This window comes from Streptomyces sp. V3I7 (assembly GCF_030817495.1).
Taxonomy (GTDB): domain Bacteria; phylum Actinomycetota; class Actinomycetes; order Streptomycetales; family Streptomycetaceae; genus Streptomyces.
Map to the genome: position 1 here is coordinate 3742148 of NZ_JAUSZK010000001.1, position 456551 is coordinate 4198698.

400 protein-coding genes, 4 tRNA genes, 3 rRNA genes, 20 pseudogenes and 3 riboswitches (2 of these 430 running past the window's edge) are annotated in these 456551 nt (G+C 70.5%); of the genes and pseudogenes, 298 read left to right on the forward strand and 129 right to left on the reverse strand.

The window, feature by feature from the left end; translation table 11 throughout:
• Nucleotides 1-40, reverse strand: partial view of a phosphatidylglycerol lysyltransferase domain-containing protein gene (locus QFZ74_RS17540; RefSeq protein ID WP_307621763.1) — the 5' end (the start) only. It extends 1793 nt beyond the left edge of the window; only the first 40 of its 1833 coding nucleotides appear in the window; its start codon is at nt 38-40; its stop codon lies off the left edge, out of view.
• Between the two features lie 227 nt (nt 41-267).
• Here QFZ74_RS17540 and QFZ74_RS17545 point away from each other — a divergent pair, with 227 nt between their 5' ends.
• The 3 genes from QFZ74_RS17545 (at nt 268) to QFZ74_RS17555 (ending at nt 3949) form a co-directional block, all read left to right on the forward strand.
• Nucleotides 268-1416: an esterase family protein gene (locus QFZ74_RS17545; protein WP_307621764.1), complete on the forward strand. Its 1149-nt coding sequence runs from the start codon at nt 268-270 to the stop codon at nt 1414-1416.
• Between the two features lie 132 nt (nt 1417-1548).
• Nucleotides 1549-2739 carry a hypothetical protein gene (locus QFZ74_RS17550; protein ID WP_307621765.1) on the forward strand — a complete coding sequence of 397 codons (1191 nt, stop codon included), beginning with the start codon at nt 1549-1551 and terminating at the stop codon, nt 2737-2739.
• Nucleotides 2740-2797: 58 nt separating this feature from the next.
• Nucleotides 2798-3949, forward strand: a complete 1152-nt coding sequence (locus QFZ74_RS17555) for an NADH-quinone oxidoreductase subunit D (protein ID WP_307621766.1) — start codon at nt 2798-2800, stop codon at nt 3947-3949.
• Between the two features lie 71 nt (nt 3950-4020).
• On the opposite strand, the gene QFZ74_RS17560 is transcribed toward QFZ74_RS17555, so the two are convergent.
• The gene (locus tag QFZ74_RS17560) at nt 4021-5055 is read right to left on the reverse strand and encodes an SAM-dependent methyltransferase (protein WP_307624183.1); all 1035 of its coding nucleotides are present in this window, start codon (nt 5053-5055) and stop codon (nt 4021-4023) included.
• A gap of 126 nt (nt 5056-5181) precedes the next feature.
• Between QFZ74_RS17560 and QFZ74_RS17565 the strand changes: the two genes are divergently transcribed.
• Genes QFZ74_RS17565 through QFZ74_RS17575 form a run of 3 tightly spaced genes read left to right on the forward strand, consistent with a single transcriptional unit; the run spans nt 5182 to nt 7770 of the window.
• Entirely contained in the window at nt 5182-6384 is a 1203-nt protein-coding gene (locus QFZ74_RS17565) for a sensor histidine kinase (RefSeq protein ID WP_307621767.1), read from the forward strand.
• Between the two features lie 41 nt (nt 6385-6425).
• Entirely contained in the window at nt 6426-7097 is a 672-nt protein-coding gene (locus QFZ74_RS17570; RefSeq protein ID WP_307621768.1) for a response regulator transcription factor, read from the forward strand.
• A 40-nt stretch (nt 7098-7137) separates the two neighbouring features.
• Nucleotides 7138-7770, forward strand: a complete 633-nt coding sequence (locus tag QFZ74_RS17575; RefSeq protein ID WP_307621769.1) for an AAA family ATPase — start codon at nt 7138-7140, stop codon at nt 7768-7770.
• 28 nt (nt 7771-7798) lie between these two features.
• Here QFZ74_RS17575 and QFZ74_RS17580 read toward each other — a convergent pair whose 3' ends face one another.
• Nucleotides 7799-8902: a DUF5937 family protein gene (locus tag QFZ74_RS17580; protein ID WP_307621770.1), complete on the reverse strand. Its 1104-nt coding sequence runs from the start codon at nt 8900-8902 to the stop codon at nt 7799-7801.
• Between the two features lie 198 nt (nt 8903-9100).
• On the opposite strand from QFZ74_RS17580, the gene QFZ74_RS17585 reads away from it, so the two are divergent.
• Nucleotides 9101-9316 (forward strand): hypothetical protein, encoded by a 216-nt coding sequence (locus tag QFZ74_RS17585; RefSeq protein WP_307621771.1) that lies wholly within the window; start codon nt 9101-9103, stop codon nt 9314-9316.
• 45 nt (nt 9317-9361) lie between these two features.
• Here QFZ74_RS17585 and QFZ74_RS17590 read toward each other — a convergent pair whose 3' ends face one another.
• The gene (locus QFZ74_RS17590; RefSeq protein WP_307621772.1) at nt 9362-10591 is read right to left on the reverse strand and encodes a low specificity L-threonine aldolase; all 1230 of its coding nucleotides are present in this window, start codon (nt 10589-10591) and stop codon (nt 9362-9364) included.
• Between the two features lie 194 nt (nt 10592-10785).
• Here QFZ74_RS17590 and QFZ74_RS17595 point away from each other — a divergent pair, with 194 nt between their 5' ends.
• From QFZ74_RS17595 to QFZ74_RS17640, 10 genes are all read left to right on the forward strand, one after another.
• Nucleotides 10786-11718, forward strand: a complete 933-nt coding sequence (locus QFZ74_RS17595; RefSeq protein WP_307621773.1) for a Rossmann-like and DUF2520 domain-containing protein — start codon at nt 10786-10788, stop codon at nt 11716-11718.
• Nucleotides 11715-12737: a pantoate--beta-alanine ligase gene (panC, locus tag QFZ74_RS17600; protein WP_307621774.1), complete on the forward strand. Its 1023-nt coding sequence runs from the start codon at nt 11715-11717 to the stop codon at nt 12735-12737. Before QFZ74_RS17595 ends, panC begins: the two co-directional genes overlap by 4 nt.
• Entirely contained in the window at nt 12734-14452 is a 1719-nt protein-coding gene (locus QFZ74_RS17605; protein ID WP_307621775.1) for an L-aspartate oxidase, read from the forward strand. The genes panC and QFZ74_RS17605 overlap by 4 nt, the downstream gene beginning before the upstream one ends.
• A 5-nt stretch (nt 14453-14457) precedes the next feature.
• Complete coding sequence (nadC, locus tag QFZ74_RS17610) at nt 14458-15435, forward strand: carboxylating nicotinate-nucleotide diphosphorylase (RefSeq protein WP_307621776.1); 978 nt, start codon at nt 14458-14460, stop codon at nt 15433-15435.
• Between the two features lie 5 nt (nt 15436-15440).
• Entirely contained in the window at nt 15441-16238 is a 798-nt protein-coding gene (locus QFZ74_RS17615; RefSeq protein ID WP_307621777.1) for a type III pantothenate kinase, read from the forward strand.
• A 118-nt stretch (nt 16239-16356) separates the two neighbouring features.
• Nucleotides 16357-16971: a hypothetical protein gene (locus QFZ74_RS17620; RefSeq protein ID WP_373462401.1), complete on the forward strand. Its 615-nt coding sequence runs from the start codon at nt 16357-16359 to the stop codon at nt 16969-16971.
• A 79-nt stretch (nt 16972-17050) separates the two neighbouring features.
• Nucleotides 17051-17230: a hypothetical protein gene (locus QFZ74_RS17625; protein WP_307621778.1), complete on the forward strand. Its 180-nt coding sequence runs from the start codon at nt 17051-17053 to the stop codon at nt 17228-17230.
• A gap of 217 nt (nt 17231-17447) precedes the next feature.
• Nucleotides 17448-17801, forward strand: a complete 354-nt coding sequence (locus tag QFZ74_RS17630; protein WP_373462402.1) for a BlaI/MecI/CopY family transcriptional regulator — start codon at nt 17448-17450, stop codon at nt 17799-17801.
• Between the two features lie 9 nt (nt 17802-17810).
• Entirely contained in the window at nt 17811-18344 is a 534-nt protein-coding gene (locus tag QFZ74_RS17635) for an amino-acid N-acetyltransferase (RefSeq protein ID WP_307621780.1), read from the forward strand.
• Between the two features lie 231 nt (nt 18345-18575).
• Nucleotides 18576-18911, forward strand: a complete 336-nt coding sequence (locus QFZ74_RS17640) for an Lsr2 family protein (protein WP_307621781.1) — start codon at nt 18576-18578, stop codon at nt 18909-18911.
• On the opposite strand, the gene QFZ74_RS17645 is transcribed toward QFZ74_RS17640, so the two are convergent.
• Nucleotides 18890-19525: an SCO3374 family protein gene (locus tag QFZ74_RS17645; RefSeq protein ID WP_307621782.1), complete on the reverse strand. Its 636-nt coding sequence runs from the start codon at nt 19523-19525 to the stop codon at nt 18890-18892. The genes QFZ74_RS17640 and QFZ74_RS17645 overlap by 22 nt on opposite strands.
• Nucleotides 19526-19987: 462 nt before the next feature.
• On the opposite strand from QFZ74_RS17645, the gene QFZ74_RS17650 reads away from it, so the two are divergent.
• Nucleotides 19988-22513 carry an ATP-dependent Clp protease ATP-binding subunit gene (locus tag QFZ74_RS17650; RefSeq protein ID WP_307621783.1) on the forward strand — a complete coding sequence of 842 codons (2526 nt, stop codon included), beginning with the start codon at nt 19988-19990 and terminating at the stop codon, nt 22511-22513.
• Nucleotides 22514-22954: 441 nt separating this feature from the next.
• Here the strand turns inward: QFZ74_RS17650 and QFZ74_RS17655 are convergent, their stop codons facing one another.
• Together QFZ74_RS17655 and QFZ74_RS30445 are read right to left on the reverse strand one after the other, a co-directional pair.
• Nucleotides 22955-23605, reverse strand: a complete 651-nt coding sequence (locus QFZ74_RS17655) for an HAD family acid phosphatase (protein ID WP_307621784.1) — start codon at nt 23603-23605, stop codon at nt 22955-22957.
• A gap of 461 nt (nt 23606-24066) precedes the next feature.
• Nucleotides 24067-24408, reverse strand: a pseudogene (locus QFZ74_RS30445) (DUF1016 N-terminal domain-containing protein); the annotation flags it as partial.
• A gap of 702 nt (nt 24409-25110) precedes the next feature.
• Here QFZ74_RS30445 and QFZ74_RS17660 point away from each other — a divergent pair.
• Together QFZ74_RS17660 and QFZ74_RS17665 are read left to right on the forward strand one after the other, a co-directional pair.
• Complete coding sequence (locus tag QFZ74_RS17660) at nt 25111-25773, forward strand: deoxynucleoside kinase (RefSeq protein ID WP_307621785.1); 663 nt, start codon at nt 25111-25113, stop codon at nt 25771-25773.
• 422 nt (nt 25774-26195) lie between these two features.
• Nucleotides 26196-26786 (forward strand): M23 family metallopeptidase, encoded by a 591-nt coding sequence (locus tag QFZ74_RS17665; protein ID WP_307621786.1) that lies wholly within the window; start codon nt 26196-26198, stop codon nt 26784-26786.
• 219 nt (nt 26787-27005) lie between these two features.
• On the opposite strand, the gene QFZ74_RS17670 is transcribed toward QFZ74_RS17665, so the two are convergent.
• Nucleotides 27006-27626, reverse strand: a complete 621-nt coding sequence (locus QFZ74_RS17670) for a TetR/AcrR family transcriptional regulator (protein WP_307621787.1) — start codon at nt 27624-27626, stop codon at nt 27006-27008.
• Nucleotides 27627-27749: 123 nt separating this feature from the next.
• On the opposite strand from QFZ74_RS17670, the gene QFZ74_RS17675 reads away from it, so the two are divergent.
• From QFZ74_RS17675 to QFZ74_RS17685, 3 genes are all read left to right on the forward strand, one after another.
• The gene (locus tag QFZ74_RS17675; protein ID WP_307621788.1) at nt 27750-29363 is read left to right on the forward strand and encodes an MDR family MFS transporter; all 1614 of its coding nucleotides are present in this window, start codon (nt 27750-27752) and stop codon (nt 29361-29363) included.
• Between the two features lie 121 nt (nt 29364-29484).
• Nucleotides 29485-29907 (forward strand): helix-turn-helix transcriptional regulator, encoded by a 423-nt coding sequence (locus tag QFZ74_RS17680; RefSeq protein WP_373462403.1) that lies wholly within the window; start codon nt 29485-29487, stop codon nt 29905-29907.
• Nucleotides 29908-29993: 86 nt separating this feature from the next.
• Nucleotides 29994-30440: a VOC family protein gene (locus QFZ74_RS17685; protein WP_307621789.1), complete on the forward strand. Its 447-nt coding sequence runs from the start codon at nt 29994-29996 to the stop codon at nt 30438-30440.
• Between the two features lie 7 nt (nt 30441-30447).
• Here QFZ74_RS17685 and cseC read toward each other — a convergent pair whose 3' ends face one another.
• The 5 genes from cseC to QFZ74_RS17710 all read right to left on the reverse strand — a co-directional run bounded on the left by cseC (nt 30448) and on the right by QFZ74_RS17710 (nt 34809).
• Entirely contained in the window at nt 30448-31779 is a 1332-nt protein-coding gene (gene cseC, locus QFZ74_RS17690) for a two-component system sensor histidine kinase CseC (protein WP_307621790.1), read from the reverse strand.
• A 7-nt stretch (nt 31780-31786) separates the two neighbouring features.
• Nucleotides 31787-32491: a two-component system response regulator CseB gene (gene cseB, locus QFZ74_RS17695; RefSeq protein ID WP_307621791.1), complete on the reverse strand. Its 705-nt coding sequence runs from the start codon at nt 32489-32491 to the stop codon at nt 31787-31789.
• A 61-nt stretch (nt 32492-32552) separates the two neighbouring features.
• The gene (locus QFZ74_RS17700; protein WP_307621792.1) at nt 32553-33206 is read right to left on the reverse strand and encodes a hypothetical protein; all 654 of its coding nucleotides are present in this window, start codon (nt 33204-33206) and stop codon (nt 32553-32555) included.
• Nucleotides 33194-33733: a SigE family RNA polymerase sigma factor gene (locus QFZ74_RS17705; RefSeq protein WP_307621793.1), complete on the reverse strand. Its 540-nt coding sequence runs from the start codon at nt 33731-33733 to the stop codon at nt 33194-33196. The genes QFZ74_RS17700 and QFZ74_RS17705 overlap by 13 nt, the downstream gene beginning before the upstream one ends.
• Nucleotides 33734-33933: 200 nt before the next feature.
• The gene (locus tag QFZ74_RS17710; RefSeq protein WP_307621794.1) at nt 33934-34809 is read right to left on the reverse strand and encodes an A/G-specific adenine glycosylase; all 876 of its coding nucleotides are present in this window, start codon (nt 34807-34809) and stop codon (nt 33934-33936) included.
• A 206-nt stretch (nt 34810-35015) separates the two neighbouring features.
• On the opposite strand from QFZ74_RS17710, the gene QFZ74_RS17715 reads away from it, so the two are divergent.
• Complete coding sequence (locus QFZ74_RS17715) at nt 35016-35831, forward strand: hypothetical protein (protein ID WP_307621795.1); 816 nt, start codon at nt 35016-35018, stop codon at nt 35829-35831.
• Between the two features lie 265 nt (nt 35832-36096).
• On the opposite strand, the gene disA is transcribed toward QFZ74_RS17715, so the two are convergent.
• Both disA and radA read right to left on the reverse strand, forming a co-directional pair.
• Nucleotides 36097-37221: a DNA integrity scanning diadenylate cyclase DisA gene (gene disA / locus QFZ74_RS17720; RefSeq protein WP_307621796.1), complete on the reverse strand. Its 1125-nt coding sequence runs from the start codon at nt 37219-37221 to the stop codon at nt 36097-36099.
• 137 nt (nt 37222-37358) lie between these two features.
• Entirely contained in the window at nt 37359-38768 is a 1410-nt protein-coding gene (radA, locus tag QFZ74_RS17725) for a DNA repair protein RadA (RefSeq protein ID WP_307621797.1), read from the reverse strand.
• 274 nt (nt 38769-39042) lie between these two features.
• Here radA and QFZ74_RS17730 point away from each other — a divergent pair, with 274 nt between their 5' ends.
• Nucleotides 39043-40758, forward strand: a complete 1716-nt coding sequence (locus QFZ74_RS17730) for a hypothetical protein (RefSeq protein WP_307621798.1) — start codon at nt 39043-39045, stop codon at nt 40756-40758.
• 17 nt (nt 40759-40775) lie between these two features.
• Here QFZ74_RS17730 and QFZ74_RS17735 read toward each other — a convergent pair whose 3' ends face one another.
• Entirely contained in the window at nt 40776-41633 is an 858-nt protein-coding gene (locus QFZ74_RS17735) for a hypothetical protein (protein WP_307621799.1), read from the reverse strand.
• 71 nt (nt 41634-41704) lie between these two features.
• Between QFZ74_RS17735 and QFZ74_RS17740 the strand changes: the two genes are divergently transcribed.
• The 4 genes from QFZ74_RS17740 to ilvD all read left to right on the forward strand — a co-directional run bounded on the left by QFZ74_RS17740 (nt 41705) and on the right by ilvD (nt 46709).
• Nucleotides 41705-42637, forward strand: a complete 933-nt coding sequence (locus tag QFZ74_RS17740) for a Ppx/GppA phosphatase family protein (protein WP_307621800.1) — start codon at nt 41705-41707, stop codon at nt 42635-42637.
• Nucleotides 42638-43203: 566 nt separating this feature from the next.
• Nucleotides 43204-44034, forward strand: coding sequence for a sugar phosphate isomerase/epimerase (locus tag QFZ74_RS17745; RefSeq protein WP_307621801.1), 831 nt, complete (start codon nt 43204-43206; stop codon nt 44032-44034).
• Entirely contained in the window at nt 44031-44642 is a 612-nt protein-coding gene (locus QFZ74_RS17750) for a TetR/AcrR family transcriptional regulator (RefSeq protein WP_307621802.1), read from the forward strand. The genes QFZ74_RS17745 and QFZ74_RS17750 overlap by 4 nt, the downstream gene beginning before the upstream one ends.
• Before the next feature lie 213 nt (nt 44643-44855).
• Nucleotides 44856-46709 carry a dihydroxy-acid dehydratase gene (gene ilvD, locus QFZ74_RS17755; protein ID WP_307621803.1) on the forward strand — a complete coding sequence of 618 codons (1854 nt, stop codon included), beginning with the start codon at nt 44856-44858 and terminating at the stop codon, nt 46707-46709.
• Nucleotides 46710-46758: 49 nt separating this feature from the next.
• On the opposite strand, the gene QFZ74_RS17760 is transcribed toward ilvD, so the two are convergent.
• Nucleotides 46759-48849, reverse strand: a complete 2091-nt coding sequence (locus QFZ74_RS17760; RefSeq protein ID WP_307621804.1) for a serine/threonine-protein kinase — start codon at nt 48847-48849, stop codon at nt 46759-46761.
• A 183-nt stretch (nt 48850-49032) separates the two neighbouring features.
• Between QFZ74_RS17760 and QFZ74_RS17765 the strand changes: the two genes are divergently transcribed.
• The 7 genes and pseudogenes from QFZ74_RS17765 to QFZ74_RS17795 form a co-directional block, all read left to right on the forward strand.
• Nucleotides 49033-49350, forward strand: a complete 318-nt coding sequence (locus QFZ74_RS17765) for an SH3 domain-containing protein (RefSeq protein WP_307621805.1) — start codon at nt 49033-49035, stop codon at nt 49348-49350.
• A 41-nt stretch (nt 49351-49391) separates the two neighbouring features.
• A complete protein-coding gene (locus QFZ74_RS17770) occupies nt 49392-49910 on the forward strand; it encodes an EamA/RhaT family transporter (RefSeq protein ID WP_307621806.1) in 519 nt (172 codons plus the stop codon).
• Between the two features lie 156 nt (nt 49911-50066).
• A complete protein-coding gene (locus QFZ74_RS17775) occupies nt 50067-50846 on the forward strand; it encodes a class I SAM-dependent methyltransferase (protein ID WP_307621807.1) in 780 nt (259 codons plus the stop codon).
• A 161-nt stretch (nt 50847-51007) separates the two neighbouring features.
• Complete coding sequence (locus tag QFZ74_RS17780) at nt 51008-51799, forward strand: ABC transporter ATP-binding protein (RefSeq protein WP_307621808.1); 792 nt, start codon at nt 51008-51010, stop codon at nt 51797-51799.
• Nucleotides 51800-51831: 32 nt separating this feature from the next.
• Nucleotides 51832-52635 carry an ABC transporter permease gene (locus QFZ74_RS17785; RefSeq protein WP_307624186.1) on the forward strand — a complete coding sequence of 268 codons (804 nt, stop codon included), beginning with the start codon at nt 51832-51834 and terminating at the stop codon, nt 52633-52635.
• 101 nt (nt 52636-52736) lie between these two features.
• The gene (gene proC / locus QFZ74_RS17790) at nt 52737-53549 is read left to right on the forward strand and encodes a pyrroline-5-carboxylate reductase (protein ID WP_307621810.1); all 813 of its coding nucleotides are present in this window, start codon (nt 52737-52739) and stop codon (nt 53547-53549) included.
• 11 nt (nt 53550-53560) lie between these two features.
• A pseudogene (locus QFZ74_RS17795) lies at nt 53561-53866 on the forward strand (helix-turn-helix domain-containing protein); the annotation flags it as partial.
• Here the strand turns inward: QFZ74_RS17795 and trpS (QFZ74_RS17800) are convergent.
• Nucleotides 53803-54831, reverse strand: a complete 1029-nt coding sequence (trpS, locus tag QFZ74_RS17800) for a tryptophan--tRNA ligase (RefSeq protein WP_307621811.1) — start codon at nt 54829-54831, stop codon at nt 53803-53805. The pseudogene QFZ74_RS17795 and the gene trpS (QFZ74_RS17800) overlap by 64 nt on opposite strands.
• A gap of 844 nt (nt 54832-55675) precedes the next feature.
• On the opposite strand from trpS (QFZ74_RS17800), the gene QFZ74_RS17805 reads away from it, so the two are divergent.
• The 10 genes from QFZ74_RS17805 to QFZ74_RS17850 all read left to right on the forward strand — a co-directional run bounded on the left by QFZ74_RS17805 (nt 55676) and on the right by QFZ74_RS17850 (nt 67207).
• Nucleotides 55676-57200, forward strand: a 16S ribosomal RNA gene (locus QFZ74_RS17805).
• A gap of 308 nt (nt 57201-57508) precedes the next feature.
• Nucleotides 57509-60627 (forward strand): 23S ribosomal RNA (locus QFZ74_RS17810).
• An 87-nt stretch (nt 60628-60714) separates the two neighbouring features.
• Nucleotides 60715-60831, forward strand: a 5S ribosomal RNA gene (gene rrf / locus QFZ74_RS17815).
• Together the 16S, 23S and 5S rRNA genes form the textbook arrangement of a ribosomal RNA operon.
• 109 nt (nt 60832-60940) lie before the next feature.
• Nucleotides 60941-62164: an MFS transporter gene (locus QFZ74_RS17820; protein ID WP_307621812.1), complete on the forward strand. Its 1224-nt coding sequence runs from the start codon at nt 60941-60943 to the stop codon at nt 62162-62164.
• Nucleotides 62115-63287, forward strand: coding sequence for an acetoin utilization protein AcuC (locus tag QFZ74_RS17825; protein ID WP_307621813.1), 1173 nt, complete (start codon nt 62115-62117; stop codon nt 63285-63287). Before QFZ74_RS17820 ends, QFZ74_RS17825 begins: the two co-directional genes overlap by 50 nt.
• 142 nt (nt 63288-63429) lie before the next feature.
• Nucleotides 63430-64245, forward strand: coding sequence for a phosphatase (locus tag QFZ74_RS17830; RefSeq protein ID WP_307621814.1), 816 nt, complete (start codon nt 63430-63432; stop codon nt 64243-64245).
• A gap of 129 nt (nt 64246-64374) precedes the next feature.
• Nucleotides 64375-64587 carry a helix-turn-helix domain-containing protein gene (locus tag QFZ74_RS17835; RefSeq protein WP_004984898.1) on the forward strand — a complete coding sequence of 71 codons (213 nt, stop codon included), beginning with the start codon at nt 64375-64377 and terminating at the stop codon, nt 64585-64587.
• A gap of 153 nt (nt 64588-64740) precedes the next feature.
• Nucleotides 64741-64839, forward strand: a complete 99-nt coding sequence (locus QFZ74_RS17840; protein ID WP_003948845.1) for a 30S ribosomal protein bS22 — start codon at nt 64741-64743, stop codon at nt 64837-64839.
• Nucleotides 64840-65016: 177 nt separating this feature from the next.
• Nucleotides 65017-66075: an NAD-dependent epimerase/dehydratase family protein gene (locus QFZ74_RS17845; protein ID WP_307621815.1), complete on the forward strand. Its 1059-nt coding sequence runs from the start codon at nt 65017-65019 to the stop codon at nt 66073-66075.
• 91 nt (nt 66076-66166) lie between these two features.
• Nucleotides 66167-67207 (forward strand): lysophospholipid acyltransferase family protein, encoded by a 1041-nt coding sequence (locus tag QFZ74_RS17850; RefSeq protein WP_307621816.1) that lies wholly within the window; start codon nt 66167-66169, stop codon nt 67205-67207.
• Nucleotides 67208-67293: 86 nt separating this feature from the next.
• Here the strand turns inward: QFZ74_RS17850 and QFZ74_RS17855 are convergent, their stop codons facing one another.
• The 3 genes from QFZ74_RS17855 to QFZ74_RS17865 all read right to left on the reverse strand — a co-directional run bounded on the left by QFZ74_RS17855 (nt 67294) and on the right by QFZ74_RS17865 (nt 70782).
• Nucleotides 67294-68517, reverse strand: coding sequence for a DUF5667 domain-containing protein (locus tag QFZ74_RS17855; protein WP_307621817.1), 1224 nt, complete (start codon nt 68515-68517; stop codon nt 67294-67296).
• A 258-nt stretch (nt 68518-68775) separates the two neighbouring features.
• Nucleotides 68776-69546 carry an ECF subfamily RNA polymerase sigma factor, BldN family gene (locus tag QFZ74_RS17860; RefSeq protein ID WP_307621818.1) on the reverse strand — a complete coding sequence of 257 codons (771 nt, stop codon included), beginning with the start codon at nt 69544-69546 and terminating at the stop codon, nt 68776-68778.
• 312 nt (nt 69547-69858) lie between these two features.
• Nucleotides 69859-70782: an HAD family phosphatase gene (locus tag QFZ74_RS17865; RefSeq protein WP_307621819.1), complete on the reverse strand. Its 924-nt coding sequence runs from the start codon at nt 70780-70782 to the stop codon at nt 69859-69861.
• 93 nt (nt 70783-70875) lie between these two features.
• Between QFZ74_RS17865 and QFZ74_RS17870 the strand changes: the two genes are divergently transcribed.
• The 8 genes and pseudogenes from QFZ74_RS17870 (at nt 70876) to QFZ74_RS17905 (ending at nt 80221) form a co-directional block, all read left to right on the forward strand.
• Nucleotides 70876-71166, forward strand: coding sequence for a glutaredoxin family protein (locus QFZ74_RS17870; RefSeq protein WP_307621820.1), 291 nt, complete (start codon nt 70876-70878; stop codon nt 71164-71166).
• 289 nt (nt 71167-71455) lie between these two features.
• Nucleotides 71456-72214 carry a redox-sensing transcriptional repressor Rex gene (locus QFZ74_RS17875; RefSeq protein ID WP_307621821.1) on the forward strand — a complete coding sequence of 253 codons (759 nt, stop codon included), beginning with the start codon at nt 71456-71458 and terminating at the stop codon, nt 72212-72214.
• Complete coding sequence (locus tag QFZ74_RS17880; RefSeq protein WP_307621822.1) at nt 72211-73908, forward strand: glutamyl-tRNA reductase; 1698 nt, start codon at nt 72211-72213, stop codon at nt 73906-73908. Before QFZ74_RS17875 ends, QFZ74_RS17880 begins: the two co-directional genes overlap by 4 nt.
• Complete coding sequence (gene hemC, locus QFZ74_RS17885) at nt 73905-74873, forward strand: hydroxymethylbilane synthase (RefSeq protein ID WP_307621823.1); 969 nt, start codon at nt 73905-73907, stop codon at nt 74871-74873. The genes QFZ74_RS17880 and hemC overlap by 4 nt, the downstream gene beginning before the upstream one ends.
• Nucleotides 74870-76582, forward strand: a complete 1713-nt coding sequence (locus QFZ74_RS17890) for a uroporphyrinogen-III synthase (RefSeq protein ID WP_307621824.1) — start codon at nt 74870-74872, stop codon at nt 76580-76582. The genes hemC and QFZ74_RS17890 overlap by 4 nt, the downstream gene beginning before the upstream one ends.
• Before the next feature lie 113 nt (nt 76583-76695).
• Nucleotides 76696-77688 (forward strand): porphobilinogen synthase, encoded by a 993-nt coding sequence (gene hemB / locus QFZ74_RS17895; protein ID WP_307621825.1) that lies wholly within the window; start codon nt 76696-76698, stop codon nt 77686-77688.
• A 211-nt stretch (nt 77689-77899) separates the two neighbouring features.
• Nucleotides 77900-78286 (forward strand): DUF805 domain-containing protein, encoded by a 387-nt coding sequence (locus QFZ74_RS17900; RefSeq protein ID WP_307621826.1) that lies wholly within the window; start codon nt 77900-77902, stop codon nt 78284-78286.
• Between the two features lie 719 nt (nt 78287-79005).
• Nucleotides 79006-80221 (forward strand): annotated as a pseudogene (locus QFZ74_RS17905) (cytochrome P450).
• On the opposite strand, the gene QFZ74_RS17910 reads toward QFZ74_RS17905, so the two are convergent.
• Nucleotides 80198-80386: a DUF397 domain-containing protein gene (locus tag QFZ74_RS17910; RefSeq protein ID WP_307621827.1), complete on the reverse strand. Its 189-nt coding sequence runs from the start codon at nt 80384-80386 to the stop codon at nt 80198-80200. The pseudogene QFZ74_RS17905 and the gene QFZ74_RS17910 sit on opposite strands and share 24 nt — an antisense overlap.
• Nucleotides 80383-81209 (reverse strand): annotated as a pseudogene (locus QFZ74_RS17915) (helix-turn-helix domain-containing protein). Before QFZ74_RS17915 ends, QFZ74_RS17910 begins: the two are co-directional and overlap by 4 nt.
• A 113-nt stretch (nt 81210-81322) precedes the next feature.
• Here QFZ74_RS17915 and QFZ74_RS17920 point away from each other — a divergent pair.
• Nucleotides 81323-81817: an ATP-binding protein gene (locus tag QFZ74_RS17920; protein ID WP_307621828.1), complete on the forward strand. Its 495-nt coding sequence runs from the start codon at nt 81323-81325 to the stop codon at nt 81815-81817.
• On the forward strand, nt 81814-82281 hold the full coding sequence (locus tag QFZ74_RS17925; protein ID WP_373462404.1) for a hypothetical protein: 468 nt from the start codon (nt 81814-81816) through the stop codon (nt 82279-82281). Before QFZ74_RS17920 ends, QFZ74_RS17925 begins: the two co-directional genes overlap by 4 nt.
• Before the next feature lie 128 nt (nt 82282-82409).
• Here QFZ74_RS17925 and argS read toward each other — a convergent pair whose 3' ends face one another.
• Nucleotides 82410-84179, reverse strand: coding sequence for an arginine--tRNA ligase (argS, locus tag QFZ74_RS17930; protein ID WP_307624188.1), 1770 nt, complete (start codon nt 84177-84179; stop codon nt 82410-82412).
• Between the two features lie 135 nt (nt 84180-84314).
• Between argS and lysS the strand changes: the two genes are divergently transcribed.
• Nucleotides 84315-86057 (forward strand): lysine--tRNA ligase, encoded by a 1743-nt coding sequence (lysS, locus tag QFZ74_RS17935; RefSeq protein ID WP_307621829.1) that lies wholly within the window; start codon nt 84315-84317, stop codon nt 86055-86057.
• A gap of 69 nt (nt 86058-86126) precedes the next feature.
• On the opposite strand, the gene QFZ74_RS17940 is transcribed toward lysS, so the two are convergent.
• The 3 genes from QFZ74_RS17940 to QFZ74_RS17950 all read right to left on the reverse strand — a co-directional run bounded on the left by QFZ74_RS17940 (nt 86127) and on the right by QFZ74_RS17950 (nt 89525).
• A complete protein-coding gene (locus QFZ74_RS17940; RefSeq protein WP_307621830.1) occupies nt 86127-87437 on the reverse strand; it encodes a DUF2637 domain-containing protein in 1311 nt (436 codons plus the stop codon).
• 200 nt (nt 87438-87637) lie between these two features.
• A complete protein-coding gene (locus QFZ74_RS17945) occupies nt 87638-88552 on the reverse strand; it encodes a DUF3558 domain-containing protein (RefSeq protein WP_307621831.1) in 915 nt (304 codons plus the stop codon).
• Between the two features lie 118 nt (nt 88553-88670).
• Nucleotides 88671-89525 carry a DUF3558 domain-containing protein gene (locus QFZ74_RS17950; RefSeq protein WP_307621832.1) on the reverse strand — a complete coding sequence of 285 codons (855 nt, stop codon included), beginning with the start codon at nt 89523-89525 and terminating at the stop codon, nt 88671-88673.
• Between the two features lie 273 nt (nt 89526-89798).
• On the opposite strand from QFZ74_RS17950, the pseudogene QFZ74_RS17955 reads away from it, so the two are divergent.
• Nucleotides 89799-89954, forward strand: a pseudogene (locus tag QFZ74_RS17955) (RtcB family protein); the annotation flags it as partial.
• Nucleotides 89955-89996: 42 nt separating this feature from the next.
• On the opposite strand, the gene QFZ74_RS17960 reads toward QFZ74_RS17955, so the two are convergent.
• From QFZ74_RS17960 to QFZ74_RS17970, 3 genes are all read right to left on the reverse strand, one after another.
• On the reverse strand, nt 89997-90797 hold the full coding sequence (locus QFZ74_RS17960; protein WP_307621833.1) for a hypothetical protein: 801 nt from the start codon (nt 90795-90797) through the stop codon (nt 89997-89999).
• A 208-nt stretch (nt 90798-91005) separates the two neighbouring features.
• A complete protein-coding gene (locus QFZ74_RS17965) occupies nt 91006-91782 on the reverse strand; it encodes an SDR family NAD(P)-dependent oxidoreductase (protein ID WP_307621834.1) in 777 nt (258 codons plus the stop codon).
• Nucleotides 91783-91834: 52 nt separating this feature from the next.
• Nucleotides 91835-92173 carry a YnfA family protein gene (locus tag QFZ74_RS17970; RefSeq protein ID WP_307621835.1) on the reverse strand — a complete coding sequence of 113 codons (339 nt, stop codon included), beginning with the start codon at nt 92171-92173 and terminating at the stop codon, nt 91835-91837.
• A gap of 146 nt (nt 92174-92319) precedes the next feature.
• On the opposite strand from QFZ74_RS17970, the gene QFZ74_RS17975 reads away from it, so the two are divergent.
• The 3 genes from QFZ74_RS17975 (at nt 92320) to QFZ74_RS17985 (ending at nt 95041) form a co-directional block, all read left to right on the forward strand.
• The gene (locus tag QFZ74_RS17975; RefSeq protein WP_373462405.1) at nt 92320-92790 is read left to right on the forward strand and encodes a hypothetical protein; all 471 of its coding nucleotides are present in this window, start codon (nt 92320-92322) and stop codon (nt 92788-92790) included.
• A 106-nt stretch (nt 92791-92896) separates the two neighbouring features.
• Nucleotides 92897-93616: a response regulator transcription factor gene (locus QFZ74_RS17980; RefSeq protein ID WP_307624189.1), complete on the forward strand. Its 720-nt coding sequence runs from the start codon at nt 92897-92899 to the stop codon at nt 93614-93616.
• Nucleotides 93617-95041 (forward strand): HAMP domain-containing sensor histidine kinase, encoded by a 1425-nt coding sequence (locus tag QFZ74_RS17985; protein ID WP_307621837.1) that lies wholly within the window; start codon nt 93617-93619, stop codon nt 95039-95041. It abuts the gene before it with no gap.
• A gap of 131 nt (nt 95042-95172) precedes the next feature.
• On the opposite strand, the gene QFZ74_RS17990 is transcribed toward QFZ74_RS17985, so the two are convergent.
• Entirely contained in the window at nt 95173-95463 is a 291-nt protein-coding gene (locus tag QFZ74_RS17990; RefSeq protein ID WP_307621838.1) for a hypothetical protein, read from the reverse strand.
• A gap of 432 nt (nt 95464-95895) precedes the next feature.
• Between QFZ74_RS17990 and QFZ74_RS17995 the strand changes: the two genes are divergently transcribed.
• A complete protein-coding gene (locus QFZ74_RS17995; RefSeq protein ID WP_307621839.1) occupies nt 95896-97806 on the forward strand; it encodes an HEXXH motif domain-containing protein in 1911 nt (636 codons plus the stop codon).
• Here QFZ74_RS17995 and fxsT read toward each other — a convergent pair.
• The 5 genes from fxsT to QFZ74_RS18020 form a co-directional block, all read right to left on the reverse strand.
• Nucleotides 97803-102338, reverse strand: a complete 4536-nt coding sequence (gene fxsT / locus QFZ74_RS18000) for an FxSxx-COOH system tetratricopeptide repeat protein (RefSeq protein ID WP_307621840.1) — start codon at nt 102336-102338, stop codon at nt 97803-97805. The two genes, QFZ74_RS17995 and fxsT, sit on opposite strands and share 4 nt — an antisense overlap.
• Nucleotides 102335-103552 (reverse strand): MoxR family ATPase, encoded by a 1218-nt coding sequence (locus tag QFZ74_RS18005; RefSeq protein ID WP_307621841.1) that lies wholly within the window; start codon nt 103550-103552, stop codon nt 102335-102337. Before QFZ74_RS18005 ends, fxsT begins: the two co-directional genes overlap by 4 nt.
• A gap of 6 nt (nt 103553-103558) precedes the next feature.
• Complete coding sequence (locus tag QFZ74_RS18010; RefSeq protein ID WP_307621842.1) at nt 103559-105124, reverse strand: hypothetical protein; 1566 nt, start codon at nt 105122-105124, stop codon at nt 103559-103561.
• Nucleotides 105121-106140 carry a trypsin-like peptidase domain-containing protein gene (locus QFZ74_RS18015; RefSeq protein ID WP_307621843.1) on the reverse strand — a complete coding sequence of 340 codons (1020 nt, stop codon included), beginning with the start codon at nt 106138-106140 and terminating at the stop codon, nt 105121-105123. Before QFZ74_RS18015 ends, QFZ74_RS18010 begins: the two co-directional genes overlap by 4 nt.
• Before the next feature lie 105 nt (nt 106141-106245).
• The gene (locus QFZ74_RS18020) at nt 106246-106923 is read right to left on the reverse strand and encodes a hypothetical protein (RefSeq protein ID WP_307621844.1); all 678 of its coding nucleotides are present in this window, start codon (nt 106921-106923) and stop codon (nt 106246-106248) included.
• A 327-nt stretch (nt 106924-107250) separates the two neighbouring features.
• Here QFZ74_RS18020 and hemL point away from each other — a divergent pair, with 327 nt between their 5' ends.
• The 8 genes and pseudogenes from hemL (at nt 107251) to QFZ74_RS18060 (ending at nt 115563) form a co-directional block, all read left to right on the forward strand.
• Nucleotides 107251-108594, forward strand: a complete 1344-nt coding sequence (gene hemL / locus QFZ74_RS18025) for a glutamate-1-semialdehyde 2,1-aminomutase (protein WP_307621845.1) — start codon at nt 107251-107253, stop codon at nt 108592-108594.
• Between the two features lie 32 nt (nt 108595-108626).
• Nucleotides 108627-109274, forward strand: coding sequence for a histidine phosphatase family protein (locus QFZ74_RS18030; RefSeq protein WP_307624190.1), 648 nt, complete (start codon nt 108627-108629; stop codon nt 109272-109274).
• Between the two features lie 111 nt (nt 109275-109385).
• Nucleotides 109386-110690: a hypothetical protein gene (locus QFZ74_RS18035; RefSeq protein WP_307621846.1), complete on the forward strand. Its 1305-nt coding sequence runs from the start codon at nt 109386-109388 to the stop codon at nt 110688-110690.
• A gap of 66 nt (nt 110691-110756) precedes the next feature.
• Entirely contained in the window at nt 110757-111347 is a 591-nt protein-coding gene (locus QFZ74_RS18040) for a TlpA disulfide reductase family protein (RefSeq protein ID WP_307621847.1), read from the forward strand.
• Nucleotide 111348: 1 nt separating this feature from the next.
• Nucleotides 111349-112122, forward strand: a complete 774-nt coding sequence (locus QFZ74_RS18045; protein ID WP_307621848.1) for a cytochrome c biogenesis CcdA family protein — start codon at nt 111349-111351, stop codon at nt 112120-112122.
• Nucleotides 112123-112126: 4 nt separating this feature from the next.
• Nucleotides 112127-113863, forward strand: coding sequence for a cytochrome c biogenesis protein ResB (locus tag QFZ74_RS18050; protein WP_307621849.1), 1737 nt, complete (start codon nt 112127-112129; stop codon nt 113861-113863).
• Nucleotides 113864-114049: 186 nt separating this feature from the next.
• Nucleotides 114050-115133 (forward strand): annotated as a pseudogene (ccsB, locus tag QFZ74_RS18055) (c-type cytochrome biogenesis protein CcsB).
• Nucleotides 115134-115158: 25 nt separating this feature from the next.
• Nucleotides 115159-115563: an SRPBCC domain-containing protein gene (locus QFZ74_RS18060; protein WP_307621850.1), complete on the forward strand. Its 405-nt coding sequence runs from the start codon at nt 115159-115161 to the stop codon at nt 115561-115563.
• Nucleotides 115564-115591: 28 nt separating this feature from the next.
• Here QFZ74_RS18060 and QFZ74_RS18065 read toward each other — a convergent pair.
• Both QFZ74_RS18065 and QFZ74_RS18070 read right to left on the reverse strand, forming a co-directional pair.
• A pseudogene (locus QFZ74_RS18065) lies at nt 115592-116975 on the reverse strand (condensation domain-containing protein).
• A 194-nt stretch (nt 116976-117169) separates the two neighbouring features.
• Complete coding sequence (locus QFZ74_RS18070; RefSeq protein ID WP_307621851.1) at nt 117170-117619, reverse strand: nucleoside deaminase; 450 nt, start codon at nt 117617-117619, stop codon at nt 117170-117172.
• Nucleotides 117620-117731: 112 nt separating this feature from the next.
• Here QFZ74_RS18070 and QFZ74_RS18075 point away from each other — a divergent pair, with 112 nt between their 5' ends.
• The gene (locus QFZ74_RS18075; protein WP_307621852.1) at nt 117732-118499 is read left to right on the forward strand and encodes a CDP-alcohol phosphatidyltransferase family protein; all 768 of its coding nucleotides are present in this window, start codon (nt 117732-117734) and stop codon (nt 118497-118499) included.
• Nucleotides 118500-118752: 253 nt separating this feature from the next.
• On the opposite strand, the gene QFZ74_RS18080 is transcribed toward QFZ74_RS18075, so the two are convergent.
• Nucleotides 118753-119148 carry a PLD nuclease N-terminal domain-containing protein gene (locus QFZ74_RS18080; RefSeq protein WP_307621853.1) on the reverse strand — a complete coding sequence of 132 codons (396 nt, stop codon included), beginning with the start codon at nt 119146-119148 and terminating at the stop codon, nt 118753-118755.
• Between the two features lie 85 nt (nt 119149-119233).
• On the opposite strand from QFZ74_RS18080, the gene QFZ74_RS18085 reads away from it, so the two are divergent.
• The 7 genes from QFZ74_RS18085 to QFZ74_RS18115 all read left to right on the forward strand — a co-directional run bounded on the left by QFZ74_RS18085 (nt 119234) and on the right by QFZ74_RS18115 (nt 125393).
• The gene (locus QFZ74_RS18085; RefSeq protein WP_307621854.1) at nt 119234-120691 is read left to right on the forward strand and encodes a menaquinone biosynthesis decarboxylase; all 1458 of its coding nucleotides are present in this window, start codon (nt 119234-119236) and stop codon (nt 120689-120691) included.
• A 79-nt stretch (nt 120692-120770) separates the two neighbouring features.
• Entirely contained in the window at nt 120771-121673 is a 903-nt protein-coding gene (mqnP, locus tag QFZ74_RS18090; protein ID WP_307621855.1) for a menaquinone biosynthesis prenyltransferase MqnP, read from the forward strand.
• A gap of 68 nt (nt 121674-121741) precedes the next feature.
• The gene (locus tag QFZ74_RS18095) at nt 121742-122425 is read left to right on the forward strand and encodes a UbiX family flavin prenyltransferase (RefSeq protein WP_307621856.1); all 684 of its coding nucleotides are present in this window, start codon (nt 121742-121744) and stop codon (nt 122423-122425) included.
• A 141-nt stretch (nt 122426-122566) separates the two neighbouring features.
• On the forward strand, nt 122567-123022 hold the full coding sequence (locus QFZ74_RS18100; RefSeq protein ID WP_307621857.1) for an Lrp/AsnC family transcriptional regulator: 456 nt from the start codon (nt 122567-122569) through the stop codon (nt 123020-123022).
• 64 nt (nt 123023-123086) lie between these two features.
• A complete protein-coding gene (gene mqnE, locus QFZ74_RS18105; protein WP_307621858.1) occupies nt 123087-124250 on the forward strand; it encodes an aminofutalosine synthase MqnE in 1164 nt (387 codons plus the stop codon).
• Nucleotides 124251-124439: 189 nt separating this feature from the next.
• Complete coding sequence (locus QFZ74_RS18110) at nt 124440-124709, forward strand: DUF4229 domain-containing protein (RefSeq protein ID WP_307621859.1); 270 nt, start codon at nt 124440-124442, stop codon at nt 124707-124709.
• Between the two features lie 48 nt (nt 124710-124757).
• Nucleotides 124758-125393 carry a TetR/AcrR family transcriptional regulator gene (locus QFZ74_RS18115; RefSeq protein WP_307621860.1) on the forward strand — a complete coding sequence of 212 codons (636 nt, stop codon included), beginning with the start codon at nt 124758-124760 and terminating at the stop codon, nt 125391-125393.
• A 476-nt stretch (nt 125394-125869) separates the two neighbouring features.
• Here QFZ74_RS18115 and QFZ74_RS18120 read toward each other — a convergent pair whose 3' ends face one another.
• Entirely contained in the window at nt 125870-126775 is a 906-nt protein-coding gene (locus tag QFZ74_RS18120) for a MaoC/PaaZ C-terminal domain-containing protein (protein ID WP_307621861.1), read from the reverse strand.
• A 330-nt stretch (nt 126776-127105) separates the two neighbouring features.
• Between QFZ74_RS18120 and QFZ74_RS18125 the strand changes: the two genes are divergently transcribed.
• Nucleotides 127106-129064 carry a long-chain fatty acid--CoA ligase gene (locus tag QFZ74_RS18125; protein ID WP_307621862.1) on the forward strand — a complete coding sequence of 653 codons (1959 nt, stop codon included), beginning with the start codon at nt 127106-127108 and terminating at the stop codon, nt 129062-129064.
• Here QFZ74_RS18125 and QFZ74_RS18130 read toward each other — a convergent pair.
• A complete protein-coding gene (locus QFZ74_RS18130; protein ID WP_307621863.1) occupies nt 129052-129720 on the reverse strand; it encodes a class I SAM-dependent methyltransferase in 669 nt (222 codons plus the stop codon). The genes QFZ74_RS18125 and QFZ74_RS18130 overlap by 13 nt on opposite strands.
• A gap of 283 nt (nt 129721-130003) precedes the next feature.
• The gene (locus tag QFZ74_RS18135; RefSeq protein WP_003992177.1) at nt 130004-130207 is read right to left on the reverse strand and encodes a cold-shock protein; all 204 of its coding nucleotides are present in this window, start codon (nt 130205-130207) and stop codon (nt 130004-130006) included.
• A gap of 285 nt (nt 130208-130492) precedes the next feature.
• On the opposite strand from QFZ74_RS18135, the gene QFZ74_RS18140 reads away from it, so the two are divergent.
• The 5 genes from QFZ74_RS18140 (at nt 130493) to QFZ74_RS18160 (ending at nt 134805) form a co-directional block, all read left to right on the forward strand.
• The gene (locus QFZ74_RS18140) at nt 130493-131341 is read left to right on the forward strand and encodes a menaquinone biosynthetic enzyme MqnA/MqnD family protein (RefSeq protein WP_307621864.1); all 849 of its coding nucleotides are present in this window, start codon (nt 130493-130495) and stop codon (nt 131339-131341) included.
• Between the two features lie 114 nt (nt 131342-131455).
• Complete coding sequence (locus QFZ74_RS18145) at nt 131456-132190, forward strand: A24 family peptidase (protein ID WP_307621866.1); 735 nt, start codon at nt 131456-131458, stop codon at nt 132188-132190.
• 70 nt (nt 132191-132260) lie between these two features.
• Nucleotides 132261-133460 (forward strand): cyclic dehypoxanthinyl futalosine synthase, encoded by a 1200-nt coding sequence (gene mqnC, locus QFZ74_RS18150; RefSeq protein WP_307621867.1) that lies wholly within the window; start codon nt 132261-132263, stop codon nt 133458-133460.
• Between the two features lie 7 nt (nt 133461-133467).
• Complete coding sequence (locus QFZ74_RS18155) at nt 133468-134067, forward strand: hypothetical protein (protein ID WP_307621868.1); 600 nt, start codon at nt 133468-133470, stop codon at nt 134065-134067.
• A 42-nt stretch (nt 134068-134109) separates the two neighbouring features.
• A complete protein-coding gene (locus tag QFZ74_RS18160; RefSeq protein WP_307621869.1) occupies nt 134110-134805 on the forward strand; it encodes a demethylmenaquinone methyltransferase in 696 nt (231 codons plus the stop codon).
• A gap of 75 nt (nt 134806-134880) precedes the next feature.
• On the opposite strand, the gene QFZ74_RS18165 is transcribed toward QFZ74_RS18160, so the two are convergent.
• Together QFZ74_RS18165 and QFZ74_RS18170 are read right to left on the reverse strand one after the other, a co-directional pair.
• Entirely contained in the window at nt 134881-135189 is a 309-nt protein-coding gene (locus QFZ74_RS18165) for a PASTA domain-containing protein (protein ID WP_307621870.1), read from the reverse strand.
• Nucleotides 135190-135337: 148 nt separating this feature from the next.
• Nucleotides 135338-135844 (reverse strand): GNAT family N-acetyltransferase, encoded by a 507-nt coding sequence (locus QFZ74_RS18170; RefSeq protein ID WP_307621871.1) that lies wholly within the window; start codon nt 135842-135844, stop codon nt 135338-135340.
• A 97-nt stretch (nt 135845-135941) separates the two neighbouring features.
• Between QFZ74_RS18170 and QFZ74_RS18175 the strand changes: the two genes are divergently transcribed.
• Entirely contained in the window at nt 135942-137225 is a 1284-nt protein-coding gene (locus QFZ74_RS18175) for a geranylgeranyl reductase family protein (RefSeq protein WP_307621872.1), read from the forward strand.
• Nucleotides 137226-137397: 172 nt separating this feature from the next.
• Here the strand turns inward: QFZ74_RS18175 and QFZ74_RS18180 are convergent, their stop codons facing one another.
• Nucleotides 137398-138219, reverse strand: coding sequence for a C40 family peptidase (locus QFZ74_RS18180; protein ID WP_307621873.1), 822 nt, complete (start codon nt 138217-138219; stop codon nt 137398-137400).
• A 768-nt stretch (nt 138220-138987) separates the two neighbouring features.
• On the opposite strand from QFZ74_RS18180, the gene QFZ74_RS18185 reads away from it, so the two are divergent.
• The 15 genes from QFZ74_RS18185 (at nt 138988) to recQ (ending at nt 157148) form a co-directional block, all read left to right on the forward strand.
• Nucleotides 138988-139347, forward strand: coding sequence for an NADH-quinone oxidoreductase subunit A (locus QFZ74_RS18185; protein WP_307621874.1), 360 nt, complete (start codon nt 138988-138990; stop codon nt 139345-139347).
• Between the two features lie 13 nt (nt 139348-139360).
• Complete coding sequence (locus QFZ74_RS18190; protein WP_307621875.1) at nt 139361-139915, forward strand: NADH-quinone oxidoreductase subunit B family protein; 555 nt, start codon at nt 139361-139363, stop codon at nt 139913-139915.
• Nucleotides 139912-140682, forward strand: coding sequence for an NADH-quinone oxidoreductase subunit C (locus QFZ74_RS18195; protein ID WP_307621876.1), 771 nt, complete (start codon nt 139912-139914; stop codon nt 140680-140682). The genes QFZ74_RS18190 and QFZ74_RS18195 overlap by 4 nt, the downstream gene beginning before the upstream one ends.
• Nucleotides 140679-142004, forward strand: a complete 1326-nt coding sequence (locus QFZ74_RS18200) for an NADH-quinone oxidoreductase subunit D (RefSeq protein WP_307621877.1) — start codon at nt 140679-140681, stop codon at nt 142002-142004. Before QFZ74_RS18195 ends, QFZ74_RS18200 begins: the two co-directional genes overlap by 4 nt.
• On the forward strand, nt 142001-142864 hold the full coding sequence (gene nuoE / locus QFZ74_RS18205) for an NADH-quinone oxidoreductase subunit NuoE (protein WP_307621878.1): 864 nt from the start codon (nt 142001-142003) through the stop codon (nt 142862-142864). Before QFZ74_RS18200 ends, nuoE begins: the two co-directional genes overlap by 4 nt.
• Nucleotides 142861-144210: an NADH-quinone oxidoreductase subunit NuoF gene (nuoF, locus tag QFZ74_RS18210; RefSeq protein ID WP_307621879.1), complete on the forward strand. Its 1350-nt coding sequence runs from the start codon at nt 142861-142863 to the stop codon at nt 144208-144210. The genes nuoE and nuoF overlap by 4 nt, the downstream gene beginning before the upstream one ends.
• Nucleotides 144207-146708 carry an NADH-quinone oxidoreductase subunit G gene (locus tag QFZ74_RS18215; protein ID WP_307621880.1) on the forward strand — a complete coding sequence of 834 codons (2502 nt, stop codon included), beginning with the start codon at nt 144207-144209 and terminating at the stop codon, nt 146706-146708. The genes nuoF and QFZ74_RS18215 overlap by 4 nt, the downstream gene beginning before the upstream one ends.
• Nucleotides 146705-148081 (forward strand): NADH-quinone oxidoreductase subunit NuoH, encoded by a 1377-nt coding sequence (nuoH, locus tag QFZ74_RS18220; protein WP_307621881.1) that lies wholly within the window; start codon nt 146705-146707, stop codon nt 148079-148081. Before QFZ74_RS18215 ends, nuoH begins: the two co-directional genes overlap by 4 nt.
• Nucleotides 148074-148676 carry an NADH-quinone oxidoreductase subunit NuoI gene (nuoI, locus tag QFZ74_RS18225; protein ID WP_307621882.1) on the forward strand — a complete coding sequence of 201 codons (603 nt, stop codon included), beginning with the start codon at nt 148074-148076 and terminating at the stop codon, nt 148674-148676. Before nuoH ends, nuoI begins: the two co-directional genes overlap by 8 nt.
• Nucleotides 148673-149515 carry an NADH-quinone oxidoreductase subunit J gene (locus QFZ74_RS18230; RefSeq protein ID WP_307621883.1) on the forward strand — a complete coding sequence of 281 codons (843 nt, stop codon included), beginning with the start codon at nt 148673-148675 and terminating at the stop codon, nt 149513-149515. The genes nuoI and QFZ74_RS18230 overlap by 4 nt, the downstream gene beginning before the upstream one ends.
• Nucleotides 149512-149811, forward strand: coding sequence for an NADH-quinone oxidoreductase subunit NuoK (gene nuoK / locus QFZ74_RS18235; RefSeq protein WP_023547474.1), 300 nt, complete (start codon nt 149512-149514; stop codon nt 149809-149811). The genes QFZ74_RS18230 and nuoK (QFZ74_RS18235) overlap by 4 nt, the downstream gene beginning before the upstream one ends.
• Nucleotides 149812-149825: 14 nt before the next feature.
• The gene (gene nuoL / locus QFZ74_RS18240; RefSeq protein WP_307621884.1) at nt 149826-151772 is read left to right on the forward strand and encodes an NADH-quinone oxidoreductase subunit L; all 1947 of its coding nucleotides are present in this window, start codon (nt 149826-149828) and stop codon (nt 151770-151772) included.
• 5 nt (nt 151773-151777) lie between these two features.
• Nucleotides 151778-153349, forward strand: a complete 1572-nt coding sequence (locus QFZ74_RS18245; protein WP_307621885.1) for an NADH-quinone oxidoreductase subunit M — start codon at nt 151778-151780, stop codon at nt 153347-153349.
• On the forward strand, nt 153346-154995 hold the full coding sequence (gene nuoN / locus QFZ74_RS18250; protein ID WP_307621886.1) for an NADH-quinone oxidoreductase subunit NuoN: 1650 nt from the start codon (nt 153346-153348) through the stop codon (nt 154993-154995). Before QFZ74_RS18245 ends, nuoN begins: the two co-directional genes overlap by 4 nt.
• Nucleotides 154996-155156: 161 nt before the next feature.
• Complete coding sequence (gene recQ / locus QFZ74_RS18255; RefSeq protein WP_307621887.1) at nt 155157-157148, forward strand: DNA helicase RecQ; 1992 nt, start codon at nt 155157-155159, stop codon at nt 157146-157148.
• A gap of 24 nt (nt 157149-157172) precedes the next feature.
• Here the strand turns inward: recQ and fahA are convergent, their stop codons facing one another.
• Nucleotides 157173-158384, reverse strand: coding sequence for a fumarylacetoacetase (gene fahA / locus QFZ74_RS18260; protein WP_307624191.1), 1212 nt, complete (start codon nt 158382-158384; stop codon nt 157173-157175).
• A gap of 247 nt (nt 158385-158631) precedes the next feature.
• Between fahA and QFZ74_RS18265 the strand changes: the two are divergent.
• From QFZ74_RS18265 to QFZ74_RS18275, 3 genes and pseudogenes are all read left to right on the forward strand, one after another.
• Nucleotides 158632-158940 (forward strand): annotated as a pseudogene (locus QFZ74_RS18265) (ATP-grasp domain-containing protein); the annotation flags it as partial.
• Nucleotides 158938-159090, forward strand: a pseudogene (locus QFZ74_RS18270) (NAD(P)/FAD-dependent oxidoreductase); the annotation flags it as partial. The pseudogenes QFZ74_RS18265 and QFZ74_RS18270, both read left to right, overlap by 3 nt.
• A gap of 154 nt (nt 159091-159244) precedes the next feature.
• Nucleotides 159245-160069 (forward strand): HAD family hydrolase, encoded by an 825-nt coding sequence (locus QFZ74_RS18275; protein ID WP_307621888.1) that lies wholly within the window; start codon nt 159245-159247, stop codon nt 160067-160069.
• Between the two features lie 57 nt (nt 160070-160126).
• Here the strand turns inward: QFZ74_RS18275 and QFZ74_RS18280 are convergent, their stop codons facing one another.
• The gene (locus QFZ74_RS18280; RefSeq protein WP_307621889.1) at nt 160127-160615 is read right to left on the reverse strand and encodes a transglycosylase SLT domain-containing protein; all 489 of its coding nucleotides are present in this window, start codon (nt 160613-160615) and stop codon (nt 160127-160129) included.
• Between the two features lie 5 nt (nt 160616-160620).
• Nucleotides 160621-160800: riboswitch (cyclic di-AMP (ydaO/yuaA leader) on the reverse strand.
• A 751-nt stretch (nt 160801-161551) separates the two neighbouring features.
• On the opposite strand from QFZ74_RS18280, the gene QFZ74_RS18285 reads away from it, so the two are divergent.
• Both QFZ74_RS18285 and QFZ74_RS18290 read left to right on the forward strand, forming a co-directional pair.
• Nucleotides 161552-162562 carry a polyprenyl synthetase family protein gene (locus tag QFZ74_RS18285; protein WP_307621890.1) on the forward strand — a complete coding sequence of 337 codons (1011 nt, stop codon included), beginning with the start codon at nt 161552-161554 and terminating at the stop codon, nt 162560-162562.
• Between the two features lie 838 nt (nt 162563-163400).
• Nucleotides 163401-164603 carry an IS110 family transposase gene (locus QFZ74_RS18290; protein ID WP_373462344.1) on the forward strand — a complete coding sequence of 401 codons (1203 nt, stop codon included), beginning with the start codon at nt 163401-163403 and terminating at the stop codon, nt 164601-164603.
• On the opposite strand, the gene QFZ74_RS18295 is transcribed toward QFZ74_RS18290, so the two are convergent.
• Nucleotides 164595-164918: a hypothetical protein gene (locus QFZ74_RS18295; RefSeq protein ID WP_307619457.1), complete on the reverse strand. Its 324-nt coding sequence runs from the start codon at nt 164916-164918 to the stop codon at nt 164595-164597. The genes QFZ74_RS18290 and QFZ74_RS18295 overlap by 9 nt on opposite strands.
• Nucleotides 164919-165247: 329 nt before the next feature.
• Here QFZ74_RS18295 and QFZ74_RS18300 point away from each other — a divergent pair, with 329 nt between their 5' ends.
• Genes QFZ74_RS18300 through QFZ74_RS18310 form a run of 3 tightly spaced genes read left to right on the forward strand, consistent with a single transcriptional unit; the run spans nt 165248 to nt 168402 of the window.
• Nucleotides 165248-166546 (forward strand): outer membrane lipoprotein carrier protein LolA, encoded by a 1299-nt coding sequence (locus tag QFZ74_RS18300; RefSeq protein ID WP_373462406.1) that lies wholly within the window; start codon nt 165248-165250, stop codon nt 166544-166546.
• 19 nt (nt 166547-166565) lie between these two features.
• Nucleotides 166566-167513, forward strand: coding sequence for an ABC transporter ATP-binding protein (locus QFZ74_RS18305; protein ID WP_307621891.1), 948 nt, complete (start codon nt 166566-166568; stop codon nt 167511-167513).
• Nucleotides 167500-168402: an ABC transporter permease gene (locus tag QFZ74_RS18310; protein ID WP_307621892.1), complete on the forward strand. Its 903-nt coding sequence runs from the start codon at nt 167500-167502 to the stop codon at nt 168400-168402. The genes QFZ74_RS18305 and QFZ74_RS18310 overlap by 14 nt, the downstream gene beginning before the upstream one ends.
• A 63-nt stretch (nt 168403-168465) precedes the next feature.
• On the opposite strand, the pseudogene QFZ74_RS18315 reads toward QFZ74_RS18310, so the two are convergent.
• Nucleotides 168466-169061, reverse strand: a pseudogene (locus QFZ74_RS18315) (flavodoxin family protein).
• A gap of 195 nt (nt 169062-169256) precedes the next feature.
• On the opposite strand from QFZ74_RS18315, the gene QFZ74_RS18320 reads away from it, so the two are divergent.
• Nucleotides 169257-170423 carry a tetratricopeptide repeat protein gene (locus QFZ74_RS18320; protein ID WP_307621893.1) on the forward strand — a complete coding sequence of 389 codons (1167 nt, stop codon included), beginning with the start codon at nt 169257-169259 and terminating at the stop codon, nt 170421-170423.
• A gap of 135 nt (nt 170424-170558) precedes the next feature.
• Here the strand turns inward: QFZ74_RS18320 and QFZ74_RS18325 are convergent, their stop codons facing one another.
• From QFZ74_RS18325 to QFZ74_RS18350, 6 genes and pseudogenes are all read right to left on the reverse strand, one after another.
• Nucleotides 170559-171047 carry a VOC family protein gene (locus tag QFZ74_RS18325; protein WP_307621894.1) on the reverse strand — a complete coding sequence of 163 codons (489 nt, stop codon included), beginning with the start codon at nt 171045-171047 and terminating at the stop codon, nt 170559-170561.
• Nucleotides 171048-171279: 232 nt separating this feature from the next.
• Nucleotides 171280-172281: an EamA family transporter RarD gene (gene rarD, locus QFZ74_RS18330; protein ID WP_307621895.1), complete on the reverse strand. Its 1002-nt coding sequence runs from the start codon at nt 172279-172281 to the stop codon at nt 171280-171282.
• 215 nt (nt 172282-172496) lie between these two features.
• A complete protein-coding gene (locus QFZ74_RS18335; RefSeq protein WP_307621896.1) occupies nt 172497-173576 on the reverse strand; it encodes a 2-oxoacid:ferredoxin oxidoreductase subunit beta in 1080 nt (359 codons plus the stop codon).
• Nucleotides 173569-175498: pseudogene (locus QFZ74_RS18340) on the reverse strand (2-oxoacid:acceptor oxidoreductase subunit alpha). Before QFZ74_RS18340 ends, QFZ74_RS18335 begins: the two are co-directional and overlap by 8 nt.
• 201 nt (nt 175499-175699) lie before the next feature.
• Nucleotides 175700-176357, reverse strand: a pseudogene (locus tag QFZ74_RS18345) (response regulator).
• 142 nt (nt 176358-176499) lie between these two features.
• Nucleotides 176500-176895 (reverse strand): annotated as a pseudogene (locus QFZ74_RS18350) (sensor histidine kinase); the annotation flags it as partial.
• Nucleotides 176896-177281: 386 nt separating this feature from the next.
• Here QFZ74_RS18350 and QFZ74_RS18355 point away from each other — a divergent pair.
• From QFZ74_RS18355 to QFZ74_RS18410, 12 genes are all read left to right on the forward strand, one after another.
• Nucleotides 177282-177689, forward strand: coding sequence for an NADH-quinone oxidoreductase subunit A (locus QFZ74_RS18355; RefSeq protein ID WP_307621897.1), 408 nt, complete (start codon nt 177282-177284; stop codon nt 177687-177689).
• Complete coding sequence (locus tag QFZ74_RS18360; RefSeq protein WP_307621898.1) at nt 177680-178291, forward strand: NADH-quinone oxidoreductase subunit B; 612 nt, start codon at nt 177680-177682, stop codon at nt 178289-178291. The genes QFZ74_RS18355 and QFZ74_RS18360 overlap by 10 nt, the downstream gene beginning before the upstream one ends.
• Entirely contained in the window at nt 178291-179487 is a 1197-nt protein-coding gene (locus tag QFZ74_RS18365; protein ID WP_307621899.1) for an NADH-quinone oxidoreductase subunit C, read from the forward strand. Before QFZ74_RS18360 ends, QFZ74_RS18365 begins: the two co-directional genes overlap by 1 nt.
• Nucleotides 179484-180452 (forward strand): complex I subunit 1 family protein, encoded by a 969-nt coding sequence (locus tag QFZ74_RS18370; protein ID WP_307621900.1) that lies wholly within the window; start codon nt 179484-179486, stop codon nt 180450-180452. The genes QFZ74_RS18365 and QFZ74_RS18370 overlap by 4 nt, the downstream gene beginning before the upstream one ends.
• Nucleotides 180452-181072, forward strand: a complete 621-nt coding sequence (locus QFZ74_RS18375) for an NADH-quinone oxidoreductase subunit I (RefSeq protein WP_307621901.1) — start codon at nt 180452-180454, stop codon at nt 181070-181072. The genes QFZ74_RS18370 and QFZ74_RS18375 overlap by 1 nt, the downstream gene beginning before the upstream one ends.
• The gene (locus tag QFZ74_RS18380) at nt 181069-181704 is read left to right on the forward strand and encodes an NADH-quinone oxidoreductase subunit J (RefSeq protein WP_307621902.1); all 636 of its coding nucleotides are present in this window, start codon (nt 181069-181071) and stop codon (nt 181702-181704) included. Before QFZ74_RS18375 ends, QFZ74_RS18380 begins: the two co-directional genes overlap by 4 nt.
• Nucleotides 181704-182090, forward strand: coding sequence for an NADH-quinone oxidoreductase subunit NuoK (nuoK, locus tag QFZ74_RS18385; protein WP_307621903.1), 387 nt, complete (start codon nt 181704-181706; stop codon nt 182088-182090). Before QFZ74_RS18380 ends, nuoK (QFZ74_RS18385) begins: the two co-directional genes overlap by 1 nt.
• On the forward strand, nt 182087-184081 hold the full coding sequence (locus QFZ74_RS18390) for an NADH-quinone oxidoreductase subunit L (RefSeq protein ID WP_307621904.1): 1995 nt from the start codon (nt 182087-182089) through the stop codon (nt 184079-184081). Before nuoK (QFZ74_RS18385) ends, QFZ74_RS18390 begins: the two co-directional genes overlap by 4 nt.
• A 6-nt stretch (nt 184082-184087) precedes the next feature.
• A complete protein-coding gene (locus tag QFZ74_RS18395) occupies nt 184088-185662 on the forward strand; it encodes a NuoM family protein (protein ID WP_307621905.1) in 1575 nt (524 codons plus the stop codon).
• Nucleotides 185659-187182 carry an NADH-quinone oxidoreductase subunit N gene (locus QFZ74_RS18400; RefSeq protein WP_307621906.1) on the forward strand — a complete coding sequence of 508 codons (1524 nt, stop codon included), beginning with the start codon at nt 185659-185661 and terminating at the stop codon, nt 187180-187182. The genes QFZ74_RS18395 and QFZ74_RS18400 overlap by 4 nt, the downstream gene beginning before the upstream one ends.
• A gap of 207 nt (nt 187183-187389) precedes the next feature.
• Nucleotides 187390-188256, forward strand: coding sequence for a zinc metalloprotease HtpX (htpX, locus tag QFZ74_RS18405; RefSeq protein WP_307621907.1), 867 nt, complete (start codon nt 187390-187392; stop codon nt 188254-188256).
• The gene (locus QFZ74_RS18410; RefSeq protein ID WP_307621908.1) at nt 188253-188645 is read left to right on the forward strand and encodes a YccF domain-containing protein; all 393 of its coding nucleotides are present in this window, start codon (nt 188253-188255) and stop codon (nt 188643-188645) included. The genes htpX and QFZ74_RS18410 overlap by 4 nt, the downstream gene beginning before the upstream one ends.
• 61 nt (nt 188646-188706) lie before the next feature.
• On the opposite strand, the gene QFZ74_RS18415 is transcribed toward QFZ74_RS18410, so the two are convergent.
• Nucleotides 188707-188841: a hypothetical protein gene (locus QFZ74_RS18415; protein ID WP_307621909.1), complete on the reverse strand. Its 135-nt coding sequence runs from the start codon at nt 188839-188841 to the stop codon at nt 188707-188709.
• 16 nt (nt 188842-188857) lie between these two features.
• On the reverse strand, nt 188858-190099 hold the full coding sequence (locus tag QFZ74_RS18420; protein WP_307621910.1) for an APC family permease: 1242 nt from the start codon (nt 190097-190099) through the stop codon (nt 188858-188860).
• A 122-nt stretch (nt 190100-190221) separates the two neighbouring features.
• Here QFZ74_RS18420 and QFZ74_RS18425 point away from each other — a divergent pair, with 122 nt between their 5' ends.
• Nucleotides 190222-190488 (forward strand): GlsB/YeaQ/YmgE family stress response membrane protein, encoded by a 267-nt coding sequence (locus QFZ74_RS18425; RefSeq protein ID WP_307621911.1) that lies wholly within the window; start codon nt 190222-190224, stop codon nt 190486-190488.
• Between the two features lie 100 nt (nt 190489-190588).
• Here QFZ74_RS18425 and QFZ74_RS18430 read toward each other — a convergent pair whose 3' ends face one another.
• Nucleotides 190589-191077 (reverse strand): YajQ family cyclic di-GMP-binding protein, encoded by a 489-nt coding sequence (locus tag QFZ74_RS18430; RefSeq protein ID WP_307621912.1) that lies wholly within the window; start codon nt 191075-191077, stop codon nt 190589-190591.
• 225 nt (nt 191078-191302) lie between these two features.
• Between QFZ74_RS18430 and QFZ74_RS18435 the strand changes: the two genes are divergently transcribed.
• Nucleotides 191303-191384: transfer RNA gene (locus QFZ74_RS18435), tRNA-Tyr, on the forward strand.
• Nucleotides 191385-191513: 129 nt separating this feature from the next.
• On the forward strand, nt 191514-191726 hold the full coding sequence (locus QFZ74_RS18440) for a hypothetical protein (RefSeq protein ID WP_307621913.1): 213 nt from the start codon (nt 191514-191516) through the stop codon (nt 191724-191726).
• A gap of 16 nt (nt 191727-191742) precedes the next feature.
• Here the strand turns inward: QFZ74_RS18440 and QFZ74_RS18445 are convergent, their stop codons facing one another.
• Together QFZ74_RS18445 and QFZ74_RS18450 are read right to left on the reverse strand one after the other, a co-directional pair.
• Nucleotides 191743-192399, reverse strand: a complete 657-nt coding sequence (locus QFZ74_RS18445) for an NAD(P)H-binding protein (protein WP_307621914.1) — start codon at nt 192397-192399, stop codon at nt 191743-191745.
• Between the two features lie 73 nt (nt 192400-192472).
• Nucleotides 192473-193741: an amidohydrolase family protein gene (locus QFZ74_RS18450; protein WP_307621915.1), complete on the reverse strand. Its 1269-nt coding sequence runs from the start codon at nt 193739-193741 to the stop codon at nt 192473-192475.
• 255 nt (nt 193742-193996) lie between these two features.
• Here QFZ74_RS18450 and QFZ74_RS18455 point away from each other — a divergent pair.
• From QFZ74_RS18455 to QFZ74_RS18480, 6 genes are all read left to right on the forward strand, one after another.
• A tRNA-Thr gene (locus QFZ74_RS18455) sits at nt 193997-194069 on the forward strand.
• A 46-nt stretch (nt 194070-194115) separates the two neighbouring features.
• Nucleotides 194116-194188 (forward strand) — tRNA-Met (locus QFZ74_RS18460).
• A gap of 89 nt (nt 194189-194277) precedes the next feature.
• The gene (gene rpmG / locus QFZ74_RS18465; RefSeq protein ID WP_003948671.1) at nt 194278-194442 is read left to right on the forward strand and encodes a 50S ribosomal protein L33; all 165 of its coding nucleotides are present in this window, start codon (nt 194278-194280) and stop codon (nt 194440-194442) included.
• Between the two features lie 154 nt (nt 194443-194596).
• Nucleotides 194597-195049: a MaoC family dehydratase N-terminal domain-containing protein gene (locus QFZ74_RS18470; RefSeq protein WP_307621916.1), complete on the forward strand. Its 453-nt coding sequence runs from the start codon at nt 194597-194599 to the stop codon at nt 195047-195049.
• 6 nt (nt 195050-195055) lie between these two features.
• Nucleotides 195056-195484, forward strand: a complete 429-nt coding sequence (locus QFZ74_RS18475) for a MaoC family dehydratase (RefSeq protein WP_307621917.1) — start codon at nt 195056-195058, stop codon at nt 195482-195484.
• A 66-nt stretch (nt 195485-195550) separates the two neighbouring features.
• A complete protein-coding gene (locus tag QFZ74_RS18480; RefSeq protein ID WP_307621918.1) occupies nt 195551-196606 on the forward strand; it encodes a UDP-N-acetylmuramate dehydrogenase in 1056 nt (351 codons plus the stop codon).
• 18 nt (nt 196607-196624) lie between these two features.
• Here the strand turns inward: QFZ74_RS18480 and QFZ74_RS18485 are convergent, their stop codons facing one another.
• Complete coding sequence (locus QFZ74_RS18485) at nt 196625-197257, reverse strand: NAD(P)-dependent oxidoreductase (protein ID WP_307621919.1); 633 nt, start codon at nt 197255-197257, stop codon at nt 196625-196627.
• 106 nt (nt 197258-197363) lie between these two features.
• Between QFZ74_RS18485 and QFZ74_RS18490 the strand changes: the two genes are divergently transcribed.
• Together QFZ74_RS18490 and QFZ74_RS18495 are read left to right on the forward strand one after the other, a co-directional pair.
• The gene (locus tag QFZ74_RS18490) at nt 197364-197960 is read left to right on the forward strand and encodes a TetR/AcrR family transcriptional regulator (RefSeq protein WP_307624192.1); all 597 of its coding nucleotides are present in this window, start codon (nt 197364-197366) and stop codon (nt 197958-197960) included.
• Between the two features lie 320 nt (nt 197961-198280).
• Nucleotides 198281-198433, forward strand: a complete 153-nt coding sequence (locus tag QFZ74_RS18495) for a hypothetical protein (protein WP_307621920.1) — start codon at nt 198281-198283, stop codon at nt 198431-198433.
• 164 nt (nt 198434-198597) lie between these two features.
• Here the strand turns inward: QFZ74_RS18495 and QFZ74_RS18500 are convergent, their stop codons facing one another.
• Both QFZ74_RS18500 and QFZ74_RS18505 read right to left on the reverse strand, forming a co-directional pair.
• Nucleotides 198598-199635: an adenosine deaminase gene (locus tag QFZ74_RS18500; protein WP_307621921.1), complete on the reverse strand. Its 1038-nt coding sequence runs from the start codon at nt 199633-199635 to the stop codon at nt 198598-198600.
• Nucleotides 199636-199769: 134 nt separating this feature from the next.
• Complete coding sequence (locus QFZ74_RS18505; RefSeq protein ID WP_307621922.1) at nt 199770-200996, reverse strand: pyridoxal phosphate-dependent aminotransferase; 1227 nt, start codon at nt 200994-200996, stop codon at nt 199770-199772.
• A gap of 257 nt (nt 200997-201253) precedes the next feature.
• On the opposite strand from QFZ74_RS18505, the gene QFZ74_RS18510 reads away from it, so the two are divergent.
• The 11 genes and pseudogenes from QFZ74_RS18510 to QFZ74_RS18560 all read left to right on the forward strand — a co-directional run bounded on the left by QFZ74_RS18510 (nt 201254) and on the right by QFZ74_RS18560 (nt 214822).
• Nucleotides 201254-201326 (forward strand) — tRNA-Trp (locus QFZ74_RS18510).
• A 108-nt stretch (nt 201327-201434) separates the two neighbouring features.
• Complete coding sequence (secE, locus tag QFZ74_RS18515) at nt 201435-201722, forward strand: preprotein translocase subunit SecE (protein ID WP_307621923.1); 288 nt, start codon at nt 201435-201437, stop codon at nt 201720-201722.
• Nucleotides 201723-201802: 80 nt separating this feature from the next.
• Nucleotides 201803-202630 (forward strand): transcription termination/antitermination protein NusG, encoded by an 828-nt coding sequence (nusG, locus tag QFZ74_RS18520; protein ID WP_307621924.1) that lies wholly within the window; start codon nt 201803-201805, stop codon nt 202628-202630.
• A gap of 246 nt (nt 202631-202876) precedes the next feature.
• On the forward strand, nt 202877-203404 hold the full coding sequence (locus tag QFZ74_RS18525; protein WP_307621925.1) for a hypothetical protein: 528 nt from the start codon (nt 202877-202879) through the stop codon (nt 203402-203404).
• 199 nt (nt 203405-203603) lie between these two features.
• Nucleotides 203604-204038: a 50S ribosomal protein L11 gene (gene rplK, locus QFZ74_RS18530; protein WP_018543896.1), complete on the forward strand. Its 435-nt coding sequence runs from the start codon at nt 203604-203606 to the stop codon at nt 204036-204038.
• 97 nt (nt 204039-204135) lie between these two features.
• A complete protein-coding gene (rplA, locus tag QFZ74_RS18535; RefSeq protein ID WP_307621926.1) occupies nt 204136-204861 on the forward strand; it encodes a 50S ribosomal protein L1 in 726 nt (241 codons plus the stop codon).
• A 100-nt stretch (nt 204862-204961) separates the two neighbouring features.
• A pseudogene (locus tag QFZ74_RS18540) lies at nt 204962-205405 on the forward strand (DUF1396 domain-containing protein); the annotation flags it as partial.
• Between the two features lie 284 nt (nt 205406-205689).
• Complete coding sequence (gene rplJ / locus QFZ74_RS18545; RefSeq protein WP_307621927.1) at nt 205690-206220, forward strand: 50S ribosomal protein L10; 531 nt, start codon at nt 205690-205692, stop codon at nt 206218-206220.
• 111 nt (nt 206221-206331) lie between these two features.
• A complete protein-coding gene (gene rplL / locus QFZ74_RS18550; RefSeq protein WP_307621928.1) occupies nt 206332-206715 on the forward strand; it encodes a 50S ribosomal protein L7/L12 in 384 nt (127 codons plus the stop codon).
• A 610-nt stretch (nt 206716-207325) separates the two neighbouring features.
• Nucleotides 207326-210811, forward strand: coding sequence for a DNA-directed RNA polymerase subunit beta (gene rpoB / locus QFZ74_RS18555; RefSeq protein WP_307621929.1), 3486 nt, complete (start codon nt 207326-207328; stop codon nt 210809-210811).
• Nucleotides 210812-210922: 111 nt separating this feature from the next.
• Nucleotides 210923-214822, forward strand: a complete 3900-nt coding sequence (locus tag QFZ74_RS18560) for a DNA-directed RNA polymerase subunit beta' (RefSeq protein ID WP_307621930.1) — start codon at nt 210923-210925, stop codon at nt 214820-214822.
• A gap of 74 nt (nt 214823-214896) precedes the next feature.
• On the opposite strand, the gene QFZ74_RS18565 is transcribed toward QFZ74_RS18560, so the two are convergent.
• Nucleotides 214897-216198, reverse strand: a complete 1302-nt coding sequence (locus QFZ74_RS18565; RefSeq protein WP_307621931.1) for a hypothetical protein — start codon at nt 216196-216198, stop codon at nt 214897-214899.
• A 140-nt stretch (nt 216199-216338) separates the two neighbouring features.
• Between QFZ74_RS18565 and QFZ74_RS18570 the strand changes: the two genes are divergently transcribed.
• The 5 genes from QFZ74_RS18570 to tuf all read left to right on the forward strand — a co-directional run bounded on the left by QFZ74_RS18570 (nt 216339) and on the right by tuf (nt 222011).
• Nucleotides 216339-217346 carry a glycosyltransferase family 2 protein gene (locus QFZ74_RS18570; protein ID WP_307621932.1) on the forward strand — a complete coding sequence of 336 codons (1008 nt, stop codon included), beginning with the start codon at nt 216339-216341 and terminating at the stop codon, nt 217344-217346.
• 292 nt (nt 217347-217638) lie between these two features.
• Entirely contained in the window at nt 217639-218010 is a 372-nt protein-coding gene (gene rpsL, locus QFZ74_RS18575; RefSeq protein WP_003948652.1) for a 30S ribosomal protein S12, read from the forward strand.
• 2 nt (nt 218011-218012) lie between these two features.
• Nucleotides 218013-218483, forward strand: coding sequence for a 30S ribosomal protein S7 (gene rpsG / locus QFZ74_RS18580; RefSeq protein WP_003992340.1), 471 nt, complete (start codon nt 218013-218015; stop codon nt 218481-218483).
• A gap of 39 nt (nt 218484-218522) precedes the next feature.
• On the forward strand, nt 218523-220649 hold the full coding sequence (fusA, locus tag QFZ74_RS18585) for an elongation factor G (RefSeq protein ID WP_307621933.1): 2127 nt from the start codon (nt 218523-218525) through the stop codon (nt 220647-220649).
• A 168-nt stretch (nt 220650-220817) separates the two neighbouring features.
• The gene (gene tuf / locus QFZ74_RS18590) at nt 220818-222011 is read left to right on the forward strand and encodes an elongation factor Tu (protein WP_307621934.1); all 1194 of its coding nucleotides are present in this window, start codon (nt 220818-220820) and stop codon (nt 222009-222011) included.
• Between the two features lie 101 nt (nt 222012-222112).
• On the opposite strand, the gene QFZ74_RS18595 is transcribed toward tuf, so the two are convergent.
• Nucleotides 222113-222601 (reverse strand): hypothetical protein, encoded by a 489-nt coding sequence (locus tag QFZ74_RS18595; RefSeq protein ID WP_307621935.1) that lies wholly within the window; start codon nt 222599-222601, stop codon nt 222113-222115.
• A 377-nt stretch (nt 222602-222978) separates the two neighbouring features.
• Between QFZ74_RS18595 and QFZ74_RS18600 the strand changes: the two genes are divergently transcribed.
• Nucleotides 222979-223821 (forward strand): bifunctional 2-polyprenyl-6-hydroxyphenol methylase/3-demethylubiquinol 3-O-methyltransferase UbiG, encoded by an 843-nt coding sequence (locus QFZ74_RS18600; RefSeq protein WP_307621936.1) that lies wholly within the window; start codon nt 222979-222981, stop codon nt 223819-223821.
• A 71-nt stretch (nt 223822-223892) separates the two neighbouring features.
• Here the strand turns inward: QFZ74_RS18600 and QFZ74_RS18605 are convergent, their stop codons facing one another.
• Nucleotides 223893-224387, reverse strand: a complete 495-nt coding sequence (locus tag QFZ74_RS18605) for a hypothetical protein (protein WP_307621938.1) — start codon at nt 224385-224387, stop codon at nt 223893-223895.
• A gap of 433 nt (nt 224388-224820) precedes the next feature.
• On the opposite strand from QFZ74_RS18605, the gene QFZ74_RS18610 reads away from it, so the two are divergent.
• Complete coding sequence (locus tag QFZ74_RS18610) at nt 224821-226287, forward strand: sugar transferase (RefSeq protein ID WP_373462407.1); 1467 nt, start codon at nt 224821-224823, stop codon at nt 226285-226287.
• On the opposite strand, the gene QFZ74_RS18615 is transcribed toward QFZ74_RS18610, so the two are convergent.
• A complete protein-coding gene (locus QFZ74_RS18615) occupies nt 226281-227267 on the reverse strand; it encodes a GDP-L-fucose synthase (protein ID WP_307621940.1) in 987 nt (328 codons plus the stop codon). The two genes, QFZ74_RS18610 and QFZ74_RS18615, sit on opposite strands and share 7 nt — an antisense overlap.
• A gap of 139 nt (nt 227268-227406) precedes the next feature.
• Here QFZ74_RS18615 and QFZ74_RS18620 point away from each other — a divergent pair, with 139 nt between their 5' ends.
• From QFZ74_RS18620 to QFZ74_RS18640, 5 genes are all read left to right on the forward strand, one after another.
• Nucleotides 227407-227913: a putative colanic acid biosynthesis acetyltransferase gene (locus QFZ74_RS18620; RefSeq protein WP_307624193.1), complete on the forward strand. Its 507-nt coding sequence runs from the start codon at nt 227407-227409 to the stop codon at nt 227911-227913.
• A complete protein-coding gene (locus tag QFZ74_RS18625; protein WP_307621941.1) occupies nt 227910-229043 on the forward strand; it encodes a glycosyltransferase in 1134 nt (377 codons plus the stop codon). The genes QFZ74_RS18620 and QFZ74_RS18625 overlap by 4 nt, the downstream gene beginning before the upstream one ends.
• 109 nt (nt 229044-229152) lie before the next feature.
• Nucleotides 229153-230379 carry a nucleotide sugar dehydrogenase gene (locus tag QFZ74_RS18630; RefSeq protein ID WP_307621942.1) on the forward strand — a complete coding sequence of 409 codons (1227 nt, stop codon included), beginning with the start codon at nt 229153-229155 and terminating at the stop codon, nt 230377-230379.
• 63 nt (nt 230380-230442) lie between these two features.
• Entirely contained in the window at nt 230443-231465 is a 1023-nt protein-coding gene (locus tag QFZ74_RS18635) for an NAD(P)-dependent oxidoreductase (protein ID WP_307621943.1), read from the forward strand.
• A gap of 2 nt (nt 231466-231467) precedes the next feature.
• Nucleotides 231468-232172 (forward strand): CDP-alcohol phosphatidyltransferase family protein, encoded by a 705-nt coding sequence (locus QFZ74_RS18640; protein ID WP_307621944.1) that lies wholly within the window; start codon nt 231468-231470, stop codon nt 232170-232172.
• Between the two features lie 74 nt (nt 232173-232246).
• Here the strand turns inward: QFZ74_RS18640 and QFZ74_RS18645 are convergent, their stop codons facing one another.
• Nucleotides 232247-233485: a glycosyltransferase gene (locus QFZ74_RS18645; RefSeq protein ID WP_307621945.1), complete on the reverse strand. Its 1239-nt coding sequence runs from the start codon at nt 233483-233485 to the stop codon at nt 232247-232249.
• 160 nt (nt 233486-233645) lie between these two features.
• Here QFZ74_RS18645 and QFZ74_RS18650 point away from each other — a divergent pair, with 160 nt between their 5' ends.
• The 36 genes from QFZ74_RS18650 (at nt 233646) to truA (ending at nt 258454) form a co-directional block, all read left to right on the forward strand.
• Nucleotides 233646-235076, forward strand: a complete 1431-nt coding sequence (locus QFZ74_RS18650) for a hypothetical protein (protein WP_307621946.1) — start codon at nt 233646-233648, stop codon at nt 235074-235076.
• A gap of 12 nt (nt 235077-235088) precedes the next feature.
• On the forward strand, nt 235089-236852 hold the full coding sequence (locus QFZ74_RS18655) for a hypothetical protein (RefSeq protein WP_307621947.1): 1764 nt from the start codon (nt 235089-235091) through the stop codon (nt 236850-236852).
• Complete coding sequence (locus QFZ74_RS18660) at nt 236849-238393, forward strand: oligosaccharide flippase family protein (protein ID WP_307621948.1); 1545 nt, start codon at nt 236849-236851, stop codon at nt 238391-238393. Before QFZ74_RS18655 ends, QFZ74_RS18660 begins: the two co-directional genes overlap by 4 nt.
• A 123-nt stretch (nt 238394-238516) precedes the next feature.
• Nucleotides 238517-240118 carry a fibronectin type III domain-containing protein gene (locus QFZ74_RS18665; protein WP_307621949.1) on the forward strand — a complete coding sequence of 534 codons (1602 nt, stop codon included), beginning with the start codon at nt 238517-238519 and terminating at the stop codon, nt 240116-240118.
• Entirely contained in the window at nt 240115-240573 is a 459-nt protein-coding gene (locus QFZ74_RS18670; RefSeq protein WP_307621950.1) for an adenylyltransferase/cytidyltransferase family protein, read from the forward strand. The genes QFZ74_RS18665 and QFZ74_RS18670 overlap by 4 nt, the downstream gene beginning before the upstream one ends.
• Nucleotides 240574-241170: 597 nt before the next feature.
• Entirely contained in the window at nt 241171-241479 is a 309-nt protein-coding gene (gene rpsJ / locus QFZ74_RS18675; RefSeq protein ID WP_003948644.1) for a 30S ribosomal protein S10, read from the forward strand.
• A gap of 17 nt (nt 241480-241496) precedes the next feature.
• Entirely contained in the window at nt 241497-242141 is a 645-nt protein-coding gene (gene rplC / locus QFZ74_RS18680) for a 50S ribosomal protein L3 (protein WP_020135811.1), read from the forward strand.
• Between the two features lie 8 nt (nt 242142-242149).
• A complete protein-coding gene (rplD, locus tag QFZ74_RS18685; RefSeq protein ID WP_307621951.1) occupies nt 242150-242803 on the forward strand; it encodes a 50S ribosomal protein L4 in 654 nt (217 codons plus the stop codon).
• On the forward strand, nt 242803-243222 hold the full coding sequence (gene rplW / locus QFZ74_RS18690; protein WP_307621952.1) for a 50S ribosomal protein L23: 420 nt from the start codon (nt 242803-242805) through the stop codon (nt 243220-243222). Before rplD ends, rplW begins: the two co-directional genes overlap by 1 nt.
• A 40-nt stretch (nt 243223-243262) precedes the next feature.
• Nucleotides 243263-244099: a 50S ribosomal protein L2 gene (rplB, locus tag QFZ74_RS18695; RefSeq protein ID WP_031167077.1), complete on the forward strand. Its 837-nt coding sequence runs from the start codon at nt 243263-243265 to the stop codon at nt 244097-244099.
• Nucleotides 244100-244111: 12 nt separating this feature from the next.
• Nucleotides 244112-244393, forward strand: a complete 282-nt coding sequence (rpsS, locus tag QFZ74_RS18700; RefSeq protein ID WP_003948639.1) for a 30S ribosomal protein S19 — start codon at nt 244112-244114, stop codon at nt 244391-244393.
• A 42-nt stretch (nt 244394-244435) separates the two neighbouring features.
• Nucleotides 244436-244783: a 50S ribosomal protein L22 gene (gene rplV, locus QFZ74_RS18705; protein ID WP_019329637.1), complete on the forward strand. Its 348-nt coding sequence runs from the start codon at nt 244436-244438 to the stop codon at nt 244781-244783.
• Nucleotides 244783-245610, forward strand: a complete 828-nt coding sequence (gene rpsC, locus QFZ74_RS18710; RefSeq protein ID WP_307621953.1) for a 30S ribosomal protein S3 — start codon at nt 244783-244785, stop codon at nt 245608-245610. Before rplV ends, rpsC begins: the two co-directional genes overlap by 1 nt.
• A gap of 5 nt (nt 245611-245615) precedes the next feature.
• Nucleotides 245616-246035: a 50S ribosomal protein L16 gene (gene rplP / locus QFZ74_RS18715; protein WP_030811678.1), complete on the forward strand. Its 420-nt coding sequence runs from the start codon at nt 245616-245618 to the stop codon at nt 246033-246035.
• Nucleotides 246035-246259 (forward strand): 50S ribosomal protein L29, encoded by a 225-nt coding sequence (rpmC, locus tag QFZ74_RS18720; protein WP_007494763.1) that lies wholly within the window; start codon nt 246035-246037, stop codon nt 246257-246259. Before rplP ends, rpmC begins: the two co-directional genes overlap by 1 nt.
• Nucleotides 246259-246540, forward strand: coding sequence for a 30S ribosomal protein S17 (gene rpsQ / locus QFZ74_RS18725; RefSeq protein ID WP_307621954.1), 282 nt, complete (start codon nt 246259-246261; stop codon nt 246538-246540). The genes rpmC and rpsQ overlap by 1 nt, the downstream gene beginning before the upstream one ends.
• A 106-nt stretch (nt 246541-246646) precedes the next feature.
• Nucleotides 246647-247015: a 50S ribosomal protein L14 gene (gene rplN, locus QFZ74_RS18730; RefSeq protein WP_003956455.1), complete on the forward strand. Its 369-nt coding sequence runs from the start codon at nt 246647-246649 to the stop codon at nt 247013-247015.
• Between the two features lie 2 nt (nt 247016-247017).
• Complete coding sequence (rplX, locus tag QFZ74_RS18735) at nt 247018-247341, forward strand: 50S ribosomal protein L24 (RefSeq protein ID WP_058923760.1); 324 nt, start codon at nt 247018-247020, stop codon at nt 247339-247341.
• On the forward strand, nt 247341-247898 hold the full coding sequence (gene rplE / locus QFZ74_RS18740) for a 50S ribosomal protein L5 (RefSeq protein WP_016434630.1): 558 nt from the start codon (nt 247341-247343) through the stop codon (nt 247896-247898). Before rplX ends, rplE begins: the two co-directional genes overlap by 1 nt.
• A 5-nt stretch (nt 247899-247903) precedes the next feature.
• Entirely contained in the window at nt 247904-248089 is a 186-nt protein-coding gene (locus tag QFZ74_RS18745; RefSeq protein ID WP_003948630.1) for a type Z 30S ribosomal protein S14, read from the forward strand.
• A 211-nt stretch (nt 248090-248300) separates the two neighbouring features.
• Nucleotides 248301-248699, forward strand: a complete 399-nt coding sequence (gene rpsH, locus QFZ74_RS18750) for a 30S ribosomal protein S8 (protein ID WP_026248232.1) — start codon at nt 248301-248303, stop codon at nt 248697-248699.
• A 24-nt stretch (nt 248700-248723) separates the two neighbouring features.
• Nucleotides 248724-249263 carry a 50S ribosomal protein L6 gene (gene rplF / locus QFZ74_RS18755; RefSeq protein ID WP_307621955.1) on the forward strand — a complete coding sequence of 180 codons (540 nt, stop codon included), beginning with the start codon at nt 248724-248726 and terminating at the stop codon, nt 249261-249263.
• Nucleotides 249264-249266: 3 nt separating this feature from the next.
• Nucleotides 249267-249650, forward strand: a complete 384-nt coding sequence (rplR, locus tag QFZ74_RS18760) for a 50S ribosomal protein L18 (RefSeq protein ID WP_053661883.1) — start codon at nt 249267-249269, stop codon at nt 249648-249650.
• Between the two features lie 41 nt (nt 249651-249691).
• Entirely contained in the window at nt 249692-250297 is a 606-nt protein-coding gene (rpsE, locus tag QFZ74_RS18765) for a 30S ribosomal protein S5 (protein ID WP_009190144.1), read from the forward strand.
• Complete coding sequence (gene rpmD / locus QFZ74_RS18770) at nt 250297-250479, forward strand: 50S ribosomal protein L30 (protein WP_003974250.1); 183 nt, start codon at nt 250297-250299, stop codon at nt 250477-250479. Before rpsE ends, rpmD begins: the two co-directional genes overlap by 1 nt.
• Before the next feature lie 2 nt (nt 250480-250481).
• Nucleotides 250482-250937 (forward strand): 50S ribosomal protein L15, encoded by a 456-nt coding sequence (gene rplO, locus QFZ74_RS18775; RefSeq protein ID WP_307621956.1) that lies wholly within the window; start codon nt 250482-250484, stop codon nt 250935-250937.
• A gap of 234 nt (nt 250938-251171) precedes the next feature.
• Nucleotides 251172-252485 carry a preprotein translocase subunit SecY gene (secY, locus tag QFZ74_RS18780; RefSeq protein WP_307621957.1) on the forward strand — a complete coding sequence of 438 codons (1314 nt, stop codon included), beginning with the start codon at nt 251172-251174 and terminating at the stop codon, nt 252483-252485.
• On the forward strand, nt 252485-253150 hold the full coding sequence (locus QFZ74_RS18785) for an adenylate kinase (protein WP_307621958.1): 666 nt from the start codon (nt 252485-252487) through the stop codon (nt 253148-253150). Before secY ends, QFZ74_RS18785 begins: the two co-directional genes overlap by 1 nt.
• Before the next feature lie 98 nt (nt 253151-253248).
• Nucleotides 253249-254085 (forward strand): type I methionyl aminopeptidase, encoded by an 837-nt coding sequence (gene map / locus QFZ74_RS18790; protein WP_307624194.1) that lies wholly within the window; start codon nt 253249-253251, stop codon nt 254083-254085.
• A gap of 151 nt (nt 254086-254236) precedes the next feature.
• A complete protein-coding gene (gene infA / locus QFZ74_RS18795) occupies nt 254237-254458 on the forward strand; it encodes a translation initiation factor IF-1 (protein ID WP_004927214.1) in 222 nt (73 codons plus the stop codon).
• Nucleotides 254459-254516: 58 nt separating this feature from the next.
• Entirely contained in the window at nt 254517-254630 is a 114-nt protein-coding gene (gene rpmJ, locus QFZ74_RS18800; protein ID WP_003998809.1) for a 50S ribosomal protein L36, read from the forward strand.
• 186 nt (nt 254631-254816) lie between these two features.
• A complete protein-coding gene (rpsM, locus tag QFZ74_RS18805) occupies nt 254817-255197 on the forward strand; it encodes a 30S ribosomal protein S13 (RefSeq protein WP_030811707.1) in 381 nt (126 codons plus the stop codon).
• 66 nt (nt 255198-255263) lie between these two features.
• Nucleotides 255264-255668, forward strand: a complete 405-nt coding sequence (gene rpsK, locus QFZ74_RS18810) for a 30S ribosomal protein S11 (RefSeq protein WP_003956432.1) — start codon at nt 255264-255266, stop codon at nt 255666-255668.
• Between the two features lie 182 nt (nt 255669-255850).
• On the forward strand, nt 255851-256873 hold the full coding sequence (locus QFZ74_RS18815; RefSeq protein WP_069171149.1) for a DNA-directed RNA polymerase subunit alpha: 1023 nt from the start codon (nt 255851-255853) through the stop codon (nt 256871-256873).
• A 159-nt stretch (nt 256874-257032) separates the two neighbouring features.
• Nucleotides 257033-257494, forward strand: coding sequence for a 50S ribosomal protein L17 (gene rplQ / locus QFZ74_RS18820; protein WP_307621959.1), 462 nt, complete (start codon nt 257033-257035; stop codon nt 257492-257494).
• A 90-nt stretch (nt 257495-257584) separates the two neighbouring features.
• Nucleotides 257585-258454: a tRNA pseudouridine(38-40) synthase TruA gene (gene truA / locus QFZ74_RS18825; RefSeq protein WP_307621960.1), complete on the forward strand. Its 870-nt coding sequence runs from the start codon at nt 257585-257587 to the stop codon at nt 258452-258454.
• A 60-nt stretch (nt 258455-258514) separates the two neighbouring features.
• Here the strand turns inward: truA and QFZ74_RS18830 are convergent, their stop codons facing one another.
• The gene (locus QFZ74_RS18830; RefSeq protein WP_307621961.1) at nt 258515-259393 is read right to left on the reverse strand and encodes a hypothetical protein; all 879 of its coding nucleotides are present in this window, start codon (nt 259391-259393) and stop codon (nt 258515-258517) included.
• A 324-nt stretch (nt 259394-259717) separates the two neighbouring features.
• Here QFZ74_RS18830 and rplM point away from each other — a divergent pair, with 324 nt between their 5' ends.
• From rplM to glmM, 3 genes are all read left to right on the forward strand, one after another.
• Nucleotides 259718-260161, forward strand: coding sequence for a 50S ribosomal protein L13 (gene rplM, locus QFZ74_RS18835; protein ID WP_276110719.1), 444 nt, complete (start codon nt 259718-259720; stop codon nt 260159-260161).
• A gap of 42 nt (nt 260162-260203) precedes the next feature.
• Nucleotides 260204-260725 (forward strand): 30S ribosomal protein S9, encoded by a 522-nt coding sequence (rpsI, locus tag QFZ74_RS18840; protein ID WP_307621962.1) that lies wholly within the window; start codon nt 260204-260206, stop codon nt 260723-260725.
• A gap of 165 nt (nt 260726-260890) precedes the next feature.
• Nucleotides 260891-262249, forward strand: a complete 1359-nt coding sequence (gene glmM / locus QFZ74_RS18845; RefSeq protein ID WP_307621963.1) for a phosphoglucosamine mutase — start codon at nt 260891-260893, stop codon at nt 262247-262249.
• On the opposite strand, the gene QFZ74_RS18850 is transcribed toward glmM, so the two are convergent.
• A complete protein-coding gene (locus QFZ74_RS18850) occupies nt 262246-263187 on the reverse strand; it encodes a DUF389 domain-containing protein (RefSeq protein ID WP_307621964.1) in 942 nt (313 codons plus the stop codon). The two genes, glmM and QFZ74_RS18850, sit on opposite strands and share 4 nt — an antisense overlap.
• Nucleotides 263188-263234: 47 nt before the next feature.
• Nucleotides 263235-264203 (reverse strand): type I pantothenate kinase, encoded by a 969-nt coding sequence (gene coaA / locus QFZ74_RS18855; protein ID WP_307624195.1) that lies wholly within the window; start codon nt 264201-264203, stop codon nt 263235-263237.
• Nucleotides 264204-264424: 221 nt separating this feature from the next.
• Between coaA and QFZ74_RS18860 the strand changes: the two genes are divergently transcribed.
• The 9 genes from QFZ74_RS18860 to QFZ74_RS18900 all read left to right on the forward strand — a co-directional run bounded on the left by QFZ74_RS18860 (nt 264425) and on the right by QFZ74_RS18900 (nt 275072).
• Nucleotides 264425-265636 carry an acyltransferase gene (locus QFZ74_RS18860; protein ID WP_307621965.1) on the forward strand — a complete coding sequence of 404 codons (1212 nt, stop codon included), beginning with the start codon at nt 264425-264427 and terminating at the stop codon, nt 265634-265636.
• A gap of 140 nt (nt 265637-265776) precedes the next feature.
• The gene (glmS, locus tag QFZ74_RS18865; protein ID WP_307621966.1) at nt 265777-267624 is read left to right on the forward strand and encodes a glutamine--fructose-6-phosphate transaminase (isomerizing); all 1848 of its coding nucleotides are present in this window, start codon (nt 265777-265779) and stop codon (nt 267622-267624) included.
• 566 nt (nt 267625-268190) lie between these two features.
• Nucleotides 268191-269246: an aldo/keto reductase gene (locus QFZ74_RS18870; RefSeq protein WP_307621967.1), complete on the forward strand. Its 1056-nt coding sequence runs from the start codon at nt 268191-268193 to the stop codon at nt 269244-269246.
• A 77-nt stretch (nt 269247-269323) separates the two neighbouring features.
• Complete coding sequence (locus tag QFZ74_RS18875) at nt 269324-269695, forward strand: holo-ACP synthase (RefSeq protein ID WP_307621968.1); 372 nt, start codon at nt 269324-269326, stop codon at nt 269693-269695.
• 16 nt (nt 269696-269711) lie between these two features.
• Nucleotides 269712-271148 (forward strand): NAD(P)H-hydrate dehydratase, encoded by a 1437-nt coding sequence (locus tag QFZ74_RS18880; RefSeq protein WP_307621969.1) that lies wholly within the window; start codon nt 269712-269714, stop codon nt 271146-271148.
• Between the two features lie 589 nt (nt 271149-271737).
• On the forward strand, nt 271738-272901 hold the full coding sequence (gene alr / locus QFZ74_RS18885; protein ID WP_307621970.1) for an alanine racemase: 1164 nt from the start codon (nt 271738-271740) through the stop codon (nt 272899-272901).
• Nucleotides 272902-273029: 128 nt separating this feature from the next.
• Nucleotides 273030-274259, forward strand: a complete 1230-nt coding sequence (locus QFZ74_RS18890; RefSeq protein ID WP_307621971.1) for an alpha/beta fold hydrolase — start codon at nt 273030-273032, stop codon at nt 274257-274259.
• Nucleotides 274225-274746 carry a tRNA (adenosine(37)-N6)-threonylcarbamoyltransferase complex ATPase subunit type 1 TsaE gene (gene tsaE / locus QFZ74_RS18895; protein ID WP_307621972.1) on the forward strand — a complete coding sequence of 174 codons (522 nt, stop codon included), beginning with the start codon at nt 274225-274227 and terminating at the stop codon, nt 274744-274746. Before QFZ74_RS18890 ends, tsaE begins: the two co-directional genes overlap by 35 nt.
• Nucleotides 274747-274865: 119 nt before the next feature.
• Complete coding sequence (locus QFZ74_RS18900) at nt 274866-275072, forward strand: hypothetical protein (RefSeq protein WP_307621973.1); 207 nt, start codon at nt 274866-274868, stop codon at nt 275070-275072.
• A 291-nt stretch (nt 275073-275363) separates the two neighbouring features.
• On the opposite strand, the gene QFZ74_RS18905 is transcribed toward QFZ74_RS18900, so the two are convergent.
• Nucleotides 275364-275918 carry a hypothetical protein gene (locus tag QFZ74_RS18905; protein WP_307621974.1) on the reverse strand — a complete coding sequence of 185 codons (555 nt, stop codon included), beginning with the start codon at nt 275916-275918 and terminating at the stop codon, nt 275364-275366.
• A 112-nt stretch (nt 275919-276030) separates the two neighbouring features.
• On the opposite strand from QFZ74_RS18905, the gene tsaB reads away from it, so the two are divergent.
• From tsaB to QFZ74_RS18925, 4 genes are read left to right on the forward strand one after another with little or no spacing between them, the layout of a single operon-like run.
• Nucleotides 276031-276687, forward strand: coding sequence for a tRNA (adenosine(37)-N6)-threonylcarbamoyltransferase complex dimerization subunit type 1 TsaB (gene tsaB / locus QFZ74_RS18910; protein WP_307621975.1), 657 nt, complete (start codon nt 276031-276033; stop codon nt 276685-276687).
• A gap of 38 nt (nt 276688-276725) precedes the next feature.
• A complete protein-coding gene (rimI, locus tag QFZ74_RS18915; protein ID WP_307624196.1) occupies nt 276726-277202 on the forward strand; it encodes a ribosomal protein S18-alanine N-acetyltransferase in 477 nt (158 codons plus the stop codon).
• Complete coding sequence (gene tsaD, locus QFZ74_RS18920) at nt 277195-278301, forward strand: tRNA (adenosine(37)-N6)-threonylcarbamoyltransferase complex transferase subunit TsaD (RefSeq protein WP_307621976.1); 1107 nt, start codon at nt 277195-277197, stop codon at nt 278299-278301. The genes rimI and tsaD overlap by 8 nt, the downstream gene beginning before the upstream one ends.
• A complete protein-coding gene (locus QFZ74_RS18925; RefSeq protein WP_307621977.1) occupies nt 278298-278564 on the forward strand; it encodes a hypothetical protein in 267 nt (88 codons plus the stop codon). Before tsaD ends, QFZ74_RS18925 begins: the two co-directional genes overlap by 4 nt.
• Nucleotides 278565-278764: 200 nt before the next feature.
• Here QFZ74_RS18925 and QFZ74_RS18930 read toward each other — a convergent pair whose 3' ends face one another.
• Nucleotides 278765-279943, reverse strand: coding sequence for a methyltransferase domain-containing protein (locus QFZ74_RS18930; RefSeq protein ID WP_373462408.1), 1179 nt, complete (start codon nt 279941-279943; stop codon nt 278765-278767).
• Between the two features lie 90 nt (nt 279944-280033).
• Here QFZ74_RS18930 and QFZ74_RS18935 point away from each other — a divergent pair, with 90 nt between their 5' ends.
• The 4 genes from QFZ74_RS18935 to groL all read left to right on the forward strand — a co-directional run bounded on the left by QFZ74_RS18935 (nt 280034) and on the right by groL (nt 284163).
• The gene (locus tag QFZ74_RS18935; RefSeq protein WP_307621979.1) at nt 280034-280969 is read left to right on the forward strand and encodes a polysaccharide deacetylase family protein; all 936 of its coding nucleotides are present in this window, start codon (nt 280034-280036) and stop codon (nt 280967-280969) included.
• Nucleotides 280966-281784, forward strand: coding sequence for a polysaccharide deacetylase family protein (locus QFZ74_RS18940; RefSeq protein ID WP_307621980.1), 819 nt, complete (start codon nt 280966-280968; stop codon nt 281782-281784). Before QFZ74_RS18935 ends, QFZ74_RS18940 begins: the two co-directional genes overlap by 4 nt.
• Nucleotides 281785-282105: 321 nt before the next feature.
• Nucleotides 282106-282414: a co-chaperone GroES gene (gene groES / locus QFZ74_RS18945; RefSeq protein ID WP_307624198.1), complete on the forward strand. Its 309-nt coding sequence runs from the start codon at nt 282106-282108 to the stop codon at nt 282412-282414.
• Between the two features lie 123 nt (nt 282415-282537).
• Entirely contained in the window at nt 282538-284163 is a 1626-nt protein-coding gene (groL, locus tag QFZ74_RS18950; protein WP_307621981.1) for a chaperonin GroEL, read from the forward strand.
• A 66-nt stretch (nt 284164-284229) separates the two neighbouring features.
• Here the strand turns inward: groL and QFZ74_RS18955 are convergent, their stop codons facing one another.
• The 3 genes from QFZ74_RS18955 to QFZ74_RS18965 form a co-directional block, all read right to left on the reverse strand.
• Nucleotides 284230-284937, reverse strand: coding sequence for an ester cyclase (locus QFZ74_RS18955; RefSeq protein WP_307621982.1), 708 nt, complete (start codon nt 284935-284937; stop codon nt 284230-284232).
• Between the two features lie 90 nt (nt 284938-285027).
• Nucleotides 285028-285801, reverse strand: coding sequence for an SDR family oxidoreductase (locus QFZ74_RS18960; RefSeq protein ID WP_307621983.1), 774 nt, complete (start codon nt 285799-285801; stop codon nt 285028-285030).
• A 109-nt stretch (nt 285802-285910) separates the two neighbouring features.
• Nucleotides 285911-286579 carry an MOSC domain-containing protein gene (locus QFZ74_RS18965; RefSeq protein ID WP_307621984.1) on the reverse strand — a complete coding sequence of 223 codons (669 nt, stop codon included), beginning with the start codon at nt 286577-286579 and terminating at the stop codon, nt 285911-285913.
• 80 nt (nt 286580-286659) lie between these two features.
• On the opposite strand from QFZ74_RS18965, the gene QFZ74_RS18970 reads away from it, so the two are divergent.
• Nucleotides 286660-287568: a LysR family transcriptional regulator gene (locus QFZ74_RS18970; RefSeq protein ID WP_307621985.1), complete on the forward strand. Its 909-nt coding sequence runs from the start codon at nt 286660-286662 to the stop codon at nt 287566-287568.
• Nucleotides 287569-287705: 137 nt separating this feature from the next.
• Here the strand turns inward: QFZ74_RS18970 and QFZ74_RS18975 are convergent, their stop codons facing one another.
• The gene (locus tag QFZ74_RS18975; RefSeq protein ID WP_307621986.1) at nt 287706-288035 is read right to left on the reverse strand and encodes a WhiB family transcriptional regulator; all 330 of its coding nucleotides are present in this window, start codon (nt 288033-288035) and stop codon (nt 287706-287708) included.
• Nucleotides 288036-288414: 379 nt separating this feature from the next.
• On the opposite strand from QFZ74_RS18975, the gene QFZ74_RS18980 reads away from it, so the two are divergent.
• The 4 genes from QFZ74_RS18980 (at nt 288415) to QFZ74_RS18995 (ending at nt 292834) form a co-directional block, all read left to right on the forward strand.
• A complete protein-coding gene (locus tag QFZ74_RS18980) occupies nt 288415-289026 on the forward strand; it encodes a response regulator transcription factor (protein WP_003948568.1) in 612 nt (203 codons plus the stop codon).
• Between the two features lie 275 nt (nt 289027-289301).
• Nucleotides 289302-289889, forward strand: a complete 588-nt coding sequence (locus QFZ74_RS18985) for a sigma-70 family RNA polymerase sigma factor (protein WP_307621987.1) — start codon at nt 289302-289304, stop codon at nt 289887-289889.
• Nucleotides 289890-290077: 188 nt separating this feature from the next.
• Entirely contained in the window at nt 290078-291583 is a 1506-nt protein-coding gene (gene guaB, locus QFZ74_RS18990; RefSeq protein ID WP_307621988.1) for an IMP dehydrogenase, read from the forward strand.
• Between the two features lie 126 nt (nt 291584-291709).
• Nucleotides 291710-292834 (forward strand): GuaB3 family IMP dehydrogenase-related protein, encoded by a 1125-nt coding sequence (locus tag QFZ74_RS18995; RefSeq protein ID WP_307621989.1) that lies wholly within the window; start codon nt 291710-291712, stop codon nt 292832-292834.
• An 84-nt stretch (nt 292835-292918) separates the two neighbouring features.
• Here QFZ74_RS18995 and QFZ74_RS19000 read toward each other — a convergent pair whose 3' ends face one another.
• Entirely contained in the window at nt 292919-294127 is a 1209-nt protein-coding gene (locus QFZ74_RS19000) for a nucleotide sugar dehydrogenase (RefSeq protein WP_307621990.1), read from the reverse strand.
• Nucleotides 294128-294401: 274 nt separating this feature from the next.
• Here QFZ74_RS19000 and QFZ74_RS19005 point away from each other — a divergent pair, with 274 nt between their 5' ends.
• From QFZ74_RS19005 to QFZ74_RS19025, 5 genes are all read left to right on the forward strand, one after another.
• Nucleotides 294402-296108, forward strand: a complete 1707-nt coding sequence (locus tag QFZ74_RS19005) for a glycerol-3-phosphate dehydrogenase/oxidase (protein WP_307621991.1) — start codon at nt 294402-294404, stop codon at nt 296106-296108.
• A gap of 135 nt (nt 296109-296243) precedes the next feature.
• Nucleotides 296244-298184, forward strand: a complete 1941-nt coding sequence (locus tag QFZ74_RS19010; RefSeq protein WP_307621992.1) for a serine/threonine-protein kinase — start codon at nt 296244-296246, stop codon at nt 298182-298184.
• Nucleotides 298185-298368: 184 nt separating this feature from the next.
• The gene (locus QFZ74_RS19015) at nt 298369-301056 is read left to right on the forward strand and encodes a protein kinase (protein WP_307621993.1); all 2688 of its coding nucleotides are present in this window, start codon (nt 298369-298371) and stop codon (nt 301054-301056) included.
• Between the two features lie 156 nt (nt 301057-301212).
• Nucleotides 301213-302898 carry a serine/threonine-protein kinase gene (locus QFZ74_RS19020; RefSeq protein WP_307624199.1) on the forward strand — a complete coding sequence of 562 codons (1686 nt, stop codon included), beginning with the start codon at nt 301213-301215 and terminating at the stop codon, nt 302896-302898.
• Nucleotides 302899-303033: 135 nt separating this feature from the next.
• Nucleotides 303034-304164, forward strand: coding sequence for a serine/threonine-protein kinase (locus QFZ74_RS19025; RefSeq protein ID WP_307621994.1), 1131 nt, complete (start codon nt 303034-303036; stop codon nt 304162-304164).
• On the opposite strand, the gene QFZ74_RS19030 is transcribed toward QFZ74_RS19025, so the two are convergent.
• Together QFZ74_RS19030 and QFZ74_RS19035 are read right to left on the reverse strand one after the other, a co-directional pair.
• Nucleotides 304136-305905: a stealth family protein gene (locus QFZ74_RS19030; RefSeq protein ID WP_307621995.1), complete on the reverse strand. Its 1770-nt coding sequence runs from the start codon at nt 305903-305905 to the stop codon at nt 304136-304138. The two genes, QFZ74_RS19025 and QFZ74_RS19030, sit on opposite strands and share 29 nt — an antisense overlap.
• 120 nt (nt 305906-306025) lie before the next feature.
• On the reverse strand, nt 306026-306877 hold the full coding sequence (locus QFZ74_RS19035) for an alpha/beta hydrolase (RefSeq protein WP_307621996.1): 852 nt from the start codon (nt 306875-306877) through the stop codon (nt 306026-306028).
• 887 nt (nt 306878-307764) lie between these two features.
• Between QFZ74_RS19035 and QFZ74_RS19040 the strand changes: the two genes are divergently transcribed.
• The 5 genes from QFZ74_RS19040 to QFZ74_RS19060 all read left to right on the forward strand — a co-directional run bounded on the left by QFZ74_RS19040 (nt 307765) and on the right by QFZ74_RS19060 (nt 320163).
• On the forward strand, nt 307765-309174 hold the full coding sequence (locus QFZ74_RS19040; protein ID WP_307621997.1) for a hypothetical protein: 1410 nt from the start codon (nt 307765-307767) through the stop codon (nt 309172-309174).
• Between the two features lie 173 nt (nt 309175-309347).
• Nucleotides 309348-312821, forward strand: a complete 3474-nt coding sequence (locus QFZ74_RS19045) for a LamG-like jellyroll fold domain-containing protein (protein ID WP_307621998.1) — start codon at nt 309348-309350, stop codon at nt 312819-312821.
• A 97-nt stretch (nt 312822-312918) separates the two neighbouring features.
• Nucleotides 312919-315183, forward strand: a complete 2265-nt coding sequence (locus QFZ74_RS19050) for a hypothetical protein (RefSeq protein WP_307621999.1) — start codon at nt 312919-312921, stop codon at nt 315181-315183.
• A gap of 1201 nt (nt 315184-316384) precedes the next feature.
• Complete coding sequence (locus QFZ74_RS19055; RefSeq protein ID WP_307624200.1) at nt 316385-319759, forward strand: polymorphic toxin-type HINT domain-containing protein; 3375 nt, start codon at nt 316385-316387, stop codon at nt 319757-319759.
• Nucleotides 319760-319803: 44 nt separating this feature from the next.
• On the forward strand, nt 319804-320163 hold the full coding sequence (locus QFZ74_RS19060) for a hypothetical protein (protein WP_307622000.1): 360 nt from the start codon (nt 319804-319806) through the stop codon (nt 320161-320163).
• Between the two features lie 100 nt (nt 320164-320263).
• On the opposite strand, the pseudogene QFZ74_RS19065 reads toward QFZ74_RS19060, so the two are convergent.
• Nucleotides 320264-320849, reverse strand: a pseudogene (locus QFZ74_RS19065) (IS30 family transposase); the annotation flags it as partial.
• Nucleotides 320850-321081: 232 nt separating this feature from the next.
• Here QFZ74_RS19065 and QFZ74_RS19070 point away from each other — a divergent pair.
• From QFZ74_RS19070 to QFZ74_RS19080, 3 genes are read left to right on the forward strand one after another with little or no spacing between them, the layout of a single operon-like run.
• On the forward strand, nt 321082-322002 hold the full coding sequence (locus QFZ74_RS19070; RefSeq protein WP_307622001.1) for a serine/threonine-protein kinase: 921 nt from the start codon (nt 321082-321084) through the stop codon (nt 322000-322002).
• Between the two features lie 55 nt (nt 322003-322057).
• Nucleotides 322058-323704 carry a succinic semialdehyde dehydrogenase gene (locus QFZ74_RS19075; protein WP_307622002.1) on the forward strand — a complete coding sequence of 549 codons (1647 nt, stop codon included), beginning with the start codon at nt 322058-322060 and terminating at the stop codon, nt 323702-323704.
• A gap of 38 nt (nt 323705-323742) precedes the next feature.
• Complete coding sequence (locus QFZ74_RS19080; protein WP_373462409.1) at nt 323743-325581, forward strand: GMC family oxidoreductase N-terminal domain-containing protein; 1839 nt, start codon at nt 323743-323745, stop codon at nt 325579-325581.
• Nucleotides 325582-325680: 99 nt separating this feature from the next.
• On the opposite strand, the gene QFZ74_RS19085 is transcribed toward QFZ74_RS19080, so the two are convergent.
• Nucleotides 325681-326430 carry an LAETG motif-containing sortase-dependent surface protein gene (locus QFZ74_RS19085; RefSeq protein ID WP_307622003.1) on the reverse strand — a complete coding sequence of 250 codons (750 nt, stop codon included), beginning with the start codon at nt 326428-326430 and terminating at the stop codon, nt 325681-325683.
• Between the two features lie 19 nt (nt 326431-326449).
• Here QFZ74_RS19085 and QFZ74_RS19090 point away from each other — a divergent pair, with 19 nt between their 5' ends.
• The gene (locus QFZ74_RS19090; protein WP_307622004.1) at nt 326450-326794 is read left to right on the forward strand and encodes a hypothetical protein; all 345 of its coding nucleotides are present in this window, start codon (nt 326450-326452) and stop codon (nt 326792-326794) included.
• A gap of 418 nt (nt 326795-327212) precedes the next feature.
• Here the strand turns inward: QFZ74_RS19090 and QFZ74_RS19095 are convergent, their stop codons facing one another.
• Nucleotides 327213-327530 carry a chorismate mutase gene (locus tag QFZ74_RS19095; RefSeq protein ID WP_307622005.1) on the reverse strand — a complete coding sequence of 106 codons (318 nt, stop codon included), beginning with the start codon at nt 327528-327530 and terminating at the stop codon, nt 327213-327215.
• A gap of 303 nt (nt 327531-327833) precedes the next feature.
• Between QFZ74_RS19095 and guaA the strand changes: the two genes are divergently transcribed.
• From guaA to QFZ74_RS19115, 4 genes are all read left to right on the forward strand, one after another.
• Nucleotides 327834-329414, forward strand: coding sequence for a glutamine-hydrolyzing GMP synthase (gene guaA, locus QFZ74_RS19100; RefSeq protein ID WP_307622007.1), 1581 nt, complete (start codon nt 327834-327836; stop codon nt 329412-329414).
• Between the two features lie 180 nt (nt 329415-329594).
• Nucleotides 329595-330398, forward strand: a complete 804-nt coding sequence (locus tag QFZ74_RS19105) for a class II aldolase/adducin family protein (RefSeq protein WP_307622008.1) — start codon at nt 329595-329597, stop codon at nt 330396-330398.
• A 168-nt stretch (nt 330399-330566) separates the two neighbouring features.
• Nucleotides 330567-331844 (forward strand): hypothetical protein, encoded by a 1278-nt coding sequence (locus tag QFZ74_RS19110; RefSeq protein WP_307622009.1) that lies wholly within the window; start codon nt 330567-330569, stop codon nt 331842-331844.
• A 136-nt stretch (nt 331845-331980) separates the two neighbouring features.
• The gene (locus QFZ74_RS19115) at nt 331981-332514 is read left to right on the forward strand and encodes a DoxX family protein (RefSeq protein WP_307622010.1); all 534 of its coding nucleotides are present in this window, start codon (nt 331981-331983) and stop codon (nt 332512-332514) included.
• A gap of 31 nt (nt 332515-332545) precedes the next feature.
• Here QFZ74_RS19115 and QFZ74_RS19120 read toward each other — a convergent pair whose 3' ends face one another.
• Nucleotides 332546-332809, reverse strand: a complete 264-nt coding sequence (locus QFZ74_RS19120; protein ID WP_307622011.1) for a hypothetical protein — start codon at nt 332807-332809, stop codon at nt 332546-332548.
• A complete protein-coding gene (locus tag QFZ74_RS19125) occupies nt 332796-334280 on the reverse strand; it encodes a PspC domain-containing protein (RefSeq protein WP_307622012.1) in 1485 nt (494 codons plus the stop codon). The genes QFZ74_RS19120 and QFZ74_RS19125 overlap by 14 nt, the downstream gene beginning before the upstream one ends.
• Nucleotides 334281-334459: 179 nt before the next feature.
• Between QFZ74_RS19125 and QFZ74_RS19130 the strand changes: the two genes are divergently transcribed.
• Together QFZ74_RS19130 and QFZ74_RS19135 are read left to right on the forward strand one after the other, a co-directional pair.
• On the forward strand, nt 334460-335749 hold the full coding sequence (locus tag QFZ74_RS19130; protein ID WP_307622014.1) for an ATP-binding protein: 1290 nt from the start codon (nt 334460-334462) through the stop codon (nt 335747-335749).
• A complete protein-coding gene (locus QFZ74_RS19135; protein ID WP_307622015.1) occupies nt 335746-336477 on the forward strand; it encodes a response regulator transcription factor in 732 nt (243 codons plus the stop codon). Before QFZ74_RS19130 ends, QFZ74_RS19135 begins: the two co-directional genes overlap by 4 nt.
• Before the next feature lie 292 nt (nt 336478-336769).
• On the opposite strand, the gene QFZ74_RS19140 is transcribed toward QFZ74_RS19135, so the two are convergent.
• Nucleotides 336770-337843, reverse strand: coding sequence for an NlpC/P60 family protein (locus QFZ74_RS19140; protein ID WP_307622016.1), 1074 nt, complete (start codon nt 337841-337843; stop codon nt 336770-336772).
• 465 nt (nt 337844-338308) lie between these two features.
• Between QFZ74_RS19140 and QFZ74_RS19145 the strand changes: the two genes are divergently transcribed.
• Complete coding sequence (locus QFZ74_RS19145) at nt 338309-338662, forward strand: hypothetical protein (protein ID WP_307622017.1); 354 nt, start codon at nt 338309-338311, stop codon at nt 338660-338662.
• On the opposite strand, the gene QFZ74_RS19150 is transcribed toward QFZ74_RS19145, so the two are convergent.
• On the reverse strand, nt 338640-339647 hold the full coding sequence (locus tag QFZ74_RS19150) for a hypothetical protein (RefSeq protein WP_307622019.1): 1008 nt from the start codon (nt 339645-339647) through the stop codon (nt 338640-338642). The genes QFZ74_RS19145 and QFZ74_RS19150 overlap by 23 nt on opposite strands.
• Nucleotides 339648-339674: 27 nt before the next feature.
• A complete protein-coding gene (locus tag QFZ74_RS19155; protein ID WP_307622020.1) occupies nt 339675-340850 on the reverse strand; it encodes an NlpC/P60 family protein in 1176 nt (391 codons plus the stop codon).
• A gap of 5 nt (nt 340851-340855) precedes the next feature.
• A riboswitch (cyclic di-AMP (ydaO/yuaA leader) is annotated at nt 340856-341020 on the reverse strand.
• A gap of 334 nt (nt 341021-341354) precedes the next feature.
• On the opposite strand from QFZ74_RS19155, the gene pcrA reads away from it, so the two are divergent.
• Complete coding sequence (gene pcrA / locus QFZ74_RS19160) at nt 341355-343853, forward strand: DNA helicase PcrA (RefSeq protein ID WP_307622021.1); 2499 nt, start codon at nt 341355-341357, stop codon at nt 343851-343853.
• Between the two features lie 274 nt (nt 343854-344127).
• Here pcrA and QFZ74_RS19165 read toward each other — a convergent pair whose 3' ends face one another.
• Together QFZ74_RS19165 and QFZ74_RS19170 are read right to left on the reverse strand one after the other, a co-directional pair.
• Nucleotides 344128-345819: a peptidoglycan DD-metalloendopeptidase family protein gene (locus QFZ74_RS19165; protein ID WP_307622022.1), complete on the reverse strand. Its 1692-nt coding sequence runs from the start codon at nt 345817-345819 to the stop codon at nt 344128-344130.
• A 135-nt stretch (nt 345820-345954) separates the two neighbouring features.
• Nucleotides 345955-346821: a triacylglycerol lipase gene (locus QFZ74_RS19170; RefSeq protein WP_307622023.1), complete on the reverse strand. Its 867-nt coding sequence runs from the start codon at nt 346819-346821 to the stop codon at nt 345955-345957.
• 300 nt (nt 346822-347121) lie between these two features.
• Between QFZ74_RS19170 and QFZ74_RS19175 the strand changes: the two genes are divergently transcribed.
• Nucleotides 347122-347544: a cobalamin B12-binding domain-containing protein gene (locus QFZ74_RS19175; RefSeq protein ID WP_307624202.1), complete on the forward strand. Its 423-nt coding sequence runs from the start codon at nt 347122-347124 to the stop codon at nt 347542-347544.
• A 645-nt stretch (nt 347545-348189) separates the two neighbouring features.
• Here QFZ74_RS19175 and QFZ74_RS19180 read toward each other — a convergent pair.
• Together QFZ74_RS19180 and QFZ74_RS19185 are read right to left on the reverse strand one after the other, a co-directional pair.
• Nucleotides 348190-349857, reverse strand: coding sequence for a DUF5691 domain-containing protein (locus QFZ74_RS19180; protein ID WP_307622024.1), 1668 nt, complete (start codon nt 349855-349857; stop codon nt 348190-348192).
• A gap of 52 nt (nt 349858-349909) precedes the next feature.
• On the reverse strand, nt 349910-351268 hold the full coding sequence (locus tag QFZ74_RS19185) for an SWIM zinc finger domain-containing protein (protein WP_307622025.1): 1359 nt from the start codon (nt 351266-351268) through the stop codon (nt 349910-349912).
• 132 nt (nt 351269-351400) lie between these two features.
• Here QFZ74_RS19185 and QFZ74_RS19190 point away from each other — a divergent pair, with 132 nt between their 5' ends.
• The 5 genes from QFZ74_RS19190 (at nt 351401) to sucD (ending at nt 358508) form a co-directional block, all read left to right on the forward strand.
• Nucleotides 351401-352600 (forward strand): AAA family ATPase, encoded by a 1200-nt coding sequence (locus QFZ74_RS19190; RefSeq protein ID WP_307622026.1) that lies wholly within the window; start codon nt 351401-351403, stop codon nt 352598-352600.
• Nucleotides 352597-354996 carry a DUF5682 family protein gene (locus tag QFZ74_RS19195; RefSeq protein WP_307622027.1) on the forward strand — a complete coding sequence of 800 codons (2400 nt, stop codon included), beginning with the start codon at nt 352597-352599 and terminating at the stop codon, nt 354994-354996. The genes QFZ74_RS19190 and QFZ74_RS19195 overlap by 4 nt, the downstream gene beginning before the upstream one ends.
• Nucleotides 354993-356171, forward strand: coding sequence for a VWA domain-containing protein (locus QFZ74_RS19200; RefSeq protein ID WP_307622028.1), 1179 nt, complete (start codon nt 354993-354995; stop codon nt 356169-356171). Before QFZ74_RS19195 ends, QFZ74_RS19200 begins: the two co-directional genes overlap by 4 nt.
• Nucleotides 356172-356414: 243 nt before the next feature.
• Entirely contained in the window at nt 356415-357596 is a 1182-nt protein-coding gene (gene sucC / locus QFZ74_RS19205) for an ADP-forming succinate--CoA ligase subunit beta (RefSeq protein WP_307622029.1), read from the forward strand.
• Between the two features lie 27 nt (nt 357597-357623).
• Nucleotides 357624-358508, forward strand: a complete 885-nt coding sequence (gene sucD / locus QFZ74_RS19210) for a succinate--CoA ligase subunit alpha (RefSeq protein WP_307622030.1) — start codon at nt 357624-357626, stop codon at nt 358506-358508.
• A gap of 78 nt (nt 358509-358586) precedes the next feature.
• Here the strand turns inward: sucD and QFZ74_RS19215 are convergent, their stop codons facing one another.
• Complete coding sequence (locus QFZ74_RS19215; protein ID WP_307624203.1) at nt 358587-359441, reverse strand: sigma factor-like helix-turn-helix DNA-binding protein; 855 nt, start codon at nt 359439-359441, stop codon at nt 358587-358589.
• A 192-nt stretch (nt 359442-359633) separates the two neighbouring features.
• On the opposite strand from QFZ74_RS19215, the gene QFZ74_RS19220 reads away from it, so the two are divergent.
• Nucleotides 359634-361259 carry a DUF6350 family protein gene (locus tag QFZ74_RS19220; protein WP_307622031.1) on the forward strand — a complete coding sequence of 542 codons (1626 nt, stop codon included), beginning with the start codon at nt 359634-359636 and terminating at the stop codon, nt 361257-361259.
• Nucleotides 361260-361284: 25 nt separating this feature from the next.
• On the opposite strand, the gene QFZ74_RS19225 is transcribed toward QFZ74_RS19220, so the two are convergent.
• Nucleotides 361285-362094 (reverse strand): hypothetical protein, encoded by an 810-nt coding sequence (locus QFZ74_RS19225; RefSeq protein ID WP_307622032.1) that lies wholly within the window; start codon nt 362092-362094, stop codon nt 361285-361287.
• A gap of 283 nt (nt 362095-362377) precedes the next feature.
• Between QFZ74_RS19225 and purN the strand changes: the two genes are divergently transcribed.
• A complete protein-coding gene (gene purN, locus QFZ74_RS19230; protein ID WP_307622033.1) occupies nt 362378-363007 on the forward strand; it encodes a phosphoribosylglycinamide formyltransferase in 630 nt (209 codons plus the stop codon).
• Nucleotides 363004-364578, forward strand: coding sequence for a bifunctional phosphoribosylaminoimidazolecarboxamide formyltransferase/IMP cyclohydrolase (gene purH / locus QFZ74_RS19235; protein WP_307622034.1), 1575 nt, complete (start codon nt 363004-363006; stop codon nt 364576-364578). Before purN ends, purH begins: the two co-directional genes overlap by 4 nt.
• Before the next feature lie 119 nt (nt 364579-364697).
• Here purH and QFZ74_RS19240 read toward each other — a convergent pair whose 3' ends face one another.
• Nucleotides 364698-365507, reverse strand: a complete 810-nt coding sequence (locus QFZ74_RS19240) for an RDD family protein (protein WP_307622035.1) — start codon at nt 365505-365507, stop codon at nt 364698-364700.
• A gap of 262 nt (nt 365508-365769) precedes the next feature.
• Between QFZ74_RS19240 and QFZ74_RS19245 the strand changes: the two genes are divergently transcribed.
• From QFZ74_RS19245 to QFZ74_RS19295, 11 genes and pseudogenes are all read left to right on the forward strand, one after another.
• Complete coding sequence (locus QFZ74_RS19245; protein ID WP_307622036.1) at nt 365770-366624, forward strand: bifunctional methylenetetrahydrofolate dehydrogenase/methenyltetrahydrofolate cyclohydrolase; 855 nt, start codon at nt 365770-365772, stop codon at nt 366622-366624.
• A gap of 61 nt (nt 366625-366685) precedes the next feature.
• Nucleotides 366686-367183, forward strand: coding sequence for a DUF3017 domain-containing protein (locus QFZ74_RS19250; RefSeq protein WP_307622037.1), 498 nt, complete (start codon nt 366686-366688; stop codon nt 367181-367183).
• A 471-nt stretch (nt 367184-367654) separates the two neighbouring features.
• Entirely contained in the window at nt 367655-368644 is a 990-nt protein-coding gene (locus QFZ74_RS19255; protein ID WP_307622038.1) for a malate dehydrogenase, read from the forward strand.
• A 196-nt stretch (nt 368645-368840) separates the two neighbouring features.
• The gene (locus tag QFZ74_RS19260; RefSeq protein WP_307622039.1) at nt 368841-370610 is read left to right on the forward strand and encodes a hypothetical protein; all 1770 of its coding nucleotides are present in this window, start codon (nt 368841-368843) and stop codon (nt 370608-370610) included.
• Nucleotides 370600-370965 (forward strand): hypothetical protein, encoded by a 366-nt coding sequence (locus QFZ74_RS19265; RefSeq protein WP_307622040.1) that lies wholly within the window; start codon nt 370600-370602, stop codon nt 370963-370965. The genes QFZ74_RS19260 and QFZ74_RS19265 overlap by 11 nt, the downstream gene beginning before the upstream one ends.
• 23 nt (nt 370966-370988) lie before the next feature.
• Nucleotides 370989-371936: a hypothetical protein gene (locus tag QFZ74_RS19270; RefSeq protein WP_307622041.1), complete on the forward strand. Its 948-nt coding sequence runs from the start codon at nt 370989-370991 to the stop codon at nt 371934-371936.
• A gap of 286 nt (nt 371937-372222) precedes the next feature.
• Nucleotides 372223-373743, forward strand: coding sequence for an aldehyde dehydrogenase family protein (locus QFZ74_RS19275; protein ID WP_307622042.1), 1521 nt, complete (start codon nt 372223-372225; stop codon nt 373741-373743).
• Nucleotides 373744-373794: 51 nt separating this feature from the next.
• Nucleotides 373795-375350, forward strand: a pseudogene (locus tag QFZ74_RS19280) (GMC family oxidoreductase).
• Complete coding sequence (locus QFZ74_RS19285) at nt 375347-376498, forward strand: glycine betaine/L-proline ABC transporter ATP-binding protein (RefSeq protein ID WP_307622043.1); 1152 nt, start codon at nt 375347-375349, stop codon at nt 376496-376498. Before QFZ74_RS19280 ends, QFZ74_RS19285 begins: the two are co-directional and overlap by 4 nt.
• Before the next feature lie 67 nt (nt 376499-376565).
• A complete protein-coding gene (locus QFZ74_RS19290; RefSeq protein WP_307622044.1) occupies nt 376566-378590 on the forward strand; it encodes a proline/glycine betaine ABC transporter permease in 2025 nt (674 codons plus the stop codon).
• Nucleotides 378591-378663: 73 nt separating this feature from the next.
• On the forward strand, nt 378664-379617 hold the full coding sequence (locus tag QFZ74_RS19295; RefSeq protein ID WP_307622045.1) for an ABC transporter substrate-binding protein: 954 nt from the start codon (nt 378664-378666) through the stop codon (nt 379615-379617).
• 66 nt (nt 379618-379683) lie between these two features.
• Here QFZ74_RS19295 and QFZ74_RS19300 read toward each other — a convergent pair whose 3' ends face one another.
• A complete protein-coding gene (locus QFZ74_RS19300; protein WP_307622046.1) occupies nt 379684-380181 on the reverse strand; it encodes a carboxymuconolactone decarboxylase family protein in 498 nt (165 codons plus the stop codon).
• A 47-nt stretch (nt 380182-380228) separates the two neighbouring features.
• Here QFZ74_RS19300 and QFZ74_RS19305 point away from each other — a divergent pair, with 47 nt between their 5' ends.
• The 3 genes from QFZ74_RS19305 (at nt 380229) to QFZ74_RS19315 (ending at nt 383350) form a co-directional block, all read left to right on the forward strand.
• Nucleotides 380229-381641: a PLP-dependent aminotransferase family protein gene (locus QFZ74_RS19305; RefSeq protein WP_307622047.1), complete on the forward strand. Its 1413-nt coding sequence runs from the start codon at nt 380229-380231 to the stop codon at nt 381639-381641.
• Nucleotides 381642-381764: 123 nt separating this feature from the next.
• Nucleotides 381765-382133 carry a hypothetical protein gene (locus QFZ74_RS19310; protein ID WP_307622048.1) on the forward strand — a complete coding sequence of 123 codons (369 nt, stop codon included), beginning with the start codon at nt 381765-381767 and terminating at the stop codon, nt 382131-382133.
• A gap of 32 nt (nt 382134-382165) precedes the next feature.
• Entirely contained in the window at nt 382166-383350 is a 1185-nt protein-coding gene (locus tag QFZ74_RS19315; RefSeq protein WP_307622049.1) for a glutathionylspermidine synthase family protein, read from the forward strand.
• A 27-nt stretch (nt 383351-383377) separates the two neighbouring features.
• Here QFZ74_RS19315 and rocD read toward each other — a convergent pair whose 3' ends face one another.
• Entirely contained in the window at nt 383378-384583 is a 1206-nt protein-coding gene (rocD, locus tag QFZ74_RS19320) for an ornithine--oxo-acid transaminase (protein WP_307622050.1), read from the reverse strand.
• 101 nt (nt 384584-384684) lie between these two features.
• A riboswitch (ZMP/ZTP riboswitch) is annotated at nt 384685-384775 on the forward strand.
• Between the two features lie 33 nt (nt 384776-384808).
• On the opposite strand from rocD, the pseudogene QFZ74_RS19325 reads away from it, so the two are divergent.
• The 3 genes and pseudogenes from QFZ74_RS19325 to QFZ74_RS19335 all read left to right on the forward strand — a co-directional run bounded on the left by QFZ74_RS19325 (nt 384809) and on the right by QFZ74_RS19335 (nt 388563).
• Nucleotides 384809-386264, forward strand: a pseudogene (locus tag QFZ74_RS19325) (glycine hydroxymethyltransferase).
• A gap of 553 nt (nt 386265-386817) precedes the next feature.
• Nucleotides 386818-387831 (forward strand): tryptophan--tRNA ligase, encoded by a 1014-nt coding sequence (trpS, locus tag QFZ74_RS19330; RefSeq protein ID WP_307622051.1) that lies wholly within the window; start codon nt 386818-386820, stop codon nt 387829-387831.
• A 150-nt stretch (nt 387832-387981) separates the two neighbouring features.
• Nucleotides 387982-388563: a 2'-5' RNA ligase family protein gene (locus tag QFZ74_RS19335; protein ID WP_307622052.1), complete on the forward strand. Its 582-nt coding sequence runs from the start codon at nt 387982-387984 to the stop codon at nt 388561-388563.
• A gap of 144 nt (nt 388564-388707) precedes the next feature.
• Here the strand turns inward: QFZ74_RS19335 and QFZ74_RS19340 are convergent, their stop codons facing one another.
• Entirely contained in the window at nt 388708-389463 is a 756-nt protein-coding gene (locus QFZ74_RS19340; RefSeq protein ID WP_307622053.1) for a decaprenylphospho-beta-D-erythro-pentofuranosid-2-ulose 2-reductase, read from the reverse strand.
• Between the two features lie 23 nt (nt 389464-389486).
• Entirely contained in the window at nt 389487-390842 is a 1356-nt protein-coding gene (locus QFZ74_RS19345) for an FAD-binding oxidoreductase (protein ID WP_307622054.1), read from the reverse strand.
• Between the two features lie 133 nt (nt 390843-390975).
• On the opposite strand from QFZ74_RS19345, the gene QFZ74_RS19350 reads away from it, so the two are divergent.
• The 4 genes from QFZ74_RS19350 (at nt 390976) to QFZ74_RS19365 (ending at nt 394263) form a co-directional block, all read left to right on the forward strand.
• Nucleotides 390976-391473 carry a phosphatase PAP2 family protein gene (locus QFZ74_RS19350; protein ID WP_307622055.1) on the forward strand — a complete coding sequence of 166 codons (498 nt, stop codon included), beginning with the start codon at nt 390976-390978 and terminating at the stop codon, nt 391471-391473.
• Nucleotides 391470-392435, forward strand: a complete 966-nt coding sequence (locus tag QFZ74_RS19355) for a decaprenyl-phosphate phosphoribosyltransferase (RefSeq protein ID WP_373462410.1) — start codon at nt 391470-391472, stop codon at nt 392433-392435. The genes QFZ74_RS19350 and QFZ74_RS19355 overlap by 4 nt, the downstream gene beginning before the upstream one ends.
• Before the next feature lie 437 nt (nt 392436-392872).
• Nucleotides 392873-393364: a GtrA family protein gene (locus QFZ74_RS19360; protein WP_307624205.1), complete on the forward strand. Its 492-nt coding sequence runs from the start codon at nt 392873-392875 to the stop codon at nt 393362-393364.
• The gene (locus tag QFZ74_RS19365) at nt 393352-394263 is read left to right on the forward strand and encodes a YihY/virulence factor BrkB family protein (RefSeq protein ID WP_307622056.1); all 912 of its coding nucleotides are present in this window, start codon (nt 393352-393354) and stop codon (nt 394261-394263) included. Before QFZ74_RS19360 ends, QFZ74_RS19365 begins: the two co-directional genes overlap by 13 nt.
• Here QFZ74_RS19365 and QFZ74_RS19370 read toward each other — a convergent pair.
• Complete coding sequence (locus tag QFZ74_RS19370; RefSeq protein WP_373462411.1) at nt 394208-395488, reverse strand: D-alanyl-D-alanine carboxypeptidase family protein; 1281 nt, start codon at nt 395486-395488, stop codon at nt 394208-394210. The two genes, QFZ74_RS19365 and QFZ74_RS19370, sit on opposite strands and share 56 nt — an antisense overlap.
• Before the next feature lie 91 nt (nt 395489-395579).
• On the opposite strand from QFZ74_RS19370, the gene QFZ74_RS19375 reads away from it, so the two are divergent.
• Entirely contained in the window at nt 395580-395819 is a 240-nt protein-coding gene (locus QFZ74_RS19375) for an SCO4848 family membrane protein (RefSeq protein ID WP_307622058.1), read from the forward strand.
• 39 nt (nt 395820-395858) lie between these two features.
• Entirely contained in the window at nt 395859-397352 is a 1494-nt protein-coding gene (locus QFZ74_RS19380) for a metallophosphoesterase (RefSeq protein ID WP_307622059.1), read from the forward strand.
• Nucleotides 397353-397399: 47 nt separating this feature from the next.
• Here the strand turns inward: QFZ74_RS19380 and QFZ74_RS19385 are convergent, their stop codons facing one another.
• Nucleotides 397400-397996: a hypothetical protein gene (locus QFZ74_RS19385; protein ID WP_307622060.1), complete on the reverse strand. Its 597-nt coding sequence runs from the start codon at nt 397994-397996 to the stop codon at nt 397400-397402.
• The gene (locus tag QFZ74_RS19390; RefSeq protein WP_307622061.1) at nt 397993-398367 is read right to left on the reverse strand and encodes a PadR family transcriptional regulator; all 375 of its coding nucleotides are present in this window, start codon (nt 398365-398367) and stop codon (nt 397993-397995) included. Before QFZ74_RS19390 ends, QFZ74_RS19385 begins: the two co-directional genes overlap by 4 nt.
• 192 nt (nt 398368-398559) lie before the next feature.
• Between QFZ74_RS19390 and QFZ74_RS19395 the strand changes: the two genes are divergently transcribed.
• Nucleotides 398560-400101 (forward strand): ABC transporter substrate-binding protein, encoded by a 1542-nt coding sequence (locus tag QFZ74_RS19395; RefSeq protein WP_307622062.1) that lies wholly within the window; start codon nt 398560-398562, stop codon nt 400099-400101.
• 9 nt (nt 400102-400110) lie between these two features.
• Here QFZ74_RS19395 and QFZ74_RS19400 read toward each other — a convergent pair whose 3' ends face one another.
• From QFZ74_RS19400 to QFZ74_RS19415, 4 genes are all read right to left on the reverse strand, one after another.
• Nucleotides 400111-400854, reverse strand: coding sequence for a TetR/AcrR family transcriptional regulator (locus QFZ74_RS19400; protein WP_307624206.1), 744 nt, complete (start codon nt 400852-400854; stop codon nt 400111-400113).
• A gap of 106 nt (nt 400855-400960) precedes the next feature.
• Complete coding sequence (locus QFZ74_RS19405; RefSeq protein ID WP_373462486.1) at nt 400961-401464, reverse strand: thiol-disulfide oxidoreductase DCC family protein; 504 nt, start codon at nt 401462-401464, stop codon at nt 400961-400963.
• 5 nt (nt 401465-401469) lie between these two features.
• Complete coding sequence (locus QFZ74_RS19410) at nt 401470-401877, reverse strand: hypothetical protein (protein WP_307622064.1); 408 nt, start codon at nt 401875-401877, stop codon at nt 401470-401472.
• Nucleotides 401878-401970: 93 nt separating this feature from the next.
• On the reverse strand, nt 401971-402381 hold the full coding sequence (locus QFZ74_RS19415; protein ID WP_307622065.1) for a VOC family protein: 411 nt from the start codon (nt 402379-402381) through the stop codon (nt 401971-401973).
• A 131-nt stretch (nt 402382-402512) separates the two neighbouring features.
• On the opposite strand from QFZ74_RS19415, the gene QFZ74_RS19420 reads away from it, so the two are divergent.
• Nucleotides 402513-403115, forward strand: a complete 603-nt coding sequence (locus tag QFZ74_RS19420; protein WP_307622066.1) for a Uma2 family endonuclease — start codon at nt 402513-402515, stop codon at nt 403113-403115.
• Here QFZ74_RS19420 and QFZ74_RS19425 read toward each other — a convergent pair.
• The gene (locus QFZ74_RS19425; protein WP_307622067.1) at nt 403094-403288 is read right to left on the reverse strand and encodes a DUF397 domain-containing protein; all 195 of its coding nucleotides are present in this window, start codon (nt 403286-403288) and stop codon (nt 403094-403096) included. The genes QFZ74_RS19420 and QFZ74_RS19425 overlap by 22 nt on opposite strands.
• A gap of 10 nt (nt 403289-403298) precedes the next feature.
• Entirely contained in the window at nt 403299-404150 is an 852-nt protein-coding gene (locus tag QFZ74_RS19430) for a helix-turn-helix transcriptional regulator (RefSeq protein ID WP_307622068.1), read from the reverse strand.
• 71 nt (nt 404151-404221) lie between these two features.
• Between QFZ74_RS19430 and QFZ74_RS19435 the strand changes: the two genes are divergently transcribed.
• Complete coding sequence (locus QFZ74_RS19435) at nt 404222-404698, forward strand: ATP-binding protein (RefSeq protein WP_307622069.1); 477 nt, start codon at nt 404222-404224, stop codon at nt 404696-404698.
• Nucleotides 404699-404855: 157 nt separating this feature from the next.
• On the opposite strand, the gene QFZ74_RS19440 is transcribed toward QFZ74_RS19435, so the two are convergent.
• The 3 genes and pseudogenes from QFZ74_RS19440 to tnpA all read right to left on the reverse strand — a co-directional run bounded on the left by QFZ74_RS19440 (nt 404856) and on the right by tnpA (nt 406401).
• On the reverse strand, nt 404856-405383 hold the full coding sequence (locus tag QFZ74_RS19440) for a hypothetical protein (protein WP_307622070.1): 528 nt from the start codon (nt 405381-405383) through the stop codon (nt 404856-404858).
• A gap of 133 nt (nt 405384-405516) precedes the next feature.
• A pseudogene (locus QFZ74_RS19445) lies at nt 405517-405691 on the reverse strand (succinate dehydrogenase iron-sulfur subunit); the annotation flags it as partial.
• A 293-nt stretch (nt 405692-405984) separates the two neighbouring features.
• Nucleotides 405985-406401, reverse strand: coding sequence for an IS200/IS605 family transposase (gene tnpA / locus QFZ74_RS19450; protein WP_307622071.1), 417 nt, complete (start codon nt 406399-406401; stop codon nt 405985-405987).
• Between the two features lie 25 nt (nt 406402-406426).
• Here tnpA and QFZ74_RS19455 point away from each other — a divergent pair, with 25 nt between their 5' ends.
• Nucleotides 406427-407650, forward strand: coding sequence for an RNA-guided endonuclease TnpB family protein (locus tag QFZ74_RS19455; RefSeq protein ID WP_307622072.1), 1224 nt, complete (start codon nt 406427-406429; stop codon nt 407648-407650).
• A 39-nt stretch (nt 407651-407689) separates the two neighbouring features.
• On the opposite strand, the gene QFZ74_RS19460 is transcribed toward QFZ74_RS19455, so the two are convergent.
• From QFZ74_RS19460 to QFZ74_RS19490, 7 genes and pseudogenes are all read right to left on the reverse strand, one after another.
• Nucleotides 407690-407989, reverse strand: a complete 300-nt coding sequence (locus QFZ74_RS19460; RefSeq protein ID WP_307622073.1) for a helix-turn-helix transcriptional regulator — start codon at nt 407987-407989, stop codon at nt 407690-407692.
• Nucleotides 407986-408189, reverse strand: a pseudogene (locus tag QFZ74_RS19465) (type II toxin-antitoxin system RelE/ParE family toxin); the annotation flags it as partial. The gene QFZ74_RS19460 and the pseudogene QFZ74_RS19465, both read right to left, overlap by 4 nt.
• Nucleotides 408190-408369: 180 nt before the next feature.
• Nucleotides 408370-409137 (reverse strand): succinate dehydrogenase iron-sulfur subunit, encoded by a 768-nt coding sequence (locus QFZ74_RS19470; RefSeq protein ID WP_307622074.1) that lies wholly within the window; start codon nt 409135-409137, stop codon nt 408370-408372.
• On the reverse strand, nt 409137-410891 hold the full coding sequence (gene sdhA, locus QFZ74_RS19475; RefSeq protein ID WP_307622075.1) for a succinate dehydrogenase flavoprotein subunit: 1755 nt from the start codon (nt 410889-410891) through the stop codon (nt 409137-409139). Before sdhA ends, QFZ74_RS19470 begins: the two co-directional genes overlap by 1 nt.
• Before the next feature lie 24 nt (nt 410892-410915).
• Complete coding sequence (locus QFZ74_RS19480) at nt 410916-411395, reverse strand: succinate dehydrogenase hydrophobic membrane anchor subunit (protein WP_307622076.1); 480 nt, start codon at nt 411393-411395, stop codon at nt 410916-410918.
• Between the two features lie 5 nt (nt 411396-411400).
• The gene (gene sdhC, locus QFZ74_RS19485) at nt 411401-411781 is read right to left on the reverse strand and encodes a succinate dehydrogenase, cytochrome b556 subunit (RefSeq protein WP_307622077.1); all 381 of its coding nucleotides are present in this window, start codon (nt 411779-411781) and stop codon (nt 411401-411403) included.
• A 222-nt stretch (nt 411782-412003) separates the two neighbouring features.
• A complete protein-coding gene (locus tag QFZ74_RS19490; RefSeq protein WP_307622078.1) occupies nt 412004-412567 on the reverse strand; it encodes a 2-oxo-4-hydroxy-4-carboxy-5-ureidoimidazoline decarboxylase in 564 nt (187 codons plus the stop codon).
• 148 nt (nt 412568-412715) lie between these two features.
• Between QFZ74_RS19490 and QFZ74_RS19495 the strand changes: the two genes are divergently transcribed.
• The 3 genes from QFZ74_RS19495 to QFZ74_RS19505 all read left to right on the forward strand — a co-directional run bounded on the left by QFZ74_RS19495 (nt 412716) and on the right by QFZ74_RS19505 (nt 415651).
• Nucleotides 412716-414344 carry a family 20 glycosylhydrolase gene (locus QFZ74_RS19495; protein WP_373462412.1) on the forward strand — a complete coding sequence of 543 codons (1629 nt, stop codon included), beginning with the start codon at nt 412716-412718 and terminating at the stop codon, nt 414342-414344.
• Between the two features lie 163 nt (nt 414345-414507).
• A complete protein-coding gene (locus tag QFZ74_RS19500; RefSeq protein ID WP_307622079.1) occupies nt 414508-415077 on the forward strand; it encodes a hypothetical protein in 570 nt (189 codons plus the stop codon).
• Between the two features lie 178 nt (nt 415078-415255).
• The gene (locus tag QFZ74_RS19505; RefSeq protein ID WP_307622080.1) at nt 415256-415651 is read left to right on the forward strand and encodes a hypothetical protein; all 396 of its coding nucleotides are present in this window, start codon (nt 415256-415258) and stop codon (nt 415649-415651) included.
• Between the two features lie 66 nt (nt 415652-415717).
• Here QFZ74_RS19505 and QFZ74_RS19510 read toward each other — a convergent pair whose 3' ends face one another.
• The 3 genes from QFZ74_RS19510 to QFZ74_RS19520 form a co-directional block, all read right to left on the reverse strand.
• Nucleotides 415718-418339: an FG-GAP-like repeat-containing protein gene (locus QFZ74_RS19510; RefSeq protein ID WP_307622081.1), complete on the reverse strand. Its 2622-nt coding sequence runs from the start codon at nt 418337-418339 to the stop codon at nt 415718-415720.
• A gap of 190 nt (nt 418340-418529) precedes the next feature.
• The gene (locus QFZ74_RS19515) at nt 418530-421007 is read right to left on the reverse strand and encodes an FG-GAP-like repeat-containing protein (protein WP_307622082.1); all 2478 of its coding nucleotides are present in this window, start codon (nt 421005-421007) and stop codon (nt 418530-418532) included.
• Nucleotides 421004-421540: a hypothetical protein gene (locus QFZ74_RS19520; protein ID WP_307622083.1), complete on the reverse strand. Its 537-nt coding sequence runs from the start codon at nt 421538-421540 to the stop codon at nt 421004-421006. The genes QFZ74_RS19515 and QFZ74_RS19520 overlap by 4 nt, the downstream gene beginning before the upstream one ends.
• 331 nt (nt 421541-421871) lie before the next feature.
• Between QFZ74_RS19520 and QFZ74_RS19525 the strand changes: the two genes are divergently transcribed.
• The 5 genes from QFZ74_RS19525 to QFZ74_RS19545 all read left to right on the forward strand — a co-directional run bounded on the left by QFZ74_RS19525 (nt 421872) and on the right by QFZ74_RS19545 (nt 433148).
• Nucleotides 421872-424928, forward strand: coding sequence for a DNRLRE domain-containing protein (locus QFZ74_RS19525; RefSeq protein WP_307622084.1), 3057 nt, complete (start codon nt 421872-421874; stop codon nt 424926-424928).
• A 6-nt stretch (nt 424929-424934) separates the two neighbouring features.
• Complete coding sequence (locus tag QFZ74_RS19530) at nt 424935-431024, forward strand: polymorphic toxin-type HINT domain-containing protein (protein ID WP_307622085.1); 6090 nt, start codon at nt 424935-424937, stop codon at nt 431022-431024.
• A 168-nt stretch (nt 431025-431192) separates the two neighbouring features.
• Complete coding sequence (locus tag QFZ74_RS19535; RefSeq protein WP_307622086.1) at nt 431193-431660, forward strand: hypothetical protein; 468 nt, start codon at nt 431193-431195, stop codon at nt 431658-431660.
• A 120-nt stretch (nt 431661-431780) separates the two neighbouring features.
• Complete coding sequence (locus tag QFZ74_RS19540; protein ID WP_307622088.1) at nt 431781-432326, forward strand: winged helix-turn-helix domain-containing protein; 546 nt, start codon at nt 431781-431783, stop codon at nt 432324-432326.
• A 261-nt stretch (nt 432327-432587) separates the two neighbouring features.
• A complete protein-coding gene (locus QFZ74_RS19545; protein ID WP_307622089.1) occupies nt 432588-433148 on the forward strand; it encodes a L,D-transpeptidase family protein in 561 nt (186 codons plus the stop codon).
• A 159-nt stretch (nt 433149-433307) separates the two neighbouring features.
• Here QFZ74_RS19545 and QFZ74_RS19550 read toward each other — a convergent pair whose 3' ends face one another.
• Nucleotides 433308-434915 (reverse strand): M48 family metallopeptidase, encoded by a 1608-nt coding sequence (locus tag QFZ74_RS19550; protein WP_307622090.1) that lies wholly within the window; start codon nt 434913-434915, stop codon nt 433308-433310.
• A gap of 337 nt (nt 434916-435252) precedes the next feature.
• On the opposite strand from QFZ74_RS19550, the gene QFZ74_RS19555 reads away from it, so the two are divergent.
• Nucleotides 435253-436236: a tetratricopeptide repeat protein gene (locus QFZ74_RS19555; protein WP_307622091.1), complete on the forward strand. Its 984-nt coding sequence runs from the start codon at nt 435253-435255 to the stop codon at nt 436234-436236.
• 118 nt (nt 436237-436354) lie between these two features.
• Here the strand turns inward: QFZ74_RS19555 and QFZ74_RS19560 are convergent.
• Nucleotides 436355-436501: pseudogene (locus tag QFZ74_RS19560) on the reverse strand (helix-turn-helix domain-containing protein); the annotation flags it as partial.
• 63 nt (nt 436502-436564) lie between these two features.
• On the opposite strand from QFZ74_RS19560, the gene QFZ74_RS19565 reads away from it, so the two are divergent.
• From QFZ74_RS19565 to QFZ74_RS19615, 11 genes are all read left to right on the forward strand, one after another.
• Nucleotides 436565-436723 (forward strand): hypothetical protein, encoded by a 159-nt coding sequence (locus tag QFZ74_RS19565; RefSeq protein ID WP_307624331.1) that lies wholly within the window; start codon nt 436565-436567, stop codon nt 436721-436723.
• A 168-nt stretch (nt 436724-436891) separates the two neighbouring features.
• Nucleotides 436892-437851 (forward strand): hypothetical protein, encoded by a 960-nt coding sequence (locus QFZ74_RS19570; RefSeq protein ID WP_307622092.1) that lies wholly within the window; start codon nt 436892-436894, stop codon nt 437849-437851.
• Nucleotides 437852-437895: 44 nt separating this feature from the next.
• On the forward strand, nt 437896-438210 hold the full coding sequence (locus tag QFZ74_RS19575; protein WP_307622093.1) for a hypothetical protein: 315 nt from the start codon (nt 437896-437898) through the stop codon (nt 438208-438210).
• Nucleotides 438207-438656: a PIN domain-containing protein gene (locus QFZ74_RS19580; RefSeq protein ID WP_307622094.1), complete on the forward strand. Its 450-nt coding sequence runs from the start codon at nt 438207-438209 to the stop codon at nt 438654-438656. Before QFZ74_RS19575 ends, QFZ74_RS19580 begins: the two co-directional genes overlap by 4 nt.
• Nucleotides 438657-438833: 177 nt before the next feature.
• On the forward strand, nt 438834-439676 hold the full coding sequence (locus tag QFZ74_RS19585; protein ID WP_307624209.1) for an oxygenase MpaB family protein: 843 nt from the start codon (nt 438834-438836) through the stop codon (nt 439674-439676).
• Nucleotides 439677-440007: 331 nt separating this feature from the next.
• Complete coding sequence (locus QFZ74_RS19590) at nt 440008-440664, forward strand: hypothetical protein (protein ID WP_307622095.1); 657 nt, start codon at nt 440008-440010, stop codon at nt 440662-440664.
• Between the two features lie 205 nt (nt 440665-440869).
• A complete protein-coding gene (locus QFZ74_RS19595) occupies nt 440870-441352 on the forward strand; it encodes a hypothetical protein (protein ID WP_307622096.1) in 483 nt (160 codons plus the stop codon).
• A 155-nt stretch (nt 441353-441507) separates the two neighbouring features.
• Nucleotides 441508-442140 carry an RNA polymerase sigma factor gene (locus tag QFZ74_RS19600; RefSeq protein WP_307622097.1) on the forward strand — a complete coding sequence of 211 codons (633 nt, stop codon included), beginning with the start codon at nt 441508-441510 and terminating at the stop codon, nt 442138-442140.
• Nucleotides 442141-442290: 150 nt separating this feature from the next.
• On the forward strand, nt 442291-443124 hold the full coding sequence (locus tag QFZ74_RS19605) for a hypothetical protein (protein ID WP_307622098.1): 834 nt from the start codon (nt 442291-442293) through the stop codon (nt 443122-443124).
• Nucleotides 443125-443410: 286 nt separating this feature from the next.
• Nucleotides 443411-444076: an RNA polymerase sigma factor gene (locus QFZ74_RS19610; RefSeq protein WP_307622099.1), complete on the forward strand. Its 666-nt coding sequence runs from the start codon at nt 443411-443413 to the stop codon at nt 444074-444076.
• Nucleotides 444076-445317: a hypothetical protein gene (locus QFZ74_RS19615; protein WP_307622100.1), complete on the forward strand. Its 1242-nt coding sequence runs from the start codon at nt 444076-444078 to the stop codon at nt 445315-445317. The genes QFZ74_RS19610 and QFZ74_RS19615 overlap by 1 nt, the downstream gene beginning before the upstream one ends.
• Nucleotides 445318-445524: 207 nt before the next feature.
• Here QFZ74_RS19615 and QFZ74_RS19620 read toward each other — a convergent pair whose 3' ends face one another.
• Entirely contained in the window at nt 445525-446385 is an 861-nt protein-coding gene (locus QFZ74_RS19620; RefSeq protein WP_307622101.1) for a L,D-transpeptidase family protein, read from the reverse strand.
• Between the two features lie 82 nt (nt 446386-446467).
• Between QFZ74_RS19620 and QFZ74_RS19625 the strand changes: the two genes are divergently transcribed.
• The gene (locus QFZ74_RS19625) at nt 446468-448048 is read left to right on the forward strand and encodes a methylmalonyl-CoA mutase (protein ID WP_307622102.1); all 1581 of its coding nucleotides are present in this window, start codon (nt 446468-446470) and stop codon (nt 448046-448048) included.
• A 60-nt stretch (nt 448049-448108) separates the two neighbouring features.
• Nucleotides 448109-448768 carry a leucine efflux protein LeuE gene (leuE, locus tag QFZ74_RS19630; protein ID WP_307622103.1) on the forward strand — a complete coding sequence of 220 codons (660 nt, stop codon included), beginning with the start codon at nt 448109-448111 and terminating at the stop codon, nt 448766-448768.
• Nucleotides 448769-448897: 129 nt separating this feature from the next.
• Here leuE and QFZ74_RS19635 read toward each other — a convergent pair whose 3' ends face one another.
• From QFZ74_RS19635 to QFZ74_RS19655, 5 genes are all read right to left on the reverse strand, one after another.
• Complete coding sequence (locus QFZ74_RS19635; protein ID WP_307622104.1) at nt 448898-449788, reverse strand: class I SAM-dependent methyltransferase; 891 nt, start codon at nt 449786-449788, stop codon at nt 448898-448900.
• Nucleotides 449789-449946: 158 nt separating this feature from the next.
• Nucleotides 449947-451101, reverse strand: coding sequence for an acyltransferase (locus QFZ74_RS19640; protein ID WP_307622105.1), 1155 nt, complete (start codon nt 451099-451101; stop codon nt 449947-449949).
• 150 nt (nt 451102-451251) lie between these two features.
• A complete protein-coding gene (locus QFZ74_RS19645; RefSeq protein ID WP_307622106.1) occupies nt 451252-452454 on the reverse strand; it encodes an acyltransferase in 1203 nt (400 codons plus the stop codon).
• Entirely contained in the window at nt 452451-453785 is a 1335-nt protein-coding gene (locus tag QFZ74_RS19650; protein WP_307622107.1) for an alpha-2,8-polysialyltransferase family protein, read from the reverse strand. Before QFZ74_RS19650 ends, QFZ74_RS19645 begins: the two co-directional genes overlap by 4 nt.
• Complete coding sequence (locus QFZ74_RS19655; RefSeq protein WP_307622108.1) at nt 453782-454759, reverse strand: glycosyltransferase family 2 protein; 978 nt, start codon at nt 454757-454759, stop codon at nt 453782-453784. The genes QFZ74_RS19650 and QFZ74_RS19655 overlap by 4 nt, the downstream gene beginning before the upstream one ends.
• A gap of 198 nt (nt 454760-454957) precedes the next feature.
• On the opposite strand from QFZ74_RS19655, the gene QFZ74_RS19660 reads away from it, so the two are divergent.
• Both QFZ74_RS19660 and QFZ74_RS19665 read left to right on the forward strand, forming a co-directional pair.
• Nucleotides 454958-456292: a DUF6716 putative glycosyltransferase gene (locus QFZ74_RS19660; RefSeq protein WP_307622109.1), complete on the forward strand. Its 1335-nt coding sequence runs from the start codon at nt 454958-454960 to the stop codon at nt 456290-456292.
• Between the two features lie 17 nt (nt 456293-456309).
• Nucleotides 456310-456551 carry the 5' end (the start) of an N-acylneuraminate cytidylyltransferase gene (locus tag QFZ74_RS19665; RefSeq protein WP_307622110.1) on the forward strand. 1057 nt of this gene lie beyond the right edge of the window, so 242 of the gene's 1299 nt are visible here — the first part of the coding sequence; it begins with the start codon at nt 456310-456312; its stop codon lies off the right edge, out of view.

Below are 456551 nucleotides of genomic sequence, written 5' to 3' on the forward strand. Positions count from 1 at the left end.
GCCGCGCCGCACTCGATCGGCCCGGAACCTCGCCCGACAATTCCCCATCTATCCTGACAGACATCGCATCCCGTAGTTCCGCGAGAGACCTTGAACCCGGTGCCGATTCGGGCAACCGGCGACATTGCGCCCTCTAGGACGGTGTCTTGGGGGGAGAGGTTCACTCCCCATCGGAAAGCCGGTTCAAAGGGCAGGGAAAGTCCCGGGCAAGTCCTCGCTACGAAGCGTCGGAGGCCACGGGCGGAAAGTGCAGGCAGGAAGCAGTCCATGGGTCTCACGAGCAACAAAGTGCTGGTGCTGGCGGTCGTCTCCGCCTGTCTGCTGTTCGTCGGCACGGTATGGCTGTGGCCGCGCCTGGCTCGCAGGAGCTGGCGCGCCGTCAGCGGACGCGTCGGCCTGCTCCTCGCCACCCAGCTGGCGCTCTTCGCCTCCCTGGGGTTCGCCGCCAACCAGGCGTTCGGCTTCTACGCGAGCTGGGCCGACCTCCTGGGCAAGGAGACCGACCAGGGCGTCGTCGTGGACCACTCCGTCCAGCGCGACGCAGGCAGCGGCGCCGGCAGCGGCGGCGGCCCGCTCCAGGTGCTCTCCGTCGCGCGCGTGCGCGGCGCGAGCGGTCCGCCGCCGCAGACGGCCGGGCAGGTCCAGAAGGTGGACATCGTGGGCCTCGCGACGCGCATCGCCGCGCCCGCGTACGTCTATCTGCCGCCGGAGTACTTCCAGCCCCAGTACCGCACGCGCACGTTCCCGGCGGCCGTCGTCCTCACCGGATATCCGGGCACCGCGCAGGCCCTGGTGAACAAACTGCACTACCCGCGCACGGCTCACCGGCTCGCCAAGGACGGGCGGATGCAGCCGATGATCCTGGTGATGCTGCGGCCGACCGTGGCGCCGCCGCGTGACACGGAATGCGTGGACGTCCCCGGCGGCCCGCAGGCCGAGACGTTCTTCGCGAAGGATCTGCCCGACGCCGTACTCGCCCACTACCGGGTGGGCAGAAAACCGGGGAGCTGGGGCATCATCGGCGATTCCACGGGAGGTTACTGCGCGCTGAAGCTCGCCATGCGCCATCCCGGTGTGTACGCGGCGGCCGCCGGGCTCTCGGCTTACTACAAGGCGCCGATCGACCCCACCACCGGTGATCTCTTCCACGGCGACAGCAATCTGCGGAACCGTTCCGACCTGCGGTGGCTGCTCGACAACGCACCCGCGCCGAACACCTCACTGCTCGTCAGTACCAGCAGGATCGGCGAATCCAACTACCGGGACACACTGGAATTCATCAAGCGGGTACGGGCCACGAACCGGACCCGGATCGCGTCGATCATCCTGGCGAGCGGCGGGCACAACTTCAACACCTGGCGGCGGGAGATCCCGGCGGCGCTGCAGTGGATGAGCGGTCGTCTCGGCGGCCAGTGAAAATGATCTTGCACAATTCGATGGCGCCTGACCGGTCATGTCGTTCCTGATGCCCAGTGAAGTCCTTGGTATGGCTGTCTTTTTCCGGGGCAGCGCACCCATGAATCCCCTACGCGCGGTAAGTTTCTGGCCATGCCACGTGGACGTCACCGCCATTCCCCCCCATTGCACAGGATGTTGCCCCCGTCGGCGATAGCAGGCGTTTCCCTCGTCTGTGCGCTGAGTCCCTGGGTTTTCTCGCAGACCATGGTGCTGCGGTCCCTCGCCGCGGCCGCCGCGATGACGGCGGTCGTCGGCGCGGTCGTCATGCGCCGCTGGGACATCCAGGCGGGCAAGCAGGTCGCCGACCTCACGCGCGCGCGTGCCAGCGACGAGTGGCAGCACGAGGAACGCGTCGCCGAACTGGAGGCCGACCTCGAGGAGTCGCGCGAGGTACGCGCCAAGCTCGAACAGCGGCTGCGGGCGAAGCGCACCGAGCTGTCGGGGCTGCGCAACGAGCACGCCTCCCTGCTGCGCCGGTACGCCCAGGCGGAGACCGACCGCGCCAGCGCCCTGGAGGGCCGCCGGCTGCTGGAGATCGAGACGGCCGCCCCCACGCGCGCGCTGCCGCCCGGGCCGTCCGTGACGGCGACGACGACCACGGCGACGGCGAACGAGGAGGCCTCCGACGCGGAGGAGTCCGCGACGCCCGCCGCGTCCCCGGAGCAGGAGCAGGAGCAGGAGCAGCACGAGCACGAGCCGGCGTCTCCCGCGGTGTTCTCCCCGGAGGGTTCCCGGCTCTTCCTGCGGGCCAAGGCGGCGCTGTCCAGGCTCGACGCGGGCGACGACGCCGCGGCGGAGACGAAGGGCGCCGCCTTCGAGGCGGCCGTGGCGCCGGCGACGCCCGCCCGGTCCGTCCAGGAGGACGAGGAACAGGGGCAGCCCGAGGCGGTCGACGAGCACGAGCGCGCGACCGCCGCCACCACGACGGCGCAGGATCGTTCCGGTCAGCCGGTGCAGCCGCCCGAGGGCCACTTCACGGTGCCGACCGCGGTGGCCGTCGTACCGGCGTCCGCTCCCGTGCGGCGCCCGGTGGACGGCAGCAGCTTCGACTTCTTCGGTACGAAGGCGGAGGGCGCCTCGGACGACGCGGACTCCGTGCGCAACGAGGACCCCGCCGACGTCGTCGGCGACGAGACGCGCGCCGTGCACAAGGCCGAGTCCGAGGCCGCGTACAAGCCCGCCGGCGCGTCGCCCCGCGGCGTCGGTCAGGTCATCGACCTGACGGTCCACGACGAGACCGAGGCGATCGACGTGCAGGGACTGCACAGCGCGGCCTCCTGAGGCCCGGCGGACGACGCCCGTTTCCCAGGGGGCGCCGCGCGTAGGGGAGACTGGGGGCATGACGCCCACGACGGAGACCACGGTCGGGATCGGCGGTGCCGCGGAGAGCACCGACATGGTGCTCAACATCGGCCCCCAGCACCCGTCCACGCACGGTGTGCTGCGGCTGCGGCTCGTGCTGGACGGCGAGCGCATCGTGCACGCCGAGCCGGTGATCGGCTACATGCACCGCGGCGCGGAGAAGCTCTTCGAGGCGCGGGACTACCGCCAGATCATCATGCTCGCCAACCGCCACGACTGGCTGTCGGCCTTCGCCAACGAGCTGGGCGTCGTCCTCGCCGTCGAGCGGATGCTCGGCATGGAGGTCCCCGCGCGCGCGGTGTGGACGCGCACCCTGCTCGCGGAGCTGAACCGGGTGCTGAACCACCTGATGTTCCTGGGCTCGTATCCGCTGGAGCTGGGCGGCATCACCCCGGTCTTCTACGCGTTCCGCGAGCGCGAGGTCCTCCAGAACGTCATGGAGGAGGTCTCCGGCGGGCGCATGCACTACATGTTCAACCGTGTCGGCGGCCTCAAGGAGGACCTCCCGGCCGGATGGGCCTCCCGCGCGCGGGCGGCCGTCGCCGCCGTGCGCTCGCGCATGGACGTCTTCGACGACCTGGTCCTCGGCAACGAGATCTTCCGCGGCCGCACGCGGGGCGTGGGGAAGCTCTCGCCCGAGACCGTGCACGCGTACGGCGTGAGCGGACCCATCGCGCGCGCCTCCGGCGTCGACTTCGACCTGCGGCGCGACGAGCCGTATCTGGCGTACGGCGAACTCCAGGACACCCTGAAGGTGGTGACCCGGCAGGAGGGCGACTGCCTCGCCCGCTTCGAGTGCCTCCTGGAGCAGACGCACAACGCGCTGGACCTGGCCGACGCCTGCCTCGACCGGCTCGCCGAGCTGCCGCCGGGGCCGATCAACCAGCGGCTGCCGAAGGTCCTGAAGGCGCCCGAGGGCCATACCTACGCCTGGACCGAGAACCCGCTCGGCATCAACGGCTACTACCTGGTCAGCAAGGGCGAGAAGACGCCGTACCGGATGAAGCTGCGCTCCGCGTCGTACAACAACATCCAGGCGCTGACCGAACTGCTGCCGGGGACGCTGGTGGCGGACATGGTGGCGATCCTGGGCTCGATGTTCTTCGTGGTCGGGGACATCGACAAGTAGGGCCCATCGACAAGTAGGGCCCATCGACATGTTGGGCCCACCGACCTGTTGGGCCCATCGCCGCCCGGTCGCTACAGGAGCGCGAGCGCGTCCGGGACGCCGACGGGCTGGAGCAGCCAGCCGAAGTCCCCGAGGCCGCCCGGTGCCGTGAGCTCGGCGGCCTCGCCCGCGCTCGCGAGGGCGCGGACGTACGCCGCCGGGTTGGCCGAGGCGAGCGTGAGCGGGGGGCGGCCGGAGACGACGTCCAGGGCGCGCAGCGCCTCGCGCTGGGTCAGCAGGCGCGCGCCGGGCAGGCCGGGCGCCGCGCACGCGTCGAGCGCGACGTGCGCCGTGATGTCGCACGACCCGTCCGGCACGGGCAGCGTCTCGCGCCCCTCCCGGAAGCCGCTCAGCGTCCCGAACGGCGGGCGCGTGTCCGCCGTGTGCGCGTAGTCCACGGCCACCGCCAGCCCCCGCTCGATCCGGGAGACCGCGGACGCCCACGCGGCGTCCCTCGGCAGCCCGATCTCGGCGCGCAGCCCCTCCTCGGGCGGCAGCGGCCACCACCGCGCGAGCCAGTCCGCCTCTGCTCCCGCGACGGGCTCCCCGAGGCGTTCGCCCCCGTCCTCGTCGACGAGGACCAGACGTGCCACGCCCTCGGCGTCGACCTCGGCGACCTCCACCGGTACGTTGTCCAGCCACTCGTTGGCGAACAACAGCCCGGTGATCCCCTGGGGCAGCTCGCTCAGCCACGTCACGCGGGGGTCGAGGCCCGCGGGGCGTTCGGCGACCTCGACGGCGTACCCGCGCGCGCGGGCGGCCACGTCGGCGGGCAGCGCGGCGAGCACACCGGCGACCAGTTCGCCGCGCCCGGCGCCCATGTCGACGAAGTCCAGCGTCGCGGGCCGCCCGAGGGCCTCGTCGACCCGGCACAGCAGCAGGGCCACGGCCCGGGCGAACAGCGGCGACGCGTGGACGGACGTACGGAAGTGGGCCGCAGGTCCCTCGGCGCGCCGGTAGAAGCCGCCCGGACCGTACAGGGCGGTCTCGGTGGCCGCCCGCCAGCCGCGCCACACGCGCGCGGGACCGTCGGTCCGGTTTCCGTCCGCCGACCCGCCTGCCGTCATCTCCGTCACCGGGCCAGCGTAGGCGCACGCGCGATCCCGTCCTCCACCTTGCGGAGTACGTGCGCCGGTCCGGATCGGTCCTCCGGTTGACCCCTCGAACACACGCGGCTGCCTACTCTGGGTCACGTGCAGCGCCTCTATGACTTCCTCCGCAGGCACCCGACGTGGGTGGACGGCTTCTGGGCCGTCGTCCTGTTCGGGCTCTCCTGCCCGAGTGTCGTGAACCTGTACGGGGCGCGGGGCCACGGGGCGCTCGCCGTGGTCCTGGTCGTGACCGCCGCGCTGGGCGTCGTCATCGCCCTGCGCCGCCGGCTGCCGGAGCCGATGCTGCTGCTCGCCACCGCGGCCGGGCTGGCCCAGGTGACCCTCGACATCAAGCCGACCCCCGCCGACTTCGCGCTGCTGGTGATCCTCTGCACGGTCGCCGCGATCGGCTCCCGCTGGGCCTCCCGGTTCGGCCTGGCCGCCGGGATGTGCGCGGCCGCCCTGGCGCAGCTGCGCTGGCCGGTCGAGGAGGCGAGCCCCCTCGGCCATGTGGCGATGGGCGTGTTCCAGGCGGTGCCGTTCGCCCTGGCCTGGGTGCTCGGCGACTCGATGCGCACCCGCCGCGCCTACCTCGCGCAGCTGGAGGAGCGCGCCGCGCGTCTGGAGAAGGAGCGTGAGGCGCAGTCCAAGGTCGCGGTCGCGGCCGAGCGCGCCCGGATCGCGCGCGAGCTGCACGACGTCGTCGCGCACAACGTGTCCGTGATGGTGGTGCAGGCCGACGGCGCCGCCTACGTCCTCGACACCGCGCCCGACCAGGCCAGGGCGGCCCTGGAGACGATCTCCACCACCGGCCGCCAGGCCCTCGCCGAGATGCGCCGCCTGCTGGGCGTGCTGCGCACCGGCGAGCACCAGGAGACCGGGGAGTACGTCCCCCAGCCCGGCGTAGGGCAGATCGACGAGCTCATCGAGCAGTGCCGCACCGCCGGGCTGCCCGTCGACTTCAAGGTCGAGGGCACCCCGCGCCCGCTGCCGAGCGGCGTCGAGCTCACCGCGTACCGCATCGTGCAGGAGGCGCTGACCAACACCCGCAAGCACGGCGGCCCTCACGCCGGGGCGAGCGTGCGGCTGGTCTACTTCGACGACGGGCTCGGGCTGCTCGTCGAGGACGACGGCAAGGGCGCCCCGCACGAGCTGTACGAGGACGGCGGCGCCGACGGCCGGGGCCACGGCCTGATCGGCATGCGCGAGCGGGTCGGCATGGTCGGCGGCACCCTCGACGCGGGCCCTCGCCCGGGCGGAGGATTCCGCATCAGCGCCCTGCTCCCGCTCAAACCGGCGCACTGACGCCACCGCGACCGCAGAGAGAACGGAAGAAGAGGACCCCGATGACGATCCGTGTGATGCTCGTCGACGACCAGGTGCTGCTGCGCACCGGATTCCGGATGGTGCTCGCCGCCCAGCCGGACATGGAGGTCGTCGCGGAGGCGGGCGACGGCGTCGAGGCCCTCGACGTGCTGCGCTCCACCGCCGTCGACGTGGTCCTGATGGACGTCCGCATGCCGAAACTGGACGGGGTGGAGACCACCCGGCGCGTGTGCGCGCAGCCCGAGCCGCCGAAGGTGCTGATCCTGACCACCTTCGACCTCGACGAGTACGCGTTCTCCGCGCTGAAGGCGGGCGCCTGCGGGTTCATGCTCAAGGACGTGCCGCCGGGCGATCTGCTCGCCGCCATCCGCGCCGTGCACAGCGGGGACGCCGTCGTCGCACCGTCCACCACCCGCCGCCTCCTCGACCGGTTCGCGCCGATGCTGCCCACCGGCGCCAGGGAACCCCGGCACCGGGAGCTGGAGCGGCTCACCGACCGGGAGCGCGAGGTGATGGTGCTGGTCGCCCAGGGGCTGTCCAACGGCGAGATCGCGGCCACGCTGGTGCTGTCCGAGGCGACCGTGAAGACACATGTGGGGCGGATCCTGACCAAGCTCGGGCTGCGGGACCGGGTGCAGGTCGTGGTCCTGGCGTACGAGACGGGTCTGGTGCGGGCCGGCGGGCACGGCTGAACGGGCTGACCCGGGCGGGCCGCGCCGGTAGGGTCTGCGCATGCTCCTGTGGATCAACGGCCCTTTCGGGGGCGGCAAGACACAGACCGCACACGAGATACAGCGACGCCTGCCGGGCAGCGTGATCTGCGATCCCGAGCACCCCGGCTTCGGTCTGCGCCGTATGCTCCCGCCAGAACTGCGCGGCGACTTCCAGGACTTGACCGCCTGGCGGCAGGGCGTCGTCGAGGTCCTCGACCTGGCCCTGACCAAGCACGACGGCGTGGTGATCGCCCCCATGACGGTCACCGACTCCGGGTACTTCGCGGAGACCGTCGGGCGCCTGCGCGAACGCGGCCATGACGTACGGCACTTCACGCTCCTCGCGCAGCGCGAGACGGTCGCCGCGCGGCTGCGCGAGCGCGGCCCGGGGCACCTGTTGCAGTACGTCGTCGGCAAGAACGCCGGTCTGCGCCGGGAGACCTGGGCGCTCCAGCAGCTCGACCACTGTCTGGAGCGGCTGCGGGAACCGGAGTTCGCCGAGCATCTGTGGACGGACCAGGCGACGGTCCCGAAGACGGCGGACCGGATCGCCGTCCTCGCCGGGCTGACGCTGCGGCCCAACCGCGAGGGCGCGCTGCGCACGCGGCTGCGGCAGGCGCGGGTCGCCGCCCGGCACATCCGCTTCGACTGAGACCTGAGCTGGGCTTTCTCTGCCGCCGTCAGCGCAGGACGCCCTCGATGAAGTCGCTGCCCAGGCGGGCCACCGTGGACAGATCCAGCTGGTGCTGGACGTACCGGCCGCGGCGGCTGCTGGTGATCAGGCCCGCCTTTCTCAGCACCGCCAGGTGCCGGGATATCTCCGGCGCCGACATGCCGTGCGCGTCGGCCAGTTCACCGGTGCTGTGCGGGGCGCGGGCCAGATGGCGGCACAGCCGCAGGCGGGCCGGGTGGGCGAGCGCCTCCAGGCGGCGGGTGAGCTGCTCGACCGTCGGCGCCTGCGGGCGCGAGGCCTGGACGGGGTAGGTGATCGCGGGCTGCCAGCCGTACCGGTGCAGGACCATCAGGTGCGGCCAGCCGATGCTGGTCGGCACCAGCACCAGGCCGCCGTCCCCAGTGGCGGCGCGGCCCACCAGGAGCTTGTCGACGGTGACGAGACCGGCCTCCTCGTCCAGCGAGACGGCGCCGGAGAGCGACGCGAGGGCCTCGCCGAGACCCTTGCGGCGCAGCAGCTCGGTCTTGTGGCGGGCGTCCGCGGCCAGTTGGGGCTGCACCCGCGCCCAGGTGTCGGCGAAGAAGGCCTCGTCGCAGTCGAGGACCAGCCGCCGGAACCAGGCGCGCACGGCCGGCAGGTCGTCCAGCAGCCGGTGGGTGAACCGCTCCTGGACGGCGCCCCGCGCGGCCGCCAGCTCCAGGGAGCGGCGGCGCAGGTCCGGATCGTCGAGCGGACCGGCCTCGCGCACGTCGTACCGGAGCTGGCAGGTGAACTCCAGTGCCGCGTGCACGAACTGCTCGTCGGTCAGCTTGTCGAGCAGGTCCAGCTCCTCGGCGAGCGTGGCGCCGGGCAGCGCGCGGCGGCCCGGTATCCCGGCGAACGGGGCGAAGACGTCCGAGAACGTCGTGCGCCACAGGAACTCCGCCTCGCACAGCCGGTCGGCCAGGCACGGGTCCAGCCGGCTGGAGACGGCCGTGGCCCAGCCCTGGACCTCCGGGTGATGGCCGGGCTCGCTGAGCGCGTGCAGCGCCATCCCCAGTTCCGCCAGGGGCGAGGGCACGACCGAAATCCGCTCCGGCGGCAGCCCGTTGATGTCGATGACCACGCTCATGCCCCCATGGTGCACCCGGCCACTGACAGTGCCCGCGTCGATTGACTGCTGCCGTCAATCGACGGGACTTGGCCGGTGGGCGGGCGCAGGCTGACGGGGCCGGGGCCGCCGCGGAGCCTTCCGGATCCCGTTCACCCGTCATCGCGCCGACGCCCGTGCGTCGGCCGGCCGACCGTGTCCCGAAGAGGCGATCCCGTCATGAGCATCACCCAGCAGTACCTCCTCGACAGCCACCGCGCCCACCGGCACGGCGAGACCCCACCGCCCGCGCCCGGCACCCACGACTGGCAGGTCGTACGGGAACTGCGCGACTCCTGGGAGCTGCGCACCGACCTGACCGGCCGGCCGGAACGCGGTCGGCTGCGGCGCGCCGTGCGTCGGTGGCTAGGGCCGATGCGGCGCCCTATCGGCTGAGCTCTTCGCCGTCCGTCCAGGCCGGCCGGTCAGCCGGTCGGTTGGTCAGCCGTTCAGCCGGGCCACGAAGTCGGCGACCGCCGTCCGTACGTCGTCCGCCGTCCACTCCAGGCCGGCGGAGCGCACGGTGACCTCGGTGGCGGCCACGTCTGGACCGCGGGCCACCCACGCGTCGGCGAAGAGCAGCGTCCCCGTCTCCTCGGCCTGGCGCACCGCCGCCTCCGCGAGGACGTCGGGGTCGTACGGCAGCCAGACCTGGAACTCGTGGGTGTGCGGCTCCTCGGGGTGCACGCGGGCCCACGGCAGGCCGGCCGCGGCGAACCCCTCGCGCAGCGCGGCGGCGACCACGCGCGCGTGGCGCACGTACTCCGGGAGGCGGGGCAGTTCCCGTTCCAGTCCGACGAGCGCGGACAGCGCGGCGGGGAACTGCTGGAAGACCATGCCGCCGTACCGGTGCCGCCAGGTCCTCGCCTCCTCCACCAGGGTGCTGGGGCCGGCGAGCGCGGCGCCGGAGAAGCCGTCCAGGGACTTGTAGAACGAGACGTAGACGCTGTCCGCGAGGGCCGCGATCTCGTCCAGGGGGCGGCCGAAGTGCTCGGTGGTCTCCCACAGGCGCGCCCCGTCGAAGTGCACCACCGCGTCGCGCCCCCGCGCGGCCTCGACGGTCTCCGTCAGCTCCTGCCAGGTGGGCAGCACGAAACCGCCGTCCCTGAGGGGCAGTTCCAGCATCAGCGCTCCGAAGGGCTCCTCGAAGTCGCGTACCTCCGCTGCCGTGGGCAGCCGGGGCTCGCTGGTCACGCGGACCGGACGCAGGCCGCTGACCTGGCTGAACGCGTTCCGCTCGTGCAGCTCGGGGTGGGCGAGGGCGTGCAGGGCGACCGTGGGGTCACCGGTGCGGGCCGCCCAGCAGCGCAGGGCGACCTGCTGGGCCATCGTGCCCGTCGGGAAGAACGCCGCGGCCTCCGTGCCGAGCAGTGCGGCGACCCGGTCCTCCAGCGCGGCCACGACCCGGTTGCCGTAGACGTCCCCGGGCTCGTCCAGGTCGTACACCTCGGGCGCCGCCTCCATGAGCCGCGTGAGCCGCTCGCGGAGGGTGCCGTGCCAGCCCGCGCGCGAAAGCGCGCGCGTCGCCGTCCGGTGGGCGGCCCTGCGGCGCGTTCTTATCTGCTCGCGCGTCTGTTCCTGTGCCTGTTCCCGGGGCGGCTGTTCTTGTGCCTGTTCTTGTGCCTGTTCCTGGTTCGGCTGTTCTTGTCCGTGTACTGCCGTATCGCTCATGCGGGGGATGATGCCGTGCCCTTTGCGTGCGGGCAGCCGGTTTATCGTGCCGCGACCCGCAAACCCGTCCGTGGTGGCGGCCCGTGGAAACCCACAGCCTGTGGACAACCGGTCGGCCCCGGACCCGATCGCGTTAACATGACGAGAAATCGTCCGGTACCCAGAGCGGACTGGAACGGGAAGGCCACCGTCGCGTGAGTACAGACCAACAGCCAGACCCCAAGGACCGCCCCGCGCGGCTCACCGTGGGCGTCGTCGGCGCCGGCCGGGTGGGCCCCGCGCTGGCCGCGTCCCTCCAGCTCGCCGGGCACCGCCCGGTGGCCGTCTCCGGGGTCTCCGACGCCTCCAGACGGCGCGCCGAGCAGCTGCTGCCCGGTGTGCCGCTGGTCCCGCCCGCCGAGGTGCTCCAGCGCGCCGAGCTGGTCCTGCTCACCGTCCCGGACGACGCCCTGCCCGGCCTCGTGTCGGGACTCGCCGAGACCGGCGCCGTACGGCCGGGACAGCTGATGGTGCACACCTCCGGGCGGTACGGCACGAAGGTCCTGGACCCCGCCCTGCGCGCGGGCGCGCTGCCGTTGGCCCTGCACCCCGCGATGACCTTCACCGGCACCCCGGTGGACGTCGAGCGGCTCGCCGGCTGCTCGTTCGGCGTCACCGCCCCCGAGGAGCTGCGGCTGGCCGCCGAGGCGCTCGTCATCGAGATGGGCGGCGAGCCCGAGTGGATCGCCGAGGAGAACCGCGCGCTCTACCACGCCGCCCTCGCCCTCGGCTCCAACCACCTGGTGACCCTGGTCGCCCAGTCCATGGAGCTGCTGCGCACGGCCGGTGTCGAGGCCCCCGACCGGATGCTCGGTCCGCTGCTCGGTGCCGCCCTGGACAACGCGCTGCGCTCCGGCGACGCGGCCCTGACCGGGCCCGTCTCGCGCGGGGACGCGGGCACCGTCGCCGCGCACGTCACCGAGCTCGGCAAGCACGCCCCGCAGACCCTCGCGAGTTATCTCGCGATGGCCCGCGCGACCGCCGACCGGGCGCTCGCGCACGGGCGGCTGAAGCCGGAACTCGCCGAGGACCTCCTCGGAGTGCTCGCCACGGGCACGGACCCGACACAGAACGAGGAAGACCGATGAGCCGCCGTCCCTTCGAACTCGCACCGACGGTCGATGACCTGACGTACGTGCACGACCACTTCGCGGTGCCCGGTCGTACCGCCGTCGTCATGACGATGGGCGCCCTGCACGAAGGCCACGCCAGCCTGATCAGGGCCGCGCGCGAGCGGGTCGGCCACAAGGGCTTCGTGATCGTCACGGTCTTCGTCAACCCGCTCCAGTTCGGTGCGGGCGAGGACCTCGACCGCTACCCGCGCACCCTCGAGGCCGACCTGAAGATCGCCGAACAGGCCGGTGCCGACGTCGTGTTCGCGCCCTCCGCCGACGAGGTCTACCCCGGCGGGCAGCCCCAGGTGCGCCTGACCGCGGGTCCCATGGGCGAGCGCCTGGAGGGTGCCTCGCGTCCCGGGCACTTCGACGGCATGCTCACCGTCGTCGCCAAGCTGCTCCACCTCACGCGCCCCGACGTGGCCCTGTTCGGGCAGAAGGACGCCCAGCAGCTCGCCGTGATCCGGCGCATGGTGCGGGACCTGAACTTCGGCGTCGAGATCGTCGGCGTCCCGACCGTGCGCGAGGAGGACGGCCTGGCCCTGTCCAGCCGCAACCGCTACCTCACGCCCGACGAGCGCCACACCGCCCTCGCCCTGTCCCGGGCGCTGTTCGCGGGCCGCGACCGGCACGCCGCCCAGGAGGCGCTGCGCGCGCGGGCCCTCGAAGTGCCCGCCACGCGCGCGCGGGCCGAGGCGCTCAGCGCCATAGGGGAGTCCCGCGCCGCCGCCGACGCGCACGCCGTCGCCAAGGCCGCGCCCGGCGGCCCGGCCGCCGTCCGCGCCGCCGCCCGGCTCGTCCTGGACGACGCGGCCCGCCTCGACCCGCCGCTCGAACTGGACTACCTCGCACTCGTCGACCCGTCCGACTTCACCGAGATCGACGACGACTTCACCGGCGAGGCCGTCCTCGCCGTCGCCGCGCGGGTCGGCACCACCCGGCTGATCGACAACCTCCCGCTGACCTTCGGAACCCTGGGGGACGCCTCGTGACCGGCACCGGCATACGGCTGCACGCGCCCGACCCCGGGTGGGCCATCGACGCGGACGTGGTGGTCGTCGGTTCCGGCGTCGCCGGCCTGACCGCCGCCCTGCGCTGCGAGGCCGCCGGTCTGCGGACGGTCGTCGTCACCAAGGCGCGCCTGGACGACGGCTCCACCCGCTGGGCGCAGGGCGGCATCGCGGCCGCCCTCGGCGAGGGCGACACCCCCGAGCAGCACCTGGACGACACCCTGGTCGCCGGCGTCGGCCTGTGCGACGAGGAGGCCGTACGCATCCTCGTCACCGAGGGCCCCGACGCCGTACGCCGCCTCATCGCCACCGGCGCGCACTTCGACGAGTCCTCCGAAGGGGAACTGGAGCTCACCCGCGAGGGCGGCCACCACCGCCGCCGTATCGCGCACGCGGGCGGTGACGCCACCGGCGCGGAGATCTCCCGGGCGCTCGTCGAGGCCGTCCGCGCGCGGGGGCTGCGCACGATCGAGAACGCGCTCGTGCTCGACCTTCTGACGGACGCCGAGGGCCGCACGGCGGGCGTCACCCTGCACGTCATGGGCGAGGGGCAGCACGACGGCGTGGGCGCCGTGCACGCCCCCGCGGTCGTCCTCGCGACCGGCGGCATGGGTCAGGTCTTCTCCGCGACCACCAACCCCTCGGTGTCGACCGGCGACGGCGTGGCGCTCGCCCTTCGCGCGGGCGCCGAGGTCTCCGACCTGGAGTTCGTGCAGTTCCACCCGACCGTGCTGTTCCTCGGCCCCGACGCCGAGGGCCAGCAGCCGCTGGTCTCCGAGGCGGTGCGCGGCGAGGGGGCCCACCTGGTCGACGCCGACGGAGTGCGCTTCATGGCCGGGCAGCACGAACTGGCCGAACTCGCGCCCCGGGACATCGTCGCCAAGGGCATCACGCGCCGCATGGGGGAGCAGGACGCCGCCCACATGTTCCTCGACGCCCGGCACTTCGGCGCCGAGATGTGGGAGCACCGCTTCCCGACGATCCTGGCCGCCTGCCGCGCGAACGGCATCGACCCGGTCACCGAGCCCATCCCGGTCGCCCCGGCCGCCCACTACGCCTCCGGCGGCGTCCGCACCGACGCCCACGGCCGGACGACCGTCCCCGGGCTGTACGCGTGCGGCGAGGTCGCCTGCACCGGCGTGCACGGCGCCAACCGGCTCGCCTCCAACTCCCTGCTGGAGGGCCTGGTCTACGCCGAGCGCATCGCCGCCGACATCGCCGCGCTCAAGGCGGACGGCCGCCTGCACGCGCGCGTGCCCGCGCCGGTCGCCCGGCCCGAGAAGCCCGCGCACCCCCTGCTCGGCGCCGAGGCCCGGTTCGCCATCCAGCGGATCATGACCCGGGGCGCGGGCGTGCTGCGCTCGGACGAGTCCCTCGCCAAGGCCGCCGACCAGCTGTCGCGGCTGCACACCGAGGCCCGCGAGGTCCTCGACGAGACCGGCCGGACCGCCGAGCCCGGCGTCGACACCTGGGAGGCCACCAACCTCCTGTGCGTGGCCCGCGTCCTGGTCGCCGCCGCCCGGCGGCGCGAGGAGACCCGCGGCTGCCACTGGCGCGAGGACCGGCCCGACCGCGACGACGCCCGCTGGCGGCGCCACATCGTCGTACGGCTGAATCCGGACCGGACACCCACCCTGCACACCACCGGCACCGCAGACTTTCCCCCCATCCGGCAGCACCGTCCCCAGGAGCAGTGACAGCAGTGAGCACCCCCGACCTTCCCCTTGCCGACACCGGTGGCTGCGGCGACGGCTGCGCCTGCGGCGCGGACGCCGAGGACGCGTACATGGAGTGCGGGCTCGACCCCGCGCTCGCCGAGCTCCTGGCCGACGCCGGACTCGACCCCCTGGAGGTCGAGGACATCGCCAACGTCGCCGTCCAGGAGGACCTCGCGGGCGGTGTGGACGTGACGACCGTCGCGACCATCCCCGAGGACGCCGTGGCCACCGCCGACTTCACCGCGCGCGAGGCGGGCGTCGTCGCGGGCCTGCGCGTCGCCGAGGCCGTGCTCTCCGTGGTGTGCACCGACGAGTTCGAGGTCGAGCGGCACGTGGAGGACGGCGACCGGGTGGAGGCCGGCCAGAAGCTCCTGTCGGTCACCACGCGCACCCGCGACCTGCTGACCGCCGAGCGCAGCGCCCTCAACATCCTGGGCCGCCTGTCCGGCATCGCGACGGCCACGCGCGCGTGGGCCGACGTGCTGGAGGGCACCGACGCCGACGTGCGCGACACCCGCAAGACGACGCCGGGCCTCAGGTCTCTGGAGAAGTACGCCGTGCGCTGCGGCGGCGGCGTCAACCACCGCATGTCCCTGTCGGACGCGGCTCTGGTGAAGGACAACCACGTGCTCGCAGCGGGCGGCGTCGAGCAGGCCTTCAAGGCCGTCCGTGAGGCCTTCCCGGACCTGCCCGTCGAGGTCGAGGTCGACACCCTGCACCAGCTGCGCGAGGCCGTCGACGCCGGCGCCGACCTGATCCTGCTGGACAACTTCACGCCCGGCGAGTGCGAGGAGGCCGTGGCCATCGTCCACGGGCGCGCCCAGCTGGAGGCCTCCGGCCGGCTCACGCTCGACAACGCGCGCGCGTACGCGGAGACCGGCGTCGACTTCCTGGCCGTCGGCGCCCTCACCCACTCCGCCCCGGTCCTGGACATCGGCCTGGACCTGCGCGAGGCGGAGTAACGGCCATGCTCCTGACGATCGACGTAGGCAACACGCACACCGTCCTCGGCCTGTTCGACGGCGACACCATCGTCGAGCACTGGCGCATCTCCACGGACGCCCGCCGCACGGCCGACGAACTGGCCGTCCTGCTCCAGGGCCTGATGGGCATGCACCCGCTGCTCGGCGAGGAGCTCGGCGACGGCATCGACGGGATCGCGATCTGCGCGACCGTGCCCTCGGTCCTCCACGAGCTGCGCGAGGTGACGCGGCGGTACTACGGGGACGTCCCCGCGGTGCTGGTGGAGCCCGGCGTGAAGACGGGCGTGCCGATCCTGACGGACAACCCCAAGGAGGTCGGCGCCGACCGCATCATCAACGCGGTGGCGGCCGTCGAGCTGTACGGGGGCCCGGCGATCGTCGTCGACTTCGGTACGGCGACGACCTTCGACGCGGTGTCCGCGCGCGGGGAGTATGTCGGCGGCGTCATCGCGCCGGGCATCGAGATCTCGGTCGACGCCCTCGGCGTCAAGGGCGCGCAGCTGCGGAAGATCGAGATGGCCCGCCCGCGCAGCGTGATCGGCAAGAACACGGTCGAGGCGATGCAGGCGGGCATCGTGTACGGCTTCGCCGGACAGGTCGACGGGGTCGTGAACCGGATGGCCCGCGAGCTGGCCGACGACCCGGACGACGTGACGGTGATCGCCACGGGCGGGCTCGCGCCGATAGTGCTGAGCGAGTCGTCGGTCATCGACGAGCACGAGCCGTGGCTGACCCTGATCGGCCTGCGCCTGGTGTACGAGCGGAACGTCGCCCGCGCGTGAGCGGTGGGCCGGCGCCCCGCGGCGCCGGCCCGGGCCCATCGCCCCAGCTGAGGGAAACCGGGGAGCGACACGGCAGCCCGAGCCGTCTGTTTTGTCCGATTAGCGGTAGCGTCACCGCATGCCCACGCCATACGGATCCCGCGGCGGCATGGCGTTCGGTGCGGAGGAGCTGCCCGTGCTCCGCCGCGCTCTCGCCCTCGCCCTTCACCCCGGCCCCGCCTCGACCGAGGACGTCCAGGACTGTCTCCGCCTCGCCGAGTCGCTCGACGAGGCGATGCACGAGGGGGTCAGGCTGCGCGCCTTCCTCGTGGCCGACCTCGGCCGGTACCGCGCCGCCCTCCCCGGCGCCGCGGCCGGCTATCTGGCACTCCTGGAGGAGGTGCTGGGCGCCGGATACCGCCCCCTCGCCGACGACCTGGCCGCGCTCCGCGCCCTGCGCGGGAACCGCGCCGCGGCGGCCCTGCTCGACCGCCTGGACCGCCCCGGAGCTCACCCGGATGCCACCGCCACCGTGCCCGCCTCCCGTCGTCGCCCCCGGCTGCTGATGGCGCTGCCAGGAGGCGACAAGGGCGAGGAGCAGGGCAAGAAGCCCGCAGAGCGCCCGTCCCCGCAGCCCGCCGCGCCCAAGCCGTCGAGGCCCGTCCCCACCCCGGGCGAGGTCTTCCCCCGGCGCAAGCCCGCCCCGTCCCCCGGCACGCCCAACCCGCCCCACCAGCGGCTCGCCGCGGGCTGAGACGGGCACCGCGACACGGGGCCGGGCGCCGGACCCACCCCGGTCCGTCCGCCGATGTCCCCCTGGCTACCCTGGGGGCATGGACTATGTCTCCGCGCTCGTGCCCCCGGTCGTCATGGCCGCGTTGTTCATCGCTGTGGTCCGGGTGATCGTGAAGACCCAGGGCGGGGCCGCGAAGACCAAGGAGGACGCCGCCGTCGACGCGGCCCTCGCGCACGCGGACGGCGTGCGGCAGGCCTCCGCCGGCCCTGACGCCTGAGAAGCCCCGCCCGGCCTCGCCCCACACCTCTGGGCGTACGACTCGCGCACCTCGCGCTTTCCGAGTCGTACGCCCTTTTTGTTCGCGTTTGTCGCGGAAGGCGCACGTCCGGGCCAGCATGGACCGGGATCTCCCACTATTGTTCTGAACTGTGCCTCGCCCATTGGGAGAACTCGAAGACGCGGTCATGACGCGGGTGTGGAAGTGGAACCGCCCGGTGACCGTTCGGGAAGTCCTGGAAGACCTTCAGCGGGAGCGGTCCATCGCGTACACCACGGTGATGACCGTTTTGGACAATCTCCATCAGAAGGGCTGGGTGCGCCGCGAGGCGGAAGGGCGCGCCTATCGATATGAGGCCGTCTCCACGCGTGCCGCGTACGCCGCGGCCCTCATGAACGAGGCCTGGTCGCAGAGCGACAACGCGGCCGCCGCACTCGTCGCGTTCTTCGGGATGATGAGCGACGAACAGCGCCAGGCGCTGAGAGCCGCCATGCGTATCGTCCAGGTCCCGGAAACCCTGGAAGGCGAAGAGGAGAACCCCGCCGCCCCACAGGACGACGACGGGCGATAGCGTCCGCTCATGTCAGCAGAGCGCCGCGAAGTCACCGCAAAAGCCGTCACCGTCCGGCGGGCCCGGACCAGCGATGTCCCGGCCGTGCGCGACCTCCTTGACTCCTACGCGCGCGAGCACATCCTGCTCGACAAAGCGACCGTGACCCTTTACGAGGACATCCAGGAGTTCTGGGTCGCGGAACGCGACGACAACGCCGAGGTCGTCGGCTGCGGGGCACTGCACGTCATGTGGGAAGACCTCGCGGAAGTGCGCACGCTCGCGGTGAAGCCGGGCCTGAAGGGCTCCGGTGTCGGTCACCGCCTGCTGGAGAAGTTGCTGCACACCGCCCGCTGGCTCGGTGTGCGGCGCGTTTTCTGTCTCACCTTCGAAGTGGACTTCTTCACGAAGCACGGCTTCGTGGAGATCGGCGAGACGCCGGTGGACACCGATGTCTACGCCGAGCTCTTGCGTTCCTATGACGAGGGCGTCGCGGAGTTCCTCGGTCTCGAACGAGTGAAACCGAACACCTTGGGCAACAGCCGGATGCTTCTGCATCTGTGATCGCCGGGTTCGCCCGCTATTCCCGCGGTCCGACGCTGCCCAGGTTCCCTATGTCCGAAACGCGCATCTTTCCGGACGGGGATGCTCCCCGGGTCTCTCCCAGGGGTTTGTGTTTTTCCGGCAAAAGCGGTTTGCTTTCCGGCGTACTGCAGTACTGCATATAACAGGGGGCGGTGAAACGGCGAGAGCCGCAGACCCCGGGCCCTCACGTTATCGATGAAAGGAAAAGCCGTGGCACAGAAGGTTCAGGTCCTTCTTGTCGACGACCTCGACGGCGGCGAGGCCGACGAGACCGTTACGTTCGCGCTGGACGGCAAGACGTACGAGATCGATCTCACGACCACCAATGCGGACAAGCTGCGGGGACTTCTCGAGCCGTATGTGAAGGGTGGCCGTCGTACGGGAGGCCGCGCTTCCGGTGGACGTGGAAAGGCGCGTGCGGCTTCCGGTAGCAGCCAGGACACCGCGCAGATCCGCGCCTGGGCGAAGGAGAACGGTTACGAGGTCAACGACCGCGGCCGTGTCCCCGCCAGCATCCGTGAGGCCTACGAGAAGGCCAACGGCTGATACCTCGGCCCTCCGGCGCACGCGCGCCGCAGCCGGATCCGGTGGCACTGGGTGACCACCGTGTCCACGAGTCGTACGAGATCGGGGGCGCCTCCCACGCCCCCCATGGCCGACAGTGTCGGCAGCGAGGCCTCGACCTCGTACCCCGGCTCGGGGGGCCGCAGCCATACGGCGGCCCCCTGTGCGGGACGCGAGGGCCCGGGCCATGGTGCCTCCACGCACCCGTCCGCACCGTGCGCCGCCAGATCGAGCGCCAGCGGCCCCCACTCGAGCCAGTCCAGCAGCCCGGGCAGCTCCTCCGCGCTTCCCGCGGCCACCAGGAGCAGCATCCGGTCGCCCCGCAGCGCCACCGGTGAGGCCGCCGCGAGGTGCCTGAGCGCCACCGCGCCCGCCTCGGCCGGGACCTCCAGGACGTCGAAGCGCACGCCTGTGACGAGTCGCACCGGCTCACCGGGCACGGTCGCCCACCCCAGTTCGTTCTCGTACCAGTGCCGGATCCGGCCGACCGTACCGACCGGGCCGGCCGCACCGTCCTGACCGCCCGGACCCCCCGGGCCGGCGGGGCCCGACGACGGACGACGGGGAAGGGGAACCATGGGCACCGTACTGACCATGCAAGAGCAACCGTCGAAGAAGCCCGGAAGTTACGATGAGTGTTCCGGTAGTCGCTCAGCGTGTTCGCCGACGGGGCGTGCGGGGGTATGGAGCGGCGCAAGGTTGTTCGCCCGTAGCGGAGGGAACCGGCGCGCGCGGTATGGACTGTCAGTGCGTGCGGGTAAGACATCCCTAGTGGGAGGGGGCGACACGCAGGGTGGCCCGTCTCACGTTCGCCATCGGCGTACTGAAGAGAGGGGTAACTGCCTGGCCTGCGGGAACATCGTCTCGCACCATCGGGTTGGAGCAGATGTCGGCGTTCGGGGTCAATGGAGGCAGGAACTCTGTCTTCGCGAGAGCGGAGGTGATCCGGACGGTGTCGGCAGTTGGAATGAGCGGTCCCCGCTTGCGGGACTAAGCTGCGGAAGGACAGTGAGGGGATCGTCCCCCCACCGCCTGACCGCTCTGAGGAGCGATTAACGATGTTCGAGAGGTTCACCGACCGCGCGCGGCGGGTTGTCGTCCTGGCTCAGGAAGAAGCCCGGATGCTCAACCACAACTACATCGGCACCGAGCACATCCTCCTGGGCCTGATCCATGAGGGTGAGGGTGTCGCCGCCAAGGCCCTTGAGAGCCTCGGGATTTCGCTCGAGGCGGTCCGCCAGCAGGTGGAGGAGATCATCGGCCAGGGCCAGCAGGCCCCGTCCGGGCACATCCCCTTCACCCCCCGTGCCAAGAAGGTCCTGGAGCTGTCGCTCCGCGAGGCCCTTCAGCTGGGCCACAACTACATCGGCACGGAGCACATCCTGCTCGGCCTGATCCGTGAGGGCGAGGGCGTCGCCGCCCAGGTCCTGGTCAAGCTGGGTGCCGATCTCAACCGTGTCCGCCAGCAGGTCATCCAGCTGCTGTCGGGCTACCAGGGCAAGGAGACCGCCGCCGCCGGTGGTCCTGCCGAGGGCACGCCCTCCACGTCCCTGGTCCTCGACCAGTTCGGCCGGAACCTCACCCAGGCCGCTCGTGAGTCCAAGCTCGACCCGGTCATCGGGCGCGAGAAGGAGATCGAGCGGGTCATGCAGGTGCTGTCCCGCCGTACCAAGAACAACCCGGTCCTGATCGGTGAGCCCGGCGTCGGCAAGACCGCCGTCGTCGAGGGCCTCGCCCAGGCCATCGTCAAGGGCGAGGTGCCCGAGACGCTCAAGGACAAGCACCTCTACACGCTGGACCTCGGCGCCCTGGTCGCCGGCTCCCGCTACCGCGGTGACTTCGAGGAGCGCCTGAAGAAGGTGCTCAAGGAGATCCGCACCCGCGGCGACATCATCCTGTTCATCGACGAGCTGCACACGCTGGTCGGTGCGGGTGCCGCCGAGGGCGCCATCGACGCCGCTTCCATCCTGAAGCCGATGCTGGCCCGCGGTGAGCTCCAGACCATCGGTGCGACCACGCTGGACGAGTACCGCAAGCACCTGGAGAAGGACGCGGCCCTCGAGCGCCGCTTCCAGCCCATCCAGGTCGCCGAGCCGTCCCTGCCGCACACGATCGAGATCCTCAAGGGTCTGCGCGACCGGTACGAGGCGCACCACCGCGTCTCGATCACCGACGAGGCGCTGGTCCAGGCCGCCACGCTGGCCGACCGGTACATCTCGGACCGCTTCCTGCCGGACAAGGCGATCGACCTGATCGACGAGGCCGGTTCCCGGATGCGCATCCGCCGGATGACCGCGCCGCCGGACCTGCGCGAGTTCGACGAGAAGATCGCCGGCGTCCGCCGCGACAAGGAGTCCGCGATCGACTCGCAGGACTTCGAGAAGGCCGCCTCCCTCCGCGACAAGGAGAAGCAGCTCCTGGCCGCCAAGGCCAAGCGGGAGAAGGAGTGGAAGGCCGGCGACATGGACGTCGTCGCCGAGGTCGACGGCGAGCTGATCGCCGAGGTCCTCGCGACCGCCACGGGCATCCCGGTCTTCAAGCTGACCGAGGAGGAGTCCAGCCGCCTGCTCCGCATGGAGGAGGAGCTGCACAAGCGGGTCATCGGCCAGGTCGACGCCGTCAAGGCGCTGTCGAAGGCGATCCGCCGTACGCGTGCCGGTCTGAAGGACCCGAAGCGCCCCGGTGGCTCGTTCATCTTCGCCGGTCCGTCCGGTGTCGGTAAGACCGAGCTCTCCAAGGCGCTCGCCGAGTTCCTCTTCGGCGACGAGGACGCGCTGATCTCCCTCGACATGTCGGAGTTCAGCGAGAAGCACACGGTGTCGCGTCTCTTCGGTTCCCCGCCCGGATACGTGGGTTACGAAGAGGGCGGCCAGCTGACCGAGAAGGTCCGCCGCAAGCCGTTCTCCGTCGTCCTCTTCGACGAGGTCGAGAAGGCCCACCCGGACATCTTCAACTCGCTGCTGCAGATCCTGGAGGACGGTCGCCTGACCGACTCCCAGGGCCGGGTCGTGGACTTCAAGAACACGGTCATCATCATGACGACCAACCTCGGCACGCGGGACATCTCGAAGGGCTTCAACCTGGGCTTCGCGGCCTCGGGTGACACGAAGTCCAACTACGAGCGCATGAAGAACAAGGTGTCGGACGAGCTCAAGCAGCACTTCCGCCCCGAGTTCCTCAACCGCGTCGACGACGTGGTCGTCTTCCCGCAGCTGACGCCGGCGGACATCCTGCGGATCGTCGACCTGATGATCAGCAAGGTGGACGAGCGCCTGAAGGACCGGGACATGGGCATCGAGCTCTCCCAGTCCGCCAAGGAGCTGCTGTCCAAGAAGGGCTACGACCCGGTGCTGGGCGCACGTCCGCTGCGTCGCACGATCCAGCGCGAGATCGAGGACACGCTGTCGGAGAAGATCCTCTTCGGCGAGCTGCGCCCCGGTCACATCGTGGTCGTGGACACCGAGGGCGACGGTGCGGACAAGACCTTCACCTTCCGCGGTGAGGAGAAGTCGGCGCTGCCGGATGCTCCGCCGATCGAGCAGGCGGCTGGTGGGGCTGGGCCGAACCTGAGCAAGGAGGCGTGATCCCTCCGGGGGTTACGTGAGGTCGTGAGGAAAGGGGCCGGTGCTTTCGGGCACCGGCTCCTTTTTGGCGTTTTTGGCTTTTCAGCGCTGGTCCTGGCTGACTTCCGCGTTCGGGAAAAGTCCCGCGAAATGAGAGGCCGGGAAGGGGAGCCCGTGCTGGTTGTACAAGGCCACTGAGCGGACTCCGGGCAGCCGGGGGACCAAGGCGGAGAGGTCCTCGGCACCGTGCATCGAGACGACCCGCAGCGCCTTGATGCCAGTGTTTGTCGACCAGCCCGGCGCCGGGGCCGTCCGCGACGAACAGCTTCTTCACCAACGGCCCGATCAAGCTGGACGCCAGTTTGCTGCCCAGTACGGTCGGCTCCATCCGCCACCCCCGTGGTCGTGCCCAGCAACGGCAGAAGTACGGATGGAGCCTAACCGGAGAAACCCAGCCGTGGATTACGACAACTGGCCGTCGTAGTCAGGGAGTTTGACCGTTTTCTCAGCATGGCCTCCGGACAGGTCGGTGGCGCTGTTGCCGATGTTCGCGATGATCGTGTAGCCGTCGCTCTCGATGTCCGCGCGCTGGGCCGTCTTGTAGTCGGCGACGTTCTTGAAGAGGTCGAACAGCCCGCGGACGCGGAGCTCTGTGACGTCGTAACCGTCGTACTCGAGGTTGTACTTGGTGGGCGCGTAGATGATGCCCGGGCGGGCGGTGACGAAGAAGAGCGAGACGCCGTGCTCCTGGGCGTACTTGGCGACGTCCAGAACCGGCTTGTTGGCCGGCTGCGGGTAGCTGAAGCCGAAGTCGGTCTCCAGCGTGGTGTTGTCGATGTCGAAGACGATCGCCTGCTTCTCACCCGGCTCGGTGGCGGCGATGCGGTCCTTCAGGCCTGGCAGTGCCTGGGCCATCACCGTCTGGCAGTCCATCTGCCAAGTGGTGTAGTCGACTTCGGCGGCTGTGCTGCTTGTGGTCGCGGCCGTCGTGGCGCCGGTGGCCGTGGCCGTGGCCGTCGTCGCGGCGTCGGCCGGGGTGGCCAGTGCGGCCAGGGCGGCCACGGAGACGGCGGTGACGGATATGCGGCGCGCCCAGAGGTGTTGTCTGGTCATCGGTGGGGGGTTCCTCTCACGTCCGGGCGCGTTCGTACGCGTCCGGACGGGCCTGTGTCAGGGACATGCTCTTTGGTGAGGGTGGCGCGAGGGGAACCGTAGGGTTACCGGGTGGTAGGCGTACAGAGATGTGCGTCACAAGGTCCTGTGGGACTTGTCAGTGCCCCACGGCGTCGATGGCGTTCTGGACCACGCGGGACAAGTCCTCTTCCGTGGGCAGGAGTTCGCGGTCGGCGGGGGAGAGTGTCGAGTAGTTCGTCACGGCCAGGCGGTACGGGTCCCGGGCCAGCTCCTTGAGGACCGCCGAGCCATCGGGGACGGTCAGCTCGAAGTTGGTCGCGGCGGAGCCCTGGTTGAGATGGAGGCTCTGGTGGATGAAGCGGTCCAGCAGGGCGCGGGACCAGCCCTTGTGAACGGCTTCGGTGGCGTAGAAGTCCAGCTCGGGGCGTGCGGGCCATCTTCTGCATGTACATCAGGTTGCGGCGGGAGAAGCCGCGCTGGTTCGGGAAGGTCGTCTTGAGGTCCGCCGCGAGTCGTGCCACGACCTTCGTGCCCCAGCCCTCCTGCTCCTGCCGGTCCAGGATGAGCTTCCCGATCTGCCAGTACATCGTGACGAGTTCGGTGTTCACGGCCTGCTGAGCGCGCAGGCGCGCGCCTGCGACCGTCCCCTTGATCTCGCCGAGCAGATCGCCGTACCAGGAGGGAAGGGCACCCAGCTGAGCGGGGACGACGGCGTCAGACGTCTCGGTGTTCTTGCGTATGGGGCGAGCGTTGCGCAGGACGATCTTTACGGGCGCCGGAATGCTGTCAGGTCATCCGAACGTGTGAGCTTGGGGCGAGGGTCCGTATGAGGGCGGCCAGGGCGGTGGGGGGTGGTGGTGAGGATCGTGTCGGGGGTGTCGCTCTCGCCGAGGTGGATGGGGCCGGTGGGGGTGGGGTCGACGGGGAAGCCGAGCATGGGCGCGGCCTGCTGCTCATGGTCCCGCTCGTCGACGGGTTCGGGGTGACCCGGGTCGATCGAGGCAAGGGTGTTTGGTTCAGGCTCGATCGCGGGCGCGTGTCACCGTAGTCAGAGCCTGCGGCTGCCGATGACGAGGTCGACGAGGGCATGCGGTGGCGTACGTGCGGCGGTGGGGCGGGTCCGGCAGGGTGCCCGCGCCGCCTCAGGGCGGGCCGCGGTGAGGGTGCCGGGGAGTCGACGGTGGTGGTGCCGGAGAGCAAGGTGAGACGAGTTTCGGCGCTCTGGCCAGCGTCCGGTGAATCGTCATTTAAGCTTCAAGGCGGCCGCAGGGCTACGGCTCGTCGCTGTACGCGGCGACTGAGGAACGGTCAGGCCGGCCCGTCGAGGAGAGCGGCCTGTGTCAGGGGCCTTGGTCCGGACGGGACCACATGACGCCGGTCAGGAAGATCCCGGTGAATCGCGTGACCGCCGACGTGTGTCTCAGCGGTGTGGGGCGCCCATCCCACCCGCCCACGAACAGAAGACCCCCAGGGGGAAGCGAGGTATGTCGGTGATCTGCGTCGGAGGCATGATCGGGATCGGCAAGACGAGTGTGGCCGAACTGCTCGCCAAGGAACTGGGCAGCGAAGTCTTCTACGAGAGCGTGGAAGACAATCCGATCCTCCCGCTCTTCTACACGGCGAGCCCCGAGGAGATCCAGGCGAAGCGCTACCCCTTCCTGCTCCAGCTCTACTTCCTGCAGACGCGGTTCGCCGCGATCAAGGAGGCGTACAAGCAGGGCCACAACGTCCTCGACCGTTCCATCTACGAGGACTGGTACTTCGCCAAGGTCAATCACGACCTGGGCCGGATCAGCTCCCTCGAGATGCAGGTGTACGAGGGGCTGCTCGACGAGATGATGCGCGAGATCGACGGCCTGCCGTACCGCAAGGCGCCCGACCTCATGGTCTATCTCAAGGCGGACTTCGAGACGGTGCTGCACCGCATCGGGCTGCGGGGCCGCGATTTCGAGCAGGACGAGGTCCTCGTCGAGTACTACCGGACGCTGTGGTCCGGCTATGACGACTGGGTGCACAAGCACTACTCGGCCAGCGAGGTCCTCGTCATCGACATGAACCGCACCGACGTGGTGAACAACCCCGAGGACGCGGCCCGCGTGACGCAGGAGGTCAAGGACGCCCTGGAGGCGGTCGGGTGCCGGCCCTGAAGGTGACCGCGCGGGGCGCCGACGGCCATGATTTCGATGGCTCAGGCGGGCGATCTGTCCTGATTGTGGCGCTCTGTCGGCGTAACGGCGGTCACATTCCAAGGCTGTTGGATCTCGATGCGTGGTGACATGCGGCACAGGCGACGCCGCTGTTACTAGCCCCGATAGTGGCACGCAATGGTCGAATTGACATCAAAACGGGCATTTCGGGGGCCGGGTTGACGCGAATTCTGCCTGGTCGGGGCGCTGATCCGCCTTTCGGGGGCTTGTCAAGGGGGTGGAGTCCACCCCGGCGCGTACTAACCCATGTCGTAGATGGGGGGGATTGAGTGCATCTGGGGCCTCGGGTTACCAAGGTAGGGCCCCACCGGCGGACGTCGTGCGCCGCGGGGCCCACTTGTCCCCGAAAGCATGAGGTTTTGATGTTCAAGCGCGCCATGTCCCGTTCTTCTCTGATCCGTAACCGTGCCGCCGTCGTGGCCGCGGGCGTCGGCATCTCGGCCGCGCTCGGTGCCGGGATCGCCTCCGCCGCTCCCGCTCCGGCCGCCGCTCCGGCCGCCGCGACCAAGGCCGTCGCCGCCGCCAAGTCGGCCAACGCCTGGATCGACCCAGTGAAGAAGTACACGCTGACCGCCAGCTTCGACCAGGGCGGCAGCCACTGGATGCACAAGCACAGCGGCCAGGACTTCGCCGTCCCGGTCGGCACCGAGGTCGTCGCCGTGCACGGCGGCACCGTCGTCAAGGCCGGCCCCTGGGGTGGCGGTGACGGTCCGGCGTACGGCAACGCCATCGTCATCAAGCACGCCAACGGCCTGTACACGCAGTACGCCCACCTGTCGCGCATCGACGTGAAGGTCGGCCAGGTCGTCACCACCGGCCAGCACATAGCCCTGTCCGGCAACACCGGCAACACCACGGGTCCGCACCTGCACTTCGAGGTCCGTAAGACCCCGAACTACGGCTCGGCGATCAACCCGGTCAACTTCCTCCGCTCCATGGGCGTGACCGTCTGAGCGTGACGGCCGTGTGACACGGCATTCGGGGAACGCGCAACAGCCCGCGGCCGGGCGTCTGATGAGACGCCCGGCCGCGGGCTGTCGGTCGTTGGGCTCAGTCCTCCGCCCGCACTCACCCGAAGCCGATGATGTGGCCCGGCTGGCCCCGCTCCGGCTCCGGCTCGTCCGACTCCTGGACGCGCGACGGCCCCGCCTGCGGTCACATCTGGCGTCCGGTCAGGATCCGTCCTCCGGGGCGGCCGAGGGCCGGTGCGCGCTCTCGTGCGCCTGGGTCACCAGGTCCACGGCGACCTCCAGTACGGCCGCGCGCTTCTTCTCCGGGTCGCCTTCCAGGTCCTGCATGACGAACATGCCGGCGTGCAGCGTGAACAGGGCGCTGAGGCAGCGGACCTGGTCGATCAGTTCGGCGTCGGGGTCCATGACGATGTCGCGCAGGCGGTGCATGCGGTCCTTGAAGGTGTCGCCGATGCGCAGTTCCCGTACCGTCGCCTGGTTCTCCTGCATGAAGCGGAACAGCGGCGCCGCGGCGGTCAGTGACCGGCTGTAACGCCGGACGATCTCCTGCTTCGTCTCCAGCGTCCTCGGCTGCGCCTTGCCCCACTCGATCAGCTCCTCGACCGGCCTCGTCAGGTCCTCGAAGAGGCTGACGATGATCTCTTCCTTGGTCTTGAAGTGGTAGTAGAGCGCCGCCTTGGTGACTCCGAGGTGCTCGGCGATCTCGCGCAGCGAGGTCTTCTCGTAGCCCTGCTCGGCGAAGAGTTCGAGCGCCACATCCTGGATGCGCTGGCGGGTGTCCCCGCGGCGCTGGTGCTTGGTGCCGTCCATGGTGACGCCCATCCTCGTACTCCTCGCGCTCCCGCGGAAACTTACTTGACGCCCGGCTAGTTGCGAGGCTACTTTCACAGTGTAGTGAACTAGCCGGGCGGCAGGTAAGGGCCGCAGCAGGGGGAGAACGGAACCATGGCGGACACGCAGACGGCCCCACAGGGTCAGCAGAAAACCGATGAGCAGGAAAAACAGCCCAGGAGCGTACGGGTCGTCCTGCTCGCGCTCATGATCGCGATGATGCTCGCGATGCTCGACAACATGATCGTGGGCACGGCGATGCCGACGATCGTCGGCGACCTCGGCGGCCTGGAACACCTGTCCTGGGTGGTCACCGGCTACACGCTCGCCACCGCGGCCTCCACCCCGATCTGGGGCAAGCTCGGCGACATGTACGGGCGCAAGGGCGCCTTCATGACGTCGATCGTGATCTTCCTGATCGGCTCCGCGCTGGGCGGCATGGCCCAGAACATGGGTGAGCTGATCGGCTTCCGCGCGATCCAGGGCCTCGGCGCCGGTGGTCTGATGGTCGGCGTCATGGCGATCATCGGTGACCTGATCCCGCCCCGCGAGCGCGGCAAGTACCAGGGCATGATGGCCGGCGTCATGGCGCTCGCGATGATCGGCGGCCCGCTGGTCGGCGGCACCATCACCGACAACTGGGGCTGGCGCTGGTCCTTCTACATCAACCTGCCGCTGGGCGCGATCGCGCTGGCCGCCATCAGCGTCGTGCTGCACCTGCCGAAGAAGCGGAACAAGGCCCGGATCGACTACCTGGGCTCCGTCCTGCTGACCCTCGGCATCACCGCGATCGTGCTCGTCACGACGTGGGGCGGCACGGAGTACGCCTGGTCGTCCGCGCGGATCATGGAGCTCATCGCCATCGGCGTCGTCGCTCTGATCGGCTTCGTGTTCTGGCAGACCAAGGCCGCCGAGCCGGTTCTGCCGCTGCACATCTTCCGCAGCCGCAACTTCACGCTGACCTCGGTCATCGGCTTCATCACCGGCTTCGTGATGTTCGGTGCCACGCTGTTCCTGCCGCTGTACCAGCAGTCCGTGCAGGGCGCCTCCGCCACCAACTCGGGGCTGCTGCTCCTGCCGATGCTCGGCGCCATGCTGGTCACGTCGATGGTCGCGGGCCGGGTCACCACCAACAGCGGCCGCTACAAGGTCTTCCCGATCCTCGGCGGCGCGCTGATGATCGTCGGCCTGTACCTGATGTCGCTGATGGACACGGACACCACCCGGTTCACCTCCGGTGTGTACATGGCCGTCGTCGGTCTCGGCATGGGCTGCCTGATGCAGGTCACCATGCTGGTCGCGCAGAACAGCGTCGAGATGAAGGACATGGGCGTCGCGTCCTCCTCGGCCACCCTGTTCCGTACGCTCGGCGGCTCCTTCGGTGTCGCGATCATGGGCGCGCTGTTCAACAACCGGGTCCAGGACGTCATGTCCGAGCGGGCCGGCGCGCTGGGCTCCAAGGTGACCGAGCGCTCCGCCTCGCTGGACGCGGCCAGCCTCGCCAAGCTGCCGACGCCGGTGCGTGAGGCGTACCAGCACGCGGTGTCCGCCGGTACGCACTCGGCGTTCCTGCTCGGCGCGGTGAGCGCGGTGGCGGTGCTCCTCGCGGCCCTGTTCGTCAAGGAGGTCCCGCTCCGGGGCGCCGGACCGCAGAAGCCGCAGGGCGACGACGCGGCCGCCGACGACGCGCCCGAAGCGCCCCAGGCGGCGGTGGCAGAGGCCGTCTGACCCGGCCCGAGCACGAGGTCCGGCCCACGAAGGCCCCCGGCGGGTGTCCGCCCCGGGGGCCTTCGTGCTGTCCTCCCCAGGGGCCAGGGGTGTTGTCAGTGCCGGGTGCAAGCATCGGGGCATGGACAAAATGAGCCAGTTGCGGCTGGCCAAGGACGCCATGGACCGCGACTGGGCCGATCCGGAGCTCGACCTGGCCGCGGTCGCCGCGCACGCCGGATACTCGCGCTTCCACTTCGTACGGGCCTTCAAGCAGGCGTACGGAGAGACGCCCGGCCAGTACCTCACCCACCGCCGGATAGAGCGGGCGGAGGACCTGCTGCGGACCGCCGACCTGTCGGTGACCGAGATCTGCCATCTGGTCGGCTTCAGCAGCCTGGGCACCTTCTCGACCCGGTTCAAGGCGTGGACCGGGCTGACCCCGAGCGAGTACCGCACCCGGCACGTGGGCCGCGGGGCCGCCCTGATACCGGGGTGCTACGCCATGCTCTGGGCGGGCGGCTTCCGGAGCGGGCGCGGCGGCGGTGAACAGCGCGATGGGTGAACAGCGCAATTCCGGAGAAGCGCAGCGCTGACGCGGTTGCCTACGGTGACAGGGCAGGAACAGAACGCGGCGGACAGGAGCACGTAATGATCAAGGGTCTCAAGATCGCGACCATCTGGGTGCTGGACCAGGACCGGGCCAAGGAGTTCTACACCGAGAAGCTGGGCCTGGAGGTCCGTACGGACATGACGATGGGTGACGGCGGCATGCGCTGGCTGACCGTGGGCGCCGAGAGCCAGCCCGATGTCGAGTTCACGCTGATGGTGCCGGGCCCGCCCGCCATGGACCCCGAGTCGGCCGAGATGGTCAAGAAGCTGGTGGCCAAGGGGGTGCTCGGCGCCGGGGTGCTGACCACCGACGACATCCACGGCGACTACAAGCGGCTCAAGGACCGCGGTGTGGAGTTCCTCCAGGAGCCGCAGGAGCGTCCGTACGGCACGGAGGCGCTGTTCCGCGACGACTCCGGGAACTGGTTCTCCTTCACCCAGCCCCGCGAGGGCGCCCTCGACATGGACAAGGACTGGGGCTGCTGAGGCCGGCTTACTGGCTGCCCTGCGGCAGCACCGGGAAGCTGCCCGTGTCCGTCGGGGCGTGCTCCGGCAGCCACAGGACGGCCACCGCGCCCTCCGCCGGGACGTCCTCGGGCGCGCCGGCGGGCCGGACGTTGCGGAAGGTCAGCCGCGCGCCCAGGACGCGGGCCTGCCCGGCCGCGATGGTCAGTCCGAGTCCGTGCCCCTGACCGGCGCGGTCGCGGCTGCCGGTGCGGAAGCGGCTCGGTCCCTGGGCGAGCAGGTCCTCGGGGAAGCCGGGGCCGTGGTCGCGGACCCGGATGACCCGGCCCTCGACGGTCACCTCGATGGGCGGCCTGCCGTGCCGGGCGGCGTTGGCGAGCAGGTTGAACAGCACCCGTTCCAGCCGCCGCGGGTCCGTGGTGACCTCGGACTCGTGCACCACGCGCACGACGGCGTCCGGGTCCTTGGCCGTCACGCGCCGGGCGACGAACTCGCCCAGCATGATGTCCTGGAGCTCGGCCCGCTCCGAGGCGCCGTCGAGCCGGGCCACCTCCAGCACATCCTCGACGAGGGTGCGCATGGCCTTGGCCCGGTCCAGGACCAGCTCCGTGGGGCGGCCCGGGGGCAGCAGTTCGGCGGCGGTCAGCAGGCCGGTCACCGGGGTGCGCAGCTCGTGCGCGATGTCCGCGGTGACCCGGCGCTCGGCCTCCAGCCGCTGCTGGAGCGCGTCCGCCATGGCGTCCACGGCGTGCGCGAGGTCGTCGGTCTCGTCCCGTACGACACCGTCGATGGCGTCCCGCACCCGTACGTCCGTCTCGCCCTTGGCGACCCGGTTCGCCGCGGCCGCCGCCTTGCGCAGCCGGCGCGACAGCTGGCCGCCGATGAGCACGCCGAGCGCGCTGCCGCCGACGACGACCGTGATGGAGCCGATGACCAGGGCCTGGTCGAGGTCCTTCATCACGTCGGTGCTGCGGTCGGTGAGATGGGTGTGCAGGGACAGCACATGGCCGTCCTTGACCGGGACCGCCGCCCAGATGTCCGGCACGTTCCCGCCGCTGTCGGTGATGTACGTCGCCCGCCGGCCCGCCCCGACCCGCGCCTGCAGCGCGGGCGGCAGCCGGGGGTCGTCGATCTTGATGCTCGGGAAGTTGGGGCGCCCGGACAGCTCGTAGTTGCGCTGGGCGATCTGCACCCGCTCGTCGGCCAGGTCGCGTGCGTTGTCCAGCATCGAGACGCGGGCCGCGTTGTGCACGACCAGGCTCAGCGCGACGGCCACCAGCGCGCCCACCAGCGCGATGGCCGCGCTGAGCTTCCAGCGGAGTCCGGTCCTGAGTCCCGAACGGAGCACTCGGATCGCCATGCCCCCCTCAGGCCTTCAACTTGTAGCCGAAGCCGCGGACCGTCTCGATGCGGTCCTGGCCGATCTTCGTCCGCAGCCGCTGCACATGGACGTCGACGACGCGGGTGTCCCCGCCCCAGCCGTAGTCCCACACGCGTTCAAGGAGCCGGTCGCGAGAAAGAACCGTGCCCGGGGCGGTGGAGAACTCCAGCAGCAGCCGCATCTCGGTCGGGGTGAGCGCCACCGGCTGCCCGGCCCGGCGCACCTCCATGCCCTCGGTGTCGACCTCCACCTCGCCGAAGGTCAGCACCGCGCCGTTCGCCCGTGGGTCGGACTCCGCCGCCTGGGCGGCCGCCGCGGCGTGCCCGAAGCGGCGCAGCACCGCGCGGATCCGGGCGACCAGCACGGCTCCGTCGAAGGGCTTGGTCACGTAGTCGTCCGCGCCCGCCTCCAGGCCGAGGACCACGTCGATGGAGTCGGCGCGCGCCGACAGCATGATCACCGGAACCGTCGACTCGTCGCGGATGCGCCGGCACAGGCTCACCCCGTCCAGCCCCGGGACCATGACGTCGAGGAGCGCGATGTCGGGGCGGTCCGCCCGGAACGCCGCCAGGCCCGACAGCCCGTCGGGCATCGCGGTGACCGCGAAGCCGTCCCGCTCCAGGGCGAGCTGGGTGGCCTCGCGGATGACGTCGTCGTCCTCGACGAACAGGACGTGGGTCTGGTCTGCCATCCCGGTGCTCTCAGTCCTCATGGTCGGTCTCGTATGGGGTCCGCGTGCCGTCGTCCGCGCGTCAGCCGGCCGGTGAGGGCGCGGCGCTGCCGCCGGCCGCGTTGCCGTAGTCCGTGTGGTGGGAGGACTCCTCGGCGAAGCGGCCCGACGACCAGGAGTACGTGATCACGTTCTCGCCGGACGGACTGGAGACCGGGTCGCCCTTCTCGTAGACCTGCTTGGTCACCGTCAGGTCGCCGCGGTCGATCTCGGCGTAGACGGGGGACTCCTCGGCCTTGAAGACGTTCTCGTACGAGCCGTTCTTCTCGCGGTACACGTACGAGCCGACCCCGACCGCGTCGGAGCAGGTCAGCACGTTGACGACGACGTCGACGGCCGATGCGCCGGTCAGGTGGCCGTAGGTCACGTCGATGGGGTACTCGTGGCCGGCGCAGGGCTTGAGGACCCGCTTGACCGCGGGGGAGACCTTCGGGTCGCGGGTGAGCAGCCTGACGGCGTTCACCCGCCGGAAGCTGTCGTCGGACGGGCTGGGCGCGGGGGAGGCCGCGGTGCCCGCCACGGACTCGGCGTGCGCCGGGCCCTCGTCGCGGGCACCGGTGCCACCGGCGCCGCAGGCGCTGAGGACACAGGCGAGGGCGGCGAACCCGGCCGTCGCCGTGATCGCCGCCCGCTGGCTCGCTCGGGTCCCGGACCCGGCGCCGGTCAGGCCGCGCAACGCTCCCGCTCCTCATGCTCCCGTGCGCGTGCGTCCCGTGCGCGCGCCTCCAGCTCCTCACGGAGCCGGGCGAGCGCCCGGTGCAGCGTGCTCTTGACCGTTCCGGCCGACATGCCGAGGGCGGCGGCCGTCTCCTCCGTGGACATCTGCTCCCAGTGTCGCAGCACCACGACACTGCGCTGCTTGGGAGCCAGCACCTTCATGATGTCCATGAGCAGCGCCCGGTCGGCGTGCTGCTCGGTGGCGTCGTCCACGGGGGCGTCCGGCACCTGCTCGGTGGGGACCTCGTCCAGCTTGCGCGCCCGCCACCACTCGGTCCGCGTGTTGATCATGACCCGGCGCAGATAGGCGTCCGCGAGCCGCTTGTCCGCGATCCCCTCCCAGCGGCCGTACGTCCGCACCAGCGCCGTCTGGAGCAGGTCCTGGGCGTCCACCGGGTTCGGGACCAGCCGGCGGGCGCTGCGCAGCAGTGCGTCCTGCCGGGTGCGGACGTACTCCTCGAACTCCAGCATCTGGCCCTGCGCCATGACGACCGCCTCCGATTGCGTCTTCTCGGCCCGGGGGTTCGTGCCGGGCGCGGGAACGACGCTACGGAGGCGTTGTCACGGGGCTGTGCGGGTAAGCCTGCGGACAGCAATCGGCTGTCCGTCGGTTGTGTAACGGAAGTAGGTTCTGGGTAAAGGGCGGAGCCTGAACGGACTGCTCTGCGGGGGTTTGAGGTGGTACGTCAGCTCAGCGGGAGCCGGTAGAGGCCGCCCGCCATCGGTTCCACCAGGCCGTCCGAGACGAGCCCGTCCAGCGCCCGGGCGCGCTGCACCGGCTCGTGCCACACCCGGTCGAGCGCCGTCTGCGGCACCGGGACGTGCGCCTCGCGCAGGACGGCGAGGAGCTTGCCGCGGACCTGCCGGTCGGTGCCGGCGTACGTCTGGCCGCGACGCGGGGCGCCCTCGTGCTCCGGCTTGCCCGCGAGCCGCCAGGCGCACTGCGCGGCGATCGGGCAGCGCTCGCACGTCTCGTTCTTCGCCGTGCACACCAGCGCGCCCAGTTCCATGGAGGCGGCGGCCCAGCGGGCGGCGGTGCCCTCGTCGGCGGGCAGCAGGGAGCGGGCGAGCTTGCGCTCGGCCGCCGTGGTGGCGTTCGGCGGGTACTGCACCCCCGTGACCGCGCGCGCGAAGACGCGGCGGACGTTGGTGTCGAGCACTGGGTGGCGCTGGCCGTAGGCGAAGGAGGCCACCGCGGCGGCCGTGTACTCGCCGATGCCGGGCAGGGCCAGCAGCTGGGCGTGGTCCGTCGGTACGTCGCCGCCGTGCCGTTCCGTTATGGCGACCGCGGCGCCGTGCAGGCGCAGGGCGCGGCGCGGGTAGCCGAGCCGGCCCCAGGCGCGGACGGCCTCACCAGGGGGCTCCTCGGCGAGGTCCGCGGGGCGCGGCCAGCGGGCCACCCACTGTTCGTAGACGGGCAGGACCCGGTTGACGGGGGTCTGCTGGAGCATGAACTCGCTGACCATCACGCCCCACGGACCTGCCTCCGGGCGGCGCCAGGGGAGGTCGCGGGCGTGGGCGTCGAACCAGGCGATCACGGGGGCGTGGAGGATCTCAGTCATGTCCCTTCCGATCCTGCCACGGGTGGGGCGTGCCATGTTCGCGGCGACGCGGGGGCCGGACCTGCGCCGGGGAGTGCGGCGGGGAGTGCGGCGGGGTGAAGGGCGCGCCCCCTGAGGCGAGTTGCCGGGATGATGATCCGGAAAAGTTGTGGGGAGGGCGGCGGGGGACGCCAGCAAGCGCGCCGATCTCTCGTACAGTTTGGGCCGTGGGATCTTTGCGCAATCCGGTCGGGCCGCTCCCCTCCTCCATCTACTGGCGACGGAGGGCCATCATGCTGTCAGTGGTCGCCGTGCTGGCGCTGCTGACCACGTGGATCGTCACCTCGGGCGGCGGTGGCGGAAAGAACGGCGCCGACGGATCCAACGGCAAGAATCCCGCATCCACGATCACTCCGGGGCCGGGCGACTCCGGGCCCGCGATCAGCCAACACCCCGGCGGCCGTGACGAGTCGAGCGGTGCCGGCTCGGGCGGCGGTGCCGGCTCGGGCGGTGACGGCGGCTCGGACTCGGCGGGCGGAGACGGTTCCTCCGGGTCCGGTGGCGGCTCGGGTGACGGCTCCGGCGAGGGTTCCGGCGGCGGTGTCGGTACGGGCGCCACGGTCCCGGCATCCTCCGGTCTGCCCAACTGCACTTCGGGCACGGTCACGTTGAGCCTGCGCAGCACGCACAACTCCTACTCGCCCGATGAGACGCCCACCTTCGAACTCACCGCGAAGAGCTCGGCCTCCGGCGACTGCAAGATCGACCTCGGGCCCAAGGGTGCGGTGTTGACGATCACGCAGGCCGACGGCAGCGACGACTACTGGTCCTCGGCCGACTGCCCCAAGGGCGCCGGCCACCAGGCGTACCGGCTGCCGGCGGGCAGCAGCGTCACCTACACCGTGAAGTGGGACCGCAAGCCGAGCGCCCCTGAGTGCGCTACGCCTCCGGCGGGGTCGGCGGTGGCGGGGACGTATCTGGTGGAGGCGCAGGCCGCCGGGTTCGCGAAGGCGCAGACGTCGTTCGTGCTCGCGGCGGACTAGCTCCGCTGGAGGGCGGGTGCGTCGTCTGCGGGTTCGTTGTGGCTGGGCGCGCAGTTCCCCGCGCCCCTGGGGGTGGGCTGTCCGGCGGTTCCTTAGACGTACCGCTGGGGGGCGGGTGCGTCGTCTGCGGGTTCGTCGTGGCTGGGGCAGTTCCCCGCGCCCCTGGGTGGGCTGTCCGGCGGTTCCTTAGAGGTACCGCTGGGGGGCGCGTGTGTCGTCTGCGGGTTCGTTGTGGCTGGGCGCGCAGTTCCCCGCGCACGGTCTCCTAGACGTACCGCTCCAGGATTGACGACTCCGCCAGGCGTGACAGGCCCTCGCGGACGCTGCGGGCGCGGGCCTCGCCGACGCCGTCCACCGTCTGGAGGTCGTCCACGCTCGCGGCGAGGAGCTTCTGGAGGCCGCCGAAGTGCTCCACCAGCCGGTCGATGATCGCGCCCGGCAGCCGCGGCACCTTGGCCAGCAGGCGGAAGCCGCGCGGGGAGACCGCGGAGTCGAGCGCCTCGGGCGAACCGGTGTAGCCCAGGGCCCGCGCCACCGTGGCGAGTTCGAGAAGCTCGGCGTGGGTCAGCGCGTCCAGCTCGGAGAGCGCCTCCTCGACCGTGCGGGAACGCTTCGCCGTCGGCTCGGGGACGTAGTCCCGCACGACCAGCTCGCGCTCGGGTTCCACCCCGGCGATCAACTCGTCCAGCTGAAGGGCCAGAAGCCGTCCGTCGGTGCCCAGCTCGACCACGTACTCGGCGATCTCGGTGGCGATACGGCGCACCATCTCCAGGCGCTGCGCCACCGCGGAGACGTCGCGGACCGTCACCAGGTCCTCGATCTCCAGCGCCGACAGCGTGCCCGCGACCTCGTCCAGGCGGAGCTTGTAGCGCTCGAGGGTGGCCAGGGCCTGGTTGGCACGGGACAGGATCGCCGCCGAGTCCTCCAGGACGCGGCGCTGTCCGTCGACGTACAGGGCGATCAGGCGCATCGACTGGGAGACGGAGACCACGGGGAAACCGACCTGCTTGGAGACGCGGTCCGCCGTGCGGTGCCGGGTGCCCGTCTCCTCCGTGGGGATCGTCGGGTCCGGGACCAGCTGGACGCCGGCCCGCAGGATCTTCGACAGGTCGGAGGAGATCACGATGCCGCCGTCCAGCTTGCACAGCTCGCGCAGCCGGGTGGCCGTGAACTCCACGTCCAGGACGAAACCGCCGGTGCACATCGCCTCGACCGTCTTGTCGGAGCCGAGCACGATCAGGCCGCCGGTGTTGCCGCGCAGCACGCGCTCCAGGCCGTCACGCAGGGCCGTACCGGGTGCCACGGCACTCAGGGAGGCGCGCATCAGGCCATCGGAACCGGCACTCCCACCGGACTTTCCGGGAGCTGCCGCCCGGTCGTTGGCTGCCACTGCACTCCTCCGGTTTTGATTGCTCGTTCGCCTCCGGGCGCCCCAGCCGGTGTCCCCCACGGCCCACTCGCCGCAGGTTCTGACGCGCCGCCGTCCCCGCACTCTGTTCGTACGGACGGGCGAGACCTGGGCAAAGTCTACCGGCGGTCCTCCGCGTCCCGAGGGGCCTCTCGGCGACGCGAGCGCGGCAGGACCCGCAGCGCGTCCCCTATGTCGGCGACCTCCAGCACCTTCATGCCGGGAGGGGTCTTTCCGGGGTCGGCGGGGACGAGCGCGTGCGTGAAGCCGAGCCGGTGCGCCTCCGCGAGCCGGCGCTGGACGCCCGTGACCCGTCTGACCTCGCCCGCGAGACCGACCTCACCGATGGCGACCAGGTTCTTGGGCAGCGGGGTGTCGCTGGCGGCCGAGGCGAGGGCGAGGGCGATGGCCAGGTCGGCGGCCGGCTCCGACAGCTTCACGCCGCCCACCGTCGCCGAGTAGATGTCCCGCTTGCCGAGCGCGCTGATCCGGCCGCGCTGCTCCAGCACCGCGAGCATCATCGACACCCGGGACGTCTCCAGGCCCGAGGTCGTCCGGCGCGGGGAGGGGATCTGCGAGTCGACGGTCAGCGCCTGCACCTCGGCGACCAGCGGGCGGCGGCCCTCCAGGGTCACGGTCAGACAGGTACCGGGGACCGGCTCGGCGCGCCGGGTCAGGAACAGGCCGCTGGGGTCGGTGAGACCGGTGATGCCCTCGTCGTGCAGTTCGAAGCAGCCGACCTCGTCGGTGGCGCCGTACCGGTTCTTGACGCCGCGGACCAGGCGGAGCCGGGCGTGCCGATCGCCCTCGAAGTGGAGCACGACGTCCACGAGGTGCTCCAGCAGCCGCGGACCGGCGATCGCGCCGTCCTTGGTGACATGGCCCACGAGGAGGGTGGACATCCCGCGGTCCTTGGAGGCGCGGATGAGCGCGCCCGCCACCTCGCGCACCTGGGCCATGCCGCCGGGGGCGCCGTCGATCTCCGGGGAGGCGACCGTCTGCACGGAGTCGAGGATCAGCAGGGACGGCTTGACCGCGTCCAGGTGACCGAGCACGGCGGACAGATCGGTCTCGGCGGCGAGGTAGAGATCCTCGCTCAGGGCGTCGATGCGGTCCGCGCGCAGCCGGACCTGGCTCGCGGACTCCTCGCCGGTCACGTACAGGGTGCGGTGCTCGTCGCTCGCGGCCTTGGCGGCCACGTCGAGCAGGAGCGTGGACTTGCCGACGCCGGGCTCGCCCGCGAGCAACACGACCGCGCCGGGCACGAGGCCGCCGCCGAGTACCCGGTCCAGCTCGGGCACGCCGGTGGAGCGGGCGGTGGCCTGGCGGCCGTCGACCTGGCCGATGGGCAGCGCGGAGGTGGTGACGCGCCCCGGCGTCGTCGTCCGCACCGCGGGCGCGCCGTACTCCTCGACCGTCCCCCAGGCCTGGCACTCGGGGCAGCGGCCGAGCCACTTGGCCGTCTGCCAGCCGCACTCGGTGCAGCGGTAGGACGGGCGGTCCTTGGTGGTCTTGGTACGGGCAGCCATAGCGGAAACCGTAGCCGCAGGCACTGACAGCCCGGGCGCGGGCGGTGCCGGCGCGGTTCCGGTGCGGTGGCGGCGCGGCGCCCGGCGGTGCGGGCGCACACGGGCGCACCGCGGCCGTGGGGCGCGTACGGGCTGCGGCGATGCCACCGGCCGTCAGGTACGAGCCACTGGACGGCGGGTTCTTGTCCCCTTATGAGGGATCGTTTCACCCGTACGAAGTAAATGTGCTCAAGCCGGAAGAAGGGGCCATCCGTCGCCGCCTACGGTCGCACAGGTGATGAACAGCAGTCCCGAGACCTCGACCCGCACCACCGGCGCACACCGGGCGCATCGGGAGGCGCGAGATCGCGACGCGGCGCGCACGCTGGCGCATCGGCCGCCGGCGCGTTACGAGCCGTACCTCGACGGCCTGTTCACCTACTGCCTGTCGGTGCTCTGCGACCACGACACGGCGACCGCCGCCCTCGGTGACGTCCTCGCCCTGGCCGAGCGGCGCGGGCAGCACGGGCCGCAGGCCCCCGGCGACCGCCGGGCCTGGATGTACGCCCTGGCCCGCTGGGCGTGCCTGCGCAAGCTGACCGAGGCCAAGCAGAAACGTCAGGCAACGCACGCGGCCGGGCGCCCCGGCGCCGAGAAGCAGGCGGCCGCCGAGCCGGACGTACCCGAGGACGTGCAGAAGCAGCGGCGGCGCGAACTCGCCCTGCTCGCCTGGCCGGAGGCCGCCGGGACCAGCCCCGAGCAGCGCGAGGCCCTCGAACTCGCCGTACGCCACCACCTCTCCGCCCACGAGGTCGCCGCCGTCCTCGGCATGGAGCCGGCCGCCGCCCGCGAGCTGCTCGCCTCCGCCGCCTGCGAGGTCGAGCGCACCCGCGCGGCGCTCGCCGTCGTCGAGGCCGGCGGCTGCCCGGGCGTCGCGCGGCTCGCGGGGGAGAGCCAGTTCGTGCTCAGCGCCACCGTGCGGCGCGAGCTCGTCCGGCACGTCGACGACTGCCCCCGCTGCCGCCGCACCGCCGAGCGCGCCGTCCCCGGCCGCTGGCCCGGCGCCACCGTGACGCCCGCCGGGCTGCCCGTCCTGGAGGCGCCCCGCGCGGCCCTGCACGCCGTCCTCGCGAGGCATCCGCGCGCGCGGGGCACCGCCGTGCCGCGCTTCGACCGGCGCGGGTTCCCGATGGACCCCAAGGACCGCGCCGCCCGGCGCGACCGGTTCCGCGCGCGGGCCGTCACGACGACCGTCGTCGCCACCGTGGTCGCCGCCCCGGTGCTCGCCCTGTGGGCCGCCCACCGCAGCGCCCCGGCCGGCGCCGACGCGGACGGCCCCGCCGCCAGCGCGGACGAGCGGCACGGCCCCGGCGGCCTCGGCGACGGCACGGCCGGCTACGAGAACGCCGGGAACGCCGCCGCCCGGCCCGACGGCCGCTTCCTCACCAAGGACGGCCGCCCCGACGTGTCCGTGGAGGTCGTCAGCGTCTCCGGCGCCAAGGGCGCGGGGCAACTCGAGGTGTCCGCCGACCACGTCGGCGAGACCACCTTCGTCACCCTCACCGCCTCCGGCCCCGCGCCGGTCCGCTGGTCGGCGTCCACTCGGGCCCACTGGCTCTATCTCAGCCGCTCCTCGGGAACGCTCCGCCCCGGCGAATCGTTGACGATCAAGGTGTACGTCGACCGGCTCCACGAGCCGCCCGGCCACTGGCACGCCCAGCTGGCCGTCGCCCCCGCGGGCGCCGTCGTCTCGATCGAGGGCTACGGCGCCGCCCACAGCGGCCGGCCGACGCCCGGCGATCCGCCCTCGCCATCCCGGCCGGACCCGACGCCCACGTCCTCCCAGCCCAGCGACCCGCCGTCGAGCAGCACGCCCCCGCCGTCGTCACCCGACCCGACACCGACGCCGACCGACCCGTCCCCGACCGACCCGTCGTCCCCCTCCGACCCGGGGACCTCGACCCCGCCGCCGTCCGGCAGCGGAGGGCCGAGCCCGTCGGGCAGTCAGTGAGCCCCCGGATACGGCCCTCAGGCCACCGGGTCGGCCGGGTGCGGCGCCAGCAGCGGCAGCCCCGCCGCCAGGCGCTCCTCGCACAGTTCGACCAGGCGGTCGTAGCCGGCCTTGCCCATCAGCTCGGTCAGCTCGGCCCGGTAGGAGACGTACACCGGGTCGCCCGCGCCGTGCGCCGAGGTGGCCGACGTACACCACCAGTGCAGGTCGTGGCCGCCCGGACCCCAGCCCCGGCGGTCGTACTCCCCGATGGAGATGCGCAGCACGCGCGTGTCGTCGGGCCGGTCGATCCAGTCGTACGTCCGGCGGACCGGCAGCTGCCAGCAGACGTCCGGCTTGGTCTCCAGCGGCTCGCGGCCCTCCTTCAGCGCCAGGATGTGCAGCGAGCAGCCCGCGCCGCCCGCGAAACCGGGCCGGTTCTGGAAGATGCACGAGCCCTGGAAGGGGCGGGTCTGCCGGTCGCCGTCCTCGTCCTCCGAGATCCAGCCGTTCGCCACGCCCTCGTCGTGGTGCTGCCAGATCTCCGGGGTGAGACGCGCCACGGACTGCGCGACGCGCTTCTCGTCGTCCTCGTCGGAGAAGTGCGCGCCCAGCGTGCAGCACCCGTCGTCCGCGCGGCCGGCCTGGATGCCCTGGCAGCCGCTGCCGAAGATGCAGTTCCAGCGAGAGGTGAGCCATGTCAGATCGCACCGGAAGAGCTGCTCGTCGTCCGCCGGATCAGGGAACTCCACCCATGCGCGCGCGAAGTCGAGCCCCGTCTCGTCGGACACAAGCTCCTCCGGGGTCTTCTTCGCCTTCTTCGGCGCCTTCACCTGCGAAGAACCCTTGGCGGATTTGGCACCCTTGTGGTCCTTCGTCTTTTTCGTCTTTGGCACTCGTCCAGAGTAAGTCGCCCGGGACCACTCCCGGCACGGTCCCCACTGCGGTTGGCAGTAGCGTTCCGTATATGAGACTCGGTGTCCTCGACGTGGGTTCCAACACGGTTCATCTGCTGGTGGTAGACGCGCACCCCGGCGCGCGCCCGCTGCCCGCCTACTCGCACAAGACGGAGCTGCGGCTCGCCCAACTGCTCGACGGGGACGGCGCGATCGGGCCCGAGGGCGTCGACAAGCTGATCGACGTCGTCCGCGAGGCGGCCCAGATCGCCGAGGACAAGGGCGTCGAGGATCTGCTGCCGTTCGCGACCTCCGCCGTGCGCGAGGCCAGCAACGTCGACGAGGTCATCGCGCGTGTCTACAAGGCGACCGGCGTCGAACTGAAGGTCCTCACCGGCGACGAGGAGGCGCGGCTCACGTTCCTCGCCGTCCGCCGCTGGTTCGGCTGGTCCGCCGGGAAACTGCTGGTCCTGGACATCGGCGGCGGCTCGCTGGAGATCGCCAGCGGCATCGACGAGGAGCCGGACGCGGCCGTCTCCCTGCCGCTCGGCGCCGGGCGGCTCACCGCCGGCTGGCTGCCCGGGGACCCGCCCACCGCCGAGGCGGTCCGGGCGCTGCGCCGTCACGTGCGCGCCGAGATCGCCCGCCATGTGGCGGGGATCAGCCGCCTCGGCCACCCCGACCACGTGGTCGCCACCTCCAAGACCTTCAAGCAGCTCGCCCGCCTGTGCGGCGCCGCCCGCTCCGCCGAGGGGCTGTACGTCCAGCGCGACCTCAAGCGGTCGTCCCTGGAGGCCTGGGTCCCACGCCTGGCCGAGATGACCGCCGAGCAGCGCGCCGAGCTCCCCGGCGTCTCCGAGGGCCGCGCGGGCCAGTTGCTCGCGGGCGCGCTGGTCGCGGAGGCGGCGATGGACCTCTTCGGCGTCGACACGGTCGAGATCTGCCCGTGGGCCCTGCGCGAGGGCGTCATCCTGCGGCGGCTGGACCACATGGGACCGGCGTGAGACGGATGCAATAAGGCGTGAGACGGATGTCGCAAGGCGGGTGACTGAGGCGTGAGGTGAGGCTGAGGGAGTGCGGGGCTCGGGGCTGAGGGGGTGCGGGGCTCCCAGGGCCGAGAGGCCGCGGGGCTTAGGGCTGCGGGGTCCAGGGCCGTGAGGCCGTGAGGTCCAGGGGTCCAGGGGTGCGGGGGCGCGGGGCGCGGGGCTCGGTGCCGCGGGGCCGTGAGGCCGTGAGGTCCAGGGCTGAGAGGCCGCGGGGCTGAGAGGCCGCGGGGCTTAGGGCTGCGGGGTCCAGGGCTGAGAGGCCGTGGGGTCCAGGGGCGCGGGGCGCGGGGCTGGGGGGTCCAGGTCTGAGGGACCGCGGGGTCGCGGAGCCCGGGGCTGAGGAGCTGCGGGGCCGTGGGGTCCAGGGCTGCGGGGTCCAGGGCTGCGGGGGCGCGGGGCGCGGGGCGCGGTGCCGCGGGGCCCACGGGTCGAGGGGTGCGGGGCACGTGCCGGGTGAATGTGTCACGCACCACCCTCCGCCGTCTCCGCCCCGTCCGCCGAACGCGCCCCGTTAGTCTTTCCCCGTGGCAGAACCAAAGGGCGTCGTCCGCATCCCGGACGCGAAGGTCGCGTTGTCGACGGCCTCCGTGTATCCGGAGTCGACGTCGACGGCCTTCGAGACCGCCGCGCGCCTCGGGTACGACGGCGTCGAGGTCATGGTGTGGACCGACCCGGTCAGCCAGGACATCGACGCGCTGCGCCGCCTCTCCGACCAGCACGGGATCCCGATCCTCGCCGTTCACGCCCCCTGTCTGCTGATCACCCAGCGCGTGTGGTCCACCGACCCGTGGACCAAGCTCCAGCGGGCGAAGTCGGCCGCCGAGAAGCTCGGCGCGAGCACCGTCGTCGTCCACCCGCCGTTCCGCTGGCAGCGGCAGTACGGCCGCGACTTCGTCGACGGCATCTGGCGGATGGCGGACGAGACGGACGTACGGTTCGCCGTCGAGAACATGTACCCGTGGCGCTACCGCGACCGCGAGATGCTCGCGTACGCCCCCGACTGGGACGTCACCAAGGACGACTACCGCCACTTCACGATCGACCTCAGCCACACGGCGACGGCCCGCACCGACGCCCTGCAGATGGTCGACCGCATGGGCGACCGGCTCGGCCACGTCCACCTCGCCGACGGCCGGGGCTCGGCCAAGGACGAGCACCTGGTCCCCGGCCGCGGCACCCAGCCCTGCGCCGAGCTGCTGGAGCGGCTCGCGCTGACCGGCTTCGACGGCCATGTCGTCATCGAGGTCAACACCCGGCGCGCGATGTCCAGCGCCGAGCGCGAGGCCGACCTGGCGGAGGCCCTGGCCTTCACCCGGCTCCACCTGGCCTCCGCGATGAAGGTGCCCGGGCCGTGACCGCCGCCAGCGCCGGTGCGCGCCGCCGTGGACGTCCCCCTCGTACGGAGTCCGCCGACACCCGGGACCGCATCCTGACCGCGGCCCGCGAGGAGTTCTCCGAGCGCGGCTACGAGAAGACGTCCGTCCGCGGCATCGCCAAGTCCGCCGGTGTCGACTCCGCCCTGGTCCACCACTACTTCGGCACCAAGGAACAGATCTTCGAGGCGGCGATCTCGGTCGCCTTCGCGCCCGCCCTGGACGCGCCGTCCGCGCTCGCCGACGGCCCCGTGGACGGGATCGGCGAGCGCCTGACCCGCTTCGTCTTCGGCATATGGGAGAACCCCACCACCCGCACGCCGCTGCTGGCCATCGTCCGCTCCGCCGTCACCAACGAGACCGCGGCCGCCGTCTTCCGCCGGCTCATCGCCTCCCAGCTGCTGCGCCGCATCGCCGTCCAGCTGGACCTCCCGGACGCGGAGCTGCGCGCCGAACTGGCGGCGGCCCAGCTGGTGGGGTGCGCGATGCTGCGGTACGTGATCAAGGTGGAGCCGCTGGCGTCGGCGGACGTGGAGCAGATCGTGGCCCGGGTGGCACCGGTGGTGCAGGGGCATCTGACGGGCGCCTGAGCCGACAGTCTCCGACTCGGTCTTCGGCTCCGTGAGCCGGCGATCGTCAACCTGTCCGTGAGCCGGCGATCGTCAACCCCACGCGCACGAGACCACCGTCCCGTATCCCGGACACATCGTCCCGGTCCCTGGATCACCGGCGTACCCTCGTCACCCATCAGGAGTCCGTGAACCCGCGATCGCACTCCCCGAACCGCGAAGGAGCGAGCGACGATGCCCGAGCTGAGGTCCCGCACAGTCACCCACGGCCGCAACATGGCGGGCGCCCGCGCCCTGATGCGCGCCTCGGGCGTACCCGGTGCGGACATCGGCCGGAAGCCGGTCATCGCGGTCGCCAACAGCTTCACCGAGTTCGTGCCGGGTCACACCCACCTGGCGCCGGTCGGCCGGATCGTCAGCGAGGCGATCACGGAGGCGGGCGGCATCCCGCGCGAGTTCAACACGATCGCCGTGGACGACGGCATCGCGATGGGCCACGGCGGCATGCTGTACAGCCTCCCCTCCCGCGATCTGATCGCCGACTCGGTCGAGTACATGGTCGAGGCCCACTGTGCCGACGCGCTGGTCTGCATCTCCAACTGCGACAAGATCACCCCGGGCATGCTCATGGCCGCCCTGCGCCTGAACATCCCGACGGTCTTCGTCTCCGGCGGCCCCATGGAGTCCGGCCGCGCCACGCTCGTCGACGGCACGGTCCGTACGCTCGACCTGGTCGACGCGATCTCCGACGCCGTCAACGACAAGATCTCGGACGAGGACATCCTCCGTATCGAGGAGAACGCCTGCCCGACCTGCGGGTCCTGTTCCGGCATGTTCACCGCCAACTCGATGAACTGCCTGACCGAGGCGATCGGCCTGTCCCTCCCCGGCAACGGCTCGGTCCTCGCCACGCACACCGCCCGCAGGCGGCTGTACGAGGACGCGGCCCGCACCGTCATGGACCTCACCCACCGCTACTACGACCAGGACGACGACTCGGTCCTGCCGCGCGGCATCGCCACCTTCGCGGCGTTCGAGAACGCGATGGCCCTGGACATTGCCATGGGCGGCTCCACCAACACGATCCTGCACCTGCTGGCCGCGGCCCAGGAGGCCGGCGTCCCCTTCGGCCTGGAGGAGATCGACGCCGTCTCCCGCCGGGTCCCCTGCCTCGCCAAGGTCGCGCCCAACGTCGCGAAGGACCGTACGTACTACATGGAGGACGTGCACCGCGCCGGCGGCATCCCCGCGCTGCTCGGCGAGCTGCACCGCGGCGGGCTGCTCAACGAGGACGTGCACGCCGTCCACAGCCCGTCCCTGTCCGACTGGCTCAAGACCTGGGACGTGCGCGGCGGTTCCCCCTCCCCGGAGGCGGTGGAACTGTGGCACGCGGCCCCCGGCTGCGTCCGCTCCGCCGAGGCCTTCTCCCAGTCCGAGCGCTGGGAGGCGCTGGACGAGGACGCGGAGGGCGGCTGCATCCGCAGCGTCGAGCACGCCTACTCCCAGGACGGCGGCCTGGCGGTCCTCAAGGGCAACCTCGCGGTCGACGGCTGCGTGGTGAAGACGGCCGGCGTCGACGAGTCGATCTGGACCTTCGAGGGCCCGGCGGTCGTCTGCGAGTCGCAGGAGGAGGCCGTCGAGAAGATCCTGGGCAAGCAGATCACCGACGGCGATGTGGTCGTCATCCGCTACGAGGGCCCCAAGGGCGGCCCCGGCATGCAGGAGATGCTCTACCCGACGTCCTTCCTCAAGGGCCGCGGTCTGGGCAAGACCTGCGCCCTGATCACCGACGGCCGCTTCTCCGGCGGCACTTCGGGCCTCTCCATCGGCCACGCGTCCCCCGAGGCCGCGGCCGGCGGCACCATCGCCCTCGTCGAGGACGGCGACCGCATCCGCATCGACATCCCGGGCCGCACGATCGAACTCCTCGTCGACGACACGGAACTGGCCCGCCGCGAGCAGGCGTTGTCCGGGCGGTACGCCCCGAAGAACCGCGACCGCAAGGTCACGGCGGCCCTGCGCGCCTACGCGGCGATGGCCACCAGCGCGGACAAGGGCGCGGTCCGCGACGTGACCAAACTGGGCTGACCACCCGGCGCCCCTTGCGCCACGACCCCTTGCGCCACGACCCCTCGGCTCACCAGGCCGAGGGGTCCCGCGCGTCCACGGCGAAGACGGTGCCGTCGGGGGTGGTGGCGTAGAGGTGGGTGGCGGTTCGGATGGGGGTGGGGAGGGCGGCCACGACTCCGCCCGGTCGCGCCGCCGGGTGCGGAGGCGTCTGTCCGGCGATCCGTCCCGTACGGGCGTCCACGGCGAGGAGCCGTCCGTCGCCGGCGCCGAAGTACACGTGCCGGTCGTCGGCGATCGGCGCCGAGCCCCGGCTCACCGACGTCTCCAGATGCCAGATCCGCTTCCCGGCGTCGGTGTCGAGGGCGTCCAGCGCCCCTCCGGCGTCCAGGAGGTAGACGACGGAGCCATGGACAGTGGCTTCGGCTCCCTCGCGACGGGCGGGAAGCCTCACCTCACGCGACGTCCTGGACCTCGGCGCGTAGCGCACGACGGCGGTCGTGGCGCCGTAGACCGGATCGGTGCGGAGGAAGAACAGGTCCCCGTCATGGGCGCCGACGGGCTTCAGGGCCCCCCTCAGCCGCGCGTCCCACCGCATGGCGCCGGTCGCGGGGTCCAGCGCGGTGACTCGGGTGCTGTTCCCGTCGGCCGACGTGCTCGTCGCGTACGCCAGCGGGCTGCCGGGGAGGAAGGCGAGCTGCGCCGCAGCATGGTTCGTCCGTACCTGCCACTTCGTGTCGCCCGACGCGCTGTCCACACCGGTGATGGTCCCGTCGGGGCGGACCAGCAGGAGCGTTCCGCCGGCGTACTTCAACCCGCTGTGCGCGGGCAGGTCCTGCTGCCATCGCGTCGCGCCGGAGGCGGGATCGACGGCCTCCACGTGCCGGCCCTCGTCCGTGACGAGCTGGACGAGCCCGCCCGAGAGGACGGGGGGCCTGCTCCAGCGGGCCTTGGTGATGTGGCGCCGCCACCGCACCTCGCCGTCAGCCGGGTCGAGCGCGAAGGCCGTCTCGGAGCGGCTGCACAGCAACTCACCTGCTCCATAGGCGCATCGGGACACCCCCGTGCCCTCGGTGACCGGGGTCGCGCGCCATGCGTCGAACGCGGCCGCCGTGATGCGGGGAGTGGTGCTCTTCGGCGACGGGCCGCCGCCGTTGAGCCAGTGGGCCGATGCGACCACCCCGGCCGCGACGGCGCCGAGTGCCCCCGTCACGAGGAGCACCCGCCTGCCCCGGCCCGGCACGGCCGCGCGTTCCGCCGGCTTCGCGCGGGGCTCCGGTTCGGTGCCGTCGTACGTCCGCTGCGCGGGTATGAACGGCTGGGTGTCCAACGAGGCCGAGGCAGACCGCAGTTCTCGCACCAGCTCGGCGGGGGTCGGACGGTCCTCCGGTTCCTTGGTGAGGCAGCGCCGCACCAGAGGAGCGATGCTCTCCGGTACGCCGGTCAGGTCGGGTTCGTCGTGGACGACCTGGTAGGCGACGACGTACGGACTGTCGGAGTCGAACGGCCCGCATCCCGTCGCCGCGTGGACGATCACCGACCCGAGCGCGAAGACATCGGCGGCCGGCCCGACGTCGCGCGGCCGCCGGAACTGCTCGGGCGCCATGAACGGCGGGGTACCGATCAACTTGCCGGTCTCGGTCCGCAGTTCGCTGTCCTTGGGCCGCGAGATACCGAAGTCGATGACCTTCGGCCCGTCCTCGGCGAGCAGCACGTTGCTCGGCTTCAGGTCCCGGTGCACGACCCCGACCCGGTGGATGTCGCGCAACGCCTCCGCGAGCCCGGCCATGAGCCGGCGTACCTGCTCCGTCGCCAGGGGACCGCTCTGCTTCACGTGGTCGGAGAGCGTCGGCCCGGGGATGAACTGCGTGGCCATCCAGGGGAGTTCGGCATCCGGATCGGCGTCGACGGCAGGCGCCGTGAAGGCACCGCTCACCCGCCGTGCCGCGGCCACCTCCTGCCGGAAGCGGCCTCTGAACTCGGGGTCCCTGGCGAACTGGGCATGGACGATCTTCACCGCGAGCTTCATCCCCGAGGCGCTGCGGGCCAGATGAACGACGCCCATGCCGCCCGACCCCAGCCGGGACTCCAGCTGGTAGTGACCGGCGTACTCGGGGAGTTCCGCTTCCGCGCCCGCCCCGACGTTTCCCTGTGTCGCCATGGGACCACCCCCGTGCTGTTCGTCCGCGTGCGCGACGCAGAGGGAGCCTAGTCGATGACACGTGCGAGGCAGAGGCGGCCTCACGGGGACTGTGTGCGAGAAGAGCACGCATGTTTCGATCTGCGTTTCGGGGGAATCAACGGGTCCCCATGACAGTCATGGGGTCAACGGGGGAGGTTTGTCATGTCTGTTGACCGCGCCGAAGAGGCCGTGAGAACCGAGTCGGATGAAGCCGCCGTGACGGCGACAGCCGATCGCTACTACGCGGTCGCCCCGGGCGTCCGCCTGAACGTCCGCAGCGGTCCCGGCACCAGCTACGGCATCGTCCGCGTCCTGGCCGAGGGCGCCAGGGTGCAGATCCGCTGCCAGACGCCGGGCTCGACGGTGTCCGGCCCGTACGGCACGTCGAGCATCTGGGACAACATCGGCAACGGCGAGTTCGTGTCGGATGCCTACGTCCAGACCGGCAGCGACGGCTACGTGGCCGACCGCTGCTCCTGACCCCCACGCAGCCCGCTCACCCCACACCGCATAATCAACCGGTGAGCGACGCACCCGGCACCCAGGACACCCCTGCGGGCTCCGCCGGCGCGGCCCCCGGCGGGCCCCGTCCCGAGCCCCTCCGATTCTTCGGTACGTCCTGGGTGCACCGCGGCAGCGGCTACGCCGCCCGCCGGGTCGGCGTGGCCGTGGGCTCGCTCGGCGCGGCCGTCGCCGCGTGCCTCGTGCTGCGGTTCGCCTACGAGGGACTGCGGATCGCGGACACCGGCCCCTTCGTGGCCGTCCTGATCGTCACGATGTTCGCGATCTGCAGCGCGCTCGCCTTCCGCAACACCTGGCAGGGCTTCGGCGAACGCCCGGACCCCGCCCGCCAGGCGTCCCTCCGCGGCCTGCTCGCCATCGGCTTCGTCGGCTCGCTGATCGCGTACTTCCTCCGCTCCCTCACCGAGGCCCCCGGCGAGAAGCTCCACCGCGCCGAGTACGACAGCGCGCGCGAGCAGTACACCCGCCGCTCGGCCCGGCGCACGGGGAACCCGGCGAGGAAGAAGAGCCGGCGCTGAGCCGAGCCCCGGCCGCTGAAGCAGGGCCGGTCGAGTCGAGCCCCGGCCGCTGAAGCAGGGCCGGTCGTAGTCGACCCTCGGCCGCGCCGAGCGAGCCAACGTGCTGTTTTCTCTCCAGCCCTGTCGCAGCCGTCCCCTCCGCACCACGATGGCGGCATGACCACCACACCCCGGCCCCCGGCTGCCGACCGAGCCCACTCCTTCAACGCCGTCGCGGCCCAGTACGCCGCGAACCGGCCCTCCTACCCGCCCGCCCTCCTCGACACCGTCGAGGAGCTCGCCGGCCGCCCGCTCGCCGGGGCCCGGGTCGTGGACGTCGGCGCCGGCACCGGTATCGCGACCGCGCTCCTGCACGCCTTGGGCGCCGACGTGGTCGCGGTGGAGCCCGGCGCGGGCATGGCGGCCGAGTTCCGTCGCGCTCTGCCCGGCGTGCCCGTCGTCCGGGGCAGCGGCGATGCCCTCCCGATCGCCGACGCGGGCGCGGACTTCATCACGTACGCCCAGGCCTGGCACTGGACCGACCCGGCCCGCTCGGTGCCGGAGGTGCTGCGCGTCCTGCGTCCGGGCGGTGCGCTGGCGCTGTGGTGGAACACCAACGCCCTGGACGTCCCGTGGATCGCCGCGGGCGCCGAACGCGCCGGCTGCTTCTTCGGCGTCGACGTCGCCGCCGAGCAGCGCAAGGCCGCCGACGGCGCGGAGCGCGCCGACCCCAGCGGACGGCTCCGGTTCACCCGCCGCTCGGTCCGCTGGAGCCGCCGCGTCCCGATCGACACCCACCTCGCCAACATCGGAAGCCACTCGCTCCTGCTCGTCACCCCGGAGCAGGAGACAGCCGCCTTCTTCGAGGAGGAGCGCGCCCATCTGCTGAAGGCGTTCCCGGACGGCGTCGTCGAGGAGGTCTACGACGTCCTCCTGGTCGTCGCCCGCACCACCTGACCGCAACACCTGACCGGAGCGCCGTCCTCCGCCCGCGCCCCCGCCCGCGCCCCCCGTCCCACCCCAAGCCCCGCCCGGCAACACCCCAACTCCCCTGCCGCCGCCCCCTCCTGCCCGCACCCCGCTTGACGGCACTCCCCACCCGGAGCATTATTCACCGCATGATGAATTATTCGGCCGACCCACCTGAGCCCCCGGCCGTCAGCGCCTGTGCCCTCACCGTCGTACGCGGCCCCCGCACCGTCCTGCGCGCCCTCGACTTCACCGTGCCGCGCGGTCGGATCACCGGCCTGCTCGGCCCGTCGGGATGCGGCAAGTCGACCCTGATGCGCTCGATCGTCGGCGCCCAGGCCAAGGTCACCGGCACCCTGGACGTCCTCGGCCGCCCCGCCGGCCACCCCTCGCTGCGCACCCGCATCGGCTACGTCACCCAAGCCCCGTCCGTCTACGACGACCTGACCGTGCGCCAGAACCTCGACTACTTCGCCGCGATACTCGACCCCGGTGGCTCCGCCGCCGAGCGCCGCCGGGCCGACGTCGCCCGGGCCATCGCCGACGTCGACCTCATCGGCCACGCCGACGCCCTCGCGGGCAACCTCTCCGGCGGCCAGCGGGGCCGCGTCTCCCTCGCCGTGGCGCTCCTCGGCTCGCCCGAACTCCTCGTCCTCGACGAGCCCACCGTCGGCCTCGACCCGGTCCTGCGCCGCGACCTGTGGAACCTCTTCCACTCCATCGCCGCCAACCGCGGCGCCACCCTCCTCGTCTCCTCCCACGTCATGGACGAGGCCGAGCGCTGCCACCGGCTGCTGCTCATGCGCGAGGGCGAGATCCTCGCCGACGACACCCCGGACGCGCTGCGCACCCGTACCGGTGCCGAGACCGTCGAGGCGGCCTTCCTGCACCTGGTCGACGAGGCGGCCGCGGCGGGCCGCAGCAAGGAGACGACCCGATGAGCGAGATGAGGCCGGTGAGCCCGATGAGCCCGATGAGCACGACGACGCCTACGACTCCGAGCGCGACGACCGCACCCGCACCCGCCCCCACCCGCGCCCTGTCCCTCGCCCGTACCACGGCCACCGCGGGCCGCGTGCTGCGCCAGCTCCGCCACGACCCGCGGACGATCGCGCTGATGCTCCTCGTCCCGTGCGTGATGCTGATCCTGCTGCGTTACGTCTTCGACGGCAGCACGCAGGTCTTCGACAGCATCGGCGCCTCGCTGCTCGGGATCTTCCCGCTGATCACGATGTTCCTGGTCACGTCCATCGCCACCCTGCGCGAACGCACCTCGGGCACCCTCGAACGCCTCCTCGTGATGCCGCTGGGCAAGGCCGACCTCATCGCCGGCTACGCGCTCGCCTTCGGCACCATCGCGATCGTCCAGTCGGCGCTCGCCACCGGGCTGGCGGTCTGGGCCCTGGGCCTCGACGTCACCGGCTCGCCCTGGCTGCTCCTGCTGGTCGCCCTTCTCGACGCCCTGCTCGGCACGGCCCTGGGGCTGTTCGTCTCGGCCTTCGCGGCATCGGAGTTCCAGGCGGTCCAGTTCATGCCCGCGGTGATCTTCCCCCAGCTGCTCCTCTGCGGCCTCTTCACTCCCCGCTCCGACATGCACCCCGCCCTGGAGGCCGTCTCCGACGTCCTGCCGATGTCGTACGCGGTCGACGGCATGAACGAGGTCCTCCACCACACCGACATGACGGCCACCTTCGTCCGCGACGTCCTGATCGTGGCGTGCTGCGCCCTGCTGGTCCTGGTCCTCGGCGCGGCCACCCTGCGACGCCGGACACCCTGACGCCCGGGGGAGGGGGGGCGGATGCCCCGTAAGCAGGGGGGCGGGTCCGCCCACCGGACAACCCGCCCATAGCCCGCCCCGCCGGTGCGAGACTGAGCCGCATGAGCCAGAAAGTCGCAGTCCTCGGCACCGGCAAGATCGGCGAAGCCCTGCTCAGCGGAATGATCCGGGCCGGATGGGCCCCCGCCGACCTCCTCGTCACCGCCCGCCGCCCGGAACGCGCCGAAGAACTCCGCACCCGTCACGGAGTCACCCCGGTCAGCAACCCCGAGGCCGCCAAGACCGCCGACACCCTGATCCTCACGGTCAAGCCGCAGGACATGGGTGCCCTCCTGGACGAACTCTCCCCGCACATCCCCGCCGACCGCCTCGTCATCAGCGGCGCCGCCGGCATCCCCACCTCCTTCTTCGAGGAGCGCCTGGCCCCGGGCACGCCGGTCGTGCGCGTCATGACGAACACCCCCGCCCTCGTCGACGAGGCCATGTCCGTCATCTCCGCCGGCACCCACGCCACCGCCGAACACCTGGCCCACGCCGAGGAGATCTTCGGCGCGGTCGGCAAGACGCTGCGCGTCCCGGAGTCGCAGCAGGACGCCTGCACGGCCCTCTCCGGCTCCGGTCCGGCGTACTTCTTCTACCTGGTCGAGGCCATGACCGACGCCGGCATCCTCCTCGGCCTGCCCCGCGACAAGGCGCACGAACTCATCGTCCAGTCCGCGATCGGCGCCGCGGTGATGCTCCGCGACAGCGGCGAACACCCCGTCAAGCTCCGCGAGAACGTCACCTCTCCCGCGGGCACCACCATCAACGCCATCCGCGAACTGGAGAACCACGGCGTACGGGCCGCCCTCATCGCCGCCCTCGAAGCCGCCCGCGACCGCAGCCGCGAACTCGCCACCGGCAACAAGGACTGAGGACCTCCCGCACGGGGGCTCACCTCGCCGCGTCGACGATCTCCTTGTCCCCGCGCTCCTTCGCCCGCCACTTCACGGCCGCTACGGGAACCACCCCGCTGCGCTGGCTTCTCGACCAGCGCATCGCCGCCGCGCAGAAGCTCCTCGAACGCACCGACCTGCCCATGCCCGAGGTCGCCCGCCGCACGGGCTTCGGCAGCGAGGTCACGATGCGCCAGCACTTCGCATCGCGCCTCGCCACCAGCCCTCGCGCCTACCGCGTGGCGTTCGGCTCGGCCTCCTCCGCCACCGCGGGCAGCAGCCCGATCGCCCGGTAGGCGGCGTCGACCGTCGGCCGGGCCATCGCCCGCGCCCTCTCGGCGCCGTCCCGCAGGACCGCCTCAACATACGCGGGATCCGTGCACAGCTCCCGGTGCCTGTCCTGCACTGGCCTGAGCACCTCGACCACGGCCTCCGCGGTGTCCTTCTTCAGGGCGCCGTACGTCTCGTACTCACCGCTCAGCGCCTCCGGATCCCCACCCGTGCACGCCGCAAGGATCTCCAGCAGGTTCGCGATCCCCGGCTGCTCGGCCTGGTCGTAGACGACGCCCCGTCCGCTGTCGGTCACCGCCCGCATGATCTTCTTCCGCACGGTCTCCGGCTCGTCGAGCAGATAGACGATCCCCGGCCCCGAGTCGTCCGACTTCCCCATCTTCGACGTCGGCTCCTGAAGGTTCATGACCCGCGCGGCCACCCGGGGACTCGCCGTCCTGGGCACGACGAACGTGTGCCCGTACCGCTGGTTGAACCGCACCGCCAGATCCCGCGCCAGCTCCACGTGCTGCGCCTGGTCGTCCCCCACGGGCACCTCGTCCGTCCCGTACGCCAGGATGTCCGCCGCCATCAGCGCCGGATACGTCAGCAGCGACAGCCGTACGCTCCCGCCCCGCTCCCGCTCGCGCGCGGACTTCTCCTTGTACTGGATCATCCGCCGCATCTCGCCGTCGGTCGCCACGCACTCCAGCACGTACGAGAGCCGCGCGTGCTCGTCCACATGACTCTGTACGAACACGGTGCACAGCTTCGGATCGAGCCCCGTCGCCAGCAGCAGCGTCGCGTCCTGCCGGGTGAGCCGACGCACTCGCGCGGGATCGTGGTCGACGGTCAGCGCGTGCAGATCGACGATGCAGAACAAGGCGTCCGACTGGTACTGGTCCACATCGGCCCACCGCCGTATGGCTCCCAAGTAGTTCCCCAGCGTCAGGTGCCCGGTCGGCTTGATCCCGCTGAAGACCCGTGTCATCTCTTCTCCATCCCTGGTAGAGCTCCTGGCCGGGCCGCCCGCCCCGGCCGGCCGGCTCCCAGGGCTCTGGAGGGAGAAACGAGAAGCGGCCGCCGAGGGGGCGGCCGCTGAAGTGCATACGTGCGTGCGGCCGCCGTCAGGCGGCCCACCACTGCTGGGTGCACGTACGTGTCATCACGGAGCCCACAGTACTCCGGAAGGAGATCTTCCGGATGGGGGTTGACACACCCCGCCGGGGTGCGTAGTGTTCTCCGAGTTGTCCGACGTGAGCGCCGACTCCAGTCGGTCCCCGGACAGCCACTTCCGCAAGTACGAGCCAACAATCGGCGATCCGTCGTCGTGCCTTTGGCGTGCGTATTTGCGAAATGAGGAATCCGCGTTCGAAAGAACGCAGGCACCGATTAGCAGTCGGGGCCGGGAATCCGCTAAAGTCTCACTCGTCGGAACGGCCGCAGGGCCGGGAAGGCGAACCCCGCTGACTGGGGGTCAGACACCGAAAAGGATCTGATAGAGTCGGAACCGCCGGAAAGGGAAACGCGAGAGCGAGAACCTGGAAAGCACCGAGGAAATCGGATCGGAAAACGGTCTGATAGAGTCGGAAACGCAAGACCGAAGGGAAGCGCCCGGAGGAAAGCCCGAGAGGGTGAGTACAAAGGAAGCGACCGTTCCTTGAGAACTCAACAGCGTGCCAAAAGTCAACGCCAGATATGTTGATACCCCGTCCGTCGGAAGATTCCGATGGTCGAGGTTCCTTTGAAATAACACAGCGAGGACGCTGTGTGCGAGGGGACTATTCCTCCTCTCGCACCGCTCTCGTGGTGTTCATCCCGATTACGGGAAAACATTCACGGAGAGTTTGATCCTGGCTCAGGACGAACGCTGGCGGCGTGCTTAACACATGCAAGTCGAACGATGAAGCCCTTCGGGGTGGATTAGTGGCGAACGGGTGAGTAACACGTGGGCAATCTGCCCTTCACTCTGGGACAAGCCCTGGAAACGGGGTCTAATACCGGATAACACTGCGGATCGCATGATCTGCGGTTAAAAGCTCCGGCGGTGAAGGATGAGCCCGCGGCCTATCAGCTTGTTGGTGAGGTAATGGCTCACCAAGGCGACGACGGGTAGCCGGCCTGAGAGGGCGACCGGCCACACTGGGACTGAGACACGGCCCAGACTCCTACGGGAGGCAGCAGTGGGGAATATTGCACAATGGGCGAAAGCCTGATGCAGCGACGCCGCGTGAGGGATGACGGCCTTCGGGTTGTAAACCTCTTTCAGCAGGGAAGAAGCGAAAGTGACGGTACCTGCAGAAGAAGCGCCGGCTAACTACGTGCCAGCAGCCGCGGTAATACGTAGGGCGCAAGCGTTGTCCGGAATTATTGGGCGTAAAGAGCTCGTAGGCGGCTTGTCACGTCGATTGTGAAAGCTCGGGGCTTAACTCCGAGTCTGCAGTCGATACGGGCTAGCTAGAGTGTGGTAGGGGAGATCGGAATTCCTGGTGTAGCGGTGAAATGCGCAGATATCAGGAGGAACACCGGTGGCGAAGGCGGATCTCTGGGCCATTACTGACGCTGAGGAGCGAAAGCGTGGGGAGCGAACAGGATTAGATACCCTGGTAGTCCACGCCGTAAACGGTGGGAACTAGGTGTTGGCGACATTCCACGTCGTCGGTGCCGCAGCTAACGCATTAAGTTCCCCGCCTGGGGAGTACGGCCGCAAGGCTAAAACTCAAAGGAATTGACGGGGGCCCGCACAAGCGGCGGAGCATGTGGCTTAATTCGACGCAACGCGAAGAACCTTACCAAGGCTTGACATACACCGGAAAGCATTAGAGATAGTGCCCCCCTTGTGGTCGGTGTACAGGTGGTGCATGGCTGTCGTCAGCTCGTGTCGTGAGATGTTGGGTTAAGTCCCGCAACGAGCGCAACCCTTGTCCCGTGTTGCCAGCAGGCCCTTGTGGTGCTGGGGACTCACGGGAGACCGCCGGGGTCAACTCGGAGGAAGGTGGGGACGACGTCAAGTCATCATGCCCCTTATGTCTTGGGCTGCACACGTGCTACAATGGCCGGTACAATGAGCTGCGATACCGTGAGGTGGAGCGAATCTCAAAAAGCCGGTCTCAGTTCGGATTGGGGTCTGCAACTCGACCCCATGAAGTCGGAGTCGCTAGTAATCGCAGATCAGCATTGCTGCGGTGAATACGTTCCCGGGCCTTGTACACACCGCCCGTCACGTCACGAAAGTCGGTAACACCCGAAGCCGGTGGCCCAACCCCTTGTGGGAGGGAGCTGTCGAAGGTGGGACTGGCGATTGGGACGAAGTCGTAACAAGGTAGCCGTACCGGAAGGTGCGGCTGGATCACCTCCTTTCTAAGGAGCACTTCTTACCGGGCTTGCCCGGTCAGAGGCCAGATCATCAGCGAACGTCTGATGCTGGTTGCTCATGGGTGGAACGTTGACTATTCGGCCGGGACCCTGGGTCGGAGGCTGCTAGTACTGCTCGCAAGAGTGTGGAACGCATGATCTTCGGACGGGGGCTTGGCCGGGCACGCTGTTGGGTGTCTGAGGGAATGATCTTCTCCTCAGTCGCCGGCCCCAGTGCACTCACCGGTTTGTCTGGTGGGGTGATGGGTGGCTGGTCGTTGTTTGAGAACTGCACAGTGGACGCGAGCATCTGTGGCCAAGTTTTTAAGGGCGCACGGTGGATGCCTTGGTACCAGGAACCGATGAAGGACGTGGGAGGCCACGATAGTCCCCGGGGAGCCGTCAACCAGGCTTTGATCCGGGGGTTTCCGAATGGGGAAACCCGGCAGTCGTCATGGGCTGTCACCCGCTGCTGAACACATAGGCAGTGTGGAGGGAACGCGGGGAAGTGAAACATCTCAGTACCCGCAGGAAGAGAAAACAACCGTGATTCCGGGAGTAGTGGCGAGCGAAACCGGATGAGGCCAAACCTACGACGTGTGAGACCCGGCAGGGGTTGCGTCGTGGGGGTTGTGGGATCTCTCTTTCACAGTCTGCCGGCTGTGAGACGAGTCAGAAACCGTTGATGTAGACGAAGGACATGCGAAAGGTCCGGCGTAGAGGGTAAGACCCCCGTAGTCGAAACGTCAGCGGCTCGTTTGAGAGACACCCAAGTAGCACGGGGCCCGAGAAATCCCGTGTGAATCTGGCGGGACCACCCGCTAAGCCTAAATATTCCCTGGTGACCGATAGCGGATAGTACCGTGAGGGAATGGTGAAAAGTACCGCGGGAGCGGAGTGAAATAGTACCTGAAACCGTGTGCCTACAAGCCGTGGGAGCGTCGGAAGCACTTTGGTGCTTCTCGTGACTGCGTGCCTTTTGAAGAATGAGCCTGCGAGTTTGCGGTGTGTTGCGAGGTTAACCCGTGTGGGGAAGCCGTAGCGAAAGCGAGTCCGAACAGGGCGATTCAGTAGCACGCTCAAGACCCGAAGCGGAGTGATCTAGCCATGGGCAGGTTGAAGCGGAGGTAAGACTTCGTGGAGGACCGAACCCACCAGGGTTGAAAACCTGGGGGATGACCTGTGGTTAGGGGTGAAAGGCCAATCAAACTCCGTGATAGCTGGTTCTCCCCGAAATGCATTTAGGTGCAGCGTCGTGTGTTTCTTGCCGGAGGTAGAGCACTGGATAGGCGATGGGCCCTACCGGGTTACTGACCTTAGCCAAACTCCGAATGCCGGTAAGTGAGAGCACGGCAGTGAGACTGTGGGGGATAAGCTCCATGGTCGAGAGGGAAACAGCCCAGAGCATCGACTAAGGCCCCTAAGCGTACGCTAAGTGGGAAAGGATGTGGAGTCGCACAGACAACCAGGAGGTTGGCTTAGAAGCAGCCACCCTTGAAAGAGTGCGTAATAGCTCACTGGTCTAGTGATTCCGCGCCGACAATGTAGCGGGGCTCAAGCGTACCGCCGAAGTCGTGTCATTCATACAATAAGCCCCAACGGGTGTATGGATGGGTAGGGGAGCGTCGTGTGCCGGGTGAAGCAGCCGCGGAAGCGAGTTGTGGACGGTTCACGAGTGAGAATGCAGGCATGAGTAGCGATACACACGTGAGAAACGTGTGCGCCGATTGACTAAGGGTTCCTGGGTCAAGCTGATCTGCCCAGGGTAAGTCGGGACCTAAGGCGAGGCCGACAGGCGTAGTCGATGGATAACCGGTTGATATTCCGGTACCCGCTGTGAAGCGTCAAACATCGAGCATCGTGATGCTAAGGCCGTGAAGCCGTTCCGGACCCTTCGGGGAAAGGAAAGTGGTGGAGCCGCCGGCCCAAGCGGTTAGTAGGTGAGTGATGGGGTGACGCAGGAAGGTAGTCCAGCCCGGGCGATGGTAGTCCCGGGGTAAGGGTGTAGGACGGTGTGTAGGCAAATCCGCACACCATGAGTCTGAGACCTGATGCCGAGCCGATTGTGGTGAAGTGGATGATCCTATGCTGTCGAGAAAAGCCTCTAGCGAGTTTCATGGCGGCCCGTACCCTAAACCGACTCAGGTGGTCAGGTAGAGAATACCGAGGCGTTCGGGTGAACTATGGTTAAGGAACTCGGCAAAATGCCCCCGTAACTTCGGGAGAAGGGGGGCCATCACTGGTGAGAGCACTTGCTGCTCGAGCTGGGGGTGGCCGCAGAGACCAGCGAGAAGCGACTGTTTACTAAAAACACAGGTCCGTGCGAAGCCGTAAGGCGATGTATACGGACTGACGCCTGCCCGGTGCTGGAACGTTAAGGGGACCGGTTAGTGCGCTTTCGGGCGTGCGAAGCTGAGAACTTAAGCGCCAGTAAACGGCGGTGGTAACTATAACCATCCTAAGGTAGCGAAATTCCTTGTCGGGTAAGTTCCGACCTGCACGAATGGCGTAACGACTTCTCGACTGTCTCAACCATAGGCCCGGTGAAATTGCACTACGAGTAAAGATGCTCGTTTCGCGCAGCAGGACGGAAAGACCCCGGGACCTTTACTACAGTTTGATATTGGTGTTCGGTTCGGCTTGTGTAGGATAGCTGGGAGACTTTGAGCACGGCACGCCAGTGTCGTGGGAGTCGTCGTTGAAATACCAGTCTGGTCGTGCTGGATGTCTAACCTGGGTCCGTGATCCGGATCAGGGACAGTGTCTGATGGGTAGTTTAACTGGGGCGGTTGCCTCCTAAAGAGTAACGGAGGCGCCCAAAGGTTCCCTCAGCCTGGTTGGTAATCAGGTGTTGAGTGTAAGTGCACAAGGGAGCTTGACTGTGAGACCGACGGGTCGAGCAGGGACGAAAGTCGGGACTAGTGATCCGGCGGTGGCTTGTGGAAGCGCCGTCGCTCAACGGATAAAAGGTACCCCGGGGATAACAGGCTGATCTTCCCCAAGAGTCCATATCGACGGGATGGTTTGGCACCTCGATGTCGGCTCGTCGCATCCTGGGGCTGGAGTCGGTCCCAAGGGTTGGGCTGTTCGCCCATTAAAGCGGTACGCGAGCTGGGTTTAGAACGTCGTGAGACAGTTCGGTCCCTATCCGCTGTGCGCGTAGGAATATTGAGAAGGGCTGTCCCTAGTACGAGAGGACCGGGACGGACGAACCTCTGGTGTGCCAGTTGTCCTGCCAAGGGCATGGCTGGTTGGCTACGTTCGGGAGGGATAACCGCTGAAAGCATCTAAGCGGGAAGCCTGCTTCGAGATGAGTATTCCCACCTCCTTGAGAGGGTAAGGCTCCCAGTAGACGACTGGGTTGATAGGCCAGATATGGAAGCCCGGTAACGGGTGGAGTTGACTGGTACTAATAGGCCGAGGGCTTGTCCTCAGTTGCTCGCGTCCACTGTGTTGGTTCTGAAACCACGAACAGCCCCACGTTTCACAGAGCGTGGTCTGGTTGTCAGTTTCATAGTGTTTCGGTGGTCATAGCGTGAGGGAAACGCCCGGTTACATTCCGAACCCGGAAGCTAAGCCTCACAGCGCCGATGGTACTGCAGGGGGGACCCTGTGGGAGAGTAGGACGCCGCCGAACTATTGTTGAGAAAACCCCCGTGCCGGGATATCGGTACGGGGGTTTTCTGCGTTTGCGGGACATTTGGAGGGTCTGTTCAGCGCCGGTCCGGGGCCCTACTCTCGCCGGCATGGCTGATGTGCTGCGGCGCGGCAGGGTTTCGTTGGCGTTCGGCTTCTTCGCGCAGGGGGCCACCTTCGCCCTGCTGGTGACGCGGATCCCGGCCATCCAGGACCGCTACGGCGTCTCCGACGCGCTGCTGCCCGCCTTCCTCGCCGCCGTGCCGGTTCTGGCCGGGCTCGGGAGCGTGTCGGCCGAGCAGCTGGTGAAGCGTGTGAGGGCGAGCCGGCTGCTGCGGTGGTCCCAGCCGGTCGTGCTGCTGGCGCTGCTCGGGGTCGGCGCGGGCGCGGGACTGGCGGGGCTGGCGGTGGCCCTGGGCGTCTTCGGGCTGGCCGTGGGGGTGCTGGATGCCTCGATGAACATGCTCGGGGTGAGCCTTCAACGGGCGTACGGGCGCAGCATCATGCTCGGGTTCCATGGCGCGTACAGCCTGGGCGGGATCGTGGGGGCCTCGCTGGCATGGGCCGGGGCGCACTGGCAGCTCGCGCTGTGGGTGGCGTATCTGCCAGTGGTGCTCGTGCTGCTGCCGGCGGTGTTGGTGGGGAGCCGGTGGTACGTCGACGGGGAGGGCGCGGCGGGGGCCGGGTCGGAGGGCGGTGGGGGTTTCGGGTTCGGCTGGCTGTTGCCGCTGTGTCTGGTGATGACCTTCGCGTACATCGGGGACTCGACGGTCTCCAACTGGAGTGCCAAGTACCTGGACGACGTGCTGGGGAGCTCCGAGCAGCTGGCGACGGTTCCGTACAACGTCTACATGGTGACCATGCTGGTGGGGCGGGGCGTCGGGGATCTGGGGGTACGGCGGTTCGGGGCCGCGGCGGTCGTGCGGGCGGGGGCGTTGGTGGCGGCGCTCGGGTTCGCGGTGGTGGCCGGGGCGTCCGGGGCGTGGGTGGGGATGGCCGGGTTCATGCTGCTGGGGTTCGGGTTGTGCGTGCTGGTGCCGCAGACGTTCGCGGCGGCGGGGCGGCTGGCCGTGGAGCGGCACGGGTCGGCGGCCTCGGACGCGGCGGTCGCTCGGCTGAACGTCTTCAACTACGTCGGTTTCCTGGTCGGTTCGCCGTTGGTGGGAGCGGTGGGGGAGGCGTGGAGCTATCGCGGGGCGATGCTCGTACCGATGGTGTTGGTGCTGGCGACGCTGGTGTGCGCGCGTTCGTTCGGCGCTCAACCGGACCGATACGGTGGCGGGCATGAGCGGCCGCGCACAGCTGATGTGGGACGAGGCAGTAACGGGCTATGACTTCGGCCCGGACCATCCGATGGATCCGGTCCGGCTGACGCTGACCCGGGGGCTGGTCAGCGCCCTCGGACTCGATCGCGAGGTGGACGTCGTCGCCGCGCGGCCGGCCGGGGACTCGACGCTGCGGCTGGTCCACCGGCAGGACTACATCGACGCGGTGAAGGCCGCGTCGGCGGATCCGGGGGCGGCGGACGGGTCGTACGGGCTGGGGACGATGGACGACCCGGCGTTCGCCGGGATGCACGAGGTGTCCGCGCTGATCGCCGGGCTGTCGGTGGGGGCGGCGGAGGCGGTGTGGCGCGGGGACGTGGCGCACGCGGTGAACTTCGCGGGCGGGCTGCATCATGCGATGCCCGGGGGTGCGTCGGGGTTCTGCGTGTACAACGACGCGGCCTTGGCCGTGGCGCGGCTGCTGGAGTTGGGGGCCGAGCGGGTCGCGTACGTGGACGTCGACGTGCATCACGGGGACGGGGTACAGGCGGCGTTCTGGGAGGACCCGCGGGTGCTCACGATCTCGTTGCACGAGCATCCGCGGACGCTGTTCCCGCAGACCGGGTGGCCGGAGGAGACCGGGGCCGGGGCGGGAGAGGGTTCGGCGGTGAACGTGGCGCTGCCGGCGGGGACGGGGGACGCGGGGTGGTTGCGGGCGTTCCACGCGGTGGTGCCGGAGCTGCTGGCGGAGTTCCGGCCGCAGGTGCTGGTGACGCAGCACGGGGCCGATACACACTTCGAGGATCCGCTCGCTCATCTCGCCGTGTCCTTGGACGCGCAGCGGGCGGTGCAGCTGGCGTGCCATGAGCTGGCGCATGCCTGTGCGGAGGGGCGGTGGGTGGCGCTCGGTGGGGGCGGGTACGAGGTGGTGGACGTCGTGCCGCGGTCGTGGGCGCACCTGGTGGGGATCGCGGCGGGAAGGCCGGTGGCGCCGGAGACGCTGGTTCCCGAGGGGTGGCGGCAGGAAGTGTTCGCGCGCACGCGGCAGTTGGGGCCGGGGCGGATGACGGATGGGCGGTGGCCGGTGTCGTGGACGTCCTGGGACGAGGGCTACGATCCCGCTGACCGCTTGGACCAGGCGGTACTGGCTACGCGCCGGGCGGCGTTCCCGCTGCGGGGTCTGTTGCCGTAGGAGACTTCGCCGTCCCCGTATCGGCCTGAACGGCCTCGTCCTCAAGCGCCGGACCGGCTGGGGGTGGCCTCCGTTACGCCAACTGTGCAGACTTTCCCCGTTTCCGAGGTCCGGCCCCTTCCAATCCGCCAGCATCGCTTGGGTGTTGAGCACCGGGGAATTGCGGGCCCATCTGATTGCGGCTCGGTTGGCTGGGCGGGTGGCTACGGCGCGGGAGGTGAGTCTGCGGAGTTATCGGCTCTTCGCGGCTCGGGACCCTCGTGTGCTGATCGGGATCGATCCCGAATGGGTATGGGGACAGCGGGATCTGATCGGGTTGATGGCGGACAAGTGCGGGGTTTCGGCTGACCCCAGGGATACATCCGGTCATGATGTGATCGATCCTGAGCGGACGTTGGCCGCGCTGGACGCCTTCGCCGAGCGGATCGGGGTCGCGGCGCGGCGGGGGACACCCGTGTTGTTCGGGACCGGGCACCCGCACCGTCTGACCGGGTTCTACGCCGCCTTGGCAGACGCGTTGTCGGCGGCGGGATGTGATGTCCTCACCCCCGCGCAGGGCCGCCGTGTCGACATAACGACCCGGTTCGGTCTACGTACGCACAGCCTCGACTACGTACGAGGCGTTGCCCTCGTCCGCGAAGCCGGTCTCGGGCGCCCCGCTGGTGAGCCCGGCGCACACACGCACTCACCGCTCCCGGTTCGTACCGTGCTGGCCGCCGTGGCCGAGGCCGGCGGGCCGTTGCCGGAGCTCGTGGTGGGAGACCACGGGTGGGTCTGCGGAGCAGGTCAGCTGGGGTTCGAGGCCATGGGGCTGGCGGATACGGATGACCCCGCGCTCTTCGTGGGGGAGGCCGAGGGGTCCGTGTCCGTCGTCGTTCCACTTGATGATGGTGTGCGGTCGGCTTACTACCGTCCGATTACCCGCTACGTACTCAATCGAGCGTGTCTGTCACAGTAGGCCGCCGATGGGTGCACCTCTTCCCCACTCGCATCACCCGCCCCTACATTGGGGAGTGAGCACGCAACGACGAAGAGTCACCGGAAGGGGAAGCCGGTGGCCGTCGAGTGCGGAAGGTTCAGGTGTGTCATGGCTGCAGCTGGCGAGAGGCCTCTGAACGAGGTTCAGTTCCTTACCGTGGCGGAGGTCGCCTCGGTGATGCGAGTGTCGAAGATGACCGTGTACCGCCTGGTGCACAGCGGTCATCTGCCCGCGATCCGGGTGGGGCGGTCCTTCCGCGTCCCCGAGCAAGCGGTGCACGAGTACCTCCGTGAGAGCTATGTGGGGGTGGAGACGGCCTGACGGCGGCTCCGGGTGATCGCCGGGAAGGCGCCGATGATCTCCCCGGGAACCTCGATTACGACCTCAGCGCTCGGGCGGGTAGGCTAGCCCCTCGTAGGTCGTATGGGCCCATGGCGCCCAGCACCGAGTGATGAGAAGTGAGCGAGGGTAGTCGTGGGCTCTGTTATCAAGAAGCGGCGCAAGCGGATGGCCAAGAAGAAGCACCGCAAGCTGCTCAAGCGCACGCGCGTTCAGCGCCGTAACAAGAAGTAATACGGCGTTCGAGCCGTCTGTGGCCCCCCACCGCACCGGTGGGGGGCCACACGCTTTTCCGGACCGCCTGATCCCATACGGGCCCTTTCGTCACTTCATGCATCGGGTGGTCATCACAGCGCAACATCGATTCGCTAAGTTGGCCCGCAGACGGGCAACGGAGGGAAGGCGCTGATCTTGGGGAACGTCGTGCTGGTGACCGGAGTGGCCCGTCAGCTGGGGGGCCGGTTCGTCCGGCGGATCCAGCGTGACCCACGGGTGGAGCGGGTCGTCGCCGTGGACGCGCTGCCGCCCGAGCACCCGCTGGGCGACGCCGACTTCGTCCAGGCCGACATCCGGCAGCCCACCATCGCGCGGGTGCTCGCCGAGACGGGCGCCGACACGGTCGTCCACCTGGACGTGACCGGCACCGCGCTGGGCAGCGGCAGCCGGAGCACGGTCAAGGAGACCAACGTCATCGGCACCATGCAGCTGCTCGGGGCGTGCCAGAAGTCCCCGGCGGTCAAGCGGCTGGTGATCAAGTCCAGTACGAACGTGTACGGTTCCGCGTCCCGCGACCCCGCCGTGTTCACCGAGACCACGCCCGCCAAGTCGCTGCCGAGCGGCGGCTTCGCCAAGGACGCGGTCGAGGTCGAGGGGTACGTACGGGGATTCGCGCGGCGCCGGCCGGACGTGGCCGTCTGCGTGCTGAGGTTCGCCAACATCCTCGGGCCGGCCGCGGAGACGCCGCTCGCCGCGTACTTCTCGCTGCCGGTCCTGCCGACGGTCCTCGGCTACGACCCGCGGCTGCAGTTCGTGCACGAGGACGACGTGATCGAGGTGCTGCGGATCGCCGCGAACGAGCCGGAGCGCGGCACGCTCAACAGCGGCACCTTCAACATCGCGGGCGACGGCGCGCTGTTGCTGTCGCAGTGCGCGCGGCGGCTCGGGCGGCCCACCGTGCCGATGCTGCTGCCGGCGCTCACCTGGGCCGGCTCCCTGGTGCGGATGCTCGGGGTGACGGACTTCTCGCCCGAGCAGATCCGGCTGCTCACCCACGGCCGGGTCGTGGCGACGGACCAGATGCGCGAGACGCTGGGCTTCCGGCCGGGATTCACGACCGCGGAGACGTTCGCGGACTTCGCGCGCAGCCGCGGCCCCGGGCTGCTGCCGCCGGAGGCCGTCGCTGGGGCCGTCGACCGGCTCGCCGCGCTCTCCGTGCCGGGCAGCGCCCTTCCGGCGCAGAGCGCCGACTGAGCGTCAATCCAGGACCGACCGAGGACCGACCGAGGACCGACCGAGGATCGATCGAGGACCGACCGAGGGTCAATTGAGGAGCGCATCAACGATGGCGGACGCCAAGGTCATTCCGTTCGACGACGACCGCTCCCGCGGGAGCGCCGTCCCGCGGCCGCAGCGGCGCCGAGGCACGGGGCGCCTGCGTGGGGGCGGGGACGTACAGCCCCTGCCCGGCCGGTTCCCGGCGCAGGACGCGGGGCACGTGAACGGTGTGGAACAGCAGGGACGGGACGAGAGCGGGCCGGACGACGGCGGGCTGGAGCAGCGGGTGGCGAGCGGACTCGCCTTCCTGCGGCGGCGCCTGACCGGCGACTACGACGTCGACGACTTCGGCTACGACGAGGAACTCACCGACCAGGTCCTGATGTCGCTGCTGCGGCCGGTGTACGAGAAGTACTTCCGGGTCGAGGTGAAGGGCATCGAGAACATCCCGTCCGACGGCGGTGCCCTGATCGTCGCCAACCACTCCGGGACGCTCCCGCTGGACGGGCTGATGATGCAGGTCGCCGTGCACGACCACCACCTGGCGGGGCGTCATCTGCGGCTCCTCGCCGCGGACCTGGTCTTCGTGCTGCCGGTGGTCAACGAGCTCGCCCGGAAGCTGGGGCACACCCTGGCGTGCGCGGAGGACGCCGAGCGGCTGCTCGGGGCGGGGGAGTTGGTCGGGGTGATGCCCGAGGGCTTCAAGGGCATCGGCAAGCCCTTCGGCGAGCGCTACAAGCTCCAGCGGTTCGGCCGGGGCGGCTTCGTCTCCACGGCGCTGCGCAAGGGCGCGCCGATCATCCCGTGCTCGATCGTCGGGGCCGAGGAGATCTACCCGATGATCGGCAACGCGAAGACGCTGGCGCGGCTGCTGGGTTTTCCGTACTTCCCGATCACGCCCACCTTCCCCTGGCTCGGCCCGCTCGGCGCGATCCCGCTGCCGACGAAGTGGACGATCCAGTTCGGCGAGCCGATCCCGACGGACGGCTACCCGCCGGAGGCCGCCGAGGACCCGATGCTGATGTTCAACCTGACCGACCAGGTCCGCGAACAGATCCAGCACACGCTCTACAAGCTGCTGGTGCAGCGGCGGTCGGTGTTCTTCTGAGCCGCACCGCCTCGCGCGTACGACGACGGGGGCGTCCCTCACCATGAGGGGCGCCCCCGCTGTCGTGGTCGTACCGGTCGTACGAGCTAGTCGGCGTCGTCGCTGTCGATGCCCAGGCCGGGGAGCAGGCCCGGGAGGAGCGGCGGGACCGTGACGTCCGGGGCGCCGGCCGGGGGCTTGGTGGTGGACGGGGAGGCGCTGCCGGAGTTCTTCGGCGGGTCGAACAGGCCGCCCGTGCTGCCGCCGATCAGACCGTCGTCCGCGCTGTCCGAGGCGGCGCCGCTGGGGCTGCCGCTGGACTGGTGGCCGGGCGAGGTCCTGTCGCCGGTGTGGGGCGGGGCCGACCGGTGGGTGCCGGAGGAGCCGGGGGACGCCGGACCGGAGCCCTGGTGGCTGTCGTCGCCGGTCTCGGGCGACGGCTGTGGCAGCAGGGACTGGAGCGGCGCGACATCTTCGTCTATGGCGTCGAAGACCGACGAGACCTCGTCGCTCACGTCCCCGAGCTGGACCGGCAGCTTGTCGCGCAGCTGCCCCCACACCTCGCGGTGGGACCGGGAGAACGTCGAGAGGGCCTGGATGGGGCCCAGGGAGTCCGGGTCGCGCTCGTAGGCCTCGCGCAGCAGGCGGTGGCCCTCGGAGGCGTCGTGCCGCATCCCGGACAGCGTGCGCCGGACCTCGCCGATCGACTCGTGGTCGAGGTCGCCGCCGCGGCCGCGGTCCATCAGCCGGCGGGCCTCGTTCAGCCGGGTGGAGGCCTGGTCGAGGTAGAGCCGGCCGCGCGCGTCGTCGCTGTCGGTGAGGTGGTTGAGCTTGAAGTCCTCCATGCCGCGCTTCAGCCCGTACAGGGAGTCGCCGGGCAGCGCGCCGGAGCTCGCGGCGGCGACTCCGCCGAAGGCGCCCGCGGCGACTCCGACGCTGAGTCCGCCCGCGGCGAGCCCCTTGCTCAGCCGTGAGCGCGGTCGCAGCTTGCCCAGCGGGCTCGCCCGGTGTGCGCCCTTGGCCGCCCGGTGCGACCGCTGCTCGGGCACCGGAGAGTCCGCCGCCCCGCCCTCCTGGAGCATGGCCTCCATCGCGGCCACGAGCTGCGCGCGCTGGACGGTCTTGACCTCCGGGTCGAGCTGCGGCCGGGGCAGTGCGCCGAGACCTGCCGCCAGGGCCAGCAACGTGCCCCGCTCGGTCGGTTCCGCAGCGCCCGCGGCCGGTCCCGCCGGTCCATCGGACCGCTCGGCCGCCGTGTCCCGGGCGGACTGCTCCTCCAGGTCCTGGGCGAAGGCGTTCGCCCGCCGGTGTGCCGAAACGTTCGCGATCACTGGCGGCACCTCCTCTCGTCATGACGGTCGACTCCCCAGGGGGTCCTGAGGGTTGCACGGCCCCTGAGCCGTCGCCACACGATCGAGTGATCAGGGAAGGCCGGGACGTGACCACAGGGAGCCTGTATCCCGCACAACGACTGGTGCGGCACTTGGGTTACGGACGGCGGATGATCGGATCAGGAACTCAACGCGCCTTCACGGAACGTGAGTTGAATGTCGCCGACCGTGCCCGTCTTCAGTGCGCGTCCTCCGTCGTCAACGTGCGTCGTCCGGCAGCAGTCGCGCGAGGGTGCGGACGGCCCGGTACTGGAGGGTCTTGATGGCGCCCTCGTTCTTGCCCATCACCCGGGCCGTCTCCGCGACCGAGAGCCCCTGGAGGAACCGGAGCGTGACGCATTCCTGCTGCTGGGGGTTGAGACGTCGTACGGCATCGAGGAGGGCGGCGTTGGACAGGGACTCGAGGACCGAATCCTCAGGAGAGCGCTCGACCTCGTTGGCGTCGAGCATCTCGCCGGTGGTGACCTCCAGCCGGAAACGGCTCGACTTGAAGTGGTCGGCGACGAGGTTGCGGGCGATCGTGACGAGCCAGGCGCCGAAGTCGCGCCCCTGCCAGGTGAAGGTGCCGATCCGCCGCAGCGCGCGCAGAAAGGTCTCGCTCGTCAGGTCCTCGGCGGTCGCCTTGCCGCCCACCCGGTAGTAGATGTACCGGTACACGGTGTCGCTGTACTGGTCGTAGAGGCGGCCGAAGGCCTCCGCCTCGCCGGCCTGGGCGCGCTCGACGAGGTCCATCATCCGGGCGCTGTCGCTGTCCGCGGCGGGACGGCGCGCGGTGGCCGCACCGCTGGAGCGCCCTCTTCTGCCGACCGCGGCGCTGGGCTCGGCAAGGGCGTAGGCCGGGCTCACGGGCGCGGCGGTGGCAAAGGCGGGGACGGCGTACGCGGTGGGGACGAAGCCGCGCAACAGGCTGTGGACCGTTGCGCGCAGCGTAGCCAGGCCCGAGGCGTCAACCCCGACGTGTGGGTACACGGGACTCCCAGAGGCAGAGCTTCCATCACGTGCAGTACGGGACCGTTCACCCGTCGTGGCGACGGAGGGGTACCGGATTGCGTCTGAGGAGAATAACGCTTCGTGCAGGCACCGCTACGCCCAGTTGCTCAAATCATCGATTACGTCGCTTCTGTAGCCGATTGACGCCCCAACAGGAGTCGTAGTCCGATCGTTTGTTGATCGAAAAGGGGCCACTTTCGTCGAAGTGCGGGGCCGCTGGGACCGCCGACACAAAAACCGAGGGGCTGGAGGCGGTGCCTCCAGCCCCTCGGCTGTTTCGTGTACGGACGGTTACCGGCGGCGCCGGTGCAGGGCGATCGCCGCCGCCGTGCCGCCGGCCACCGCGCCCACGCCCGCCGCGGCCGGGATGCCGACCTTCGCGGCCTTGCGGGCGGTGCGGTAGTCGCGCAGGCGCCAGTCCTTCTCGCGGGCGTGCCTGCGCAGCTTGGCGTCCGGGTTGATCGCGTAGGGGTGGCCGACCAGCGAGAGCATCGGGATGTCGTTGTGGGAGTCGCTGTACGCCGCGCAGCGGGAGAGGTCGAGGCCCTCCGCCGCCGCCAGTGCGCGCACCGCCTCCGCCTTGGCCGGGCCGTGCAGCGGCTCGCCGACCAGCTTGCCGGTGTAGACGCCGTTCACGGACTCGGCGACCGTGCCGAGCGCTCCGGTGAGTCCGAGCCGGCGGGCGATCACCGTGGCGATCTCCACGGGGGCGGCGGTGACGAGCCACACCTTCTGGCCCGCGTCCAGGTGGGCCTGGGCCAGCGCCCGGGTGCCCGGCCAGATGCGGTCGGCCAGGTACTCGTCGTAGATCTCCTCGCCGATCACCTGGAGTTCGGCGACGCGGTGGCCCTTGACGATGGACAGCGCGGAGTCACGTGCTTCCTGCATGTGCTCGGGGTCCTCGACCCCGGCCAGCCGGAACCACGCCTGCTGCCAGGCGAATCTGGCGAGGTCGCGCGTCTCGAAGAACTTCCGCTTGTACAGGCCGCGGCCGAAGTGGAACAGCGCGGCGCCCTGCATGACGGTGTTGTCCAGGTCGAAGAAGGCGGCGGCCCTGTCGTCGCCGAGAACCGGGAACTCCGGTTCCTCCTCCGGGGAGTCGGGGGTGGTGTCCTGCGAGGACTTGCGGGCTGCCTCCGCCGAGGCCTCGCCTGCCAACACGCTTCGCGCCGTGGCGGAGCGCCTACGGGGAGTGAGCCATCCGAGAGCGGCCATGACGTGAGCATAGCCAGTCGGTCGGGGGCTTCCCGCGCGGAGAGGTTCGCGGGCTGTGAACTCTGCGCGGCGGGGCCGTTAAAGAGCGGGACAATGGCCTGCATGAGCCCCTTCTTCCGCCGTAAGTCCCCGGTTTCGCCCCAGGATCGGCTCGTCACCCTCGTCCGTAAGCCCGGCTGTCATCTGTGTGATGACGCACAGTCGGTCGTCGAGCGGGTCTGCGGTGATCTCGGAGTGCCGTGGGAGGCCCGGGACATCACCGAGGATCAGCGGCTTCACGACCGGTACTGGGAGCAGATTCCGGTCGTTCTGGTCGATGGCGAACAGCACACTTTCTGGCGCGTGAACGAGGAAAGACTGCGGAAGGCGCTCGTCGAAGGCTGATAGATCACACTTATTGACTGAAAAGTCGCTTAGGATCGAGCGGTCTTGGTTTCTGGGGGGCAGGAATCGTTGAGGAGTGTGTGCGGTTTTGGCCCCTTCGTCAGGGGAGCGTCGGCGCCTGCGCGCCCGCTCCATACGGCCGCGCCAGGGGTGCGTGACCCCGGTCACTTTGACCGGTCAAAACGGACACCATCTTTGTGCACGCGTTCACAAAGACATAGCCTGCTGTCGACGGGGCGGTCTGGGCTCATGTGACCGCCTTCAGCCCCGCTCTACCCGCAGGAGCACCGTGGCAACTGGCCGAACTCACCGACCGGCGACCCGCAGCCGAGGGATTCCCGAGGCCACCGTCGCCCGGCTTCCGCTGTACCTCCGGGCCCTGACCGCGCTGTCCGAGCGCTCGGTGCCCACGGTCTCCTCCGAGGAACTGGCCGCCGCGGCGGGCGTCAACTCCGCGAAGCTGCGCAAGGACTTCTCCTACCTCGGCTCCTACGGAACCCGCGGTGTCGGCTACGACGTCGAGTACCTCGTCTACCAGATCTCCCGTGAACTGGGTCTGACCCAGGACTGGCCGGTCGTCATCGTCGGTATCGGCAACCTCGGTGCGGCGCTGGCCAATTACGGCGGATTCGCCTCCCGTGGCTTCCGGGTCGCCGCGCTCATCGACGCCGACCCCCAGCTCGCGGGCAAGCCGGTCGCCGGCATCCCCGTCCAGCACGCCGACGAGCTCGAGGGCATCGTCAAGGACAACGGCGTCTCGATCGGCGTGATCGCCACTCCCGCGGGCGCCGCCCAGCAGGTGTGCGACCGCTTGGTCGCCGCCGGGGTCACCTCCATCCTGAACTTCGCGCCGACCGTGCTGACCGTCCCGGACGGCGTCGACGTGCGCAAGGTGGACCTCTCCATCGAGCTGCAGATCCTCGCCTTCCACGAGCAGCGCAAGGCCGGCGAGGAGGGCGCCGCCGGCGGTGGCACCCCCGCCGCCGCCCGCAGGGAGCCCGCCGAGCAGGGGCCGGACGGGGACGTACCCGCCGTGATGCCGGCATGAGTCTCCTCGTCGTGGGGCTGAGCCACCGCAGCGCCCCGGTCAGCGTCCTGGAGCGGGCCGCGCTCTGCGCGGACGACGCCACCAAGCTGCTCCAGGACACGGTCGCCGCCGAGCCGGCCGCCGAGGCCACGGTGCTCGCCACCTGCAACCGCATCGAGCTGTACGCCGACGTCGACAAGTTCCACGCCGGTGTCGCCGAGCTGTCCACGCTGCTCGCCCAGCACAGCGGCGTCGGCCTGGAGGAGCTCACCCCGTACCTCTACGTGCACTACGAGGACCGGGCCGTCCACCACCTCTTCTCGGTGGCCTGCGGACTGGACTCGATGGTCGTCGGCGAGGGCCAGATCCTCGGCCAGATCAAGGACTCCCTGGCCCGCGCCCAGGAGCTGCACACCGCCGGACGGCTGCTGAACGACCTGTTCCAGCAGGCCCTGCGGGTCGGCAAGCGCGCCCACTCCGAGACCGGCATCGACCGCGCCGGGCAGTCCCTGGTCACCTTCGGTCTGGAGCAGCTGGCCGCGTCCGCGGACGTGCCGGGCTGGGCCGGGGGCCGCAAGGCGCTGGTGATCGGCGCCGGCTCGATGTCGTCGCTGGCCGCGGCCACGCTGGCGCGTGCCGGTGTCGCCGAGGTCGTCGTCGCCAACCGCACCTACGAGCGCGCCGAGCGGCTCGCCGGGATCCTGACCGAGGCCGAGGACAACGCGGTGACCGCCCGCGCGGTACGGATGGACGCCGTGCCGGACGAGCTGACACGTGCCGACGTCGTCGTCTCCTGCACCGGCGCGACCGGCCTGGTCCTGACGGCCGAGGCCGTCGCCCAGGCCGTCGAGGGCCGTACCGGGCAGCCCGTCGCCGAGGCCGCTCCCGTGGCCGCGAAGCCGGAGACCCCGCACGCCGCCCCCGCCGAGGAGAACTGCCCCCTCGACCTGTCCACCGTGCAGGGCTCCACCGGCTTCTCCGTGATGGGGGAGGCCGCCGTGGCCGGCATGGACGCGGCCACCCTGGAGCAGCACGCGGCCTGGGTCGCGGGCGGCACGCTCGACCGGCGTGAGACGGGGCGCCGTACGCCCGAGACCGACGCCGAGGTGATCGGCGCGCTCGCCGCGACCGCGGCCACCGCCGGCCGTGTCCCCGAGCGCCGCAAGCCCGAGCCGGTGGCGGGGATCCCGCGTCCGGCCCCGGCCGTCTTCCTCCTCGACCTCGCCATGCCCCGCGACATCGACGCGGCCGTGCACCGGCTGGCCGGGGTGCGGCTGGTGGACATCGAGTCGCTGGCCGAGGCCTCCGCGGACGCGCCGATGGCGGCCGACGTCGACGAGGTCCGGCGCATCGTCGCCGACGAGGTCGCGGCCTTCGGGGCGGCCCAGCGGGCGGCGCACATCACGCCGACCGTGGTCGCGCTGCGCACCATGGCCGCCGATGTCGTCGCCGGCGAGATCGCGCGCCTCGACGGGCGGCTGCCCGACCTGGACGCGCGCCAGCGCGGCGAGATCCGCCAGGCGGTGCACCGCGTCGTGGACAAGCTGCTGCACGCGCCGACCGTGCGGGTCAAGCAGCTCGCCGCCGAGCCCGGCGGCGCCGGGTACGCGGACGCGCTGCGCACCCTTTTCGACCTCGACCCCGAGACGGTGGCCTCCGTCTCCCGGGCCGGCAACGACCCCCAGAACAACGGCAAGAACCGAGGGCCAGCATGAGTACCACCCGTGAGCCCCTGAGGCTCGGGACCAGGCGGAGCAAGCTCGCCATGGCCCAGTCCGGGCAAGTGGCGGACGCCGTGAGCCGGGTGACCGGCCGGCCCGTCGAGCTGGTCGAGATCACGACGTACGGCGACACGTCCCGCGAGAACCTCGCGCAGATCGGCGGCACGGGCGTGTTCGTCACGGCGCTGCGTGACGCGCTGCTGCGCGGCGAGATCGACTTCGCGGTTCATTCGCTCAAGGACCTGCCGACTACGCAGCCGGAGGACCTGGTGCTGGCCGCCATCCCCGTGCGTGAGGACCCGCGTGACGTCATCGTCGCCCGGGACGCGCTGAAGTTCACCGACCTGCCCCGGGGCGCCCGCATCGGCACGGGTTCGCCGCGCCGCATGGCGCAGCTGAACGCGTACGCGCGCAGCCACGGGCTGGACATCGAGACGGTCCCGATCCGGGGCAACGTCGACACCCGCATCGGGTATGTCCGTGACGGGGTGCTGGACGCGGTCGTGCTGGCCGCGGCCGGCCTGAACCGCATCGGCCGCATCGACGAGGTGACCGACTTCCTGTCGGCCGACACGGTTCTGCCCGCCCCCGGCCAGGGGGCCCTGGCGATCGAGTGCGCCGCGGACAACGCGGACCTGATAGCCGCGCTCGGCGAACTCGACGACCCGCGCACGCGGGTCGCCGTCACCGCGGAGCGTTCCCTGCTCGCGGCCCTGGAGGCCGGTTGCAGCGCACCCGTGGGCGCGCTCGCCGATCTTCTGACCGACGGGCCGACCAATGTCAAGGAAATGCGCCTGCGCGGCGTCGTCGGCACGACCGACGGTTCCCGCCTGGTGCAGCTGTCCACCACCGGTCCCGTGCCCACCACGCACGAGGGGGCGGGGGCACTCGGTCGCGAACTCGCCGCCGAGATGCTCGCCCAGGGCGCGGCCGGTCTGATGGGGGAGCAAGCACAGTGAGCCCCACCACCCTTCCCGCCGGCCTCGAACACGGTCACGTCACCTTCCTCGGTGCCGGACCCGGGGATCCGGGACTGCTGACTCTGCGCGCCGTGGAGGCGCTGGGGCACGCGGACGTCCTCGTCGCCGAGCACGAGGTGCTCGACGTGGTCCGTGTCCACGCCAGGCAGGGCGTCGCCGTCGTACGGACGGACATGGACGCGTCCGCCGCCTCCTCGGACACCCGTCCAGGCGCGGGCACGCCCCAGCCTGCGGTGATCGACGGCGCGTCGACGACCGCTGAGGCCCCGGCTGTGCGGGATCCCTCACATCTTGTCATGGAGGCCGCGCGGGGCGGCAGGCGGGTCGTGCGTGCGGTGTCCGGGGACCCGGGCCTCGACGCCTGCGCCGCCGAGGAGATGCTGGCGTGCGCCGCCGCCGGGGTGCCCTTCGAGGTCGTCCCCGGCATCGCGACCGCCGTCGGCGTGCCCGCGTACGCCGGTATGCCGCTGCGGGACGCGAACGGCGCGGACGTGCGGTTCGTGGACGCCCGGACGGCCACGCCGCGGATCTGGACCGAGGTCGGCGCCTCGGACGGAACGGTCGTCGTCTCGACGTCGCTGGACTCCGTGGCCGCCGCTGCCGGTGAGCTGGTGGCCGCGGGCCGCAAGCCGGACACTCCGCTGGCGGTGACGGTCGCCGGTACGACGACGCGCCAGCGCACCTGGTCGGCGACGCTCGGCACGATCGCGCAGACGCTGAAGCAGGCGAAGGTGCTGCCGTCCCCGGACGGCGGCCGCCCGGTGATAGCCGTGGTCGGCGAGCGCTCCGCCGCTCCCCGGCGCGAGCAGCTGTCGTGGTTCGAGTCCAAGCCGCTCTTCGGCTGGCGGGTGCTGGTGCCGCGCACCAAGGAGCAGGCGGCCTCGCTGTCCGACCAGCTCCGCTCCTACGGCGCCGTGCCGCACGAGGTCCCGACGATCGCCGTCGAGCCGCCGCGCACGCCGCAGCAGATGGAGCGCGCGGTCAAGGGCCTGGTCACCGGCCGCTACGAATGGATCGCCTTCACCTCGGTCAACGCCGTCAAGGCGGTCCGGGAGAAGTTCGAGGAGTACGGCCTCGACGCGCGCGCCTTCGCGGGCATCAAGGTCGCCGCGGTGGGCGAGCAGACGGCGGCCGCGCTGATCGCCTTCGGTGTGAAGCCGGACCTGGTGCCGAGCGGGGAGCAGTCCGCCGCGGGCCTGCTGGACGACTGGCCGCCGTACGACCCGGTCTTCGACCCGATCGACCGCGTCTTCCTGCCGCGCGCCGACATCGCCACGGAGACCCTGGTCGCCGGGCTGATCGAGCTGGGCTGGGAGGTCGACGACGTCACGGCCTACCGGACCGTGCGCGCCTCGCCGCCGCCGGCGGAGACGCGTGAGGCGATCAAGGGCGGTGGCTTCGACGCGGTGCTGTTCACGTCGTCGTCCACGGTCCGGAACCTGGTCGGCATCGCGGGCAAGCCGCACAACGTGTCGGTGATCGCCTGCATCGGCCCGGCCACGGCCAAGACGGCCGAGGAGCACGGCCTGCGCGTCGACGTCATGGCCCCGGAGCCGTCGGTGCACAAGCTGGCGGAGGCGCTGGCCGAGTTCGGCATGAAGCGCCGTGCCACCGCACTGGAGAACGGCGACCCGGTGACCCGCCCGAGCGAGCGGCGGCCGGGGGCGCGGAGGCGGCGTACGACCTGACCGGCCGGGGGCGGGTGCTTGCGGGCACCCGCCCCCGACCCGTTTCACGGCGGTGCGCAGGTCCGACAAACCGTCGGCAAAGGTGCCCCCTGGCCGGGCGTAGCGTAGGGCTCATGACGAAGTACGGATCCTTCCCCGGTTCCCGTCCCCGGCGGCTGCGCACCACGCCCGCCATGCGTCGGATGGTCGCCGAGACGCGCCTGAACCCCGCCGACTTCATCCTCCCCGCGTTCATCCGCGAGGGCGTGAGCGAGCCCGTGCCGATCGGCGCGATGCCCGGCGTCGTGCAGCACACGCGGGACTCCCTGAAGAAGGCGGCCGCCGAGGCCGTCGCGGCGGGCGTCTCCGGGATCATGCTCTTCGGGGTGCCCGAGGAGTCGAAGAAGGACGCGTTGGGGACGCCGGGCACCGACCCGGACGGGATCCTCCAGGTCGCTTTGCGCGACGTACGCGCCGAGGTCGGCGACGAGCTGCTCGTCATGTCCGACCTGTGCCTCGACGAGGTGATCGACCACGGGCACTGCGGCGTCCTGGACGAGCAGGGCCGCGTCGACAACGACGCCACGCTGGAGCGGTACGCCGAGATGGCCCAGGTGCAGGCCGACGCGGGCGCGCACGTCGTCGGGCCCAGCGGCATGATGGACGGCCAGATCGGCGTCATCCGCGACGCGCTCGACCAGATCGGTCGCGAGGACGTCGCGATCCTCGCCTACACGGCCAAGTACTCGTCCGCCTTCTACGGCCCCTTCCGCGAGGCCGTGGCCTCCTCGCTGAAGGGCGACCGCAAGACCTACCAGCAGGACCCCGCCAACCTGCGTGAGTCGATGCGGGAGTTGGCGCTCGACCTGGAGGAGGGCGCCGACATGGTGATGGTCAAGCCGGCCGGTCCCTACCTCGACGTCCTCGCCCGCGTCGCCGACGCGGTGGACGTGCCCGTCGCGGCGTACCAGATCTCCGGCGAGTACTCGATGATCGAGGCCGCCGCCGAGAAGGGCTGGGTCGACCGGGACCGCGCGATCATGGAGACGCTCACCGGCATCAAGCGGGCCGGTGCGCGGAACATCCTCACGTACTGGGCCACCGAGGTCGCGCAGAAGCTGCGCTGAGGCCGCCGCGGGGTGGCGGCCGGGGCGGTCGGGACAGCCGGGACGATCGTGGTGTTGAAACACGGTCCGAAGTCGATCCGATACCGAACCGACTGCCAACCGTCACCCTCCGGCATGACAAGTTCGCGTCAGCTCCCTATATCTTTACGGCTGGCCCGGCCGGAAACCGGCGGGTCGAACGTCGATGGATCTCTGACCCTGGGGGGCACCCATGAGCTGGTTTCTCGAAGCGCTGAAGAAGTACGCGGTGTTCAGCGGGCGTGCGCGCCGCAAGGAATACTGGATGTTCACGCTGTTCGCGATCATCATCTACATCGCGCTGATCGTCATCGCCCGCGTGGCCGAGGCCCCGCTGCTCATGGTGCTCATCCTCGGTCTCTTCCTCCCGAGCCTGGCCGTCTCGGTGCGCCGACTCCACGACACGGGCCGCACCGGCTGGTGGATGCTCATCGGCTTCGTCCCGCTCGGTGGCATCGTGCTGCTGGTCTTCGACTGCCTCGACAGCGAGCCGGGCGACAACAAGTACGGCCCGAACCCGAAGGGCGCGGCGGCCTTCGGCTACGACGCGAACCCGAAGGCGCCCGGCGACCTCGCCTGATCAGTACGTCTTGCACGGCGAGGCCGCCCGAGCACTCCGCTCGGGCGGCCTCGCCGTTGTCGGCGTGCGGGACGGCCACCGTGGTCGACCGGCCCCGCCCAGCCGAGGGCGGCGGGGGCGTAGGGTCTGTCGTTTGGATCAGGCTGGCTGTGAGGTGCGGTGCTTCTCGACCGACCCGAGCGGGGTCTGGTGCGTGCAGCTGCAAGGCGGAGGAGGGCGTCAACGCGATGGGGGTCCCCCCGCGCGAGCGGAGCCGAGCGTGGGGGAGTTGGCAACCGACGACAACGCGGCAGATGTGCGTGCCAGGCCCCGCGACGCCGGGATGATCCAAACGACAGACCCTAGGTCGGGGGACCCGGGTACGAGGTCTCGCCCGGCGCCAACTCCCAGTGAGCGGGCCCTCCTTGCTCCTCGCCCACCTCGATCAGCCACCCGGGCGGGAGTTGGAGGCCAAGGCTTCGGCCACTCGGGTCGCAGGCCGGCCCGGGCAGCGGATTGGGGAGTGTCGCCATGCCCGCGACTGTGGGGGGAGGGGCTGACAATCGGCCGGGAGGCACCCGGCTGACCCTCACGGCAGGCTCTGCGAAATGCATCTGACGGTCTGTTAACCCACCTGGCCGGACGTGCCGGTGCCGGTCACGGGTCGTGGCTCTCCGCCGTGTTTCCATCGCGTCAGGAGGTACGCCGTACTGACGATCGACAGATGGAGCCCTGTTCCGATGACCGCGGACCATGCCCACGAGACCATCAACTGCCCGTTCGACTTCAGTGAAGCCCTGGAGTTCGACCCCGCACTCGCTGACCTGATGCGTCGTGACACCCCCGCACGCATCCGGCTGCCCTACGGCGACGCGGACGCGTGGCTGATCACCGGATTCGAGTCCGTGAAGCAGGTGACCACCGACCAGCGGTTCAGCCGGGCGGGCATCATCGGCCAGGACTACCCGCGTATGACGCCGGAGCCCATCGTCTCCCCTGAGTCGATCAACGTCATGGACCCGCCGCACAGCAGCCGGGTACGCCGGCTGGCCTCGCAGGCCTTCACCCAGCAGCGCGTCGACGACGGCATGCGGCAGCGCATCGCCGCGCCTCGCCGACGACCTGCTGGACCGCATGGAGGAACAGGGCCCGCCCGCCGACCTGGTCCAGCACCTGTCCGACACGCTGCCCCGGCACACGATCATGGACCTCCTCGGCATCGAGCGCGCCGAGTGGCCCCGCATGCAGCAGTCCGTGCAGCAGCTCCTCGTCGTCGACCCGGACAACAAGCAGGCCGCCGCCAGCGCCAAGGCCGACCTCATCGCCTACTTCACCAAGATCGTCGAACAGCGCCGCGACTCACCCGGCTGCGACCTGATCAGCGCGATGGCCGCGGCGCGGGAGGGCCAGGAGCAGCTCGACGACAAGGAACTCGCCGTCATGGCGCTGACGTTGACGCTCAGCGGCCAGGACACGGCGACCTGCCAGATCAGTGACATCGCCTACTTGCTGCTGACCCGCCCCCGGCTCATGCGGCACCTCAAGGACCGCCCCGAGGACCTGAACGACGTCCTGAACGAGATGCTCCGCGCCATCCCCTTCCGCAAGGGGGTCGGCATTCCCCGGGTGGCCCTGGAGGACGTGGAACTGGACGGCGCGCACATCCGCGCCGGCGACTTCGTCCACGTCTCGTACCTGACCGCCAACCGCGACCCCGAGACCTACGACGACCCCGACCTCATCGACCCCGAGCGCCCCAGCGCCCCGCACATGACCTTCGGCTGGGGCGGCCACCGCTGCATCGCGGTCCCGCTCGCCATGGCGGAACTCGAAGTCGCTATCGGTCACCTCGTACGACGGTTCCCCGAACTCCGGCTCGCGGTAAGGCCGGAGGAGATCCGCTGGGACACCGGGACGATCCGGCGCTTCCCGCTAGAACTCCCGGTCACCTGGTAGGAATCGGGCCCATGCCTCCGGCGAGAACTGGAGCGTGGGCCCGCTGTCCGCGGGGTTCTTGGAATCGCGGACGTGGATGGTACGGGGGGTGAGGGCGACCTCGACGCAGGCGCCGCCTTCGTCGCTGCTGTAACTCGACTTGAACCATTCAAGCGCGGGGCTCATTGCTCTCCAACCAGACGGTCGAGCAGGCGTCTGAGTCCTCGACGGTGAGGGCCTGGGTTCGCAGCATCGCATATTTGCGCGCCAGGATGGACACCTCGTCGGGGTCGGAGACCCATTGGCTGCCGCGCTGGGACTCGGTGTAGGCGAGGTGCTGGTGGTCGGGCGTCTCCAGCAGGATGAACGGCCCCGCGTTTCCCGCGTGGGACGGGCGCGCCAGCGGCAGGATCTGCAGGGCGAGCCAGGCGAGTTCGGCGCACTCGCGCAGATGGCGCAGCTGCTCCAGGTGGATCTCGCGCCCTCCGGTCGGCATCAGTAACGCCGGCTCCCAGACGACGAAGCTCAGCGTCGGCGGAGTCTTGCGGCGCAGGATCTCCTGGCGGCCGATGCGGGCGGCGACCCTCGCCTCCAGTCCGTCCGCGTCGTACGGCGGCACGCGACCGCCGAGCAGCGCGCGAGCGTACGCCGGGGTCTGGAGCAGACCCGGGACGACCAGGGCGTCGTACCAGGACAGGGCGATGGCCTCGCGTTCGTGCTGGACGTACAGCTCGGCCCACATCGGGAACTGATCGACCTCCGGCAGATTCTCCACCCCCGCCGCCAACACCCCCTTCGTCCCCAGGAGTTCGTCCAGAAGCTCGGCCAGGTCCGGCTTCAGGGTGCGTCTTCCCTGCTCGATCGACGCGATCGTCTCCTCGTCGACCCTCAGCCGGTCCCCGAGCGCCCGTTGCGTGAAGCCCGCCGCACGGCGAGCCGTGCCGAGCTGAACGCCCAGCATCCTCATGGCCGAGAGGTTCTTCTTCCGCTGCGGCTTCCTGGAGTTCATGCCGGTCCCACTCCCCACGCCCGCCCGTACGCCACCCCGTGCGAACCCGTACAAAAAATCTGTACGGGTTCACTCACTGATCCACGCTAGTGACTCTCCGCGACGCTCGCCTCGTGAACGTGGAAAATCAACCCCCGTACCAGCGCGACCAGTTCTACGGCCGCAGCCGCCGCTCCGTGCCCGCGGCCAGACGCTTCGTCGCGTGGTCGCTGACCTACTGGGGGCTCGCCGGGTGGGAGCGGGCCGACGACGTGTTGCTGTGCGTGAGCGAGCTGGCGACCAACGCGGTCACGCACGGGGTGCCGCCAGGGCGCGGGTTCCTGCTTCGGGTGCGCTACGACGGTGACGTCGTCCGCGTCGAGGTGCACGACAGCGGGTCCGGCGTGCCGCGGGTCGCGGACGAGGCCGATGAGGGCGGCCGCGGGCTGCTGCTGGTGTCGGCGCTCGCGGACAAGTGGGGCGTGGGGGAGCGCAGCCCCGGCAAGGCGGTGTGGTGCGAGTTCGCGGGCCTCGCCGACGGACTTGCCGGCGGACTTGCCGGGCACCCCCGCGAACTCCACGATGAAGGAGGGGGTCGAGAAAACCTCCCGGTGAGGCGCCCGTCGTGACGATGGTGGGACTGTTCTGGATCACTCCGGAGGCGGTGTACGTGGGTTCCCCGCCCGCCGTCGACGGGCACTGTGTCCTGCTGACCACCGAGGGCGTGGAGGCCGAGTACCTCGACGGCTCCCGGACGTGGGCGTGGGGCGACGTGCGCTCCGCGGTCGTCGTGGACGTGCCCGGCCGGCGGCTGGGGTCGGCCCTGGAGGCCCGGGTCAGGCAGGACGAGGACCCGCCCCGGATGACCCTGCGGCTGGAGACCCCGTACGGGACCGAGGAGCTTCCGGTGTTCTCGGCGGCGGGCGGGTACGGCCAGGAGGAGACCGCGCTGTCCGAGGCCCTGCTGGCCCGGTTCGTCGCCGGGACGGCGGATCCGCGGACGCTCGTGGAATGGGGCCGTGAGCACCGTCTGGAGCACCCGCCGAAGGAGCGGGTGCGGGAGGATTTGCTGCGGGGGTGGGTGGAGGCGTGACGTCAGGCATCCGGGGGCGTAGGGCGCGGCGCGCACCTGGAGGTTCGGTTCTGTTCGGTACGACGACGGCCCCGGCGGAACGGTCGTAACCGTCCCGCCGGGGCCGTCGAGGTGCGGCTCCCGAGCGGTCAGAGGCGCTCGGGCGTCCTGATGCCCAGCAGGGCCATGCCCTGGTGCAGCGTGCGGGCCGTGATGTCACACAGGAACAGGCGATTCTCGACCTGCTCCGGCGTCTCGGCCTTCAGCACCGGGCACTTGTCGTAGAAGGAGGTGTAGAGGGAGGCGAGCTGGTAGAGGTACGCGGCCAGCTTGTGCGGGGCGTACTCCGCGGCGGCCTCGGCGACGACCTCCGCGAAGGAGTCGACGTGCAGGCCCAGCGCCCGCTCCGCGTCCGACAGTTCCAGCTCCGGGTGGGCCGCCGGGCGGACCTCGCCGGCCTTGCGGAGGATGGACCGGATACGGGCGTAGGCGTACTGGAGGTAGACGGACGTGTCGCCGTTGAGCGAGACCATCTGGTCCAGGTCGAACTTGTAGTCCCGGTTCGCCGACGTCGACAGGTCCGCGTACTTCACCGCGCCGATGCCCACCTGGGCGCCACGCTCGGCGATCTCCTCTTCGGAGAGGTCCTGCGCCTTCTCGCGCACGACCGCCGACGCCCGCTCGACGGCCTCGTCGAGCAGGTCGACCAGCCGGACCGTCTCGCCCTCACGGGTCTTGAACGGCTTGCCGTCCTTGCCGAGGACCGTGCCGAAGGCCAGCTGGTGCGCGTGCACGTCGTCGTTCAGCCAGCCGGCCCGGCGGGCGGTCTCGAAGACCATCCTGAAGTGCAGGGACTGACGGGCGTCCACGACGTAGACGATGCTGGTCGCCTTCAGGTTGAAGACGCGGTCGCGGATGGCCGACAGGTCGGTGGCCGCGTAGCCGAAGCCGCCGTCGGACTTCTGGACGATCAGCGGGACCGGGTTGCCGTCCGGGCCCTTGATGTCGTCGAAGAAGACGCACAGCGCGCCCTCGGAGCGGACCGCGACGCCCGACTCCTCCAGCAGACGGCAGGTCTCCTGGAGCATGTCGTTGTAGCCGGACTCGCCGACCACGTCGGGGTCCTGGATCTCCATGTCCAGCTTGTCGAAGACCGAGTAGAAGTAGATCTTCGACTCGTCGACGAACTTCTGCCACATGGCCAGCGTCTCGGGGTCGCCCGCCTGGAGGTCGACCACCCGGCGCCGGGCGCGGGTCTTGAACTCCTCGTCGGAGTCGAAGAGCGCGCGCGAGGCCTTGTAGAGCCGGTTCAGGTTCGACATCGCCTCCTCGCCGGAGGCCTGGAGGTCGTCGCCCGCCTTGTGGTCCAGCTCGTGCGGGTGCTCGATCAGGTACTGGATGAGCATGCCGAACTGGGTGCCCCAGTCGCCGATGTGGTGCCGGCGGACCACGTTCTCGCCGGTGAACTCCAGCAGCTGCACGACCGAGTCGCCGATGACCGCCGAGCGCAGGTGGCCGACGTGCATCTCCTTGGCGACGTTCGGCTGGGCGTAGTCGATCACCGACGTGCCGGGCCGCTCGGCGAGCGGGACGCCGAGGCGGACCGGGTCGGCGTAGCGCGCGGCCAGGTTCTCGGTGATGGCCTTGTCGGCGATCGTGATGTTGAGGAAGCCGGGACCGGAGACCTCGACGGCCTTGATCACGTCACCGGTGGTGATCCGGTCGACGACCTGCGCCGCCAGCTCACGGGGATTCGCCTTGGCCTTCTTGGCCAGCGCCAGGATCCCGTTGGCCTGGAAGTCGGCCCGGTCGCTTCGTCGCAGCAGCGGGTCGACGCCGTCGGCCTCCGGGAGGGAGGAAGCGAGGGCGTCGGAGAGGCGCTGGTTGACGAGATCGGTGAGGGACGTGACCGGGGCCATGGAGTGGGAGCCGTTCTCCTCGTGGGGATGGATAGACACGGTCAGTCTCTCACGGGTGGTAAAGGGGTTTTCGTGAATAGGGCCGCGCCTGGGAGAATGGAGCGGTCACTCTCAGAACTCTCAGAAATAGAGGACGTGCCGATCGTGGCTCAGAGCACCGAAACCACCGACTGGGTCTCCCGTTTCGCGGATGAGGTCATCGCCGAGTCGGAGCGTCGGGCCCCGGGCAAACCGGTCGTCGTCGCCTCCGGACTCTCCCCCTCCGGCCCCATCCACCTGGGCAACCTCCGCGAGGTCATGACCCCGCACCTCGTCGCCGACGAGATCCGGCGCCGCGGGTACCAGGTGCGCCACCTGATCTCCTGGGACGACTACGACCGGTACCGCAAGGTCCCGGCCGGCATCGCCGGGGTCGACGAGTCCTGGGCCGAGCACATCGGCAAGCCGCTGACCTCCGTTCCGGCGCCGAAGGGCTCGGCGTACCCGAACTGGGCCGAGCACTTCAAGGCCGCCATGGTCGCCTCGCTCGCCGAGCTGGGCGTCGAGTTCGACGGGATCAGCCAGACCGCGCAGTACACCTCCGGTGTCTACCGCGAGCAGGTCCTGCACGCCATGAAGCACCGCGGTGACATCGACGCGGTCCTCGCCCAGTACCGGACCAAGCAGAAGCCCGCCAAGAAGCAGCAGCAGAAGGCGGTCGACGAGGCCGAGCTGGAGGCCGAGGAGGGCTCGGGCGCGGCCGCCGAGGACGACGGCAGCTCCGGCGTCGCCGGTTACTTCCCGTACAAGCCGTACTGCGGCACCTGCGAGAAGGACCTCACCACGGTGACGTCGTACGACGACGACACCACCGAGCTGGCGTACACCTGCACCGCGTGCGGCTTCGCCGAGACCGTCCGGCTGAGCGAGTTCAACCGCGGCAAGCTGGTCTGGAAGGTCGACTGGCCGATGCGCTGGGCGTACGAGGGCGTCATCTTCGAGCCCAGTGGCGTCGACCACTCCTCGCCGGGCTCGTCGTTCCAGGTCGGCGGCCAGATCGTCGGGATCTTCGGCGGCGAGCAGCCCATCGGCCCGATGTACGCCTTCGTCGGCATCAGCGGCATGGCCAAGATGTCGTCGTCGCGCGGCGGCGTGCCCACCCCGGGCGACGCGCTGAAGATCATGGAGCCGCAGATCCTGCGCTGGCTGTACGCCCGCCGCCGGCCCAACCAGTCCTTCAAGATCGCCTTCGACCAGGAGATCCAGCGGCTGTACGACGAGTGGGACAAGCTCGCCGGCAAGGTCGCCGACGGCTCGGCGCTGCCCGGTGACGTCGCCGCCTACACGCGCGCCGTCGGCACCGCCGCCGGTGAGCTGCCGAAGACCGCGCGCCCGCTGCCGTACCGCACCCTCGCCTCCGTCGCCGACATCACCGCCGGGCACGAGGACCAGGCCCTGCGCATCCTCTCCGAGCTGGACCCGGAGCAGCCGCTGGGCTCCCTGGACGAGGCCCGCCCGCGGTACGACAAGGCCGAGGCGTGGATCAACACCCACGTCCCCGCCGACCAGCGCACCATCGTGCGCGAGGAGCCCGACGCCGAGCTGCTGAAGTCCCTCGACGAGGCCTCCCGGCAGTCGCTGCGCCTGCTGCTCGACGGGCTGGAGGAGCACTGGTCGCTGGACGGGCTGACCCACCTCGTCTACGGCGTGCCCAAGGTCCAGGCCGGGTTCTCCGCCGACGCCACGCCCAAGGAGCTGCCGCCGGAGATCAAGACCGCCCAGCGGACGTTCTTCGCCCTGCTCTACCACCTGCTCGTGGGCCGCGACACCGGCCCGCGGCTGCCCACGCTGCTGCTCGCGGTGGGCCAGGAGCGGGTGCGGAGCCTGCTCGGCGAGTAGGCCCCGGCAGACGAGGAGGGGGCGCCCGGTGCTTTTCGGCACCGGGCGCCCCCTCCTCACGTTCACAGGTCAGGCGGAGTGGTACTCCTCCAGCTCCGCGGAGTGACGTTGCTGGAAGCGCTCCGCGAGGGTCTTGGCGACGCCGCTGTCGAGCGTGACGCCGTAGGTCGCCTGGACGTTGTCGGCGAAGACCATAGCGGTGGGGTAACTGCCGTCTATCGACTGCCGGAAGACCTGGTACAGGTCCTCCTCGTCCGGCTCCGGGACGCCGCCGCCCTCGCCCAGCTCACGGGTGCGGTTGCCGGTGACAGGGATGGGGAAGCTGCCGGTCTCCTCCGGGGAGGGCGGGGGCTGGTCCTCGTACCACTCCCCGTAGGGCTCCTCCGGGAAGTACTGGGGGTCGTAGGAGGGGTCGTAGCCACCCTGGTACTCGACGGGCTGGGGCGGCGTCTGGAACCAGGGGCTGTTGTCCGGGCCCTGCGGGCCGCCCTGGTTCTGGGGATGGTTCTGGGGATGGTTCGGGTTCTGGTTCTGAGGCTGGCGCTGGACCTGGGACTGCGGCTGGGCGTGGGCCTCTTGCCCCGTCGGCCGTTCGTCCGGCTGCCCGGTCTCGGGGGCGCTCTCCAGTTCCGGGCGCTGCCCGGCCGCCGGCCCCGCCTGCTGCGGGGCGGGGGCCGCCTCGACCGCCGGCTGCGGCGCGGGCGGCAGCAGCACGGGCTCGATGCCCGCCGCGGCAAGACCCGCCGGAGCGGTCTGCGCCAGCGGGACCCCGTAGCGCGCCAGCCGCAGCGGCATCAGCGACTCCACCGGAGCCTTGCGGCGCCAGAACCGGCCGTAACGGGAGTTCAGCCGGGCCTGGTAGACCAGCCGCTCCTGCTCCAGCTTGATCACCTGCTCGTAGGAGCGCAGCTCCCACAGCTTCATCCGCCGCCACAGCAGGAACGTCGGGATCGGGGAGAGCAGCCAGCGGGTGATGCGGACGCCCTCCATGTGCTTGTCGGCCGTGATGTCCGCGATACGGCCGACGGCGTGCCGGGCGGCCTCGACCGAGACCACGAACAGGATCGGGATCACCGCGTGCATGCCCACGCCCAGCGGGTCCGGCCAGGCGGCCGCGCCGTTGAAGGCGATCGTGGCCGCCGTCAGCAGCCAGGCCGTCTGGCGCAGCAGCGGGAAGGGGATGCGGATCCAGGTCAGAAGCAGGTCCAGGGCCAGCAGGACACAGATGCCCGCGTCGATGCCGACCGGCAGGACGTAGGAGAAGTTCCCGAAGCCCTTCTGGACGGCCAGCTCGCGGACGGCCGCGTACGAACCGGCGAAGCCGATGCCCGCGATGATCACGGCGCCTGTCACGACCACGCCGATGAGAACGCGATGCATCCGAGTCAGCTGTGGCACGGCCACCCGACATCCCCTCCGTTGCCTGTTGTTGCGCGGAACAGAGTGGCACATCAGTGCGGCGGACGTGTGACCGGCAGGGGTGAAGCCCGGCCCCCGAGGGGACCGGGCTTCCTCAAACGGCCTGGTTGAGCTGCGAGTTGTGTGCCAGTTGTGCGCTAGCTGTGTGTCGAGTGTGAGCTTCAGCCCGTCTTGGACGACGACTTGGAGGAAGCCTCCGAGGAGGCCTTCGAGGAGGCCTTCGGGGACGCCGGCTTCGACGCCGACGTGGACGGGGAGGCGCTCGCGCCGCCCGAGGCGGTGTCGTTCGCGGACTTCACCGAGGCCACGACCTCCTTGGCCGCGCTCCGCGCGTCCTTCAGCAGGTCCTCGCCGCTCGGCGTCTTCTCCCCGGCCAGGCCGGCGCCGTTGTAGTCGAGGGTGACGACGACGTTCTCGGCGCGCACCACGACCGTCTGCTGCTTGAAGCCGCCTTCCTTCTTCTTCAGGTCGTACGACACCGCCGTCGCGCTGTCGCCCGTCCCGGAGAACGGCACCGCCTTGACGCCCTTGGCGCCCTTGACGTGCTCGGCGTCCTTGACCTGCCGCGCGTAGTACGCCTCGGCCTGCTTCTCGCCCGCGCCGCGGTTGACGTCGGAGTCGAAGCGCAGCAGGGAGACGTTGAGCCAGCGGAACTGCGAGCCCTTCACACCGTTGTTGTCCAGGCTGCTCCAGGAGCAGTTCGCCCGGGAAGCGGCGTCGTCCGTGGAGCCAGCCTTGCCCGACTTCGGGCTCTTGGGCACCAGATCGTCCAGCGTGTTCTTCGACAGCACGTCGCACGCCTTCGGCAGCTTGCGGTACTTGGCCGGTGCCACGGTCGGCGAGGCGCTCGGCGACTTCTCGCCGGCACCGGCGCCCGCGCTCTTGTGTGCCGTCTCGGCACCCGCGCTCTTGCCGGAGCCGGAGTCCGAGGAGCACCCGGCCGCGACCAGCACCACCGGCACGGCGGCGGCACAGACAAGGACACGGCGCAGACGTCCGGTCCCCTGCTCCCGCATGGCTCGCTGGTCTCGGCGGTCGTCTCGCTGTGCTGCTCGCTGCATGGTTCCTTCACTCATGACGCTCGGGCTTCCTGCATTCGGATCGGGTCCGAGGGGCCACGGTACGCGGTGAAGGAGCTGTGCGGTTTTGGTTCAGGCGCTTTCATCCCGGCTGCACGGACGCCCGGGAACGGCGTCAGTCGGAGAGCGAATCGGCCAGCCGTGCCGCCAGATTCCGGGCCCTGTCCTGCATTTCCTTGCTGTCCGGGGCGGTGCCGGCGGCCGCCGGCTGCTCCGCGTACTCGATGGTCACGAGGACGTTGGACGTGCGGAACACCACAGTCACGGTGCGCTGTTCGGCCGTCGAGGCGGAGCCGCCCAGCTGGTCGTCGATGAAGCCCTCGTCCCCGAGGTCGGTGAGCACGCGGGGCTGGAGGTCGGCCTGCGCGCTGCCGGACGAGGCGTCACCGGAGGCCGGGTCCGACGCGGAACCGGACGCCGAGCCGGACGCCGAATCGGACGGGGAGGCCGAGGCGGACGCGGACGCCGAATCGGACGGGGAAGCCGAGGCGGAGGAGGTGGCCGAGGCGGAGGCACTCGGCTCGGGGAGGTCGGCCGCCTTCTCCTTGGCCGCGAAGAGCTGCTCGGCCTGGTCGTCGTCGCTGACGCTGTTGTCGTACGACACGACCCGCTCGAAGTCGACGAAGAGATGGTCGGTGGCCTCGGCGGACTCGACCTTCCAGCGGCAGCCCACCTTCCGGTCGGTGTCGTACGTCAGCGTCGCCTCGCCCTCGTACGCCTTGTCCCGCTGCTCCGGGTCGGTGATCTGCCGGGCCCCGGGCAGGAGCCGGTCGAGGGTGGAGTGGCCGACCGAGCGGCAGGCTTCGGGCAGCGTGCGGTACTTGCCGGGCTCGGCGGCCGCGGTGGCGGTGCCCGGGTTGCCGGGATTGGAGTTGTCCGTCGTCGTGTCACCGCCCGTACTGCCGCTGCAGCCCGCGAGCAGCGCCGCGAGGAGTGCGGCGGTGCCGGATACGTATGCCTTCCGCTGCACGGTCAGAATCCTCTCGACGGGTCGGTCAGACGGGGCGTCTGCGCGACGGTCTCTGTGCGCCCGGTGCCGGCCGGTCCCGGCCGGTCCCTCAGTGTCCCCGCTGGTAATTCGCTTGCCGCGGCGGGGCGCCTGCTGGGGACAATGTGTATCGCACGCACTGCTGTGAACGCCGGTCCGTTGCCCTTTTTCGTCGACTTTGGTGCCGTTTTCGCGTTGCGCTCTTGTTGAGGCTTTTGTCGTAACTCCGGGGGAATGAGGAAGATATGTCGTACGGAGGAGCAGACGCGGGGCGTGGAGTGCCGTAAGGACTCCGGCGTCGTCGACGAGATCCCGGGCGCCTACAAGCTGATCGAGCAGGTCATCGAACAGCAGCGGGACCTCGTCCAGGTGGTGGCGAAGCTGAAGCAAGTCATCCGTGTGAAGGGCTGACGGAGAAGCCCCCGGCCGCAACCGGGGGCTTCTCTCTGCCGGCTAGCGTTCAGCCGGCATGGGCGCCTGGCCGGTGCGCAAGCGCCAGAGGCGGAGGCTGCAGCTTTGGAAGGAGCGGTCGAGGGAGCTGGCGGCCGTGGCGGCGTTATTGTGCTCCAGGAGCAGGCGGTCCTCCCACTCCTTCCAACGGCGGCGGTTGGGCACGGCCCTCATTCCTGCGGGGCGAACCCATTCGCTGAGCGAGGTTGCCGCGGCCTGTTTCCGTTCCAGGGAGAGACAGCCCGGGTAGTAGAGGTGGACAGCCAGTTCCTGCGCCTGTTCCTTCCAGTAGCTGACGTTGTAGATGTCGTCGCGATCGTTGCGCTTGACGGCCCGATGGGCTCCCGTGATCTGCCTTGCGTAAAAGCACAAGTAGGTGCAGATCGCGCTGCTGGCCGTGGTGAGGGAGATGAAAGGCAAGCCCTGCTTGGTGTATCCGACGGAGCCGTCTGCATCGATGACTCCGCGCAGGTAGTCGCGCTGGGAGAAACGCCCCCGCGGTGGGGCGATCGTCCTGGACTTGCGTCCGTACGGCAGGCCGAGTTCGTTGAGCTTGGTCCTGGCTTCGAGGGAGCACAGGGTCCAGACGGCCGAGGTGTGGGTCTCGGCGAAGTTCGTGGACCGGGTGCGCTGGGTGATGCTGCTGTTGTAGGGCGTCAGCTTCTGGAATTCACGCAGGATCTCGATGTCCCGGGCGCTGATCTCGACGGACAACCGGCCCTTCTGCCCGGTCCCCTGATACAGATGTCCGTCCGCCTGCAAGAAGCCGAACATGTACGCGTACTCCGGGACCGTGAGGTCCATGAACAGGTGGGCGCTAGGCTCGCAAACAGCCACAGGGAAGCCTCCACTTCCGTAGTGGTCAGGCCCTCGGCTGGGACCGGCATCCCGGCCGAGGGCCGTCGGTTTGATGTTGTGGCGCGAGCCTAGGTCGCCAGTTCAGACGCCGTTCAGGTGATCGGCGATGTTCACTCCTGTGAGTTATTTCGAGTGCCGTACCGCCGCCTGGGCGTCACAGCTCCCGGTGCACCTTCGTGTTCGAGGCCTGGGCTCGGGGGCGGAGGACGAGGAGGTCCACGTTGACGTGGGCGGGGCGGGTGACGGCCCAGGTGATGGTGTCGGCGACGTCGTCGGCGGTGAGGGGTTCGGCGACGCCCTCGTAGACCTTGGCCGCCTTCTCCTCGTCGCCGCCGAAGCGGGTCAGGGAGAACTCGTCGGTCCTCACCATGCCGGGTGCGATCTCGATGACGCGGACCGGGCGGCCGACGATCTCCAGGCGCAGGGTCTCGGCGAGGACGTGGGCGCCGTGCTTGGCGGCGACGTAGCCCGCGCCGCCCTCGTAGGTGGCGTGGCCGGCGGTCGAGGAGACGACGACGATCGTGCCGTCGCCGCTCGCGTCGAGCTTGGGGAGCAGGGCCTGGGTGAGGTTCAGGGTGCCGATGACGTTCGTCTCGTACATCCTGCGCCACTGGGCCGGGTCGCCGGTGGCGACCGGGTCCGCGCCGAGCGCGCCGCCCGCGTTGTTGACCAGCACGCCGACGGTCTGGAAGGCGGAGGCGAACTCGTCGACGGCCGCGCGGTCGGTGACGTCCAGCTGGTACGCCACCGCGTCGTGGCCCGCCGCGGTGATCTCGTCGGCCAGCGCCTCGATGCGGTCCTTGCGGCGGGCGGTGAGGACGACCCGGTAGCCGGCCTCGGCCAGCCGGCGGGCCGTGGCGGCGCCGATGCCGCTGCTCGCACCCGTGACGACGGCGATACGGGAGGCGGCGGACGGGGCGGCGGTGGCCATGGGCTACTCCTCGGGCGGGCGTACGAAAGTCTTCGCTCAGCGTAGGCGAGCGTCAGGCGCCGTTGCGCGGGGCCCACATGATCACGGCCATTCCGGCCAGGCAGATCAGCGCGCCCGCGATGTCCCAGCGGTCGGGCCGGTAGCCGTCGGCCACCACGCCCCACAGGATCGAACCGGCGACGAAGATCCCGCCGTACGCCGCCAGGACCCGGCCGAAGTGGGCGTCGGGCTGGAAGGTGGCGACGAAGCCGTACGCCCCGAGCGCCAGCACGCCCCCGGCCGCCCACAGCCAGCCGCGCTGCTCGCGCACGCCCTGCCAGACCAGCCACGCGCCGCCGATCTCCAGGACCGCGGCGACGCCGAAGAGGGCGGCGGAGCGGAGGATCAACATGCCCGCAGCCTCCCACGCGCGCTGTCACCCTGGCTGTCACCTGATGGAGGGCGCCTGTCCGCGGCCACGCGTGGGATACATGGGTACGCGTCCTACGGCGCGCGGATCTTCCCAGACTGAGTGCACGACGGAGTGGTGCCATGCGGATGACCAGGCAGCTTGTGGTGTGGAGTGCCGTGCTGACGGTGGTCGCGGCCGCCGGTGCCGCGCGGGCGGACGAATCCGGGGCGGCCCCCGAGGCCGACCTGGCGTACCACGGTTCGGCGGTGATGTCCGGGGACTGGGTCGACGTACGGCTCACCCCGCGCAATCACGGGCCGGCCGCGGTCTCCGGGGCCAGCGTGCAGCTGCGCTGGTCGGTGCCGCTCGCGGACCGTCAGCAACTGCCGCCGGGGTGCGCGCGCACCGGCGAGCGGGTGGTGGTGTGCGGCACGGGGCCGCTGTCCGCGGACGGGCTCGGCGAGCAGATCCGGCTGGGGGTGCTGCTCAAGGGCAGCCCCTCGGAGGTGACGCTGGAGCTCGACACGGCGTGGAGCGGCGGCACGGTCGACCGGGACCGCACCAACGACCGCTCGCGGGTGCTGATCCTCGGCACGGGCGACGCGTACTCCTTCTGAGCCGCGGCCCCCGCTCGGTGAGAGACGGGTAAAAAGGGCAGCGCCGACCGGCCTCGCCCGGTCGTACCGCGGGAGGCCTTGGCAGACTGGACGGGTGCCCCAGACTGTGCTGCTCGCCGAAGACGACCGTGCCATCCGCCATGCCCTGGAGCGGGCCCTGACCCTGGAGGGGTACGCGGTGACGGCGGTCGCGGACGGGGTGGAGGCGCTGGCGCAGGCCCACCGCACCCCGCCGGACGTGCTCGTCCTGGATGTGATGATGCCGGGGATCGACGGGCTCCAGGTGTGCCGGGTGCTGCGCGCCGAGGGGGATCGCACGCCGATCCTGATGCTCACCGCGCTGGTGGAGACCGCCGACCGGATCGCCGGTCTGGACGCGGGGGCCGACGACTACGTGCTGAAGCCCTTCGACGTGGAGGAGGTCTTCGCCCGGCTCCGCGCGCTGCTGCGCCGGACCACCCCGGTGACTCCCGAGACCGCCGCCGTCGAGCTGCCGGCGCCGCGGACCCCGCAGGTCACCGACCGGCAGGTGCTGCACGCCGCCGGGCTGCGGATGGACATACGGGCGCGCCGGGCCTGGCGCGGGGTGCGCGAGCTGGAGCTGACCCGGACCGAGTTCGAGCTGCTGGAGCTGCTGGTCCGCAACGCCGGGACCGTGCTCGACCACTCCACCATCTACGACCGGATCTGGGGCTACGACTTCGGTCCTGGCTCCAAGAACCTCGCCGTCTACGTCGGCTATCTGCGCCGCAAGCTGGACGAGCAGGGGGCGCCGCAGCTGATCCACACCGTGCGGGGTGTGGGTTACGTGCTGCGGGAGGACTGAGTGGGCCGCCTCGGGCGGCTGTCGGCCGGGCGCCGTGCGGGGCTCGTGTCGCTGCGCACCACCTTCGCGGTCTCCTTCGCGGCGGTCGCCGCCGCGGTGACGATCCTGGTCGGCATCCTGTCGTACGGCTCGGCCGCCCGGCTGGTCCGGGTCGATCAGCAGTCGGTGTTCACGCAGGTCGTGCAGGACGTACGGGACGAGGTGCGGCAGCACCGGATGGTGCCGGACGACTTCTCCTCCTCGCGGCCGGGGCACGACGTGGTGCGGCCCAGCCGGACGGACGTACAGGTGCTCGGCGCGCAGGGCGAGATCGTGGACCACGGCAGTCCCGCGCTGCCCGTCACCGGCCGGGACCGGGCTGTGGCGTCGGCCGCGCGGGCCGGGACGACGGTCCAGTACAAGGACGTACGGGTCGGTGAGGACCTGTTCCGCATCGCGACCGTCGCGCTCGGCGACGGGCGGGGTGCGGTGCAGGTGGCGCAGGAGTTCAGTGACACCGAGGACCTGCTGCGGGTGCTCCAGCGGCGGACGGTGGCGCTGATGGCGGCGGTCGTGGTCGCCTCCGGGCTGTTCGGCTGGTGGCTGGCCCGGCGCATCACGCGGCGGCTGGTGGTGCTGACCTCGACCGCGGAGGACGTCGCGCGCACCGGGCGGCTGGGCACCGAGGTGCCGGTGGCGGGACTGGACGAGGTGGGGCGCCTGGGCCGTGCCTTCGACCGGATGCTGGGCCGTCTCGCGCAGTCGGAGGAGGACCAGCGCCGTCTGGTGCAGGACGCGGGGCACGAGCTGCGGACGCCGCTGACCTCGCTGCGTACGAACATCTCGCTGCTGCGCCGGATGGACGAGCTGCCGCCCGCGACCCGCGACGAGCTGGTCGCCGATCTGACCCAGGAGGCGCGGGAGCTGACCGACCTGGTCAACGAACTGGTGGACCTGGCCGCCGGGCAGTCGGCGAGCGAGCCGCCGCAGGCGGTGGACCTCGCCGAGATCGCCGAGGACGTGGTGGGGCTCGCGCGGCGGCGCACCGGGCGGGAGATCGTGTTGCGGGTGAGCGGCGACACGACGACGGACGGCCGGCCGGGGCTGCTCCAGCGCGCGATCTCCAACCTGGTGGAGAACGCGGCGAAGTTCGACCGGGAGGGCGCGGCCCCCATCGAGGTCGAGGTGAGCGGTCCGGTGCCGCCCGCCGGGCCCGGCACGGTGCGGGTGGAGGTCCGGGACCGGGGCCCGGGTATCGCGGACGGCGATCTGATCCGTATCTTCGACCGCTTCTACCGCGCGGCCGACGCCCGCTCCCGGCCGGGTTCGGGCCTCGGGCTGTCCATCGTGCGGGAGGTGGCGATGGCGCACGGCGGGGCGCCGTTCGCGCTGCGGCGGGAGGGCGGCGGGTCGGCGATCGGCTTCACGGTGGGCGGGGTGATCTAGGGCCTGTCGTTTGGATCATCCCGGCGTCGAGACACCCCCTAGCGGCTTTTCGGCCGGGTGGCAGGCGGGGCGGCTGGGGGCTGTTCCCCGGTCGGGCGGGCCGATCTCCGGTCGGGCGGGCTGATCCCCGGTCAGGGTGTGTCCGCGTCGCGCCGCTGTGCCGCGAGGTGCCATGCCAGGTTGCCGAGGGCCGCCCCGGCCGCCACCGTCGCCACGATCACGCCGCCCGTGGCCAGCCCGTCGCTGAACAGGTGTGGGCGCCGGTCGAGGCTGTGCAGGCCGAAGCCGCACAGCTCGTACACGCCGGTCGCGGCGACGGTGAGGCTCACGACCAGCAGGGCGAGGGTGGGCCCGAGGCCGGCGGCCGTCGCCGGTCCGCCCGGCTGCGGCCGCTGCGCGTTCTGCGCGCCGGTGCCCTGCATGGTTCCCCCGTTGACTGACTCGGAACAGACGTGTGGTCGTGGTCAGTTGGGAAACCTACAGTACGTAGGGTCGGCTCGGGTGGCGGTGAGGCGGCGTGCCGGGTGGAGGGACATCAGTGCGATCCGGGCGCGGCGCGGATCGCCCGTGCGCTGTATGACCTGCGTCCGTCTTCCACTGGCGGGCCATTGCAGCCACCATGGAAGCGCACCGTGAGCCGCCAACCATCACGTCAGGGGGAACCGCGGTATGGCAGAGTCTGAGAAGGGCTTCTGTTCCGACCTTGTCAATCTCTCCGGGATCTCTTTGGCGGAGCTGGACTCCAGTGACGATCCGGCGCTGCGACGCGCGTTGAGCCGGGCGGGACACCGGGCCGGTCTGGCCGTCGGGACGCTCGACGACTCCAACAGCGAGGAAATGAGATTCCTGAGGGGATGCGGTCAGGGACAGCGGCGCAGGTGACGGCCCGGCCGCTGGACGTCCACAGGATCTCCCGGGATTCCCTCAGGGCCATCGCGGCCGGCCATGCCGACGACGCGGATCTGTCGCTGCTGCGTTCCGTGCAGCGCAGTCAACTGCTGCTGATCCTGCGGGCGTTGCGGGACCAGGCCGAGGACGCGGCGCGCCGCGTCCGGCATCGCGGGGCGGTGCCGTCGGTCGGGGGCGCGTGGCAGCTGCTGTGCAAGGCGGAGCTGCACGCCCCCGAGGCCGTCGAGGCCGTGCTCGGCGACCCCACGGTCATGGCGTGGGCGCTGCGGCTGCTCAGACGGCTCGGCGGCACTCCCTCCGATTCCGGCGACTCCGCCGCCCCGCTGTGGGCCGACATCGGCCAGTTCCACGCGGTGGCCGCGGCGGCCGCCCTGCGCGCCGGGGTGCCCGCCGTGCTGCGGGTCCCGGCCCACCGCGGCACGGTCTGGCTGCCGGGCACCGGGGTGGCCGGACCCGTGGCCCGGCGCCGCTGGAGCGAGGCGCAGGTGCACGTGGAGGCGGACGGCGCTCTCGTACACGGGGAACTGACGCGGGTACGACTGACCGCTCCCCTTTCCGAGCCCGCCCCCGGCTGGCGGCCCCTGCGCGCCCTGGACCTGCCCACGCGGCGGGCGGCGGGGGGCGGCCCCTGGCTGGACACGGTGACCCCCTACCGCGACTTCACCCGCAGCCCCAAGGCGCCTGGGCGTACCGGCGAGCGGCGATTACGGCTGTGGGAGGACCGGCTCGCGGGCGCCTACGCCCTGCTCGACACGGAGTCCCCGGCCGACGCCGCGGCGGTGGCGGCGCTGGTGCGCACGTTCGTCCCGCGGACCTTCCGCACCACCCGCGGTGGCCAGGTCGCCAGCGCCTCCTCGCTGGACGCCTTCGGCGCGGTCACGCTCTCCCTGCCCTACGACGACGTCCAGACGGCCGCCGTCCTCGTCCACGAGATGCGCCACCAGCAGCTGAACGCACTGCTGAGCCTGGTGCCGCTGGTGGGCACCGAGGAGTCCGAGGAGTCCGAGGAGCCCGGGGAGTCCGGGCAGCCGGGCGGGGAGCGGCTGCACTACGCGCCGTGGCGCAGTGACCCCCGGCCCGTCCACGGTCTGCTGCACGGTGTGTTCGCGTTCGCCGGGGTCGCCCAGTTCTGGCGCCGGCACCGCCGCCATGTCGCGGGCACGGAGGCGGACCGGGCGGCCTTCGAGTTCGCGGTCCTCAGGGAGCAGGTGCGGGAAGCGGTCACGGCGCTGGCGGGCGACGACGCCCTCACCGAGGCGGGCCGGCTGTTCGCCGGCGAACTGGCGGCGCTCGTACGGGACTGGCGCGGCGACCCGGTGCTGGGGGTGCCCGGCGCGCTGGCCCGGCACTACTGCGCGCACCGGCGCGCGCTCTGGCGGGCGCGGCACCTGGAGTTCGCGGAGTCCGCGGCCATGCGGCTGGCCGCCGCGTGGCGGGCGGGGGATCCGCCCCCCGAGCCCGGCCCGGTGTCGGTGCGCCCGCGCCTGGAGCTGACCCGCCTCGACACGTTCGGGCCGCTGATCCGCCACCGTCTGACCGCACCGGAGCGGTTCGCCCGGCGCCGCCGGCAGGCGGAGCGGGACGGGAGTGCGGGCCGCCGGGCCGAGTACGCCGCGGCGGCGGGCGACGCCGGACAGGCCGCGGCCGCCTACGCCGAGTGGGCGGCGGCAGACCCGCTGGACGCGGAACCCTGGATCGGCGCCGTACTGGCCGTACCCGAGCAGGACCGCGAACCGGCGGCGGTCCTGCTCCTGGAGCGCCCCGAACTGGTCGCGGCCGTCCGCCGCCAGGTCGCCACCGACGGCGGAGGCCACCCGGACCCCCTGCGGCTGGCCGCCTGGCTCGGGGGTCTCTAGAGCGCGATCAGATCGATGTCGGCGTTGGCCCGCAGGCCCTTCTCGGCGTCCAGGGTGGCGGGATGGCTGGTGCCCAGGACCCTGCGGTAGCGCTTCAGGGCCTCGGCGTACAGGTGGTCGCTCTCCTCGGTGCGGCGCAGTGCCCTGAGGTCGTAGCTCAGATTCAGCTGGACGGCCATGTTCGACGGGTGGTTCTCGCGCAGCCGGGACGACTCCTCGGCGACCGCCGAGTCGATCTCGTAGGCCTCGTCGGGGCGGCCGAGGGCGAAGTAGTCGCTGGCCAGGTTCATCCGGGCGAGCAGCGTGCGCGGGTGCCCGGCGCCGAGCGTGCGGGTCAGGCCCTCCACCACTTCCCGGTCCAGTTTCAGGGCGGCCTCGGGCTGCTGGAGCAGCCGCAGGACCACGGCCAGGTTCATGGCGCAGGCGTAGCTGTGCGGGTGGCCGCGGCCGTACATGGCGCGGTGCTGCTCCAGCGCCTGCTCGTTCAGCATGCGCGATTCCTGGAGCTTGCCGACCTGGCGCAGGTCGTTGGCGTGGCTGACCGCCATCAGCAGATAGTGGCGGCTGCCGGGCTTGAAGGCCTCCCGGGCCAGGTTGAGATAGCGGTGCGACAGCTCGTACGCCCCCGCGTGGTCGCCCTTCTTGCGGCGCGTGACGCTGAGGTTGCGGTGCACTTGCGCGGTGAACGGGTGGGTCTCGCCGAGCCGTTCGCGTACGTCCTCGGACAGCCGCTCGTACCCGTCGAGGGCGTCCTCGTACCGGCCGACCTCCTGGAGGTCGAGCAGGTACGAGTTCCGGGTGGACAGGGTGTAGAGGTGGTCCTCGCCCAGCGCCTCGATCCGGCGCTGCCAGGTGTCCTCGTCGAGCCGGCACGCCTTGTCCGAGTCGCCGGCCAGGCGCAGGCTCACCGCGTAGTTGTGCGCGGCGAGCAGGGTGGCGGGGTCGTCGGGGCCGAACTCGCGGTCGCTGGTCTCGTAGACCGCCTGGTCGAGTTCGCGGGCCTCGTCGAAGTCGCCGCGGTTGCGGTGGTGGATGGCCATGAAGCTCTGGGCCTGGAGCGTGGACTCGTGCGCGTCGCCGAGGACGGTGCGCAGGCGCTCCACGAGGCTGGTCTGCAGGGTGTACGCCCGCTGGAGGTCGGTTCCCTGCTCGCGCAGCGCCTCGGCGATCTGCTGGTCGATGGCGAGGACCTCCTCGTGGTCCTCGCCGAGCCGCTCGTGCCAGATCTTCGCGGCGCGTTCGCCGAGGGCGAGGGCGGCCGCGTAGTCGCCCCGGCCGCGCAGGAACCAGACCTCGTTCAGGACCAGCCGGCGCGTCCACGGCTCCTCGCACTCCACGGCGTTGGAGGCGCGGACGTGGGTGAGCAGCGAGGAGTAGCGCGGCCAGAAGGTGGCGCGCTGGGGGCTGCGCGGGTCGGCGTGGGAGAGCAGCTGGTGCGCGGCGTGCCGCATCGTGGCCCGCTCCTGCGCGTTCATCTGCTCGATGAGCACGCGCTGGACCAGTCGGTGCAGCTGGACCGTGTTCTGCCGGTGGTCGATGCGGGCCAGGGCGTACCGGCCGATCTCGCGGACCGCGCGGCCGAGTCTGACGGGGTCGTCCAGCGCCGACTGCAGCTCCTGCGGGACCGAGACCCCCCGCACCGCCGAGAAGAGGTCCCATTCGATGGGCTCCGGGGCGAAGAAGGCGCAGACCTGGAGGAGTTGAAGGGCGTCCGGGCGGGTCTCGCGCAGCCGTCCCAGCGACACGTTCCAGGCGGCCGCCACCGACAGCGGGTAGTCGCCCGGCGGGTCGGACTTCATCAGTTCGGTGAAGTTGCGCTCGTACACCTCGAGGTACTGCTGGACCGGCATGCCCGTCTCGGCGAGCCAGACCGCGGCCTGCTCGACGGCGAGGGGCAGGTCCCCGAGGGCGGCGGCGAGGTGGTCGACGGCGTCGTCCGGGAGCTGGGGGCTGCGGCGGCGCAGCAGGGCGACGCTCTCCTCGCGGGCGAAGACGTCCACCTCCAGCGAGCTGGCGTCCGTGGACCACTGGAAGTTGCGGGACGTCACGACGATGCGCCCCGGCCCGTCGCTGGGGAAGTACTTCCGTGCCTCCTTGGGGTTCTCCGCGTTGTCGAAGACCAGGAGCCAGTCGCTGTAGGGCTCGCCGCGGCGCAGCGCGTCCAGCACGGCGGGCACGGCGCTCATCTCGGAGCCCACCTGGAGTCCCATCCGGTCGCCCAGCTCGATCAGCGACTGGACGATCTGGTTCTCCTGCTCGGCGGGGATCCACCAGATGAGCCGGAAGTCACGGCTGTGCCGGTACACGTACTCGATGGCGATCTGTGACTTCCCCACGCCGCCCATGCCGTGCAGGGCCTCCGGCAGGACGGCGGTGACACCGCTGCGCAGTCTCTCCTGGAGCCGTTCGAGGAGCACTTCCCGACCCGTGAAGTTCCGGTTCCGCTGCGGGACGTTGCCCCAGATGCGGGGCGGGTCGTGTGGGCTTCGCGTGCCCGGGACAACGGGCAGACCGGCAGACACGGGGATGCCTCCTTGTCGGGGGAGCGCGGGCGCTGGGGAGGGAGCGGACGGGGCGGCGGCGGGGGTCGGGGACGGCGCTGGTGGGGCCGAAGTCCCGGCAGGGTGCGCGGTGTTCGCCGCGTCGGGGCCTCGGGATGTGCGAAGGCCCCCGTAATCTAGCGCGCCATGGGGCGGGATATTCAACTTTGACCACTTTTCCAGCGACAAGTACCCTGATGGCCGCTTGTGTCCGGATGTCGTCGTGCTCGCGGCGGTGGCCCTCCGGGGCGGCCTGGCCCCGAGCTGGAGCAGCCGGCCCAGATGGTTGGCGCGGGCGAGATAGGGCCCGGACACCGCGCACAGGGCCGTGTACAGATGGGCCACGAACGGCCGGGTCTGGTCCGTGAGTGGCGGGTCGGGATGCTGGCCCTCCGGCGCCACGAGCCCGTTCCCGGCCGCGCCCCACAGGGCTTCGAGCCCGGGGCCGAGGTGCTGCTCGATCTGCTTGAGCGCCCTGAGGGTGTCCGCGCGGCTGCCGAGGGCCAGCAGTTCCTCCCGTACGCCCTCCTCGAAGTCGAACGAGACCTGATGGGCGTCCTCGGCGTCCGCCGTCTCGCCGACCCGGTGCACCAGGCCCAGCAGCACGATCTCGGCCAGATTCCAGAACTGCGTACCCGGAAGGGCCTGTTGGAGCAGCCGCATCACGGGGAGGTTCAGCGGCGCGGCCGCGAGCCGCTGGGCGAGGGTGAAGGCGGCGGGGGAGGCGGTGGCGCGGAAACGGCGCACCATGGCGGCGGCCCGCTTGGCCCGGCGGACCCCCGACGGCTCGGCGGCCTCCTCGGCCTGCGGGTCGTCCACGATGTCGCTCAGTGCCCGGGGCACCGGGCCGACCGCCGCCGCGCGCAGATCACCGACCGCGCCGGTCAGCAGGGCCGCCATGCCGTGCCACTCGCTGCCGCCCGCGGCCGCCACCAGACGCGCCCAGCGGCCCAGCGACTTCGGGCGCAGCTCGACCACCGGCACCGGGATCGCGCTCCGCGGCTCGGCGGTCACCGGCGGCGGCTGCGGGCCGAGGGGGTCGGTGTGCAGGTGCTTCCAGTCCGCGTCGTAGGAGCGGTTCGGCGCGGCCGGGGCGGGCGAGCGCAGCAGGGTCCGGGCGACCGTGGGCAGGGTGAGGTCCCACAGGTGCTGCGGGAGCAGGCTGAGGACGGCGACGGGGGAGAAGCGGCCCAGCCGGTGCAGGATCGAGGCGGCCCGGCCGGTGCGCCAGGCGCCGTGGCCGCCGTCGGTGACGGCGAGCAGCAACTGCCGGTCGCCCTGCTGGAGCGCGCCCGCCGGAAGGCCCGACGGCGAGCCGCCGTCCAGGTCCCAGCGGACCAGCCGGACGGTGCGGAACGCCGCCGTCTGCTCCATCACCTCGCCGAGCTGACGCGCCGTCCGCCACCACAGCGCCATCGACGGGCTGTCGTCCACGAGCAGCAGCAGGTCCAGCCGCCGCTCCGGCACGGACCGGCACACGGGCGTCCACACGCCCTCCACCGCGGCCCGCTCGGCGGTCGCCTCCTCGTCCAGTTCCAGCTCGTGCGGCGAGGAACGGGACAGACGCAGCGGTCGCAGCGAGCGGCCGAGCGCCAGGGAGTCGGCGAGCATCGGCGACTCGGGCCAGCCGGTCTCCTCGGGCGCACCGGAGCCGGGACGCAGACCGAGGCGGGGGCGGAGCGGACGGGGGACCGGCGCCGAGGACGCGGTCTCCTCCTCCTCGGTGCCGCCGACCGTGCCGCCCCGCCGCTCCCGCTGCGGGGCGGGCGTCTCCGTCTCGGCGGCACGGGCTTCCCGCCGGGCACGCTCGCTGCGCTCACGGGCCTCCCGGCCGGGCCCGTCGAACAGCGGCACCGCGGCGTCCTGGCAGGCCGCCAGGTACAGCGCGTCCGCCAGGTCGGTCCAGGCCGGCAGGTCCTGCTCCGGGGGAGCGGCGGGCTCCGCCTCGGTCCGGGCGGGCCAGGGCGGGGGCTCGGGGCGCGGCGCCGTCATCCTGCCCTCGATTCCGCCCCCGCTCCGTCGAGCCGGTGCCACAGCGCGTCCACCAGGCCCTCCAAGGCCGCTTCGTCGTCGGGCAGACGACCCGAGGTGGCCAGGAACACGGCATTGAGAAGTTGGTCGATCGCGAGGCCGCCGCGCTCGCGGCTGTTGTGCAGGAACCGGCCGATGATGCCGTCGACGCGGGTCGGGTCCACCGGCCCGTCCGCCGCGTCGTGGAGGTGGGCCATGACCATGTCGACCAGCTGCGGGCGGTCGGGGTCCGGCATGCGCAGGCGCAGACAGCGGCGCAGGAAGGCGGGAGGGAACTCGCGCTCGCCGTTGGAGGTGATCACCACGAGGGGGAAGGCCCGGCACTTCACGACCCCGTCGACGATCTCCGCGGTGCGCAGGGGATCGTCCGTCAGCACCGTCACCCGGGGGTGGCGGCGCCGGGCCCGTAACAGCTCGGCGATGGAGAACTGCCCTTCCTCGAACACGCTGAGCAGGTCGTTCGCCAGGTCCTGGTCGCTCTTGTCGAGCTCGTCGACCAGCAGCACGCGGGGCAGCTCGTACGGCAGCAACGCCGTGCCCAGCGGGCCCAGTTGGAGGTAGTCGCCGATCCCCGGGAGCTGCTCCTGCGATTCCGTGGTGGCGTCGTCCGCGCCGTCGGCCGGCCGGTCCACCGGACGCAGCGAACGTAACGCGGCCGAATCCTGCACCCGGCCGATCGCGTCGTACTCGTACAGGCCCGAACGCAGGGTGGTGCGGCTGGTGATGTGCCAGCGCAGGACGCGGCCCAGCCTCAGTTCCCGGCTGATCCGGTACGCGAGGGAGGACTTGCCGGTGCCCGGCCGGCCGGTCACCAGCAGCGGCCTGCGCAGCAGCAGCGCGGCGTTCACCATGTCGGCCTCGCGCCTGAGTTGACCCGACCGCGCCGAGACCGCGGCGGCCTGACCCAGCCGCCGCTCGATCTCCTCGTCGTCCGCCGGGGGCGGTGGGACGGGCGGTCCGCCGGTGAACCGGCGCCAGGGCGGCGGCTCGGGCAGCAGCTCGCTCAGGCTGGTGTCGTACAACGGCTGCCCCGTGCCGCGGTATATCCACCACCGGTGGTCCGAGGACCCCGCCACCGCACCGTCGCCGTCCGGCGCGGCGCCGACGTCCGGTTCGGCCGTCCCCTCGTCGGCGATCGGACGGATCACACCGGACGCGTCGTCGTCGGGATGCATGTCGTCCTACCCTCCCCCCTGCGCGGATGAATCCGCCGTGTCGCCCCGGCCGCCGGGAAGGCGGTAGGGGTCGTCCCAGAGCAGTGCCGCGTGGCGGCCGAGAGCAAAGGAGCCACCCCCTGAAGCATCCTCGCCCCCTGCCTCGATACGCAACGACCTGACTGCGTCCGGTAACCGATGTATTCCCTTGCGCGACGTAAGTTCTAGCAGTTGATCCCGGAACGCCGGGTCTATTCCGCCGCGTCTGTCCCAGACCACGATCGGCACGCCCGCCCTGAGGGACGCGTCCAGCTCGTCCGCCCCCGACCACGTGGTCCCGCGAGTGCCGGGCGGGCCGCTGAGCACGACCATCACCGGGTGCGGGTCGGTGAGCAGACGGCTGCGGCCGTCCTCCGGGAACCAGTGCACCGGCCCCCCGCAGCCGGTCACCAGGGCGTCCCAGCGCCTGGCCCAGCGTCCATGCGTGTCCGCGCGTTCCATCCTTTCGAGGCTGCGCAGCACGACCGGATGATCCTCCCCGAGCGTGCTGTCCGCGCTGTGGAAACCTTGCTTCGCCCAGGTCTCGACCGGAAGGTCCAGAAGATCCCTCGGCAGCAGGAACTCCAGCGTCAGATCCTCCTTGCAGAAGTACGCCCACCCCGTCTCGGCCTGCTCCACCAGCGACTTGACCTGCTCGGGCAGGTGCGCCACATCGATGCGCATGTCCCCGCCGCGGACCGGATACGGCGTCGGGCCGCCGGACTGCCACCAGTACGTCAGCAGCCGTTCGCTCTCGTAGTCCGGATCGAGCAGCGGACGCAGCCGTACGAGCAGACAGGCGCCGGGCGTCCACACGGTGTCCGCCGCCTCGCCGGGCAGCGGCACCGGCGGCGCGGAGACGGCGTACTCGCACGTGGCGGGCGTGGCAGATGCGGCCGGGGCGGGCGGCATGGGGGCCGGAGCGGACGGGGGCCGGCCCGGTCCCGAGGGGAATGCGGGGGGCGCCTCGGGACACACGCGGTGCTCCGCCGCCCAGTCGAGCAGTTCCTGCTGGCTGCTCTTGGCGTAGCGGGCCAGGTGCTCGACGAGCAGGACGCAGGGGAGCGCCTCGCCGGGGCGGGCGTTGAGCGTGGCCGCGTGCAGGACCGCCGACCACGGCTCCGTGCAGTGGGCGGGCAGCGGGTCGGGCCGGTGGCCCAGCGCCTCCTGGAACACGAGGGCCAGATCGAGGACTTCGAGGCCGCTCAGCAGCGCCATGAGCTGTTCCCAGTCGCGGGCCGGGAACAGGGGCACCTCGGCGAGCGCGATCGCGGTCCGCACCCGCGCCATGTGGCGGGTCTCCCCCTCCCACATCGAGACGACGCTGCCCAGGACCTGGAAGCCGTCCGGGAAGGGCATGACCTCGGTGAGCAGGAACAGCAGGGTGACCCGACGCCGGCCGCTGCCGGGCAGCGTGATCGTGGTGCCCAGCAGCCGGCCCGCCTGGCGGGCGCACTCGTGGAGCAGCGACGGCGTCTCCTCGAAGCAGGGCAGGGAGTCCAGCGCGTCGAGGAGGATCTTGGGCGGCGCCCACGAACCGTGCGAGGGAGTCACCGGGCCTCGCCCCCCGGGTCAGCGGGCCACAGCCGCTCGACGAGATCGGCCGCGGCGCGGGCGGGCTCCGACTCGTCGTCGATCAGCCGCAGGGCGTTCAGCAGCGCCTGCCGTCCGCCGCGGTGGTCCACACACGCCTGCACGATGTGGAAGGCCTGGAGCCTCGGGCGGGGGTTGTCCCGGATGCCGCGCCGGATGGGCGGCGGCAGCAGACGGCGCAGGACCACCGGCCCGTCCTCGTCGATCTGCGGCACGTTCAACAGCGCGTCGGCCAGGGCGAACTGGTCCCGGTCCGACGGCAGTTCAGCGGGCCGTCGCTGCGAGGGCAGCGTGAGGGGAGGCCACGGTTCGGGGCGTCTCACCCAGGACGCCAGCGGCGGCCACAGCTCGGCCATCGCCTCCACGGGGAGCATCCAGGCGACTTTGGCCTGGGGGTCGGTGTAGGCGGCGGTGACCATCCCGACCACCGTGCGCCGCGCCGGATCCCACACCCCGCCGCCGCTGAAGCCCGGGGTGATGCCCGCACCACCGGCAGTCGTCCGCTCCAGCTGGACCCAGTGCCGGTACCGGCCGCCGCGCCCCGCGAGCACGGCCGAGGACCACAGTCCGTCGGGCACCCCGCGGGGATGGCCGAACACGCTCACCTCGCGCCGGTCCGGCTCGCCACAGGGACCGAGCGTCGCCGGAACCACGTCGTTGGGAGGTGACCAGCTCACCCGCAGGACGGCGAGATCCCCGCCCGGACCCCCCAGCAGCGGGCCGGGAAACCAGCCGTCCGCGACGACGCCCGCCTCGCCCGCCGCCACCTCCGGACGCCCGGGGATATCGACGAGGACCCGCTGCCGCGGCGCGCCCGCCACCGGCCCGGCCTGCCCGGTCGACGCCGCCGCGGCCACCACGTGCGCACAGGTCAGCACCACATCGGGCGCCACCAGGATGCCGGCCCCGCGCACGACGCCCTGCGGCGACAGCACCCGCACTCTTCCTAAGGCGGCCGAACCCGCCAAGTCCCCCATGGACACTGCCCCTTCCCCCGTGCCGCGTGTGTATCCCGGAGCTTTACCGGAAGTGGCGCGGGTGAACCATCGGCACGGACGCGACCGGGGCAGGGCGCACCGGGGTCACGGCCACACCAGGCAGTACGGCTGATGCCCCGCCTCGTGCAGCCTATGGCTGAAGTCCTGCCATTCGTGCAGGAGTTGGTAGACATTGAAGGCGTCGCTCGGGCCGCCGCGGTCCGGGACCGTGGACCAGATGAACGCCGCGGCGCCCACCGCCTCCTCGCCGATCTCGCGCAGCGGGTCCACCACCGTCATGGGGAGCTTGACCACCGCGTAGTCCGGGTGCAGGACGACGAGTTCGAGGGGCGGCACCTTGTGCAGCGGGACGCCCTCGATGCCGGTCAGCACCATGGCCGCCATGGTCTCCGGCTTGATCTTGGTGAACATGCCGCCCATGCCGAGCTCGTCGCCGCCGAGTTCCTCCGGGCGCATCGAGATCGGGACGCGAGCCGCGGTCGCGCCGTCGGGCGCACCGAAGTACTTGTACGTCACAGCCACCCGACCAGCCTTCCCGCTCCCCGCGGCCCGGAGCCTCGCCCGGAGGCCGTCGGCCTCGCGGTCGATGGGCTGCCGCCGGTCGATGAGCTCGGACTCGCTCGGTGCCCGCGATATGTCCGGCACACCCTGTGCCTGCCGTGTCTCGGTCGTGTCCTCCGCGTCGCGTCGGTGCCTTCCCCGCCGGGCTCGCCGAGGACCAAGGTCATCGGTCCCCTCGCCCAGTCCGCCACCGCGATGCATATCTCCACCCGACTGCTTTTCTAGGACGCGTAGCCCCCGCCGCGCAACCCGATCATCGTGTCAGTGACCTCCCCCACGGCCGCTCGCCGAAACGTGCGTGGGAGACAGCGGTCCGCAGGATCTTCGCAGGCTCGGACGACCCTGCGCCGCCCGAGCTGTGTATCCGTGTGTATCAGCTAGCAGTCTCGCAGATGGCGACGGATCGCCCCCGCGCCTTCCGGACCCCTCGCGGCGTCGGCCTACCCTGAGGAGGTCACCCGGCGGCCGGAGGCCGGGAGGCTCCGCGGGAGCGGAGAAGGTCGGAGAAGGTCGGAGACATCGCAGGTCATGAGCGAAACGCCCACGTCGGGAGCGCCTTCGGGAGCGCCCTACCCCTATGAAGCGCCTGCGTCGCAGGCCCTGTTCGACCGCGCGTCCGTCGTCACGCCGGGTGGCGTGAACTCCCCGGTGCGCGCCTTCCGCGCGGTGGGGGGCACGCCCCGGTTCATGGTGTCCGGCAGCGGTCCCTACCTCCGGGACGCCGACGGCCGGGAGTACGTCGACCTGGTCTGCTCCTGGGGTCCGATGATCCTCGGGCACGCGCACCCCGAGGTGATCGGCGCCGTCCAGGAGGCCGTGGCACGCGGTACGTCCTTCGGGACGCCCGGCGAGGGCGAGGTCGCCCTCGCCGAGGAGATCGTCGCCCGCGTCGAGCCGGTCGAGCAGGTGCGGCTCGTGTCCAGCGGGACCGAGGCCACCATGTCGGCCATCCGGCTCGCGCGCGGCTTCACCGGCCGGTCCAAGGTGATCAAGTTCGCCGGCTGCTACCACGGGCACGTCGACGCCCTGCTCGCCGCCGCCGGGTCCGGCCTCGCCACCTTCGCGCTGCCCGACACCCCGGGCGTCACCGGGGCCCAGGCCGGCGACACGATCGTGCTGCCGTACAACGATCTGGAGGCCGTGCGCGAGGCGTTCCGCCGTCACCCCGGCGAGATCGCGTGCGTCATCACCGAGGCCTCGCCCGGCAACATGGGCGTCGTCCCGCCGGAGCCCGGCTTCAACCAGGGGCTCGCCGACGTGTGCCAAGAGAACGGCGCGCTGTACATCTCTGACGAGGTCATGACCGGCTTCCGCACCAGCAGGAGCGGCTGGTACGGGGTCGACGGCGTCCGGCCCGACCTCATGACGTTCGGCAAGGTCATGGGCGGCGGCTTCCCGGCCGCCGCGTTCGGCGGACGGGCCGACGTGATGGCCCACCTCGCCCCGGCCGGCCCGGTCTACCAGGCGGGCACCCTCTCCGGGAACCCGGTCGCCACCGCCGCGGGCCTGGCTCAGCTGCGGCTGCTCGACGACGCCGCGTACGACACCGTCGACGCCGTGTCCGAGCAGATCCAGGGCCTGGTCACCGAGGCCCTCACCAAGGAGGGCGTCGCCCACCGGCTGCAGACCGCCTCCAACATGTTCTCCGTGTTCTTCACCGACCAGCCGGTGCGGAACTACGAGGACGCGAAGGCGCAGGAGTCGTTCCGCTTCAACGCCTTCTTCCACTCGCTGCTGGCGAACGGCGTCTACCTGCCGCCGTCGTCCTTCGAGTCCTGGTTCGTGTCCACGGCCCACGACGAGCGGGCCCTCCAGAAGATCGCTGACGCCCTTCCGGCGGCGGCCCGGGCTGCCGCGGAGGCCACCGCGTGAGCGAGAACAAGGACATCACCGTCGTCCACCTCATGCGGCACGGCGAGGTGGAGAACCCCGACGGGATCCTCTACGGCAGGCTGCCCGGCTACCACCTGTCGGGGCTCGGGCGGCAGATGGCCGACCGGGTCGCCGACCACCTGTCCTCGCGCGACGTGACGTACGTCGTGGCCTCCCCGCTGGAGCGCGCGCAGGAGACCGCCACCCCGATCGCCAAGACGCACGGTCTCGACCTCGACACCGACGCGCGGCTCATCGAGGCCGACAACATCTTCCAGGGCAAGACCTTCGGCGTCGGCGACGGCGCCCTGCGCAAGCCGGAGAACTGGAAGCACCTGGTCAACCCGTTCAAGCCGTCCTGGGGCGAGCCGTACGTCGACCAGGTCGTGCGGATGAAGCGCGCGCTGGACGCCGCCCGGGACAAGGCGCGCGGGCACGAGGCCGTGCTGGTCAGCCATCAGCTGCCGATCTGGATCGTGCGCTCGTACATCGAGAAGCGGCGGCTGTGGCACGACCCGCGCAAGCGGCAGTGCACGCTCGCCTCGCTGACGACGTTCACGTACCAGGGGGACCGGATCGTCTCGGTCGGCTACACCGAGCCCGCCCGCGATCTGGTCCCGGCCCATCTCCTCGCCGGCGCCAAGCCGGTGAAGGGGAAGGGCAAGGGGTACGGAGCCTGAGACAGGTTCGCCACGTTCGTTGCGCGATCCGGACGCGCGGGCGGAACCGCCCCGTTCGTCACGCCCTCTGAGTGGGTGACCACCAGCAGGACGTGACGAATCGGGGGCCTCATGCGCACCTTCTCCCGGAGGGGACTACTCGGGCTCGGCGCGGGCGCGGCGACCGCCGCGGCCACCGCCGGCCTCGCCGGCTGCGGCACGACCAGGGCGACGGGCGACGGCGCGCACGGGACGGGTTCCTCACCGGACCCGGGTTCCGTACCGGGGGCGCGGGGCGGAGGCGAGCACGCCACCCGTCCCCGCCACTCCGTCCGGCTCATCGGCGACGGTTCCACGTCCTTCACCGGGCCGCAGCCCCACCAGCCCGCCCGGCCCGAGCCGCTGGAGCCGGGCAAGGCCCCGCCACAGTTCGTGGTCTTCTCCTGGGACGGGGCGGCCGAGGTCGGCAACGGGCTCTTCCCGCGCTTCCTCGACCTCGCCCGCGACCACGGCGCGAGCATGACCTTCTTCCTCTCCGGGCTGTATCTGCTGCCCGAGTCCAAGCGGCGGCTGTACGACCCCCCGAACAACCCGCGCGGCGCCTCCGACATCGGCTACCTCACCGACGAGCACATCGGGGCCACGCTGGCGAACGTCCGCCGCGCCTGGCTGGAGGGGCACGAGATCGGCACCCACTTCAACGGGCACTTCTGCGGCGGCCGCGGCTCGGTCGGCAACTGGACCGCCCAGCAGTGGCACAGCGAGATACGCCAGGCCAAGTCCTTCGTCAAGGAGTGGCGCACGAACACCGGCCGGCGGGACCTGCCCTCGCTGCCGTTCGACTACGACAAGGAACTGGTCGGTGGCCGGACGCCCTGTCTGCTCGGCCAGAGCAACCTGCTGCCCGCCGCCCGCGACCTCGGCTGGCGCTACGACGCCTCCTCGCCCGGCGGCCGTCAGGTCTGGCCCGACCGGAAGCAGGGTATCTGGGACCTGCCGTTGCAGCAGATCCCCTTCCCGGGGCGTTCCTTCGAGGTCCTGTCGATGGACTACAACATGCTGGCCAACCAGTCGGTCAACTCGACCCAGGCCCCGCCCCACAACTACCCGGGCTGGCGGCGGCAGTCGGCCCAGGCGTACATATCCGGCTTCGAGCGGGCATATAAGACAAACCGCGCACCCTTCTTCATCGGCAACCACTTCGAGCAGTGGAACGGCGGCATCTACATGGACGCCGTGGAGGAGGCCTTCCGGCACATCGCGCGGGAGAAGGAGAAGGGCGCGGACGTACGGCTGGTCTCCTTCCGGCAGTTCGTCGACTGGCTGGACGTGCAGAAGCCCGAGGTGCTCGCCCGGCTGCGCTCGCTGGAGGTCGGGCAGCAGCCTCGGCAGGGGTGGAAGGAATACCTGTCGGAAGGGGCCCCGAGCGCGGCCTGAAATGGGGGTTCGTCCCCGTGAGGGGGGCGCCCAAGATCCCCGGAACGGCCATGCGAAACTTTTCACATGAGTACCCGTAGCCGCGCCGTCCTGTTCAGCGCCATGGCCGCCGCCGCGGCTCTGACCCTGTCCGCGTGCGGCTCCGGCGGCACCTCCGGCGGGGGCGGAAACACCAACTTCGTCACCGGCGACAACGGCATCGACACGGCCGCCCAGGGCAAGCGGGCGGCCGCCCCGGACCTGTCCGGCAGGACGATCGACGGCAAGACCCTCGACGTCGCCGACTACAAGGGCAAGGTCGTCGTCCTCAACGTGTGGGGCTCGTGGTGCGGTCCGTGCCGCGCGGAGGCCCCGTACTTCGCCAAGGTCTCCAAGGAGTACCGGGACAAGGGCGTGCAGTTCGTCGGCATCAACACCCGGGACACCAGCACCACCCCCGCGGTCGCCTTCGAGAAGCAGCGCGGAATCACCTACCCGAGCCTGTACGACCCGACCGGCAAGCTCATGCTCCGGTTCGAGAAGGGCACGCTCAACCCGCAGCTGATCCCGTCCACGCTCGTCCTCGACCGGCACGGCAAGGTCGCCGCGCGTGCGCTGCAGGCGCTGAGCGAGGAGGACCTGGTCAAGATGATCAAGCCGGTCCTGGCGGAGAAGTGACGTGAGCGCGATGCTGACGCTCGCCGCGGAGACGGGGCGCAACGCGACCGTCCTGAGCGGCGCCCTGCTCCTCGCCCTGCCGGTCGCCGTGCTCGGCGGGCTCATCTCCTTCTTCTCCCCGTGCGTACTGCCGCTCGTCCCCGGCTACCTCTCCTACGTGACCGGCGTCACCGGCACCGACCTCGGCGACGCCCGCCGGGGCCGGATGGCCGCGGGCGCCGGACTGTTCGTGCTGGGCTTCACCGCCGTGTTCGTCTCCGGCGGGGCGCTGTTCGGGTTCTTCGGGCAGACGCTCCAGGAGTACCGGGACACCACGTCCAAGGTGCTCGGCGTGCTGATGATCCTGCTGGGCGTGTTCTTCATGGGGCTGATGCCCTGGCTGACCCAGCGTGAGTTCCGCTTCCACAAGCGGCCGGCCACGGGACTGGTGGGCGCGCCGGTCCTCGGCGCGCTGTTCGGGATCGGCTGGACGCCCTGCATCGGCCCGACGCTCGCCTCCGTGGTCGCCCTGTCGTCCCAGCAGGCCAGCGCCGGCCGCGGCGCCCTGCTGACCGTCGCGTACTGCCTGGGCCTCGGCGTCCCGTTCGTGCTCACCGCCGTCGCCTTCCGCAAGGCCCTGGGCGCCTTCGGCTGGGTCAAGCGCCACTATGTCTGGGTGATGCGCATCGGCGGCACGATGATGATCGTGACCGGTGTGCTGCTGCTGACCGGGGCGTGGGACCGCCTGGTGCAGGAGATGCAGACCTGGTCCGACGGCTTCACTGTGGGGATCTGAACCGATGAGCACGACTGCGAAAACAGGGCCGGACAACGCCGGGGCCGAGGACCAGGACCTGGGCGCCGCGGGCTCCCAGCTCTCCACCGCACCCGTGGAGGACGCGCCCGGCGTGCCCTCCCTCGGCGTCATCGGCTGGGCGCGCTGGTTCTGGCGCCAGCTCACCTCTATGCGGGTCGCGCTGCTGCTGCTCCTGCTGCTGTCGCTCGGCGCGATCCCCGGTTCGCTGATCCCGCAGACCGGCATCGACGCCACCAAGGTCGCCGACTTCCGCAAGGCCCACGAGACGCTCGCGCCGGTCTACGACAAGCTCGGCCTCTTCCACGTCTACAGCTCGGTGTGGTTCTCCGCGATCTACATCCTGCTGTTCGTCTCCCTCATCGGCTGCATCGTGCCCCGCACCTGGCAGTTCACGGGCCAGCTGCGCGGCCGTCCGCCGGGCGCCCCCAAGCGGCTGACCCGGCTGCCCGCGTACACGACCTGGCGCACCGAGACCGACCCCGAGCGGGTCCGCGAGGCCGCGCTCGCGCTGCTGAAGAAGCGCCGCTTCCGCGCCCACCTCGCCGGTGACGCGGTCGCCGCCGAGAAGGGGTACGTCCGCGAGCTGGGCAACCTGGTCTTCCACATCGCGCTGATCGTGCTGCTGATCGCCTTCGCGTGGGGCCAGTTGTACAAGTCGGACGGCACCAAGCTGGTCGTCGAGGGCGACGGGTTCTCCAACTCGATGCTCCAGTACGACGACTTCAAGTCCGGCAGCCTCTTCAGCAACGACGACCTGGTGCCGTTCAGCTTCGACCTCAAGGACTTCAAGGGCACCTACGAGGTGTCCGGTCCCAACAAGGGCACCCCGCGCACCTACCAGGCCCGGCTCGCCTACAGCGAGGGCGCGTACGGCAGGCAGAAGCCGGTCACCGTCAAGGTCAACCGGCCGCTGCACATCGGCGACGCCAAGGTGTACCTCGTCAGCCACGGCTACGCGCCGGTCGTGACCGTCCGCGACGGCAAGGGCCGCGTCGTCTACCACGACGCCGTGCCGCTGCTGCCGCTCGACGGCAACGTGACCTCCTCCGGCGTGGTCAAGGTGATGGACGGCTACAAGAACCCGAAGGGCGCGAGCGAACAGCTCGGCTTCCAGGCGTTCTTCGTGCCGACCTTCGGCGGCCGGGCGAGCGGCACGATGCTGTCCCGGTTCCCGGCGCTGCTGAACCCCCTGCTCGCGGTGAACGCGTACCACGGTGACCTGGGCGTCGACTCGGGGCTGCCGCAGAGCGTGTACCAGCTCGACAAGAAGCACATGAAGGAGTTCAAGGACCCCCAGGGCAACCTGCTGAAGAAGCTGCTGAAGCCCGGCCAGTCCCTCACACTCCCGAACGGCGCCGGCTCGATCACCTTCGAGAAGGACATCAAGGAGTGGGCCGGCTTCGAGGTCGTCCAGGAGCCGGCCGGCGGCTGGGCGCTCGGCGGCGCCGTCGCCGCGATCTTCGGCCTGGCCGCGTCCCTGTTCATCCAGCGCCGCCGCGTCTGGGTGCGCGCCGTGCGGGGCGCCGACGGCGTCACCGTCGTCGAGATGGCCGGCCTCGGCCGCAGCGAGTCCGCCAAGGTGCCCGAGGAGCTGGGCGAGCTGGCCGGAATCCTCTACGACCAGGCGCCCGGGGCCCCGGGTGACCCGGAGGCGGAGCCGGACGGTGTCTCCGACTCCGACTCCGACGCTGCAGTAGCCGCCGAAGGGGCTGAGCGTTGAATCCTCTCCCTTGCGGATCCAGGGAGATTCCTGGCTCACGCAGCCCGGTGGACCAGCGGCCCCCGAGGTCTTCCACGATCAACGCCAGCCGGGTTGAAACCAGCCCGGTAATACGACCGCAAGCTTCCTGCAGACTTCACCGCCCGACCGCAAGTCGCCGGGATACTCACCCGAAGGAGGGCTGAGGTGACTCTCGCCGCCGCCACCAACGAACACCTCGCGAGCCTCAGCAACAACCTGATCTACTCGTCGATGGCCGTCTACACCCTGGCCTTCTTCGCGTACATCGCCGAGTGGCTCCTCGGCAGCCGCAGCAAGGTCGGCCGTACGGCCGCCGCCCTCACCGCCGACGCGTCGAAGACGGCGGGCGCGCCCGCCGTCACCGTGAAGAAGGCCGGGGGCACCGCCGTGCTGGAGCGGCCGAAGGTGGTCGTGCGGTCCGCGGTCGGCGCCCGGGACGTGCCGGACGGTCCCGGCGCCCACGGCGGCGACGAGCAGGGCGACCTCTAGCGGGCGGATCGCCATCTCCCTCACCGTGCTCGCCTTCCTCGTGGAGCTGGGCGGTGTCGTCACCCGCGCGGCCTCCGTGGAGCGGGCGCCGTGGGGCAACATGTACGAGTTCAACATCACCTTCTCCACGGTCGCCGTCGCCGTGTACCTGGGGCTGCTGGCGCTGAAGAAGAACGTCCGCTGGATGGGCCTGTTCCTCATCACCACGGTCCTCCTCGACCTCGGCCTCGCCGTCACGGTCCTGTACACCGCCAGCGACCAGCTGGTCCCGGCGCTGCACTCGTACTGGCTGTACATCCACGTCTCCACCGCGATCTTCTGCGGCGCGGTGTTCTACGTCGGCGCGGTCGCCACGATCCTGTACCTGTTCAAGGACTCGTACGAGAACAAGCTCCAGTCCGGCGGCACCCCCGGCACCTTCGCGACCTCGGTCCTGGAGCGGCTGCCCGCCTCCGCCTCGCTCGACAAGTTCGCCTACCGCGTCAACGCCGCCGTCTTCCCGCTGTGGACGTTCACGATCATCGCGGGCGCGATCTGGGCGGGTGACGCCTGGGGCCGGTACTGGAACTGGGACCCCAAGGAGACCTGGTCCTTCATCACGTGGATCGCCTACGCCTGCTACCTGCACGCCCGTGCCACGGCCGGCTGGAAGGGCCGCAAGGCCGCGTACCTTGCGATGATCGCGTTCGGTTGCTGGCTGTTCAACTACTACGGCGTCAACATCTTCGTGAGCGGCAAGCACTCCTACGCGGGCGTCTGAGTGCCCGGTCGGTGACACTGGTGTCATGAGCGGTTCCATCGAACAGGGCACCAGCCAGACCCACGGGAACACGCACATATCGCACTACCTGGTGCGGCTCCCACGGCCCATGGGCGACGTCTGGCCCGCGGTGGCCACCCCGGAGGGGCTCGCGGGGTGGTTCACCGACGCCGAGGAGCTCGAGCCCCGGCTGGGCGGCCATGTCACGTTGCGGGACCTGGGCAGCGGCCAGATCACCGCGTGGGACGTGGACCGCGTCGCCGAGTACACGGTGGAGGGCGGCGGCCGGATCCGCTTCCATCTGGAGCCGGACGGCGAGGACGGCAGCGCCCTGCGCTTCACCCACGAGTTCCAGGGCGAGGAGGAGCCGCAGCGGCACTGGCCCGCCCGATTCGAACGTCTGATTGACATCCTGGCGTCCGCCTCCTGAACGGCTCCCCGGCGGTCCGCGGTCCGGCTCAGGACGGACGGGCCACGCTCGTGACGACGTCCCGCAGCCGCTCGACGTACAGCCGCATGTTCTTGTACGCCACGTCGGTGTCGGGATAGCGGGCGGTGAACCACAGCCCCTCGTGCAGCCGGTTGACCCAGGCGCACACCTGGTCGCCGTACGACACTCGGACCAGTCCGTAGGCCTTCAGCGCGGCCCAGCGCTCGGCTCCCGGGATCTGGCGGGCGTCGACGTACGAGACGATCGAGTACAGGTCGGGGGAGGTCGGGCGGAAGTCCGAGCCGAGCAGGCGCAGCACCCGGGCCAGCGGCATCCGGGCCAGGGACCGGTTGGTCCGGAGCGCGGTGCGCACACGGCCGAGCGCGGCCGGGAAGTCCGGGGCCGGCGGGACCTCGATCGGGGCGCCGCCGACGTACCAGCCCACGGAGTCGGACCAGCGGGACTTCACGCGCGTGTGGAACGGCACCACCGTGCGGTACACGCTCTGGCCGCCGATCTCGTGGGCGACGAGGCTCGTGGCGGCGAGGACGCCGACCAGGCTCCCGCCGTAGGGACGGCAGTACGCCTCGAACGCGGCGGCGGCCTCCGCGTCCGCGAGCGGTTCGCACAGGAGCTTCTGGGTGGGCAGCGGGCCGGCCGGATCCAGGCCGAGGTCGAAGGGGAAGTTCGGCAGTCTCCCGTCGCAGCGGGCGATGAACTCCCGCCAGCGGGCGACGATCTGGTGCCCGGCGTCGATCCGGTCCGCGTCCGCCCGCTCGATCTCGCAGAAGTCGACGTAGCTGCTGACCGCGCGGCTGCTGGAGCGCGCGCCCCTCGGCGGCCGCCGCGTACAGCTCGTGGATCTCGGCGGGCAGGCGCTGCAGGGAGTACGAGTCGACGTTGGTGTGGTCGAAGGCCGCGTACACGCTCGTGCAGTCGTCCCGGACGACCGCCGCGTAGAGGAAGTTGGGCCAGGAGAGCGCGTCCGCGGCCACGTCGAAGCGGTCCTGGAGGTGGCGGACGAGGTGCTCGGGATCGGTGAACTCGCCGATGTCCTCCCGGCGCAGGGACACCTCGTGGGCGTCGAGGGTGAAGCGCCGCATCTCGTCGCCGGACCAGCGGAAGCCGCTGCGCAGCGTCTCGTGCCGCAACGTCCAGTGGCGCAGCGCCTGTTCGAGGAGGCCGAGGTCGACCCGGCCCGGGATGTCGAACGCCGAGCCCAGCCAGGTCGGCACGAACAGGCCGTCCTCGCGCACCGTCCGGGCGGTCCGGATGTGCGACTCCTGGTTGTACGCGGGCCGCCGGTGGTCCTCCGGCCGGGCGGTCGCCGCCGCGACGGTCGCCGGACTGAGTCTCCATTCGACGAGCCGACCGGGCCGGATCTCGCAGCGCTGGATGTCCGTCATTCGCACGGGACGTCTCCGTTCACAGTTGGGGGCTACGACCAGCGAAGGCCCCGACCGGGCGGGACACACGCGGTGTCCCGGCTTTTCAACGGAACGGATGTCGCCCCGAACGCGGAAGCGATCACTCCGCTGCGCGAGTCTCCGCTGCGCGCGTCCGGCTCGGTCCTCGGGTCTCAGGCGGCTCAGTCGTCCCAGGCCTCTCAGGCGCCGATGTCCTCGTGCCACAGGTCCGGATGGTCCTGGACGAAGGCGCGCATCAGCTCGATGCAGCCGGGGTCGTCCAGGAGCACGATCTCCACGCCGTGCTCGGCCAGCCAGCCGTGGCCGCCGTGGAAGGTGACTGCCTCGCCGATCACGACGCGCGAGATGCCGAACTGCCGTACCAGACCGGAGCAGTACCAGCAGGGCGACAGCGTCGTCACCATCGTCGTGCCGTTGTACGTCCGCTGCCGTCCCGCCGCGCGGAAGGCGGCCGTCTCCGCGTGCACGGACGGGTCGTCGTCCTGGACGCGGCGGTTGCGGCCGCGGCCGAGGAGGGTGCCGTCGGGGCCGTAGAGCGCGGCGCCGACGGGGATGCCGCCCTCGGCGAGGCCGGCGCGGGCCTCGGCGACGGCGGTGGCGAGCCAGGTGCGGGCCAGTTCCTGTTCCATGCCTTCACTTTCCCTCCTGCACCGCGGTGGGGCGGGCTGCGACTGCGTCGGTACCCTGACCCGATCGTCGCCGCGCGTGCGGCAGTTGGTCCGGTCGGTGGGAGGAACGTTCATGGGTGCTGCTCCGGTTCTGGAGGAGCTGCGGGAGGTCTGTCATCCGCACGCCAAGCTGGCGAGCCGCAACGGGGAGCACTGGGCGGGGCGCCTGTACATGCGGGCGGTCTCGCTGCGGCTGACCCGTCAGCTGGTGCGCACCTCCGTCACGCCGGACCAGCTGACCTGGACCATGGTGGTGTGCGGGGTCGCCTCCGGCGCGGCGCTCATGATCCCGGGCCTGACGGGCGCCGTCCTGGCCGTCGTCCTCATGCAGCTGTTCCTGCTCTTCGACTGTGCGGACGGCGAGGTCGCCCGCTGGAAGGGGCAGAACAGCGCGACCGGCATCTACGTCGACCGCCTCGGCGCCTATCTCGCGGACGCCGCGCTGATGGCGGGCGCCGGGTACCGCGCGGCGGAGAACGGCTTCGGCGGCTGGCTGTCGCTCGGTATCGCCACCGCCCTCGGCGTCGTCCTGCTCAAGGCCTCGACCGACCTGGTGGACGTGGCCCGGGCCCGCCGGGGCCTCACCGTCGTCGACGACGAGGCGACCCGCCCGCGCTCGCAGGGCGTCGCGGCCGTTCGCCGCCTCGCGGCAGCCTTCAAGATCCACCGCGTGACGAACGGCATAGAGGCCTCCCTGGTCCTGCTGGCCGCGGCCGTCGCCGACACACTGACCGGCGGAATCGACCCCACCCGCTGGACCCTGGCCGCCCTGGCCGCCATCACATGGCTGATGGTCCCGGCCCACCTGCTGTCGATCCTGTCTTCCTCGCGGCTGCGCTGAGGCGCCCGCGCGAGGAGGAGACAGGAATCCGGCCGCCGGCAGCGGCGGGGACCACGCGGCCGGCGGGCGCCGGGGCTTGCCGCGGCCCTCTCGGCCCGGTCTCCGTCCCCGCCCCTCGGCCTGACGCCCCGTGGCCCGCGGCCGTGGCGCGGCCCCGCGCACGCCCGGCGAGGGGCGTGCTCCCTGGCGCCCGCGGCCGTGCGGGACTTGAGGGGCCGTTCGGACAAGTCGCCCCCGGTGCGGGCCGGTTGCGTCAGTCGGCGGTCTTCGGGCCGCTCTCGTCCCGCTCCCTGCGGCGCAGTTCCTCCTCGCGGCGGCGGAGGTCGGCCTCCCAGTCCTTGAGGAGGGCCTCGTCCTTCCTGTTCTCCTCCTTGAGGGAGCGGAGGAACTCGGGGTTGTCGTCGGGGGCGACGTACCGCATGCGGTGGTTGCTGTGCCACTCCGAGGGGGTGCGGCCGTTCGCCGGGGGACGGCGGACCTTGCCCGTGGCGAGCCAGACGATCGGGCCGACGATCCAGAAGATCAGGATGATGAAGACCCAGGCGATCTTCGGCAGGTGCCGGGCCTCGTCCTCGGGGGTGTTCAGGCAGTCGATGAGGGCGAAGACCGTCAGCGCCAGCGGTACCAGGTACATCAGCAGCCTGAACATGGAAAGAGCCCCCTGGAGTGGTGGAGAGGCCGCGCCTTCGGCCCCGTGACGGGCTCAGGGTAATCGCTCGGGGATACTGGGACGCATGGCTTATGACGATCTTCGCTCCCTGTTGAGGGCTTTGGAGCGCGAGGGAGACCTCAAGCGCATCAAGGCCCAGGTCGATCCGTACCTGGAGGTCGGGGAGATCGTCGACCGGGTACAGAAGTCCGGCGGTCCGGCACTGCTCTTCGAGAACGTGAAGGGCTCCTCGATGCCCCTCGCGATGAACGTCTACGGCACCGACCGCCGCCTCCTGAAGGCCCTCGGTCTCACGTCGTACGGCGAGATCAGCGAGAAGATCGGCGGCCTGCTGCGCCCCGAACTGCCGCACGGCTTCATGGGCGTGCGCGAGGCGTTCGGCAAGCTCGGCGCGATGGCGCACGTCCCGCCGAAGAAGGTCAAGTCCGAGAACGCGCCGGTGCAGGAGGTCGTCCTGCACGGTGACGAGGTGGACCTGGAGCGGCTTCCGGCCGTCTTCACCTGGCCCCAGGACGGCGGCTCCTTCTTCAACCTGGGCCTCACCCACACCAAGGACCCCGAGACCGGCATCCGCAACCTCGGTCTCTACCGCCTCCAGCGCCACGACAAGCGCACCATCGGCATGCACTGGCAGATCCACAAGGACAGCCGCAACCACTACCAGGTGGCCGCGCGGAAGGGCGAACGGCTCCCGGTCGCCATCGCCTTCGGCTGCCCGCCCGCCGTGACGTACGCCTCCACCGCCCCGCTCCCCGGCGACATCGACGAGTACCTCTTCGCCGGGCTCATCGCGGGCAAGCGCATCGAGATGGTCGACTGCAAGACCGTGCCGCTCCAGGTGCCGGCCAACGCCGAGGTCGTCCTGGAGGGCTGGCTGGAGCCCGGCGAGATGCTGCCGGAGGGCCCGTTCGGCGACCACACCGGTTTCTACACGCCCCAGGAGCCCTTCCCGGCGCTGAAGATCGACTGCGTCACGATGCGCAAGCGCCCGCTGCTCCAGTCGATCGTCGTCGGCCGGCCGCCGACGGAGGACGGCCCCCTCGGCCGCGCCACCGAGCGGTTCTTCCTGCCGCTGCTCAAGATCATCATCCCGGACATCGTGGACTACCACCTGCCCGAGGCCGGCGGCTTCCACAACTGCGCGATCGTCTCGATCGACAAGAAGTACCCGAAGCATGCGCAGAAGGTGATGTCCGCGATCTGGGGGGCACACATGATGTCCCTGACCAAGCTGATCGTGGTCGTCGACTCCGACTGCGACGTCCACGATCTGCACGAGGTCGCCTGGCGGGCGCTGGGCAACACGGACTACGCCCGTGACCTCACGGTCGCCGAAGGTCCCGTCGACCACCTCGACCACGCCTCGTACCAGCAGTTCTGGGGCGGCAAGGCGGGGATCGACGCGACGAAGAAGTGGCCCGAGGAGGGCTACACGCGCGACGGGGGCTGGCCGGACATGGTCCTGCCCGACCCGGATACGGCCGAACAGGTGACCCGGCGCTGGAAGGAGTACGGACTGTGAAAGGCACCGACATGATGGTGTGCAGCAGTGCGGAGACGGGGTTTCCCCGCCGCCGCGGGGGTGAACCGGAGTACGGACTGTGACCAGTGCCTCCGCCGCGATCTCCCAGCCAGGACGCACCAAGGCGTTCCTGCGCCTGGTGATGATCGAGCACTCCGTCTTCGCGCTGCCCTTCGCCTACATCGCCTCGCTGACCGCGATGTACGAGTGGGACCAGCACCTCCACTGGGCCAAGCTGCTCCTGGTCACCGTCTGCATGGTGGGCCTGCGTACCTTCGCGATGGCCGTGAACCGGATCATCGACCGCGAGATCGACGCCCGTAACCCGCGCACCGCGGGCCGCGAGCTGGTCACCGGCGCCATGTCGGTCCGGCACGCCTGGACCGGCGCGCTCATCGCGCTGGTGATCTTCCTCGGCGCCGCGGCCCTGCTGAACCCGCTGTGCCTGGCGCTGGCGCCGGTCGCGGTGATCCCGATGGTGGTCTATCCGTACGGGAAACGTTTCACGAACTTCCCGCAGGCGATCCTCGGCCTCGCCCAGGCGATGGGACCGATCGGCGGCTGGCTCGCGATCAGCGGCCAGTGGTCCTGGAACGCGCTGATCCTGGGCCTCGCGGTGGGCATCTGGATCGGCGGCTTCGACCTGATCTACGCCTGCCAGGACGTCGAGGCCGACCGCGAGCACGGCGTCCTGTCGGTGCCGGCCCGCTTCGGCATCCCGGCGGCCATCTGGGGCGCCCGGGTCTGCCACGTGATCACGACGGGCCTGTTCGTCTGGTACGCGCTGGCCACCGGCGCGGGCGCCTTCTTCTGGCTGGGCCTGGTCATCGTCGCCGGTGCCTTCGTCTACGAGCACCGGATCGTCCGCCCGCACGACCTGTCCCGCCTCAGCAGGGCGTTCTTCACGGTCAACGGCTTCATCGGCATCGCCCTGTTCGCGTGCGCGCTCCTCGACCTGCTGGTGCGCGGACTGTCCGTCTGACCGCCCGCCCCCGGCCCCGGCCCACCGCGGACCGTGCCCACCCCGTCGCGCCGGATAGGCTCGACACCATGAAGCCAGGACAGACGCAGCGCCGGCCTTGGATCGTGGGGGTGTCGGGGGCCTCCGGCACGCCGTATGCCGCGGCCGTCCTGCGGGCGCTCCTGGACGCGGGGGAGAGCGTCGACCTGGTCGTCAGCCGGGCCTCGCGGCTCACGCTGCTCGACGAGACCGGCATCTCCTTCCGCGACGCGCACTGGCAGGACGACCTGCGGGAATGGCTGGGCCGGGGGGCCGACGGCAAGCCCGGGACCTTCACCGTGGACGACGCGGACCTCGCGCGCGTGCGGTACTGGAGCGCGGGCGACCTGGCGGCCGGGCCGTCCTCGGGGTCGTACCCCGCGAAGGGCATGCTCATCGTGCCCGCCTCCACCGCCTGCGTGGCCGGTGTCGCGCTCGGACTGTCCAAGGACCTGCTCCAGCGCACGGCGAGCGTCACCCTCAAGGAGCGGCGCACGCTGGTCGTCGCCGTGCGGGAGGCCCCGCTGAACGGCCAGACGCTGCGGCACCTGGTGAGCCTGGACGACGCGGGCGCGGCCGTGGTGCCCGCGTCCCCCGCCTTCTACGCCGGGGCCACCCACATCCAGGACCTGGTCGACTTCGTCGCCGGACGCGTCCTCGACGCGGCCGGGGTCGAACACGGTCTCTACCGCCGCTGGAAGGGCGAACTCGGCGGTGGCACACGGCCCGAGTGAGCGGGCGCCGGACCACCGGCACCCCCACCACGACTCGCCCTCACCCAGCACGACCCGTCACTTCAGGAACTTCAAGAACTTCAGGAACTCTGAAGATCTCCGGTTCGCTCCGGGGATCTCCCAGCGGAAGGCTTCGATCGCATGGACGCGGTGGACAGGCAGCTCATCCAGGCCCTGAGGGAGAACGGCCGGGCCTCCTACGCGGAACTGGGGCGCCTCGTCGGACTGTCGGGCCCCAGCGTCACCGACCGCATCAACCGGCTGGAGGCGGCCGGCGTCATCACCGGCTACCGCGCCACCGTGGACGCCGCCTCGCTCGGCCTCGGGGTCACCGCCCTGATCGGTATCTCGCTCTCCGACGCCGCCGACCACGAGGACGTGGCGGGCCGGCTGAAGGACCTGCCCGAGATCGAGGACTGCTGGTTCATCGCGGGCGACGACTCCTACATGCTCAAGGCCCGTGCGGCGGACGTCGACGGGCTGGAGCGCATCATCCGGCGGCTCAGCGGCACCAAGGGCGTCTCCCGGACCCGGACCACGATCGTGCTCTCCACGAAGTGGGAGAACCGGGTCGGGGAACTGCCCGAAGAGGTTTAAACCCTTCCAACGCCCTGCGCGGAGTACGGTTTACGAAGTCTGTCGAGGAAGAAGAGGTAGAAGCATGGATGTCGGGCTCAAGCGCGAGCTGGAGGAGAAGGTCCGTTCCGGCGAGCGGCTGACCCGCGAGGACGGCATCGCGCTGTACGAGTCGGACGACCTCGCATGGCTCGGTGGACTCGCCCACGAGGTGCGCACGCGGAAGAACGGCGACGTCGTCCACTTCAACGTCAACCGTCACCTCAACATGACGAACGTGTGCACCGCGTCCTGCGCCTACTGCTCCTTCCAGCGCAAGCCGGGTGAGAAGGACGCGTACACGATGCGCATCGAGGAGGCGGTGAAGCTCGCCAAGTCGATGGAGTCGGAGAACCTCACCGAGCTGCACATCGTCAACGGCCTGCACCCGAACCTCCCGTGGCGCTACTACCCGCGCTCCCTGCGCGAGCTGAAGGCCGCGCTGCCGAACGTCTCGCTGAAGGCGTTCACGGCCACCGAGATCCACCACTTCGAGACCATCTCCGGGCTTTCGGCCTCCGAGATCCTCGACGAGCTGATCGACGCGGGCCTGGAGTCCCTCACCGGCGGCGGCGCGGAGATCTTCGACTGGGAGGTCCGCCAGCACATCGTGGACCACCGCACCCACTGGGAGGACTGGTCCCGGATCCACCGCCTGGCGCACGAGAAGGGTCTGAAGACCCCGTGCACCATGCTGTACGGCCACATCGAGGAGCCCCGCCACCGCGTCGACCACGTGCTGCGGCTGCGTGAGCTGCAGGACGAGACGAACGGCTTCCAGGTCTTCATTCCGCTGCGCTACCAGCACGACTTCGTCGACATGCAGGACGGCAAGGTCCGCAACAAGCTGCAGGCCCGTACGACCATGGCGACGGGCGCCGAGGCCCTGAAGACGTTCGCCGTCTCCCGGCTGCTGTTCGACAACGTCCCGCACGTCAAGGTCTTCTGGGTCATGCACGGCGTGCAGACCGCCCAGCTCGCGCTCCAGCACGGCGCCGACGACATGGACGGCTCGGTCGTCGAGTACAAGATCACGCACGACGCGGACAACTACGGCACCCCGAACAAGCTGACCCGCGACGACCTGCTCGACCTGATCCGCGACGCCGGCTTCCGCCCCGTCGAGCGCAACACGCGCTACGAGATCATCCGTGAGTACGACGGCCCGGACGCCGGGCGCCGCGAGTCGCCGCAGCCGATGCGCGTGTGAGTGACCGGCCGGTCCTTCGACGTGTCGAGCCGGCTCCGCTGCGCGGTCCTTTCCGCGCCGCGGGGCCGGCTCGTCCGTGTCCCGGGCCACTGTCCCGCCCCGCCTCCAAGATCGGGGGCGCGGCGTGCTTCACTGGGCAGTGGTGCCCCTTGTGGGCGTTCGGACCTTTCGACACGGAAGAGTGGATTGATGCTCCGCTACACGCTGATGCGCCTCGGGATCTTCGCGGGCTGCCTCCTCGTCGTCTGGGGCCTCGTCTTCGCCGGCGTGTTCCCGCGCGGCTTCGGCGACTCCAACTTCCTGTGGCTGATCCTGCTGGCCATGGTGCTCTCGGCGCCGATCAGCTTCGTGGTGCTGCGGGGGGAACGGGACCGCGCCTCGGTGCAGGTCGTGCAGCGGGTCGACCGGATGAAGGCCAACCTGGAGGCCAACCGCGGTCAGGAGGACGCGGCGTCCTGAGCCGCGCCTTCGCGCCGGGTGTCCGTGGGCCCAACTAACCTTGCTCCCATGGGTGCCGTGAAGACCAAGCGGATGCCGCGGGCGGTCCGGGAGCAGCAGATGCTCGACGCCGCCGTACGGATCTTCGGCCGGCGGGGGTACATGGCCGCGTCGATGGACGAGATCGCCGAACTCGCGGGCGTCTCCAAGCCGTTGGTCTATCTGTACCTGAACTCCAAGGACGACCTCTTCACGGCGTGCGTCCGGCGTGAGGCCGACGCGCTCTCCGAGGCGGTCCGCGCGGGCGTCCGCACGGATGTCTCCGCCGACCGCCAACTCTGGGGCGGTCTGCGGGCGTTCTTCGCCCACACCGCCGCCCACCCCGACGGCTGGTCCCTGCTGCACCGTCAGGCCCGCATCCACGGCGATCCCTTCGCCGCGGAGGTCGGCGCGGCACGGGCGGAGATCGTCACGTTCGTGACCCGCCTGATCGCCGCCGCACGGGAACTCGACATGCCCGAGCAGGAGGCCGCCGGGCTGGCCGAGGCCCTGGTGGGCGCCGCGGAATCCCTGGCGACCTGGGCCAACGCCACCCCGGACATCTCGGCAAGCCAGGCGGCGGCGACCCTGATGAACTTCGCCTGGGCCGGCTTGGGCGGCCTCCGGGAGGGGCGCACCTGGTCCGCGTCGGTTGTGGAGGCCTAGGGCCTGTCGTTTGGATCATCCCGGCGTCGCGGGGCCTGGCACGCACATCTGCCGCGTTGTCGTCGGTTGCCAACTCCCCCACGCTCGGCTCCGCTCGCGCGGGGGGACCCCCATCGCGTTGACGCCCTCCTCCGCCTTGCAGCTGCACGCACCAGACCCCGCTCGGGTCGGTCGAGAAGTACCGCACCTCACAGCCGGCCTGATCCAAACGACAGACCCTGGGGGTGTCTCGTCGATCAGGCCGGGCTCGCGACGCCTGGCACCTCCCTCAAGCTCTTCGAGCAGGGGGCGCCCCCAGCCGCGTTGTCGTCGGTCTCCCCAAGCCCTCGGCTTCGCTCGAGCAGGGGGCACCCCCATCGCTCCGCATCGACTCTCTCCTCCGCCTTGCGATGCACGGCACCAGACGCCGCTCCCTGATCCGGCCTGATCGACGAGACACCCCCCAGGGTTTCGCCGGCACCGTCGGCCGTCGAGGTCTACGTGGGCGTGGCGTGGATCTCGCCGGTCACGTACGGGCGTCGGTGGTCGTGGGCCTCGTCGCGCAGTTCGAAGCGGGCCTTGCCGTCCGTCGCGTACACCGCTGTCGCCGGGAGCAGGACCGGGGTGCGGAACTCCGCTCGTAGTACGGCCGCTTTGGGGGCGGCGTGGGCGGCGGCGCAGCGGGCCACGGTCCACATTCCGTGCGCCACGGCCCGGGGGAAGCCGAAGAGGCGGGCGGTGAGCGGGTGCAGGTGGATGGGGTTGCGGTCGCCGGACACGGTGGCGTACCGCCGACCGGTGTCCGCGGGGATCCGCCACTCGGCGACGGCGGGCAGCGGGGCCGGGGCCTTGGGCTCCGCAGGGGGCTCCGTGGGGCGGGTGGCCGCGCGGTGGCGGGCGAGGTAGGTGCTCCGTGACTCCCACACGACGCGCTCGGCGTCGCGGAGTTCGGTCACGACCGTGGCCTGGGTCCCGCGCCGGTGCGGTGCGAGAGCGGCGACGTGGACGGCGACGTCGTACGTCCCGGTGGCGGGGAGGGCCGTGTGGCGGACGATCTCGATCGACGTGTGGACCAGGCCGAGCAGCGGCAGCGGGAAGTCCCGGCCGCTCATCAGACGCATGGCCGACGGGAAGCCGAGTAGGTGCGGATACGGGAGCGGGAGTGATTCCGCGCCGGCGGGGAAACCGCACACCCGGGCGTACGCGGCCAGCCAGGACGGGTCGGCGCGGACGCCGGACAGCACCAGCCGGGTGCGGTCGAAGCCGGCGTCGGGGCGCGGGCGGCGGAAGGGGGAGCGCAGGGCGCCCCGGGCGAGCGCGGGAGCGAGGGCCGGAGCCCGGGTGAGGGTGACGGTGCGGCGGTCCGTGTGGTCGGCGGAGGGGTCCGATATCGGATCGCTCATGTCCAACTCCCTTGTGTCCCTGCGCGATTGACTGTCCGGCGGCGAGGCGAGGTTACCGGAGGTAATCCGGTGCTGGTGGGCCGGCGCTTCCCGGGACTGAAACGTGAACTCTCCTCACGTAATCCTCGACATTGCACAGCCCCGGCGCCTGACCGCCCCGGAAAGCGCACGGGGCCCTCACAGGCGGCCCGTACGATCTCGTGCCTGAACCGCCGGTAACCCCTGCCGATCCCCACCGGGGTCGGGGCCGTGCCGGTGAACACCCCGGTATGCGGGGCGCGTACGTCATGCAGCAGGCAGTACTGCCGCTGCACGCCCAAGGAGCCGCCCGTGTCCACCCCGTTCTCGAACGCCCCGGCACCCTCCGGTGCCCCCGTCCAGGCCACCGACTACGACGGCGAAGCGATTCTCGTCAAGCCGGAGACCCGGCGTCTGAACGGCGTCGTACGGGAGGCGTCGGTGCCGCCGTTCGCCCCGCCGGTGACCCACGGGTCGCTGGCCGACCTGCCGTTCGAGAACGCGGAGGCGAACCCCCACGCGGTGGTGCTCAGCCGCCGGACGGCCGGTGGCCGGTGGCAGGACGTGACCGCCGCCCAGTTCGCCCACGAGGTCATGGCCGTGGCGACCGCGCTGATCGCGGAGGGGCTGGAGCCCGGCGACCGGATCGCCATCATGGCCCGGACGACGTACGAGTGGACGCTGCTGGACTTCGGGGCCTGGGCCGCCGGACTCGTCACGGTCCCCGTCTACCCCACCTCCTCCGCCTTCCAGACCCAGTGGATCCTCGCCGACTCCGGCGCGGTCGCCCTGGTCACGGAGACCGCCGACCAGGCGGCCGCGCTGGACTCCCAGCTGGAGCGACTGCCCGCGCTGCGGCACGTGTGGGTCATGGAGAAGGGCCACGTCGACAGCCTGGTGGAGCTCGGCTCGCAGGTGCCCGGCGGCGCCTCCGAGGTCGCCGTCCGCCGCGGCATGCTGGGCCCCGGCACGCTCGCCACCGTCATCTACACCTCCGGCACCACCGGTCGGCCCAAGGGCTGCGCGCTCTCCCACGGCAACTTCTTCGCCGAGGTGGACAACGCCAAGGAGCTGCTGCGCCCGGTGTTCCGCACGAAGTCGGGCGAGCCGGCGTCGGTGCTGCTGTTCCTGCCGCTGTCCCATGTCTTCGGCCGCATGGTGTCGATCATGTGCCTCCGCAGCGGGGTGCGGCTGGGCCACGCCCCGAGCCTGAAGCCCGCGGACCTGCTCCCGGACCTCGCCGCCTTCCGGCCGACGTGCCTGCTGACCATCCCGTACATGCTGGAGAAGGTCTTCAACACGGCCCGCGCCCGCGCCGAGGCCGACGGCCGGCTGACGTCCTTCGACCGCGCGGCGGCGGTGGCCGAGCGGTTCGGCGAGGCGCTGGTGGCCCGTCAGACGGGCACGGGCAGCGGCCCGAAGGCCGCCCTGAAGACGAGCCGCGCCTTCTACGACCCGCTGGTCTACCGCCACATCCGCAATGCCCTGGGCGGCCGGGTCCAGTACGTCATCTGCGGCGGCTCCCCGCTCGGCCGCCGCCTCGGGGCCTTCTACGCCGGGGCCGGCATCGAGATCCTGGAGGGCTACGGCCTGACCGAGACGGCGGGCGCGACCACCGTGATGCCGCCGCTGAAGCCCCGGCTGGGCACGGTGGGCTGGCCGCTGCCGGGCACGAAGATCCATATCGCGGCGGACGGCGAGATCCTCATCGGCGGCGAGCACGTGCTGCGCGGCTACTGGGACCCGCGGGCGGGCGGCGTCGTCCCGGCGACCCGGGACGGCTGGCTGGCCACGGGCGACATCGGCCGGCTCGACGACGAGGGCTATCTGACCATCACCGGCCGCAAGAAGGAGCTGATGATCACGGCGGGCGGCAAGTCGGTGGCCCCGGCCCCGCTGGAGAACTGGCTCCGCTCCCACCCGCTGATCTCCCAGTGCATGCTCGTCGGCGACGGCCGCCCCTACGTCGTCGCGCTCGTGACCCTCGACCGCGACGGCATCACCCACTGGCGCCAGATGCACGGCAAGCACCCGGTGCCGCCGGAACTCCTCACCACCGACGCCGAGTTGCGGGCGGTGCTGCAACAGGCAGTGGACGAGGCGAACGCGCTGGTCTCGCGCCCCGAGTCCATCCGCGACTTCGCCGTGCTCCCCGTCGACTTCACCGAGGAGGCGGGCCAGCTCACCCCGTCCATGAAGGTGCGCCGCGAACAGATCATGCGGGACTTCGCGGCGCAGGTGGAGCAGCTGTACGCGGGCTACACCGGCTGAGCGTCGCCCGCCGCCTCCGGTCGCCGGGCGATCAAGAAGGCCTGGGGCGCCGAATCCGCGAGCGCCGCGTCCGGCTGGCGCACGGTGCGGGAGTGGAGCGCGAAACCGGCGTCGGCCAGCAGGCGTTCCATGTCCTCGGGACGGCGCCGCTGGAAGTCCAGGGACACCGGATGGCCGAACGGCGTGTCGAGGCGGAGCGGTACGTCACCGGCCTGGAAGGCGAGCAGCAGGGTGCCCCCGGGGGCGAGGACGCGATGGAACCCGGCGAACAGCGCGGGCAGCAGAGCGGCCGGGGTGTGGATGGACGAGTACCAGCACATGACGCCCGCGAGGCCGCCGTCCGGCAGGTCCAGGTCCAGCATCGAGCCCTGCTCGAAGCGCAGGCGCGGGTTCTCGCGCCGGGCGACCGCCAGCATCGAGGCCGACAGGTCGAGCCCGAACACCGGCACACCGAGCGAGGCGACGTAGCCGGTGACGCGCCCGGGCCCGCAGCCGAGGTCGGCGACCGGCCCGTCGCCGACGAGCTCGGCGAACACACCGAGCACGGCCCGCTCCAGCGGCCTGCCGGCGAGTTCGTCCTGGAAGTGTGCGGCGTAGTCGTCGGCGATGGTGTCGTAGAAGGCGCGGGTGGCGGTGAGGAAGTCGGCTTCGGTCATGGCCGCAGACCGTACTGGAGGCCACTGACAGCGGGACAGCGGGACAGCGGGCGCCGAAGAATCGGAACCGTATGTTCCGCGTCTGCTCGGCAGCGTCCGTGCGACGAATGGATTTCCCGAAGAATTCATCAAAAGGAGCGAGGGGTCGAACGCCCGCACGAGCACCAAAGTGCGGCACGCGAGAACCGCGAGCCGCCGGACGGCAAAAGGCAGGAGCCCCGTCGCCGGATGGCGCGGGGCTCCTTGGGTACTGCTTCAGTCTGCGATCAGACCGGGCCTGTGATCAGACCGGGGTGACGTTCTCAGCCTGCGGGCCCTTCGGACCCTGCGTGACGTCGAAGCTCACCTGCTGGTTCTCCTCGAGGGAGCGGAAGCCAGAGGCGTTGATCGCGGAGTAGTGAACGAAGACGTCGGGGCCGCCGCCTTCCTGGGCGATGAAGCCAAAGCCCTTTTCGGCGTTGAACCACTTAACGGTTCCGGTAGCCATAAGCCCTCCTTGGGCCCAAAGGGTTGCCCTGCTCCAGAACCTGCAAGTGTGAAACGTTGCCGCACAACTGCATATGTCTGAAAACGACGAGAGCCCGCGGTCACATGCTCCGCAGGCTCTGTACTGCAAGGGAAACCAAACTGCAACTTGCGGCGAGCCTAGCATGTGGGCCCCGGAAAGCAATAGCGGTCAAGATCACGTCACCCGGATGTTTGAACGTGCCGCCGGGCCCGTTGACGGCGGGGTCGGTCCCGGTACCGGCTTTCGGGGGTCTAGTCTCGCGATGTGGACATTTCTCGCACCAGGCCGCGCGTCGGTCACATCCAGTTCCTCAACTGCCTGCCCCTCTACTGGGGGCTCGCGAGAACCGGCACCCTCCTCGACTTCGAGCTGACGAAGGACACCCCGGAGAAGCTCAGCGAGCGGCTGGTGCAGGGAGATCTCGACATCGGGCCCATCACCCTCGTCGAATTCCTCAAGAACGCCGACGACCTGGTCGCCTTCCCCGACATCGCGGTCGGCTGCGACGGTCCCGTCATGTCCTGCGTGATCGTCTCCCAGGTCCCGCTGGAGGAGCTGGACGGCGCCCGGGTCGCCCTCGGCTCGACCTCGCGCACCTCGGTCCGCCTCGCCCAGCTGCTCCTCGCCGAGCGCTTCGGCGTGCAGCCCGACTACTACACCTGCCCGCCCGACCTCAGCGTGATGATGCAGGAGGCGGAGGCGGCGGTCCTCATCGGGGACGCGGCGCTGCGCGCCAACCTCCACGACGCGCCGCGCTACGGGCTCACCGTGCACGACCTCGGCTCGCTGTGGAAGGAGTGGACGGGCCTGCCGTTCGTCTTCGCCGTCTGGGCCGCCCGCCGGGACTACCTGGAGCGCGAGCCCGAGATCACCCGCCAGGTGCACGAGGCCTTCCTCTCCTCCCGCAACCTCTCCCTGGAGGAGGTCACCAAGGTCGCCGAGCAGGCCGCCCGCTGGGAGGCCTTCGACGAGCGGATCCTGGAGCAGTACTTCACGACCCTCGACTTCCGTTTCGGCGCGCCCCAGTTGGCGGCCGTCGCCGAGTTCGCCCGGCGTGTCGGCCCGACGACCGGATTCCCGGCGGACGTGAAGGTCGACCTGCTGGCCCCGTGAGGCGGCCACCAGGCGGATCCGCTGTCCTCGTGACGGGGCGTCGGTAGGCTCGGCCCGGCCCACCTTGGACCACCAACTCCCCGACACCATCCAGGAATCGGACACCGCGGCCGAATGAGTGATGACCTCGTGCTCGTCGCCGCCGCCGCGCTCTGGGGCGCGGCGGCCGGGACCCTGCTGCCCCGTGCGGCCTATCGCTTCTCCGTCCCCTCCGAGCAGCCCTGGCGGGCCAGTTGCCCGGGCGGCCATCCGCTGCGCGGGTGGCTCGGACGCGCGCGCTGTGGGGAGTGCGCGCACGTGCTGCCGTACGATCGCGCCGCCCCCCTCCTCGTCCTCGCCACCGCCCTCGTCTGCGCTGCTCTCGCCGCGGCCACCGGCACGCGTCCCGAACTCGGCGTCTGGCTGCTGCTCGCGCCCGTCGGAGTGCTGCTGGCCGTCGTGGACTTCCGGGTGCAGCGGCTGCCGGACCCGCTGACGCTGCCCCTCGCGGCCGCCGCCCTCGGCCTGCTCGCCCTCGCCGCCCTCGCGCCCGAGCACGCCGGCACCTGGCTCACCGCGCTCTACGGCGCCCTCGCGCTCGGCGGCGGCTACTACCTGCTGTTCCGTATCAACCCCGCCGGCATGGGCTTCGGCGACGTCAAACTGGCCCTCGGCATGGGCGCCGTCCTGGGCTGGTACGGCTGGCCCACCGTCATGCTGGGTACGTTCGCCGGGTTCCTGTTCGGGGCGTTGTACGGCGGCGCCCTCGTCGTCGCGCGGCGGGCGGGGCGCAAGTCGGCCATCCCGTTCGGGCCGTTCCTCGCCGCGGGCGCGCTCGCGGGCGTGCTCATCGGCGCGTACGCCGCCTGAGGTCGGGAGGGTCCGGTCGCTGGCGTAGGCTGGTCCGGTCTGTCCACAAGCCCACGAAAGGGACGCCCCGGTGACCGAGAAGGCCGACCTCCAGCCCGTGCTCGACCGTGCCGCGGCGGGTGGACGCATCACCCCCGAAGAGGCGCTCGACCTCTACCGCCACGCGCCGTTGCACGCCCTCGGCGCCGCCGCCGACGCCGTGCGCCGCCGCAAGTACGCGGGCAGCGAGCACATCGCGACGTACATCATCGAGCGGAACATCAACTACACGAACGTGTGCGTCACGGCGTGCAAGTTCTGCGCCTTCTACGCCGCGCCCAAGGACACCAAGAAGGGCTGGACCCGGGACCTCGACGACATCCTGCGCCGCTGCGCGGAGACCGTCGAACTCGGCGGCACCCAGATCATGTTCCAGGGCGGCCACCACCCGGACTACGGCGTCGAGTACTACGAGCAGCACTTCGCCGCCATCAAGAAGGACTTCCCCGACCTCGTCATCCACAGCCTGGGGGCGAGCGAGGTCGAGCACATGGCCCGGATCTCCGGGGTGTCGGTCGAGGAGGCCATCACCCGGATCCACGCGGCCGGTCTCGACTCCTTCGCCGGCGCCGGTGCCGAACTGCTGCCCGAGCGGCCGCGCAAGGCCATCGCCCCGCTCAAGGAGAGCGGCGAGCGCTGGCTGGAGATCATGGAGATCGCGCACGGGCTCGGCGTCGAGTCCACCTCGACGATGCTCATGGGCACGGGCGAGACCAACGCCGAGCGCATCGAGCACCTGCGGATGATCCGGGACGTGCAGGACCGCACCGGCGGCTTCCGCGCCTTCATCCCGTACACCTACCAGCCCGAGAACAACCACCTGAAGGGCCGCACGCAGGCGACGCTCTTCGAGTACCTGCGGATGATCGCGATCGCCCGCCTCTTCCTCGACAACGTCCAGCACATCCAGGGTTCCTGGCTGACCACGGGCAAGGAGGTCGGCCAGCTGTCGCTGCACTACGGCGCCGACGACCTCGGCTCGATCATGCTGGAGGAGAACGTCGTCTCCTCGGCCGGCGCCAAGCACCGCTCCAACCGGCTGGAGATCATCGAGCTGATCCGCAAGGCGGGCCGCACCCCGGCCCAGCGCGCGACGACGTACGAACACCTCGTCGTGCACGACGACCCGGCGAACGACCCCGTCGACGAGCGCGTCGTCTCGCACATCTCCTCGACGGCCATCGAGGGCGGCACGGCCCACCCCGAGCTGAAGCTGCTGGCGTCCAACTAGTCCCGCCGTGCTGACACTTCACCTCGCCGAGCTCTCGCCCGAGGTGGCTGTTCTGGTCGACGGCGCATCCCTCGCCGCCGTCGGTCCGTACGAGGAACTGGCCGCCGCCGAGCCCCGGGCGAGAGTGCGGCGCTGGCCCGGCATCCTCACCCCGGGGCTGCTGAACCCGTACGGCCCGGAGCTGCTGGAGGCCACCTACCATCCCGATCCGCGCGAGGCCGACGTCCTCGGCACCGAGCCCATCGGTGGGGCGCGGGCGCGGGAGATCTTCCGCGGCGATCCCGCGCGGCTCGGCGCGAGCGCGCGACGCGGGGTGCAGCGGATGCTGGCGCACGGCACGGTGGCGGTGGCCGGAGAGCTGCGGTCGCCGGCCGTGGTCGACGCGGTGCGCAGGGCCGGGCTCGTGACGGGGCGGCGGCCCGACCGTCTCCCGGGCCCTGCGGCGCTGTCCCCGAACCCGCTGATCCTGCTGCCGCGGCTCGTCCCGGGCGGGCCCGCCCGCTTCGCCGTGTTCGACGTCGCGGACCCTGCCGAACTGGTCCGCCGTGGTGCCGGCACCTGCGTGGCGACCGTGGTCGGCGGGCGGTTGGTGTACCGCGGCCGCTGAGCCGCGGCCGGTCCGGTCGGCCGATGCTGCAACAATGGGCGGGTGACCCGCGCATTCCTGGACAAGCAGCCGCACGAAGTCGCCTCGATGTTCGACAACGTGGCGGAACGGTACGACCTGACGAATGACGTTCTGTCGCTCGGCCAGGACCGGAGATGGCGCAAGGAGGTCGCGCGGGCGGTCGACGCGCGCCCCGCGCAGAAGGTCCTGGACCTGGCCGCCGGTACGGCCACCTCGTCGCTGCCCTTCGCGCAGACGGGCGCGTACGTCGTTCCGTGCGACTTCTCCCTCGGCATGCTTCAGGTCGGCAAGAAGAAGCACCCCTGGCTGCCGCTCACGGCCGGCGACGCCACGAAACTGCCGTTCAAGGACGACACCTTCGACGCGGTGACGATCTCCTTCGGGCTGCGCAACGTGCAGGACACCGACGCGGCGCTGCGCGAGCTGTACCGGGTGACGCGGCCTGGCGGACGCGTGGTGATCTGCGAGTTCTCGCACCCGACGTACGCGCCCTTCCGCACCGTCTACACCGAGTACCTGATGCGCGCCCTGCCGCCGGTCGCGCGCGCGGTCTCCTCCAGCCCCGACGCGTACGTCTACCTCGCCGAGTCCATCCGCGCCTGGCCCGACCAGCCGGCGCTGGCCGAGCGGCTGCAGAAGGCCGGCTGGTCGAAGGTGGCCTGGCGCAACCTCAGCGGCGGCATCGTCGCCCTGCACCGCGGCTTCAAGCAGGCCTGAGCCCCTGGCTCGGCGGGCGCTCGCCCGTCCGTTCACGGGGCGCTCGCCGACCCGTTCACGAGGCGCTCGCCGGCTTCACCGGCCCAGCGCCTCGAACGCGTCCCCGGGCCGGTCCAGTTCGCGCTGGAGACCGCCCTGGGGCGGCTTCGGGACGCGCGGCTCGCGCACTCCTCCGCCGCCGTCCCCCTCGCCGAAGTCGAACCACACGTACACCGGCGACTCCCGCGGCACCTCGACGCCGGGCCGCGGGTACTGGCGTACGACGTAGTCGACGACGGCGAGGTGGAACTCCGGCCGGTCGGGGGCGGCGAGGAGCAGGCCGTTCACCCGGGCCGTCTCGCGCGCGTCCACGGCCATCAGGCCGACCAGGCGCGGTACGCGCACTTCGGGTGTCTTGCGTGTTATGCGCACAGATGTCACCCCCCAGTGGTGAAGGCAGGGTAACTCCGGGCGTACGGAGCCTGGAAGGGGCGGGTGCCTTTCTGTGACGTTCGACTACTTTGAGTAGTCGGTTCGTCGGTCCGGTGGTCGGTCACAGGTCGAGGCGGTAGCAGTGCCCCTGCCGCTGCGACTGCGGGGTCGTGAAGACCTCGGCCAGGCTCATGCCCAGGCGCCGGGTGACCGCGATCGAGCGCGCGTTGCGGGCGTCGATCATCGCCACCACGCTCGGCACGCCCAGCGCGCGCAGCCGCTCCAGGGTCTGGTGCGCGGCCGCGGTGACGTACCCGTGGCCCCAGTGCGCCCGGCCGAGCCGCCAGCCGATCTCGATCTCGCCGGCCGGGCCCCACGGCCGCTCCCACGGCTGGGCCCCCGTGAAGCCGACGACCTCGCCCGAGGGGCCGAGCACGGACCACAGACAGAAGCCGTACTCCGCGTCGTGGCGGCGCTGGCGGGCGGTGAGCTCCTCGTACACCGACAGCTCCGCCGCCTTTCCTCCCTGGAACTCCATGACGTCGGGATCGGCGAAGATCCGGTGCCAGGCGAACGCGTCCTCGTGGGTGGGAACACGCAGCCGCATTTCGGGGAGAGCTCGGTTCACGGGAGCAGCCCTTCAGCCGGTTGATGAATTCTGCTGAATAGACTGCCCATGTCCGGTGCCTGCCGGCACGCAGAATTCGAACCTGGGAGACCCTGCCGTGACCGAGCCCCTCTCCGAGAACACCGCCGATGTGATCGTCGTGGGCGCGGGGCCAGCCGGCTCCACGACCGCGTACCACCTCGCCCGGTCCGGACTCGACGTCCTCCTGCTGGAGAAGACCGAGTTCCCGCGCGAGAAGGTCTGCGGCGACGGCCTCACCCCGCGCGCCGTCAAGCAGCTCGTGGCGATGGGCATCGACATCTCCGAGGAGGCCGGCTGGCTGCGCAACAAGGGTCTGCGCATCATCGGCGGCGGCAGCCGGCTCCAGCTGGACTGGCCCGACCTCGCCTCCTTCCCGAACTACGGACTCGTGCGCAAGCGCGACGACTTCGACGAGCAGCTGGCCCGCCAGGCCCAGAAGGCGGGCGCGCGGCTGTACGAGCGCTGCAACGTCTCCGGCCCGATCGTCGACAACCGCACCGGCCGGATCACCGGCGTGACCGCCAAGCTGGGCGAGGAGAAGCGCGAAGTCGCCTTCCACGCCCCGCTCGTGGTCGCCGCCGACGGCAACTCCACGCGGCTGTCCCTGGCGATGGGCCTGCACCGCCGCGAGGACCGGCCGATGGGCGTGGCCGTGCGGACGTACTTCGAGTCCCCGCGCCACGACGACGACTACCTGGAGTCCTGGCTGGAACTGTGGGACCGGCGCGGCCCCGAGAAGCGCCTGCTGCCCGGCTACGGCTGGATCTTCGGCATGGGCGACGGCACGTCCAACGTCGGCCTCGGCGTGCTCAACACCTCCGACTCCTTCAAGGAGCTGGACTGGCGCGAGGTGCTGAAGGCCTGGTGCGCCTCGATGCCCGAGGAGTGGGGCTACACGCCGGAGAACATGACCGGCCCGATCCGTGGCGCCGCGCTGCCCATGGCGTTCAACCGCCAGCCCCACTACACCAAGGGCCTGCTGCTCGTCGGCGACGCCGGCGGCCTGGTGAACCCCTTCAACGGCGAGGGCATCGCCTACGCCATGGAATCCGGCCAGATCGCCGCCGACGTCATCGTCCAGGCCCAGGCGCGGGCCACCCCCGGCCAGCGCGAACTGGCCCTGCAGCGCTACCCGCGCATCCTCAAGGACACCTACGGCGGCTACTACACGCTGGGCCGCGCCTTCGTGAAGCTCATCGGCAACCCGAAGGTCATGCAGATCGGCACGCAGCGCGGTCTGACCCACCCGGTCATGATGAAGTTCGTCCTCAAGCTCCTGGCCAACCTCACCGACCCGACGGGCGGCGACGCGATGGACCGCGTCATCAACGCCCTGACGAAGGTGGCGCCGAAGGCATGACCCCGCGCTGAGACACCGACCGGGCGGCCCGGCGGGACGTACGCCGTCCTGCCGGGCCGCCGGTGTTCTCTGCCCGTGGGGTAGCCCGTTGGGACGAGGGGCACGCCGAAGGGACCGCCGCCGTCGTACGGCCGCGGTCCCCTTCGTCTGCGTCAGTGCGCCCGAGCGGGGCTCAGAGCACGCGCACGGCGCCGGTCGGCGGGTCGTACGAGAGCGGCTTCTCCACGACGCCCGTGGAGGGGTTCTGCGCGCCGACGAACATGCCGTCGCCGACGTACACGCCCACGTGGTACGCGCTGCCCGCGCTGCCCCAGTAGAGGATGTCGCCCGGCTGAAGGCTGTCCAGCGAGACCTGGGTGCCGGCGGTCGACTGGTCCTGCGAGACGCGCGGCAGGCTGACGCCGACCTGCTTGAAGGCGGCCTGGACGAGGCCCGAGCAGTCCCACGAGTTGGGGCCCGTGCCACCGGAGACGTACGCGTCACCGATCTGCGCCTTCACGAACGAGATGACCGAGGCGGCCGAACCGGTGCCGACGGACGCGCTCACGCTCGCGCCCGAGTCCGACGTGGAGACGGAGGCCGAGGCGGAGAGCTTGGCACGCTCCGCGGTGCGCGAGGCGCGCTCGGCGGCGGCCTGACGGGCCTCCTCGGCGGCCTTCTTGCGGGCCTCCGCCTGCTTCTTGGCGTCGGCGAGGTCCGCCTTGGCCTGCTTCGCGGCCTTTGCGGCGGCCGCGTCGCGCTCGGCCTGCAACTCGTAGTCGGCGGCGGCCATCTGCGTGGCGTCGGCGGACTGAGCGACCTGGACGGCCATGTCGGCCGTCAGGGTGGGCAGTTCAAGGGTCTGCGTCACCGGCTCGGCGGCGCTGGCCGAGCCGGACGCCCCGGCAACTGCCAGGGTGCTGAGAACGCCACCGGCAACTCCGGCCCGCATCGCGATTTTCGACGTGCTGCGGCGGGGCTTCCGGTGGCTGCGTATGTGAGCGGTGTGGGACATGGGAACAACCGGTATCAGGGACTCCTTCATATCTTCAAGAAACGTGGGCTGCGCCACAGTTGCTCAATAGGTCCCGTGAATCCCGGGCGTGTCGCTCTTTATTGACGCCGGAACGGACATTGCGGGCGGGGTTGATCGTACCCGTGATCACGGTGTTTCGTCATTACGCCCGAATTGCCCGCCGTCTACCACTGGTTGCGGTCTGTGGCCAAGCTCGGTTTCGTGACACCTCGTCCGCATGTGACGGAGGTCACGGAACGGTCACCGTGGGGGTCGCGTCCCGCGTGTGCGCACCGCGTGCCGAACGGGGTGCGGAAGTTCGTGAATGTGCGCACGCGTCCACATCGCGCTCCGCCCCTCCCTCCGACGTGTGAACGCGGGTCTCTATCAGTCCGCCCGATCCAGCACCAATTTGCATGCAAGAGAAGCATCTTGATATTGAGACGACCCCTCTGACCTGCGACGGCGAGCGAAAATGTCACCTCTGGTGATCGCTCGAACGCTTCGCGTGCGAAGATCACCGCTCATCCGACTTCATGATCCTTCGTCAGGTGGTGGAGATCACAAAGCTTGTGTAATACCCCGTGTCGCAGATCACAGACCGGCGGGCATAGGATGCGAGGCAGTTGGGCTTGTGACCTGCTTCACATGTTCTCGATCTTCGCCCGTGACGAGCGTGACGAGTGGGGCTCCTGAGACGGATGGGGCGGGTTTGGGTCCGATGCCAATCCGCCAGCAGTCAGTGCCGACTGAGAGGAGCGAGGAGCGGTGAACGCGTATGCGCCCATCCTCGTACTGGGAGCCCTCGGGGCAGGCTTTGCGATCTTCTCCGTGATCATGGCCGCGCTGATCGGGCCGAAGCGGTACAACCGCGCCAGGCTCGAGGCCTATGAATGCGGTATCGAGCCGACCCCCACGCCGGTCGGCGGCGGGCGCTTCCCCATCAAGTACTACCTGACGGCGATGCTCTTCATCGTCTTCGACATCGAGATCGTCTTCCTCTACCCCTGGGCCGTCACCTTCGACGCCCTGGGTGTTTTCGGGCTCGTGGAGATGCTGCTCTTCGTGCTCACCGTCTTCGTCGCGTACGCGTACGTGTGGCGGCGCGGCGGCCTGGAATGGGACTGAGGGGCCTTAGGACATGGGACTCGAAGAAAAGCTGCCGAGCGGCTTCCTGCTGACGACCGTCGAGCAGGCCGCGGGCTGGGTGCGCAAGGCGTCCGTCTTCCCCGCCACGTTCGGCCTCGCCTGCTGCGCCATCGAGATGATGACCACCGGCGCCGGCCGCTACGACCTCGCGCGCTTCGGCATGGAGGTGTTCCGCGGCTCACCGCGCCAGGCGGACCTCATGATCGTCGCGGGCCGGGTCAGCCAGAAGATGGCGCCGGTGCTGCGGCAGGTCTATGACCAGATGCCGAACCCCAAGTGGGTCATCTCCATGGGCGTCTGCGCCTCCTCGGGCGGCATGTTCAACAACTACGCGATCGTCCAGGGCGTCGACCACGTCGTCCCGGTCGACATCTATCTCCCCGGCTGCCCGCCCCGCCCCGAGATGCTGATCGACGCGATCCTCAAGCTCCACCAGAAGATCCAGTCCTCCAAGCTCGGCGTCAACGCCGAGGAGGCCGCCCGCGAGGCGGAGGAGGCGGCGCTCAAGGCACTGCCCACGATCGAGATGAAGGGGCTGCTGCGGTGAGCGACGCACACGGCACCAGCGGTGCGAACGGCGTGAACGGCTCGAACGGGGTCAACCCCGAGAAGGACCTCTCCGCCTCCAACCTCCCCGGCCAGCGCGGCCAGGGGGGCGAGGAGATCCGCGTCCAGCGCGGCATGTTCGGCGCCAACAACGGCGGCGACACCTCCGGTTACGGCGGCCTGGTCCGCTCGGTCCGACTCCCGGGACCGGCGGCCCGCCCCTACGGCGGCTGGTTCGACGAGGTCGCCGACGAGCTGGAGGGCGCGCTGGAGGAGCAGGGCCTCGTGCCCGGCAACGCCATCGAGAAGACGGTCATCGACCGCGGCGAACTCACCTTCCACATCGAGCGCGAGCACCTGGTCCGCGTCGCCCGCACCCTGCGAGACGACCCGGCGCTGCGCTTCGAGCTGTGCACCGGCGTCAGCGGCGTCCACTACCTGAGCGACAAGGGCCGCGAGCTGCACGCCGTCTACCACCTGCGCTCGATCACCCACAACCGGCTGATCCGCCTGGAGTCCAGTGCTCCCGACAGCGACCCGCACCTGCCGTCCCTGGTCCCGGTCTATCCGACCAACGACTGGCACGAGCGGGAGACCTACGACTTCTTCGGGATCGTCTTCGACGGTCACCCGGCCCTGACGCGGATCATGATGCCGGACGACTGGCAGGGCCATCCGCAGCGCAAGGACTACCCCCTCGGCGGCATCCCCGTCGAGTACAAGGGCGCCCAGATCCCGGCTCCGGACCAGCGGAGGTCGTACTCGTGAGCAGCACGCAGTCAGCATCCGCCCGTGACACCACCGAGGGCGCCGTCTACACGGTCACCGGTGGCGACTGGGACGAGGTCGTCGAGTCCGCGGCCCGCGCCGACGACGAGCGCATCGTCGTCAACATGGGTCCGCAGCACCCGTCCACCCACGGGGTGCTCCGCCTGATCCTGGAGATCGAGGGCGAGACGGTCACCGAGGCCCGCTGCGGCATCGGCTACCTCCACACCGGCATCGAGAAGAACCTCGAGTACCGGACGTGGACGCAGGGCACCACGTTCGTGACGCGCATGGACTACCTGACGTCCTTCTTCAACGAGGCCGCCTACTGCCTCGCCGTGGAGAAGCTCCTCGGCATCGAGGACGAGATCACCGAGCGCACGAACATCATCCGGGTGCTCCTGATGGAGCTGAACCGGCTCTCCTCCCACCTGGTGTGCATCGCCACCGGCGGCATGGAGCTCGGCGCGACCACGATCATGATCTACGGATTCCGTGACCGCGAGATGATCCTCGACATCTACGAGCTCATCACGGGCCTTCGGATGAACCACGCGTACATCCGCCCCGGCGGACTCGCCCAGGACCTGCCGCCCGGCGCGGTGGACCAGATCCGCGAGTTCATCAAGAAGATGAAGAAGAACCTCCCGGAGTACGACAAGCTCGCCACCGGGAACCCCATCTTCAAGGCCCGTATGCAGGACGTCGGCTACCTCGACCTGGCCGGCTGCATGGCCCTCGGCGTCACCGGCCCGATCCTGCGCTCCACCGGCCTGCCGCACGACCTGCGCAAGACGCAGCCGTACTGCGGCTACGAGACGTACGACTTCGACGTCCCGACCGCCGACACCTGCGACGCCTACGGCCGCTTCCTGATCCGCCTGGAGGAGATGCGCCAGTCGCTCGGGATCATCGAGCAGTGCCTGGACAGGCTCCAGCCCGGCCCGGTCATGGTCGCCGACAAGAAGATCGCCTGGCCCGCCCAACTCGCCCTGGGACCGGACGGACTGGGCAACTCCCTCGACCACATCAAGAAGATCATGGGCACCTCCATGGAGGCTCTGATCCACCACTTCAAGCTGGTCACCGAGGGCTTCCGCGTCCCGCCGGGACAGACATACGCGGCGGTCGAGTCGCCCAAGGGCGAGCTCGGGGTGCACGCGGTCTCCGACGGCGGCACCCGCCCCTACCGGGTCCACTTCCGCGACCCGTCCTTCACCAACCTGCAGGCCATGGCGGCGATGTGCGAGGGCGGCCAGGTCGCCGACGTCATCGTCGCCGTCGCGTCCATCGACCCCGTGATGGGAGGCGTCGACCGGTGACCACCAGTTCTTCGGAGCGGGGCGTCAGCCTGGGCATGCCCGAACTGCCCGCCCCCGCGTATCCGGACGACGTCCGGGCCCGGCTGGAGACGGAGGCCCGCGAGATCATCGCGCGCTACCCCGACTCCCGTTCCGCGCTCCTGCCGTTGCTGCATCTCGTGCAGTCGGAGGAGGGCTACGTCACGCGCACCGGGATGCGGTTCTGCGCGGACGTGCTGGAGCTGACCACGGCCGAGGTCACCGCGGTCGCCACCTTCTACACCATGTACCGGCGCAAGCCGAGTGGTGACTACCAGGTGGGCGTCTGCACCAACACGCTGTGCGCGGTCATGGGCGGCGACGCGATCTTCGAGTCCCTCCAGGAGCACCTCGGCGTCGGCAACGGCGAGACCACCGACGACGGCAAGGTCACCCTGGAGCACATCGAGTGCAACGCGGCCTGCGACTACGCGCCGGTCGTGATGGTCAACTGGGAGTTCTTCGACAACCAGACCCCGGCCAGCGCCACCCGCCTCGTCGACGACCTCCGCGCGGGGCGGCCCGTCGAGCCCACGCGCGGGGCGCGCCTGTGCACCTTCAAGGAGACCGCCCGGATCCTCGCCGGCTTCCCCGACGAGCGGCCGGGCGCCGTCGAGGAGGGCGGCAGCGCGGGACCCGCCTCGCTGGTGGGACTCCGGCTGGCCAGGGGAGAGGCCGCGCGCGTGGTGCATCCGCGGGACGGCGGACCCCACGACGAACCGCAGGACACGGTGCACGAGCCGTCCCCGGCCGAGCACCTCAGCTCGCACGACGCGCCGCTCGACACCTCGGCCTCGGACCCCGCGCACCCGGCCGGGCCTACCGCAGAGGAGGGGGAGTGATGACGGTGGCACCCGAGATCAAGGACCCCAGTCCCGAGAAGCTGCTCGCACCGGTGCTGTCCGCCTTCTGGGACGAGGACAGGTCCTGGACGCTGGACGTGTACCGCAGGCACGAGGGGTACGAGGGGCTCCGCAAGGCGCTCGCCATGTCGCCGGACGACCTGATCGCGTACGTGAAGGACTCCGGTCTGCGCGGGCGCGGCGGCGCCGGGTTCCCGACGGGAATGAAGTGGCAGTTCATTCCCCAGGGCGACGGAAAGCCGCACTATCTAGTTGTCAACGCCGACGAGTCGGAGCCCGGGACCTGTAAGGACATCCCGCTCCTCTTCGCGAACCCGCATAGCCTCATCGAGGGCATGGTGATTGCGTGTTATGCCATCAGGTCGTCTCATGCCTTCATCTATCTGCGTGGTGAAGTAGTCCCCGTATTGCGGCGGTTGCACGAGGCCGTGCGCGAGGCCTACGAGGCGGGCTTCCTGGGCGAGAACATCCTGGGCAGCGGACTCGACCTCGACATCACCGTGCACGCGGGTGCGGGCGCGTACATCTGCGGTGAGGAGACCGCGCTGCTCGACTCGCTCGAGGGCCGCCGTGGTCAACCGCGGCTCCGTCCCCCTTTCCCTGCGGTGGAAGGCCTCTACGCCTGTCCGACTGTGGTGAATAACGTCGAATCGATCGCGTCAGTTCCCGCCATCCTGAACAACGGCAAGGAATGGTTCAGGTCGATGGGCAGCGAGAAGTCCCCCGGCTTCACGCTCTACTCGCTCAGCGGCCACGTCGCGAGCCCCGGCCAGTACGAGGCACCGCTCGGCATCACCCTGCGCCAGCTCCTCGACATGAGCGGCGGGATGCGCCGCGGCCACCGCCTCAAGTTCTGGACGCCGGGCGGCTCCTCCACGCCGATGTTCACCGACGAGCACCTCGACGTCCCCCTCGACTACGAGGGAGTGGGCGCCGCCGGTTCCATGCTCGGCACCAAGGCGCTCCAGTGCTTCGACGAGACGACCTGCGTGGTCCGCGCGGTCACCCGCTGGACCGAGTTCTACGCCCACGAGTCCTGCGGCAAGTGCACGCCCTGCCGCGAAGGCACGTACTGGCTCGTGCAGTTGCTGCGTGACATCGAGGCCGGCAAGGGCGTCATGTCCGATCTCGACAAGCTGAACGACATCGCCGACAACATCAACGGCAAGTCGTTCTGCGCCCTCGGCGACGGCGCCGCCTCGCCGATCTTCTCCTCGCTCAAGTACTTCCGCGAGGAGTACGAGCAGCACATCACGGGCCGGGGCTGCCCCTTCGACCCGGCAAAGTCGACGGCCTGGGCGGACCGCCCGGAGGTGAACGCATGACCGTGACCACGAGCGCTCCCTCCGGAGGGGGAGCGGCGGCGGTCCCGCCGGAGGACCTCGTCACGCTGACGATCGACGGCGTGGAGCTCAGCGTGCCCAAGGGCACGCTGGTCATCCGGGCCGCCGAACAGCTCGGCATCGAGATCCCGCGCTTCTGCGACCACCCGCTCCTCGCCCCGGCCGGCGCCTGCCGTCAGTGCATCGTCGAGGTCGAGGGCCAGCGCAAGCCGATGGCGTCCTGCACGATCACATGCACCGACGGCATGGTCGTGAAGACCCAGCTCACCTCACCCGTCGCCGAGAAGGCCCAGAAGGGTGTGATGGAGCTGCTGCTCATCAACCACCCGCTGGACTGCCCGGTCTGCGACAAGGGCGGCGAGTGCCCGCTGCAGAACCAGGCCATGTCGCACGGCAACGCCGAGTCGCGCTTCGAGGGGAAGAAGCGGACGTTCGAGAAGCCCGTCGCGATCTCCACGCAGGTGCTGCTCGACCGTGAGCGCTGTGTGCTGTGCGCCCGCTGCACCCGGTTCTCCAACCAGATCGCGGGCGACCCGATGATCGAGCTGCTGGAGCGGGGCGCGCTGCAGCAGGTCGGCACCGGTGAGGGCGACCCCTTCGAGTCGTACTTCTCCGGGAACACCATCCAGATCTGCCCGGTCGGCGCGCTCACGTCGGCGGCGTACCGCTTCCGCTCGCGCCCCTTCGACCTGGTCTCCTCGCCGTCGGTGTGCGAGCACTGCTCCGGCGGCTGCGCCACCCGCACCGACCACCGGCGCGGCAAGGTCATGCGGCGGCTCGCCGAGAACGACCCCGAGGTCAACGAGGAGTGGATCTGCGACAAGGGACGCTTCGCGTTCCGGTACGCGCAGTTGAGGGATCGGCTCCAGACGCCGCTCGTGCGCAACGCCGAGGGTGACCTCGAACCGGCGTCCTGGCCGGAGGCGCTGCAGATCGCCGCCCAGGGGCTGCTGGCCTCGCGCGGCAGGACCGGTGTCCTCACCGGCGGCCGGCTGACCGTCGAGGACGCCTACGCCTACAGCAAGTTCGCGCGCGTGGCCCTCGACACCAACGACATCGACTTCCGCGCCCGCGTGCACAGCGGCGAGGAGACCGACTTCCTCGCGGCCCGCGTGGCCGGCCGCGGACGGGACATCGACGGTACGGGCGTCACGTACACGGCTCTGGAGAAGGCGCCCGCCGTCCTGCTCGTCGGCTTCGAGTCGGAGGAGGAGGCGCCCGGCGTCTTCCTGCGGCTGCGCAAGGCCTGGCGGGCGCACAAGCAGAAGGTGTTCTCGGTGGCCACGTACGCCACCCGCGGTCTGGAGAAGACCGGCGGCACGCTGCTGCCGGCCGCTCCCGGCACCGAGACCGAATGGCTCGACGCGCTCGCGAGCGGCGTCGGCCTGGAGGAGGACGGGGCGCGGGCCGCCGAGGCGCTGCGCGGCGAGGGCGCCGTCATCGTGGTCGGTGAACGGCTCGCCACGGTCGCCGGCGGTCTCACCGCCGCCGTGCGGGCCGCCTCCGCGACCGGCGCCCAGCTGGCGTGGATCCCGCGCCGGGCCGGCGAGCGCGGTGCGATCGAGGCGGGCGCGCTGCCGTCGCTGCTGCCGGGCGGGCGCCCGGCCACCGACCCGCGCGCGCGTGAGGAGGTCGCCGCGGTCTGGGGCCTGGCCGAGATCCCCTCGCGCTACGGTCGGGACACCGGCGAGATCGTCGAGGCCGCCGCGCGCGGCGAGCTCCAGGCGCTGCTGGTCGCGGGCGTGGAGGTCGCCGACCTGCCCGACCCGGCCCGCGCGCGACAGGCGCTCGGCGAGGCCGGCTTCGTGGTGTCGCTGGAGCTGCGGCCCAGCGAGGTCACCGAGCTCGCCGACGTAGTCCTGCCGGTCGCCGCGGTCGCCGAGAAGGCCGGCACCTTCCTCAACTGGGAAGGCCGGGTCCGCTTCTTCGAGGCCGCGCTCAAGCCCGACCAGATGACCCGTCGTCTCGCGAGCGACGCGCGCGTGCTGCAGATGCTGGCCGACGCCATGGACGTCCACCTGGGTCTGCCGGATCTGCGCACCACGCGCGCGGAGCTCGACCGGCTCGGTGCCTGGGACGGACCGTGGGCCTCGGCCCCGCTGGAGACCGGAAGCGCGCTGCCGCGTCCGGCCGCGGGGGAGGCCGTGCTCTCCGGGCACCGGCTGCTGCTCGACCAGGGCCTGCTCCAGGACGGCGACGAGGCGCTCGCCGGCACCCGGCACGCCGCCCACGCGCGCGTGTCGGCCGCGACGGCCGCCGAGGCGGGCGTCAAGGACGGCGACCTGCTGGCCGTGACCGGCTCGCACGGGACGGTCGAACTCCCGCTCCAGGTCACGGAGATGCCCGACCGGGTGGTCTGGCTCCCGCTGAACTCCGCCGGCGGGGGCGTGGCCTCCGACACCGGGGCGCTCCCCGGCTCCCTCGTCCGTATCGGCCCGGCGCCGCTCGCCGGTGCGGCCCCCAAGGAGGTGGAGGCATGAGTCCGTACCTCGCCGCTGAAGACCTCTCGATGTTCGGTCGCGACCCCTGGTGGCTGATCGTCGTCAAGGCGGTGTTCTGCTTCGCCTTCCTGATGGTGACCGTGCTGTTCTCCATCGTGTGGGAGCGCAAGGTCCTCGCCTGGATGCAGCTGCGCATCGGTCCCAACCGGCACGGCCCCTGGGGTCTGCTCCAGTCGCTCGCCGACGGCGTGAAGCTCATGCTCAAGGAGGACGTCGTCGTCAAGCGCGCGGACAAGGTGGTGTACATCCTCGCGCCGATCGTCGCGGCCATCCCGGCCTTCATGGCGATCGCGGTGATTCCCTTCGGACCCGCCGACAACGAGATCTCGATCTTCGGCCAGCGCACCACGATGCAGCTGACCGACCTGCCGATCGCGATGCTCTACATCCTCGCGGTCGCCTCGGTCGGCATCTACGGCATCGTCCTCGCGGGCTGGAGCTCCGGCTCCACCTACCCGCTCCTCGGCGGCCTGCGCTCCTGCGCGCAGATGATCTCGTACGAGATCGCCATGGGCGCCGCGTTCGCCTCGGTGTTCCTCTACTCGGGGTCGATGTCGACGTCGACGATCGTGGAACAGCAGCAGGACCGCTGGTACATCCTGCTGCTGCCGGTGTCGTTCATCCTCTACATCGTCACCATGGTCGGCGAGACCAACCGCGCGCCGTTCGACATGCCGGAGTCCGAGGGCGACCTGGTCGGCGGCTTCAACACCGAGTACTCGTCGATCAAGTTCGCGCTGTTCATGCTCGCCGAGTACGTGAACATGGTGACGGTCTCGGCCGTGTCGACCACGCTGTTCCTCGGCGGCTGGCGGGCCCCCTGGCCGATCAGCACCTTCTGGGAGGGCGCGAACCACGGCTGGTGGCCGATGCTCTGGTTCGTCGTCAAGGTCCAGCTGCTGCTGTTCTTCTTCATGTGGCTGCGCGCCTCACTTCCGCGGGTGCGTTACGACCAGCTGATGAAGCTCGGCTGGAAGGTCCTCATCCCGGTCTCCGTGGTCTGGCTGATGCTCGTCGCGACCGTGCGGACCCTGCGCAACGAGCACTACGACTTCGCCGACATCGCCCTCTACGTCGGCGGCGGTGTCCTGGCCCTGCTGCTGTTGTCCTTCGTCGCCGACATGTTCCGCGAGAAGGCGAAGACGGCGCAGGCGCCCGCCGCCCAGGCGGCCGGATTCGACCCGATGGCGGGCGGATTCCCCGTACCGCCGCTGCCCGGACAGGAGTTGCCGCCGGTGCCGAGGCGTCGCTCGCGCCAGGAGCGGGAGCTGATTGTCAGTGGCGGGGTGGACACTGTCGGTGACGGATCTTCTGACGGATCTTCGGATGGAAAGGAGGCGTCCGATGGCTGAGGAGCCCAAGGAGACCGACCCCGGTTTCCTGAATCCCGCGGCCGGCTTCGGCGTGACCTTCAAGGCCATGTTCAAGAAGCGGCTGACCGAGCAGTACCCGGAACAGAAGAAGACCACGGCTCCGCGGTTCCACGGACGGCACCAGCTCAACCGTCATCCGGACGGCCTGGAGAAGTGCGTCGGCTGCGAGCTGTGCGCCTGGGCCTGCCCGGCCGACGCCATCTACGTCGAGGGCGCCGACAACACCGACGAGGAGCGCTACTCGCCGGGCGAGCGGTACGGCCGCGTCTACCAGATCAACTACGCCCGCTGCATCCTGTGCGGTCTGTGTATCGAGGCGTGCCCCACGCGCGCGCTCACGATGACCAACGAGTTCGAGCTGGCCGACTCCAGCCGCGCCAACCTCATCTACACCAAGGAGCAGCTGCTCGCCGGCCTCGAGGACGGCATGGTCGACACTCCGCACGCGATCTACCCGGGGATGGACGAGCAGGACTACTACCGCGGACTGGTGACGGAGGCCGCTCCCGGCACCGAGCCCCAAGTCGCCGTCTCCAAGGGTGAGAAGTCCGCCGGAGAGGAGGTGGACGCATGAGCGCGCAGCTCGCCGCCTACTCCACCTCCACCGGTGAGGCCTTGCAGTTCTGGGTTCTCGGCACGGTCGCCGTGCTCGGCGCCCTGGGCGCGGTCCTCATGCGGAAGGCCGTGCACAGTGCCCTCTGCCTCGCCGGGACCATGATCGTCCTGGCGGTGTTCTACCTCGCCAACGGCGCCTACTTCCTGGGCATCGTGCAGATCGTCGTCTACACCGGCGCGATCATGATGCTGTTCCTGTTCGTGGTGATGCTCGTCGGCGTCACGGCCGCGGACTCGCTGAAGGAGACCATCAAGGGGCAGCGCTGGCTGGCCCTTGTCTGCGGCGTCGGCTTCGGTGTCCTGCTCTTCGCGGGCATCGCGAACGCCTCGCTGAAGGACTTCGACGGCACCGGCCAGGCGAACGCCAACGGCAACGTGGAGGGCCTCGCGGCCCTCATCTTCACCAAGTACGTCTTCGCCTTCGAGATCACCGGCGCCCTGCTCATCACGGCCGCCGTCGGCGCGATGGTGCTCACCCACCGCGAGCGCACCGAGCGTGCCCGGACCCAGCGCGAGATGGCCGAGCAGCGCGTGCGCGAGGGCAAGCACGTACCGCCGCTGCCCGCCCCCGGTGTCTACGCCCGGCACAACGCCGTGGACGTCGCGGGCCTGCTGCCCGACGGCAGCCCCTCCGAGCTCTCGGTCAACAAGACGCTGCGCGAACGCGGCCAGATCCGGGACGTCTCGGCGGAGGCGCTGAACGATCTGCGGGCCCTGGAGCAGCGCGCGGAGGAGCGCCTGGAGCGTACGGCGATCGAGCCGGCGAACTTCAAGCGCAGCGAGGAGGCGTCGAAATGAACCCGGTCAACTACCTCTATCTGGCCGCCCTGTTGTTCACGATCGGCGCCACCGGCGTGCTGATCAGGCGCAACGCGATCGTCGTGTTCATGTGCATCGAGCTCATGCTCAACGCCTGCAACCTCGCGTTCGTCACCTTCTCCCGGATGCACGGCAACCTCGACGGCCAGATCATCGCGTTCTTCACGATGGTCGTCGCCGCCGCGGAGGTCGTGGTCGGGCTCGCGATCATCGTGTCGCTGTTCCGTACCCGCCACTCGGCCTCGGTCGACGACGCCAGCCTGATGAAGCTGTGAGGGGTCGCTGAATCGTGGAGAACCTGATTGCGCTGCTGATCGCGGCGCCCCTGCTCGGAGCGGCCGTCCTGCTGGTCGGTGGCCGGCGCCTGGACGCCGTCGGCCACTGGATCGGCACGCTGCTGTCGACCACGTCCTTCGTGATCGGCGTGGTCCTCTTCGCCGATCTGCTGGGCCGGTCGCCCGAGCACCGCACGCTGATCGACCACCTGTTCAGCTGGATCCCGGTCGCCGGCTTCCAGGCGGACGTCACGCTCCGCCTGGACCAGCTGTCGATGACGTTCGTCCTGCTGATCACCGGTGTCGGCTCGCTGATCCACCTGTACTCGGTCGGGTACATGGAGCAGGACGAGCGCCGGCGCCGTTTCTTCGGCTATCTGAACCTGTTCCTCGCGGCGATGCTGCTGCTCGTCCTCGCGGACAACTACCTGCTGCTGTACGTCGGCTGGGAGGGCGTGGGCCTCGCCTCGTACCTGCTGATCGGCTTCTGGCAGCACAAGCCCAGCGCGGCCACGGCGGCGAAGAAGGCCTTCCTGGTCAACCGCGTCGGCGACATGGGCCTGTCGATCGCGATCATGATCATGTTCGCGACGTTCGGGACCTTCGCCTTCGGGCCGGTCTTCAGTCACGCGCGGGACGCCGGCCAGGGCACGCTCACCGCCATCGGCCTGATGCTCCTGCTCGCCGCCTGCGGCAAGTCCGCCCAGGTGCCGCTGCAGTCCTGGCTCGGGGACGCGATGGAGGGCCCGACCCCGGTCTCGGCCCTCATCCACGCCGCGACCATGGTGACCGCGGGCGTCTACCTGATCGTCCGCTCCGCCGCGATCTTCAACGCCGCGCCGGACGCGCAGCTGGTCGTCACCGTCGTCGGTGCCGTCACGCTCCTGTTCGGTGCGATCGTCGGTTGCGCGAAGGACGACATCAAGAAGGCGCTGGCCGGCTCGACCATGTCGCAGATCGGCTACATGATCCTCGCCGCGGGCCTCGGCCCGATCGGCTACGTCTTCGCGATCATGCACCTGGTGACGCACGGCTTCTTCAAGGCCGGGCTGTTCCTCGGCGCCGGTTCGGTCATGCACGGCATGAACGACGAGGTCGACATGAGGAAGTACGGCGGCCTCAGGAAGTACATGCCGATCACGTTCATCACCTTCGGCCTCGGTTACCTCGCGATCATCGGCTTCCCGGGCCTGTCCGGCTTCTTCTCCAAGGACAAGATCATCGAGGCGGCCTTCGCCAAGGGCGGCACCGAGGGCTGGATCCTCGGCGGCGCGGCCCTGCTCGGCGCGGCCATCACCGCGTTCTACATGACGCGCGTGATGCTGATGACGTTCTTCGGCGAAGAGCGCTGGCGCAACCAGCCCACTCCCTCCCCGGCCGAGCCCAGCGCGGAGCCGGCGGCCGAGGAGCGCGGCGAACACGCGGAGCCGCACCCGCACGAGTCGCCCAAGGTCATGACGATCCCGATGATCGTGCTCGCCTTCGGGTCGGTCTTCGCGGGCGGACTGTTCAGCTTCGACGACCTCTTCCTGAACTGGCTGGAGCCGGTCACCGGGCACACCGAGGGCCATCCGCCGGTCAGCGCGCTCACGGTCACCCTGGCCACCATGGCGGTGCTGGTCGTCGGTGTCGCCCTCGCCTGGCTGCAGTACGGCCGCCGACCCGTCCCGGTCGTGCCCCCGCGCGGGTCCCTGCTCACCCGGGCTGCCCGGCGCGACCTGCTCCAGGACGACTTCAACCACGTCGTCCTGGTCCGCGGCGGCGAGCACCTCACGCGCTCCCTGGTGTACCTCGACCACACCCTGGTCGACGGCGTCGTCAATGGCACGGCGGCCGCCGTCGGCGGACTCTCCGGCCGGCTGCGGCGCGTGCAGAACGGCTTCGCCCGCAGTTACGCGGTCTCGATGTTCGGCGGCGCGGCACTCCTGGTCGCCGCGACCCTGCTGATGAGGGCGGTCTGATACCGATGTCCTTTCCTCTGCTGACAGCGACGGCGGTGCTCCCGGCCGTCGGCGCGATCGCCACGGCCGCCGTACCGGGCGCGCGGCGCAGCGCGGCCAAGTGGCTGGCGCTGCTCGTCTCGCTCGCCACGCTCGCACTCGCGATCGTCGTCCTGGTCCGCTTCGACCCGGACGGCGCCCGCTACCAGCTCACCGAATCCCACGCCTGGATCAAGGACTTCGGGGTCCGCTACGAACTGGGCGTCGACGGCATCGGGGCCGTGCTCGTCGCACTGACGGCCCTGCTGATCCCGTTCATCGTCCTCGCGGGCTGGCACGACGCCGATCCGATGGAGACCGGCAGCCGCCGCTGGCGTCCGACGCAGGGCTTCTTCGCGCTGATCCTGGCCGTCGAGGCGATGGTGATCATCTCCTTCGAGGCCACGGACGTCTTCCTCTTCTACGTCTTCTTCGAAGCCATGCTGATCCCGATGTACTTCCTCATCGGCGGCTTCGGGGACCGTGCCCACGAGCACGGCGAGGAGGCGGCGGCGACGCAACGGTCGTACGCGGCGGTGAAGTTCCTCCTCTACAACCTGGCCGGCGGTCTGGTCATGCTGGCCGCGGTGATCGGCCTGTACGTGGTCGCCGGGAACTTCAGCCTCCAGGAGATCGCGCAGGCCCGCGCGAACGGCACGCTCCACATGTCCACGGACATCGAACGCCTGCTGTTCCTCGGCTTCTTCTTCGCCTTCGCGGTGAAAGCGCCGCTGTGGCCGCTGCACACCTGGCTGCCCAACGCCATGGGGGAGGCCACCGCTCCGGTCGCCGTCCTCATCACGGCGGTGGTCGACAAGGTGGGCACGTTCGCGATGCTCCGCTTCTGCCTCCAGCTGTTCCCGGAGGCCTCGAAGTGGGCGACGCCGGTCATCCTCGTCCTGGCCGTCATCAGCATCATCTACGGTGCTCTGCTCGCGGTCGGACAGCGGGACATCAAGCGGCTGGTGGCGTACGCGTCGATCTCGCACTTCGGCTTCATCATCATGGGCATCTTCGCGATGACCAGCCAGGGCCAGACCGGCGCGACGCTCTACATGGTCAACCACGGTATTTCCACGGCCGCGTTGATGCTGGTGGCCGGCTTCCTGATCTCCCGGCGCGGCTCGCGGCTCATGGCGGACTACGGCGGTGTGCAGAAGGTCGCCCCGGTGCTCGCCGGCACGTTCCTGATCGGCGGCCTCGCCACCCTCTCGCTGCCGGGGCTCGCCCCGTTCGTGAGTGAGTTCCTGGTCCTGGTCGGCACGTTCACGCGCTACCCGGTGATCGGCGTCATCGCCACCCTCGGCATCGTCCTCGCCGCGCTCTACACCCTCGTGCTCTACCAGCGCACGATGACGGGCCCGGTGAAGCCGCAGCTCTCCGCGATGCCCGATCTGCGGCCGCGCGAACTGCTGGTCGTGGCGCCGCTCGTGATCCTGCTGATCTTCCTGGGTGTCTACCCGAAGCCCGTCGCGGACATCGTCACCCCATCGGTCAAGCAGACCATGTCCGACGTACACCAGACCGACCCCAAGCCCGAGGTGGAGGCGGCCAAGTGAGCACACATGCTGTCCACAGCCTGTGGACAACCGCGGCCGACCCGATCTCGAAGATCGACGCGCCGAAGATCGAATACGGACAATTGTCGCCGACGCTGATCGTGATCGGTGCGGCCGTGCTCGGCGTCCTCATCGAGGCGTTCGTGCCGCGCAAGGCGCGCTACTACGCGCAGATGTTCGTCTCCGCCGTCGCGCTCTGCGCCGCCTTCGCGGCGGTCGTCGCGCTCGCGGCCGACGGGTACGGCACGACCAAGGCGCACATCGCCGCCATGGGCGCGATCGCCGTCGATGGGCCGTCGCTGTTCCTCCAGGGCACGATCCTGCTGGGCGGCCTGGTCGCCCTGTTCACCTTCGGTGAGCGGCGCCTGGACCCGGCGGCGCACGGCAAGCGGGTCGACTCGTTCGCCGCGCAGGCCGCGTCGGTGCCGGGCAGCGACGGCGAGAAGGCCGCCGTGAAGGCCGGGTTCACCACGACCGAGGTCTTCCCGCTGCTGCTGTTCGCGGTCGGCGGCATGCTGGTCTTCCCCTCGGCGAACGACCTGCTGACCCTGTTCATCGCCCTGGAAGTCTTCTCGCTGCCGCTGTACCTGCTGTGCGCGCTGGCCCGCCGCAAGCGGCTGATGTCGCAGGAGGCCGCGGTCAAGTACTTCCTGCTCGGCGCGTTCGCCTCCGCGTTCACGCTGTTCGGCATCGCCCTGCTGTACGGGTACGCCGGCTCGGTGTCGTACGCGACGATCGCGCAGGTCGTCGACGGCACGGTCACGGGCGTCGACCCGGCGCTGGCCAACACCATGGGCAACGACGCGCTGCTGCTCGTCGGCGCCGCGATGCTCGTCATGGGCCTGCTGTTCAAGGTGGGCGCGGTGCCGTTCCACATGTGGACGCCCGACGTCTACCAGGGCGCCCCGACCCCGGTGACCGGCTTCATGGCGGCGGCGACCAAGGTGGCGGCGTTCGGCGCCCTGCTCCGGCTGCTGTACGTCGTCCTGCCCGGCCTGCGCTGGGACTGGCGGCCGGTCATGTGGGCCGTGGCGATCGTCACCATGGTGATCGGCGCGATCGTCGCGATCACCCAGACCGACATCAAGCGGCTGCTGGCGTACTCGTCGATCGCGCACGCGGGATTCATCCTCGCGGGTGTCATCGCGACCTCGCGGGACGGTGTGTCCGCCGTCCTCTTCTACCTGGCCGCGTACTCCTTCGTCACGATCGGCGCGTTCGCCGTGGTGACGCTGGTGCGCGATGCGGGCGGCGAGGCGACGCACCTGTCCAAGTGGGCCGGCCTCGGCCGCCGCTCCCCGCTGGTGGCCGCCGTGTTCGCGGTCTTCCTGCTGGCCTTCGCGGGCATCCCGCTCACCTCCGGCTTCGCCGGGAAGTTCGCCGTGTTCAAGGCGGCGGCGGAGGGCGGCGCGGCCCCGCTGGTCGTGGTCGGTGTGATCGCCTCGGCCATCGCGGCCTTCTTCTACATCCGTGTGATCGTGCTCATGTTCTTCAGCGAGCCCAAGCCGGAGGGCCCGACGGTCGCCGTGCCGTCCCCGCTGACCATGGCGGCGATCGGCGTGGGTGTGGCGGTGACGCTGGTGCTCGGTGTGGCGCCCCAGTACTTCCTCGACCTGGCGAATCAGGCGGGAGTCTTCGTGCGCTGATCCGGCGCCCGCGCGTACGGCAGCGGCCCGGTACCCGTCCGCGGGTGCCGGGCCGCGGTGCGTGCGGGAAGCGGGGCGGGCCTGTGGATAACTCCGTGGGTGTCAGTCGCGGCCCCTATCGTTGAGGAAGTGGTCGAAGAGCGACGTACGGGGGCACAGCGATGCGCGGAACGGGCGTGATCAGGGATATGCCAGAGGTGACCGAGAGTGAAGCGCTGACCACGCTTCACCGGGTCTTCGGCTACGAGGCCTTCCGCGGCGAGCAGGAAGCGATCGTCGACCATGTGGTGGCCGGCGGCGACGCCGTCGTCCTCATGCCGACCGGTGGCGGCAAGTCGCTGTGCTACCAGATCCCGTCGCTGGTCCGGCCGGGTACGGGCATCGTGGTGTCGCCGCTGATCGCGCTCATGCAGGACCAGGTGGACGCGCTGCGGGCACTCGGCGTGCGCGCCGGGTTCATGAACTCCACCCAGGACTTCGACGAGCGGCGCACGGTCGAGGCGGCGTTCCTGGCCGGTGAGCTGGACCTGCTCTATCTGGCCCCGGAGCGGCTGCGGCTGGACTCCACCCTCGACCTGCTGTCCCGCGGCAAGATCGCCCTCTTCGCGATCGACGAGGCGCACTGCGTGTCCCAATGGGGTCACGACTTCCGCCCTGACTACCTGACCCTGTCCGTCCTGGGCGAGCGCTGGCCCGACGTCCCGCGGCTCGCCCTGACGGCGACGGCCACGCACGCGACGCACGAGGAGATCACGCACCGGCTGAACATGCCGGCGGCCCGGCACTTCGTGGCGAGCTTCGACCGGCCCAACATCCAGTACCGGATCGTCCCCAAGGACGACGCCAAGAAGCAGCTGCTGTCCTTCCTGCGCCAGGAGCACGAAGGCGACGCCGGCATCGTGTACTGCCTGTCGCGGAAGTCGGTGGAGCGGACCGCCGAGTTCCTGACCCGCAACGGCATCGAGGCGGTGCCGTACCACGCGGGTCTGGACGCAGGCATGCGCGCGCGACACCAGTCCCGGTTCCTGCGGGAGGAGGGCCTGGTCGTGGTCGCCACGATCGCCTTCGGCATGGGCATCGACAAGCCGGACGTCCGCTTCGTCGCCCATGTCGACCTGCCCAAGTCGATCGAGGGCTACTACCAGGAGACGGGCCGGGCGGGTCGGGACGGACTGCCCTCCAACGCCTGGATGGCGTACGGACTGGGCGACGTCGTCCAGCAGCGCAAGATGATCCAGTCCGGCGACGGCGACGAGACCTTCCGCCGCCGGGCCTCCGCCCACCTCGACGCGATGCTCGCGCTGTGCGAGACGGCCCGCTGCCGGCGCGGCCAGCTGCTCGCCTACTTCGGCCAGGCCCCGGACCCGGCGGGCTGCGGAAACTGCGACACCTGCCTGACGCCGCCCGAGACCTGGGACGGCACGGTCGCGGCCCAGAAGGTGCTGTCGACGGTGGTGCGGCTCCAGCGCGAGCGGGGGCAGAAGTTCGGCGCCGCGCAGATCGTGGACATCCTGCTCGGCCGGCGCACCGGCAAGGTGATCCAGTTCGACCACGACCAGCTGTCCGTCTTCGGCATCGGCGAGGAGCTCGCCGAGAGCGAATGGCGGGGTGTGGTCCGCCAGTTGCTGGCCCAGGGACTGCTCGCGGTCGAGGGGGAGTTCGGCACGCTGGCGCTGACCGAGGCGAGCGGTGCGGTGCTGCGGCGCGAGCGGGAGGTGCCGCTGCGCAAGGAGCCCAAGCGGCCGTCGACCGCGGGAGCGGCGTCCACCGCGTCCGGGCGGGGCAAGCGCCGGTCCAAGTCCGCCGCGGCCGAGCTGCCCGAGGAACTGCTCCCCGCCTTCGAGGCACTGCGTGCCTGGCGTGCGGAGCAGGCCCGCGAGCAGGGCGTCCCGCCGTACGTCATCTTCCACGACGCCACGCTCCGGGACATCGTCACCACGGCGCCCGCGTCGGTGGCGGAGCTGGGCACGGTGGGCGGCGTCGGCGAGAAGAAGCTCGCGCGGTACGGGGAGGGCGTGCTCGCGGTGCTGTCCTCCCTGGACGGCTCGGGCGCCGCGGGCTCCGCGCCGGAGCGGGACGGGCACCCCGTGAGCGGCGGGGCGCCCGACGGCGACTGGCCGGACACGGAGCCGGAGCCGGACGACTGGATATGAGCCGGACCGGCGGCGGCCACGGCGTCAGGCCGGTACGACGCGTCCCGTGACGTCACCCAGTCCGATCCGGGTGCCGTCCGGGCCCGGCGCCCAGGCCGAGAGTGTGACGACGTCTCCGTCCTCCAGGAACGTCCGCTTGCCTTCGGGGAGTTCGAGGGGGTCCCGGCCGTTCCAGGTGAGCTCCAGCAGGGAGCCGCGCTGGTTCTCGGAGGGGCCGCTGACCGTCCCCGACCCGTAGAGGTCGCCGGTCCGCAGCGAGGCGCCGTTCACCGTCATCTGGGCCAACTGCTGGGCGGCGGTCCAGTACATGGTGGAGAACGGCGGCTCCGCCACCACCTTGCCGTTGATCGCGACGGAGATCCGCAGGTCGTACCCGCCGGGCCCGGCGCCGGAGTCGTCGAGATACGGCAGCAGCGGATGCGTCCGCTCTGGGGGCGTCACCCGCGCCTCCTCCAGCGCCTCCAGGGGGGTGATCCAGGCTGACACCGACGTGGCGAAGGACTTGCCGAGGAACGGGCCGAGGGGGACGTACTCCCAGGCCTGGATGTCCCGTGCGGACCAGTCGTTCAGCAGGCACAGGCCGAAGACGTGCTCCCGGAAGCCGTCCAGCGGGACCGGGCTGCCCAGCTCCGAGGGCACGCCGACCACGAAGCCGACCTCGGCCTCGATGTCCAGCCGGATCGACGGGCCGAAGACGGGGGCGGCGTCGGCGGGAGCCTTCCGCTGTCCCGAGGGCCGTACGACGTCGGTGCCGGAGACCACGACGGTGCCGGAGCGGCCGTGGTAACCGATCGGCAGGTGCTTCCAGTTGGGGGTGAGCGAGTCCTCGGCGTCCGGGCGGAAGATCTGGCCCACGTTCCGGGCGTGGTGCTCCGAGGAGTAGAAGTCGACGTAGTCGGCGACCTGGAAGGGCAGGTGCAGGGTCACCGTGGACAGGGGGTGGAAGCAGGGGGCGAGGGCCTCCTGGTGCTCGGGCGTCGTCACCCACTCCCTCATGGCGCGCCGGACGTCCGACCAGACCGGACGGCCCGCCGCGAGCAGCGCGTCGAGGCTCGGGCGGGCGAGCAGACCGGCGTGCGGCGAGCCGAGCGCGCGGGCCGCCGCGCCCGCGTCGAGCACATGATCGCCGAGCCGGACGCCGACCGTCCGCTCCTGGCTGCCGGACGGCGAGAAGACGCCGTAGGGGAGGTTGTGCGGCCCGAAGGGATCACCCTCGGGGATGTCGAAGGGGGGCAGGGGCATGGGGTGCTGCCTCACTCTCAACTCTCGGCCGTGCCGTGCAGGGACCGACGTTCCAGGTAGTCGCGGCACACGTTACGGGGGCGTCGTGTGTCTTGGGCAGTGTCTAAAGAGTTCGCAATGTCCGAATAGGTATTGTCGGAGGGTTCAATTCCGGCTTAGCGTCCTTTGGGGGAAACGGGCGGGGTGGGTCCGGTCGTAGGGGGGACACGTGGGGGGACCCGTGGCCAGGAGCGCCGTCAGCGTGCCGTTCGAGGCCGACCGTGAAGTGCCGGCCCTGATCGTGAAGTTCGGCGACTATCCGCTGCACCATGGTGGTGTCGGCGCGATCCGCAGCCTGGGCCGCCTGGGCGTCCCCGTGTACGCGATCACGGAGGACCGTTACACGCCGGCGGCCGCGTCCCGTTATCTGCAGCGGGCCTTCGTCTGGCCGACGAGCGGGGCGGAGGACCCCGGGCGCCTGGTCGAGGGTCTGCTGCGTATCGGGCGCCGCATCGGGCGCCCCACCGTGCTCGTCCCCACCGCCTGCGTGGTGGTGGTTCTCGTGGCGAAGCTCGGCGGCGGCTATGTCTCTTCGGTGCCCGGCCTGTACGTCACCGGCCTGCCCGCCGCGGCGTCCTACGGCCCGGTGATGCGGTTCGTCTGCGGTACGGAGTTCGCCTCGCCGCGCCTGGCGAAACACCTCGCGGCGGCGCACGGCTGAGGGGCTTCAGTCCGCCGCCTCGACGCCGTACCGCATCGCCATCAGGCGCCGCTCAGGGGCGACTTGGGGAGGGGAGGAGGGCAAGAACCGCTGTCCGAAAGGGCGGTGAGCTGCACGATGAGTCGTGGGGGCGCGATGTCCGTATTCTCTGATCATGGCCGCACCCCCCGCATATTCACTCGTCGCCACGGACCTGGACGGAACGCTCCTGCGTGGCGACGACACCATCTCCGACCGCACCCTCGCCGCGCTGGCGCGGGTGGCGGCGGCCGGCGCCCGCCACCTCGTGGTGACGGGACGCCCGGCGCCGCGCGTGCGGCCGCTGCTCGACGCCCTCGGCTGCACCGGGCTCGCGGTGTGCGGCCAGGGCGCGCAGGTGTACGACGCCGCTGCCGAACGCCTGCTGTGGTCGGTCACCCTGGACCGGGAACTGGCCGAGACCGCGCTCGGCAAGATCGAGGCCGAGGTCGGGCAGGTGTACGCCGCAGTCGACCAGGACGGGGTGGACGGGCTCACGCTCATCGAGCCCGGCTATCTGATGCCGCACCCGACGCTGCCCGCGGTACGGGTCCAGCGGCGCGACGACCTGTGGTGCGAGCCGATCAGCAAGGTGCTGCTGCGCCATCACACGCTGTCCGACGACGAGTTGGCGGCGACGGCGCGCGCGGTCGTGGGCTCGCTGGCGACGGTCACCATGTCGGGGCCCGGCACGGTGGAGCTCCAGCCCTGCGGGGTCACCAAGGCGACCGGGCTGGCGCTCGCCGCCGGCCATCTGGGGCTGAGCGCCGGACACGCCGTCGCCTTCGGGGACATGCCCAACGACCTCCCCATGTTCGCCTGGGCGGCCCACGGGGTGGCGATGGCCAACGCCCATCCGGAACTCAAGGCGGTGGCCGACGAGGTCACCACGTCGAACGAGGACGACGGCATCGCCGTCGTCCTCGAAAGACTGTTTCCCTGGAGCTTTCCCCGGAGCTGACGACGCCGGCCCGGTCGGTCGGGCCGGCATCGCGGGGGCTCAGGGGGTGTCGACCCGTCAGTACGCGCCGAAGACGTTGTCTATCGTGCCGTAGCGCGCGGCGGCGTAGTTGCACGCGGCGGTGATGTTCGCGACCGGGTCGTAGATGTTCCAGGACGTACCGGACACGTGGTACGTGTTGAACGTCGGGTTGATCACCTGGAGCAGGCCCTTGGACGGGATGCCCTTCGCGGCGTTGGAGTCCCACAGGTTGATGGCGTTCGGGTTGCCCGAGGACTCGCGGATGATGTTGCGGTAGATGCCGTTGTAGGTGCCCGGGATGCCCTTCTGGGCCATCACGTGGAGCGACTCGCGGATCCAGCCGTCGAGGTTGTTGGGGTAGACGGTGGCCGCGGCGGCCGTCTTGGCCTGGGTGGGCGTGGCCGCGGAGGCGCCGGTGGCGCCGATCAGCGAGACGGCGAGCACGGCGGCGCCGGTGCCGGCCACGGCGGCGGCGCGGGCGATGCGGTTGGTGCGGGTACGGCGGTGCTGCTGGGCAGCGGACATGGCGGACTTCCTCTCCGGCGCCTGCGAGGTGAGCTGTCGGGTTCGGGCGGGGAGGTGCCCGGCCGCGCCGCCGTCAGGCGGCACGACTTCACCCCGAGCCGTACCGGTGCGGCATGGGCCGTCCGGTCCGGCGACTGATCTGGGTCCCCCGCTCCTGCCGTACGCGAGTTCGTCGATGTGTCGATGGGTCACGAAGGGCGGCGGCAGGATTAGGCGTCCGCCCGACAGGCCGGGAAGTTATGCGAGAGCACATGTCCGGAACAAGTGCCCGAATCACTTCTCGTCCGAAATGACCTTGGTGCGAGGGTTATGGGGTTCTTGATCCTTTTGGGGCGGGGAAGCTCAACTGCCGTGCACGACAAGGGGGATGAGGGTCGGTGTCCGAAGTGTCGTGCATATGCACTCATGTCGTGCGGGTGACCCAATTCACGGGCGACGGCAGTGGACCTTATGTCTCACTAAAGGGGATAAGGGGAATTGGAATAGCAAGAGCGGCAAATCGGACAGAGGGGTATGGAATGGGGCAGGGGTCGCCTCTCTGGCGGAAGGTGTCACGTGGGTGCGCGGGTGGCGGGAGACGTTCGTCACGCTGGCAGGGGCGGGTGGGGTGTGGTGGGGGTGTCGTCGGGTAAGGAGTGCGCCAGGCGGGCGGGTGGGGTGGCGAAGCGGGGTGCATCCCGTTGGGTCGTTGAATATCGGTTCATTTCGAACCATCAAGGACATAGCGGTCGTGATCCGGTAGGGCTCGGGCGGTGGGGGTACCTCCCGCTCGGGTGAAGTCGGGGGTGGGGGTGGGTGGGTGATATCGGTGATCGAAACCTGACCAGATACGCTGACTTGTGTGATGGCTGCGACCAATCGACAAAGCGCGTAATCGCCAGCAGTTCGGACAAGCCGTAAAAGCGCCAGCAGGCACCTGCAGACAGGAGATCCTCCGTGACCGTCGTCGGGACGTTCGGGCTGAGCGTGCGGGACGAGGCCTTGGAAGCCGATATCCAGGCCGGATTGACGGCTGTCGAGGAAGGTCTGCTGGAGGCGACCAAGAGCGAGGTCGCGTTCATAACAGAGGCAGCGCGACACCTGGTGCTGGCAGGTGGAAAGCGCTTCCGGCCGCTGCTCGTGATGCTCGCGGCGCAGTTCGGTGACCCGTACGCGCCGGGTGTCGTGCCGTCGGCGGTGGTCGTGGAACTGACCCATCTCGCGACGCTGTACCACGACGACGTGATGGACGAGGCGTCGGTGCGGCGTGGCGTGGACAGCGCCAACACCCGCTGGAGCAACTCCGTCGCGGTCCTCACCGGTGACTTCCTGTTCGCCCGTGCCACGCAGATGCTCGGCGAGCTCGGTCCCGAGGCGGTACGGCTGCAGTCCCTGTCGTTCGAACGGCTGGTCACCGGGCAGATCCAGGAGACGGCGGGGCCGTCGGACGGCCGGGACCCGGTCGAGCACTACCTGGACGTGCTGAGCGGCAAGACGGGTTCGCTGGTGGCGGTGTCGTGCCGGTTCGGCGCGATGATGTCCGGTGCGGACGAGTCGGTCATGGACGTCCTCACGCAGTACGGCGAGCGGCTGGGCGTCGCCTTCCAGCTGGCGGACGACGTACTCGACATCGCGTCCGAGTCGCGCGACTCCGGGAAGACGCCGGGGACGGATCTGCGCGAGGGGATTCCGACCCTGCCGGTGCTGCGGCTGCGTGAGCGGGCGGCGCGGTTGGGGGAGCCGGAGGACATCGCGCTCTGCGAGCTCCTCGACTCCGACCTGTCCGACGACGACCGGCTCGCGGAGGCGCTGGCCGCGCTTCGGGTGCACCCGGCGTTGGAGCAGGCGCGGCGGGACACGGTGCGGTACGTCGAGGACGCGCGGGCTGCGTTGGCTCCGTTGCCGGAGTGTGGGGCGAAGTCGGCGTTGCTGGCGTTGTGTGACGCGGTGGTTCATCGGGCGGGGTAGCCCACCCACCCACCCGTCTCGGTGGGTAGGGAGGTCCCCCACACCCCCGGGGCTCCGCCCCGGACCCCGGAGGGGGCCCCTTTCCGCCCGGTGGGGCCTGGGGGTTGCCCACCCGCCCACCCGTCTCGGTGGGCAGAGAAGTCCCGCCCCGGGGCTCCGCCCCGAACCCCGGCGGGGGCTGCGCCCCCTGCACCCCTGCGGCTCTCGGGCCCCGCGTTGCTTGCATCGCTGTGGGCCTGGGCCTGGGCCTGGGCCTCGCGCCCCTGCGGCTCCTGGGTCCTGCGCCCCCTGCACCGCTGCGGTCCTTGTGCGCTTCCCCTGCCGCCCGCGACCTCCCCTGCCGCCGTGGCCCTCGCTAACCTTGCGTGCCTCCGGAAGCGCCGCCGGGCCCCCACAGGCCGGATCTCCGGCCCCCGCTGGGTGGGCCCCCAACCTCGCTGGGTGGGCCCCCAACCTCGCTGGGCGGCCCCCCGACCTCGCTGGGCGGCCCCCCGACCTCGCAGGGCGGGTCCCCACCTCGCAGCGCCCCCCCCCGCGCAGAGCGGCCTCCCCGCAGAGAGCGCGCCCCGCAGAGCCCCCCCCCGGCGCAGAGCGGCCCCCCCCGTTACCTTTTTGGTGGCTCCGCTATGGGGCCTCCGGCCTTCGGGTCCGGCATGACTTCCCCCTCCTGTTGTTGATGATCCGGGGGGTGGTGTCACCGGGTCCGGAGGCATCGACGGACCGCTGATGAGGGGCTTGAGCACCGGCTTCACCCGAGCCGGAAGAGCTCTCCGTAACGTGGATGTGGCAGCTCGGTGCCGAGGCAGGCCGGACGAAAGCGTGATGGAGGGGCCTGCACGTGATCGACACCGGCGACATCGACGTCTTCCTCGGCCTGGACGTCGGCAAGGGCGAACACCACGCCACCGCCGTCACACCAGCCGGGAAGAAGGCGTTCGACAAGCGACTGCCCAACACCGAACCCAAGCTCCGCGAACTGTTCGCCAAGTTGAAGGCCAAGCACGGAACGGTGCTGGTCGTCGTCGACCAGCCGGCCTCGATCGGCGCCCTGCCGCTGGCAGTCGCACGAGACTTGGGCTGTCTGGTCGCCTATCTGCCCGGGTTGACGATGCGGCGGATCGCCGACCTCTACCCGGGTGAGGCGAAGACGGACGCGAAGGACGCGTTCATCATCGCGGACGCGGCCCGCGCGATGCCTCACACGCTGCGAGCCATCGACGGCGAGGACGAGACGATCGCCGAGCTGGAGATGATCGTGGGCTTCGACGACGATCTGGCCGGAGAGGCCACCAGGGTCGCGAACCGGTTGCACGGCCTGCTGACGCAGATCCATCCGTCACTGGAACGGGTGCTGGGGCCGCGGTTGCAGCACCCTGCGGTGCTGGCCTTGCTGGAGCGGTTCGGTTCACCGGCCCAGATCCGCAAGGCCGGACGGCGGCGGCTGGTCACGCTGTTACGGCCGAAGGCCCCGCGGATGGCCGAGCGACTGGTCGAGGACATCTTCACCGCGTTGGACGAGCAGACCGTCACCGTTCCGGGCACCGAGGCAGCCGCGCTGATCGTCCCGAGCCTGGCCGGATCCCTGACCGCAGTCCTTGACCAGCGCAAACTCCTGGCCGGGCGGATCGAGGAACTCCTGGAGGCCCACCCTCTTTCGAAGGTCCTGACGTCCATGCCGGGAATCGGCGTCAGGACCGGAGCCAGGATCCTGATCGAGGTCGGTGACGGCAGCACCTTCCCGACCGCCGGCCACCTCGCCGCCTACGCAGGTCTCGCCCCGGCAACCCGCAGTTCCGGGTCCTCGATCCGCGGCGAACAGCCCTCCAGGAGAGGAAACAAGCAGCTCAAGAGGGCCTTCTTCCTCTCCGCGTTCGCAGCCCTGGGCGACCCGGCATCACGGGCCTACTACGACAAGAAGATCGCCCAGGGCAAGCACCACACCCAGGCCCTGCTCTGCCTCGCCAGACGACGGGCAGACGTCCTCTTCGCGATGCTCCGCGACGGAACTTTCTACGAACCCCAACCCGCCAGGTCAGGCTGAATCGCCGAGAGCCCGCCGTGCTTCAGTCCACAACCGCTCGAACTCCTCCACGGTGATCTCGGCCGCCTGCGGCTGGTCCTGCCAGCCGTCCATGGGACCTTCGGCGAGAACGCCGTACTGCCGTTCATAGCGGAACATCGCCGCGAGATCGGCATGATCACGCAAGTGCAGCACCTCTTCCAACGAGGCCGCCGTCACCGGACGCGAGTCCTGCCCCCGGACCTCAACCTGCCGCGCGGCCCAGCCCTCGTCATCGGCCTCGAAATACAGCCACAGATCTTCGTCCTCGTAGTAGGTGCGGAACCAGGTCGCCATGCCGCAATCCTGACCCACGACCTTGACCAAAGAGATAGGGGCACCCCCCCCGCAGAGCGCGCGCCCCGCAGAGCCCCCCCCCGCAGAGCGCCCCCCCCGCAGAGCGCGCCCCACCTCCCAAGCCACCCCCCCAACCCCTACGGGTCCCCCACTCGACTCATCCCCCAGGCGTACACGGAGTTGAGTCCGGGGGCTGACGTCTTGGGGGCGTTGTTTTGGTGAGATGGGAGACACGGACAACACCACTCCTCACCGATACGGGTGAGAATGGCGGCTCAGGGTGGGAACAGTGCGCGACAGCCGCCGCCGACGACGGAGGTAAGGCAGACATGGCACCGTACGAAGCACCGTACGAAACCGACGGCGACACGGGTGCTCACACAGGCGACGACACGGGATCGGCGCGGCGCAGGGCCGCTCGTTACGTCGTTCCGGCCGTGGTGGTGGGGGTGGCGGCGGGGACCATCGGGCTGGTTCCGGCGCTGGCCGACTCCGGTGACCCCGACCTGCCGAAGATCACCGCGCAGCAGCTCGTCGAGAAGATCGCGAAGTCGGACGTACAGCAGGTGTCCGGCACGGTGAAGGTCAGCACGGATCTGGGGCTTCCCGACCTCGGTGGTCTGGAGCGCGGGATGATGTCCGGCTCGGGCGAGCCGGGCGACGGGTCGTCCGCGGACCCGTCCAGCAAGCTCACCGAGCTGCTGTCCGGCACGCACACGCTGCGCGTCGCCGCCGACGGGCCGGAGAGGCAGAAGGTCTCGCTGATCGAGAGCGCCGCCGAGTACAGCCTCATCCACAACGGCAAGGACGTCTGGGGATACGACAGCAAGTCGAACTCCGTGTTCCACGGGACGGACGAGCAGCGTCACGGCGCGCAGCAGAAGCAGCACGAGCCGCACGAGCCGCCCGTCATGCCGAAGGACTTCGCAGAGAAGGCCCTGAAGTCCGTCGACGACACCACGTCCGTGACCGTCGACGGCACCGCGCAGGTCGCCGGCCGGGACGCGTACAAGCTGCTGATCAAGCCCAGGCAGTCCGGCAGCACCGTCGGCGCCATCAGCATCGCCGTCGACGCGAAGACCGGGATGCCGCTGAAGTTCACGCTCACCCCCGCAAGCGGTGGCGCGGCCGTGGTCGACGCCGGGTTCACGCAGGTCAGCTTCGCCGAGCCGGCCGCCTCGACCTTCGACTTCACCCCGCCCAAGGGCGCCAAGGTGACGGAGGAGGACGAGACTCACCGCAAGGACCACGCGCCCGAGTGGAAGCAGTGGAAGCAGCGGGAGCACCGTGATCAGCGGGAGCACCGTGATCACGCCGACGGGTTCGTCAAGGGGCGTGACGGGTTCGACGTGCTCGGCAAGGGCTGGAACTCCGTCGCCGTCTTCGAGACCGGGGAGAAGGGCGGCGTACCGTCCGGCGGCGGGGACGCGGACGGCTTCCTGAACTCCTTCGGGGATCCCGGTGCACGGCAAGTTCGGCAAGGGCACCGTCTTCTCCACCCGGCTGGTCAACGCGCTGATGACGGACGACGGCAAGGTCTACGTCGGTGCCGTGACCAAGGACGCCCTGGTCGAGGCGGCCGACGGGGAGCGCTGAGCACGCACCTGGTGACTGCGGAACGAGGGTGACTGCGGAACGAGGGAGCCGATGGGCGACGACACGGGAACGGGCGTCATCGACACCCGCGGCCTCAGCAAGCGCTACCGCGGCGGACAGCTCGCCGTCGACGGCCTCGACCTGACCGTCCCGGCGGGCAGCGTCTTCGGCTTCCTCGGTCCGAACGGCTCCGGCAAGACCACCACCATCCGCATGCTGATGGGGCTGATCGAGCCGACGTCCGGCTTCGCGCGCGTCCTTGGGCACCCGATGCCCGGGGCCGCGCGCACCGTGCTGCCGCAGGTCGGCGCGCTCATCGAGGGGCCCGCGCTGTACGGCTTCCTCTCCGGCCGCGACAACCTGCTGCGCTACGACGCCGCCGACCCGGTCGCCGACCCACGCACCCGGCGTGCCCGCGTGGCCGCCGCCCTGGAGCGGGTCGGGCTGGGGGCCGCCGCGGGCAAGAAGGCGCGGGCGTACTCCCTGGGGATGAAGCAGCGTCTGGGGCTCGCGGCCGCGCTGCTCCAGTCGCGCAGGCTCCTCGTCCTCGACGAGCCGACCAACGGACTCGACCCGCAGGGCATGCGGGAGATCCGGGGTCTGATGCGGGAGTTGGCCTCCGACGGCACGACCGTCTTCCTCTCCTCCCATCTCCTCGACGAGGTCGAGCAGGTCTGCACGCACGTCGCGGTGATGGCGCGCGGGCGGCTCCTCACCCAGGGGCCGGTGGCCGACCTGGCGGCGGGGGCGCGCGGCCGGCTGGTCGTGACCACGCCCGACACGGCGGAAGCGGCCCGGGTGCTGAAGGAGCGGGGCGTCGGCGACGTCCTCGTCACCGAGGACCGGGTCACCGCGGAGCCGCCGGACGGTGAACTCGCCGATCTCAACGGCGCCCTGGTCGCGGCCGGGGTCCGCGTCCGCGGCTTCACGGTCGAACGGGCCTCACTGGAGGACGCGTTCGTGGCACTGACCGGAGAGGGTTTCGATGTCGCGGGGTGACGCGCGGGTGGCGGAGGCGGTCGGAGGGGGAGCGGCCGGCGCAGGCCCGAGCCGCTTGTGGTCCCTCGGTCTGCTGCGCAGCGAGCTGGTCACCACTTTCCGGCGCTGGCGCACGCTCGCGCTGCTCGCCGTGCTGGCCGGGGTGCCGGTCCTGGTCGGGATCGCGGTCCGGATCGAGACGAGCGACGGTTCCGCGGCCGGCCCCCGGGGCGGGGAGGGGCCCGCGTTCATCGCCCAGGTCACCAACAACGGGCTGTTCCTGGTGTTCACCGCGCTCGCCGTGACCCTCCCGTTCTTCCTGCCGATGGCGATCGGTCTCGTCGCGGGTGACGCCGTCGCGGGCGAGGCGGCCTCGGGAACCCTGCGCTACCTCCTGGTCGCCCCGGCCGGCCGCACCCGACTGCTGCTCACCAAGTACGCGACGACGATCGCGTTCTGCCTGGTGGCCACCCTCGTGGTCGCGACGTCCGCGCTGGCCGTCGGGGCGCTGCTGTTCCCGCTCGGCGAGGTGACGACCATCTCCGGCACGCGCATCGGCTTCGGCGAGGGCCTGCTCCGCGCGCTGCTGATCGCCCTCGTCGTCGCCGCGTCCCTGGTCGGTTTCGCGGCGCTCGGCCTGTTCGTGTCGACCCTGACCAACAGCGGGATCGCGGCGATGGCGACCACGGTCGGGCTGCTCATCACCGTGCAGATCCTCGACCAGATCCCCCAACTGCACGCGATCCAGCCGTACTTGTTCTCGCACTACTGGCTGTCCTTCGCCGACCTGCTGCGCGACCCCGTGTACTGGGACGGCGTGGTCAGGAACCTCGGGCTCCAGGCCGTCTACGCCGCGGTGTTCGGCGCGGCGGCGTGGGCGCGGTTCACGGCGAAGGACATCACCGCGTAGGCCGTCACCGCGTAGGCCGTCACGGCGTAGACGCAGGACATCCGGGCGCAGGGGCGCAGGGGCTCAGCCGGCGGCCGTCTCGTACGGGAAGCGGGCGAGCGGGGCCTCGCGAGCGAAGAACGTCTTCGCGCGCGCCAGCGCCTCCGTGTCCTTCAGGACGTCCCCGGGCGCGCTGCCGTTGCCCAGCAGGACCCCGCCGAAGCGCATCTTCATGAACGCGGCCGTGTTGCTCAGCGTGCCGACCAGCGGGTCGGCGACCTCCTGCTCGGCGTGGGCGAGCGCGGTCACGCCCCAGAGCGTGCGTCCGGCGAGCGTCGCGCGGAAGTCGATTCCGGGGGTGCGCAGCCAGCCCGACCAGTGGTCCAGGTAGCGCTTGGTGAGGCCGGACACCGCGTACCAGTACAGCGGCGAGACGATCACGATGTCCGTCGCGGCGAGCGTGGCGTCGAGCAGCAGCGCCGTGTCGCCGCCGGCGGCCGGGCGCGGGTACGTACCGCCGTCGTGGCGCCGGTCGGGAAGTCCGGCAGCGGGTGCTCGGCGAGGCTGATCCACTGCTGCTCGACGTCGGCGGGCAGCTGGTCGGCGGCCCTGCGGGCCAGCAGCTCGGTGTTGCCGTCGGGGCGGGCGCTGCCCAGCACGAACAGGAAGCGGCGGGTCATGGGTCCCCCAGAGGTGGTCGGCGGATGAGCAAGCGGATTATATGCACGCGCAAGGAGATTCTGGGGGCGTTCACGAGCTGTTCCTGGTGCGAGGCTGTGACGTCGCGGTGACGCGGGTGCCGTGCCGAGCGGCGAGACTGGGGGAGAAGCACGGTGTACGACCCGGACGGCGACGCCGGGGGAGTTGAGGGGACGATGTCTCGACCCAGCCGCGGGGAACAGCGGGAGCAGCGGCGTGCCGGTCATCCGGTGGCGCCGGTCGACGTCCACGTGACGAGCGCGAGCACCGCGTCGGTCGGCGGCGTACCGGTCGTGACGCCTCCCGGCGGGGACATCCAGCAGGCCGTCGTCGACCACCTCCGCCGCCTCGCCGCCGCGCAAGGCCGCCCCGTCCTGGCCACGATCCACGACGCCCTCATCGGGTACGTCGTCCCCCTCGAGGCCGACCCGGACGGCTCGACCCGCGTCACGGGGACCCCGGTGGCCCTTGCCGTCCCGGGGAGCCCGGTGGCCCCCGCCGTCCCGGGGAGCCCGGTGGCCACGCCCGTCCCGGGGAGCCTGGTGGTCGGGGGCCCGGGAACGGTCCGGCCGCCCACCGGCACCTTCGGGCCGCCGCCGGCCATGCCCACCGCCCCGGCTCCGGCTGCTCCGGTGCCGCCCGCCCCGGCTCCGGCTGCTCCGGTGCCGCCCGCCCCGGCTCCGGCTGCTCCGCCGGTCGCTCGGCCCTCGCGGCTGGTCGCTCCGCCGGTCGCTCAGCCCTCGCCGCCGGTTGCTCCGCCGGTAGCCCCGCCGACGCGCCCCTCCGCTCCCCCCTCCGTTCCCTCCCTGGCACCGTCCGTCGACCCCAAGCCCGTCCCCGTCCTGGGCTTCGACGCCGTGGCGGAAGCCGTGCTCGGCGAGGACACGGCGGGCGTGGGTGCGGGCACCCTCCGGGTCTACGAGGCCGTCCGGGCCGGCCTGGTCGAGACCGCGGCGCAGCTCGTGGAGCCCGCCGTCGCCGAGGGCGCGGTGAGGCTCGGTTCCGCGCACCCCGAGGTGCTGCACCTGCGTGAGCTGTCCGCCTACGTCGCCTACCTGGGCGGCGAACCCGCGCGCGCCTTCCAAGTGGCTCTGGATGTCGCCCGGGTCCGTCGTGGGGCCGGGGACATGGAGGGGGCGTACAGCGGCGTGCAGAGCGCGGCCACCGCCTGGCGGGCCGTCCGTGACCCCGAGCAGGGGCTCGGCCTCGGCCGGGATCTGATCGCCCTGTGGGCGGAACTCACCGCCTGGCAGGGCCCGGCCGCCGACGACGTCGAGGAACTGGAGTCCGCCCGCGCCCGCATGGGACGCCTGACGGAACGCGCCGCGCGGGCGAGGGCGTAGGGCGCGCGCCGGGTCTCACCGCACGCGGAACCGGCCTCGGCCGGGGCCAATCGGCGCCCTGTGGACGCAACTCACGCGCCGCGCAGGCGAGGGCGTAGAAGCCCCTCGGCGGAGGGCGTAGAAGAGCCCCTCAGGTCACTGCACGCAGAACTCGTTGCCCTCCGGGTCCGTCATCACCACCCACTCACCGGCCGGTTCCGCCACCCGCCGCAGGATCCGGGCGCCGAGCCCCTCCAGCCGTGTGACCTCCTCGGCGCGCCGTCCCTCGCCCGCGTGCAGGTCGAGGTGGAGCCGGTTCTTGCCGGCCTTCGGTTCGGGGACGCGCTGGAACAGAAGCCGCCGGCCCAGTCCGGTCCCGGTGTCCGGGTCGCAGGGGTCGTCGGGGTGCCGTACGGCGATCAGGTCCCGGAAGGCCGGGCGGCCGTGGTACTCGACCGTGGCCTCGCCCGGCAGGGCGCCGACCTGGAGCAGCCGCTCGACGAGCGCGCTGTTGTCCTCGGGCTCGTAGTGCAGCGCCGCCGCCCAGAAGTCGGCCTGCGCGTGCGGGTCGGCAGCGTCGATGACGAGCTTGAAGTGCAGCGGGGCGGGCGCGGGTGCGGCCGAGGAGGCGGGTGTCTGCGTCATGGCGACCACTTATAGCCGAGTACGCCCCGCGCCCCGGAGTGTTCGGGAAACGCATTCGCCGCTTCCTACGGCAGGACGGCGTCCGGTTCCGTCTCCGAGCCCGGCGGGGGCGGCGTCCGGTTCTGTCTCCGAGCCCGGCGGGGGCGGCGTCCGGTTCCGTCTCCGAGCCGGCGGGGGCGACGGGCCGCCGCGGCCTCCTGTGTGCGGGGCTCGGTGAGAGCGCGGGCTGTGCTTACGGCAGGACGGCCTCAGCTTCCGCCTCCGGGCCGGCGGGGGCGACGGCCGGCGGCGCCACGGCGTCCGCCGCGGCCTTCTGTACGCGGGCCTTGGTCAGGGCGCGGGCCGAGCGGCGGGCGGTGTGCAGCGCGTCCCAGGTGAGCGTCGTCAGGGCGAGCCAGACCAGGGCGAAGCCCGCCCAGCGTTCCAGCGGCATGGACTCGTGGAAGTAGAGGATGCCGAGCACGAACTGGAAGACGGGCGCCAGGTACTGGAGCAGACCCAGCGTGGACAGCGGCACGCGGATCGCGGCCGCCCCGAAGCAGACGAGCGGGATCGCGGTGACGACGCCGGTCGAGACGAGCAGCGCGGAGTGCCCGGCGCCGTCGGTGGTGAAGGTGGAGCCGCCCTGCGCGGTCAGCCACACTAGGTAGCCGAGCGCGGGCAGGAACTGGATCGCGGTCTCCGCGGCCAGCGACTCGATGCCGCCGAGGCCCACCTTCTTCTTCACCAGGCCGTACGCGGCGAAGGAGAAGGCGAGGCACAGGGAGATCCACGGCGGCTGTCCGTAGCCGACGGCCAGCACGAGCACCGCGGCGCCGCCGATGCCGACAGCCGCCCACTGCGCGGGCCGCAGCCGCTCCTTCAGCACCAGCACGCCCAGCGCGATGGTGACCAGGGGGTTGATGAAGTAGCCGAGGGACGCCTCGACCACGTGGCCGGCGTTGACGGCCCAGATGTAGACACCCCAGTTGACCGTGATCACCGCGGCCGCGACCGCGATCAGGGCCAGTCGGCGCGGCTGGCGCAGCAGTTGTCCGGCCCAGGCCCAGCGGCGTGCGACGACGAGGGCCGCGGCGACGAAGACCAGGGACCACACCATCCGGTGGGCGAGGATCTCCATCGCCCCGGCGGGCTTCAGCAGCGGCCAGAACAGCGGGACGAGCCCCCACATCCCGTACGCCGCGAAGCCGTTCAGCAGTCCTGTCCGCCGCTCGGCCTTCGACTCCCCGGTCACGGGCTTCCTCCTCACTCGGTGCGAGCCTCCTGCTCGACCGGACGAAGGTAGCGTCGCGAGCCCCCGCCTGTCATGTCCGTACCGCTATACGGTCATGACACCCCCCGTCGGCGAGACGGAAAAGCGGCGAGTCGGAAAGGCGGCGAGACGGAAGAGCCGAGGGCCCCGACGCAGTGTGCTGCGCCCGGGCCCTCGGCCGTGTCGTCCTGCCGCGGTCAGCCGACCACCGTCCAGGTGTCCCCGCCGGCCAGCAGCGCGGCCAGGTCGCCCTTGCCGTTCTGCTCGACCGCCGCGTCCAGCTGGTCGGCCATCGCCGTGTCGTAGACCGGCCGCTCCACGGAGCGGAACACGCCGATGGGGGTGTGGTGCAGGGTGTCGGGGTCGGCCAGCCGGGAGAGGGCGAACGCCGTGGTCGGCGACGCCGCGCGGGCGTCGTGGACCAGGATGTCGGCCTCGTTCTCCGGGGTCACGGTGACGACCTCCAGCTCGCCCGTGGCCGCGTCGCGCACCACGCCACGTGAGCGGTCGTGGCCGAAGCGGATCGGCTGCCCGTGCTCGAGGCGGATCACCGCCTCCTCGGCCTGCTGCCTGTCCTTGACGACGTCGAAGGCGCCGTCGTTGAAGATGTTGCAGTTCTGGTAGATCTCGATCAGCGCCGTGCCGGGGTGGGCCGCCGCCGCGCGCAGCACCTCCGTGAGGTGCCCCCGGTCGGAGTCGACGGTGCGGGCGACGAAGGACGCCTCGGCGCCGATGGCCAGCGACACCGGGTTGAAGGGCGCGTCCAGCGACCCCATCGGCGTCGACTTCGTGATCTTGCCGACCTCGGAGGTCGGGCTGTACTGGCCCTTGGTCAGACCGTAGATCCGGTTGTTGAACAGCAGGATCTTGAGGTTGACGTTGCGGCGCAGGGCGTGGATCAGGTGGTTGCCGCCGATGGACAGCGCGTCGCCGTCGCCGGTGACCACCCACACGGACAGGTCGCGGCGGGAGGTGGCCAGGCCGGTGGCGATGGCGGGGGCGCGGCCGTGGATGGAGTGCATCCCGTACGTGTTCATGTAGTACGGGAAGCGGGACGAGCAGCCGATGCCCGAGACGAAGACGATGTTCTCCCGGGCCAGGCCCAGCTCGGGCATGAAGCCCTGCACCGCGGCCAGGATCGCGTAGTCACCGCAGCCGGGGCACCAGCGCACTTCCTGATCGGACTTGAAGTCCTTCATGGACTGTCTGGCCTCGGCCCTGGGGACGAGCGAGAGCGCCTCGATCGTGCCCGTGTCCTCCGTGGACGTCTCAGCCATCGATGGCCTCCTTGAGCGCCTTGGCGAGCTGCTCCGCCTTGAACGGCATGCCGTTCACCTGGGTGTGGGAGTGGGCGTCTACCAGGTACTTCGCCCGGATCAGGGTGGCGAGCTGACCCAGGTTCATCTCCGGGACCACCACCTTGTCGTAGCGGCTCAGCACCTCGCCGAGATTCCGCGGGAAGGGGTTGAGGTGCCGCAGATGCGCCTGCGCGATGGACTCGCCGGCCCGGCGCAGCCGCCGTACCGCCGCCGTGATCGGGCCGTACGTCGAGCCCCAGCCGAGCACCAGCGTGCGCGCCTCGCCGGGGTCGTCGACCTCCAGGTCCGGCACCTCGATTCCGTCGATCTTCGCCTGCCGGGTGCGGACCATGAGGTCGTGGTTGGCGGGCGCGTACGAGATGTTGCCGGTGCCGTCCTCCTTCTCGATGCCGCCGATCCGGTGCTCCAGGCCTGGTGTGCCGGGGATCGCCCACGGCCGGGCGAGCGTCTGCGGGTCGCGCTTGTACGGCCAGAACACCTCGGTGCCGTCGTCGAGGGTGTGATTGGGTCCTTGCGCGAACTGCACCCTGAGGTCCGGGAGTTCGTCCAGGTCCGGGATCCGCCACGGCTCCGAGCCGTTCGCCAGGTAGCCGTCGCTCAGCAGCATCACCGGCGTGCGGTATGTCAGCGCGATCCGGGCCGCCTCCAGGGCGGCGTCGAAGCAGTCGGCCGGGGTCATCGGGGCGATCACCGGGACCGGCGCCTCGCCGTTGCGGCCGAACATCGCCTGGAGCAGATCCGCCTGCTCGGTCTTGGTCGGCAGGCCGGTCGAGGGGCCGCCGCGCTGGATGTCGACGACCAGCAGGGGCAGCTCCAGCGAGACGGCGAGCCCGATCGTCTCCGACTTCAGCGCCACACCCGGGCCGGACGTCGTGGTCACGGCCAGACTGCCGCCGAACGCCGCGCCCAGCGCCGCGCCGATCCCCGCGATCTCGTCCTCGGCCTGGAAGGTCCGGACGCCGAAGTTCTTGTGCTTGCTCAGCTCGTGCAGGATGTCGGATGCCGGGGTGATCGGGTACGAGCCCAGGAACAGCGGCAGATCGGCCTGCTGCGAGGCGGTGACCAGGCCGTAGGCCAGGGCCAGGTTCCCGGAGATGTTCCGGTACGTGCCGACCGGGAAGGCCTTCGTCGCCGGGGCCACCTCGTAGGAGACCGCGAAGTCCTCCGTCGTCTCGCCGAAGTTCCAGCCCGCCCGGAAGGCGGTCAGGTTGGCCTCGGCGATCTGAGGCTTCTTGGCGAACTTGGTGCGCAGGAACTTCTCGGTGCCCTCGGTCGGGCGGTGGTACATCCAGCTCAGCAGGCCCAGCGCGAACATGTTCTTGCTCCGCTCCGCCTCCTTGCGGCTGAGCTCGAACTCCTTCAGCGCCTCCACCGTCAGCGTCGTCAGCGGCACCGGGTGCAGATGGAAGCCGTCCAGCGAGCCGTCCTCCAAGGGGCTGTCCGCGTAGCCGACCTTCTGCATGGCGCGCTTGGTGAACTCGTCCGTGTTGACGATGATCTCCGCCCCGCGCGGGAGGTCCCCGATGTTCGCCTTCAGCGCCGCCGGGTTCATCGCCACCAGCACGTTCGGCGCGTCGCCGGGCGTGAGGATGTCGTGGTCGGCGAAGTGCAGCTGGAAGGAGGAGACACCGGGGAGCGTGCCGGCGGGGGCGCGGATCTCGGCCGGGAAGTTCGGCAGCGTCGAAAGATCGTTGCCGAACGACGCCGTCTCCGACGTGAAGCGGTCACCGGTGAGCTGCATGCCGTCGCCCGAGTCCCCCCGCGAACCGGATGATGACCCGGTCGAGGCGCCGGACGTCCTTCACCCCGCCGTCCGGTTGGCGCTCGCCCACCACGGGTTCGTCGGCCTGCTCCGCTGGGCTGCTGACCTGGCTGGTCACTGAACTTGACCTCCTTCGAGGCGGCTGTCCGTGCATGGTCGTCCCATGGACCTTTCCAGGTTCAACCCTACGTCGGTTAGGGTCGCCTTCCCTCGATCGTTCGCATGATGGACGGCATTCCACGACGGCCCGTCGCCCTGACTCGTCATGATTTCTCGCCCCCGGGGCTCCCGTTTCGGCTCTCGCCTCAGTGTCGGCCCATCAGGAGTTCAGATAGGTGAGGACGGCCGGAACACGCCGGTGGTCGCCGTCGCTCTGGGTCAGACCCAGCTTCAGGAAGATGTTGCTGACGGCTTCTCCACCGCGCCGTCGCTCACCACCAGCTGCCGGGCGATCGCCGAGTTCGTCCGCCCCTCGGCCACCAGCCCCAGGACCTCCCGCTCGCGCGGGGTGAGCCCCGCGACCACGTCCTGCTTGCGGCTGCGGCCGAGGAGCTGCGCGACCGCCTCCGGGTCCAGAGCCGTACTGCCGCCGGCCACCCGCACCACCGCGTCGACGAACTCCCGCACCTCGGCGACCCGGTCCTTGTGCAGATAGCCGACGCCACGGCTGGAACAGGCCAGCAGTTCGGTGGCGTAGCGCTCCTCCACGTACTGCGACACCGCGAGCACCCCGAGATCCGGGTGCTCCCTGCGAAGCCGGACGGCGGCCCGTACGCCCTCGTCCGTGTGGGTGGGCGGCATCCGTACGTCCGCGACGACACGTCGGGCAGCTCGCCCCGCGCGCCGAGGGCGGCGATCGTGGCGATCAGCGCCTCGGCGTCGCCCACCCCGGCGACCACGTCGTGCCCGCGGTCGGTCAGCAAGCGGGTCAGGCCCTCCCTGAGCAGCACCGAGTCCTCGGCGATGACCACCCGCACCCTGTTCTCCACGCTCTTCCGGCCCCCCACAGCCCCGTCCCCGTCCGCGCCCGTCCCTCGTCCCTCGTCCCTCGTCCCCGTGTGCATCCCTACCCCACCGCACGGCGGTCCAGCGGTTCATCGGCCCGCATTCTGTTGACGTTCAGGGGCGCCAGGGAAGTTCCGCCGTCACTCGTGTGGGTCCGCCGGATGGGGAGTCGATGACGAGGAGTCCGTCGACGGCGTCCAGGCGTTCCGCGAGTCCGCGCAGGCCGCTGCCCTCGTCCGGGCTCGCGCGGCCATGGCTGTCGTCCCGGACCTGGAGCATCAGACGGTCGTCCGCGCGCCGCACCCCGACCGAGGCGGTCCGGGCGCCGCTGCGCTCGCTGATGTTCCGCAGCAGCTCCGAGACCGTGAAGTACGCGATGCCCTCGATGGCCGGCGCCGGGCGCCCGGCCAGGTCCGCCTCGACCCGCACCGGCACGGCGCAGCGGGCGGCGACCGAGGACAGTGCGGCGTCCAGGCCGCGGTCGGTGAGGACGGCCGGGTGGAGCCACCGGCAGGTTCACCAGGAGATGCGCGATCTCCTTCCAGGTGTGCCTGTCGTAGGCGAGACGGGCCGGCGGAAGGCAGTCGTCACCCGGGGGCGGCGCGGTGCCGGCCTGCGCGACGGCGAGGCTCGGAGCGGTCATGGGAGTCAGCGTGCCGTCCGTCATGGCCCCCGCGCCATGAGGTCCGCCGCCGGGATGACCCGGGGAAAACCCCACCTCCGCGACCACCGGCCGTTTCACGTCACGTACCCGGGGCGTCTCATCCTGTGACGGACTTCTTACCGGCGCTATAGCAGGGCCTAGACTCCCAGGCGTACAGATCGTCGAATCATGTCGCATCACAGGGTGCACCAAGGCACTGAGGTCACCGGGTCAGGGAGCGAGGGGACGGACGTTGCGGGAGACGTTGGGGGGCTCGGCCACGATCGTCGCGGCGGACTACTTCCAGTCCTATTCGGTCGTGGGACTGCTCGCGCTCGCGGGGGTGCTCTTCGTCGCGGCCGCCTTCGGCGCCGGGCGGCTGCTGCGTCCGGTGGTCCCCACGCCGGAGAAACTGCTGACCTACGAGTGCGGTGTCGACCCCGTGGGCGAGGGCTGGGCGCACACCCAGGTCCGCTACTACGTCTACGCCTTCCTGTACGTGATCTTCGCGGTCGACTCGATCTTCCTGTTCCCCTGGGCCACGGTCTTCGCCGCCCCCGGCTACGGCGGGGCCACGCTCGTGGAGATGTTCATCTTCCTCGGCTTCCTGGCCGTGGGCCTGCTGTACGCATACAAGAAGGGCGTCCTGACATGGACGTGACCCCCGACGTGACCTCCCCCTCGGCCACCGAGCCCGTCCTGCTCCCCGAGCCGAAGCGGCTGGGCGCGCTGGCGCGCCTGGCCCCCGAGCCGATGAAGGTCGTCCTCAACTGGGGCCGCCGCTACTCGCTCTGGGTCTTCAACTTCGGCCTGGCCTGCTGCGCGATCGAGTTCATCGCCGCGTCGATGGCCCGCCACGACTTCATTCGGCTCGGCGTCATCCCCTTCGCACCGGGTCCGCGCCAGGCCGACCTGATGGTCGTCTCCGGCACGGTCACGGACAAGATGGCCCCGGCCGTGAAGCGGCTCTACGAGCAGATGCCCGAGCCGAAGTACGTCATCTCCTTCGGCGCCTGCTCCAACTGCGGCGGCCCGTACTGGGACTCGTACTCCGTCACCAAGGGCGTCGACCAGATCATCCCGGTGGACGTCTACGTCCCCGGCTGCCCGCCGCGCCCCGAGGCGCTGCTCCAGGGCATCCTCAAGCTCCAGGAGAAGATCGCGCGCGAGTCGCTGGAGGAGCGGTACGGCACCGTCCGGCCCTCTGCCGCCGCGCTGCAGAGCGACCTGGTGCGGGCGCCGGCTCCGAAGGGGGATACGTGATGACCACGCCCACGGTCGGCTGGCTGCCCGCCCCGGTCGAGGAGCTCTTCGGTCCGGACGCCACCGCCGAGGAGTCGTACGAGGTCCTGACGGTGGACGTCCCGCCCGCGTCCTGGATCCCCGCGCTGGAGACGGCGCGTACGACCCTGTCCTGCACCTACTTCGACTGGCTGAGCGCGGTCGACGAGCCCGGCGCGGGCTTCCGCGTCTCGGCGCACGTCGTGGCCCTGAACCCGGTCCGCCGCCTCCTGGTGCGCACGACGGTCCCGCACGAGGCACCGGCGCTGCCCTCCGCCGTCGGCGTCTACGCGGGCGCGGGCTGGCACGAGCGCGAGACGCACGAGATGTTCGGCGTCCGCTTCGACGACCACCCGGGCCTGGAGCACCTGCTGCTCCCGGAGAACTTCGAGGGCCACCCCCTGCGCAAGGACTTCGTGCTGGCGGCGCGCGTCGCCAAGGCGTGGCCCGGTGCGAAGGAACCGGGCGAGTCGGACCACGGCGGCCCCAAGCGCCGCCAGATGCTGCCCCCGGGCGTCCCCGACCCGAACGAGTGGGGCCCGCTCAAGGGCCAGCTCCCGCCGGCCCCGTCCCGTCCGGCCCGCGGCGCGGCCCGCGCGGCTGCCGGTGCCGGAGATCGCCCGGCCCGCGCGGCCGGCGACCGGCCGGTGCGGCGCGCCCGTACGGCGGCGGAGGGTTCCGCGAGCCAGGCGGGCGACGCGGGCACGGCCGCCGTACCCCGGCGTTCGCGCAACGCCTCGGAGGGTTCCGCGAGCCAGGCGGCCGCGGCGGAGGAGGCCTCCACCGCGGGAACGGCGTCGGGGCCCGCCGCGCCGCGCCGGGCACGGTCGGCCTCACAGGGGTCGGCGAGCCAGCGGACCGAGACCACTGGTGCGGACGAGACCTCCGAAGCCACCGGTGCGGCCGAGGGCTCCGGAGCATCCGAGGGCACAGGTGCCGCCGATGCCCCGCAGCGGGCGCGCAGCGCGAGCGGCGGGTCCTCCTCGCAGCGGGCGCAGGAGCCGGCGGCTCCCGCGACGCCGGACGTGCCCGCCGAGCCGGCGCCCCGGCCCACGGCGCCGCGCAGCTCGGACGCCCCCTGGCACCACGCCCGCCCGGCCTTCGACGAACCGGAAGACAAACGGACCCCTGAGGCCCCGGCCCCCGAGGCCGACACCCCGACAGGAGGACCGCAGTGAACGACGTGTCCGACGTCATCCTGCGACTTCTGGTCGTGTTCGGCGTCTTCGTTGCCTTCCCGCTGATCGTCGGTCAGACGGAACACAAGGTGATGGCGCACATGCAGGGCCGCCTCGGCCCGATGTACGCCGGCGGCTTCCACGGCTGGGCCCAGCTCGTCGCGGACGGCGTGAAGTTCGCGCAGAAGGAGGACATCGTCCCGGCGGGCGCGGACCGCCGCATCTTCCAGCTCGCCCCGGCCGTCGCGCTCCTGCCGTACCTGCTCGTACTGGTCGCCATCCCCATCGGCCCGAGTGAAGGCGCCGTCGGCCAGTTCATCGACGCGGGCGTGTTCTTCGTGCTCGCGGTGATGGGCGTCGGCGTCCTCGGCTCGCTCATGGCCGGGTGGGCCAGCGCCAACAAGTTCTCCCTCCTCGGCGGCCTGCGCACCGCCGCCCAGCTCCTCGCCTACGAACTCCCGATGCTCCTCGCCGCCGCCTCGGTGGCGATGGCCGCCGGGACGGTCTCGCTGCCCGGCATCCTCGGCGCCTTCCACTGGTGGTGGGTGCCCTGGCAGATCGTCGGCGCGCTCGTCTTCTTCACCGCCGGGCTCGCCGAACTCCAACGGCCGCCCTTCGACATGCCCGTGGCCGACTCGGAGATCATCTTCGGCGCGTACACGGAGTACACCGGTCTGCGCTTCGCCCTGTTCCTCCTCGCCGAGTACGCCGGGATCATCGTCCTGTGCGGCCTGACCACCGTCCTCTTCCTGGGCGGCTGGCACGGCCCCTGGGGCGCGGACGGCCTCGGCTGGGTGTGGACCCTGCTGAAGGCCGCCGTCCTCGCCTTCGTCGTCATCTGGCTGCGCGTCACCTACCCGCGTCTGCGCGAGGACCAGTTGCAGAAGTTCTCCTGGACCCTCCTCGTCCCCCTCTCCCTCGCCCAGATCGCCCTCACCGGCGTCGTCAAGGTGGTGTTCCTCTGATGGCCCCGATCCCCGGCTCCGGCCTGGCCAAGGGCCTGGCCGTGACCCTCCGCACGATGACGAGGAAGACCGTCACCGAGCAGTACCCGGAGGTCCAGCCCGACCTCCCGCCGCGAACCCGCGGTGTCATCGGCCTGTTCGAGGAGAACTGCACGGTCTGCATGCTCTGCGCCCGGGAGTGCCCGGACTGGTGCATCTACATCGACTCCCACAAGGAGACGGTCCCGGCGGCCACCCCCGGCGGCCGTGAGCGCAGCCGCAACGTCCTCGACCGCTTCGCCATCGACTTCTCGCTCTGCATGTACTGCGGTATCTGCATCGAGGTCTGTCCTTTCGACGCCCTGTTCTGGTCCCCGGAGTTCGAGTACGCCGAGACCGACATCCGCGAACTCACCCACGAACGGGACAAGCTCCGCGAGTGGATGTGGACAGTGCCCGCACCGCCCGCCCTCGACCCGCACTCCGAGGAACCGAAGGAACTCGCCGCCGCCCGCAAGGCCGCGGAGAAGCTGGCCGCGGCCCAGGCGGAAGCCGAAGCACAGGCCGCAACCGAGGCCGAGGCGGAATCCGAGACCCCGGCTCAGACCGAGCCGACCGAATCGCAGGAGGGAGACGCGTGAGCCCCGCCTCCGCCCTGCCGGTCCTCGCCGCCGCCCCGGCCCACGGCTTCCTCTCGCCGGCGGGTGTCGAGATCGCCTTCGTCCTCGTCGGCCTCGCCACCCTCGGCGCCGCGCTCGTCACCGTCACCACCCGGCAGCTGGTGCACGCCGCCCTGTGGCTGGTGATGACCCTCGGCGGCCTCGCCGTCGAGTACCTCCTGCTCACCGCCGAGTTCATCGCTTGGGTGCAGGTCCTCATCTACGTCGGCTCCGTCGTCGTCCTCCTCCTGTTCGGGCTGATGCTCACCAGGGCCCCCATCGGCCGCTCCCCGGACGCCGACTCCGGCAACCGCTGGGTCGCCCTGGCCGTGGCCGTCGCCGCCGCGGCCGCCCTGGTCTGGGTGGTCGTCGACGCGTTCCGCACCACCTGGATCGACCTGGACGGCGCCGCCGCGGGCTCGACGAAGGTCACCGGCGAGTACCTCTTCCAGAACTGGGTCCTCCCCTTCGAGGCCCTGTCCGTCCTCCTCCTCGCCGCCCTGGTCGGCGCGATCGTCCTGTCCCGCAAGGCGACGGCGGACGCGGCGGCCACGGCCTCCGCGGAGGTCCCCGGCGCGCGCGGCGGCCACGCCGACAAGGAAGGTGTCCGCTGATGCACCTCGCCTATCCCGCCGTGCTCTCCGCCCTCCTCTTCTGCACCGGCCTGTACGGCGTCCTTGCCCGCCGCAACGCGATCCTGGTCCTGATGTCGGTCGAGCTGATGCTGAACGCCGTCAACCTCAACCTGGTCGCCTTCGACGTCTGGCTCAGCAAGGCCGCCCGGGAGACCCTGCACTCCGGCCAGGCCCTGACCCTGTTCACCATCGCCATCGCCGCCGCCGAGATCGGCATCGGCCTGGCGATCGTCCTCGCCGTCCACCGCAACCGCGGCACCGCCGACATCGACCGGCTCCGCGACACCGCCGAGGGCCACGGGCCCGGCGGCGACGGCCCCGACACCGACGCCCTCGCGGCCGAGAAGGCTGAGGCCACCGCGTGACCACGACCACCCTCGCCGTTCTCGTCCCCCTCCTTCCGTTCCTCGCTGCCGTCGCCGGGCTGCTGCTCGGCCGCACGGCCCCCGGCTTCGTCCGCCCGCTCGCCGTCCTGCCGACCCTCGCCTCGCTGGTGCTGGCCGTACTGGTCGCCGTGCGCCAGGGCGGCGGGCAGGCCATCAGCGCCGCCACCGAGCTCACGCCGACCGGCTCGATCCCGATCGACCTGGCCCTGTACATCGACGGCTTCGCCGCCCTCGTCGCCGTGCTGGTCGGCGTCGTCGCCACCTGCGTGCAGATCTACTCGACCGGCTATCTGCGCGACGACCCGCGCTACCCCTCGTACGCCGCTCTCGTCTCCCTCTTCACCTCCGCGATGTTCGTGGTCGTGTACTCGGGCGACCTGATGGTGCTGCTGGTCGGCTGGGAAGTCATGGGCATCTGCTCCTACTTCCTGGTCGGCCACTACTGGGAAACCCCGGAGGCCCGCGCCGCCTCCATCAAGGCCTTCCTGGTCACCAAGCTCGGCGACGTCCCCTTCCTCATCGGCCTGTTCGCGCTGGCCACCGACGCCGGGTCCTTCCGCATCACGCGCGTCCTCGGCGCCGTCGCGAGCGGCGGGCTCGACCACCCGACCCTGATCGCCCTGCTGCTCCTCGCGGGCGTGGCGGGCAAGTCGGCGCAGTTCCCGCTGCACACCTGGCTCCCCGACGCGATGGCGGGCCCCACGCCCGTCTCCGCGCTGATCCACGCCGCGACGATGGTGGCCGCCGGTGTCTACTTCGTCGCCCGTCTCCTCCCCGTCTTCCAGGCCTCAGCGGCCGCGATGGTCGTCCTCGCCGTCATGGCCGCCGTCACGATGGCCGGTTCGGCGCTCGCCGCACTCGCCCAGGACGACATCAAGCGCGTCCTCGCCTACTCGACGATCGGCCAGCTCGGCTACATGACCGGCGCCCTCGCCGTCGGCGACCGCGGTGCCGCCGTCTTCCACCTCCTCTCGCACGGGGCCTTCAAGGCCCTGCTGTTCCTCGCGGCCGGAGCGGTCATCCACGCCGCCGGCACCAACTCCCTGGCCGCCATGTCCCGCATGACGGGCCTGCGCGACCGCGTGCCCGACGCCTTCTGGACGATGACCGTGGCGCTCCTCGCGCTCGCCGCGATCCCGCCGTTCAGCGGCTTCTTCTCCAAGGAGTCCGTCCTCGGCGCCGCCGAGCACACCGCCACCGGCCACACCGGTCACGCGCCCGTGAGCGCGGGCTGGATCGTCCTGGTCGCCGGTCTGCTCACCGCCCTCCTCACCGCCGCGTACGCCACCCGGCTGTGGCTGCTGGCCTTCCGCGGCCGGGGCGCCGAGGTCCCCGGCCACGGCCGCCAGCCGCTCACCATGACCGTCGTGCTGTGGGTGCTCGCCACCCCCTCCCTCGCCTTCGGCGGACTCGCGTACCGCGCGCTGCCCGCCTGGTTCGACGGCCGGCCGCTCACCCCGACCCTCCTCACCTCGGTGCTCGGCACGGGCCTCGCCCTGGTCGGCGTCCTCGTCACCTACGGGGCCTGGCAGCGCACCCGCGTCATCGCCGCCCGCCACCCGATGGGCGCCGTCGTCGCGCACCCGGACGCTGAGGGCGGAGCGGTCGAGGCAGAGGCCATCGCCGACCACGCGCGGGTGTACGGCGGTGTGGCCTACGCCCCCGACCCGGCCGACCCCGGACGCGTGCTGCTCGGCCCGCTGTACCGGCCCGCGGCCCACGGCTTCCACCTGGACGCCGTCTACGCGGCGCTGTTCGTCCGCCCGGTCCAGGCCGGAGCGAGTCTCGTCCGGTTCCTCGACCGCGAGGTCGTCGACACCTACGTACGCGGCGCCGCGGCGTTCCCCCGCTGGCTCGGAGCCGCCGTGCGGCGGGCCCAGACCGGCAACGTCCAGACCTATGTGAGCGCGCTGCTCGCCGGCACCGTCGTCCTGACGGTCGCCGTCCTCCTCGTCGCCTCGGGAGCGTGAGCAGGCGTGATCGATATCAACGAGTCCGTGATGCAGTTCCTTCTGGCATTCGTCGTCGTCGGCCCGCTCCTCGGAGCCGCCGCCGCTCTCCTGCCCGCCCCGCCCGGGCTGAAGGGGAAGTCGCCCGAGCAGGCCGTGCTGCGGCACGGCGTGACCGTGACCGGCGTGATCCTCATCGCCGCGATCGTCCTCGCGCTCGGCTTCGACCACGGCCATCCGTCGAGGATGCAGGCCCAGACCGACATCAGCTGGATCCCCGCACTCGACGTGCGGATCCACCTCGGCATCGACGGCATCTCGCTCCCCCTCGTGGTCCTGACCGCGCTGCTGACCTTCCTCTGCGCGCTCTACTCGTACTTCAAGCCGCCCACGGGCCCGTCCCCGAAGGCCTTCGTCGCCCTGCTGCTCGTCCTCGAGTCCGGCACCCTCGCGAGCTTCGCCGTCCTCGACCTGCTGCTGTTCTTCCTCGCCTTCGAGACCGTGCTGATCCCGATGTACTTCCTCATCGCCCGCTGGGGCGGCGAGGGGCGGACCCAGGCCGCCTGGAAGTTCATCCTGTTCACGCTGCTCGGGTCCGTCGTCATGCTGCTCGGCCTGCTCCTGATCGGAATCAAGGCGGGCACGTTCGACATGGTGGCACTCGCCACTGACAACGGCCGGTCGCTGACCATGTCCGTGCAGGTCATCGCCGTTCTGGCGATCGGGATCGGGCTCGCGGTCAAGACGCCGATGTGGCCGCTGCACAGCTGGCTGCCCGACGCGCACACCTCCGCGCCGACCGTCGGCTCGGTCCTGCTGGCCGGTGTGCTGCTGAAGATGGGCACGTACGGGTTCGTCCGGATCCTGCTGCCGATCGCGCCCGACGGCTTCCGCGTCTTCGCGCCCTACCTCGCCGCCTTCGCCGTCGTCGGGATCATCTACGGGTCCCTGGCCTGCCTGGCCCTCGCCAAGCAGGGCGCGAAGGGCGACCTCAAGCGTCTGATCGCCTACTCCTCCGTCGGCCACATGGGCTTCGTCCTGCTCGGCATTGCCACGATGACCCCGACCGGCGTGAACGGCGCGCTCTTCGCCAACGTCGCCCACGGCCTCATCACCGGCCTGCTCTTCTTCCTGGTCGGCGCCCTCAAGGACCGCACCGGCACCACCGACCTCGACGCCCTCTCCGAGCAGACCGGCGCCGCCCTGTACGGCAAGGCCCCGCGCCTGGGCGGGCTGCTCGCCTTCGCCGCGGTCGCCTCGCTCGGCCTGCCCGGCCTCGCCGGGTTCTGGGGCGAGATGCTGGCGCTGTTCGGCTCGTTCGACCCGGCCGCCGGGCTCAGCCGGCCCGCGTTCCTCACGTTCATGTCGATCGGCGCGTTCGGCACGCTGCTGACGGCCGCGTACCTGCTGGTCGTGGTCCGCCGCGTGTGCATGGGCACCGTCCAGGACGACGCGCCGGAACTCGCCGACATCCGCCCGTACGAGTTCGCGGCCTGGACCCCGCTCGTCGTCCTCACCGTCGTGACCGGACTGTGGCCGGGGGCGCTCCTCGGCCTGACCACCCCGGCCGTGCAGCAGCTCCTCGCAGGAGGCACCCGTTGAGCGCCCTGGCCCAGCCGCTGGCCCAGTCGGTGGTCCAGTCCGTCGACTGGCTCGCGATCGCCCCGCCCACCCTGGCGGCGGTCGTCGGACTCGTCGTCCTCGTCGCCGACCTGTTCGTGCCCGACGCGAGGAAGGCCCTGCTGGGCTGGATCTCGGTGGCCGGACTCGCCGCCTCGGCCCTTCTGCTGCTGCCCCTCCTGGGCGGGGAGCGCGGCACCTTCTGCCTGACCGGCGCCCCGCGCGTGTGCAGTTACACGGTCGACCGGTTCACGCTCGTCATCCAGTTCCTCGTCCTCGGCGGCGCGCTCCTCGCGGCCCTGCTGTCGGTCACCACGCTGAAGGACGACCGCCGCCGGCTCCCCGAGGGGGAGTTCTGGTTCCTGCTGCTGTCCTCCGCCGCGGGCGCCGCCCTGCTGCCCGCCTCCCGAGACCTCGCCACGCTGGTCGTGGCCCTGGAGGTCGCCTCGCTGCCCGCGTTCGCCCTGGTGGGCATCCGGCACGGCGACCGCCGCTCCTCCGAGGCCGCGCTGAAGTTCTTCCTGTCGTCCGTCACCGCCACCGCGGTGAGCCTGATGGGCATCAGCTTCGTGTACGCCTCCACGGGCACCCTCTACCTCACCCAGGTCGCCGACCGGATCCAGCACGTCGACGGGCAGCTCCACACGCTCGCCCAGACCGGCGTCGTCCTCACTCTCGTCGGCTTCGCCTTCAAGACGGCCGCGGTCCCCTTCCACTTCTGGGTGCCCGACACCTACGTGGGAGCGCCGCTGCCGATCGCCGCCTATCTGTCGGTCGTCGGCAAGGCGGTCGGCTTCTCCGGCCTGATCCTCGTCACCGTCGTGGCCTTCCCGTCGTACGCCGACGTCTGGGGCCCCGCGCTCGCCGTGCTGGCCGCGCTCACCATGACCGTCGGCAACGTCGGCGCCCTGCGCCAGGGGTCCACGCGCGCGTACAGCGCGGTACGGCTGCTCGCCTGGTCCTCCGTGGGGCAGGCCGGCTACCTCCTGGTGCCGATCGCCGCCGCTGCGTACACCAAGGACGCGGAGAAGGCGATCGGCTCGACCATCGCGTACGCCCTGATGTACGCCGCCGTGAACCTCGGCGCCTTCGCGGTGGCCGCGCTGGTGGGCCGCAAGAAGTCCCTCAACCGGATCGCCGACTACCGGGGCCTGTACGCGACCAACCCGGTGACCGCCCTGCTCATGGCCTTCTTCCTGCTGTGCCTCGCCGGACTGCCGCCGGGTGTCATCGGCCTGTTCGCGAAGGTCACCGTCTTCTCGGCGGCCGTCGACGCGGGCCTCGGCTGGCTGGCCGTCGTCATGGCCGTCAACGTCGTGATCGCCCTCTTCTACTACCTCCAGTGGACGGCCCTGCTGTTCCGCGCGCCCGAGGGCGAGCCCGCCCGGCACCGCGTCCCCGCCCCCCTCACGGCGGCGATCGCCCTCGCCGCGGTCATCGGCGTCGTCCTGTCGGGCTGGCCCCAGCTGGTCCTCCGCTTCACCGCGACCGGCCTGTTCTGAGCACCGCCACCCGCGCGCCGCGGCCGCCTCACCCGGACGGCCGCGGCGCGCCCGTGCGCGCACAAGGGAACTAGTGGTCGTCGCCTGGCGTTGACCAGTGCGGAAGGGTCCACTGGACGTGACGCCACCACGCCGGTGGCCCGGACGGATCCACAAGCAGACAAGCAAGCAAAGGGTTCCCCTGCTGCACCACTTGGAGGGCGTACCGTGCACCGCCGGCACAACGGGCTCAGGACCGCAGTACTCCTCGGGGGGCTGTCGGCACTCATCATCGTCATCGGCAGCTTCTTCGGCCGCACGGGCCTGATCGTCGCGGTCCTCATCGCGCTCGCCACCAATGCCTACGCGTACTGGAACAGCGACAAGCTGGCGCTACGCGCGATGCGCGCGCGCCCGGTGAGCGAGTTCGAGGCCCCCGCGCTGTACCGCATGGTGCGCGAGCTCTCCACGGAGGCGCGCCAGCCCATGCCCCGCCTGTACATCTCCCCGACGGAGGCACCGAACGCCTTCGCGACGGGCCGCAACCCGCGCAACGCCGCCGTGTGCTGCACGGAGGGCATCCTGCGCATCCTGGACGAGCGCGAGCTGCGCGGCGTCATCGGGCACGAGCTCAGCCACGTCTACAACCGCGACATCCTCATCTCGTCGGTCGCCGGCGCCCTCGCCTCGGTGATCATGTTCCTGGTCAACTTCGCCTGGCTGATCCCCGTCGGCCGGTCGGACGACGACGAGGGCCCCGGTCTGCTCGGCATGCTGCTGATCATGATCCTGGGGCCGATCGCCGCCGGCCTCATCCAGATGGCCATCAGCCGCTCCCGGGAGTACCAGGCGGACGCCTCGGGCGCCCAGCTCACCGGTGACCCGCTGGCCCTCGCCAGCGCCCTGCGCAAGCTCGACGCCGGCACCAAGCAGCTTCCGCTGCCCCCCGAGCCGAAGCTCGAGACCGCGAGCCACATGATGATCGCCAACCCGTTCCGCCCCGGCGAGGGGGGCATGACCAAGTTGTTCTCCACGCACCCGCCGATGGCGGACCGCATCGCCCGCCTGGAGAGGATGGCAGGTCGACACTCATGAAAACCGTCCTGAACGTCATCTGGCTCGTCCTGAGCGGCTTCTGGCTGTTCCTCGGCTATGTGCTGGCGGGCGTGCTGCTGTGCGTCACGATCATCGGCATCCCGTTCGGCATAGCGGCGTTCCGTATCGGCGTCTACGCCCTGTGGCCGTTCGGGCAGACGACGGTCAAGCGCCCCGACGCGGGCGCCCCGTCCTGCATCGGCAACGTCCTGTGGCTGCTCCTGGCCGGCTGGTGGCTGGCCCTCGCCCACATCGTCACCGGTGTCGCCCTGTGCCTGACGATCATCGGCATCCCGCTCGGCATAGCCAACTTCAAGCTGATCCCGGTCTCGCTGTTCCCGCTGGGCCGCGAGATCGTCCCCACGGACCAGCCCTTCACGGGCCGCTGACCGGAACCGGTCCGGAGCCTGGCTCGGCGCTCGGTCCGGTGCCGGTGCCGGTGGCCGGTTCTTACGCCCCGGCCCGCCGTCGTACGCCGTACACCGCGGCCCCGACCGCCAGCACGCCCGCGCCCGCGGCCACCGAGACCGCCGGCAGCGCGAACGCCAGCGTCACGCAGCCCAGCAGCCCGAGCGCCGGCATCACGGGCGCGGGCCGGTTCCTACGCCCCGGCCCGCCGTCGTACGCCGTACACCGCGGCCCCGACCGCCAGCACGCCCGCGCCCGCGGCCACCGAGACCGCCGGCAGCGCGAACGCCAGCGTCACGCAGCCCAGCAGCCCGAGCGCGGGCACCACGCGCGCGGCCGGCTCCGGGCTCAGCGTCCAGGCCGACGCGTTGGCCACGGCGTAGTACGTCAGCACGCCGAAGGACGAGAAGCCGATGGCGCCGCGGACGTCCGCCACCGCCGCCACCGTGGCAACGACGGCGCCCACGGCCAGCTCGGCGCGGTGCGGGACCCGGAAGCGCGGATGCACGACGGCCAAAGACCGGGGGAGATGCCCGTCCCGGGCCATGGCCAGGGCCGTCCGGGACACGCCCAGGATCAGCGCGAGCAGCGAGCCCAGCGCGGCGACGGCGGCTCCCGCCCGCACCACGGGCACCAGCCCCGGCACGCCCGCCGCGCGTACCGCCTCGGCCAGCGGGGCCTCCGCGCGCGCGAGACCGTCCGCGCCGAGCACGGACAGGGCGGCCACGGCCACGCACGCGTACACCGCCAGGGCGATCCCGAGGGCCAGCGGGATGGCGCGCGGAATGGTGCGCGCCGGATCCCGCACCTCCTCGCCGAGGGTCGCGATGCGCGCGTACCCGGCGAACGCGAAGAACAGCAGCCCGGCCGCCTGGAGTACCCCGCCGGCCCCCGCCGGGACCTCGATGCCCAGGCGGGCGGGATCGGCGTTCGGCGAGGTCAGGCACGTGACGACCACGGCGGCGAGGACCGCCAGTACGACCGCCACGATCACCCGCGTCAGCCAGGCCGACTTCCGCATCCCGCCGTAGTTCACCGCGGTCAGCGCCACCACCGCCGCGACGGCGACCGCGTGCGCCTGCCCCGGCCAGACGTACGTGCCCACGGTGAGCGCCATCGCCGCGCAGGAGGCCGTCTTCCCGACGACGAACGCCCAGCCCGCCAGGTACCCCCAGAACTCCCCGAGCCGCTCCCGCCCGTACACGTACGTGCCGCCCGACTCGGGATACAGCGCGGCCAGCCGCGCCGAGGACATGGCGTTGCAGTAGGCCACCACGGCCGCGACCGCCAGGCCGGCCAGCAGCCCTGATCCCGCTGCGCGCGCGGCGGGCCCAAGGGCGGCGAAGACGCCGGCCCCGATCATCGAGCCGAGCCCGACGACCACGGCGTCCCGCACGCCGAGCGTGCGCCGGAGCCCGGAACCGGAGGATGTCATGTACCGCACCCTACTGATCCGCAACCGGACGGACACCGCAACCACCGGGCGCGTGACGGCGTCCCCTTCATCAGCGTGGGCTTCGACAGCGTGGGCGCCGCGCGGAAGGGCAGGTTCTCGGCATGAGCATCATCAGTTGGATCATCCTCGGACTGCTGGCCGGCGTCATCGCCAAGATCCTGCTGCCGGGGCGCGACCCGGGCGGCTTCATCGGCACGACCCTCATCGGCGTGGCGGGCGCGTTCATCGGCGGCTGGGTCTCGGCCCGCTGGCTGGACCACCCTGTGACCAAGAACTTCTACGACGGCGCCACCTGGGCCGCCGCGATCGGCGGATCGCTCGTCCTCCTGGTCGCGTACCGGATCCTGTTCGGCAACTCGCGCGACTGAGCGCGGCGGCAGGACGGCCGGCAATAGGACGGACGGCAAAGGGTGGGCCCCAGCCGGGTGCCCACCCTTCTTCTCTTCGTCGCCTCTTCGCCGCCGGTGACTACCGGTAGTTCACGAACTGCAGCGCGAAGTCGAAGTCCTGGCCCTTGAGGAGGGCGATGACGGCCTGGAGGTCGTCACGGCTCTTGGAGCTGACGCGCAGCTCCTCGCCCTGGACCTGCGCCTTGACGCCCTTGGGGCCCTCGTCGCGAATGATCTTCGCCACCTTCTTGGCGTTCTCCTGGGAGATGCCCTCCTCGATCGAGGCGAAGATCTTGTACTCCTTGCCGGAGAGCTGCGGCTCGCCCGCGTCCAGCGCCTTGAGCGAGATGCCCCGCTTGATCAGCTTGGACTGGAAGACGTCGAGGATGGCCTTGACCCGCTCCTCGGAGTTCGCCTGCATCAGGATCTTCTCGCCGGACCAGGCGATCGAGGCGCCCACGCCCTTGAAGTCGTAGCGCTGCGAGACCTCCTTGGCGGCCTGGTTGAGGGCGTTGTCGACCTCCTGCCGCTCGACCTTCGAGACGATGTCGAAACTGGAGTCGGCCATGTCCTGTGGCTCCTTGTATCCGTGGGTGTATCGGGTGCGTACCGGCGTGCCTGACGGCCACCGCCGGCCCCGGCGCAGGCCGGGCCGCATCCGGACCAGCCTAGTCACCCCGCGCCCGCGAGGCGCTGATCAATCGGGTGGCAGAGCACCCTCGTGCATCGGGTATTGTTTACGTCGTTGCCAGAGAGCACCGCCCACGGCGGATGCGATGTGGCAGCGAACCCCGGCGGTGTGCCCGAGCGGCCAAAGGGAGCAGACTGTAAATCTGCCGGCTCAGCCTTCCCAGGTTCGAATCCTGGCGCCGCCACTTTGGGGAAGACCCCCTTCGTCCAATTGGACGGAGGGGGTCTTTTTGTGTTTCCGGCCGCCTCCGGCGGTATCGCGGTGAGCCGGTACGTCTCCCCGGAGTGTCCGACCCACGGTGCACACTGGCTCCATGTCCTCCCGCCGCAGAAGCTGCCCCGTGTGCCGTCGTGAAATCGCCGTCGTCGCCGGTCGGTTCGCGCGGCACGACCCGCCGGGGGAGCGGGGCAGCGGGGAGATGGTGTCGTGTTCCGGGTCGCGGCGGCCCGCTCAACTGGGGGCGGTCCAGCCGTCGTTGGACGGGTACGTGGTGCCGCCCCTGCCCGGGCAGCTCCCGTTGTTCTGAGTCGGCGGGCCCAACCTCAGTTGCCCGCCACCGACTTCACCGCCACCGACACCGGCGTCGATCCGCTGACCAGGTCCAGGGTGAGACCGGCCGTCGCCGAGGTCTCGATCAGGTCGGCGAGGACGGCGGCCACGTCCGCGCGCGGGATCGAGCCGCGCCCCGTGTGCGCCTCCAGGCGGACCAGGCCGGTGCCCGGCTCGTCGGTCAGCCTGCCCGGGCGCAGGATGGTCCAGTCCAGGGCGTCCAGGCGCCGTACGTACGCGTCCGCCGCGCCCTTGGCCCGCAGATACACGTCGAAGACCTCGTCGCCCGGGTGATCCGGGTCGGCGGCCATCGCGGAGACGACCACGAAACGGCGTACGCCCGCGCGCGCGGCCGCGTCTGCGAACAGGATCGCCGCGCCCTTGTCCACCGTGTCCTTGCGGGCCGTACCGCTGCCCGGACCGGCACCCGCCGCGAAGACCGCGGCGTCCGCGCCCTGCAGATGGGCCGCGACCTCCTCCACCGAGGCCGACTCCAGGTCGAGCAGGACCGGTTCGGCGCCGGCCTCGCGCAGGTCGTCGCCCTGCGACCGGTCGCGGATGATCCCCGCGACCTCGTCCCCGCGCGCGGAGAGCAGCCGTTCCAGCAGCAGTGCGATCTGACCGTGACCACCAGCGATGACAATGCGCATGCTTACGACCGTACGCCCGAAGAGCCGCTTCCGCCGCGTGACTTGACAGCGGCCCCACTGTCAAGTGCGCGTCTCAGGACAGCTCGCCGCGCCCCTGCCGCGGCAGCCCCAACTCCTCCTCCGCCGCCGAGTTGCAGTACTCGCGCACCGCGCTGGTCCGCGCCACCACGCGCCCCCGGTGCACGACGATCCGGCTGTACGCCAGCGACAGCGCGCCCGCCAGATGCACGCCCCGTACGGCGAGGAGTTCGGCCGGGAAGCCCGCCTCCACCCGGACCTCGGGAAGGCCGAGAACCGCCCGTGCGGAGGCGCTTACCGCGTCGTATGCGTCCTCGGGGCGCAGGCCGTGACTGGAGGCCAGCAGGAAGGCGGCCTCCAGGGGATCGCCGCGGCCGACCGGGTTGGACACGTCCCGCAGGGCCCCGCTGCCGGCCGCGACCCGGACTCCGGCCGCCCGCAGCAGCCGTACCGGAGCCGCGCCGCGCCGGTCGACGCCCGAGCAGCGGCCCTGCGGCAGGCAGACCACCGTCACCCCGGCCGCCGCGAGCCGGTCCGCGATGCGGGAGACGACGTCGGTGCGCAGCCGCGCGAGAGCGGCGCACGGGCCGACCGCCACGCCGGGGCGCATGCCGCCCGCCATGGCCGCGATCCGGGCGAGCCGGGCCGGGTCGGCGCCGTCCGTGTGCAGGTCGACGGGGCAGCCGTGCTCTGAGGCCACCTCCAGGACCGCCTCCACGTAGCCCGTGGGATCCGGGTCCAGGTCCGGGCAGCCGCCGACCACGGAGGCGCCCATCTTCATCGCGTCCCGCAGCATCGCGAGGCCGTCGGCCCCGGCCACCCCGGTCAGCACCCGCGGCATCGCCACGGCCGTCAGCTCCGCGAGCCCGCGCAGCGAGCGCCGCGCCTGGAGGACGGCGGTCAGCGCGCCCAGCTCCTGGACGTCCCCCACGCGCACATGGGCCCGCAACGCCGTCGCCCCGTGGCCGAGTTGCAGCAGGGCGGCCTCGGTGGCCCGGCGCTGGACGTCGTCCGGCTCGCAGGAGACCGGGCCCTGGCCCTCGGCGGACAGGGCCGTGTCGGCGTGGGCGTGCGGCTCGGCCGGGGCCGGCAGGAGCAGATAGCCGCTGAGGTCCACACGGGTGCCGCCGGGGCGGGCCGGGCCCGGCGTCAGGCTGCCGGCCGTGCCGACCGCCTCGATGCGCCCGCCGCCCAGCCGTACGTCCACGGTCCGGCCGTCCATGAGCCGCGCCCCGCACAGCACCAGGCCCGCAGCGTCGGACGGTCCCGGGGAGCCCGACGAGTTCGACGACGGAGGGGGCTGCTGCGGCTGGCTGTCGGGCATCGCGTTCCAGGGATCGGCGAGGGCGGGGCAGGTCAGGCGGGGGGCGTCACGGGGAGTGGGGACCCGGGACCCGGGACCGCGCGCGGGGCGCGCAAGATCACGCAGAGTGAGTCGAGCCTAGGGTGGCGAGCCGCGCTCGGCGGGGAGGAGCGCAATAGTCGTACCGGCGTGGCCGAGGCGTCGGGGGGCCCCGAGCGGGGCACGCGGAACGGATTTGGGTGAACGGCTCAGGACCGTGTAATGTCTTCATCGCTCGCCCCAATAGCTCAGTCGGCAGAGCGTCTCCATGGTAAGGAGAAGGTCAACGGTTCGATTCCGTTTTGGGGCTCTGGTGTGAGAAGTTCCCGTCGCGAGGCGGGGGCTGATCTCATCAAAGCGGTGTAGCTCAGTCGGTAGAGCAAGCGGCTCATAATCGCTGTGTCACCGGTTCAAGTCCGGTCACCGCTACACAAAGTAGCCGATTGTGGGGTCGGTCCTTCGATCGGCTACTCTTTCTGCGTTGAACTAGCCCATCCGTTCGTCCTAGGAGCACTCACGTGGCTGCCACCGACGTCCGCCCGAAGATCACGCTGGCCTGCGTGGAGTGCAAGGAGCGGAACTACATCACCAAGAAGAACCGGCGTAACAACCCGGACCGTCTTGAGATGAAGAAGCACTGCCCGCGTTGCAATGCGCACACCGCGCACCGCGAAACGCGATAAATCAGGCTCGTACTTGAGGCCGCCCCCGCAGGTTGGGGGCGGCCTCAAGTCGTTTCATCGGCCCGATCGGACTGGATCTGCTGGATCTGCCCGATCGGCCGGATCACAGGTAGCCGAGACCAGACAGCTGCTGAGACCAGGAGGTGCCGAGCCCATGGCGCTCGACCAGTCCTTCGTCGGGCGGACCTACCCGCCCACCGAGCCCTACGAGGTCGGCCGGGAGAAGATCCGCGAATTCGCCGAGGCGGTGGGTGACACCAACCCGGCGTACACGGATCAGGACGCCGCCAAGGCGCTCGGTCACCCCGACGTGATCGCCCCGCCCACGTTCGTGTTCTCCATCACGTTCCGGGCCGCCGGACAGGTCATCGAGGACCCGCAGCTCGGCCTGGACTACAGCCGCGTCGTCCACGGCGACCAGAAGTTCGCCTACCAGCGCCCGGTCCGCGCCGGCGACCGGCTCACGGTCACCTCCACCATCGAGGGCATCAAGTCCATGGCGGGCAACGACATCCTGGACATCCGCGGTGAGGTGCACGACGAGGCCGGCGAGCACGTCGTGACCGCCTGGACCAAGCTCGTGGCCCGCGCGGCCGAGGAGGCCTGAGCACCGATGACGGCGAAGATCGCTTACGACGACGTCGAGGTCGGCACCGAGCTGCCGGCGCAGACCTTCCCCGTGACCCGCGCCACCCTGGTGCGGTACGCGGGCGCCTCCGGGGACTTCAACCCCATCCACTGGAACGAGAAGTTCGCCAAGGAGGTGGGCCTGCCGGACGTCATCGCACACGGCATGTTCACCATGGCCGAGGCGATCCGCGTGGTCATCGACTGGACCGGCGACCCGGGCGCGGTCGTCGAGTACGGCGTCCGCTTCACCAAGCCGGTCGTCGTGCCCAACGACGACAAGGGCGCCGAGATCGAGGTCAGCGCCAAGGTCGCGGCCAAGCTCGACGACAACACGGTGCGCGTGGACCTCACCGCGATGAGCGACGGCAAGAAGGTGCTCGGCATGTCCCGGGCCGTCGTACGACTGGCCTGAGCGATTCATTTCGGGCGGTACGGGCGAGGGGCGGCCCCGGTGGCGGCGTCTCGTAGTCTTGGGCGCGTGCTGGAACTCCACGACGCCCCCCTCGCCCCGCTGACCACCTTCCGGCTGGGCGGCCCCGCGGCCCGGCTGGTCACCGCCACCACCGACGCCGAGGTGGTCGCCGCCGTCCGCGAGGCCGACGACGCCGGGACCCCGCTGCTGCTCATCGGTGGCGGCTCGAACCTGGTCATCGGCGACAAGGGCTTCGACGGCACGGCCCTGCGCATCGCCACGCGCGGCGTCGAACTGCGCGGCACCACGCTGGAGCTGGCGGCCGGCGAGGTGTGGACCGACGCCGTCGCCCGCAGCGTCGAGGCCGGCCTCGCGGGCATCGAGTGCCTCGCCGGGATCCCGGGATCCGCGGGCGCGACGCCCATCCAGAACGTCGGCGCGTACGGCCAGGAGGTCGCCTCGACGATCACCGAGGTGATCGCGTACGACCGCCGGTCCGGCGAGACGGTCACGCTGCCGAAGGACGAGTGCGCCTTCTCCTACCGCCACAGCCGGTTCAAGGCCGACCCCGCGCGGTACGTCGTGCTGCGCGTGCGCTTCGAGCTGGAGGACGCGGGCGGGCTGTCGGCGCCGGTCAAGTACCCCGAGGTGGCCCGTGCCCTCGGCGTCGAGGCGGGCGACCGGGTGCCGCTGGCCGGCGCCCGCGAGAGCGTCCTGAAGCTGCGGGCCGGGAAGGGCATGGTCCTGGACCCCGAGGACCACGACACCTGGTCGGCCGGGTCCTTCTTCACCAACCCGATCCTCACCGAGGAGGAGTTCGCGGCGTTCCACGCGCGCGTGCGGGAGCGGCTGGGCGACGGCGTGGAGCCGCCCGCCTACGCGGCGGGGGACGGCCGTACCAAGACCTCGGCGGCCTGGCTGATCGACAAGGCGGGCTTCACCAAGGGGTACGGCGCCGGGCCCGCCCGCATCTCCACCAAGCACACCCTCGCCCTCACCAACCGCGGCGAGGCCACCACCGAGGACCTGCTGGCGCTCGCCCGCGAGGTGGTCGCCGGTGTCCGTGAGGCCTTCGGGATCACGCTGGTCAACGAGCCGGTGACGGTCGGCGTCAGCCTGTAGCCCTCGCGTCCCGGCGCCTCAGTACGCCACTCCGACACCCTGCTTCAGCGTCGCCGGGTCGTCGATCATCGCCAGCATCGCGTGGGCCACGTCGGCCCGCGCGATGAAGCGGCCCTTGGGCGGGAAGCCGCCGACGACCGTGCGGTACGAGCCGGTCAGGGGCTTGTCGAGCAGCCGCGGCGGACGTACCGACGTCCAGTCCGTGGCGCTGCGGCCCAGCTCGGCCTCCATCGCGCGCAGGTCGGTGTAGATGTCCTTGAGCACCGAGGAGACGACGCCCATCAGGGCCCGGTCGAGCACGCCGGCGCCCGCCGGCTGGGGCCCGACCGGTGCGGCGCTGACCACCAGCAGCCGTCGTACGCCCTCCGCCTCCATGGCGCCCAGGACCGTACGGGTCAGCCCGGCCGCGACCCCGGCGTCCTTGCGGCTGCGCGCGCCCAGGCCCGACAGGACGGCATCCCGTCCGGCGATGGCGGGGCGCAGCGCCTCGGGGTCGGAGAGGTCGGAGCGGAACACCTCCAGGTTCGCGCCGGTCACGGTCAGCCGGGCGGGGTCGCGGACGACGGCGGTGACCGGGTGGCCGGCGGCGAGGGCCTGGCGGACCAGCTCCTGGCCGATCCCGCCGGTGGCGCCGAAGACGGTGAGTTTCATGGTGTGCCCCATTTTCTGCGGTGGGTGAGTGTTCACTCACCTCGTGGTGGTTCTAGAGTGGGTGAGTACTCACTCACCCGTCAAGGAGACTGTCCGCGTGGAGCCCATGGAGCAGAAACCGGCCCGTGTCCGCATCCTCGACGCCGCGCATGAGCTGATGCTCACCGTCGGGCTCGCCCGCGCCACGACCAAGCAGATCGCCCGGGCCGCCGGCTGCTCCGAGGCCGCGCTCTACAAGTACTTCCCGAGCAAGGAAGAACTGTTCGTCGACGTGCTCTCCGAGCGGCTGCCGCAGCTGAAGCCGCTGCTCGACGGTCTCGCGGCCGAGCCGGGCCGGGGCACGCTCGCGGAGAACCTCACCGAGATCGCCCGCCAGGCGGCCCTCTTCTACGAGCAGAGCTTCCCGATCGCCGCCTCGCTCTTCGCCGAGCCCCGGCTCAAGCGGCGCCACGACGACGCGCTGCGGCAGATGGGCTCCGGTCCGCACCTGCCGATCGAGTGGCTCGCCGCCTACCTCCGCGCCGAACAGACCCTCGGCCGCGTCCGCCCCGACGCCGACCCCTTTGCCGCCGCCTCCCTCCTCCTCGGCGCCTGCAGCCAACGCGCGTTCGCCTACGACGCGACCGAGACGGGCGAGCGCCCGCCGGTGGACGACTTCGCCCCCCGGCTGGCCCGGACGCTGGTGGCGGGCATCGGGGCGTGACGGCCCCGATGCCCGCCAGCCACTCGGCGCCCGCAGCGGGCCGCCTCGCCCCCGCCGGCCCTCATGCGGCGGCTGGCCGTGGGCGACTGTGCCGCCCGGCCGGTGTGGACGCTGGTGTCTGGTGTCGGGGCGCGCCGGCTGCGCGGTGGTGAGGCAGGTGTCCCGCCTGCGGACAGCTCCGCCCGCGCAGCGTCCGGGCCGTCGGCGCCCGCCTCGGCCCGTCGGCCTTCGTGCTGTGGCCGGTCGTGAACGACTGCGTCGCCTGGTCGGCGTGGATGCTGATGGTCGGTATCGGGGCGTGACGGCCAGGCGGTGGTCGTGTGCCAGGTGTCCACGCCCGCGAGCAGCTCCGTCCCCAGGGCCTCCGGGGCGTCGGCGTCAGCCTCGGGCCCGCCGCCCCTCGTGCGGCGGCCGACGTGAACGACTGCGTCGCCTGGTCGGCGTGGATGCTGATGGTCGGTATCGGGGCGTGACGGCCAGGCGGTGGTCCCGAGTGCCAGGTCTCCCCGCCCGCGTCGCGGCTTCGCTCATCCCCAGCGGCGCCGCCTCGGCCCGCTGGCCCTCGTGCCTCGGCCGGCCGTGGGTGACGTTGCCGCCAGGTCGGCGCCGGGCCCGGTGGGTGTAGCGGCGCTGATCGCTATGTGGGGGTGGTCAGCCAGGTGTCCACGTCTGCCAAGAGCTGCGTCTTCTTGTTCTCCGGGGCCGCCGAGCCGCGGATCGACTGGCGGGCCAGTTCGGCCAGTTCCGGGTCCGTGAAGGCGTGGTGTTCGCGGGCGAACTCGTACTGGGCGGCCAGGCGGGAGCCGAAGAGGAGGGGGTCGTCGGCGCCGAGGGCCATCGGGACGCCGGCGTCGAAGAGGGTGCGCAGGGGGACGTCCTCCGGCTTCTCGTAGACGCCCAGGGCGACGTTCGAGGCGGGGCACACCTCGCAGGTCACGCCCCGGTCCGCCAGCCGCTTCAGCAGGCGTGGGTCCTCCGCCGCGCGCACGCCGTGCCCGATCCGGGAGGCGTCCAGGTCGTCCAGGCAGTCCCGTACCGACGCCGGGCCGGTCAGCTCGCCGCCGTGCGGGGCCGCGAGCAGCCCGCCGTCGCGGGCGATCGAGAACGCGCGGTCGAAGTCCCGCGCCATGCCCCGGCGCTCGTCGTTCGAGAGCCCGAAGCCGACCACGCCCCGGTCCGCGTACCGCACCGCCAGCCGGGCCAGCGTGCGCGCGTCCAGGGGGTGCTTCATGCGGTTGGCGGCAACCAGCACGCGCATGCCGAGGCCAGTGTCCCGCGAGGCCGTCTCCACCGCGTCCAGGATGATCTCCATGGCCGGGGTCAGCCCGCCGAGCCGGGGCGCGTACGACGTCGGGTCGACCTGGATCTCCAGCCAGCCCGAGCCGTCCCTCACGTCCTCCTCCGCGGCCTCCCGGACCAGCCGCTGGATGTCCTCCGGCTCTCTGAGGCAGGAGCGCGCCGCGTCGTACAGCCGCTGGAAGCGGAACCAGCCCCGCTCGTCCGTGGCCCGCAGTCGCGGCGACTCCCCGCCGGTCAGCGCCTCGGTGAGCGCCTCGGGCAGGCGCACGCCGTACTTGTCGGCCAGTTCCAGCAGGGTGGCGGGCCGCATCGACCCGGTGAAGTGCAGGTGGAGATGGGCCTTCGGCAGCTCAGAGACATCACGTACACGCTCCATCCCCGGATCCTGCCGTACGTCCCCCTCGTCCCGGAAGCGGATTCCCCGAACGTGGTCTTGCTCGCACAAATGGAGGGGCCGGTCGCCAGGAACGTTCCTGGCGACCGGCCCCTCCGGCAGGCCTCAGGGCGGAGTCAGTCCCGCGCCTCCGCCAGCAGCTTCTGGATCCGGCTCACGCCCTCGACGAGATCCTCGTCACCCAGCGCGTACGACAGCCGCAGGTAGCCCGGCGTGCCGAAGGCCTCGCCCGGGACGACCGCGACCTCGGCCTCCTCCAGGATCAGCGCGGCCAGCTCGACCGTGTTCTGCGGGCGCTTGCCGCGGATCTCCTTGCCGAGCAGGCCCTTGACCGACGGGTACGCGTAGAAGGCGCCCTCGGGCTCCGGGCAGACCACGCCGTCGATCTCGTCGAGCATCCGCACGATCGTCCGGCGGCGCCGGTCGAAGGCCTCGCGCATCTCCTCGACGGCCTTCAGGTCACCGGAGACGGCGGCCAGGGCGGCGACCTGCGCGACGTTGGAGACGTTCGACGTGGCGTGCGACTGGAGGTTGGTCGCGGCCTTGATCACGTCCTTCGGGCCGATGATCCAGCCCACGCGCCAGCCCGTCATGGCGTACGTCTTCGCCACGCCGTTGACCACGATGCACTTGTCGCGCAGCTCGGGCAGCAGCGCCGGCAGCGACACGGAGGCGACGTCGCCGTAGACGAGGTGCTCGTAGATCTCGTCGGTGAGGATCCACAGGCCGTGCTCGGCGGCCCAGCGGCCGATCGCCTCGGTCTCGGCCTCGGAGTACACCGCGCCGGTCGGGTTGGACGGGGAGACGAAGAGGACCACCTTGGTCTTCTCCGTGCGGGCCGCCTCCAGCTGCTCCACGCTGACCCGGTAGCCCGTCGTCTCGTCCGCGACGACCTCGACCGGGACACCGCCGGCCAGCCGGATCGACTCCGGGTACGTCGTCCAGTACGGCGCGGGGACGATGACCTCGTCGCCCGGGTCGAGGATCGCGGCGAAGGCCTCGTAGATGGCCTGCTTGCCGCCGTTGGTGACCAGGATCTCGGAGACGTCGGGCTCGTAGCCGGAGTCGCGCAGCGTCTTCGCGGCGATGGCGGCCTTCAGCTCGGGCAGGCCGCCCGCCGGGGTGTAGCGGTGGTACTTCGGGTTCCGGCAGGCCTCGACCGCGGCCTCGACGATGTAGTCCGGCGTCGGGAAGTCGGGCTCACCGGCGCCGAAGCCGATCACGGGACGCCCGGCGGCCTTGAGGGCCTTGGCCTTGGCGTCCACGGCGAGGGTGGCGGACTCGGAGATCGCGCCGATGCGGGCGGAGACCCGGCGCTCGGTGGGAGGGGTTGCAGCGCTCATGGCGCCATCGTTTCAGACCGCGATCGTGCCGGGCACACTGGTTTCACGGAGTGAACAGCATCGGGTCGATCCGTGAACACGCGTCCGGATCCAGCCCGTGGCCAGGACGATCTTCCGCCCGTGGCACCCCGCGGCCACTTTCTGTTCGACGCCAGGCCGCGGACCACGTACACTCACACCTCGTTGGCCTCCAGCGGCCGCCACGGTCGGTGCACACCGAGCACCCGGCCGGATGCGGTACGTTGGTGGACATACCAAGGGTCGTAGCTCAATTGGTAGAGCACCGGTCTCCAAAACCGGCGGTTGGGGGTTCAAGTCCCTCCGGCCCTGCTACACACACCGCCAGGATGTGTGCGCATGTACGTACAGCTATGCAACGCCGTGCGGCTCAGAACCCCGGGCGCGGCACGGCCACGATCCGGAATCAGGTGAGGACGCATGACGGATGCCGTGGGCTCCATCGACACGCCTGACGCCCAGGATGAGCTGCACGAGTCCAAGAAGAAGCCCCGCAAGGGCGGCAAGCGCGCCAAGAAGGGCCCGCTGAAGCGCCTCGCTATCTTCTACCGCCAGATCATCGCGGAACTCCGCAAGGTCGTCTGGCCGACGCGCCATCAGCTGACGTCGTACACCACCGTAGTGATCGTCTTCGTCGCCGTGATGATCGCCCTGGTGACCGTGATTGACTATGGGCTCAACCACGCGGCCAAGTACGTCTTCGGCTGAGCCAAGAGCGAAGGGCGCCGTGGTACCGGCGCCCCTTTTCGCATGTTCTACCCCTATGTATCCAGGAAGAAGCAGCCATCGTGTCTGACCCGAACCTGAACGACGCCACCGAGCCTCGCGAGAATGCCGCCGAGACGGTGGACGACGAGCTCGACATCGTCGAGGGCGCGGACGAGCAGGACGAGTTCGAGGCTGCCGAGGCCGAGGCGGGGGAGCCGGCCGAGGAGGCCGCCGTCAACGTCGTGGACGAGGTCGAGGTCGAGGCCGTCGAGGAAGAGCCCGCCGAGCCCGTCGACCCGATCCAGGCCCTGCGCGACGAACTGCGCACGCTGCCGGGCGAGTGGTACGTCATCCACACGTACGCCGGCTACGAGAACCGCGTGAAGACCAACCTCGAGCAGCGCGCCGTCTCGCTGAACGTCGAGGACTTCATCTTCCAGGCCGAGGTGCCGCAGGAAGAGGTCGCGCAGATCAAGAACGGCGAGCGCAAGACGATCAAGCAGAACAAGCTGCCGGGTTACGTCCTGGTCCGCATGGACCTGACGAACGAGTCCTGGGGTGTCGTCCGCAACACCCCCGGTGTCACCGGCTTCGTCGGCAACGCCTACGACCCGTACCCGCTGACCCTGGACGAGATCGTCAAGATGCTCGCCCCGGAGGCCGAGGAGAAGGCCGCCCGCGAGGCCGCCGAGGCCGAGGGCAAGCCCGCCCCGCAGCGCAAGGTCGAGGTCCAGGTGCTGGACTTCGAGGTCGGCGACTCGGTCACCGTCACCGACGGCCCGTTCGCCACGCTGCAGGCGACCATCAACGAGATCAACCCCGACTCGAAGAAGGTCAAGGGTCTGGTGGAGATCTTCGGCCGCGAGACGCCGGTCGAGCTCTCCTTCGACCAGATCCAGAAGAACTGAGCGACGCAAGCGCGCTGAGAAGGGCCCCCGGCCTGGCGGTTTCCGCCGGTCGGGGGCCCTTTTCGTGGTCCGCGTTCCGGTGCCGGGCGAAATGAATGTGTCCTGCGCCACAACCATCGGACGGGGTCGCGGGTCTGACCTGATGACCGAAACGTACGGACAGTGATCTTCGCAGGGGTTCATGACTGTTCGCGGTGATGTGCCCTGCTCTGACCGCTGTCGTCCAGAGCTAGGGGGAACCTCCTCATGCGCGCTCGCAGCATCCTCGTCGTGGCGGCGGCGTCCGCCTGTGCCCTTCTCCCGGCGGCCTCCGCCGTGGCCGGCACCGGCCCCGCCCCGTCGCCGCACAAGCAGCACCTGTCCACCCGTTCCACCGCCCCGTCCGCGGCGGGCAACCCTATGAGCCTCAAGGCCCAGGCCGCCGGCGTCTGCACGGACGCCTACCAGATCGGCACCACCGCCTACATCAACCGCGGCGGAGCGCACGTGGCCTCCGTGAAGCAGTTCTACTCGCCCAAGTGCCAGCGCAACTACGGCTACGTGTGGGTGTGGCAGAGCTTCCGCGACAAGATCAAGGACTACGACGTCAGCACCGGTGTCTACAGCTACGCGCGCGACGAGGTCGTGGGCCAGGACTGGTGGAACGCCACCAACGCCCAGGAGTTCTGGTCCCTGCCGGCCGAGACCGTGAAGGAGTGCACCGCCGCCATCGGCTCGCTGCGTGCCCCGGGTGACCCGGTGGCCGGCCAGGCGGTCACGTCCAAGCGCTGCTGACCGGCGCGGGGCGACGCGCCCCCGGAGGGCCCCGACCAGGCCCTCCGGGGGCGCATTACGCGTCCTGGCGGGGGTGCTGAGCTGGGGATTTCACACCCCGGGGCGACAGCGGCTATCGTTGTGCGGTATGCCATCTGCGGGATCATGCATCCGCATAGCGCAGATGGTGACCGACTCTCAGTAAGGACCCGGAGAGAGCATGCCTCCCAAGAAGAAGAAGGTCACGGGGCTTATCAAGCTCCAGATCAACGCCGGCGCGGCGAACCCGGCCCCGCCGGTCGGCCCCGCGCTCGGTCAGCACGGCGTCAACATCATGGAGTTCTGCAAGGCCTACAACGCCGCGACCGAGTCGCAGCGTGGCTGGGTGATCCCGGTGGAGATCACGGTCTACGAGGACCGTTCCTTCACCTTCGTCACCAAGACTCCGCCGGCCGCGAAGATGATCCTCAAGGCCGCGGGTGTCGAGAAGGGCTCCGGCGAGCCGCACAAGACCAAGGTCGCCAAGATCACCGAGGCGCAGGTCCGCGAGATCGCCACCACCAAGATGCCCGACCTCAACGCCAATGACCTCGACGCCGCGTCGAAGATCATCGCCGGCACCGCCCGTTCCATGGGCATCACGGTCGAGGGCTGAACCCCACCTTCGTAGAACCCTGCGGCCTCGGCCGCACGTGGTAGGGCCTGCTCGGCCCGTACACCACGACTCCTCTCAGAACAACACAGGAGCAGTTGTGAGCAAGCGCAGCAAGGCTCTCCGCGCTGCGGACGCCAAGATCGACCGGGAGAAGCAGTACGCCCCGCTCGAGGCCGTCCGTCTCGCCAAGGAGACCTCCACGTCCAAGTTCGACGGCACCGTCGAGGTCGCCTTCCGTCTGGGTGTCGACCCGCGCAAGGCCGACCAGATGGTCCGTGGCACCGTGAACCTTCCGCACGGCACCGGTAAGACCGCCCGGGTCCTGGTCTTCGCGACCGGTGACCGTGCCGAGGCCGCGCGTGCCGCGGGCGCCGACATCGTCGGTGCCGACGAGCTGATCGACGAGGTGGCGAAGGGCCGTCTGGACTTCGACGCCGTCGTCGCCACCCCGGACCTCATGGGCAAGGTCGGCCGCCTCGGCCGCGTCCTCGGCCCGCGTGGTCTGATGCCGAACCCGAAGACCGGCACCGTGACCCCGGACACCGCCAAGGCTGTGACCGAGATCAAGGGCGGCAAGATCGAGTTCCGCGTCGACAAGCACTCGAACCTGCACTTCATCATCGGCAAGACGTCGTTCGACGACACCAAGCTGGTGGAGAACTACGGCGCCGCGCTGGAGGAGATCCTCCGTCTGAAGCCGTCCGCCGCCAAGGGTCGCTACATCAAGAAGGCCGCCATCAGCACCACGATGGGCCCCGGCATCCAGCTCGACCCGAACCGCACCCGCAACCTCCTCGTCGAGGAGGACCCGGCCGCCGTCTGAGCCCCGAGCTCACCCGGTAGCCGCGTCGCGCACGCGATTCAGAGGACGGGCCCCGCAACCTTTCGAGGTGCGGGGCCCGTCCTTGTTTCTGTGGTGGCGGATGAAGTTCGACCTGTCCGCCGCCGGCGCGGACGAGGCGCTGAACGAGCAGCTCAAGGCCGGCCAGGCCGAGCAGAACCCGGCCGCCGAGTCCACCTTCCTGACCGGGTCCAAGGACGTGAAGAAGGTCGGCGAGGAGACCGTCGAGGGCGTCAGGACCACCCACCACCGGGGCACGGTCTCGCTCGACGCCGTGGCCGCCTCGATCAAGGGTAAGAGCAAGGCCGTCCGTGAGCTGCGCGAGAAGAGCGTCGAGCAGTACAAGAAGCTCGGCCTCGACCAGATGGCCATGGACATCTGGATCGACGGCGACAGCCACACCAAGCAGTTCCACATGCGCGGCGACACCGACAAGGGCCCGCTCGACACCACCGTCACCTTCCTCGACATCAACAAGCCGGTGACGGTCAAGGCTCCGCCCGCCAAGGAGATGGCCAAGAGCTGAGCCGTACGGGCGGATTTGCTCGAAGCCGTCCCGTTCCCGTACTCTCCTACAGAAGCCAAAGACCGCTGGTCGTTGCCGCTCCCTCCTCGGGGGGTGCGGTGGCCGAAGGATCCGCTGAACACGCGGACGACCCGCGCAGGTGACTGTGGACAGCTCCTGGAGTTCGCCGCCTCGACGCGTGCGACCAGCCGGTTGAGCTACGCCCCGTGCGCCTGCGCCGGGGCGTTTCGTTTACTCCAGCCCCTTCCGAGCGGTCCCATCACCCGGAAGGAGGCCGACGCTCTATGGCAAGGCCCGACAAGGCTGCCGCGGTAGCCGAGCTCACGGAGCAGTTCCGTAGCTCGAACGCCGCCGTGCTGACCGAGTACCGGGGTCTCACCGTGGCGCAGCTCAAGACGCTGCGTCGTTCGCTCGGTGAAGACGCCCAGTACGCCGTGGTGAAGAACACGCTGACCAAGATTGCGGCCAACGAGGCCGGGATCACCTCGCTCGACGACCTGTTCAACGGTCCGACGGCGGTCGCCTTCATCGCCGGTGACCCGGTGACGTCGGCGAAGGGTCTTCGTGACTTCGCCAAGGAGAACCCGAACCTCGTCATCAAGGGCGGTGTCCTTGACGGCAAGGCGCTGTCCGCCGACGAGATCAAGAAGCTTGCGGACCTCGAGTCCCGCGAGGTTCTGCTCTCCAAGCTGGCGGGTGCCTTCAAGGGCAAGCAGTCCCAGGCTGCTTCGCTCTTCCAGGCGCTTCCGACGAAGCTCGTCCGCACTGTGGACGCCCTTCGCGCCAAGCAGGACGAGCAGGGCGGTGCCGAGTAACTCGGCTCGCTATCTGACCGCCGCCTGAGGCGACGGTCGCAGCGGGCCGATCGTACGCCCGCCTCACATGTACACCCGGCACCAGCCGAATTAGTGGAAGGATCGCCCATCATGGCGAAGCTCAGCCAGGAAGACCTGCTCGCGCAGTTCGAGGAGATGACCCTCATCGAGCTCTCCGAGTTCGTGAAGGCCTTCGAGGAGAAGTTCGACGTCACCGCGGCCGCCGCTGCCCCGGTCATGATGGCCGGCGCCCCGGGCGCCCCGGCCGAGGCCGCCGAGGAGAAGGACGAGTTCGACGTCATCCTCACCGGCGCCGGCGACAAGAAGATCCAGGTCATCAAGGTCGTGCGTGAGCTGACCTCCCTGGGCCTGAAGGAGGCCAAGGACCTCGTCGACGGCACCCCGAAGCCGGTCCTCGAGAAGGTCAACAAGGAGGCCGCTGAGAAGGCCGCCGAGTCCCTCAAGGCTGCCGGTGCGGCCGTCGAGGTCAAGTAAGACCTTCGGAGCCGCTCAGGCTTCCTTGCGCGCTGAACTCGGCCCTGTAGGGCTGTAACGCGAACGCACCGAAGAGCGATCATCCATCCGGGTGGTCGCTCTTCGGCGTTCCGAGGGTCGGGCGGCGGTTGCCTTGCGCCTGTGGCAGCGGGGGGTATGGTGATCTTCGTCGTGCGCTCCAGGGGTGCTGGCGGCAGGCTGGACGTGACGAGCGCGGCACCCGGTTCGGGCAAGGGGGCCTTGACGAACCGCACGCAGCGCGCAATTCTCAGGACGCGTCGTCACAAGGATCCGAATCCGAGGCATGGATCGACGGCGAAGAGGGCAGTATCAACGTGCATTGAGGGCGAGCATGCCGAGGGCGTTGAGAACAACGAGGGTCTCTGAAAACCCGCACTGGACATCAGTGTGCCAAGTGGCTACACTGACCCTTTGCGCTGCCTGTTAGCTGCCCCCTGCCCGTCACCAGGGGCATGCCCTCACTTGAGCACAGTCGACCGGACGTTGCCTGACCTGGCCTTTTGGGCCACATCGGCGACCGTCTGCCGCTGTGCACGAGGGAGGGACCGGTACGCGCGTAGTGAGTCCGAGCCCTCGGAAGGACCCCCTCTTGGCCGCCTCGCGCACTGCCTCGACCGCGAATACGAACAACGGCGCAAGCACCGCCCCGCTGCGCATCTCCTTTGCAAAGATCAAGGAGCCCCTCGAGGTTCCGAACCTTCTCGCGCTGCAAACCGAGAGCTTCGACTGGCTGCTCGGCAACGACGCGTGGAAGGCTCGCGTCGAGCAGGCTCTGGAGAACGGTCAGGACGTCCCCACCAAGTCCGGTCTGGAGGAGATCTTCGAGGAGATCTCCCCGATCGAGGACTTCTCCGGGTCGATGTCCCTGACGTTCCGGGACCACCGCTTCGAGCCGCCGAAGAACTCCATCGACGAGTGCAAGGACCGCGACTTCACGTACGCGGCCCCGCTCTTCGTCACCGCCGAGTTCACCAACAACGAGACCGGCGAGATCAAGTCCCAGACCGTCTTCATGGGCGACTTCCCGCTCATGACGAACAAGGGCACTTTCGTCATCAACGGCACCGAGCGTGTCGTGGTGTCCCAGCTGGTTCGTTCCCCCGGTGTCTACTTCGACTCCTCCATCGACAAGACGTCCGACAAGGACATCTTCTCGGCCAAGATCATCCCGTCCCGGGGTGCCTGGCTGGAGATGGAGATCGACAAGCGCGACATGGTCGGTGTGCGCATCGACCGCAAGCGCAAGCAGTCCGTCACCGTCCTCCTGAAGGCGCTCGGCTGGACCAACGAGCAGATCCTCGAGGAGTTCGGCGAGTACGAGTCCATGCGCGCCACCCTGGAGAAGGACCACACCCAGGGCCAGGACGACGCGCTGCTCGACATCTACCGCAAGCTGCGCCCGGGCGAGCCCCCGACGCGTGAGGCCGCGCAGACGCTGCTCGAGAACCTCTACTTCAACCCCAAGCGCTACGACCTGGCGAAGGTCGGCCGCTACAAGGTCAACAAGAAGCTGGGTGCGGACGCTCCGCTCGACGCGGGCATCCTGACCGTCGAGGACATCATCTCGACGATCAAGTACCTGGTGAAGCTGCACGCCGGCGAGACCGAGACGGTCGGCGACAGCGGCCAGTCGATCGTCGTCGAGACCGACGACATCGACCACTTCGGCAACCGTCGTCTGCGCAGCGTCGGCGAGCTCATCCAGAACCAGGTCCGTACGGGTCTGGCTCGTATGGAGCGCGTCGTGCGTGAGCGCATGACCACGCAGGACGTCGAGGCGATCACGCCGCAGACCCTGATCAACATCCGGCCGGTCGTCGCCTCCATCAAGGAGTTCTTCGGCACCAGCCAGTTGTCGCAGTTCATGGACCAGAACAACCCGCTGTCCGGGCTGACGCACAAGCGTCGTCTGTCCGCGCTCGGCCCGGGTGGTCTCTCCCGTGAGCGGGCCGGCTTCGAGGTCCGAGACGTGCACCCGTCCCACTACGGACGCATGTGCCCGATCGAGACCCCCGAAGGCCCGAACATCGGTCTGATCGGTTCGCTGGCCTCCTACGGCCGGGTCAACGCGTTCGGTTTCGTCGAGACCCCGTACCGCAAGGTCATCGACGGCCAGGTCACCGACGAGGTCGACTACCTGACCGCCGACGAAGAGGACCGGTTCGTCATCGCGCAGGCCAACGCGCCGCTGACGGACGAGCTCCGCTTCGCCGAGAACCGCGTCCTGGTCCGCCGCCGTGGCGGTGAGGTCGACTACGTCACCGGCGAGGACGTCGACTACATGGACGTCTCGCCGCGCCAGATGGTGTCGGTCGCGACCGCCATGATCCCGTTCCTCGAGCACGACGACGCCAACCGTGCCCTCATGGGCGCGAACATGATGCGCCAGGCCGTGCCGCTCATCAAGTCCGAGGCCCCGCTCGTCGGCACCGGCATGGAGTACCGCTCCGCCGTCGACGCCGGCGACGTGGTCAAGGCCGAGAAGCCGGGTGTGGTCCAGGAGGTCTCCGCGGACTACGTCACCACGGCGAACGACGACGGCACGTACATCACGTACCGCCTGCACAAGTTCTCGCGCTCCAACCAGGGCACCTCGGTCAACCAGAAGGTCATCGTCAACGAGGGCGACCGGATCATCGAGGGCCAGGTCCTCGCCGACGGTCCGGCCACCGAGAACGGTGAGATGGCCCTGGGCAAGAACCTGCTCGTGGCGTTCATGCCGTGGGAGGGTCACAACTACGAGGACGCGATCATCCTGTCGCAGCGCCTCGTGCAGGACGACGTCCTCTCCTCGATCCACATCGAGGAGCACGAGGTCGACGCCCGTGACACCAAGCTCGGCCCCGAGGAGATCACCCGGGACATCCCGAACGTCTCCGAGGAGGTCCTCGCCGACCTCGACGAGCGCGGCATCATCCGCATCGGCGCCGAGGTCACCGCGGGCGACATCCTCGTCGGCAAGGTCACCCCGAAGGGTGAGACCGAGCTGACGCCGGAGGAGCGCCTGCTGCGCGCGATCTTCGGTGAGAAGGCCCGTGAGGTCCGTGACACCTCGCTGAAGGTGCCGCACGGCGAGACCGGCAAGGTCATCGGCGTGCGCGTCTTCGACCGTGAGGAGGGCGACGAGCTTCCCCCGGGTGTGAATCAGCTTGTGCGCGTGTACGTCGCGCAGAAGCGCAAGATCACCGACGGTGACAAGCTCGCCGGCCGTCACGGCAACAAGGGCGTCATCTCCAAGATTCTGCCCGTCGAGGACATGCCGTTCCTCGAGGACGGAACGCCCGTCGACATCATCCTCAACCCGCTGGGTGTGCCGTCCCGAATGAACCCGGGACAGGTCCTGGAGATCCACCTCGGCTGGCTCGCCAGCCAGGGCTGGGACGTCTCCGGCCTCGGCGAGGAGTGGGCCAAGCGCCTGCAGACGATCGGCGCCGACGACGTCGCCCCGCGCACCAACGTCGCGACCCCGGTCTTCGACGGTGCCCGCGAGGACGAGCTGGCCGGTCTGCTGGAGAACACCCGCCCGAACCGCGACGGCGACCGCATGGTCCTCCCGTCCGGCAAGGCGCGGCTGTTCGACGGCCGCTCCGGTGAGCCGTTCCCGGACCCGATCTCGGTCGGGTACATGTACATCCTCAAGCTGCACCACCTGGTCGACGACAAGCTCCACGCCCGTTCGACCGGTCCGTACTCGATGATCACCCAGCAGCCGCTGGGTGGTAAGGCTCAGTTCGGTGGCCAGCGCTTCGGTGAGATGGAGGTGTGGGCCCTCGAGGCCTACGGCGCCGCGTACGCCCTCCAGGAGCTGCTGACCATCAAGTCCGACGACGTCACCGGCCGCGTGAAGGTCTACGAGGCCATCGTCAAGGGCGAGAACATCCCGGAGCCCGGCATCCCCGAGTCCTTCAAGGTGCTCATCAAGGAGATGCAGTCCCTGTGCCTCAACGTGGAGGTGCTGTCCTCGGACGGCATGTCCATCGAGATGCGCGACACCGACGAGGACGTCTTCCGCGCTGCGGAGGAGCTCGGTATCGACCTGTCCCGGCGCGAGCCGAGCAGCGTCGAAGAGGTCTGACGGGAGTCCGGTACGGGGGCTCGGTCCCGCAAGGAACTGAGCCCCCGGCCGGCCCCAGGACCCCCAGTTTCAGACCCCATGACTTACAACCCTGAGAGGGATTGACGCATAGTGCTCGACGTCAACTTCTTCGACGAGCTCCGGATCGGTCTGGCCACCGCTGACGACATCCGTCAGTGGAGCCACGGCGAGGTCAAGAAGCCGGAGACCATCAACTACCGCACGCTCAAGCCCGAGAAGGACGGACTCTTCTGCGAGAAGATCTTCGGTCCGACCCGGGACTGGGAGTGCTACTGCGGCAAGTACAAGCGTGTCCGCTTCAAGGGCATCATCTGTGAGCGCTGTGGCGTCGAGGTCACGCGCGCCAAGGTGCGCCGTGAGCGGATGGGCCACATCGAGCTTGCCGCTCCCGTCACCCACATCTGGTACTTCAAGGGCGTTCCGTCGCGGCTGGGCTACCTGCTCGACCTCGCCCCGAAGGACCTCGAGAAGGTCATCTACTTCGCGGCGTACATGATTACGTACGTCGACGAGGAGCGCCGTCAGCGCGACCTGCCCTCGCTGGAGGCCCACGTCTCCGTCGAGCGCCAGCAGATCGAGAACCGCCGCGACGCCGACCTCGAGGCCCGCGCCAAGAAGCTCGAGACCGACCTGGCCGAGCTCGAGGCCGAGGGTGCCAAGGCCGACGTGCGCCGCAAGGTGCGCGAGGGTGCCGAGCGTGAGATGAAGCAGCTGCGTGACCGTGCGCAGCGCGAGATCGACCGTCTCGACGAGGTGTGGAACCGCTTCAAGAACCTCAAGGTCCAGGACCTCGAGGGCGACGAGCTGCTCTACCGCGAGCTGCGTGACCGCTTCGGCACGTACTTCGACGGCTCGATGGGTGCCGCGGCGCTGCAGAAGCGCCTGGAGTCCTTCGACCTCGAGGAGGAGGCCGAGAAGCTCCGCGAGATCATCCGCACCGGCAAGGGCCAGAAGAAGACCCGTGCGCTGAAGCGGCTGAAGGTCGTGTCCGCCTTCCTGCAGACCTCCAACAGCCCCAAGGGCATGGTCCTCGACTGCGTCCCGGTCATCCCGCCGGACCTGCGTCCGATGGTGCAGCTGGACGGTGGCCGCTTCGCGACCTCCGACCTGAACGACCTGTACCGCCGTGTGATCAACCGCAACAACCGTCTGAAGCGCCTGCTCGACCTGGGTGCTCCGGAGATCATCGTCAACAACGAGAAGCGCATGCTTCAGGAGGCTGTTGACGCCCTCTTCGACAACGGTCGTCGTGGTCGCCCGGTGACGGGTCCGGGTAACCGCCCGCTGAAGTCCCTCAGCGACATGCTGAAGGGCAAGCAGGGTCGTTTCCGTCAGAACCTGCTCGGTAAGCGTGTGGACTACTCCGCGCGTTCCGTCATCGTCGTCGGTCCGCAGCTGAAGCTGCACCAGTGCGGTCTGCCCAAGGCCATGGCGCTGGAGCTCTTCAAGCCGTTCGTGATGAAGCGCCTGGTCGACCTGAACCACGCGCAGAACATCAAGAGCGCCAAGCGGATGGTCGAGCGCGGCCGCACGGTCGTGTACGACGTCCTCGAAGAGGTCATCGCCGAGCACCCGGTTCTGCTGAACCGTGCTCCCACCCTGCACCGCCTCGGCATCCAGGCCTTCGAGCCGCAGCTGGTCGAGGGCAAGGCCATCCAGATCCACCCGCTCGTCTGCACCGCGTTCAACGCGGACTTCGACGGTGACCAGATGGCCGTGCACCTGCCGCTGTCCGCGGAGGCGCAGGCCGAGGCCCGCATCCTGATGCTGTCCTCGAACAACATCCTCAAGCCCGCCGACGGCCGTCCGGTGACGATGCCGACCCAGGACATGGTCCTCGGTCTGTTCTTCCTCACCACCGACGGCGAGCTGCGTGACGTCAAGGGCGAGGGCCGGTCCTTCGGCTCCACCGCCGAGGCGATCATGGCGTTCGACGCGGGCGAGCTCTCGCTGCAGTCGGCCGTGGATATCCGCTTCCCGGTGGGCACCATCCCGCCGCGCGGCTGGACCCCGCCGGCGCGCGAGGAGGGCGAGCCCGAGTGGCAGCAGGGTGACTCGTTCCGTCTGCGCACCACCCTGGGCCGCGCGCTCTTCAACGAGCTGCTGCCCGAGGACTACCCGTTCGTCGACTACTCGGTCGGCAAGAAGCAGCTCTCCGAGATCGTCAACGACCTCGCCGAGCGCTACCCCAAGGTCATCGTGGCGGCGACGCTCGACAACCTGAAGGCGGCCGGCTTCTACTGGGCGACCCGTTCCGGTGTCACCGTCGCCATCTCCGACGTCGTCGTTCCCGAGGCGAAGAAGGAGATCGTCAAGGGCTACGAGGCCCAGGACGAGAAGGTCCAGAAGCAGTACGAGCGCGGTCTGATCACCAAGGAAGAGCGCACTCAGGAGCTCATCAACATCTGGACCAAGGCGACCAACGAGGTCGCCGAGGCGATGAACGAGAACTTCCCCAAGACGAACCCCATCTTCATGATGGTTGACTCGGGTGCCCGAGGAAACATGATGCAGATGCGGCAGATCGCCGGTATGCGTGGTCTGGTGTCGAACGCCAAGAACGAGACGATCCCGCGTCCGATCAAGGCGTCCTTCCGTGAGGGTCTGTCCGTGCTGGAGTACTTCATCTCCACGCACGGTGCCCGTAAGGGTCTCGCGGACACCGCCCTGCGTACCGCGGACTCGGGTTACCTGACCCGTCGTCTGGTGGACGTCTCGCAGGACGTCATCATCCGCGAGGAGGACTGCGGCACCGAGCGCGGCCTCAAGCTCCGCATCGCGGACCGCGGTGAGGACGGCGTGCTGCGCAAGGCCGACAACGTCGAGACCAGCGTGTACGCCCGTGCGCTGGCCGAGGACATCACCGTCGACGGCAAGGTGCTGGCCCCGGCCAACACCGACCTCGGCGACGTCCTCATCGACGAGCTGGTCAAGCACGGCGTCGAGGAGGTCAAGACCCGCTCGGTCCTGACCTGCGAGTCCGCCGTCGGCACCTGCGCGATGTGCTACGGCCGTTCGCTCGCCACCGGCAAGCTGGTCGACATCGGTGAGGCGGTCGGCATCATCGCCGCCCAGTCCATCGGTGAGCCCGGTACCCAGCTGACGATGCGTACCTTCCACACCGGTGGTGTGGCCGGTGACGACATCACCCAGGGTCTGCCCCGTGTCGTCGAGCTCTTCGAGGCTCGTACGCCGAAGGGTGTCGCCCCGATCTCCGAGGCCTCCGGCCGCGTGCGGATCGAGGAGACCGAGAAGACCAAGAAGATCGTCATCACGCCGGACGACGGCAGCGACGAGACGGCGTACCCGATCTCGAAGCGCGCCCGACTCCTGGTCAGCGAGGGCGAGCACGTCGAGGTGGGCCAGAAGCTCACCGTGGGTGCCACCAACCCGCACGACGTGCTGCGCATCCTGGGTCAGCGTGCCGTCCAGGTCCACCTGGTCGGCGAGGTCCAGAAGGTGTACAACTCGCAGGGTGTGTCGATCCACGACAAGCACATCGAGATCATCATCCGGCAGATGCTCCGCCGCGTGACGATCATCGAGTCCGGCGACGCCGAGCTGCTGCCCGGCGAGCTGGTCGAGCGCTCGAAGTTCGAGCACGAGAACCGTCGTGTGGTCACGGAGGGCGGTCACCCGGCCTCCGGTCGTCCGCAGCTCATGGGTATCACCAAGGCCTCGCTGGCGACGGAATCCTGGCTGTCGGCCGCCTCCTTCCAGGAGACGACCCGAGTTCTGACGGACGCGGCGATCAACGCCAAGTCCGACAGCCTCATCGGCCTCAAGGAGAACGTCATCATCGGTAAGCTCATCCCGGCCGGTACGGGTCTGTCCCGCTACCGCAACATCCGGGTCGAGCCGACCGAGGAGGCCAAGGCCGCCATGTACTCGGCCGTCGGCTACGACGACATCGACTACTCGCCGTTCGGCACGGGCTCCGGCCAGGCCGTTCCGCTGGAGGACTACGACTACGGTCCGTACAACCAGTAAGCGAGCGATCGCATGAAGGGCGGTCACCCCGTGTGGGGTGGCCGCCCTTCGGCGTTCGCGCTGCGTGACGCGGGCTACGGAATGCCCAACTCGAAGATGATGTAGTGCGCGTACCAGCCCGAGGCCACCGCGGCCGTGGCGAAGAACACGGTCAGGGCGGGCCACTTGAGCCGGCTCATCGCCGCCGCGGGGGCCAGCAGGAGCGGGAAGGCGGGCAGCAGGTAGCGCATGGTGTTGCCGAACATCTGCTGGGTGCCGAGGACGGCGATGACGCTCGCCAGGGTGTAGGCGACCAGCACCAGCGGCGGCCGTTTGCGCAGCATCAGGACGATCAGGAACGGCAGTGCCAGCACCAGTTGGACGGAGAGCAGGTCCGGGGTGCCGAAGGCGAAGAGGTAGTCGTGGTGGCCGATCGCCTGGTTGCCCAGTACGTCCAGGGTGTAGGCGCCGAAGTCGAAGTAGTGCGCCCAGCCCTCGCGTTGGAGGATGAAGTACGCGGTGGGCTCACCCGTGCTCAGTCCGATCCAGGCGATGTAGGCGAGCAGACCGAGCGGGGCGATGACCATGGCGAGCACCGGCCCGCGTACGCCGTGCTCCCGCCTGCTCTGCGGCCGGGCGAGCGTCACCAGGGCGGCGAGCCCGACGGCGCCGATCAGCGCGGCGGAGGTGGGGCGGTTGAGCCCGGCGAGGAAGGCGAGGAGGCCGGCCGCGACCCAGTTCCGGGTCATCACGAGGTAGCAGGTCCACGCGGCGAGGGCGATGTACAGGGACTCCGAGTACACCGCCCACTCCACGCCGGCGGCGGGCGCCACGGCCCACAGGCCGGCGGCGATGGTGCCGGCCCGGGCGCCCGCGAGCAGGCGGACCACGGCGAAGATCCCGGCGGCCGCGAAGAACGACGCGACGACGGAGACGGCCATCGCGGATCCGTACAGGTCCAGCCCGGTCAGCCGGGAGACCATCCGGATCAGCGTCGGGTACAGCGGGAAGAAGGCCACCGAGTTCTGCTGGACCGTGAACACGCCGCCCGGGGCGAGGTCCACCAGCCGCGGCTGGTAGCCGTTCTGGGCGACCTGGAGGTACCACCAGCCGTCCCAGGTGCCGAGGACGTCCCACCAGTGGGTGCCGCCGCCGAACCGTGCCGGTCTGCGGTGGTAGTCACCGGCGCTCTCCAGCAGGACGGCGAAGACCAGGAGGCCGACGAGCTTCGCGACGCCGTACAGGGCGAGCGGAGGCAGATACGGGCGTACGGCGGGCGGCAGGGTCAGGCGCCGGCCGTCGCGCGGCCCGCTCTCCCGTCCCTGTCCCTTTGGGAGGCCGTCCGGCGGCGTCGCCGCCTCGGCTCCGGTGTCCGTGTTTCTGGCAGTCGCGCTCATCGGCGGGCGCCCCCTGTTCCCCCCACGGCTCCCCAGCCGCCCCGGGCCGAAACGGATCTGGAGGGACTGTGAGCTTTCTGTCATACGATCGCACCAGAGTCGCATATCTGTGCGCGGCCGGGGGGCCAGGGGAGGGCAACGTGCGTGAGGTTCCGGAGCCGACGACCGTGCTGTCGGTCGTCGTACCCATGTACAACGAGGAGGCGGCACTGCCCGCACTGGTCTGCCGGCTGCGGCCGGTGCTGTCGGACCTGGGCGTGCCCTACGAGCTCGTCGCCGTGGACGACGGCAGCAGCGACCGTACGGCCGAACTGCTCGCCGCCTTCCGGACGGGCTGGCCCGAACTGCGCGTGATCGCGCTGCGCCGCAACTCCGGCCACCAGGCCGCCCTCACCGCGGGCCTGGACCGGGCGGTCGGCGCCTACGTCGTGAGCCTGGACGCCGATCTCCAGGACCCGCCCGAGAAGATCCCGGAGATGCTCGAACTGGCCCGCGCCGAGGGCCTCGACATCGTGTACGGCGTCCGCGCCGACCGCAGCAGCGACACCCGGTTCAAGCGCTGGACCGCGGGCGTCTACTACCGGCTGATGCGCCGGCTCGCGGGTCACTCGGTGCCCGCGCAGGCCGGGGACTTCCGGCTGCTGAGCCGCGCCGCCGTGGACGCCCTGAAGGAGCTGCCGGACCAGCAGCGGGTGTACCGCCTGCTCGTGCCCTGGCTGGGCTTCCCGAGCGGCGAGGTGACCTACGAGCGCGCCCCGCGCTCCGCGGGCACCACCAAGTACCCCCTGAGCCGGATGATCCGGCTCACCGTCGACAGCGTCACCGGCTTCTCAGCCGCGCCGCTGCGGCTCGCCACCTGGCTGGGCACCGGCGCCTTCCTGATCTGCCTGGTGCTGCTCGTCTACACCCTCGGCGCCTACGCCCTGGGCCTGACGGTGCCCGGCTGGACCTCGCTGTTCACCGGCGTGGTGTTCATCGGGGCGGTCCAGCTGATCTGCCTTGGGCTGCTCGGCGAGTACGTCGCACGGATCTACACGGCCGTGCAGAACCGGCCCACGTACTTCGTCGGCCACGACTCGGCGGAACCCCGGGCGGGCCGCGTACCGGCGCCGACTGCCGCGCGTGAGGACGTGCTGACGCGGGAGTGAACCGGGCCCTCCACCGCAGTGGGTCATTCGGTGCAATCCGGTCGGGGCCCCTGGTCTCGCCCATTTGTTTTGACCGCAGCGAATGCGGTAGGTACGCTCAGACCTTGTGCCTGGGGTGTGCCCTGGCTCCCGTGCGTGCCTTCAAACCGCAGGGCGAGCTGACACCGGCCACCGCGATCCGCGCCCTTCCTCCCTCGCGGCGGAGGTTTGCCGGATCCGACACACCCGACCGCGTGGGTCGGCGATGTTCCAGGTTAGCTGTACCTATCGGCACACAGAAACCGGAGAAGTAGTGCCTACGATCCAGCAGCTGGTCCGTAAGGGCCGGCAGGACAAGGTCGAGAAGAACAAGACGCCCGCACTCGAGGGTTCCCCTCAGCGTCGTGGCGTCTGCACGCGTGTGTTCACGACCACCCCGAAGAAGCCGAACTCGGCCCTGCGTAAGGTCGCGCGTGTGCGTCTGACCAGCGGGATCGAGGTCACCGCTTACATTCCGGGTGAGGGACACAACCTGCAGGAGCACTCCATCGTGCTCGTGCGCGGCGGCCGTGTGAAGGACCTGCCGGGTGTTCGCTACAAGATCATCCGCGGCTCCCTCGACACCCAGGGTGTCAAGAACCGCAAGCAGGCCCGCAGCCGCTACGGCGCCAAGAAGGAGAAGTAAGAATGCCTCGTAAGGGCCCCGCCCCGAAGCGCCCGGTCATCATCGACCCGGTCTACGGTTCTCCTCTGGTGACCTCCCTCATCAACAAGGTGCTGCTGAACGGCAAGCGCTCCACCGCCGAGCGCATCGTCTACGGCGCCATGGAGGGTCTGCGTGAGAAGACGGGCAACGACCCGATCATCACGCTGAAGCGCGCGCTGGAGAACATCAAGCCGACCCTCGAGGTCAAGTCCCGCCGTGTCGGTGGTGCGACGTACCAGGTTCCGATCGAGGTCAAGCCCGGTCGCGCCAACACGCTCGCGCTGCGCTGGCTGGTCGGTTACTCGCGCGCCCGTCGCGAGAAGACCATGACCGAGCGTCTGCTCAACGAGCTTCTCGACGCCTCGAACGGCCTCGGTGCGGCCGTGAAGAAGCGCGAGGACACCCACAAGATGGCCGAGTCCAACAAGGCCTTCGCGCACTACCGCTGGTAGTCGCTACCCACATCGAGACCGAGAGAAGACTGAAGCCTTATGGCTACCACTTCACTTGACCTGGCCAAGGTCCGCAACATCGGGATCATGGCCCACATCGACGCGGGCAAGACGACCACCACCGAGCGGATCCTCTTCTACACCGGCGTTTCGTACAAGATCGGTGAGGTCCACGACGGCGCTGCCACGATGGACTGGATGGAGCAGGAGCAGGAGCGTGGCATCACGATCACGTCTGCTGCGACCACCTGCCACTGGCCGCTCGAGGGCGACGACTACACCATCAACATCATCGACACCCCGGGGCACGTCGACTTCACCGTAGAGGTGGAGCGCTCCCTGCGCGTGCTCGACGGTGCCGTGACGGTGTTCGACGGTGTCGCCGGCGTTGAGCCGCAGTCCGAGACGGTGTGGCGTCAGGCCGACCGTTACGGCGTGCCGCGCATCTGCTTCGTCAACAAGCTGGACCGTACCGGCGCCGAGTTCCACCGCTGCGTGGACATGATCTCGGACCGCCTGGGCGCCCAGCCGCTCGTCATGCAGCTCCCCATCGGCGCTGAGGCCGACTTCAAGGGCGTCGTGGACCTGGTCCGCATGAAGGCGCTCGTGTGGTCCGCCGAGGCCGCCAAGGGCGAGATGTACGACACGGTCGACATCCCCGACACGCACGTCGAGGCTGCCGAGGAGTGGCGCGGCAAGCTGGTCGAGGCCGTCGCGGAGAACGACGAAGAGATCATGGAGCTCTTCCTCGAGGGCCAGGAGCCCACCGAGGAGCAGCTGTACGCCGCGATCCGTCGCATCACCATCGCGTCCGGCAAGTCCAGCGACACCACGGTCACCCCGGTGTTCTGCGGTACCGCGTTCAAGAACAAGGGCGTTCAGCCCCTGCTCGACGCGGTCGTGCGCTACCTGCCGACGCCGCTCGACGTCGAGGCCATCGAGGGCCACGACGTCAAGGACCCCGAGGTCGTCGTCACGCGCAAGCCGTCGGAGGAGGAGCCCCTCTCCGCGCTCGCGTTCAAGATCATGAGCGACCCGCACCTCGGCAAGCTCACCTTCGTCCGGGTCTACTCGGGCCGCCTGGAGTCCGGCACCTCGGTGCTGAACTCCGTCAAGGGCAAGAAGGAGCGCATCGGCAAGATCTACCGTATGCACGCCAACAAGCGTGAGGAGATCGAGTCGGTGGGCGCCGGTGACATCGTCGCCGTCATGGGCCTGAAGCAGACCACCACCGGTGAGACGCTGTCCGACGACAAGAACCCGGTCATCCTGGAGTCCATGGACTTCCCGGCGCCGGTCATTCAGGTCGCCATCGAGCCCAAGTCCAAGGGTGACCAGGAGAAGCTGGGTGTCGCCATCCAGCGTCTCGCGGAGGAGGACCCCTCCTTCCAGGTTCACTCGGACGAGGAGACCGGCCAGACCATCATCGGTGGTATGGGCGAGCTGCACCTCGAGGTGCTGGTCGACCGTATGCGCCGTGAGTTCAAGGTCGAGGCCAACGTCGGCAAGCCGCAGGTCGCGTACCGCGAGACGATCCGTCAGGCCGTCGAGCGCGTGGACTACACCCACAAGAAGCAGACCGGTGGTACCGGTCAGTTCGCCAAGGTGCAGATCGCGATCGAGCCCATCGAGGGCGGCGACGCCAGTTACGAGTTCGTGAACAAGGTCACCGGTGGCCGTATCCCGAAGGAGTACATCCCTTCGGTGGACGCCGGTGCGCAGGAGGCCATGCAGTTCGGCATCCTGGCCGGCTACGAGATGACGGGCGTCCGCGTCACGCTTCTCGACGGTGCCTACCACGAGGTCGACTCCTCCGAGCTCGCCTTCAAGATCGCCGGTTCGCAGGCCTTCAAGGAGGCCGCGCGCAAGGCCAAGCCCGTGCTGCTCGAGCCGATGATGGCCGTCGAGGTCACCACGCCCGAGGACTACATGGGTGAGGTCATCGGCGACATCAACTCCCGCCGTGGCCAGATCCAGGCCATGGAGGAGCGTCACGGTGCCCGCATCGTGAAGGGTCTCGTGCCCCTCTCGGAGATGTTCGGCTACGTCGGAGACCTCCGCAGCAAGACGTCGGGTCGCGCAAGCTACTCGATGCAGTTCGACTCCTACGCCGAGGTTCCGCGGAACGTCGCCGAGGAGATCATCGCGAAGGCCAAGGGCGAGTGACGCAGCGCGTTTAACGCACCGCGTAACCACGCTTTAGGCTTGACTCCGGAGCCTCGAGGGGCATTCAGCCGCAACACCGGATGAATGCCCCGGGTTCCGGGCTTTCCAGCAAAGATCACCTGGCGCCGATGAAGTAAGGCGTACAGAACCACTCCCAGGAGGACCCCAGTGGCGAAGGCGAAGTTCGAGCGGACTAAGCCGCACGTCAACATCGGCACCATCGGTCACATCGACCACGGTAAGACGACCCTCACGGCCGCCATTACCAAGGTGCTGCACGACGCGTACCCGGACCTGAACGAGGCCTCGGCCTTCGACCAGATCGACAAGGCTCCCGAGGAGCGCCAGCGCGGTATCACCATCTCGATCGCGCACGTCGAGTACCAGACCGAGACGCGTCACTACGCCCACGTCGACTGCCCCGGTCACGCGGACTACATCAAGAACATGATCACGGGTGCCGCGCAGATGGACGGCGCCATCCTCGTGGTCGCCGCCACCGACGGCCCGATGCCGCAGACCAAGGAGCACGTGCTCCTGGCCCGCCAGGTCGGCGTTCCGTACATCGTCGTCGCCCTGAACAAGGCCGACATGGTGGACGACGAGGAGATCCTGGAGCTCGTCGAGCTCGAGGTCCGTGAGCTCCTCTCCGAGTACGAGTTCCCGGGCGACGACGTCCCGGTCGTCAAGGTCTCGGCGCTCAAGGCGCTCGAGGGCGACGCCGAGTGGGGCCAGTCCGTCCTGGACCTGATGAAGGCCGTCGACGAGTCGATCCCGGAGCCGGAGCGCGACGTCGACAAGCCGTTCCTCATGCCGATCGAGGACGTCTTCACGATCACCGGTCGCGGTACGGTCGTCACCGGCCGTATCGAGCGTGGTGTCCTGAAGGTCAACGAGACCGTCGACATCATCGGCATCAAGCCGGAGAAGACCACCACCACGGTCACCGGCATCGAGATGTTCCGCAAGCTGCTCGACGAGGGCCAGGCCGGTGAGAACGTCGGTCTGCTCCTCCGTGGCATCAAGCGCGAGGACGTCGAGCGCGGCCAGGTCATCATCAAGCCGGGTTCGGTCACGCCGCACACCGACTTCGAGGCCCAGGCCTACATCCTGTCCAAGGACGAGGGTGGCCGCCACACGCCGTTCTTCAACAACTACCGTCCGCAGTTCTACTTCCGTACGACGGACGTGACGGGCGTTGTGACCCTCCCCGAGGGCACCGAGATGGTCATGCCGGGCGACAACACCGAGATGAAGGTGGAGCTCATCCAGCCCATCGCCATGGAGGAGGGCCTGAAGTTCGCCATCCGTGAGGGTGGTCGCACGGTGGGCGCCGGCCAGGTCACCAAGATCACCAAGTGAGCCTAGCTCTCTTGACGGTCTGACCCTCTGGGTCGACTGACCTGAAGAGGCCCGTACGACATCTGTCGTACGGGCCTCTTCGCGTTCCTGCTCCGGTGTTGTCAGGTGCCGGTGCCGTTGTACGGGCTGTTGATGAGGCAGAAGTCGATGCCTGTGAGGTCGTAGTACCCGGGTACGGAGACCCCGCTCGGGGCGTGGAGAAGCCCGTCCTGCGTAATGCCGTTGGGGAAGCCGGTGGTCGAGTCGTACCTGTACCGGTTGGCGCTGGGAGCGCTGTGGACGATGACCTGACGTGCGGCGATGGATCCGTCGATCGAGAAGGCGAACGTCTGGTTCGGGGGATCGGTGACGTCGAGGGTGATATGCCCGACATCGAAGACGTCGTACGTGTTGTGGCCGGTCGGTACGCCGCCGCTCAGCGAGAACTCGATGTCGGTGTCGTCGGGGCAGACGGCCTCGTTGCTCACTTCCTCGGGCTGCACGTTGTTGGTGCTCGGGGCTCCCGCGTCGGCCGACGCGGGGCTGGCGGTGAAGCCGACCGCCAGTGCCGCGGTCAGGCCGGCGCCGAGCAGCCGGGCTCCCCATCTCACGCGGCGCGACTGTGTCCTTGCTCGGGTGGCTCCTCGCATGGCGAGCACTCCTTCTTTCGTCGTTCTGTGGGTCTCTGGGTGCTCCGGGTGTGCCGGACGGTGCCCTCGCGGGCATCGCTGCCGTTGGCCGCGGCCGATTCAGTTCGAGTCGTGAACACGCGTCCGCATTCAGGCTTCCTCACATTTGCACGGCCGGAGCGCCTTCGCGCTGTACGGCTCCCTGTTCCTGGGCCGTTGGGATTTCATTGACGGCCGGAAAGGTGAAGCGGACGGCCGGGCTTGGGTGTTCGCGGCCGAATGGGCGTAGTGCTGAATACGCGCCATTACGATGCGCAATTGTCAGCCGTTCCGACAGCACCGAATGAGGTACCGCACCGATGCAGGGGTACATCGAGGTCGACGCAGAGATGGAACGCGCGATGGCCCGGGTCACCGAGGCCTTTCCGTTCCCGGGGTATTTCGATCCGGCGGTGTCCGGACACGTCTCCATCGCCCGGACCGTCCAGCGGTTCCTGAAGCCGGGGTCGCGGATCCTGGACTTCGGGGCGGGCCCGGCCGACAAGACCGCGGTGCTCGCGGCGCTCGGCTACCAGTGCACGGCCGTCGACGACCTCCAGGACGAGTGGCACAAGCGGGGCGGCGCCCGCCGGTCGATCCTCGACTTCGCGGAGCGGATGGGCATCGAGTACCTCCCGCTCGACGGCGGCCCGCTGCCCAGCACCGGCAAGTTCGACCTGGTGATGCTGCACGACGTACTGGAGCACCTGCACGACTCGCCGCGCGATCTGCTGAACGGCCTGCTGGAGCGGGTCCGCGACGGGGGCTATCTGTTCGTCACCGTGCCCAACCACGTCAACCTGCGCAAGCGCCTCGACGTCCTGCGCGGCCGGACCAGTCACCCGCAGTTCGAGCTGTACTACTGGTACCCCGGCAGCTGGCGCGGCCATGTGCGGGAGTACACCGAGGGCGACTGCCGGGCGCTGGCCAAGGCACTGGGGCTGAGGGTGCGGGAGGTGCGCGGCGCCCACCACATGCTCTGCAAGGTGCCGCCCCGGTTCCGGCGCGCGTATCTGGCCGTGAGCCGGTTCATCCCGTCGACCAGGGACACGTGGTCGATGGTCGCGCAGAAGCCACCGGGGTGGGTGGCGAAGGGGGAGCTGGACGACTCGGAGTTCCGTCAGCTGACGGGGCTGAAGTCCTGGGGCGAGCTGGCTCACTGAGCCTGGAATGCGGAGTGGGGCCCGGGACGGATGTCCCGGGCCCCACATCTGTGCCGTGGGGTCAGCTTCGCTCAGCTGCCGTTGGACGGAAGGAAGCAGAAGGTGACCTGGCTGATCGCGGGCTGGTTTCCACCCATGTTGAGCGGAGCGATGAGGTTCTGGTCACTCGCAATGCCGTTGGGCCGGTAGTCGTAGAGGTTGGCGTTGTTCCCGCCCTTGACGAGCACCGCACCGGCGACGAGGTCACCGCTGAAGTTGAAGTCCTCCAGGGTGAGCGCGCCGCCCTGCTCCTCGCTGAAGTCGACGTCGAGAGTTCCGGTCAGCGTCCCGTCGTCGCTGGTGATCGGAATGCCCGTCGCGTCCTGGGGGGCCACGTCGATGTCGCCCACGAAGCCGTTGATGTCGTCGCACGTCGGGTTCCCCGGGACGACGACGGGGTCCACCACGGCCCGCTGCTGGGCCGCCGCGGGGCCGGCGAAGCCGAGCGCCAGCGCCGTGGTCAGGCCGAGGCCGACCGCAGCCAGCTTCGCTCCCCTGGACCTTGTCTTTCGAGTGGCTACTCGCATTACGAGTGCTCCTTCTTTCTTCTGGGTCTACCGGGCCCTGGATTCTGGGCGTACCGGGAAGTAGCCCACGCGGACGCTCGCGCCTTTTCCTCTGGCAGTTCGAGTTTTGAACATCCGTCCATCACTGGGCATTTCGACGCTTGCACGGTCGGAGCGCTTTAGCGCGTCTTGACTCATCATTCCTCGGCCATTCGGACTTTATTAAGGGCCGGAAAGGTGACATGCAGACCGGGCCGGGCGGTCCTGAGGGTGTCGAGCCTGACGAACCGTCAGGTATGTCGTCGGTCAACTGCCGTGCTCCGAAAGGGCCGTCGCGAGGGTCCGCCCAGTGCGAAATCACGAATGTAGGACATGTATATGTAAAAGGTGATATACACGTCGCATCGGGCCATCGGGCCATCGGGCCACCAGGTCGGGTTCACAGGGGAGAACCATGCGGCAGTCCACCAGCGGGGCGTCACGGCAGGCGGTATCCCTCGCGCCGGGCCGTGCGCCCTCGCGGTCAGGCCCGTGGGCCGGGCGACACGTGCCGGTCGCGGTCTGTGCCGACATCGCCGGAGTGGCCCTGCCGACCGCGGTGACGTTCCGGCTGATGGGCGAGCCCCACGGCGTACACCGCGCAGTCGTCATTGCCCTCGTCTGGCTGCTCGTACGCGTCGCCGCCAGGCGGTACGCCGCCTGGACCTGGGACGAAGGCGCCCCCGTCGGCCCGGTCGTCCGGGACTGGCTCGTGCTGTTCGGCGCGCTGGCCGCGCTGCACGCCGTGAGCGGTCTGGGGGGCACACCCGCCCTCGCCGCACTGTGCCCGGCGCTGTTCGTCACCGCGCTCTGCCGCAAGGCGGTCCATCACCGTCTGCTCGCAGCACGCCGTAACGCCCGGGCGCTCCGCCGCGTCCTCGTCATCGGCGAGGCCGGGACGGTGGACGCCGTGGTCGGGCAGCTGGCCGAACGCACGGACCACGGGTACGTGGTGGTCGGCGCGTGTGCCGTGGGGGAGGGCGAGGTGTTGTCCGGCGTACGGGTCTGCGCTCGGCTCGCGGACGCCGAGCCGGACGGGCTCGACGGGGACGCCGTCCCCGTACGGGACGCGGCCGAGACGCTCAACGCCGACCTGGTCTTCGTGGCCACGAGCCGCCACATGTCGGGCACCAGGCTCCGCCGGCTCTCCTGGGCGCTGCACGACCAGGGCTGCTCACTGATGGTGCTGCCCGGCATCACCGAGGTGGCCCGGCGCCGGGTCCGCCTCACCTCGGCGGCCGGGCTGACCATGCTGCACATCGCCCCGCCCACCCGCGGCGGCCTGCCGGCGCTGCTCAAGGACGCCACGGACCGCGCGGGCGCGCTCCTGCTCCTGCTGGTGCTGGCCCCGCTGTGCGCGCTGCTGGCGCTCGCCGTGCGCGTCGGTTCACGCGGGCCCGTCCTCTACCGCCAGACGCGGGTCGGGCGGAACGGTGCGCCCTTCCCCATGTGGAAGTTCCGCACCATGGTCGCGGACGCGGACCGGATGAAGAGCGACCTGGCGGCGGCGAACGAGCACGACGGGCTGATGTTCAAGATGCGCCAGGACCCGCGGGTCACCCCGGTCGGCCGCCTGCTGCGCCGCTACTCGCTGGACGAGCTCCCCCAGCTGGTCAACGTGCTGCTCGGTCACATGTCGCTGGTCGGCCCGCGTCCGCCGCTGCCCGAGGAGGTGGCCCGGTACGACGACGTGGAAATGCGCCGGCTGGCCGTCAGGCCCGGCCTCACCGGTCTCTGGCAGGTGAGCGGACGGTCGGACCTGACCTGGCACGAGACCGTCTCCCTCGACCTGCGGTACGTGGACAACTGGTCGTGGTCCTGGGACGTGGCGGTCATGGCCCGCACCGTCCGCGCCGTCCTGGACGGCCGCGGCGCCTACTGAGCCTCGACGAGCGGGCGGGATGCCGCCGCCCCGGACTCCTCCGCCTCCCGCCAGGACGCGTACGTCGAGGCGATCCCCTTCCGCAGGGCGATCCGCGGCCTCCAGCCGAGCTCGGTCATGAGGGAGACGTCCAGCAGCTTGCGCGGGGTCCCGTCCGGCTTGGTGGTGTCGAAGGTGATGCGGCCCTCGTAGCCGACGACCTCCCCGACGATCCTCGCCAGTTCGCGGATCGTGAGGTCCTCGCCGCAGCCGACGTTCACCGGCAGGCTGCCGTCGTACCGGCGCAGCAGGGTCACGCACGCGGCGGCGAGGTCGTCGACGTGCAGGAACTCGCGGCGCGGTGTGCCGCTTCCCCACAGGACCACCTCCTCGAGCCCGTCCCGGCGCGCTTCGTGGAAGCGGCGGACGAGCGCGGGGAGCACGTGCGAGGACTCGGGGTCGAAGTTGTCGCCGGGGCCGTAGAGATTGGTCGGCATGGCGCAGACGTACGAGGCGTCGTACTGGCGCCGGTAGGACTGCACCTGGACGATGCCCGCGATCTTGGCGAGGGCGTACGGCTGGTTCGTCGGCTCCAGGGGGCCGGTGAGCAGGGACTCCTCCCGGATCGGCTGGGGTGCGAGCCGGGGGTAGATGCAGGACGACCCCAGGAACAGCAGCCGCCGCACCCCGGCGGAGTACGCCCCGGAGATCACGCTCAGCTGGATGCGGAGGTTGTCCTCCAGGAACTGCACCGGATAGGTGCTGTTGGCCATGATGCCGCCCACCCTGGCCGCGGCCAGGACGACGGCGTCGGGGCGGGCGTCGCGCAGAAAGGCGGCGGTGGCGGCCGGATCGCGGAGGTCCAGTTCGGTCCGGGTCCGGGTGAGGACCTCGTACCCGTCGGCCGTCAGGCGGCGGACCACCGCGGAGCCGACGAGTCCACGGTGACCGGCGACGTACACCCGGGCCGGCGGGGGGAGTAGATCTTCCATGCGGGGCATTTTGCATCAAACACCCACAGATATGGCGATTTCTGCGCTCGCATCGCGGAAACTCGCACGGGTGAGAACTCCTGCGCGCACAGCCGCAGCCCCGCTCGGCCCGCTTGCCCCGGAGAGCGCCTCCGGGGCACGGCGCTCCTTGCGCGGTTTCACGGGGGCCGGTTACGACAAGGGGCGGCCCCTGCTCGTCCAGGCGACCTGGTTCGCCGTCCTGCACCTCGTCTTCGTCCAGTGGTGGTTCCCGGCCCGCTGGCGCCCGGTGCTGCTGCGGGCCTTCGGCGCGCGGATCGGGGAGCGGGTGCTGATCCGGCACCGGGTGCGGGTGCACTGGCCCTGGCGGCTGGACGTCGGCGATGACGTGTGGATCGGCGAGGGCGCCTGGCTGCTGAACCTGGAGCCCATCACCCTCGGCAGCGACGTGTGCGTCTCGCAGGAGGCGCTGCTGTGCACGGGCAGCCACCAACGGCGCAGTCGCACCTTCGAGTTCGACAACGGGCCGATCCGCATCGAGCCCGGTGCCTGGGTCGCCGCACGGGCCGTCGTCCTGCGCGGCGTCACCGTCGGTGCCGGGGCGGTCGTGGGCGCCGCGGCCGTCGCCCGCCGTGACGTCGCGCCCGGCGAGGTCGTCACGGAGGGCGGGGCATGAGGCTCGTCCATGTGGTGACGCTCGTCAGCGACGACGGCGCGTACGGCGGCCCGACCAGCGTGGCAACCGGGCAGCTGGAGGAGTGCGCCGCCCGGGGCCACGACGTCACCCTCGTGTCCCTGTGGCGGGGCCGCTCCCCGGCGCCGCCCCGCATCGGCGCGGTCCCGCTGCGCACGCGCCCGGCGCGCTCCCTGCTCCCGGGACGGTTCACCGGGCTCATGCACCCGCTGCTCGTCCGCGACCTGTGGCGGGCCGTCGGCGACGCCGACATGGTGCACGTCCACGCCGGGCGCGACCTCGTCTCCCTCACCGCGCTCGCCGTCGCCGTGCTGCGCCGCGCGCGGTTCGTGGTGCAGACGCACGGCATGGTCGAGCCGCGTCACGCGGCCGCCGTCCGCCTCTTCGACCGCCTCTACGTGCCGCTGCTGCGCCGGGCCCGCGGCTGCCTGGTGCTCACCGAGCGCGAGCGGCGCGCCCTGGCCGAGGTCGTCGGCCCGGACGGTCCGCCGCTGCTGACGCTGCCCAACGGGGTACGGCCGCGGTCCGACGGCGCCGCGGAGCACGGCCCGCGGGAGCCGGAGGTGCTCTTCCTCGCCCGGCTGCACCCGCGCAAGCGCCCCGAGGCCTTCGTCGAGATGGCCGCCCTGGTCCACGAGAAGGAACCCGAGGCGCGCTTCACCCTGCACGGCGCCGACGAGGGCTCGCTCGGGGAGGTGCGCCGGATCGTCGCCGAGCACGGGCTGGAGGGCGTCGTCACCTACGGCGGCGCGCTGGAGCACGCCGAGGCGGTACGGACGTACGCGCGCGCGGCCGTCTACGTACTCCCGGCCGTGGACGAGCCGTTCGGGATGACCCTGATCGAGGCCATGGCCGCGGGCACCCCCGTGGTGTGCACCGACGGCTGCGCCATCGCCGGCGAGCTGGCCCGGCGGGACGCGGCCGTGGTCACCGACGGCAGCCCGCGCGAGCTCGCCGACGCGGTGTGCGCGCTGCTGGCCGACGAGCGGCGGCGCACCGCCCTCGCGCGGGCCGGCCGGCGCGTCGTCGAGGAGACCTTTTCCCTTTCCGCGGTGACCGGCCGACTGGAGGAGATCTACCGGCGTATCGGTCGCGTCGGCTGTCCGGAGTAACTGTGCCGTGCGGCATGTTTCCGAAATCCGTATCTCCCGAAAAGCCTTGTACCGTTCCATCGTTGTCCGCCCGCCACCGATGACCTAGCGACGGAGATGAGTTCTGCGCATGAACGAGCAGTTGTGTGGCGACCCGGAAAACAACCGGCCTGTCGCGGATGTGGTCGTCATCGGAGGATGCGGCCGGGTGGGACTTCCACTCGGAATCGCGCTCGCCGCCCGCGGAATGCTTTCGGTGACGCTCTACGACATCGACGCGGCGGCCGTCGAGAAGGTCAATCGCGGAGAGCTTCCGTTCCTCGAGAAGGGAGCCGCCGAACCGCTGCGCGCGAGCGTGCGCGACGGGCTGCTGCGCGCCACGACCGACGGCGCGAGCGTCGCCACGACGGACAACCTGATCGTCGTGGTGGGCACGCCCGTGGACGAGCACCTCAACCCCGACCTCGGCGCCGTCCCCCGGGCGCTGGAGCGCTGCGCGGAGCACCTGCGCGACGGCCAGCTCGTCATGCTCAGGAGCACCGTGCACCCCGGGGTCACCGCCCTGACCGAGCGCCTGCTGGAGCGGCTCGGCAAGAGTGTCGACGTGGCCTTCTGCCCGGAGCGGATCGCCGAGGGCGCCGCCATGACCGAGCTGTTCGAGCTGCCCCAGCTGGTGGCGGCGCGCTCGCAGCGGGCCGGCGACCGGGCGGAGAAGTTCTTCCGCACCCTCACGGACAAGATCGTCCGGGTGGAGCCGGAGGAGGCCGAGCTCGCCAAGCTCTTCGCCAACACCTGGCGCTACATCAAGTTCGCGACCGTCAACCAGTTCTGGATGATGGCGAACGATTTCGGCCTCGACTTCGAGCGCATCCGCCAGGCGATCACGTACGAATACCCGCGCGCCGCCGACATGCCGGGCGCGGGATTCGCGGCCGGGCCCTGCCTCCTCAAGGACACGCTTCAACTGGCGGCGTTCACCGGGAACAATTTCGTGCTCGGGCACGCGGCCATGCTCGTCAACGAAGGTCTGCCGCTCTATCTCGTATCGCGTCTGGAACGCAGATTCACGCTCGCGGAGACGCGGGTCGGCGTGCTCGGCATGGGATTCAAGGCCGGCAGCGACGACGTACGGGAAAGCCTGTCGTTCAAGCTGCGCCGCATTCTGATGGCCAAGGCGCGGGAGACCCTCTGTACCGACCCGTACGTCAGCGACGCGCGCTTGGTGGAACTGAGCGAGGTCATGGACCGGGCCGACGTCCTGGTCATCGCCACACCGCACCGTGAGTACCGGGATCTCGCCACGGAGAAACCGGTCATCGACCTCTGGGGCATCAGCGGACGAGGCGTCCGGGTCTGACCAGCAGCAGTACGGCGAACGCCATCCCGCAATCCGCACCAGCCCGCACCAGAAAGGTCCCCCGTGAAGGTTCTCGTCACCGGCGCGTCCGGTCTGATCGGCAGTTACCTCGTCCGGGAGCTGCTCCACCAGGGCCACACCGTGGTGGGCCTGGACAACTTCTCCAAGTACGGCGAGGCCCGCCGCAGCACGGTCCAGGATCCGGCTTACCGGCTGGTCGAGGGAGACGCCCGCGACACCGACCTGCTCGCCGGCCTGCTGGCCGACTGCGATCACTTCGTCGCCGGGGCGGCCATGATCGGCGGCATCTCCTACTTCCACACCTACGCCTACGACCTCCTCGCGACCAACGAGCGGATCACCGCCGCCGCCTGCGACGCGGCGATCCGGGTCCACGGCGAGGGCCCGCTGCGGAAGGTGACGTACCTCAGCTCCTCGATGGTGTACGAGAACACCGACACCTGGCCGTCACGGGAGGGCGACGAGCGGCGCATCCCGCCGCCCTCGTCCTCGTACGGCTTCCAGAAGCTCGCGGTGGAGTACTTCGCGCGGGCGGCGTACGACCAGTACGGGCTCCCGTTCACCATCGTGCGGCCGTTCAACTGCGTGGACGTCGGCGAGGAGCGGACGGTCGGGCAGAGCGAGGAGCGCTCCGGCGACCTCAAGATCAGCATGTCGCACGTCGTCCCCGACCTGGTGCAGAAGGTACTGAAGGGGCAGGATCCGCTGCACATCCTCGGCAGCGGCGCCCAGGTGCGGCACTTCACCTACGGCGGAGACCTGGCCCGCGGCATCTGCGCGGCGATCTTCCACCCGGCCGCGCTCAACGAGGACTTCAATCTGGCGAGCGCCGAGCCGACGACCGTGCTGGAGCTGGCGGAGCGGATCTGGCACAAGATCAAGGGGCCCGACGAGCCGTTCCGGCACACCACCGACCTGCCCTTCGAGCACGATGTCCAGCGTCGGACCCCCGATGTCTCCAAGGCCAGGGACGTCCTCGGCTTCACCGCGACGACCACGCTGGACGAGATCCTCGACAAGGTCGTCCCGTGGGTGCGCCGGGCGATCGCCGAAGGCCGGCTCTGAGCATGGATTTCTCCAGCGCACTGAAGCAGCTCGCCCAGGTGCAGAAGCCGGCCCGCGGAGCGCCCGTCTACGCACGGTTCGTCAATCGGCCGGCCGGCCGGGTGCTCGCGGCAACGGCGCACCGCATCGGGCTCTCGCCCAACCAGGTCACCGCGGCCAGTGCGCTGTTCACGTTCACGGCCATCGCCGCGACCGCGCTCTTCCCCCCCACCGCTGCGCTCGGCCCCTGGGTCACCCTCGCCCTGCTCTTCGGCTTCGCGCTCGACTCCGCGGACGGGCAGCTCGCCCGGCTGCACCGCTCGGCCAGCCCGTCGGGGGAGTGGACGGACCATGTGGTCGACTGCGCCAAGCTCCTCGGCATCCACGCCGCGCTGCTGATCTCCTTCTACCGCCACTTCGACCTGCCGCTCCCCACGCTGCTGCTCGCCCCGGTCGGCTTCCAGTTCGCCGCCGTCGTGCTGTTCTTCGGCGGCACCCTGAAGGACCAGCTGAGGCGGCAGGCGGCCGATGCGCCCACCGGTCCCGCGGCGTCTCCCTCTGCCGTGCGGGGCATCGCGCTGCTCCCCGTGGACTACGGGCTGCTGTGCCTGATCTTCCTGTTCCTGGGGAACCACCAGCTCTTCCTCACGCTGTACCTGGCGCTGCTCGCGGCCCACGTGGTGCTGGTGCCGGCCTGCCTCGCCAAGTGGTTCCGCGAGCTCGCCTGACACCTCGTACGTACCGAGACGGCCCGCCGATGCGTCGGCGGGCCGTCTCCGTTTCTTCGCTTCTCGTCACCCTGTCACCGGCTCAGCGCCTCGGCCAGCATCGCGGTGATCCGGCCCAACCCCGCCTGAGGGCTGAGCCGTTCGCTTACGTACGTCGGTCCGTGCGCGCCGAGCGCGTCCGACCGGGCGGGGTCCCGCATCAGTTCCGCGACCGCCCCGTGCAGGGCCTCGGGGTCCTCGGCGCGTACGACGACTCCGGCGCCTGAGCGTCGTACCTCTTCGGCCGTGCCGCCCTGCGGCGCCACCGAGGCCACGACGGGACGTCCGCTCGCGAAGTACGACGTCAGCTTCGAGGGCAGGCTCATGTCGAGCACGGACGCCCGCTGGGTCACAGCGAGGGCGTCCGCCGCGGCCAGTACGTCGGGGAAGTCCGCGTCGGAAGCGGGCGGCAGGAAGCCGAAGTTGGGCAGTCCGGCGGCGAGGCGCTCCAGGTGCGTACGACAACTGCCGTCGCCCATGAGGACGATGCGCAGGCGCGAGGTGGCACGGGCCGCGAGGCGAGCGGTCTCGACCAGCACCTCCAGGCCCTGCTTCAGCCCCATGTTGCCCGAGTGCAGCAGCACGAACTGCCCTTCGTCCCAGCCGAGTCGAGCCCGTACCGCCCGACGGTCGCCGGTCGGGGGCGTCACGTGGGTCCAGTTGGGTACGACCCTGACGCGCGGTCCCGGGACGCCCATCGCGGTGACGCGGCCCACGAACGTCTCGTGCACGACGCCGACCAGCGCGGCCGTGCGCAGGATCCTCGACTCCACCCCGGCCACCAGCGACGCCACATGGCCGCCGCCCCGGATCCCGCTCTGCGCGGCGGCCGCGCCCATGAGGTCCTGCACCACGACGACGTGCGGCACCCGGTGGCGCCGGGCGATCCGGCCCGCGATCACGCCGCCCGCGAGCGTGGGGATCTGGCTCAGCACCAGGTCGGGCCGAGCGGCCGGCGGCCGGATCGAGCCGTGGGCGAGGAAGCCGGCCTCGTAGGCCGCCCTGAGCAGTGCGGTCTGGCGGGTGGGGACGAAGCTGCGGCGGCGATGGACCCGTACTCCCTTTCGGCGCTCCACCATGCGCCAGCGGCCCCGGTAGTCGTCGTGCACCCGCCAGCCCGGATAGTGCGGCATTCCCGCCAGCACGTCGACCTCGGCGCCGCAGGCGGCGAGGTGTTCCGCGGTCAGGGTCGAGTAGGGCGCGATTCCCGCGTGTTCGGGTGCGTAGTTGGTCGACACGAGGAGGACGCGTCGACCCGCGAACATATCAGTCATATAAGGAAAATACGACACAAATACTTGAATTCCCCGAGAGAAACGCCCTTCGATTTCGACATTTATGTCTGTTAAGCGAGATATAAATCGGTCACTACAGATTCATTCCGTTTCTGGATTCGATGAGGCGATGCAGGTGCGGGACGGTCAGGTCCGGTGCATGGCTGCCGTGTGGGTCTGGGCCCTGGCGCTCCTCCTCCTTCTGCCGGGTCTGGTTCTGCAGACCCCCGACACGCGCTTCGGGGTGGTCCTCGCCGCGCAGTGCGTCGTCGTGGCGCACGCCGGCGGCGCGCTGACCCGCGTGCTCACCGATACCTCGGTACGGCTCGTCGCCCTGGGTTTCTGGCTCTTCGCCTACGTCTGGCTCGGGCTGGCACCGCTCGCCATGCTCGCCACCGACAGCTACCCCCTCGGCTATCGCACCGGTGCCACCACCGCGCTCGCCGCCGTCGCCCTGACCGAACTCGGACTCCTCGCCTACAGCGCGGGGAGTGTCCTCGCGGCCCGGCGTACGGGCGGCCGGTCGGCCGTCCTCGAACCGCTGCTGTCGCGCAGGATCCCACCCCTGCCGGTCCTGCTGCTGTGCGTGCTGGCGCTCGTCCTCGCGGTCGTGCTGATCCCCCAGCAGGAGGGCGGCTGGCACGCCTTCTTCGTCAGCAGGCAGGCCGTACGGCAGTCCGGCGCAGCGTCGGACGTGACGCGCGTGATGCGCGTCTGGGCTCTCTCCGTCCCCGCCTTCTGGGGTCTGGTCGGCCTCGTCCTTCTGGCCCGCTGGGCCAAGGGCGACCCGTGGCTGCGCCGGATCCGCTGGGCGCTGCTGCCGCTCCTCGTCACCGTCAACGTGGTCGTCAACAACCCGATCAGCAGGCCGCGTTTCTGGGCCGGGACCGTCCTCGCGGTCCTGCTGTTCTGCTGGCCCCGGTTCAACAACCCGCGCGCCTTCCGCATCACCGCCGGGGCTCTCACGGTCGTCCTGCTGCTGGTCTTTCCGTACGCCGACTACTTCCGCTACGACAAGCGGGAGGCCGTCCATGTGGTGTCGGTGACGGAACAGCTCAGCACGAACATGGACTACGACGCCTTCCAGCAGATGCAGACCGGCATCGACGCCGCCAGGGAAACCGGACTGTCGCCGTCGTCCGCACTCGGCGTGGCCCTGTTCATGGTGCCGCGCTCCATCTGGGCCGACAAACCCGACGACACAGCCATCAAGCTCGCCCGGTACGCGGGCTACAAGTTCGACAACCTCTCGGCGCCGATGTGGATCGAGAGCTACCTGTGGGGCGGTCCGCCCTGTGTGATCGCCGTCTTCTGTCTGATGGGCGCGGCCGGACGCCGTATGGACGACATCCGGGAACGGCTGCGGGCCAAGGGGGCGGTCACGCTGGCCGTCCCGCTGGTCCCGGCCTTCGCCTTCTACCAGCTGATCCTCCTGCGCGGCAGCCTCATGGCGATCACCGGCCCGCTGCTGATGCTCATGACCGTTCCGCTGTTCATCACCGTCCGAGCCGCGCGTGCCGCCCGCTCGTCCCGGCGTCCCGCGTCGGCGCAGCCGCCCGCGACCGCGGGCCACGCACCCCTTCCCGGATAAGGAGAGGCATCCGTGACCAGCCCCGCAAGCCTTGATGAGCGGTACGAGCGGTACGACGCGCCGGACCAGCTCCGCGACCAGGTGCGCCGACTGTTCAGGTACCGCGCGATCCTCGCGCTCGGCATCGGCCTGGGGCTGCTCGCCGGCCTGCTGCTGGTGCTGTTCCGCGCGAACAGTTACGCCGCCACCTGCGATGTGCTCGTCCGCACGAAGGCGGACCCCTCGTTCGGCACGTCCGGTGACAACCAGGTGGCCATGGGCACGGAGCGGCGCATCGCGCTCAGCCCCGCCGTCGCGGCCCGTGCGGCCAAGGAGCTGCACGAGCCGTCGTCCCGGGCCGAGAGACTGCTGGACGGCCTGACCGTCACGAACCCGCCGAACACGCAGGTGCTCCGGTTCGAGTACACGGCGAGCAGCGCGAAGCGGGCGGCCCGGGTGAGCAACGTGTTCGCGCAGGCCTACCTCACCGATCGCCAGGACAGGACCAGGGCCCTGGTGGCGCGGACGGTGAGCGGACTGGATCAGCAGATCGCGGGCCTGAATCAGCGGATCGCCGCGGCGGACGCGACGGACGAGAAGAGCGACAAGGAGAAGGCCGACGACAAGGCCTCCACCGACAAGTCCGCCGAGGACAAGGCCGCGACCGCGAGCCTGCAGGGCCAGGTCGAGGCGCTGAACAAGCGGATCTCGGAGATCAGGTCCTTCGACACCAGCGGCGACCTGGTCGTGCGCCGGGCCGAGCCGCCCGCGCACTCATCGGGACCGGGCCCCGTCTGGCTGTTCGGCCTCGGGCTGCTGAGCGGGCTCCTCGTGGGCATCGTGGTCGCCTGGCTGCGGTCCGTACTCGAACCGCGTGTCTGCTCGGTCGGCGAGGTCCAAGAGGCACTGGGCGCACCGGTGTTGGGCCTGCTCCCAGACGCAGGCCCGGGCAAGGGCACCGGCGAGGACGGCGACCTGCTGGAGGTCGGCCGGATCGCCGGCTCCCGCGCCGAGGCGTACCGGGCCCTCGCCTACCGGCTGCGCCAGGACGAGGACCGTACGGCCCACGGCGCATTCCTGGTCGTGGCGCCGAAGCAGGACAAGGAGGCCGCGGCCACCGCGGTGAACCTCGCCGCCGCGTTCGCCGAGGCCGGCGACGACGTGCTGCTGCTGGACGCCACCGGGAGCGTGCCCGGCCTCGCGGCGCGACTGCCGCTGGCCACCGGGGACGCCACCGGGGACGCCACCGGGGACGCCACTGAGGATGTCGCCGCCGACTCCGCCCCGGCCGCCGTCCCCGAGGGCCGGGTCGTCGTCGACGCGGGTACGGCAGGGCGGTTCCTGCTCTTCCCCGACCGGCGCGAAGGCGGCGCCATCATCGCCGGCAACGACGATGACGCGACAGCATCCGTGACGCGCGCCCTGCCGAGCGGCGATGGTGGGATCTCGGCGTTCGTCATCGCACCGCCGCTCCTCGACCGCCCCGACGGTCTCGCCGTCGCCCCCCGCGTCGACGGTGTGCTCGTGGTGGGCGCACTGGAGCGCACGCGGCGGGACGACCTCAAGCGGCTGCGGGAACTGATCGGTTGCTCGGGCGGACGCATCGTGGGCGCCGTGCTCGAGACCGGCGCACGGCAGGGCCTGTTCGACCGGACCTGGGGCAACGGCCGTGCGCCCCGGCTGGAGATCTCGGACCCGGTCACGAAACCCGCTGAGACGGCGTCGGCACCCGAGCCGCAGGCAGAGGCGCTGTCGCAGCAGGGTTCGCAGGACGACTCCCTCACCGCCTCCCGATGACCACCACCTCCCAAGCCGTGCCCGCCCCTGCGGCGGCGCCCGTCCCGAGCGGGGTCGCAGCCACCGCGCGGGGCGGATGGTGGGGTTTCCTGGGGTCCGCGATCAACGCCGTCTTCGGCTACCTCCTCGTCACCCTGGTCACCCGCGCCCTGGGGGCGCACGGGTCGGGCGCGGTGTTCACCGGCGTCGCCGCCTTCACCATCCTCAGCAACACCTGCAAGCTCGGCGCCGACACCGGGCTGGTGCGCTTCGTCTCCCGTGACATGGCCACCGACGGCGGCCATCGCGTGGGCGCGCTGCTGCGCAGCGCCGTCGTGCCGGGAACCGCGGCGAGCACCGCGGCCGCCGCCCTGCTGTTCCTGTCCCCGTCGACCGCGACCTCCCTGCTGCCGACGCTCGCACCGGACGAGGCCGTCACCCTGGTCCGGCTCTTCGCCCTGTTCCTCCCCGTTGCCACGGTCACCCTGATCCTGCTCGGCGCCACCCAGGGGTACGGGACGGTGGTGCCGTTCGTCGGTGTCGAACAGGTCGTCAAGCCGGTCCTGCGCGTGCTCATCGCCGTACCTGTGGTGCTGCTGGCTCCCGGTGTGCTGAACCTGGCCGCCGCCTGGCTGGTCCCGTCCCTGGCCGGGGCGCTCATCGCCTGGGTCGCGCTGCGCCGGTGCCACCGCGCGAGCCGGCCGCGTACGGCGTCGCCCGACGTGGCCGCCGCGCGGCGGGGGTTCTGGGCGTTCGCCGCGCCCCGGGCCATCTCCGCCATCTTCGACATCAGCTCGGTCTGGGTGGGCGTGATCCTGCTGTCGTGCCTGGCCACGAGCGAGGAAGCGGGCATCTACACCGCTGTCAGCCGGGTCATCGTCGCGGCGACGCTGTTCCAGCTCGCCGTCCGGCTCGCCTTCGCCCCGGAGATCAGCCGTCTGCTGGCCGTGGACGACATCCCGCAGGCCTGCCATCTGCACCGCATCTCGACGCGCTGGATCGTGCTGTTCTCCTGGCCTCTGTTCGTGCTCCTCGGGAGTTTCCCGGGCACGGTGCTGTCCCTCTTCGGGCCGGAGTTCGTCCAGGGATCGAACGCGCTGGTCCTGCTCTGTGTCGCCTCCGCGATCAACGTCGGTGTCGGCAACGCCCAGACCGTGCTGCTCATGGCCGGCAAGAGCTCCTGGCATCTGGGGGCCACCGCCGCCGCGTTCGCGGTGCAGCTGGGCGTCGGCATCGTCGCCGTACCCCGGATCGGCGTCATGGGGGCGGCCCTTTCCTGGGGCGCGGCCATCGTCGTGGAAAACCTCATGGCGGCCGTTCTGGTACGGCGTCATCCGGGATTCACGACCGTGGACCGCGGATATCTCGCCGCGACGGGTGTGGGTTTGTTTCTCACCGCGGTTCTGATTATCCCGGCCAGAATTCTGGCGGGCGACACCGCTATCGGACTCGCCGCCGGAATTGTCTTGGGAATCGGCGTACTGGGTATAGGTTTGAGCCGTTTTCCTGCCGTGCTGGGAGTGCGCGAACTAATTGACATCCTCCGTAAACGGACCGCGTGACACCGCTATGCGCCGCCATGGGACGTCATAGGCCGTCATGGAACCGAATTCGCCGCCATCCTCCTTTTCGCTCCATTCACTCCCCGCCATCCTTTCCACCCACCTCCCTCTCCGAGGTATCGCATGCGCCTGAGAAATCACACGACGAGGGTTGTCACCACAGCGTCCACCGCGGCCCTCCTCGCAGCCGCCTCGCTCGTCACCGCCGCCACCTCGGCCGCGAGCGGCCAGAAGACCACCGGCAAGACCCTCACCGCCGACCCGCTGTCGACCTGGCAGACGGACGGGATCGTCTGGTCGGTGGAGTACGCGCGCGGAGTCGTGTACGTCGGCGGTACCTTCGGCAGCGTCCGCCCGCCGGGCGCGCGACCGGGCGAGCGGGAGGTCGCCCGCAGAAACTTCGCCGCGTTCGACGCCTCCACCGGCGAACTGCTGCCGTGTGCGCACTCGTTCACGGGCATCGGTGACACCGTACGAGCGCTCAAGGCGTCCCCCGACGGCAAGAAGCTCTACGTCGGCGGCTCGTTCAGCAAGGTCGACGACAGCGGCGCGTACAGCGCGGCCGCGCTCAACACGTCCGACTGCTCGCTGCGCAAGGACTTCCGCCCCGGCGCCTCGGCGACCGTCCGGGCCATCGAGACCACGGGCGACACGGTCTACATGGGCGGGGACTTCACGCTCATCGACAACAAGACCAGGAACCGGATCGCGGCCTTCAAGCCGAACGGTGCACTGCGGCCGTTCAAGGCGGACCTCGATCGCGGCGTACGGGACATCCTGGCGGCGACCGATCATGGAAAGGTCCTCGTCGGCGGCGACTTCCGGCACGTCAACGGGAAGGAGGAGCGGTCGCTGATCGCCCTGGATCCCAAGACGGGCGAGCCGGTGACCTCCTTCCCGGACTGGATTCCGCCCCGTTCGGCGGTGAAGACACTGGCGCGGGACGGCGACAAATTCTATCTGGGCGCCGAAGGCACCGGAACGGGCATTTTCGACGGCCGTATCGCCGGGCGTCTGTCCGACGGCAGCATGATCTGGAAGGACACCTGCCAGGGCGCCACCCAGGCCGTTCTCGTGTACAAGGGAATCCTTTACAGCGGTTCCCACGCGCACTACTGCGGTGTCACCCCGGGTGGCTTCCCCGAGGGGCGCCGTCGGCATTTCCTGGCCCAATCGGCCGACGACATGCACATCCTGCACTGGTTCCCCGACACCGACGACGGACTCGGTGAGGGAAACGGCCCCCGCTCGCTGGTGATGGCCGACGGAATCCTGTGGGCGGGCGGCGAGTTCACCATGGTCAACGGCAAACCCCAGCAGAGCCTGACGCGCTTCGGCGCCGGCCCCGACGTCGGAGCCCCGGAGGGCGCGCCCAGGCTCACGGTCGCCGACACCCGCGACGGCCGCGTCACCCTCACCTGGCATGCCGCCTGGGACAGGGACGACGCGGAGCTGACGTACATGCTCTACCGGGACGGTGAGCTCGTGGACAAGCAGAAGCAGCGGTCGGCCGAATGGGACCGGCCGGACATGAAGTACACGGACACCGTCGCTCCAGGCTCACGGCACCGCTACACGATCTCCGTCACCGACGGCAAGAACACGGCACCCCTCTCGAAGCCGCTCGAAGTGACCGCGGTCGCCGCGAAGCGGGAGCTCGGGGATCTGGGAGAAATCCCAGCGCTGGGAGCGCTGGGAGCGCTGGGAGAACTGAGGCAGTGGTGACGGGGGAACGACTCGGCTACGCGCCGGGGGTCTTCGACCTCTTCCACGTGGGCCATCTCAACATCCTGCGCCGTGCCAGCACGCACTGCGACCGGCTCATCGCGGGCGTCTGCTCCGACGACCTGGTGGTCCGCCTGAAGGGCAGGCCACCGGTCATCCCGCTCGCCGAGCGACTGGAGATCGTCCGCAGCGTCCGCTACGTCGACGACACCTACGTGGCGACGGTGGACGACAAGATCGAGATCTGGAAGGAAGTCGGCTTCGACGTCATCTTCAAGGGCGACGACTGGCTCGGCACCGACCTGTGGAAGAACCTCGAGGGCGAGTTCTCCAAGGTCGACGTGGAGGTCGTCTTCTTCCCCTATACGACCCACACATCGAGCACGCTGCTGCGCCGTGCGCTCTCGCTGCGGACTCCCGCTCCGATTCTTCCGCAGCGCGATCTCTCCGCGTAGCGTCGTCCGACGCTCGGGGGAGCCGCGCCGTCGCCGTACCGCGTACGGCGACGGCGCGGCTCGCTTCGGGCGTGCGTTCTCCGTACGCTGCTGATCCTGCTCGGCGCCGCGCACCGCGACCCCGTAGCTGCGGGGCTCGTACCGTTGTGGGCGCTGAGGCTGGTCCTCGGTGATCCGGCCTGTGTTTGACCTACGTCACTCCCGGGGTAAGGTCTTCGGCCCGATTGGCCAGGGCCATGCCCCGTATGGCAGACTGTCCGAGTTGCTCGGTCGAGTGTTGATGCTGCACGTCTCCCGCCGGGAGGACCGGAAGCGAGTCCCACAGTACTCGTCGTCCTAACTGCCTGATGGCAGCGCTGGGGCGGACGTACGGGAATCTTCCGGGAAGTGTGGGCGCGACACCGGCCAGGCGCCCGGTGGGCCTTCCGTCCCCGGCCTGCGGTTCCGGAAGGGCCGTGTGCATTCCCCGAAGGGATGTTCCGACAAGGGACATTCATGTCAGCGGGAGCGCGACACGCCCGACCGCGTGGGTCGGACAGAAGGCACAGGGAAACCACCGGGTTCCAGAGCGTTGAGAGACAGGACTACTGAGTAGCCATGGCGGGACAGAAGATCCGCATCCGGCTCAAGGCCTACGACCACGAGGTCATCGACTCTTCGGCGAAGAAGATCGTCGAGACGGTGACTCGCACTGGTGCGTCGGTCGCGGGCCCGGTGCCGCTGCCCACTGAGAAGAACGTGTACTGCGTCATCAAGTCGCCGCACAAGTACAAGGACTCGCGCGAGCACTTCGAGATGCGCACGCACAAGCGCCTGATCGACATCCTCGACCCGACTCCCAAGACCGTTGACTCTCTGATGCGACTCGACCTCCCGGCCGGTGTCGACATCGAGATCAAGCTCTAAGGGTCGGTGATCTGAGAATGGCTAAGCAGATCAAGGGCATCCTGGGCGAGAAGCTCGGCATGACGCAGGTGTGGGACGAGAACAACCGTGTTGTTCCGGTCACCGTCGTCAAGGCCGGCCCGAACGTCGTGACCCAGGTTCGTACGAACGACGTCGACGGCTACGAGTCCGTCCAGATCGCGTTCGGCGAGATCGACCCGCGCAAGGTGAACAAGCCCCTCAAGGGCCACTTCGCGAAGGCCGACGTCACCCCCCGTCGCCACCTCGTCGAGATCCGTACCGCTGACGCCAGCGAGTACACCCTCGGCCAGGAGATCACCGCTGAGGTGTTCGAGGCCGGCATCAAGGTCGACGTGACCGGCAAGAGCAAGGGCAAGGGCTTCGCCGGTGTCATGAAGCGTCACAACTTCAAGGGCCTCGGCGCCGGACACGGCACCCAGCGCAAGCACCGCTCCCCCGGTTCCATCGGTGGCTGCGCCACCCCGGGCCGTGTGTTCAAGGGCCTCCGCATGGCGGGTCGCATGGGCAACGAGCGGGTCACCACCCAGAACCTGACCGTCCACGCCGTTGACGCGGAGAAGGGTCTGCTGCTCATCAAGGGCGCGGTTCCCGGTCCGAACGGCGGCCTCGTCCTGGTCCGCACCGCGGCCAAGGGGGCCTGAGGTAACCGATGAGCACTGTTGACATCCTTTCGCCGGCTGGCGACAAGGCCGGTACCGTCGAGCTCCCCGCGGAGATCTTCGACGCCAAGGTCAGCGTTCCGCTGATCCACCAGGTCGTCGTCGCGCAGCTGGCCGCTGCCCGCCAGGGCACCCACAAGACGAAGACGCGTGGCGAGGTCCGCGGCGGTGGCAAGAAGCCGTACCGCCAGAAGGGCACCGGTCGCGCCCGCCAGGGTTCGACCCGCGCGCCGCAGTTCGCCGGTGGTGGCGTCGTCCACGGCCCGCAGCCGCGTGACTACTCGCAGCGCACCCCGAAGAAGATGAAGGCCGCCGCCCTGCGCGGTGCCCTCACCGACCGGGCGCGTCACAACCGCATCCACGTCGTCGCCGGCGTGGTCGAGGGTGCGAACCCGTCCACCAAGGCCGCCAAGAGCCTGTTCGGCAAGATCTCGGAGCGCAAGAACCTGCTCCTGGTCGTCGACCGCTCCGACGAGGCCGCGTGGCTGTCCGCCCGCAACCTGCCCCAGGTCCACATCCTGGAGCCGGGCCAGCTGAACACGTACGACGTTCTCGTCTCGGACGACGTGGTCTTCACCCAGGCCGCCTTCGAGTCCTTCGTGTCCGGCCCGAAGGCCACCGACACCGAAGGGAGCGAGGCCTGATGGCTACGCGTCACCCGAGCATTGCCTCCAAGGCTGCGAAGGCCGCCAAGGCCGCGCGCGTCGCCAAGGCGCGTCGCCACGCCACCGAGGGCAAGAACACCGTCGAGACTCCGCTGAGCAAGTCGTACACGGACCCCCGTGACGTCCTGCTGAAGCCGGTCGTCTCGGAGAAGAGCTACGCGCTCCTCGACGAGAACAAGTACACGTTCATCGTCGACCCGAACGCCAACAAGACCCAGATCAAGCAGGCCGTCCAGGCGGTCTTCTCGGTCCAGGTCACCGGGGTCAACACGATCAACCGCCAGGGCAAGCGCAAGCGCACGAAGACCGGCTTCGGTCAGCGTGCCGCCACCAAGCGCGCGATCGTGACCCTCGCTGAGGGCGACCGTATCGACATCTTCGGCGGTCCGACCGCCTAAGGGCGGTCCGGATCGTCCGATATCGGACGAGGACTGAGAAATGGGAATCCGCAAGTACAAGCCGACTACGCCGGGCCGTCGTGGCGCCAGCGTCGCCGACTTCGTCGAGGTCACGCGGTCCACGCCGGAGAAGTCGCTGGTCCGCCCGCTGCACAGCAAGGGCGGCCGTAACAACGCCGGTCGTGTGACCGTTCGCCACCAGGGTGGCGGACACAAGCGCGCCTACCGCGTGATCGACTTCCGTCGTCACGACAAGGACGGCGTGCCGGCGAAGGTCGCGCACATCGAGTACGACCCCAACCGCACCGCGCGCATCGCGCTGCTGCACTACGCCGACGGCGAGAAGCGCTACATCCTCGCCCCGCGCAACCTGCAGCAGGGTGACCGCGTCGAGAACGGTCCCGGGGCCGACATCAAGCCGGGCAACAACCTGGCCCTCCGCAACATCCCGGTCGGTACCACGATCCACGCGATCGAGCTCCGTCCCGGTGGCGGTGCCAAGTTCGCCCGTTCCGCCGGTGCCTCCGTGCAGCTGCTCGCGAAGGAGGGCTCGATGGCCCACCTGCGCATGCCGTCCGGCGAGATCCGCCTGGTCGACGTCCGCTGCCGCGCCACCATCGGTGAGGTCGGCAACGCCGAGCAGAGCAACATCAACTGGGGTAAGGCCGGCCGTAAGCGGTGGCTGGGCGTTCGCCCGACCGTCCGTGGTGTCGTCATGAACCCGGTTGACCACCCGCACGGTGGTGGTGAGGGCCGGACCTCCGGTGGTCGCCACCCTGTGTCCCCGTGGGGCAAGAAGGAAGGCCGTACTCGTTCGCCCAAGAAGGCGTCGAACAAGTACATCGTCCGCCGCCGCAAGACGAACAAGAAGCGCTAAGGACGGGTTGAGATGCCTCGTAGCTTGAAGAAGGGACCCTTCGTCGACGACCACCTGATCAAGAAGGTGGACGTACAGAACGAAGCCGGTACCAAGAACGTCATCAAGACCTGGTCCCGTCGCTCGATGATCGTCCCGGCGATGCTCGGACACACGATCGCGGTGCACAACGGCAAGACCCACATCCCGGTGTTCGTCACCGAGTCGATGGTCGGCCACAAGCTCGGCGAGTTCTCGCCGACCCGCACCTTCCGGGGTCACGTCAAGGACGACCGGAAGTCGAAGCGCCGCTAAGGCGGGGTGGAATCGACCATGACAAACACCGAAGGGACAACCATGGAAGCCAGGGCCCAGGCGCGGTACATCCGCGTCACGCCCATGAAGGCCCGCCGCGTGGTGGACCTCATCCGTGGCATGGACGCCACGGAGGCTCAGGCGGTCCTGCGTTTCGCCCCGCAGGCCGCGAGCGTGCCGGTCGGCAAGGTGCTTGACAGCGCCATCGCCAACGCCGCGCACAACTACGACCACACCGACGCCGACAGCCTCTACATCTCCGAGGCGTACGTCGACGAGGGCCCGACCCTGAAGCGGTTCCGGCCGCGTGCCCAGGGCCGCGCCTACCGGATCCGCAAGCGGACCAGCCACATCACCGTGGTCGTCAGCAGCAAGGAAGGAACCCGGTAATGGGCCAGAAGGTAAACCCGCACGGGTTCCGGCTCGGCATCACCACCGACTTCAAGTCGCGTTGGTACGCCGACAAGCTGTACAAGGACTACGTCAAGGAAGACGTCGCCATCCGTCGGATGATGACGTCCGGCATGGAGCGCGCCGGCATCTCGAAGGTCGAGATCGAGCGCACCCGTGACCGCGTGCGGGTGGACATCCACACCGCTCGTCCCGGCATCGTCATCGGCCGCCGTGGCGCCGAGGCCGACCGCATCCGCGGCGACCTCGAGAAGCTCACGGGCAAGCAGGTCCAGCTGAACATCCTCGAGGTCAAGAACCCCGAGACCGACGCTCAGCTGGTTGCCCAGGCCGTTGCCGAGCAGCTGTCCTCCCGCGTCTCCTTCCGCCGCGCCATGCGTAAGAGCATGCAGTCGGCCATGAAGGCGGGCGCCAAGGGCATCAAGATCCAGTGCGGTGGCCGCCTCGGCGGCGCCGAGATGTCCCGCTCGGAGTTCTACCGCGAGGGCCGTGTGCCCCTGCACACGCTCCGCGCGAACGTCGACTACGGCTTCTTCGAGGCCAAGACGACCTTCGGCCGCATCGGTGTGAAGGTCTGGATCTACAAGGGCGACGTCAAGAACATCGCCGAGGTCCGCGCCGAGAACGCTGCTGCCCGTGCCGGCAACCGCCCGGCCCGTGGTGGCGCTGACCGCCCGGCCCGTGGTGGCCGCGGTGGCGAGCGTGGCGGTCGCGGTCGTAAGCCGCAGCAGGCGCAGGCTGCCGAGGCCCCCAAGGCCGAGGCCGCTGCCGCCGCTCCGGCCGAGAGCACCGGAACGGAGGCCTGACCGAAATGCTGATCCCCCGTAGGGTCAAGCACCGCAAGCAGCACCACCCGAAGCGCAGTGGTATGGCCAAGGGTGGAACGCAGGTTGCGTTCGGCGAGTACGGCATCCAGGCGCTGACCCCGGCCTACGTCACGAACCGCCAGATCGAGGCGGCTCGTATCGCGATGACCCGCCACATCAAGCGTGGCGGCAAGGTCTGGATCAACATCTACCCGGACCGTCCCCTCACCAAGAAGCCTGCCGAGACCCGCATGGGTTCCGGTAAGGGTTCGCCGGAGTGGTGGATCGCCAACGTCAAGCCCGGACGCGTCATGTTCGAGCTGTCGTACCCCAACGAGAAGATTGCGCGTGAGGCCCTCACTCGTGCGGCTCACAAGCTGCCGATGAAGTGCCGGATCGTCAAGCGCGAGGCAGGTGAAGCGTGATGTCGGCCGGTACCAAGGCGTCCGAGCTGCGCGAGCTGGGCAACGAGGAGCTTCTTGCGAAGCTCCGCGAGGCCAAGGAAGAGCTGTTCAATCTCCGCTTCCAGGCGGCGACGGGCCAGCTCGAGAACCACGGCCGTCTGAAGGCGGTCCGCAAGGACATCGCGCGGATCTACACCCTGATGCGCGAGCGTGAGCTGGGCATCGAAACGGTGGAGAACGCCTGATGAGCGAGAAGAACGTGACTGAGCAGACCGAGCGCAACGCACGGAAGACCCGTGAGGGTCTTGTCGTCAGCGACAAGATGGACAAGACCGTCGTCGTCGCCGTCGAGGACCGCGTGAAGCACCCGCTGTACGGCAAGGTCATCCGCCGTACGAACAAGCTCAAGGCGCACGACGAGCAGAACGCTGCCGGCGTCGGCGACCGCGTCCTCCTGATGGAGACCCGGAAGCTGTCCGCCAGCAAGCACTGGCGCATCGTCGAGATCCTCGAGAAGGCCAAGTAATTCCTGCGGAGAAAACCCGCAGGTCAGTTCCGCCAGGCTCGGCAGGGGCCCCACCTCGTAAAGAGGAAGCCCCTGCCGGGAACCGGCAGACAAACAGGAGATAGACGTGATCCAGCAGGAGTCGCGACTGCGTGTCGCCGACAACACTGGTGCGAAGGAGATCCTTTGCATCCGTGTGCTCGGTGGCTCCGGTCGCCGCTACGCGGGCATCGGTGACGTCATCGTCGCCACCGTCAAGGACGCGATCCCCGGTGGCAACGTGAAGAAGGGTGACGTCGTCAAGGCGGTCATCGTTCGCACCGTCAAGGAGCGTCGCCGTCAGGACGGCTCGTACATCCGCTTCGACGAGAACGCCGCCGTCATTCTGAAGAACGACGGCGACCCTCGCGGCACCCGTATCTTCGGCCCCGTCGGCCGTGAGCTGCGCGAGAAGAAGTTCATGAAGATCATCTCGCTCGCGCCGGAGGTGCTGTAAGCATGAAGATCAAGAAGGGCGACCTGGTCCAGGTCATCACCGGTAAGGACAAGGGCAAGCAGGGCAAGGTCATTGCCGCTTTCCCGCGCGAGGAGCGCGTCCTGGTCGAGGGTGTCAACCGGGTCAAGAAGCACACCAAGGCCGGTCCGACCGCCAGCGGTTCGCAGGCCGGCGGCATCGTCACGACCGAGGCGCCGATCCACGTCTCCAACGTCCAGCTGGTCGTTGAGAAGGACGGCAACAAGGTCGTCACGCGTGTCGGCTACCGCTTCGACGACGAAGGCAACAAGATCCGCGTTGCCAAGCGGACGGGTGAGGACATCTGATGGCTACCACCACCACTCCGCGTCTGAAGCAGAAGTACCGCGAGGAGATCGCGGGCAAGCTGCGTGACGAGTTCAAGTACGAGAACGTCATGCAGATTCCCGGCCTCGTCAAGATCGTGGTCAACATGGGTGTGGGCGACGCCGCCCGCGACTCCAAGCTGATCGAGGGCGCCATCCGCGACCTCACCACGATCACCGGTCAGAAGCCGGCCGTCACCAAGGCCCGCAAGTCCATCGCGCAGTTCAAGCTGCGCGAGGGTCAGCCGATCGGTGCTCACGTCACGCTCCGTGGCGACCGCATGTGGGAGTTCCTGGACCGCACCCTGTCGCTCGCGCTCCCGCGCATCCGCGACTTCCGCGGCCTGTCCCCCAAGCAGTTCGACGGCCGTGGCAACTACACCTTCGGTCTCACGGAGCAGGTCATGTTCCACGAGATCGACCAGGACAAGATCGACCGCGTCCGGGGTATGGACATCACCGTGGTCACCACGGCGACCAACGACGCTGAGGGCCGCGCGCTCCTTCGTCACCTCGGCTTCCCGTTCAAGGAGGCGTGAGCGAGATGGCGAAGAAGGCTCTGATCGCTAAGGCTGCTCGCAAGCCCAAGTTCGGTGTGCGTGGCTACACCCGCTGCCAGCGTTGTGGCCGCCCGCACTCCGTGTACCGCAAGTTCGGCCTGTGCCGCGTGTGCCTTCGTGAGATGGCTCACCGTGGCGAGCTGCCGGGCGTGACCAAGAGCTCCTGGTAATCCCCCTCATCAGGGATTCCGGAAGCTCTCGGTAAGCATCTGGGTCGACAGGGCCCATCCCCCCATGCCTTAGGCTTGTGGGGTTGGGCGCCTGTCGCGCCCGTACGACTTACTACGCCGTAGGTCCACCGCACCGCACCCGCCTCGTCTCGGATCGAGGAGAGGGATGGCGCACCAGGAAACCCCGGCGAGAGAGGCCGAAGGCCAATTCATGACCATGACTGATCCGATCGCAGACATGCTTACGCGTCTGCGTAACGCGAACTCGGCATACCACGACTCCGTGACGATGCCGGCGTCGAAGATCAAGTCGCACATCGCGGAGATCCTCCAGCAGGAGGGCTTCATCACGGGCTGGAAGACCGAGGACGCCGAGGTCGGCAAGAACCTCGTTCTCGAGCTGAAGTTCGGCCCGAACCGTGAGCGCTCCATCGCGGGCATCAAGCGGATCTCCAAGCCCGGTCTCCGGGTTTACGCGAAGTCCACCAACCTGCCCAAGGTTCTGGGTGGCCTCGGCGTGGCGATCATCTCCACGTCCCACGGGCTCCTCACCGACAAGCAGGCCGGCAAGAAGGGCGTAGGCGGAGAAGTTCTCGCCTACGTCTGGTAACGGAAGGGAACGGAGGAAACAGCTATGTCGCGTATTGGCAAGCTCCCCATCACGGTTCCCGCCGGCGTGGACGTCACCATCGACGGCCGTACGGTCTCGGTCAAGGGCCCCAAGGGCTCGCTGACCCACACCGTCGTCGCGCCGATCGACATCGTCAAGGATGAGGACGGCGTTCTGAACGTCACTCGTCCGAACGACGAGCGTCAGAACAAGGCCCTCCACGGCCTGTCCCGCACGCTGGTGGCGAACATGATCACCGGCGTGACCCAGGGTTACGTGAAGAAGCTCGAGATCAGCGGTGTCGGTTACCGCGTCACGGCCAAGGGCTCGAACCTCGAGTTCGCGCTCGGCTACAGCCACCCGATCGTCGTCGAGGCGCCCGAGGGCATCACCTTCAAGGTGGAGACCCCGACCCGCTTCCAGGTCGAGGGCATCGACAAGCAGAAGGTCGGCGAGGTTGCGGCCAACATCCGCAAGCTGCGCAAGCCCGACCCGTACAAGGCCAAGGGCGTCAAGTACGAGGGCGAAGTCATCCGCCGCAAGGTCGGAAAGGCGGGTAAGTAAGCCATGGCATACGGGCAGAAGATCCTCAAGGGCGACGCTTACAAGCGCGCCGCGATCAAGCGCCGCCACATCCGGATTCGCAAGAACCTTTCCGGTACGGCGGAGCGTCCGCGTCTGGTCGTGACCCGCTCCAACCGCCACATCGTGGCGCAGGTGATCGACGACCTCAAGGGCCACACCCTGGCCTCCGCGTCCACCCTGGACGCGTCGGTCCGTGGCGGCGAGGGCGACAAGTCCGCGCAGGCCAAGCAGGTCGGCGCCCTGGTCGCCGAGCGTGCCAAGGCCGCCGGTGTCGAGGCTGTCGTGTTCGACCGTGGTGGCAACCAGTACGCCGGGCGCATCGCCGCCCTGGCGGACGCCGCCCGCGAAGCCGGCCTGAAGTTCTGAGCCGGTTCCGTAGCTAGCGGAAACAGAGAGAGGTAATTCCAATGGCTGGACCCCAGCGCCGCGGTGGCGGTGCCGGTGGCGGCGAGCGGCGGGACCGGAAGGGCCGTGACGGCGGCGCTGCTGCCGCCGAGAAGACCGCGTACGTTGAGCGCGTCGTCGCGATCAACCGCGTCGCCAAGGTTGTGAAGGGTGGTCGTCGCTTCAGCTTCACCGCGCTGGTCGTGGTGGGCGACGGTGACGGCACCGTGGGTGTCGGTTACGGCAAGGCCAAGGAGGTGCCGGCCGCCATCGCCAAGGGTGTTGAGGAGGCCAAGAAGCACTTCTTCAAGGTCCCCCGTATCCAGGGCACCATCCCGCACCCCATTCAGGGTGAGAAGGCTGCCGGCGTCGTGCTGCTCAAGCCCGCGTCCCCGGGTACCGGTGTTATCGCCGGTGGTCCGGTGCGCGCCGTGCTCGAGTGCGCCGGTATCCACGACGTGCTGTCGAAGTCGCTCGGCTCCGACAACGCGATCAACATCGTGCACGCGACCGTGGAGGCCCTGAAGGGCCTGCAGCGTCCCGAGGAGATCGCGGCTCGCCGTGGTCTGCCCCTCGAGGACGTCGCCCCCGCGGCTCTTCTCCGTGCGCGTGCCGGGGCTGGTGCGTAATGGCACAGCTCAAGATCACGCAGGTGAAGTCGTACATCGGCAGCAAGCAGAACCACCGCGACACCCTGCGGTCCCTTGGTCTCAAGGGCATCAACACGCAGGTCGTCAAGGAGGACCGCCCCGAGTTCCGCGGCATGGTGCACACCGTCCGCCACCTCGTGACGGTTGAGGAGGTCGACTGATCATGGCGGAGCAGAACCCGCTCAAGATCCACAACCTCCGTCCCGCCCCGGGCGCCAAGACCGCCAAGACCCGTGTGGGTCGTGGTGAGGCGTCGAAGGGTAAGACGGCCGGTCGTGGTACCAAGGGTACGAAGGCCCGTTACCAGGTTCCGGAGCGCTTCGAGGGTGGCCAGATGCCCCTCCACATGCGTCTTCCGAAGCTGAAGGGCTTCAAGAACCCGTTCAAGACCGAGTACCAGGTCGTCAACCTGGACAAGCTGGCCGCGCTCTACCCGCAGGGTGGAGAGGTCACCGTCCAGGGTCTCGTCGACAAGGGTGCCGTTCGCAAGAACAGCCTCGTCAAGGTCCTGGGCCAGGGCGAGATCTCCGTGGCGCTGCAGGTGACGGTCGACGCCGTCTCCGACTCCGCCAAGGAGAAGATCACCGCCGCCGGCGGTACGGTCACCGAGCTCGTCTGAGTTCTTCAGGCGTCTTGATGACCTGAGCGATCCCTACCGGGGATACCCCACAAAAGGGGTATCCCCGGTTGGTCGTTCCAAGGGGGGCGGTCTCGCCGGTAAGGTGGCCTGCACTGCCCACTTTCGATGGGTGCTCCCCATGGGGCACTCTGAGCGGCAGTTGTCCGTTACGTATTTGTCGAATCCTCAGACCGTCACCCTTGACGCAGTAGCGCGGGGGTCGCAGGAGGCACCGTGCTCACCGCGTTCGCCCGGGCGTTCAGGACGCCCGACCTGCGCAAGAAGCTGCTCTTCACGCTGGGCATCATCGTGGTCTACCGGCTCGGTACCCACATCCCGATCCCCGGCGTCAACTACAAGGCTGTTCAGCAGTGCGTGAACGAGGCCTCGGGCAACCAGGGTCTCTTCGGTCTCGTCAACATGTTCAGCGGCGGCGCACTGCTCCAGATCACGGTGTTCGCGCTCGGCATCATGCCGTACATCACGGCCAGCATCATTCTTCAGCTGCTGACCGTGGTCATCCCGCGTCTGGAAGCCCTCAAGAAGGAGGGCCAGTCCGGCACGGCGAAGATCACGCAGTACACCCGTTATCTGACCGTGGCACTCGCCATCCTGCAGGGCACCGGCCTCGTCGCCACCGCCCGCAGCGGCGCCCTGTTCTCGGGCTGCACGGTCGCGTCGAGCATCGTTCCCGACCAGGCGATCTTCACGACCATCACGATGGTCATCTGCATGACCGCCGGTACGGCCGTCGTCATGTGGCTGGGCGAGCTCATCACCGACCGCGGCATCGGCAACGGCATGTCGATCCTGATGTTCATCTCGATCGCCGCGACGTTCCCGTCCGCGCTGTGGGCCATCAAGAAGACGGGCACCCTGGCCGGCGGCTGGATCGAGTTCGGCACCGTCATCCTGGTCGGCCTCGTCATGGTGGCCCTGGTCGTCTTCGTCGAGCAGGCCCAGCGCCGTATCCCCGTGCAGTACGCGAAGCGCATGATCGGGCGCCGGTCCTACGGCGGCACGTCCACCTACATCCCGCTGAAGGTCAACCAGGCGGGCGTCATCCCCGTGATCTTCGCCTCGTCGCTGCTGTACATCCCGGCGCTGATCGCTCAGTTCGCCGGGGGCAACTCGGGCTGGAAGCAGTGGATCACGCAGAACCTGACCAAGGGTGATCACCCGATCTACATCACCCTGTACTTCCTTCTGATCGTCTTCTTCGCCTTCTTCTACGTCGCGATCTCCTTCAACCCCGAGGAAGTCGCGGACAACATGAAGAAGTATGGTGGCTTCATCCCGGGTATCCGGGCTGGCCGACCGACCGCCGAGTACCTCAGCTACGTACTCAACCGGATCACCTGGCCGGGTTCGCTGTATCTGGGTCTGATCGCTCTCGTGCCGACGATGGCGTTGGTTGGCTTCGGGGCAAGCCAGAACTTCCCGTTCGGTGGCACCAGCATCCTGATCATCGTGGGTGTCGGTCTCGAGACGGTGAAGCAGATCGAGAGCCAGCTCCAGCAGCGCAATTACGAAGGGTTCCTCCGCTGATGCGAATCGTCCTCGTCGGGCCTCCTGGCGCCGGTAAGGGAACGCAGGCCGTGCGTCTCGCCGAGAAGCTGGGCATCCCGCACATCTCCACGGGCGACCTGTTCCGGGCCAACATCAGCCAGCAGACGGAGCTGGGCAAGCTCGCGAAGTCCTACATGGACGCCGGCAACCTCGTCCCCGACGAGGTCACCATTGCGATGGCCAAGGACCGCATGGAGCAGCCGGACGCCGAGGGCGGCTTCCTGCTCGACGGCTTCCCGCGGAACGTCTCGCAGGCCGAGGCCCTGGACGAGCTGCTCACCACGGAGAGCATGAAGCTCGACGCGGTGCTGGACCTGGAGGTCCCCGAGGACGAGGTGGTCAAGCGCATCGCGGGCCGCCGCATCTGCCGCAAGGACTCCAGCCACGTCTTCCACGAGACGTACAGCCCGGCCAAGGTGGAGGGCGTCTGCGACGTCTGCGGCGGCGAGCTGTACCAGCGCGACGACGACTCCGAGGACACCGTCCGCAAGCGGCTCGAGGTCTACCACACGCAGACCGAGCCGATCATCGACTACTACAAGGCGCAGGGCCTGGTCGTCACGATCTCCTCCCTGGGCCCCGTGGACGAGATCACGCAGCGGGCGCTGGAAGCACTGAAGCGTGACGGGGACGACGCGAAGTAGTCCCCGGGCCGTTCGGCCGCGGCGCCCTGGGGGCACCGCGGCCGTACTGTTGTGTAGGTAAACGTGTTGACGTGAGTGACGGAGAGCGCAGGCCCCCCATGGTGCAGATCAAGACCCCCGAGCAGATCGCCAAGATGCGTGAGGCGGGGCTGGTCGTGGCCGCGATCCACGCGGCGACCCGGGAGGCCGCGGTTCCCGGCGCCAGCACCAAGGACCTGGACGAGGTCGCGCGCAAGGTGCTCGCGGAGCACGGCGCCAAGTCGAACTTCCTCGGCTACGGCGGCTTCCCCGCGACGATCTGCACCTCCGTCAACGAGGTCGTCGTCCACGGCATCCCCTCGGACGACGTCGTTCTGAAGAACGGCGACATCATCTCCATCGACTGCGGTGCCGTCGTCGACGGCTGGCACGGCGACGCCGCCTTCACCGCCTTCGTGGGTTCCGGCCACGCTCCCGAACTGGTCGAGCTGTCCCGGGTGACCGAGGAGTCGATGTGGGCCGGCATCGCCGCGATGAAGGTGGGCAACCGGCTCGTCGACATCTCCCGCGCCATCGAGACCTACATCCGCCGCCAGCCCAAGCTGGGCGGCGGCCGCTACGGGATCATCGAGGACTACGGCGGCCACGGGATCGGCACCGAGATGCACATGGACCCGCACCTGCTGAACTACGTCGAGCGCCGGCGCGGCAAGGGCAGCAAGCTGGTGCCGGGCTTCTGCCTGGCCATCGAGCCGATGGTCTCCCTCGGCACCCCGAAGACCGAGGTCCTCGAGGACGACTGGACGGTCATCACCACCGACGGCACCTGGTCCTCCCACTGGGAGCACTCCGTCGCCCTCACCGAACAGGGCCTTCTGGTCCTCACGGCCCCCGACGCCGGTAAGGCCAAGCTGGCCGAGTACGGCATCACGGCTGCCCCCGATCCGCTGGCGTAAGGATCGTCTCAATGGGCAGACTTCCCCGATTCGTCTTTCCGGGTGCGCTGACGTAGACTGACTCGTCGGCTCTCGTGCACCCGCATGTCCGCATGCGCCCGTAAGGGAAAGTGTGGGAGTCGATCAAGGTAGTCGATTCGAAGGGCGAAGCGTGGCCAAGAAGCAAGGTGCCATCGAGATCGAGGGCACTGTCGTCGAGTCTCTTCCGAACGCCATGTTCAGGGTCGAGCTCCAGAACGGCCACCAGGTTCTGGCACACATCAGCGGCAAGATGCGTATGCACTACATCCGCATCCTCCCTGACGACCGGGTCGTGGTGGAGCTGTCTCCGTACGACCTGACGCGTGGCCGGATCGTCTACCGGTACAAGTAGATCTTGTCTTCGTCTCGCTTCTCGCGAGGCGGTGGCACTGACCCGGAGAACCTCACTAATGAAGGTCAAGCCGAGCGTCAAGAAGATCTGCGACAAGTGCAGGGTGATCCGCCGTCACGGTCGGGTCATGGTCATCTGCGAGAACCCGCGCCACAAGCAGCGCCAGGGCTGACGCACGACCGATCCCTCTGCCTTCGCAGAGATTCGCGCGACGCAAGCTGAATATGTTCATACGCAGGGCCCGAGCCATCCAGCTCGACACCCCCGGTTCGGAGGCCGGGGACTCGGTTCGTACCTAGTACGGCGGCCGGGAGCCGGCTCTGCGGAAGACCTCCGAAGATTCACCAGGAGCCATTGAATGGCACGCGTTTCCGGTGTTGACATCCCGCGCGAAAAGCGCGTGGAGGTCGCCCTCACCTACGTGTTCGGCATCGGCCGGACCCTCTCGCAGGAGACGCTGGCTGCGACCGGCGTCGACCCGAACACCCGCGTTCGTGACCTCAGCGAAGAGCAGCTGGTCGCGATCCGCGAGTACGTCGACAACAACATCAAGACCGAGGGTGACCTTCGTCGCGAGATCCAGGCCGACATCCGCCGCAAGGTCGAGATCGGTTGCTACCAGGGTCTCCGTCACCGTCGCGGTCTGCCCGTCCGCGGTCAGCGCACCAGCACCAACGCTCGTACCCGCAAGGGCCCGCGTCGCGCCATCGCCGGCAAGAAGAAGCCGGGCAAGAAGTAGTCCGCAGCGGACACCTGTCCACGGTCTTCGCTGTAGGACCGACCACCTCCCGTAGGAGTTAAGTAGATGCCCCCCAAGGGACGTCAGGGCGCTGCCAAGAAGGTGCGCCGCAAGGAAAAGAAGAACGTCGCTCACGGCCACGCGCACATCAAGAGCACGTTCAACAACACGATCGTCTCGATCACGGACCCGTCCGGCAACGTGATCTCCTGGGCCTCCGCCGGCCACGTCGGCTTCAAGGGTTCCCGGAAGTCCACGCCGTTCGCCGCGCAGATGGCCGCCGAGTCGGCTGCCCGCCGCGCTCAGGAGCACGGCATGCGCAAGGTCGACGTGTTCGTCAAGGGCCCGGGTTCCGGTCGTGAGACCGCGATCCGCTCCCTGCAGGCCACGGGCCTCGAGGTCGGCTCCATCCAGGACGTCACCCCGACCCCGCACAACGGCTGCCGTCCGCCGAAGCGCCGCCGCGTCTGACCCAGTGCGGCGCGTTCCCCGCAGTAGCGGGGGTGTTCCGCGCCGCCGCGTCTGACGCACGGCTGCTTCAGCTGGCTGGTTCCGGGCGGTACGGCACCGTAAAAGGGCCGTGCCGCCCGTACCCTTGCAGTACATGGTCGGGCGTCAAATAGCGGGCGCCCCTGACTGAAGGACTCAAATCCATGCTGATCGCTCAGCGTCCCTCGTTGACCGAAGAGGTCGTCGACGAGTTCCGCTCCCGGTTCGTGATCGAGCCGCTGGAGCCGGGCTTCGGCTACACCCTCGGCAACTCCCTGCGCCGTACCCTCCTGTCGTCGATCCCCGGCGCTGCTGTCACCAGCATCCGCATCGACGGTGTCCTGCACGAGTTCACCACCGTGCCGGGCGTCAAGGAGGACGTCACCGACCTGATCCTCAACATCAAGCAGCTGGTCGTCTCCTCGGAGCACGACGAGCCGGTCGTGATGTACCTGCGCAAGCAGGGCCCGGGTCTGGTCACCGCCGCCGACATCGCGCCCCCGGCCGGTGTCGAGGTGCACAACCCCGACCTCGTCCTCGCCACGCTCAACGGCAAGGGCAAGCTGGAGATGGAGCTGACCGTCGAGCGCGGTCGCGGCTACGTCTCCGCCGTGCAGAACAAGCAGCTGGGCCAGGAGATCGGTCGTATCCCGGTCGACTCGATCTACTCGCCGGTGCTGAAGGTCACGTACAAGGTCGAGGCCACGCGTGTCGAGCAGCGCACCGACTTCGACAAGCTGATCGTCGACGTCGAGACCAAGCAGGCCATGCGTCCGCGTGACGCCATGGCGTCGGCCGGTAAGACCCTGGTCGAGCTGTTCGGTCTCGCCCGTGAGCTGAACATCGACGCCGAGGGCATCGACATGGGCCCGTCCCCCACGGACGCCGCCCTGGCCGCTGACCTCGCGCTGCCGATCGAGGAGCTGGAGCTCACGGTCCGCTCCTACAACTGCCTCAAGCGTGAGGGCATCCACTCCGTGGGTGAACTCGTCGCCCGCTCCGAGGCCGACCTGCTGGACATCCGCAACTTCGGTGCGAAGTCCATCGACGAGGTCAAGGCGAAGCTGGCCGGCATGGGCCTGGCCCTCAAGGACAGCCCGCCCGGATTCGACCCGACCGCCGCCGCGGACGCCTTCGGCGCGGACGACGACGCGGACGCGGGCTTCGTCGAGACCGAGCAGTACTGAGCGCTCCGCGAGGAGGGCCGTACTTCGGCTGCCGGCCGGCTTCGGCTGGTCGCGCAGTTCCCCGCGCCCCTTTGGGGCGCGGGTCTCCGACAGGCGACCGCCTGCTCGGATACTGACTCCGGTACCTGACACGGCCGGGGCAGACACCTAGGAGAAACAATGCCGAAGCCCACCAAGGGTGCCCGTCTGGGCGGCAGCGCCGCGCACGAGAAGCTGCTCCTCGCGAACCTCGCGAAGTCGCTGTTCGAGCACGGCCGCATCACCACCACCGAGGCGAAGGCCCGCCGCCTGCGCCCGTACGCCGAGCGTCTGATCACCAAGGCGAAGAAGGGTGACCTTCACAACCGCCGCCAGGTGCTCCAGGTCATCACGGACAAGGGCATCGTCCACACGCTCTTCACCGAGATCGGCCCGCGGTACGAGAACCGCCCCGGTGGTTACACCCGCATCACCAAGATCGGTAACCGTCGTGGCGACAACGCGCCCATGGCCGTCATCGAGCTGGTCGAGGCGCTGACGGTCGCCCAGCAGGCGACCGGCGAGGCCGAGGCCGCCACCAAGCGTGCGGTCAAGGAGTCCGAGCAGGCCAACGAGGCCGCCACGGAGTCCACGGACGCCTGAGGCATCACCTCGTGCTGAGCGGGTCCGCCCTTCGGGGCGGGCCCGCTTTCGCGTTTTTTCCAGGGGGCGCTGCCCTGAGAGGATTCTTCAGTGAGTGACGAAGCACAGCCCGGGTTCGTACGCATCCGCCTCGATCTGTCCTACGACGGCACCGACTTCCACGGCTGGGCCAAGCAGGCCGGCGGCCGGCGGACCGTGCAGGGCGAGATCGAGGACGCGCTGCGCACCGTGACGCGGTCCGGGGACACGACGTACGAGCTGACCGTGGCCGGGCGTACGGATGCCGGGGTGCACGCGCGCGGACAGGTGGCGCATGTCGACCTGCCCGTGGAGCTGTGGGCAGAGCACCGGGAGAAGCTGCTGAAGCGGCTCGCCGGGCGGCTGCCGAAGGACGTACGGATCTGGAGCCTGACCGAGGCCCCCGAGGGGTTCAACGCGCGCTTCTCGGCGATCTGGCGGCGCTACGCCTACCGCGTCACCGACAACCCGGGCGGCGTCGACCCGCTGCTGCGGGGCCACGTGCTGTGGCACGACTGGCCGCTCGACGTGGACGCCATGAACGAGGCCGCGCGGGCGCTGCTGGGGGAGCACGACTTCGCCGCGTACTGCAAGAAGCGGGAGGGTGCGACCACCATCCGCACGCTGCAGGAGCTGAGCCTGGTGCGCGACGCCGACGGGATCATCACGGCGACGGTCCGCGCGGACGCCTTCTGCCACAACATGGTGCGCTCGCTGATCGGGGCGCTGCTGTTCGTGGGCGACGGCCACCGGGGTCCGGAGTGGCCGGGGAAGGTGCTGGCCGCGGGTGTCAGGGACTCCGCGGTGCACGTCGTACGGCCGCACGGGCTGACGCTGGAGGAGGTCGGCTACCCGGCCGACGAGCTGCTCGCCGCGCGGAACAAGGAGGCGCGCAACAAGCGCTCGCTGCCCGCCGCCCGCGGTTGTGAGACCTGCCACTGACAAGGGCCGGCGCCCACGCTGGGTGAGGCCGGCCCGACAGTCGGTGGGGTGAGGGCGTCGCTAGCTGTTCGCCGCCGCCGCGGAGGCCTGGGCCTCGCCCCGGCGGCGGATCTGCCGGAACGTGAACTCGGCCAGGTCGTCGCCGGTGGAGAACACCCTGGTGTCCTTCGTGGTGACGTCCTTGCCGGTGGTGAAGCCCGTGATGGTGAAGTACGCGTAGCGGCCGAGCGAGTTGGTGGTCGAGCGGCAGACGGCCGAGTCGCAGAAGTTCCTGACGCCGCTGCCGGAGAGCGACTTCACGATGCTCTTCGTGTCCGCCTGGCCCTTGGCCCGCGAGGCCTGGGCCTCGGAGTCGAAGACGGCGACGCCGACGGTGACCGCGACGTCGTCCTTGACGTAGGTGACGCGCATCAGGCGGGTGCAGTCGTTGCTGCTGAGGATCTTGGGGAGCGTGCCCTGGGCGGCCGAGGCGCAGTTCTTCGTCTCGGTGACGGGGCCCTTCTTGTACAGGGTCTCGCCCATGGTCAGCTGGGTTCCGGGGAAGAGGATGCGGGCGCTGAGCGGTGCCGTGTCCTTCTTCGCGCTGGCTATGAAGTCCTTGGGGTCCAGCGGCGGCGGGGCGCTGGTGGGCGCGAAGGACGGCTCGGCGGCGGAGCCGCTGGGGATCGCCGCCGTCGAGGGCAGGCCGGTGGGATTGCCCGAGGCGTCGTTCTTGTCGTTCGCGGAGACCACGGCCATAGCCACGGCCGCGCCGACCGCGACGGTCGCGAGCGCGCCGCCTGCGATGAACAGCAGTCTGCGCCTCTTGTTCCGCGTCTCCGAGGCCTCGGCGAGCGCGGCCCAGTCCGGGGTCTGGTCGCCGTCGCTGCTCCAGGGCTGCTGGGATTGCGGTTTCCAGGGATCCCACTGGGACTGGGGTCCCCCCTGCCCATAAGTCATGGGGCGCATCTTAGATGAGCGCGTCCCGCCTTTGCGGACACGCCTGTTCAGGCCCCGTGCGGGGGTCCGGGCGGCGGCGGTGTCGGCCGGCGACAGTGCGCAGCTCGGGGCGCGTTTTGACCCGACCGTGGAAACGCGGGTATTCTGCTTCTTCGTTGTGTATTGGCTTGGCTCTTCTCACGGAACCGGCCCTTACACCGGTCCACCGGGCCGATGACCAGCGACCAGCGCGCGGTATGCGTCACCGCAGTGCGGTCAGGGCTGTCGTGATCGTCTTCGGTGACCTGTCAGGACCACTCACTGAAGAAGCGAAGGCTACGAACCGTGCGTACGTACAGCCCCAAGCCCGGCGATGTAACGCGCCAGTGGCACGTTATTGACGCTCAGGACGTCGTCCTGGGTCGTCTCGCGACCACCGCCGCCACCCTCCTCCGTGGCAAGCACAAGCCGATCTACGCCCCCCACGTCGACGCTGGTGACTTCGTCATCATCATCAACGCCGACAAGGTGCACCTCTCCGGCAACAAGCGGACCCAGAAGATGGCGTACCGCCACTCCGGCTACCCGGGTGGTCTGCGCTCCGTCCGCTACGACGAGCTGCTCGCGAAGAACCCCGAGAAGGCCGTCGAGAAGGCCGTCAAGGGCATGCTCCCCAAGAACACCCTGGGCCGTCAGATGCTCTCGAAGCTGAAGGTCTACTCGGGCGACCAGCACCCGCACGCTGCCCAGCAGCCGGTGCCGTTCGAGATCACCCAGGTCGCGCAGTAATTCCGGCCACCCCCTAAGACTGAAGAGAATCTGAGGAGAATCGTGGCCGAGACCACCGTTGAGCAGCCGGTCGAAGAGACCGAGGTTGTCGACATCGAGAGCTACACCACCGAGACCGAGCTCCCCGTCGAGGGCGAGTACACCTCGGAGTCCATGGCGTCCCGCTTCGGCGAGGCCCAGCCGGCCGCCGGCCTGGGCCGTCGCAAGAACGCCATCGCCCGCGTCCGGATCGTTCCGGGCACCGGCAAGTGGAAGATCAACGGTCGCACCCTCGAGGACTACTTCCCGAACAAGGTGCACCAGCAGGAAGTCAACGAGCCCTTCAAGGTGCTCGAGCTCGAGGGCCGCTACGACGTCATCGCCCGCATCGCGGGTGGCGGTGTCTCCGGTCAGGCCGGTGCGCTCCGTCTGGGTGTCGCCCGTGCGCTGAACGAGGCGGACGTCGACAACAACCGCGGCGCCCTGAAGAAGGCCGGCTTCCTCAAGCGCGACGACCGTGCGGTCGAGCGCAAGAAGGCCGGTCTGAAGAAGGCCCGTAAGGCCCCGCAGTACAGCAAGCGCTGATCTCGCTGCCTGCAGGTACTCCGAACGCCCCGGCGGCACGCCACAGTGCCGCCGGGGCGTTCGTTTATCACAGGCGGAAGGCGTATAACGACACAAGACGCTCAGAGGCTGATGTGATCGCACGTCAAGGCGCCTGCCACAACTGACGCTTCCTCAGGAGGACAAGTGGGACGACTCTTCGGCACGGACGGTGTACGCGGTGTCGCCAACGCGGACCTGACGGCCGAGATGGCGCTCGGCCTCTCCGTCGCGGCGGCCCACGTACTGGCCGAGGCGGGCACCTTCGAGGGCCACCGGCCCAGGGCTGTGGTGGGCCGGGATCCGCGCGCGTCCGGCGAGTTCCTGGAGGCGGCCGTGGTCGCGGGCCTGGCGAGCGCCGGTGTGGACGTCCTGTGCGTCGGCGTGCTGCCGACGCCCGCGGTGGCGCATCTGACCGGCGCGCTCGGCGCCGACCTCGGTGTCATGCTCTCCGCGAGCCACAACGCCATGCCGGACAACGGCATCAAGTTCTTCGCCCGCGGCGGCCACAAACTGGCCGACGATCTGGAGGACCGGATCGAGGCCGTGTACGAGTCGCACCGGCACGGTGAGCCCTGGGAGCGGCCCACCGGTGCGGGCGTCGGACGCGTGCGGTCGTACGACGAAGGCTTCGAGCAGTACGTCACCCACCTCCTCGGTGTCCTCCCGAACCGGCTCGACGGGCTGAAGATCGTCCTCGACGAGGCGCACGGCGCGGCCGCCGGTGTCTCTCCCGCCGCCTTCGCCCGCGCGGGTGCCGAGGTCGTCACCATCGGCGCCGAGCCGGACGGCCTCAACATCAACGACGGCTGCGGCTCCACCCACCTGGACAAGCTCAAGGCCGCCGTCATCGAGCACGGCGCCGACCTCGGCATCGCGCACGACGGCGACGCCGACCGCTGCCTGGCCGTGGACCACTGCGGCGACGAGGCCGACGGCGACCAGATCCTGGCCGTGCTCGCGCTGGCGATGCGGGAGCGTGCCGAGCTGCGCTCCGACACCGTCGTCGCGACGGTCATGTCCAACCTGGGCTTCAAGCTGGCCATGGAGCGCGAGGGCATCCGCCTCGTGCAGACCGCGGTCGGCGACCGCTACGTCCTGGAGGAGATGAAGAAGCACGGCTTCGCCCTCGGTGGCGAGCAGTCCGGGCACGTCATCATCCTCGACCACGCCACCACCGGCGACGGCACGCTGACCGGCCTGCTGCTCGCGGCCCGCGTCGCGCAGACCGGCCGTACGCTGCGCGACCTCGCGTCGGTCATGGAGCGGCTGCCGCAGGTGCTCATCAACGTCCCGGACGTCGACAAGTCCCGCGTGCGGACCTCCGCGGACCTCGCGACCGCGGTCACCGAGGCCGAGCGTGAACTGGGCACGACCGGGCGGGTGTTGCTCCGTTCCTCCGGCACCGAGCCGCTGGTGCGCGTGATGGTCGAGGCCGCCGACATCGAGCAGGCGCGGTCGGTGGCCGGCCGCCTCGCCGACGCGGTGAAGTCCGCCCTTGGCTAACGGAGTTCGGCGGCACGCTGACGATTCCTGGCCCAGAAGAACTTCTGGGCCAGGAGCGTGAGGGTGCCGGCCAGGACGATGCCCAGCAGGTTCAGCAGGAGCTGCTCCGTGGAGCCCCAGGCCTGCTTGTACTCGCTGTAGGTGAAGGCCACGGCGGCGTTGGCCGCCGCCGGGACCGTCGTGACCGAGATCGCCACGCCCACCAGCGCGCTCGACTTCGCCGACGTCAGCGACAGGGTGCCGGCGGCGCCCGCGAGGACGGCGACCACGAACGAGAACGCGTCCGGCCGGTAGATGAAGTTCGTGTTGGGCCGCTCGGCCTCCAGCTGGACCTTCGTGATCAGGCCGACGGCGTCCAGGAACCAGGTGAAGCCGACCGTCACCAGCATCGCCACCGCGAAGCCGACCAGCAGCGCGGCCAGCGAGCGGAGTGCCAGCCGCGGGGCGCGCTGGACCAGGGCCGTGCACAGGCCGGCCAGCGGTCCGAACTCCGGACCCACCGCCATCGCGCCCACGATGAGGATCGCGTTGTCGAGCACCACACCGCAGGCCGCGATCATCGTGGCGAGGGTGAGGAAGGCGACGTAGGTGACCGAGAGCGTCGACTCCTCGTGCGTCACGTCGGTGAGGTGCTCCCACAGCACCGCGTCCGCACCCTCGCCGGGCGCCTCGTCCCTCGCCTCGTCGGCCCGCCGGGACAGCGACAGGTCGATGCTCTCGACGGCGATCGAGCCGTCGGCGTCCAGGCCCAGCGCCCGGAGCTCGCCGATGAGCTCGTCGCCCGCCTCCCGGGCCACGTCGCACATGACGACGTCCCCGGCGGGGTTGCGGGCGGCACCCGGCACGACCACGAGGTGGGTGGCGCCGACCGTCCCCTCGATCACACGGACCACGTCGTCGGTCAGGCGGGCCGGGGTGATCAGGCGCAGATGCAGCATGACGCCTTTTTAGCAGCCGGGTCCCGGAGCCCGTTCACCCGAGGCCGCTACAGCTTGCGCAGCCTCAGGCGCTGGACCTTGTGGTCGGCGCCCTTGCGGAGGATGAGGCCGGCGCGGCCGCGGGTCGGGGCGATGTTCTCCACCAGGTTGGGCTTGTTGATGGTCCGCCAGAGGGTGCGGGCGTAGTCCAGGGCCTCCTCCTCGGAGACCTGGGTGTACTTGCGGAAGTACGACGACGGGTCCTGGAAGGCCGTCGCGCGCAGCTTGCGGAACCGGCTGACGTACCAGCTCTCGATGTCCTCGGCGCTCGCGTCGACGTACACGCTGAAGTCGAAGTAGTCCGCGAGGCCGACCCGGGTGCGGCCGTCCTTGCCGGGCAGCGCGGGCTGGAGGACGTTGAGGCCCTCGACGATGAGGATGTCGGGGCGCCGGACGGTGAGCTTCTCGCCCGGGACGATGTCGTAGATGAGGTGGGAGTAGACGGGCGCCGTCACCTCGTCCTTGCCGGCCTTGATGTCGGCGACGAAGCGGGTGAGCGCGCGGCGGTCGTAGGACTCGGGGAAGCCCTTGCGCGACATGAGGCCGCGGGCCTGGAGTTCCGTCGTCGGCAGCAGGAAGCCGTCCGTCGTCACCAGCTCGACGCGCGGGTGCTCGGGCCAGCGGGACAGCAGCGCCTGGAGGAGGCGGGCCACGGTGGACTTGCCGACGGCGACCGAGCCCGCCACGCCGATGACGAAGGGCGTGCCCGACTGGGAGCCCTTCTCGCCGAGGAACGTGTTGAGCGCGCCGCGCAGCCCGTGGGTGGCGCCGACGTAGAGGTTGAGGAGCCGGGACAGCGGGAGGTAGATGTCACGCACCTCGTCGAGGTCGATGACATCGCCGAGGCCGCGCAGCTTCTCGACCTCCTCCGCGGTGAGCGGCAGCGGCGTCTTCTCGCGCAGCGCGCTCCACTCGGCTCGGGTGAGGTCGACGTAGGGAGTCGCCTCCGGCCTGTGCCGGTGGGCGCTCCGGGGCATCGAGGAGACCGGTGAGATCACAGTCCATTGTTAACGGAGTTCGAACAGACCGGAGCGTGGGGTCGGTCACGCCCGGCGGATGGGGCGGTGCGCCTGCCTGGGGAGTCGGGGCCGAAAGGCCGCGGGCGGCGGGAGCGGGTTTTTCCGTTTCCCCGGATGCCGTGTGAAGGTGGGGGCCTTACGGCCCCAGTTCAGCGGATGACACCGGAAGCGGTGGACGGATGACCCAGACGGATCACGTAGGACCGGTCGGCACGGCCACGGCAGAAGGCAGCGGAACGCCGGCCGGATCCGACGTACCGTCCCTGGCCGCGCCTCCCGCGGCGCGGACGTCCGGTGCGCGGTCCCCGGATCACGGGTCCCGGCTGGCCGCGCTGGACGGACTGCGGTTCCTGGCGGCGCTGGCCGTGGTGTTCTTCCACTTCGTCGGCCAGGCGCCGGTGACGGTAGAGAACATCTGGGGCCGCCCGTACCAGGCCCTGTTCCCCGACTCGCACGGCTACTTCGCCTACGGCCGGCTCGGCGTCGACCTGTTCTTCCTGATCAGCGGGTTCGTCATCTGTATGAGCGCCTGGGGCCGCTCGCCGCGGGACTTCTTCATCTCGCGGGTGACCCGGCTGTACCCGATGTACTGGATCGGGGTCGTGGTGTCGGCGGCCGTGATCTACCTGGTCGACACCCCCTTCGGACATCCCAACCCACGGGTGGTCTTCGCCAACCTCACGATGCTCCAGAAGCCGCTCGGCGTGGACGACCTGGACTCGGTCTACTGGACGCTCTGGCCGGAGCTGTGCTTCTACCTCACCTTCGCGGTGGTGGTGTGGAAGGGGCTCACCTACCAGCGGGTGGCGATCTTCTGCGGGATCTGGACGGTCGCCGCGGTGCTGGCGCCCGCCGCGCACATCCCGTTGCTGACGCTGCTGGTCAACCAGAACTCCGCGCCGTACTTCATCGCGGGCATAGCCTTCTATCTGATGCACCGGTTCCGGTCGACGCCGCTGCTGTGGGGGATCGTGCTCATGTCGTGGCTGCTGGCGCTGCATTTCCTGCTGTCCCCCAACGGCGGCCGCGTCAACTGGGACGCCTGGTCGCCGTGGCGCGGCTGGCTGGTCCTGGTGATCACCGTGTTCTTCGCCCTGATCGCCGCGATCGCGCTCGGCTGGACGAGCCGGATCCGCTGGCGGTGGCTGTCGGTCGCGGGGACGATGACCTTCCCGCTGTACCTGCTGCACGACGTGATCGGCATGACCATCGTGTACCGCTACGGCGACCGGGTGGATCCGCGGGTGCTGGTCGTGAGTTCGGTGGCGGGCCTGGTGCTGCTGGCCTATCTCGTGCACCGGTTCGTCGAGCGGCCGATGGCGCTGCGGATGCGACGCTGGCTGAACAGCGCGTCCTTCGGTCTGGAGGCGCCGGAGCCGCGCCGCCGCTGAGCCGCGCTGTTTAAGCGCCCTTCGGGTGTCCCTCCGGCGCCTCTCCAACGCCTCGAACCCCGGCGAGAATTTCCGAATTCGGGCAGGATCAAGGCCGTTCCGACCGCTGGCAGTCGCTGACAGCCCTTAGGCTGCCGCTCATGTGCGGAATCGTGGGATACGTGGGATCGCAGTCGGCGCTCGACGTGGTGATGGCCGGACTGAAGCGCCTGGAGTACCGGGGGTACGACTCGGCGGGTGTCGCCATGCTCGCGGACGGCGGGCTCGCCTCCGCGAAGAAGGCCGGAAAACTGGTCAACCTCGAGAAGGAGCTGGTCGAGCACCCGCTGCCGACCGGGCACACGGGCATCGGACACACCCGGTGGGCCACGCACGGCGCCCCCACGGACGCCAACGCCCACCCGCATCTCGACAACGCGGGCCGGGTCGCCGTCGTCCACAACGGCATCATCGAGAACTTCGCCGCCCTGCGCGCCGAACTGGCCGAGCGCGGCCACGACCTGGCCTCCGAGACCGACACCGAGGTGGTCGCGCACCTGCTCGCCGAGGAGTACTCCTCCAGCGGCGACCTCGCCGAGGCGATGCGGCTGGCGTGCCGGCGCCTGGAGGGCGCGTTCACGCTGGTCGCCGTGCACGCGGACGAGCCGGACGTGGTCGTGGGCGCGCGCCGGAACTCCCCGCTGGTGGTGGGCGTTGGAGACGGTGAGGCCTTTCTCGCCTCGGACGTCGCCGCGTTCATCGCCCACACGCGGTCGGCGATCGAGCTGGGTCAGGACCAGGTGGTGGAGCTGCGCCGCGACGGGGTCACGGTGACCGGCTTCGACGGCCGCCCGGCCGAGGTGCACTCCTACCACGTCGACTGGGACGCGTCGGCCGCGGAAAAGGGGGGTTATGACTACTTCATGCTCAAGGAGATCGCCGAGCAGCCCAAGGCGGTCGCCGATACGCTGCTGGGCCGTATCGACGCGGCCGGTTCGCTGACCCTGGACGAGCTGCGCATCAGCGCCTCCGAACTGCGCGAGCTGGACAAGGTCGTCATCGTCGCCTGCGGTACGGCCTTCCATGCCGGGATGATCGCCAAGTACGCCATCGAGCACTGGACGCGCATCCCGTGCGAGGTGGAGCTGGCGAGCGAGTTCCGTTACCGGGACCCGATCCTGGACGCGCGGTCCCTGGTGATCGCCATCTCGCAGTCCGGCGAGACCATGGACACCCTGATGGCGCTGCGGCACGCCCGCGAGCAGGGCTCCAAGGTGCTGGCGATCTGCAACACCAACGGCTCGACCATCCCGCGCGAGTCGGACGCGGTGCTGTACACCCACGCCGGCCCGGAGGTCGCGGTCGCCTCGACCAAGGCGTTCCTCACGCAGCTCGTCGCCTGCTACCTGGTCGCGCTCTACCTGGGCCAGGTGCGGGGCACCAAGTGGGGCGACGAGGTGAGCGTCGTCATCCGGGACCTGTCGCGGATCGCCGGTGCGGTCGACCGGGTCCTGGAGACCATGGAGCCGGTACGGGCGCTCGCGCGCTCCCTCGCCGGGAAGAAGACGGTGCTGTTCCTCGGCCGGCACGTGGGCTACCCGGTGGCGCTGGAGGGTGCGCTCAAGCTCAAGGAACTGGCGTACATGCACGCGGAGGGCTTCGCGGCGGGCGAGTTGAAGCACGGTCCGATCGCGCTGATCGAGGAGGACCTGCCGGTGGTGGTCGTCGTCCCGTCGCCGCAGGGCCGCTCCGTCCTGCACGACAAGATCGTCTCCAACATCCAGGAGATCCGGGCGCGGGGTGCGCGCACGATCGTCATCGCGGAGGAGGGCGACGAGGCGGTCGTCCCGTACGCCGACCACCTGGTCCGCATCCCGGCGACCCCGACGCTCCTTCAGCCGCTCGTGGCCACGGTGCCGTTGCAGGTGTTCGCGTGTGAGCTGGCGACCGCGCGGGGCAACGAGGTGGATCAGCCGCGGAACCTGGCGAAGTCGGTGACGGTGGAGTGAGGGGCCCGCAGCCCTTGCCCTGAAGCGGACTGCACATGGCCCTCGCAGCAAGTTGCGAGGGCCATGCGGGTGATTACAGTGGAAATTGATTCCTATGTGGCTCATGCGACAGAGGGGCATGTCATGAACGCTAGCCATTGGAAGCGACCCATCGTCTGGAGCTCGGCCCTCGTCTTCGCCCTTTCCCTGGCCGGCGTGCAACAGGCTTCGGCCGCTTCGCCGAGCGAGACCCACGCGAGTGTGTCCACGGCCGTCGAGAGGCCACGGGACTACGACCGGGGCTACAGGGATGGCTTCAGGTGGGGCTTCAGGGATGCCAGACAGGACTGCCGATGGGACGGGATAGGGCGTTCCTTCAGGGACTACTCCTACGAACGTGGCTTCCGTGACGGTTATCGCGACGGATTCAGGCAGGGGATCCGGCAGTTCTGCCGTCACTGAGCTTGCCGGGTAATCAACACGGATGGCGCAGGCGGGTGTTCAGCGGCTCCTCTCCTTGCCCTGAAGCGGACTCCAACTCGTAGGGTCGCGGCGTTCTCAACATGGCTGCGATCTAGGAGAGTTGCATGCGCCATCGCGTTCTGGGCGGTACCGGCATCGAGGTCAGCGCCTACTGCCTCGGCACCATGATGTTCGGCAGTGTCGGCAACCCCGACCACGACGAGTGCGTCCGGATCATCCACGCCGCGCTCGACGAGGGGATCGACTTCGTCGACACGGCCGACATGTACTCGGCCGGGGAGTCGGAGACCATCGTCGGCAAGGCGCTCAAGGGCCGTCGCGACGACGTGGTGCTCGCGACCAAGGTCCACTTCCCGATGGGGGAGGGCCCCAACCGGGGCGGAAACTCCCGTCGGTGGATCGTCCGGGCGGTGGAGGACAGCCTGCGCCGGCTGGGCACGGACTGGATCGACCTGTACCAGGTGCACCGCCCTGACCGCACGACCGACGTCGAGGAGACGCTCTCCGTCCTGACCGATCTGGTACGCCAGGGCAAGGTCCGGGCGTTCGGCTGCTCCACCTTCCCGGCGGACGAGATCGTGGAGGCCCACCACGTGGCCGACCGTCGAGGGCTCCACCGGTTCCGCACCGAGCAGCCGCCGTACTCGCTGCTCGCCCGTGGCATCGAGAAGCACGTGCTGCCCGTGGCGCAGCGCCTGGGCATGGGCGTGCTGACCTGGAGCCCGCTGGCCTCCGGCTTCCTGACCGGCCGCTACCGCCAGGGCCAGGACCTCGATCTGAGCCGCGGGCGTCCCACCATCAACCCGGCCCGCTTCGACCCCGACGCCCCGCTCACCGCCGCGAAGCTGGAGGCGGTGGAGCGGCTCGTCGCCGTCGCCGACGAAGTGGGCTGCACGCTGCCGGAGTTGGCCGTCGCCTTCCCGCTCGCGCACCCCGCCGTCACGTCCGTGATCGTCGGCCCGCGCACGATGGAGCAGCTCCGGGACACGCTCAAGGGGGCGTCCGTGGTCCTGGACGACGCCGCGCTCGACCGGATCGACGAGATCGTGCCGCCCGGCACCGACCTCTACCCGCCGGACGGCGCGTGGGCCCCGCCGGCCGTGACGACCCCGTCCCTGCGCCGCCGCCCGTCCGACGCCAGGGCTGCCGCCGGCCGCTGACCGGGAACGGCAACCGGGGCGAGGCGGCGCGGCGCGAGCTCGCCGTGGCGTGAACGCGGCGCCGTAAGGTGCGAGGCATGAGCATCATCGGGGTCGGTATCGACGTGGCCGAGATCGACCGGTTCGGGGCGTCCCTGGAACGTACGCCCGGGCTGGTCGACCGGCTCTTCCTCAAGAGCGAGCTGCTGCTGCCCAGCGGGGAGCGGCGCGGCATCGCGTCCCTTGCCGTCCGCTTCGCCGCCAAGGAGGCCCTGGCCAAGGCGCTGGGCGCGCCGTCCGGCCTGTACTGGACGGACGCGGAGGTGTTCGTCGAGGAGTCCGGGCAGCCGAGGCTGCGGGTGACCGGGACGGTGGCGGCGCGCGCGGCCGAACTCGGCGTGCGGTCCTGGCACGTGTCGCTCAGTCATGACGCCGGGGTCGCCTCGGCGGTGGTGATCGCCGAAGGGTGACGGCAGACTCGACGTTATGCGAACCGCGTACAGCGTCGAGACGGTCCGAACAGCCGAGCGGGAGCTGATGGCCAGGCTCCCGGACGGTGCCCTCATGCAGCGTGCCGCCGCCGGGCTCGCCGCCGCCTGCGCCGACATCCTCGGCGGGGTCTACGGCAGCCGGGTCGTCCTGCTGGTCGGCAGCGGCGACAACGGCGGCGACGCCCTCTACGCCGGTGCCCGGCTCGCCCGGAGAGGCGCGGGCGTGACCGCCGTCCTGCTGTCGCCCGACCGCACCCATCCCGGCGGGCTCGCCGCGCTGCGCCGGGCGGGCGGCTCCGTCGTACGACCCGAGGCCGCCGAGGGGCCGATCGATCGGGCCGACCTGGTCGTCGACGGCATCGTCGGGATCGGCGGCAAGGGCGGGCTGCGCCCGGACGCGGCACGGCTGGCGGAGGCGGCCGAGCGGTCGCGGGCCGCCGTGGTCGCCGTCGACCTGCCGAGCGGCGTCGAGGCGGACACGGGGGAGGTGCGCGGCGACGCCGTACGGGCCGACTTCACCGTGACGTTCGGGGCGTACAAGCCGGCGCTGCTGATAGATCCAGGGCGGGAGTACGCCGGTTTCGTGCGCCTCGTCGACATCGGGCTCGATCCGTATCTGCCGGACGAGCCGGACGTGGAGGCGCTCCAGCACGCCGACGTGGCCGCGCTGCTGCCGGTGCCCACCGCCGAGAGCGACAAGTACCGGCGCGGTGTCGTCGGCGTCGCCGCCGGGTCGGCGCGCTATCCGGGCGCGGCGGTGCTCGCCGTTGCGGGCGCGCTGCACGGTGGGGCCGGGGCCGTGCGGTACGTCGGGCCCGCCGCCGACGAGGTCATCGCCCGCTTCCCCGAGACGCTCGTGTCCGACCGGGGCCCGCGCAAGGCGGGGCGCGTGCAGGCCTGGGCCACGGGACCGGGCGCCGGGGACGACGCGGCCACCGTGGCGGAGGTCCTCGCGGCCGACGTCCCCGTGCTGATCGACGCGGACGGGCTGCGCCTGGCCGACCGGGATGCCGTACGGGAGCGCACCGCCCCGACCCTGATGACCCCGCACGCCGGGGAGGCCGCCGCCCTGCTCGGCGTGGACCGCGAGCAGGTCGAGCGCGCCCGGCTCACCTCCGCCCGCGAACTCGCCGCCCGCTACGGCGCCACCGTCCTCCTCAAGGGCTCGACCACCCTCGTCGCCGGCCCGGACGGCGGCCCCGTACGCGTCAACGCCACCGGCACCCCGTGGCTCGCCACCGCCGGAAGCGGCGACGTGCTCTCCGGCCTGGCCGGCTCCCTGCTGGCCTCGGGCCTGGCACCGCGCGACGCGGGCAGCGTGGCCGCCTACCTGCACGGCCTGGCCGGCCGGTACGCATCCGACGGCGCCCCGGCAGCCGCCCAGGACGTGGCCGCCGCGATTCCGGACGCGTGGCGGGACGTGCGGGACTGACGCGGGGCGGGGCGTGTGATCGGCGGGTGCGCCGGATGTACGAACTGGCGGGATGTGCGGGACTGACGCGCGGCGGGCGCGTGCGCGATGCGCGCGGGGTGTGCGGCGGCGCGGGAGGTGTGATCGGCGGGCGGGCCGGGCGTACGGACTGGTCGGCCGATACGCGTCCGGCGGCGCCCCGGCGGGCGCCCAGGACGTGGCCGCCGCGATTCCGGGTGCGGGGCGGGATGTGCGGGACTGACGCGCGGCGGGCGCGTGCGCGATGCGCGCGGGGTGTGCGGCGGCGCGGGAGGTGTGATCGGCGGGCGGGCCGGGCGTACGGGCTCGTCGGCCGATACGCGTCCGGCGGCGCCCCGGCGGGCGCCCAGGACGTGGCCGCCGCGATTCCGGGTGCGTGACGGGACGTGCGGGACCGACGCGGGACTGGCGCGTGCGCGACGCGCGCGGGGTGCGTTGCGGGGCGTGCGATTGGCGGGTGCGCCGGGGGTGCGGACAGGGCGGGTGGAACGGTCCGTGGGCGGCGTACCCGGGGGCGTCGCCGAGGCTGCGCCCCGGGGGTGGCGGAGGGCTCTGAGAGACTGGGGGCGCCATGAACAAGACAGCAGCTGCCCCGACCGCGCCCCTGCGCGCCCGCGCCGAGATCGACCTGGCCGCCCTGCGGGCCAACGTGCGGGCCCTGCGAGCCCATGCGCCGGGCGCGGCCCTGATGGCCGTGGTGAAGTCCGACGCCTACGGCCACGGCGCGGTGCCCTGCGCCCGCGCCGCCGTCGAGGCGGGCGCGACCTGGCTCGGCACGGCCACCCCGGAGGAGGCGCTCGCGCTGCGCGAGGCCGGCCTGACGGGGCGGATCATGTGCTGGCTGTGGACCCCGGGCGGGCCCTGGCGGGAGGCCATCGAGGCCGACCTCGACGTGTCGGTCAGCGGCATGTGGGCGCTGCGCGAGGTGACCGAGGCGGCCCGGCAGGCCGGCCGGCCCGCGCGCGTACAGCTCAAGGCCGACACCGGGCTCGGGCGTAACGGCTGCCAGCCCGGCGACGACTGGGCCGAACTGGTCGCCGCCGCCCTGCGCGCCGAGCGCGAGGGCCTGCTGCGCGTCACCGGCCTGTGGTCGCACCTCGCCTGCGCCGACGAGCCCGGCCACCCCTCCATCCAGGCCCAACTCGCCTGCTTCCGGGAGATGGTGACGTATGCCGAACAGCAGGGCGCACGCCCCGAGGTGCGGCACATCGCCAACTCGCCGGCCACGCTCACGCTGCCCGAGAGCCACTTCGACCTCGTCCGCACCGGCATCGCGGTGTACGGCATCTCGCCCAGCCCCGAGATCGGCGTCCCGGCCGACTTCGGTCTGCGCCCGGTGATGACCCTGTCGGCGTCGCTGGCGCTGGTGAAGCACGTCCCCGGCGGACACGGCGTCAGTTACGGGCACCACTACGTCACTCCGGGCGAGACAACCCTCGGCCTCGTGCCCGTCGGCTACGCGGACGGCATCCCGCGGCACGCCTCCGGCACCGGCCCGGTCCTGGTCGGCGGCAAGTGGCGGACGATCGCCGGGCGGGTCGCCATGGACCAGTTCGTGGTCGACCTGGGCGGCGACGAGCCCGAGACCGGCGCGGAGGCCGTCCTCTTCGGCCCCGGCGACCGCGGCGAGCCGACCGCGGAGGACTGGGCGCAGGCCGCGGGCACGATCGGGTACGAGATCGTCACCCGGATCGGATCGCGCGTTCCCCGCGTCTATGTGAACAGCGGCTTGTAAGACCGGCAAGAATCGCCACAGCCACAGCCACAGCGGCAAAACAGATACCGCAAGTCGCAACAGGCACCACACCAGCAACACGCGCAACACCCCCCACCGAACGCAGCACGGCGAAGAGGAGCGGTTACGTGAGCGAGAGCAGCGCGGAGGCCGTCGCGGAAGCCGCCACGGCGGCCGTCGCCTCCGCCACGGGGGCCGGCTGGCGCCGGGCCACCGGCGTCGCCGGGACCGCGATAGGCGTGCTCGCCGCGGGCGCCGCCGCCGGTGTCGCGCTGGAGCGGATGACCGTCGGCCGCGGGATGCGCCGCCGGGCCCGGCTGGCGCTGGACTCGGCCGGACCGTACGGCACCCTGCGCGGCACCCCGGGCAAGGCGTACGCCGACGACGGCACAGAGCTGTACTACGAGGTCGACGACGTCGAGCCCGAGGGCGGACCGGCGCCCCGGCGGCGCCGGCTCTTCGGCCGCAAGGCGCCCGCCCCCGTCACCGTCGTCTTCAGCCACGGCTACTGCCTCAACCAGGACTCCTGGCACTTCCAGCGCGCGGCGCTGCGCGGCGTCGTCCGGACCGTGCACTGGGACCAGCGCAGCCACGGACGCTCCGGGCGGGGCGGCGGCACACCCGTCACCATCGACCAGCTCGGCCGCGACCTGAAGGCCGTCATCGACGCGGCCGCGCCCGAGGGGAAGATCGTCCTGGTCGGCCACTCCATGGGCGGCATGACGGTGATGGCGCTCGCCGCGCACTACCCTGACCTGATCCGCGACCGGGTCGTCGCCACCGCCCTCGTCGGCACGTCCCCGGGACGGCTCGGCGAGGTCAACTTCGGGCTGCCCGTCGCCGGCGTCAACGCGGTGCGCCGGGTGCTCCCCGGAGTGCTGAAGGCGCTCGGGCAGCAGGCGGCACTGGTGGAGAAGGGCCGCCGGGTGACGGCCGATCTGTTCGCCGGGGTCATCAAGCGGTACTCGTTCGCGTCCCGGGACGTGGACCCGGCCGTCGAGCGGTTCGCCGAGCGGATGATCGAGGCCACGCCCATCGACGTGGTCGCCGAGTTCTACCCGGCTTTCACCGAGCACGACAAGACCGAGGCCCTCGCCTGCTTCACCGGCATGCCGGTACTGGTGCTGGCCGGGGTCCAGGACCTCGTCACGCCCAGCGAGCACAGCGAGGCCATCGCCGACCTGCTGCCCGACGCCGAGCTGGTCCTCGTCCCCGACGCCGGTCACCTGGTGATGCTGGAGCACCCGGAGGTGGTCACCGACCGGCTCGCCGACCTGCTCACCCGCGCGGGCGCCGTACCGGCAGGGGCTACCGTAATGGGCTATGGAAGCACCAGCAGCGCCGCAGGACCCGGCTGACCCCAACGCCGTGGAGATCACGATCAACGCCCCGGAGCAGATGCGGGAGTTGGGCCGCAAGCTCGCCGAGCTGCTGCGCGCGGGCGATCTCGTGATGCTCAGCGGGGAGCTCGGTGCGGGCAAGACGACGCTCACCCGCGGACTCGGCGAGGGGCTCGGTGTGCGGGGCGCCGTCACCTCCCCGACCTTCGTGATCGCGCGGGTGCACCCCTCGCTCGGCGACGGCCCGCCCCTCGTCCACGTCGACGCCTACCGGCTGGGCGGCGGCCTGGACGAGATGGAGGACCTCGACCTCGACGTCTCGCTGCCCGACTCGGTGATCGTCGTGGAGTGGGGCGAGGGCAAGGTCGAGGAGCTGACCGACGACCGGCTCCAGGTCACCATCCACCGCGCCGTCGGCGACACCACCGACGAGGTCCGGCACGTGACGCTGACCGGCCTCGGCGGCCGCTGGGGCAGCGTGGACCTCGGGGCGCTCACCGCCTGAACTTTCCGACGACATGTCGGCAAGACGTTGCGCCGGACGTGTCGGGCGTGGTCACATGGAATCCAGTCCGTAGTTAGGTGTGCCTAACTACGCCCGCCCCCGGTCCTCAGGAGGCGTCCATGCCGGCTTCGTCGAACGCGGCGGCCGTACCGGATCCGCAGGCGCAGGTGCCCTTGCGGCCGGCCGCACCCGCCGGGGTGTCCATGCGCGATCTGCTGGCCTCGTGCGCGGCCGCCGACGCGATCTCCCGCCCGCCGCGCGACCCCGGACCGCGGGCACCGCAGCCGGTGCCGGGGCACGGGCCGACGGAGGCGCAGGCCGCCTAGCGGGACGTACGGTGCCCGCGGGGACGTACAGTGCCCGCGGGGCGTACCGCCGACGGATCGTGACGACCGCTAGGGCCTGTCGTTTGGATCATCCCGGCGTCGCGGGGTCTGGCACGCACATCTGCCGCGTTGTCGTCGGTTGCCAACTCCCCCACGCTCGGCTCCGCTCGCGCGGGGGGACCCCCATCGCGTCGACGCCCTCCTCCGCCTTGCAGCTGCACGCACCAGACCCCGCTCGTGTCGGTCGAGAAGTACCGCACCTCACAGCCGGCCTGATCCAAACGACAGACCCTAGCGGATCACGACCACCGGTACGCCGATCGTCGCGAAGTTCCACATCGCGTCGCCGTCCGTGCGTGTCTCCCGGATGCCGCCCGTCTTCGTGCTGGAGTCGGCCTGCCCCGCCGTCTCGCCCACGGCGGCGCTGAAGCCGACGACCACGTCACCCACGGTGGTGAAGCGCACGACGTGCTCGACGGGGGTGCCGTCGGTGCCGGTGATCGCGTTGGAGCGGGACATGACCGCGTAACTGCCCGGTGCCGGATCGACGCTGCCCGGGGTCACCTTGAACGTGCGCTGGACCCGGTTGGTCTCGCCGACCAGCCAGACCCGGTCGTCGTCCACCGAGTACACGACGCGTTCACCCTTGCCGGAGCCCGAGGGCAGGGCGTCGGGGTGGCGCTTGTCCCGGGGTGCCTTGACGGCCGCCGCGGGCGAGGCGCTCGGCCGGGCCTTGCCGCCGAGACCGGCAGGGACGTTCGCCGAGGCCTGGTAGGCGAGGAACCCGACCGTCGTGACGGCCGCCGCGGTGAGCCCGGCCACGATCTGCGAACTGGTCCCTGCCACGTGCGCCCACCTCTGTTCGCGTCATATGTCGTACTTCGTGCAGACGGTAGCAGTCCGTGACCGTCCTGCCGGGGCGGCCCTGCACGCAGCGCGGGAGCCGTAGGCTGTTCGCGTGCTCTTGCTCGCTCTGGATACCGCCACCCCTGCCGTCACCGTCGCCCTGCACGACGGAGACGCCGTCATCGCCTCCTCCAGCCAGGTGGACGCGCGCCGGCACGGCGAGCTGCTGCTCCCTGCCGTCGACCGTGTGCTCGCCGAGGCCGGGCTCAAGCTGGACGCCGTCACCGGGATCGTCGTCGGTACCGGGCCCGGCCCGTACACCGGCCTGCGCGTCGGTCTGATGACCGCCGACACCTTCGGGCTCGCCCTCGGTGTCCCCGTGCACGGCGTCTGCACGCTCGACGGCCTCGCCTACGCGGCCGACATCGAGAAGGGCCCCTTCGTCGTGGCGACCGACGCCCGGCGCAAGGAGGTCTACTGGGCGACGTACGCCGACTCGCGCACGCGGCTGACCGACCCGGCCGTGGACCGGCCCGCCGACATCGCCGAGAGGGTCGCCGGCCTGCCCGCCGTCGGCGCGGGCGCGCTGCTCTACCCGGACACCTTCCCGAAGGTCCACGAGCCCGAGCACGTCTCGGCCGCCGCCCTCGCCGCGCTGGCCGCCGAGAAGCTCGCCGCGGGGGAGGAGCTGGCGCCACCGAGGCCGCTGTACCTGCGCCGGCCCGACGCACAGGTCCCCAAGAACTACAAGGTGGTCACCCCCAAGTGACCGAGCCCACGAAGCCCGAGCTGCCCGCGCTGCGCGAGATGCGCTGGTGGGACATCGACCCGGTGCTGGAGCTGGAGAAGGCCCTCTTCCCCGAGGACGCCTGGTCGCGGGGGATGTTCTGGTCCGAGCTGGCCCACTCCCGGGGCCCGGAGGCGACCCGGCGGTACATCGTGGCCACCGGGGGCGACCGGAAGATCGTCGGCTACGCCGGACTCGCCGCCCAGGGCGACCTGGGCGACATCCAGACCATCGCCGTCGCCCGCGACCTCCAGGGCACCGGCCTCGGCGCCCGCCTGCTGACCGAACTGCTGCGAGCCGCGACCGCCTTCGAGTGCGCCGAGGTGATGCTCGAGTGCCGCGTGGACAACATCCGCGCGCAGAAGCTCTACGAGCGCTTCGGCTTCGCCCCCATCGGGTTCAGGCGCGGCTACTACCAGCCGGGCAACGTCGACGCCCTGGTCATGAGCCTCACCGACCCGTCAAACTCCGTACAAGAAACCGAGATCAATGGCTGACTCACGCGACGAGCCTCTCGTACTCGGCATCGAGACCTCCTGCGACGAGACCGGCGTCGGCATCGTCCGCGGCACGACCCTGCTGGCGGACGCCGTCGCGTCCAGCGTCGAGGAGCACGCCCGCTTCGGCGGCGTCGTGCCCGAGGTGGCGTCCCGGGCGCACCTGGAGGCGATGGTCCCGACCATCGACCGCGCGCTGAAGGAAGCGGGCGTGAGCGCGCGCGACCTGGACGGCATCGCGGTCACCGCCGGACCCGGCCTGGCCGGCGCCCTACTGGTCGGCGTCTCGGCGGCCAAGGCGTACGCCTACGCCCTCGGCAAGCCGCTGTACGGCGTGAACCACCTCGCCTCCCACATCTGCGTGGACCAGCTGGAGCACGGCCCGCTCCCGGAGCCGACGATGGCGCTCCTGGTCAGCGGCGGCCACTCCTCGCTGCTGCTGTCCTCGGACATCACCTCCGACGTCCGCCCGATGGGCGCGACGATCGACGACGCGGCGGGGGAGGCCTTCGACAAGATCGCCCGCGTGCTGAACCTCGGCTTCCCGGGCGGCCCGGTCATCGACCGCTACGCACGCGAGGGCGACCCGTCGGCCATCGCCTTCCCGCGCGGCCTGACCGGCCCGCGCGACCCGGCGTACGACTTCTCCTTCTCCGGGCTGAAGACGGCGGTGGCCCGCTGGATCGAGGCCAAGCGGGCCGCGGGCGAGGAAGTCCCGGTGCGTGATGTCGCGGCCTCCTTCCAGGAGGCGGTCGTCGACGTGCTGACCAGGAAGGCGGTGCGGGCCTGCCGTGACGAGGGCGTCGACCACCTCATGATCGGCGGCGGCGTCGCGGCCAACTCCCGGCTGCGCGCCCTGGCCCAGGAGCGCTGTGAGAAGGCCGGCATCCGGCTGCGCGTCCCGCGCCCCAAGCTGTGCACGGACAACGGCGCGATGGTCGCCGCGCTCGGCGCGGAGATGGTGGCCCGTAACCGGTCCGCCTCGGACTGGGACCTGTCCGCCGACTCCTCGCTGCCGGTCACGGATCCGCATGTCCCCGGGCAGGGCCACGGCCATGACCACGTGCACGAGGTCAGCCAGGAGAACCTGTACTCGTGACGGTCGCGCTGATGTGGGAGGCGCGGGCGAGAGCGGGCCGGGGCGAGGAACTCCTGGCCTGGGCCCGCGCACAGGAGCCGGCCGAACGGCCGCTCCGCCGCGAGATCCTCCGGGCACCCCAGGACCGCGTCCTGGTCATCACCTGGTGGGACGCCCCGTACGACGCGGACCTCCCGGAACTGCCCGAACCGGACACGGACTTGATCACCCGGGCCGTGCACCGCTGGCGATTCGAGTCGGTGGACGGGGACTTCACCTCCTGAGGTGGCGTGACGCCCCGCCGACCGGCTATGATCATGACACGCGAACGGCCGGAACTCCGGTACGGACGCAGTGCGTTGGTGGTCCAAGGAAAGACGCCCCGCTTCCTGCGGGGAAATGCAGGTGCAAGGCCTGCCCGGCGCTCCATGAACACCCCGCCCCAGTCAGCTGGGGCGGGGTGTTCACGTTCCCCGCCTCGGGCTCAGCCCACTGGACCGCCGATCAGCATCGTCGGCGCCCCCGCGACCCGGGTGAGGAACACCGTCGCCGCGTTCGGTCCCTGTGGCTTGACCTTCTTCCGCAGTTCCTCCGGCTCGACCGCCGAACCGCGCTTCTTCACGGTCAGGGTGCCGACGCCGCGTTCCCGCAGCAGGGCCTTCAGCTTCTTGACGTTGAAGGGGAGTTGATCGGTGATCTCGTACGCCGACGCGTGGACCGTGTCGTGCAGCTCGTCGGACGTCACGTAGGCGATGGTCGGGTCGATCAATCCGCCCCCGACCTCCTCGGCGACGTCCGCCACCAGGTGTGCGCGGATGACGGCGCCGTCGGGCTCGTACAAGTACCGCCCCACGGGCCGCACTTCAGGGTCGGGCAGCCCCCGACCGACCAGCGAGCGCGGGCCCGGCAGCAGCGTCGCGCGCATGGCGCCCGGACGGACCCCGGCGCCGAACCACAGCACCGCCTCCTTCACGTCCCCGCCGTCCGAGATCCACTCGGCCTCGGCCTCGGCCGGGATCGCCTCGTGGGGAATGCCGGGCGCGATCTTCAGCGCAGCGCGCGGAGCGGCCGTCGCCGCGCCCACCGCCCAGGACAACGGCGGCGAGTAGGCCTCCGGGTCGAAGATGCGGCCCCGGCCGCCGCGCCGCGCCGGGTCCACGAACACGGCGTCGTACCCGGAGGTGTCGACCTCCGTGACGTCCGCCTCCCGCACCTCGATCAGGTCCTCCAGCCCCAGAGCCTCGGCGTTCGCCCGCGCGACCTCCGCCGTCAGCGGGTCCCGGTCGACGGCCAGCACCCGGATCCCGGCCCGCGCCAGCGCGATCGCGTCGCCGCCGATCCCGCAGCACAGGTCCGCGACGGACGTCACCCCCAGCTCGTTCAGCCGGCCGGCCCGGTACGTCGCCACGCTCGTCCGCGTCGACTGCTCGACCCCGTTCGGCGTGAAGAACATCCGCGCCGCGTCCTCGGCGCCGAACTTCGCCGCGGCGCGCTGGCGCAGCCGGGCCTGGCCGAGCGCCGCCGAGACCAGGTCGGCGGGGTGGTCGCGGCGCAGCCGGGTGGCGACGGCGAGCTCGTCGGACGGGTGGGTGTCGCGCACCTCGTCGAGGAGGGCGAGGCCCTCGGGGGTGAGCAGCGAGCGGAAGGAGAGCAGGTCGTTCACCGGGTCATTGTGGGCCAGCCGGTGGACGCCGCGCCTCCGGCGGCGGTGTCGGGCCCAGAACGCCTCCCGTGCCTGCGAGGATCCGGCACCATGCGAGCGGTGCGACAAAATGACAAATACGGGGCGCTGGTGAGGAAGGCGGCCGTCCGGGGCGGCATCGCCGTGCTGGCCCTCGTCGCCGTCATGCCCGGCTGCTCGGCGTCGGGCAGGGGAACGGACGTACTACCGGCTCCCGGTCAGCAGCCGCTCAAGGCGCCCGCCGCCCCCGCCCTGGACAGCTACGCGGCCCGGCTCGGCGCCGACCACGACGCCCTGGTCGCCGCCGCCGACCGCTGGGGCCTGGGCCGGGTCCCGCTGCTGCCCCCGCCGCCTCCCGCGCACAAGCCGAGGATCACCGTTCGCGCCGGCTTCGAGGTCCGCGACCAGGAGGAACTGGACCTGCCCCCGGTCTTCACCACGATCCCCACCCGGCAGAAGGTCGTCTTCCTCACCCTGGACGACGGCGCCGAGAAGGACCCCGGGTTCCTGCGGATGATGAGCGACCTGCGGATCCCGTACACGGCCTTCCTCACCGACGAATCCGCCGGCGACGACTACGGCTACTTCCGGCGGATGCGGTCCCAGGGCGTCACCCTCGACAACCACACCCTGCACCACCCCTACCTGCCCGGCCTGTCCTACGAGGAACAGCGGGACGAGATCTGCGGCATGCAGGACGTCATGGAGAAGCAGTTCGGCAAGCGGCCGACCGTCTTCCGCCCGCCCTACGGCAACTACGACCGGGACACCCTGCTCGCCGCCCGGTCCTGCGGGATCAAGTACGCCCCGATCTGGAGCGAGGAGGTCTTCGCCGACCACTGGGAGTACCGCGAGGACGACCGGAACCTGCACCCCGGCGACATCGTCCTCTCCCACTTCCAGGACCCGGCCGAGTGGAACGGCACCATGACCCAGATGGTCCGGCGCTTCCTGAACCGGGTCACCCGCGACGGGTTCGCGGTGGCACGCCTGGAGGACTACCTGTGAGCCCCGCACCCGCCCCGCGCCGCGCCGTGCGGGCCGCCGCGGCCGTACTGGCCGCCGCCGCCCTGCTCACCGGCTGCGCCCAGTCCGTCGACCCCATCGAACGGCTCGGCAAGAAGGCGGCCCAGAGCGTACGTTCCCACACCCCGGCCGCGCGGCAGCCGTACCGCCGCTGGGGGCTGCCGGCCCCGCTCGCCCCGGCCCCGAGGCCCGCCTCCCGCCCCGCGCCGCCCCGCACGGCCGGCCCCGCCCTGGCGCCCGTCGTGGACCACGTCCCCACCCGCGACCGGGTCGTCTTCCTCACCTACGACGACGGCGCCGAGAAGGACCCACGCTTCGTCGACATGGTCCGCGAACTACGGCTCCCGGTCAGCCTGTTCCTCACCGACACCGTAGTCGGCCCCGGTTACGCCCACTTCGCGCGCCTGCGCTCGGTCGGCGCCGGCGTGCAGAACCACACCCTCGACCACCCCGCGCTCCCCGGCCTGCCTTACGCCGGCCAGCGCGCCGAGATCTGCGGCCAGCAGGACAAACTCACGTCCCGCTTCGGCATCCGCCCCCGCTTCTTCCGCCCGCCCTACGACCGGTACGACACCACGACCCTGCGCGCCGCCGCCGACTGCGGTGTGGCGGCCGTCGTCCTCTGGCGCGCCACCGTCACCTCCGGCGGCCTCTCCTACACCCACGGCGACCACCGCCTCCGCCCCGGCGACATCGTCCAGATCGGCCCGGACGACATCAGAGAACGTACGACCAGGGTCCTGCGCCGCCTCCAGAAGGAGGGCCTGACGGTAGCCCGCATCGAGGACTACCTGTAGCCAAACAGCCCGTCCGGCGCTTGAGGACGAGGCCGTTCAGGCCGACAGCGGGGGCCTGGGGGCGCAGCCCCCGGGAGCGGCCACCCCAACACCGCAGCGCCGTAAACCCCGTACGCCAAACCGGCACCCTCGGCTGACGCGCCGCAGGCAATTGGCACTCCGCTTGACCGAGTGCTAATCGCAGTCATAGTCTCGGCTTTGGCACTCCCCCCTGGAGAGTGCCAACACAGCGACGGGCAGGTCCGGCACCCGCGACGACGGATCCACCTGGTCGCCACCTCAGACAGTTAACCCCGTGAGATCTCCGAAGGGGGAGGTCGGATCGTGACGACCGCCAGCAAGGTTGCCATCAAGCCGCTCGAGGACCGCATCGTGGTCCAGCCGCTCGACGCCGAGCAGACCACGGCGTCTGGCCTGGTCATCCCGGACACCGCCAAGGAGAAGCCCCAGGAGGGCGTCGTCCTGGCCGTGGGCCCGGGCCGTTTCGAGAACGGCGAGCGTCTCCCGCTCGACGTCAAGACCGGCGACGTCGTGCTGTACAGCAAGTACGGCGGCACCGAGGTGAAGTACAACGGCGAGGACTACCTCGTCCTCTCGGCCCGCGACGTCCTCGCGGTCATCGAGAAGTAATTCACCGTCGAGCACACACAGTTGCTTCGAGCTGCGCCCCTGGCCCCCCGCGACCCATAAGAAGCCGGGCGCCCGGGGCGCAGTTTCTTTCACCCCAAATCTTCCGAGAGGGCTCACGCTGTCATGGCGAAGATCCTGAAGTTCGACGAGGACGCCCGTCGCGCCCTCGAGCGCGGCGTCAACAAGCTGGCCGACACGGTCAAGGTGACGATCGGCCCCAAGGGCCGCAACGTCGTCATCGACAAGAAGTTCGGTGCCCCCACCATCACCAACGACGGCGTCACCATCGCCCGTGAGGTCGAGATCGAGGACCCGTTCGAGAACATGGGCGCCCAGCTGGTGAAGGAGGTGGCGACCAAGACCAACGACATCGCGGGTGACGGTACGACCACCGCCACCGTGCTGGCCCAGGCGCTGGTCCGCGAGGGCCTGCGCAACGTCGCCGCCGGCGCCTCCCCGGCCGCCCTGAAGAAGGGCATCGACGCCGCCGTCGCCGCCATCTCCGAGGACCTGCTCGCCTCGGCCCGGCCGATCGACGAGAAGTCCGACATCGCCGCCGTCGCCGCGCTGTCCGCCCAGGACCAGCAGGTCGGCGAGCTCATCGCCGAGGCGATGGACAAGGTCGGCAAGGACGGTGTCATCACCGTCGAGGAGTCCAACACCTTCGGTCTGGAGCTGGACTTCACCGAGGGCATGGCCTTCGACAAGGGCTACCTGTCCCCGTACTTCGTCACCGATCAGGAGCGTATGGAGGCCGTCCTCGACGACCCGTACATCCTGATCAACCAGGGCAAGATCAGCTCCATCCAGGACCTGCTGCCGCTGCTCGAGAAGATCATCCAGGCCGGCGCCTCGAAGCCGCTGCTGATCATCGCCGAGGACGTCGAGGGCGAGGCCCTGTCGACCCTGGTCGTCAACAAGATCCGCGGCACGTTCAACGCCGTCGCCGTCAAGGCCCCGGGCTTCGGTGACCGCCGCAAGGCGATGCTGCAGGACATGGCCGTCCTGACCGGCGCCACCGTCGTCTCCGAGGAGGTCGGCCTCAAGCTCGACCAGGTCGGTCTGGACGTGCTCGGCGGCGCCCGCCGCGTCACCGTCACCAAGGACGACACCACGATCGTCGACGGTGCCGGCAAGAAGGACGAGGTCGAGGGCCGCATCGCGCAGATCAAGGCCGAGATCGAGTCCACCGACTCCGACTGGGACCGCGAGAAGCTGCAGGAGCGCCTCGCGAAGCTGGCCGGCGGCGTGTGCGTGATCAAGGTCGGCGCCGCCACCGAGGTGGAGCTGAAGGAGAAGAAGCACCGTCTGGAGGACGCCATCTCCGCGACCCGCGCCGCGGTCGAGGAGGGCATCGTCTCCGGTGGTGGCTCCGCTCTGGTCCACGCCTCCAAGGTCCTCGAGGACGGCCTCGGCAAGTCCGGCGACGAGGCCACCGGTGTCTCGGTCGTCCGCAACGCCGTCGTCGAGCCGCTGCGCTGGATCGCGGAGAACGCGGGCCACGAGGGCTACGTCATCGTGTCCAAGGTCAAGGACATGGACAAGGGCGAGGGCTACAACGCCGCCACCGGCGAGTACGGCAACCTCGTCAAGGCCGGCGTCATCGACCCGGTGAAGGTCACGCGCTCCGCCCTGGAGAACGCCGCCTCCATCGCCTCCCTGCTGCTCACGACCGAGACCCTGGTCGTCGAGAAGAAGGAAGAGGAAGAGGCCGCCGCCGGGGGCCACGGCCACGGCCACGCCCACTGAGGCACGCGAGTCGCGTACGACGAAGCCCCCGCTCCCGGTGCTCCCGGGGCGGGGGCTTCGCCCGTTCTACCGCTCCAACTCGTCCAGTGCGCCGAGCTGTTGCATCAGCCCGAGCTGGTCGTGCTGCCACCACAGCTCGGCGATCTTGCCCTCGGCGTCGAACCGGAACAGGGTCATCCCGGTCATGGTGACCTCCTGGCCGGTGGGTGCGATGCCCAGGAAGTCGCCCCGGTGCGTGCCGCGCCAGGTCCAGCGCGCGCAGGCCCGGTCGCCCTGGGCGAACACGTCCTCGACCGTGAACACGAAGTCGAAGGCGCCGCGCCACATCCGGAACTCGGCGCGGACGCTGTCCAGCCCGATGGTGTCCTGCGGGTTCATCGGGTCATGGCTGTGGATGTCCTCATCCAGCAGGTCGTTGAGCGGAGGCAGCTCGCCCGTGGTGCACAGCGCCGCGAAGAACCTGCGCACGGTGTTCTCACAGAGGCGCTCGTCCCGTACGACGTCCAGATCCATGAGCGTCGGCATCTCGTCGCAGAGGGCGACCATCTCCTGGAAGATCCGGTCGGTCTCGGGCAGGTTCGAGTTCCGCATCGCGTCCTCGTACGACGGGAACTCCACGACCTCGACGAAGTGCGAGGCGTCGGACCGGTCCCGCCCGACCATGTCGTGCGTCGCGGTCCGCTTCCCTTTGGTCTGCTCGACCCACCTGTCCATGAGCCGGTCCATCTCGTCGAACCGGCTGGTCCTGCAGTCGATGAGCTGTACGAACGTCATGACGCCGCCTCCGGTCCCCCCTGGGTCCGGTTTCCCGTCACTCCCATTTTCCCACCGGTGCGACGCCGTCCGCCGGGTCGTGCGCGGGGCTCACTGCGGCCCGTACTTGCGCCCCGTCTTCGAGGTCACGCCGCCCAGCAGCCCGCGCGGTGTCACCTTCACCAGGCCCATCAGCGCCTTGTAGCGCGGGTCCGGGATCGAGACCGTCTTGCCGCGGGCCAGGTCGGCGAGGGCCGCCGCGACCAGCTTGTCCGCGTCCAGCCACAGCCAGCCCGGGATGTTGTCCGTGCCCATCCCGGCCCGCTCGTGGAACTCCGTGCGCACGAAGCCGGGGCACAGCGCCATCAGCCGTACGCCGGTGCCCGCGAGGTCCTTCGCCGCGCCCTGCGTGAACTGCACGACCCACGCCTTGGACGCCCCGTACGTGCCGCGCGGCACGAAGGCCGCCACCGAGGCGACGTTCACGACTCCACCGCGCCGGCGCTCGCGCATCGCCTCCGTCGCCGCCGACGTCAGCCGCAGCACCGCCTCGATGTGCACCTTGAGCATCTTCAGCTCGTCGTCCATCGAGACGTCGAGATAGCGGCCCTTGTTGCCGAAGCCCGCGTTGTTGACCAGCAGGTCGACGGGGTTCTTGCGGTCGCCGAGGCGGGCGGCGACCCGCTCGATGCCCTTGTCCTCGGCCAGGTCGGCCGCGAGCACCTCCGCCTCGATGCCGTGCCGGTCGTGCAGTTCCGTCGCCTGGTCGTGCAGCCGCTTGGCGTCCCGTGCCACCAGGACGAGGTTGTGCCCGTCAGCCGCGAGCCGGCGCGCGAACGCGGCACCGATCCCCGCGGTCGATCCCGTAATCAGAGCCGTTGTCATGGCCCAAGCGTAGTGACCCGGAGCGGGGGCGTCCGCCCTGCGCACAGGGCCCACGACAGGTGAAACTTCCGGGGAAGTTTTCTTCTGCGAAAGCCCTGGTGACGGCCGATCAGGAGCCGTGCTTCCCGGCGTACGCGCGGGCCGAAGCCAGCGTTCTGTGGTGCAGTGCGGCGCCCGCGGCGAGCAGGCGCGGCAGCAGCGTGCGCTCGGTCGTCTCCGCGCGGAACACGAGGCCCACCGTCACGTCGTGCTCCGGCCGGTGCACGATCTCGACCGCGTCGCCCGCCCGGATCTCACCCGGCTCGATCACCCGGAGGTAGGCGCCCGGCACACCCTTCCGCGTGAACCTCTTCACCCAGCCGCCCTCGGCCATGTGGCCTTGGAAGGTGCGGCACGGGACGCGCCCGCTGGTGACCTCCAGCAGGGGCCCGGAGCCGACCCGCCAGCGCTCGCCGATCAGGGCGCCGGTCAGATCGATGCCACAGGTGGTGAGGTTCTCGCCGAAGGCGCCGTTCGCCAGCGGCCGCCCCAGCTCGCGCTCCCAGTCGTCCAGGTCCTCGCGCGCGAAGGCGTACACCGCCTGGTCGTCCCCGCCGTGATGCTCCAGGTGGCACACCGCGTCCCCGGCCAGGCCGCTCGCGCCGATCCCGCTCGGGCCGGGAGTACTCACCCGGACCGGGCCGTCCACGGGGCGCTTGTCGATGCCGGTCACACCCTGCGACTGGGCCGTGTACGGCACGGCCTTCGCCCGCCCCACGTTCACCGAGAGAAGCTTCATGACCGCACGGTACGTGGATCGCCCCCAAAGTGTCGACGCACTATTGGGTGACATGTCCAAGCCCGGCTTATGCTCGAAGGGTGATCGAGGCCCGTCATCTCCGCGTCCTGCGCGCCGTCGCCGCCACCGGTTCCTTCTCCGCGGCGGGGCGCGAACTGGGGTGCACACAGCCCGCGGTCAGCCAGCAGATGAAGGCGCTGGAGGCCTCCGTCGGCACCCCGCTGCTGGTCCGCAGCGGGCGCGAGATGCGGCTGACCCAGGCCGGCGAGGCGCTCGTCCGGCACGCGTCGGGGATCCTCGCCGGGCTCACCGCGGCCGAGGAGGAGGTCGCGGCCATCGCCGGGCTGCGCGCGGGCCGGGTGCGGCTGGTCTCCTTCCCCAGCGGCAGCTCCACGCTCGTGCCCACCGCCCTCGCCGCCCTGCGCGCCGAGCACCCCGGCACGCGCGTCTCCCTGGAGGAGGCCGAGCCGCCCAGGTCCGTGGAGCTGCTGCGCGAGGGCGACTGCGACGTGGCGCTGGCCTTCCGGTACGAGGGGGCGGCGGGCGCCGAGGAGTGGGACGACCTCGTCGTACGGCCCCTGCTGACAGACCGTCTGGTGGGCCTGGTGCCCGAGCGGCACCGCCTCGCGCGCACAGCGTCCTCGGGGTCTGTCGCCATCGGCGAACTCGCCGGGGAGCCCTGGATCGCGGGCTGCCCGCGCTGCCGCGGCCAGCTCGTGGAGGTGTGCGAGAGTGCGGGCTTCACCCCGCGCATCGACTTCGCCACCGACGACTACCCGGCGGTGGTCGGCCTCGTCGGCGCGGGACTCGGCGTCGCGGTGCTGCCCCAGCTCGCGGTCGAGTCCGTACGTCCCCGGGGTGCGCGCACGGTAGCCCTGGAACCGGCGATGCGGCGGGAGATCGTCGCCCTCACGCTGCCCGACCTGGCCCAGGTGCCGGCGGTGGCGGCGACGCTGGAGCAACTGGCGCGGGCGGCCGAGCGACTGTGAGCGTGGCGGGCACGCGCGCGTGCCCCCCTCATGCGCCCGCACGCGCGCGTGCTCGGGCCCATGCGGGAAGGCCGAAACGGTGTTTGTTCTGAAGCGTCCAGATGGAGCAGAAACGTTCCTTCAGACAATTAGGGCAGTCAGGTGCCCGGAGCGGGGTTCCTGCCGGACGACGACGCCGTCACCAGCCGGTTCCGCGCCCGCCCCATGAGCTCCTCGCGCTCGTCCTCGGTCAGGCCGCCCCACACGCCGTACGGCTCGCGCACCGCCAGCGCGTGTGCCGCGCACTCGGCACGGACCGGGCACCTCATGCAGACCTCCTTGGCCGAGTTCTCTCGAGCGCTCCGAGCCGCCCCGCGCTCGCCCTCCGGGTGGAAGAAGAGCGAGCTGTCGACCCCACGGCAGGCAGCCAGGAGCTGCCAGTCCCACAAGTCCGCGTTCGGTCCGGGAAGGCGGGAGAAATCTGCCATTACGTGACCCCTTGTGCCGTTCTGGGCGGATACCGTGCCCTCGACCGTACATCTCCGGTCTAAGGAGATGAAAATATGACCCATTGCGAATCTAGCCCCAGACACCGTGAAACGGGAAGGAAAAGGTCTAAATGGGGCACGGTTGTGATGAAAAGTTGAGAGTCCGTCGTTCATGTCTGCACCGTGCGCGGGCCCTCACGTAGAGTGCCGGAGATGTAACGCAGCCCCGTAACTCTTTCGAGTGACCGTCGTTGAGAGTGCGGAGGCGGTTGAAAACACAAGCGCTCGGGCAGGCGTCCGAGGCGGTCGACCGCACAGGTGACGATTTCGTACCAGCCTGGAGGCTCAAGGTGACGCGCATCAGCTGCGGAGGACGGCCATGACATCCGTCCTCGTCTGCGACGACTCCCCGCTTGCCCGAGAGGCGCTCCGCCGTGCGGTCGCGACCGTGCCCGGCGTCGAGCGCGTGACGACGGCGGCCAACGGCGAGGAAGTCCTCCGCCGCTGGGGCGCCGACCGCTCGGACCTGATTCTGATGGACGTACGCATGCCCGGTCTGGGCGGCGTCGAGACCGTGCGCCGGCTGCTGTCCGCCGACCCCGGTGCCCGCATCATCATGCTCACGGTCGCCGAGGACCTTGACGGTGTAGCTCTCGCGGTCGCCGCGGGTGCCCGGGGCTACCTGCACAAGGACGCCTCGCGCGCGGAACTGCGTGCCACGGTGACGCAGGCCCTCGCCGACCCGACCTGGCGACTGGCCCCGCGCCGGCTGCGCTCGGCCGAGATGGGCGCCGCGCCCACGCTCACCGCGCGTGAGATCCAGGTGCTGGAGGGCATGAGTCACGGCCGCTCCAACGCCGAGATCGGCCGCGAGCTGTTCCTCTCGGAGGACACGGTCAAGACCCACGCGCGGCGTCTGTTCAAGAAGCTCGGCGCCTCCGACCGCGCGCACGCGGTCGCGCTCGGCTTCCGGTGGGGCCTGGTCCGGTAACGCCGGCGGGAGAGCGAACCGCAGCGGTCGGCCGGTCCCGAAATCCCCGCCCGCCCCGGCTGGGCGGGGGTGGATACAGCGGTCTTCCGGGTGCCCGCTGCTCGTTTCGTCGCGGATGCCGCATCCTTGAGGGTGTGGAGTTCCTCGGGGACGAGTCGGTCGAGCGGAAGGGGAGGGCGCAGGAGATGAGTTCCGGCGCACCTGCTCATAACGCTTCGGTGCACAACGATGGGCGCGGTGCCACGGATCGTGTGGCCGCAAGGCACCATGGACCGATGCGCGGTGACGAGGCGGGCACGGCCCAGGGGGCGTTCGGGACCCTCGTGCACCGTGCCGTCGACGGGGACGAGCAGGCTACGCACGACCTGCTCGCCCATGTCCACCCCCTCGCGCTGCGTTACTGCCGCACCCGGCTGTCCCGTCTGCCGGGAGACGCCCGGCACTTCGTCGAGGACCTCGCCCAGGAGGTCTGCGTGGCCGTCCTCCTCGCGCTGCCCCGCTACCGGGACACCGGCCGCCCCTTCGAGGCGTTCGTCTTCGCCATCGCCTCGCACAAGGTCGCCGACCTCCAGCGTGCGGCGATGCGCCACCCGGGCTCGACGGCCATCCCCTCCGACGAGATGCCGGAGCGCCCGGACGACTCCCTCGGGCCGGAGGAGCGCGCGCTGCTCAGCAGCGATGCCGAGTGGGCGAAGAAGCTGCTCGCCAACCTCCCCGAGAACCAGCGTGAGCTGCTCCTCCTGCGGATCGCGGTGGGCCTCACCGCGGAGGAGACGGGCCAGATGTTGGGAATGTCACCCGGCGCCGTCCGGGTGGCCCAGCACCGGGCACTGAGCAGACTGCGGGCGCTGGCCGAGCAGTAGCCCCGCGTGGCGAACCCGGCCCGACCAGCCCCTTCTTGAGCACGTCACTCGTGAATCATGAACGGACCGCTCATGAAGTCCGTACGAACATACGAAGAGTGCAGCCGGTCGGAACCGTGGAATGTGAGCGCCGCGCTTCCCGTTAGCATGGACATCCGCACCGATCAAGGCCATTTGGGGAAGGTGTCATGACTGCAAACGTCGACGGAGTGCCCGGTAAATTCGCGACACTCGGGCTGACCTACGACGACGTGCTGCTGCTGCCGGGCGCATCGGAGGTGCTCCCCAACGCGGTCGATACCTCGTCCCGTATTTCCCGCAATGTCCGGGTCAACATTCCGCTGCTCTCGGCGGCGATGGACAAGGTGACCGAGTCCCGCATGGCGATCGCGATGGCCCGCCAGGGCGGCGTCGGCGTGCTGCACCGCAACCTGTCCATCGAGGACCAGGTCAACCAGGTCGACCTGGTGAAGCGGTCCGAGTCCGGCATGGTGACCGACCCCATCACGGTCCACCCGGAGGCCACGCTCGCCGAGGCCGACGCCCTGTGCGCCAAGTTCCGCATCAGCGGTGTGCCGGTCACCGACGGTGCCGGCAAGCTCCTCGGCATCGTCACCAACCGTGACATGGCCTTCGAGACCGACCGCTCCCGCCAGGTGCACGAGGTCATGACCCCGATGCCGCTGGTCACCGGCAAGGTCGGCATCTCCGGTCCGGACGCCATGCAGCTGCTGCGCAAGCACAAGATCGAGAAGCTGCCGCTGGTCGACGACGAGGGCGTCCTCAAGGGCCTCATCACGGTCAAGGACTTCGTCAAGGCCGAGCAGTACCCGAACGCCGCCAAGGACGCCGAAGGCCGGCTGCTCGTCGGCGCGGCCGTCGGTGCCAGCCCCGAGGCGCTGGAGCGGGCCCAGGCGCTCGCCGAGGCCGGTGTGGACTTCCTGGTCGTCGACACCTCGCACGGCCACAACAGCAACGCCCTCAACTGGATGGCGAAGATCAAGTCGAGCATCGGCATCGACGTGATCGGCGGCAACGTCGCCACCCGTGACGGCGCCCAGGCGCTGATCGACGCCGGTGTCGACGGCATCAAGGTCGGCGTCGGCCCCGGCTCCATCTGCACCACCCGCGTGGTCGCCGGTATCGGCGTCCCGCAGGTCACCGCCATCTACGAGGCCTCCCTCGCGGCCCGCCCCGCCGGCGTCCCGCTGATCGGCGACGGCGGCCTGCAGTACTCCGGCGACATCGGCAAGGCGCTGGCCGCCGGTGCCGACACGGTGATGCTGGGAAGCCTGCTCGCCGGGTGCGAGGAGTCCCCGGGCGAGCTGCTGTTCATCAACGGCAAGCAGTTCAAGTCGTACCGCGGCATGGGCTCGCTGGGCGCCATGCAGTCCCGCGGCCAGGGCCGGTCGTACTCCAAGGACCGCTACTTCCAGGCCGAGGTCGCCACCGACGACAAGCTCGTGCCCGAGGGCGTCGAGGGCCAGGTGCCCTACCGCGGCCCGCTGTCCAACGTGCTGCACCAGCTCGTCGGCGGTCTGCGTCAGACCATGGGCTACGTGGGCGCCGCCACCATCGAGGAGATGGAGCGCAAGGGCCGCTTCGTGCGGATCACCTCGGCGGGCCTCAAGGAGAGTCACCCGCACGACATCCAGATGACGGTCGAGGCCCCGAACTACACCACCAAGGGCTGAGCGGACCATGCTGCCGAGGGCGGCCCCGGGCTCCGGGGCCGCCCTCGGCCGTGCGGGCCGGGGCCGCTGTCGTCGCCGTCGGCGATACTGGAAGACGCTGAAACGCATCAGGGAAAGGCCACAGACGTGACTGAGATCGAGATCGGGCGCGGCAAGCGCGGCCGCCGGGCGTACGCCTTCGACGACATCGCCGTCGTCCCCAGCCGCCGTACGCGGGACCCGAAGGAGGTCTCGATCGCCTGGCAGATCGACGCCTACCGCTTCGAGCTGCCCTTCCTGGCCGCCCCCATGGACTCGGTCGTCTCGCCCGCCACCGCGATCCGCATCGGTGAGCTCGGCGGCCTCGGCGTGCTGAACCTCGAGGGCCTGTGGACCCGCTACGAGGACCCGCAGCCGCTGCTCGACGAGATCACCGAGCTGCCCGTCGAGCAGGCGACCCGCCGCCTCCAGGAGATCTACGCGGCTCCGATCAAGGAGGAGCTGATCGGCCAGCGCATCAAGGAGGTGCGCGACGCCGGCGTGGTCACGGCCGCCGCGCTCTCCCCGCAGCGCACGGCGCAGTTCTCCAAGGCGGTCGTGGACGCGGGCGTGGACATCTTCGTCATCCGCGGTACGACGGTCTCGGCGGAGCACGTCTCGTCCGCTGCCGAGCCGCTGAACCTCAAGCAGTTCATCTACGAGCTCGACGTCCCGGTGATCGTCGGCGGCTGCGCCACCTACACCGCGGCCCTGCACCTGATGCGCACCGGCGCGGCCGGCGTGCTGGTCGGCTTCGGCGGCGGCGCCGCGCACACCACGCGCAACGTGCTCGGCATCCAGGTCCCGATGGCCACGGCCGTGGCGGACGTCGCGGCGGCCCGCCGCGACTACATGGACGAGTCCGGCGGCCGGTACGTGCACGTGATCGCGGACGGCGGCGTCGGCTGGTCCGGCGACCTGCCGAAGGCGATCGCCTGCGGCGCGGACGCGGTGATGATCGGCTCCCCGCTCGCGCGCGCCACGGACGTGCCCGGCCAGGGTCACCACTGGGGCATGGAGGCCGTCAACGAGGAGCTGCCGCGCGGCAAGAAGGTCGACCTCGGCACGGTCGGCACGATCGAGGAGGTGCTGACGGGCCCGTCGCACACTCCCGACGGCTCCATGAACCTCTTCGGCGCCCTGCGCCGCGCGATGGCCACGACCGGCTACAGCGAGCTCAAGGAGTTCCAGCGCGTCGAGGTGACGGTCGCGGACGCGCAGCACAAGCGGTGACGTGACGCTGCGCTCGGCTTGAGCGGAGTCAGGGGTCCGGTTGCTCACGGGGGTGGGTGACCGGGCCCCTTTGCGCGCCCCCCTTCACAACCGGTGCGCCGCCCCCGTGGGCGTGGCCCCGCGGGTGTCGAGGAGCAGTTGGGCCTTTACCGACAGGCCCTGGAGGTCGTACGTCCGGTGCTGCTGGAGGAGGATCGTGAGGTCGGCGTCGGCGGCGGCCTCGTAGAGGGAGTCGGCGCGGGGCACCGGGCGGGTGAGGACGTTCCAGGACGGGACGTGGGGGTCGTGGTAGCTGACGGAGGCGCCCAGCTCCATCAGTCGGGCCGCGATCTCCCGTGCGGGAGAGCCCTGTTGGTCGGCGAGGTCGGGTTTGTAGGTGACTCCGAGGAGCAGTACGCGGGCGCCGCGGGCGGACTTGCCGTGCTCGTTGAGCAGGGCGGCGGCGCGCTGGACGACGTACCGGGGCATGTGGCTGTTGACCTGCTGGGCCAGCTCCACCATGCGCAGCGAGCGGCCGGTGTGGGCGGTCAGGTCCTGCGGGACGACGTGGCCGCCGACGCCGGGGCCCGGGCGGAACGCCTGGAAGCCGAACGGCTTGGTCTCGGCGCAGCGGATGACGTCCCACAGGTCGACGCCCAAGTCGTGGCACAGGACGGCCATTTCGTTGACGAGGGCGATGTTGACGTGCCGGAAGTTCGCCTCCAGGAGCTGCACCGTCTCCGCCTCGCGCAGCCCGCGCGCGCGGACGACCTTGTCGCTCAGCCGCGCGTAGAAGGCGGCGGCCGACTCGGTGCAGGCCGGGGTGAGTCCGCCGATGACCTTGGGCGTGTTGGCGGGGGTGAAGTCGCGGTTGCCGGGGTCGACGCGGCTGGGCGAGTAGGCGAGGTGGAAGTCGCGCCCTGCGCGCAGCCCCGAGCCCTCCTCCAGCAGGGGGCGCAGGAAGCCTTCGGTCGTGCCCGGGTGCACGGGCGACTCCAGGATCACCGTGGTGTGCGGGCGCAGCCGGGCGGCGAGGGTACGGGCGGCGGCCTCCACCTGGCCGAGGTCCAGGCCGCCGTCCGCGCCACGCGGGGTCGGCGCGCAGATCACCGCGGTGCGCACCCGGCCGAGTCCCGCCGGATCGGTGGCCGTCCGGAAGCCCCCCGAGAGCATCCGGCGCCGTTCGGCGGGGCTGAGGGAGCCGGCCTCCGGGCCGGTGGCGTACCCGAGGGTGGCGATGCCGGCGGCTACCGCGGCCTGAGCCAGAGGCAGGCCGTAGGGACCGAGTCCGATGACGGCGAGGTCTGCGGGCATGGGGTGGGCGGTCCTTCCCAATAGCCGAAGCGGGACGGGTGCGCAAGCCCTGTGGACAGGACGGACGAGCGCACTGTCAGACTAGGAGTAAATATGACCGTTATGCGGCATATTTTCCGTGTGTCTTCCGCTGGTCATGCGCCGGGTTGTCCACAGGCCGGATGCGAGTGGTGGCCGAAGTCGGGCATGGCCGTCAGAATTTGGGCATGGGTAGGGGGCGAACGGGGCTTCGCCCACCGGGTGCGGCCGACGCGACCTAGAGCGGGAGGCAGCGGTGAGGACAGCGACACTGGGGCCGGCGCAGCGCGCGGAGTCACTGGCGAGCATGGCCGAGCACGAGCTGGACGTCCTGGTGGTGGGCGGCGGCGTCGTCGGCGCCGGTACGGCGCTGGACGCGGTCACGCGCGGCCTGTCCACCGGCATCGTCGAGGCCCGCGACTGGGCCTCGGGCACGTCCAGCAGGTCCAGCAAGCTGATCCACGGCGGCTTGCGCTACCTGGAGATGCTCGACTTCTCCCTCGTGCGCGAGGCACTGAAGGAGCGCGGCCTGCTGCTGGAGCGGCTCGCCCCGCACCTGGTCAAGCCCGTGCCGTTCCTCTATCCGCTCCAGCACAAGGGCTGGGAGCGGCTGTACGCCGGGACGGGCGTCGCGCTCTACGACGCCATGTCGATGGCCCGCGGCCACGGCCGGGGTCTGCCGATGCACCGCCACCTGAGCCGCAGCAGCGCCCTGCGCGTCGCCCCCGCCCTACGCAAGGACGCCCTGGTCGGCGCGCTGCAGTACTACGACGCCGAGATGGACGACGCCCGCTTCGTGGCGACGCTGGTGCGCACGGCGGTGTCGTACGGCGCGAAGGCCGCCAACCGCGCGCGCGTGACCGGGTTTCTGCGCGAGGGCGAGCGGGTGGTCGGCGTGCGGGTGCAGGACGTCGAGGGCGGCGGGGAGTACGAGATCCGCGCCAAGCAGGTCGTCAACGCCACGGGCGTGTGGACCGACGACACCCAGGCGATGGTGGGGGAGCGCGGCCAGTTCCACGTCCGAGCCTCCAAGGGCATCCACCTGGTCGTGCCCAAGGACCGCATCCACTCCTCGACCGGGCTGATCCTGCGCACCGAGAAGTCCGTGCTGTTCGTCATCCCCTGGGGCCGGCACTGGATCATCGGCACCACCGACACCGGCTGGGACCTCGACAAGGCCCACCCGGCCGCGTCCAGCGCGGACATCGACTACCTGCTGGAACACGTGAACTCGGTGCTCGCGGTCCACCTCACCCGCGACGACGTCGAGGGTGTGTACGCCGGGCTGCGCCCGCTGCTCGCCGGGGAGTCCGACGCCACCAGCAAGCTGTCGCGCGAGCACACCGTGGCGCATCCGGTGCCGGGCCTCGTCGTCGTCGCGGGCGGCAAGTTCACGACGTACCGGGTGATGGCCAAGGACGCGGTCGACGAGGCGGTGCACGGCCTCGACATGCGCGTCGCCGACTGCGTCACCGAGGAGACCCCGCTGCTGGGCGCGGAGGGCTACCAGGCGATGTGGAACGCGCGGGCCCGCATAGCCGCGAAGACCGGCATACACGTGGTGCGGGTGGAGCACCTGCTCAACCGGTACGGCTCGATGGCCGAGCAGGTCCTGGACCTCATCGCCGCCGACCCCACCCTGGGCGAGCCGCTGAAGAACGCCGACGACTACCTGCGCGCCGAGGTCGTGTACGCCGCCTCGCACGAGGGCGCGCGCCACCTGGACGACGTCCTGACCCGGCGGACCAGGATCTCCATCGAGACCTTCGACCGGGGCACCCTCAGCGCCCGCGAGGCCGCCGAGCTCATGGCACCCGTCCTCGGCTGGGACGAGGACCAGATCGAGCGCGAGGTCCAGCACTACGAGAAGCGGGTGGAGGCCGAGCGGGAGTCGCAGCGCCAGCCCGACGATCTGACGGCGGACGCGGCCCGTCTGGGGGCGCCGGACATCGTCCCGTTGTGAGGTCCCCGGGGGTGCTCGCACGGGGTGTGACGCCGTGGAGTTGGGCAGGTGTGAAGAAGGGCCCCCAGGGCGTCGTCCGTTCGCGGCATGAGAGACAATGGAGGCTCTGTCGGGGCGGGTTGCATGAGGGGACGCATGTCGGAGGCGGAGCGGGCGGGGGCATCCCGCGAGGACGAGAGCAGACGTCTCCTCGCCGGGCGGTACCGACTGGGAAAGGTGCTCGGCCGAGGCGGCATGGGCACGGTCTGGCGGGCCGAGGACGAGACCCTCGGGCGTACGGTCGCCGTCAAGGAGCTGCGGTTCCCGACGGACATCGACGAGGAGGAGAAGCGGCGCCTGATCACGCGCACCCTGCGTGAGGCCAAGGCGATCGCACGGATCCGCAACAACAACGCCGTGACGGTCTTCGACGTGGTCGACGAGGACGACCGGCCGTGGATCGTGATGGAACTGGTCGAGGGCAAGTCCCTCGCCGAGGTCATCCGCGAGGACGGCCTGCTCGAACCGAAGCGCGCGGCCGAGGTCGGGCTCGCGGTCCTCGACGTGCTGCGCGCCGCCCACCGCGAGGGCATCCTGCACCGTGACGTGAAGCCGTCCAACGTGCTGATCGCCGAGGACGGCCGGGTCGTGCTCACCGACTTCGGCATCGCCCAGGTGGAGGGCGACCCGTCCATCACCTCCACCGGCATGCTCGTCGGCGCCCCCTCCTACATCTCCCCGGAGCGCGCCCGCGGCCACAAGCCGGGCCCGGCGGCCGACCTGTGGTCGCTCGGCGGCCTGCTGTACGCGGCGGTCGAGGGCAAGCCGCCGTACGACAAGGGTTCGGCGATCGCCACGCTCACCGCGGTGATGACCGAGCCGCTGGAGGAGCCCAAGAACGCGGGCCCGCTCAAGGACGTCATCTCCGGGCTGCTCGCCAAGGACCCGGCCCAGCGGCTGTCCGACTCCGGCGCCCGGATGCTGCTCAACTCGGTGATCAACGCGCCCCGTACGGAGCCGCTGGACGCCACCAAGGTCGTCCCCCTGCCGCCGCAGCCCGACGGGGAGAAGGGCGCCGCCCAGCGCGGCGACGCGGCCGAGGATCGGCTGCGCGGGGCGCTGAGCTCCGTGCGCAAGGCCGCCGGTGCGGCCGGGGCGGAGACCGCCACGGCCTCGGCGTCCGGTGCGGGCGCCGGCGCCAAGAACACCGCGAACGCCAAGAACTCCCGGTCCGGCAAGCGCGGTTCGGGCTGGCCCGTGATGGCCGCGCCCGACGACCTGCCGTCGCGGCCCGCGCCCCGGGCGCCGCTGACCGACGTGGTGCCCCGGCGGACGCTGGTCGTCATCGCCGTGGTGGCCGTGCTCGCCGTGCTCGGCATCGTGCTGGCCCTCGCGCTGCGCGACGGCGGCGGGGGCGGCAACGGCGCGAGCGGCAAGGGCGGTTCGAAGGCCGTGGCGAGCACGGGCGCCAAGGACGAGACGAAGTCGGACAAGCGGGCCGGGGGCACACGCACCGACGGTGACTCCGCGGCCGCCACCGCGACGGACGCGACGTCGGCGAGCGGCAGCACCGACGGGAGCACGGTGAGCGCGAGCGACCCCGGCGACGACGCCGGTTCCGGTTCGTCGGACTCCGGTGGCTCCGGCGGCGGCGCGCCCGTGGCGTCGACGCACAAGGGTGGCCAGGGCTACTCGATCGGACTGCCGAAGGGCTGGAAGTTCCAGTCGTCGAGCGCCGCGGGGGACCGCTTCACCGGGCCCGACGGGCAGAAGCTGCTCGTGGCCTGGACGAGCACCCCGAAGGGCGACCCGGTCGCGGACTGGAAGAACCAGGAGCGCTACATGGTGCGCTCGCAGTACAAGCGGATCCGGATAGAGAAGGTGGACTACCGCGGCTGGAACACGGCCGACTGGGAGTTCACGTACACCGACACCGACGACCACACCAAGTACCGCACGATCGACCGCGGTTTCGTGGTGAACGACCACCTCGGGTACGCCCTGATGTACACCGCCAAGGCCTCGGCGTGGGGCGACGGCCTGCGCAAGGACACGTGGAAGACGCTGACGCGGTCGTTCCAGCCGAAGAAGCGGTGAGCTGAGCGGTCTCCGGTTCGGGGCGTGAGAATCCGCCATCCCTCATTGCGGGGCGCCGTCGGCACGTATCGTGAGTGCTTGCGGACCGTACGCATCCGGGAATGCGTTCACAACGGTCCGTAATCCGCACGGAATTGACCATCCGGGCGACCAGTGACCAGCGATCAGCGATCAGGGAGGCACAGTGGACGAGTACGCGGGGCGGGTACTCGCCGACCGCTACCGCCTGCCGCTGCCGCCCTCCGACGAGTACGAACTCACCGAGACCCGGGCCTTCGACACCTACAGCGGACAGGAAGTCCTGGTACGCCAGCTGCCGTTGCCCGAGGTCGTCGAGGCCGAGGTGCTCGACGCGGACGGGCTGCCCGACGGCTTCACCGCGGCCCATGACCGCGGCGCGCGCCGCACGCCCGGCGCCGGACGGTCCGCCACGCGGCGGCCCGCGGACCCGGTGGTCCGACGCGCCGTCGAGGCCGCGCAGGCCGCCGCCCGCATACCCGACCACCCCCGGCTCGACCAGGTCTTCGACGTGTTCGTCGAGGGCGGTTCGCTGTGGGTCGCCAGCGAACTGGTGGCCGCGCGCCCGCTGGCCGCGCTGCTGGCCGAGCGGCCGCTGACGCCCTACCGGGCGGCCGAGGTCGCCTCCGACGTCCTCATGGCGCTGCGCGTGCTGCACGCCCACGGCTGGGTCCATCGCAACATCACCGCCCGCACGGTCCTCGTCTGCGACGACGGCCGGGTGATGCTGACCGGCCTCGCGGTCGGCGCGGCGGAGGAGGCCCTGTGCGGGCACGACCCCGTGCCCGGAGGCTTCGCCGGTCCCGGTGACGCCGAGGGCCCCGGTTCCCCGGGAGGTGCCGCCGCGGCGGGGGCCGGTAGCGCGCCCGGACGGACGGGCTCCGGTGCTCCTGGTGCGGGCGGTTCCGGGGCCGGTTCCGTCGGCGTTTCCGGTGCGTCGCGCGGCCTCGGCGCGGAGGGCGCCGGTGCTCGGGGTGGTGCTGCCGCGGCGGGGGCCGGTGGCGCGTCCGGACGGACGGGCTCCGGTGCTCCTGGTGCGGGCGGTGCCGGTGTTTCGGGCGGCCCCGGTTCTTCGCGCGGACTCGACGAGGTGGACCCCGAGGCGGCCCGGCGCGCCGCGATCCAGGCGCGGGCCGCGGGCGGGCTGCCGCCCGCCGGTGCCGACGGGGCCGCGGCGACGGGTGCGCAGGACCGCCGGGCACTGGACGGCGGCGATGACATCCGCGCCGCCCGGGCCGGGGCCATCGCCGCGTACCGGGAGGGCGCCCGCGCCGCCGCCCGCGTACAGCAGACGCAGCAGAACAGGCGGGCCGCGCTGCCCGGCGGCCGCCCGGCCGCCGACGAGGACACCGGGTCGACGCCGCCCGGACAGGTGGCGAGCCCCTACGGCGTACGGCCGCCCGGCGCCTGGCCGGGACAGGGACCCGTACCGCGCACCGCACCCGGGGGCCCGCCCGCGCTGCCCCCGCAGTCCGGGTTCGCCGCCGCGCTCCCGGAGCAGGCCCCCGCGAACCCGCCGTACGGCGGCATGGCCAACGCGCCGGAGCGGAACGGCCGTTGGGCCGAGGGCTCCGACGGCCGGCCGGGGCCCGGTCCCGGTACCGCGCTGGCCGCCGAGCGGGCGCGGCAGGTGCGGATGACCGTGGTGGGGCCGGTCACCGAGCGGTGGGCGCCGGAGCAGGCCGGGCCCGTGCACGAGAACTGGCAGCTCGCTCCGCCCATCGGCCCCGCCACCGACCTGTGGGCGCTCGGCGCGCTGCTCTTCCGGGCGGTACAGGGGCATGCGCCCTACCCGGAGGAGTCGACGGCCGAGCTCGTGCAGCTGGTGTGCGCGGAGCCGCCCGCCTTCGCGGAGGAGTGCGGTCCGCTCCGGCCGGTCGTCGAGTCGCTGCTGCGCCAGGACCCCACCGAACGGCTGGACGTCGAGGAACTGCGCGGCTGGCTGCGCTCGCTCGTGCGGTCGGCGCCCGAGCCGGAGGCCGGCGCCTACGTCGTGTCCGCCCCGCCCACCGACACCAGCCGGCTGCCGATCGTGCGGCAGCGCGGCTGGCTGGTGCGCAGGCGGCGGGCCGGACTGCCCGAGCCCAGCGCCCACGGGCGGCACAAGCGGGCCCCGCAGGAGCCCAGGTCACCGCGGAACCTCGGCCGGGCGCTGCTGCTGTTGGTCCTGCTGCTGATGGCGGGCGCGATCGCGTACGCCGTGCTGTTCATGCCGAAGGCCGACCGCGGCGGCGCGGCGGGCGGGGGACGGACCTCGGCCGCCGGGGACGCCCGCCAGGATCCGTCGGCCTCGGCCTCGGCCTCGTCGTCGGCGCAGGCGAGTGCCGAACCATCGTCCAGTCCCGCCGAGCAAAGCTCGTCCGCTCCCTCCGCCGAGACACAGGGCGCCACCGTCGCCGACGGCTTCACCCTGCGCAAGGACCCCGACGGCTTCCAGGTCGCCGTCGCCCATGGATGGGACCGTTCACCGAAGAACGGGCGCGCTCAAGTGGTGTACTCCCACGGCGACTTCGAGCTCGTCGTCGTCCCCGGGCGTGACCGCGCGGCGACGTACGGCAGCGATCCGATGCGGTACCAGCGGGACAAGGAGCGCGAACTCCAGCCGTACCGCGACTCCAGCTGGGCCACCGCCACCGGGCTGCGCACCATCGAGGTGGGCGAACGGACCATGGCGGAAGGGCAGTTCACCTGGACCGACGACCAGGGACGCGACCTGTACGTGCGCAACGTCGCCATGCTCATCGGCGGCCGCTACCACGTGCTCCAGGTGCGCGGACCGGAGGCCGAGCGGGACGAGGTGACGCGGCTGTACGAGCAGGCGGCGGCGACGTACCGGTTCACGGGCTCAACCTGAGCGGTGAAGCGAAAACCTGAACCGGGAAGCGAAAACCCGAACCGTGAAGCGAAAACCGTCACAGTGCCGCCCCTTTGACACCCCGTAGGTTCCCTGAACGCATCCCGGGTCCTTAGTCTGACCCTGTCAAGACCATTGCGGGGCAACGTGAATCAGATGCAGGGCCTGCTCATCGCGGGCCGCTACCGGCTCGTCGACTCCATCGGCAGCGGCGGCATGGGCCGGGTGTGGCGTGCCCACGACGAGGTGCTGCACCGGGCGGTCGCCGTCAAGGAGTTGACAGCAGCGCTCTACGCGTCCGAGGACGACCAGGGCATGCTGCTCGCCCGCACCCGGGCCGAGGCGCGCGCGGCGGCACGGATCAACCACTCGGCCGTCGTCACGGTCCACGACGTGCTCGAACACGACGGCCGCCCCTGGATCGTGATGGAGCTGGTCGAGGGCAACTCCCTTGCCGACGCGGTCAAGGAGAAGGGGCGCGTCGAGTCGCGCGAGGCCGCCCGGATCGGCCTGTGGGTGCTGCGCGCGCTGCGCGCCGCGCACGCCGCCGGGGTGCTCCACCGCGACGTCAAGCCCGGCAACGTGCTGCTCGGCCGGGACGGCCGGGTCCTGCTCACCGACTTCGGCATCGCCCAGATAGAGGGCGACACCACCATCACCCGCACGGGAGAGGTCGTCGGCTCGGTCGACTACCTGGCCCCGGAGCGGGTGCGCGGCCACGACCCGGGTCCCGCCTCCGACCTGTGGGCGCTGGGCGCCACGCTCTACACCGCGGTGGAGGGCCGTTCGCCCTTCCGCCGCACCTCGCCGCTGAGCACCATGCAGGCGGTCGTCGAGGAGGAGGCCGAGACGCCGCAGCACGCCGGTGCGCTCGGTCCCGTCATCACCGCCCTGCTGCGCAAGGACCCCGCGCAGCGCCCGGACGCGGCGCGGACGGAGCTGATGCTCGCGGAGGCGGCGGAGGGCCGGCGTTCCAGCACGGCCCAGGCGTACGTGCCGACGCAGCAGGTGGGCCCGCGGCCGGGGGAGCGGTCCGCTGCCGAGGGCGGCCACGCCGGTCCCGGTGCCGCGCACGGTCCCGCGTACGGGCAGGGCGCTCCCGCGTACCGGCCGGAGGCGGCGACTCCGGCCGTGCCCGCCCAGTTCGCCGATCTCGCCGCCGCACCCCGCCGTTCCCGGCGCGCGCGGCTGCGCAAGCTCGCCGCCGTGGTCGCCGTCTCGGCGATCGTGGGCGGCGGTGCCGCGGTGGCGTCACAGATGCTGGACCTCGGACGGTGGGGCGTCGGTGCGCAGGCCTCCCCGTCCCCGTCCGTGTCGCAGTCGGCGAGCGACACGGTGAGCAGCCCCTCGGAGCCGTCCGGCACGGTCCCCGACAGCTGGGTGCCCCGCTCCGACCCGATGGGTTTCCGCCTTTCTCTGCCCAAGGGCTGGAAGCGCTCGGTGTACGGCGTCCAGGGCGACCTCAAGCAGGTCGACTACACGCCGGACGGCGGCAAACACCTCGTCCGCATCGCCATCGACGGCTCACCCGACTTCGCCTCCCCGCTCCAGCACCAGCAGGACCTCGAACAGCAGCTCCACCGGCTGGTCGACTACCGGCGCGTGGCGATGGAGGAGAACACCTACCGCGACCGCAAGGGCTCGCTGTGGGAGAACACCTGGACCGCGCTGCGCAAGGACCCGCCGTACGTCGCGGGGCCGTACCACGCCATCGAGCAGTCGTACGTCTCGCGGGAGGGCGTCGAGTACGTCATCTACATGGCGTCCCCCGCGCAGGACTGGGCGCAGACGAGCCGGCAGTTCAGGTGGGTGCTGCAGAGCTGGCAGCCGGACGCGGGTTGAGCCGGGAGCGGGGTCCGCGCCGGGCGTACGCGGCGCACGCCCGGCGTACGTGGCGGTGCTTGGCCGACGTACGTGGCGGTGCTTGGCCGGTCAGTGCCCCGGAGGGCGGTGGCCCGCTGAGGCATGATGAGGCTCATGGGGACCGAGTGGGCCGACTCCCGCGTGCTCGCGGGCCGTTACCGCCTTCAGGCACGGGTCGGGCGGGGTGGGATGGCCGTCGTATGGCGTGCGACGGATCAGCTGCTGGGGCGTCCGGTGGCGGTCAAGGAGCTGGCCCAGGACGACTCGCTCACGTTCCTCACCGACGACGAGGCACGGTCGCTGCGCGAGCGCACGCTCCGTGAGGCGCGTGCGGTGGCCCAGGTGCGCCATCCGCACATCGTCGTCGTGCACGACGTGGTGGAGGACGACGAACGCCTTTACATGGTCATGGAGTTGGTGGACGGGGGATCGCTCGCCGAGCGGATCGCGGCGCACGGCCCGGTGGGCGCCGACGAGACCGCGCGCATCGGCATCGCCCTGCTGAACGCGCTGCGCACCGCCCACGCGGCCGGTGTCCTGCACCGCGACATCAAGCCCGAGAACGTCCTCATCGAGTCCGGCACCGAGCGGGTCGTCCTCACCGACTTCGGCATCGCGCGCTTCGACGGCGCCACCACGCTCACCGAGTCCGGCTCCTTCGTCGGCTCTCCCGAGTACACCGCGCCCGAGCGGATGTCCGGCGCCGCCTGCGGCCCGGCCTCCGACCTGTGGTCCCTGGGCGCGCTGCTGTGCACGGCCCTGAGCGGCGAGTCCCCGTTCCGGCGCGACTCACTCGGCGGCGTCCTGCACGCCGTCGTCGACACCGAGTTCCAGCCGCCGCCCCAGACCGCCCCGCTGCTGCCCGTCGTCCGCGGCCTGCTGGAGCGGGACCCGGAGCGCCGCCTGGACGCGACGGAGGCGGAGCGGCTGCTGCGGGCGTTCCGCGCGACGGGCCATATGCCGGCCCGCCGGGACGCGACCGCGCCCGCCCCGATGACGAAGCTCCCGACGGCGCGTTCCCGACGCGGCCCGCTGGTCGCGGCACTGCTCGTGGCGGCGCTGGTGGGAGCGGCGGTGTCGGCGGCGGCCCTGCTGCTGAACGAGGGCGGCGACGGAGGCGGCGGTACGCCGACGAGCACGCCATCTCCCCCGCCCGCCGCGACCGTCACGGTGACAAGCTCCCCGACCTCCGCAACCGCCAGCACCCCTACAGCACCTAGGACAACCGTGTCGCCTGTGCGTTGACGGACGCCTCCCAACGGCTGGGGAACGGGAAGTACGACTCCAGGAAGGTGTGGAGTTCGGCGGCGATGCGATCCTGTTCGTCGGCGGGGGTGTTGACGTCGTTCATGCAGAAGAAGTCGAAGCGGCGGGTCGCCAGGAGGTCGGCCATGCGGTCCGCGGCGTCGGGCAGCGCGATGTCGATGTAGCGGAGACGGAAGGTGCCGGGGACGGCGCGACCGGTGAGATAGGCGTGGTGGTGGTGCAGGGAGGCACCCATCGCGATGTCGCTGGTGGCACGGAACCGGGAGCGGCTGGTGCGCTCGACGTCCTCGGCGAACCGCTCCTCGATCTCCCGCATGACCGACCGGATCTGGGGGTGCGGGGTGTGCATGAACTTGTTGACGGTGAACCGGCCGTGCTCCTGGAGGAGCAGGTTGCGGACGTTCTTGCCCGCGGAGTTGGGGGCGGGTTCGTCGGGATGCGGGGCTCCCAGCCCCAGCTGGTAGGGAGAGAAGGGGAGCTTGGCGATGCCGTTGCCGTGGAAGAAGTGGCCGGCGGTGACGGGGCGGCCGAAGAAGACGTCGTCGTTGAGGTAGAGGTAGTGCTCGGACAGGCCGTCGATGTGATGAAGCTGAGTGCCGATGGCGTGGGAGTTGAAGACGGGCAGGGCGGTCGGGTCGCTGAAGATGTCCTTGTGATCGACGACCTGGATGCCCGGGGTGTGTGTGTCCAGCCAGGCCGGGGTCTGGCCGTCGGAAACGATGTAGATGTTCCGGACGAACGGGGCGTACATCTCCAGCGAGCGCAGGGAGTACTTCAGCTCGTCGTGGCTGGTGTAGCGAGAGGCACCGGTCTCGCGGGCGTGAATCGTGGGCGCCTTTCCACCGTTTCGGTAGGACTCGCGCTTGACCGCGAGTTCGCGGTCGTTGCCGTCGACCCAGGTGTAGACGACGTCGACGGGGAAGTCGACGGTGTCGATGCGCGGCTGACGGAAGTCTTCCCATGTGGCGTATGCGCGGCCGGATATGGAGCGCGTGGCCGGTACGCGGGCGTCCGCGGGCAGAACGTCGGAGACGGCGTTCGGTCGCGGGGCGACCAGACTTGCGGTGAGAAGAGTGGGCGGGGCCTGGACGCGCAGGGCGGCCAGACGCTCGGCCTCGTCTTCGGTGAGCAGGTGGTCACCGTCGCGCCAGAACTCGACGTCGCACCCCTGGGAGAGCCCGGCGAGCACTTGTCCACCGGGTCCGAGCAGGATCTCGCCGAAGCGGATCACGTCCTGCCGTTTGAGCGCGGTGGGCAGTGCGCCGTCCGCGTAGAGGGCGGCGTCCGCGGGCCAGGCGTCCTTGCTCGGCTTGACGGCGTACAGGGCCGATGCGCGGTAGAGCTCGCGCAGGGATTCCAGCAGCGCCTTGCGGTCTTCGAGCCGTATGCCGATGACGTGACGGAGGGCGGAGCGGCCGGGCACCAGGAAGTACTCGATGCCCGCGTGTTCCAGGGCGTCCGCCACCAGCGACAGGTTGCGGACGGGCGCGTCCGCGTCCGCGACGGTGCTGACGTGGCGCCCGAAGTAGACCCGGCCGTCGACCGTCACCTCGCGCAGGTCGCTGTCTCCGTCCAGCACGGCCCTCCGGCGGGCCGCGATACGCTCCAGCCGCTTGCGCTCGGCCGCCTCGGCCTCGGCGGCACGCCGCTGTTCCGCTCGTTCCCGGCGGACACGTGGGGGGAGGAAGCGCTCTCCCAGAATCATTGCGCGTGACGGCATCGCGGGGTCTCGTTCTTTCGGGTGCTCGGTGTCGGTTGCGGGGCGGCTCGACGGGCGACGGCGACGGGTGATGCTGCGGTCACCGGTCGCCCGCTGGAGGATGAGCGAGGGGCGGACCGATCAGACGTGGGCCGCGACCCAGGCCAGGACCTTGTCCGGCATCCCGGGGGCGTCCAGCAGAGCGCCCCCGTGGGCGCTGCTTCCGGCCACGGTCTCGACCGTGACGCCGTCCGCGGGCATGTCGTGTGCGACCTCCTCGGCTTCCTCCAGGTCGAGGGAGTGCTGCACGGGAATGAAGTCACCCTCGGAATGGATCAGATACATGGGGGCGTCGTTTGCGCCGGACGCGCGGTTCTTGACGACCATGTCCTTCCAGGTATCCCAGCAGCTGGGGTGCAGGGACGTGTCGGTGTCGGCCGGGTCGGGGAAGCAGCGGGCCAGGATCGTCGCGTTGTCGCGGACCTTGAGCTCCTGCGGCGTGGCGGCACCGTCGTTGCCGTCGTTCCAGGCCCGGTAGGGGGAGGCCACGGGCGAGAGTCCGACGACACCCTTGATGCGGTCGGCCCCGGACCCGTATGTGGCGACCGACGTTGCGATCTGACCGCCGGCCGACGAGCCGACCATCACCAGACGGTCAGGATCGAGATCGAACGACGTCGCCCTCGCCTTGACCCAGTCGATGGCTGAGATCGCGTCATCGCGCTGGGCGGGCCAGGCGGCATCGAAGTCAAGCCGGTAGTCGATGGAGAAGACGGCGTAGCCGGCGTCGGCGAAGTAGCGGGACCACGTGGCCCAGCCGGTGTCGTCGTACCAGTAGCCGCCGTGCACGACGACGATCCCGGCCTGAGGGGTGGCCGAACCGTGCCAGTAGGCGGTGAGTGTCTGCCGGGCGTGGGAGCCGTAGGAGTACGTGGACTCGTTGCGTTCGGCTGCTGCGCTTCCCGGGGCTTCCCAGGACAGCAGGCTCGCCACGAGCGCTGCACAGACCAGCAGAGATTGACACAGCCGGCGCACGGCTACCGCCTCTCGGATTTATTTGATGATGTCCCGTCAAGCGGGGAGGGGGTCAAGGCGACAAGGTGAAGATCGCGCCCGAGATCTGAATTCCTGGGGCGCGAGTTCGGATGGCGGCGCGTCAGGGTGGGTGCTGAGCGCCCCGCGCCGGCGGCGCAGTCGGGCCAGTGGGGCGCCCCGCCGCGCGACGCGCAGAAGGCCCGGACGTACGTACGCCTTCGTTGCTGCTTTGTGGAGCGGCGGATGAAATTCAGCGAGTCGAATTCGGTGCCGCATGGGGCGAGTCAAGAATCGCCGAGATTGCGGGTGTGGCTGTCGATTCGTGCTCCAAACAATACGGGGCGCACCCTTTTTTGGTGGCATTCAATGTTGCGAATGTGTTTGCCATTTCCGGAGAACGTGTCGACTGTGATGTGAATGTACCGCGACTCACTCGTGACCTCAAGGTAAGGGCATGGTGAGGCCCCAGGTCAAGAGGGTGATTCGAGTCATGGCGTGATGTCCGGTTCGGTCTTCTATGGGATGGAATGGCGAGCTCCGCTTCGTAAGGATCGTTAAAGGGCGATCGTGCCCCAACTTCGGGACCTTTTAGTGTCCGGGGATCTTGACAGCCTTTATGCGCCGGCTATTTAGTCTGCGCTTATGTGTGCCAGTGGAGTGGCAGGGGAGAGTCGGCCCGCATCGGGGATGAGGGGTGGATTGTGCGAAGACGTGAACGGCTGACCGCAGCTTTGGCAGCGGCGGCAGGCACCTTGCTCGTAGCCGCAGGGGCGGTCTCGCTGGGGACCCCGGCCGCGGCCACTACGTGTACGGCGGGCGCATCGAGTGATTTCAATGGCGACGGAGTGACCGACACGGTCATCTCCGACCCGGACGCCACCGTGAACGGAGCCAAGGGTGCCGGGCTCGTACGGATTGTCCTCGGCGGTGGCAAGGGCGTGTCGGAGATATCTCAGGCGACCGCCGGCATGCCCGCGACCCCCGAAGCCGGAGACCACTTCGGTGCGGCGCGCACGTCGTACGACGCCGACGGTGACGGGTGCACCGATCTGGTCGTGGGCGCTCCATACGAGGACGTCTCGGTGAACGGCACCCAGATGATCGACGCTGGGGCGATCTTTGTCATCCATGGCACCACGACCGGCATCGGCGCCGGTTCGGTGATCGAAGGGTATGCCCAGGCCGAGTTCGACCCGGCGACCTCCACCGAGGCGTACGACTGGTTCGGCTACTCGGTGCGGGCGGGCGTGAACGCGAGTAACACGCCGTTCCTGGTAGTTGGTGCGCCCGGTGAGGGTGTCACCGTGGACGGCAAGACGTTTGCGGATGCCGGGTGCATCGAGTACCGCCAGGGCGCGACCACCGTCCCGGTCAACGAGAACGACCCGAACGTGCCCGGAGTTGTCGAGGCGCATGACCGGTTCGGCTACTCGCTCGCCGCGACCAATCGCTACTTTGCGGTCGGCGCGCCGGGCGAGGCGATCGGAGCCCAGGCGTTCGCGGGCGGTGTCGCGGTCTTCAGTCACACTCTCTCCGGCGGGCTGCCCACCCCGCTCGTGGGACTCGACCAGGACAGTGCCGGTATCGGTGGCGTGCCCGAGGCAGGTGACGGTTTCGGCACCTCGATCGCGATGACGAACTACCGGCCGAGCAACCAGACGTACAACTCGGACGCCCTTCTCGCCATCGGTGTCCCGGACGAGGACATCGGGACCACGGCGGACGCGGGAACCGTCACTGTGGTGCGGATCGAGCCGTCCGCGGCGTTCGCCCAGGTCACGGCCATCGACGCCACCGTGACGGACGTTGACGGTGACCCGGTCGCCGGGGACTTCATGGGCCAGCGGGTGACGCTCGCCAACACCGACACCAACGTCGTCACCACGACCGCCACGATCCGCCTCGCCGTGGGCATCCCCGGCAAGGACACCTCCACCGTCAAGGACGCGGGCGCGGTCCAGGTCTTCCGCCCGCTCGACACCGCGATCGGTGCGAACGACAAGGTCCTCACTCGCGGCTCCGGCCTGCCGGGTACCGCCACGGCACGCGATTACAACGGCATGGCTCTGACCTCCGGTTCCACCAACCTCTACGCCGGCGTGCCCTACAGCAAGGCCTCCGACTCCCCGAAGGGCGCGCTCTACGTCCTGCCGTGGACGGACATCGATGGAACGACTAGCACCGGCACCACCACGTATCTGCCCGGCTCGGGCGGCGTGCCCGACGCGGGCGAGGCGTTCGGAGCGGTCGGATGAGTGACAGTCCGGAGACTTCGGGGGGAAGGGACCACCGAACGATGAGGCCCCACAGAAGCGGTAGACGCCGTACCGTCGCAGCCGCCACCGCGCTTGCTGCCCTGCTGGCCACCGGCCTCAGCGCCGTACCGGCCGTAGGGCAGGTCGTCGCGGCCTCCACTAAGCCAGGGGGATTGACGGACGACGGTGTGTCGCTGACCGCCAATGCCGCTCAGGCCAAGGCTGAGAAGTCCGGCGACCCGGTCGAGATCCTCAGCCTGCGCGACGAGCGCAGCACCACCGTAGCCAACCCCGACGGCACCTTCACAACCACCGAGTACGTCCAGCCCGTCCGCACGCGCATCGATGGCAAGTGGACGAACATCGACACCACGCTCGTCAAGCGGAAGAACGGGACGTACGCGCCGAAGGCGGCACTGTCCGCCATGGCGTTCTCCGGCGGCGGTGACTCGACGTTCGCGGAGATCGACAAGGACGGGCATGCGGTCTCCCTCGACTGGCCGGGCAAGCTGCCCAAGCCGAAGATCGACGGCTCGACCGCCACGTACGCGAACGTCCTGCCCGGCGTCGACCTCAAGGTCACCGCGAGCGCCGAGGGCTTCTCGCATGTGCTGGTCGTCAAGAACGCCAAGGCAGCCGCCAACCCCCGGCTGGAGAAACTGCAGCTTCCGGTCGACACGTCGTCGGTCAAGCTGAAGGAGACCGGGAGCGGTGGACTCACCGCCACCGACAACGGAGCCGGCGGCACCATCTTCGAGGCGCCGCAGCCGGTGATGTGGGACTCCAGCCGCGCGGCGGCGGACGCACCCGCCGCCGAGGTGAGCACCCAGACGCCCCCCGAGGGCGCGCAGGTCGCCGACGTGGGCGTGGACGTCACCTCGGGCACGATGACGCTCACCCCCGACACAGGCCTGCTCACCGACGCGGACACGGTCTACCCGGTCTACATCGACCCCGTGTTCAAGACCGCCAACAGCACTGGCTGGACCATGGTGTCCTCGTACTACTCGAACTCCGAGTTCTGGAAGTTCGGCGACGACGAAGGCGTGGGCCTGTGCCCGTCCAACGTGTCGTACCGCTGCTCCAGCTCCAGTGACGTCAAGCGGCAGTTCTTCGCGATCCCTACGGGCACCTTCGAGGGCAAGGACATCGTCAACGCCCAGTTCGCGGTGACCCAGGTGTTCACCTACAGCTCCTCCGCGCGCGAGGTGCAGCTCGCCCGGGTCAACAGCACGGGTGCCAGCGCGATCAGCTCGTCCACGAACTGGTCGAACCAGCCCTCCTCCAAGGAGACGATTGCCACCAAGTCTCCGACAGAGACGGCGGGTTCGTGCACGTCGACCAACCAGAACGTGCGCTTCGGGGTGACGAGCACCGTGCAGAAGGCAGCCGACAACGGCTGGGACACCACCACCTTCCGCCTCAAGGCGGGCAGTGAGTCCGACCCGTCGTACTGGAAGCGCTTCTGCGGCAACGCACACCTCGAGGTGACGTACAACCGGCCGCCCCTGGAGCCGGCCCAGGACGACCTGAACATGACCCCGGGCGACACCTGCGAGTACGGCAAGGCGACCGACCACTACGTCACCGACCCGCCGGTCCTGTCCGCCGTGATCAAGGACTACGACCACAACGACATCGGCTCCAACTCCGAGTCGCTGCAGGCGCACTTCCATGTCTGGTGGACCAGTGGCTCCACCGTGGTCGACCACTATGCGACGACGGGCCCGACGTCCACGATCGGTACGGGCCAGACGGGCCAGGCCACGTTCAAATGGACCGTTGGCACCGACATCAACGGCGACAACCAGCCCGCCTTCACCATCCCGCAGAACACCACCATCGCCTGGGAGGTACAGGGCTTCGACCAGCAGTCCTACGGCGCCTGGTCCACCACCGGCAACCAGACCCGCTGCGAGTTCATCTACGACACCACCAAGCCCAAGTCCGCCGTGGTCACCTCGGCCGCCTACCCGGCCGACGACATCTGGCACACGGGCGTCGGCGACTACGGCGACTTCACCATGGACTCGCCGTCCACCGATGTGACGTCGTACTCGTACTACTTCACCGGTCCGCATGCCGACAACACGAAGAAGACGGTGACCCCCGCGTCCACCGGCGGACCGGCGACGGTGCGCTGGATGCCCCCGAGCGAGGGCTCGTACTCCCTGCATGTCACCGCGATCGACGGCGCGGGCAACCCGCAGAAGACGCCGACCGCGTATGTCTTCTTGGTCAGCGACGGCCGCGCCCCGGTGGCCGGCTGGACCCTCGGTGACGCCTCGGGGTCCACGAAGGCGAGCGGCAGCATAGGCACGCCCGACGCCACCGCCGGTTCCGGTATAGCCTTCGGCGCCGGAGGGCCGCTCGGCTCGACCGACACTGCGGCCTCCTTCGACGGCACCGCGAACGCATATCTCGATGCCGGAGCACCGGTCATCGACACCGGCAAGACCTTCTCTGTGAGCGCCTGGGTGATGACGCCCACGCTGCCTACCGAGAACGTGACGGTCGTCAGCCAGGATGGCACCGCACAGCCCGGTTTCGAACTCGGCTACGACGCGGGCGTCCAGTCCTGGGTCTTCCGCATCCCCGTCAGCGACATGGAGACGTTGGGGACCTGGACGGTCTCCGGCGCCACTGCCGTGGCCGGCAGTTGGACCCATCTCATCGGCGTCTACGACACCGAGCTCGGCAAGATGATGCTGTACGTCAACGGTGTCCTCGTCGCCGACGATGTTCAGGCGCGGCACACCACGTGGAATGCCACTGGGGCCCTGCAGATCGGTCGCAGGATCGGTCTCAACGGCTACAGCAACTTCCTCAAGGGCAGCGTCGCCGACGTGAAGATCCACGACCGTGTCATCCCGCCCACCGAGGGCCAGGAGCTCGGCGGCATCACGCCCCACCAGCTCGCGTACTGGCAGCTGGACGGGGCCATGAGCGGTGTGTCTCCGGAGACGAACGGGGGAACCGGACTCACGCTCGGCGGCGGAGCCTCCATCTACGTGCCGGACGAGTCCTGCGACCCCGAGGCCGACCCGGACTGCGTGCCGCCGGCCGAGCCGGTCTGGGGTGACGGGCACTTGGTGCTGAACGGCACCAACGCCTACGCCACCCGTGGGGTCGCCGGCCCGCTCACGGCCCAGGACAGCTTCACCCTGACCGCCCGCGCCCGGCTCGCTGCGGCGAACCCGACGGCGGACGAGACGGTGCTGTCACTGAAGGGTACGAACGGCAGCGCGATCAAGATCAAGTACGTAGCCGCCAGTGCCCGTTGGCAGCTCGTTGTGACCGACGCGGACAAGGGGACCCCGGTGACCACCACCCTTCTCGACAACGCCGATCCGCCGAGCTCGACGGGCGATGGCGATCACCTCGCGCTGGTCTACAACGCGGTCTTCGGCGATGTGCTGCTCTACGTCAACGGCACCGCGGTGGCCGACGCGGCCTGGGACAACACCTGGGACTTCAGTACGACGAGCCTTCAGGTCGGCCGCACGCTGACCGGGACGACGGCAAGCGAGTACTTCTCCGGCGCCGTCGACGAGGTACGCATGTATCAGGGGCCGTTGGACGCCTCGCTGGTGGCGACCGTAGCGGTGTTGCCGGGCGGCGCGAGCATCGACGAGTCCTCGGCATAACGATTGCGACATATGGGCGGGCGGCCAGGAGCCGCCCGCCCATGTCGGCATGCGTACCCCGCTCTTTCTTTCACCTCCCTACTCACACGGAGATGTCATGTCCTCGCCCCCCTGGTTCCGGTCGGCAAGACCGGCCTGGCGAAGCGGCCGAAGGCGGGCGGCGCTGGTCCTCGGACTGGCGCTGTCCATCGGCCTGCTTCCGCAGTACGCGCCCGAGGCGGTGGCCGACGGCGGCCTCACCAAGCCGAAGACGCAGACGAACCTGGACGATCCGGTCCGCGGCAAGAACGCCAAGGTCAAAGCTCTCAAGAAGACCGACGAGGCCAGAAAGGCCGCGGTCGAGCACGTCGACAAGGCGCACTGGCCCAAGGAAGGCAGCGTCGAGGTCGAGCTGTCGGGCAAAACGGCCAAAGCCAAGGGCCTGCCGCTGTCGGCAAAGGCGGTGAGCGGCAAGAAGGGGGCCGCGTCCGTACGTGTCGAGGTGCTCGGCCGCAAGGCGGCGAAGGCCGCCGGGGTGGACGGCGTCCTGTTCACCGTCGCCCGTACCGACGGCGAAACGGCCAAGGGCCCTGCCCAAGTCAGCATCGACTACTCGGACTTCGCCGACGCCTACGGTGGCGGATACGGTTCCCGGCTCCGCCTCGCCCAGTACCCGGAATGTGTGCTGACGACGCCGGAGAAGAAGGCCTGCTCCACTCCGAAGTACCTGAAGAGCGCCAACGACGCGGCCAAGCAGACGCTGACCGCGACCGTCCAGGCTGCCGGTGACAGCTCCGGTCCGGCCACCCAGCTCCTCGCGCCGGCCGAGAGCAGCACCTCCTCGGCCACTCTCCTCGCGGCCACTTCCGGCAGCAGCGGCGACGGGGGCGACTACAAGGCGACCGGCCTCTCCCCGTCATCCCAGTGGGGCGTCGACACCAGCTCCGGGGCGTTCACCTGGTCGTACCCGATGACGACCTCGCCCGTCCCCGGCGGCATGCAACCGAACGTCGGTCTGGGCTACAACTCCCAGTCGATCGACGGTCAGACGGCGACGACCAACAACCAGGGCTCGTGGATCGGCCAGGGCTTCTCCTACGACCCCGGCTACATCGAGCGCAGCTACAAGCCGTGCGCCGACGACGGTCACGACTCCACCAACGGCGACGAGTGCTGGGCGTTCGACAACGCCACGCTCGCTCTCAACGGGGGTACCTCCGGTCAGCTCGTCAAGGACGACACGACCGGTGAGTGGCGGATCAGCTCCGACGACAACTCCAAGGTCGAGCATCTGACCAGCGCCACCAACGGTGACAACAACGGCGAGTACTGGAGGATCACGACCGGGAACGGCACCCAGTACTACTTCGGTCTCAACCGGCTTCCCGGCTGGGCCAGCGGCAACGAGGAGACCAACTCCACCTGGACCGTACCGGTCTACGGCGACGACTCGGGCGAGCCCTGCTACAACGCCACCTTCGCCGACGCGTACTGCACGCAGGCATGGCGCTGGAACCTCGACTACGTCGTCGACCCGCACGGCAACGCCGAGTCGTTCTTCTATGGCACTGAGACGAACTACTACACGCAGGGCCTGAAGACCACCGAGAACGGCAAGCCCTACATCCGCGGTGGCTACCTCAAGCGCATCGACTACGGTCAGCTCGCGGCCAGCATGTACTCGGCCAAGCCCGCTGCCCAGGTCGTCTTCACCACCGCCGAGCGCTGCATCGGGGCCCTGACGGACTGCTCCGCCGGCGCGCTCACGGACTCCACGGCGGCCGACTGGCCGGATGTCCCCTGGGACCAGAACTGCAATGCCGGCACCAAGTGCCCCGGCCAGAACTCGCCGACGTTCTGGACCCGCAAGAAGCTGACGAAGATCACCACGCAGATCCGCACCGGCACGTCCACGTACTCGCCGGTCGACGAGTGGAGCCTGACCCACGTCTTCACGGACAACGGTGACGGCTCCAAGTCCCTGTGGTTGAGCAAGATCGACCACACGGGCAAGGTCGGCACCGACGTTTCCGTCCCGTCCGTTGAGCTGTACGGCACGCAGTTGGCCAACCGCGTGGGACGCGACCGGGGACAACATCCAGCCGTTCTACCGCTTCCGTCTGTCGGCGGTGCAGAACGAGGCCGGCGGCGCGCTCAGCGTCAACTACGCAGCCAACCAGTGCACGACGAGCAACCACCCTGCCGAGGACTCGTCCACGGTGCGCTGCTTCCCGGTGAAGTGGACCCCGCCCGGCGCCACCGACCCCATCGTCGACTGGTTCCACAAGTACGTGGTCGCCTCGGTCGTGGAGACCGACCTGGTCGGCGACAGCCCGGACCAGGTCACCTCGTACACCTACCTCGGCGACGCGGGCTGGCGTAAGGCGCCGGCCGACGGCATCACCAAGGACGAGTACCGCACCTGGGGCGACTGGCGCGGATACGGCAAGGTGCAGGTCATCAAGTCGGACGGCACCAACTCGCCCTCCAACACCAAGACCGAGCACGTCTACTTCCGCGGCCTCGACGGTGATGTGGACAAGAACGGGGCCACCCGCTCGGCCACGGTCACCGATTCCAACGGCGTCTCCTACACCGACTCCGACTGGAAGGCCGGCCAGGAGCTGGAGGCGCTCACCTACAACGGCGCCACCGTGACCGAGAAGTCGGTGACGGTGCCGTGGACGACGGTCACCGGGACCCAGACCGAGAGCTGGGGAACGCGCAAGGCCCGCTATGTCGCCACCGCTTCGACGGACACCTACACGGCCCTCGCTGCGGGCGGCTGGCGCCACACCAAGTCGACCACCACGTACGACAACGCGACCGGCCGCGAGGTCCAGGTCGACGACGACGGCGAGGTCGGTGTCGCCGACAACGAGTGCACGCGCACGGAGTACGCGGACAGCGTGAGCCGTCACATGTACGCGTTCGTGTCGCGGGTCGAGAAGGTCGCGGTCGACTGCGCGAGCACCCCGAACCGTGCCACGGACGTCATCTCGGACAACCTGACGTACTACGACGGTTCGACGACTCTGGGCGATGCCCCCACCAAGGGCGACCTCACCATGACCAAGCGGCTGTCCTCTCACGACGGCACGACGGCCACGTACCAGACGACCGCGACGACGACCTACGACGGCTTCGGCCGTCCGCTGGTGGTGAAGGACGCCGAAACCGCCTCGTCCTCGACGCAGTACACCACCTCGACCGCCTACACCGACACCTTCGGTCTGGCGACCAAGTCGACGGTCACCAACATCGACGGCTGGACGACCTCGACCGAGTACGCACCCCAGTGGGGTCTGCCGAGCGCGAAGGTCGACGAGAACAGCAAGCGCACGGACCTCGCCTATGACGGTCTGGGCCGCCTGCTGTCGGTCTGGCTGCCGGACCGCCCCAAAGCGCTCAGCTTCACCCCGTCCCTCAAGCACGAGTACCTGGTCCGCGGCACCAGTGGGCCGACCGCCGTCCACACGCAGAAGATCCAGAGCGACGGTTCGACGTACGGCAGTGAATGGTCGCTGTACGACGGCAACCTGAGGCCGCGGCAGGACCAGACGGAGGGCGCCGGCGGTGGCCGTATGGTCGCCGACACGCTCTACGACGGTGCCGGCAGGGTGGTGAAGGTCAACGACACCTACTACACCTCTGGCGCCCCGTCCTCCACGCTCTTCGAGCCGCTCAACGCCGACCTCGACGCACAGACGGTCACGGAGTACGACGGCGCGGGCCGCACCACCGCCACGGTCTTCAAGGTCCAGGGCACGGAGAAGTACCGAACCACGTACAGCTACGGCGGCGACCGGGTCACGACCACTCCGCCGAACGGCGGCACGAAGACAACGGTCGTGTCAGATGCCCGGGACCGTACGACGACCCAGATCGAATACCCGTCGGGCGGCAGCGCGGTCACCACGTCGTACGGCTACAACCGCGACGGTCTGCTGACGAAGGTGACGGACGACAAGGGGAACAACTGGACGTACACATACGACCAGATGGGCCGCAAGAAGACTGCGGTCGACCCCGACACCGGTTCGTCCTCGTACACATACGACGTCATGGACCGCCAGACCTCGGCCACCATCAACGGCGACAAGACGTCGACGGTGTACGACGAGCTGGGCCGCGCGGTCTCCACCTGGGACGGGGAGGCGAACACCGGCACCAAGCTCTCGCTGACCAAGTACGACACGGTCGCCAAGGGCGAGCTCTACGGTGTCTACACGTACAAGTCCGGCGCGGTGTACTCGTCGGTGACCTATCCGGTCCTCGACCCGGACAACGACTTCAAGCCGACGTCGACGAAGTACTTCCTGTCCAAGACGGCCGAGCCGGAGCTGGGCGGAACGTACGAGTTCACCACGCAGTACAACCGCGACGGGTCGCTCCAGGGAACGGGACTGCCGGCGGCGGGCGGTCTGTCGGCCGAGGCGTTGACCTACGTCTACGACAACCTTCAACGTCCGGTCGGTCTCAACACGTCGCTCGGCAGCGGCAAGTACGTGTCGAACGCGTCGTACTCGCCGACGTCCGACCTGGAACAGCTGGAGCTGTACACCGGCGACTCCGCCGCCAAGAAGACGTGGGTGACCAACAGCTTCGAAGCGGGCACGCACCGTCTGACCAACTCGCGGGTCGACGTGGAGGGCGCCTCGAGCGTCGCCTACGACGCGAACTACACCTACGACGACTCCGGCAACATCCTGTCCATCGCGGACACGCCGACCGGCGGCACGAAGGACGTGCAGTGCTTCGACTACGACGGCCTGCGCCGTCTGAAGCAGACGTGGACGTCGTCGGTGTCGTCCAACGACGCGTCGGGCACGGGCAGCACGGACGCGGCCTGCACCGCGGGGGCGTCGTCCACGACGGTGGGCGGTGTGTCCCCGTACTGGACGGAGTACGGCTACGACTCCCTCGGCGACCGCACGAGCGAGGTGCGGCACGGCCTGAACGGGGCGGGCACCGCGACCCGCACGTACGCGTACGGCAAGGGGTCCGGCCCCAACGGCACGGACTCCGGCCCGCACACGGTCTCCTCGGTCACGCAGACGACCGAGGCGGCGGGCGGCAATCCGGCCGTCACTTCTCAGGACACGTACACCTACGACGCGTCCGGCCACACCAAGACGCGCGTCCTGGGCGGTGACACCCAGTCGTTGACCTGGGACAAGCAGGGCGAGCTGACCACGGTCACGAACGCCGACAGTTCGGTGACGTCGTACAAGTACGACGCTTCCGGCGCACGGATTCTCCGGGACACCCCGAGCGAGAAGACGTTCTACCTGCCGGGCATGGAACTGCACCTGAACAAGTCCACGTCCGCGGTGACGGCCACGCGCTACTACACCTTCAGTGGCACGACGGTCGCGATGCGGGAGGCGGACGGGGTCCACTTCCTCGTCTCGGACCACCAGGGCACGGCCGAACTGTCCGTCGACGGAAAGACGGGCGCGACGATCCGTCGCCGTACCGACCCGTTCGGCAATGCCCGCGACACCTCTAACTGGGTGAACGACAAGGGCTTCGTGGGCGGCACGATCGAGAAGTCCACGGGCCTGACGACGCTGGGGGCACGGGAGTACGACTCCGACACCGGCCGCTTCATCTCGGCGGACCCGATCGTCGACTACACCGACCCGCAGCAGATCAACGGCTACGCGTACGCCAACAACAGCCCGGTCACGAACAACGACGCGTCGGGTCTGCGCCTGGCGAACTGCGTGGGCGGCTGGAACGAGTGCGGACCGGGCCCGTCGACGCACCGCGGTGCCTGGACCGACAACGTCGACGGCACCCCCATGAGCAGCAGCTCGAGCAGCCGTTCGGGCGGCGGCACCACGGACACGCCGGCCACGCGGCAGGCGGCCGAGGCTCACGCCAAGGAAGACGCGGCCAAGCAGCGAGCCATCGCGATCGCCAAGGAACTCGGCAAGATCGTCGCCGACGAACTGGGCATCACGGACGCGCTGGACTGCTTCACCACCGGCGCCCTCGCCTCGTGCGGTGCGACTGCGGTCAACGTGGTTTCGTCCTTCATCGGCGGCGGTCCGCTCACCAAGCTGACCCTGAAGTACTGGAACAAGATCGACAAGGGCATTGCCCTGGGCAAGCGGATTGTCGGGCTTGGCAAGAAGCTGTGGGCGACCTTCCAGGACTGGAGGAAGAGCAGTAAGGCGGCGGAGGCTGCCGAGAAGGCGTGTAACAGCTTCACGCCCGATACCCGGGTGCTGATGGCTGACGGCAAGGCCAAGAAGATCGAAGACGTCGAAATCGGCGACGAGGTCCTCGCCACCGACCCGGAAACCGGCGACACCAAGACGGAGACAGTCACTGCCGAGATCAAGGGCAACGGAGTCAAGCACCTTGTCAAGGTGGCGGTCGACGTCGATGGCAAGAAGGGTTCCAAGACGGCTTCGGTCACCGCGACCGACGGCCACCCCTTCTGGGTCGCCGAGCTCGGTGAGTGGATCAAGGCAACCGATCTGCACAGCGGCGAGTGGCTGCGCACCAGTGCCGGAGCGTACGTCCAGATCACTGCGGTAAAGCGGTGGACGGTTCTGCGGGCCACGGTCCACAACCTCACGGTCTCGGATCTTCACACGTACTATGTGCTTGCGGGGGCTACGCCGGTCCTGGTTCATAATTCTGGAGGCGCGGCATGTAAGGGTCCGATCCCCGATAAGATTCCGCATGATTACTACGATCAGCTCGCTATGCAGGGAGCGAAGGCTCCCGGCGCGGGAACCGTGATCATGAGGAATCTTGGCGACACTCCGAGGCTTGAGGCAAACTACGGTCCGGGCGAGTGGGTAAAGATGCAGTCGACCTTGGATGACGCCAGCGGAAAAGCCATCCGAACCGTTCACTGGTTCAGGAATCTCGACAATGAGATGAACGTCGAGTACAAGTTCAAGCTCGACTATCCCCAGATGGAGTCAAACGTAAGATGAAGGTGCGGGTAATCGGTAACTCCGGAGAGCGACTCCCTCTGTCCATGCTTGACTCCAAGTGGGGGTTGACTAGGGATGCTTCTTTCCCGCTTGCTATAGGGAAGGAATATGTCGTCTACGCGATTACTGTGGTCAAGGACGCCTTCTGGTACTACCTGCTCGACGAACATGATCTCCCGTATCCGGTCTGGTATCCGAGTCCTTTGTTTCAGGTATCGGATGGATCGATTCCGGCTCATTGGGTCGTGAACTACGTTTCCAATGAAGCGTCATCGGATCGCACTGGAGCTTCACTGATCACCTTCAAGGAGTGGGCGAATGATCCATTCTTCTATGAAAGGTTGGTCGAAGGTGAGGCGGGGGCTGTGGCCGCTTTCCAGAATGAGCGAAATATTCCTTCCTGACGGTTCGTGACGGCAGCCGGGAATCTTGTTGAGGGAATTCAGAAGCCCCGTCAGGTGCATGGCGGTTTCTAGGGATCGTCGCAACACGTGATCGTTTGTGTTAGGCGGCGAGTAGTTTATGCAGGCGCTCGGCTGGGGTTTCCCAGTCGAGCGTTTTGCGTGGGCGGCCGTTGAGTTCGGCGGCGACGGCGGCCAGGTGTTCGCAGGAGTGGACGGACACGTCGGTGCCCTTGGGGAAGTACTGTCGCAGCAGGCCGTTGGTGTTCTCGTTCGATCCCCGTTGCCGCGATGATCAAGTCCCCTTCCCAATGGCCGGGCACCGCCCGGTCCTCCGCCTCGGCGGGACGTTCGCTGATCACGACCATCGGGTGCGTGAAACGCGGCTGGCGGCAGGCCGCCTGGCGGTGGGGGCGGCGGCGGGCGCGTCGCGAGCGAAGGGCCCGGGCCAGCTCGCGGCGCAGTTCTCCGCGACCCTGGACGTAGAGGGCCTGGTAGATCGTCTCGTGCACGACGTGCATCTCCGGCTGGTCGGGGAAAGTCCGGCGCAGACTCTCGCAGATCTGTTCCGGCTTCCGGTCCAGGCCGTCCTGGATGAAGTCCCGCAGCGCGGTGTTCCGGCCGATCTTGCCGGGCTTGGGGCGGGGCCGGCGAGCATCGGCGCGGGCCTGGGCGGCGTGCGGACGGTAGTGCCACCGGCCACGGGGATCCGTCTCCCAAGGGCTACCGCTCCCGGACGAACATCCCCTTCGGGCGCCCCCTTCACGTGCCCGCGCCCTTCGACTTCGAGCTGGACACCTCGGACTTCATCCTTCCCGAACCTGACGCGGACACCTCCCCCGAAGCTCCCTGAACTTCCGGCGTCGGCGCCCCGACTCCCCAGCGTCGACAAGGACATGCCGTGCGCGGTAGGCATGGGGCATGAGTGGCGAGGGTGAACAGTCGACCGGCAGGTGCCTGCTCGACGGGCGCTACCGTCTGATCGAGCGTCTCGGGGCCGGCGGGGCTGTGTGGCGCGCCCGCGATGAAGTCGCCGGGCTCGAAGTCGCCGCCAAGCAGCCGCTGTTGCCAGCGGATTCGGATCCCGACGGTGAGGAGTGCCAACGGGCTGCCCACCGGCTCTACCACGAGGCCCGCGCCGCCGCCCGCGTTGCCCATCCCGCTGCCGTGGCCACTCATGACGTATTCCTCGAAGACGGACTCCTCTGGATCGTCATGGAGTGGGTCGAAGGCGAGTCGCTGCTCGCCGTGCTCCGGCGCGGCCCCCTGGCGCCGGCCGAGGCCGCCCGGATCGGGCTCGCCGTCCTCGGGGCCCTGCGGGCCGCGCACGCCGTCGGCATCGTGCACCGGGACGTGAAGCCCGCCAACGTCCTCGTCGAGTCGGGCACCGGCCGGGTCGTCCTCACCGACTTCGGCATCGGGCACGGCGGCTCGCCCGGCTTCCTCTCGCCCGAGCAGCTGTCGGGACCGGGCGCCGGTCCCGCCTCCGACCTGTGGTCGCTGGGTGCGCTGCTCCACGCGGCCGTCGAGGGCCGGCCGCCCTTCCGGCGTACCGCTGCGGAGTCCACTCCCGCGGGCCCCGCCGCCTGTGAGCACGCCGGTCCGCTCGCGCCGCTGCTGCTGCGGCTGCTCGCGCCGGAACCGGACGCGCGGCCGGCCGCCGAGGAGGTGGCGGCGGCGCTGGAGGAGGTGGCGGACCGCGTCGTACCGGGCACCCCCCTCCGCGCTCACCGTCTCCGGCTGACGTTACGAAAAAATGATCGGGAGTGGCGGGTGCGGCACAACGCCCTGATCAGCGCATTCGTTGCCAGCGATCACTGGCAGTGTGTGTGCAGTACGTGAATCTCCGTTACCGATGGGTATCCAACCGCCCCAGCCCCGTCATACTCTGCGCCCCATGACGGACTCGAAGGCCCCGGAGACGACCGGTACCGACACCGCCGAGCAGAGCGGCGGCACTGGTACCAACCCCCTCGCCCCCGCCCCCGCGGGCGCCCGAACCGCCGCCGACGTGGTCACCCCGGAGTTGGTCGCACAGCTCACCAAGGGTGTCGTCGGCTCCGGTCGTACCGCCAACCACACGCCGCTGACCGGCGAGAAGCTGGCCGACCTGCCCGAGTCCACGCCCGAGGACGTGGCCAAGGCCTTCGAAGCCGCCCGCGCCGCCCAGGCCGTCTGGGAGCGCACGCCGGTCCGGCAGCGCGCCGCCGTGCTGCTGCGTTTCCACGACCTGATGCTGGAGCGCCAGGCCGAGGTCCTCGACCTCATCCAGCTGGAGACGGGCAAGGCCCGCCTGCACGCCCACGAAGAGGTCCAGGCCGTCGCCATGGCCGCCCGCCACTACGGCGTCAAGGCGCCCGCCTACCTGCGGCCGAAGCGGCACGTCGGGGCCATGCCGACGCTGACCAAGGTCACCGAACTGCGCCACCCGCGCGGTGTCGTCGGCCAGATCGCCCCCTGGAACTACCCCCTGGAGCTGTCCGTCGGCGACGCGATCCCCGCCTTCGCCGCGGGCAACGCCGTCGTGATGAAGCCGGACACCGAGACCTGCCTGACCGCCCTGTGGGCGCGCGACCTGCTCATCGAGGCCGGACTGCCCGCCGACGTCTTCCAGGTCGTGCTCGGCGAGGGCCCGGTCGTCGGCCCGGAGATCGTCCGGCACGCCGACTACGTCTCGTTCACCGGCTCCACCCGCGTCGGCCGCGAGGTCGCCCAGGCCGCCAGTGCGCGGCTCGTCGGCGTCTCCCTCGAACTCGGCGGCAAGAACGCCATGCTGGTCCTGGAGGACGCCGACATCGAGAAGGCCGCCGCGGGCGCCGTCCGCGCCTGCTTCTCCTCCGCGGGCCAACTCTGCATCTCCATCGAGCGGTTGTACGTCCACGAGTCGATCGCCGACACGTTCCTCGAACGCTTCGCCGCCCGCACGAAGGCCATGCGGCTCGGCACCTCCCTCGCCTACGGCGCCGACATGGGCTCGCTGGTCGGCGAGCGGCAGCTGGAGACCGTCAAGCGGCACGTGGAGGACGCCGTGGCCAAGGGCGCCACGGTCGTCGCCGGCGGTGTGGCGCGCCCCGACATCGGTCCGTACTTCTTCGAGCCCACGATCCTCGACGGCGTCGAGGCCCCGATGACCGTGTGCGAGGAGGAGACCTTCGGCCCCGTCGTCTCCATCTACCGCTTCACCAGCGTCGACGAAGCGATCGAGGCCGCCAACTCCACGGCGTACGGCCTGAACTCCTCCGTCTGGACGAAAAACGCCCGCCGGGCCCGCGAGGTCGCCGCCCGGCTGCGCACCGGCACCGTCAACGTCAACGAGGGCTACGCCCCCGCCTACGGCAGCGTCCAGTCACCCATGGGCGGCATGAAGGACTCCGGCCTCGGCCGCCGGCACGGCTCCGAGGGCATCCTCAAGTACACCGAGGCCCAGACGGTCGCCCATCAGCGTCTGCTGCCGATGGCTCCGTCCCTCGGTCTCGACGACGAGAAGTACGCCGCGCTGATGAGCCGCAGCCTCCGGCTCATGAAGGCGTTCCGCCTCCGCTAGCCAGCCAGATCCCCCCCCGTTCTCGACGAGGAGAGCACGTGTCGCAGGAGAAGTCTGTCCAGGCCCGGGACGATGACGGGCACGACGGCGTTCATGACGACGTTCACGACGACGGTTACGACTACGACGTCATCGTCGTCGGCTCGGGCTTCGGCGGCTCCGTCACCGCCCTCCGGCTGACCGAGAAGGGCTACCGGGTGGGCGTGCTGGAGGCCGGCCGCCGCTTCACCCGCGCCGCGCTCCCCAAGAACTCCTGGGACCTGAAGAACTACCTCTGGGCCCCGAAGCTCGGCCTGTACGGCATCCAGCGCATCCATCTGCTGGGCAACGTGATGGTGCTGGCGGGCGCCGGGGTCGGCGGCGGCTCGCTCAACTACGCCAACACCCTCTACGTACCGCCGAAGCCGTTCTTCGAGGACCCCCAGTGGAAGGACATCACCGACTGGCAGGAGGAGCTGAAGCCGTACTACGACCAGGCCCAGCGCATGCTCGGCGTACGGCTCAACCCTACCGTGACCCCGTCCGACGTGCACCTGAAGGCGGCGGCGGAGCGGATGGGCGTGGCCGACACCTTCCACATGACGCCGGTCGGCGTCTTCTTCGGCGACGGCAAGGACGCCGACGGTGAGACGAAGGCTAAGCCGGGCGGCCAGGTCGACGACCCGTACTTCGGCGGCGCCGGACCGTCCCGCAACGCCTGCACCGAGTGCGGCGAGTGCATGACGGGCTGCCGGCACGGCGCGAAGAACACCCTCAACGAGAACTACCTGTACCTCGCCGAGAAGGCGGGCGCGGTCGTCCACCCCATGACGACGGTGGTCTCCCTCACCGACGACTCGCGGGGCGGCTACGCGGTGGCCACCCTGCCGACCGACGCGAAGAAGAGCGCCGGGCGCACCTTCACCGCCCGCCGCGTCGTCCTGGCCGCAGGCACCTACGGCACGCAGACCCTGCTGCACCGCATGAAGGCGAACGGCCAACTGCCCTACGTATCCGAGCGGTTGGGTGCGCTGACCCGGACCAACTCCGAGGCGCTCGTGGGCGCGCAGACCAGTGACCGCCGCTATCGCAAGGCGCACGGCGCGGCGAAGGCCGACTTCACGCGCGGCGTGGCCATCACGTCCTCGATCCACCCCGACGAGAACACGCACATCGAGCCGGTCCGCTACGGCAAGGGCTCGAACTCGATGGGCGGCCTCACCATCCTCCAGGTCCCGTACGCGGAGGGCTCCTCCCGCGTCCTGGGCTGGCTGGCGAACGCGGTCCGGCACCCGGTCCAGGTGGTCCGCTCGCTCTCCAACCACCGCTGGTCGGAGAAGACCATCATCGGCCTGGTGATGCAGTCCCTGGACAACTCCCTGACGACGTACCTGAAGCCGAAGGGCGTGGGCAAGGGGCTGCTGACCGCACGCCAGGGTCACGGCGCGCCCAACCCCCAGCAGATCAAGGCGGCCACGGAGGCCGCGACCATCCTCGCCGAGGAGATCAACGGCTTCGCCGGCAGCAACATCGGCGAGCTCATGGGCACCCCGCTGACCGCCCACTTCCTCGGCGGCTGCCCCGTCGGCGCCTCGCGCGAGACGGGCGTCATCGACGCCTACCACCGGCTGTACGGCCACCCGGGCATCTCCGTGGTCGACGGGGCGGCGGTGTCGGCGAACCTGGGCGTCAACCCGTCGCTGACCATCACGGCGCAGGCCGAGCGGGCGATGTCGTACTGGCCCAACAAGGGCGAGGCGGACCCGCGCCCGGCGCAGGGGCAGGCGTACGAGCGTCTCAAGCCGGTGGAGCCCAGCGACCCGGCGGTCCCGGCGGACGCCTTCGGCGCGCTGCGGCTGCCGTTCCTGGGGATACCGGCGGTGCCGCCGAAGAAGTGACGTACGGCTGCCCTGGCCGGCGGTGACACGAAGAAGGACCTGCGCCCCCCTCCGAGCGCAGGTCCTTCCTCATGTCCGGCGTGTCACGCACGCCGTGGTTCAGGCGCCGGCGGCAGCCTTGCGACGGCGCACCGCGAACACCGCACCCGCACCGGCGACGACGGCGACACCGCCGACGAGGCCGAGGACGGGCAGCGCGGAGCTGGAACCGGTCTCGGCGAGGTTGCCGGTCGGCAGCTCGGAGAGGTCACCCTGGGGCTTCTTCACCGAGGGCTTGCCGCCCTTGTCGCTCGGGGTGGCGTCACCCGGGCTGGGGTTCTTGCTGCCGGCCTTCAGGACCTGGAAGTCGTACTGGGCCCAGCCCTCGGCGATGCAGTCCTGGCCCTCGATGTTGTCGAGGTAGGCACCGGAGCCGAAGGAGTAGGCGTCACCGGCAGGGGCCTTGGCGTCGATGCCGACGCGCAGGCTGACCGACTGGCTCGCGCCCGACTTCAGCTTGTCCACGCCGAAGAAGTAGTCGCCGGCCCAGTCGTCGGAGCCGATGCGGTCCCAGGAACCGGTCTCGGGGTTCTTGAACTCCAGGTCGACGTACTGGCTCAGGAACTTCGACTCGTCGAGCTCGTAGTTCTCGACCTCGGCGTAGAAGGCGACTTCCTTCACGTCGATGTCGGACTGGTTGGTGACGGTCAGCTTGAAGTTGTGGAAGCCGTCGCCCGCGACGATCTTGCCCGGCAGACCCTTGATGTCGGCGGACACCTTGGCGTCGTCGAAGTTCTGGTCGAGCTCGTCGCAGTACGGGACGTCGGGGTCCGTCGGCTCCTCGCTCGGCTCGGCCGGCACCGACGGCACGGGGGACTCGCTGGCGCTCGTGCTCGGGGACGCCGACGTGCTGTTCGACGGGGGGTCGTTCGGCAGGGTGGAGGTTGACGGGTCGACGGAGGTGGACGGGGAGGTGGAGGTCGAGGGGTCGACCGACTCCGACGTGGAGGGCGACACGCTCGTCCCGGTCGACGCCGACTCGCTCACGGAGGTGAGCGGCGCCGGGTCTTCGGCGAACGCGGCGGGCGCGGACAGCAGGGCGACGGGGGCTATGGCAGCCGTTGCGGCTGCCGCGGCCATGACACGGCGAACATTCATGAAGACCTCGGTACGAGTGGTAGGGGAGGCCTCCGCGTGGCGGCTGCGGGAGTGGCCCTTGTTCCTGCACGTTTGATCAGCGAGGGCGGTGAAAGGTTGCGCCGGTTCTCACGGGACTTTTATGTGGGCCGGGTCACAGGAGTGCGCGCTGATGTCCGAGGCGGTGCGGACATGACGAAGGGCCCCGTGGCGGGGCCCTTCGGTGATCGTTGCTGTACTGGCTGGACTTGCCAGTTTCCGCCGGACGGCCCCGGGCGTCCCCGGAGCCGGCCGGTTCTCTTGGATGACCGGGCTGCTGTCCCCTGCCGTCCGGTCACTTCCCTGGAACGAGGTCCCACGACGTACGGCACGATCCGCACGTCTCATCGCCCCAGCGATCCACGCGTGGTTCTTTCGGGCCCGCCCCTGGCTGGCACGGACAACGGGACCAACGAAGGGTCCGCGAGCCGGTCACGCGCCGTACGAGTGAGAGCGGGACCGAACTCAGATGCGACTCAGACGCGACCCCGGCACAGTTCGAGGAGCGTCATCGCGAGGGCGGTGCCGGGCCGGCCGAGGGCGTCCCGGAAGTGAGTGAGGATCTCCGTCTCGCGGGAGAGGTTCACGCGTCGGCCTCCGGAGGTGATCCGGGCCTCCTGGATCACCGCGGACACGGCCATCCGCTCCTGCACGAGCCCGATGATCCGGTCGTCCAGCGCGTCCATGCGCTCGCGTGCGTCGCTGATCGTTGCGGCGGCCTCGGCGGTACGGGCGCCGGTCTTCTCGGTGGCGGTGGCCGTGGCGGTGGCAGTGGCGATGGCGGTGCTGCTCATGTCGGGGGCTCCTTGTCGATGTCCCCGCGGCGACAGATCACGGAAAACGCAAGGCGCCCCGGACCTTGTCGGCCCGGGGCGCCTGGGAAGTCGCTTGTCAGTTGCTCAAGCAGCACGACCATGGCAGCCGGTGGGCCGGTTGCCATAGGTAAAGAGGAAGGTCGTCTGCGTGAGCATGGGGGCAGTATGCCACGGCGTGCGGCCGGGGTCCGGGGCGGAGCCCACTGAGCCGGGACCGGTCCGACGGCCACCCCGTTAGAATCGGAACCACAGACCCCCTGCCCCACCGCCGGAAGGCACCCCGTGTCATCAGCGACTTCTGCTGCCGCCACTCCCGACACCGTCCTGGTCGTCGACTTCGGCGCGCAGTATGCCCAGCTCATCGCCCGTCGCGTCCGCGAGGCGCGGGTCTACAGCGAGATCGTGCCGAGCACCATGCCGGTCGAGGAGATGCTCGCCAAGAACCCCGCGGCGATCATCCTCTCCGGCGGCCCCTCGTCCGTGTACGAGGAGGGCGCCCCCCGCCTGGACCGCGCGCTCTTCGAGGCCGGCGTCCCCGTCTTCGGCATGTGCTACGGCTTCCAGCTGATGGCACAGGTCCTCGGCGGCACCGTCGACAACAGCGGAGCCCGCGAGTACGGCCGTACCGACCTCGTCGTCTCCAAGCCCTCCTCCACGCTCTTCGAGGGCACCCCGGCCGAGCAGCACGTGTGGATGTCGCACGGCGACGCCTGCTCCGCCGCCCCCGAGGGCTTCGCCGTCACCGCGTCCACGGACGTGGTCCCGGTCGCCGCCTTCGAGAACGACGAGAAGAAGTTGTACGGCGTCCAGTACCACCCCGAGGTCATGCACTCCACGCACGGCCAGCAGGTGCTGGAGCACTTCCTGTACCGCGGTGCCGGCCTGAAGCCGGACTGGACGACCGGCAACGTCATCGATGAGCAGGTCGCCGCGATCCGCGAGCAGGTCGGCGACAAGCGCGCCATCTGCGGTCTGTCCGGCGGCGTGGACTCCGCCGTCGCCGCCGCCCTCGTCGCGCGCGCCATCGGCGACCAGCTGACCTGCGTCTACGTCGACCACGGCCTGATGCGCAAGGGCGAGACCGAGCAGGTCGAGAAGGACTTCGTCGCCGCGACCGGCGTCAAGCTCGTCGTCGTCGACGCCGAGGAGCGCTTCCTCAAGGCGCTCGCCGGGGTCTCCGACCCCGAGGAGAAGCGGAAGATCATCGGCCGCGAGTTCATCCGCGTCTTCGAGCAGGCGCAGGCCGAGATCATCGCCGACGAGGGCCCGGCGGTCGAGTTCCTGGTCCAGGGCACCCTGTACCCGGACGTCGTCGAGTCCGGCGGCGGCACCGGCACCGCGAACATCAAGTCGCACCACAACGTCGGCGGCCTCCCCGAGGACCTCGAGTTCCAGCTCATCGAGCCCCTGCGGAAGCTGTTCAAGGACGAGGTCCGGATGGTCGGCCAGGAGCTGGGCCTGCCCGAGGAGATCGTCCAGCGCCAGCCGTTCCCGGGCCCGGGCCTCGGCATCCGCATCGTCGGCGAGGTCACCAAGGAGCGCCTGGACCTGCTGCGCGACGCCGACGCCATCGCCCGCGAGGAGCTGACCGCGGCCGGCCTCGACCGCGCCATCTGGCAGTGCCCGGTGGTCCTGCTCGCGGACGTCCGCTCCGTCGGCGTCCAGGGCGACGGCCGCACCTACGGCCACCCGATCGTCCTGCGTCCGGTCTCCTCCGAGGACGCGATGACCGCCGACTGGACGCGTCTGCCGTACGACGTCCTGGCCCGCATCTCGACCCGGATCACCAACGAGGTCCGCGACGTCAACCGCGTCGTCCTCGACGTCACCTCGAAGCCCCCGGGCACCATCGAGTGGGAGTAGTCCCGGCCCCCATCGGGTCGGTGAGGTCGGTCTGAAAGAGGTGGAACGGTCACGGCCGTTCCACCTCTTTCGCGTACGCCCGTTGTGCTGCGTGCGTCACCTTTGTGCAATAGCGCTGTCCTGTCGTCCGGACCGGCGGTAACTTCCGCCCCGTACAGGAGATCCAGTGCTGGAGGACCTATGCACGGGCCCAGCTGGCCCCCGCCACCCCCGCCCCTGCCCACCGATCAGCTGCGGTTCGCGATGCCGCCGCGGTACGAGTCGCTCGACGACGAACGACGCCACCGCAAGGAACGTCTCGCCGGTGCGCTGCGGATCTTCGGCCGGGCCGGATTCGAGGACGGGGTGTCCGGACACATCACCGCACGCGACCCGGAGTACAGCGACTGCTTCTGGGTGAACCCCTTCGGGATGCCCTTCCGGCACGTCACCGTCGGCGATCTCGTACTGGCCAACCAGGACGGCCAGGTGATCGAGGGCCGCTACCACGTCAACCAGGCCGCGTTCACCGTCCACGCGGCGGTCCACGCCGCCCGCCCCGACGTCGTCGCCGTCGCCCACTGCCACTCCGTGCACGGCCGCGCGCTCGCCGCCCTCGGCGAACTCCTCGAACCCATCACCCAGGAGAGCTGCGCCTTCTACGAGGACCAGGCCCTCTACGACACCTACACCGGGGTCAACGTCGACGCCGAGGAGGGCCGTCGGACAGCCGCCGCGCTCGGCTCCGGCAAGGCGCTCGTCCTGCGCAACCACGGGCTGCTGACGGTCGGCGACTCGGTGGACGCCGCGGCCTGGTGGTTCCTGTCGATGGAGCGGTCCTGCCAGGTACAGCTGGCGGCGCGGGCGGCCGGACGCCCGGTCCTCATCGACCACAAGCTGGCCGAGGCCACCCGCGAACAGCTCGGCGGCGACCTCGTGGCGTGGATCAACTACCAGCCCTTGTGGCGGGACATCAGCCGCAGCGAGCCCGAACTGCTCAGCTAGCCGGAGCGGAGGTGTTCGAGGGGCCGGACGGGGTGCGTGCGCGTCAACGCGGCACCCCGGCTTCACCCGGGGTGACCACCTACCGAACGCGAGCGGTACGCCATGGGGCACAATTCGCTTTCATCACACGGGAGTTGCGCGGGGGCGTACGGAAGGCGGGCGGCGGGCGTGGCGGTGCAGGAAGCAGGACAGGGTGCGCGGGCGCGCGCCCACGAGGGCGGCTGCACCTGCGGGGACTGCCCGCACGGCGCACGCGAGGGACACCGGCGGGCGGTTGCCGAATTCCTGCGCAAGCGCGACGAGTTCGCGGCCGGACAGGGCCTCCCGGCGGCGGTGGCACACTCGGCCTCCGCCTCCCGGCAGTGGGTCTCCGCCGAACTGACGCAGACCGCCGGCACCGTCACCGCGCACGGCCGCGCCGAGGGCGACGCCTGGCTCGCCCGTCTCTGGCAGCGCACGCTGTACGTCGTGTGGGCGGCCGTCGTCCTCCTGCTGCTGGGACAGGCGCTGACCGCGATCGGCGCGGGCTGGAGCAGCGCGCGCACCGCGGGTCTGCTCGCCGCGCTGGTGACGGCCGGCGCGCTGACCGCCGCCTCGTGGTTCCACCGCGCCCGCGGCGGGGCACTCGCCCCCGTCATCGGCGAGGACAACCGCATGTCCACCTCCCGTACTGTCGCGGCGGCCTGGGTGCTGTTCGTGGCCTACGCGGTGCTGCTCCTGGCCGGCCGCCTCGCCGCCGCCTCCGGCCACCGCGAACGCGACGCGCTGATCTCCGGCCTCGACCTCGCCCGCGGCGCAGGCATCGTCACCGTGCTCGCCGTGGTCTGCGGCATCGCGGTCCTCGTCCGACGCGTGGTCGCCGTACGGGTCCTCGGCCAGCGGCTGCAGAAGGTACGCGCCCACCGGCCACGCGCGGCCGACCTGCTGACCGACGACTCCGGCCGCGGCACCTTCACCGACATCCAGTACGTCGTGATCGGCGCCGTCGCCCTGGTCTTCGCCGCGGTCCGGCTGGCCCGCCGCCCCGACCAACTGCCCGACCTGCCCTGGGGGCTCGCGCTGCTGGTCCTCGTCTCGGCCGCGACCTACCTGGCCGGCAAGTACGCGGAGGGCGGCCGCCCCGTGATCCTGTCCGTCGTCCGCGCCCGCGAGGCCGGTGACCTCGACGGCCCGATCCGCACCGGCGACGACATCGAGATCCGCGGCGCCGGCTTCGTCCCGCCCGGCGCCCAGAGCGCCGACCACCTCTCCCGCCTGGTCGTCCGCATCGGCGCGGTCGACGTCCACGTCCCCCTGATCCCCGTCACCGGCGGCTTCAGCAACCCAACCGACGCCGTCCTCACCGTCCCCGTCCCGGCCGACGTCGACCCCGGCCGGGTCGAGGTGCAGGTGGTCACGGCGGCCGGCATCGCCACCGAACGGTGCGCGATCGAGGTGACCGAATAGCCCTCGCGCGCGGGTCAGCACCTGCCCCTCGCCGATCTCGGCGAATTCGGACCGGGAAAGGATTGAGCCGAATCCGTCTGTCGTACGTATGAACTGTTGAGGGGTCACGGGACGCGGTGAGAGGTGGCAGGGAGCGATGACTCACAGCATTCGTACGGACACGCACACCCCCTACCTGGACGGCGACCGGCGGGACTGGCGTGACAACCTCGCCCGCTACGCCCTTCTCCCGCTGCGGATCTTCCTCGGCGTCACCTTCGTCTACGCCGGGCTGGACAAGCTCACCGACAGCGCCTTCATGAAGGCCTCCGGCGCCGGTTCGATCGGCGAGACCATGCGCTCGGTCCGGGACTCCTCGGCCATCCCGGCCCTGGTCGACCTGGCCCTGAAGAGCCCCGTCAACTTCGGCTACGCCATCGCCTTCGGCGAACTCGCCGTCGGCATCGGCATCCTGATCGGCCTGCTCGGCCGCCTCGCCGCGCTCGGCGGCGCGCTGATCTCGCTCAGCCTGTGGCTGACGGTGAGCTGGGCCTCCGACCCCTACTACTACGGCAACGACCTCGCCTACCTGATGGCCTGGCTACCCCTCGTCCTCGCCGGCACCCCCTACCTCTCCCTTGACTCGGCCCTGCGTGGCAGGCGCCGCCGTCGCTCGGGCGACTACCGATAGCTTCCGGCCGCCGTCGGCGGCGACCGGCGGGTCAGCCGGGCGCGTCGGCCCCGGTGGCGTCCCCGGCAGTGTCCCCGGCCGCGTCCGTACGCCCCGCCCCGCGCCGTCCCCTGCGTATGCCCCGGGCCACGAGACCCGTCGCGCCCGCGAGGAACAGGCCGCCCACGACCAGAGGGACCGCGGTGAACCAGGGCACGTCCCACAGCCCGCTCGCCGCACCGGCGTAGAGGGCGCCGGTTCCGGTGAGGCTCAGGCCGGCGACGAGCCGGCCCGGCTGGAACTCATGACGCAGCACGGCTCACCTCGACCTGCCCCATGCCGACCCGTATGCCGAGGTCGAGCGTCCCGGCGCGCCGTCCGCCCGTCGTCGGAGCAAGCGTCACCTCCTCGTGTCTCCCAGGCTTCACGTCCACGTCCTTCCCGTTGTCCCCCGGCAACCGGACGTCGCCCACGCCGACGTCGATGCTCATCCGCACGGCCACGTCGGGCGGCACGATCACCCGCAGCCGGCCCACACCCACCTCGGCCCCGGACCGTACGGTCTGCCCCCGTCCGACACGCACCCCGGTCAGGTCCAGGGTGCCGACGCCGGTCCCGAGGTCGTACTTCCCGTGCACGTCGCTCGCCGCCGCCGGATGCCATGTCGTGCGTATCCAGTGCGTGCTGATGTCCTGGGGCACGGCCGCCGTGGCCGCCAGCAGGGCCGCCGTGAGCATCGCCAGGAAAACCGACCCGGCTCCGGTCCGGCCCAGGAACGCGCTGACGGCTATACCGAGGCCGAAGACGGCCAGCGCGCAGGCCAGGCCGATCTGCATGCTCGTGCCCACCGGATGCGTGTCCCACGCCAGGCGCGTGCCCAGGCCGCCCGCCGCGAGGGCGAGCAGGAAGACCCACCCGCCTATCCAGCGCGGGCCGCGCGCCCTCCGCGGCGCGGGGTGAGGACTCGGCGGGCGCTCTTCGCGGCGGCCGGTTCTGCCGAGACCGATGTTGACGGCCGCCGCGATGTCCCGGTCACGGGGATTCTGGGGGCCCCACAGATAACCGGTGCCACCGACATGGGTGCCGTCCTTGACGATGGGGTCGCGCCACCAGGAGGGGTAGGACGCCGGGACCGGCGGAGCCTGCGCCTCGGGCGGGGCGTCGGCCGCGGCCTGGGCGGCTATGGGGTTGCCCCGGTTCACTCGGTTCGAGCGCGGACCGGAGGGCGCGGAGGGGTCGGTGTCGGGAGCGTCGCGCCGCTGCGACCAGTAGCCCGCGCCCGCGAGCAGCAGAGAGAGGACGGCACCGAATGTGAGCACGCCGCCGTTTCTCAGCATCGTCAGGAACACCCAGCAGCCGACCAGGGCGAACAGGACGCCCGCGAGCGCCTGCCCGTCCACCCGGCCGGTCAGCAGCTTGCGGACCTCGTTCTCTTCCTCGTCCTCGTACGGCACGAAGAGCCAGGCGAACCCGTAGAAGATGAGGCCGATCCCGCCCGTCGCGGCGAGCACGGCCAGGGTGATGCGGAAGATCACGGGGTCCATGTCGGTGTGCCGCCCGAGCCCCGCGCACACGCCCGCGACCATCTTGTGGCGCCGGTCGCGGCGGAACCTGCGCAGGGCCGGGGCGTCGCCCGCCGCGTCACCGGAATCCCCGGCCGGGGAGGCCGGTGAGCCCGGGGAGCCCGGTGCCGCGGCGCCCGCGGCATCCGCCGGCCCGGCGCCCGAGGCGGGGCGCGGGCCGGAGCCGGGTCCCGGACCCGTCGCGGCGCGGTCGTGATCTGTCATGCGTCCATGGTGACGGGCGAGGCGCCGCGACGGGAGCCGGTACGACCCTGGCCGAACCCTGATTTCGGCCCTGAGACGGCGCGGGGGAGGCGTTCGACGGCCCGTTACCCGAAGATCAGGGGAGTCTCGGGGATACACCCTGATGCCCCCGTCGCGCCCGCCGTGTGACCATCGTGGACATGCCGGAAGCCGCAGCAGCACCCCTCGACGACCCGCGGCCACCGCGCAAGCTCTACCGCAGTAGCGACGGTCGCTGGCTCGGCGGAGTGGCGCGGGGCCTCGCCGGGCATCTCGGGCTGCCCGTGGTCTGGGTGCGGCTCGCGTTCGTCGGCCTGTTCATGGCCCATGGCCTCGGCGCGCTGCTGTACGCCGCGTTCTGGTTCTTCGTGCCCCTCGGAGTCGGCGGCGTCGGCGACCAGAAGCCCCCGTCCTTCGTCGGCACCGAGACGCTGCCCGACGGCCGCCGCAGACTCGTCACCCGCAAACCGGACAAGGGCCAGATCGTCGCCCTGCTCCTCATGGTCGTCGTCGCCGTGGTCTTCGTCGGCAGCGTCAACCTGAGCGGCGCGGCCAAGGCCTACCTCGTCCCGGCCGTCCTCGTCGCCGCGGGCGTCGCCCTCGTCTGGCGCCAGGCGGACAACGCCCGCCGGGCCCGCTGGGTCGAGGCCGGGCGCCGGCGCCGCACCCTCACGTTCCTGCGCGCGGGCGCGGGCGTCCTGCTCGTCACCGCCGGCGTCTCCGGCATCGTCGTCCTCCAGGGCACCGCCCAGCTCGGCGCGGTCCTCCAGGCCGCCCTCGCCGTCCTCGTCGGCATAACGCTCCTCGCCGGCCCCTACTTGGTCCGCATGTCCCAGGACCTGTCCCAGGAACGCCTGATGCGCATCCGCGCCCAGGAGCGCGCCGAGGTCGCCGCCCACGTCCACGACTCCGTGCTGCACACCCTGACCCTGATCCAGCGCAACGCGGAGAACGCGAACGAGGTGCGCCGCCTCGCCCGCGCCCAGGAGCGCGACCTGCGCACCTGGCTCTACCGGCCCGAGGGCACCGGCAAGGAGGAAGAGGACGAGCCGGCCACCCTCGCCGACGCGGTACGGCGCACGGCCGCCGAGGTCGAGGACAAACACGGCGTCCCCATCGAGGTCGTCGTGGTCGGCGACTGCCCGCTCGACGAGAGGACCAGCGCACAGATGCAGGCCGCGCGCGAGGCGATGGTGAACGCCGCCAAGTACGGTGGCGAGGGCGGTGCCGTGCAGGTCTACGCCGAGGTCGAGGACAGGACGGTCTTCGTGTCCGTCCGCGACCGCGGACCGGGCTTCGACCTCGACGCGATACCCGCCGACCGCATGGGGGTCAGAGAATCGATCATCGGCCGCATGGAGCGCAACGGTGGTACGGCGCGGCTGCGTGCCGTACCAGGCGGTGGCACCGAGGTCGAACTGGAGATGGAGAGAGCGGAGAAGACGGCATGAGCGACGCGACCGAGGCGAACGGCACGGTGGGAGCGGCGGAGGCGGCCGGGACCGGCGCGTCAGGGGAGCGGCACGTACGCGTGGTCCTCGTCGATGACCACCGTATGTTCCGTACGGGCGTCCAGGCCGAGATCGGCCAGACCGAGCAGACCGGAGTCGAGGTCATCGGCGAGGCCGCGGACGTCGACCAGGCGGTCACGGTGATCACCGCGACCCGCCCCGAGGTGGTGCTCCTCGACGTGCACCTCCCCGGCGGCGGTGGTGTCGAAGTGCTGCGCCGCTGCGCCCCGTTGAGCGCCGACACCGAGCGGCCCGTCCGTTTCCTCGCCCTGTCCGTCTCGGACGCCGCGGAGGATGTGATCGGCGTGATCCGCGGCGGCGCCCGCGGCTACGTCACCAAGACCATCACCGGCACCGACCTGGTCGACTCGATCTTCCGTGTCCAGGAGGGCGACGCCGTCTTCTCCCCGCGCCTGGCCGGCTTCGTCCTCGACGCCTTCGCCTCCACCGACGCCCCGCCGGTCGACGAGGACCTGGACCGCCTCACCCAGCGCGAACGCGAGGTCCTCCGCCTCATCGCCCGCGGCTACGCCTACAAGGAGATCGCCAAGCAGCTCTACATCTCCGTCAAGACGGTCGAGTCCCACGTCTCGGCGGTCCTCAGAAAGCTCCAGCTCTCCAACCGGCACGAGCTGACGCGGTGGGCCACGGCTCGGCGGCTGGTGTGAGCGTCCGGTAGGCGCGCCTACAGTCAGCTGAGTCGCCCTGCGCCCCAGTGCCATCCACGTCCGGGACTCGAAGCTCGGCCCCCAACGATCCCGGTTCACCGTTGCTGAGGACGCCTGGGCCGCCTGGTGTCGTCACGTTCCGCGGAACCCCGATTCCGGCTCGGTGCCGGTCGCGCGGGCTCCCGTGTCCGGCGCGGAGTTGAGCTGTCAGGTTGCCCTCGATCTCGCCCGCGATGCTCTCGCCGGTCGAATGCGGCGGCCGGTGTACGGCTTCTGAGCGCTCGGGCAGCTCTCACGCCACCCGCGCGGCCCCGGCGAACGGCATCTGGTCGATCGGGGCCAGGCGGACCGGGGCCGACGGGTTCGGGGCGTGGATCATCTGGCCGTTGCCGACGTAGATGCCGACGTGGCTGATGCCGGAGTAGAAGAAGACCAGGTCGCCCGGGGCGAGTTCGGAACGCGAGACGCGGTGGCCCGCGTTGATCTGGGCGTAGGTCGTGCGGGGGAGGGAGATGCCGGCGGAGCGGTAGGCGGCCTGGACGAGGCCCGAGCAGTCGAAGGCGTTGGGGCCCGTTGCGCCCCACACGTAGGGGCTGCCGAGCTTCTGGTGCGCGTAGGAAACGGCCGCCGCGGCACGGGAGTTGGCGGCCGGTGCCGGACCGGGGGCGGTCAGGGCGCCGCGGGCGTCCGAGGCCGAGCGCGAGGCGTGTCCGATGCCGTCCGCCGTCGCCAGCGTCCGTTCCTGTGCCGTGAGGCGGGACAGGAGCTTGCGTGCCTCGTCCAGCTTGCCGGTGATGGTCTTCTTCTGGCGCTTCAGCTCGGCCTGCCGGGACCTGAGCGAGGCCAGTTCGACGCGGGTGGCGCCGCGCAGGCGCTCGATCTCGCCGAGCTGTCCGCGTACGAGCGTGACGGCCTGGGACTGGCGGTCGCCCGCGCGCTCGGCGAACTCGGCGCCCTCCAGGTACTGGCGGGGGTCGTTGGAGAGCGCGAGCTGGAGCGCGGGGTCGAGGCCGCCGCTGCGGTACTGGGCGGTGGCGATCGAGCCGAGGGCGTTGCGGGCCGAGCCGAGCTTCCGCTCCGTGCGGGCCGACCGGTCGCGCAGGGTGCTCAGCCGCCGTTCGGCGGCGTCCGCCTTCTCCTTCGCCCCGTTGTACTTCTCCGTGGCGATCTCCGCCTCCTGGTACAGCTTGTCCACCCGGGCCTTGACCTGGGTCGGCGTCAGTTGTGGCTCGGCGTTGCCGGTGCCGTCGAAACCCGTCGCGGTCGCCGCGCTCGCCAGAGCGAGCGTCGCCGCCGTACGGACCGCGGTATGGCCGCCGAGCGAGCGTTCTCGGGGCTTGCGGGGCTTGCTGTGCTGCGCTGCCACCTGGACCGTCCGTCCTTTCGTCGAAACCGCGGAGGTGCGCGGGCGCACGACCGGCGGCGGCCGGCACAGGGGGAGCGGACCGCCGCCGGTCTTTCTCTGCGGTGGTGTCCGGCTGCCGCCCGAGGCCCGGGCGGCGGTGGGGACCGGTCACCTGGTCGAGGACGCTAAACCTGGCGGTGTCGTCCTGGTAACGCATGTACGGAAAAGGCGGCACACGACCGCGCGGTGACCACATGTGACAGGAATTCGGATTCGGAGCGGTCTCCTTCGCGCGGCGCGCTGACCGAAGCGGCGGTTCCAGGGCGCGCGAGGGCGCGGGGGTGCTATGCGGGCGATGCATATATGCGACCGCGACTGCCGCACCACCGCGACTGCCGCACCACCGCCACCGCCACCGTGGCCGCGACTCCGGGAAGCGGGGGTGAAGAGCGGCACCGGCCGCGGGGCTCATTAGGCTCCGGAACCATGGACGTACTCATCCAGGTCTTCGTCGGCCTGCACATCATCGGCATCGCCTCCCTCCTGGGCGGCTTTCTCACCCAGATGAAGGCGATGGGCCGGGGCACCGCCCGCTTCGTCCCCGCGATGCTGCACGGCGCGCTGACCATGCTGGTCACGGGCGTGATCCTGGTCGGGCTCAACGAGGCCGACGGTCATCACGTCAACAACATCAAGATCGGCGTGAAGCTGGCGCTGCTGATCGTGATCCTCGCGCTGGTCTACGTGCAGCGGGACGAGGAGACGGTGGACAAGCGGTTCTTCGGCCTGGTGGGCCTGCTGACCGTGGCGAACATCTTCATCGCGCTGCTCTGGACCTGATCCGCGCGCGGGTCGCCGCGACCGCGCCGGCCACCACCGCGATCCACACCGCGACGGCGACCCACACCAGCACCTGACCGGTGCCCGTCAGCCACGGGACCCCGACGGCGGCGGCGACCACGAGCGTCGCCGCCGCCGTCAGTCCCATCGGGTACACCGTCGCCCAGCGGCGTACGTCGTAGCGCAGCCGGGGCCGGAGCAGCTCGGCGCCCAGCAGGACGACGTAGCTCGCCAGGGCGAGGGCGATCAGCGCGATCGTCGAGGAGCGCAGGACGTCGCTGTCGTCGTCGTTCCACAGATACAGGCGGGGGCTGTCGGCGGCGATCAGTTTCGCCCCGGTCAGCGCCGCGAGGGCGAGCGCGCCGCCCGCGATCCAGTGGTCCCCGGCGCCCTCGACCAGCTGCCGTGCGTCGAACCGGCCCAGTGCGAGGGCGTAGAGCGCGAGCCCCAGCCAGAACAGCACCAGTCCGGTGTGCGCGAGCCAGGCGGTCGCCTCGGCCCCGGCCAGCGTGGCGCACAGCAGGGCGACGCCCTCCGTGGCCACGCACGGCAGGAACACCTCCCCGGACGTGGGCCGGTCCTCCGCCCGCTGTCGTACGACCCGCTGCCGTACGACGAGAATCAGCAGCACCGCCCAGAGCGCGGCTGCCAGAGCGAGCAGCGCCTCGGCGAGGGCATGCCAGGAGAGCGCCGAGAAACGGGTCCCGAGAACCGTGGTGGCGGTCGCGGAGGTGAGTGCGTCTGCCGTACGCGCGCCGGTCGCCCAGCGCCCCCGCTCGCGCGCCGGCCCCACGGCCAGGTCCATGGCCAGGCCCGCGGCGAGCACCAGCCAGGCGATACAGGCCACCACGAGGACGACCTCGGACAGGACCTCGTGGCCCGTCAGGTGCAGCCCCACCGACACGATGCCGGTCGCCATGACGGCGGCTCCGGCCACCGGCGGATGCCGTGTCCACCAGGGGCGGGGGAGGGGAGTGCCGGGCATGGACCGATGCTAAGGACGAAAACCCGCTCAGACCGGGCGCACCACGCTGTGGATGATCGACGAGCCGGCGTAGTAGATCGACTCCTCGCGGACGTACGCGCCGGGCTTCGGGGCGTGGATCATCATGCCGTCGCCGATGTAGAGGCCGACGTGGCTGATGTCGTCGTAGAAGAAGATCAGGTCGCCGGGCTGGGCGTCGGCCAGGGAGACCGTGGTTCCGACGTTGACCTGGTCCCAGGTGGTGCGCGGCAGGGAGACGCCCGCGGCCTTCCAGGCGGCCTGGGTCAGGCCCGAGCAGTCGTAGGAGCCGGGGCCGGTCGCGCCCCAGACGTAGGGCTTGCCGATCTGGGCGCGGGCGAAGGCGAGCGCCTTGGCGGCCTGGGTGGCGTACGAGGAGGACGTGCTGGAGGAGGACGTGCCGGACGAGGAGGTGCCCGTCGTCGGGCTCGGTGACGCGGAGCTCTCCTGCTGGGCCGCCTTCTCGGCGGCGGCCTGGCGCGCGGCTTGCTCCCGGGCGAGCTCGGCCGCCTGGCGCGCGGCCTCCTCCTGCTTGCGCTTCTCGATCGCCGCGAGCCGCGCCTTCTCCTCCGCCGTCAGCTTGGACAGCAGTTCCCGCGCGGTGGACAGCTTCGTCTGGACGGTGGACTTGGCGGAGCGCAGCTCGTCCTGCGACTCGGTGAGCGACTCCAGGCTCCTGGTGGCCTCCTGCCGCTTCTTCATCGTCGCCGACTGCTCGGTGACGTAGTCGTCGACCGCGACCTTCTGACGCGAGGTCAGACGGTGCATCAGCTGGTTCTGGTCGAAGTAGTCCTGCGGGGAGTCCGCGAGCAGGAGGCTGGCGGTGCTGGGGGCGGCGGCGCCGGTCCGGTACTGCGCCGCGGCGAACGTGCCCAGCTCCTCACGGGCCTTGTTGAGTTCCTGCGTGCGCTTCGCCACGTCGTCGAGGAGGCCGTCGACCTGCTTGCGCTGCGCGCCGGTCCGCTCCTTCGCGGCGTTGTACTTCTCGGTCGCCGACTCCGCCTGGCGGTAGAGGTCGTCGACCTTCTTCTGCACTTCCTCGACGCTCGGCCGGTCGGCCGACGGGGCGGCCTGGGCCGACTGGGACAGCAGGGCCACGGAGGTGAGGGCGGCGGTGGCCAGAGCGGGGGTGCGTATGCCGGCGAGGCGAGTACCCGTGGGGCGCGACTTGCGGTGCGACGCCAAGAGGGGGCTCCTTCCAGGATCCGCCTACCGAGTTAGCTGTCGGGTTCGGGCGGGTGGTTCGGAAGGCTGCCCTACGGTCCCTCCGCAAGGGGAGGGGGCCGATTCACCCCAAGATCGGGTGGGTCCCCGGCTCCGGCACCACAGGGGGCCGGACTCAGCGGGGGCCGCGGGTCCCGGCGACGTTCGCCGGTGAAGGTCCTGCGGCCCGCCCGGCACGGTAGCCAACTCGTGTGGCCCGTGTGAAGGTTGGTGGGTGATATGCCCGATACATTTTCGTGACCTTGGGAGGGAAGGTCTCCGGCGGCGGTCAATTGGGGGCGGTGTGGGGTGACTTGTCCATGTGAGGGATCGGTGCGCTCGGCCGCGCTGAGGGCGAGTGCGTACCGTAATGGCATGATTCTGGAGAGTTAAGAGGGGAGGGTGGGGTAGCCCACGTCGTCCGTGACCGGGATGTTTTCCGGGCGGCGACGGATTGTCGGTGGGGCGCCCTAGACTCGGAGAGCGATGAGCAGCCTCTTTGACGACAGCTTCCTGGCGGACCTCCAGGCCCCCCGCGGCCGTGCGGAGGAACCGCCGCCGCCCGAGGACGACCACGCTCCGGAGCCGATTCCGGACGATCTGTTCGGCGGGAAGTTCGACCTGCCTCCGGACGGCGCCGGCGCCGGCCGTGACGCCTACTACCGCGACGGCGCCCCGCGCCCCGTCGTCGACCCCGCCGCGCTCCTGGAGGGGCTGAACGACAACCAGCGCGCGGCCGTTGTCCACTCCGGCTCGCCGCTGCTCATCGTGGCCGGTGCGGGCTCCGGCAAGACCCGTGTGCTCACCCACCGCATCGCCCACCTGCTCGGCGGGCGGCATGTGCACCCGGGGCAGATCCTCGCGATCACCTTCACCAACAAGGCCGCGGGCGAGATGAAGGAGCGCGTCGAGCAGCTCGTCGGCCCGCGCGCGAACGCCATGTGGGTCATGACCTTCCACAGCGCGTGCGTGCGCATCCTGCGCCGCGAGAGCAAGCGGCTCGGCTTCACGTCGTCGTTCTCGATCTACGACGCCGCCGACTCCAAGCGCCTGATGTCCCTGGTCTGCCGTGACCTGGACCTCGACCCCAAGCGCTTCCCGCCGAAGTCCTTCAGCGCCAAGATCAGCAACCTCAAGAACGAGCTGATCGACGAGGAGGACTTCGCCGCCCAGGCCACCGACGGCTTCGAGAAGACCCTCGCCCAGGCCTACGCGCTGTACCAGTCGCGGCTGCGTGAGGCGAACGCCCTCGACTTCGACGACCTGATCATGACGACGGTCAACCTGCTCCGCGCCTTCCCGGACGTCGCCGAGCACTACCGCCGCCGCTTCCGCCACGTCCTCGTCGACGAGTACCAGGACACCAACCACGCCCAGTACGCTCTGGTGCGCGAACTGGTCGGCACCGGCGAGCATGCCTCCGGGGACGCCGACGTCCCGCCGGGCGGGTCCGACCTGCCGCCCGCCGAGCTGTGCGTCGTGGGTGACGCCGACCAGTCGATCTACGCCTTCCGCGGCGCGACCATCCGCAACATCCTCCAGTTCGAGGAGGACTACCCGGACGCGACGACGATCCTGCTGGAGCAGAACTACCGCTCCACGCAGACGATCCTCTCCGCCGCCAACGCGGTCATCGAGCGCAACGAGTCCCGCCGCCCCAAGAACCTGTGGACCAACGCGGGTACGGGTGCGGCGATCACCGGCTACGTCGCCGACACCGAGCACGACGAGGCCCAGTTCGTCGCCGAGGAGATAGACCGCCTCACGGACGCGGGCGAGGCGAAGGCCGGCGACGTCGCCGTCTTCTACCGCACCAACGCCCAGTCCCGTGTCTTCGAAGAGATCTTCATCCGCGTCGGCCTGCCCTATAAGGTCGTCGGCGGTGTCCGCTTCTACGAGCGCAAGGAGGTCCGGGACGTCCTGTCGTACCTGCGGGTCCTGGCCAACCCCGAGGACTCCGTCCCGCTGCGCCGCATCCTCAACGTCCCCAAGCGTGGCATCGGCGACCGCGCGGAGGCGATGGTCGACGCGCTCGCCCAGCGCGAGAAGATCAGCTTCGCGCAGGCGCTGCGCCGGGTCGACGAGGCGTACGGCATGGCCGCGCGCTCGACCAACGCTGTCAAGCGCTTCAACGTGCTGATGGAGGAGCTCCGTACGGTCGTCGAGTCCGGCGCGGGACCGGCGACCGTCCTGGAGGCGGTGCTGGAGCGCACCGGCTATCTCGCCGAACTCCAGGCGTCCACCGACCCGCAGGACGAGACGCGGATCGAGAACCTCCAGGAACTCGCCGCCGTGGCGCTGGAGTTCGAGCAGGAGCACGAGGAGGGGGAGCAGCCCTCGCTGTCCGACTTCCTCGAGAAGGTCGCCCTGGTCGCCGACTCCGACCAGATCCCCGACGAGGAGGACGGCGACGGCGTCATCACGCTGATGACGCTGCACACCGCCAAGGGCCTGGAGTTCCCGGTCGTCTTCCTGACCGGCATGGAGGACGGCGTCTTCCCGCACATGCGCGCCCTCGGCCAGACCAAGGAACTGGAGGAGGAGCGGCGCCTGGCGTACGTCGGCATCACGCGCGCGCGGGAGCGGCTGTACCTCACGCGCTCGGCGATGCGCAGCGCCTGGGGCCAGCCGTCGTACAACCCGCCCTCCCGTTTCCTGGAGGAGGTGCCGGAGTCCTACCTGGAGTGGAAGCGGACGGGACCCGTCGCCAAGTCCGCCGGACCGGCGTCCGGCATCGCGGCCTCGCTGTCCTCGTCCCGCTCGCGCTCGTCGGCGGCAGGCGCCTCCGGGTTCGCCACGCGCAGGACGTCGGACAAGCCGGTGGTGGCCCTGACCGTCGGCGACCGTGTCACGCACGACCAGTTCGGGCTCGGCACCGTCGTCGCGGTGGCGGGCGTGGAGGACAAGGCCCAGGCGACGATCGACTTCGGCGACGGCAAGCCGAAGCGGCTGCTGCTGCGGTACGCGCCGGTGGAGAAGCTCTAGCCAGCGGGTTGCCCCGGCTGTTCCGGCCGGGGTTCCTGGTGTGACGGCGAGGCTAGGGCCTGTCGTTTGGATCATCCCGGCGTCGCGGGGCCTGGCACGCACATCTGCCGCGTTGTCGTCGGTTGCCAACTCCCCCACGCTCGGCTCCGCTCGCGCGGGGGGACCCCCATCGCGTTGACGCCCTCCTCCGTCTTGCAGCTGCACGCACCAGACCCCGCTCGGGTCGGTCGAGAAGTACCGCACCTCACAGCCGGCCTGATCCAAACGACAGACCCTAGTTCGGGTCGAGTCCGTGGCTGCGCAGCCACGGGAGCGGGTCGATGGCCGAGCCGCCGGCGGGGCGTACCTCGAAGTGCAGGTGCGGGCCGGTGGAGTTGCCGGAGTTGCCGGAGAACGCGATGGGATCGCCGGCCTTGACGGGCGTGCCGGAGGAGACGCGGTAGCTGGAGAGGTGGCAGTACCAGGTCTCCGTGCCGTCCTTCGCGGTCAGGACCAGCATGTTGCCGTAGGCGCTGTTCCACTTCGTGCTGACGGTGCCGTCGGTCGCGGCCATCACCGACGTGCCGTACGAGACGGGGAAGTCGATGCCCGTATGCAGCGACATCCAGTTGACGCCGGACTGGCCGTACAGGGCGCTGAGTCCGTGCTGGGCCACCGGGAGCGCGAACTTCGGGCGCAGCCGCTCCTTGCGGGCCGCCTCCTCCGCCGCCCTCTTCTGCTCGGCGACCTGCTGGGCCTTGAGGTCGATGCGCTCCTGCGTCCGGCTGGCCCGGTCGGCGAAGTCGTCGACGCCCGCGGAGATGCCCTCCAGCTGGCTGTCCAGCCTGTTGTTGGCCGCGGAGGGCTTCACCTCGTGCACGTCCGGGGCGGCGGCCGCCGTCTCCGACGTGTCGTCGGTCATGCCGCCCACGGAGGCGGCGGCGATCCCGGCGACGCCCATCACGCACGCCGAGGGCACGGCCACGGTCAGCAGCGCGGAGCGCTTGGCGGGCGTACGACGCCGGGCGCGGGACGCCCCGCGTGCGCCGGCGCGGGTGCTCGGAACCGGGGTGACCTCTTCCTGGTCCTCCAGCAAGGGGGTCACGGCCGGCATCGCACTGGTGGCGCCGACCTCACCGGCCCCGGGTGCGCCGTCGGCGAAGGAGTCCTGCTCGTACGGGGTCTGCTCGTACGGGGTCTGTTCGGAGGAGTGTTCCTCGTACGGGTGGTGCTCGAAGGGGGCTTCGTGGTGCGGGAGTTGCTCGAAGGCGCCGGTCGACTGCGGGTCGAAGGGCTCCGTCCGCTGCTCGGGGAGAGTCCCGTCGGAGTTCCACTGCGTGGCGTCGTACGCGCCGGTGTCGAAGGTCTGCGTGCCCCAGTCCCACGACTGCTGCGGGGCCGGCTCGGCGAGGGCGGACGGGTCGGGCTGGAGCCAGGCGCTCGCGTCCCACTGGCCGGTCGCATCGGCCCCGGCCGCCTGCGGCGGGACCGTCCAGGCGCCGGTGTCGTAGCCGCCGCCGTGATAGACGGTCTGCTGCTGGGTGGCGTAGGGGTCGTAGTCCGCGGTCGGATGGGCGCCCGTCGTCCAGGCGCCGGTGTCGTACGTGCCGGTGTCGTACGCACTGGTGTCATACGTGCCGGTGCCGTACGCGCCGGTGGCGTGCCCGTCGCCCGCGGGCGTGCCGAACAGGGGGTCGTTCCCGTAGGCCGTGGCGTGGGGGTCGGTCGTATAGGTGCCGGTGTCGTAGGCGCCGTAGCCGGTGAAGTCGCCGTAGTGGGCTTCCTGCCCGCCGTGCGACGCGTAGTGCGCCGAGTCGGCCTCGGAAGCCGGTGCCGGGGTGGTCATGGTCCCCGACGCGTGACGGTCGTTCACCAACTTCTCTTTCGCCTCGACAACAGGGGCTGCCAGAGCAGTGCGGCGACTGTACCCGGCGGTACGCGGGCGCGACAATCTTCCGCCGGTTTCGCGCCCGCCGGAAACGGGCATTCGGCCGTGTTTCGGGGGGTGGTGGACGTGGCTTGGCTTTGCGTTCGAAAAATGTTCGATGTTCGTTGGCTCCGTCGTACCGGCGCGCCGCCCGAGATCAGCGCGTTCGGCGCACCTGCCGCGGTCAGGCGACGGTCAGGCCACCGTCAGCCCGTCGGGCAGGACGGCGGTCCGCGCGGGTGGCTCCTCGGCGTCGAGGGCCTGCCGTATCCCGGCCGCGACCGCGGGATGGACGGGCAGCGCGAGATGGCCGATCCCGCTCACCCGCACATTGAGCGTCATCAGGTCGGGGTGGTCGAGCCGCGCGGCCTCCAGCGGCTCCATCACCGAGTCGAGGTCGCTCCAGAAGCTGACGAAGTGCGTACGGCAGCCGGGGGCCGGTCCGGCCAGTTCCTCGAGCACGTCCGAGCCGGGGCGCATCTGGCGCACGATCGGGTGGGCGTTCGCCAGGGGTGCCACCCGGGTGCCGGAGTGCGGGGTGCCGAGCGTCACCAGCGTGCGTACCCGCGCGTCACCGCCCAGGCGCTGTGCGTAATAGCGTGCGATCAGACCGCCGAGGCTGTGCCCGACGATGTCGACGCGAGTGCTGCCCGTGCGCTCGCATATTTCCTCTATGTGGCGGCCGAGCAGCTCCGCCGCGGCGCGGATGTCGCAGGTCAGCGGCGAGTAGTTGAGCGACTCGACGCGCTGGCCGCTGTGCTGCGCGAGGCTGCGGCGCAGCAGGACGAAGACCGAGCGGTTGTCGATGAAACCGTGCAGCAGGACGACCGGCGGTGCGCCCTGGACCGGCAGCTGAGCGGTGCCGTCCGCCGGGAGTGGCGGCGGGGTGGGGGAGCGGCGTTCCTGGATGATGCCGGTCGGATACAGGACGAGATGCCCCGCGAGGATCGTGACCTCCAGGGCGGACGCCTTGAGGAGGGTCAGGGAGAGCCCTGCCAGTTTGCCCGGCAGCAGGGCCTGACAGAGAGGGAGAAGGGGGTTCAGCGCCTTGGTGACCCTCATGGCCGGCCTCCAGTCAGCACACCGGAGGACTACACCGTCCCCCGTGTGCTCTCGTGGGAAACCGCACGAGGTGGCCGGCGGTACGCGCACCCTTCCTTGCGCGTCCATCGTGTCCGCGGACCACGTTGCGGCTCCCGAACGTGTCCCACTGTGTGATTTCCCCCTCGGTACGCTCCGCGAAACTGCCGGTGGCGGGATGCTGGAGATAACGTTCGTTCACTTCGCGACGGGTGACGGACCGCGCGGACTGTGCGGTACTTGTCGTTACGAATGGGATGCAGTCGCTTCATGGAGGCAGTGATGGGTGTGGCAGCCGGTCCGATCCGCGTCGTGGTGGCCAAGCCGGGGCTCGACGGCCACGATCGCGGGGCCAAGGTGATCGCGCGGGCGCTGCGCGACGCCGGCATGGAGGTCATCTACACCGGGCTCCACCAGACGCCCGAACAGGTCGTGGACACGGCGATCCAGGAGGACGCCGACGCGATCGGCCTCTCCATCCTCTCCGGCGCCCACAACACGCTCTTCGCGGCCGTCATCGACCTCCTCAAGGAGCGCGACGCCGCGGACATCCTCGTCTTCGGCGGCGGCATCATCCCCGAGGACGACATCCCGCTGCTCAAGGAGAAGGGCGTCGCGGCGATCTTCACCCCCGGCGCGACGACGACGTCGATCGTGGACTGGGTGCGCGAGAACGTACGCCAGCCGGCGGCCTCCGGCGGTTGAGCGGTCGGGGTCGTGCGGGGTGGTCTGGGGCGGTCGTCCCTGGGGGCTGCGCCCCGCAGACCCCCCTGTTCGGCCCGACCGGCCTCGTCCTCCAGCTTTGGGGCGGGTCGGCGTCGCCGGGCGGCGACGGCGCTGTGTCCGGCGCTCGGTGCTGCCTTCGGTGGTTGAGTCGGCAGGATCGTGCGGGTGTCTGGGGCGGTCCGCTCCTGGGGGCTGCGCCCCCGGGCGGCCCCGTCCGGCCCGACCGGCCTCGTCCTCAAGTCCCGGTACGGGGCGACGTGACGGGCCGGCGTCCGTGCTGCCTTCGGTGGTTGAGTCGGCAGGATCGTGCGGGTGTCTGGGGCGGCTGCCCCTGAGGGCTGCGCCGCCGGGCGCCCTGTTCGGCGCGACCGGCTTCGCCCTCAAGCTCTGAGACGGGGGCGATGTCACCGGTCGGCGCCCAGTGCTGCGTCCGGTGGTTGAGCCGGCAGGATCGTGCGGGTGTCTGGGGCGGCTGCCCCTGAGGGCTGCGCCCCCAGACGCCCGTTCGGCCCGACCGGCTTCGTCCTCCAGCTTCGGGACGGGGCGAGGGCAGCGGTCGGCGTCAGTCCTGCGTCCGGCGGCTGAGCCGACAGGATCGTCCCCAGCCCCCGTCCGGCCTCGTCCTCAAGCCCCGTACGGGGCGGCGTCGCCGGTCGGCGTCAGCTCGGTGGCCATCGTCGCGCGTAGGCGTAGCGTCGTTACGAGGCGTTGGAATGCTTCCGACCAGTATCCGCCGGCCCCCGGCGACGCGTCCTCGTGTTCGTCCGGTATCGCCAGCAGTCCCTCCAGGCGGGCCGCCTCCGTCGGGTCCAGGCAGCGTTCGGCCAGGCCCATCACCCCGCTGAAACTCCAGGGATAACTTCCCGCGTCCCGCGCGATGTTGAGGGCGTCCACCACGGCCCGTCCGAGTGGCGGGGCCCAGGGCAGGCCGCACACGCCGAGCAGTTGGAACGCCTCGGACAGGCCGTGTGCCGCGATGAACCCGGCCACCCACTCGGCCCGTTCCTCGGCCGTCAGCGTGCCCAGCAGTTTCGCCCGCTCGGCCAGGGAGACCGCTCCCGGGCCGCCCGCCTCGGGCGTCGAGGGCGCGCCGAGAAGGGCCCGAGACCATCGCGGGTCCCGCTGCCGTACGGCCGCCCGGCACCATGCCGCGTGCAGCTCGCCCTGCCAGCCGTCCGCCACCGGCAGCGCCACGATCTCCTCCGGCGACCGGCCGCCGAGCCGGCGCGGCCAGATACCGAGCGGCGCGGCCTCCACCAACTGCCCGAGCCACCACGACCGTTCCCCGCGGCCGGCCGGCGGCCTGGCCACGACGCCGTCCTTCTCCATCGCCGCGTCGCACTCGGGCGGAGCCTCCACCGCGATCGTCGGCGTGTCCTGCGTGTGGTCGATCGCCACGCACGCCTCGGCCCGTACGGCCATCCGCGCGGCGAGCGCCGAACCGGGCAGCGCGGACAGCAACTCGGCAGCCGTCGCCCGCACGTTGCGGCTGCGGTCGGCCAACGCCTGTTCCAGGAGCGGCTCGTCCTCGGCCGAGAGTGCCGCGCGCAGGGAGTCGAGGAACATCAGCCGGTCCTCGGCCCGCTCGGTCGCCCAGGTCGCCGTGAGCAGTTCGCGCGCGTCGGAGGGTCTGCGCGCCCGGAGCGTCGAGAGCAGGGCGACCCGCTCGGCGAACAGGCCCTCCTCCCACAGCCGTCGCACTTCGTCGGCGTCGTCGAGGTCCGGCAGTGCCGAGCCGCCGCTCGGTGCCGCGCGCAGGGCGAACCGCCAGTCCGCGTTCAGCCGTGCCAGCCACAGGGCGCGCGGACCGGCGAACGCCAGCGCGGCGGGCCGGAGATCGGTCCGCGCCCGGGCCGCGTCCAGCAGCGCGGGCAGGGCGTGCGGCGGGGCGGCGAAACCGCGCGCGTTCGCCGCCGCGAGCCACTGGGGCAGCAGCTCCGTCAGATCCGGCGAGGTGCCACGGCGCCCGCCTCCCGTGCCGGGGCGGTCGGCGAGCAGCAGGGTGAGCCGCCGCGCCGCCGCGGGCGGCAGGGCGGGACGCGGGTCCCCGGCGGCTGGCTCGGGGCGTTGTGCCGCCGGTGCCGGACGCAGCCCGGCCCGCCGTCGTACTGTCTCCAGGGCCGCCGCGTCCAGCAGTGCGACCGGCGCCTCCCGGCCCGCCCCGCCCCGTGGCGCGCGCCGGTCCGTGCCGAGCAGGGCCGTGGTGACGAGGTTCTCCCAGGTCGTCCCTGCGGTGGCTTCGTCCTCCGTGATCCCGTCGGCAGCCGGGGTCGTGCTCGTCGTCGCGGTCATCGCGTTCCCTTCCCTCTCGCGTCCCTCGGGCGTACCGCGGTGTCCGGTCCGCTCAGCACAGGGCCACCGCCTCCCCCGTCCCCTCCGGCCAGGCCGTCAGCGGAGTGAAGCCCCGGTGGCCGCACTCGCCGAAGACCGTGACGGGGGCGCCGCCGGACAGCGCGACCAGCCGCCACAGGCCCGGGCGGTTGCGGGCGGCCGGGCTGAGCGGCAGCGCCGTGTCCCCTTCCGCGTCCGCCAGTTGCCAGGAGCCGCCGTCGGGGACCGGCACGACCCGGCCGAGCGTCACCGGTACCGCGTCCAGCCAGGGATCGTCCCGCAGCGCGTCGCCGTAACGGGCCGCCGCCTGGGACGTCGTGACTCCCGGCGGGCGTATCGCCGCGGGCGCCGCCGGGCCGATTCGCTCGCCCAGGGACGCGCGCGGCTGTCCGGCGCCGGGATGGACGGACACCTCCGCCTCCAGGGCCAGCCCGACCGGCAGCGCCAGTTCGGGGGCGCGGCCTCCGGCGCCGTAGGACAGGAGCAGGCAGGTGCGGTCCGAATCGGCGCCGTACAGCCAGATCCTGCGGGTCGTCAGCTTCGTGTCCGCCGTGTCGTACTGGGCGAGGACCAGCCAGCGGTCGCGCACCGGCGGACCGTCCGCCGCGGTGGGCAGGCCGACGCGGGAGCGGACCGTCGCCGAGAGGGCGTCCGGGAGCCGGTCGCGGCGCAGCCAGCCCTGGTCGAGGAGGTGCAACAGGGCGCACTCCTCCAGCAGCCGCACCGGCCAGCCGGGGCCGGACCCCGGTATCGCCCCCAACTCCCGCACGCGCGCGGCCAGTCCGGGCGCCTGCGCGTCCACCATGCGGGCGGCGGTCTCCTCCCACAGTCCGTACCCCGCCCGCTCCGCCGAGGCCAGGCCGCCGCGCAGCAGGTCGGCGAGGCGCTGCTCCAGCTCCGTGGCGCCCGCGGTGACCCGCTCGGCCCGGCGCTCCGCCCTGCGCCGCGCCGCCTCGGGATCAGCGGACCCGGACGCCGGACTCCCGGCGTCCGCCGCCCGCTTCTCCTGCGCCCGCTGCCGCCGGCCCGCCAGCCACTGCCCGGCCCAGTCCGGCGCTCCGCCCGCCGCCGGCACCGCCCCGTCCCCCTCCGCCCACAGCAACAGCAGGCCGAGCGCGTGCTTGCACGGGAACTTCCGGCTCGGGCAACTGCACTTGTACGCGGGCCCGGGCGCCCCCGCGATGTCGACGACCGTCTGGTACGGCTTGCTGCCGCTGCCCTTGCACAGTCCCCATACCGCCCCCTCCTGCGAACAACCCGCCTCGGACCACGGCCCTGCCGTGCCGAGTTTGCTTCCCGCTTTGCGTGACAAGGCGTCAGGCGCCAGTGCCAGCACCTGGTCCGCGGTCCAGCGCACCCCCTGCTGAGTCATGTCATCGAAGGTAGATCCCGCCACTGACAATCGGTCCGGCGGGCACGTTTGTGCAGGTCAGAGCGATTGTCAGTGGCGTGGTGCACGGTGGACACCAGATCCGAACCGGCCGAGCTGGAGGGGGCCTCAGCCATGTCCGTCACCGCTGCACCGACGACGACCGAACCGAGCCGCGACCATTCCTCACCCGCGAACGCGACGCCCGCGAGGGAGACACCCGTGAGCGAGACACCTGCGAGCGAGACACCTGCGAGCGAGGCGCTGCGCCCGCACGCCGAGGAGGCCTTCGCCGCCGAACTCGCCGCGCTGGCGGCCCAGGACGACCGGCCGCGCCCGGCCCGCTGGAAGCTGTCGCCGTGGGCCGTCGCCACCTACCTGCTCGGCGGCACCCTGCCGGACGGCACGGTGATCACACCGAAGTACGTGGGCCCGCGCCGCATCGTCGAGGTCGCGGTCACCACGCTCGCCACCGACCGCGCCCTGCTCCTGCTCGGCGTGCCCGGCACCGCGAAGACCTGGGTGTCCGAGCACCTGGCGGCCGCGGTCAGCGGCGACTCGACCCTGCTCGTGCAGGGCACGGCGGGTACGCCGGAGGAGGCCATCCGCTACGGCTGGAACTACGCGCGGCTGCTCGCCCACGGCCCGAGCCGCGACGCCCTCGTGCCCAGCCCCGTCATGCGCGCCATGTCCGAGGGCATGACCGCCCGGGTGGAGGAGCTGACCCGCATCCCCGCCGACGTGCAGGACACGCTGATCACGATCCTGTCCGAGAAGACGCTGCCGATACCCGAGTTGGGGCAGGAGGTGCAGGCCGTGCGCGGCTTCAACCTCATCGCCACCGCCAACGACCGCGACCGCGGGGTCAACGACCTGTCCAGCGCCCTGCGCCGCCGCTTCAACACGGTGGTGCTGCCGCTGCCGGAGAGCGCCGACGCCGAGGTCGACATCGTCTCGCGCCGCGTCGACCAGATCGGCCGCTCCCTCGACCTGCCGGCCGCACCCGACGGCATCGACGAGATCCGCCGTGTCGTCACCGTCTTCCGCGAACTGCGCGACGGCATCACCGCCGACGGCCGCACGAAGCTGAAGTCGCCCAGCGGCACGCTGTCCACGGCCGAGGCGATCTCCGTCGTCACAGGCGGCCTCGCTCTGGCCGCCCACTTCGGCGACGGGGTGCTGCGGCCGGGCGACGTCGCCGCGGGCATCCTCGGGGCCGTCGTGCGCGACCCGGCGGCCGACCGCGTCATCTGGCAGGAGTACCTGGAGGCCGTCGTCCGCGAGCGCGACGGCTGGAAGGACTTCTACCGCGCCTGCCGGGAGGTGAGCGCGTGAGCGCATCCGCAGAGGGGACGGCCTTCGCCTCCGGACCGCTGCTGCTCGGCGTACGGCACCACGGGCCGGGCTCGGCGCGAGCGGTGCGGGCCGCGCTGGAGGCCGCCGCGCCGCGGACGGTGCTCATCGAGGGGCCGCCCGAGGCCGACGCGCTGATCCCGCTGGCCGCCGATCCGGAGATGAAGCCGCCGGTCGCCCTGCTCGCCCACGCCGTGGACGAACCCGGCCGCTCGGCCTTCTGGCCGCTCGCCGAGTTCTCCCCGGAGTGGGTGGCGATCCGCTGGGCCCTGGAACACGGGATCCCGGCCCGCTTCATCGACCTCCCGGCCACGCACTCGCTGGCACTCCGCGCGGCGGAGGAGGCGGAGGCGGCAGCCGAGGATTCCGGTGATTTGGCCGACGCGGACGCCCCGGAGCGAGACGTCCGCGTCGACCCCCTCGGGGCGCTCGCCGGGGCCGGGGGGTACGACGATCCCGAGCGCTGGTGGGAGGACGTGATCGAGCACCGTGGCGCGGGGGCGCAGGAGGGTGCCGCGTTCGCGCCCTTCGCGGCGCTCGAAGAGGCCATGGAAGCGCTCCGGGAGACGTACGGGACCGGCGGACACGATCGGGACCTCGTGCGGGAGGCTTACATGCGCCTCCAACTGCGAGCCGCCCGGCGTGAGTTCGGGGACGCCGTCGCCGTGGTGTGCGGGGCGTGGCACGTGCCGGCGCTGCGGAAGAAGGTCACCGTCGCCGCCGACCGGGCGCTGCTGAAGGGGCTGCCCAAGGTCAGGACGGACATGACGTGGGTGCCGTGGACGCACCGCCGGCTGTCCCGGTTCAGCGGGTACGGGGCGGGCATCGACTCGCCGGGCTGGTACGGGCACCTGTTCGCGGCGCCGGACCGGCCGGTCGAGCGGTGGCTGACCAAGGTGGCGGGGCTGCTGCGTGAGGAGGACCGGATCGTCTCCTCCGCGCACGTCATCGAGGCGGTGCGGCTGGCCGGGACGCTCGCCGCGATGCGCGGCCGCCCGCTGCCCGGCCTGAGCGAGACGACCGACGCCGTGCGCGCGGTGATGTGCGAGGGCTCGGACGTGCCGCTGGCCCTGGTGCACGACCGGCTGGTGGTGGGCGACGTGCTGGGGGAGGTGCCCGAGTCGGCGCCCGCGGTGCCGTTGCAGCGGGATCTGACCCGCCTCCAGCGCGGGCTGCGGCTCAAACCCGAGGCGCTGGAGCGGGAGCTGGAGCTCGACCTGCGCAAGGACACCGACGCCGGGCGCAGCCGGCTGCTGCACCGGCTTCGGCTGCTCGGCGTCGGATGGGGCGAGCCGGTGCGGTCGCGGGGGAGCACGGGGACGTTCCGGGAGACCTGGCGGCTGCGCTGGGAGCCGGAGCTCGCGGTGCGGGTCGCCGAGGCCGGGGTGTGGGGCACGACCGTGCTCGCCGCGGCGACGGCCAGGGCGGAGGCCGACGCCGTGGCCGCGCCGTCCCTCGCCGAGGTCACCGGGCTTGCCGAGCGCTGCCTTCTGGCCGGACTCCAGGACGCGCTGCCCGTGGTGATGCGGGTACTCGCCGACCGGGCCGCGCTCGACGCCGACGTCGGTCATCTCGCCCAGGCCCTGCCGGCCCTGGTCCGTTCCCTGCGCTACGGCGACGTCCGCGGCACGGACACGCGCACCCTGACCGAGGTCGCCGTCGGTCTCGCAGAGCGGATCTTCGTCGGGCTGCCGCCGGCCTGCGCCGCTCTGGACGCGGACGCCGCCGCGGAGATGCGCCGCCATGTCGACGCCGTGCACACGGCCGTGGGTCTCCTGCCGGACGCTTCCGCTGCTCACGGGCCTCGGGTTCGCTGGAGTTCGGTGCTGTGCGGGCTGTCCGAGCGGGACACGGTGCCCGGCCTCATCCGTGGGCGGGTCGTGCGGATCCTGCTCGACGAAGGGGAGCTGGCGCAGGACGACGCGGCCCGGCTGATGGGGCTGGTGCTGTCGCCGGGGACACCACCGGCCGAGGCGGCCGCCTGGATCGAGGGCTTCGTCGGCGGAGGCGGGGGCGGGCTACTCCTGGTGCACGACGAGCGGCTGCTCGGACTCGTCGACGCCTGGTTGACCGGCGTACCGGCCGAGGCGTTCACGGACGTCCTGCCGCTGCTGCGGCGCACGTTCTCGGCGTACGAACCGGGCGTGCGCAGAACCCTCGGCGAACTGGTGCGGCGCGGACCGGCGGAGCGGGCGGGCGCGACCGTTGGCGGGGGCACTGGCCTGCCCGGCTTCGCCGCGGAACCGGACCGCGAGCGCGCGGACGCCGTGGTGCCGCTGGTGCGGCTGCTGCTCGGCCTCGACGAGATCGAAGCCGACGTCGGTGCCGGCGCCGACGCCGACGCCGATGACAACGAGTATGCGGGGGTGGGGACATGACGGGCTCGGCACGGTCGGAGCAGGCGTCGCGCGCGGACCAGGAGCGGCTGCGGCGCTGGCGGCTGGTGCTCGGCGGGGACGCCGCCGACGGCACCGGATACGCGCTGTCGGGGCGGGACGCCGCGATGGACGGGGCGCTCGGCGCGCTCTACGGGAAGGGGGACAAGGGGCAGGCGGGGCGGGAACGTACGGCCGGGCTCGGGGCGTCGGCGCCGTCGGTGGCCCGCTGGCTCGGGGACATCCGGACGTACTTCCCCTCCTCCGTCGTCCAGGTCATGCAGCGGGACGCCATCGACCGGCTCGGGCTGGCCTCCCTGCTCCTGGAGCCGGAGATGCTGGAGGCGGTGGAGGCGGACGTGCACCTCGTCGGCACGCTGCTCTCGCTCAACAAGGCCATGCCGGAGACCACCAAGGAGACGGCGCGGGCCGTCGTGCGCAAGGTCGTCGAGGACCTGGAGAAGCGGATCGCCACCCGCACCCGGGCCACCCTCACCGGCGCGCTCGACCGCAGCGCCCGGATCAGCCGGCCGCGCCACCACGACATCGACTGGAACCGCACCATCGCGGCCAACCTCAAGCACTACCTGCCCGAGTACCGCACGGTCGTGCCGGAGCGGCTCATCGGGTACGGGCGCGCCGCCCAGTCGGTGAAGAAGGAGGTCGTCCTCTGCATCGACCAGTCGGGATCGATGGCCGCCTCGGTCGTCTACGCCTCCGTGTTCGGGGCCGTGCTGGCGTCCATGCGGTCCCTCAGCACCCGGCTCGTCGTCTTCGACACGGCCGTAGTCGACCTCACCGACCAGCTGGACGACCCCGTGGATGTCCTCTTCGGCACCCAGCTCGGCGGCGGGACGGACATCAACCGGGCGCTCGCCTACTGCCAGTCCCGGATCACCCGGCCCCCGGAGACCGTGGTCGTGCTGATCAGCGACCTGTACGAGGGCGGCATCCGCGACGAGATGCTGAAGCGGGTCACCGCCATGAAGGCGTCCGGGGTGCAGTTCGTGACCCTGCTCGCGCTGTCCGACGAGGGCGCGCCGGCGTACGACCGGGAGCACGCGGCCGCGCTCGCCGCGCTGGGGGCACCGGCCTTCGCCTGCACACCCGATCTGTTCCCCGAGGTCATGGCCGCGGCGATCGAGAAGCGACCGCTTCCGATACCGGACGGAATGTGACGGTCAAAAGGCGCATGTCGGCACGGTGTGCCACTCGGCGCGGCATCATGTGACAGGTATCACCGCCTGGGTGTGACCCGCGATTTAGGGGCCTCAAGCAAGCAGCGATAACCTGCGAGACGGACATGCCGCGCGCTCGGACACCGTGTGCGCACCCCTTGTGACAAGCGGACGTCACGTTGCCCTTCGCGGCACGCCCACGCATCCAACGAACCGCGAGATCACTGATAGGGACGGAAGCGCGTGGACCTGTTCGAGTACCAGGCGAGGGACCTCTTCGCCAAGCACGATGTACCGGTGCTGGCCGGTGAAGTCATCGACACGCCTGAGGCGGCGCGCGCGATCACGGAGCGTCTGGGCGGCAAGTCCGTCGTCAAGGCGCAGGTGAAGGTCGGTGGCCGCGGCAAGGCCGGTGGCGTCAAGCTGGCCGCCACCCCGGACGAGGCCGTCGCCCGCGCGACGGACATCCTCGGCATGGACATCAAGGGCCACACGGTCCACAAGGTCATGATCGCCGAGACCGCTCCGGAGATCGTCGAGGAGTACTACGTCTCCTTCCTCCTCGACCGCGCCAACCGCACCTTCCTCTCCATCGCCTCCGTCGAGGGCGGTATGGAGATCGAGGAGGTGGCCGCCACCCGTCCGGAGGCCGTCGCCAAGATCGCGATCGACGCCATCGACGGCGTGGACGAGGCCAAGGCCCGCGAGATCGTCGAGGCCGCCAAGTTCCCGGCCGAGGTCGCGGACAAGGTCGTGAACGTCCTCATCAAGCTGTGGGACACCTTCATCAAGTCGGACGCCCTCCTGGTCGAGGTCAACCCGCTCGCGAAGGTCGCCTCGGGCGAGGTCCTCGCCCTCGACGGCAAGGTGTCGCTCGACGAGAACGCCGAGTTCCGCCACCCCGAGTACGAGGAGCTCCACGACAAGGAGGCCGCCAACCCGCTGGAGGCGGCCGCCAAGGCGAAGGGCCTCAACTACGTCAAGCTCGACGGCGAGGTCGGCATCATCGGCAACGGCGCGGGTCTCGTCATGAGCACCCTGGACGTCGTCGCGTACGCCGGTGAGAAGCACGGCGATGTGAAGCCCGCCAACTTCCTGGACATCGGCGGTGGCGCCTCCGCCCAGGTCATGGCGAACGGCCTGGAGATCATCCTGGGCGACCCGGACGTCAAGTCCGTGTTCGTCAACGTCTTCGGCGGCATCACCGCCTGCGACGAGGTCGCCAACGGCATCGTCCAGGCGCTGAAGCTCCTGGAGGACCGCGGCGAGAAGGTCGAGAAGCCGCTCGTCGTCCGCCTCGACGGCAACAACGCCGAGCTGGGCCGCAAGATCCTCACCGACGCCAACCACCCGCTGGTCCAGCGCGTCGACACCATGGACGGCGCGGCCGACAAGGCCGCCGAGCTGGCCCACGCCGCCAAGTAAGCACTCAGGACGAGGACACAACACACCATGGCTATCTGGCTCAACAAGGACAGCAAGGTCATCGTCCAGGGCATGACCGGCGCCACGGGCATGAAGCACACCAAGCTCATGCTCGGCGACGGCACCAACGTCGTGGGCGGCGTCAACCCGCGCAAGGCGGGGCAGACCGTGGACTTCGACGGCACCGAGGTGCCCGTCTTCGGCACCGTCAAGGAGGCCATCGAAGCCACCGGCGCCAACGTTTCCGTCATCTTCGTGCCGGAGAAGTTCACCAAGGACGCGGTCGTCGAGGCCATCGACGCCGAGATCCCCCTGGCCGTCGTGATCACCGAGGGCATCGCCGTGCACGACACGGCCGCCTTCTGGGCGTACGCCGGCAAGAAGGGCAACAAGACCCGCATCATCGGCCCCAACTGCCCCGGCATCATCACCCCGGGCCAGTCGAACGTCGGCATCATCCCGGGCGACATCACGAAGCCGGGCCGCATCGGCCTGGTCTCGAAGTCCGGCACGCTGACGTACCAGATGATGTACGAGCTGCGTGACATCGGCTTCTCGACCGCCGTCGGCATCGGTGGCGACCCGATCATCGGCACCACGCACATCGACGCCCTGGCCGCGTTCCAGGACGACCCCGACACCGACCTGATCGTGATGATCGGTGAGATCGGTGGCGACGCCGAGGAGCGCGCGGCCGCGTTCATCAAGGACAACGTGACCAAGCCGGTCGTCGGCTACGTCGCGGGCTTCACCGCGCCCGAGGGCAAGACCATGGGCCACGCCGGTGCCATCGTCTCCGGTTCGTCCGGCACCGCCCAGGCGAAGAAGGAGGCCCTCGAGGCCGCCGGCGTCAAGGTCGGCAAGACGCCGACCGAAACCGCCAAGCTGGCGCGCGAGATCCTCAACGGCTGAACCCGAAGCCGCAGGCAGCGGAAGGGCCCGCATCCCCGGTTGGGGGATGCGGGCCCTCCCGCGTTGTGTGACACACGCTCACCGGGGCACCGGCAGGAGCCTCTCCGGTCCGCTCGCCGCCCGCTGCCGCAGCTTCGCGCGCAGCTGGAGCTGCTGCGGCGACAGCGGACCCAGCGCCGTCTTCGGCGGAACGCCCCGCACCGCCTGGGCCGGGGCGAGCGGCGCCTCGTAGTGGGTGGGGGCCGTCTGGAGCGTGAGCGCCGTCGCGCCGATGATGGCGACCGTGAAGGCGATGGCCGCCTGGGTCCAGAAGCGGGTCCGGCGTTCGCAGTCCGTGCGTACGGGCTCCGGCTTCGACGCGCGCAGCCGTTCCGCGGAGGCCAGTTCGGTCAGCCGCCGGTGGAGGGTGGCCGGGTCCGACAGGGCGGGGTCGCACGTGGCCATCGCGGCCCGCGCGTGTGTCACCCGGCTGGCCGCGGCCGGGGTGCTCGCCTCGGTCTCCGCCGCGGTCTCGGGCAGCCCGAGACCGACGCCGTCGTACAGCACGAGGGTGCGACGGTAGGACGGCGGCAGCTTGAGGAGGGCCTGGAGCAGCGCGCGGTCGGCGGCGTCCGCGGGCGGGGGTTCGGGGTGCCGGTAGCGGGGGCGGAAGCGGTGCCAGGGGGAGAGCGCCCACTCGTACGCCGTCGCGCGCACCCAGCCCGCCGGGTCGCGGTCCCGGGCCACGCGCGGCCACTGCTGCCAGGCCAGATGGAAGGCCCGCTCCACCGACTCGCGGGCCAGCTCGTGCCGCCCGGTCAGTAGATACGTCTGCCGTACGAGGGCCGGGGCGCAGAACGCGTAGAGCGCGTCGAAGGCCTGACCAGGGGTCAGGGGTGCCGGGGGCGGTGGAGGAGCGGCGGGAGGCGCGAGAGGCGGCTGGCGGGCCGTCACCCGCACGTCAGTCGAACCGGCCTGACGTCCTTTCGCCTCGGTCGCCTCGGGCCGCGGCTGCGGATTCTCCGTTTTCTGCTTCACAACTCGCCCTTCCGTACGGCCCTTCGTGCGAAAAAGTACATAAACATATATTGAGCGACACAGCGGAGGTTCGCCTGTTACGACGGGAAAGCGCGTGTCGTTGGGAGCATGGCCGTCGTGATCCGGATGACCGCTCGCCGACCGTCGCTGCCACCCCTGCTCGACCGGCTGCGCCACCCCTCGCCCGGACTCGGCGCGAGCCTGCTGGGCGGCGCGCTCGCGGCCGTGCTCGGACTCGCCTCGTTCGCCGTGCTAGTGATGGTGCTGTGGATCAGCTCGCCCTATCCCGACAGTGGACCGGGCGGCGCCCTGCACGTCGCCGCCGCGCTGTGGCTGCTCGCGCACGGGGTCGAACTGGTCCGCACCGACACGCTCTCGGGCGCCCCCGCCCCCGTCGGCGTCACCCCGCTGCTCCTCCTCCTGCTGCCCGTCTGGGTGCTGTACCGCGCCGCACGCGACGCCGTGGAAGCTCCCGAGGACAGCGACGGCCCGCCCCCGGTCGCCGCACGCACCGCGTGGACGGGCGTCGCCCTCGGCTATCTCGCCGTCGGCGGCACCGCCGCGTGCTACGCCTCGGGGAGTGAACTGCGGCCCGCGTGGGGGTGGGTGGTGGTGTGCCTCCCGCTCCTCACCGTGGGCGCGTCCGGCATCGGCGTGTGGACGGCGTACGGCCGACCCCGCTGGGGCGACCTGTCGGCGCGGACGGGGCCGGGAGCCCCGGCGCCGCTGCCCGGCGGACTGCTCCGGTACGCCCCCGGGGCGGACGCCTGGGCGTCCCTCACCGCCGCCGCCCGGGCCGCCGGCGCGGGGACGGCGACGCTCCTCGGCGGCGGCGCGCTGCTGCTGATGGTGTCGCTGATGGGGCACGGGGGCGCGGCGCGCGGCTCGTTCCTCGAACTGACCGAGGGCTGGTCGGGGCGGTTCGCGGTCCTGCTGCTGTGCGCCGCCCTCGTGCCCAACGCGGCGGTGTGGTCGGCGGCGTACGGGCTCGGGCCCGGGTTCGCCCTCGGCAGCGGTCACATGGTGCACCCGCTCGCCTCGGACCCCGCCCCGCTGCTGCCGCCGTTCCCGCTGCTGGCGGCGGTGCCGGACGCGGGGCCCGGCGGACCGCTCAACTGGGCCGCGGCCGGGGCGATGCCGGTGATCGCGGGGGCGACGGTGGCCTGGTTCGTGGTCGGGGCCGGTGTGCGGCAGCGGGGTGCGGAGCGGGGGCCCGGCTGGTCGGCGGGGCGGACCGCCTGCGTGGTGCTGGGGGCGGCCGGGATGAGCGCGGCGGTCTGCGCGGTGCTCGCCGGGCTGGCGGGCGGCCCGCTCGGCGGCGCCGCCCTGAACCGCTTCGGACCGGTGTGGTGGCAGACGGGGCCCGCGACGGCGGGCTGGTTCGCGGCCGTGGGACTCCCGGTGGCGCTCGTGCTGCGCGCCTGGCGGCTGCGGGGACCCGCGCGCCTGAAGAAGCCGCAGCCCACGCCCGCGCCGAAGACGCCGACGCCCGCCTCCGGGACGACGTTCGGCGCGGACGCCCCCTACGACATCGAGGCCGTCGAGGCCGCCGAGGAGCCGTACGACCTGCTGCCCGCCGACGACCCGGAGCCGTCCGCCTGGCACGACGACGCGTCCCGCGAGACCCGCTGGGCGGCGCTGCGGGAGGCCTCGACGCTGCCCGGCGGCGAACCGGACCCGCTCCTCGGCCTCGGCGAGCCGCCGATCCCGTCGGCGCCGCTGGACGAGAGGTGAGGGCGCGATCAGGCCCTCACCCTGCTCAGTTGTTGTTCGCGCCCAGCACCCCGCGCAGCTCCTTCGGCAGGAGCTGCTGGCAGGACTGCTTGGCCTTGCCCGTCAGGGCGTCGTCCACGCACGTGTAGTAGTCGCGGTAGACCAGTTGGGCCGTGAAGGTCGTGGCGACCAGGGCCAGCGCCAGCAGCGCGGTGACCAGGCCGCCGACGGCCGCCGTGGTCTGCGGGCGGCCGGTCTGCGCGGGGCGCGGGGAGTCCGGGTCCGGCTTGCGGGGCTTGGCGCGCAGGGCGCTGACACCCCAGTACAGGGACAGCCCGCCGAGCAGCAGGGCGACGTACGGCCAGCTGAAGAGGGCGAAGAAGAAGGCCCACATGCCGGACAGCAGCGCGTAGCGCGCCCGGCGCTGCGCCGGGTCGGTGGGGTCCCAGCGCATGTTCGTGCCCGGGCCGCCGCTCTGGCCCTCGGGCCCGCCGCCCGGGCGCTCGCCGAAGCCGCCGGAGGAGCGGCCCGGCTGGCGGTCGCTCCACTGACTGCCCCAGGGGCTGTGCTCCGAGGGCCCGGACGACTCCGGGGAACCGTCCTTGCCGTCCTTGCCGCCCTCGGGGCGGCGCGGCTGCCACGGCCGGTCCGGCGTGCCCTCCGGGGGCGCGGCGAACGGGTTGTCGTCCTGCGGGGAGTGGTCGTGCGGGGAGTCGTCCTGCCGCGGCTCGTCGCCGCCGGGCCTCTCGGTGTTCTGCGGCGAGGCCGGCGACTCCCGCAGCAGCACGGCGCCACGCTCCCCTCCCTGCACCGAGTGCGGCGGGAACGTGAGGAGTCGCAGGCTGCGGTCCGGCATCAAATGAGCGTCTTCCCTTGGGTGACTACGGCTGTCTGGCATGAGCTGCCACTGCGGGAACGCGCCGCGCGACGTCCGCGTTCCCGAGCCCGCTCCTCCCAGACGCTACCTGCCGGCCGCGCCCCCGTCCCATGAGGGCCGTCCTGTATGCCGGTATCGTTGCTGACGGTCGGCCGCTTCGTAGACTTCCCCGTATCCCGGGGCGTGAAGCACTCGTACGAATGTACAAACACCCGCACGAGCCCGGCCGCCGAAGCGAAACTCCCCGAGAAAGGGCCCCACCGTGGCCGCCAACCCCGTGGCCAAGCGCCTCGTCGTGCTGGTCTCCGGATCCGGCAGCAATCTCCAGGCGCTCCTCGACGAGATCGCGCGCACCGGCCCCGAGGCCTACGGCGCCGAGATCGTGGCCGTCGGCGCCGACCGCGAGGGCATCGAGGGACTCGCGCGTGCCGAGCGCGCCGGGGTGCCCGTCTTCGTCCGGAAGGTCAAGGACTACGAGACCCGGGACGAGTGGGACGCGGCCCTCGCCGAGGCCGTCGCGGCCCACGAGCCCGACCTCGTCGTCTCCGCCGGGTTCATGAGGATCGTGGGCAAGGAGTTCCTCGCGCGGTTCGGCGGGCGGTTCGTGAACACGCACCCGGCGCTGCTGCCCAGCTTCCCGGGGGCGCACGGGGTGCGGGACGCGCTCGCGTACGGCGCGAAGGTCACCGGCTGCACCGTCCACTTCGTCGACGACGGCGTCGACACCGGGCCGATCATCGCGCAGGGCGTGGTCGAGGTCCGGGACGAGGACGACGAGAGCGCTCTGCACGAGCGCATCAAGGAAGTCGAGCGAAGGCTGCTCGTCGAGGTCGTGGGGCGGATCGCCCGCAACGGCTATCGCATTGAGGGACGAAAGGTAGTTATCCAGTGACCGCCGAGAGCAACGACAGCACCAAGCGGCCGATCCGTCGCGCGCTGGTCAGCGTCTACGACAAGACCGGGCTCGAGGAACTCGCGCGCGGGCTGCACGAGGCCGGTGTCGAGCTCGTCTCCACCGGGTCGACCGCCGGGCGCATCGCCGACGCCGGGGTCCCCGTCACCAAGGTCGAGGAGCTCACCGGCTTCCCCGAGTGCCTGGACGGCCGGGTCAAGACCCTGCACCCCAAGGTCCACGCGGGCATCCTCGCCGACCTGCGCCTGGAGGACCACCAGCGGCAGCTCGCCGAGCTGGGCGTCGAGCCGTTCGACCTCGTCGTCGTCAACCTCTACCCGTTCCGCGAGACCGTCGCCTCCGGCGCCTCGCCCGACGAGTGCGTCGAGCAGATCGACATCGGCGGCCCGTCCATGGTGCGCGCCGCCGCCAAGAACCACCCGTCCGTGGCCGTCGTCACCAGCCCCGAGCGGTACGCCGACGTCCTCGCCGCGGTCGCCGGCGGCGGCTTCGACCTGGCCACCCGCAAGCGGCTCGCCGCCGAGGCCTTCCAGCACACGGCCGCCTACGACGTCGCCGTCGCCTCCTGGTTCGCCTCCGAGTACGCCCCCGTCGACGCCTCGTCGTTCCCCGACTTCCTCGGCGCCACCTTCGAGCGCGAGCGCACCCTGCGCTACGGCGAGAACCCGCACCAGCCCGCCGCCCTCTACGTCGACGGCAGCGGCACCGGCCTCGCCGAGGCCGAGCAGCTGCACGGCAAGGAGATGTCGTACAACAACTACACGGACACGGACGCCGCCCGCCGTGCCGCGTACGACCACGACGAGCCCTGCGTCGCGATCATCAAGCACGCCAACCCGTGCGGCATCGCCATCGGCGCGGACGTCGCCGAGGCGCACCGCAAGGCGCACGCCTGCGACCCGCTGTCCGCGTTCGGCGGCGTCATCGCCGTGAACCGGCCGGTCAGCAAGGAGATGGCCGAGCAGGTCGCGGAGATCTTCACCGAGGTCATCGTCGCGCCCGACTACGAGGAGGGGGCCGTGGAGGCCCTCGCCAAGAAGAAGAACATCCGCGTCCTCAAGGCCGCCGGTGCCCCGGGCAACCCCGTCGAGGTCACCGCCATCGACGGCGGCGCGCTGCTCCAGGAGACCGACCGGCTCCAGGCCGCCGGCGACAACCCGGCGAACTGGACGCTGGCCAGCGGTGAGCCGCTGAGCGAGGCGGAGCTGGCCGAACTCGCCTTCGCCTGGAAGGCGTGCCGCGCGGTGAAGTCCAACGCGATCCTGCTCGCCAAGGACGGCGCCTCGGTCGGCGTCGGCATGGGCCAGGTCAACCGCGTCGACTCCTGCAAGCTCGCCGTCGAGCGTGCGGGCGAGGAGCGGGCCCGCGGCTCCTACGCCGCCTCGGACGCCTTCTTCCCCTTCCCCGACGGCCCGCAGATCCTCATCGACGCCGGCGTCCGCGCCATCGTCCAGCCGGGCGGCTCGGTCCGCGACGAGCTGGTCGTGGAGGCGGCGAAGAAGGCCGGCGTGACGATGTACTTCACGGGGACGCGGCACTTCTTCCACTGATCCCGGACGTCCTGTGACAGCCGAGGGCCGTGTCCCCCCAGTACGGGTGGGACACGGCCCTCGGCTGTGTGCTCGCGGTCGGCGGGACGCCGTACGCCCACGTCCTGCGGGACGAGTGGTCAGCCCTTGCGTATGACCATCGTGGTCGCGACCTTGTCGTGCCAGCCCTGCTGGCGGCCCGAGTTGTCCCAGAAGGGGGAGAGGAAGACGACGATCTGGCCGATGCCGCAGGAGACCCAGCCGGCGCCGGCGGGAATGATCCAGCGGAGGAAGGACTTGAGCAGGCCGGGCTTGTCGCCGGTGTCCGCGCGGACGACGCGGACGCCCACGGCCATCTTGCCCAGGGTCGCGCCCACCAGGCCGATCATCAGCCACTCGTAGAGCAGGGTCGCGAGGGCGAACAGCAGCCATACGCCGATGAACTTGCCCATCATCCCCGAGCTGGCGTCGTTCATGCAGGTGTCGTAGTCGACGGCGGACGGGTCGCAGTTCTGCGCGTCGTTCATGAAGCTCGCGGCGCCGGCGAAGGCCAGGACGAAGTAGACGACGCCGATGATCGCGCCGTCGATCAGGCGGGCGCCGAGGCGGCGGCCCATCGAGGCGAGCTGGGGGCCGGGCCCGCCCGGGTAGCCGTAGCCGTAGGCGGGCTGGCCGGGCTGCTGCGGGTAGCCGTACGCCTGCTGCGGCGGGATGCCCGGGGCCTGCGGGTAGCCGTAGGCCGGCTGACCGGGCTGACCCGGCTGGCCCGGCTGCGCGGCGTAGCCGGGCTGGGGCGTGGGCTGGCCGGGCGGCGGGGGGTAGCCGGGCTGGCCGGACTGCTGCGGGTAGCCCGGCTGACCGGACTGCTGCGGGTAACCGTAGCCGGGCCGGCCTGGCTGCTGAGGCTGCTGCGGCTGCTCATAGGGGTTCTGGGGCGAGCCGTAACTCATGTCGTCTGTTCCTCCGTTGCTTGCGGGGACGCGGATGGCGCGGAGGAACGACGGAGCACGAGCGGTTTTGCCCCCCAACACGGACCGCGATACTGCGCCGTTCATCGTCGTTGGCCGGGCAAGTCCTGTCCAGCCGCTTTCCGCGGGTGTTGTGCAAGTGCAACATCGGTGATCGCGGGCGAAACGGACGGAACCGGACACGCCCCGGGCCGGCCCGGACCCGGATTGGAACCGGGGGGCGGTCATCCGGGAGGATGGGTGCATGACCGCCCAGATTCTCGATGGCAAGGCCACCGCAGCCGCGATCAAGTCCGACCTGACCGCCCGCGTGGCGGCGCTGAAGGAGAAGGGGATCACGCCCGGCCTCGGCACGATCCTGGTCGGGGACGACCCCGGCAGCCGCAAGTACGTCGCTGGAAAGCACCGGGACTGCGCGGAGGTCGGCATCGCCTCCATCCAGCGCGAGCTGCCCGCCACGGCGACGCAGGAGGAGATCGAGGCGGCCGTACGGGAGCTGAACGAGGACCCGTCCTGCACCGGCTACATCGTCCAGCTGCCGCTGCCCCGCGGCATCGACGAGAACCGCATCCTGGAGCTGATGGACCCGGCCAAGGACGCCGACGGTCTGCACCCGATGAACCTGGGCCGCCTGGTCCTGAACGAGCCCGCTCCGCTGCCCTGCACCCCCAACGGCATCCTCACGCTGCTGCGCCGCTACGGCGTCGAGATCAAGGGCGCCGAGGTCGTCGTGGTCGGCCGCGGGGTGACCATCGGCCGTCCGATGCCGCTGCTGCTCACCCGCCGCAGCGAGAACGCCACGGTCACCCAGTGCCACACCGGTACCCGTGACCTGTCCGCCCACCTCAAGCGCGCGGACATCGTCGTCGCGGCCGCCGGTTCGGCGCACCTGATCCGGCCCGAGGACATCAAGCCGGGCGCCGCCGTCCTGGACGTCGGTGTCTCCCGCAGCGCCGAGGGCAAGATCGTCGGCGACGTCCACCCCGGTGTCGCCGAGGTCGCCGGCTGGATCTCCCCGAACCCGGGCGGCGTGGGCCCGATGACCCGCGCCCAGCTGCTCGTCAACGTGGTCGAGGCGGCGGAGCGCAGTGCCGGCTGAGGACAGGCTCCCGAACCCCGCCCAGGTCCGGTCCGAACCGGAGGAACCGGAGGCCGACGGCATGACCCACGCGAACGGCGCCGAGGCGCGCACCGGCCGGGTGTCCCGGCTCGCGGCCGCGCTCGCGCCGGGCGCCGGCCCGGCGCGCCGCTTCCCCCGCGGGGGGTCTGCAGGGTCTCCCCCCAGTAAGTGGCGTACCAAGGACACCGCGCGCCCCGAGGGCGGCGGCCGGGCCGCGTCCGGCGACTTTCCGGCGCCCGCCCGCCAGTGGCCGGTGCTCGTCGTCCTGTCGGCGGTCGCGCTCGGTCTGCTGCTGACCGCGTTCGACCTGTTCCGGCTCGGCACGCTGGTGATCGGCATCGCCCTGCTCGCGGGTGCGGTCATGCGCTGGATGCTGCCCAGCGTCGGCATGCTCGCCGTGCGCTCGCGCTTCACGGACATCGTGACGTACGGCCTCCTCGGGCTGGCGATCGTCCTGCTGGCGCTGATGGTCCAGCCCCATCCCTGGCTCGTGATCCCGTTCCTGAAGGACACCCTGCACTTCACGCTGAGCCATTGACATGCTCCTCGCCCTGAACGGCGAGGTTCTGGCCTTCCCTGCCGGTTGCTGTGCCGCTACGCGGCGCGGTTTCCGGTGGGGAATCCGCGGCTTCCTGTTTCTTCGCGCTGTGCCGCGCACCGGGAATCACCGGCCGGGCACGCATGCCCGGCCGCATCGAGGGCACGCGAACCGTACCCCCACGGGACTCCGGTGCATCGGCGTTCCCGAGCGGCGGCCGTCTTCGTCTCTCCTCTCCCGGGCGGGCGGCCGCCCCTCTCCTTCCGTTGTGGGGCGGGCCACATGGGGCGGGCCGTCCATGATCCGGGACCGGCGCGATAGCCTGACCGCTGGATCTCTCTTGACGCCAAGAGATCGATCATCCGTACCGGTGATCGATCATCGCGGCGGGCGCCGGCCGCCGGCCGGGGCGGGGATCCCGTACCCCCGGGGCAGGGACGCCCCACCGCCAGCTGTCATACGGAGAACGTCATGACCCGCACTCCCGTGAACGTCACCGTCACCGGCGCGGCCGGCCAGATCGGCTACGCCCTGCTCTTCCGCATCGCCTCCGGCCAGCTGCTCGGCGCGGACGTGCCGGTCAACCTGCGCCTGCTGGAGATCACCCCGGCGCTGAAGGCCGCCGAGGGCACGGCCATGGAGCTGGACGACTGCGCGTTCCCGCTGCTGAACGGCATCGAGATCACCGACGACCCGAACGTCGCCTTCGACGGCGCCAACGTCGCCCTCCTCGTCGGCGCCCGCCCGCGCACCAAGGGCATGGAGCGCGGTGACCTGCTGGAGGCCAACGGCGGCATCTTCAAGCCGCAGGGCAAGGCCATCAACGACCACGCCGCGGACGACATCAAGGTCCTGGTCGTCGGCAACCCGGCCAACACCAACGCCCTGATCGCCCAGGCCGCCGCGCCGGACGTCCCGGCCGAGCGCTTCACCGCGATGACCCGCCTCGACCACAACCGCGCGCTGACCCAGCTCGCGAAGAAGACGGGCACCCCGGTCTCGGAGATCAAGCGCCTGACGATCTGGGGCAACCACTCCGCCACCCAGTACCCCGACATCTTCCACGCCACCGTCGCCGGCAAGAACGCCGCCGAGGTCGTGAACGACGAGCAGTGGCTGGCCGACGACTTCATCCCGACCGTCGCCAAGCGCGGTGCCGCCATCATCGAGGCCCGCGGCGCCTCGTCGGCCGCCTCCGCCGCCAACGCCGCCATCGACCACGTGTACACGTGGGTCAACGGCACCGCCGAGGGCAACTGGACCTCCATGGGTATCCCGTCGGACGGCTCCTACGGCGTCCCGGAGGGCCTGATCTCCTCCTTCCCGGTCACCACCAAGGACGGCACGTACGAGATCGTCCAGGGCCTGGACATCAACGAGTTCTCCCGCACCCGCATCGACGCCTCCGTCAAGGAGCTCGCGGACGAGCGCGACGCGGTCCGCGCCCTCGGCCTTATCTGAGCCGACGCCGCGACGGCGGATTCGTCGTACACCCGCGCGGGCCCCGCTCCGGATTCCCTCCGGAGCGGGGCCCGCGCACATGTCCCACACATTCGCCGTCCCCGTTTTCGGTTTCACCGGCCACCGGGGCCCCTCTATGCTGATGGTTTGTCAAGTGACGTCTTGACAAAGCCTTTTCATGCATCGGGGGAGTGGCATGAGCACCGCTCACGTGCCGCAGCAGTCACAGCCGCCACAGCCATCACAGTCGGCCTCGGCCTCGGAGGCGCCGCCGCCCACTCCGCCGCACGCCAGTGAGGCGACCCGGCTGCTGTGCGCGGGCGCCTATCTGGACTCCGGTTACCGCGACCGCGTCATCGGGGAACTCCACCTCAACGAGCAGCGGATCGTGGCCCCTTCGCTCGGCTTCGACGCCGCGCGCGTCCTTGCCCACGCCCTGCGGGCGCGCCGGCAGGAGCTGTTGTGGGCAGGGACGATCATCGGCCTGTGGATGGTCGGGACGCCGCTCAGCGGCGGGCTGCTGGGCGTCCTCCTGTGGGCCAGCATCTGGCTCGCGCTCGCGCCCTGGATCCGCGGCCGTGCCGCACAGCCGCCGCTGTACCGGCTGCTGCCCGCGTTCCTCGCCCGCTGGTGGGGCCGCCTGCTGTTCGCGGTGATGCTGGTCGTCACGCTCGTCGTCGCGTTCGGCGGCGGCCCGGACACCGGTTCCTCCGCGAGTTCGTACGACTCCTACGACCCGTCCTCCGGCTACGGCTCCTCCGCCCCGGACGACTTCGACTTCACCGACGTGCTGCTGCCGACCGGCAAGCCGTGGCAGGCCTGGGTCACCCTCGTCGTGCTGGTGCTCATCGGGCTCTGCGTGCACGCCCAGCGCAGCCAGGTCAGCCGCGCGCTCGCCGCCGAACTCTCCCCCGAGCGCTTCCCGGACGCCGCCGGCGACCCCGCCGAGCAGGCCGAGAACCCGCGCTTCCAGCGGCTCAAGCAGCGCATCCGCCTCGAACAGCACGCACCGCTGATCATGTACAACGAGGCCCATCCCTTCTGTGGGGCGGGCGCGGCGTACGACACCTGGGTGCTGGCCGTGGAGCTCAAGCCGGACGAGCTGAAGAAGAAGCAGCAGCTGAGCAACCGCACGATCCTGGAGAAGGTCCGGCCGCTGCTCGAACAGCTGCGGATTCCCGCCGAGTTCGCCGGGAACGGCGTACGGGACCGGCTGCGCTGGCTGGAGGTCGACGAGTGCGTGTTCCTGCCGGCCGAGGGGCTGCTCCGCCGCGACCAGGCGCCGTACACCCCGCAGGCGTTCGAGGAGCACCGGGCCCGCGCGGTCGAGGAAGGCGCCGAGAAGCGGCGGCACTTCCTGCGCATCCGCGTCGGCGGCTGGGAGGAGGAGCTGGTCGTCACGGTCTTCGTGCGCGTCCACACCCAGGGCCGGATGCTGATGCTGGAGATCGCCCCGCACGTGCTGACGCCGGTGCGCCCGGACTTCAAGGAGGCCGACCGCATGGCGCACCGGTTCCGCCACAACACCGCGCTCGGCAAGGCCGCTGCCGCGGCCGTCCTGGTGCCGGGCTCCCTGGGCCGCGCGCTCGGTCAGCTCGGCCGGGGCCTGGTGTACGTGTGGCGGGTGGCGACCGGCGGTTACGCGGGCGCGCTGCCCGACGGCCCGGCCCTGTCCGTGCGGGAGCTGGGCTCCGCGCCCACCGGGTCGCTGTTCCAGGAGATGGACGTGGCCCGCTACCTCAAGAATGTGCAGGACCGCGTGGCGAACGGCGTGCGGGCGGCGCTCGCCGAATCCGGTTACGAGACCGGCGAGTTCGTCCAGAAGGTCGTGAACATCAGCAACGGCGACGTGAACATCGGCCGCGTCGAGGGCAGCACCTTCGCCGTCGGCAGCCACGCCTCCGCAGCCTCCTCCACCGTCGGCGGCGCAGCGCCGCAGAAGGGAGCCGACAGCGATGTCCGGTGACGAGCCGCGCGTCAGCTTCGGTGACGTGTCCAAGAGCACCTTCGCCGTGGGCAGCCACGCGCACGCCGAGAGCCACCACCAGTACGTCGGCGGCGCGGGCGCCGAGCGCGACGAGGCCGCCGAGGAGCTGCTGCGGGCGGTGCGCGAACTGCGCGCGGACCTGGAGCGGGTCCGCGGCAGTGAGCAGACGGCCGCGCTGGACACGGCGCTCGCCGAGACCGAGGACGAGATCACGCGCACCGGTCAGGCGGGCACCACCCGCCGCGAGCGCCTGCGCGAGCTGCTCACCGACTCCCAGGCCCTGCTGAGCGTGCTCGCCTCGGCGGGCGCCGTGGCCGGGCTGCTCGGAATGTGACCGACGAGACGAGGGGGGCCGCGATGAGCGGGGGACAGCGGTACTGGAACGAGGACACCCAGCGCTGGGAGGACGGCACCGGGGCGACCGGCGCCGCCGCCGCGCCCACGCAACCGCCCCCGGCCCGGCCCGACTTCGCGCCCGAGGTGGCGCCCGACGCCCCGCCGGAGACCGCCGCGCCCAGCGGGGCCTGGCCCGGCACCGGCGCCTGGCCGCCCGTCGAGCAGCCTGCGGCGCCCACCTCGGCCGGTGGGTTCACCCCGGCCCGCGGGCTCAACCGCCGCCTGGTGTGGTCGGTGCTCGTCGGCGCCGCGGCCGCCGGTGTGGCGGTGAGCCTGGTGCTGACCCTGGTCGTCGGCAAGGGGCACGACGCTCCGGACGACCGGAAGGGCACGGCCGGCCGCTCGGGCTCGCCCACGCCCACGGCGTCGACGCAGGAGCCCGTGACGTCCTCGCCGCCCGCGCCCGGCCCCACGCTCCCCGCGGGGTACGAGTCGTACGACGACAAGGAGGGCTTCCGGATCGCGATGCCCACGGGGTGGAAGCGCGGCACGACCGACTCGGTGTACGGCATGCCGGTGATCAACTACCGCAGTCCGAACCGTGATCACCGGCTCCAGATCTACCAGGTGTCGGAGGAGTCGCCGGACGCCTCCTTCGAGCTGTACCTGTCCGGCGAGACGCCCAAGCCGAAGGGCTTCGAGAAGCTCGGCCTGCTGAACATGGACCAGGGCGAGTTCGTCGGCTCGCGTCTGGAGTACCTGGCGGACTCCCTCAGGGGCGAGCCCGACCTCGGCACCTGGCACGTCTACGACGAGCGCTTCGTCGGCGCGGACGGCAAGATCTACGCCATCGCCGCGTACGGAGCCGACTCCGACGGCCGTGACGACGAGCTGGAGCTCGTCACCACCGCGCTGGACTGGTTCTGCCCGCCGCACACCTCGTGCGAGGGCGATCCGGGGCAGGACTGACCCCGCCCGCGTCCGCACCCGCATCGAAGGCCGCCCGATTCGGGCGGCCTTCGTCGTCCTCCGCGTCCTCCGCGTCCGCCAACTCGCCCTGGCGCCCGATCTCGTGACCCACGTCACGATGGAATGCACCTTTCGTGCCTGTAAGTCCGTAATTTCGGTGACGCGGCGCACTTTCCGCGGCGGATCGCGCATGCAATCCAAAGCTCGGGGCAGACGGTCACGATCCTCGTGGGTCACACCTGTGTGACCCAGGGGAACTGAACAGGAACGGAAGGCAACACCGATCATGGCGGACAGAACCGAACGGCAGACGACGGCCACGATTCACGTGGGCGGGACATGGCGGGACGCGCTCACCGGCGCGACGCGCGAGATCCTCGACCCCGCGGACGCCCGTCCGTTCGCCGTGGTCGCGGAGGGTGACGAGAAGGACGCGGAGCTGGCGGTGGCCGCCGCCCGCGCCGCCTTCGACGACGGCGACTGGCCTCGCACCCCCGTCGCCGAGCGCGCCGCCCTGCTGCGCCGGGTCGCCGACCTGCTCGTGCGGGACCGGGAGGAACTCGGCCTGCTGGAGAGCCGCGACGCGGGCAAGACGCTGGAGGAGGGCCGCATCGACATCGACTGTGTCGCCGACGCCTTCCGCTACTTCGCCGATCTCGTCGCCGCCGAGGCCCCCGGCCGGGTCGTCGACGCGGGCACGCCCGACGTGCACAGCGTCGTCGTCCACGAGCCCGTCGGCGTGTGCGCGCTGATCACGCCCTGGAACTACCCGCTGCTCCAGGCCAGTTGGAAGATCGCACCCGCGCTCGCCGCCGGCAACACCTTTGTGATCAAGCCCAGCGAGATCACGCCGCTGACCACCGTCGCGCTGATCGAGCTGCTCGTCGAGGCCGGGCTGCCGGCCGGCGTCGCCAACATCGTGACCGGGTCCGGCCCTTCGGTCGGTGCCCGGCTCGCCGACCACCCCGACGTCGACCTGGTGTCCTTCACCGGCGGCCTGCTCAGCGGCACCAAGGTCGCCGAGGCCGCCGCCCCGACCGTCAAGAAGGTCGCCCTCGAACTCGGCGGCAAGAACCCCAACGTCGTCTTCGCCGACGCCTGCGCCACCGAGGAGGGCTTCGACACCGCCGTCGACCAGGCCCTCAACGCCGCCTTCATCCACAGCGGCCAGGTCTGCTCGGCAGGCGGCCGCCTCATCATCGAGGAGTCCGTCCGCGAGCGCTTCGTCGCCGAACTCGCCCGCCGCGCCGCGCGGATCCGCCTCGGCCGCGGCACCGAGCAGGGCGTGGAGTGCGGCCCGCTCGTCTCCGAGCAGCAGCGCGCCAAGACCGAGGCGTACGTAGCCTCGGCGCTCGAGGAGGGCGCGGTGCTCCGCTCCGGCGGCAAGCGCCCCGAGCCGTCCCCCGAGCGGCCCGCCACCGGCTACTTCTACGAGCCCACCGTCCTCGACCAGTGCCACCGGGAGATGAAGGTCGTCCGGGAGGAGGTCTTCGGACCCGTGCTCACCGTCGAGACCTTCCGCACCGAGGACGAGGCCGTGTTCCTCGCCAACGACACCGAGTACGGCCTCGCCGGCGCCGTGTGGACCGCCGACGCGAGCCGCGCCCGGCGCGTCGCCGCCCGGCTGCGCCACGGCACCGTGTGGATCAACGACTTCCACCCCTACCTGCCGCAGGCGGAATGGGGCGGCTTCGGCAAGAGCGGCGTCGGCCGCGAACTGGGCCCCGCCGGGCTCGCGGAGTACCGCGAGACCAAGCACGTCTACCAGAACCTGACGCCCAGGCCGGTGCGCTGGTTCGCCGGCTGACCACCGCCCCGTCCCACCTCCGCTCACTGCCTGGACTTCAGGAGAACGACCATGTCCACCACCCCCCACCTCTACGACTACGTCGTCGTCGGCGGCGGCACCGCGGGCTCCGTCATCGCCTCCCGGCTGACCGAGAACGCGGACGTCACCGTCGCCGTCATCGAAGGCGGCCCGAGCGACGTCGACCGCGACGACGTCCTCACCCTGCGCCGCTGGATGGGCCTGCTCGGCGGCGAACTCGACTACGAGTACACGACCACCGAGCAGCCGATGGGCAACTCCCACATCCTGCACAGCCGCGCCAAGGTGCTCGGCGGCTGCTCCTCGCACAACACCCTGATCGCCTTCAAGCCGCTGCCGTCCGACTGGGACGAGTGGGAGGACGCGGGCGCCGCCGGCTGGGGCGCCGTGCAGATGGAGGCGTACTTCGCCCGGCTGCGCAACAACATCGTGCGCGTCGCCGACGAGGACCAGAACCCCATCGCCAAGGACTGGATCGAGGCGACGAGGACCGCCACCGGCGTCCCCGAGGTGACCGGCTTCAACGCCAAGCCCTTCCACGAGGGCGTCGGCTTCCTCGACCTCGCCTACCACCCGGAGAACAACAAGCGCTCCTCCGCCTCCGTCGCCTACCACTCCACCCGCACATGGAGGCCGGCGACCGCCCCAACCTCACGCTGCTGCTGGAGACCTGGGCGTACAAGCTGGAGATGGAGGGCAAGCGGGCCACCGGTGTGCGGGTGCGCACCAAGGACGGCGAGGAGCAGCTGATACGCGCCCGCCGCGAGGTCGTGGTCTGCGCCGGCGCGGTCGACTCCCCGCGCCTGCTGATGCTCTCCGGCATCGGACCGAAGAAGGACCTTCAGGACCTGGGCATCCCGGTCGTGCACGACCTGCCGGGCGTCGGTGAGAACCTCCAGGACCACCCCGAGTCGGTGATCGTGTGGGAGACGAACCGGCCCCTGCCGGAGAACTCGGCGATGGACTCCGACGCCGCGCTGTTCGTCCGCCGCGACGACGGTCAGGACCTGCCCGACCTGATGTTCCACTTCTACCAGATCCCGTTCACCGACAACCCCGAGCGCCTCGGCTACGAACGCCCCGCGCACGGCGTGTCGATGACCCCCAACATCCCCAAGTCCCGCGCCCGCGGCCGGCTCTACCTCACCTCCGCCGACCCCGAGGTCAAACCCGCCCTCGACTTCCGGTACTTCACCGACGAGGACGGCTACGACGCGCAGACGCTCGTCGACGGCGTACGCATCGCCCGCGACATCGCGAAGACCGAACCGTTCGCCGGGTGGCTGAAGCGGGAAGTCTTCCCAGGAGCCCACGTCGACGACGACGAGACGCTGAGCGAGCTGCTGCGCAAGGCGCACCACACCGTGTACCACCCCGCGGGGACCTGCCGCATGGGCGCCGCGGATGACGAACTCGCCGTCGTCGACCCGGAACTGAGGATCCGCGGTCTCGAGGGCGTCCGAGTCGTCGACGCGTCCGTCTTCCCGACCCTGCCCGCCGTGAACCCGATGATCGGCGTACTGATGGTCGGGGAGAAGGCGGCGGAACTGCTGGCTGACACCACCGAAGGGAACCAGGCCCGATGAGCGCCATCACCTCCCCTGACACCCCGCAGAAGCACGAGCCCGGCAAGGAGACCGAGGCCGATGCCGCGGCACCGGAGGGGCGCTCGCGCGTCTTCGGCGTCCGCAACCTGTGGAAGGTCTTCGGCCCCAAGGCCGACCGCATACCCGGCGACACCGAGCTCGCCGGGCTCTCCCAGACCGAGCTGCGCACCCGCACCGGCTGCACCGCCGCCGTCCGCGACGTCTCCTTCGACGTACTCAAGGGCGAGGTCTTCGTCGTCATGGGCCTGTCCGGCTCCGGCAAGTCCACGCTGGTGCGCTGCCTGACCCGGCTCATCGAGCCGACCTCCGGCACGCTGGAGATCGACGGCGAGGACGTCCTCGCCATGGACCGGAACCGGCTGCGCGAACTGCGCCGCCACCGCGCCTCCATGGTCTTCCAGCACTTCGGTCTGCTGCCCCACCGCTCCGTCCTCGACAACGTCGCCTACGGCCTGGAGATCCAGGGCATGGGCAAGGAGGAGCGCCGCGAGCGCGCCGCCGAGATGGTCGCCAAGGTCGGTCTGGAAGGACTGGAGCAGCGCCGGCCGGGCCAGCTCTCCGGCGGTCAGCAGCAGCGCGTCGGCCTCGCCCGCGCGCTGGCCACCGACCCCGAAGTACTGCTCTTCGACGAGCCGTTCAGCGCCCTCGACCCGCTGATCCGGCGCGACATGCAGGAGGAGGTCATCCGCCTGCACAGCGAGGAGGGCCGCACCATGGTCTTCATCACCCACGACCTCAGCGAGGCCCTGCGCGTCGGCGACCGCATCGCGCTGATGCGCGACGGCGAGATCGTGCAGCTCGGCACCCCCGAGGAGATCGTCGGCGCGCCCGCCGACGACTACGTCCGCGACTTCGTGCGCGACGTACCCCGCGAGCAGGTCATCACGGTGCGCACCGCCATGCGCGCCGGGGACTGCGGCGGCACCGAGCACCCCGGGGCGCTCGCCCCCGACACGGTCGTCGCCGACGCCATCGAGACCGCCGCCCGCAGCGGCCGTCCCGTCTGTGTGACGGAGGCCGGCAAGTGCCTGGGCCAGGTGGACCACCTCGCGCTGCTGCGCGTCGTCGCCGGTCTCGACCGTGAGGGTCACGAGGTCCGCGAGGTCCGCGAGGAGGTGGCCGCGTGATCCGCACCGTCACGAGAACACCGGCCACGCCCGCCGTGCGTGCCAGCCATAGCCGGGGGTGGGCCGCATGAGTGCCGTTCTCACCCCTACTCCGCCGCCGGTGACCACCGGCCAGGACGACCCCAAGGCCTCGTCGGCGTCCCGTTCGCCGCTGCGCCATCCGTTGGTGCGCCGGCTCTGGCCGCTGGCCGCCGCCGCGATCGTGCTCGTCCCGCTGGCCGCCGTGATCTGGGGCAGCGGCGGCTGGCCGCACGAGCTGACCGTCGACGTCAAGACACCCCTGGACGACGCCTACACCTGGGTCGTCGAGAACCGGGACACCAGTCCCGTCTTCCTCTACTTCCTGCTGTGGATCAGCAACTGGGCGGACGGTTCGGTGAGCTGGATGACCGACCTGCTGGAGAACCTCGGCTGGTTCCCCGTCGGCGCCGGTGCCGTCCTGCTGGCCTGGCGGATCGGCGGTCTGCGCGAGCGGCGCGGGCTGCGGCTCGCCGCCGTCACGCTCGTCACCTTCGCCCTGTGCGGTGTGCTCGGCATGTGGGAAGCCACGATGGAGACCATCGCCCTGATGGCGGTCTCGGTCGCCGTCGCCGCCCTGGTCGGCGCGCTCCTCGGACTCGCCGCGGGCCTCTCGGACACCTTCGAGCGGATCCTGCGCCCGGTCCTGGACACCATGCAGATCATGCCGGCGTTCGCCTATCTGCTGCCGCTGGTCCTGCTGTTCGACATCGGTGTGCCGTCCGCCCTGATCGCGACGATCATCTACGCCGCCCCGCCGATGGCCCGCCTCACCGCGCTCGGCCTGCGCGGCGCCGACCCGGGCGTCATGGAGGCCGCCGAGTCCCTGGGCGCGAGCCCGCTCCAGCGGCTGGTGACCGCACGGCTGCCGCTGGCCCGCAAGGAGATCCTGCTCGGCCTCAACCAAACGATCATGATGGCCCTGTCGATGGTCACCATCGCCTCGGTGATCGGCGCCGGCGGCCTCGGTGAAGAGGTGTTCAGCGCGCTGTCCACGGTCGACGTCGGCTCGGCGCTCGCCGCCGGTATCCCGATCGTGCTCCTCGCCGTCTGGCTGGACCGGCTGACCTCCGCCGCGGGCGAGCGGCTCGGCGAGGGCACCACCCCGGCCGGCCCCGCGTGGCTGCACGGCTGGCGTGCCTGGACCCTGGTCGCCGCCGCGTTCGCCGCGCTGACCGCGGGCGGCCGGACGCTGCTGATCTCCGAGTGGCCCGACCCGTGGACCGTCGACTTCGCCCAGCCCGTCAACCAGGCCGTCGAGTGGTTCACCGGCCACATGGCCGAGGGCGTCCCGGTGTTCGGCGGCACCCGTACCTGGGCCGACGGCTTCACCACCTGGGTGCTCGACCCGATCCGCACCGGACTGACCGTCATGCCGTGGTGGGCGCTGGTGCTGCTGGCCGCCGGCTTCGCCCTGCTCGCCGGAGGCTGGGGCGCCATGTGCACGGCCGCGCTGGCCATGGCCGGCATCGGTGTCATCGGCGTCTGGAGCCACTCCCTGGACACCCTGTCCCAGGCCATCGCGGGCGTCGTCGTCACGCTCGCCCTCGGCTTCGCGATCGGCGTGGCGGCCGCCCGGGTACCGCTCCTGGAACGCATGCTGCGCCCGGTCCTGGACACCATGCAGACGCTGCCGCAGTTCATCTACCTGATCCCGGTGGTCGCCCTGTTCAACGTGGGCCGTGCCGCCGCCGTCGCCGCGGCCGTGCTGTACGCGCTGCCCGCCGTCGTCCGGATCACCGTGCAGGGCCTGCGCGGTGTCGACAGCGCGACGCTGGAGGCCGCCCGCTCCATGGGCGCCGGCACCTTCCAGCAGATCCGCCAGGTGCAGATCCCGCTCGCCCGGCCCGCGCTGATGCTCGCCCTCAACCAGGGCGTGGTGCTGGTCCTGGCCATGGTGATCGTCGGCGGCTTCGTCGGCTCCGGCGCGCTCGGCTACGACGTCGTCTTCGGCCTCCAGAAGAGCCAGCTCGGCGTCGGCCTCACCGCCGGTGTCGCCATCGTGCTGCTCGGCCTGGTCCTGGACCGCACCACGCAGCGCTCGGCCCGGGGAGCGGCGACCGCCTCCCACTGATCCGCCTCCCCTCACACCCCGCCCCTCACGGCAGGAAGACCTGCCCGACCGAAACGAGAGACACGCTCACATGATGAACAGAAAGCACGTCCGCCGTGCCGCTGCCGCCGGCGCCGTCCTCCTCGGTGTCACCGGCATGAGCGCCTGTGCGGCCGCCAAGACCTCGTCGTCGGGCAGCTCCGACCAGGTGACCATCGCGGTGCCGTCCTGGGTCGGCGCCGAGGCCAACGCGGCCGTGGCGAAGTACCTCCTGGAGAACGAGCTCGACACCAAGGTCAAGACGACGCAGCTCGACGAGTCGGTCGCCTTCGACGCGCTCAACAGCGGCAAGGCCGACGCGATCCTGGAGGACTGGGGCGGGGCCCCGCAGAAGGTCAAGCTGTACGTCGACAACAAGAAGTCGGTCGTCGAGGGCGGCGACCTCGGCGTGGTCGGGCACATCGGCTGGTACATACCGAAGTACCTGGCCGACAAGCACCCGGACATCACGGACGCCAAGAACCTCAACAAGTACGCGTCCCTGTTCAAGACCGCGGAGAGCGGCAACAAGGGCCAGCTGCTGGAGGGTTCGCCGTCGTACACCACCAACGACGACGCCCTCATCAAGAACCTGAAGCTGAACCTCAAGACGGTCTACGCGGGTTCCGAGGCCGCCCAGATCACCCAGATCCGGGAGAACTACAAGGCCAAGAAGCCGTTCATCAGCTACTGGTGGACGCCGCAGTGGCTCAACAACCAGCTCGACCTGGTCGAGGTGAAGCTGCCCCCGTACAAGGAGGGCTGCGACGCCGACGCCAAGAAGGTCTCCTGCGGCTACGCCAAGACCCCGCTGCAGAAGTACCTGAGCGCCGACTTCGCCAAGAACAACAAGAAGGCGGCCCAGTTCCTGAAGAACTTCAAGTGGACCTCCGAGCAGCAGAACGAGGTGGCCGCGCTCATCGCCGACAAGAAGATGAGCCCGGAGAAGGCCGCCGAGAAGTGGGTCAAGGACAACCCTGACGTCTGGAAGCAGTGGCTGCCCAAGTAAAGCGCCACAGGCCGGAATCGGAGGCCGCCCGGGGTGACTCCCGGGCGGCCTCCGGCCGTTGTGTGGTCAGCGGTGGTGGCCCGCCTCGTAGTGGCCCGGCGTCATCCGGGTGGTCACCCCGAACCGGTTCCACGCGTTGATCACCGCGATGGCCCCGATCAGCCGGGCCAGTCCGGCCTCGTCGAAGTGCTGGGCGGCCCGCTCGTACACCTCGTCCGGCACGAAGCCGTCGGTGAGGACCGTGACGGCCTCGGTGAGCTCGATCGCCGCCAGCTCCTTCTCCGTGTAGAAGTGCCGCGACTCCTCCCAGGCGCTCAGCTGCACGATCCGCTCGACGCGCTCCCCGGCCGCGAGCGCGTCCTTGGTGTGCATGTCGAGGCAGAACGCGCAGCGGTTGAGCTGCGAGGCGCGGATCTTCACCAGTTCGTACAGGGCGGGGTCAAGGCCCTGCCGGGCGGCGGCGTCCACCCGGACCATCGCCTTGTAGACGTCGGGCGCGTGCTCGGTCCAGTGCAGGCGGGGAGGGGTCTCGGGGGCGTACCGGGCGGTGTCTTCCGTGGTCATGTCCTCGACCCTAGGAGCGGGGCGGCCCAGGGGTATGGTCCATTTCCATGGGGAATTCCCGGGCCACTCTCGGAGTCGACCTGCACGTGGAGCCGTCCGCCGCGGGCGGTCTGCGCCGCGGTCTGACCGACGCGCTGCGCGACGCCGTCCGCACCGGCCGGCTCGCCGCCGGCACCCGGCTGCCCTCCTCGCGCTCGCTGGCCGCCGACCTCGGCATCGCGCGCAACACGGTCGCCGAGGCGTACGCCGACCTGGTCGCCGAGGGCTGGCTCACCGCCCGGCAGGGCTCGGGCACCCGCGTGGCGACCGGCGTGGCCACCGCGCCCACCGGGCGGCGCGAGAAGGCCGCCCCACCGCGCCGCCGCGTTTCCGACCGCCCCGCCTACGACCTCAAGCCCGGCACGCCCGACCTCGCGGCCTTCCCCCGCGCCGAGTGGCTCAAGGCCGCCCGCCGCGCCCTCGGCGCCGCCCCCTCCGAGGCCCTCGGCTACGGCGACCCGTGCGGCCGCCCCGAGCTGCGCACCGCCCTCGCCGGCTACCTCTCCCGCTCCCGGGGCGTACGCGCCGACCCGGACAACATCCTTGTCTGCGCGGGCATTTCGCACGGTCTGCGGATCCTCGCCACGGTGCTGCGCGCCCGGGGCGCCGGAAGCGTCGCCGTCGAGTCGTACGGCCTCGACGTCCACTGGCGGATCCTGGCCGCGGCCGGCCTTGCCACGCACCCGCTGCCGTACGACGAACTCGGCACGGACACCGGCGACTTGGCCGGGACCGATGCGGGAGCGGTGCTGCTCACGCCCGCCCACCAGTTCCCGATGGGCACCTCCCTGCGCCCCGACCGGCGCGCCGCCGCCGTGGACTGGGCGCGCCGCACCGGCGGCTTCGTCCTGGAGGACGACTACGACGGCGAGTTCCGCTACGACCGCCGCCAACCGGTCGGCGCCCTGCAGGGGTTGGCACCCGAGCACGTGGTCTACCTGGGCACCGCCAGCAAGTCCCTCGCCCCCGGGCTCCGGCTGGCGTGGATGGTGCTGCCGCCGTCCCTCGCGCGGGAGTGCGCGGCGGCCAAGGGCGACAGCGACACCTGCGGAGTGCTGGAACAGCTCACCCTGGCGGAGTTCCTCACCTCCGGCGCGTACGACCGGCACGTCCGCGCCGCCCGGCTGCGCTACCGGCGCCGCCGCGACGCGCTCGTCGCGGCCCTCGCCGCCCGCGCGCCCGAGGTGCGCGTCACCGGGATCGCGGCCGGACTGCACGCCGTCCTGCGCCTGCCGCAGGGCAGCGAACCCCCGGTCGTCCAGGCCGCCGCCTGGCAGGGACTGGCGCTGCACGGGCTCTCCTTCTACCGCCATGAACAGGCCCGCGCCGAGCGGCCGGACGCCCTGGTCGTCGGCTACGGCACCCCGCCGGACCACGCGTGGGCGGGGGCACTGGAAGCGCTGTGCCGGGTGCTGCCCTGAGGCGGAGACGTCAGGCGAACCGAGGGGTGCCGACGGCTTCACTCACCCCGGTCACTAGGCTGACAATCGCATGCATCCGGCCCATCGTGCGCCGGACACCGAACAGCGACGGGGGAAACAGACATGGCGAACGCACACAGGCAACTCCGTTCCACCACGGTCGTCCTCGGCGGCATGGGGCTGCTCGCGGCCGCCCTCACCTCCTGCTCCTCCGCCCCCGACAAGCGCTGCGTCGACCGCGACAGCTACCAGCTCGGCCGGGGCTACCAGATCGTCGCCGACAAGAACTGCACCTCCACCAAGAGCTCCATCAACGGGGCCTGGTATTACGGCGGGAAGAAGAAGAGCGACTGGGTGTCCGGGGGCTCCTTCACCCGGCCCAGCAAGGGCTCCGGCCGCTCAGGCCGCTCCGGCGGTCACTCCTACGGCGACCACGACGGCGTGCACCGCGGCGGCTTCGGCAGCAAGGGCGGTGGCAGCCACGGCGGCTGACCGGTCGACGTAACGAGACGTAAGAACACGAGATGGAACGCCGCAGGATCGACCCCCGCCCCGGCTGGCAGCAGACCGTCGAGGGACAGGGCCTCGTCTACCCGCTCACCCGCCTCCCCGACGACACTCTGAGCCCCTACTGGGACGAGAGCGCGTACTACGTCTTCTCCCTCGACGAGGTCGAGGCGCTGGAGGACGTCGTCGAGGAGCTGCACCGCATGTGTCTGGTCGCGGCCGAGCACATCGTCACCGAGGACCGCTTCGCCGACCTCGGCATCACCGACCCGCGCATCGCACGGGCGGTCGCCGAGGCCTGGCACCGTCGCGCCGAACTGCCGTCCGTCTACGGCCGGTTCGACCTCCGCTACGACGGCACGGGCCCGGCGAAGCTCCTGGAGTACAACGCCGACACACCCACCTCTCTGGTCGAGGCCGCCTCGCCCCAGTGGTTCTGGATGGAGGACCGCTTCCCCGGCGCCGACCAGTGGAACTCCCTGCACGAACGCCTCGTCGCCGCCTGGAAGAAGCAGTCCGCGCTCCTCCCGCCGGGCAGCCCTTTGTACTTCGCGCACTCCTGCGACGACGAACTCGGCGAAGACCTGATGACCGTCGCCTATCTGAAGGAGACGGCCGAACAGGCGGGCGTGGACACCGACTGGATCTCCATGGAGGAGATCGGCTGGGACCCGCTCTCCGGCCGCTTCGTCGACAACAGCCTGCGTTTCATCCGCAGCTGCTTCAAGCTCTACCCCTGGGAGTGGCTCGCCACCGACGACTTCGGCGGCCATGTCCTCGACACCCTCGACAACGGCGGCGGCACCGGCTCCACCCTGTGGATCGAACCCGCCTGGAAGATGCTGCTGAGCAACAAGGCGCTGCTCGCGATCCTCTGGGAGCTGTACCCCGGCCACCCCAACCTGCTGCCCGCCTACCTCGACGGCCCGCGCGAGCTCGCGGAGACCACCGGCTGGGTCGCCAAGCCGCTCCTCGGCCGCGAGGGCGCCGGTGTCACGCTCCACCAGCCCGGCGAGACCCCGGCCGTGCCGGAAGAGGCCTGCTGCTACCAGGAGTTGGCGCTCCTGCCCGCCTTCGACGGCAACCACGTCGTCCTCGGCGCCTGGGTCGTCGAGAACGAGTCGGCGGGCCTCGGCATCCGCGAGTCGTCGGGCCTGGTCACGGACGCCTACGCCCGCTTCCTGCCCCACGTGATCCTCTGAGGGCCCCGTGATCCTCTGAGGGGGGTGCTAGACGCCCAGGACCGCCCGCAGCTGGTCGAGGCCCCAGTCCAGGTCCTCCTCGCTGATCATCAGGGGCGGCGCGATCCGGATCGTCCGGCCGTGGGTGTCCTTGGCCAGGACACCCCGGTCCATCAGCCGCTCCGACACCTGCCGGCCCGTACCGACCGCGGGGGAGACGTCCACTCCGGCCCACAGGCCCCGCCCGCGCACCGCCGTTACCTTTCCGGTGCCGAGCAGCGCCTGCAGCTCGCGGTGCAGATGCTCGCCCAGCCGCGCGGAGCGCTCCTGGTACTCGCCCGAGCGCAGCATCGCCATCACCTCCAGCGCCACCGCGCACGCCAGCGGATTCCCGCCGAACGTCGACCCGTGCTCGCCCGGCTGGAACACCCCGAGCACGTCCGCGCTCGCCACCACCGCCGACACTGGCAGGATCCCGCCGCCCAGCGCCTTCCCCAGTACATACACATCCGGCTCGACGCCCTCGTCCTCGCACGCGAAGGTCCGCCCGGTCCTGCCGAGGCCCGACTGGATCTCGTCCGCCATGAACAGCACGTTCCGCTCCCGGGTCAGCTCCCGCACCGCCCGCAGATAGCCCTCCGGCGGCACGATCACCCCCGCCTCGCCCTGGATCGGCTCGATCAGCACCGCGACCGTGTTCTCGGTCATCGCCGACTCCATCGCGGTCAGGTCCCCGTACGGCACGATCTGGAAGCCCGGCGTGTACGGCCCGAAGTCCGCCCGCGCCTCCGGATCGGTGGAGAAGCTGATCACCGTCGTCGTCCGGCCATGGAAGTTGCCCCCGGCCACCACGATCTTCGCCATCTCCCCGGGCACCCCCTTGACCCGGTACCCCCACTTCCGGGCCGTCTTCACCGCGGTCTCCACCGCCTCCACGCCCGTGTTCATCGGCAGCACCATCTCCATGCCGCACAGCTGCGCCAGTTCCTCGCAGAACCGGGCGAAGAGGTCGTGGTGGAAGGCCCGGGAGGTCAGCGTCACCCGCTCCAGCTGCGCCTTGGCCGCGTCCACCAGCCGCGGGTTGCGGTGCCCGAAGTTCAGCGCCGAGTACCCGGCGAGCAGATCGAGGTAGCGGCGGCCCTCGACATCCGTCACCCAGGCGCCGTCCGCGGTGGCCACGACCACCGGCAGCGGGTGGTAGTTGTGCGCGCTGCGGGCGTCGGCAGCGGCGATGAGCGTCTCCGTAGCGTTCACGGGATCTCCAGGGAGCCAGAGAGTCGAGGTCAGTCCCCTTCCTACCGTCGCTCGCGCGGCCGACGCGGGAACCGCACCGTCCGGCGCGCCCGGTAGGCTGGCCAGCGGGCCGTGACTGGCGCGCTGGGATGGGACCGACCATCGGGGAGCGGCCCGAGCGAACAACGAGTGCCGTGCGCCTGGGCCGAACCGAGCACGCCGACACGCCCTGTCCGGAGGTCCCCGATGCCCGAGAATTCCGCCCCCCTCTCCACCGAGTCCACCGCCTTCCGCGCCGCCCTCGGCGTGATCCGCACCGTCGAGCCGCGCGTGGCCGACGCCATCGGCCAGGAGCTGCACGACCAGCGCGAGATGCTCAAGCTGATCGCCTCCGAGAACTACGCGTCCCCGGCCACCCTCCTCGCGATGGGCAACTGGTTCAGCGACAAGTACGCCGAGGGCACCGTCGGCCGCCGCTTCTACGCCGGCTGCCGCAACGTCGACACCGTCGAGTCCCTCGCCGCCGAGCACGCGCGCGAGCTGTTCGGCGCCCGGCACGCCTACGTCCAGCCACACTCCGGCATCGACGCCAACCTCGTCGCCTTCTGGTCGGTCCTCGCCGACCGGGTCGAGGTCCCGTTCCTGGAGAAGGCGGGCGCCCGCCAGGTCAACGACCTCACCGAGGCCGACTGGGCCGAGCTGCGCCAGGCCTTCGGCAACCAGCGCATGCTCGGCATGTCCCTGGACGCCGGCGGCCACCTCACCCACGGCTTCCGCCCGAACATCAGCGGCAAGATGTTCGACCAGCGCTCCTACGGCACCGACCCCGCCACCGGCCTCATCGACTACGAGGCCCTGCGCGCCCAGGCCCGCGAGTTCAAGCCGCTGATCCTCGTCGCGGGCTACTCGGCGTACCCCCGTCTGGTGAACTTCCGGATCATGCGGGAGATCGCGGACGAGGTCGGCGCGACGCTCATGGTCGACATGGCGCACTTCGCGGGCCTGGTCGCGGGCAAGGTCCTCACCGGCGACTTCGACCCGGTCCCGCACGCCCAGATCGTCACCACCACGACCCACAAGTCGCTGCGCGGCCCGCGCGGCGGCATGGTCCTGTGCGACGACTCCCTGAAGGACCAGGTCGACCGCGGCTGCCCGATGGTCCTCGGCGGCCCGCTCCCGCACGTCATGGCCGCCAAGGCCGTCGCCCTCGCCGAGGCCCGGCAGCCCTCCTTCCAGGACTACGCCCAGCGCATCGTCGACAACTCCCGCGCGCTGGCCGACGGCCTGATGCGGCGCGGCGCCACCCTGGTCACCGGCGGGCACCGACAACCACCTCAACCTGATCGACGTCGCCGGCTCCTACGGCCTCACCGGCCGCCAGGCCGAGTCCGCCCTGCTGGACTCCGGCATCGTCACCAACCGCAACGCCATCCCGGCCGACCCCAACGGCGCCTGGTACACCTCCGGCATCCGCATCGGCACCCCGGCCCTGACCACCCGTGGCCTCGGCACCGCCGAGATGGACGAGGTCGCCGGCCTCATCGACCGCGTCCTGACCACCACCGAACCCGGCACCACCAAGTCCGGCGCCCCCTCCAAGGCCCAGCACGTCCTGGACCCGAAGACCGCCGACGAGATCTCCCACCGCGCCACCGACCTCGTGGCCGGCTTCCCCCTGTACCCGGAGATCGACCTGGGCTGACGCCCGCCGCGGGGGCTCGGCTCCTGCCGGGGGTTCCTCACGCGCCGGGCGGCTGCACGGCCCGGCCGGGAGCCCCCGGCGGCGAGTACGCCCGCCCCGCGCCGTGCGTCGGCGCAGCGGCGTTCCGCCGGGCCTGGGGCCTGAGGGCGGGCTCCCGTTGTATCCGGAAGTCGCCGTGGGGACGTCCGCAGCAGGGGCTGTGAGGTGCCGGGGGTTCCTCACGCGCCAGGCGGCCGCACGGCTCAGCGGGACGTCCGGTGGTCCCGGTGGGGGAGTACGGCAGCCGCCTGTCAGGCGCCGGGGCGCAGCGGGTGTCCCGCCGGGTCTTCGGCCTGAGGGCGGGCTCCCGCTGTATCCGGAAGTCGACCTGGGCTGACGCCCGCAGCAGGGGCTGTGAGGTGCCGGGGGTTCTTCACGCGCCGGGGCGCCGCACGGCCCGGCCGGGAGTCTCCGGCGGCCCCGGTGGCGCGTGCGGCACGTCGGGGCGCGTTCGACAGCCGCATGTCGCCGAACTGTTCCGGACCGGTCCCGGGCACCTGCGAGAATGGGAGGCATGGCTTCTGACCGACCCCGCGTGCTCTCCGGAATCCAGCCGACCGCAGGCTCGTTCCACCTCGGCAACTACCTCGGCGCCGTCCGCCAGTGGGTGGCTCTGCAGGAGTCCCACGACGCGTTCTACATGGTCGTCGACCTGCACGCGATCACGGTCCCGCAGGATCCGGTGGCGCTGCGCGCCAACACCCGGCTCGCCGCCGCCCAGCTGCTCGCGGCCGGTGTCGACCCTGAGCGCTGCACGCTCTTCGTCCAGAGCCACGTCCCCGAGCACGCCCAGCTCGCCTGGGTCATGAACTGCCTCACCGGCTTCGGCGAGGCCTCCCGCATGACCCAGTTCAAGGACAAGTCCGCCAAGCAGGGCGCCGACCGGGCGAGCGTCGGCCTGTTCACGTACCCGATCCTCCAGGTCGCCGACATCCTGCTGTACCAGGCCAACGAGGTCCCGGTCGGCGAGGACCAGCGCCAGCACATCGAGCTGACCCGCGACCTCGCCGAGCGCTTCAACGGCCGCTTCGGCGAGACCTTCGAGATCCCGAAGCCGTACATCCTCAAGGAGACGGCGAAGATCTACGACCTCCAGGACCCGGCGATCAAGATGAGCAAGTCGGCGTCCACGCCGAAGGGCCTCATCAACCTGCTCGACGAGCCGAAGGCGACCGCGAAGAAGGTCAAGAGCGCGGTCACCGACACCGAGACGGTCATCCGCTTCGACCCCGAGAACAAGCCGGGCGTCAGCAACCTGCTCACGATCTACTCGACGCTCACCGGCACGCCGGTCGCCGACCTGGAGCGCGCGTACGAGGGCAAGATGTACGGCGCCCTCAAGACCGACCTCGCCGAGGTCATGGTCGAGTTCGTGACGCCGTTCCGCGAGCGCACCCAGCAGTACCTGGACGACCCCGAGACGCTGGACTCGATCCTGGCCAAGGGCGCGGAGAAGGCGCGCGCCGTCGCCGCGGAGACCCTGGCCCAGGCGTACGACAGGGTCGGCTTCCTGCCCGCCAAGCACTGAACCGGCCCCTCGGACACACGTTCCCCTGGGCAGAGCGCCGCACATCACTCCGGTTGCGCCTGCCCAGGGCACATCCGTGGCCGTACAGTCGATAGCCGGACGGCTGAGCACGAACCCGGCAACCCAGCCGACACGACGACAGGAGACGACGTGGGGACCGTAACGATCGGCGTGTCGATCGCGGTCCCGGAGCCTCACGGCAGCCTGCTCCAGGAGCGGCGCACGGGCTTCGGCGACGCCGCGGCTCACGGCATCCCCACGCACGTCACGCTGCTGCCGCCGACCGAGATCGACCACGCCGACCTGCCCGCCGTCGAGGCGTACCTGACCGAGGTCGCCGCCACCGGGCGCCCCTTCCGGATGCGGCTGTCCGGCACGGGCACCTTCCGGCCCCTGTCGCCGGTCGTGTTCGTCCAGGTGGCCGAGGGCGCCGAGGAGTGCACCCGGCTCCAGCGGCAGGTCCGCGACGCGTCGGGCCCCATGGCGCGCGAGCTGCAGTTCCCGTACCACCCGCACGTCACCGTGGCCCACGGCATCGACGAGGCGGCGATGGACCGCGCGTTCCGCGAGCTCGCCGGCTTCGAGGCCGAGTGGCCCTGCACCGGCTTCGCGCTCTACGAGCAGGGCCCGGACGATGTGTGGCGCAAGCTGCGGGAGTTCACCTTCGGCGGCGGCTCCGTGGTGCCGCCCCAGGCGGGTCCCGCCGAGCGCGGCACGATCGCCAGCCGCTGACCCGGGCGCTCCGCTGGATCGCCAGCCGCTGACCCGGGCGCTCCGCTGGATCGCCAGCCGCTGACCCGGGCGCCACGCTGGATCGTCAGCCGCTGACCCGGGCGCCACGCTGGATCGCCAGCCGCTGATCGTCCGGAACGTCGGTCAGATCGGCAGCCGGCGGAACAGCGCGCGCGGGGCGTGCCGCAGCGCCGCCATCACCAACCGCAGCGTCCCCGGCACCCACACCGTCTCCGAGCGCCGCCGCACGCCGAGTTCGATCGCCGTGGCCACCGCCTCCGGCGTGGTCGCCAGCGGGGCCTCCTCCAGGCCGGCCGTCATCTTCGACCGCACGAACCCGGGGCGTACGACCATCACGTGCACGCCGGTGCCGTAGAGCGCGTCGCCGAGGCCCTGGGCGAAGACGTCCAGGCCCGCCTTGCTGGAGCCGTAGATGAAGTTCGAGCGGCGGGCCCGCTCGCCGGCGACCGAGGAGAGCACCACCAGGGAGCCGTGCCCCTGGGCCTGCAGGGCGGCCGCGCTGACCAGGCCCGCCGACACCGCTCCCGTGTAGTTGGTCTGGGCGACCCGCACCGCGCTCACCGGCTCGCGCTCGTCGTGGGCCTGGTCGCCGAGGATGCCGAAGGCGAGCAGCACCATGTCGACGTCGCCCTCGGCGAAGACCTTGCCCAGCACCTCCTCGTGGGAGTCGGGGTCGAGCGCGTCGAAGGCGACGGTACGGACGTCCGCCCCGAGCGTGCGCAGCTTCTTCGCGGCCGTCTCCAGGCCGGGCGAGGGGCGGCCGGCCAGCCACACCGTGCGGGTGCGGCGGGCGATCATCCGGCGCGCGGTGGCCAGGGCGATCTCCGACGTACCGCCGAGGACGAGCAGGGACTGGGGGATTCCGAAGGCGTCCTTCACGACAGCTCCTTGGGGCAGGGGCCTCACAGGGCGAGGCGGCGGGCGAGGTCCGAGACGAACACCCCGCGCGGGTCCAGCTCCGCGCGCAGGGCGCGGAAGTCGGCGAGCCGGGGGTACATCGAGGCGAGCAGCTCCGGCCGCAGCCGGGAGTCCTTGGCGAGGTAGACGCGCCCGCCGGCCGCGGCCACCTCCTCGTCCAGGCCGTCGAGGAAGGCGCCGAGCCCGGGCAGGGACGCCGGGATGTCCAGAGCGAGCGTCCAGCCGGGGACCGGGAAGGAGAGCCAGCCGGGGTCGGCGTCGCCGAAGCGCTTGAGGACGGCGAGGAAGGACGGGCACCGGTGCTCGCAGATGCGGCGCACGATGCGGCGCAGGGCGTCCTCCTGGCCGTACCCGACGACGAACTGGTACTGCACGAAGCCGCCGCGGCCGTAGATCCGGTTCCACTCGGGCAGCCCGTCCAGGGGGTGGAAGAAGGCGGAGATGCGCTGGAGTTCGCCGGTCCGCACGCGGGGGGCCTTGCGGTACCAGAGCTCGTTGAACAGACCCACGGTGGTGCGGCCGAGCAGGCCGTCCGGGACGACGGCGGGGGCGGCCGGGAGGTGGCGGGGCCGGAAGGACAGCGGGTGCCGCCGGGCGCGCGAGCCGGCGCGCAGCGCGTCCAGGGGAGCGTGGTCGCCGCGGGTCAGCACCGCGCGGCCCATCGCCGCGCCCCGGGCCAGCAGGTCGATCCAGGCGACCGAGTAGCGGTAGCGGTGGTCGGTGGCGGTCAGCCGGGCCATCAGGTCGTCGAGGTCGGCGGCGCGTTCGGTGTCGACCGACATGTACGCGGTCTCCACCGGCAGCAGGCTCACCGTGGCCGTGAGGATCACCCCGGTCAGGCCCATGCCGCCGGTGGTCGCGTCGAACAGGGGTGTGCCGCGGCCGACCGTGCGCACCTGGCCGTCGGCGGTGAGGAGTTCGAAGGCGAGCACATGGCGTGAGAAGGAGCCGGAGACGTGGTGGTTCTTGCCGTGGATGTCGGCGCCGATCGCCCCGCCGACGGTCACCTGGCGGGTGCCCGGGGTCACCGGCACGAACCAGCCGAGCGGCAGCAGGACCTCCATCAGCCGCTGGAGGGAGACGCCCGCGTCGCACAGCAGGGTGCCGCCGTCGGCGTCGATCGCGTGGATGCGGTCCAGGGCGGTCATGTCGAGCACGGCGCCGCCGGCGTTCTGCGCCGCGTCCCCGTACGCCCGGCCCAGCCCGCGGGCGATGCCGCCGCGGCTTCCGCAGTCACGGACGGCGGCCACGGCCTCCTCGTACGTCCGCGGGCGGACCAGTCGGGCGGAGGTGGGGGCGGTGCGGCCCCATCCGGTGACGGAAACCGTGTCTCCAGGCATGCCGGAGACCGTATCGCCCCTATATCGGCGATTGATTCAGAAACCTCACATCTTTCCCCGAAATGGGTGATTAATGGGATGTCGCTCAATATTGCCGTAGGTCTGGCGGTGCCGGGGTGAACAGTGAGTCCACATGGACGACATGGACCAGCGCATCGTTTCCGCACTGCGCGCCCGCGGTGCGGATCCGCGCGTCGCCGCCGCCGCGCGCGGCCTGTCCCTGGCCGGGGAGCACGGCGCGCTGTGGCTCGCCGCCGGCCTCGTCGGAGCCGCCGCGGACGGCCCCCGGCGCGGCGCCTGGCTGCGCGGGACGGCGCTCGTCGCGGGCGCGCATCTCACCAGCATGGCCGTGAAGCGCGTCGTGCGCCGGGCGCGGCCCGCCCACGTCGAGCCCCTGGTCCGCACCGCGGGCCGGCACTCCTTCCCGAGCTCCCACGCCGCCTCGGCCACCGCCGCGGCCGTCGCCTTCGGGGCGCTGGGCACCTACGGGATCCGGCCGCTGGCCGCCGCCATGTGCGTCTCCCGCCTGGTCGTCGGCGTCCACTACCCGAGCGACGTCGCGGCGGGCGCCGCCCTCGGGGCGCTCACGGCTCGGCTCGGGGCACGCTGGATGAGCGGGAGGCGCTCGTGACGGAGACGGCGCACCTCGGCCGGGCGACCCTGCTGGAGCAGCGCGGGCCCTCCGGACCGCCGCGCACGACGCCTCCCCGGGGAGGCGTCCTCAGCGGCCTGCTGAAGACCGCCCGCCCCAAGCAGTGGGTCAAGAACGTCCTCGTCGTCGCGGCCCCGGCCGCCGCGGGACAGCTCTTCTCCCGGCACGCGCTCACCCAAGTCGCCCTGGTCTTCGCCCTGTTCACTGCCTGCTCCGCCGCCGTCTACCTGGTCAACGACGCCCGCGACGCCGCGGCCGACCGGGCCCACCCCACCAAGTGCCGCCGCCCGGTCGCCGCCGGACAGGTCCCGGTGCGCGTGGCGTACGCCGTCGGGGGCGCGCTCGGGGTGCTCGCGCCGGCTCTCGCGCTCCGGCTGACCTCGCCGGCGGTCGCGGCGCTCCTGACGGCGTACATCGGCATGCAACTGGCGTACTGCGTCAGCCTCAAGCACGTCCTCGTCGTCGACCTCGTCGTCGTCACCACCGGCTTCCTGATGCGCGCGGTGATCGGCGGGGTCGCGCTCGGCATCCCGCTGTCGCGCTGGTTCCTGATCACCACCGGCTTCGGGGCGCTGTTCATGGTGGCGGCCAAGCGCTACTCCGAGGCCGTCCAGATGGCCGGAAAAGCGGGCGCCACGCGCGCGTTGCTCACCGAGTACACCAGCGGCTACCTCCGCTTCGTCTGGCAGCTGGCCGCCGGCGTCGCCGTCCTCGCCTACTGCATGTGGGCCCTCGGGGAGGGCGGCGTACCGCACGCGAGCGTGCTGCCCTGGCGGCAGCTGTCGGTGATCGCCTTCATCCTGGCGATCCTGCGGTACGCCGTCTTCGCCGACCGCGGCACCGCGGGCGAGCCCGAGGAGGTCGTCCTGCGCGACCGCGCCCTGGCCCTGATCGGCCTCGTATGGCTCGCCATGTACGGCCTGGCGGTGGCCAATTGGTGACGGCCCCGCGCCCCGCTGCTCCGGGATCCGGGCCGCGGCCTGCTGTTCCGGGTGCGTCGCCGCGGCCTGCCGCTCCGGGAGCCCGGCCGCGTCCTGCCGCGTCCGGAGCGCCGCCGCAGTCTGACGCCCCCGAGGTCCGGCCGCAGTCCGCCGCTTCTGGCGCCGAGCCGCAGTCCGACGCCTTCGGCGCCCTGCCGCAGTCCGCTGCCCCCGAGTCCCGGCCGCAGCCTGCCGCCCTTGGCGCCGAGCCGCAGTCCGACGCCTTCGGCGCCCTGCCGCAGTCCGCTGCCCCCGAGGTCCGGCTGAAGCCTGCCGCTTCTGGCGCCGAGCCGCAGTCCCACGCCTCCGGCGCCCTGCCGCAGTCTGACGCCCCCGACGTCCGGCCGCAGCCCGCCGCTCCCGGACCCCCGCTGCGGCCCGTCGCTCCCGGACCCCCGCTGCGGCCCGTCGCTCCCGGACCTCCGCCGCAGTCCGCCGCCCCCCGCGCCCGGCGCAGCGCGCCGTACCGGAGCGAGCTTCTCGGCTTCGCCGCCGTCGGTCTGCTTGCCTACGCCGCCGACCTGGGGCTGTTCACCGTCCTGCGTGGTCCCGTCGGCCTCGGGCCGCTCACCGCCAAGGCGCTGTCCTTCGCGGCCGGTTGCACGGTCGCGTACGTCGGCAACGCGCGCGGCACCTACCGGCACGCGCGCGTGGCGGGCCTGCGCCCGTACGCCGTGTTCGTCGCCGTGAACCTGGCGGGCGCCCTCGTCCAGCTCGGCTGTCTGGCCGTCAGCCACTACGGGCTCGGGCTCACCTCGCAGCGCGCCGACACGGTCTCCGGTGCCGGGATCGGCATGGCGCTTGCCACGTGCTTGCGTTTCTGGGGTACGCGCACATGGGTGTTCCACAACAAGGGCAACGAGGGCAGAGTCGGATCATGGACTGGTTGAAGAAACTCCCCGTCATCGGACCGCTCGTCACGCGTCTGATGCACACGCACGCGTGGCGGGCCTACGAGCGCTTGGACGACGGGAAGTGGACGCGGCTCGCCGCCGCGATGACGTTCGTCAGCTTCATCTCGCTGTTCCCGCTGCTGACGCTGGCCGCCGCGATCGCCGCCGCCACCTTGAGCACCGGGCAGCAGAAGACGCTCCAGGACAAGGTCACCGCCCAGTTCCCCGGCCTCGGCGACAAGCTGGACATCAGCGGCCTGGTCCACAACGCCGGCACCGTCGGACTCGTCGCCGGCATCGTCCTGATGTTCACCGGCATGAGCTGGGTCGCGCAGATGCGCGACTGCCTGCGCGCGGTGTGGGACCTGCCCGACGAGGAGGAGAACCCGATCCTCGCCAAGGCGAAGGACGCGGGCGTGCTGCTCGGCCTCGGCGCCGCGTTCCTCGCCACCATCGCGCTGTCCACCATCGCCTCGGCGATGGTGGGCTGGATCATCGACCAGCTCGGCATCGACCGCTCGGGCCCCGGCGGCATCCTGCTGCGCATCGCCGCGTTCGCCGTCGCCGTCCTCGCGAACTTCCTGCTCCTGCTCTACGTCCTGACCCTGTTCCCGGGGGTCGAGCCGACGCGCCGCAGCCTGATCGAGGCGGCCCTGATCGGCGCGGTCGGCTTCGAGCTGCTGAAGGTCCTGCTCAGCGGCTACATCCAGGGCGTGGCCACGAAGAGCATGTACGGCGCCTTCGGCGTCCCCGTGGCCCTGCTGCTCTGGATCAACTTCACCGCGAAACTGGTGCTGTTCTGCGCCGCCTGGACGGCGACGCCGAAGGCCGCCGGGGAGGTCACTGACGGGACGAAGGACGACGCACCAGATCGGGCAGCGGCCAGCGGCGATTGACCAGGAACACTCCGCCCGCCAGCAGCACCAGCAGCCCGCCGGCGATGGCCAGCGCGATACCGACCCCGCTCGAACCGCCCGCGGAGGCCGCGCCCACCACCGGCTTCGACGAGGAGCCACCGGTCTGCGCGTCCGCCGGGGTGGCGCTCGGCCGGCCACTCGCGTCCGGCGAGGGCGACGCGCTTCGCGGGCGGACCAGCTCGCCCACCGGCCGCACCTTGCCGACCGCCTGGAAGCCCCAGTCGAAGAGCCGGGCGCTCTCCTTGTAGACCTCGTTGTGCTCGTTCTTCTCCGGGTTCATCACGGTGACGAGCAGCACCTTGCCGCCGCGCTCGGCGACGCCGGTGAAGGTGGCGCCCGCGTTGGTGGTGTTGCCGTTCTTGACGCCCGCGATGCCCCGGTAGACCGGGACGTCGCTGTCGCCGCTCAGCAGGCGGTTGGTGTTCTGGATCTCGAAGGTCTCGCGGACCTTCTTGCCCTTCTTGTTCTTCTTCGTCCCGCCCGGGAACGCCGCCCGCACGGTCGAGCAGTACTCCCGGAAGTCCTGCTTCTGCAGCCCGGAGCGGGCGAACAGCGTCAGGTCGTACGCCGACGAGACCTGCCTGCGCGCGTCGTAGCCGTCGGGGGTGACCACGTGCGTGTCGAGGGCCTGGAGCTCCTCGGCGTGCGCCTGCATGTCCTTGACGGTCTGTCTGATGCCGCCGTTCATCTGGGCCAGCGTGTGCACGGCGTCGTTGCCCGAGCGCAGGAAGACGCCGAGCCACAGGTCGTGGACCGTATAGGTCTGGTTCTCCTTTATCCCGACCATGCTGGAGCCGGCGCCGATGCCCGCCAGGTCCGCGTGCAGGACCTTGTGCTCGGTGGTCTTCGGGAACCTCGGCAGCACGGTGTCGGCGAACAGCATCTTCAGCGTGCTCGCCGGGGGCAGCCGCCAGTGCGCGTTGTGCGCGGCCAGCACCTCGCCGGACTCGGCGTCGGCGACGATCCAGGAGCGCGCGGTGAGGTCCTTCGGCAGCACCGGGGCACCGCCGGCCAGGTCGACCTGCGTACCGGCCCGGCCGAGGCGGGTGCCGCCGACCGTCGACATGTGGGCCGGGGGAGTGGCGGAGGGGCTGCCCGACGGCTTCGGGGCCGCGAGGGCGGCGGGCGCGGCGAGCGAGACGGACAGCAACGTGGCGGACGCGACCAATAGTGATCTTCTGACGGTCTTCTTCGGTGCGGACACGGTCGAGAACGTACCGGTCGCGGGGCGTGATGTCCCGCGTCCCGATCCACCCCGGACACGGAACCGGACACCCGACGGCGATACTGGACGTATGAAGCTCAGCCGCCCTGTGTCCTGGTTCCTGCTCGCCTTCGGGGTGTGGAGCTGGATCATCTGGGTCACTTTCGTCAAAAACCTGATCAAGGACAGCAGCGGGCTCGCCTTCGACGGCGGCCACCCGACGGCGTACTTCTGGGTGCACCTGACGCTCGCGGTCGTCTCCTTCGTATTGGGGACGGTCATCGGGGGCATCGGGTTGCGCGGACTGCGCGCATTGCGCCGGACGTCATAGCCACACTCACAGCGGAAGAACTGCGGGGGACTCAGCAGGGTGGTCATCGTCTTCGTGCTCGTCGCCCTGGCCGTTCTGGCCGCCGTGACGGGGCTGTACTGGTACGTCTGGCGCCGCCTGGTCCGTGACACGACCGCAGGTCCGAACCGCGCGCGCCGTACCGGCACCGCGTTCTTCCTCACCGGCCCCGCCCTGATGATCGGCGCCCTGGTGGCCGAGCGCACCGGCGCCCCGTTCTGGCTCCAGCGCGTACTGGCATGGCCCGGCTTCCTGTGGATGGCCTGCTCGCTCTACCTGCTGCTGGCGGTCGTGGCAGGCGAGGCCGTACGACCCCTGCTGCGGCGGATGACGGACCGACACGCGCTCGCCGTACCGGCGGAAGCGGCTCGCGCCGTACCGGCGGGAGCGGCGGCGCGGAATCCGGCACCCATCGCCGACGCACCCGCGCCTGCCGCTGAGACTCCCGCGTCTGCGGCCGAGGCGCCCGCGTCCGCCGTCAGGCCGTCCGCGTCTGCGGCCGAGGCGCCCGCGTCTGCTGCGGAGATCGCGGCGCCCGCGGCCGAGACGCTCCCGCCCGCGGGGGAGCCGCCCGTGCCCGCCGCCGATACGGCCGTGCCCGCAGCGCCAGCGCCTCCGCCCACCGTCGACCCACCCGCGCCCCTCGCCGAGGCGCCCGCGTCCACCCACCCGGAGTCCGCGTCCGCCGCGCCCTCGCGTCGTCTCTTCGTCTCCCGGGTCGTCGCAGGTGCCGCGGCGAGCGCCGCCGTCGCGACCGTCGGGGTCGGTACGTACGGTGTGCTGCGCGGGCCCGGCGTGAAGCGGGTCACCGTGCCGCTGGTCAGACTGCCGCGCGCGGCGCACGGGTTCCGTATCGCCGTCGTCAGTGACATCCACCTGGGGCCGGTCCTCGGGCGGGGCTTCGCACAGAAGGTCGTCGACACGGTCAACGCCACCCAGCCCGACCTGATCGCGGTCGTCGGCGACCTGGTCGACGGCAGCGTCAAGGACCTGGGCCCGGCCGCGGCCCCGCTCGCGCAGCTTTCGGCGCGGCACGGGGCGTACTTCGTCACCGGCAACCACGAGTACTTCTCCGGTGCCGAGCAGTGGGTCGAGGAGGTACGGCACCTCGGGCTGCACCCGCTTCAGAACGCCCGCACCGAGCTGCCCCACTTCGACCTGGCCGGGGTCAACGACGTACAGGGCGAGAGCGAGGGGCAGGGGCCGGACTTCGGCCGGGCGCTCGGCGACCGCGACACCGCGCGCGCGTGCGTGCTGCTCGCCCACCAGCCGGTCCAGATCCACGAGTCCGTCCGCTACGGCGTCGACCTCCAGCTCTCCGGCCACACCCACGGCGGCCAGCTCTGGCCGGGCAACCTCATCGCCGCCGCCGCGAACCCGACCGTCGCGGGCCTGGAGCGCTACGGCGACACCCAGCTCTACGTCAGCCGGGGCGCCGGAGCCTGGGGGCCGCCCACGCGCGTGGGAGCGCCGTCGGACATCACCGTGATCGAGCTGGCCTCCACGCGCGCGTGAGCGCCTCGCTGTGCCGGGACTGTCGTCCTGGCGCCGTACCGGCGCTCTCAGACGCGGCGGACCCGCCAGAGCCAAGCCGCCGTGCCGGTCAGCACGGCGAGCATCGCCAGGTTGGCCAGGAGAGCGGGGGTGTCGCCCGCCGGGCCGCCGCTGGACAGGTTCCAGGTGGCGATGACGGCACTCGGCAGGACGGCGGTGACCAGTACGCCGGTGGTCTTCTGGACGGCGGTCCAGTGCACCGAGGTGCACAGAAGTACCGCGCCGACGACGCGGAACAGGACGCCGAACAGCGGGCCGGGAAGGTCAGGGAAGACCATCATGAACGGCAGCGAGAGGGTGAGCATCAGCAGCGGGACCAGGGGGTGCACCTTTCCGCGCCGGGCGGGTGAACCGGCAACCCCCTTGGCCGGGACCCCGGTTGTGCCGCTTCCTGCCTCGGCCAGCGCCGTCGCCGCGATCGTGCGGGGGTCCCCCAGTTCCGCCAGGACCGCGCCGATCGCGGCGTCGGGGCGTTCGGCGCGCGTCACTTCTATGTGTTCAGCGAGGTCGGCGAGGAGTTCCTGGCGGCGGTCGGCGGGGAGCGCGGAGGCCTCACGCTCGACAGCGGAGAGGTAGTCGCGTACAAGATCGGCAGATGTCTTCATGCGAGGTCTCCGGTGATGGGGCGTGAGGTGGTCAGGAAGGCGTCGACGGCGTCGCGGAAGCCGGGCCAGACGCGGGTGAACTCGTCGAGCGCGGCCCGGCCGCTGTCGGTGAGCGCGTAGTAGCGACGGGGTGGTCCGGAGGCGGACTCCTGCCAGGTGGTGCTGACCAGGTCGTCGCGGCGGAGCCGGGAGAGCAGCGGGTAGACCGTGCCCTGGCTGGTCGCCAGGGCACCGGACTCCTCCAGGGCCTGGAGGAGTTCCACCCCATAACGGGGCCGGTCCCGCATCAACGCGAGTACGCAGTACTCCAGGACACCCTTGCGCAGCTGGGCGGCTGCCCGGGCCCGCTTGGTCGAATCGCCTGGTTCCATGCGATGCAAGATACCTGAAGTCTTCTGTAAGAGGCCCGGTAACTTCTTGCCCATCTCGGCAGATTGCTCTTCCCCCCGTTGAAACTCGTGTGATTAGGTGAGCCGCGCCACTGGGGAGTGGCGATTTTGTGCACAACGTGGGTAGGGCCCGTTCGGGCTCTTGGGAGGGGCACCACCATGCGCTCGGTTCGCATGCGGATTCTCATGACGCTGCTCGTACTGGCGGTCGTAGGAGTGGGCGGCTGGCAGTTGCTGCCGTCGGACGAGGCCAAGAACAGGACCATCACGGTCGGCACGACGGACGCCGCTTCCGCACTGGACCCGGCCGGCGCCTACGACGCCGGTTCCTGGGCCCTGTTCAGCAACGTCTTCCAGTCGCTGCTGACCTTCTCGCCGGGCGGCGGCCAGCCCGTCCCGGACGCGGCGAAGAGCTGCGCCTTCGTGGGCGGCGGGCTGCGGACGTACCGCTGCGAGCTGCGCGAGGGGCTCAAGTTCCCGAGCGGGCGCTCGATGACGGCCGAGGACGTGAAGTACTCCTTCGACCGGGTCAAGGCGATCAACTCCGACGTCGGCCCAGCCCCGCTGATCAGCACGCTCGGCTCGGTGAGCGTCGAGGGCAACGCGGTCACCTTCCACCTGTCCTCGCCGGACGCCGTCTGGCCGTTCAAGGTGGCCACCGGCGCGGGCGCGATCGTCGACCGCTACAAGTACCCGGCGAAGAGCCTGCGCATCGGCACCGGGGTCGACGGCACCGGTCCGTACCGGATGACCGCGTACACCAAGGGCACGCGCGCCGTCCTCGCCCCGAACGGGGCCTACAAGGGCGCCGTCAGCAGCACCGGGCGCCCCATCGAGCTGCGGTACTACGCCAACCCCGGCAAGCTCAACAGCGCCTGGAAGGCCCACCAGATCGACGTCGCCTCGCGGACGCTGCCGCCGGGTGTCCTGTCCGGCCTCTCCGCGAGCGACCCACGCCAGCGCGTCACGGAGTCGGACAGCTCCGACGCCCGCAACCTGTACTTCAACACCCGGGCGGGCATGCCGCTGCACGATCCTCGCGTCCGGCGGGCGCTGGCCTGGCTGGTCAACCGCGAGCAGCTCGCCGCCACGGTGTACGAGGGCACGGTCGACCCCCTGTACTCGCTGATCCCGACCGGCATCACCGGTCACACCACCGCGTTCTTCGACGACTACCCGACGCAGAGCGTGGCCAAGGCCCGGCAGTTGCTGGCCGAGGCCGGCGTGACCACCCCGGTCCGCTTCACCCTCGGCTACGGCGAGGGCCGCGGCTCGGGCGCCGAGGAGTCCGCGGAGCTGAAGAAGCAGCTGGAGACCGGCGGCCTGTTCCAGGTGGACGTCAAGGGCTACGAGTGGACCGACTTCCAGAAGCGCTGGGCGTCGGACAAGCTCGACGCGTACGCGGTCGGCTGGGTCGCCGACTACCCGGACCCGGACACCTTCGCCGCCCCGCTCGTCGGTACCGACGGCACCATGAACACCGGCTACAGCAACAAGATCGTCGACGGGCTGATCCTGCAGAGCCGGCGGAACGCCGACCGCAGCGAGGCCGCCAGGTCCTTCCAGGAGCTCCAGGCCCAGGTGGCCACCGACGTGCCCCTGATCCCGCTGTGGCAGAGCAAGGAGTACATCATCAGCACCGAGGACGTCGGCGGCGGCCAGTACCTCTCCGACGGCACCGGCGTGTTCCGGCTGTGGCGCCTGAACTGGATCTGACCGATCCGGTCACTCTTCCTGGGCTTTCTTCTCCTTCTTCGCCGGGTCCGGCAGCGCCTTCGTCATGCCCGGCAGGAAGTCCGTGAACAGGCCGTGCAGGTCGAGCACGAGGGGGCGCAGGACCCGGAAGCGGGCCAGGGAGACGCCGAGGGCGGTGAGACGGGCCCCGCGTTCGGCGAGACGGTAGCTGCGCTCGCGGTCCTCGGTCCGGTCGAAGACCCAGTACAGGACGAGGCCCATCTGCGAGAGCCACATCAAGTCGGGCAGTACGTCCCGCAGTTCGGCGGGCACCTTGGCCTTCGACCCGGCCAGCACCTCCCGGTGGATGGCGAGGACCTGCTCGCGCGCGTGCGCCGACTCCGGCGAGAACGGGCTGAGCGGGCTGTCCGGGTCGGCGGCGTTCTTGAAGAACTGCACCGCGAACTCGTGGTACGGCTGCGCGACGTCCAGCCACGCCTTCAGTACGCCCGCCAGCCGGGCCTCCAGGCCGGTCTCCCGGTCCAGGACCTCCCGGACCGCGAGCCGGTGCTCGGCGGCGATCCGGTCGTAGAAGCCCTGGATCAGGTGCTCCTTGCCGCCGAAGTAGTAGTACGCGTTCCCGACGGAGACCCCGGCCTCCTTGGCGATGGCCCGCATCGTCGTCTTGTCGTAGCCGTGCTCCTGGAACAGCCGCATCGCGGTCTGGAGGATCAGCGCCCGCGTCTGCTCGGACTTGCTCGACCCTCCGGCCTCGTCGGGCCGCTCGCCCGTCACGGACGGTCGGGGCACCGGCACGGCTTGAGCGGACGCGGGCTCGGACGGCTCGCCCGGCGCCGGGGCGTTCTTCACGTACTCGTTCTTCGCGGACACGGAAAAGAGCCTAACGAGTGGTGCACGCGCCGTCGTCACAGCTGGGGGGAGCGTACGTCCAGCCCTGGGGCGGGTCGTACGTCCATCCCTGCGCCCGGCGGTACGCCGAGCCGCCCCACTGCCTGCCCTGCCTGCTCTGCCTGCCCCGCCACTTCGCGGCGGCCAGCACCGCGCCCTTGGCGAACGCGGCGCCGGTCGGGGTGCTGAGCCGGTGGGCGAGCGGGCGGTGCTCGCGCAGCGCCCACAGCACGACGATCCAGGCCGCGGTGGAGCGGTAGACCTGCCCGGCGTCGCCGACGACGGTGACGTCGTCGAGGGTGGCGTCGTGGTCGAGGCCGGGGTAGCGCCGCCGGGCCTCCTCGGAGCCGGCCGCGACCAACTCCAGCGGGACCAGTCTCGGTTGCCGCAGCAGCCAGTCGCGCACGTGGGTGCACAGCGAGCACTCGGCGTCGTACAGCACGGTGAGCCCGCGGACCGGGACGCGCACGGCGCCCCGGCCCCCGGCGGCCGCCACCGCGCTCACGCCCGGCCCACCGGGGCGACCCACTCCTGCGGTGCCACGGGCGGCAGTTGCTCCCGCTCCATGACTCCTCGCCGCCGGATGCGGTTCAGCACGTACACGTTGCCCAGGTGCATCACGCCGAGCACGAGGAGCACCACGCCGAGCTTGGTCGACAGGGCCTCGAAGATCTGACGGGTGTCCTCGATGGCCTGATCGCCGCTCAGGTACAGCGCGACGAAGCCGAGGTTGACGAGGTAGAAGCCGACGACCAGGAGGTGGTTGACGGCGTCGGCGAGCTGCTCGTTCCCGTGCAGGACGTCGGAGAGGAAGATCCGCCCGTTGCGGCTGAGCGTGCGGGCCACCCAGACCGTCAGTCCGATGCTGACGATCAGGTAGATGACGTAGGCGATGATCGTGCGGTCCATGCCCCACCCCTTCTTGAACGCGTTCAAAACGCTGACAGGATGACTGTAGCCCTACTTTTGAACGCGTTCAACTGGTGGCGAGCGGGGGCTGGTTCAGGATCTGCGGGCCAGCTCCGGCCGCTTCGTGTAGTCGGTGAACCCGAGGACGTTCCCCCAGGGGTCGGCGAGCTCGACGGTCCACCCGGTGGCGCAGGAGAAGGGCTCGTCCAGCGCCGTGACCCCTGCCCCGGCGAGCCTGCGCGCCGCCGTCCGCGCGTCCGGCACCTCCAGCCACACCCGCACCGCCGGCCACGGCGGCGGCCGCCGCCCGAAGTCCTCCTCGGTCCGCAGCAGGATCCCGGGCGTCTCGCCCCCGACCCGCAGCAACGCGAGCCCGCCCTCGTCGAACCGGAACCCCACCTCGAACCCGGCTCGCTCGTAGAACACCACGGCCTCCCCGAGATCCCCGACGGGCAGCACCACGTTGTCGAACCCGAGCAGCTCGTACGACTCGTCATCTGACATGTCGTCAGATTAGAGCGGCGCACGGGATGCCCCCTGGGGACCGCCCGAGGGCTGGCCTCGTGATCACTCATTGAGGTGAGGCGGCCCGCATTCCCCTGGGTGCTCTGAACCGACAAGCGAGACTCCGTCCCATGGGAGCACCCGACGACGACCTGGAGTACCGCTCGCCGCCCCCGCCGCTCGACGGCTGGTCCGCTGACGACCTCGACCGGATTCCGGGCTTGCCGCCCCATGCGGAGTTGATCGACGGGAGCCTTGTCTTCAGAAGCCCGCAGAACCGGTTCCACGCCTGCTCCCTGCGCCTGCTGGAACACCGCCTACTGGCACAGGCCCCGGATGGCTTCGATGTCGACCGCGAATTCACGGTCAGGCTGGACGACAAGAACAGGCCCGAGCCGGACCTCCTGGTGATTCCCGCCGAAGCGGCTGCCGGCTTTGATCAGACCTGGCACAAGCCCGAGGACGTCATCCTCGTCGTCGAGGTCGTCTCCCCCGACTCCCGCGAGCGCGACCGCGACGTCAAGCCCCGCAAATACGGCGCAGCCGGCGTACCGCACTTCTGGCGAGTCGAGCTGGACGAGGACAAGGGCCTTCCGGTCGTCTACGTCTTCGAGCTCGACCCGGCCACCAGTTCCTACGGCCTCACCGGCATCTTCCATGACCGGCTCAAGGTCTCCGTTCCCTACGACATCGAGATCGACTTGACGGCGATCTACCGCCGCCCGGGGCGGTGACTGCCCCGCAAGGCGGTTATCAGGGCGCCGAGTTGGCGTTGATCGGTGGCGAGGATGGTCTCCGGTTCGTCGCTCTCGCGGAGGAGGATCGTTCCGGTGGGGGCGGTGGCGAGGTAGACACAGGAGGAGCCTTCCTCGCTGTAGGTCGACTTCTGCCAGGACGGTTCGCTCATGCTCTGCCTCTCAGGCGTCTCGGGCGATGCGGTGGACGAGGTCGCGGGAGGCGGCAGGCTTGAGGGCCACTGCTTCCATGCGGTCCAGGACGAGGCGGTACTTCTCCAGCTGGCCTGCGGCGTCGATGAGTTCGCTGCCATGTGCCGTATCGACCTCTACGGTGTCGAGGGCGGTCACCCGGCCATGGAAGTAGTCGACGGCGTGGCCGGTGGTGGGGAACGACGTGCCGTCGAAGGGGATCACGCGGAGCGTGATGGTGGCCAGCTCGCTCACCTCGGCCAGATGCTTCAGCTGGGCCTTGGCCACTTCGCGGCCGCCGAACTGCATCCGCAGGGCGGCCTCGTGGACGATCGCCGTGTACGGCGGGGGCTGCTCGCGGTAGAGGATCGCCTGGCGCTTGATGCGGTGGGAGATGCGGTACTCGATCTCGTGCGGGCGCAGTGCGGGAACCGCTTCGCGGAACAGTGCGCGGGCGTGTTCCGGTGTCTGGAGCAGGCCAGGGATGTTGATTACCTGAGTCACGCGCAGGGCGGTGGCGTGGTGCTCCATCTCCGCGAGGTCCAGGAGCCGGGGCGGCAAGCTGTCCCGGTACTCCTCCCACCACCCGCGCGTGCGGTCTGCAGCCATGTCGGCGAGGGCGTCGACCAGGGTTTGATCCGTGCAGCCGTAGATGTGGGCGAGCGTGCGCACGCGATCGGCGCTGATGCCGAAGCGGTTGGCCTCGATGTTGCTGATCTGGGCCTGCGTGGTCCCCAGCGAGCGGGCCGCCTCGGCAGCGGTCATGCCGGCCCTCTCGCGCAGGCGCCGCAGCTCGACGCCGATGCGGAGGCGGCGTGCGGTGGGGGTGTTCCGTGGGGCCATGTCCTCGCTCCGTTTCGTACACCAGGCGTGGCGGTCACTCACACGAGGCAAATCCCTGAAGGTTTTGCTCAATGCTGCAAAAGCTTCAGGTGTCGCAGATCCCCAACTTGGACGTACGCCCTCAACTGCCCCACGATCCACGTGCCGCGCGCATCGCCCGCGTCACGCTCCGCGCCGTCCTTGCAGGGCACGGCATGGCCCAACTCCAGGACACTGCAGAACTGTTGGCATCGGAACTGGTCGCCAATGCCTACCGGTACTCGTCCGGCTCGTCGATGCTTCGCCTGCGTGGGCTCGGCGACAGCCGGCTGCGGGTGAGCGTGTGGGACACCAACCCGCACATCCCTCCTCCCTTCGGGAAAGGGGCTCCCCCCTTGCGCCCCCTCTCGGTCGAGGACGTCGGCGGGCGGGGGCTGTTCCTCGTATGCCATTACGCGGACGCGTGGGGCGGCTGTCTGCTCGGCGACGACCTCTTCGGCGCGGGTGGGAAGGTGCTGTGGTGCGAGGTCGGGCCGTCCGCCGTGGGCGGGGCGAGGGCCGCCTCCTGAGGCACCCCGCAGATACGACAGGCCCCGCCGAAGCCAGCACAGATCGGTTTCGGCGGGGCGAGGCACGCGGGTGGATCAGGGACGCAGACCCTTCACATGGACCAGACTTCCGTACGCGTGTCTATCCGTTCCTAGACCTGGAACCCGGCCGGCGCGCTCACATGTTGCTCAGGGAACGGGCATAGTTGATCTGGCCCATGACCGCGGGGAAGGTGTGGGGCCCGAGCGCCGGGATCATCGTCGAGTGGTGCCGGCCCGCGCTCGTCACGGTGACCTGGATGAAGCCGGTGGTCTTCTTCTCCTTCATGAGGAGGAAGAACAGGCCGAGGAGGCAGAAGATGAAAAAGATGACCGCGAGCACGATGGCGACCGTCGGGATCTTCTCCTCCGTGTGCGACATGTCGGTGGCGTTCCATACCGCGCCGCGCAGGGGAAGGGTGCCGGCCGGCGTGACGATCTGCTCGCCCATCACCGTGATGTCCCCGATGGCCAGGGTCGAGGCCCCGCCCACGGGGGCCGACGCCGCGGGTTGCTGGGGATATCCGTACGCCGACTTCGAGTTGGGATATCCGTACGCCGGCGTGGGGTTGGGGTAGCCGTAGCCGGGAGGCTGCGCTGCGGGAGGGTGTCCCGGGCCCCAATTGGCCTTGTCGGCTCCACTCTCGTATGGATTCGGCTCGGTCATGTTCTCGTCCCCCGCTTGTCACCTGTGGCCCGTCAGGTTATTGGATCAGTGGTTCGTCTGCCAGCCGTATCGGTGCTCAAGCTGTGCTGAAACGGCCGAAGCAGTCGAGAGGCGCACTGTTTCAGGCGTTCCGTCAGGTACAGCGCGTGATCAGCGCGCGCCTCACTTCCCGAATCGCCCGGGTGGCCTCGATGCCGCGCGGGCAGGCGTCCGTGCAGTTGGAGGGCGTGCGGCAGTGCCACGCGCCCGTCACGGTCGTTGGGGATCTCCAGACGCTGCTCGCCGGCCTCGTCACGCGAGTCGCCTATGTCTCCTCGGAGCTCTGCGGCACGGCGAACTCCGTTCTGTGGCAACTTCCAAGACGGTAGTGCCCCCAGGCGGCCCCGGTCAGGCCGGAGTCAAGCCAAGGACACGCGCGTGCCGTTGAAGTTGGCTACCGGGATTCATTCGCAGTGCCCCGACGTTCACGCTGGGGTGAAGCGAATCTGATGGTGGCGACGCGGAGCGTCGCGGATTCAGGTCCGGCGGAGCCGGACACCGCAGTTCTTGGTCTGCGGTGCGGAGCGTCGCGAGGGCTGGTCCCGGCGGAGCCGGGCGGTGCTCACACCGGCCGGTTCTGCTGTTCGATGTACTGCCTGACCACGGTGAGCGGGGCGCCGCCGACGGTTCCGGCGAAGTAGGAGCCGGACCACAACTTGCTGGCCCGCCAGTAGTGGCGTACCAGGTCGGGGAACTCCTGGCGCAGACGGCGCGAGGAGACGCCCTTGAGGGAGTTGACCAGCTTGGTCACGGCGACCTTGGGCGGGAAGTTCACCAGCAGGTGAACGTGGTTGTCCTCGCCGTTGAACTCCACCAGCTCGCACTCGAAGTCCGTGCACACGGATCGCATGATCTCCTCCATGCGCCTCAAGTGGGCATCGGTGAACACTCTGTGCCGGAACTTGGTCACGAAGACCAAGTGAACGTGCATCACGAAAGCACAGTGCCTACCAGTTCTGATCTTCTGCATCTCACCCATAACCCACGTATGTAGCGTGGCCGTCATGCAGCTCCGGTACGCCTTCAGGTTGTACCCGGACCCCGGCCAGCAGAGGGCGTTGGCGAAGGCGTTCGGGTGCGCCCGCGTCGTGTTCAACGACGCGGTCCGAGCCCGCGAGGACGCCCGTCAGGCCGGCTTGCCCTTTCCGAAAGCCGGGGAGCTGTCCAAACGTCTGATCACGGAGGCCAAGCGGACGGCTGAGCGGTCCTGGTTGGGTGAGGTGTCCGCGGTGGTGCTCCAGCAGTCCCTGCGGGATGGCGAGACTGCGTACCGCAACTTCTTCGCCTCCCTCAAGGGCACCCGCAAGGGCCCCAAGATCGGCCCGCCCCGCTTCAAGTCCCGCAAGGACGCCCGGCAGTCGATCCGGTTCACCGCCAATGCCCGCTGGCACCTCACCGGCAGTGGCCGTCTGAACCTGCCGAAGATCGGTCCGGTGAAGGTGAAGTGGTCCCGTACCCTGCCCGCCACCCCCACCTCGGTCACCGTCGTCAAGGATGCGGCCGGCAGGTTTTTCGCCTCCTTCGTCATCGACACCGACCCTGCCGCCGACCAGGCACGGATGCCCGAGACTGACCGCACCATCGGCATCGATCTCGGCCTGACCCACTTCGCGGTCCTGTCCGACGGCACGAAAATCGACTCCCCGCGCTTCCTGCGCCGCGCGGAGAAGAAGCTGAAGAAGGCCCAGCGCGAGCTGTCCCGCAAACAGAAGGGATCCAAGAACCGGGAGAAGGCCCGCCGCAAGGTTGCCCGCGCCCACGCCAAGGTCACCGACGCCCGCCACGAGTTCCACCACCAGCTCTCCACCCAGCTGATCTCCGAGAACCAAGGGATCGCCGTGGAAGACCTGTCCGTGGTGGGACTGGCACGCACCAAGCTGGCCAAGTCCGTGCACGACGCCGGATGGTCGTCGTTCATCAACATGCTCCAGTACAAGGCGGAGCGGTACGGACGCACCCTGGTGAAGATCGGCCGGTTCGAGCCGACCTCCCAGACCTGTTCCACCTGCGGCGTCCAGGACGGACCCAAGCCCCTCGATGTCCGGGAGTGGACGTGCGCCGCCTGCGGCGCGGTCCACGACCGGGACATCAATGCCGCGATCAACGTGAAGACGGCCGCCGGACTGGCGGTATCGGCCTGCGGAGCGCCGATAAGACCAGAACTCGCTCTGGCACAGCGCGAAGAAACAGGAAGCCACGGATTCCCGACCCAAGCCCGTGCCGCGTAGCGGCACGGGAACGGAACGGAAGGCCAGAATCCTCGGGCTTCAGCCCGAGGTGCAAGTCAAGACTTCCAGCTCCCCGCCCAGCGCTGCGACGTAGGCCGCCACCGTGCCGACTTCCGTCGATGCCGTCTTGCCGCGTTCGATGGCGGACACCCGCTCCTGGCGGACATGCATGCGGTCGGCCACCTCGCGCTGGGTGAGCCCGAGTTGGCGGCGCATCTCGGCGAGCCGGTGGGCGCGGGACTCGGCCACCATGCGCCGGGCGCCGGCGGTGATCTCTTCGAGGTCCTCGGCGTCGAAGACCTCGTGCTTTACGTCGTCCCAGGAGTGGAAGTCGGTCACTTCTGCGTCCCCTTCTTCTCATGCTGGGCCAGATGGTCCAGCCACTCGGTGTACCGCTGTTCGGCAAGAGGGATCGCCCGCCGGTACCACTCTGCCCACTGCCCCGACTTGTCGCCCGCCACGAGCAGAACGGCATTCCGCTCCGGATCGAAGGCGAACAGGACCCTGATCTCAGTGCATCCGGCCGAACCGGGGCGCAGCCCTGGCGTACTAGCGGCCTCCTGGTCAGGGAAGGCCCGCACCGTCACCCTCACGAGTGGCTTCGGTGGTCCCGGGGCCGTCACGGTTCGGGGCCCCTACGACGACGCAGGCCCCGTTCCCCGGCGAGGAACCGGGGAACGGGGCCTTCACAGACGTACCAGAGACGGCGTCAGGCGACGTCAGATACGGCGCGTAATAAGCGCCCTCTTGACTTCCTGGATCGCCTTCGTGACCTCGATACCGCGCGGGCAGGCGTCCGTGCAGTTGAAGGTCGTGCGGCAACGCCACACGCCGTCGCGGTCGTTGAGGATCTCCAGGCGCTGCTCGCCGGCCTCGTCACGCGAGTCGAAGATGAAGCGGTGCGCGTTGACGATGGCGGCTGGGCCGAAGTACTGGCCGTCGTTCCAGAAGACGGGGCAGGACGACGTGCACGCCGCGCAGAGGATGCACTTCGTGGTGTCGTCGAAGCGTTCGCGGTCTTCCGCCGACTGGAGGCGTTCCCGCGTGGGCTCGTTCGTGTCCTTCGTGATGAGGAAGGGCATGACGTCGCGGTACGCCTGGAAGAACGGCTCCATGTCCACGACCAGGTCCTTCAGGGCCGCGAGGCCCTTGATGGGCTCGACCGTGATGGGCTGCTCGGGGTTGACGTCCTTGATCAGCGTCTTGCAGGCGAGGCGGTTCTTGCCGTTGATCCGCATCGCGTCGGAGCCGCAGATGCCGTGGGCGCAGGACCGGCGGAAGGTCAGCGTGCCGTCGATGTCCCACTTGATCTTGTTGAGACCGTCGAGCACGCGCTCCTTCGGGTCCATCTCCAGCTGGAAGTCCTCCCAGTGGACCTCGGCCGAGACCTCCGGGTTGAAGCGCCGGATGCGGAAGGTGACCGTGATGTAGGGGGACGCGGCCGACTGCGCGTCCGCCTCGGCCTTGTCCAGAACGGGGGTTGCCATCAGTACTTACGCTCCATCGGCTGGTAGCGGGTCTGGACGACCGGCTTGTAGTCGAGACGGACGGACTCGGTGCCGTCGGCGCCCACCTCGCGGTACGCCATGGTGTGGCGCATGAAGTTGACGTCGTCGCGGTTGGGGTAGTCCTCGCGGTAGTGACCGCCGCGGGACTCCTTGCGGGCCAGCGCGGAGACGGCCATGACCTCGGCCAGCTCCAGCAGATTGCCCAGCTCGATGGCCTCCAGCAGGTCCGTGTTGAACCGCTTGCCCTTGTCCTGGATCGAGACGTTCTTGTAGCGCTCGCGCAGCTCGGCGATCTTCTCGACGGCCGTCTTGATCGTCTGCTCGGTGCGGAACACCATGACGTTGGCGTCCATGGTCTCCTGCAGCTCGCGGCGGATCTCCGCCACGCGCTCCGTGCCCGTGGAGTTGCGCAGCCGCTCGATCTGCTCGACGACCTGCGACTCCGGGTTCTCCGGCAGCTCGACGAAGTCGGCCCGCTTCGAGTAGTCCGCGGCCGCGATGCCGGCGCGCTTGCCGAACACGTTGATGTCCAGCAGGGAGTTGGTGCCGAGGCGGTTGGCGCCGTGCACCGACACGCAGGCCACCTCGCCCGCCGCGTACAGACCCGGGACGACCGTGGTGTTGTCCGCGAGGACCTCACCCTCGACGTTCGTCGGGATGCCGCCCATGGCGTAGTGCGCGGTCGGCTGGATCGGGATCGGGTCCGTGTACGGCTCGATGCCCAGGTAGGTGCGCGCGAACTCCGTGATGTCCGGGAGCTTCGCGTCCAGCTGCTCCGGCGGGAGGTGGGTGAGGTCGAGGAAGACGTGGTCGCCCTCGGGACCGCAGCCGCGGCCCTCGCGGATCTCCGTGTAGATGGACCTCGACACCACGTCCCGGGAGGCCAGGTCCTTCATCACCGGCGCGTACTTCTCCATGAAGCGCTCGCCGTCCTTGTTGCGGAGGATGCCGCCCTCACCGCGGGCGCCCTCCGTCAGCAGGATGCCCATGCGCCAGATGCCGGTCGGGTGGAACTGGAAGAACTCCATGTCCTCCAGCGGGATGCCCCGGCGGTAGACGGCGGCCTGGCCGTCACCGGTCAGCGTGTGCGCGTTGGACGTCACCTTGAAGAACTTGCCGGTGCCGCCGGACGCGTAGATCACGGACTTCGCCTGGAAGACGTGGATCTCGCCGGTCGCCAGCTCGTACGCCACGACACCGGCCGACCGCTTGACGCCGTCGACCTCGGTGATCAGCTGGTCGAGGACGTAGAACTCGTTGAAGAACTCCACGCCCTCCTTGACGCAGTTCTGGTACAGCGTCTGGAGGATCATGTGGCCGGTGCGGTCGGCCGCGTAGCAGGAGCGGCGGACCGGGGCCTCGCCGTGGTTCCGGCTGTGACCGCCGAAGCGGCGCTGGTCGATCGTCCCGTCGGGCGTCCGATTGAACGGCAGGCCCATCTTCTCCAGGTCGAGGACCGAGTCGATGGCCTCCTTCGCCAGGATCTCGGCGGCGTCCTGGTCGACCAGGTAGTCACCGCCCTTGACCGTGTCGAAGGTGTGCCACTCCCAGTTGTCCTCCTCCACGTTGGCCAGCGCGGCGGCCATGCCGCCCTGCGCGGCGCCCGTGTGGGAGCGGGTGGGGTAGAGCTTGGTCAGCACGGCGGTGCGGCTGCGCTTCGTCGACTCGATGGCCGCGCGCATGCCCGCGCCGCCGGCGCCGACGATGACGGTGTCGTACTTGTGGATCTTCATGAGTGGAATACCTCAGCCCCGTGCCTAGCGGATGTTCGGGTCGAAGGTGAAGATCACCAGCGTGCCCAGCAGGATGGTGAACACCGTGGCGGTGTAGAGCAGCGCCTTCAGCCACAGGCGGGTGTTCACGCGCTCCGCGTAGTCGTTGATGACCGTACGCAGACCATTGGCGCCGTGCAGCATCGCCAGCCACAGCATCAGCAGGTCCCAGACCTGCCAGAACGGGGACGCCCAGCGGCCGGCCACGAAGGCGAAGCCGATCTTGGAGACGCCGCCGTCCAGCACGAGCTGGATCAGCAGGTGGCCGAGGACGAGGACGACGAGGACGATGCCGGACAGCCGCATGAACAGCCAGGCGTACATCTCGAAGTTGCCCCGGGTGGTCCTCGGGGTCTTCTTGGTGCGCTTGCGCGGCGCCTCGATGACGGGGGCCGGGTTGTCGACGCCGTAGACGACGCCGCCCTCGACGGGGCCGATCCCGGAAGCGGTGGTTTCAGTGGACATCGGCGTCAGCTCCCGAAGACGGCTCGAGCGGCGTGGCCGAGGACCGGGTAGATCGCGAAGGCCATCAGGACGACCCAGATGCCCATGACGGTCCACAGCATCTGCTTCTGGTAGCGCGGGCCCTTCGACCAGAAGTCGACGGCGATGACGCGCAGGCCGTTGAGCGCGTGGAAGAGGATGGCGGCGACGAGGCCGTACTCCAGCAGCGCGACGAGCGGCGTCTTGTAGGTGGCTACGACCTTGTCGTAGTCCTCGGGGGAGACACGGACGAGAGCGGTGTCCAGGACGTGTACGAACAGGAAGAAGAAAATGAGGACACCGGTGACTCGATGAGCCACCCAGGACCACATGCCTTCCCGGCCGCGGTACAGCGTTCCAGCCGGCACGGAAGATCCCTCCGGATGCGGAGACTAGGGCCGCGCCGGCTTCACTGTCGGTCGGGCCCGGCCGGGTACGGTCCACCGGCCCCCAGCATCGTAGCCACGTACTGATCCGCCGCTTACAGGGGGCCTGACTGTGTGATCAAACTGGCATTCAAAGGTGCACGGACGGGCGAGAATCGGACTGCCGCGCCGGTCTCCCGGCGTCTTCCCGGGGCCCGCGCGCCCTCACCGGCGGAGCCGGGCGGCCAGCCGGCCCCGCGCCAGGCGGCGCAGCTCCTCCGCGGCGCGCACCCGCTCCTCCTCGGGATCGTTCGCCAATCGTGACCGGATGCCCTCCAGCACGCGGTCGAGGGCCTCCCCGGCCGGGGCGTCGCCCAGGTAGACCACGAAGGCGTGCCCGAACCGGGCCTCGTACGCGGCGTGCGCGGCGCTCAGCGCGGTGTGGGCGACCGCGTACGTCCCGTCCGGAAGCTCCGGCAGGCTCTCGCCCGCCAGCGCGTGGGCCAGGTCCCGGGGCGAGAGGTCGTACGCCGCCTCGTCCGCCGCGGCCAGCAGGGAGTCCAGGTCGGGATAGGGGCGGTGGGCGGCCAGCCGACGGGCCCAGCGCGGGCTGCGCAGGCAGGTCAGCAGTACGTCGCACGCCTCGTCGGCGGGCGCGGCGTTGAACGCCTCCAGCGGGTCCGCGGGTGGGACGCGGGTCTGTCCCGGCAGCGGGGCTCCGGTCGGGCGGCCGGGGGTGCGGGAGGCGTACGGGAGACGGTGCGCAGGCAGCGTGGGTCCTCGCGTCACGTGGGGGCAGGGGAGGTGTGGGGATGTGGTGTCACGCTATCGAGAGCGATCACAGAGTGTCCGCAAGATGCCTGAATTTCACTCGAACGGGAGAGTTTCGGAACAGGTAGTGGACGCATCCCGAGAGCGATGGCCGTAGGTTGTCAGGGTGAGCCAGCACAGGCGCCGGGTGTCGGCGAAGCAGGACAAGCGCAATCGCACGGTGGTCGTCTCGGCGGTGGCCGCCGGGGCGGTCGCACTCGGGGTGGGGGTCGGTGTCTGGGCCTCCGCGGGCGACGGCGAGGGGCGGTCCGCGAACGCGGCGGCCGCGGCCCCCGACCCGTGCGAGACCTCCCAGTCCCCCGGCCGCTCCTCCCCGATGTCGCAGGCCCCCCGCACGATCCCCGCGGTCCGCTCCCACACCCCGGCGCGCGGCCCCGGCTGGCGCCCCTCCCAGGGCGAGCGCGTCGTCGTGAGCGACGACAGCCTGGCCGACGAGGGCCGGCTCATCGCCGGTGAGCTGGGCCTGTCGTACGCGGGCAAGGAGGACGCGCGGGCCGGTGACGTACGGCTGGAGCTGGGCGGCGCCAAGAACGCGAACCCGGAGTCGTACACGATGGACGTGCACGGCGGCTGCGTGAAGATCAGCGGGCCGGCCGACGCGGGCGTCTTCTACGGCACCCGCACCCTCAAGCAGGAGGTCCACGGCGGCGGCAGCGCACCGGAGGGCGTCGTGCGCGACGAGCCCGCCAAGGCGCGCCGCGGCTTCATGCTGGACATCGCGCGCAAGCCGTTCAGCGCGGACTGGATCGAGGACCGGGTACGGGAGCTCGGCGACCTGAAGTTCAACGAGCTCGGGCTGCACTTCTCCGACGACCAGGGCTGGCGGATCCAGTCCACCACCCACCCCGAGATCGTCTCCCAGGACCACCTCACCAAGGCCCAGGTCAGGAAGATCATCGACCTCGCGGCCTCCCGGCACATCAACGTCGTCCCCGAGATCGACTCGCCGGGACACCTCGGCAAGGTCCTGGAGTCCTACCCCGACCTCCAGCTGCGCAACGCGCAGGGCGAACCGGCGCGCGGCGCCATCGACATCTCCAAGCCCGCCGCCGCCTCCCTCGTCGACTCCCTGCTCAACGAGTACGCCGACCTCTTCCGCCGCCCCTTCTGGCACCTCGGTGGCGACGAGTACGTGGCGCTGATGTCCTCCGACCCCGAGGCGTCCTACCCGCAGCTCGCGGACGCGGCCCGGAAGAAGTACGGCCCCGACGGCACCGTCGCCGACCTGACCACCGGCTGGCTGAACGACCGCGCCGCCACCGTCCGGACCCACGACCGCACGATGCGCGCGTGGAACGACGGCTTCTTCCGCGACACGTCCGTCAAGCCCGCCAAGGACCTCGAGGTCGCCTACTGGACGGGCAAGGAGATCGGCGCCCGGCCGCCCGTCGACTATCTGGCCGCGGGCCGCAAGGTCATCAACTACAACGACGAGTACCTCTACTACGTCCTCGGCGAGCCGCAGACCTTCGTCTACCCCACGGGAGAGCGGATCTACGAGCAGTGGACCCCGCTGGTGGTGCGTGGCACGTCGCCCGTCCCCGCCCAGTACGACGGGCAGATCCTCGGCGGCTCCTTCGCCGTGTGGTGCGACCTCGCGAACTCCCAGACGCAGGACCAGGTGGCCGCCGGGATCCGGATGCCGCTGCGGGCGACCGTCCAGAAGCTGTGGGACCCGGGCAAACCGGAGCTCACCTGGCCGCAGTTCAGGGCGCTCGCGGACCGGCTGGGCTGACCTACGCCGGGCGCCGGGCCGTTGGCTGAAAAGCAGTGATTCCGCCTTCCCGGCCGCTGCCGTGCGGTGCCCCTGTGACACTCCCGGCTCATCGCACGCAGTTAGGGGAAGTGTGGGCTCCGTAAAGGTCGGCGCCCCGTTCGCCCTGGTTGGGGAGGCGTGGATGAGCCTGGTGGACCTGATCGCTCAGGCCGACGAACGCGGACTGGCTGCCAGCGGGTTGGCTTGTTTGGACCGGTGTATGCCCCTGCTGAGCGACGACGACCAAGTCCTGCGCCCCCTGTGGGCGAGCCTCGTGGTCGACGGCGACTGGGGCGGCCGGCTGGAGAAGGTACGCGCCGCGCTCGACGCGACCGGCCCGCAGGGCTCCGCGGAGGACGAGGGCGCGCTGCTCGTGCGCCGGATGATCGACACCGCCCCGCCCAAGCGCACGGCCGACGAGACACGGGAGTGGGCCGACGCCTGCTCGGTCGCCGCGCTCCGGATCCACCAGCTCCTCGATCCGGCCGAGGGCGGCACCGGCCCGGCCGGCGACTCGGTCGACTCCCCACGCGAAGGACGTACGGAGGGCATGTCGCCCCTCGTCGCCGCCGAACTGCGCCGCCAGACCACCGTCCTGGAACTGCTCGCCGAGCACGGCAGGGGCGGGCTGCGCAGCGCACTGCAGGTGTCGACCGAGGGGCGCCGGGTACTGCGGGCGGTCGTGTCACGACGCGCACGGGTCCGGGGCTGACGCCACACCCCTCCCGACGGAGGCGCGAGGGCGGCGAAAACGGTCACTTCCCACGTAAACCTCGTTCCTGAGGGAGTTCTGTGACCGTCGTGCGGCGGGGGTGGGGCGGTCCTGCGCCGGTCTCGGCCGACCTCCGGATCAGGGTGACGAAACCACGGGCCACCTCGCTCTTCCAGGTGTGACGACACAGCAGGAGACCAGGCCGACGGCCGCGGCGAAGCCGGTGCGCTGGGCGGCGGACACCGTGGCGAGGATGCGGGAGGGCGCCCGGCTGCGCCTCGACTACTCGGCGCAGAGCCTGTGGCGCGTGGACCGGCTGATCGAGGACCTGTGCCAGGACGGGAAGCCCCCGGCGGGGGTCGACAACGTGCTGCGCGGCTTCGGCGCGTACGCCGGCGAGGTCATCGTCCGTCAGACCGGCGCCGAGTGGTGGGCGGTGGGCGGCGACCACTGGGTGCGCACCCCCGACGGGAAGCTGTGGGACCCGATCGCGGAGGCGCGCGCCTGCTTCACCGGGGACGGGTCGCTGCGGCTGCTGTGCCGGGACGCGATGCGCGGCGAAGAGCGGACGTAGAGCGGCCGGGGCCCCGAGCAGTGGTGGGGGCCCCGGCCGAGTGGGTCCTGGCGGACGGCGTACGGCTTACGGCGTCAGCGTCTGACCCAGGTGGGCGCCCGCCGGGGTGCCCAGCGTCGTCCGGCCGAAGTACACGGACTGGGTGTAGCCGAGGCCCGTGCTGTTGCTGGGGACGTGGAGCAGGGTGCCCTCCGCGCTGTTCTCGCCCTCCGCGCCGAACGTCAGGTCCGCGCGGCCGTAGCCGGACAGGTCGGTCAGCGAGACGGAGGAGCCGAGCAGGTCGCCCGCTTCCGCGGCGCCCGCGATGCCCGAGGTGTCCTGCGAGATCGCGACCGAACCGGAGCCGGTCAGACCGGACGCGGAGCCCTTGACCAGGACCGCGTCGCCCGCGCCCGCGTAGCTCACGCCGCTGCGGGTGAGGTCCTCGCCGGAGGCGCCCGCGAGGGCGTCGGCATAGCCGTCGGCGTTGTAGTCGCCGACCGAGACCGAGGCGCCGAAGTTGTCGCCGGACTCGTTGGCGCCGGGGACGTAGGCCGTGTCCTGGTGGATCGTCGTCATGCCCGTGGTGGTGAAGCCGGTCGACGCACCGGGCACCATGGTGATCTGGCCGCCCGAGACACCGCCGGACTCGGAGGCGACCGGCTGGCCGATGACGATGTCGTCGTAACCGTTGCCGTTGACGTCACCGGCGGCGATGGAGCGGCCGCCCTTGACGGAGATGACGCCCGCCTTGGTCAGACCGGTGGCCGAGCCCGCGAAGCGGAGCACGCGGCCGATGCCGCCCGCGTCACGGTAGTTGAGGGCGACGTCCGCGTAGCCGTCCCGGTTGAAGTCGCCGGTCGCGGCGTCCAGGTAGGCGACGGAGGAGGTGGCGGTGGTGAGCGTGCCCGCCGTCGTGGCGCCGTCGGTCAGCCTGACGTTCCAGTTGCCGCCCGTACCGGTGCCGACCGAGAAGACGTCCGCCTTGCCGTCGCCGTTGAAGTCGCCGACGGTGACGGTGGAGCCGAGCTTGGCACCGGTCGACGTCACGCCGGAGGTGGTGTACGAGTAGCCGGAGTTCAGGCCGGGACCGTAGAGCACGGTCACCGCGCCGCGGTCGGCGTGGCCGGTGGTGTCGTCCTCGCCGGGCGCGCCGATCGCGAGGTCGGCGTAGCCGTCGCCGTTGACGTCGCCCCAGGCGGTCGAGGCGCCGAAGTTGTCACCGCTCTCGGAGGAGCCGGGGACACCCGCGCTGCTCTGGGTGAGCGTCCTGCGCGCCGAGGCGACCGGGCCGTCGACGCCGCCCGGCACCACGGTCAGCGAGTTGGCCCGCGGGGTGCCGGCGACCAGGTCGGCGACGCCGTCACGGTTGAAGTCGCTGGTGGCCAGGGCGTGCGAGATGCCCGGCGTCTTGGCCAGCGTGGCGATCTCGGACAGCTTCGGGTAGAGGTTCTTGCCCGGGCAGGCCGTGGTGTTGGTGTCGCGGTGCCCGAAGACGCGCGGCAGCGTGATCGACTGCCCCTTGTCGATCTTGTTGCCGTCGACGCCCGCGGGTGAGCCGGAGGTCAGCGTCACCTTGCCGGTCGGGTCGATGCCGTACATCCCGAACTTCCAGGCGACGACCCGGGCGATGGCGTTCAGCCCGGCCCGGGACGGGACGGCGGACTCGTAGTTGCCGATGTACGAGATGCCGACGGTGTTGGTGTTGAACCCGATGTCGTGCGCGCCGATCACCGGCAGGTCCATGCCCCCGCTGCGGCCCTCGAAGATCTGGCCGCACCGGTCGACCACGAAGTTGTAGCCGACGTCGTAGTAGCCGCGGGCGAAGTGCTCCTGCTGGATGGTGCGCATGCGCGCGCGGGACTGGGCGCAGGAGAGCTTGTTGTCGCTGTCCACGCCCGTGTGGTGGATGACGGCGGCCTTGATCTCGGTGCCGTACTCCGGCGTTCCGTCGTAGTCCGTCGACGCGCCCCACTCGGCCTGCGTGATGATCGGCGGCTTCACGACCGTGGAGGGGCGGGGCGCCGGGATGGTGCTGGAGGGGGACACGGAGTCGGACGGGGCCGCCGGGTCGGAGGGCGATGCCGGGTCCGACGGGGGTGCCGAGTCGCTGGGTGCCACGGAGTCGCTCGGCGGGGCGGAGTCGCTGGGCGGGGCGGAGTCGCTGGGCGGTACCGGAGAGTCGGACACGACCGGCGGATCCGAGGGAGCGGGGGAATCAGTGCTCGCCGGAGTCGTCTCGTCCACGAACGCGGCAGGCTCGACGCCGGTGCCCTTCGGGTCGGTGCCCGGGTCGAGCAGCTTGACGTCCATGCCGGTGGGCTGGCCGGCGGCCTCGCTGCCGTCGGCGTTCACCAGCCGCACCTGGACGCCGTCGGCGTCACCGGTCCACAACGAGGCGGTGCCGCCCCGCACTTCGGCGGCCCGCTTCCCCTCGGCCCCGTCCGCCTGGAACGGGTCCTCGACCAGCTTCTGCCACCCGGACCACTTACCGGTCCCCAGCTCACGGGTACGCACCTCGGGCGTGCCCTTGGCCTTGCTCGCGGCGTCGTCCCAGGTCAGCAGCAGCGCGCTGAATCGGTCGGTGCTCGTCTGCCCGATCCCCTTGCGTCCTGCGCCCCGGCTCTCCAGCTTGAGCGTGTGCACGGACGGCTTGCGACTCGCACCGTCGGCGCCCTTCGGCGCCGGATCCGCGATCGCGTAGGTCACGGCTCCCCCGCCGCCAAGAACAACTGCTCCGACCGTCAGCCACGTCCGTTGCTTGAGACTGAGCGGTTTGTATACACGGGTCCTTCGTGGACTCAACTGTCCCCACCCCTATGAAAATCAACAGTGACACCACCTCTTGCACAGGCGGCACTTGTAGAGCGCACGAAGGACCTCGAACGTCACACCGCGCTCACCGGGCCAACACGGCACCCACTCCCAGACCGGCTCCTGCCGCCAGACCGAAGGCCGTCGGGCCGTAATACGCCCCGCTCGACGGCACCGGCATTCCGTCGTCCGCGCCGCCGCTGAGCGTGAGCACGGTGCCATCGCCCGAGTTCTCGCCGTCGGAACCGATCACGAGGTCCGGGACTCCGTCGCCGGTGAGGTCGGCGAGCGACACCGCGCCGCCCAGCCGGTCATCGGCCTCGGCCGCGCCTGGCACCCCGGCCCGCTCGGTGTCGTACACGTCGGCACCGGTAGCGGTGAGTCCGCTCGGGCTTCCGTGCAGGAGTACGGCGGCGCCAGCGTCGGCGGCGGGGCTGTCGGCGACCGTCACATCGGTGCCGGGCGCCCCGGCCAGGACGTCCGCGAACCCGTCGTCGTTCAGGTCCGCCAGGGCGAGCGAGGCACCGAAGCGGTCGCCTGCGGCCCCGAGTCCGATGGCGGGCGACCCGCTGACGGTGAGGCCGGTGGCCGAGCCGTGGAAGGTGGCGATCTCCCCGCCCACGCCCGCCTCGGGCCGGCCGACGGCGAGGTCGGCGTAGCCGTCGCCGTTGAGGTCGCCCGCGACGAGCGCCGTGCCGCCGTCGCTCAGGCGCACATCGGGCGCGTCGGTGAGCAGCCCGCTCGCCGAACCGCGCAGGACGATGAGCGGCGTGGCCCCGCTCGCGGTGCGGTAGGTGACGGCGGCGTCCGCGTACCCGTCCTTGTCGAAGTCACCGGTCGCCAGCGCGGTGGCGGTCACCGGCCCGCTCTCACCGGCGAGTTGAGACAGGGGCACGGTGCCGGAGAACGTACGGTCGCCGCCGTCGACCGCCCAGGCGCGCCCGGCGCCTGGCGCCACCGTGAGGATGTCGTCGCCGCCGTCCCCGTCGAAGTCGCCGGTGGCCACGGCGGCACCGAAGCGGGCGCCGCTCGTGCGTGACCCGGCCGGCTCGTTGATCATTCCGGCCTGCCCGGTGAGCCCGTTCGCCGTGCCGCGCAGCAGGCTCAGCGCACCCTCGTCACTCGCGCCGGAGGTGACCTCCTCGCCGGGCGAGGAGACGACCATGTCCTCGTAGCCGTCGCGGTCGAAGTCGCCGTATCCGACGGCCGACCCGAAGCCGTCCCCGGCCTCGGAGCCGCCCGGCACCCCGTCCGGCTCCTGGGTGATCACGGCCCGGTTCCCGCTGTACGGCGCGGAGCGCGCACCCGGCACGACGCCGACCTGCCCGGCCCCGGCCAGGCTGTTGGCGGTCGCACCCGGAACGCCCACGGCGAGGTCGGCGTGTCCGTCGCGGTTCATGTCGCCGGTCGGGGACGGGGAGTTGGCGGCGTTGGCGAGGGTGCGGATGGCGGGCAGGTCGGCGTAGAGGTTGTTGCCGGGGCACTCGGTCGGGTAGCCGTCGCGGTGACCGGAGATGCGGTTCAGGGTCACCAACTGTCCCTGCGTGTACTTGCCGTTGTCGGCGCCGGCGGCCATCACCACCGTCCCCGACGGGTTGACGCCGTACAACCCGAGCTTCCACGCGGCGAGCTTGGCGATCGCCTCGTGGACCACGGTCGGTGCGGTCGCCGTGTTGTAGTCACCGAGGACCGCGACGCCGCTGCTGTCGGTGTTGAAGCCGTAGGTGTGCGCGCCGAGGACCGGCCTGTCGGTACCGCCCGCGCGGCCCTCGAAGACCGTGCCGCACTTGTCGACGAGGAAGTTGTAGCCGATGTCGTTCCAGCCGTTGCTCTGCACGTGGTAGACGAAGATGCCGCGGATGATCGACGCGGACTCGGCGCACGTGTAGTCGTTGCTGCCCGCAGTGTGGTGCACGAACACGGCCTTCGTGTCGGTCGTGTACGTCGGAGGGTCGACGACCATCGACTCGTCGGCGCCCCAGCCGGAGCGGGGGACGATGTCAGGCTGACCGGCGGCGGTGGGCGAGTAGGCCGAGTTCACCGGGGTTCCGGGCACCTTGCTCCCGGTCTCCGGGTCGACCAGGTCGACGCGCAGCCCGCCCGGCAGCTTGGCTGTCCTGCCGGCGCCTGCGATCCGCGCCTGCACGCCGTCGGACGGCCCGACCCACAGCGGCTGGGTGCCGCCGCGCAGCCCGCGGGATGCGCGGTCGGGGCTGGCCTCAGGAGCGTGCAGTTCCAGATCGAGCGTGCGCCAGTCGGACCAGCGCCCGGTGGCCGCGTCCCGGGTGCGTACCTGAGCCGTACCGCCGAGCTCGGCCCGTGCGTCGGACCAGGTGATCCCGATCAGGCTGAACGGCTGGGTGTCGCGGGCGTGCAACGCGCGGTGCGCCGGGTCGGTGCCTGCCCGGACGGGAACCGTGTGGAGAGCGCCACGCGGAACTGCCGTACGAGCCAGGTCGGTTGCGGTGCTGTGGCCGTGGCTCCGCGCGGACAGCGAGACCGCGCTGAGGACGACCGCGGTGGCGAGAGCGAGACGGCTCATGTTGCGGAGCAGGGAACTCATCCGGCGGCCTCCGTCTGCTTCGGCGTCGCCGAGGGGAGCTCGGCCTGGCAGGTGGCGCGCCCGAACTTGCCGAAGGCGGACGCCGTTTGGACGTGCTTGCCGCGCACGGCCAGCGAGCAGCTGGCCTGCCCGCCCTTCTCGCCGAGCGTGATCGAGACCAGCGGCGGCCTGCCGAGCGGTACCCGCACGGTCTTCTTCCACGGCAGCGCGACGGCGCGGTCGACGGCGGCGGACCCGGCCTCGTTGCGGCCCTGATAGGCGATGTCGGCGGTGCCCTCACCTGAGACCTCGTACGTCACCGCGGCGGTCGGCACGGGGGGCTTGCCGGGCTTGTCCGCGGTATCGAGCACGCCGTAGAGGACGAGCCCGGCGCAGGCGGTCAGTACGGCGCCGGCGATGAACAGGCCGGTGCGGTCAGGACGGGGGGAGCGCGTCGTTTCGTCCGGCGTGGCCGTCCTGTCGGGTGCGGATACGGCTCCAGGCTCGTCGCCCGCACCGGCATCCGGCCTTACTCCCCGCTCTTCGTCACCCATAAACATTCCCTTTGGAAACGGCTGCCCGCAATTCGCGCGCCCGCGCCGGAATTTCCGGAGCCGGGCTCTTATACCTGACGCCGGGAGGGGTTTTCCAGTGAGCGGACAAACCGGGCGTCGATTTCCTGAGATGGGCGAAGTGTCGCGATGCGTGAGGTCGCTTGACATGCTGTGACCTGGGTGATTAGAACCGCGGCGCCGCTACGTCTGGCCTGCCATCGGGGTGGGGCGAACGTTTTCGGCAGGTGTTTATGACGTCAGAGAAAAGGAAAGGGTTGCGGTGAAACCCAGATTGGGCAGGCTTATCGCATGCCTTGTGGTGTCCGCGGTCATGGGGACCGCATTGCCACAGGTCGCCTATGCGACACCCGTATCCGGTGACGGTGACGAGAAGGGAATTATCGACACCGTCAAGGGATGGTTTTCGGACGACGACGGTCCTGAACTCGCCAAACCGCCGTCCCATGACGAGCTGGACGTCGCTGACCGGCAGAAGCTGCTGAGGGGCAAGAAGGCCCCGAAGGCCAAGCGGGTCAAGGAGCTGACGGCCAGGCGCACGTCCAACGCGCGGTTCTGGCAGCTCTCCGATGGCAGGGTCCAGGCGGAACTGTCGGCGGTGCCGACCTCGTACCGCTCGGGGGCCGGCAAGAAGGCGACCTGGAAGCCGATCGACACGGCCGTCCACGCGTCGAAGGCCAAGGGCTTCGAGCTCGCCAACACGACCAACGAGGGCCGGAGCTGGTTCAGTTCGGACGCGGACCGGCTGGTGCGGTTCCAGTCACCGGACGGCCGCTCGGTCACCCTCGGCCTCGAGAGCGCTGACGGTTCGCTCAAGCCGACGGCCAAGGGCTCGACGGTCACGTACAAGGACGCGGTGCAGGGCGCCGATCTGGAGTACGCGGTCGGCCCGGGCAAGGTGAAGGAGAACATCACCCTCGCCGAACGCCCCTCCGGCCCGCTGGCGTTCACCTTCACCCTCGACACCGACGGGCTGGTGCCCAAGGCACGCAAGGACGGCTCGATCGCCCTGTTCGGCGAGCTGCCGCACACGCCGGTGATGGTGATCCCCGCGCCGTACATGACGGACGCGAAGAAGGCGTCCCGGTCCGTCTTCGGCAGGACCTACAGCACCAAGGTCACCCAGAAGCTCACCAAGGACGGCAAGTCCTGGAAGCTGACGGTCAGGCCGGACGCGAAGTGGCTGGCGTCGAAGGACCGCCAGTACCCGGTGGTCATCGACCCGACGATCACGATCGCGCCGTCGCCGACGGACTCGCAGGACACGATGGTCCTGTCGGACCAGGCGTCGGTGAACTTCAACCCGATGTGGAAGCTGTCGGCGGGCAAGACGGACACGGGTATCTCGCGTTCGCTGATCAAGTTCCCGCTGAGTGAGATCCCGGCGGGCACGACGATCGACTCGGCGCGCCTGGAGATGTACTTCGACCAGGCGCACACGACCAACGCCAATGACGTGACCATCGGCGCGTACCGGGCGACGGGCAACTGGACCGAGTCGACGGCGAACTGGACCAACACCAGTGGCCTGGTGGGTGAACTCTCCGGCACCAGCGTCCAGGTGGACGACGGGGACCAGGGAACGACGGCGGCGGTCGGCACATGGAAGCCCGGCTCCCAGACGTACGGGATCGACGGCGACTACCTGTACAACAAGGACGCGATCACCGGAGACACGTACACCTGGCAGCCGAACCTGCCGGAGACGGCCTCCTACCGGGTGGACGCGCACTACGTGCAGTACACGGACCGGTCCACGGCGGCCCCGTACACGGTGACGAGCAGTGACCCCACCGCCACCTACACCGTCGACCAGACGGCCGGTACGGGCGGGGTGTGGTCGTCCCTCAAGGGCGGCTCGCAGATCAACTTCGCCAAGGGCACGGCCGGCAAGGTCGTCCTGAAGGACACGGACGCCACGACGGCGGTGATCGCGGACGCGGTGCGCTGGGTGAACCCGGCGTCGATCGTGAAGAACACCGGCGAGTACAACCAGTGGCACAAGTTCCCGGTGACCGACACCGTGCAGCAGTGGCTGGACGGCACGGCCACCAACTACGGGTTCGTGCTGAAGGCCACCGACGAGTCGGGGACGGCCGTGACCGGTGGTCCGCGTTACGAGTCCGGTGACGGTGACTACGGCGGCGAGACCTCCACGATCCCGCGGCTGACGGTGACGTACGGGAAGGTCGGCACCACGCTGAACTCTCCGACGGTGATCCACGGTACGGGTCCGGAGCTGAGCTGGAAGGCCTATTCCAACACCACCGGTGACGCGAACCTGGACATCGCCGAGTACCAGCTGCACCGCTCCACGCAGCAGGCGTTCACGCCGTCCGCGGCCACGCTCGTCGCGCCGATCGACAAGTCGGCCACGGCCTACACAGACACGACCGCCATCCCGACCCCAGACTCTTCCTCGGCGGAGATCGGCCGGTCGTACTACTACCAGCTGGCGGTGAAGACAAAGGACGGCCAGCTCCTGGGCTCCCCGACCCGCACCGTCGGTGTGCCGAAGGCGGGTCGGACGATGCGCCTGATCCAGGGCACGACGGCGGGGGTCACGGACACCACGCTGTCCTCGGCGACGCCGACGACCAACCTGGACACCATCGGCCGGGACGGTCAGAACCAGAAGTGGCTGAGCGTGGGCAACAACACGCCCACGAACACCACCGAGAAGACCCGCGCGGTGATGAAGTTCCCCACCAGCACGATCCCCACCACCGCCACGGTCCTCGAGTCGCGACTGTTCACGTGGGGAGCGGAGACCGTCACCGGTAGCAACGGGGCGATCTATGAACTCCACGGTCTGAACAAGGACTTCAACGAGACCCAGGCCACCTGGAACAGCTCCGCGACCGGCACGGCCTGGACGACGCCGGGCGGTGACTACTCCGCCACCGTCTCCGACACGGTTGCCACGGTGTCCGACGTCGGCCGTCACTGGTGGGACGCGACCTCCCTCACCCAGGGCTGGACCCGCACCCCCGCCTCCAACCACGGCGCCCTCATCAAGCTGAAGGACGAAACTGCCGCCGGCCCGCAGGAACAGACGGTGTTCCTCGCCTCGGAGGCCTCCGACTACCAGCTCGGCCCGCTGCTGCGCGTGATCTACGTAGACTCCACCACGGACGACACGTACTACGCGCCGCAGACCCCGGCCCGTATGACGCCGAACTCGACGTACACGGTGGACTTCACGGTCACCAACACCACGAGCTCCGCGTGGGCGAGTGGTGAGCGGGTTCTGTCGTACACCTGGAAGCTTCCCGACGGCACCGACATGACGACCGGCGGCAACCAGCTGTCGACCGCCATCCCGGCCCTGTCGCCCGGCCAGTCGGCCACCATCCAGGCACAGGTCTAGACCCCCATGAACTCGGACTCGGGCAACAAGCGCACCGAGTACGTACTCGGCTGGGACGTCAGGAAGGTGTCCGACGGCAGCTGGCTGTCCGCCGGAACCGGCGGCATCCCGACGCTGAAGCAGAACGTGGCGGTGGAGGACCCGACGTCCAACACTCTCGGCCTGGAGAAGTTCTACTCCTACTCCGGCAAGAACACCGGCGCCGGCTCGTCGCTCATGAACAACACCGCGTCGGGCAACAGCGTCTGGTCGTACAACGCCATCAACAACCCGGGCCGCGGCGTCAACACCTTCTTCCGCGTCGCCTACAACTCGATGGACACCTCGGACACCGTGCTCGGCCACGGCTGGTCGGGCCAGGCCGCGGGGCCGCTGCGACTCGGCGCGCCGCTGGACTTCCACCCGAACCCGAACCCGACCGAGGTCAGGCTTCCCGACGGTGACGGCACCACGCACGTCTTCCGCTGGGACGCCACCAACAGCGTGTGGAAGGCTCCGGACGGCGTCCACTTCAAGCTGTCGTTCAAGACCGGCACCGAGTGCACGCCGGACAAGGACAACACTCCGGATGCCTGGACGCTGCTGCGCCCGGACGGCACGCGCTTCCTCTTCGGCTGTGACGGCTATCTGACGTCGGTCGTCGACAACGACGGCAACACTCAGACGTACACGTACGAGGAGCGCAAGTCCAACAACAAGCCGACCAAGTTCCTCACGTACATCACCGACCCGGCGGGGCGGCAGTCCCTGACGGTCGACTACTTCAAGAAGGGCGACGCGTCGTACGACTACATCGACGGCACGGGCGCCAAGCTCACCGGCACCAACCTGACCAACTCCAAGATCTACGACCACATCAAGTCCGTCACGGACATCAGCGGCCGGAAGATCAACTTCTACTACACCGACAAGGGCCTGCTCGGCCGCATCACCGACGGTGAGACGTCCACCCAGCCCAAGGTCTTCAAGTTCACCTACGACGCCACCCAGGGCAACAAGAACGTCAAGCTGGTCAAGGCCACCGACCCGCGCGGCAGCGATACCAACCTGACGTACTACGCCCCGCAGGAGGGGGACAACCCGAAATACCACTGGTGGACCAAGGCGATCACCGACCGCCTGAACGGCACCACCAGCTACCTGTACAAGCCGGACCCGGTCAACCCGGTCTTCACCGACACGACGGTCACCGACGCCGAGTCGCACGCGACGGCCTACCAGACGGACGACCTCGCCCGGCCCATCGAGATCACTGACGCCAAGTCCCGTACCACCAAGCTGGCATGGGACGCGGACAACAACGTCACGTACATGGAGGAGGCCAACGGGGCCAAGACCGCGTACTGCTACGACCAGAAGACCGGCTACCCGCTGCGTCAGTGGGACCCGGAGACCACCAAGTCGTGGACGTCGTTCAACCAGACCGACTACTGCGACCCGACCAAGTACCCCACGGGCGCCACGGCGTTCGAGTACGAGACGCGGGCCGACGGCTACTCCGCGAACCTGTTCCGCAAGACGTCGCCGCTCGGCAACGCCTGGCAGTTCGGGTACGACAGCTTCGGCAACCTGACCTCCACCACCGACCCGGAGGGCGTCGCTTCCGCCACGGCCGGTGACTACACGTCGACGACCACGTACGACGCGTACGGCCAGCCGACCAAGGACACCGACGCCAACGGCCACTCCACCCAGTACTTCAACTACGGGCCGACCGGCTATCCCGAGAAGATCACCGACGCCAAACTCAACGACACCACGTTCGTCTACGACGCGCGGGGCAACACCAAGGAGGTCGTCAACGCCAAGGGCGCCAAGGTCACTCAGAACTACGACTACTTCGGCCGCCCGCTGGACAAGAAGGAGCCCAAGGACCAGGCGGGCGGTGTCTTCGTCACCACGCCGGCCCCGGTCTACGACGCCAACAACAACATCGAGAAGGCATACGCCCCGAACGGCGCCATGACCACCTCCGTGTACGACGCGGCGGACCAGGTCACCGACCAGCTCGACCCGGTCGACGTCACCGGCGACCCGGAGCGTCGCACCACCACGACGTACGACAAGGTCGGCAACGTCAGGACGGTCACCGAGCCCAAGGGCAACCTGACCCCGACGGCCGGGGACTACACGACCACGTACAACTACGACGAGGTCTACCAGCCGGTGTCGTCCATCGACGCCAAGGGCAACAAGTCCTCGGCCGAGTACGACAACGTCGGCAACGTGGTCACGGTGATCGACCCGAAGAAGAACGCGACGGCCGACACGACGGACTTCACTACGAACTTCACCTACGACCTGGACCACCGGGTCGTGAAGACGACGGACGCGGCGGGCAAGTTCACCACCGTCCACTACGACCTCGACGGCCGCAGGGACAAGGCGACGGATGCCGAGAACAACACCACCGAGACCACCTTCGACCGGCGCGGCCTGACCACTCAGGTCAAGGTTCCGTACACGAAGGACGCCTCGAACAACATCACCTACCGGACGACCAAGTTCGAGTACGACCAGGTCGGCAACAAGACGAAGGAGATCAGCCCGCGCGGCGTCGAGACGACGACCGACGCGACCGACTTCACCTCGGAGACGGTCTATGACGAGCTGAACCGGGTCAAGGAGCAGCGCAGTCCGTTCGACGCGGACGACACCCGCTACTCCACGCCCGACATCACGTACTACACGTACGACACGGTCGGGCAGCTGAAGGAGGTCTCGGCCCCGCCGTCGCAGGGCCAGTCGGTCCGCAACATCACGTCGTACGACTACTACGACAACGGCTGGACGAAGTCCTCGAAGGACCCCTTCGAGATCAGCACGTCGTACGACTACAACGACCTGGGCCAGCAGACGAAGAACACGCTGACCTCGGCCGGCGGTTCGTCGCAGCGCACCATGACGTGGGACTTCTACCCGTCGGGCAACCAGAAGGCGCGCTCCGACGACGGCATCCCCGTCGGCAAGCAGGTGGTGGTCGTCGACTCGACCGACGTCAACAACACGGCCACACAGGGCAGTTGGAACACCTCTCAGGCTATGGGCCAGTGGGGCTACGACGTCCGGACGAACGCGGCGGGCACGGGTGCGGACACGTTCACCTGGCAGCTCAACATCCCGCAGGACGGAACGTACGAGGTCTTCACGCGCTACGGCGACGTGACGGGTGCTGCCACCAACGCGCCGTTCACCATCACCCACTCCACGGGCTCGACCACCAAGTCCGTGAACGAGTCGACGGGTTCGGGCGGTTGGGTGTCGCTGGGCTCGTACAGCTTCACCGAGTCGGGCACGCAGAAGGTCACGCTGTCCGACAACGCCAACGGCACGGTCGTCGCGGACGGCATCAAGCTGGTCCGCTCCAACACGGGTGAGACGGACACCGAGAAGAAGGACTTCACCTACACCTACGACGCCGATGGTCTGCTGAAGGAGGTCAAGGACCTCTCGCCGGGTGCCAAGGCCGATGCGTACGCCATGACCTACGACGAGCTGGACCAGTTGTCGAAGGTCGAGGAGAAGCTCGGTACGACGGTCAAGAACACGACGTCGCTGACGTACGACGCAGGCGGCAACATCGACTCGACCACGCACGACGTGACCTGGTCGAAGTTCGAGTACGACGTCCGTGACCTGATCAGCAAGGTCACCAACGCGGACACGCCGACCGCCGGAAATCAGCAGATATCCACCTTCACCTACACCGACCGAGGTCAGCCGCTGAAGCAGACGAAGCCGAACGGCAACACCGTCGACTTCACCTACTACCTCAACGGCGCGGCGAAGTCCCAGCTGGAGCAGACCGCTTCGGGTACGGACGTGGCACGCCACGACCTGGAGTACGACCCGAACGGGAACCGTTCCAAGGACATCGCCAAGGTGATGAACGCCGACACCTCGGCGGCGTACGTCAACACGACGTCAGTGTTCGACTACGACCCGCAGGACCGCATCAAGAAGGTCACCAAGACCGGGGATGCGGCGGGCACCGAGGACTACGTCTACGACGGCAACTCCAACATCGTCGAGCAGACGATCGGTAACGGCACGACGACCACCACCTCGACCTCGGTCTACGACCGAAACCGCCTGCTGAAGACGACGGCGGCGGGTGTTTCCTCGACGTACAACTACGACCCGCTGGGCCGCCTGGACACGGTGTCGTCCAACGGCACGACGCAGGAGAAGTACACCTACGACGGCTTCGACCGCATCGCCAAGCACACCGCAGGCACGGGTGCGTCGGCGCAGTCGACGACGTATGTGTACGACGCCTTCGACCGCACGGCGTCGGAGACCACGTCCGGGACTTCCGGGAAGACGACGCTCTTCACGTACCTGGGCATGGAGGACAAGGTGCTGCGGGAGGAGGTCGCGAGCAAGGCGACCAAGTCCTACCAGTACGCGCCGTGGGGCCAGAAGCTGACCCAGATCAAGCACAACACGGACAGCACGAAGGAGTACTCGCAGTACCTCTACCACCCCAAGGGTGATGTGGAGGCGATCACCAAGGACACGGGTACGACGCGTGCGACGTATGGCTACACGGCGTACGGGTCGGACGACGAGAAGCAGTTCACGGGCTCGGACAAGCCGGACGCGCAGAACCCGGACAAGGAGCCGTACAACGAGTACCGGTTCAACGCCCAGCGCTACGACGACGGTTCCGGCACCTATGACATGGGCTTCCGGAACTACAACCCGGGCCTGAACCGCTTCCTCACCCGGGACAGTTTCGGCGGCGCGCTGGACGACATGGCCCTGGCCACGGACCCGTACACGGGCAACCGGTATGCGTTCGCGGGCGGCAACCCCATCTCCTTCGTGGAGCTGGACGGCCACCTGTTCGGCATGTCGGGCTCGGACTGGGGCCACGCGGCGCTCGATGTGGCGGGCATGGTGCCCGTCATCGGCGAGGCGGCGGACGTCGCCAACGGCATCTGGTACGCGGCGGAGGGCAACTACACCGACGCGGCACTGTCCATGGCGTCGGCGATTCCGGGCGCCGGTAACGCGGTGACCGCGGCGAAGTGGGCGAAGAAGGGCGCCAAGGCGGTCGACGCGATCAAGAGCGGCCGGAAGGCAGCCAAGGCCGGCAAGACGGCCAAGGCGGAGACAGCGGCAGCCAAGACGAAGAACGTCAAGCCGAAGGGGGGCAGGTCGAAGGGCAACGGCGGTCGGACGTCCTGCCCGGTGCCGACGAAGAAGAACAGCTTCATCCCCGGCACCAAGGTGCTCATGGCCGACGGGTCCACCAAGGACATCGAGGACCTCAAGGAGGGCGAGTACGTCCTGGCCTCCGACCCGGAGACCGGAGATCTCCAAGCCCGTCAGATTACCGACACCCGCAACCACAAGGGCGACAAACACCTGGTCACCCTGACCGTCGACCCTGACGGCAAGAACGGCAAGGCCAAACCCAGCAAGATCACCTCCACGGCGGGGCACCCCTATTGGGTGCCGGACTATGGCAAGTGGGTCGAAGCTGGTGACCTCGAAGCTGGCATGTGGCTCCAGACCGCAGCCGGCACCTGGGTCCAGATCACCGCGATCGACGAAACCCGGCGCACCCAGCGTGTCTACAACCTCACGGTCGAAGGCCAGCACACGTACTTCGTGGTCACCGGGACCACGGCTGCACTGGTGCACAACGCCAACCCGGTCAAGAAGTGCGGAACTGCGCCAGCAGGTCATAGCTACCGGGGTGGGGCCCGATACAAGGATCTCAAGGATCCGGCAACCGGGCGGAACGTGCCGGGTACCGAGATCAACCACATGCCCGCCAACCAGGCTTCGCCCCTGAGCCACGGGAACGGCCCGTCGATCCAGATGGATGAGGCCGATCACGTTCGCACATCGAGTTGGGGACGTGGCCCGGGGCCAGAGAAATGGCGCGCGACGCAGAAGGACCTGATCAACCAAGGGCGGATCGACCAGGCCATGCAAATGGATATCGATGACGTGGTGACGAGGTTCCCCGGGAAGTACAACAATGCCATTGGGGAAATGATCGAGGACCTGCCGAACAACGCGGCATTTCAGGCATTGCGGACTGTTCCTACGGGGGTTCATGTTCAGCTGACCCTCTGGTGAGTATCGGACAGTCGGTGACGGTCTAGGTGAAACAGGGCCGAGATGTCTGATCGAGTCGGCACACCCCGGATGACATATCCGCGGTGTGCCGACTCTCCTGTAAAACAGGAACGTTAGAATCAGGCGTGCGTGTGCGTGCAAGCTGGCGAGATGAGGTGAGCCGAAGAAATGGACATCAGGCCATGGACCGGTGTCGACATGGCACAGTTCGGCGACTCAAGGACAGTCCTCAGGAGCCGCATCGGGGGCGAACTTTCTACCTTCCGCAGAACTCCCGGCGACCCGCCGATCGACCACTACGTGGATGTGGGTCTTCTACTCAGCTTTGACGCCTACGACCGGCTATGTTTCATGGAGATAACAAAACCGTCTGAGCCATTGTTCGCTGGAGTGGTTCTTTTGGGACAGTCCTTCGGAGACATCGTGTCCGCGCTTCGACGCAACGGAGTGGAAGTCGAAATCGACGATTCGGGCTGCACTCTGGTGGGGCACGGAATCGCCCTGTACACGCCTGCGCCTGATGAACCGGATGTCGAGGTGGAAGGGGTCGCTGTCTTTTCCGTGTCGGACGAGGGCCCAAAGGAATCGGTCGACATCGGGAAAGAGCCCGAACTGCCCGGCGACACGCTCTTCTGACGTGGAGTTCACAGTGGGGAGGGAGAGGGGAAAGCGCCTCACTGAGTTTGAGTTACTCAGGTTGAATCCGTGGTGTCCGGGTGTGGTGACGGGGTGTGATCCCTGCGGTACGACCGTCTCATGCGGTATGCGCAAGGGGGCGGGCTGACGCCCGTCGAGCAGCGGAAGCGTGAGGAGTTACGGCTGGAGGCGGTCAAGCGGTTCGAGGCCGGGGCAGGCACCGGACAGATCGCGGCCGAACTGCGGGTGACAGACCGGTCGGTGCGTCGATGGCGGTCGGCCTGGCGGCGTGGACGTACGGCGGCGTTGGCCTCGGCGGGGCCGATGGCAGTGGAGAAGCTATCGCCAGCGCAGTGGCAGCGACTGGAAGTCGAGCTGAAGCGGGGCCCGTTGGCGCACGGGTTCGATGACGAGCAGCAGGGTTGGACGCTGAAGCGGGTCAAGTTGCTGATCGGGCGGTTGTTCCATGTCGGCTACGCCGTGCAGGGGGTATGGCGGCTGCTGAAGCGGCACGGCTGGAGCTGCCAGGTGCCACTGAGGCGGTCGCTGGAGCGCAGCGAGGAGGTGATCGAGGTGTGGAAGGCCAAGGTATGGCCGCAGGTAAAACCACCGCCGCACACCTGGGCGCCTACATCTGCTTCGCGGACGAGGCCGGGCAGTCGCTGATTCCACCAAAGGGGCGGATCTGGGCGCCGCGCGGAGCGAGACCCATCGTGCGGGTCGCCGGCCGTCGCGCAGGCAGGGTGAACATCGTCGGCGCGGTGTGTTTCAAGGCCGGCCGGCGGCCGCGGATGTTCTTCAAGCTGCACGTCTACCGCGGCCGCCGCGGTGAGCCCAAGTCGTTCGCCTGGAGCGACTACCGGGACTTCATCCGGATGGTGCACCTGCAGCTGGGCGCCCCCGTGGTGTGGGTGTGGGACAACCTCAATGTGCACCTTGATCACGGTGAAGGCGAGCGGGTCGTACGCCACCGTCACCGCCTGGGCCAAGGGTGCGTCCGGGTGGAAGGCGCAGTTCAGTACGAGTGCCGGGCGCGTCGGTTCCAACGGCGTCACGGACGGGGCGACGCGGCGGCAGGGGACGTACACCACGCCCACCGGGACGTACACGATCACCGAGGGCTTCGGTGTCCAGGCGGGCGGGACGAGCATGCCGTACCACGTCGTCAACAGCTCCGACTGGTGGGTGGAGGACCCCGAGTCCAAGTACTACAACTCGATGCACAGTGCGACGGGCGCCGACTTCCCGCTCACCGAGGCCGGCGACCGGGGCAGTGAGCATCTGATCAACTACCCCACCCAGTACGCCAAGGCGCTCGTCATCAACTTCAACCGGTGGCCCGCCACGCCCGGTCGCGGCGCCGGCATCTTCCTGCACGTCAACGGATCGGGAGCGACAGCCGGTTGTGTGTCCGTCCCGCGCGCCACGATGGACCAGATCATGGCCTGGGTCCGGCCGGGAGCTCATCCGCGTATCGCGATCGGCTGACGCACCCGGGTTCGGAAGAGCTGGGGCAGGCCCGACTCCTCGGGCCTGCCCCAGCTCTTCCGTAATAGGGCCCGTTCACGCACGATGTGCCACGAGAACGGCCGCACCGTGGGAATGGACACGCCGCAGCGGCCGTCGCGACCGCTGCGTGCGTGCTGGTCAGTAGGTGGGCGGGAACATCTGGCGCAGCGCCCGCGTGTCCGGTACGTCGGCGACCGCCTGGTCCAGGGCCGACTTCAGCCCCTCCTCGTAGCCGTCGGGCATGCGGAGCTTCGCGGATTCGGTCCAGGACAGTTCCCAGTGGGCCCAGCCGCGCTGTACCAGTTCGCCGGCGACCAGGCTGGACAGGGCCTTGCGGAGCACCGGGCGGGTGAACTCGCGGGTGGCACGGCCCGTCGCGGCCTCCGCATCCGCCTCCTCCGGTACGGGGAGCCGCTCCGCTATCTGCCACAGGCGGCCGGCCTCGATCGCGTCCAGGGCCGTGCTCAACGAGCCGTCGCCGCCCTGCACTTCACGTACGGCCTGCCGGAACGGCTCGGCGGACGCGTCCGCGTACTGGGCCATCGACTCGTGCACGAGGTGCTGCCAGTCCGGGGCCCGTCGCAGCTGCCGTGCCGCGGGGGTCAGGGCCGCGTGCTCGAGTTCGGCGAAGAGGCGGGCCGGGTCGCTGAGCAGGGCCAGGGAGGGGCGGGCGCCGGCCAGGGATCGTCCGTCGTAGGGCAGTTGCTCGATGCGGGCGACGCGGTCGGCGATCGGCGGGTGGGAGTCGTAGGGGGAGGGTTCCTCCTCGGGCATGGACCTGCGCATCTCCGCGAGCTCTCCGGCCCGCCCGACGAGGAGGTGGCGCAGGCCACCGAAGACCTCTCCGGGAGGCGGCAGCAGGCCGGCTCCGGTGCCGAGAGTCGCGTACGACTGCATGTAGAAGCCGAACGCCGCGTCGAGTACGGGGATCTCGCGGAGCGCCGATGACGTGGCGTCGCGGCCCGTTATCCGGGCCGCCGTGAGGTCGGCGGCGTACTCCTGCCGGCGCATGGTGCCGAGCATGCAGCGGATGTAGAGGTGGCCGTACGCCTTGAAGGGCAGCGCCGCGAGCCGGTAGCTCAGTCCCGCGAAACCGGTGTCGACCTCTCGGGCCTCCTCGCCGTCTCGGGAGGCCCGCGCGGCTTCCTTCTTCTCCAGTCGGGCCCGCTCCTTGGCGGCCTTCTTGTCCGCGCGCTCGTGGAGCGCGGCGACGGTGCGGGTCACCTGGGTCCAGCCGCGCCGGTTGATCGCGGAGAGGCGGGTGTCGTGGTTGCTGTAGTGGCCGAACTCGTGGGCCAGGACCGCCATCAGCTGCGGCTCGCTGAGGCCGGTCATGAGGGGGAGGCCGATCAGCAGTCGGCGCTTGCCGGGGCGCAGCCCCAGCAGCCGGGCCTCCTCCGAGACGGCCGCGTTCACCTCCCCGACGAGACGGATCTCGTCGGGCGCGTGGGTCCCCGTCTGCTCGGCCAGCGAGCGGACGACGGCCCACAGCGACGGCTCCTGCTGCTCGGTCACCGGCACCCCGTCCGGGCCGTCGCCCTGCGGCGCGCGCAACGTGAACATGCCCTGCACGATGGGGATCGCGAGGAGCGCGGACAGGATCCAGATCTTGAGGCCAGCGGCGCCGGCGGTGTGCTGCGAGGCGGTCCAGTCGATGGCGACGAGCGCGCCGAGCAGGATGAAGCCGAGCAAATAGAAACCGGCGAGGAGAACGAGGGCGCGCGTGGCGCGCAGGGTGGCTCCCATAACAGGTGAAATTCCCCCGGGAATGGATATGTGTGGTGGTGGCGTGAGGGCGCGCGAGTATGCAACACGGGTGGTCGCGGCGGCAAGCGTCTTCGCATAGTGGGGGATATATGGATATCGGGTGCGGTGTGGAGGCGGGTCGGCTGGGGTGGATCGACTGGTCGGTGAAAGAACTGGTCGGAGTGAGCGCTGATTTGACTGGCATCGCGTAAGGGAGGTTTCCGCTCCCGATGAGGGCGAGATCACGGCATCACGTTCAGTGAGCCAGTGAGCCAGTGAGCCAGTGAGTCACGGCGGACGCCACGGCAGTTGGCCTGATCAGGGATACCCTCGGGCGATGTCGAATCGGGCGGTAGTAGCTGGAGTAGGTCTCGCGCGGGTGATGGCGCACTGTGGGGGCAGCCCAGCGGCAGCCGTCCACTATCTGGCGGGTGCCATCGCCTCCGCGCCTGAGAACCCCGAGCCCTATACGGTTCTTGCCGAGTTGTGGGCGGACAGAAGGTTGGAGCTGGCGGAGGTCGTTGAGGACGCCGGCTCGTTGAGGGCGGTGCTGGCTCAGTCGTACATCCGCTTCCTTGAAAACGACATGGATCGTGCGGCGCTGGCGATCGGATCGGTCACGGGTGTGCAACCCGATATCGCATGGGCTGACGCCCCATGGTTCAGCGATGAACGCTTTCTCGGTGCGGTGAGTGCCGATGCGCTGGCGGAGGCCGTTATGCGGACGGTGGACTACGGCCATGTACTGGACACCGACAGCGTGCGGGAACGGTTCCGGGCCTGGTTCCACGCCATCGACGTGGTCTCCGCCCGCCAGCCGTTGCCGGAGGCGTTGGCCAAGATGGCAATCTTTCTGCGGACTTGCGGACTCATTGACGCCTCCTTTGCCCTCTGTGAACAGGCGGACTCCGTCGAGCGGATCATGCTGACGGAAGTCGTGCGAGCGGGCACGTGGCGCAAGCTGGGTGATCCTGAACAGACCGCGGCTGCATTCGAGCGCGCTCTTGCCCTGGACCCGGCCAACTGGTCGCTCTATCTCGACCTGGCCGACGTGCGCGCCGGGCAGGGCGACTTCGCGGCCGCGGTCCGGCTGACCGATCAGGGGCTGAAGCACGAGCCGACTGAGCTCACCCTTCGCGCGGCTGGGGCCGCCTACAGAGCACGCCTCACCGGCTCACCTGCCGCACTGAGCGAACTCATCGATCTGGCGCCACATCTGCCGAACGACTCGTACCGGGACCTGCTGATCGATCACGCGTGTGCGGGGCCTGCCCTGCCGGCCGAGCTCGTGGATGCGGCCCGCCGCATTCGGCACGGCTGAGGCTTCGCGCCTCGATGAGTAGCAACATGAGGCACTTCGAGATCGACCTCGTCACTGATGTCGAGGGGGACGTCGTGTCCGACGCGGTGGCGGACGCCCTGGACATCTTCAACACCATTCCGTAGTACGTGTCCAGCGCCTGTACGACCTCAGGGCCGCCCAGCGTCTGCCCGCTCTCCATCTTGCCGAACTGGGACGGGTCCCATCCCACCGCCTTCGCGAGCTCCCGCAGGCTCAAGCTTCGTTCGGTGCGCAGCAACCGCAGTTCCTCCGCGAAGCGGCGGCGAGGTTCTTGGCTTCGTCCGGGGGGCGAGAGGGCGGTGGCTCGGTGACTCGCTGTGCTACCTCGTACGGCGCCCCCGTCGGCGTCGAGGACGAGCCGACGATGGAACCCGAACCCGAACGCGGCCCCTGCGGGCACTGGCAGAGCGAGGAGCGCGAGGGCAAGACGCATTGCCGGGACTGTCATCGGCAGCTCTACCTGTGATGGATGAGTGTCACTCGAAGTGACCGTGCGTGTACGCAAGTTGCGGTACGGTGTGCGCGACAGCTTGCTTCATATGTCCGCAGTGCGCGGGACGTGAAGCGGCCCCCGACGCTGGCTGCAACCGGCGGCGAGGGCCTTCATCACCAGTGGAAGAACGGTCCACCGAAAATGCTCCGTCATGCTATCGCGCCTGCCCGTCACTTCTCCCAGGTGCCGAACGACATCATTCGCCATCCCCGGCTCTCCTCCGACGCCGTACGGCTGCTGACCTGGCAGTTGTCGCTCCCGGCGAAAGCCAAGGAATCCCTGTCGCGAACCGCCGAGCGTGCCCGGATCGGCAAGTGCGCCTTCGGCCGGGCCAAGCGTGAGCTGAAGGCCGAGGGTTACCTGCACGAGTGGCGGGAGCAGGGGGTGCGGGGCTTGTGGGCGACCGTGCAGCTTGTCTCGAACATGCCGCTGTCGGCCGAGGAGGCGGCGGCTGTGCGCGCCTCGGGGGTTCAGGAGGTGGTGTCCGTGTCGGCGGCTGTTCCGGCGGACGAGTTTCCGACCGTCGGTGAGCCGGTTGGTCGGGTCGTCGGTCGTCATCCAGAGAAACCCGTTCGGGAGAACACCTCCCTCCCTCCGGCCACCGTCTCCGTCTCCGAGGAGCAGCACCTCGCGAGCGCTCGCCAAGTCGTCGAGTCACTCGGTGACTTGGACTCGCGGCTGCGCATGCCGCGCGGCATGTTCCCGCAGCTCGCCGCGCTCGTGGCGGAGTGGCTGGCGAGCGGGCATACGGCAGCCGATGTTCGGGAGCAGGTCCGGCGGGCGTTGCCCGGGCGGGAACGGAGGATTCATCGGCCTGGGGGACTGGTGCGGTACGTCCTGCGTGAGGTCCCGCCTCCGCCCCCAGTTCCAGCCCCAGCCCCGACGTCGCCGCGACTGCCCCGCGTCGCCCAGATGCGGGAGTGCGAGAGCGGGCGCCATACCCAACCGCTCCTCTTCCAGCCGGTCGAGGACGAGGTCCTGTGCCGAGGCTGCCGTACCGCCCGAGCTGGGGAGAGCTCAAGCAGCGGTGCCGGGGGCAACGTCACCGTGCGAGGCGCGGCGGCTGCCCGCGCCGCGCTGCGGGAGGCGATGGCCCTGTGAATGACTCACAGGCGGGGCGTAATACGGCGTGTTACCTTCGGGGTATGGCGAAGACCCGCATCTCCATCAGTCTCGATCCCGGCGACGCCGAACTCATCCGTGCGGTCGCGGCGGAGAACGGCCTCGACGTGTCGGCGTTTTTGGTCATGGCGGGCCGCAAGGAGGCAGTGCGGTTGGCGCGTCTTGCGGAGTCGTTCGGGGAGCTCGACGCCGCGATCGAGGCGGCCGAGGCAGAGGCCGACGAACTCGACTGGCCGCCGGAGGGCGACGTGAACGAGGCCGAGGCCGCCCGGATCCGGGCGGAGATCGCGGGCGCCCGTGCGGAGTCCGCCGCGCGCCGACGCGGAGCAGTCGCGTGAACCTGGGCTGTCCGACGTGTCCCGACCTCGACTCCCTCGGCGACGTCGTCTACGACACCGGCATGCTGATCGCGCTCGCGGAGAAGAAGCCGGGGCAGAGCGTGGTCCGGCACCGTGAGTTCGGGAGGAAGGGTCTCCCCGTCGTTCCGGCGCCTGTCGTCGCCCAGGCGTGGCGCGGTGGCGCGAGTCAGGCACGCCTCGCGCGGGCGCTCAAGGAGTGTGCCGTGGTGTGCTGCTACACCGAGAGGGAGTGGCGACGCGTAGGGGAGCTCATCGGCCGTGCGGAGCTGCCCGCCAAGAAGCGCCCCGACCCGGTGGACGGACTCGTGGCGCTCACTGCTTTGCAGATCGGGGCAGCGCTGGTCGCGACGTCCGACCCCGATGACATCGCTGCGTACCTGGCGCAGATGCCCGGAGGGCACTCGGTGATCCCGGTTCGTGTCTGAAGGGTCTGAACGGCGTCGTCCAGGTCAGCCCGCGGGGCGACGCGGCGGCAGGGGGCGGACACTGGAGGCGTGGTCACCGCGCACGGGTCGGTCCGGACGCGCCACGGCACGTACGCCACGGAGCGTACGTACCGCACGCACGGCACCCTTGATCCCGCACCGCCTCCCGTCGGCGGGATGCTGTGGCACCTTGCCGGGGAGGTCAGGGCCGTGCTGGCGCTGCCTGCCGCGCTGGCCATGCAGGTCGCGCATCCCGCGGTGGGCGCCGGTGTGGACGATCACTCCGTCTTCCGTACCGACCCCTGGGGGCGTGCCATACGCTCCGTGGCCTCCACTCAGCTGTGGGTGTACGGCGGGGAGGCCGCGCTCGAAGAGGGGCGCCGGCTGCGGAGGCTCCACCGGCACATCAACGGCACCGACGCCCACGGCCGCCCGTACCGCGCGCTCGACCCCGCCACCTACGCCTGGGTCCACGCGACCGGCTTTCCCGGCTACCGGTACGCCCAGTGCGTGATGGGCACCCGCCCGTTCACCGAGGCCGAGGAGCGGCAGCTGTACGCGGAGTGGCTGTGCGTCGGACGGGTGCTGGGGATCGACGACCGTGACATGCCGCAGACGGTCGAGGAGTTCTGGCCGTACTACCGCGGCGTGCTGCGGGACGAGATCGAAGCGACGGTCGTGGTACGGGAGTTGGTCTCGACCGACGTGGATGTGCCGCCTCCGCCCGGCCGCGCCGCGTGGATGCGGATGCTGCGGCTCGTCTGGCCGGCGCTCGTGCCGCCCCTGTTGCGGGCTCGGCGCTTCCTGACGATCGGGCTGATGCCGCCCGACGCCCGCGAGGCCATCGGGCTGGAGTGGACCGTCCGACAGGAGCGCGCGCTGCGGCGGTTCGGGCGGATCGTGCGGGTGGTGGTGCCGTTGCTGCCGGAGCGGCTGCGGTATCTGCCGTACGCCCGGAGGGCCCGCCGCGCCCATCACGTAAGTCCCGGTTCGTCCCTTCGCTCGCGGTCGCGTCGGTGACTGCTGTATAACCGGGCGGCCATCGAACTCCCGGTCTCGGTCGAAGGGTTGCTGCGTGCTGTCCCGAATACGTCCCCGCTCGCGCGGGTGTCGCGCTGTCACCGCCGTTCTGGTCGCGGGTGCCGTGGTCGCGGCTGCCGGTTGTGCTCCGGATCAGGGGAAGCGGGAGCCTGTCGGGCGTCACGTCTCCTCGAAGGCCGCGCCGGCTCCGTCCGAGTCGAGTGGTGCGTCGCGCTCCGGGGCCGAGTCCGCGCCGGAGCCCAGGACCGCCGCGCAGTTCGTCGGGCGGGCTCGGCAGGCCATGGGGGGCGTGCAAGGGTGGACGTTCTCCGTGCGCGGCAGCGAGTCCGCTGTCATGCAGGGGCGGGCGCCGTCCGGAGCCACGTACGCCGCGACCGTGCACCGCACCACCAGCCCCAAGGCGCTTCAGCAGAACGGCACGATCACCTCCAGCAAAGGCGAACGCAAGCCCGAGGCGGTGTACGTCGTCGGCGGTACGGGTTACGTCAAGAAGGGCGCCGAGGCGTGGGAGAAGGGGCCGCTGTCCGACCCTGACATCGCCGACTCCCTCGAGGATCCCGTGGCCGAGCTGGACGCGCTCCGGACGTACGCCAAGAGTGCCAAAGTGAGTCGTACGGGGTCCGGGGGCCGGAGTGTGCAGCTTCAAGTGAGCGCCACTGGGTGGCAGTTGTCCGCCGCTCGCAGCCGTCCCGCGTTGAAGATCCCGGTGCGGGAGATCGGGTCCACGCTGGCTCAGTTGCGCGGGGCGGGGGTGACGGCGACGGACGGGCAGATCACGCTCAAGAGCTTCACCGACACGTGGGTGCTCGACGCGGAGCACGGCTATCGGCTCGCGTCGCACCGCTACGCGTTCGCGTTCCTGATCCCGTTCCGGGGTGGGGACATCACCGTCAGCCAGGAGGTGCGGGCCGACAACCGCGGGATGTTCAGCGGGAGTGTGGCCCTGCCGTCCGGCGCCCCGTCGTGAAGTGACGTACGAAGTCCGGAAAGGTTGTACGTCCGCTGTGACTTTTCTGTGTGTTGATGGACACGCGTGTAACCCGTGACGCGCATGACGCGGCATCCGCTTGGTCGGTGGGGAGAAGCGGAGTGCGCCCTTCCCGCCGGTCGAGGTGGAGGGGTGGGGTCCCATGAATGGTGCTGTCGAGGAACACGTTCCGTGCGCGGGGGAGATGAGGTCGTACGCCGCGGCCTTCGTCGCGCGCGTCACCGCTCGCAACCGGCTGCCGTTGGACTACTCTGAACGCAGCCTGCGTGTCGTCGACTTCATGATCGACGGATTGCGTAAAGGCGGCGCCGACTGGGAGTTGGCGCACGACATCCTCGCCGGGCTCGGGGCGTACGTCGGCGAGGTGCTCGTGCGGCGTGCGGGAGCCGTGTGGGTGGACTTCGACGCCGATCAGCGCGCCTACTTCGGGCAGGTGGCCGGGGTGCGGATGCCGGACGGGCGGGTGTGGAACCCCCTCGGCAAGGTCCGCAACCGGTTCGAGGCCGGCGCGTCCGAGGACTCCCTGCAGCTCTTCTACCTCACGCTCCACGGACGCCCGCGCCGGGGTGTGCCCCGGTGCCGGCATCTTCCCGCATGTCAACGGGCGGGAGATGACGGCCGGTTGGATGTCAGTGCCCCGTGCCACGATGGATCGGATGACATGTAGTCGGGCGGGGCGGTGAGCCCCGGTGTTGTGACACTGCCGTGACGCACGGCGCTGATGAAGGCAGAGGGCGGGGGCACGGGCGAAGCGTGAACGTGTCACACCGTGAGGGACGCGGCCACACCGTGGCCGCGAACTCGGCACGAACGAGGACGGACTTGGGCCAGGGAGGGGAACCCCGTCGTACGCAGGCGTACGACGGGGAACTGGGGGTGGCCGTCGCGCGGGCGCAGGACGGCGACGAGGTGGCGTTCGCCGAGGCCTACCGGCTTGTGCAGCCCGGGCTGCTCGGCTATCTGCGCGGCATCGTCGGGGACGACGCGGAGGACGTGGCGTCCGACGCGTGGCTGGAGATCGCCCGGGATCTGGGGCGGTTCAAGGGTGACGGGGCGGGCTTCCGCGGCTGGACGGCGACCATCGCCCGGCACCGGGCGCTGGACCACCTGCGCAGAGCGCGGGTACGGCCGCGGTCCGCGGCGCTCGAACAGGACGTACTGGAGCTGCCCGGACCGCACAGCACGCACGAACAGGCGCTGGAGGCCATCTCCACCGGGCACGCGCTGGAGCTGATCCACGGGCTGCCGCGCGACCAGGCCGAGGCGGTGCTGCTGCGGATCGTCGTCGGCCTCGACGGACCCGCCGCCGCGCGGGTCCTCGGCAAGCGGCCCGGTGCCGTGCGCACGGCGGCGTACCGGGGCCTGAAGCGGCTCGCCCGTCAGCTGGGCATTCGTACGGCGGGGGACGATGGTGTGACGGATGACGGCTCCCGGACGCTGGGGGAGTCGAAATGATTGTTGATGGCCGCTGTCCGCATGGATCGTAGGGATTGATCGGGTCCATGATCCTTGAGGACGGTTCCGTGTACCCCGCACGCTTCTTGGGCGCCACGGGCTACGGCGGCGCATCACAAGGACCGGACAGGGACGGGAACGGGAACGCACATGGGTGAACGGCACAGCGTCGACGGCGGGCTCTCCGGCCGACGGCGTGTGCATCCGGGCGGCGCCGTGTCCGGGGCCGGGCGCGGCCGGGAGGGCGGTGACGACGGGCTGGAGGTCTGGCTCGCCGCGGAGATCCGCCAGGACGACGTCGACCCCGAGGGCGAGCGGCGGGCGGTGGCCGCGTTCCGCGCCGCCCGGGAGGCGGGGGCGCACGGCGCGGCCCGCTCCCGGCGCCGGGACGACTGGCGGCCCCGCGAGGCGCGGCGCGCGAAGCTCTCGGCGAAGGCCGCGCTCTCGGTGCTCTTCGCGAGTCTCACGCTGGGCGGTGTCGCCGTCGCGGCGATCGGGTCGGGCGGGTCGTCCAGCGGCGACACGGGCGACGTGGTGCACAGCGCGCAGCCGTCGACGAGCGGTCCGGGACAGGCGGACGTCGCCCAGGAGTCCGCGGCCGGGCAGGCGGGCGGCACGGAGCACCCCGCGCATCCCGAGCGCCCCGGCACCGCCAAGGACACGCTGGCCCACTGCCGTGCCTACGAGCACCTCAAGGGCCGCGGCAAGGCGATGAGCGCGACGGCGTGGCAGCGGCTCGTCTCGGCCGCGGGCGGCGAGGACCGTGTCGCGGCGTACTGCGCGGCGCAGTTGCGGCAGGCGGCCGACGGGAACACGGAGAAGGGCGGGACGCCTGCCGCGTCCAAGGGGCCGTCGGCGTCCGGCTCATCCGGCAGGAGCGGCGAGAGCGGCGGGACCGGGGGCGGCAATACCGGAAACACCGGGAACACCGGCAACGTCGGCAAAAAGACTGAAACGGGGCCAAAGGCCAACGCCGTCAGGTGACTTCACTCACCCCGGCCGCTTCTCGGGCAACGGCCGGGGCCGCCACCCCCCACAGGAGAGGCCCCGGCCGTCGCACGGCACGGGCCGCGCCGCGGCCCGTACTTCCTACAGCGCCAGGGGTGCGTTTTCTGTCACACCCCGGCGCGTCACGAGTTAGTTGCAGCTTGTACGGGCGTGGACGGGGAGCGGTTCCAAGTCGTAACGTGCTTTTGCGTCGAGCGAGATGCATGCTCATGGCAACGATCGGCGGCCCCTAGGCCGCGACCATCTACTGAGGAACCACTGAGTGCTGGGGGACGACGCGGAGCTCACTGCCGCGGTGCGTGCGGCACAGGACGGGGACGAGACCGCGTTCCGGACCGTCTACCGCGCGGTGCACCCGCGTCTGCTCGGTTACGTACGCACGCTGGTCGGCGAGACGGACGCCGAGGACGTGGCGTCCGAGGCCTGGTTGCAGATCGCCCGCGACCTGGAACGGTTCAGCGGCGACGCGGACCGCTTCCGCGGCTGGGCCGCCCGTATCGCCCGCAACCGGGCGCTGGACCACATACGGATGCGCGGCCGGCGCCCCGCGATCGGCGGCGACGAAACGGAACTGACCGGCCGGGCCGCCGAGTCCGACACGGCCGGCGAGGCCATCGAAGCCCTCGCCACCGACAACACCCTCTCCCTCATCGCGCAGCTCCCGCAGGACCAGGCCGAAGCGGTCGTCCTGCGCGTGGTCGTGGGCCTCGACGCCAAGACCGCCGCCGAGGCGCTCGGCAAACGCGCGGGCGCGGTACGCACCGCCGCCCACCGTGGCCTGCGGCGACTCGCGGAGCTGCTCTCCTCCGAGGATCCGGAATCGGGCAGCGCGATCGACGCCCTGCCGCCCCAGCGAGAACCGCGCGCCGGCGCGATGACGTCCGCCACTGTGACGCATACGCGTCCGCGGACGCAGAAGGACATGTGATGGCCGACGAGCAGTGCAGGTGGCTTGACAGCGAAACGGCGGAACGTCTGCTGCGCGGTGAGCCGCTCGAAGCCGTCGGCGCGGCCGACCGGGACCAGGCCGAGCGACTCGCCCGGGCCCTCGGCGCCCTGACCGCCGGCATGGCCCCGGCCGCCGCCGAACTCCCCGGTGAGGAAGCGGCGTTGGCCGCATTCCGCAAGGCCCATGAGGCTCGCGAGGCCCAAGAGGCCCATGGCGTACATGAGGTTCATGGCGTACCTGAGGCTCATGAGGCCCTCAGGGTCGGGCACGTGCCGGAGGGTACCGTCGCGCGGCGAGACCTCGCCGGAAGGCGCGGCCCGGCCGTTCGGCGCACGGGGCCGCTCCCCGAGCCCGCCGTGACGACGCACGCGAAGACGCAGGCGCAGGCGAAGGGGTCCGACGCGGGTCTGATCCGCATCGGGGGCCCGGATCGCGCCGCCCGTCGCGCGCACCGGCCGTCCTGGGGGCGCCCCGTGCGCCTCGCGCTCACCGCGGCGCTGGCCGCGGGCATGGTCGGCGGGGTCGCCGTGGCCGCCGGGACGGGGGTCCTGCCGACGCCCTTCCACCGCGACGGCCCCGCGCCCGACAGCTCGGTGTCGGCAGCCGTCAGTTCGGAGCAGCCGCTCGGGCCGACGACGAACGACCCCACGCGGGGCGACGCGTCCAGCCCGTCGTGGAGGTCCGGCACGCCGGGGAGCGGCGGCGCGGGCAGTGCCACGCCGGGCGCGGGCGCCTCGAACGGCAAGACCGACAAGGGCGAGAACAAGGGCGGCCCCGGCGCCACCGACGGCGCCGGCACCGGGTGGAACGGGGCGGTCTCGGCCTGCCGCGACGTCCGGGACGGCAAGGAGCTGAAGCCGAGCCGCCGCGCCGCGCTGGACAGCGCGGCCGGTGGTGCCCAGTCGGTGGGGCAGTACTGCGAGCGTGTTCTGGAGGCCGCTGGCGACCCGTCGGTCGAGAAGCGTGCGGGTGAAGACGGCGGCCAGGGCGACGAGCGGGAGCCGGACGGCAGCGGCGGTCAGGACGGCCAGGGCCAGGGGCAGGACCAGGGTTCGGGCGGCGGCGACGGGGGCCTCCCGGGCGACGATGTGGGCGGCAACGACCATCACGAGGACGGGGGCGCCGTGACTCCGCTCCCGACCGCCATCGCACCCTCGCCCCTCCAGCGGTCCTCGATGCTGCCCGCCCCGGCGCCGACCCCGACGTACAGCGCGCTCTGACCTGCGCTTTTGTCGTTCACTCCAGTTTTTCACGGCGAGGTGTGACGTTTTCGCTCGCCGCGACGCAGTAGAGAGTGAGCCGACTGGTCATCGGCCGCGCACAGAGCCGGGGTTCCCCCCGTACCCATGGCTCGTGCCCCTGGCGCGGGCGGGACACGTTCCCCCGGTCCCGCCCGCGCCCCACTTCCCCTCCGGGACCCGGGACGGTCACCAGTACACGACGACCTTGTCCCCGTTCCTCACGTGCGCGAACAGCTGCGCGATGGCGCCCTCGTCCCGCACATTGACGCAGCCGTGCGAGCCGCCGGCGTAGCCGCGGGCCGCGAAGTCGTACGAGTAGTGCACCGCCTGCCCGCCGCTGAAGAACAGGGCGTACGGCATGGGCGAGTGATAGAGCGTCGACACATGGTGCCGGGACTTCCAGTAGACGTGGAACACACCTTCGCGGGTGGGTGTGTACTGCGCGCCGAAGCGGACGGCCATCGTCGACACCGTCCGGCCGTCGATCATCCAGCGCAGCGTCCGGCTGGTCTTGCTGATGCAGAGCACCCGGCCGGTCAGGCAGCGCGGGTCGGGTGCGGCGGCCGGCTGACCGCCCATCAGGTACAGCTCCCAACGGCCCGGCTCGTGCGTCATCGCCAGCAGCCGCTGCCAGGTGACGGTGTCCGTCCGGCCCGTCCGGGGCAGCCCGCGCTTGCCCTGGAAGCCGCTGACCGCCTCCTGAGTCAGATCGTCGTACGTCCCCGTCGGCCCGTCGCGGAGCCACTCGACCTGACGCAGCCGCGCCTGGAGCTCGCGTACGTCCCGGCCGGTATCGCCGCGCGCCCACAGGACGCGGGCCGGGGGAGAGGGCGCGGGCGGCGGCGCGGCGGGCTTGGCATCGTCCTGGGCGGGCGGCGGGCTGGAGCGGGGGTGGGCGGCGGAGGGCGAACGCATGGCCGGGACGTCGATGTGCACCGGCGAGTATCCGTGGCCGGCACCCGACGCCTTCGGCGTGCAGCCGCACAGGGCGGCGAGTGCGGCGGCGGAGCAGACGAGCGCGGCGGTGTGGGTCCCCCTGATCCTCATGCCAAGGATGTTCCCCCGCGTGACCGCCGCCGAACTACGGGGCATGGTGGGGAGTAGTCGATGTGACGCGGAGGCATCCACCATGGCGCGTGAGTCGGAGTCCGGACTGCCGATCGAGCCGGTCTACGGGCCGCGGGACCTCGACGGCTGGGATGCGGCGCAGCGGCTCGGCGAGCCCGGCGCGTACCCCTTCACCCGGGGCGTCTACCCCTCGATGTACACCGGACGGCCCTGGACCATGCGCCAGTACGCCGGGTTCGGCACGGCGACGGAGTCCAACGCCCGCTACCGGCAGCTCATCGGCCACGGCACCACCGGCCTGTCCGTCGCCTTCGACCTGCCCACCCAGATGGGCCACGACTCCGACGCCCCGATCGCGCACGGCGAGGTCGGCAAGGTCGGTGTGGCCGTCGACTCGGTCGAGGACATGCGGGTGCTGTTCGACGGGATCCCGCTGGACCAGGTCTCGACGTCCATGACGATCAACGCGCCGGCCGCGCTGCTGCTGCTCCTGTACCAGCTGGTCGCCGAGGAGCAGGGGGTGCCGGCGGACCGGCTGACCGGCACGATCCAGAACGACGTGCTGAAGGAGTACATCGCGCGGGGCACGTACATCTTCCCGCCGGGGCCGTCCCTGCGGCTGACCGCCGACATCTTCAGGTACTGCGCGGCCGAGGTCCCGAAGTGGAACACGATCTCGATCTCCGGCTACCACATGGCCGAGGCGGGCGCGTCCCCCGCGCAGGAGATCGCCTTCACGCTGGCGGACGGCATCGAGTACGTCCGTACGGCGGTGGCGGCCGGCATGGACGTCGACGACTTCGCGCCCCGGCTGTCCTTCTTCTTCGTCGCCCGCACGACGCTGCTGGAGGAGGTCGCCAAGTTCCGCGCGGCGCGCAGGATCTGGGCGCGGGTGATGAAGGAGGAGTTCGGCGCGCGGAACCCCAAGTCGTGGATGCTGCGCTTCCACACCCAGACGGCCGGGGTGCAGCTCACCGCCCAGCAGCCCGAGGTGAACCTGGTCCGGGTCGCCGTCCAGGCGCTGGCCGCGGTGTTCGGCGGGACCCAGTCCCTGCACACCAACTCCTTCGACGAGGCGATCGCCCTGCCGACGGACAAGAGCGCGCGCCTGGCCCTGCGCACCCAGCAGGTCCTGGCCCACGAGACCGACGTACCGGCGACCGTCGACCCCTTCGCGGGCTCGTACGCCGTCGAGCGCATGACGGACGACGTCGAGGCGGCCGCGCTGGACCTGATGCGCCGGGTCGAGGACCTGGGCGGCGCGGTCGCGGCGATCGAACGGGGCTTCCAGAAGGACGAGATCGAGCGCAACGCCTACCGCATCGCACAGGAGACGGACGCGGGCGAGCGGGTCGTCGTCGGCGTCAACCGCTTCCGGCTGGACGAGGAGGAGCCGTACGAGCCGCTCCGCGTCGACCCCGCCATCGAGGCCCAGCAGGCCGAACGCCTCGCCAAGCTGCGCGCCGAGCGCGACCAGGGCGCGGTGGACGCGGCGCTGGCGGAGCTGCGGAAGGCGGCCGCGGGCGAGGACAACGTGCTGTACCCGATGAAGGAGGCCCTGCGGGCGCGGGCGACGCTGGGCGAGGTGTGCGGGGCGCTGCGGGAGGTGTGGGGGACGTACGTCCCGGCGGACGCGTCCTGAGCGTCCCACTCCTCGAACTCCCGGGCGGGGCCGTCGCAGCCGCGTGCGACACTCCGTTCCATGTTCGGTGTCATCGATCTGCCCACCTACCTGGCAGGACTCGTCCTGATCGTCCTGCTGCCCGGTCCCAACTCGTTGTACGTCCTCTCGGTCGCCGCCCGGCGCGGCATACGCGCCGGATACACCGCCGCGGCGGGGGTGTGGTGCGGGGACACCGTGCTGATGACCCTGTCCGCGGCCGGGGTGGCGTCCCTGCTCCAGGCCAACGCGGTGCTGTTCGCCGTCGTGAAGTACGCGGGCGCCGGGTATCTGACGTGGCTGGCGATCGGGATGCTGCGGGCCGCGTGGGGGATGTGGCGGACGCGGCGCGAGGCGGGCGTCGCGGAGGAGGCCGGGCCGGTCGCGGCCGCGGCCGGCGATGAGCGGCCCTTCCGCCGGGCCTTCGTCGTCAGCCTGTTCAACCCGAAGGCGATCCTGTTCTTCGTGGCCTTCTTCGTGCAGTTCGTCGACCCGGGCTACGCCTACCCGGCGCTCTCCTTCGTCGTCCTCGGCGCCTTCGCCCAGGTCGCGAGCTTCCTCTACCTCAGCGCCCTGATCTTCAGCGGCACCAGGCTGGCCGCCGCCTTCCGCCGCCGCAAGCGGCTGTCGGCGACGGCTACGTCGGCGGCAGGGGCGCTGTTCCTCGGGTTCGCGGTGAAGCTGTCGCTTGCCAGCGCGTGACGCTTCGCTGTGATTCGGCGGGGAGCGGTTGTTCTTCGGGTGCCGGCGCGTCGTGGCTGGGCGCGCCCACGCGGCGGAGCCGCACATGAGACACAGCCCCGCGCCCCTGGGGGCTGGGCCTGACGGAGATTACCTGGCTCGGCGGGCATTGCGCAGCGCCCGGGTCACCAACGGGGGCAGCAGGTCCACCGCCAGGCGGCGCAGGCGCTTGGTGCGGTCGGGGGAGTGGGGGGACGGCGGGGGGAGCGGGCTCGTGCTCGCGTGCCGGGAGGGCGGGAACGGCGGGGGCCGCATGTCCTTCTTGGACTTGAGGCGGATGATGCGGTGCCCGGCCGCCTGCTGGACGCTCAGGTGGCAGTCCCGGCGGCCGCGCGCCATCGCCAGCAGCGCCTCCTGGATCGGCTCGGGGTCGTCCCAGGTGCCGTACAGCTTCTGGGTGCTGAGGCATATCGGCTTCAGGCCCCGGTTGAGGACCGCCTCCCACGCGGCGATGGAGACGCCGGGGGTGTGCTCGGAGCGGAAGTCGTCCAGGACGACCACGCCGCCCGGCAGGAGTGCCTCCCGGGCGGCCGCTATGTCGTCGTGCACGTGCTCGTACAGGTGCGAGGCGTCGATGTGGACGAACCGGCAGGAGTCCGGCTTCACCTCGCCCGGCACCACCGAGCTGGGGCCCTGCAGGACGCGGGGCAGCTCCTCGTGGAAGGCGAGGTAGTTCTCCTCGAACGTGCGCCGGGTGAGGGAACTGTAGGAATACGCCGACTCCGCCCGGTTGGCGTCGTCCGGGGCGTCGCCCTCGAAGAGGTCGCACACCGTGTAGTGCTCGCCGGCTTCGAGGTGGCGGCCGAGGAATATGGCGCTCTTGCCCATGTACACCCCCACTTCCAGCAGGTCACCCGTGGTGCCATCGGACTCCTGCCGGTCCAGGAGCCACTCGAAGAGCACCTGGTCGAGAACGGGGAACCATCCGGGGACGTCGTCGAGGCGGTGGGGCGGGCGGATCGTGGCAGGGCTTGCGGTCATGGGGAGGCGGTACTCCTAGTGCGCGAGCGGCGCTGCGGGTACGGGGGACAGGGCCGGAACCTACGAGCAACCCTCTGCTCGGTCAAGGACTCCGGCACACCTGCCCGCGTACGGCCTCCGCATCCGACGACCGGGCGAACTCCCGCTGAACTCCCGACCTACCGAACCGCCTTGAGCCCCCGCTTCAGGCGCGGCCCGAGCGGCCGCTCGACGTAGCGGTGGATGAGCCAGGCCAGGACCAGCATCCCCGACACGGTCACCGTGAGCGTCGTCCACGCGGGCAGGCCCCAGCCGCGGTGCAGGACGCGGATGACGAACCAGCCGAGGTGCTCGTGCACCAGGTAGAAGGGGTACGTCAGCGCGCCGATCAGGGCGAGCCCCGGCCAGGAGGCCCAGCGCAGCCAGCCGAGGGCCACGGCGGCCACGGCGGCGTAGCACAGGGTGACGACCAGCACGATCATGTGTGGGTCCCGGGTGAAGTCACCGTGGGTGCCGGGCTGCCACAGGCCGTTGGTGGCGCTGCTCTGGCCCAGTAGCCAGGAGACGGCGACCAGGCCCCACAGCAGCAGATTGCCGCCGTGGCGGTGGATCAGGTACAGGGCGAGGCCGCCGATGAAGAACGGCGCGTAGTCCGGCATGACCAACTGCTCGGTCAGCTCCGTCTTGGCGCCCTTGCAGATCACCGCGAGCAGCGTCCACACGGCGCAGAACAGCACCACCTTGCGGTAGGTGACCCCGCGCGCGACCACGAGCAGGGCGAACAGCGCGTAGAAGCGCACCTCGACCCAGAGCGTCCAGCACACGCCCAGCACGCGCGGGGTGCCCATCGGCATCTGGAACATCGTCACGTTGACGAGGAACTCGTCGAGCCGCAGCGGGTGCATCACGACGGGCAGGACGAAGGTCGCGGCGCCCACCAGCACCAGGGCCACCCAGTAGGCCGGGTAGAGCCGGGCGACCCGGGAGCGGAAGAAGTCGCCGAGCGAACGGCCCCAGCTGCTCATGCAGATCACGAAGCCGCTGATGAGGAAGAAGAACTGCACCCCGAGGCAGCCGTAGACGGTCAGCTCCGACAGGCCCGGGAACAGCCTGGACGGGGAGACGCCCCAGGAGGCGGAGATGGTGCCGCCGCGTCCGGTGAAGTGGTAGAGGGCGACCATCAGCGCGGCCACGAGGCGCATGCCGTCCAGGGCGAGCAGCCGGCTCCCGCGTCTGCCCGGGGCGCGGGAGGACGGGGTCCTCCCCGGGTGCCCGGGCGTCTCGGGAGCGGGTCGGGTCGGGGCAGGGGCGAGCGTGGAGGATGTCGGTGCCATGGCCCGGACGCCTACCCGACGGGCCGTGCGGGGCCTGGGCCCGTCGCGCGGATTTACTCAGGACGAAGGAGCGTTCCTCCCCGCGCCTGGGCTAATCACGAGCCCGCGTGATCCGAACGAGCGGCCCTATGCCCGCGGCTCGCCAGGGCCCTACGCCCGCGGCTTCCCCAGGGCCGTCCGCAGCCTCGGCGTGAGCCGGTCCTCCACGCACCGGTTGAGCAGCCACGCCAGGAGCAGCATGGTGGCGACCGTCGCCGGGAAGGTGGCGTACGAGGGCAGGTGCAGCGTCCGGTGGTACGTCCCGATGACGACCCAGCCCAGGTGCTCGTGCACCAGGTAGAAGGGGTACGTGAGCGCGCCCGCCACCGACAGCCAGCGCCAGTCGAGCCGGTTCAGCCAGCCGAGCGCGATGGCCAGCACCGCCAGATAGCCGAGGGTGACGACCAGGGCGATGCCGAGGGAGGAGCGGTCGGAGAAGAACTGCGGGTCGGGCGCGTGCCACAGCCGGGTCACCGCGTAGTGCTGGCCGATCAGCCAGCTCACGGCGACGATGCCCCAGGCGTAGGCGTCCCGCCGGTCGCGGTGGATCAGATAGAGGCCGACGCCGCCGATGAAGTACGGCGCGTACTCCGGCATCAGGACGGTGTCGAGCAGTGGCTCGTTCACGGCCTGCGCGATCGCCGCCGCCAGCGTCCAGCCCGCACAGAACAGCACGACCCGCTGACGGCTCGCGCCCGGCAGCACGATGCACAGGGCGAACAGGGCGTAGAAGCGGACCTCGGCCCACAGCGTCCAGCACACGCCCAGGACCCGGTCCACGCCGAGGGGTTGCTGGAGCATCGTCAGGTTCAGCAGCGCGTCGCTCGGCGACACGGCCCGGTAGGCGACCACGGGCAGCGCGAACACGGCGGTCACCAGGATCACCGCCACCCAGTAGGCGGGCAGCAGCCGTGAGGCGCGGGAGGCGAAGAACGAGCGCAGGGTCCGGCCCCAGCCGCTCATGCAGATCACGAAGCCGCTGATCACGAAGAACACCTGGACGCCGAGGCACCCGTACGCGAACCACTCGTGCAGCAGGGGGAACTGGTGCTTCGGTGAGCTGCCCCAGGCGTCGGTGACCTCGCCGTCGCGGCCGCCGTAGTGGTAGCAGGCGACCATCAGCGCGGCGATGAGTCGCAGTCCGTCGAGCGCACGCAGCCGTGGCGGGTGCGCCTTCGCGGGTATCCGGGGCGCGGCGCCGTCGCCGGCCGCCCGCGCTTCGGACAGCGGCTTCGCGGACAGCGGCTTCGCGGGCCGCGGTTCCGGGGGCCGCGGCGGGGCGGCGCCGGCGGACGCCTTGACGGGGGCGGTCATCCGAGCGTCGCCCGCTTCAGCGAGCGTGCGCGGCGGGCGACCCGGCGTACGGTCGCGTTGCGCGGGATGAAGGCGAACTGTGCGGGCACCGCGCCCGGCAGCGCCAGCGAGGTGAGGCGCCGGCGCTTGAAGTAGCGCCAGGTGTCCTGGTTCAGATGCGCCGTCAGATAGTCCTCGGCGGCCTTGCGCAGACCCGGGTAGATCTTCGGCTGCATGGCGAAGCCGACGGCCCGGACGAGCCCGTCGAGGGCGGTGACGTCCAGGCCGCCCCGCTGCGCGGTGACGGCGGCCTCGTCGGACAGCTCGGGCAGCAGCGCGTCCACGACGGTGACCGGGATCCGGTTGCTGTTCTCGTACGGGGCCAGACGGTCCAGCAGCGTCTCCGTGCCCACACGGGCGACCGGCAGGCCGTACAGCGCGGACGCGGTGAGCAGGGCCGTGGAGAAGCAGCCGACGACCAGCGCCGGGCGCGTCCGCTGGTACAGCACCTCGGCGAGGACTGGGGTGTCCAGGACGGTCAGCTCGGCGCCGAGCCGCTCGGCCTCCTCCTCCAGCGTCCGCGCGAAGCGGGCCGGGGCGGAGGGGTGCGGCTTGAACACGACCCGGGTGTGGCCGAGCGCGACGGCGCCCCGCAGCATCCGGACGTGCAGGTCCTCCTCCTCGTCCGCGCTGAGGATGTCCAGCGCGGACAGGTACTGGCCGAGCAGCAGGGCGGGCTCCTCGATGTCCGGCAACTCCTCGCCGGTGACGGCGAGTTCGGCCAGTACCTTGGTGAAGGCCTCGGTCGGCACCAGCTCCGGCTCCACACCGAACTCGGTGAGCAGCAGCGGCGTCAGCCCCGGCACCAGGTCGAGGTGGAGCAGCCGGTCGATCCGGGTGCCGACCAGCGGGTCGAGCTTGTTGCGGGTGGGCCCGTAGCTCATCAGGCCGTCCGCGTAGACCGTGACCGGCGCCCCGGTGAAGATCTGGGCGATGCCGAGGGCCGGGTTGACCTGGATCGACTCGACGGCGAGCTCGACGTCGGCGTCCCCGAGGTTCCAGGCGAGGCGCAGATGCCGCTCCCACAGCACGGTGTCGTCCTGGCGCGGGGACCAACCGCCGGGATGGAAGGGGGAGATGGTCTCGTTGTACGAGACCACGTCGTCGAAGCGGTCCCGCAGCCGCTCGAAGCCCGGCGTCTCGTCCAGGCCCGGCGTCGTCTCGGGCGTCGCGGCGTTGTTGCAGACCAGCAGGATGCGCCGGTCGGCCGGGCGGAAGCAGCCGGAGTCCAGGGCGGCGGCGAGGGTGGCCGCGCCGTAGAGCGTGGACGCCTGGAAGATCTGGACGCTCACGCGGCGGCTCCCGCGGGGGCGGGGCGGCGGCGCAGCCGGCGCAGCTTCGTGGCGCGCGTCAGGTCCATGGAGTCCAGGGCCTCGTCCAGCACGTCCTGCGGCATGCGCCGCAGCGCGGCGGCGCTCATGGATTTCAGCTTCTTCGCCACCGCGGGCTCGAACCTTTCGATGGATCCCAGGTGATGGGAAATGATGGCGCAATACGTGCGCACGGCCTTCGGCAGCAGCCTGTCCGCCTCCGGGTCCCGCGCGGTGTCCGCGACGACCTGGTCGAATGCGCGAATGAAGTCGAGCTGCCGTACGTCACCGATCTGCGTGAGCGACGAGGCGACCCCGCGCCGGTAGTAGACCCCGAGCAGGTTCACCACGGCGAAGGACTCCGCCTCCCGGTGCAGTTTCCAGATCCACGGCCGGTCCTCGGCCGTGCGCAGCCCGTCGGTGAAATGCAGCAGCCCGCGCTCCAGCAGCCGGCGGTGGTAGACGCCCGCCCAGGCGAAGGCGTAGTCGACCGAGGTGGACCGGTCGGCGGGCAGGATCGCCTGCCGCGGGTCCAGCACCGTGTTCCGCCGGCCGTGCGGCACCCGGTGCACGCTGCGCGCCCGTGCGGTGCACTGCACGTGGTCCGTGCGCAGGAAGTCGCAGCCCAGCTCCTCGATGGCCGCGACCAGCCGGGGGTAGTAGCCCGAGGCGAGCCAGTCGTCGCCGTCCAGGAATGTCACGTACTCGCCGCGCGCCCGGTCGATGCCGGTGTTGCGCGCCGTCGCGAGTCCTCCGTTCTGCTCGTGTCTGACGTACACGGCGCCCGGAAGCTCGCGCTCGGCGCGCGCGAGAATGTCCGGTGTCCCGTCGCGCGAACAGTCGTCGACGAGAATGAATTCGAAGTCCTCACGCGCATTCGCACGCAGGCTCTTCAGGGTGTCGGGCGCATATTGCTGCACGTTGTAGAACGGCACGATGACGGAGAGCTTGACCACGCAATGGACGTTAGGGCGAAGCCCGGCATTCGTCTTGACTGTCGCCTTGATATCGGGTGAACGGCGCGTGGCGAACCTGTGAACCGGACCTTTTCCCGGCGCGTCCGGGGCCCGATTCCCCATTCGGCGATGTGCTGTTAACCGTTTGTTGCATTCGGGTTGGGCGGAACCTAGGAATGCCTTCCTAGCGTCATCGACGTGCCAGCCAGTGCAACGAAGTCTCTCAGGGTCGCCGTCCTCGCGGATTCCGACACCCGGTGGAAATGGGGCGCCCTCACCGCGCAGCGTCTCGCCCCCGCCGGGGCCGGAATCCGGCTCGACGGTTACCTCCTGCGGGGACGCGCCACCCCCACCGCCCGCCAGCTCCAGGAAGTCGGCGTCCACGCCGACTCCCTGCGCGAGGTGACCGGCGTCGAGTTCCTGCGCGCCATGACCGAGGAGTCGTACGACATCCTCGTCCTGGCGCTGGTCGGCGGCGGGGTGCAGGCGATGCTGCACGGACTGCGGCACGCCTGGGGCACCGAGAAGCGCCCCGTCGTCGTCACCGGCTACGTCGGCGTCGTCTACGAGAAGCTCGCCGACGGGCTGCTGCTGCGCCACGGCGCGGACCTCGTCCTCGCCAACTCCGCCCACGACGCGGACAGGTTCCGGGCCGTGTACGAGGGGGTGGGCGCCGAGGCCTCAGCGGTGACCGAGGTCGCGCTGCCGTTCCTCGGCGGGGCGCCGTACGAGGGCGAACACGACCCGTCTGCGGAGCAAGGGCGCAGGCCCTACACGGTGGTGTTCGCGGCCCAGCCCTCCGTGCCCGACAACCGCAAGGACCGCGCCTACCTGCTGGACCGGCTCATCGGGCACGCCCGCCGCCACCCCGAGCGCGAGGTGCTGCTCAAGCTGCGCTCCAAGCCCGGCGAACACACCACCCACATCGAGGAGTTGCCGTACCAGAAGCTGGTGCAGGGCCAGGACCCGCCCGCCAACTTCCGTCTGGTGTACGGGCACATGGGCGAGGTGCTCGACCGCACCGACCTGCTGGTGACGGTCAGCTCCACCGCCGCGCTGGAGGCCCTGCACCGCCGTGTCCCCACGGCCGTCCTGACCGACCTCGGGGTGCGCGAGCTGCTCGGCAACCACCACTTCACCGGCTCCGGCTGCCTCGCCTCCTGGGACCAGCTCGACGCCGGGCACCGCCCGGTGGCGGACGAGGAGTGGGTGGCCCGGCAGGGTGTCGCGGCCGACGGTTCGTATGTCACCGCCTTCGACGCGGCCCGCGCGCGCATCACCGAGCTGCTGGACCGCCCCGGGCCGCTGCCGCCCCTGACCCCCTACTACACCCCCGAGACCGCGCCCGGCTATCTGCCCGGCATCCTCGCCCGCCACCACCTCGGCCCCGACGGCGCGCCGCTGCCCGGCGCCCCCGCGGCCGACAAGGCGCCGGGAGCGGTCCGCCAGATCGTGCGCCGGGCGGCGCGCGGTGCCTACCGGCACGGCGTCCAGCGGGTCGCTCCGGTGATCCGGCGGATGGGGGAGCTGTGACCTTCCAAGGAGACCTCATGTCCAACCCGGAGACGGGACAGGGCGCTTCGCTGCGCCGGGTGCTCGCGGTGATCCCCGCGCGCGGCGGCTCCAAGGGCGTGCCCGCCAAGAACCTCGCCCCCCTCGGCGGCGTACCGCTGGTCGCCCGCGCCGTGCGCGAGTGCCGGGCCGGCCGGCTGGTGACCGACGTGGTCGTCTCCACCGACGACCAGGCCATCGCCGCAGCCGCCCGCCAGGCCGGCGCCGAGGTCGTGCTGCG

What these genes read in the sequence shown, in the direction of transcription:
- QFZ74_RS19625 (WP_307622102.1), top strand. Translation starts at nt 446,468, where the DNA reads ATGGCGCGTGAGTCGGAGTCCGGACTGCCGATCGAGCCGGTCTACGGG.
- QFZ74_RS18660 (WP_307621948.1), top strand. Translation starts at nt 236,849, where the DNA reads ATGACCACCACCTCCCAAGCCGTGCCCGCCCCTGCGGCGGCGCCCGTC.
- hemL (WP_307621845.1), top strand. Translation starts at nt 107,251, where the DNA reads ATGAGCGAAACGCCCACGTCGGGAGCGCCTTCGGGAGCGCCCTACCCC.
- QFZ74_RS17710 (WP_307621794.1), bottom strand. Translation starts at nt 34,809, where the DNA reads ATGACTGAGATCCTCCACGCCCCCGTGATCGCCTGGTTCGACGCCCAC.
- recQ (WP_307621887.1), top strand. Translation starts at nt 155,157, where the DNA reads ATGCGCGGAACGGGCGTGATCAGGGATATGCCAGAGGTGACCGAGAGT.
- QFZ74_RS19130 (WP_307622014.1), top strand. Translation starts at nt 334,460, where the DNA reads ATGCCGGAAGCCGCAGCAGCACCCCTCGACGACCCGCGGCCACCGCGC.
- cseB (WP_307621791.1), bottom strand. Translation starts at nt 32,491, where the DNA reads ATGGCAGACCAGACCCACGTCCTGTTCGTCGAGGACGACGACGTCATC.
- QFZ74_RS19300 (WP_307622046.1), bottom strand. Translation starts at nt 380,181, where the DNA reads ATGACCACGGAAGACACCGCCCGGTACGCCCCCGAGACCCCTCCCCGC.
- QFZ74_RS19420 (WP_307622066.1), top strand. Translation starts at nt 402,513, where the DNA reads ATGGGAGCACCCGACGACGACCTGGAGTACCGCTCGCCGCCCCCGCCG.
- QFZ74_RS18365 (WP_307621899.1), top strand. Translation starts at nt 178,291, where the DNA reads ATGACCACGCCCACGGTCGGCTGGCTGCCCGCCCCGGTCGAGGAGCTC.
- QFZ74_RS18640 (WP_307621944.1), top strand. Translation starts at nt 231,468, where the DNA reads ATGGATTTCTCCAGCGCACTGAAGCAGCTCGCCCAGGTGCAGAAGCCG.
- QFZ74_RS19175 (WP_307624202.1), top strand. Translation starts at nt 347,122, where the DNA reads ATGGGTGTGGCAGCCGGTCCGATCCGCGTCGTGGTGGCCAAGCCGGGG.
- QFZ74_RS19535 (WP_307622086.1), top strand. Translation starts at nt 431,193, where the DNA reads ATGGACATCAGGCCATGGACCGGTGTCGACATGGCACAGTTCGGCGAC.
- rplF (WP_307621955.1), top strand. Translation starts at nt 248,724, where the DNA reads ATGTCGCGTATTGGCAAGCTCCCCATCACGGTTCCCGCCGGCGTGGAC.
- QFZ74_RS18475 (WP_307621917.1), top strand. Translation starts at nt 195,056, where the DNA reads ATGACGGCGAAGATCGCTTACGACGACGTCGAGGTCGGCACCGAGCTG.
- QFZ74_RS17960 (WP_307621833.1), bottom strand. Translation starts at nt 90,797, where the DNA reads ATGGACCTCACGGTCCCGGAGTACGCGTACATGTTCGGCTTCTTGCAG.
- leuE (WP_307622103.1), top strand. Translation starts at nt 448,109, where the DNA reads ATGTTCGGTGTCATCGATCTGCCCACCTACCTGGCAGGACTCGTCCTG.
- rpmJ (WP_003998809.1), top strand. Translation starts at nt 254,517, where the DNA reads ATGAAGGTCAAGCCGAGCGTCAAGAAGATCTGCGACAAGTGCAGGGTG.
- QFZ74_RS19200 (WP_307622028.1), top strand. Translation starts at nt 354,993, where the DNA reads ATGACGGGCTCGGCACGGTCGGAGCAGGCGTCGCGCGCGGACCAGGAG.
- QFZ74_RS18375 (WP_307621901.1), top strand. Translation starts at nt 180,452, where the DNA reads ATGGCCCCGATCCCCGGCTCCGGCCTGGCCAAGGGCCTGGCCGTGACC.
- QFZ74_RS19295 (WP_307622045.1), top strand. Translation starts at nt 378,664, where the DNA reads ATGAACAGAAAGCACGTCCGCCGTGCCGCTGCCGCCGGCGCCGTCCTC.
- tsaE (WP_307621972.1), top strand. Translation starts at nt 274,225, where the DNA reads ATGGAAGCACCAGCAGCGCCGCAGGACCCGGCTGACCCCAACGCCGTG.
- QFZ74_RS18630 (WP_307621942.1), top strand. Translation starts at nt 229,153, where the DNA reads ATGAACGAGCAGTTGTGTGGCGACCCGGAAAACAACCGGCCTGTCGCG.
- QFZ74_RS18880 (WP_307621969.1), top strand. Translation starts at nt 269,712, where the DNA reads ATGCGAACCGCGTACAGCGTCGAGACGGTCCGAACAGCCGAGCGGGAG.
- QFZ74_RS17560 (WP_307624183.1), bottom strand. Translation starts at nt 5,055, where the DNA reads ATGACGGCAGGCGGGTCGGCGGACGGAAACCGGACCGACGGTCCCGCG.
- QFZ74_RS17645 (WP_307621782.1), bottom strand. Translation starts at nt 19,525, where the DNA reads ATGGTCAGTACGGTGCCCATGGTTCCCCTTCCCCGTCGTCCGTCGTCG.
- QFZ74_RS19595 (WP_307622096.1), top strand. Translation starts at nt 440,870, where the DNA reads ATGAGGTCGTACGCCGCGGCCTTCGTCGCGCGCGTCACCGCTCGCAAC.
- QFZ74_RS19530 (WP_307622085.1), top strand. Translation starts at nt 424,935, where the DNA reads ATGAACTCGGACTCGGGCAACAAGCGCACCGAGTACGTACTCGGCTGG.
- QFZ74_RS18070 (WP_307621851.1), bottom strand. Translation starts at nt 117,619, where the DNA reads ATGGAACAGGAACTGGCCCGCACCTGGCTCGCCACCGCCGTCGCCGAG.
- QFZ74_RS19115 (WP_307622010.1), top strand. Translation starts at nt 331,981, where the DNA reads ATGACTCACAGCATTCGTACGGACACGCACACCCCCTACCTGGACGGC.
- rpsQ (WP_307621954.1), top strand. Translation starts at nt 246,259, where the DNA reads ATGAGCGAGAAGAACGTGACTGAGCAGACCGAGCGCAACGCACGGAAG.
- QFZ74_RS17550 (WP_307621765.1), top strand. Translation starts at nt 1,549, where the DNA reads ATGCCACGTGGACGTCACCGCCATTCCCCCCCATTGCACAGGATGTTG.
- QFZ74_RS19570 (WP_307622092.1), top strand. Translation starts at nt 436,892, where the DNA reads ATGCTCCGTCATGCTATCGCGCCTGCCCGTCACTTCTCCCAGGTGCCG.
- QFZ74_RS18085 (WP_307621854.1), top strand. Translation starts at nt 119,234, where the DNA reads ATGGCTTATGACGATCTTCGCTCCCTGTTGAGGGCTTTGGAGCGCGAG.
- trpS (WP_307621811.1), bottom strand. Translation starts at nt 54,831, where the DNA reads ATGACACGGGTCTTCAGCGGGATCAAGCCGACCGGGCACCTGACGCTG.
- QFZ74_RS18450 (WP_307621915.1), bottom strand. Translation starts at nt 193,741, where the DNA reads ATGCCCGACAGCCAGCCGCAGCAGCCCCCTCCGTCGTCGAACTCGTCG.
- rpmD (WP_003974250.1), top strand. Translation starts at nt 250,297, where the DNA reads ATGGCACAGCTCAAGATCACGCAGGTGAAGTCGTACATCGGCAGCAAG.
- QFZ74_RS19275 (WP_307622042.1), top strand. Translation starts at nt 372,223, where the DNA reads ATGGCGGACAGAACCGAACGGCAGACGACGGCCACGATTCACGTGGGC.
- rplB (WP_031167077.1), top strand. Translation starts at nt 243,263, where the DNA reads ATGGGAATCCGCAAGTACAAGCCGACTACGCCGGGCCGTCGTGGCGCC.
- QFZ74_RS18605 (WP_307621938.1), bottom strand. Translation starts at nt 224,387, where the DNA reads ATGCGAGTAGCCACTCGAAAGACAAGGTCCAGGGGAGCGAAGCTGGCT.
- QFZ74_RS18230 (WP_307621883.1), top strand. Translation starts at nt 148,673, where the DNA reads ATGAGCGCGCAGCTCGCCGCCTACTCCACCTCCACCGGTGAGGCCTTG.
- QFZ74_RS18615 (WP_307621940.1), bottom strand. Translation starts at nt 227,267, where the DNA reads ATGCCCCGCATGGAAGATCTACTCCCCCCGCCGGCCCGGGTGTACGTC.
- QFZ74_RS19165 (WP_307622022.1), bottom strand. Translation starts at nt 345,819, where the DNA reads ATGCCCGTTTCCGGCGGGCGCGAAACCGGCGGAAGATTGTCGCGCCCG.
- QFZ74_RS18900 (WP_307621973.1), top strand. Translation starts at nt 274,866, where the DNA reads ATGCCGGCTTCGTCGAACGCGGCGGCCGTACCGGATCCGCAGGCGCAG.
- QFZ74_RS19440 (WP_307622070.1), bottom strand. Translation starts at nt 405,383, where the DNA reads ATGACCGAGCCGAATCCATACGAGAGTGGAGCCGACAAGGCCAATTGG.
- QFZ74_RS19010 (WP_307621992.1), top strand. Translation starts at nt 296,244, where the DNA reads ATGTCGGAGGCGGAGCGGGCGGGGGCATCCCGCGAGGACGAGAGCAGA.
- QFZ74_RS18190 (WP_307621875.1), top strand. Translation starts at nt 139,361, where the DNA reads ATGGGACTCGAAGAAAAGCTGCCGAGCGGCTTCCTGCTGACGACCGTC.
- QFZ74_RS19545 (WP_307622089.1), top strand. Translation starts at nt 432,588, where the DNA reads ATGTGCACCTTGATCACGGTGAAGGCGAGCGGGTCGTACGCCACCGTC.
- rpmC (WP_007494763.1), top strand. Translation starts at nt 246,035, where the DNA reads ATGTCGGCCGGTACCAAGGCGTCCGAGCTGCGCGAGCTGGGCAACGAG.
- QFZ74_RS17835 (WP_004984898.1), top strand. Translation starts at nt 64,375, where the DNA reads ATGGCTGCAGCTGGCGAGAGGCCTCTGAACGAGGTTCAGTTCCTTACC.
- secE (WP_307621923.1), top strand. Translation starts at nt 201,435, where the DNA reads ATGACGGATGCCGTGGGCTCCATCGACACGCCTGACGCCCAGGATGAG.
- QFZ74_RS19285 (WP_307622043.1), top strand. Translation starts at nt 375,347, where the DNA reads ATGAGCGCCATCACCTCCCCTGACACCCCGCAGAAGCACGAGCCCGGC.
- rpsH (WP_026248232.1), top strand. Translation starts at nt 248,301, where the DNA reads ATGACCATGACTGATCCGATCGCAGACATGCTTACGCGTCTGCGTAAC.
- QFZ74_RS19620 (WP_307622101.1), bottom strand. Translation starts at nt 446,385, where the DNA reads ATGAGGATCAGGGGGACCCACACCGCCGCGCTCGTCTGCTCCGCCGCC.
- QFZ74_RS19605 (WP_307622098.1), top strand. Translation starts at nt 442,291, where the DNA reads ATGGGTGAACGGCACAGCGTCGACGGCGGGCTCTCCGGCCGACGGCGT.
- QFZ74_RS17865 (WP_307621819.1), bottom strand. Translation starts at nt 70,782, where the DNA reads ATGGCCGCTCTCGGATGGCTCACTCCCCGTAGGCGCTCCGCCACGGCG.
- QFZ74_RS18080 (WP_307621853.1), bottom strand. Translation starts at nt 119,148, where the DNA reads ATGTTCAGGCTGCTGATGTACCTGGTACCGCTGGCGCTGACGGTCTTC.
- QFZ74_RS18035 (WP_307621846.1), top strand. Translation starts at nt 109,386, where the DNA reads ATGCGCACCTTCTCCCGGAGGGGACTACTCGGGCTCGGCGCGGGCGCG.
- QFZ74_RS18095 (WP_307621856.1), top strand. Translation starts at nt 121,742, where the DNA reads ATGAAGCCAGGACAGACGCAGCGCCGGCCTTGGATCGTGGGGGTGTCG.
- rpsG (WP_003992340.1), top strand. Translation starts at nt 218,013, where the DNA reads ATGCCTCGTAAGGGCCCCGCCCCGAAGCGCCCGGTCATCATCGACCCG.
- QFZ74_RS18130 (WP_307621863.1), bottom strand. Translation starts at nt 129,720, where the DNA reads ATGACCGAAGCCGACTTCCTCACCGCCACCCGCGCCTTCTACGACACC.
- QFZ74_RS17740 (WP_307621800.1), top strand. Translation starts at nt 41,705, where the DNA reads ATGAGACTCGGTGTCCTCGACGTGGGTTCCAACACGGTTCATCTGCTG.
- QFZ74_RS17825 (WP_307621813.1), top strand. Translation starts at nt 62,115, where the DNA reads ATGAGCGGCCGCGCACAGCTGATGTGGGACGAGGCAGTAACGGGCTAT.
- QFZ74_RS18870 (WP_307621967.1), top strand. Translation starts at nt 268,191, where the DNA reads ATGCGCCATCGCGTTCTGGGCGGTACCGGCATCGAGGTCAGCGCCTAC.
- QFZ74_RS19415 (WP_307622065.1), bottom strand. Translation starts at nt 402,381, where the DNA reads ATGTCAGATGACGAGTCGTACGAGCTGCTCGGGTTCGACAACGTGGTG.
- QFZ74_RS18110 (WP_307621859.1), top strand. Translation starts at nt 124,440, where the DNA reads ATGCTCCGCTACACGCTGATGCGCCTCGGGATCTTCGCGGGCTGCCTC.
- QFZ74_RS17585 (WP_307621771.1), top strand. Translation starts at nt 9,101, where the DNA reads ATGAGCATCACCCAGCAGTACCTCCTCGACAGCCACCGCGCCCACCGG.
- QFZ74_RS17910 (WP_307621827.1), bottom strand. Translation starts at nt 80,386, where the DNA reads ATGAGCCCCGCGCTTGAATGGTTCAAGTCGAGTTACAGCAGCGACGAA.
- QFZ74_RS17685 (WP_307621789.1), top strand. Translation starts at nt 29,994, where the DNA reads ATGATCAAGGGTCTCAAGATCGCGACCATCTGGGTGCTGGACCAGGAC.
- QFZ74_RS19375 (WP_307622058.1), top strand. Translation starts at nt 395,580, where the DNA reads ATGAAGCTCAGCCGCCCTGTGTCCTGGTTCCTGCTCGCCTTCGGGGTG.
- QFZ74_RS18300 (WP_373462406.1), top strand. Translation starts at nt 165,248, where the DNA reads ATGGCACCGTACGAAGCACCGTACGAAACCGACGGCGACACGGGTGCT.
- argS (WP_307624188.1), bottom strand. Translation starts at nt 84,179, where the DNA reads ATGGCCCCGGTCACGTCCCTCACCGATCTCGTCAACCAGCGCCTCTCC.
- QFZ74_RS19430 (WP_307622068.1), bottom strand. Translation starts at nt 404,150, where the DNA reads ATGGCCCCACGGAACACCCCCACCGCACGCCGCCTCCGCATCGGCGTC.
- QFZ74_RS18005 (WP_307621841.1), bottom strand. Translation starts at nt 103,552, where the DNA reads ATGCATCCCGACGACGACGCGTCCGGTGTGATCCGTCCGATCGCCGAC.
- QFZ74_RS18335 (WP_307621896.1), bottom strand. Translation starts at nt 173,576, where the DNA reads ATGGCTGAGACGTCCACGGAGGACACGGGCACGATCGAGGCGCTCTCG.
- QFZ74_RS19410 (WP_307622064.1), bottom strand. Translation starts at nt 401,877, where the DNA reads ATGGACCGCACGATCATCGCCTACGTCATCTACCTGATCGTCAGCATC.
- QFZ74_RS18565 (WP_307621931.1), bottom strand. Translation starts at nt 216,198, where the DNA reads ATGAGCGCGACTGCCAGAAACACGGACACCGGAGCCGAGGCGGCGACG.
- QFZ74_RS19315 (WP_307622049.1), top strand. Translation starts at nt 382,166, where the DNA reads ATGGAACGCCGCAGGATCGACCCCCGCCCCGGCTGGCAGCAGACCGTC.
- QFZ74_RS17940 (WP_307621830.1), bottom strand. Translation starts at nt 87,437, where the DNA reads ATGCATCGCGTTCTCATCGGCGTGGTCGTGACAGGCGCCGTGATCATC.
- QFZ74_RS18320 (WP_307621893.1), top strand. Translation starts at nt 169,257, where the DNA reads ATGTCTCGACCCAGCCGCGGGGAACAGCGGGAGCAGCGGCGTGCCGGT.
- QFZ74_RS18275 (WP_307621888.1), top strand. Translation starts at nt 159,245, where the DNA reads ATGGCCGCACCCCCCGCATATTCACTCGTCGCCACGGACCTGGACGGA.
- QFZ74_RS18420 (WP_307621910.1), bottom strand. Translation starts at nt 190,099, where the DNA reads ATGACATCCTCCGGTTCCGGGCTCCGGCGCACGCTCGGCGTGCGGGAC.
- QFZ74_RS19435 (WP_307622069.1), top strand. Translation starts at nt 404,222, where the DNA reads ATGCTGCAAAAGCTTCAGGTGTCGCAGATCCCCAACTTGGACGTACGC.
- QFZ74_RS19365 (WP_307622056.1), top strand. Translation starts at nt 393,352, where the DNA reads ATGGACTGGTTGAAGAAACTCCCCGTCATCGGACCGCTCGTCACGCGT.
- QFZ74_RS18030 (WP_307624190.1), top strand. Translation starts at nt 108,627, where the DNA reads ATGCGGCACGGCGAGGTGGAGAACCCCGACGGGATCCTCTACGGCAGG.
- QFZ74_RS18120 (WP_307621861.1), bottom strand. Translation starts at nt 126,775, where the DNA reads ATGAGCGATCCGATATCGGACCCCTCCGCCGACCACACGGACCGCCGC.
- radA (WP_307621797.1), bottom strand. Translation starts at nt 38,768, where the DNA reads ATGGCTGCCCGTACCAAGACCACCAAGGACCGCCCGTCCTACCGCTGC.
- QFZ74_RS19310 (WP_307622048.1), top strand. Translation starts at nt 381,765, where the DNA reads ATGGCGAACGCACACAGGCAACTCCGTTCCACCACGGTCGTCCTCGGC.
- QFZ74_RS18305 (WP_307621891.1), top strand. Translation starts at nt 166,566, where the DNA reads ATGGGCGACGACACGGGAACGGGCGTCATCGACACCCGCGGCCTCAGC.
- QFZ74_RS18145 (WP_307621866.1), top strand. Translation starts at nt 131,456, where the DNA reads ATGAGTGATGACCTCGTGCTCGTCGCCGCCGCCGCGCTCTGGGGCGCG.
- fusA (WP_307621933.1), top strand. Translation starts at nt 218,523, where the DNA reads ATGGCTACCACTTCACTTGACCTGGCCAAGGTCCGCAACATCGGGATC.
- mqnE (WP_307621858.1), top strand. Translation starts at nt 123,087, where the DNA reads ATGGATGTCGGGCTCAAGCGCGAGCTGGAGGAGAAGGTCCGTTCCGGC.
- QFZ74_RS19555 (WP_307622091.1), top strand. Translation starts at nt 435,253, where the DNA reads ATGTCGAATCGGGCGGTAGTAGCTGGAGTAGGTCTCGCGCGGGTGATG.
- QFZ74_RS19020 (WP_307624199.1), top strand. Translation starts at nt 301,213, where the DNA reads ATGCAGGGCCTGCTCATCGCGGGCCGCTACCGGCTCGTCGACTCCATC.
- QFZ74_RS17655 (WP_307621784.1), bottom strand. Translation starts at nt 23,605, where the DNA reads ATGACCAGACAACACCTCTGGGCGCGCCGCATATCCGTCACCGCCGTC.
- QFZ74_RS18830 (WP_307621961.1), bottom strand. Translation starts at nt 259,393, where the DNA reads ATGACTTATGGGCAGGGGGGACCCCAGTCCCAGTGGGATCCCTGGAAA.
- rplP (WP_030811678.1), top strand. Translation starts at nt 245,616, where the DNA reads ATGCTGATCCCCCGTAGGGTCAAGCACCGCAAGCAGCACCACCCGAAG.
- QFZ74_RS18430 (WP_307621912.1), bottom strand. Translation starts at nt 191,077, where the DNA reads ATGGCCGACTCCAGTTTCGACATCGTCTCGAAGGTCGAGCGGCAGGAG.
- rplO (WP_307621956.1), top strand. Translation starts at nt 250,482, where the DNA reads ATGGCGGAGCAGAACCCGCTCAAGATCCACAACCTCCGTCCCGCCCCG.
- rpsK (WP_003956432.1), top strand. Translation starts at nt 255,264, where the DNA reads ATGCCCCCCAAGGGACGTCAGGGCGCTGCCAAGAAGGTGCGCCGCAAG.
- QFZ74_RS17545 (WP_307621764.1), top strand. Translation starts at nt 268, where the DNA reads ATGGGTCTCACGAGCAACAAAGTGCTGGTGCTGGCGGTCGTCTCCGCC.
- QFZ74_RS17570 (WP_307621768.1), top strand. Translation starts at nt 6,426, where the DNA reads ATGACGATCCGTGTGATGCTCGTCGACGACCAGGTGCTGCTGCGCACC.
- QFZ74_RS18980 (WP_003948568.1), top strand. Translation starts at nt 288,415, where the DNA reads ATGACATCCGTCCTCGTCTGCGACGACTCCCCGCTTGCCCGAGAGGCG.
- QFZ74_RS17620 (WP_373462401.1), top strand. Translation starts at nt 16,357, where the DNA reads ATGCCCACGCCATACGGATCCCGCGGCGGCATGGCGTTCGGTGCGGAG.
- QFZ74_RS17670 (WP_307621787.1), bottom strand. Translation starts at nt 27,626, where the DNA reads ATGGGCGTCACCATGGACGGCACCAAGCACCAGCGCCGCGGGGACACC.
- rplE (WP_016434630.1), top strand. Translation starts at nt 247,341, where the DNA reads ATGGCTACCACCACCACTCCGCGTCTGAAGCAGAAGTACCGCGAGGAG.
- hemB (WP_307621825.1), top strand. Translation starts at nt 76,696, where the DNA reads ATGACGAAGTACGGATCCTTCCCCGGTTCCCGTCCCCGGCGGCTGCGC.
- map (WP_307624194.1), top strand. Translation starts at nt 253,249, where the DNA reads ATGGTGCAGATCAAGACCCCCGAGCAGATCGCCAAGATGCGTGAGGCG.
- QFZ74_RS18040 (WP_307621847.1), top strand. Translation starts at nt 110,757, where the DNA reads ATGAGTACCCGTAGCCGCGCCGTCCTGTTCAGCGCCATGGCCGCCGCC.
- QFZ74_RS17965 (WP_307621834.1), bottom strand. Translation starts at nt 91,782, where the DNA reads ATGGCCACCGCCGCCCCGTCCGCCGCCTCCCGTATCGCCGTCGTCACG.
- ilvD (WP_307621803.1), top strand. Translation starts at nt 44,856, where the DNA reads ATGCCCGAGCTGAGGTCCCGCACAGTCACCCACGGCCGCAACATGGCG.
- QFZ74_RS18050 (WP_307621849.1), top strand. Translation starts at nt 112,127, where the DNA reads ATGAGCACGACTGCGAAAACAGGGCCGGACAACGCCGGGGCCGAGGAC.
- QFZ74_RS19550 (WP_307622090.1), bottom strand. Translation starts at nt 434,915, where the DNA reads ATGGGAGCCACCCTGCGCGCCACGCGCGCCCTCGTTCTCCTCGCCGGT.
- QFZ74_RS19145 (WP_307622017.1), top strand. Translation starts at nt 338,309, where the DNA reads ATGGACGTACTCATCCAGGTCTTCGTCGGCCTGCACATCATCGGCATC.
- rpsM (WP_030811707.1), top strand. Translation starts at nt 254,817, where the DNA reads ATGGCACGCGTTTCCGGTGTTGACATCCCGCGCGAAAAGCGCGTGGAG.
- rpsJ (WP_003948644.1), top strand. Translation starts at nt 241,171, where the DNA reads ATGGCGGGACAGAAGATCCGCATCCGGCTCAAGGCCTACGACCACGAG.
- QFZ74_RS19345 (WP_307622054.1), bottom strand. Translation starts at nt 390,842, where the DNA reads ATGCCTGGAGACACGGTTTCCGTCACCGGATGGGGCCGCACCGCCCCC.
- QFZ74_RS19255 (WP_307622038.1), top strand. Translation starts at nt 367,655, where the DNA reads ATGACCCGCACTCCCGTGAACGTCACCGTCACCGGCGCGGCCGGCCAG.
- QFZ74_RS18180 (WP_307621873.1), bottom strand. Translation starts at nt 138,219, where the DNA reads ATGTCCCACACCGCTCACATACGCAGCCACCGGAAGCCCCGCCGCAGC.
- QFZ74_RS18245 (WP_307621885.1), top strand. Translation starts at nt 151,778, where the DNA reads ATGTCCTTTCCTCTGCTGACAGCGACGGCGGTGCTCCCGGCCGTCGGC.
- guaB (WP_307621988.1), top strand. Translation starts at nt 290,078, where the DNA reads ATGACTGCAAACGTCGACGGAGTGCCCGGTAAATTCGCGACACTCGGG.
- rpsS (WP_003948639.1), top strand. Translation starts at nt 244,112, where the DNA reads ATGCCTCGTAGCTTGAAGAAGGGACCCTTCGTCGACGACCACCTGATC.
- QFZ74_RS19000 (WP_307621990.1), bottom strand. Translation starts at nt 294,127, where the DNA reads ATGCCCGCAGACCTCGCCGTCATCGGACTCGGTCCCTACGGCCTGCCT.
- QFZ74_RS17975 (WP_373462405.1), top strand. Translation starts at nt 92,320, where the DNA reads ATGACCAGGCAGCTTGTGGTGTGGAGTGCCGTGCTGACGGTGGTCGCG.
- QFZ74_RS18975 (WP_307621986.1), bottom strand. Translation starts at nt 288,035, where the DNA reads ATGGCAGATTTCTCCCGCCTTCCCGGACCGAACGCGGACTTGTGGGAC.
- nuoK (WP_307621903.1), top strand. Translation starts at nt 181,704, where the DNA reads ATGCACCTCGCCTATCCCGCCGTGCTCTCCGCCCTCCTCTTCTGCACC.
- QFZ74_RS17970 (WP_307621835.1), bottom strand. Translation starts at nt 92,173, where the DNA reads ATGTTGATCCTCCGCTCCGCCGCCCTCTTCGGCGTCGCCGCGGTCCTG.
- tsaD (WP_307621976.1), top strand. Translation starts at nt 277,195, where the DNA reads ATGGCTGACTCACGCGACGAGCCTCTCGTACTCGGCATCGAGACCTCC.
- QFZ74_RS17990 (WP_307621838.1), bottom strand. Translation starts at nt 95,463, where the DNA reads ATGCAGGGCACCGGCGCGCAGAACGCGCAGCGGCCGCAGCCGGGCGGA.
- QFZ74_RS18610 (WP_373462407.1), top strand. Translation starts at nt 224,821, where the DNA reads ATGCGGCAGTCCACCAGCGGGGCGTCACGGCAGGCGGTATCCCTCGCG.
- rpsE (WP_009190144.1), top strand. Translation starts at nt 249,692, where the DNA reads ATGGCTGGACCCCAGCGCCGCGGTGGCGGTGCCGGTGGCGGCGAGCGG.
- QFZ74_RS19385 (WP_307622060.1), bottom strand. Translation starts at nt 397,996, where the DNA reads ATGAAGACATCTGCCGATCTTGTACGCGACTACCTCTCCGCTGTCGAG.
- QFZ74_RS19480 (WP_307622076.1), bottom strand. Translation starts at nt 411,395, where the DNA reads ATGTCCACTGAAACCACCGCTTCCGGGATCGGCCCCGTCGAGGGCGGC.
- QFZ74_RS17900 (WP_307621826.1), top strand. Translation starts at nt 77,900, where the DNA reads ATGAGCTGGTTTCTCGAAGCGCTGAAGAAGTACGCGGTGTTCAGCGGG.
- QFZ74_RS19640 (WP_307622105.1), bottom strand. Translation starts at nt 451,101, where the DNA reads ATGGCACCGACATCCTCCACGCTCGCCCCTGCCCCGACCCGACCCGCT.
- cseC (WP_307621790.1), bottom strand. Translation starts at nt 31,779, where the DNA reads ATGGCGATCCGAGTGCTCCGTTCGGGACTCAGGACCGGACTCCGCTGG.
- QFZ74_RS18960 (WP_307621983.1), bottom strand. Translation starts at nt 285,801, where the DNA reads ATGACAACGGCTCTGATTACGGGATCGACCGCGGGGATCGGTGCCGCG.
- QFZ74_RS18625 (WP_307621941.1), top strand. Translation starts at nt 227,910, where the DNA reads ATGAGGCTCGTCCATGTGGTGACGCTCGTCAGCGACGACGGCGCGTAC.
- tnpA (WP_307622071.1), bottom strand. Translation starts at nt 406,401, where the DNA reads ATGGGTGAGATGCAGAAGATCAGAACTGGTAGGCACTGTGCTTTCGTG.
- QFZ74_RS19270 (WP_307622041.1), top strand. Translation starts at nt 370,989, where the DNA reads ATGAGCGGGGGACAGCGGTACTGGAACGAGGACACCCAGCGCTGGGAG.
- QFZ74_RS19290 (WP_307622044.1), top strand. Translation starts at nt 376,566, where the DNA reads ATGAGTGCCGTTCTCACCCCTACTCCGCCGCCGGTGACCACCGGCCAG.
- QFZ74_RS17870 (WP_307621820.1), top strand. Translation starts at nt 70,876, where the DNA reads ATGGCCTGCATGAGCCCCTTCTTCCGCCGTAAGTCCCCGGTTTCGCCC.
- QFZ74_RS19425 (WP_307622067.1), bottom strand. Translation starts at nt 403,288, where the DNA reads ATGAGCGAACCGTCCTGGCAGAAGTCGACCTACAGCGAGGAAGGCTCC.
- QFZ74_RS19635 (WP_307622104.1), bottom strand. Translation starts at nt 449,788, where the DNA reads ATGACCGCAAGCCCTGCCACGATCCGCCCGCCCCACCGCCTCGACGAC.
- QFZ74_RS19125 (WP_307622012.1), bottom strand. Translation starts at nt 334,280, where the DNA reads ATGACAGATCACGACCGCGCCGCGACGGGTCCGGGACCCGGCTCCGGC.
- QFZ74_RS18445 (WP_307621914.1), bottom strand. Translation starts at nt 192,399, where the DNA reads ATGCGCATTGTCATCGCTGGTGGTCACGGTCAGATCGCACTGCTGCTG.
- trpS (WP_307622051.1), top strand. Translation starts at nt 386,818, where the DNA reads ATGGCTTCTGACCGACCCCGCGTGCTCTCCGGAATCCAGCCGACCGCA.
- QFZ74_RS18665 (WP_307621949.1), top strand. Translation starts at nt 238,517, where the DNA reads ATGCGCCTGAGAAATCACACGACGAGGGTTGTCACCACAGCGTCCACC.
- QFZ74_RS17665 (WP_307621786.1), top strand. Translation starts at nt 26,196, where the DNA reads ATGTTCAAGCGCGCCATGTCCCGTTCTTCTCTGATCCGTAACCGTGCC.
- QFZ74_RS19575 (WP_307622093.1), top strand. Translation starts at nt 437,896, where the DNA reads ATGGCGAAGACCCGCATCTCCATCAGTCTCGATCCCGGCGACGCCGAA.
- rplR (WP_053661883.1), top strand. Translation starts at nt 249,267, where the DNA reads ATGGCATACGGGCAGAAGATCCTCAAGGGCGACGCTTACAAGCGCGCC.
- QFZ74_RS19525 (WP_307622084.1), top strand. Translation starts at nt 421,872, where the DNA reads ATGGGGACCGCATTGCCACAGGTCGCCTATGCGACACCCGTATCCGGT.
- QFZ74_RS18295 (WP_307619457.1), bottom strand. Translation starts at nt 164,918, where the DNA reads ATGGCGACCTGGTTCCGCACCTACTACGAGGACGAAGATCTGTGGCTG.
- QFZ74_RS18955 (WP_307621982.1), bottom strand. Translation starts at nt 284,937, where the DNA reads ATGACGTTCGTACAGCTCATCGACTGCAGGACCAGCCGGTTCGACGAG.
- QFZ74_RS18525 (WP_307621925.1), top strand. Translation starts at nt 202,877, where the DNA reads ATGCGCGCTCGCAGCATCCTCGTCGTGGCGGCGGCGTCCGCCTGTGCC.
- QFZ74_RS18600 (WP_307621936.1), top strand. Translation starts at nt 222,979, where the DNA reads ATGCAGGGGTACATCGAGGTCGACGCAGAGATGGAACGCGCGATGGCC.
- QFZ74_RS19245 (WP_307622036.1), top strand. Translation starts at nt 365,770, where the DNA reads ATGACCGCCCAGATTCTCGATGGCAAGGCCACCGCAGCCGCGATCAAG.
- QFZ74_RS18135 (WP_003992177.1), bottom strand. Translation starts at nt 130,207, where the DNA reads ATGGCTACCGGAACCGTTAAGTGGTTCAACGCCGAAAAGGGCTTTGGC.
- rplW (WP_307621952.1), top strand. Translation starts at nt 242,803, where the DNA reads ATGGCTACGCGTCACCCGAGCATTGCCTCCAAGGCTGCGAAGGCCGCC.
- rplL (WP_307621928.1), top strand. Translation starts at nt 206,332, where the DNA reads ATGGCGAAGCTCAGCCAGGAAGACCTGCTCGCGCAGTTCGAGGAGATG.
- rplK (WP_018543896.1), top strand. Translation starts at nt 203,604, where the DNA reads ATGCCTCCCAAGAAGAAGAAGGTCACGGGGCTTATCAAGCTCCAGATC.
- QFZ74_RS18860 (WP_307621965.1), top strand. Translation starts at nt 264,425, where the DNA reads ATGACCCAGACGGATCACGTAGGACCGGTCGGCACGGCCACGGCAGAA.
- pcrA (WP_307622021.1), top strand. Translation starts at nt 341,355, where the DNA reads ATGAGCAGCCTCTTTGACGACAGCTTCCTGGCGGACCTCCAGGCCCCC.
- QFZ74_RS18060 (WP_307621850.1), top strand. Translation starts at nt 115,159, where the DNA reads ATGAGCGGTTCCATCGAACAGGGCACCAGCCAGACCCACGGGAACACG.
- QFZ74_RS18410 (WP_307621908.1), top strand. Translation starts at nt 188,253, where the DNA reads ATGAAAACCGTCCTGAACGTCATCTGGCTCGTCCTGAGCGGCTTCTGG.
- QFZ74_RS19455 (WP_307622072.1), top strand. Translation starts at nt 406,427, where the DNA reads ATGCAGCTCCGGTACGCCTTCAGGTTGTACCCGGACCCCGGCCAGCAG.
- QFZ74_RS19395 (WP_307622062.1), top strand. Translation starts at nt 398,560, where the DNA reads ATGCGGATTCTCATGACGCTGCTCGTACTGGCGGTCGTAGGAGTGGGC.
- QFZ74_RS18485 (WP_307621919.1), bottom strand. Translation starts at nt 197,257, where the DNA reads ATGAAACTCACCGTCTTCGGCGCCACCGGCGGGATCGGCCAGGAGCTG.
- proC (WP_307621810.1), top strand. Translation starts at nt 52,737, where the DNA reads ATGAGCCAGAAAGTCGCAGTCCTCGGCACCGGCAAGATCGGCGAAGCC.
- QFZ74_RS19390 (WP_307622061.1), bottom strand. Translation starts at nt 398,367, where the DNA reads ATGGAACCAGGCGATTCGACCAAGCGGGCCCGGGCAGCCGCCCAGCTG.
- QFZ74_RS19305 (WP_307622047.1), top strand. Translation starts at nt 380,229, where the DNA reads ATGGGGAATTCCCGGGCCACTCTCGGAGTCGACCTGCACGTGGAGCCG.
- QFZ74_RS19095 (WP_307622005.1), bottom strand. Translation starts at nt 327,530, where the DNA reads ATGAGCAGCACCGCCATCGCCACTGCCACCGCCACGGCCACCGCCACC.
- QFZ74_RS18875 (WP_307621968.1), top strand. Translation starts at nt 269,324, where the DNA reads ATGAGCATCATCGGGGTCGGTATCGACGTGGCCGAGATCGACCGGTTC.
- QFZ74_RS18115 (WP_307621860.1), top strand. Translation starts at nt 124,758, where the DNA reads ATGGGTGCCGTGAAGACCAAGCGGATGCCGCGGGCGGTCCGGGAGCAG.
- QFZ74_RS18935 (WP_307621979.1), top strand. Translation starts at nt 280,034, where the DNA reads ATGCGAGCGGTGCGACAAAATGACAAATACGGGGCGCTGGTGAGGAAG.
- sdhA (WP_307622075.1), bottom strand. Translation starts at nt 410,891, where the DNA reads ATGAAGATCCACAAGTACGACACCGTCATCGTCGGCGCCGGCGGCGCG.
- QFZ74_RS19190 (WP_307622026.1), top strand. Translation starts at nt 351,401, where the DNA reads ATGTCCGTCACCGCTGCACCGACGACGACCGAACCGAGCCGCGACCAT.
- QFZ74_RS17785 (WP_307624186.1), top strand. Translation starts at nt 51,832, where the DNA reads ATGAGCACGACGACGCCTACGACTCCGAGCGCGACGACCGCACCCGCA.
- QFZ74_RS19150 (WP_307622019.1), bottom strand. Translation starts at nt 339,647, where the DNA reads ATGCCCGGCACTCCCCTCCCCCGCCCCTGGTGGACACGGCATCCGCCG.
- QFZ74_RS18505 (WP_307621922.1), bottom strand. Translation starts at nt 200,996, where the DNA reads ATGAGCGCTGCAACCCCTCCCACCGAGCGCCGGGTCTCCGCCCGCATC.
- QFZ74_RS18310 (WP_307621892.1), top strand. Translation starts at nt 167,500, where the DNA reads ATGTCGCGGGGTGACGCGCGGGTGGCGGAGGCGGTCGGAGGGGGAGCG.
- QFZ74_RS17555 (WP_307621766.1), top strand. Translation starts at nt 2,798, where the DNA reads ATGACGCCCACGACGGAGACCACGGTCGGGATCGGCGGTGCCGCGGAG.
- QFZ74_RS19180 (WP_307622024.1), bottom strand. Translation starts at nt 349,857, where the DNA reads ATGACCGCGACGACGAGCACGACCCCGGCTGCCGACGGGATCACGGAG.
- QFZ74_RS17995 (WP_307621839.1), top strand. Translation starts at nt 95,896, where the DNA reads ATGCGGTCAGGGACAGCGGCGCAGGTGACGGCCCGGCCGCTGGACGTC.
- alr (WP_307621970.1), top strand. Translation starts at nt 271,738, where the DNA reads ATGAACAAGACAGCAGCTGCCCCGACCGCGCCCCTGCGCGCCCGCGCC.
- rplX (WP_058923760.1), top strand. Translation starts at nt 247,018, where the DNA reads ATGAAGATCAAGAAGGGCGACCTGGTCCAGGTCATCACCGGTAAGGAC.
- QFZ74_RS19060 (WP_307622000.1), top strand. Translation starts at nt 319,804, where the DNA reads ATGCTTGACTCCAAGTGGGGGTTGACTAGGGATGCTTCTTTCCCGCTT.
- QFZ74_RS18745 (WP_003948630.1), top strand. Translation starts at nt 247,904, where the DNA reads ATGGCGAAGAAGGCTCTGATCGCTAAGGCTGCTCGCAAGCCCAAGTTC.
- QFZ74_RS17660 (WP_307621785.1), top strand. Translation starts at nt 25,111, where the DNA reads ATGTCGGTGATCTGCGTCGGAGGCATGATCGGGATCGGCAAGACGAGT.
- QFZ74_RS18965 (WP_307621984.1), bottom strand. Translation starts at nt 286,579, where the DNA reads ATGAAGCTTCTCTCGGTGAACGTGGGGCGGGCGAAGGCCGTGCCGTAC.
- QFZ74_RS18500 (WP_307621921.1), bottom strand. Translation starts at nt 199,635, where the DNA reads ATGGAGCGTGTACGTGATGTCTCTGAGCTGCCGAAGGCCCATCTCCAC.
- rplJ (WP_307621927.1), top strand. Translation starts at nt 205,690, where the DNA reads ATGGCAAGGCCCGACAAGGCTGCCGCGGTAGCCGAGCTCACGGAGCAG.
- QFZ74_RS17590 (WP_307621772.1), bottom strand. Translation starts at nt 10,591, where the DNA reads ATGAGCGATACGGCAGTACACGGACAAGAACAGCCGAACCAGGAACAG.
- rplV (WP_019329637.1), top strand. Translation starts at nt 244,436, where the DNA reads ATGGAAGCCAGGGCCCAGGCGCGGTACATCCGCGTCACGCCCATGAAG.
- sucD (WP_307622030.1), top strand. Translation starts at nt 357,624, where the DNA reads ATGGCTATCTGGCTCAACAAGGACAGCAAGGTCATCGTCCAGGGCATG.
- QFZ74_RS19185 (WP_307622025.1), bottom strand. Translation starts at nt 351,268, where the DNA reads ATGACTCAGCAGGGGGTGCGCTGGACCGCGGACCAGGTGCTGGCACTG.
- glmS (WP_307621966.1), top strand. Translation starts at nt 265,777, where the DNA reads ATGTGCGGAATCGTGGGATACGTGGGATCGCAGTCGGCGCTCGACGTG.
- QFZ74_RS17880 (WP_307621822.1), top strand. Translation starts at nt 72,211, where the DNA reads ATGAGTCTCCTCGTCGTGGGGCTGAGCCACCGCAGCGCCCCGGTCAGC.
- QFZ74_RS18325 (WP_307621894.1), bottom strand. Translation starts at nt 171,047, where the DNA reads ATGACGCAGACACCCGCCTCCTCGGCCGCACCCGCGCCCGCCCCGCTG.
- QFZ74_RS18440 (WP_307621913.1), top strand. Translation starts at nt 191,514, where the DNA reads ATGTCCTCCCGCCGCAGAAGCTGCCCCGTGTGCCGTCGTGAAATCGCC.
- QFZ74_RS19225 (WP_307622032.1), bottom strand. Translation starts at nt 362,094, where the DNA reads ATGCCGGACCGCAGCCTGCGACTCCTCACGTTCCCGCCGCACTCGGTG.
- QFZ74_RS18100 (WP_307621857.1), top strand. Translation starts at nt 122,567, where the DNA reads ATGGACGCGGTGGACAGGCAGCTCATCCAGGCCCTGAGGGAGAACGGC.
- QFZ74_RS19500 (WP_307622079.1), top strand. Translation starts at nt 414,508, where the DNA reads ATGAGCCTGGTGGACCTGATCGCTCAGGCCGACGAACGCGGACTGGCT.
- QFZ74_RS17680 (WP_373462403.1), top strand. Translation starts at nt 29,485, where the DNA reads ATGGACAAAATGAGCCAGTTGCGGCTGGCCAAGGACGCCATGGACCGC.
- QFZ74_RS19070 (WP_307622001.1), top strand. Translation starts at nt 321,082, where the DNA reads ATGAGTGGCGAGGGTGAACAGTCGACCGGCAGGTGCCTGCTCGACGGG.
- QFZ74_RS17650 (WP_307621783.1), top strand. Translation starts at nt 19,988, where the DNA reads ATGTTCGAGAGGTTCACCGACCGCGCGCGGCGGGTTGTCGTCCTGGCT.
- QFZ74_RS19170 (WP_307622023.1), bottom strand. Translation starts at nt 346,821, where the DNA reads ATGAGGGTCACCAAGGCGCTGAACCCCCTTCTCCCTCTCTGTCAGGCC.
- QFZ74_RS18215 (WP_307621880.1), top strand. Translation starts at nt 144,207, where the DNA reads ATGACCGTGACCACGAGCGCTCCCTCCGGAGGGGGAGCGGCGGCGGTC.
- QFZ74_RS17575 (WP_307621769.1), top strand. Translation starts at nt 7,138, where the DNA reads ATGCTCCTGTGGATCAACGGCCCTTTCGGGGGCGGCAAGACACAGACC.
- QFZ74_RS19105 (WP_307622008.1), top strand. Translation starts at nt 329,595, where the DNA reads ATGCACGGGCCCAGCTGGCCCCCGCCACCCCCGCCCCTGCCCACCGAT.
- QFZ74_RS17765 (WP_307621805.1), top strand. Translation starts at nt 49,033, where the DNA reads ATGTCTGTTGACCGCGCCGAAGAGGCCGTGAGAACCGAGTCGGATGAA.
- QFZ74_RS17675 (WP_307621788.1), top strand. Translation starts at nt 27,750, where the DNA reads ATGGCGGACACGCAGACGGCCCCACAGGGTCAGCAGAAAACCGATGAG.
- QFZ74_RS18360 (WP_307621898.1), top strand. Translation starts at nt 177,680, where the DNA reads ATGGACGTGACCCCCGACGTGACCTCCCCCTCGGCCACCGAGCCCGTC.
- QFZ74_RS18785 (WP_307621958.1), top strand. Translation starts at nt 252,485, where the DNA reads ATGCGAATCGTCCTCGTCGGGCCTCCTGGCGCCGGTAAGGGAACGCAG.
- QFZ74_RS19265 (WP_307622040.1), top strand. Translation starts at nt 370,600, where the DNA reads ATGTCCGGTGACGAGCCGCGCGTCAGCTTCGGTGACGTGTCCAAGAGC.
- QFZ74_RS18645 (WP_307621945.1), bottom strand. Translation starts at nt 233,485, where the DNA reads ATGACTGATATGTTCGCGGGTCGACGCGTCCTCCTCGTGTCGACCAAC.
- QFZ74_RS17705 (WP_307621793.1), bottom strand. Translation starts at nt 33,733, where the DNA reads ATGGCGCAGGGCCAGATGCTGGAGTTCGAGGAGTACGTCCGCACCCGG.
- QFZ74_RS17615 (WP_307621777.1), top strand. Translation starts at nt 15,441, where the DNA reads ATGCTCCTGACGATCGACGTAGGCAACACGCACACCGTCCTCGGCCTG.
- QFZ74_RS19030 (WP_307621995.1), bottom strand. Translation starts at nt 305,905, where the DNA reads ATGCCGTCACGCGCAATGATTCTGGGAGAGCGCTTCCTCCCCCCACGT.
- QFZ74_RS19050 (WP_307621999.1), top strand. Translation starts at nt 312,919, where the DNA reads ATGTCCTCGCCCCCCTGGTTCCGGTCGGCAAGACCGGCCTGGCGAAGC.
- QFZ74_RS19220 (WP_307622031.1), top strand. Translation starts at nt 359,634, where the DNA reads ATGGCCGTCGTGATCCGGATGACCGCTCGCCGACCGTCGCTGCCACCC.
- QFZ74_RS19470 (WP_307622074.1), bottom strand. Translation starts at nt 409,137, where the DNA reads ATGGCAACCCCCGTTCTGGACAAGGCCGAGGCGGACGCGCAGTCGGCC.
- QFZ74_RS19260 (WP_307622039.1), top strand. Translation starts at nt 368,841, where the DNA reads ATGAGCACCGCTCACGTGCCGCAGCAGTCACAGCCGCCACAGCCATCA.
- QFZ74_RS19540 (WP_307622088.1), top strand. Translation starts at nt 431,781, where the DNA reads ATGCGGTATGCGCAAGGGGGCGGGCTGACGCCCGTCGAGCAGCGGAAG.
- QFZ74_RS17780 (WP_307621808.1), top strand. Translation starts at nt 51,008, where the DNA reads ATGATGAATTATTCGGCCGACCCACCTGAGCCCCCGGCCGTCAGCGCC.
- QFZ74_RS19055 (WP_307624200.1), top strand. Translation starts at nt 316,385, where the DNA reads ATGGTCGCCGACACGCTCTACGACGGTGCCGGCAGGGTGGTGAAGGTC.
- rplC (WP_020135811.1), top strand. Translation starts at nt 241,497, where the DNA reads ATGGCTAAGCAGATCAAGGGCATCCTGGGCGAGAAGCTCGGCATGACG.
- QFZ74_RS17580 (WP_307621770.1), bottom strand. Translation starts at nt 8,902, where the DNA reads ATGAGCGTGGTCATCGACATCAACGGGCTGCCGCCGGAGCGGATTTCG.
- hemC (WP_307621823.1), top strand. Translation starts at nt 73,905, where the DNA reads ATGAGTACCACCCGTGAGCCCCTGAGGCTCGGGACCAGGCGGAGCAAG.
- QFZ74_RS18425 (WP_307621911.1), top strand. Translation starts at nt 190,222, where the DNA reads ATGAGCATCATCAGTTGGATCATCCTCGGACTGCTGGCCGGCGTCATC.
- rimI (WP_307624196.1), top strand. Translation starts at nt 276,726, where the DNA reads ATGCGCTGGTGGGACATCGACCCGGTGCTGGAGCTGGAGAAGGCCCTC.
- QFZ74_RS19585 (WP_307624209.1), top strand. Translation starts at nt 438,834, where the DNA reads ATGCTGTGGCACCTTGCCGGGGAGGTCAGGGCCGTGCTGGCGCTGCCT.
- QFZ74_RS17625 (WP_307621778.1), top strand. Translation starts at nt 17,051, where the DNA reads ATGGACTATGTCTCCGCGCTCGTGCCCCCGGTCGTCATGGCCGCGTTG.
- nuoH (WP_307621881.1), top strand. Translation starts at nt 146,705, where the DNA reads ATGAGTCCGTACCTCGCCGCTGAAGACCTCTCGATGTTCGGTCGCGAC.
- QFZ74_RS18015 (WP_307621843.1), bottom strand. Translation starts at nt 106,140, where the DNA reads ATGGGGGACTTGGCGGGTTCGGCCGCCTTAGGAAGAGTGCGGGTGCTG.
- QFZ74_RS18815 (WP_069171149.1), top strand. Translation starts at nt 255,851, where the DNA reads ATGCTGATCGCTCAGCGTCCCTCGTTGACCGAAGAGGTCGTCGACGAG.
- QFZ74_RS19515 (WP_307622082.1), bottom strand. Translation starts at nt 421,007, where the DNA reads ATGAGTTCCCTGCTCCGCAACATGAGCCGTCTCGCTCTCGCCACCGCG.
- panC (WP_307621774.1), top strand. Translation starts at nt 11,715, where the DNA reads ATGAGCCGCCGTCCCTTCGAACTCGCACCGACGGTCGATGACCTGACG.
- QFZ74_RS18470 (WP_307621916.1), top strand. Translation starts at nt 194,597, where the DNA reads ATGGCGCTCGACCAGTCCTTCGTCGGGCGGACCTACCCGCCCACCGAG.
- QFZ74_RS19075 (WP_307622002.1), top strand. Translation starts at nt 322,058, where the DNA reads ATGACGGACTCGAAGGCCCCGGAGACGACCGGTACCGACACCGCCGAG.
- QFZ74_RS19645 (WP_307622106.1), bottom strand. Translation starts at nt 452,454, where the DNA reads ATGACCGCCCCCGTCAAGGCGTCCGCCGGCGCCGCCCCGCCGCGGCCC.
- QFZ74_RS19025 (WP_307621994.1), top strand. Translation starts at nt 303,034, where the DNA reads ATGGGGACCGAGTGGGCCGACTCCCGCGTGCTCGCGGGCCGTTACCGC.
- QFZ74_RS19615 (WP_307622100.1), top strand. Translation starts at nt 444,076, where the DNA reads ATGGCCGACGAGCAGTGCAGGTGGCTTGACAGCGAAACGGCGGAACGT.
- QFZ74_RS19240 (WP_307622035.1), bottom strand. Translation starts at nt 365,507, where the DNA reads ATGAGTTACGGCTCGCCCCAGAACCCCTATGAGCAGCCGCAGCAGCCT.
- QFZ74_RS17760 (WP_307621804.1), bottom strand. Translation starts at nt 48,849, where the DNA reads ATGGCGACACAGGGAAACGTCGGGGCGGGCGCGGAAGCGGAACTCCCC.
- QFZ74_RS18280 (WP_307621889.1), bottom strand. Translation starts at nt 160,615, where the DNA reads ATGTCCGCTGCCCAGCAGCACCGCCGTACCCGCACCAACCGCATCGCC.
- QFZ74_RS18850 (WP_307621964.1), bottom strand. Translation starts at nt 263,187, where the DNA reads ATGCTGCATCTGCGCCTGATCACCCCGGCCCGCCTGACCGACGACGTG.
- coaA (WP_307624195.1), bottom strand. Translation starts at nt 264,203, where the DNA reads ATGCCCCGGAGCGCCCACCGGCACAGGCCGGAGGCGACTCCCTACGTC.
- rplD (WP_307621951.1), top strand. Translation starts at nt 242,150, where the DNA reads ATGAGCACTGTTGACATCCTTTCGCCGGCTGGCGACAAGGCCGGTACC.
- QFZ74_RS17850 (WP_307621816.1), top strand. Translation starts at nt 66,167, where the DNA reads ATGGCGGACGCCAAGGTCATTCCGTTCGACGACGACCGCTCCCGCGGG.
- QFZ74_RS19135 (WP_307622015.1), top strand. Translation starts at nt 335,746, where the DNA reads ATGAGCGACGCGACCGAGGCGAACGGCACGGTGGGAGCGGCGGAGGCG.
- QFZ74_RS18985 (WP_307621987.1), top strand. Translation starts at nt 289,302, where the DNA reads ATGCGCGGTGACGAGGCGGGCACGGCCCAGGGGGCGTTCGGGACCCTC.
- QFZ74_RS19250 (WP_307622037.1), top strand. Translation starts at nt 366,686, where the DNA reads ATGACCCACGCGAACGGCGCCGAGGCGCGCACCGGCCGGGTGTCCCGG.
- QFZ74_RS18490 (WP_307624192.1), top strand. Translation starts at nt 197,364, where the DNA reads ATGGAGCAGAAACCGGCCCGTGTCCGCATCCTCGACGCCGCGCATGAG.
- fxsT (WP_307621840.1), bottom strand. Translation starts at nt 102,338, where the DNA reads ATGACGGCGCCGCGCCCCGAGCCCCCGCCCTGGCCCGCCCGGACCGAG.
- nuoI (WP_307621882.1), top strand. Translation starts at nt 148,074, where the DNA reads ATGGCTGAGGAGCCCAAGGAGACCGACCCCGGTTTCCTGAATCCCGCG.
- QFZ74_RS19350 (WP_307622055.1), top strand. Translation starts at nt 390,976, where the DNA reads ATGGACGACATGGACCAGCGCATCGTTTCCGCACTGCGCGCCCGCGGT.
- QFZ74_RS17820 (WP_307621812.1), top strand. Translation starts at nt 60,941, where the DNA reads ATGGCTGATGTGCTGCGGCGCGGCAGGGTTTCGTTGGCGTTCGGCTTC.
- rpsC (WP_307621953.1), top strand. Translation starts at nt 244,783, where the DNA reads ATGGGCCAGAAGGTAAACCCGCACGGGTTCCGGCTCGGCATCACCACC.
- QFZ74_RS18020 (WP_307621844.1), bottom strand. Translation starts at nt 106,923, where the DNA reads ATGCATCGCGGTGGCGGACTGGGCGAGGGGACCGATGACCTTGGTCCT.
- QFZ74_RS19520 (WP_307622083.1), bottom strand. Translation starts at nt 421,540, where the DNA reads ATGGGTGACGAAGAGCGGGGAGTAAGGCCGGATGCCGGTGCGGGCGAC.
- QFZ74_RS18075 (WP_307621852.1), top strand. Translation starts at nt 117,732, where the DNA reads ATGGGTGCTGCTCCGGTTCTGGAGGAGCTGCGGGAGGTCTGTCATCCG.
- QFZ74_RS17945 (WP_307621831.1), bottom strand. Translation starts at nt 88,552, where the DNA reads ATGAGTGAAGGAACCATGCAGCGAGCAGCACAGCGAGACGACCGCCGA.
- QFZ74_RS18650 (WP_307621946.1), top strand. Translation starts at nt 233,646, where the DNA reads ATGGCTGCCGTGTGGGTCTGGGCCCTGGCGCTCCTCCTCCTTCTGCCG.
- rplQ (WP_307621959.1), top strand. Translation starts at nt 257,033, where the DNA reads ATGCCGAAGCCCACCAAGGGTGCCCGTCTGGGCGGCAGCGCCGCGCAC.
- nuoK (WP_023547474.1), top strand. Translation starts at nt 149,512, where the DNA reads ATGAACCCGGTCAACTACCTCTATCTGGCCGCCCTGTTGTTCACGATC.
- QFZ74_RS17635 (WP_307621780.1), top strand. Translation starts at nt 17,811, where the DNA reads ATGTCAGCAGAGCGCCGCGAAGTCACCGCAAAAGCCGTCACCGTCCGG.
- QFZ74_RS17775 (WP_307621807.1), top strand. Translation starts at nt 50,067, where the DNA reads ATGACCACCACACCCCGGCCCCCGGCTGCCGACCGAGCCCACTCCTTC.
- groL (WP_307621981.1), top strand. Translation starts at nt 282,538, where the DNA reads ATGGCGAAGATCCTGAAGTTCGACGAGGACGCCCGTCGCGCCCTCGAG.